The sequence below is a fragment of the Cupriavidus sp. PB-02 genome, from assembly GCF_058252315.1.
The window spans coordinates 2,546,775-2,976,352 of sequence record NZ_CM177695.1 but is presented as its reverse complement, the minus strand read 5'-3'; the positions used below and the strand labels follow the sequence as shown (position 1 = coordinate 2,976,352).

The window sequence follows — 429,578 nt, the reverse complement described above, 5'->3', positions numbered from 1 at the left end:
ATTGGCGTGCTTCGGATTACCCGCCTTTGTACTCGAAGCAGCAAGGCTTGTCACGCAGAAACAGGTACGCAAGGTGCTGGCATTGCTTGCCCTGTTTTTTGCAAGCCGGAGGATCCAATGGCTGGTCGCATGGTGGCGGACGGTGGGCAACCCGGCAGGGTTGTCCACGGTTCGCCAGCCATCCACTACCAGTAAACGATACCGATACGGGTTAACTACTTGTAAACCGTATACGTGAAGTTCAGCGCCTTGATTCGTAAGGGAAAAAACAACCCCCGCGAACCCGAATCTGCGGACGAACGTACTCGATTCTGCGAAGGGGCGAACCTGTATCTGCGGCAGGCCGAACCCATATCTGCGGCAGGCGCGTACTGGTTTCTGCGGGGATAACCTGGGTGTCCCACAGGCTTGTCCACAATGGCGAGGGGTGAAAGCGTACCCGTTTCTGCGTGCGGCGGACCGGTATACGCGGTTTACCTGCCATTCCCTGGTCGATTCCGGTGGATATCTGCGCCGGACCCTGGTTATCCCCGCAGAAACTGGTTCGTCGTCCTGTCTGCCGCCGGCGCCGCTGCCGGCAAAGCGTACCTGTTTCTGCGTGCCGTGCCCCGAAAGCGTACCCGTTTCTGCGCGGGTCCTGAATCAGCGTCTCCCGCCACAACTGCGTACCCGTTTCTGCGCCGTACCCATTTCTGCGAAAACGCCACAACACGGGGTTGGCTGCCCAGCGTACCTGTTTCTGCGTGCCCGCAGGGGCGCTCGTTGCACCGACCCGTACCCGTTTCTGCGTGCGCACTTTGGCGAATAGAGCCGGGAGTTGGCCCGAGTTTCTATGATACACATGATTTATAATAAAAGCTAGTACTTACACTCGACGTATACGTAGCTGCTTGCCCAAATAGCGCCGCGTACCCGTTTCTGCGTGTGCCAGCGGCATAACCGCCACAGCCACCCACGATCGCCGCATGCCGCCACGGTTGGCCGTACCCGTTTCTGCGGCTCGCGGCCCAGCTTCCGGACGTTGCCGGCGTACCTGTTTCTGCGAGGCCGTTCGATATCTGTACTGGCAAGGGGGGCTGCCTCGGTACAGCAGCGACCGTACCCGTTTCTGCGTCGGCCGAAGTGTGGATATGTCGGCACAGGCAAGACGGCGTGGCGCGTCTTTGGTGGTGATGGATTTGCAACGCGCTTGAGGCGCGTACCCGTTTCTGCGGGACTGGAAGGTGGTGGCGGCGGTCGCGCGGCAGCTGGGCGTACCCGTTTCTGCGTGTGGGAGTTCTGCGCAAAAGTGGCAATGGCGGCCCGGGCGTACCTGTTTCTGCGAGCAAGAAGGCCAGGGCATGCCACCGGTGCTGCAACAATGCGTACCCGTTTCTGCGTCAGGCTGAGGGTCTAATGCTGAGGGTCTGGAGAACTCAAGTCCCTTGGCAATTCAGGCGGGCCGCCAGGCGTGGCGTGACAGTCTCGCAACAGTGTATTGGCACGCGCGATGCGGGGCCTGTTGACCGGCTGTAGACCTGCAGTTCTGGAAGGGCCAGCCGAAAGCACGCACGAACAGGTGCCGGTGGGAAGAGTGGCGAGCGCCGCCAGACAGCGCCCACTGCCGTACGAAAACGCGGGGCGCTAAAAACAAAAAACCCCGCCACGGGGGCGGGGTTCTCACGTTGTGCGGCGCGCACGGAGCGCGCCGGCGGTCAACGCTTACAGCGGGGTGATGTTCGCGGCCTGCAGGCCCTTCGGGCCATTCTTGACTTCGAACTGCACGCGCTGGTTTTCCTGCAGCGACTTGAAGCCGTCGGAGCGGATTTCCGAGAAATGGGCGAAGAGGTCGTCACCACCCGCGTCCGGCTTGATGAAGCCGAAGCCCTTGGCGTCGTTGAACCACTTGACGATACCGGTTTGCATGATTTGCTTTCCAGAAAAAGGACATAAAAGATCGCATGACGAACACGTCATCCGACACGGGGAACTCAAGGAAAGGACACCATGGACAACCGAAGTACCAGACGGTGGCTAACGAATGAACTGTTGCCTCGTCACTTGAATCTAGCCGGGTTTATACGGGGGATTGCCGCCAGCGTCAAGCTGGGGGCGGCCCCAAGGGCGCATGCGGGAGCGCAGCCGGCTGGCGCTGGCAGCACCTGCGGCCGCTGTGGGATCATCACGCCTTTTGCATATCGCTTATTCGCCCGCGACAGCGCGCAGCGGGGCTGGCGTGGACCAGAGTACGCTTGCCGCGTAGTGGGCCGATGATGCCATCACCAGCAGGCGCAGCAGCCGTCGCGGACACGATAACGATATCAGGAGACCATTCATGTCGATCCCGGAACCCGCTTCCAAGCCGGGCACGTCTTCCGCCAATCCGCCCCAGCCGCACGCCGCGCCTTCGCTGATCGAGCGCGTGTTTAAGCTGCGCGAGCACCAGACCAATGCCCGCACCGAGATCCTCGCCGGCATCACCACGTTCCTGACGATGGCGTACATCATCTTCGTCAACCCGTCGATCCTGGGCGACGCTGGCATGCCCAAGGACGCGGTGTTCGTCGCCACCTGCGTGGCCGCGGCGATCGGCACGCTGATCATGGGCTTCTACGCCAACTACCCGATCGCGCTGGCGCCAGGCATGGGCCTGAACGCCTACTTCGCCTACACCGTGGTCAAGGGCATGGGCTTTGCGTGGGAGGCCGCGCTCGGCGCGGTCTTTATCTCCGGCTGCCTGTTCCTGCTGGTGACGCTGTTCCGCGTGCGCGAGATGATCGTCAACGGCATCCCGCATTCGATCCGCGTGGCGATCACCGCGGGCATCGGCCTGTTCCTGGCGATCGTCGCGCTGAAGAACGCCGGCATCGTCACCGCCAGCCCGGCCACGCTGGTGACCATCGGCGACCTGCACCAGCCCCCGGCAGTGCTTGCCATCGTCGGCTTCTTCGTGATCGTGGCGCTGGACCACCTGCGCGTGAAGGGCGCGATCCTGATCGGCATCCTGCTCACCACGCTGCTGAGCTTCGTCTTTGCCGGCAACACATTCCACGGCGTATTCTCCGCGCCACCGTCGCTCAGCCCCACGCTGTTCAAGCTCGATATCAGCGCGGCCTTGTCGATCGGCATCATCAACGTGGTGCTGGTGTTCTTCCTGGTGGAGCTGTTCGACGCCACCGGCACGCTGATGGGCGTGGCCAACCGCGCGGGCCTGCTCAAGGCCGGGCGCATGGGCCGGCTGAACAAGGCGCTGATGGCTGACAGCACGGCGATCATGGCGGGCTCGTTCCTCGGCACGTCGTCCACCACCGCGTATATCGAAAGCGCCTCGGGCGTGCAGGCGGGCGGCCGTACCGGCCTGACCGCGGTGACCGTGGCAGTGCTGTTCCTGGCGGCGCTGTTCATCGCACCGCTGGCGGGCACCGTGCCTGCCTATGCCACCGCACCGGCGCTGCTCTATGTGTCGTGTCTGATGCTGCGCGAGCTGCTCGAGATCGACTGGAACGACGTGACCGAAGTCGTGCCCGCGGTGATGACCGCGCTCGGCATGCCGTTCACGTACTCGGTCGCCAATGGTGTCGCGTTCGGCTTTATCAGCTACGCGGCGCTCAAGCTGCTGACCGGGCGCGCGCGCGGCGTGCCCGTGATGGTGTGGATCATCGCGGCGGTCTTTGTCTTCAAGTTCTATTACCTGCCGGGTCACTGAGCCATGGGCACGTACAGATGAGACAAAGGGCGGGACATTGCAGGTAGTGCAGGACAAAGAAGGGACGGCGAAAGTCGTCCCTTTTTCCATTGTCTTGATGGCGTCATCCCGATGCAGTACCTATGGCTGGTGCTGGCCGCGTATTTCAGGGGGCTGTCCGAAACCTCATTCCGTACCCGTTTCTGCGTACCCCCTCATCCCCCGCACGGCAAGCGGTGCGTACCCGTTTCTGCGTGCCGCTTGACTTTCCCAAGCGTGCCGCAGCCGCGCTCACTGATTGCGGCAAGCAGCGCCCGGGAAGCTCCGCACGACCGTCCGAAATTCCTCGGCGAGACGGCCGCGATCACCCGTTCGGGGTGCGAAAGCGTACCCGTTTCTGCGTACCATGTAAGCAGACATTTACCTGTCCTATGGTGCGGTGGCGAGGCGGCGCGGATCGGCTTGCGGGGGTGTGCTGGCGGGCTCATACCAAAGTATGAGATTGGGTGTAAGTCACCCACTCAGGGCTGGACAAACCGCCCCAAATGCACTGAACTATAGGCGTGGCAAAGAGGGGCGCGGCAAGGCGCCCCTTCTTGACTCCGGTGCATGCGGCAGGATGCCGGAGATTACCGAGAGCCTTCGGCGCCGTCCGCCAGTACGGGGACATCGCCGGAACAGACCGTCAGACAAGAAGACGGCAAGCCACCAACCGGGAGCGTGCGGGAAACACGCGCGCCACGCGGACAAATATTCCAAGACTGACAAGTGGTAACCGCAGACGTGTAGTGCCGGGGGATGTTGTTCAACGGGGATAATCATGACCGCAGGAGAGATCCGGCGACCCGCCATCGGGCCCATCAGGGAGTCCGTCAACCGATCCATTCATCATCGCGCCTGGGCTGCTCGGGGGGAAGCTGCAGGCGAAGCACCCCTCAGCAAGGCGGCCCATGACGGCGCTACCGCCGACGTGGCGGCCCTGCTTGCCGAAGACAGCGAACTCAGCGATACCGCGCGCGCGGCCGTGCAGAACCTGCTGCGCCGCCATCGCCTGCTCGAGGGCGAGATGGCGCGCCAGCGCGTGCTGCTGCAGGAATGGATCCTGAGCCAGCTGACCTACAAGACGCTCTATTACCAGTATTCCGGCCAGTCGCCCCAGGCGCCGAGCCTGGAGCTGATGCGCGAGAAGGAGGCGGTGCGACGGCGCATCCGCGAGCAACTCCAGGGGGGCGCGGATTACCTTGCCGCGCCTGACGAGCAGTCCCGCAGTCTGTCCAGCTCGTGATACCGACGTCGCGCGCGGGCGCCGGCCCGCAGCCAGTTCAGCCCCACCGCCCGCCACGGCCCCAGGCCGCGGCAGTGCCCACGGGTGCCGGAACCAAGAACAAGCCTAACGTCCGGGAGATCGTGATGGACCGACTGTGCAAGGCGTCACGCACTGCACAGATCGTGGTCGTGTCGCGTCATGAAGATTTTGGTTTTGACCCGTCCAGCTTCGGCGCGGGATGGGAAGTCCGCCGCGTGCAGCAGATCCGCGACCTCGAACGCGTCGTGCGCGCCAGTCCGCCGATGGCCGGCGTGATCGACCTGCAGTCCGACTACAGCGATGCCGAACTCGTGCAGCTCGAGCAGGCGCTGCAGTACCTGCATGTCGCGTGGGTCGCCATCACCACCGATGCCATGCTCGCCGAGGAGCGCGTGCGCCGGCTGATCCGCGACTATTGCATCGACTACGTGCGCGTGCCGTTTTCGGTGGAGGAGCTGCTCTACACGCTCAAGCACGCGCACGGCATGGCTTCGCTGCACGGCGCGCGCGTGCAGGAGCCCGCCTCGCGCGGCACGATGATCGGCGAATGCGCGATCATGCGGGCGATGTTCCGCTCGCTGGCCAAGGTAGCGCACAACGAGGCGCCGGTCTTCATCTCCGGCGAGTCCGGCACGGGCAAGGAACTGGCCGCGCAGGCGATCCACGATGCGTCGAGCCGGCGCAAGGGACCGTTCATTGCCATCAACTGCGGCGCGATTCCCTCGCACCTGGTGCAGTCCGAGCTGTTCGGCTACGAGAAGGGCGCGTTTACCGGCGCGAACCAGCGCAAGATCGGCTGGATCGAGCAGGCGCAGGGCGGCACGCTGTTCCTGGACGAGATCGGCGACCTGCCGCTGGAAAGCCAGGTGGCGCTGCTGCGCTTCCTGCAGCAAGGCACCATCACGCGCCTGGGTGGGCACCAGTCGATCCCGCTGAACCTGCGCATTATCTCCGCCACGCACGTGGATTTGGTGGTGGCGCAAACCGACGGGCGCTTCCGCTCCGACCTGTTCCACCGGCTGTGCGTGCTGACGCTGAGCATCCCGCCGCTGCGCGAGCGCGGCGAGGACATCCTGCAGCTGGCCAACGCAGTGCTGACCGAGCACGGGCACGAGGCGCACCGGCGCATCCGCGGCTTCTCGGCGTGCGCGACGCAGGCAATGATGCAGTACGCCTGGCCGGGCAACGTGCGCGAGCTGATCAACCGTGTGCGGCGCGCCATCGTGATGACCGACAACCGCAAGATCACCGCCGAGGACCTGCAGCTGCATGGCGGCACGGAACTGCCGCGCAAGACCCTCGACGCGATTCGCGAAGAGGCCGAGCGCGAGGCGATCCGTACCGTGATGGCCAGCCACGGCTTTCACGTGGTGCCAGCCGCGCGCGAGCTCAACGTGTCGCGCGTGACGCTGTACCGGCTCATGCACAAGCACAATATCCGCGTGGAGAGCCAGGCCCCGGCAGGGGAATAGAGGTAACAGCGGCGGTAAAACGCGGCGCGCCAGCTTCAGGCGCCAGAGGAAAGGGGAACGGACGACGTCCGCTCGCCAGTTCCACCTTTCCCCGTGCCCGCTGGCACGTCAGCGCACAGCCTGTCAGCGCACAGTCTTGTGGGGTCGCCCGGCCCCGGCGCCGCCGTCCGCATCCGCGGCAGCGAGGTTCATGCTGATCTTGCCGCGCGGATGGCGCGGCGGTTCGTTTTCGTCATGCTGGCGCCACGGCACCGCGTCGCGCCGGTCCAGGATGTCGCGTGCCTGGCGGCCGTCCTGCGGCGCCGGCGCGGTTGTCGGGGCATCGGGGCGCATGAGCAACTCGCCCCATGCCCAGCCCCAGCCGCGCACATAGATATCGTTGCTGACCGCCGCATGGCTGTTGGCACTGGCTTCGTCGGGTCGATCGAACCAGGCGTAGCTCGCCGCCATGGCGCTGCCGGAGCAGACGGCCAGCGCGGCGGCAAAGATTCCGGCTTTCATGGACTGCGCCTCCCTGTGGAAAAAAAGTGCCCGCCGGGGGACGGAGCACAAATCCGTGCAGGTACGCTGGCTCGCGAGCCTGCAATGGTCCTGTTTGCGGCGCCGGGGCACTGAGGCCCTGAGGCAGTGACGCACCGCCGCACGCCCGCGCCCTGCGGCGCCCGAACATGCGGTTGCGCGGGTGCCCTCAGGCGCGCCGCTTGCCCGCATGGCGCCGGCAGGCGGCGCGTGCGAACCCCGCGCCCTTCTCCGTGCCGATGCCCTTGCCGACGCCGATCGCCGCGCACGGCACGGCGGGCGTGGCCGGCGGCGCGTGGATGCGCGGATAGGGCAGCAGCGGCGGCGAAAGCAGGTCCGTCACCGATGGTGGCGGGCCCGCTAGCCGGTATGAGCGCCGGCGCGCCGTCATGCGTGATGGCGGATGACGCATGGCTGGGTAGTCTCCTGCGTGCAAAGTCTGGTTGATGGTCACTGACGCGTACAGCGTCCCTTGCGGATACTGAGCGACAAGTGTGCCAATGGCCGCAAAGCCTTGTGCCACGCGGCTTTGCGGGAGGTGGCCGAATTGCTGCGGGGGACGCTCGCCTGCTGGCGGACCAATCGGTTTCGCCGCTGTAACGCGTGCGGAAAGCGCCCCCGCGCGCGGTGGCCACAACCGTGCAGCGCATGCTGCTCGTGGCACGCGCCGGGTGCGGGATAGCGCGCCCCGGCATCCGCGCCGGGGCGACATTGCACCCCGTTGCACGTTTGAAACTGGGTTACATCAGCCTTGCACTTGCGTAACGGCGTGGACAACGGGCGCGGGCAAAAGCCCCGGCTACAGCGTCGGCAACGGCAAGGCTTTACTCCAACTCACGGGCTTCAGTGGGCCCGGATCGGCGCGTGCGGGCCAGCCCGCGAGCCACGCAGAAACGGGTACGCCCGCGCTGACGCGTTCAGCGGGCCGGACCCGATGCCGGGGGCAAGCTGGACGAGTTCGGGTTGGCGGGCGCGGCGGGTGTGCCCGCGGCAGGGCGGTCGGACGCCGTCCCGGAAATGGGTTTGGGGCCCGGCTGGCTGCGTTCGCAGCCGGCGCAGCCCAGCACGCCGATGATCAGGAGTGCGGCCACCGGGCGGGCGGAGAGAATCGGGGTCACGTGTGCCTCCATGCGCCGGCGCGCGGGCAACGGATGCGCCGGCAGGTGTGCCTGATCTTACTGTAGCAGGTCGCCCCCGGCGCGCCCGCTTGGGCAAAGCCCGCAATGCGCAGTATCATGAACGCAGACGCCCCCGACACGCGGCGGCAGACGCCCCCGGCATGCGGCGCGGGCAAACACACAGGCCGTGACCGACAAGACCGAGCACCCGTCCTCTCCTTCCGCCGGCAGCGGGACCCCGCAGCCCCGGCCCAACCGCCCGTCCTGGCTGCCGGACCGCCATACCGGCACGCGCACGCTGCGCGTGTTCACCGCGGCCGTCAGTTCATGGTTCGACCATCGCGCTGCCAGCAAGGGCGCGGCGCTCTCGTTCTACATGCTGTTCTCGCTGGCGCCCATCCTGGTGCTGGTGATTTCCATCGCTGGCCTGTTCTTCGGCGCAGAAGCGGCGCGCGGCGAGATCTTCGCGCAGATCCAGGGCCTGGTGGGCGAGCAGGGCGCCGCGGCGATCCAGGAGATCCTGGCGGCCACGCACCGCGCCGGTGGCAGCGGCGTGGCCGCACTGATCGCGATGGGCATCCTGATCGTCGGCGCCACCAGCGCCTTTGTGGAGCTCAAGAGCAGCCTGGACGACATCTGGCACGTGCCGGTGCCCAAGACGGCCGGCTGGCGCCAACTGCTGCGCGCACGGGTGCTGTCGTTCAGCGTGGTGCTGGTGCTGGCCTTCATGCTGCTGGTGTCGCTGATCGTCAATGCGGCGCTGGCCGTGGTCGAGCGCATCTGGGGCCAGCTGTGGACCCAGTCGTGGTTTGCGCCGGTCGCGGACGTGATCTCGACCGCCTTTTCCTTTGTCGTGGTGACGACGCTGTTCGCGGTGATTTTCAAGATGCTGCCCAACGCACGCATCGCCTGGCGCGACGTCACCATGGGCGCGGTCATCACCGCGTTGCTGTTTGCAATGGGCAAGCGGCTGATCGGCCTCTACCTGGGCAACAGCGCCGTGGCCTCTTCATACGGGGCCGCGGGCTCGGTGGTGGCGCTGATGCTGTGGGTGTATTACTCGGCGCAGATCTTCTTCTTTGGCGCCGAGCTGACGCGCCAGTACGCGTTGCAGTTCGGCAGCCTGCGCGGCAAGCCGGCGGAAAAGCTGGCGGAGTGATCGGATAGGTACGACGCCGGATCGGATGGATTCGCCGGCCGATTCAGCCCGCGCCCGCGCGCGAACCGGTAAAATAGCGCCCCATTCATTCCCTCGCGTGCCCGCAGGGCCCGGCCCACCGCCGCCCCGCGGCGCTGCCGGACCTGGTTCCGGCCACCCGCCGGGCCACATCCAATATTTCCCAGTCAAACTCCGCTGCCGTGAGCTCGCTCGTTTCTGAAATTGCGCGTCGTCGCACCTTTGCCATCATCTCCCACCCCGACGCGGGCAAGACGACCCTGACCGAAAAGCTGCTGTGGTTCGGCGGCGCCATCCAGGTCGCGGGCGAAGTGCGCGCGCGCAAGGCCGACCGCCACGCCACCTCCGACTGGATGGAACTGGAAAAGCAGCGCGGCATCTCGGTGACCTCGTCGGTGATGCAGTTCCCGTACCGTCGCGAGACCAAGGACGGCAACGCGCAGGAGAACATCGTCAACCTGCTCGACACCCCGGGCCACGAGGATTTCTCCGAAGACACCTACCGCACGCTGACCGCGGTCGACTCCGCGGTGATGGTGATCGACTCGGTCAACGGCGTGGAAGCGCAGACCATCAAGCTGCTCAACGTCTGCCGCCTGCGCGACACGCCTATCCTCACCTTTATCAACAAGCTCGACCGCGAGGGCCGCTCGCCGATCGAGCTGCTCGACGAAATCGAGGACGTGCTGCAGATCCAGTGCGCGCCGATGACCTGGCCGATCGGCATGGGCAAGGCCTTCCGCGGCGTGTACCACCTGATCGACGACAAGGTGCAGCTGTTCGACCCGCACGGCGACAAGGGCACGGCCGCGATCCTGGACGGCCTGGACAATCCCGAGCTCGACCGCATGCTGGGCAGCCAGGCAGAAGAGCTGCGCATCGAAATCGAGCTGGTGCGCGGCGCCTCGCACACGTTCGACAAGGAAGCGTTCCTCAACGGCAAGCAGACGCCGGTCTACTTCGGCTCGGCGATCAACAACTTCGGCGTGCAGTCGCTGCTCGACGCGCTGTGTGAGCTGTCGCCGCCGCCGCTGGCGCGCCAGACCGAATCGCGCGTGGTCGAGCCGCAGGAGCCCAAGTTCACCGGCTTCGTGTTCAAGATCCAGGCCAATATGGACCCGCGCCACCGCGACCGCATCGCCTTCGTGCGGGTATGCTCGGGCCGCTTCGAGCGCGGCATGAAGCTGCTGCACGTGTCGGCCGGCAAGACCGTGGCGATCAACAATGCCATCACCTTCATGGCGCAGGACCGCAACACCACCGAGGAAGCGTACGCCGGCGACATCATCGGCGTGCCCAACCACGGCACCATCCGCCTGGGCGATGTCTTCACCGAGGGCGAGCCGCTCAAGTTCACCGGCATCCCCTCGTTCGCGCCCGAGTTCTTCCGCCGCGCGCGCCTGAACAACCCGCTCAAGGTCAAGCAATTGCAGAAGGGTTTGCAGCAACTGGCGGAAGAGGGCGCCACCCAGATGTTCCGCCCGCTCGCCTCGAACGACCTGGTGCTGGGCGCGGTCGGCATCCTGCAGTTCGATGTGGTGGCGCACCGGCTGGAGCATGAGTACGGCGTCGATGCCATCTTCGAATCGCATGAATGCGCCACCGCGCGCTGGCTCAGGGGCGACTCGGCGGAGATCGAAAAGCTGATCGCCAAGGCCGGACACAACGTTGCGCTGGATGGCGCGGGCGACCACGTCTACCTGGCGCCCAGCATGGTCAACCTGCGGCTGACGCAGGAACGTTTCCCGAACCTGCAGTTTTTGGAGACGCGCGAGATCGTGTGATCGCGCATCGCGCCTGAAATTTAAAACGGCTCGCAATTGCGAGCCGTTTTTGCCTGGTAGAGGCGTAATGCCGACATCTGCGGTCGATATTTGCCCAATCAAGGTGTGCGATTGTCGGCATCTGTATGCAGCAATTCAGCAGGCGCTTTAGAATCTTGCCTTTGTGCACCGCACGCTCGCACCAGACGGCCCAGACGGCCCGGCTGGCGTCCCGGCGGATCGTGACGCACAGCAATCTCCCCGCACCTCCCTCCTGCATCCATGTCTTCCCCTGCCACCGTCCCGGCCGCCGAGCCGGACAGCGTCTTCGGCGACGCCGTTTTTCGCCGCTACTGGTTCGCGCGCCTGTGCACCACCATCGGCTACCAGATCTTTACCGTGGCGGTGGGTTGGCAGATGTACGACCTGACGCGCGACCCGCTGATGCTCGGCATGGTTGGCCTGGTGCAGTTCCTGCCCTCGGTGGTGCTGATCCTGATGTCGGGCCACGTGGCCGACCGCTTCGACCGGCGCCGCATCGTGCGTACCTGCCAGTCGATCGAGGCGCTGCTGGCCGGGGGCATGGCGGTGGCGAGCCTGACCGGCTGGATCGACAGCCACCATATCTTTCTCTTTGTCGCGCTGATCGGCGCCACGCGCGCGTTCGAGAACCCGACGCTGCAGGCGCTGCTACCCAGCGTGGTGACGCCGCGCCAGTTGCCGCGCGCGGTGGCGCTGGCGAGTTCGGCCGGACAGACCGCCATCATCATCGGCCCGGCCATTGGCGGCTTTGCCTATGTGGCGGGGCCGGACGTGGTCTACGCGCTGAGCGCGACGCTGTTCACCATCGCCGCCGTGCTGGTCAGCGGTATCCGGCTGCGCCAGGCCGCGCAGCGCCTGACCGCACCGGTCAGCGTGCGCACGGTCTTTGCCGGTTTTACCTATATCCGCGGCCGGCCGGTGCTGCTCGGCGCGATCTCGCTGGACCTGTTCGCGGTGTTGCTGGGCGGCGCCGCGGCGCTGCTGCCGATCTATGCGCGTGACATCCTGCACACCGGTCCGTGGGGCCTGGGTCTGCTGCGCTCCTCACCCGCAATCGGCGCGCTGGCAATGGCGCTGTGGCTAGCGCGAAACCCGCTGAACCGGCGTGCCGGACGCATCATGTTCGGCGCGGTGGCGCTGTTTGGCGTGGCCACCGTGGTGTTCGGTGTGTCGACCTGGCTGCCGTTGTCGATGGCGGCGCTGGTGGTGCTGGGTGCCTCCGACATGATCAGCGTGGTGGTGCGCTCCACGCTGGTCCAGCTCGATACCCCGGACGACATGCGCGGGCGCGTCGGTGCCGTCAATTCGGTGTTCATCGGCGCATCAAACCAGCTGGGCGAGTTCGAGTCCGGCGTTACCGCGGCGCTGCTGGGACCGGTGGGCGCGGTGATCCTGGGCGGCGTCGGCACGCTGCTGGTGGTGGCGGTGTGGATGCGGCTGTTCCCGGCGCTGGCCTCGCGCGACAAGCTGCACGACCATCCGACCTGAGCGGCTCCATGACCTTGCCTGAGCCGCTGCCACTTGGCGCGGCGAGCGGCAAGCGTACCCGTTTCTGCGTGCAAGCCCCAGGCGCCGCCGGGCCGGTAGCCCGGGGCCGTCCGCCAACTTTCGTCGCTGAAAGTTGGCGCCGGCGCCGGCTGGCTACGCGGCCAGCGCGCTATGCCCACGCACTCCCGCCATATAGCCCGTGCAGCGCGCTCCCACGCCATCACGGGCGACTGGGCGCACCGTACCCAGTGCTTCCTCCCAATACTTCGGCGCTATTCCCCGGACCGCCGCCATCCCTTATTCCATAAGGGATGGCGGGTCCTGCAAGCGGGCCAGCCTCGCAGGCACCGGAAACCAATGTCCGCTCTGCTTGTCACCTGCTCTGTGGTGTGCACCCCGGCTTTGTCGGTGATCGTCTGACATCGTGTATTCAACGTGCATCAATTTGTCAAATTAGACGCCGATCCTTGAGCGGCAGGAGAGCGAACCGACTCCAGTCGCGGCACGCAGAAACGGGTACGCCGCGAAACCCGCGGCAGCGCCACCAGATCCCGACAACAACCTGGACAACAAACGGAGCCGCGCCCATGGACCTCAACTTTATCGACGCCGACAAGCTGGAGGCCGGCTGGACCTACCTGGTCCACTTCGCCATCAACCAGGGCATGAACTGCCTGGCGGCCATCTTGATCCTGATCGCCGGTTGGTGGCTGTCAGGCCGCGTGGCCGGGGCTATGCGGCGCGCCCTCAGCGGCACCCACGTGGATGCAACCATGCGCCCGCTGCTGGCCAATGCGCTGCAGTGGATGGTGCGCGTGCTCACCATCGTGCTGGTGCTGTCGCAGTTGCGTGCAGACCGCCAGCATCATCGCCATGCTGGGCGCCGCGGGCCTTGCCATCGGGCTGGCGCTGTAGGGCACGCTGCAGAACATTGCCGCGGGCATCATGCTGGTGCTGCTGCGGCCGTTTCGCGTGGGGCAGTACATCGATGCGCAGGGCGTGGCCGGCACCGTGCGCGAGACCGGCCTCTTCATGAGCGAGCTGACCACCTTCGACGGCGTCTGCCTGCGCGTGCCCAACGGCAAGCTGTGGGGCAGCGCGATCACCAACTACAGCGAGAACGCCACGCGCCGCGCCGATATCGAGGCCACGGTGACCTTCGACAGCGACCTGCAGCGCGCGGCCTGGAAGCCTTGCGCGAGATGCTGGTGCGTGAGCCGCGCCTGCTGGAGGAGCCCGTGCCGGAGACGATGGTGATCAACTACACGCAGCAGGGCATTACGCTGAACGTGCGCTACTGGACCTCGAACGACGATTACTGGAACGTGCGCTTCGCCTTCTACGAGCGCATCAAGCAAGTGCTGGAAGGCGCCGGCTGCAAGCTCGCCGTGCCGATCCAGGAACTGCACGTGCCGGGTGCGTCGGCCGTGCCCGGCGCGGTGAAGGTGAGCGAGGGGGCGCCCGCCCCCTCCGCGCCACGGCCGGCCGGCGGCCAGCGGCAGCCGGCGCACAACCTGGGTTGAACGCAGGCGCTCAGGCCGCGTGCGTGGCGCGGCCGCGCGCGCCAGCGTGGCCATGCCGGGCTTGGTCGCCCTCGTGGCCTTCACCCCCTTCATCCGAAAAAAGCGTGCAGGCCCCGCTCTCCGCGGTGCTGACATTGCAGCGGAAGGTCGCAAACAGGTCGCGCCCCACACCGTGCCGGTTGGCGCTGAGATCGGGACGAGCCGCTTCGCGTGCCTGCCACTCGTCGGCGGGCACCAACACCTCGAGCACGCCCGCGGGCGCGTCCACGCGCACCAGGTCGCCGGTGCGCACGCGTCCGATGGCGCCGCCGCGCAACGCTTCGGGGCAGACGTGGATCGCCGCCGGCACCTTGCCCGACGCGCCCGACATGCGCCCGTCGGTCACCAGCGCCACGTGAAAGCCGCGGTCCTGCAGCACGGTCAGCGTCGGGGTGAGCTTGTGCAGCTCCGGCATGCCGCACGAGGCCGGGCCCTGCCACGGCAGCACCGCAACGAAATCGCGCTCCAGCTCGCCGCGCTTGAACGCGTGCAGCACGTCGTCCTGGTGCTCGAATACGATCGCCGGCGCCTGCACCACCTGGTGTTCGGCCTTGACCGCCGAGGTCTTGATCACCGCGCGGCCCAGCTTGCCGTCCAGCACCTTGATGCCGCCGTCCGGCGCAAAGGGCCGGTCGGCCGTGCTCACGATGCTGTCGTCGAGCGGCGCCGCCGGGCCGTCGATCCACGTGAGCGTGCCGTCGCGCAGCACCGGCTCGCGCGTGTAGTCCTGCAGCCCGCGGCCGACGATGGTGGTCACGTCGTCGTGCACCAGGCCCAGCGCCAGCAGCCCGCGGATCACCACCGGCAGCCCGCCGGCCGCCTGGAACTGGTTCACGTCGGCCTTGCCGTTCGGGTACACGCGCGCCAGCAATGGCACCACGGCGGACAGCTCGTCGAAGTCATCCCAGCTCAGCACGATGCCGGCCACGCGCGCCATCGCGATCAGGTGCAGCGTGTGGTTGGTCGAGCCACCGGTAGCCAGCAGCCCGACAATGCCGTTGACGAAGGCGCGCTCATCCAGCACGTCAGCCACCGGCGTGTAGCGCTCGCCGCCATGCACCAGCTTCAGCGCCTGGCGCGCGGCCTCGCGCGTGAGCGCCTCGCGCAGCGGCGTGTTGGGATTGACGAAGGCCGTGCCCGGCAGGTGCAGCCCCATCATTTCCATCAGCATCTGGTTGGAATTGGCGGTGCCGTAGAAGGTGCAGGTGCCCGGGCCGTGGTAGGAGCGGGTCTCGGCCTCGAGCAGTTCCTGGCGGCCGATCTTGCCTTCCGCGTAGAGCTGGCGGATGCGCGCCTTCTCGTCGTTGCTGATGCCGGTGGTCATCGGCCCGCCCGGCACGAACACCGCCGGCAGGTGGCCGAACGACAGCGCGCCCATCACCAGCCCGGGCACGATCTTGTCGCAGACGCCCAGGTACAGCGCGGCGTCGAACATCTGGTGCGACAACGCCACCGCCGCCGCCAGCGCGATCACATCGCGCGAGAACAGCGACAGGTCCATGCCGTCCTGCCCCTGCGTGACGCCGTCGCACATCGCCGGCGTGCCGCCCGCGAATTGCGCGGTGCCGCCGGCTTCGAGCGCGGCTTCCTTGATCCATTGCGGGTAGGCCGCCAGCGGCTGGTGCGCCGAGAGCATGTCGTTATAGGCCGAGACGATCGCGAGGTTGGGCCGCTCGTCGGCCTTCAGGCGGATCTTGGCGGTGTCCGGCATCGCGGCCACCGCATGGGCAAGGTTGGTACAAGAGAGTTGCGCGCGTTCGACCTTCTGCCCAGCCATGGCGCGGGTGCGGTCGAGATACGCCTGGCGCGAGGCGGCGCTGCGGGAGACGATGCGGGCGGTGACCCGCTCGAGCACTGGATGACGTGGCATGGGGTTCTCCTGCGGGGGAGCCTTCAGCCTAGCGCACTTTGCCGCGCACTGCACGGAGTACGCAGAAATGGGTACGCTGCCTCGCCAAGCCGGGGCGACTCACGTAAACTGGCCGCAACTCGGCCTTCGGTCTCAATGGCTGCAACAATGAATCAAGGAGCTCAGCGTGAGCATGCCTGACTTCGACATGGTGCTGTTCGGCGGCACCGGCGACCTGGCGCGGCGCAAGCTGCTGCCTTCCCTGTTCGATGCGCACCACGCGGGCCTGCTGCATCCGGCCGCGCGCATCCTCGCCACCGGCAGCCAGCCGCAGTCGACCGCGGACTACCTCGCTTCGCTGGAGCAGACCGTGCGGCCCGCACTGGCGCATGCGCCGCCTGAGTCATGGGACAAGTTCTGCGCGCGCATCGTCTACGTGCAGGCCGACGCACGCGTGCCCGAGCACTTCGACGCGCTGGCGGAGCAGGTGCTGTCGCGCAAGCCCGAAGTGGTGGTGTGCTATCTCGCCACCGCGCCGCACCTGTTCGTGCCGATCTGCGAGCAGCTGGCGCGCACCGGCCTCAATACCCTGAGCGCGCCCAATGTGCGGATCGTGCTGGAAAAGCCGCTGGGCCACGACCTCGAATCGAACGAGGCGATCAACTCGGCGGTGGCCAGGTTCTTCGCCGAAGAGCAGATCTACCGCATCGACCACTACCTCGGCAAGGAATCGGTGCAGAACCTGATGGCGATCCGCTTCGGCAATGCGCTGTTCGAGCCGCTATGGCGGCGCGAGTGGGTGCAGGACGTGCAGATCACCATTGCCGAAGAACTCGGCGTGGAAACGCGCGGCGACTTCTATGACCGCACCGGCGCGCTGCGCGACATGGTGCAGAACCACCTGCTGCAGCTCTTGTGCATGGTGGCGATGGAGCCGCCTGCGAGCCTCTCCGAAGATGCCATCCGCGACGAGAAGATCAAGATCCTGAAGGCGCTCCGCCCGATCACGCCGCAAGACGTGGCCGAGAAGACCGTGCGTGGCCAGTACCGCGCCGGCGCCATCGGCGGCAAGCCGGTGCCGGGCTACGTGGAAGAAGAGGGCATCGCGCCCGACAGCCGCACCGAGACCTTTGTCGCGATCAAGGCCGAGATCGCCAACTGGCGCTGGGAAGGCGTGCCGTTCTACCTGCGCACCGGCAAGCGCATGCAGGCGCGCGTGGCCGAGATCGTGATCCATTTCCGCGACGTGCCGCACGCGATCTTTCCGCGGCCACTGACGCTGTCGCCGCAGAACCGGCTGGTGATCCAGCTGCAGCCCGAGGAAAGCATTCGCCTGTACTGCCTGGTCAAGCAGCCCGGGGACACGCTGGAGCTGACGCCGACCTCGCTCGACCTGGACTTTGCCAACTCGTTCAAGGTGCGGCGCGCCGGCGCCTACGAACGCTTGCTGCTGGACGTGATCCGCGGTCGGCTGGGTTTGTTCGTGCGCCGCGACGAGCAGGTGCAGGCATGGCGCTGGGTCGAGCCCATCATCGACACCTGGGAAGCGAGCACCGTCCCGCCCAAGCCTTATACGTCCGGCACCTGGGGCCCGGCGGCGTCGTCGGCACTGATGTCGCGCGACGGCGCGCTGTGGCACGAGGAGGCGTGAGCGATGCCACGCCGCAGCGCCCGCCTGAATTGCAAAGGAAACCATCATGCGCCTGTTTGAACATCCCACGCCAATGGACCAGGCCGAGGCGCTGGCCATCTCGATCAGCAATGCGCTGGAACTTGCCATCCGCGTGAACGGCTGGGCGGTGCTGGCGGTCTCGGGGGGGCGCTCGCCGGTGGCGATGTTCGAGCGCCTGCGCTACCGGCCGGTACGTTGGGAAGCTGTGACGGTGACGCTAGTCGACGAGCGCGTGGTGCCGCCGGACCATCCCGACAGCAACGCCGCGCTGGTGCGCGCGCACCTGCTGCGCGAAGCTGCCGGCAGCGCCGCCTTCCTGCCGCTGATCGCCGACGCGCAGGACGCCGCCGAGCCTGAACAGGCGGTGGCGCGTGCCAACCGCGCCTTCCGCCAGCCCAACGTGGTGGTGCTGGGCATGGGCGAGGACGGCCACACTGCCTCGCTGTTCCCGGATGCGCCCGAACTGGAGAGCGCGTTGAGCGATCCCACGCCGGGCTATGTGATCACCCATCCGGCGGCCGCGCCGCACGCGCGCATCACGCTGAACCTGGCCGCGCTGCTGGCGGCCGAGCGCGCGTTCCTGGCGGTCAGCGGCGCCACCAAGGCCGAGGTGCTCGAACGCGCGCTGCAGGGTCCGACGCCCGAGTTGCCGGTCAGCCTGGTGGTGTCGCGGCACCGGCACGGGTTTGATGTGTTCAAGGCCTGATCCCAACGACTGATCCGAGGTGACGCCAATGGCCGCGACTGCTTCCACACCGTCTTCCGCCGCCTTCCCGCGCCTGCTGGGCGACATCGGCGGCACCAACGTGCGCTTCGCGCTGGAAACAGCACCGATGCAGATCGGCCCCGTCACCGCGCTGAAGGTGGTCGACTTCCCGTCGCTCGAAGCGGCGCTGCGCCAGTACCTGGACGGCCTCGCCGCCTCCGGCCAGGCGGTGCCGCGCCACGCGGCGATCGGCTTGGCCAACCCGGTGACCGGGGACCAGGTGCGGCTGACCAACCACAACTGGTCGTTCTCGATCGACGGCATGCGGCGCGCGCTCGGGCTGCACACGCTGGTGGCGATCAACGACTTCACCGCGCTGGCGCTCGCTTTGCCGCACTTGCCCGCCGACGGGCTGGAACAGGTGCGCCCCGGCACGGCGGTACGCGCCGCACCGCTGGCCTTGCTGGGGCCCGGCACCGGGCTGGGCGTGTCGGGCCTGGTGCCCGCGCCGGGCGGGCAGGCCGTGCCGCTGGCGGGCGAGGGCGGGCATATCGAACTGATGCCGGACACCGACGACGAATGGGTGGCCTGGCGCGCCGCCCATCGCAACATCGGGCGCGTGTCGGCGGAGCGGCTTTTGTCGGGCAGCGGACTGTCGCAAATCCATGCCGCACTGGCCGCAGAAACGGGTACGCTTTTGCTCGCCCCGCTGCAGCCGGACCAGGTCACCGCCGGCGCTTTCGAGCGCAATGACCCGCTGTGCCAGCGCACCATGGCCGTGTTCTTCGGGCTGCTCGGCTCGGTCGCGGCCGACATTGCGCTGGTGCTGGGCGCACGTGGTGGCGTCTACCTCGGCGGCGGCATCCTGCCGCGCTTCGTGCCGGCGCTGCAGGCCTCGTCGTTTGCCGAGCGCTTTGTCGCCAAGGGGCGCATGCGCGGGTGGCTGGAAGCCGTGCCGGTCCACGTCATTACCGCACGCCATCCGGCGCTGGCTGGCCTTTCGCGCGCGCTTGACGAGCGGCTCAGCGCCGGGAACAGCTAGCCATGCGCGTATTGCTGGTGGAAGACGACGCCATGATCGGCGACAGCGTCAGAGTGGCGCTGCGCCAGGAAGGCTTTACCGTCGACTGGGTACGCGACGGCGACGCGGGACTGGCCGCGGCGACCACCGCGCAGGACGGCGAAGCGTGCTATGACCTGGTGCTGCTCGACCTCGGCCTGCCGCGGCGCTCCGGCCTCGACGTCCTGCGTACGCTGCGCGCGCGCGGCGTGCCCACGCCGGTGCTGATCCTGACCGCGCGCGATGCCGTGGCTGACCGCGTGGCGGGCCTGAACGCAGGCGCCGACGACTACCTGGTCAAGCCCTTCGACCTGCAGGAACTGGCCGCGCGCATGCACGCACTGGCGCGCCGCGCGGCCGGCCGGGCCGAGCCGCTGATCGTCTATGGCGATGTCGTGCTCAACCCCGCCACGCGCGAAGCCACCCACCGCGGTGAACCGGTGCGGCTGTCGGCGCGCGAGTTCGCGCTGCTGTCCGCGCTGATGGCGCGGCCAGGCAAGGTGTGGTCGGTGCCGCAGTTGCAGGAGCGCCTGTACGGCTGGGACGATGAAGTCGGCAGCAATACCGTCGAGGTCTATATCCATGCGCTGCGCAAGAAGTTCGGTGCCGCGCTGATCCGCAATATCCGCGGCGTGGGCTATGTGGTGCCGCGCCTTGACGGCGATACAGCGGCGGACAAGCCGGCGGGCGAAGGGGACAGCCGCTGATGCGCTCCATCCAGCGAACCCTGCTGTGGTGGCTGGCCGCCGGGCTGCTCGCGGGCATCGCCATCGCCACCGCGCTGATCTACGGGCAGGCACGGCAGGAAGCCAACGCGCTGTTCGACTACCAGATGAAGCAGATGGCCGCGGCGCTGCCCAGCCAGTTCGCCAACCCCGTCGCGCCGCCGTTCCTCGGCGCACCCGGCGACCTGGCGCATGCCGACGAGGACGTCGTCATCCATATCTGGGACGGGTCGGGCCGCAGCCTGTACCTGTCGCATTCGCACGCGGCCCTGCCGCCGCGGGCCGAGCTTGGTTTTACCAACGTCACTAACGAGCAGGGCGAATGGCGCCTCTACAGCGTGCAGCTCGGGCCCGCGGTGGTGCAGATCGCGCAGCCGATGAGCGCGCGCCGCACGCTGGCCGCGCGCATGGCACTGCGCACCGTGGCGCCGCTCTTCCTGCTGCTGCCACTGCTGGGCTGGCTGGTGTGGATGGCGGTGGGGCGCGGCTTGCGCCCGCTGCGCGAAATCGCCGCCGAAGTGCGCTCGCGCGACGCCACCACGCTGGCGCCGCTGACGGTGCGCCAGATGCCGGACGAGATCGCTCCGCTGAGCGCCGCGCTGAACCAGCTGCTCGAACGCCTGTCGCACGCCATCGACACGCAGCGCGCCTTTGTCGCCGACGCCGCGCACGCGCTGCGCACGCCGCTGGCCGCGCTACAACTGCAGGCGCAACTGGTCGAGCGCGCCGACAACGGCCCGGCGCGCGACGAGGCCATCGGCAAGCTGCGCCAGGGGCTCGAACGGCTGACCCACCTGGTGACGCAGTTGCTGACGCTGGCGCGGCAGGAACCCGGCGCGGCCACGACGCCGCGAGAACCGGTGGACCTGCGCGAGCTTGCCGCCGGCGTGGTCGGGGAGATGACGCAGGCTGCGCTGGATCGCAATATCGACCTTGGGATTGATGGTGGCGAGGATCTATCGCCGGCGATCGTGCGTGGCGATGCGGATGCGTTGCGGATCCTGCTGACCAACTTGCTCGATAACGCGTTGGCTTATATCCCTTCCGGCAGCCGTATCGATGTGCGGGTGGGGCGTAGTGCCGACGGGCGCTCAGTTGAAATGGTGGTCAGCGATAACGGGCCGGGTATTCCTGCCGGGGAACGGGGGCGTGTGTTTGATCGTTTCTATCGGCTGGCAGATGCGCCGACGGGCGGCAGCGGGCTGGGGCTGGCTATCGTGGCTGAGATCGTGCAATCGCACGGGGCGCGGCTGGCGCTGGAGGATGCGGGGCCGGGGTTGAGGGTCAGGGTTTTGTTTGAAGGGGGGTGAGGGCTGGTTCGTTGTTGGTGCGTCTGGTGCTACGGTTTGCACTGGAAGCTGCCCTACGTCCTGCCCTGGGGTTGGCATCTGGTCGGTGCTCGGCGGGCTTCGCTGCTGGTGACATGTTGTCGTTGTTTGAACCGCTGGGTTCCGCCCTCCTGGGCCCGGATAGCCAAGGTAGAAACCAGTTACCTATGTGCTTGAACTGTTTTGTCACCTACGTCGGTGAACCGTATCGGCCTACGCGGGCGGGAATCTGATGCGCCGCGCGCAGCGCAGCCGAAGGCGTTGACGCGATGCCCGTGTTAGAGCCGGGCTTGCCGGAGGCAACAGCGGTCGGCGGCTTCAGTAAATGCCCCGCCCTCATAGCGTGCGAGGCGCGAAATACGGCCTTCCTCCTGCCGGTGCCAGTCACGCAGAATTGGGTACGCTTTGCTCTCGCCAGCATGTTTCTGGCTGCGCGTGCGACGGGGTTCGTAGTGCGATTACACCGACGCCATAGCCGATGGGGCCGGTTCCTGAAGGCCGCTTAACGCGCTTCCGGGGATCGCGGCAAGGTACGCAGAAACGGGTACGCTTTCGCTCCGCAACCGCCGTGTGGAGCCGCCCCCGCACCACCATTGCGTATCATGCGTGTTCCCTTCCTCACTCCCGAAAGGCTGGCATGCGCGCAATCGGCAACTTCCTCTGGTTCATCCTTGGCGGCGTGGTGATGGGCCTGGCCTGGTGGCTGGCCGGGCTGCTCTGCTTTATCTCGATCATCGGCATTCCCTGGGGCAAGGCCTGCTTCGTGATCGGCACCTTCACCTTCTTCCCGTTCGGCAAGCAGGCCATCAGCCGGCGCGAGCTGACCGGCCGGGACGATCTCGGCACCGGCGCGATGGGGCTGGTGGGCAATGTGCTGTGGTTCGTGTTTGCCGGCGTGTGGCTGGCGATCGGCCACGTGATGTCGGCGATCGCCAACTTCGTCACCATCATCGGCATCCCGTTCGCGATTCAGCATCTGAAGCTGGCCGGCATCGCGCTGGCGCCGATCGGCCAGACCGTGGTCAGCAACGAGGTGGCCGAAGCCGCGCGCCGCGATGGCGCGCGCACCCAGGTGGACAACCTGCGCCGCTAGGCGGCGCCGTCAACGGTATCTTCCTCTTCCTGCCGGCCGGCGTGCGCCACCAGCCGGTCGAGCAGGCTGCCCAGCAGTGCCTGTTCCGCTTCGCTCAGACAGCCGAAGATCTCTTCATTGCGTTTGGCGATCATCGCGATCGCCTGCCGGTACAGCGGCTTGCCCTGCGCGGTCAGCGACAGCACCACGCCGCGGCCGTCGGCTTCGCTGGTCTCCTTGCTGACCAGCCCGCGCTCCACCAGCGCCTGCGCCGAGCGGCTGGCCTGCCCCTTGGTCAGGTTGGCGCGGTGCGCCAGCTCGTTGACCGACAGCGGCGCAAACGCGCCGATCGCCGCCAGGCAGCGGCCTTCGCTCAGCAACAGGCCGCATTGCGCCAGATAGGCGGCGGCGCTGTCCTTGTCGCTGAGCTTGTTGACCTGGTGCAGGCGGTAGGTCAGGAATTGGTCGAGGCGTGGCAGTGGCTTCATGGCGTTGTCGTGTCAGGCGTCGGAATTGTAGAGCCCTACGCCTTGCTGCGCGCCTCCGCCTCGTCGATCAGCGCGAGCACCGGCGCCAACGCCTCCTGCCGGCTCATCAGGCCCAGGCACACCATCGCCAGCAGCAGCGGGGTGCGCGCTTCGCCGGTGCGGCCCATGGCTTCGCACAGGCGGGTGTAGGCGAGGTCGAGGTCTTCAGCTTGCATGGCGGGCTCCGGTTTGCATCAGGGGGGCGAGGGCGGCGCGCACGGCGTCCCATGCGGGTTCGCGCCAGCGCGCCAGCACATAGCCGTCGGGCCGGATCGCGTAGAGCGTGCCGGGTTGCGCGCCGTAGCGGGCGCAGGCCTGGCCGGCGATGTCGGCCAGCACGGCATCCCCGGGCTCGCCGATGCTTGAGACGATCACACGCGCCTGCAGCGTATCGGAATGCGCCTGCACCAGCGCGGCCAGCGGTTCGGGCAGCGTCGGCCCCTCGCCGAAATACAGCAGCGTGAACGCCTGGCCGAAGCATTGCGTCAGGTGGGCGATGCTGTCTGCGCCCGCGACACGCGCCTCCGGCGCGGGCATGCCGGGCGCCGCACCGGGACAGTCGTCGCCGAAGCCGGACGGCCCGTTCAGCGGCGAACCGTCATAGGCGATCGGCGCCGACTGCCGGGGGTTGATCAGCGAACGCACCGCGCTCTCTTGCTGCGCCAGCCGCAGCGTGGCCTCGCGCATCAGCCGGAAGGCAAAGTCGGGCGGGGCCATGAACTCTGTGCTCTTGGCGCCGTAGGCAATGTTCTGCCGCGTGGCATGCACGCGTTCGGTCGAATAGGAGTCGAGCAGGCTGTCAGGCGCCTGGCCACGCAGCACCCATGCCAGCTTCCAGGCCAGGTTGCCGGCATCGTCCAGCCCCGAATTGAGCCCGCGCACGCCGAAGATCGGCACCAGGTGCGCGGCGTCGCCGGCGAACAGTACGCGGCCGTGGCGGTAGTCCTGCAGCGTGAGGCACTTGGCGTTGTAGATCGAGATCCACAGCGGGCGCCAGGGCTCGGTCTCGCCGATCATGTCGAGGTGGCTCTGCACGCGGGGCAGCACGTTCTCGGGTTTGACTGCTTCGTCCGGGTCTTCGTCGTCGCGGATCTGGTAGTCGATGCGCCAGACGTCGTCGGGTTGGCGGTGCATCAGGATGGTCGAGCCGGGGTTGGAGGGCGGATCGAACCAGGCCAGCCGCTCCACCTCGCGCCTGGTCTTCTGCACGATATCGACGATGACGTAGCGGCCTTCGTACTGGGTGCCTTCCATGCGCAGGCCGAGTTGCTCGCGCACGGTGCTGCGGCCGCCGTCGCAGGCCACCAGCCATTGCGCGTCGACCTCTACCACGCCGTCGCCGGTGTGGATCTGCGCGACCACGCCATCGCCGTGCTGGCGCACCACCTGCACGCGCGCGCCGAAGCGCACGTCGGCCGGCGCGGTCCCGCGCAAGGCGGCGTCATGGGCGAAGGCCTCGAGGTAGTACTGCTGGATATTGACCATCGGCGCGAAGCGCTCGCCCGGCTCGCTCGGCATGCGGAAGTGCAGTACCTCGGTATCGCGGTAGTAGCTGCGCCCGCCTACCCAGGGCAGGCCGGTATCGACGGTGCGCCGGTCCGCGCCGACCCAGCCGAGGATTTCCAGGGAACGGCGCGACATGCAGATGGCGCGGCTGCCGGCACAGTAGCCCTCGTCGGCTTCCACCACCAGCGATGCGATGCCCTGACGAGCCAGCAGCGCGGCGAGCGTCAGGCCGACCGGGCCGCCTCCGGCAATCAGCACCGGTACGCGCCCGGGCCAGGGGTGGGATGGCGTTGGGGGCGGTGCCGGTGGCACGGACGCGTGGGGGGCGTTGGAGTCTGGCATGGCGGGATCCGGTGGGTCGCTGCAATGTGGTTGTGTGCGCAACTATATCGGCCAAATAGTTGCGCACGAAACTAGTGTTTACCCCCGCCCCGGGGGCCGATGCGGCCGTGCGGGCGGCGCAATGCGATACAAGTCGCACATCGGCAAGAGGTGGGCTTCGCCTATGCTTCGCAAGGAGCACAACACGCCTTTCGCCATGCCCACGCTTCCGACCGAAGCCGCGCCCCGCGCTGCCTGGCTGCCCCGTCCTGGCAGCTGGCAGTACCACGCGCTGCTTGGCGCGGCCGGCATGCTGGTGCTGGGGCCGCTGGGCGGCGTGGCGGCGGCGTACATGAATTTCTCGCTCGGTTTCTTCGTGGGCGGACAGGTGCTGGCCGGCATCCTCGGCTCGGTGGTGACGGCGGGCTACGGCGCGCCCGGGCGCCACGGCGCCAACTACATCCAGACCGCGGCGGCGTCGGTGGCGGGCATGGGCGGCATGGCGGTGGTGCTGCAGGCGATGGCGTGGCTGGGCATGGCGCAGCCGCCGCTGTGGCAGCTGGTGCTGTACATGCTGTGCATCGGCATGTACGGCGTGGGCGTGGGCATGCTGTACACGCCGCTGCTGGTGGACCGGATGCAGCTGACCTTTCCATCGGGCCTGGCGGTGGCCAATATCCTGCGTGCGCTGACCGATCCGGTGCTGCTGCGGCGCTCGGTGGCGCGGCTGGCGGGCGGCATGGCGCTGGGGCTGCTCAGCGGGCTTGGCGGCGGACGCGTGCCGTGGCTGGCGGCGCTCGACCTGTCGGCGGCGACCTTCGGCGCCGGCATGATCGTGGGGGCGCGCATCGGCATTGCCGCGCTGGTGGGCGGGCTGGTGGGCTGGGCCATGACGCCCTGGTTCATCGCCGCCGGCTGGCTGGCGCCGGGCGAGCCTTACCGCAAGGCTACCTTTCTGGTGGCGCTCGGCATGATCATGGGCGCGGCCCTGCTGGATGTATCGCTGCTGCTGGCGCAGGCGAGCCGGCAATGGCGGCTGGCGCGGGTGGGACGTGCCGGGCAGCGCCCGGCAGCGCGGCGCGGGCCGGACATGGGCTGGGTGGCGGCATGGGCGCTGCTGTGGGGTGGGGCGACGGTGGCGGCGGGCGTCGCCTGGTTCGGGCAGCCACTGGGCTTCCAGTTGATGGCGGTGCTGCTGGTGCTGGTATTCGCGCTGGTCAACGGGATCTCGGTCGGCATGGTCGACCAGAACCCGATCTCGTCCGCCTTCGTGCTGACCGTGATCCTGATGGCCGCCGCCGGGCTCCGCGCGCCGCACGTCGGCCTGATCGCGGCGACGGTACTGCTGGTGGCTACCGCCGAGGCCAGCGACATGCAGCAGGACCGCTCCACCGGCTGGCGGCTCGGCAGCGACCGCATGGTGCAGTTCGGCTACCAGGTGGCGGGCATTGTCGTGGGCGCGCTGGTAGCGGTGGCGATGGCGCGGCTGTTCATGCACGCGTACCCGGTGCTGGCGCTGGACCAGACCAGCCTGCCGGCCGACCAGCAGCCGGCGCGCTGGACCTCGGCGATGACCTACAAGATCGTGGGCGTGCTGCACGGGCTGGCGCAATCCCGTACCGACCAGCATATTGCGGTGGCGATCGGGCTGGCCATCGGGCTTGTCACCGCGGTATTGCGCAAGGCTATCCTGGGCCGCCCGGCATGGCAGCGCTTTGCACAGTCCGGCCGCCGGGGGCGGGCGGCGGATTTCCTGCTCGATGCGGTGATCCTGCCGTCGCCTTATGCGTCTTCGTTCGGCGGTTTCGTCAACCTGGCGGCAGCCGGCTGGATGGCCGCGGGCGGCGTGGTGGCAAGCGTGGCCGCTGCGATGGCAAGACCGGCAAGACGCGGCCACGGGTTGCCGCCGGATATGAGCACCACGTCGCTAGTCGGCGGTGGTTTGATCGCTGGCGATGCGCTGGCGGCACTAGCGATCGGCATTGCAGGCCTGCTATCGGTCACATGGGATTGAATTGGCGGGATTGTCAAATTGTATTGACGCTTCTGTCTAATCTTGCGTGGATTGTCAAATCACTGGGCAGGCGTACCATTGGCGGCCAGACTGACGTACTGGCTTGACCCGGAGAATCACCATGGCCCTTGACCAAGAATCCTTTGCACTGCTGCGCGCCTCGGTGCAGCGCTTCATCGATGAACGCCTGAAGCCCGCCGAGGACACGCTCGAAGAAACCGACGACGTGCCCGCCGAGATCGTCGCGGACATGAAGGAGATGGGACTGTTCGGCATCTCCATCCCCGAGAACTACGGCGGAATCGGCCTGTCGATGGCACAGGAATGCGATGTGGTCTACGACCTGGGCCATACCGCCTTTGCCTTCCGCTCGGTGTTCGGCACCAATGTCGGCATCGGCTCGCAGGGCATCCTGATGGATGGCACCGAAGAGCAGAAGCAGAACTACCTGCCGCGCATCGCCAGCGGCGACCTGATCATCTCGTTCGCGCTGACCGAGCCCAATGCCGGCTCGGATGCGGCCTCGCTGCAGACCAAGGCCGAGCTGGACGGCGACCACTACGTCATCAACGGCACCAAGCGCTTTATCACCAACGCGCCGCGCGCCGGCGCCTTCACGCTGATGGCGCGCACCGGCGGCGCGGGCGCGTCGGGCATCTCGGCCTTTATCGTGCCGGCCGACACCCCGGGCATTTCGCTGGGCAAGCCGGACAAGAAGATGGGCCAGCGCGGCACCAAGACCTGCGACGTGGTGCTCGAGAATGTGCGCGTGCCGGCGGCCAACATCATTGGCGGCGTGCCGGGCGTGGGCTTCAAGACCGCGATGAAGGTGCTCGACCGCGGCCGCCTGCACATCTCCGCGCTGGCCTGCGGCATGGCCCATCGCCTGATCACCGACGCCGTGGCGTATGCCAAGGAGCGCAAGCAGTTCGGCAAGCCCATCGGCGACTTCCAGCTGATCCAGGCGATGCTGGCCGACAGCCAGGCCGAGCTCTATGCCGGCCTGTCGATGGTGCGCGACTGCGCCCAGCGCTATGACGCCAAGCCCGCCGGCAAGAGCGACCCGGAAGTGAGCATGCTGGCCTCGTGCACCAAGATGTTCTGTACGGAGATGGTCGGCCGCGTGGCCGACCGCGCGGTGCAGATCCACGGCGGCGCCGGCTATATCGCCGAGTACAAGGCCGAACGCTTCTACCGCGACGTGCGCCTGCTGCGCCTGTACGAAGGCACCACGCAGATCCAGCAAGTGATCATCGCCAAGCAACTGCTGCGCGACTGAGAATGCAACGGCCCGGTGCCGCAGGAGTCGACATGAACGATTTGCAGATCCGCGAGCCGGCCGGCCCGCTGCTGGCAGGGCATGACGGCGGCGCGCCGCACCGGCTGCGCGCCGTGGTGGCGACCTATCGCCCGACGCTGCAGGCGTACACGCTGGCGGTGTCGCCCGCCGAGCTGATGACGCTCAGCGCCATGCCGGCGGAGCTGGCGGCGGCACGTGATCCGCGCGCGCATGCGCACCTGGCGCGCCTGCGTGGCGAAGTGCAGGCCAGCGGCATCGCGCTGCCCGGCGCCATCGTGGTCGCGGTCAGCGGCGGGCGCCTGCAGTGCGAGTGCGACCACCTGTACACGCTCGAACTGCATCCGCGCCACGGTGACCGGTTGATCGTGATGGAAGGCTACGAGCGCCTGCTGGCACTCGCGCATGGCGAGCGGCGCCAATGCAAGACGCTGGTGTCGGCGGTGCTGTGGCGCAGCGCGCTGGAGTACGCCGAGGCCACGCCGCCGGCGGATGTGAGCAGCGAGACGCTTGAGCCCGCGGTGGCGCAGTCCTGTGCGGCGCGCTGGGCCAATGCCGCGCGGGTGTGGCACTGATCGTGCCGTCAGGGGCAATGCGCGCTGTGCTGGTGCTCAGCGCGAGCTAAAAAATTACAGTTATGACGAAGCGAAGCCGCCTGCATGGCGGCTTTTCTTTTTGCGGAAGGCGGACGTGTCCGAATGCCGCCTATTGCGGCGGCCACACGCCATCGACATCGCGCAGCAGGTGGCCCGCGAGGATATAGTCTCCGAGCCGCGTAGCCTTGGCTTCGAGGTCGAGCAGTTCATGGTCCGCCAGCGTGCCGAGATCGAACTGGCAATACAGGTTGCGTTGACGGAACGTGGTCTTGGGTTTGGCCAGCCCTTCGATCAGGGCTTCGCGGGAACGGACGGCAATGCTTTCTTGCCCGCGATACTGCACCTTGATACCGCGCTTTTCTCCGAGCCTGCCGAGTTCGACGGCGTCCTGCCATCCGGTCTCGTAGTCCAGCTCAAGCGCCAGCACGTCTTCCGAGGACAGAAGCCTGAGCGCTTCTGCCTTGCTGCCAGCTCGCACGATTGACATCCACACCTCTTATATCGACTTATACTGTACGAATATACAGTCAACCCGGGGTCGCGGCAAGGGCCTTGCGCCGCAGCGGCGCCAGCAATCGCACATTGTTTCGCGCCGCACCCGGTCGGCCTTGCGCTTATCGCGCGCTTATCGCGCTTATCGCGCGCTTATCGCGCTTACTGCGCTTACCACGCTCGCGACACCCGCCAGTGCAGCCGAATATTGTTTCGAACGTATGTCACGGGCGCGCAGCCGGTGTGGCGCCGGTGGCTTCGTTGCCCTGGTTTGCCCCTGCTGCATTGCCCGCGTTCCCGCCCGCGGCGTTGCTGGCGGCGCCGGCCTGCGCCGCCGCGCCGCTGAAGTCGCCCGCATACACGCGTGACAGCCCGCCGGGCTGCATATAGCGGCGGATGGCGGCGTTGACTGCTTCCCGGGTGGCGTTGCGCAACCGTTCTTCGAGTTCGGCGGTGAAGGCCATGGTGCGGCCCAGGTAGAGCTGGTTGGCCAGCGTGCCGGCCAGCGCCGCATCGCTGCTGCGGCTGACCATGCCTTGCTGCAGCAGGCCGCTGACGGCTTCGGCCAGTTCCTGCCCCGTGATGCCGTCGCGTACGAAGTGCTCCAGTTCTTCCGTCACTGCGCGCTGCACGCGCGGCAGGTTTTGCGGCGCGTACTGCGCTTGCAAGCCGAAGCGCCCCGCGCGGTCGAGCGCGCCCACCTGCACCCAGCTGCTCGCGCCATAGCTCAGCCCTTCCTGCTGGCGCAGCCGGTCGGCCAGCCGGCCGCGCAGGCTGGCGCCGCCGAGCACGCGGTTGGCGATCATCATCAGCACATAGTCCGGCGAGTCGTTGGTCAGGTCGATCGGCGTGGAAGCGAGATACACGGCGTTGGCCTTGCCAGGCGAGGACAGGGTGAACTCGGCCGGCGTGATCGGCACGAAGGGGCGGTCCACCCGCGCATAGGGCTGCGGTGCTGTCCAGTCGCCGAACAGCTGCGCGGCCTGCGTCGCGGCGGCCTGTGCATCGAAGTCGCCCACCAGGCTCAGCTGTGCGTTGCCGGCCCCGTAGAAGCGCGCGTGGAAGTCGCGCACCTGCGCCAGCGTGGCGGCCTGCAGGTCGGCGATGCTCTCGGCAAAGGTGCGGGTGTGGCGCGGGTCGCCTGAGGGATAGGGGTCGCCGTGGCGGCCCAGCGCGTTGGACGCCATCACGCCCGGCTGGCGCTGGGTGCTCTCGATCTCGGCGACGCTGGTCTTGCGCAGCGTCTCGAACTCCGCTTCGGGGAAGGTCGGTGCGCGCAGGATATCGCGCAGCAGCGCCAGCACTTCGGGCAGTTGCGCGCGGCGCGTCTCGAAGCTGACCGTCACGCGTTCGGAGCCGCCGAAGATGCCGACGCGCGCGCGCAGTGCCTCGATACGGTCTGAAATCTGCTGGCGGTCCATGCCGGCCGCGCCACGCCGGAGCATCGATGCCGTCAGCGCACCGACCGTAGTCAGCCCTTGCAGGCTCTGCACGTCGCCCATGCGCAGCACCAGCACGCCGTGCACCACGTCGCCGCGCGCGGGCTTGGGCAGCAGTGCGAGCTGCATGCCATTTGCGAGCGTCTGGCGCGTGGTGAGGGCCTCGATATTGGCGGGGCTGGGGTCGAACGGCGCTACCGCGGCCGGTGCCGGCCTGCCCTGGTAGTTGCTGACCATCGCCGCGACGTCCGGCGCCGCCGGCACCTGCGTGCGCTTCGGCTGCTCGGCGGGCACGAACAGGCCAACGGTGCGGTTCGAGGCCTGCAGGTAGTTCAGCGCCACGCGCTGCACGTCGGCCAGCGTGGTGGTCTCGATGCGGTCGCGCGCGACGAAGAACAGGCGCCAGTCGCCCTTGGCGATGGCCTCGGACAGCGCCACGCCGAGTGCGCCGGGATCGTTCATGTAGTGCTCGTACGCGTTGCGCATGCGCACGCGCGCGCGTTCCAGCTCGGCCTCGGTCACGGGCGCCTCGGCAAAGCCCTCGACCTGCGTGATCAGCCCGGCGCGCGCTGCCGCGAGCGGCTGGTCTTTGGACGTCTCGGCCATGAGCAGCAGTGCGCCCGGGTCCTTCATCGCATAGAGCGCGGTGCCGACCGACACGGCCTGGCCGCGCTCCACCAGCGCCTTGTACAGCCGCCCGCCCGGCGTGTCGCCGAGGATGATGGTCAGCAGCGAGAGCGCCGTGCTGTCCGGATGCGCACCCGGGCTGACGTGGTATTGCGCGGCGACCAGGCTGTTGTCGCCGGGCCGCATCACCACCAGCTCGCGCGCGCCTTCCTGCGCGGGCTCGACCGTATGCTCGGGCGGCAGCACGCGCGTCGGGCGCGGGATCGGCCCGAAGTAGCGCTCGATGCGAGTCAGCGTGGCGGCGGGATCGAACTTGCCGGCCACCACCAGCACCGCATTGTCGGGCTGGTAGTAGCGGCGGTAGAAGGCGCGCAGGCTGTCGATGCTGACGTGCTCGACATCGCTGCGCGCGCCGATCGGGGCCTTGCCGTAGTTGTGCCAGCGGTAGGCGGCGGCCATGGTCTGCTGCGTCAGCATGCGCCCCGGGCTGTTCTCGCCCATTTCCATCTCGTTGCGCACCACGGTCATCTCGCTGTCCAGGTCGGCGCGCGAGATCACGCTGTTGACCATGCGGTCGGCCTCCGTGCGTAGTGCCCAGTCGAGGTTGTCGTCGTTGGCGCTGAAGGTGCCGAAGTAGTTGGTACGGTCCTGCGCGGTGGTGCCGTTCACGCTCATGCCGCGGCGCGCGAACTCGGTCGGGATGGTCTTGCCTGGCAGCGACGGCGTGCCCTTGAACAACAGGTGCTCGAGCAGGTGGGCCATGCCGGTCTCGCCATAGTTCTCGTGGCGGCTGCCGACCAGGTAGGTGATGTTGACCGTGGTGGTGGCCTTGGCCGCGTCCGGCGCCAGCAGGATGCGCAGCCCGTTGGGCAGGCGGTATTCGGTGATGCCTTCGACCGATGCGACCTGCTGTGCTCGCGCCGCCGCGGTGGCGGCCGGCGTCTGCACAGGCTGCGCCAGCGCGGGCACGCTGGCCAGCGCGGCGATCACGGACAAGTGCAGGGCAAAACGGCGCATGGCGTCTCCGGTAGAGCCGTAGGCCGGGGCCGCAAGGGAAGTCGGCGGGCCGGCGCGGGCATTGGCGTGAAGTGCAATTCTAGCCGCTGCCCATGCCTCCAACTGTGCCGCAGCCCACGCCCGCATGCCAGAGGGAAATGTCCGAATCCAGCGGGTACGCGCGCGCCTGAAGCGGTAGCATGCCATCATGAACCTCGATCCCGATACCTGCTACAAGGCCGTGGCGTCGCATGACCGCCGCTTCGACGGGCGTTTCTTCGTGGGCGTGTCGTCAACTGGCGTGTACTGCCGGCCGGTGTGCGCCGTACGTACCCCCAAGCGCGAGAACTGCAGCTTCTATGAAAGCGCCGCGGCGGCCGAGAAGCACGGCTTCCGCCCCTGCCTGCGCTGCCGTCCGGAGCTGGCGCCCGGGCACGGGCTGGCGGATATCTCGGGCCGGCTGGCGCAGGCCGCGGCCACGCTGATCGACGAAGGCTTCATGGCCGAAGGCAGCGTGGCCGCGCTGGCCGCGCGCATCGGCGTCACCGAGCGTCACCTGCGGCGCCTGTTCGATGCGCAGTTCGGCGTGTCGGTGCTGGAGTACGCGCAGACACAGCGCCTGCTGCTGGCCAAGCGGCTGCTGGCCGATACCGCGCTGCCGGTGACGGAGGTGGCGCTGGCGGCGGGCTTCGGCAGCGTGCGCCGTTTCAACGATGTGCTGAAGACGCGCTATGGGCTGACCCCGGTGGCACTGCGCCGCCGCGCCGCCGAAGGCGTCGCCGACCGGCTGGTGTTCGAGCTGGGCTACCGGCCGCCACTGGCGTGGGACGCATGGCTGGGCTTCCTGGCCACGCGTGCGGTCGATGGCATCGAACAGGTCCGTGACGGGGCCTACGCGCGCACGCTGCAGGTGGAGGCCGGCGGCAGCACGCATGTCGGCTGGGTGCGCATCGAGCATGTGACGCGCCGGCTGGTGCTGCGCGTGACGCTGTCGGCGTCGCTGGCGCGCGTGATTCCGCAGGCGCTGGGCAAGGTGCGCCGGCTGTGCGACCTGGGCTGCCGCCCCGATGTGGTCGACCGCCACCTGGGCGAGCTGGCGCAGGCGGTGCCGGGCATGCGGCTGCCGGGCAGCGTCGACGGTTTCGAGATCGCGGTGCGCGCGGTGGTGGGGCAGGTGATCTCGGTGGTCCACGCGCGGCGCATCCTGGGCGCGCTCGCCGCGCGCGCCGGGCAGGCGCTGCCGGACACCGCACCGGCGGGACTGCGCTTTGCATTTCCCACGGCCGCGGCCCTTGCCGCGCTATCGCCGCAGACGCTGCGCGACGCCGGCGTGCCGGCCGGCAAGGCGCGCACGCTGCAGGCGCTGGCGCAGCGCGTGGCAGACGGCACGCTGGCGCTCGATGCCCACGCGCCGCCGGAGCAGACCGTGGCCGCGCTGCGCGCCATCGACGGCATCGGCGACTGGACCGCGCAGTATGTCGCGATGCGCGCGCTGGGCTGGCCGGATGCGTTCCCGGGCACCGACTACGCGCTGCGCAAGGTGCTGGGCGTCAGCACCGTGCGCGCGATGCACGAACGCACCGCGCAATGGGCGCCATGGCGCGCGTACGCGGCCATTCACCTGTGGCATCGCTATGAGGCGCTGAAGGACAACGCGGCCGCGCAGCCGGAAGACGCCGCAGCGACCGAACCGGAGACCATCCCATGACCAGCTATCGCCATATCGACAGCCCCCTGGGCACCATATTGCTTCGCGCCGAAGGCACATACCTGACCGGTGTCTACTTTGCAGGGCAGAAATACCATCCCAAGGGCATCGCCGACAGCCGCGAGGTGCCGCCCACCGAAGCCGCGGTGCTCGACCGCGCGGCGCTTGAACTGGCGGAGTACTTCGCCGGCCGCCGCGACAGCTTTACCGTGCCGGTACGCTTCGCCGGCAGCGCCTTCCAACAACGCGTATGGCAAGCGCTGCAGGCGATCCCGTGCGGCGCGACTGCGTCGTATGGCGAACTCGCGCGCATGCTGGGGCTGCCGCCGACGCATGCGCGCGCCGTCGGCGGCGCGGTGGGGCGCAATCCGCTGTCGGTGATCGTGCCCTGCCACCGCGTGCTGGGCAGCGCCGGCGCGCTGACCGGCTATGCCGGCGGCGTTGAGCGCAAGCGCGCCTTGCTGCAACGCGAAGGCCTCGGCGCCGCGCAGCAGCTGCCGGTGGTGCGCGCGGCGGCGGCGCTCGTGCCGGCTGACTTCGCGCTGGTCCCGGACTGAGCGCGCAGCCATCCGTCGAGCGCTCGCCATGCCGCGTCTGTTCATCGCCGTGGAAGTCCCGCCCGCACGGGCGGCACGGCTGCTGTCGACCCTGCCGGCGGCCAGCGGCATCCGGCCGGTCCCGGCGGCGCAGGTCCACCTGACCTTGCACTTCCTGGGCGAGTCCGAAACGCTTGCCGGGCCTGTCGAAGCCGCACTCGACCGGATTCGCGCGCCCGAGTTCTCCCTGCAGGCACTCGGTACCGGGCGTTTTCGCAGCGGCCAGGGTGCGGTGCTCTGGGCCGGCCTCGCGCCCGGGCCAGGCCTGGACGCACTGCGCGCGCTCCACGCATCGGTCGGGCAAGCGCTGGCCGATGGCACGGGCATCGTGCCGGAGCGCAGGCGCTTCCATCCGCACCTGACGCTGGCCCGCTGCCGGCCATCGGTGCCGGAAAGCGTGCTGCGCGGCTGGCTCGATACGCAGCGCGTGCTGGCGAGCGAGCCGTGGGCCGTGCAGCGCGTGGTGCTGTTCGAAAGCCGGCTCAGCCCGCAGGGCCCCCAGCACCTGGTGCAAGGAGCGTGGCCGCTGATGCCGGCAGCCCCTACGCCAGGTTGCTGAACCCCAGCGCCACCCCCAGCCCGCAGAGCGCCGAGCCGATGGTGCGGTCCAGCAGCCGCTGGCGCTGCAGCATCGCCGCGCGCAGCGCCGGCGCGGTGAACACGCACGCCACCAGGCTGAACCAGGCCAGGTGGGCCACCGACATGAAGGCGCCATAGCCGAACTGCACCGGCACTGGCGTGTGCGCATCGACCACCTGCGTGTAGGTGCTGACCACGAACAGCGTGGTTTTCGGGTTCAGCGCATTGGTCAGGAAGCCCATGCGCAGCGCGGCCAGTGGCTGCAGCGCTCGCGCGCCCTGCAGGTCCACCGCCAGCGCCTGCCGCTTGCGCAGCGTCTGGATGCCGATCCACACCAGGTACGCCGCGCCCAGCGCCTTCACCGCCGTCAGCACGCTGTGCGCGTGCGCCATCAGCACCGCCACCCCGAACATCGTATAGAGCACATGCACTTGTACGCCGAGTGCGATGCCCAGGGCGCTCAGCAGGCCCGCGCGCCGGCCGTACAGGTAGCTGTTGCGGGTGACCATGGCGAAGTCCGGGCCGGGACTGACGACGGCGAGCACGGTCACGGCGGCGACCGCCAGCAATTCAGCGATTGGGATCATTTTCTGTCAGGTTTAGTTGCAGTTATCTACAGATCGGCACATCGGCCGATCCAAGCGTACCCAATTCTGCGTAACGATCCACGCCACCACAACCGATATATACTCGCGCAAATTCGTGAGAAAAACTGACCGATGCACTGGCTGGGCTGGATCCGATTCTTCGAGGCCGCGGCGCGCCACGAGAGCTTTGTCCGCGCCGCGCAGGAGTTGCACCTGACCCATGGCGCGGTCAGCCGGCAGATCCGGCAACTGGAAGAGACACTGGGCGTGGCGCTGTTCGAGCGGCGCAACCGCGGCGTCTTCCTGACCGAGGCCGGGCGCACGCTGTTTGCCGCCGCCACGCAGTCCATGGAGGTGCTGGCCGGCGCCGCCGCGCGCATCCGCACGCAGCCGCCGGGGCGCGCGCTGGTGTTGTCGTGCGAGCCGACCGTCGCCATGCGCTGGCTGATCCCGCGGCTGCCGCGCTTTGCCGCGCGCCACCCGGATATCCCGCTGCACCTGATGGCCGCCGGCGGGCCGATCGACTTCGCGCGCAGCGGCGCGGACCTGGCGTTGCGGCGCGATGACTTTGCTTTCGATACGCGCTGGCATGCGCGCGAGGTGGCGCAGGAACGGGTGGGGCCCGTGTGCCGGCCGGGATCCGGTTCCCCGGTCGTGCCGGTGCGGCTGCATACGCGCACGCGGCCCGACGCGTGGCAGCGCTGGCGGGGCGCCAGCGGGGATGCCGCGGCCTCGCTGCAGCTGGATGGCGACGCCTGGTACGAGCACTTCTACCTGAGCCTGCAGGCCGCCGCTGCAGGACTGGGCTGGGCCATGGCCTCGCAGCTGATGGCGGCCGACGAGGTTGCCGATGGCCGGCTGGCGGCGCCGTTCGGCTTCGTTGCCGACGGATCGGCGTACCATTTATTATCGCCAGCGCCGTTCGAGCTCGACACGCGCCGGCTGGTGCTGCTGGCCTGGCTGCGCGAAGAGGCGCAGGCAACGCTTGGTGCCCCTTCACCAGCGCCGCCGCACGCCTGAAAGCGGCGCCTGCGCTACCCCCCGTAAGTCTGTGCTCAAGTTCTGCCACAGATTTGCCGAAGGTGTCGCCATGAGCCTTGCCGGACGCAGGGGCGCGCACTTAACATGCGGCGCGCGGACGGCAGGCCGACCTTGCTGCCGCGCTCCCGCCCCGGCGGCTTCCCGCCATTCCAGACGTTGCTTGAACCATGACCCTGCACGATGCCTCCGGGCCCTCCGATGCCAATGCCGGATCCGGCGCTGAACCCGGTGCCGAATCCGATCTTGAGGCCGTTGCGCCGCCCGATGAGCGTTACCGGCTGACGCACAACTCGCAGATCGGCACCGTGCTGCGCGACCTGTCGTGGCAGAAGTGCATGCTGAGCGTGCGCACGCGCACCGGGCACCAGTTCGTCACGTCGATCCTGCAGGTCGATCCGGTCGATCGCACCTTTGTCTTCGACTGGTGCAATGCGGATGCCGAACGGCAGTCGCTGATGACCTCGGAAGAGAACGCTTTCTCGGGGTTGCTGCGCGGCGTGCCGGTCAACTTCGTGGTGGGCCAGCCGGCTGCCACGCGCTTTGAGCAGGGGCCGGCCTTTGTCGTCAGCTTCCCGGAGAAGCTCTACCACTTCCAGCGCCGGCGGCATTTCCGTGCGCGCACGCTGGTGACCAAGGGCTACCGCTGCGAGATCCGCAAGGCGGACAACACCGCGCTGTGCCTGGACATTGCCGATCTGTCGCTGTCAGGTGTGGGACTGCGTTCGAAGACGGTCACGGACGAGCAGTTGCCGGTGGGCACCACCGTCGGCACGTGCCGGCTGGACTTCCGCGAACTGGGCAAGCTCGAGCTGGACCTGCAGGTGGTCGGCCACTGGCTGGTGGGCCACGACGACAACGCCATCCACCATTTCGGCTGCGCCTTCGTCAATCCGGACGGGCGCATGGAGAACTTCCTGCAGCGGCTGGTGTTCTCGCTGGAACTCGCGCACCGCGGCTGAGCCGGCGGGAGCGGCCCGCTCGCGCGGGCCGACGCGCGCGACGCAGCTCGCTATCGCAAGAAAGGTAGGAAAGGGATCAGGAGCCGACCATCCGGCCGATCGCCGCGGCGGCTTCGCGCATCGGCGGCAGCAGCCGCGTAATCATCTCCGCCTCCGACACGCGTGCGGCGCGCACGCTCACGCTCAGCCCTGCCAGCACGATGCCCGAGGCCGAGCGCACCGGCACGGCCATCGCACGTAGGCCCGGCTCCAGCTCTTCGTCGACGATCACGTAGTCCACCTCGCGCGCGCGCTCGAAGCACGCTTCCAGCTCCTGGCGCGAGACCTTGGTCTGCAGCGTGCGCGGGCGCAGTTCGGCATGCTCGAAGAAGCCGTCCAGCACCGTGGCGGGCTGGTGCGCCAGCAGCAGCCGGCCGTTTGAGGTGCAGTAGGCGGGCAGGCGGCTGCCCATGCCGAGTGAGTAGTTGAGGACCCGCTGCACTTCGGAGCGCACCAGGTACAGGATGTCGGTGCCGTCCAGGATCGCCAGCGCGCAGGTTTCATGGATGCGCGCGCTCAGGTTGTCCAGGATCGGCTGCGCCAGCGAGACCAGCGAGGTCGACGAGAAATATGCATGCCCGAGGTGCAGCACGCGCGGGCGCAGCGCGAACTGGCCGTCCTGCTGGCTGACGTAGCCCAGCTGCTCCAGCGTATAGAGGCAACGCCGCACCGAGGCGCGCGAGAGCTGCGTGCGCTGCGCCACCTGCGAGATCGTCAGCGGGCGCTTGCGCTCCGAGAAGGCTTCCAGCACGGTCAGCCCCCGCGCCAGCGACAGCATGAAGTTGGGATCGCCGGCAAAGCTGCTCAGCAGGTCGGCCTGGGGGCGGGCAACGCGGACGGTGTCGGCCTGGGCATGGCCAAGACCGATGGGGCGGAGGACTTCCATAGGCGGGGTGGCGTCTCGGGTCGTTGTTCGATAATCGCGCAATCTTAAACCGGCTTGGCGGCGGGGGCCAGCCCCGGATGCGTTCCCGACTGGGTTTGTGCGCCGCCCGCTGCCCGCGTCGCCCCGCTGCGGTGTCTCAGCCGCGCTGGCGCTCGGCGATCTCGTAGAGCGCCATGCCCCCCAACATCGCCCCGACAAAGCCCCACGCCTTGGCATAGCCCGCCCCGAGCGCCACCAGCGCCGGGCCCGGGCAAAACCCGGCCAGCCCCCAGCCCACGCCGAAAGCGGCACTGCCCAGCACCAGCCGCAGCGTCACCGCCGAGGCGGTCGGCCAGTGCATCGGCAGGCCCAGCCAGGAGCGAGCGCGCCGGCGCGCGAGCGCAAACGCCACCACGCCGACCAGCACCGCGCCGGCCATCACAAAGGCCAGCGACGGGTCCCAGGCGCCCGCCAGGTCCAGGAAGCCCAGCACCTTGGCCGGGTTGGCCATGCCGGACACGATCAGGCCGATGCCGAACACCAGGCCGGCCAGCAGTGCAAACAGCGTCGGAAGGAGCGCGCCCATGTCAGCTACCCAGCAGGTGGCGCTGCACCAGCACCGTCAGGAAGCCGGCCGCCATGAAGGTCAGCGTGGCCACCAGTGAGCGCACTGAACCCCGCGACAAGCCGCACACGCCGTGCCCGCTGGTGCAGCCGCCCGCGTAGCGGGTGCCAATGCCGACCAGCAGGCCCGCCGCCAGCACCTGGCCCCAGCTTGCATCGATATGCGCCTGCGGCATCGCGCCAAGCGCGTTGGCCAGCCACGGTGCCAGCAGCAGCCCCGCCACGAAGGCGACGCGCCAGCGGGTGTCGCCGTGCGGCAGCATCAGCAGCCCACCGACGATGCCGCTGATGCCGGCAATGCGGCCCAGGCCCAGGATCATCAGCGCCGCGGCCAGTCCGATGACCAGCCCGCCGGCCAGCGACAGCCAGGGCGTGAAATGGGTGAAATCGATTTGCATGGGGGATGTCAGCCGGAACGGCCGCCAGCGCGGCCCGAGGCGGGGATTATAGGCGTCGTAGGGTCGCGCGCAGGGCCCGTCTTCCAAGGGCAGCCATGCGCCGCATGCGGGGCGAACGCCCATAAAAAAAGTCACCGCTGGGAAGCGGCGACCGGGGAAGGGTCGTCATTCAAGAGGGGGTCTTGGTGACAGGAAAAGTATAGACATTTGGATTAAGACATTACATACAACTTTGGTGGGGGTTGCCTGGCGCACAGACAGCCGGCCACCGCTTCAGTACGGCTTGCCCAGGTACAGGTAAAAACTGTACGTGCGCGCGGCGGCGCGGCCGTAGGCGAGGTAGAGCGGTCCGAGCGGGCTGTCCAGTGCCAGGAAGACCGAGCCGGACTTGAGCAGCCCGGTCGGGCTGCCCGGCACCAGCGGAGCGCCCATGCGGCCGGCTTCCAGTGAAAAGCCGGCATAGACCCCTTGCAGCAGGGTCTGCTGTGCCAGCTTGTTGTAGTACATCAGCCGCGCGAACTGCAGGTTGCCGCCCAGCAGTTGCCCGGTGGCGTACCCAGACTGCTGCAGGAAGCCGCCCCACTGGAACAAGTCATATCGCGGCAGCGGATTGCCGCCAATATTGCTGCCGACCTTGAAGCCGAGCGAAACCGTATGGTTGCCCCATGAGTGCGCATAGACGCCGTCGGCTTGCGCCTTGACGTAAGTGTCGTCGGCGCCCAGCCCCGGCTGCGAGGCATACACCCGGGCCGAGGCCGCATAGCCGAAACGCGGGAAGTCCACGCTGTCGAGCTGGTCGAAGAACAGCCGCCCGGTGATGGCGCCGCGCCGGATATCGCCCGGCCCGGGAGATAGCACCGCCGGCCCGGTGCTCAGCGTGGCGTCCAGGGTGCCGGTCTGCACGCCAACGCGCAGCTCGCCATACTTGGTGAACTGGCTGCCCACGTCCAGCGCCACGTCGAAGCGCCGCAGGTCGTAGGTGGCGATGCGCGTGCTGCCCTGGAAGATATTGACCGGGCGCCGCTCCAGCTCGATGCGCGGCGCGATAAAGAAGTACTGGCGCGTGTTCAGCGGCTGGTAGAACTCGCTGGTCAGCGACGACGTCTGGCCCGCCTGCAGGTCGGTGCGCCATTCCGCGCCCAGCGAGTTCAGCCAGGTGCGGCGGTAGCTGCCCACCAGGTTAAAGAACGCATCGCCGCGGAAGTCCGAGCTGAGCCCGAGCCCGAAGCGCAGGTAGTCGGGCCCGTACGATTTCTCCACCGCATTGACCACCAGCACGCGCTTGCCGGGCTCTTCCAGGATGCCGTAGTTGACGTGCTCGAAGTCGCCGGTGCCGAACAGGCGGCGCATGTCCTGGTCGAGCGTGGCCTGGTCGACCGGCTCGCCAGGTTTGGTCTCCATCACCGCGGTGGCGTACTCCGGGTTGACCCGATGCAGCGGCGCCATGCGGATCTCGTCCACCGGGCGGGTGTCGGGTGGCAGCACCGCCTGCTGCACCGCGCGCAGCTGCGCGTACTGCGCCGGCGGCAGAGCCAGTGGGGCCAGCCGGTCGGCCACCTTGCGCGCGGCGGCCTCGCCGATGGGCACGGGCGCGAGCAGGTGGTCGAAATCCGTCGCGGAGAATTCGCCCAGCGCGGGCTCGATCAGCACGTCGGTGGGGCGCAGCGAGGCCAGCGACGCGCGCACGTTCTGCTCGGTCAGGATATTGAGCATCTGGCCGGTCACGCCGATGATCGAGTTCAGTTCCTCGCGCTTCATCAGCGGCGTGCCCAGGTTCACGGCGATCACGATATCGGCGCCCATGCTGCGCGCCACGCCGACCGGGAGGTTGTCGGTGAGCCCGCCGTCGACCAGCAGCCGGCCCTCGTACTCGGCCGGCGCCACCGCGCCTGGCACCGACATGCTGGCGCGCATCACGTTGGCCAGTTCGCCCTGGCTGAACACCACCGGCGTGCCCGCCACGAGGTCGGTGGCCACTGCCCGGTACGGAATCGGCAGCTTGTCGAAGTCGCGATAGCCTGGCGCGCGCGCGAGCTGGCGCAGCACGGTTTCCAGCTGCACGCCGGAGACCGCACCCTTGGGCAGCAGCAGGCCCTTGGCCTGCACGCCGATCTCCGGCGTAACCAGGTTGGTGAAGTCATCCTGCTTGCGGCGCACGGTCAGGTCCTGGCGCGGCGGGCGTTCCTTGAAGATCTTGTCGGTGCTCAGGCCGCCGACCAGCCGCTCCATCTCGGCGGGCGACATGCCGGTGGCATAGGCGCCGCCCACCAGCGAACCCATGCTGGTGCCGGCGATGCAGTCGACCGGGATGCGCAGTTCTTCGAGGACCTTCAGGACGCCGATATGGGCGGCGCCGCGTGCGCCGCCGCCAGAGAGCACCAGGCAGATGCGCGGACGCGTGCGCCCGGCGGCCAGTGGCGTGGCGAATGCAGTGGACGGGTCGGCAGCGCCGCTGCCCGACGCTTTGGCGGGAGATGGGACGTCCGCGGCCACGGCTGCGCCGGCCGCCAGCGTGAAGGCCGCGGGCAGCAGCAGGGTGCGCAACCATTGGGAGGTGGCTGCCTTCATGGTTTTGTCATGTCCGCTGTCGGCGCAATGGTGTGTACGCCAGTTTCCCTGCCTGTCCGGGGCCGGGTCGGGGCTTGGGCTATCTTCGGGCAAAACGCCCCATTCGGGGCCGTGTTCGGCACACCGTGCAAAAACAATTCATCACCCCGCACGGAAGCGTGCAGATCGCCGCGCCCACGCCAGCCGTGCGCCGCGCATGGCCTGCGCAACGACTAAGATGGACGCAGGCAAGGTTACTGGGGGGTGTGTGTACGGTTATTTCTTTTGCCAGACCGCCGCGGGCCAGCTCACGCTGATCCCACGCGAGAAGGACTGGATGCTGATGCTGGGCAATGGCGTGATGGGGAGGTTCCCGGATGCCCAGGCAGCAGTGGATGCCCTGCACGGCGGCGCACTGCGCGTGCAGGGCCGGCGCATCGATGCCGGCGCGCTGGGCGTGCCGGCACGCGCGCACGACTGGCTCTACCACGTACTGAGCCGCTGACGCGGCGCACCGGCGGGCACGCTGACCCGCCAGAGGGGGAATCGCCATGACTGCCCTTGTCGAGTGGACCCGCGAGCATACCTGCCGGCTCTTTCCGATGTCGGCCGAATACAGCCCCGGTGGCGGCAGCCAGGTGTACATCAGCTGGCAGGCCGAGCCGGAAGGCTCGCCCGGGCGTTGCCGCATGAGCGCTGCGCTGCAGTTCGACCAGAGCGTGATCGATGCCGTCTACCTGGCCGACGCCACCGAACTCGACCGCATCGGCGCCAGGCTGGCGCGGCTGGTGTCGCGCTGGCTTGCCGATGACGACATCGCCTGCCTGGCCGGCACGGCGCTGGTGATCCCGGTGGGCGAGGTGCTGCTCAGCCACTGAGCGGCGCGGCGCGCACGTGCGGCGCACGGCTGGGGTGCGCAGGCGGGGTGTGGCCGACGGGAATATACTGGTGGCTGATCCGCCATTTGCCTGTTTTCGCGAGCCGTACGTGTCCCAAGTGCCCCCCGACGACCCCCGCCCGGCGCCGCCAGAGCGCCCGGGCGATGACGAATGCTGCGGCTCCGGCTGCGATCCCTGCATCTTCGACTACTACTACCAGGAGCTGGACCGCTACCGCGAGGAACTGCGCGCCTGGGAGGCGCGCCATGCCGAGGACCCGGCCAGTTGAACGCGCCGCTGAATTCACCCCGGGCCGCTGAAGCCGCCGAGTCCGCGCTGCTCGACTTCGTGCAGCGCCATCCACGCCTGTTCGTGCTGACCGGCGCCGGCATCAGCACCGACTCCGGCATCCCCGGCTACCGCGATGCGCGCGGCCAGTGGCAGCGCTCGCCGCCGATCACGCTGCAGGTTTTCCTCGGCTCGCACGCCGGACGCCAGCGCTACTGGGCGCGCAGCATGCTGGGCTGGCCGGTGGCGTGGCAAGCGCAGCCCAATGACGCGCACCATGCGTTGTCGCGGCTCGGCGAGCAAGGGCGGCTGACCGCACTGGTCACGCAGAATGTAGACGGCCTGCACCAGCGCGCCGGCAGCCAAGGCGTGATCGAGCTGCACGGCAGCCTGGCCAGCGCCATCTGCCTGGACTGCGGCACACGCCATGACCGCGCCGGCCTGCAGGACTGGCTGCTTGCGCAGAACGCCGCGCTGCGCGACGTGATCGCCGAGCCTGCCGCCGATGGCGACGTGCATTTCGAATCGCCGCTGTTCGCGCAGTTTCGCGTGCCCGAGTGCGGGCGCTGCGGCGGCGTGCTCAAGCCAGACGTGGTCTTCTTCGGCGAGTCCGTGCCGCGAGCACGCGTCGATGCCGCGCGTGCGGCGCTGGAGGCCGCGGACGCGATGCTGGTGGTGGGCTCGTCGCTGATGGTCTATTCCGGCTACCGCTTCTGTGTGTGGGCTGGCCAGATGGGCAAGCCCGTGGCGGCACTCAATCTCGGCACCACGCGCGCGGATGCGATGCTCGCGCTGAAGGTCGAGGCGGGTTGTGCGCCGGCGCTGCAGGCGCTGGTGAAGCAACTGGAGCAAGGCGCGCCGGCCTGAGTGCTGGCCGCAGCGCTCACAGATTTCGAAAGACGCCGTTGACGCGGCCGCCGCACAGGCATAGCATCGCCAGACCTTCTGTTCGAAGTCTTTTCCCGAATCCCGCCATGACCGCAGACCGCCAACGCCCCGTCAACGCCGCGCCCCCGTGCGACGCGTTGCCGTGCGCGCGTCGCCAGCCTGCGTTCGCTTCTGTCGCACCGCCGCCGCCGTTCTCCGGCGGCGCGCACCCGCCCCCGCCGCCGCTGCGCGGCTGACGGGCACGCACCGCAGCCCCCCTCGTCTCCGGTAATTCCGCAACCGTGTGCCTGCGCGCACGGCAGCCGCACGCCTGTGCGCGCCTGTCGTCGCCCGTGCGCACGCCTGCGCCGGAGCCTGCCATGCTGACGACAGATGACCTCCATGACGATCGAAAAAGACTGCGCGGCGCAATTGGGCGCAGCGACCGACACACGTAACCAGGCCTCCGTCTGGGCCACGCCGCTGTTCGTGCTGCTGTGGAGCAGCGGCGCCATTGCCGCCCGGCTGGCGCTCGACCACGCCACGCCGTTCGGCCTGCTGACGCTGCGCTTTGCGCTGGTGCTTGCCGTGCTGTGCGCCATCGACCTGGCGCGGCATCGGATGCTGCCGCCGCGCGGAGAACGGCTGCACGCGGCGCTGACCGGGTTGCTGCTGATCGGCGGCTATTCCGTTTTCTACTTCCTCGCCCTCGACCACGGCATGACGCCCGGCGTTCTGGCCACCGTGCTCGGCGCGCAGCCGATGCTGACGCTGCTGCTGACCGAGCGGCGCTTCTCCGCGCTACGCCTGGCCGGACTGGCGCTGGCGCTTGCAGGGCTGGCACTGGTGGTGGCCGAGAGCCTGCTGCTGGCGCGGCTGTCGCTGGCGGGCGTGCTGTGCGCGCTGGCCTCGCTCGCCAGCATGACCGTGGGCGCGATCCTGCAGAAGCGCATCACGCGCGCGCCCGCCGAGGTGCTGCCGCTGCAGTACGGCGCGAGCCTCGCGGCATGCCTGCTGTGCCTGCCGTTCCAGCCCTTTGCATTCGAACCATCGCTGGCGTTCGCGCTGCCGCTGTTGTGGCTGACGCTTGGGATCTCGATCGGCGCGACGCTGCTGTTCTATCGGCTGATCCGCGCGGGCAACCTGGTCAACGTGACCAGCCTGTTTTACCTGGTGCCCGCTGGCACGGCGTTGCTGGATTACCTGCTGCTGGGCAACCGGATGGCGCCGCTGGCGATTGCGGGAATGTTCGCGGTGCTGGCGGGACTCGCGCTGGTGTTCCGCGGTGGGCGGGGTTGAGGCCGGGGTGAGCATGCGAGGACGGACGCTGGCCGCACGCCGGTGTAGCCTACCGATGCTTCACCTCCACCCGCACCTCGTCCTTGCCCACCGTGATCGCGCCCGGCTCCACCTCCTGGCCGCCGAAGCGCAATTCCTCGGGCTTGAAGGTGTACACCGGATAGTCCTTCAGCAACTGCTGCGCAACCACCGCACCGATCGCATTGAGCTGCTCGCGATACTGGGCCATGCCGGCCACTTCCACCTGCTGCACGGTCGGGTTGTCGAGCAGCACCGCGCGTTTGGCCGCGTCATAGCGCACGCCGCTGTTCAGCGAGAGCTTGCCGTTCACCGGCGGCGAAGGCAGCAAGGCGTTGGTCAGGCGCGCGTCGAGCTGGGTGGTCACGCGGTTGTTGGCCTCATCGAGCACCAGGCGCGGATGGCTCAGCTGCACGCTGACCACTTCGGCATAACGCAGCGTGGCCGGGAAGCGCTGCTCGATGGCGGTCTGCAGTTCCAGGCGGCTCAGCGTGTATTCGCCGGTCCAGACGTTATAGCCGGCCAGTGCGGAGGTGGCGGTGGCGATGGCGGCCGCGGCGAGGAACAGGGGAGGGTGCAGGCGCATGTGGCGGATGGTGCGCGCCTGGCAGGCGCGTCAAGGGATGGAGTCAGCCAGTCAGACCGCGCGCATAGGATGGCGTTCCGTCACATGGCCAATGGGCCCGTGCCGGAGCGGGCCGCGGCGATCAGTAGTGCGGCGGGATTTCCTGCTGGGGATCGGCCTCGGCGGCCGTGGTGGCGGCGCTGCGCACCTGCTGGTACAGCGCGCGAAACTGCTCCTGCAGCAGGTCCATCTGCTGCTGCTGGCGGGCCACGGTGGCGTTCAGGGTTTCAAGCAGGTCTTCCTGGAAGGCGAGCTTGATTTCGAGTTCGGTGATGCGGTCGTCCATGGCGTGGTCTCTTGGGTTTCTCCGGCAGGCGGCGCATTGTAAGCCCGGGGCGCGTCCCCACCGGGAAACCCACGTAAATCCCGCTTACTTTGGCGCGGTCAGCAGCATCCACATGATGCCGAAACGGTCTGTGACCATGCCGAACTGCTCGGCAAAGAAGGTCTTGTCCAGCGGCATCACCACCTGGCCGCCTTCCTTCAGGCCGTTGAAGGCCTTCTCGACCGCGGCCTTGTCAGGGTAGTTGATCGCCAGGCCGAAGCCCTGGAAGTTCGGCTGGTTCGAGCAGCGGCCGTCGGAGGCCATGATCACGCTGTCGCCGACCTGGAACTCCATGTGCATGACCTTGTCTTCCGTTCCCGGCGGAGGCTGGCAGCCGGGGTCGGCCTTTTGGGGCTCGGGGTTCTCCTTGAACGACATACGCATGTTGACCTTGGCGCCAAGGGTCTTCTTGTAGAACTCGACAGCTTCGTCGCAACGACCTTCGAAGAAGAGATAGGGCTGGACTTGCATGACAACTCCTGTAAGTGGGCCGCCCCGGAAGACAGCCATGAAGAAGGCAGCGTGGATATCGGCAAGGCGCGTGCGCCGCCAGGCGACGGCGACTGGCGCACGCTTTTGTGTACGCCGTCCACAATACCTTAGCAAAGAAAGTGGGCGGTGTCCACATCAACCGAAAGCCTGGTTTTGCTGCGCCCGTGCGCGGCGCGCTGCACTAGAATGGCCGCGAACCTGCTTCCGCCTGACCCCTTTAGACATCCGGGACCGCCTTGCGTTACGAACTGACCGACCTGCGCCTGTTCCAGGCGATTGCCGACGCACAAAGTCTCTCCGGCGGCGCATTGGCCACGCATATCACCGCGTCAGCCGCCAGCTACCGGCTGAAGAACCTCGAGCATGCGATGGGCACGCCACTGTTCGTGCGCAGTGCGCGCGGCATGGAGATGACGCCGGCCGGCGAGACGCTGCTGGTCCACGTGCGCGAACTGCTGCTTGGCGTCGAGCGCATGCATGGCGAAGTCGGACGCTTCTCGGCGGGGCTGAAGGGCAATATCCGGCTGCTGGCCAACAGCAGCTCGCTCAACGGCTTCATCATTCCGAGCGTGAGCCGCTTCCTGCTGGCCAACCCGGATGTGAACATCGACCTGGAGGAACGCGCCAGCCAGTCGATCCTGACGGCGGTGGCGGCGCACGAGGCCGACGTCGGCATCCTGGCCGGCGATTACCAGAGCACTGGCGACACCGCCAACGTGCGCTCGGTGCGCTATGCGCGCGACGAGCTGATCCTGGCGGTGGCCGCCGACCACCCGCTCGCGCGCGAGCCGGAGGTGCGCTTCGGCGCGGCGCTGGCGTTTGATTTCGTATGCATGAGCCGCACCAGCAGCAACTTCCTGTTCCTGCGCGACATGGCGCAGCGCGCGGGCAAAAGTCCCAACGTGCGGTTGCACGCGCACAGCTTCGATGCGGTGCTGTCGCTGGCGGAAGCCGGGGTCGGGGTGGCGCTGGTGCCGCGCAGCGTGGCGGCCCAGGCGCTGCGCGAGGCGCGCGTGGTCGGCGTGCGGCTGGCCGAGCCTTGGGCGTTGCGCGAACTGAACCTGATCGTGCGCGCCGATGGCAAGCTGCCGGCGTTTGCCGAGGCGTTCGCGCAGTTCCTGCTGAACGATCCGCGTGTGGTCGCCACGCGCGAAGGCGGCGCCGTAGCCAGCACGGCGCCGTAACAACGCATCAGCGCTTGCGATTCAGGAAGGTCGCCATGTGCTGCTGCGGCTCGCCGGTGTCGAAGGCGCTGCCGAACTCGGCCACGCTGTTGTTGATCGACACATCCAGCGGTGCATCTTCCCACTCGCGCAGCAGGCGCTTGTGCTGGCGCAATGCGACGGGGCCGAAGCCAGCCAGCAGCGCGGACACGCGCTCGACTTCCAGGTCCAGCTCTGCCAGCGGCACCACCCGGCTGACCAGGCCCCACTGCAACGCTTCGGCGGCGTCGGCAATCTCGCCGGTCAGCAGCATCCACGCCGTGCGCGCATTGCCGATCAGGCGCGGCATCAGCGCGGCGTGGATCACCGAGGGGATGCCGACCTTCACTTCCGGCATGCCAAGCTGCGCGTTGTCGGCGGCGATGCGGATATCGCACGCCAGCGCCAGCTCCAGCCCGCCGCCTAGGCACCAGCCCGGCATGCGCGCGATCACCGGCACCGGCAAGTGGCGCACCGCGTCGCACAAGCGGCGCAGGCCGCTGATAAAGGCTTCCGCGCTCTCGCGGTCCAGCGCCGCCATCTCCTTGATATCGGCGCCGCCGACAAAGCCCTTCTCGCCCGCGCCGCGCAGCACCAGCACGCGCACGGCGTCATTGGCGGCCAGTGTTTCGATGGCGCGCGTCAGCGAGGCGATCACCGGCGTGCTCAGGATGTTCAGGGAACCCGCCTCGCGGATGGTGACGGTGGCAACGCCGCGCGCGTCGATCTCGACGCCGGCGTGCGCTTCGTTTTGCTGTTCGCTCATATTGGTCCTTGCTTACTGGAGCTTGGTGAAATGGATGTCCTCGACCACCTTCTTCCAGTGCGCGTTCTGGCCCCGCACCAGGTCCGAGAAGGCCTGGCGCGAGGTTGGCGCCGGGATTGCGCCCTGCTTCTCGATGGCGGCGATCACCTCCGGCTCGGCCAGCACCTTGCGCACGGCTTCGTTGAGCTTGTCGAGGACCGGTGCGGGCGTGCCCGCCGGGGCGCCAAGGCCGAACCATGAGGGGTTGTTCATCGCCGGCAACCCGGCTTCGGCATAGGTCGGCACATTGGGCAGCACCTTCAGGCGCTGCTTCGCGGCAACCGCCAGCGGCTTCAAGCGCCCACCCTGGATCAGGGCGGCTGACGAGGGGATATTGTCGAACACCACCTGGATCTGACCCGCCACCGCATCGTTGAGCGCCGGGCCCAGGCCCTTGTACGGCACGTGCAGCATGCGCGTGCCGGTGCCGTTCATGAACAGTTCGCCGTTCATATGGCTCAGCCCACCGTTGCCGGACGAGCCGAACGAGTACTTGCCCGGGTTTGCCTTCAGCAGCTTGATGAACGCCTGCAGGTCCGTGGCCGGGAACGACGGGTTGACCACCAGCACGTTGGGCACGTCGGCCAGGTTGCTGATCGGCGCGAAGTCTTTGACCGGGTCGTAAGCGGTCTTCAGGTAGACGTTGGGATTGACCGCGTGCGAGCTCTCCACCTCCATCACCAGCGTGTAGCCGTCGGCCGGTTGCTTGGACGCATAGGCGCTGCCAACCGCGCCGCCGGCGCCGGGGCGGTTCTCCACCACCACCGGCTGCCCGAGCATCGGACCCAGGTGCGTGCCGACGATGCGCGCGATGATGTCGGTCGTGCCGCCGGCGGCGTAGGGAACGATCAGCTTGATCGGCCGGTCGGGGTAGGCGGCATGCGCGGTACCCGCTATGCCGAGCAGGGCAATGGCGATCAGGGTTGGCTTCATCAGGTGTCTCCGTGTCAGGGTTATCGGTCTTGTGGTGTTGGTCAGCTCGCCGGACTGTGCTCGCCGAGCAGCGGCGGCGGTGGCAGCGGTGGCAGCGGGCCGTCGTGCCCCGCCAGCATCGGGTTGCGCACCATCGGCACGCGTCCCATTACGGGGTGCTCGGCCACCTGCATCAGGCCGCGGTGCTGCACCTGCGGATGGGCGAAGACCTCATCCATGGTGTGGATCGGCCCCCAGGGCACGCCGTTGGCATCGAAGGCCTCGGTCCATGCGGCACGGGTGCGCGTGGCGAAGACCTCGGTCAGCAGCGCGCGCAGCGCCGGCAGGTGTTCGATGCGCGCAGAGTTGGTGGCATAGCGCGGGTCCTGCGCCAGTTCAGCCAGGCCAGCCACCGTGCAGAAGCGCGCGAACTGGCCGTCATTGCCGATCGCCAGGATCAGGTGGCCGTCTGCGCAGCGGAACACTTCATAAGGTGCGCAGTTGGGATGGGCGTTGCCGCTGCGCTGCGGGTTCTGGCCGGATACCAGATAGTTGGCGGCCTGGTTGGCGTTCATCGCCACCGCCACATCGAGCAGCGCGATATCGAGGTGCGTGCCCATGCCGGTCGCCTGCCGCTGGTACAGCGCGGCCAGTACGGCCGAGGTCGCATACATGCCGGTGCTCAGGTCCACCACCGCCACGCCGGTGCGCAGCGGCCCGGCGCCAGGCGTGCCGTCGGGCTGGCCGGTATAGCTCATCAACCCGCCCATGCCCTGGAACACGTAGTCATAGCCAGGCTTGTCCGCCATCGGCCCGCTCTGGCCGAAGCCGGTGATCGACAGATAGACCAGGCGCGGATTGATCGCCTTGAGCGTGTCGTAGTCCAGCCCGTAGCGGCGCAGCGTGCCGACCTTGTAGTTCTCAACCAGCACGTCGGCCTCGCGCGCCAGCTCGCGTACCTGCGCCGCACCCTCGGGCGTGCCGTAGTCGATCGCGACGGAGCGCTTGCCGCGGTTGCAGCAGATGAAGTAGCCGGACAGGCGGGCATCGTCCTCGGTGCCGGGCGACTCCAGGTAGGGCGGACCCCAGCCACGGGTATCGTCGCCCCGCTGCGGGTGCTCGACCTTGGTCACCTCGGCGCCCAGGTCGGCCAGGTTCTGGGTACACCAGGGACCGGCCAGGATGCGCGACAGGTCCAGGACACGGACCCCTGCCAGGGCGCGATGCAGCATGATGACTCCGCTTTCGAACGACAATGCGGCGGAGTATAGGGAGGGGCTTCCAGGCGAACCAGTCGAGAGTTTTTAAAGGCGCGTTCGCGGGATTTCAACGCTCAGGGACGCTGCAGTACGGGTGGCTGCGCCGCCCTGGCCTGCCCCGCCGTTTGGCGCGTGGGCGTTGCCGTGTCACAATTCGCGTTTGGCACTGACTCGGCACGTGACTCGGCCGGCCGCGTCGCCGTGCTTCCCGCCGCCCTGGCGCGCGCAGTGGAAGCCCGCCCAAGAGCCGACAAATTCACTTAGATTTTCTGGCGATGACTACCATCCTTCAGCACATTCCTTCCGGCCAGCGCGTCGGAATCGCCTTCTCCGGCGGCCTTGACACCAGCGCGGCACTCCTCTGGATGCGCCAGAAGGGCGCCGTCCCCTACGCCTACACCGCCAACCTGGGCCAGCCGGACGAGCCCGACTACGACGACATCCCGCGCCGCGCCAAGGCCTACGGCGCCGAGGAAGCCCGCCTGGTCGACTGCCGCACGCAACTGGTGGCCGAAGGCATCGCTGCCATGCAGTGCGGCGCGTTCCACATCTCCACCGCCGGCATCACTTACTTCAATACCACCCCGATCGGCCGCGCCGTCACCGGCACCATGCTGGTCGCCGCGATGAAGGAAGATGGGGTAAATATCTGGGGCGATGGCAGCACGTTCAAGGGCAATGACATCGAGCGCTTCTACCGCTACGGCCTCCTGACCAACCCCGGCCTGCAGATCTACAAGCCGTGGCTGGACCAGCAGTTCATCGACGAACTGGGCGGCCGCGCCGAGATGTCCGAGTTCATGCGCCAGAACGGCTTCGACTACAAGATGTCGGCAGAAAAGGCGTACTCGACCGACTCCAACATGCTGGGCGCCACCCACGAGGCCAAGGACCTGGAGCACCTGGATTCAGGCATCCGCATCGTGCAGCCGATCATGGGCGTGCAGTTCTGGCGCGATGACGTGGAAGTGAAGCGCGAAGAAGTGACCGTGCGCTTCGAGGAAGGCCAGCCGGTTGCACTGAACGGCCAGACCTTCGCCAACAGCGTCGACCTGTTCATGGAAGCCAACCGCATCGGCGGCCGCCATGGCCTGGGCATGAGCGACCAGATCGAAAACCGCATCATCGAAGCCAAGAGCCGCGGCATCTACGAAGCCCCGGGCCTGGCGCTGCTGTTCATCGCCTACGAGCGCCTGATCACCGGCATCCACAACGAAGACACCATCGAGCAGTACCGCGACAACGGCCGCCGCCTGGGCCGCCTGCTGTACCAGGGCCGCTGGTTCGACCCGCAAGCCATCATGCTGCGCGAAACCGCCCAGCGCTGGGTGGCCGGCGCCATCACCGGCGAAGTCACCATCGAACTGCGCCGCGGCAATGACTACTCGATCCTGAACACCACCTCGCCCAACCTGACCTACAAGCCGGAACGGCTGACCATGGAGAAGGGCGAGTCGATGTTCACGCCGCTGGACCGGATCGGTCAGCTGACGATGCGTACGCTGGATATCGTCGATACGCGCGAGAAGCTGCAGACATATGCCAAGTCGGGGCTGCTGTCGACGAAGGTGAGTGCTTCGTTGCCGAAGCTGGAAGACTGAGCGGGGCGCTGAATGGCGCAACGCTGGCAGTAAGAGGACCGGCACCTTTGGGTGCCGGTTTTTTTGCAGTCTGCTCTGTGCCCCGGACTGTGGATGGACGGCCTCGCTTGTTGCTGTGTAGAGTTACGGAACACTGAGCAAGGCTTGTATTCATGTCGCCCGGTCTAACCATCCCTGCCACCATCCTCGCCGTCGCCAGCTCCGCGACGCATGACTTCGCCAAGCAACTGCGCGACGAAATCCAGCTGCTGCCGGGCCTCGGCGTAGAAGGCGACGCCCACGCCGGCCAGACCGTCAAGCACCGCTCGCGTGTACACGTCGACCCGACCCAGCCCAACCTGCGCCAAGTCCACCTGATCGGCACCGAGCTTCACGCCGAACTGGCACGTGCCGGCTTCGATGTCGGGCCTGCCGATCTCGGCGAGAACATCACCACGCAAGGCATCGACCTGCACGCGCTGCCAGTTGGCACGCAGCTAAAGCTGGGCGCAAGCGCCATCATCGAACTGACCGGCCTGCGCAATCCCTGCGCACAGATCGAAGCCTTCCAGCCGGGTTTGCTCGCACAGGTACTAGGGCGGGCTGACGACGGCACACTGATTCGCAAGGCCGGCGTCATGGGCATTGTCATCGCGGGTGGCGTGGTGCGTGCTGGCGATGTGATCGCCGTCAGGCTGCCGCCGCCTCCTCATCGCGTCCTGGAGCGCGTCTGACGAGGGCCACCGCAAGGCTATCCCCACCGGCGTACACTGTTGCATCCCGACCTCCGGAGACCCGCGCCCATGTCCGCCCTGCGCACCCTCTACCCCGAAATCGAGCCCTATCAGACCGGCATGCTGGACGTCGGTGACGGGCACGTCATCCACTACGAGCGCGTCGGCACGCCCGGCGCCAAGCCGGCGGTGTTCCTGCACGGCGGGCCAGGTGGCGGGATTTCGGCGGACCATCGGCGGCTGTTCGATCCGGCGCGCTATGACGTGCTGCTGTTCGACCAGCGCGGCTGCGGAAGCTCGACGCCGCATGCGGGGCTGGAGGCCAACACCACCTGGCACCTGGTGGACGATATCGAGCGCCTGCGCGCGCTGGTGGACGTGGAGCGCTGGCTGGTGTTCGGCGGCTCGTGGGGCTCGACGCTGGCGCTGGCGTATGCGCAGAAGCATCCGGAGCGTGTCAGCGAGCTGGTGCTGCGCGGCATCTACACGGTATCGCAGGCAGAGCTGGACTGGTACTACCAGTACGGCGTGTCGGAGATGTTCCCCGAGAAGTGGGAGCGCTTCCAGGCGCCGGTGCCCGAAGCCGAGCGCGGCAACATGATGGCCGCCTACCGCAAGCTGCTCACCGGCGACGACAAGGACAAGCAGGTGGAAGCGGCGCGCGCTTGGAGCGTGTGGGAAGGGGAGACGATCACCCTGCTGCCGGATGCCGACAACAGCGCCAAGCATGCCGACGGCCATTTTGCGCTGGCCTTTGCGCGGCTGGAGAATCATTACTTCACTCACCGCTGCTGGCTGGAAGACGGGCAACTGCTGCGCGATGCGCACAAGCTGACCGGCATCCCCGGTGTCATCGTACACGGCCGCTACGATATGCCTTGCCCGGTGCGCTATGCCTATGCGCTGCATCAGGCGTGGCCGAAGGCCGATTTCCATCTGATCGAAGGCGCCGGCCATGCGTGGACGGAGCCGGGCATTCTCGACCAGCTGATCGCCGCGACCGACCGCTTCGCGGCAGCGGGATGACCGACTGGCCGCGTACAACCACAAAACCAGGAGACAACGCATGCAACTGTTTGCCCACCCGTTCTCTTCCTACTGCCAGAAAGTCCTGATCGCGCTGTACGAGAACGCGATCCCGTTCGAGTTCCGCATGCTGTCGCCCGACCATGAGCAGAACATGGTTGAGCACGCCGAACTGTGGCCGCTCAAGCGCATGCCGGTGCTGGTCGATGACGACCGCATCGTGCTCGAATCCAGCATCATCATCGAATACCTGGAGATTCATCACCCCGGCCCGGTGCGTTGGCTGCCTCAATCGGCCGACGCGGCGCTCGAGGTCCGCCTGCTCGACCGTTTCTTCGATCAGTACGTGATGACGCCGATGCAGCGCATCGTGTTCGATTTCATCCGCCCTGAGGAGCATCGCGATGCCTTTGGCGTGGCCGAGGCGCGCAAACAGCTCGAGACAGCCTACGCATGGCTGGAACAAACGCTGGCCGGCCGTGAATGGGCCGCTGGCAGTGACTTCACGCTGGCCGACTGCGCGGCGGCGCCCTCGCTGTTCTATGCCGACTGGGTGCATCCGATCCCCGCGGATTGCGCCAACTTGCGCGCCTACCGCAGCCGGCTGCTGGCGCGGCCGTCGTTTGCGCGCGCAGTGGAAGACGCACGTCCGTACCGCGGGTTCTTCCCGCCCGGCGCACCGGACCGGGACTGAGCGCAGGCCCCCGGAGATTCGCCGATGGACCGCCTTGCCGCGATGGAAACCTATGTCAGCGCGGTCGAGGCCGGCTCGTTCTCGGGCGCGTGCGCGCGGTGCTGACCGACTGGACGCTGCCGCCGGTCGACCTGTGGGCAGTGTTTCCGTCAGGCCGGTTGGCCACCTCGAAGGCGCGCGCGTTCGTGGCCTTCGTCGAGGAAATCCTTGCCAATGCGGGCCATGCCGGGGCCGCGCAGCCATGACACGGCCCCACATGCCGCTCAGGCGGTCGCCGCAGCCCGCTGCAGCAACGGCAGCATCTCCGACGGATCGGGCCGTTGGGTGTAGTCGTCTACCTGGGGGCGGAGATCGCGCGCTTGCCGGTCACGCCGGCGTGAGCAGGCGCGCTGGGGCGCTCAACGCACGCGTCCCCGCGCTACTAGAACCGTGAGCGGCCGCGCCAGCAGCGTGCTGGCCAGCGCCATCAGCAGCAAACCGGAAAACGCCGTCGTGCTGATGATGCGTGCGTCCAGCAGCACGGTCAGCACCACCACCTCGACCAGCCCCTTGGTCTGCAGCAGTGCGCCCAGCGCCAGCGCATCGGACCAGCCCATGCCCGAGCGCCGCGCAGGAACCGCCACGCCGGCCATCTTGCCGGCAATGGCGATGGCCAGCGACACCGCCGCGATCAGCAACGCCATGGGATTGTGCAGCGAGATCTCCGTACGCAGCCCGGCGGCGAGGAAGAAGAAGGGCAACAACACCACCACCGTCACCGGTTCGAGCTGCTGGCGCACGCGCTGGGCTTCGCGCGTGGGCCACACCAGCCCGGCCACGAAGCCGCCCATCACGTGGTGCAGCCCGGCCAGCTCGCCCAGGAATGCCGACGCCAGCACCAGGAACAGTGCCAGCGCCAGCAGCAGCTCGGTCTCGGGCGGCCGGCGGCGCAGCAGCCAGGCCAGCGCGGGGCGCACCGCCAGGAACATGAATGCCAGGTAGGCCCCGGCACGGGCGGTCACGGTGGCGACGCCGTCATTGCCGCCGTGCTGCAGCAGCACCACCGTCAGGAACAGCCACACCCAGGCATCGTTGACCGCCGCGCAGCGCAGCGCCAGCTGGCCCAGCGGCGTGCCGGTCAGGCGCATCTCGCGCAGCACCGCGCCCAGCACCGGCAGCGCCGTGACGGCAGTGCAGATGCCCATGGCGCAGGCGAACCAGTAAGGATCGGTGCGTTCGCCGCCCACCGGCCAGCCGGCTCCCATCATCCACCACCCGGCTGCGGCGCCGAGCGCGAACGGCACGGCGATGCTGCCCAGCGAGATCTGCACGGTCGCGCGCCATTGCGCGGGCACGCTGTCCTCGCGCAGGTGCAGGCCGGTCAGGAAGCAGAACAGCGTCACCGCCAGCCACTGCAGCCCGGACAGCATCGGCAGGTGGTCGGGCCCGAACAGCGCGGTCCAGCCCTGCGGCGCGAGCTGCCCGAATACCGACGGGCCCAGCAGGATGCCGGCCAGCACCTGCACGCAGACTAGTGGGAACACCGACTGCAGGCCGGCGCCGCGCCACAGCAGGTAGGGCAGTGCGACCACCAGCATCGCCTGCAGGAAGAAGATACTGACTGCGTTCATTGCGCGGTCCTCCTGGTACTTACCATTTCGCCTCTCGCACTTCCTGCAGCAGGCGGCGCAGCTCGGGTTCGAGTGCGCGGTCCTGCACGATCAGCGGGATCTCCGCCTGCAGCCGCTCGGCCAGCGGCTGCAGCGGTTGCGGCAGCGTATAGCCAGTGCGCAGGCGCAGCGCGATGCCCTGGCGCACCGCGACCAGCATCGCGGCCGCCACCTGCTCTGTGAGTTCCAGCACGCGCAGGCAATCGCGACTGGCGATGGTGCCCATGCTGACCTTGTCCTGGTTATGGCATTCGGTCGAGCGCGAGAACGCGGTCGCCGGCATGGTGTGCTTGAGTGCCTCGGCAGTCCATGCCGAGGCACCGATCTGCACCGCTTTCAGGCCGTGGTTCAGCGGCGCGTCGGCACCGGTGGCGCCAGACAGGTTGGCCGGCAGCCCGTTGTTGTAGCGCGGATCGACCAGCGTGGCGAGCTGGCGGTCCATCAGGTCGGCGACGCTGGCGACCGCGGTCTTGAGCGCGTCCATGGCGAAGGCGATATGCCCGCCGTAGAAGTGGCCGCCGTGCAGCAGGCGCTCTTCGTCGGGTTCGACCAGCGGGTTGTCGTTGGCGCTGTTCAGTTCGGTCTCGATCCAGCGCCGCGACCAGTCGAGCGCGTCTTCCAGCACGCCGATCACGTGCGGCGCGCAGCGCAGCGAGTAGCGGTCCTGCAGCCGGTTGGCGTGCCGCGGCGCGCGCGAGTCGCCCAGCAGGTGGCGGATGCGCTGCGCGGCGCGCTTCTGGCCGGGGTGCGGCTTGGCGTCGAACAGCGTGGCGTCGTAGTGGTAGGGGTTGCCGTCCACCGCCGCCACCGCGGCGGCCGTCAGCGTGGCGGCCAGCTTCGCCAGGTTGGCGGCGCGCTGCCACGCGAGGCAGGCCAGGCCGATCATCACCGCGGTGCCGTTCATGATCGCCAGCGCTTCCTTGGGGCGCAGCCGCAGCGGCTCGCGGCCGATCGCGGCCAATGCTTCGGCGGCGGGCTGGCGCCGGCCCTGGTACACCACCTCGCGCTCGCCGCACAGCGCCGCCGCGACATACGACAGCGGCGTCAGGTCGCCGCTGGCGCCGACCGATCCCTCGGCGGGAATGCACGGAAGCACGTCATGGGCGAGAAACGCGGCGAGCTGCTCCAGCAGCGCGGGGCTGACCGCCGAATAGCCCTGGCATAGCGAGGCCAGCCGGGCGGCGAGCACGGCGCGGGTCTCGTTGGCGTCCAGCAGCCGGCCCAGCCCGCAGCCGTGGAAGGTGTACAGGTGCACCGGCAGCTCGTAGGCGCGTGCCACCGGGACCGTGGTCTCGCACGAATCGCCGTAGCCGGTGGTGACGCCGTAGACGCGGCCGTCCTCCTGCAGCAGCCGGTCCAGGAAAGCCATGCCGCGCGTGATGCGGGCGCGGAAGGCCGGCGCATCGGACAGCATGGCACCAGCGCGGCGGTGCGCCAGTGCGGCCACCGCTTCGATGGTCAGGGGCGTGCCGTCAAAGACCACCGACGTGGCGGTGTTGGCGGCATCGAACGCAAAGTGTTCAGACATCGGTTCAGGCATTCATCATTGCAGCGGCGCGGTGCCGGAGGGCACGAGCCGCCAGTAGCGGGGAACGGGCATTCCCGGCGCGGTCATGGCACGCAGGTCGTCAGAACAGAGTGCGAGCACGTGGTTGTCGTGCAGCCACGTACAGGCATTGGCGTCCTGCGCGCCCGACGCCGCCTCGATCCCGAGCCCATGGCCCAGCATGGTGGCAAACAAGCCACCGCCGTGGCGCTTGAGTCCCGCCTCCTTCAGCGTCCACGCATGCGCAAACCGGTGCACGGTATCCGCCGGAGCGGCGGTGTGGTCGGCGAGCGCGGCACGCTCGACGTCCGTGGTGATCGCGTCATACAGCGCATCCAGTCCCTTGCGCGACCGGCACGGTTCGAGATCGAGTCCGAGCGCAGCGACGCTCACTGCGCAGGCAACCAGGTCGCCGCTGTGGGAAATCGACAGCTTCGCGGGCACGCCACCGGATACCACCGGCGCGGCATCGGCGCCGCCCGTCAGCATCCAGTCCCGCCACGCGCCGCCGAACGCTTCGGCCAGCAGCGCACGCGCCAGCCAGCGGCCGGCGACGAACTGGCCGCGCCGCCGCGCCGCCTGCATCGCGGCCAGGCGCGCCAGTTCGCCTTCAGACATCCATGACTGCGCGTCGGGCGCCTGCGCGGCAAGTTCCGTCACGCCCCCAAGGCGCAGCCAGGTGGTCATTACTGCGCGATCCTGGCGTAGGTGCCCTTGAGCGCAACGCCCACCACCACGGCGCCGGCGTGGCATTCGTAGTCGGTCGGGCTGGCGACTTCGTTCTTCTTGTAGTAGCTGACGATGTCGATCACCGCATTGGCGCCCTGCGACTTGGCCGTGTCCTGCAGCGCGATCAGCGCCGACAGCGCGGCCCAGCGGCAGCCGTCTTCATCGCTCTTGCCCACGCCGTTGGTCTTGCGGTTGGAGACGCCCGAATCCATGCGCTGCAGCACCTTGGGGGTCTTCTGGCCGGAGAGGTAGAAGCGGAAGGAATCGTCGAGCTTTTCCTTGGCCTCGGGCATGTCGAGCACTTCCTGCAGCGGCATCATGTACTTGGTGTCGCGTGCGTGCGCGGGAGCCGACAGCAAGGCGCTGGCGCACAGGGTGATGGCAACGACAGAGAGAGCGGATTTCAAAGATCTTCCTTTTTGTTGGTTGGCAATCTATTAGAAAGGACTTCAGTCTTCCCAACGGCGGAACACCAGCGAGGTGTTGATCCCGCCAAAAGCGAAGTTGTTGCTCATCACGTAGTCCACGTCCAGCTGGCGCGGCGTTTCCATGATGTAGTCGAGGGGCGCGCAGCGCGGGTCGGGCGTGCTCAGGTTCAGCGTGGGCGCGAACCAGCCGTCGCGCATCATTTCGATGGTCATCCAGGCTTCCAGCGCGCCGCAGGCGCCCAGCGTATGGCCCATGTAGCTCTTGAGCGAGCTGACCGGCATCGAAGGACCGAACACCGCATGCGTGGCGTGCGATTCGGCGATGTCGCCGTGGTCGGTGGCGGTGCCATGCGCGTTGACGTAGCCGATGCGGCCGGGCTCGAGGCCCGCGTCTTCCAGCGCCAGGCGCATCGCCACGGCCATGGTTTCGGCCTTGGGCTGGGTCACGTGCGCGCCATCGCTGTTGGTGCCGAAGCCGACGATCTCCGCCAGGATGCGCGCGCCGCGCGCCTGCGCGTGCTCCAGTTCCTCCAGCACCAGCGTGCCCGCGCCTTCTCCAAGCACCAGGCCATCGCGCGCGCTGTCGAACGGGCGCGGGGTGGCCTGCGGGGTGTCGTTGCAGGTGCTGGTGGCAAAGAGCGTATCGAACACCGCCGCCTCGGTGGCGTCGAGTTCTTCGGCGCCGCCCGCGAGCATCGCCACCTGGCGGCCGGAGCGGATCGCCTCGTAGGCGTAGCCGATGCCCTGGCTGCCTGAGGTGCAGGCGCTCGACGTGGTCACGATGCGGCCGGTGATGCCGAAGAACACGCCGATATTGACGGCCGTGGTGTGCGGCATCATGCGGATATAGGTGGTTGCGCTGATGTCCTCGGTAGTGCGCTCGCTCCGCATGCGGCCGAAGTCGGCGACCGCCTCGGGGGTGCCGGTGGACGACCCATAGGCGATGCCGAGCTTGCCGCTGGCCAGCAGCGGGTCGCCCACGAGGCCGGCGTCCTGCAACGCGGCTTCGCTGGCCAGCACCGACATCAGCGCCACCTTGCCCATCGAGCGCGTCAGCTTGCGCGTGTAATGCGCCGGCAGCACCAGCGGCGGCACGGGTGCGCCCAGCATCGTGTTCAGGCCCTTGATGCCTTCCCAGTCCGGCATGCGCACGACCGCGCTGCGGCCGGATTTCAGGGTGCTGCGCACCGCGGCCCAGTCATTGCCCAGCGCACAGACTGCGCCGGTTCCGGTGACAACGACGCGCTTCATCCGAACATGCCCCCGTTGACCGAGATCACCTGGCGCGTGATATAGCCCGCGTCGGGCGACATCAGGAAGGCCACCGTGGCGGCCACCTCATCCGGCGTGCCCAGGCGGCGCGCCGGGATCATGCGCAGCGCTTCGTCGCGCACGTGCTGCTCGACCATGTCGGTGTCGATCAGCCCGGGCGCGACGCAGTTGACGGTGATCGCGCGCTTGGCGAGCTCGATCGCCAGCGCCTTGGTGGCGCCGATGATGCCGGCCTTGGCCGCGCTGTAGTTGGTCTGGCCGCGGTTGCCCACCAGCCCCGACACTGACGACAGCGTGACGATGCGGCCCGGCTGGCGCCGCTGCACCATTGGCATCACCACCGGGTTGAGCACGTTGTAGAAGGCATCGAGATTGGTGTGGATCACCTCGTCCCACTCGGCGCCGCTCATCGCCGGGAAGGCCGCGTCGCGCGCCAGGCCTGCGTTGCAAACCACGCCGTAGTAGCAGTCATGCGCGGCGATGTCGGCCAGCAGCACGGCGGCGGCTTCCTCGCGCCGGGCCACGTCGAAGGACAGCACACGGGACTTGCGGCCGCAGGCGCGTACCGCGTCGGCGACGGATTCGGCCTCTTCGCGGCGCGCGCGGCAATGCACCACCACGTCATAGCCGTCGCGGGCCAGCCGCAGGGCGATGGCGCGTCCGATGCCGCGGGACGAGCCCGTGACCAGCACGGTCGGATTGGTCATAACTCTTGTCCTTGCAGAAAGGCCTGCGCATCCGCAGGCTGGAAGACGGAGACATTGGCGCGGGCGACCTCGCGGCCATCGAGCGCCAGCCGGCAGGCGAACTGGCCCAGGCCGTTGTCGCCGGTCAACTCCGCCTGCACGCTGATCGTGAGTTCGCTGCCGACGGGAAAGGCCGGCACGTCGCATTCATAGCGGCGCGAACCCAGCAGGAAGCCGATGCCCGGCGGGCGTCCCGCGCGCCGGTCGCGCACGCCGGCCCACGCGGCGATGGCCTGCGCCATGTATTCGATGCCGACCCAGCCGGGCATGCCGGCGGGATCGACGAAGAGTTGCCCGGGCCGCACCGTCGCACGTGCGGTGCAGCCGTTGTCGTCGGCCTGCACCAGCGCGTCGAGCAGCAGCATGGCGCCGCCGTGGGGCACCACTTGGGCGATGGGCGGCAGGGTTTGCAGATCTTGCATGGTTTATCCCTCCCCCAGCACCAGCACGCAGTTGCTGCCGCCAAAAGCGAACGAATGGCTCATCACGTAGCGCGGTGCGCGCCCGAGCGTGCTGCCCGGGCCGGCGACGTGCAGCACTGGCAGCGCGGCATCGGCCGCGCCGTCCCACCAGTGCGGCGGCAGCTTGCCATGCGGATTGCCGTTCAGCGTCAGCCACATCAATGCGGCTTCGATTGCGCCGGCCGCACCGAGCGTGTGGCCGGTCAGCGACTTGGTGGAGCTCACGGGCACCTCGCGGCCGAGCACGTCGGCGACAGCATGTGCTTCCATCACGTCGTTGGCCGGCGTGGCGGTGCCATGCAGGTTCACATAGTCGATCGCCTCTGCGCCGATGCCCGCCCGCGCCAGCGCCTGCTGCATCGCCAGGCGCGCGCCCTTGCCCTGCGGGTCCGGTGCGGAGACATGGAACGCATCCGATGACTCGCCCCAGCCGGGCAGGCGCACCGGGCCCGGCTCGCGCGACATCAGGAACAGCGCCGCGCCTTCGCCAAGGTTGATGCCGTTGCGGTTGGCCGACAGCGGATTGCAGCGCGCCGCGCTGACCGATTCGAGCGCGGAAAAGCCGGCTACGGTAAAGGCACACAGCGTATCGACGCCGCCGGCAAGCACCACGTCAGCCAGCCCATGGCGCAGCAGCCGTGCGCCGGCGGCAAGTGCCTTGGCGCTCGATGAGCATGCGGTCGAAATGGTGTAGGCCGGCCCCTTCGTTCCCAGCACTCCTGCGAGGAAGCTCGCCGGCGAGCCCAGCTCCTGCTGGCCGTAGTGGTAGCTCTGCGGGAAGGCATTGCCGAGCACCAGCGCCTGCACCGCCAACTCGCCTTCGCGGATGCCGGAGGTGCTGGTGCCCATCACCACCGCCACGCGCGCGGGACCGACACGGGCGATCGCGTCATCCACCGCCGGGCGCACCTGCGCCAGTGCGTCGAGCAGCATGGCGTTGTTGCGGCTGCGATGGCGCGGGTCGGTGTGCGCCGGCGCAGCATCGTCCGCAAGATCGTTCACCGTGCCGAGCAGCAGCTGGCGGCCCGGGCTGTAGCGGTCGGTGACTTCACCGGCCATGGGGGCGTCTGCCTGCCACATGGCTTCGCGCACGGCATCCTGCCCGCGGCCGAGCGCACAGCGGATGCCGACGGTGTTCAGGAACGCCGTCATGCCGCACCGCCTTGCGCCGGAAGGTTGCGGATCGTCAGCCGGTAGCCGTCGCGGTACTGCACGAACAGCGTGGTGGCCGCATCCGGAAAACGGATCTCGGCAACGGTTTCGGTGCCCTGGCGCAACTGGCGCAGTGCGGGTGTTGCGTCGAAGCTCCATCCCGCGGGCAATGCGGCGCGGATCGCGTCAGCCGGCCACAGCGACAACTGCAGGTCGCTCAGGATGCGCTCCGGCTGCAGTTCCGCGGGCGCCCATGGCGAGCGCGAGACCTGCAGGTTCGTCCCGTCCCAGCTCAGCCGCGCCAGCACCTGCCCGCCGGCCACGGCTGCGAGCCGCGTGTGCGCGGCATCGGCTTCCAGCAGCGCCATCAGCTCGCGGCGCTCGGTGCGGCCCTGCAACTGGAACTCGACGATGATGTGCTGCTGCAGCTTCAGTTCGCGCTGCAGCGATGCCGGCGGCAGGCGCAGCAAGGCCGTGGCACCGGGCTGCGGCGCGGCGTGCTCGGGGGCGGCACCCGGGGCGGCACAGCCCGCTGCCAGGGCAGCGGCCAACACCAGCGCGGACAAGGTAAGGCGGCGCATCAGACCTTGCAGAACTCTTCCAACACCGCCAGCCGGCGGCGCGGCTCGGCGACGAAGGGATTGTTGCGGTCCCATGCGTAGCCGGCCAGGATCGCGGAGATCATGCCGCGGATTTCCGGGGTGGCGTTGGGGTGGAAGATCAGCTTCTGGAAACGGCCTTCGTACCAGGCTTCGACAAAGACGCGGAAGCAGTCCACGCCGGCCTTGAGCGGTTGCGCGAACTCCTTCTCCCAGTCCACGGTCTCGCCGGAAAGCTGGCGCACCAGGCATTGCGCGGCGAGGCTGGCCGACTTGAAGGCGATGGTGACGCCGGAGGAGAACACCGGGTCGAGGAACTCGCCGGCATTGCCGAGCAGCGCATAGCCGTTGCCCCACAGCGATTTCACATTGGCCGAGTAGCCTGCGATCTGGCGCGCCGGGGTGTCCCATTGCGCATTGGCGAGCAGCCCGGCCAGGCCCGGCTCCTCGTTCACCAGCGCTTGCAGGCGCTCGGTCTCGGTGCCGGTGTAGCGGTCCAGGAAGGCCTTCTCGGCAACCACGCCCTGCGAGCAGCGGCCGTCGGAGAACGGGATGGTCCAGTACCAGACGTCCTGGTGTTCTGGATGCACGCTGATCAGGATCTTGTTGCGATCGAACTCGCCCGGCGCGATGTGGTCTTCCACGTGCGTGAAGATCGCGCTGCGCACCGGGAAGCCCGACGGCGATTCCAGGTTCAGCAGGCGCGGCAGGATGCGGCCGAAGCCGGAGGCATCGAGCAAGAACTTCGCGCGCACCGTGTACTGGCTGCCGTCCGGCGCGCGCACGGTGACCTCGGGCTGCGCGCCACTCACGTCGACGTTCTCGACCAGGTGCGAGAAGCGCACCTCCGCGCCCTGGCGTGCGGCGTCGCGGATCAGCACGTCGTCAAAGCGCGCGCGCTGCACTTGGTAGGTGGTGCCCCAGCCGGGCGAGAACTTCTCGCGGAAGTCGAACGCGGTCTGCTGCGTGCCGCGCGAGAAGGCGGCGCCGTTCTTGTACTGGAAGCCCGCTTCCACCACCGCGCGCAGCATGCCGGCCTCTTCGATATAGGCCATGCTCTGCGGCAGCAGGCTTTCGCCGATCGAAAAGCGTGGGAACGTCTCCTTCTCGATCACCAGCACCGGGATTCCGTGCTTGCGCAGCAAGCCGGCCGCGACCGAGCCCGCAGGGCCTGCGCCGATGATGACGACATCCGTGGTTTCCGTTTTCATCAGACTTGCTCCGAGAAACCCCGCCCTTCAGGGCCTTCAGGGCGGGGAGTGAAAGGAGCGCCGCCGACAGGCGGCATTCCCAAGTTAGAATGGCCGGCATGCTTCTCGTCTATCGCTACCGGGTGAAGTCGCTGAACGGCCTGCTCAATCAGCAGAGCCGCGTAGTGAACTACGTCTGGAACTTCTGCAATGATACGCAGAAGCACGCGCTCAAATGGGGCAAAAAATGGCCTACGGGCTTCGATCTGAACGTGCTGACGACCGGCAGCAGCAAGGAGCTCGGCATCCATTCGGGTACCGTCAATGCGGTTTGCGAGCAGTACGCCAAGTCGCGTAGCCAGCATCGCCGGCCCTATTTGCGCTATCGCGGCCGCAGATCCCTCGGCTGGGTGCCGCTCAAGGGCCGGGATCTCAAGCGCTCGGGCGACGCATTCCGCTTTGCCGGCAGCACATTTCGCGTGTTCAACTCGAGGCCCCTTCCCGAGGGCAAGATCAAGGACGGCACGAATTTCTCGCGCGACGCCCGGGGCAATTGGTTCCTGAACATCGTGATTGAAGTTGCCGACACTCAGGCCCGCTGCCCGGAACGCGGCGTCGGCATCGATCTGGGCTTGAAGGACCTTGCCACACTCTCCACCGGCGAGAAGATCGGGAATCCGCGCCACCTTGGCCAACTTGAGCAAGCCCTTGCCAAAGCGCAGCGTGCGCGCAAGAAACGACAGGCCACCAACGTCCACGCGCGCATCACCAATGCGCGGCGTGACTTCCTGCACAAGCTCTCGCATCGCATCGTGCGGGACTTCGACTACATCGCGGTGGGTAATGTGAATGCCGCCAGCCTCGCCAGAACCAGCATGGCGAAGTCCGTCCTCGATGCAGGCTGGTCGTCCTTCCGCACAATGCTCGCGTACAAGGCGATTGCGCATGGCGCGTGGTACGAGGAAGTCGACGAACGTTTCACCACCCAGGTCTGCTCTTCGTGTGACACGATGCCGCCGGAGAGGCCGAAAGGTATCGCAGACCTTGGAATAAGGCAGTGGGTATGCAGTCGATGCGGTGCTGTACATGATCGCGATGTGAACGCTGCGCTAAATATCCTTGCCCGATCGGGACATCGATCGCCTGCAGAGGGAATCTCCTCCCTTTAGAGCCTAGGGAGGAGAGGATGTCAAAAGCTTCAATCTCAATACTCAGGGACTGCGAGATGACGGGAACAGGCTCGTGGCTCAGTGCCCGCCATGCGAATTTCCTTGCTGCGCCAGCGGCCGGAACCAGGGCGACAGCACCCAGACCGCGCCGACGCCGGCCAGCATGGTGACGCCGAAGGCATGCAGCGCCGGCGTGGACGACAGCGCCAGCAGGCCGAAGGCGAGCAGCGTACTTGCGGCGCCCAGCACGATCGCCGTCCACGATACGCCATCGCCGGGGTGCTCCAGCAGGAAGATGCCGTAGTCGACGCCGACGCCAAGCAGCAGCGCCAGCGCCAGCACCGGGAACAGCTGCAACGGCACGTGCAGCCAGCCCAGCAGCGCCACGCTGAACAGCGCCGCCAGCAGGGTCGGCACCAGCGCGCGCCAGGCGGCGCGGCCGTAACGCCACGCCAGCAGCACCGAGACCGCGGCGGCGCCGGCCAGCAGCAGCCAGGTCATCAGCACGCGGTAATGGTGCAGCAAGCCGGACAGGTCCGCCACCCGGTCGACCCATTCGACGCCCGCTACGCCGGCCACGGCGGCCTGCACCTTGGGCATGGTCTTCGGGTCGTCCAGGCCGCGCAGCAGCATCACGCTGGCGTAATTGCCGTCCTTGCCTTCGCGGCCCACCCACAGGTGGCGCAGGGCTTCCGATACCGGATGGGCCAGCCACACCGGCAAGGTCAGCACTTCGTCCGGTCCGGCCATTTCGGTGCTGGCAGCGTGGCTGGCGGCCGTGCCGGTCACGTGCGCGACGCGCTCGCGCACCTGCGCCTCCAGCATCGATGCGAGCGCCGCGTCTGCACGCTGGCGTGCCGCCGAGGGGACCCAGTCGGACAGCGCGACAAAGCCGTCGATGCCGCCGTCCGCCATGATGCCAGCCAGCGCCGTCTTGGCGGCTTCCTCTCGCTGCAGCACCTGGTCGGCAGAGTCGCCGCGCACCAGCAGGAACTGGGCCGGGCTGGGGCTGCCGAGCAGGCGGCCGGCGGTGCGCTGGGCTTCGATCAGCGCTGGGGGCGAGCTTTGCAGCTGGCGCACGTCGTCCACCACCTTCACCTGCAGCAGGCCCGGCACGATAAAGGCGGCGAGCACGGCTGCCAGCAGCAACGTGCGGCGATCGGCGCGTGCGCGCGGCCACCGCGCCAGGCTGTCTGCCAGCCACGCGGACAGCCGCGTCGGCCGCAGGCTGCCGCGGTCGAGCAGCGGGAACCACAGCACCACGGTCAGGAATGCAGCGACCAGGCCTACCGCCGAGAACAGCGCCATCTGCCGCAGCCCCGGGAACGGCGCGATGCCCAGCGCCAGGTAGGCGACCACGCTGGTGGAGAGCGCCAGCGTCATGCCCGGCAGCAGCCGGCGCATTACGCCCGCCGGCGTGCGCCGGCCATCGGCCTGCCGCGTCACGAAGTAGTGGATGCCGTAGTCCTCGGCGACGCCAACCAGGCTGGCGCCGAACACCAGCGTGATCAGGTGGACGCGCTCGAACACGGCGCCGGTCACGGAGATCGCCGCGGCGGTGCCGATCAACAGCGACAGCGCCACCAGCACGATCGGGCGCAGCGAGCGGAAGGCCAGCCACACCAGCAGCAACACCGCCGCCAGCGAGCCCAGCCCGATCACGTTCATCTCGAAGCTGGCCTGCGCCGCCGCCGTCTCGGCGTGCAGCGGGATGCCGGCCATCACCACGCGCACCGCATCTTGTCCCTGGCGCGCGCTGGTATTGGCCGTGGCCAGCAGGTCGCCGTAGTCGGTATCGCCGCTGACCGAGAACGCGGGCTTGCTGATGCGATAGGTGAGCAGCACCCAGTGCATGCCTTCGGCCGAGAACGCCGCCAGCCCGTCGCGCTCGCGCACGCGGGTCAGGTCCGCGCGCGACAGCCACCAGCCCTGCCACAGCCCCAGCGGATCGGCCGACCAGCCCGACAGGCTGGTGCCGGCCGAGAACTGGTACAGCCGCGCCAGCGCCTGCTGCGCCAGCGTGTCGGCATCGGCGCGGCCGAGCATGGCGCGCTGGGCGTCGGTCAGCAGGTGGTCGCGCCAGGGGCGGTAGAAGGACAGCGCAGCGTCGAAGTCGAAGGCGGCGATCTTGTCGACCGGGCGCAGCAGCTGGGAATGCGCGCCGGTGGCCTGGCCGAAGCGCTGCGCGGCCGTCTTTGCCTGCTGCCAGTCGGGCGCGCCGACCAGCACGATGATCTCGCGCGAGACGCCGTCGGCCAGCTGGCGCAGCACGCGGTCGGCGGTGGCGGTGCGCTCGCTGCCGGGCAGCAGCGCCATCACGTCGGTATCGATGCGCGCGCTGCGCCAGAAGCTGGCCTGGTGCAAGGCCAGCGCCAGCACGGCCAGCAGCCAGGCGAACGCCAGCACGCGGGCCAGCGGCGCCATGCCCGCCAGCCCGGCGCGGGCACGGACCGGAACGCGGTTGGCGGAATCACTCAAAGCGCTGCGCCTCCGCGGCGGAAAGCCTTGGCGCCGCCACCGGCTCGATCAGGCGGATCTGGGTGGCATCACCGCCCGCCTCTTCCAGCCGGATGCTGCGCACGAAGCGGTCGCCGCTCAGCTCGATGCGGGCAAAGGCGCGCCGGATGCCGCTGTCGGTGGGCGTCAGCGTCAGCGCCCAGCTGTCCTTGCCAGCCAGCTTCGCATCCAGCGCAAAGCGCGTCGACAACTTCGACAGGTCGCCACGCAGCACCGCGATCATCGATTCGCCGACCACGCGCATCGCCGGCTGCTCGTCGGCGGCAAGACGCTGCTGCACCTGGCCGTCGGCGCCGCGCACCACCAGTTGCGTGGGCGTTACCAGCAGGCTCGACACGATCGGTTCGCGCGTGGTCCAGGCCAGCCCGCGTTCGCGGGCCAGCACGAAGTCGCCGCGCGAGACCAGCGGATTGGTAAAGCCCGCAAGCTGCCGCTTCTGCTCGAAGCGGCCGCGGATCACCGGCGCATCGGCCAGCCGTGCGGCGATGGCGCCGAGCGTATCGGCAGCCTGCGCCGGCAACGCCGGCACGCAGGCAAGCGCCGCGAGGGCGGCCAGCAAGGTGCGGCGCTTCATGGCTTCACCCCCAGCCGTTCCCACAGCACCGGCGGACACTCGTAGCACATCTCGCCGGTGCGCATGTCCACTGCTACCTGCACCGAATAGCCCTTGGTCAGGCGCTCGCCGGTGGTGGCATCGCGCAGCACGTAGTCGATCTTGAGCCGGTTTTCCCACTCGACGATGGTGGCACGCACGATCACGGTTTGTCCGTAGACCAGCGGGCGCACGTAGCGCAGGCGCAGGTCGACCACCGGCCACGCATAGCCGGAATCGCGCATCGCGGGATAGTCGTACTGGAACCGCGCCAGCAGCGCGCAGCGCGCCTGCTCCAGGTAGCGCACATAGTTGCCGTGCCACACCACGTCCATCGGGTCGAGGTCGTGGAAGGCGGGGCTGAGGGTGATCTCGTGGCTGAGGTCTGGGGTCATGGCGCTGTGAGGGTCGGTCGCGGGCTCAGCGCGCGCGCCCGGGCGTGTTGTCCGGGTCGGCCCAGAAATCGTAGAAGTTGAACCAGTCGTACGGCGACAGCACCAGCAACTGCGCGAGCCATTCGGCATAGGCGGTGGCATAGCCGGTCAGCGCCTCGGCGCGGCCGGCGCGCGGCAGGCGCACTTGGCGCGCCAGCTCGGTAAAGCGCAGCAGGTGGCCATCGCCGTGGCGGATGCAGCCCATCGCGAACAGCGGGCAGTCCATCAGCGCGGCCAGCACATAGGGGCCGACGGGGAAGCGCGCCGGCGCGCCCAGGAACGGCACGCTGACGGCGCGCCCGCCGTGGGCCGGTGCGCGGTCGCCGGCAATGGCGACGAACTCACCGGCGCGCACCTTGTCGGCCAGTTCCTGCGCGGTGGCCGGCGAGATCTCGTCGACTTGGTACAGCTGCAGCGTCGAGCCGGGATCGAGCCGGGCCAGGATGCGGTTGAAGCGCTGCGCATGCGCGGTATGCACCAGCACGGTCAGGCGCAGGCCAGCGCGATGGCGGGCCAGCACGCGGCACAGCTCCAGGCAGCCCATATGCGCGGTGACGATGATGCCGCCCTGGCCGCTCTCGATCTGGCGCAGCATCACCTCGGCGCCTTCGCGCGTGACGTTGCCGAAGGCATAGCGGCCGCCGATCGCCAGCAGCTTGTCGAGCAGCGTGTCGGCGAACGCGTACAGGTGGCGCAGCGTATGGCGCGCGCCAGGCAGCGGGCCTTGCGCGCCGGTAGCGCGATGCGCGCGGCGCAGGTAATCGAGCGAGGCGCGGCGCGCCGCGCCATGCGCGAGCCAATAGTAGGTCACGACCGGGTACAGCACCGCGCGAAACGCCAGCCGCCCGAACAGGCGGTGGATCGTGTACAGGCACCACACGCCCCACACGCAGGTGGCCTCACCGATGCGGCTCCAGTGGCGCGCGGCGGGTGTGCTTGTGGGCGGGGCCGCGCCGGGTGCGGTCGTGCTCATGCCAGCTTGCGTCCCATCAGTACGGGCAGGCGCCACAGCATGCCGAAGAACAGGCGCGTATGCATCCACGAAATGCGCAGGTTGTCGCGCCAGACGCGGAAGTGCGAGACGCCGTCGCTGGGGTAGGTCACCGGCGTCGGGATATTGATGATGCGCACGCCGCGCCAGACCAGCCGTACCAGGATCTCGATATCGAATTCCATGCGCGGCCCGATGCGCGCGGCGCGCGTCAGCGGCACCACGTCGGCGAGCGGATAGACGCGCAGCCCGCACATCGAATCGCGCACCGCGAACGACAGCGTGTGGACCCAGACCCACACGTGCGTCAGGTAACGCCCGATCAGCCGCGCGCGCGGCACCGAGGCGTCGTAGACGGGGTTGCCGCACACCATTGCCGCCGGATGGCGTTGCGCCATGTCGAGGAAGGTGGGGATGCAGCCGGCATCGTGCTGGCCGTCCGCATCGATCTGCAGCGCGTGGGTGTAGCCCGCGCGCCAGGCGGCCTCGAAGCCGGTCATCACGGCCCCGCCCTTGCCCTGGTTCTGTTCGAGCCTGACCAGCGTGACGCGGCCGTCCGGGCGCGCGGCGAGCTCGTGCAGCACTGCGGCGCATTCGGCATTGCTGCCGTCGTCGACCAGCAAGCAGGACACCGGATGCGCCAGGATCGCATCGACCATGGCGCCGATGGCGCGCTCGTGGTTGTAGACCGGCACCAGTACCACCGGATGGAAGTCGGCGTCAGTCATGCTCGCTCCTGAAGATGATGCGGCCGCTGGCGTGCGGGCCTGCCGCGGAGGTCAGCCGGAACGCCAGCGCGGCCTTGGCCGGCAGCCATTCCAGGTCCAGCCGCACCTGGCTGCCGGGGCGGATCATGCCCTGGAACTTGAGCACGTCCAGCCGCAGGAAGCGCTCGCGCGGCGGCACCGGCAGGCGCTGCGGCGCCAGCGTCATGACCCAGTCGATCTGCGCCACGCCGGGCACGATCGGCGTGCCGGGGAAATGCCCGTCGAAAATCGCCAGGTGTTCGCCGACGTCCAGCGTGGCGGCGGCGGCATGTTCGCTGCTTTCGATCCAGACCGCGCGCGGCAGTGTCTGGCGGAACAGTTCGCGCAGCATCGCCTCGGTGGTCTTGCCCTGAGCATTGCAAGGCAGCGCTTCGGTGGCCAGGTGCCAGCGCCGCGGCAGCGCGAGCGGATCGACGGTGTCGGCCAGTGCCGCCTTCAACGCGGCGATCAGCGCGGGCCGGCCGCGAATCTGGCCAAAGCCGGCCAGCATGGCGGCGCCGGCTTCCGCCAGCACCACCGCAGCCGCCACGCGCGTGCCGACATCCAGATCCACCAGCACCACGCGCGCATCCAGCACCAGCGGCGAGGCCGCCAGCGCCTGCTCGATGCGGGTCAACGACACGCGCTTCTCTTCGATCTTGGCGACGCGGTCGGCGCGCCCGGCCAGCACGAAGCCCTGTTCGCCGTCGGCCAGCGCACGGTCCGCGCAGACATGCCAGTCGTCAGTGGGCAGGTGCGCCGAGCGCACCGCCAGGAAGCCGTCCTGCAGGCGCCAGGCCACGCCGGGCAGCGCCGTCCAGCGGTCCTGCTGGCGTGCGCGCTGGCGCCAGGCGATGCCGCCGGTTTCGGAGCTGCCGAAGACTTCGATGGGCGATTGCCCGAGATGGCGCAGCGCGTCGTCCGCCGCCGTGGGCGGCAATGGCCCACCGGAGGAGAACACCGCACACACCGCCGCGCGGGCAGCGGACCAGTCCAGCGATTCCGGCATGCGGCGCAGGTGCGCCGGGCTGCTGACCAGCACCACCGGCGCACTGTCGCAGGCGGCGACCACTTCCTCATGGAAGGCGAGGCGCGCGTGCGGCAACGCGCGGCCGGCTGCCAGCGGCCACAGCACACAGAACAGCAGGCCGTAGATATGCTGGTGCGAAACCGTGGTCAGCAGCCGAACGTCCGGCGGCAGTTGCGCGCCAAAGGCGGCTTGCAGCGCGCCGGTTTCCGCATCGAGCTGCGCCAGCCGCTTGTGGATGGCCTCGGGCGCGCCGGTGGAGCCGGACGTGAACAGCGTGACGCCAGTATCGTCGGGCGACAGCGGCGGCCAATCGCCGGCATCGCCGTCGAGGTCCTGCCGCGGCTGCAAGCCATCCGGCAGTTCGCCGGCCCAGCCGTCAGTGTGCACGCGTAGCGCCTGCAGCGTGTCCGGGCGCATGTCGCCGGGCAGCACCACGTGCTTGCCCGCATGCCATGCGCCGAAGAGGGCGGCGGCGAATTCCTGCGTCGATTCGATATGGATTGCCCAGCGCGCGCACGGCGCTACGGCAAAGGCCGCGCGCCATGCGGCCGCGCGGGCCAGCAGGCGGGCGGCGTCGGCATCGGCGCCGGATTGCGCTGCGACGCGGCGAGCCAGCGCCGCCATCGCGCCGCGGATACCCGTCCACTCAGTCATGACGGCTCCTTGCCATGACCTGCCGGCGCACCAGCCACTCGCCCGCGAACATCGCCCCGATCAGCACGTAGGCGATGGCGCCGTTATAGAGCGCCCACACGCGGTCGCTGGCAAACCAGGCGGTGGCCAGCGCAATCGAGCCGTTGCCGCAGAAGAACAGGCACCACGCAGCGGTGACCCTGCGCGTGTAGGCCACGCCGGCCTGCGGCAGTTCCGGGTCGCGCAGCCGGGCCAGGCGCTCCACCACGGTGGGCGGACGCCACAGGCTCCAGCCGAACACCGCCAGCAGCACCGCGTTGACCAGTGCCGGGTAGAGCTTGAGCGGCATCGCCTCGCCTGAGGCGAGCACCGCCAGCGCGATCGCGCCCGCGACCAGCGCCAGCGGGCGCCAGCCGGCGTGCCGCACTGCGGCCAGGCGCAGCAGCATCAGCGCTACCAGCAGCAATGCCACCATGCGCGGCGGCCAGTACTGCAGCCCGACATAGACCGCCACCGGGTAGCACAGCGTCAGCGCACCCAGGCTCCAGTTGCGCCACGCCATCAGGCCGTCGCAGCGGAATCGGAGTCGATCAGCAGCGCCAGCGCCTGCACCACGTCCTGAATGGTGCGCACGGATTTGAATTGCTCGGGCTTGAGCGGCTTGTCCAGCATCGGCTTGAGCTTGACCAGCAGGTCGACTGCGTCGATGCTGTCGATGTCCAGGTCTTCGTAGAGCCGGGCTTCCGGCCGGATGCGGTCGGCGTCGATTTCAAAGGAGTCCTGCAGGACTGCCGAAATGCGCGCAAAGATTTCGTCGTGGGTCATGGCCTTGCCTACCAGCTTGAAAGTATCGGATACCAGGGGCGTACTCAGGCCGAAGCCTGTTCGGCGCGATGCGCGGTGACGAATGCCGCCAGCGTGGCAACGCTGGCAAAGCGGGCGCGTACCACTTCCTTGTCGCCGCTCATGGAGACGCCGAAGCGCTTCTGCAGCGCCAGGCCGAGTTCGAGCGCATCGATCGAATCCAGGCCCAGCCCTTCGACGAACAGCGGCGCATCGGTGTCGATGTCTGCGGGCGCCACTTCCTCCAGCGACAGCGACGAAACGATCAGTTCTTTGATTTCTTGCTCAAGCGCCTGCACGGCGTATCTCCCTGGAAAAGTAAGCGGTCAGTGCCAGCGTGACCTCGCGTACGGCCATGGCGTCGTCGGCGCCGGCTTTCGCCAGCTGCCGGGTGTCAATGTCTTCGCGCACGTCGATGACGTAGCGCGGCCTGCGTACCGGTACGCGGTACCACTTCTCGCCCTTGCGCAGCGTGGGCGGCTCGCAGCGGATCACCACCGGTGTCAGGGCAAAGCCGCCGCGCACCGCGATATTGGCGGCGCCGCGCTGCAGCCGCAGGCTGCCGTCGGCCGGGGTGCGCGTGCCCTCCGGAAAAATCACGAGGTTGTTGCCTGCGCGCAGCGAGGCGATGCAGTCCTGCACCATCTGCGCGCCCGAATCGTTCTGCACATAGCCGGTGGCCAGCACCGGCCCGCGCGTGAACGGGTTGCGCGCCAGGCCCGCCTTGACCACGCAGTCGGCACGGCGCGTCAGCGCGATCAGGAACACCACGTCGATCAGCGAAGGGTGGTTGGCCACGATCAGCAGCCCTTGGCGTTGCAGCCGCTGCGCGTTGCACACCTCGTAGCGGATCACGCCCACCGCGCACATCAGCCACAGGAACAGCCGGAACGCGTGGTGGATCACGTTCTTGCAGATGCGCTGGCGCCGCGCCGCGCTCCATGGCGCCAGCGCGAGCGCCGGGAACACCAGCACGCGCAGCACCAGCCCGCCCAGCCCGAAGCCGGAAAAGCACAGCCCGGTGGCGCATACGCGCCAGGCGCGCTCCATTCTCTCAACCATCGCGCTCAACCATGGCGCTGCCACCGCCAGCCGGCATGCTCGCCCCGATGGCACAGTTGGGCGTCGCCGGCCAGCATGAAGCGCAGCACGTCCAGCCCGTGCGGCAGTCGCGGCGCGGCCGCTGCCGCGGCGGGTGCATCCGCGAGCGCCAGCGTGTAGCAGGGTTCGCCCGCGCGCGGCGCGCCGAGGCGCCAGCACCAGCCATACAGGCAGGCGGGCTCATCCGCGAACGCGGCGTAGGGCGCGGCCACGGGTTCGTCGTAATGGACCAGCATCACTTCGGGTGCGCCGTCCGCGAGCAGGCTGCAGGCTTCGAGCAGCGCCGTCTCCACGGTATCGCGCCCGGCGGACACGGCCAGCAGGTTGCCGGTATCGGCCAGGTCGATCGAGCGCAGCGCGCCGATGGCGTTGTGCACCGACAGGCCGAACGCGGTCGGCGACAGTGCATCGCCGGCCGCCAGTTCGCTGAGCATCGTCACCAGCCGCCCGGTATCGCCGTGGCGCGAGGCAAACACCGCGGGCACCGCGGCCGCGCTATCGCCCGGCGCGCAGCCATAGGCCGCGGCCAGCGCCACGCGCCCCAGCACGGGCAGGCGCCGGCGCAGCATCGCCGCCATCTCCGGCAGGGCCGGGGGCTGCGACGGCTGCGCTGGCAGGTGCGGGGCCGCGCTCCATGCGCGCCAGTCGTCGGCGGAGTGCAGGCCGCCCGCCCAGGCCGACCAGGCCCGGATGGCGAAGGTCACTGCCACGCCTTGCTCCGTTGCGCCGATGCTGCCGCTCATGCCCGCCCGCCTTCCGCGCAGGCCGGACACCCGCGGGCCAACGGCGCGCCGCACTGGCTGCCGGAAGCGAAAGGGAGGGCATGGCGATTCATGATGCTGGCGGGAAAAATGGACGGTGAAGGGGCGGGATTTTGGCGGGCGTCATTTTACTCAAACCGACCCCGGCCGAATGTCAGAAATATTGCTGCTGTGGCGAAAATGCTTATCGGACGGCGGAGATTTATCTCAAGGCCTGCAACCCGCACGGCCTTGCCAGCATTGGCTTTACCCCACTATCGAGGGGCGTCCCAAATGGCGTATTCGGAATATTCCGAGCAAATTGGCTACATTGTCTGATTGACACCGGCGCGAAGCGCCCATGGCGGCTGGCAATTGACCTGAGAGCCACATATGCCTGCCATTTCTGTCGATTCTTTCGCTGAATGGCCGGTAATAAAAGCCCAAATACCGTTGATTTTGCCACGTTGTTCCGCGCCGGCGCCGGCGCCGGCGCCGGCAGGTTTGGCCAAGTCCCGGCAAAATGTCGGATCGTGGTCACAGCCGACCCCGCCACGGTTTTTCATCGCTTTGTCATAGTCCGGCGCGCCTTGCCGCGCCCACCGAAGGAACCGCCATGCCAGATACCACCATGCCTTACCGCCGCCTCGGCGCCAGCAACCTGCGCGTTTCGCCGCTGTGCCTGGGCACCATGATGTTTGCCGACCAGACCGACGAGGCCGAGGCCGCCCGCATCGTCGCCAGCGCGCGCGATCACGGCGTGAACTTCATCGATACCGCCGACGTGTACAGCAAGGGCGGGTCGGAGCAGATGGTCGGGCGGCTGCTGACCGCCGACCGCCACGACTGGGTGCTGGCGACCAAGCTGGGCAACGCGATGCAGTCCGCGCCCAACCACTCGCACTATTCGCGGGTGTGGATCACGCGCGCGGTCGAGGACAGCCTGCACCGGCTGGCGACCGACTATATCGACGTCCTCTACCTGCACCGCGACTACCCCGGCGAGAACCTGGAAGAGGCGGTGCGCGCGATGGGCGACCTGGTGCGCAGCGGCAAGATCCGCTACTGGGCGGTGTCGAACTTCCGCGGCTGGCGCATCGCCGAAATCGCACGGCTGTGCGGCGAGCTGGGCGTGCCGCGGCCGGTGGCTTGCCAGCCGTACTACAACCTGCTGAACCGGATGCCGGAGGTGGAGATCCTGCCCGCGTGCGAATACTACGGGCTGGGTGTGGTGCCCTACAGCCCGGTGGCGCGCGGCGTGCTCACCGGCAAGTACGCGCCCGGCCAGACTCCGGGACAGGGCACGCGCGCGGGGCGCTCCGACCGCCGCATGATGGAGACCGAGTTCCGCGACGAATCGCTGGTGATCGCGCAGCAACTCAAGACCCATGCCGAGGGCCGCGGGCTCACGCCGGGGCAGTTCGCCACCGCATGGGTGCTGGCCAATCCGATCATTTCGTCGGTGATCGCGGGACCGCGCACGCTGGCGCAGTTCGAGGATTATTTCGGTGCGCTGAACGTTGCCATCACGCCCGAGGAAGAGGCGATGGTCGACGCGCTGGTGTCGCCGGGGCATGCCTCGACCCACGGCTATAACGATCCGGGCTACCCGTTCGGCGGGCGCCCGGTGGCACGCGCGCGGATCGCCAAATAATAGTCCCCGATCGCGCCCGATGGCAGCGCTGCATGGGACCTGGGATGTGGCGCAAGCGCTGCCTAGATTGAGGCATGTTCGCAATGGCGCGATGACCTTGCGCACGGTTGCTGCATGCTGGCTTTACTCCTACTAATATCAATACAGGCGGCGCGCGCGGTGCGTGCGCCGCGAGAAAATTGCGCTTCGAGCCGGTGCGAAGACACCCCCTTCGCGCAGCACCGGCCCAACAGGGAAGCCCAAACGTGTCGCGTCGTGGCTGGATCTTCGCTGGCTTGGCGGTCGCCCTAACGGGCGGCGCCTACGTTGTGTATAGCTTTGTCGCAAGCGAAGTGCGCAATTCGCACTGGCAGGCGCGGCTGATCGGCAGCCTTGGCCAGCGGCTGACGTTCGAGATCCAGCCGGGCGCCAGCGACAGCATCCGTTTCCCGCATTCCGGACCCTATGACGCGCGCATGGGCTACGGCATGCTGCCCAGCTTTGCAAGGCGGCTGGAGCAGCGCGGCTACGTGCCGGCCGAACAGGCGCGTATGTCGCCGGACATGGTGCGGCTGATGGACCAGGGCCTGTTCGCGCCCTACCGCGAGAAAAACCAGGCGGGCCTGCTGCTGCGCGACTGCAACGGACTGACGCTGGCGTTCGAGCGCTATCCGCAGCGGCAGTATGCGGATTTCAACGCGATCCCGCCGCTGCTGGTGAGTTCGCTGCTGTACGTCGAGAACCAGGGCCTGCTCAACCCGGAATACCCCAATATGAACCCGGCGCTGGACTTTCGCCGGCTGTCGCGCGCAGTGCTCGACCAGATGATCCGGCTGGCCGACAAGTCGCACGACGCCCCCGGCGGCAGCACGCTGGCCACGCAGATCGAGAAATACCGGCACTCGCCCGAAGGCCGTACCGCGTCGATTCCGGAGAAATTCCGCCAGATGGCGTCGGCGTCATTGCGCGCCTACCTGGATGGGCCCGACACGCAGCGCGCGCGCGAGCGCATCGTGGTCGACTACCTGAACACCGTGCCGCTGTCGGCGCGCGAAGGCTTCGGCGAGATCAACGGCATCGGCGACGCGCTGTGGGTCTGGTACGGCGAGGACTTCAGCGAGATCAACCGCCTCCTGAAGGAGCTCGACCAGCGCGCGCCCGAGCCGCGCCAGGCGCAGGCCTTCAAGCGCGCGCTGTCGCTGATCATCTCGCAGCGCCGCCCGTCCTACCACCTGCGCCGCGACGATACCAACCTGGATGCGCTCACCGGCAGCTACCTGCGCCTGCTGGCGGCCAACAACGTCATTACCGCCGAGCTGCGCGACGCCGCACTGGCGCAGCCGCTGGAGAAGGCGGCGCCGCCGCAGCGCCCGGCGCAGGAGCCCTTCGTCACGCGCAAGGCCGTCAACCGCGTGCGCGCCGACATCACCCGGCTGACGGGGGTGGAAAGCCGCTACGACATGGACCGGCTCGACCTGACCGTGGACAGCACCATCAACCGCGAGGCGCAGCGCATCATCACCGAGACGCTGCAGCGCGTGAACAGCAAGGCCGATGCGCGCGCCATGGGCCTGTACGGCCACAACCTGCTGCGCGACAACGACGACCCGTCGAAGCTGACGGCGAGCTTCACGCTGTTCGAGCGCGTGGGCAACGCCAGCGTGGTGCGGGTGCAGGCCGACAATATCGACCAGCCCTTCGACGTCAACAGCGGCGCACGCCTGAACCTGGGATCGACCGCCAAGCTGCGCACGCTGGTGACTTACCTGGAGATCATCAGCGAGCTGCACTCGCGCTATGCCGGCATGAGCGGCGACGAGCTGGCCGCGGTGCACCTGGCGCGCCAGGACGCGCTCAGCCGCTGGGCGGTGGACTACCTGTCCAAGACCCGCAGGCCCGCCGAGCGCGAGCTGATGGCGATGCTCGAAGCCGCCATGGAGCGCAAGTACTCCGGCAGCGCCGGCGAAGGCTTCTTCACCGGCGGCGGCCTGCAGAGCTTCACCAACTTCGAGCGCGAGTCGGGCGAGCGCAACATGACCGTGCGCATCGGGTTCCAGCATTCGGTCAACCTGGTCTTTATCCGCATGATGCGCGACATCGTGCGCTATGAGATGTTCCATGCCAAGCCGGACATGGGCGACCTGTTCGAGGACCGCAACGCACCCGGCCGGCGCGAGTACCTGGAGCGCTTTGCCGACCAGGAAGGCAGCGCCTACATGACCAACTTCTACCAGCGCTACCGTGGCAAGGATTCGGCGCAGCGCCTGGACACGCTGCTGGGCCGGGTACGCATGACCATTCCGCACCTGAACGCGGTGCGCACGTCGGTGACGCTGCTGAGCGCACGGCCATACCTGGATGAGGCCAGCTACATCCACATCATGCGCGCGCGCCTGGGCGACAAGCAGCTGGCCAAGGAAGACCTGCCGGCGCTGTACCGCAAGTACGGCAAGGACAAGTTCAACCTCAACGACCGCGGCTACCTGTCACGCGTGCATCCGCTGGAGCTGTGGATGGTGGAGTACCTGGACCAGCATCCCGACGCTACGCTGGCAGAGGTGCTGCGCGCCAGCACCGCCGAGCGCCAGGAAGTTTACAAGTGGCTGTTCAAGACGCGCAGCAAGGCCGGGCAGGACAACCGCATCCGCACGCTGCTGGAGCAGGACGCCTTCACCCGCATCGCGCGGCGCTGGCAGCGCCTGGGCTATCCGTTCGATTCGCTGACGCCGTCGTACGCCAGCGCCATCGGCGCCGCCGGCGACCGCCCGGCCGCGCTGGCGGAGCTGGCCGGCATCCTGCTGGCGGGTGGCGTGGTCACGCAGAACGCCGCGGTACGCAGCTTGGCCTTCGCCGACGGCACGCCGTACGCCACGCGCTACGTGCTGCAGCCGGGGCAGGGCAAGCGCGTGTTGCCGGCCGAAGTGGCCGCGCTGGCGCGTCGCTCGATGCTGGATGTGGTGGAACGCGGCACTGCCAAGTCAATCCGCGGCGCGTTCACGGTGCCGGGGCGGGATGGCACGACGCTGATGGTGGCGGGCAAGACCGGCACCGGCGACCAGCGCTTCCAGGTGTACGGTCCGGGCGGGCGGCTGATCTCGTCGCGTTCGGTGAACCGCTCGGCGACGTTCGTGTTCACGCTGGGCGAGCGCTTCTTCGGCACCGTGGTGGTCAACGTGAGGGAGCCCTACGCAGTGCGCTACAGCTTTACCAGTGCGCTGGCGGTCAGGGTGCTGCGTGCGATCGCGCCGCAGGTTTCGGCGATGGCGCCGGGCGGCGACCGCGCACTGCTGCGTTGCCGCGACGCGGCCCCGGGGCTGCTCGCCCCGCGCGGGCCGACCATGGCCGCGCCGACCGAAGCCGTGCCCGGCGCCGCGCTGGCGCAAGGGCTCGAGGCCCGCCCGCAGATGGCCGAACCTGCGCCGGCGCCCCCCACACCTTCCAAGCGCGAGGTGCCGAGCCTGGCCGATGCCAACGACGCCGTGGTGCGCAAGGCCAGTCAGCCCTTGCGGCGCACCATGCCGTAGATCACCAGCAGCACGATCGCACCGATCACCGACGCAATCCAGCCGGCGGGTTCGCCCGGCTGGTACCAGCCCAGGGCGCGGCCGACGTAGCCGGCGATCACCGAGCCCAGGACCCCCAGGACGATGGTCATGATCCAGCCCATCTTGTCGTCGCCGGGTTTGACCGCGCGCGCGATCAGTCCGACGATGAGGCCAACGAACACGGTGCCAATGAATGCCATCATGGTGCGCTCCCGGTGGTGGTCTGGATCGATGCCGGCCGCACATGATGCGGCCGGTTGCGCTTCATGATACACGCCGCGGCGCGGCGTGTATGACGGGCATGTAACAAAGTCCACCGGGCCGCCGGCGGCGCTCAGGCCCCCGCCAGCCGGAACTGTCCGACCGCGCGGTGCAGGGCATCGGCCTGGTCTTCCAGCGATGCCGCCGCGGCCGCGGCCTCTTCCACCAGTGCGGCGTTCTGCTGCGCCATCTGGTCCATCTGCGACACCGCCTGGTTGACCTGCTCGATGCCGCCGGTCTGCTCCTCGGTGGCGGCGCGCATTTCGCCCATCAGGTCGGTCACGCGCTTGACCGCCTCGACGATCTCGTCCATCGCCTTGCCCGCGCTCTCCACCAGCACCGCGCCATCTTCCACGCGCTGCGCCGAGTTGCCGATCAGCGCCTTGATCTCCTTGGCGGCGGTGGCGCTGCGCTGCGCGAGCGTGCGCACCTCGCCGGCCACCACGGCAAAGCCGCGCCCTTGCTCGCCGGCGCGGGCGGCTTCCACCGCGGCGTTCAGCGCCAGGATATTGGTCTGGAAGGCAATGCCTTCGATCACGGCGATGATGTCGACCACCTTGCCCGAGGCGTCCTTGATCTCGCCCATGGTATCGACCACCTGGCTGACGATGGTGCCTCCGCGCACGGCGATGTCGGAGGCGCCTTCTGCAAGCCGACTGGCCTGGCGCGCGTTCTCGGCGCTCTGGCGCACGGTGCTGGTCAGCTGCTCCATGCTGGCGGCGGTTTCCTGCAGCGAGGCGGCCTGCTCCTCGCTGCGGCGCGACAGGTCGGCGTTGCCCGCGGCAATCTGCTTGGCCGCGCCCGCGATCGAATCAGCCGAGCCGCGGATGCTGCCGATCGCACCGGTCAGGCGCGACTGCATGCGCTGCATCGCAAAGAGGATGCTGTGCTGGTCGCCGGGGCGCACCTCCACCTGGCCGGCGAGGTCGCCCTCGGCAATGCGCCCGGCGATATGCGCGGTGGTGGCCGGCTCGCCGCCGAGCTGCTTCTGCAGGCTGGCGGAGACGCGCACCATCACCAGCGTCATCAGTGCGCCGACCCCGAGCAGCAGGCCGAGGGCCTTCAACAGCTCGGTGCGAAACGCCGCGTCGATGTCATCCAGGTACAGTCCGGCGATAAAGTTCCAGTCCCACGGGCGGAAGTTGGCAACGTAGCTCAGCTTGGGCTGCGGCGCCTCGGCGCCCGGCTTGGGCCACAGGTAATGGACGAAGCCCTTGCCCGCGCCCTTGCCGATCTCGGCGATATCTCGGAACAGGTAGACGCCGTTGGGATCTTTCATGTCCGACATGTTCTTGCCGTTCATCTCGGTCTTGAACGGGTGCATCACCACCACGGTGTCGGAGCGCATCAGCGTGAAATAACCGTCGGCGCCGAAGCGCATCGCGCGCACGCGCTCGATGGCCTGCTGCCTGGCCTCGTCCTGCGACAGCTTGCCGGCCTTGGCCAGCGCCTCGTACTCGGCCACCACGGAGTAGGCGGTGTCGGTCACGTGGGCCAGGTCCAGGCGCCGTTCTTCCATGCGCAGCTCGCGTATATGCCAGGCGTTCCACAGCGTGATGCCGAGCAGGCATATCCAGCTCAGCACCAGCGGCAACAGCAGTTTCTTTTTCAGGCTCAGGTTGTCCAACATTGCGTTCACTCCTCCTTCTTCCGCGCACTGCGCATGGCTTATCGGTGATGCTCACGGCGACACTCATCGCGCTGTCACTCATTGGTGACAACTGTCGGCGACACTGGCTGGTATAGGGCCAGCGGCATATGGGTGTGCGTCTGCGGCATAACGGCGGGGGCGCAAACTAACTTAATTGGGGTAATACCGCCCATGAAGCCATTGTGGTTGATTGGCTTTAATACAACTGCCATCGGAGTGCCGTATGCATCGCTTCATGTGCGGCGCGAGTGATGTGCGCTTCGCGCCTGTACCGCGATCGGTCAGAATCGCGCGTTGTTCCCATTGACTGAACCATGCTTCCAAAAGGCGATATGGCTACCCTGCCCAGCCCCTCCGATAACACCCGCCAACAGGACGGACCGCTTGCCGTGTTCCTAGTCTTCCTGCGGCTGGGGTTGACCTCGTTCGGCGGGCCGGTGGCGCACCTGGCGTATTTCCGCGAGGAACTGGTGCGCCGGCGGCGCTGGATCAGCGAAGCCGCCTATGCCGACGTGATCGCGCTGTGCCAGTGCCTGCCGGGGCCGGCCAGCAGCCAGACCGGTATCGCGCTGGGGCTGGCGCGTGCCGGTTATGCGGGCGCGCTTGCCGCGTGGATCGGTTTCACGCTGCCGTCGGCGCTCGTCATGATCCTGTTCGCGCTGGGCGTGTCTCACTACGGCATGACCGCGGCGCCCGGCGTGCTGCACGGGTTGAAGCTGGTGGCGGTGGCGGTGGTGGCGCAGGCGGTGTGGGGCATGGCGCGCAGCCTGTGTACCGGGCCCGTGCGCATCGCCATCATGATCGTGGCCGCCGGCATCGTGCTGGCGCTGCCTGGCCCATGGACCCAGGTGGCGGTGATGGCCGCGGCGGCGGCCGCAGGGATCGCGTTGCTGCGGCCGGCACTGGCGGGCGCGCATGAACCGCTGGGGATGGCGGTCACGCATCGGGCGGGCGCACTCGTGCTGGTGCTGTTTGCCGTGCTGCTGGCCGGGCTCCCGTTGCTGGCGCAGGTCGTCGCCGACCCTGCCATGCGCATGTTCGATGCGTTCTACCGTGCCGGTGCGCTGGTCTTCGGCGGCGGGCACGTGGTGCTGCCGCTGCTCGATACCGCGGCGGTGGCACCGGGCTGGGTCGGCAAGGAAACCTTCCTGGCCGGCTATGGCGCGGCGCAGGCCATGCCGGGGCCGCTGTTCACCTTTGCCGCCTTCCTGGGCGCGTCCATGCAGATGCCGCCGACCGGCTTTGCCGGCGGGTTGCTGTGCACGCTGGCGATCTTCCTGCCCGGCGCGCTGCTGGTGATAGGGACGCTGCCGTTCTGGGAAAGCCTGCGCCGCAACCGGCGCGCGCAGGCGGCGCTGGCCGGCGTCAATGCCGGTGTGGTCGGGCTGCTGCTGGCGGCGCTGTGGGATCCGGTGTGGACCAGCGCCGTGCAGGTGCCGCTCGATATCGTGCTGGTCGCGCTGGCGCTGCTCGCGCTGATGGTGTGGAAGCTGCCGCCGTGGCTGGTGGTGGTAGCGAGCGGCGTGGTGGGGTGGGCGGCCGGGGCGTGGTTGTGACGTTCGGCTGCCGCGCTTAACGAGGCGGCGGCGGCGGTGCGTGCGGCAAGGCATGTAACGCGCTGTAATGTTGAGCGGTCACCATTCGTTTGCGCATTCAAATGAGAACGATTATCCTTCTCTCTTGCGTCAATCATTGTGACAACAATGACACAGCCCTTGCTGCCACAGGTGCGCAAGGCGGCGCCCGAGCTTCCAGGACATAAAGGCAACAACTGGCCGCAGGCCGCGCCAGCACCGTGCCCGCCGACCAACCGCAATGACCCAATCCCAGCCGGCTTCCGGCCAGCAGCGCCGCGCCTTCTGGCTCAAGCATCTCCACCAGTGGCACTGGATCAGTTCCGCGATCTGCCTGATCGGGATGCTGCTGTTCGCCATCACCGGCTTCACGCTCAACCATGCGGCGCAGATTGAGGCAAAGCTTGCGGTCGAGAACCGGCACGCCACCATGCCCACGCGCGTGCTCGACAAGGTGCGCGCCGAAGCGCCCGCCAGCGACGCCCAGGCGCGCGAGCGCAAGGCGCCGGTACCCGCGGCGTTGGCCGACTGGCTGGCGCAGGCGCTGGACGTCGACACCCGCGGGCGCGAGGCCGAATGGTCGGCGGACGAGATCTACGTGGCCTTGCCGCGCCCTGGCGGCGATGCCTGGGTCAGCGTCGAGCTCGACAGCGGCGAGGCCCAGTACGAAAAAACCACGCGCGGCGCGATCTCCTACCTGAACGATCTGCACAAGGGCCGCAATACCGGCGCCGCGTGGAGTCTGTTCCTGGATGTGTTCGCGCTGGCGTGCGTGATCTTCAGCGTGACCGGCCTGTTCCTGCTCAAGCTGCATGCGGGCGGACGCGTGGCGACGTGGCCGCTGGTGGGGCTGGGGCTGGTGGCGCCATTGCTGCTCGCCATCCTGTTCATCCACTGATCGACCCATTCTTCTTCCTGCATCTCACTGACGAGGTTCCTTCGATATGCGCCGACTGCTCACCGTCACCCTGACCGGCATGGCCGCGGTTCCCTTGGCGGGACCCGCGATGGCCGCCGACCTGAACGTCAAGGTGGAAATCCCGCGCCTGAACGTGGCCGAATACCACCGCCCCTATGTGTCGATGTGGGTCGAGCGCGCCGACCAGAGCCCCGTACAGACGCTGGCGGTCTGGTACGACGGCAAGCTCAAGGACGGCGAGGGCACCAAGTGGCTCAAGGACATGCGCCAGTGGTGGCGCAAGGCCGGCCGCGACCTGCATATGCCGGCCGACGGCATCTCTGGCGCCACGCGCGCGCCGGGCGAGCACGCGGCCAGCTTCAGCGACGGCAAGACGCCGCTGGGCAAGCTGCCGGCGGGTAACTACCAGCTAGTGGTGGAGGCCGCGCGTGAAGTGGGCGGGCGCGAGCTGCTGCGCGTGCCGTTCACCTGGCCGCCGCAATCCGCGCAGACCGCCCGCGCCAAGGGCGAACACGAACTCGGCGGCGTGACCGTCGAACTGAAGCCGTAAATCTCCCGGAGCCCCGACGATGAAACCTTCCGCGATCCTGTCCGCCGTTCCTTCCCGCCTGGCCACCCGCGTGGCCGTGCTCGCCCTCGCCGCGCTGGCGCCGCTGGCCGCGCATGCGCACCGCCAGTGGCTGCTGCCGTCGGCCACCGTGCTGTCCGGTAGCGATCCGTGGGTGACCGTGGACGCCGCCGTCTCCAACGACCTGTTCTATTTCGAGCACGTGCCGATGCGGCTCGACAACCTGCAGGTGACCGCCCCCGACGGCAGCGCCGTCAAGGCCGAGAGCGCGGCCACCGGCAAGTACCGCAGCACCTTCGACCTGCACCTGACCCAGCCGGGCACCTACCGCGTGGCGGTGGTCAACAACGGCCTCTTCGCCAGCTACAAGGTCGACGGCCAGACCAAGCGCTGGCGCGGCACGGCCGAGAACTTCGCCAAGGAAGTGCCGGCCAACGCGCAGGAGCTGCAGGTCACGCAGGCCGAAGGCCGCATCGAGTCCTTCGTCACCGCCGGCAAGCCCAGCGACAAGGGCCTGCGCATCGCCGGCCGCGGCCTGGAGCTGGCGCCGATCACGCACCCGAACGACCTGGTCGCGGGCGAAACCGCCAGCTTCCGCCTGCTGCTCGACGGCAAGCCCGCCGCCAACCTGAAGGTCTCGGTGGTGCCGGGCGGCATCCGCTATCGCGACCAGCTGCAGGAGTTCAGCGCCACCACCGACGCCGACGGCAAGTTCAGCGTCAAGTGGCCGGCGCCTGGCATGTACTGGATGGAAGCCGAGGTGCGCGACGACAAGGCGACCTTCAAGCAAGCCAAGTCGCGCCGCGCCGTCTATGCGGTGACGATGGAAGTGCTGCCGCAATAAGAGGCTGACGGTTTGAACCGCGTCCTCGTTCCCGTCGCGCTGTCCGCGCCGCCGATGCCGCCCGCGGCGCAGGTGCGGCTGCACCGCTGGTGCGGTGAGAGCATGGGCACGACCTGGTCGGTGGCGGCGTTGTTGCTACGGGCGGCTGATGCCGATCGCATCGCCGCAGGGATCCGGGCCGTGCTCGATGGCGTGGTCGCGCAGATGAGCAACTGGGAAGCGGATTCGGACCTGAGCCGCTTCAATCGCGCCGCGCCGGGCAGCTGGCACACGTTGCCGGACGACTGCTTCGCGGTGCTGCAATGCGCGCTGCAGGTGGCGCGCGACAGCGGCGGTGCCTATGACCCGAGCGCCGGCCCGCTGGTCGACCTGTGGGGCTTCGGCCCGGCGCCGAAGCGTAGCGCGCCGCCATCGCCTGACGCGGTGCAGGCGGCACGCGGCCGCTGCGGCTGGGTGCGCATCGAAGTCGATGGGGCAGGCAAGCGCGCGCTGCAGCCCGGCGGCGCCTCGCTGGACTTCTGCGCCATCGCCAAGGGCTTTGCCGTCGACGCGGTGGCGAGCTACCTGCGCGAGCAAGGCCTGGACCACCACCTGACCGAGATCGGCGGTGAACTGCGCGGCCATGGCGTCAAGCCCGACGGCATGCCGTGGTGGGTCGCGCTGGAAACGCCGCCGGGGCTCGGCACCGGCGCAGCGGGGCAGACGCTGGTCGCGCTGCACGGCTTGTCGGTCGCCACCTCCGGCGATTATCGCCGCTACTTCGACAGCGACGGCCGGCGCTACGCCCATACCATCGATCCGCGCACCGGCTATCCGGCCAGCCACGCGCTCGCTTCGGTCACGGTGCTGCATGCGCAGTGCATGCTGGCAGATGCGCTCTCTACCGCGCTGACCGTGCTCGGCCCCGAGGCCGGCATGGTGCACGCGCACCGCCACGGTATCGCCGCGCGCTTCCTGGTGCGCACGCCGGACGGTTTCGAAGAACACCTTTCCCCGGCGTTCGCCGCGATGCTGGCATGAGCCGGCCTTCCGCTTTCGCCGGCGCGAGCTGGCTCGCCGTGGCCGGCGGCGTGGCACTGGCGCTGCTGGGCCCGTCGCGCGCCGTCACGGCAGCCGGTGTGGTTGCGGCCTATGCGGGCTTCTGCGGCGCGGTGATCGCGCACCATCGCCAGCGGCGCGCGAGCGTGGCGGCGTTGGCAAGCCCCGCGGACGACGCCACGCTGGTCGCCTATGCCAGCCAGACCGGGTTTGCCGAGCAACTGGCGCTGCAGACCGCCACCGCGCTGCAGGGCGCGGGCATGCCGGTGCAGCTGCTGTCGCTGGCCGAGGTCGATGCAAGACGCCTGGCCGCATGCCGGCAGGCGCTGTTCGTGGTCAGCACCACGGGCGAGGGCGACGCGCCTGACAGCGCTTCCGGCTTTGCGCGCCGCTTGCTGGCCGGCGCGGATGGCCTGCGCGAACTGCGCTACGGCATCCTGGCGCTGGGCGACAGCAGCTACGCACGCTTCTGCGCCTTCGGCCACGCGCTCGACGGCTGGCTGCAACGCCATCGCGCGCAGCCGCTGTTCGACCTGATCGAAGTCGACAACGGCGATGCCGGCGCGCTGCGCCACTGGCAGAACCACCTGTCGGCGCTGAGCGGCGGCGCCGAGATCGCCGACTGGGAACGCCCGCGCTACGGCAGCTGGCGGCTGGCGCAACGCCGTCACCTGAACCCGGGCAGCCAGGGCGCGCCGGCCTTCCATATCGCGCTGGCACCGCAAGCAGGCGCCGCATTGGACTGGCAGGCCGGTGACCTCGCCGAGGTCGGCCCCTGCCACGCACCGGCCGAGGTCGAGCGGCTGCTGGCGCGGCTCGCGCTGGATGGCGGCACACCGGTGCGCTGCGATGGCCACGCCATGACGCTGGCCCAAGCGCTCGCCACGCGCATGCCGTTGCCCGAGCCGCACTTTGCCGCGATGCAGGGCCTGCCGCCGCAGCAACTGGTGGACGTGCTGTCGCCCCTGCCGCACCGCGAGTATTCGATCGCATCGCTGCCGCAGGACGGCACGCTCGAGCTGCTGGTGAGGCAGACCCGCCATGGCGATGGCCGCCTGGGGCTGGCCTCCGGCTGGCTGACGGCCCATGCGCAAGCGGGGGCGCGCATCGCATTGCGCATCCGCACCAACCGCAGCTTCCATCCGCCGGCCGACGACCGGCCGCTGATCCTGGTCGGCAACGGCACGGGCCTGGCCGGGCTGCGCGCGCATCTCAAGGCTCGCGCCGCGGCGGGACAGCGGCGCAACTGGCTGTTGTTCGGCGAGCGTTCGGCGCAGCACGATGGTTTCTTTGCCGATGAGCTGGCCGCGTGGCAGGCCGATGGCACGCTGCAGCGCGCGGACCTGGTGTGGTCGCGCGACGGCGGCGCGCTGCGCCACGTCCAGGACGCGCTGCGCGCGCATGCCGGCGCGGTGCGCCAGTGGGTCGACGACGGCGCGGCGATCTATGTCTGCGGCAGCCTGCAGGGCATGGCCGGCGGCGTCAACGACGCGCTGGCGGAGATCCTCGGTGAGGACACACTGCGCCAGCTGGCCGACCACGGCCGCTACCGGCGCGACGTCTACTAAACCTCGTAGCTGCAAGCAACTGCCGTGCGGAGATCGGCCGCGCGGCTCGCGCCCGGGCCGGGCATGCACTATCTTCGGTGTGGTCTGCAAAGCATCTGCAGCCAACAACAATACCGAGGAGACCTGATTGATGTTAAGCACCCCCCGCCGCATCGCGGCCGCGCTGGCCCTGCTCGTCACCACATCGGCCGCCATGGCCCAGGCACCCCGCGCCGAACGCCTGGCTGTACCCGGCCTGGAAAAACCCGCCAGTGTGCTGGTCGACCGCTGGGGCGTGCCGCATATCTATGCCGGTACGCTCTACGACGCCTTCTACGTGCAGGGCTTCATGGCCGCGCGCGACCGCCTGTGGCAGATCGACCTGTGGCGCAAGCGCGGCCTCGGCGAAATGGCCAGGGACTTCGGCCCGGCCTATGCCGACGGCGACCGCATGGCGCGCGCGGTGCTGTTCCGCGGCGACATGTACCGCGAATGGCTCGCCTACGGCTCCGACGCCAAGCGCGTGGCCGAGGCCTTCGTGGCGGGTGTGAATGCCTACGTGGCGCTGACCGAGCAGAAACCCGAACTGCTGCCGCCTGAATTCCGCAAGCTCAACTACAAGCCCGCGCGCTGGCGCGCCGACGATATCGTGCGCATCCGCCACCACGGCCTGACGCTGAACTTCACCGGCGAAGTCGAGCGCGCGCAGCTCTACTGCCGGGCCAGGAACGAGGCCGCGCGCGCCGACTGGCTGCGCCGCGAACTCGATCCGCCGGTCGAGCCCAAGCTGAACCCTGGCCTCGATCCCTGCACGGTGCCCGCGGCCGAACTGCGCCGCGCCTATGAACTGGCCACCGCCGCCGCGCGCTTCCCGAAAGAGGCGTGGACCACCGAACAGGCCGGCACCATCCCGCTCGACCAGCTCTACGCGCTGGTCGATCCCAACAGCGATACCGGCCGCAGCCTCGGCTCCAACAACTGGGTCATCGGCGGCAAGCGCACCGCCACCGGCCGCCCGATCCTGGCCAACGACCCGCACCGCTCGCACGGCGCGCCCAGCCTGCGCTATATCAGCCACCTGAACGCGCCGGGGATGTCGGTGATCGGCGCGGGCGAGCCCTTTCTGCCAGGCATCTCGATCGGGCACAACGGCACCATCGCCTTCGGCCTGACGCGCTTCTACATGGACCAGGAAGATCTCTACGGCTACGAGCTGAATCCGGCCAACCCGCGTGAATACAAGTACAAGGGCCGCTGGGAGCCGATGGAGACCGTCACCGAAGAGATCGCGGTCAAGGGCGAGTCCGCGCCGCGCAAGGTCGCGATCGACTTCACGCGCCACGGCCCGGTACTCCACGCCGATGCCGCGCGGGCGTGGGCGCTGCGCGCCGCGTGGCTCGACTACGGCATGGCGCCGTACTTCGGCTCGATGGACTATATGCGCGCGCGCAACTGGGACCAGTTCCGCGGCGCCATGAACCGCTGGGGCGCGCCGGGCGAGAACCAGGTCTATGCCGACACCGGCGGCAATATCGGCTGGGTCCCGGGCGGGCTGACCGTGAACCGGCCCAACTGGGACGGCCTGACGCCGGTGCCGGGCGACGGGCGCTACGAATGGGCCGGCTACCGCAATATGGACGAGCTGCCATGGGCCTATAACCCCACGCCAGGCTATATCGTCACCGCCAACGAGAACAACATCCCGCCCGAGCACCCGGCCGCCAAGCTGGGCGTGGGCTACGAATGGAGCGACAGCTCGCGCGCGCGCCGGCTCAAGGCGGTGGTGGGCGCCAGTCCGCGCAGCTCGGTGCAGGACTCGATGGCATGGCAGAACGACACCGTGTCGATACCGGCGCAGCGGGTGGTGGCGCTGGTGAAGGACCTGCGCAGCGACGATGCGCAACTGGCGCGCGGCCTCAACCTGCTGCGCGGCTGGGACGGCAACGAGCGCGCCGACAGCGCCGCGGCCGCGCTGTTCGAGGTCTGGTTCAGCAAGCACCTGCGGCCGGCGGTGGTGCACGCGTCGCTGTCGCCGGAGTCCGCCAGGCTGGTTGGCGCGGGCGATGCCGCGCGCGTGCTCGCGGTGCTGGAGCAGCCGGGGCCGTGGATGCCGGTGGAGCGGCGCAATGCGGTGATGCTCGAATCGCTGAAGGCGGCGATGGCCGAGGTCGAGGGCAAGCTTGGTCCCGATCCGCGCGCGTGGCAATGGGGCAAGCTGCACACGGCGGTGTTCTCGCATCCGATGGACCCGATCCTGACGGATGCCGAGCGCCAGCAGTACAACGTGAATGCCGGACCGATCGGCGGCTCGGCGTTCACGCCGATGAATACCAGCTATCGCAATTCCGACTTCCGGCTGACCGCGGGGGCGTCGTTCCGCATGGTGCTGGATGTGGGCGACTGGGATGCGTCGCGCGTGGTCAATACGCCGGGGCAGTCGGGGAATCCGGCCAGCCCACACTATCGCGACCTGGCGCCGTTGTGGGCCAAGGGGGAGTATTTCCCGCTGGTTTATACGCGCAAGGCGGTGGAGAAGGCGAGTCGGGAGAGGCTGGAGTTGGTGCCGCAGTGAGTCTTCGTATGCCGGCGTATCGCAGGCTCATGCGATTCAGGGAGGGCCATTACGCCAGGCAAACGCACCCCTCTCCCGCGCGTGGGAGAGGGGTGGGGGAGCAAACCGGCGCCGGGCGACGCGCGCCATCTTCACTTCAACATCTTCATCAACGCCTCCGCCGCCACCTCGCCGCGCGCAAGCCGCGCGTCAGGCGCGGTTGACCACCGGCACCAGCGCGCCTTGCACCGCACGCGCGGCATCGGACGCGAGGAACAGGATCACGTCGGCCAGCGCATCCAGGCCGACCCAGCGCGCGTGCTCGGCATCCGGCATGGCCTGGCGGTTCTCCGGCGTATCGAGGATGCTGGGCAGCACCGCGTTGACGCGGATGCCGCGGTCGCGCAACTCGGCCGACATCGATTCGGTCACGCGCGCCAGCGCGTCCTTGGAGGCGCAGTAGGCGCCCATCTGGGCAAGGCCGCGCGCGGCGGAGTTGGCGCCGACGTTGACGATGCTGCCGCCACCGGCTTCGAGCATATGCGGCACCACCACGCGCGCCAGGTTCAGCACGGTGCGCACGTTCATGTCGAACAGGTGGTCCCAGGCCGCGGCGTCGGTCTCATGCACGGCCGGACCCATGGCGAAGCCGCCGGCCAGGTTGCAGACCACGTCGATGCGCCCGCATGCCTGGATCGCCTGCTGCACGGCTTGTCCGAGCTGCGCGGCATCGAGCAGGTCCGTCTGCAACGCCACGTGGCCGTTGCCGGCCTCGGGCAGCGGGGCCGCATGCCGATCCAGCAGCACCACCCGCGCGCCCGCCTGGGCGAAAGCCTGCGCCACCGCGCGGCCGAGGTTGCCGCGCGCGCCGGTGATCAATACGTTCTTGCCGTTGAAGTTCATTTTGGGGGCTCCTGCGCCATGGCGGCGCGCATGATCGGATCAGAAAAGACGCAAGCCAGTCTACAAAACGCCGACCAACATATGCTTGCGAAATTGCCCCGGGCTAACCCTCGAAACGCACAGGAAGTTGCGCGCTTACGGCTTGTGCTGCCGTGGTGGCTTGCGTCGCGGTGCTTCCGGCTCAACGCCCGCGATCACCGGTGCCGCCGCCGTCCGTTCGAGAAACGCCACCAGCAGCCGCGCCGCAGGCGAGAGCAGCTCAAGGTCGCGGAAGCAGATCGCAAAGCGCCGCCGCGCCCAGTCATTGCGCAGCGGGATCACGCGCAAGCCAAAGGTGGCGGCGATTGGCGCGGCGATCTCGGCCGGGATGATGGTGATGCCGAGTTCCGCGCGCACGCAGCGCAGCGCCGCGTCGAAGGTCGATACCACCGCGCGGTAGGCGATGCGCCGGCCCAGGATCGCGGCATAGCGCGTCAGCATGGTCTGCACCGCCGTCTGGGCGGGCATGCCGATATGGTCGTAGCCGAGCGTGTCTTCGAACAGGCAATCGTACGCCCCGGCCAGCGGATGCCCGGCGTGCACCACCGCCGCCAGGTGGTCGGCGCGGTAGGGCCGGGTCTCGAAGCCCTCCAGGTCCGCCGCATCCCAGCAGATGCCAAGCGGCGCCGAGCCCTCGCGCAAGGCGCGCACCACGTCGCTGCTCAGGCTCTCCTCCACGGTGACGCGCACGTCGCGGTGTTCCGGCTGCTGCAGGAACGCGGCGATGTCGTCGGGCAGCGATTCCGCCATCGACGACACCGTGGCCAGCAGCCGCACCTGCCCGCGGATGCCGGAGCCGTAGTCCGCCATGTCCCGGGCCACGCGATCCGCCGCGGCCAGCATCGCGCGCGCATGCGCCAGCACCATCTCGCCGGCGGGCGTGGGGATCACGCCGCGGCGGCGGCGTTCCAGCAGCGTGGCGCCGACGGTCTCTTCCAGCTGCGCCAGGCGCTTGCTGATGGCGGAAGCGACAATATGTTCCTGCTCGCCCGCGCGCGCCATATTACGGGTTTCGCAGACGGCGACGAACAGGCGCAGCGTGGTGAGGTCGAGATCTCGCATTGGGGGCGTCGGTGTTTCCGGAATGGAATGGTAGCCGCGATATGGGTGCTTTATCGGCTCATTCGGGAATTCCCGCAGGTATGGCAGTGGCGCTTTAGAGACTTTCCGATTCGGAACGTTATCGTGCATAAATCACCGCTTCAGCTTGTCGCCAGAAACTCATAGAGTTCTTCCGTCGCCTCCTCCGCGGGGCCTTTCCCGAAGCCCCAAACCATGACCGCCCCTATCCCCCGCCATGCCGTAATCCGCGAAGTCGGCTTGCGCGACGGCCTGCAAAGCATCCGCACCATCCTGCCCACCGCAAGCAAGCAGGCGTGGATCCGCGGCGCCCACGCCGCTGGCCTGCGCGAGCTGGAAGTGGGCTCGTTCGTGCCCGCTCGCCTGCTGCCGCAACTGGCCGATACCGCCGAGCTGGTGGCCTTCGCCCGCACGCTGCCCGGCCTGTTCGTCTCGGTGCTGGTGCCCAACCTGCGCGGTGCGCAGGATGCGCTCTCCAGCGGCGCCGACCTGATGATCGTACCGCTGTCGGCCAGCCATGCGCACAGCCTGGCCAACCTGCGCAAGACGCCCGACGAGGTGGTGGCCGAAGTGGCGCGCATCCGCGCGGCGCGCGATGCCAGCGGCGCCAGGACGCTGATCGAAGGCGGCGTCGGCACCGCCTTCGGCTGCACGCTGCAAGGTCACGTCGATCCCGACGAGGTGCTGCGCCTGATGCAGGCGCTGCTCGACGCCGGCGCCGACCGCGTCAGCCTGGCCGATACCGTCGGCTATGCCGATCCGCGCATGGTGCGCGAGCTGTTCGCGCGCGCCGTCGAGATCGCCGGCGAGCGCTTCTGGTGTGGCCATTTCCACGACACCCGCGGACTCGGGCTGGCCAATGTCCACGCCGCGCTGGACGCGGGCGTGACGCGCTTCGATGCCTGCCTGGCCGGCATCGGCGGCTGCCCGCATGCGCCCGGCGCCAGCGGCAACGTTGCGACCGAAGACCTTGCCTACATGCTCGGCAGCATGGGCATCGACACTGGTGTCGACATCGCCCGCCTGCTGGCGCTGCGTGAAGACGTCGCCGCTTGGCTCAAGGATGAAACCCTGCACGGCACGCTGTGGCGCGCCGGCCTGCCCAAGACTTTCCCGGCCCAGCATGCTGGCGCCGCTTTCTGAGACGCAAGATGACCCAAGACAGCAACAGCAACTCCCTGCCGCTCGCCGGCATCCGCGTGGTCGAATTCACGCATATGGTGATGGGCCCCACCTGCGGCATGATCCTGGCCGACCTGGGTGCCGAGGTGATCAAGGTCGAACCGCCCGGCGGCGACAAGACCCGCAACCTGCCGGGCCTGGGCATCGGCTTCTTCCGCGCCTTCAACCGCAACAAGAAGAGCGTGGTGCTCGATATCACGACCGAGGAGGGGCGCGCCGCCGCCGCGGAGCTGGCCGGCCAGAGCGACGTGCTGCTGGAGAACTTCCGTCCCGGCCTGATGCAGAAACTGGGGCTGGACTACGCCACGCTGTCGCGCGACTACCCGCACCTGATCTACGTCTCGCACAAGGGCTTCCTGCCCGGCCCGTACGAGAACCGGCTGGCGCTGGACGAAGTCGTGCAGATGATGGGCGGCCTGTCCTACATGACCGGCCCCAGCGGGCGGCCGCTGCGTGCCGGCACCTCGGTCAACGACATCATGGGCGGCATGTTCGGCGCCATCGGCGTGCTGGCCGCGCTGCGCGAACGCGACCGCACCGGCCGCGGCCAGGAGATCCAGAGCGCGCTGTTCGAGAACTGCGTGTTCCTGGCCTCGCAGCATATGCAGCAGTTCGCGATGACCGGCGAGGCGCCGCCGCCGATGCCGTCGCGCGTCTCGGCGTGGAGCGTGTATGACGTGTTCACGCTGGCCGGGGACGAGCAGCTCTTTATCGGCGCGGTCAGCGACAAGCAGTTCGTCACGCTGTGCCAGGTGCTCGAACACCCGCAGCTTCTCGGCAAGCCCGAGTACGCCACCAATACCTCACGCGTGGCCGTGCGCCCGCAACTGCTCGCAGAGCTGGGCGCGATCCTGCGCCACCATCGCTCCGACGAACTGGCGCCGAAGCTCGAAGCCGCCGGCATCCCCTACGCGCCGATCGTGCGCCCGGACCAGCTACTCGACGATCCGCACCTGCTCGCCAGCGGCGGACTGGTGCCGATGCAGGCCGACGATGGTTCGACCACGCCCACGGTGCTGCTGCCGCTGCTGATGGGCGGGCGCCGCCCCGGCGTGCGCCGACCGCTGCCCAGGGCCGGCGAGCACAACGAAGAGATCCTGTCGCAGCTCGGCAAGGGCCGCGTTGGCTGAATGGCACGACGGGCATGCCGCGCCACAGCGGCAGCCCGCAAAACGACATCACGATAACGATACGGAGACAACCTCATGCAACGCCGTACCCTTCTCAAGTCTGGAGTGGCGCTGGCCGCCGTGTTCGCCACTGCGCTGGCCGTGCCTGGCTTCGAAGCCCTGGCCCAGGGCGGCACCGGCAAGCCAGTGCGCCTGATCCTGCCGATCAGCGCCGGCTCCGGCGTCGACACCATCGCCCGTGCGGCCGGCCCGGCACTGGGCAAGGCCTTCGGCCAGCCGGTGGTGATCGAGAACCTGCCCGGCGCCGGCGGCATCACCGGCGCCGCGGCGGTGGTCAAGGCGCAGCCGGATGGCAGCACGCTCGGGCTGGTTTCGAACAACCACGTGATCAATCCCAGCGTGTTCCGCTCGATGCCGTTCGATGCGATCCGCGACATCACGCCGATCAGTGTGATCGGCGCCACGCCGCTGGTGCTGGTGGTCAATCCGAAAGTGCCGGCAAAGAACGTGAAGGAACTGGTGGCGCTGCTCAAGGCCAAGCCTGACGGCTACAACTATGGCTCGTCGGGCAACGGCACCATCATCCACCTGGCCGGCGAGATGTTCCTCGACGAGGCGGGCGTGAGTGCGCGCCACGTGCCGTACAAGGGCACCGGGCCGATGCTGAACGACCTGATCGCAGGCCAGGTGGAGATGGGCGTGGTTGCGCTCAATGCCGTGGCTCCGCATCTGAAGGCGGGCACGTTGCGCGCCATCGGCCTGTGCGGTGACAAGCGCACCGCGGCCGCGCCCGAGATCCCGACCATCGCCGAGCAAGGGCTGCCCCGATACAACGTCGCGGGCTGGTTCGCCGTGGTCGGCCCGGCCGGCATGCCGCCCGCGGAAGTGAAGCGCGTGCACGATGCCTTTGCCAAGGCCTTCACCTCGCCCGAAGTGCTCGAGGCGATGAAGAAGCAAGGCACCGTGATCGAACCCGGCACGCCCGAAGCCGCGGCCAGCTTCTTCCGCAGCGAGGCCACGCGCTACGCCGCATTGGTGAAGAAGGCCAACGTCAAGGTCGAATAGCGCACCGCACGCATCCATCCACACTATCCACAACATGACTCTCTACAAGCTTGGCGAGCTCGCGCCCGCCATCGCCGGCAGCGCCTTTGTCGCTGCCGAAGCCACCATCATCGGCCGCGCCGAACTGGCCGATAACGTCTCGGTCTGGCCCGGTGCCGTGATCCGCGCCGACAACGAGCCCGTGACCATCGGCGCCGGCAGCAACGTGCAGGAAGGCGCGGTGCTGCATACCGATCCCGGTTGCCCGCTGACGCTCGGCGCCGGCGTGACCGTGGGGCACCAGGCCATGCTGCACGGCTGCACCGTCGGTGACGGCGCGCTGATCGGCATCCAGGCGGTGATCCTGAACAACGCGATGATTGGCGCCGAGTCCCTGGTGGCCGCCGGCGCACTGGTGACCGAGGGCAAGCAGTTCCCGCCGCGCTCGCTGATCCTGGGCTCGCCCGCCAAGGCCGTGCGCGAACTGACCGATGACGAAGTGAAGAGCCTGCGCGCAAATGCCGAGGACTATGTCCGCCGTGCCGCGCAGTACCGGGTGGCGCTCGAGAAGATCGGCTGATGGGCATCCGGCATATCTTTTGAGGCAGCGGGGCGCTGCCGTGCAGCCAATGCGCGCGGCGCCTAGAATCGTCCTGCATTCACCCGTCGCGGCATCCACCGGATCGCCGCCACGCCACACAGGAGAACGACGATGCCAGACAAGCCAGTCAGGATCCCCGGCCCCGACCATCCCATCACTGTCACGCCGACCTCCGGCCGGATCGTGGTCAAGGTCGGCGGTATTACCGTGGCCGACAGCGATGCCGCGCTGACGCTGCGCGAGGCCGACTACACGCCGGTGCAGTACATCCCGCGCGAGCATGTCGACATGGCGCAGCTGGAACGCACCACACACGCGACCTACTGCCCGTACAAAGGCGACTGCAGCTATTTCTCGATCCCCGCCGGCGGCGAGCGCTCGCGCAATGCGGTGTGGAGCTACGAGACTCCTTACGACGCGGTGGCCGCGATCGCATCGCACCTGGCCTTCTATCCGGACCGGGTCGACAGCATCGAAATCCTCCAACGCTAGCACGCAGGGTGCCGCCACGCAGGGCGGCATATCCATCCGCGAAACCTGTCGTTCCCTCATCCGCAGTGCACTGCTATCGTCTTTACGGCCGCATCCTCGCAGCGGACTCCGGCGTCATGCGCAAGCCCGTATTGGCACCGTTGAAGCACACGTGGCATGCACGCCGTTGCCATGCTTGCATTTCCGCGAGGCATGGCCTTTCATGAAGTCTTCCCGCAGCGGCCCGCCACCCCCCGGCGGATACCGTTCACGCCGCGAGCCGCCACGCCTTGTCCTGCATCGCAGCGCCAACCGCCCGGGAGGCACCATCATGCTCGGACTCACGCAGCTTGGCCTCGTCCATACCCTGATCAGCATCGCGGCACTGACGTGCGGCCTGGTGTCGTTGTGGCGCACGGGAGTGATTCGCGTGAGCAGCGCGCTGGGCTTCAGCTACGTGATCGGCACCACGGCGAGTTGCCTGACTGCCTTCGGCATCTTCCAGCATGGCGGTGTCGGCATGCCGCATGTGCTCGGTGTCATCACGCTGTTTGTGCTGGACGTGGCGGCGTATGCGGCGCGCGGCTCGTTCGGGCGCCCGGGCCGCTATATCGAAGTGGTGGCGCTGTCGCTGACGGTGTTCTTCCACTTCATCCCCGCGCTGACCGAGACCGGCAGGCGGCTGCCGGTGGGCAACCCGGTGTTCGCCAATGCCGACGCACCCGAACTCAAGGCGATCGTCGCCGTGCTGTTCGTGGTGTTCCTGGTGGGTGCCGTGTTGCAGGTCCGCTTCCTGCAACGTGAGCCGGAGGCTGGCATGAGGACTTTCCCCGGGCGCATCGCCTGAAAAATCTCTTACGGTGCGAGCGCCGCATCGATCATCGCCACGCCCAGCCCGACCAGCAGCGCCACGGCCGAGGCGATAAACCATCGCACCGTCTTGCGGTATTCCTCGACGGCGTCGTCCTCGATGCGCAGCGCGCGGAACAGCGCGACGATCTGCAGCGACACAGCGGCCAGCAGCGAGACCGCGGCGAACAGCGCGCGCAGGTTCCAGTGGCCAGGGGTCTCGAAGCCCCAGAAGCGCCAGAACGCCAGCGAGAAGCCCAACAGCACGGTGATGGCGGTGATGATGCCCTGGCGATAGCCGTTGGGCACCACCTGCGGAGCCGGCGTGGCGGGTGGGGTGGCGGGTTCTGCTGCATCCATGGCGCGTCTCCGGGTCGGCGGTGGCGTTGGATGCAGTCTAGTGCGGATCAGCCTTTGCTGAAGATGCTGTAGAAATCCGGCGCGCCGCTGTCGGGCATGCTCAGGTCGAGCGAGGCTTCGATGTGTTCCAGGTGCTCGGCCATCAGCGCGCTGGCGCGCGCGGCGTCGCGCTGTTCGATCGCGTCGATCAGCTGGCGGTGCTCGTGCTCGGCACAGGCGGGGGCGCCGGGGCGGTCATACAGTGTGATGATCAGGCAGGTCAGCGAGACCATCTCGCGGATCAGCTTTTCCAGGATCGCATTGCCGGCCATCTCGGCCAGCAGGATATGGAATTCGCCGGACAGGCGGATCATCGCGGCGCGGTCGCCACGGCCGCGCGCGTTGTCCTCTTCCATTGCATGGCGGCGCAGGCTGCGCACCTTGGCCGGCGTGGCGCGTTGTGCAAGCTCGGCGGCCAGCGCGGGCTCGACCACGCGGCGTGCCTGGAACACCTCGCGCGCTTCGTCCACCGTGGGGCTGGAAACGAAGGCGCCGCGGTTGGGCACCAGCGTGACCAGCTTCTCATGCGCCAGGCGCGCGAACACCTGCCGGATGCGGGCGCGGCTGGCGCCGGTGACTTCGCACAGGCGTTCTTCCACCAGCTTGGTGCCGGCCAGCAGGCGGTGCTCCATGATGGCGGTCAGCAGGCCGAGGTAGATGGCCTCGGTGGCGGAGGCTTCGCTGGCCTCTGTGCCCGCGGCTTCATCCGGTGCGGCATTGTTGGCCTTGGTTGCGGCCCTGGCCGGGGCTTTCGTTGCGGGCCGGCGCGGCGCCCTGGCTGCCGCGTCGGGCGCCGCCTTCTTCGATGTGGTTGCCATATCAGGGTACGGACATTCAGCCTGTCGCCGGAACTGGCGACGAAATCCGGCTATATCGTACACAAATATGGCGACGCGCACGGCGCTATCAGGCCGCGGCGGCTTCCTCGCGTAGCTTGCCGACGGTATCCGCGCGGCTCGCCGGCTGCCACGGATGCGCCTGCGCCCAGTGCCGCGCGATCTCGACACGGCGGCAGATCCACACCTTGTCATGGCCCTGCACATAGTCGAGGAAGCGCTGCAGCGCGCGAAAGCGGCCCGGCCGGCCGAGCAGGCGGCAGTGCATGCCGATCGACAGCATCTTCGGGCTGTCCAGGCCACCGGGATCGCCCTCCTCATATAGGACGTCGAACGCATCCTTCAGGTATTGGAAGTACTGCTCGCCGGTGTTGAAGCCCTGCGGCGTGGCAAAGCGCATGTCGTTGGAGTCCAGCGTGTACGGCACCACCAGGTGCGGCTTCTTCTCGCCGCTGGTGACTTCCACCTCGGTCCAGAAGGGCAGGTCGTCGCCGTAGTAGTCGGAGTCGTACAGCAAGCCGCCGTGCTCGACCACCAGCCGGCGCGTATTCGGGCTGTCGCGGCCGGTGTACCACCCCAGCGGCATCTCGCCGGTCAGCTCCTTGATGATCTGCATGCCGATGCGCATATGCTCGCGCTCGGTGGCTTCGTCGATGCCCTGGTAGTGGATCCAGCGCCAGCCGTGGCAGGCAATCTCATGGCCCAGTTCGACAAAGGCGCGCGTCAGTTCAGGATGGCGCTGCAGCGCCATCGACACGCCGAAGATGGTGAGCGGCAGGCCGCGCTTCTCGAACTCGCGCAGGATGCGCCAGACGCCGGCGCGCGAGCCGTATTCGTAGATCCCCTCCATGCTCATGTGGCGGTCGGGGTAGGCCGCGGCGCCGACGATCTCGGAGAGGAACTGTTCGGAGGCAGCGTCGCCGTGCAGCACGCAGTTCTCGCCGCCTTCTTCATAGTTGAGGACAAACTGCACGGCGATGCGGGCGCCGCCGGGCCAGCGGGCGTGTGGCGGCTGCGCGCCGTAACCGATCAGGTCGCGTGGGTAGCGTGGCTGGAGCATATTGCTTTGGCAGGAAGAGGGGGTCGAAAGAAGGTCAGTTGAGCGCATAAGGCGCCAGCATGCCGGCGTACGCCTTGGGCAGCGGCCGCGCCCAGTCGCCGCGCTTGCTGGTGGCCAGGCGCACCGAGACCAGCGCCTCGGCCATCTTGACCGCGCACACCACGCCATCGATCACCGGCGCGCCGATGGCGTCGGCGATCTCGTCGCACAGGTCGGTCATGCCGGCGCAGCCGAGCACGATGCATTCGCTACGGTCTTCGGCGAGCGCGCGGCGGCAGGCCTCGGTGATGATGCGGCGCGCGTCCGAGCCCGGGCGCTCCAGCTCCAGCACCGGCAGGTCGCAGGCGCGCACGTTGTTGCAGAAGCGCTCCATGCCATAGCGCTCGGCCAGGTGCCAGGCGATATTGCAGGTGCGCGCCAGCGTGGTCACCACGCTGAAGCTGCTGCCGACCATGCTGGCCATATGCATCGCGGCCTCGGCAATGCCGATCACGGGCCCGCGCGCCACCTCGCGCGCCGCATACAGCCCAGGGTCGCCGAAGCAGGCGATGACGTAGCCGTCCACGCCTTCCTGCTCGCCGGCCAGGATCTCGTCGAGGATGCCGGGCACGGACAGCGCCTCGTCATAGTGGCTCTCGATCGAGGCCGGTCCCATGCGCGGGTTGACCGCGCTGATGCGCGTGCCCGGCGCCGCCACGGCAACGGCGCACTGGCCGATCTTCTCGGTCATGGTCTGGGTGGTGTTGGGATTGATGATCTTCAGCTTCATGGACGCGGCTCTGCGAAGGTGCGGTCGAATGGATGGGGCGGTCGGGATCAGGCCTGGCTGGCGGCGCGGTTGCCGAAGTGGGCAGCCATCATGCGCGGCGCCAGCTGGCGGTACAGCACCAGCGCGATACCCATGCCGATAAACCAGCTGTAGTTGGCCGCAGGCTGCCACGCGGGCACTACCACGCACAGGATCGGGATGATTGCGGCCGGGATCATGGTGGCCACCGCTGCCGGATTGAAGCCGTTGCGGTACCAGTAGCGGCCGCGCGGGCTCAGCGTGTACAGGTCGTCGACCTCCACGTGCTGGCGGCGCACCAGGTAGTAGTCGGCGATCAGGATGCCGAACAGCGGCCCGATAAAGGCGCCCAGCACATCGAGCGTGTAGTGGATCACGGCCGGGTTGTTGTACAGGTTCCAGGGCGTGATGAAGATCGATGCCACCGCGGCGATCATGCCGCCGGTGCGCCAGCTGATGTGCTTGGGCGATACGTTGGAGAAGTCGAACGCCGGCGAGACGAAGTTGGCGACGATATTGATGCCGATGGTCGCGGTCATGAAGGTGAACGCGCCCAGCAGCATGGCGAAGGTGCTGTCGATATGGCTGACGGTTTCCACCGGGTCGGTGATCAGCTTGCCGAACACCGGCAGCGTGGCCGAGGTGGTGATCACAGTCAGCAGCGAGAAGCCCAGGAAGTTGACCGGCAGCCCCCAGAAGTTGCCGCGCTTGACCGACTTGAAGTCCTTGGCATAGCGCGAGAAATCGCCGAAGTTCAGCATCGGGCCAGAGAAGTACGACACCACCAGCGCGATCGCGCTCAGCATCACCGGTACCGCTTCCCAGCCGGTGTACTTGATGAAGCTCAGCGTGAAGTTGACGTTCTCCCAGCCGGCCTTGCTGACCAGCCAGATCGCCAGCGCGATCATCACCACGTACACCGCCGGGCCGGCCAAGTCGATGAACTTGCGGATGGTTTCCATGCCGGTCCAGAACACCAGCGCCTGCAGCACCCACAGCACCATGAACGCGGCCCAGCCGAGCGTGGACAGGCCGGCAAAGCCATGCAGCTTGACGTCGGAATAGGGCGCAAGTGCCGGGAAGAAGTGCAGCGCCAGCACCAGGAAGGCGCTCGACGCGAGATAGGTCTGGATGCCGTACCAGGCCACCGCGATCAGGCCGCGGATCACGGCGGGGATGTTGGCGCCGAGCACGCCGAACGACGCGCGGCAGATCACCGGATAGGGCGTGCCGGTCACCTGGCTGGGCTTGGCGACCAGGTTGCAGAAGAACTGGACGATCAGGATGCCGACGAGCAGCGATACCAGCACTTGCCAGCTCGTCAGGCCGAGCGCGAACAGGCTGCCGGCGGTGATGTAGCCGCCAACGCTGTGCACATCGGACATCCAGAAGGCGAAGATGTTGTAGGTGCCCCAGGTTTGTTTGCGCAGGGGGGCCAGGTCTTCGTTGGTGAGGCGGTCGTCGTAACTCGGCTTGATCAGGGCGTTGCCGTGGGGGGCGTGCCCGGCTTGCACGTCTGGCGCGTCGGTTGGCGTGGCGCTCGTTTGCATCATCTGAGTCTCCTGGCAGATGGTTGTCTTGACGATAGGCGAACGTGCGGCCGTGTGGCTCTTTTGTGCGCCTTGAGTGGGTTGTTGTACTGTCTACTAAATTGTCTACAAAAATTCGTGTATGTGTAGACGATGTTGTAGATCATGGATTCTTGATTGTCAACATTCGATTTCCCTGAAGAGGGGGGAGGCGTTGGCGGCTGGTGCCTGCGGCATGCGTCGGTCGATGCTCGACGGCTCTCGCTGCTGGTGACATGTCGCCGTTGAACCAAGCGGTTCAAGCAACGACAACATGTCACCAGCAGCGAGAGCTATCGAGCCACCAAACAAAAAACCCCACTCCGAAGAGCAGGGTTCTGCAAGGCACACCATCCAGCTACAACAACAACTCAATAAGCAATCCTCGCCGTCAAGCTAACACTGCGAGGATCCCCCGGCTGCAGGTAGTTCTCATACTGGAAGCCCCAGTAGTGCTTGTTAGTCAGGTTGTTCAACGCCGCACGCAGCGTCACGTCCTTGCCTGCAACGCGTGTGTTGTAGGTCGCACCGACGTTAAACACCGTATAGCCAGCCGTCTCCAGCGTATTAGTCGCATTCAGCTTGGTGCCCCCCGTGTACTTGCCATCAACGCCAAGACGCAACCCCGGCACGAACGGCACGCGATAGCTCACGCGGCCGGCGAACACGAAGTCCGGCGCGCCAGCAACGCGGTTGCCACTGTTGGGGTTGCCCTTGTCGTAGTAGGTGTCCAGGTACATCGCGCTGGCGCCGAATTCCCACTGCGAACCCAGGCGATACACACCCGCCAGTTCCACCCCTTGGTAGATCGAGGTGCCGTCCTGCTGACGCGTCGGCACGCCGCCGCTGATGCTGTCATACTCCGCGCCGCGCTCGATCCGGAAAGCGGCCGCCGTGGCGCTCCACTTCTGTTGGTCGGCCTTGACGCCAACTTCATACTGCTTGCTGCGAATTGGGCTCAGCAGCTGGCGCGCGTTGGTATAACCGTCCGGCACGATCGAGCCCGGCTCCAGCGCTTCCACGTAGCTGGCATAGACCGTGGCCGTCGGCACCGGCTTGAACATCAGCGCGAGTGTGGGCGTCACCACGGCGCTCTTGCTGTAGCTCGACGTCACCGGCACATACCCGTTCTGCTCGAAGTTGGTCACGCGCAGGCCCGCCAGCACCGACCAGCGCTCGGTCAGCTGCACGGTATCGCTGGCAAACACCGACTTCTGCGTGATGTCGCTGTTGCGCACCTTGTTGAACGCCGTCGAGCTGAAGTACGTGTTGGTATTGGGCAAGAAGATATTGCCGGTGCCGATCACAGCGCCGAAGCCGTTGTTGTCATAGCGGTCGATCTGCTTCTGCCACGACAGGCCCGCCACCAGCTGGTGGCCGAACGGGCCGGTGCGGAACTTGCCTTCCAGCATCGCCTGCCACTGGCCCACCTGCTGGTTCTGCGCGGTGTCGAAGCGCATGTCGCTGTAGTCCCCAGCCTGGTTCAGCAGGTTGTAGGTACTCTCGTTGCGGCTGCGGTTGACCTTGGTGAAGCTGTAGTTGGTGCTGACCGCCCAGTCCGGATTGACCTGGTAGCGCAGGCCCGTGGTGTAGAGCTGTAGGTTGGTGTTCAAGTGCTGGTCGGCGCCGGCGAAATTGCGGATGCGGCCCGACACCGCGGCCGGCAGCGCCGTGTCGCCGTAGCTCCAGAAGCTGAACGACGGCATCTGCCCGGTGGCGCGGCGGTCCTGGTAGATCGAGTCGAAGGTCCAGGTCAGGTCCTTGGTCAGGCGTGCGTCCAGGCCCAGCGACACCGTGTCGCGCTTGATATTGCGCGCGTTGTAGGGTGTGCCTTCCTCGTGCGTCGCGTTCAGGCGGTAGCCGAACATGTTATTCGGGCCGGCGCGGCCGCCCAGGTCGACGTGCTCGCTCCACACGTTGGCGGCGCGGTAGCCGAGCTCGAACGAGGCGGTGAAGGTGTCGGTCGGCTTCTTGGTGACGTAGTTGACGATGCCGCCCGGCGTGGCAAAGCCGTACATGAAGCCCGGCAGGCCCTTGAGCAGTTCCACCTGCTCCAGATGCTCGTACGGCAGCGTGATGCCGTAGGCCACGAACGGCAGGCCGTTGATCTTGAAGCCGTTCTGCCAGTCGATCTGCAGGCCGCGCACGGTCAGGTAGCTGGACCAGCTGTTGTAGCCGTTGCTGTTGTCGGTGACCGAGGCGTCCATCGCGAACACGTCGCCCAGCTTGCTGACCTGGCGGTCGGCGAGGTCTTCGCCGGTGACGATGGTGGTGGAGTAGGGCGTGTCCAGCTGCGTGCGCGAGCCGAGCGCGCCGGCGCTGGCTTTTTTCTCAAGCTGCAGGCCGGAATCGTCCACCGCGGTGGCGGTGACGGTCACCGCGGGCAGCGACTGCGCGTCGGCCGGGGAGGTGGTTTGCTGCGCCAGGGCGGCCGCTGCGGGGAAACCAGTCAGGACGGCCAGTTGCGCCAGCACGGCGAAATGGCGGGGTTTGGGTGCGCGAAAATGCGCGGCGCGGATGACTGGGCGGCTCATGAGGCAGGGTGAGGCGAGTGGACCAAAAGGCGAATGTAGATACAAATACGAATAATTCGCATTTACGAAAAGTCCGAATGATGCCTAGGCCGGGGTGGGGCGTCAAGCTGCGGGGTGGGGTGTTGTGGTGAAAGCAACGGATGGCTCGCGTAGCCCGCTCGCGCTACGCTGTTCGCCTGACTCGCCTAAGGATTGCTGGAGCCTGCCCTGTCTGCTTCGACTTTCGTTCGTGCCCGGATCGACGCGCAAATCAAGGAAGAGGCTTCCGCCGTGCTGGCAGCGCTGGGCCTGACGGTGTCAAGCGAACAACCCTACAACGGCTTCTGAATTCCCTCATACACCTTATCCAACTCCGCGATCCGCTCGTTATACCGCTGCTTCAGGCATTCGACATTGCGCCCGCACTGCCGCCGCTGCTTCAGCCACGCCCGCTGCTTGTCCTGCATGTCGCCCCGCACCCCCATTGCAAACAGCCCGCTAAGCAGCTTGTATTTGGTGCTCAGCTCCACGTCCTTGTCATTGAGTGCGCGGTCGGCGCAGATGGCGATTTCATCCGGCAGGCGCGCCTTGCCGCAGTCGAAGCTGGCGGCATTGGCAAGTGGTGCGGTGAGAGCGCCCAGCAGGGCAAGGGAAACAAGCCGGTGGTGAAGGTGCATCGTGCTGTCCTCGGGCGAAATCGGGCGAAATCGGGCGTCGATTAAAGGGCGCGCAGCGCGTATGCATCGCGCGCCCCAACAAGGATAGCTCGCACCCCGCCGCTACAGCCCCAGCTGCTTCGCTGCCAGGTCCTTCATGATCTCCTCCGCGCCGCCGCCGATCATCATCACCTTGACCTCGCGATACAGCCGCTCGACCCGGCTGCCACGCATATAGCCCATGCCCCCAAGCAGTTGCACGGCGCGATCCGCGCAGAACTGGAAGGTGCGCGTGGCCTGGTTCTTGGCCATGGCGATCTGCGCCACCGGCGCGGCACCGTCGTCCAGGCGCGCGGCCAGGTCGTCGAGCAGCGCGCGCGTGGCTTCGATGCGGGCGGCCATGTCGACCAGCTGGTGGCGCACCACCTGGTGGTCGGCCAGCCGCTTGCCGAAGGTGCGGCGTTCGCGCGCCCAGGCCAGCGCGTCGTGGAAGCAGACCTGCGCATAGCCGCATGCGGCTGCGGCCAGCGCCAGCCGTTCGTGGTTGAAGTTGCGGGTGATGGCGGCGAAGCCCTTGCCTTCCTCGCCGATGAGGTTCTCCACCGGCACGCGGCAGTCCTCGAAGAACAGCTGCGCGGTGTCCGACGCCCACCAGCCCATCTTCTTCAGCGGCGTGCGCGTGAGGCCCGGTGTATCGCCCTCGACCAGCAGCAGCGACACGCCGCCAGAGCCCGGTCTGCCGGTACGCACGGCCACCGTGATGTAGTCCGCGCGCATGCCCGAGGTGATGTAGAGCTTGGTGCCGTTGACCACGTAGTGGTTGCCCTCGCGGCGCGCGCTGGTCGTCAGTTGCGCCACGTCGGAGCCGGCACCGGGCTCGGTGATCGCCAGCGCGGAGATCTTCTCGCCCGACAGGATCTGCGGCAGCACGCGGGCCTTGAGCGCATCGCTGCCCACCGCCGCGATCGGCGGCGCGCCGATGGTGTGCGAGAACAGCCCCGAAGCGATGCCGCCCGAGCCGCCCCAGGCGCGCTCCTCGAACAGGATCATGCGGTAGAAGGCATCGCAGGGCGCCCCGCCATATTCCTCCGGAAAGCCCGGCTGCAGCAGCCCGGCTTCGGCCGCCTTGCGGTAGAGCTCGCGCGGGAAACTGCCGGCTTCGTCCCAGGCTTCGGCATGCGGGGCGACTTCCTTCTCGAAGAAGCGCCGCACGCTGGCGCGGAACGATTCATGGTCAGCGCTGTAATAGCGCGGGTTGGGCGGCTGCAGGATCATGGTGTCGATCCTTCGGCGGACGGTGTCAGGCACTGCGGCAGCGTGTAGAGCGGAAAGCCGTTGAACGGCTGCGAGCGCCGGTGCTCGGGCAACGCCCACGTGTGCTTGGCATTGGGCACGCCGCCATCGATGCGCAGGGTCGAGCCGGTGATGAACGACGCCGCCGGCGACAGCAGGAACACCACCGCCGCCGATACCTCGGCCTCGGTGCCCAGCCGCTGCAGCGGCACCTTGCGCGCGAGCTGGCGGATCTTGGCCTGGAACTCGGGCGGATAGGTGTCGAAGCCGCTCGAGGCGATCCAGCCCGGCGCGACCGCGTTGACGCGCACGCCGGCCGCGGCCCATTCGCAGGCGGCGGTCTCGGTGAAGGACAGCATGCCCGCGCGCGCCGCGCCGGAGTGGCCCATCCCCGGCATCCCATTCCACATGTCGGCGATGATGTTGACGATGGCGCCGCCGTTGGCTTCCATCCATTGCGTGAAGCACTCGCGCGCTACCAGGAAGCCGCCGGTCAGATTGTTGCGCACCACCGCTTCCCAGCCCTTCAGGCTGATATCGCGCAGCGGCGACGGGAACTGGCCGCCGGCGTTGTTGAACAGGCCGTCGAGGCGGCCATGCGCGGCCAACATCGCGGCCACCGTGTCGCGCACCTGCGCTTCGTCGCGGATATCGCAGGCGTGCAGCGTGATGCGGCTGGCGGCTTCGGGCTCGGCGGCGACGATCTCGGCCTTTACCTGTTCGAGCTTGTCGAGCTTGCGCCCGGCCAGCGCCAGGCCCGCGCCCAGGCTGGCGAGCTCGTGCGCGGTGCAACGGCCGATGCCGCTGCCGCCGCCGGTGATGAGGATGGTGCGGCCCGCGAACAGCCCGCGATGGAAGATCGATCGGTATGGCATGCGGTGCTCCGGGATCATGGATTGGCGCTCAGGCCGAGCCGCTTCACCAGCTTGCCCTGGCTGTCATAGCGCTGGCGCGCGAAGGCGGCGTAGTCGGTGCTGCTCAGGTAGGCGGTTTCCTGGTCGAACCGCTCCAGCATCTGCTGCATGGCCGGATCGTTCAGCGCCTTGCGGAAGGCGTCGTGCAGCACCTGCACCGCCTGCGGGTCCAGGTTGCGCGGCCCGGCGATGCCGAAGGGCGAGGTCGACACCATGTCCAGCCCCACGTCGCGCAGCGTGGGCACCGCGGGCCAGCGGCGCGAGCGCGCGGCGGTCCACAGCACCAGCCAGCGCGCCTTGCCGCTGTCGACGTAGGGCCCGATGCCGCCCGCGGTCACGCCCAGGTCGATATGCTGGCCCATCATCGCGGTGATGATCTCGGACTCGCCCTTGTACGGCACGTGGTTGAGGCGGATGCCGAGCTTCTGGCTGACCTCTTCCATGGTCACGTGCATGGTGCTGTTGGTGCCGGTGGTGCCGTAGCTGATCGCGCCGGGGCGCTTGCGCGCGTCTTCCACCATCTCCTGCCAGGACTTCCACGGCGCCTGCTCGCGCACCGCCACGCCCAGCGTGTAGCCGGTCAGGTGGATCACGTAGGTGAAATCCTGCATCGGGTCGAACTGGGTCTTCTGCAGGTGGGGCAGGCGGAACACCGGCTCCGGCATGATCGTCAGCGTGTAGCCGTCGGGTTTGGCGCGCGCCACCACGTTGGCGCCCAGCACGCCGGCCGCCCCCGGGCGGTTCTCCACCACCACGCGCTGGCCCAGCGTCTTGCTGGTGCCTTCGGCCAGCGTGCGCACCAGGGTGTCGGTGGCGCCGCCCGCGGCGAAAGGCACGATCAGCGTGACCGGCTGCGCCGGGAAGCCGCTGGCGTGCGCCTGGCGCGGTGCCAGTGCGCCCAGCGGCCCCAGCGCGCCGAGCCCCAGCAGGGCGAGCGTGCCGCGGCGGCGGCGGTCGTCGATGGCTTCGGCGGCCGTCCTGGCTATGCCCGTCTTCATTGCGCACCTCCTTCGGGATGGGATGGGGCCATCAGAACCAGCGCGTCGAGGGCCACGGCGCCCTGGCCGGCCTCGCGCACCAGCAGGGGATTCACTTCCATTTCCGCCAGGCCGTCGCCCAGCGCCATGGCGGCATCGGACAACCCGGCAATGGCGGCCACTGCGGCATCGATGTCGGCAGGCGGCTTGCCGCGGAAGCCGGTCATCAGCCGGTAGCCGCGCAGGCTGGCCAGCATCTCGCGCGCCATGTCGCGGTCCACCGGCAGCAGGCGGTGCGCCACGTCGTGGAAGATCTCGGTGAAGATGCCGCCCAGGCCTACCGTCATGGCCAGCCCGAAGACCGGGTCGCGCGTCACACCGACGATCAGCTCGCACACGCCGCCGGCCATCTTCTGCACCAGCACGCCGCGCTGGCGCGCCTGTGGCAGGGCGCGGGTGGCGGCGGCTACTACCTCGGCGGCCGCGGCCTGCACCTGCGCCGCATCGGCCAGGCCCAGCCGAACGCCGCCTATCTCGGTCTTGTGGGCGATGTCCGGGCTCAGCACCTTGACCGCCACGGGGTAACCGATGGCATCGGCGGCCGCCGCGGCTTCCTGCGGCGTGGCCGCAGCGGCTTCGGCGCCAACCGGTACGCCGAAACCTGACAGCCATTGCTTGGCCTGGTGTTCGTCCAGCGTCTCGGCGGGCAGGTAGCCGGCCGCGCCGGTGGTGGCCTGTTGGCGCAGCGCCATCCAATGCGCGGTTGGTGTTGCCGTGCCCAACCAGCCGACATAGGTACCCAGCGCCTTGGCCGCGCGCGCGCAGTCGGGGAACAGCGCGACGCCGGCGGCGGCCAGCTTCGCGCGGCTTGCGGGCTCGCCGGTGGTGGCGACCACGATCAGGCGGTTGGTCTGGCCGGCCACGGCGACCAGCTCGTCGGCCATGCGGTCGAGCAGGTAGGCAGTGGCGTAGAGGAAGATCGCGTCGATGCCGTCGGCGGCGGCCAGCTCGTTTAGCACCGCATGGGCCAGGCCCTCGCGGTTGAACAGTTGCCCGGTCATGTCGACCGGGTTGGCGGTGGCGCCGATCTCCGGCACCGCCGCCTGCAGGCGCTGTTGCACCCCTTCATCCAGGCGCGGCACTTCCAGCCCGGCGGCGCTAAGCAGGTCGGCGGAGAGCGCGCCCATCGCGCCGGAGACCGATGCCACTACCACGCGGCGCCCGGCGCTGCGCTGGCGGAAGCCCGCCAGATGGGCGAGGTCGGTCAGGTGCGTCGGATCGCTCGCCTGCATCGCGCCCAGCTGCGCAAACGCGGCGCGATAGATCGCCTGGTTGCCCGCCAGCACCGCGGTATGCGACTGCGTGGCGGACGAACCCGCCTCGCTCTCGCCCGCCTTGAGCACGATCAGCGGCTTGTCCGCGGCGCGCAGCCGGGCGGCGGCATTGATAAAGCGCGGCCCGTTGCGCAGCCCTTCCACGTAGCCGACCACGGCGCCGGTGTGCGCGTCGTCGGCCAGGTAGTCAAGGTAGTCGGCGTAGTCCAGGCAGGCTTCGTTCCCGGTATTGATGAACTGGTGGAAGCCCACGTCCATCTGGCGCCCGGTGGCGTAGACGATGGCGCAGACATTGCCGCTCTGCGTCAGCAGGCTGACGTGGCCGGGGCCGTCCTGCGGCGGGAAGGCGCGGAAGGTGGTGGCAAAGGCGGTGATGGCGCGCGTGGTCAGGTTGGCCAGGCCCATGCAGTTGGGGCCGGCGATGGCCATGCCGGTCTCGCGTGCAAAGGCGGTCAGCTCGGCCTGCCGCGCGGCGCCGGCCTCGCCCGCCTCGGCAAAGCCGGAGGCGTACAGGATCGCGGCGCGGATGCCGCGTGCGTGGCAGCGCCGCAGTTGCGGCAGCACCTCGTCGGCGCCCAGCGCCAGCACCGCCGCGTCGGGGGTGTGCGGCAGCGCTTCGATGTCGGGATAGCAGGCCAGCCCGGCGATTTCGGCATAGCGCGGGTTGACCGGGTAGACCGTGCCGCGATAGCCGAGGCGCTGCAGGTGGTCCAGCGCCACGCCGCCGATGCGGCTGGTGTCGCGCGAGGCGCCCACGATGGCGATCGAAGCGGGCTCGAGCAACAGGGACAGGGCGGTGCGGCTGGCGGTGCCGGCCGCGGCGGAAGGGGAAAGGCTCATTCGTTGTCTCCATCCTTCCCGTACCGGAAGGTGAGCCGATTCAAGCCGATTGCACCGGGCCGCGGCAAGCGCATGGGCGTGGACTGTGCACATTGTGAACAGCCGCCCATGATGACTGGCCTATGTCTCAGGTGCAGCCGGTGATGTGCGCCCGGCGCCGCTCCGTAGGGTGCGGCAGCGTGCGGTGTAGGACAAACACCCGGTGCGGAAAGGAATGGCACTGCTGCCGCGGCCACGGACCGCGGTATATGTTTGGAGGGTGCGGGCGCTGCACGCCGGCCGGCGTGTGCAGCCGCCCATCCCCGGCGCAGGGAGACCTTGACGGATGTTCCAGACGCTCTGCCATTCCCCGTTCGATGCCAGGCGGCCAGGCACCGCGGGCTGGCTCACGCGCCTGCGTCGGTTCGCTGCCCTCGCGCTGGTCTTCACGCTGGGGGCCGCCGCGATGGGTGGCTGCACCAGCCTGCCGGCCTCGGCACAGCGCACCCCCTCGACCGCGCCCGCCAACACGGCCAACACGTCGCTGGGCAAGGTGCTCACGCGGCGCCTGGCGCAGCATCCCGGCGAGTCGCTGTTCTATCCTCTCGCCTCCGGGCCCGACGCGCTGGCCGCGCGGCTGGCGATGGCGCGCGCCGCCGAGCGCAGCCTGGACCTGCAGACCTATATCTTCGAGCCCACCGGCACCGGCGCCGCGGTGCTGGGCGACATCATCGATGCAGCCGACCGCGGCGTGCGCGTGCGGCTGCTGCTGGACGACCTGAAAACCGGCGGACTGGACGAGGTCCTGTCGGCGGTCGATTCCCACCCCAATATCGAAGTGCGCCTGTTCAATCCGTTCGCCAACCGCAGCATGCGCTGGCTGGAAATGCTGGTGGGCTTCAAGCGGCTGGACCGGCGCATGCACAACAAGTCGATGACGGTGGACAACCAGATGTCGCTGGTGGGCGGGCGCAATGTCGGCGACGCCTACTTTTCCGCCCGCCCCGACATGGACTTCAGCGACCTGGACGTGCTGATCGCCGGGCCCGCGGTGCCGCAGGTGTCGGCCGTGTTCGACGAATACTGGAATGATGAGTCCTCGTACCCGGTCGTGGCGCTGATCCCCGCCGGCAAGGAGGCACCGGTCGAGATGCGCAACCTGCGCAAGCGGCTGGAGGCGCGCGGCGACCTCGCGAAAACCAGCCCCTATGTGCAGGAGTTGCTGGATTCCGGCCTGGCCAAGGGCATCGAGAGCGGCCACATGCCCGGCTACACCGGCAAGGCCACCGTGGTCTCCGACAAGGCCGCCAAGATCACGCACCAGACCGACGACGAGCCGGGCCATGCCACCGCCCGGCTCGAGAAAATGATCGGCAGCGCGCAGAAGGAGGTCCTGCTGATCTCACCGTACTTCGTGCCCGACGACGACGGCGAGGCATGGCTGATCGCGCTGGCCGGGAGCGGCATCCGCGTGCGCATCCTGACCAACTCGTTCGCCGCCACCGACGTGAGCGCGGTCCACGCTGGGTATGCGCCGCACCGCCAGGCGCTGGTGGCCGCCGGGGTAGAACTGTATGAGCTCAAGCCGAGCGCCTACGCGGAGCTTGCGGCTCGCGGCAAGTCCGCGCGCGGTTCGCGCTCGCGCTCGTGGCTGTCTTCCAGCCGCGCCAGCCTGCATGCCAAGAATTACATCGTTGACCGGCGCCTGGTGTTTATCGGCTCGCTCAACATGGACCCGCGCTCGGCCAAGCTCAATACCGAGATGGGCATCGTGCTGGACAGCCCCGCGCTGGCCGAACGCATGATCAAGTCCACCGAGGACGGGCTGCTCGACATGGCCTACCGCGTCGGGCTGCAGACCGATGGCGACGGCGGCAATCCGCGCCTGACCTGGACCACGCGCGAGAAAGGCCAGCTCACTGTCTATGACAGTGAACCCGACATGGGTCCGCTGCAGCATCTGGGCATCGGCGTGCTGCGTGTGCTCCCGATCAAGGAAGAGCTATAGACCCCCTGCGGCGCTGCCCGGCGCCTTTCCTGAACCGGGGTTTGGGGGTATGGTTTTCCGCTTCGTTGCGTGTGCAAAGGAGCTCCATGAAAGCCGCTGTCCTGCATCAACCCAAGACCCCGCTCGCGATCGAAGACGTTGCCATCGGCAAGCCTGGCCCGCGTGAAGTGCTGGTGCGCACCGCCGCCGTGGGCGTGTGCCATTCGGACCTGCACTTCCTCGATGGCGCCTACCCGTACCCGATGCCGGCTATCCTCGGCCACGAGGCCGCGGGTGTGGTCGAGCAGGTTGGCTCGGAAGTGCGAACGGTCAGGCCCGGCGATCACGTCATCACCTGCCTGTCGGCCTACTGCGGCCATTGCGAGCATTGCCTGACCGGCCACCTGTCGCTGTGCACCGAGCCCGATACGCGCCGCCGCGAGGGCGAGGCGCCGCGCCTGATGGCGCGCCAGGGCGGGCCGATGAACCAGTTCCTGAACCTGTCGGCGTTCGCCGAGCAGATGCTGATCCACGAACACGCGCTGGTGGCGATCCGCCGCGACATGCCGCTGGACCGCGCCGCGCTGATCGGCTGCGCGGTGACCACCGGCATGGGCGCGGTGATCCATACCGCCAAAGTCCAGCCGGGCGAAACCGTGGCCGTGATCGGCTGCGGCGGCATCGGGCTGGCCACGGTCAACAGCGCCGCGATTGCCGGCGCCGGGCGCATCATTGCCATCGATCGCGTGCCGGCCAAGCTGGAGCTGGCGCGCAAGTTCGGCGCTACCGATGTGATCGACGCAGGCAATGCCGACGTGCCCGACGCGGTGCGCACGCTGACCGGCGGCGGCGTGCACCACGCCTTCGAGGCCATCGGCCTGAAGCAGACTACCGAGCAGGCCTTCGCCATGCTGCGGCGCGGCGGCACGGCCACGGTGATCGGCATGATCGCGCCGGGCGTCAAGATCGAACTGAAGGGCAGTGATTTCCTTGCCGAGAAGCGCATCCAGGGCTCGCTGATGGGCTCCAACCGCTTCCCGGTGGACATGCCGCGCATGGTGGACTTCTACATGGCCGGCAAGCTGCACCTGGACGAGCTGATCGCGCAGCGCCTGCCGCTGGAACGCATCAACGACGCCTTCGACGAACTGCGCCGCGGCGAGCTGGCGCGCTCGGTCATCATGTTCGGGTAAGCCGGGCGCGGCTCAGGCGGCCGGACGCCAGCTGCCGTGGAAGCCGAACGGCACGCGGTGCGACAGGTGGACCAGCGCGACCGGGCCGGTCTCGATGGCACTGGCGTCGTAGACGGCGAGGTCGCTGCGATGCTCGGCGCCGCGGTACACCGTGGCCAGCAGCCAGCCGTCGCCTTCCGCGCTGTCCGGCGCGCGCAGCACGAACACGGGTTCGGACACGGCATCGCCCGCTGGCAACTGGTGCGTGCGGCGCGTGTTGGTGCGCAGGTCCAGGTGCACCAGCGTGTCATAGGTGCCGCGCTCCGTGGCTCCGTGCTGGCGCGATGCGAAATAACCGTGGCGGTAGGACCGTGTTGAAAAGCGTTCGTCGATGCGCGGGAATTCGCCGGGCATGTCGTCGATCCATGCGCGCGTGAAGCTGTCGGTGTTGCCGGCCAGGTCGAAGCTCCAGCGGCACAGGCGCGCGCGGTTGTCGGCGCCCTCCGCGGCGGCGTTGAACAGCGGCGCGCTCTCGTACTGCATCACGTCTGCAACGATGTGCTCGCCTTCTTCCCACGCATTCATCACGTGGAACACATAGCAGGGCTCGCCGCGGAACCAGCGCAGCTGCGCCGGGCTGCCGCCGCGCGGCATGATGCCGATATGCGTGCCCAGGTGCGGCTCCCACGCATAGGCGGGCTCGCCGCGCACGGCGCGTTCCATGCTGCCGGTCAGCGGCATGACCGGGAACAGCACATGGCGCTGCGTAACCATGAAGTCGTGGATCATGCTGGCGAAAGGCGCCTCGAAGTGTTCCAGCCGCGTTAGACGCCCGTCGCCGTCGACCACGCCGTAGCGCATGGTTTTCGTGAACGGCCCGGTGGCGGCATAGGCAAAGAACACCATCTCGCCGGTGACCGGGTCGATCTTGGGGTGCGCGGTCATGGCGCCGGGCAGCTTGCCGCCATAGCTGCAGTTGCCGCGCGTGGCCAGCGTGTGCGGGTCCATCTCGACCGGCAGGTCGGCTTCTTCCAGCGCCAGCAATTTGCCCGCATGCCAGACGATATGGGTGTTGGCGACGCCGTCTTCCTGCCCCTGCACCGACGGATCGGTGGTGCCCGGGTTGCCCCAGCTGCCGAACAGCGCGTGCCCGGCGGCGCGTTCGCGCCCGAACTTGTTGGTGCGCACCCAGCGGTTGTTGTAGCGCACGCGCCCGTCTTCGAGATGGAAGGCATGGACCATGCCGTCGCCGATAAACCAGTGGTACTGGTCGTCCCGCGGGGCATGCTGCGGGTTCGGGCCGTTGCGGTAGAGCGTGCCGTGCAGCGCGCGCGGCAGCTCGCCGCTGACGGGCAGGTCGTGTGCGTCGCACTCCATCAGGATCGGCGCGAAATTGCCGGCCAGGCAGGCGAGGGGCGGGAAGGGCTGGGTCATGGGGCGGGTCTCCGGCAACACATGTCGAAGATTAGTCGCCAGGCGCCGGGCCGGTGTAGGTCTTCAGGAGGGAATGCCTGGAAACCAGCCTGTAGCGTGCCGCCGGCCGCCTGCGCCATTGTTCGCCCTGTGGGACAATCGCGGCGCAAGCGCCCCCTTCCTGACGCCCACGCCGGAGCGGGACCGGCGGCGCTGCAACGACGAGGCGCCGCATGAAGACAATCGAATGGAAGGACTGGGAAATTTTCTGCCGCGTGGTAGAGGGCGGTGGCTTCACCCAGGGCGCCGAACTGGCTGAGGTTCCCAAGTCGTCCGCCAGCGCCGCGGTGGCGCGGCTGGAAAGCCAGCTCGGCATCCGCCTGTTCGAACGCACCACGCGCCGCGTGCGCGTGACCGAGCGCGGCCAGCGCCTGTACGAGCGCGTCGCGCCGCTGTTTGCCGAACTGCACGAGATCAGCGCCGAGGCCGCCTCGGTCAGCGCGGAAGTCAGCGGCCTGTTGCGCATCTCCACCCCGTATGAAGTCGGCTCGCAGCACCTGTCGGAAAGCCTGACGCGCCTGCTGCGCGCCCATCCTGCCCTGCGCGTGCAGGTCGACGTGAGCTGGGATCAGCCCGACCTGATCCGCCACGGCTATGACCTGGCGTTCGTGATGACCAATACCGGCCTGCACGACACCTCGTTCGCCAGCAAGCGCGTGGTGCTGATCGACCGCGGCTTCTTTGCCGCACCGGCGCTGATCCGTGCGCGCGGCCTGCCGCGCACGCCGCAGGACCTGCAAGGCTGGCCGACGCTGGGCCATCCCGAGGACAAGTATTGGGAATTCCTGCGCGACGGCGTGGAGATCGCGCGCGTGGATGTCGAACCCCGCATCTGCACGCACAACGCCGAATTGCGGATGAAGGCGGCCATCGACGGCCTGGGCGTGGTGCGGCTGTCGCCGCGCCTCGTGCAGGACCAGGTCGGGGAGGGGCAGCTGGTGCGGGTGCTGCCGGCCTATACCTCGTCGCCGCTCAAGGTCTATGTGCTGATGCCGGCGCGCAAGCTGATGCCGGCCAGCGTGCGGGTGTTCCTGGACGTGCTGGAACAGACCCTGGGGGTGCCCGACGCGCGCCGGCCGGCGCCGCGCAAGCGGGAGACGACGGCGCCGTAATGCCTGAGGTCCGGCCTATGCGGCTTCGACACCCGCGAGCAGCACCAGGTCAGCAATGGCCTTGCCTCCGGCCGAGATATGGGTACGCATGGCCTCCGCCGCAGCATCCGGATTGCCGGCGACCACCGCCTCGACCACATAGCCGTGCTCCCGATATGAACTCGGCACGCGCGCATCGTTGATCAGCCCCTTCTGCTGCCAGTAGATCGCCAGCCGCCGGCGCAGCTGGACGATCTGCTCGGACAGGAACGGGTTTGCCGCGGCCTGGTACAGCACGTCGTGGAACTTGCGGTTCGCCTCGATGTAGCCCGCCGTATCGCCTGCCGCCACATGCAGTCCGGCGGCCTCGTGTGCCTGCGCGAGTACCTTCTTGCCCGCCGGCGAAATCCTTTGCGTCGCCAGCCGGGCCACCACCCCTTCCATTTCCGCGAGGGTCTCGAACATGGCCACCAGCTCAGCGGCGCTGGGCTTGTGCACGAACATGCCAGCGCGCGGCACGATCGTGATGAGCCCCTGCGCGGCCAGCATCAGCAGCGCTTCCCGAACCGGGGTCCGCGAGCTGTCGAACTTGTCGGCCAGCGCTTTCTCGTCAATCTGCGCGCCCGGGCGCAAGGCGCCGGTCTGGATGGCGGAAACGACGCTTTCTCTAATCTGGTCTTGTAGCGATTGCACGGGTATACACCTGTTTGTCCCATATCAGAAATATCTGTAGGCTTCATGAATATATCAGATGGCCTATGGAGATATTACGGGATGGATGATAACGCACCACTGCTGACTTTTGACGGTCCGGTCGCAACGATCTGCCTGCGTCGCCCGGAAGTCGCCAATCGCCTCAGTCCCGGCGACCTCGGGCGGCTGCGCGAGCACATCGACGCAGTCAATGCGATGGAACGGGTGCTGGTGCTCCGCTTTGTCAGCTCGGGCAAATATTTCTGCAGCGGCTATGACATCGGCGCCCTCGCCGGCAAGTCGGACGAAGGCGCCCTGAACTTCGGCGAGGTCATGGACGCCATCGAGGCGGCCCGCCCCGTCACCATCGCGGCCATCAACGGCGGCGTGTATGGCGGCGCTACGGATCTCTGCCTGGCGTGCGACTTCCGTATCGGCGTACCCGGCTGCGACATGTTCATGCCGGCGGCGCGGCTGGGCCTGCACTTCTATCGCGGCGGCATGGAACGCTATGTGTCCCGGCTGGGATTGAACGCCGCCAAGCGCCTGTTCCTTACGGCAGACAAGATCGATGCGCGGGAGATGCTGCGCATCGGCTTCCTCACCGAAATCGTTGACCCCCCGATGCTGCAGGCTCGCGTGGACGAACTGTCCAGCCAGCTTGCCGGCATGGCGCCGATCGCCCTGCTGGGAATGAAGACACACCTGAACGCCATTTCCCGTGGCGCGCTCGATGCCGACGCGCTGCAGCGGGACATGCATCGCTCGGAAACCTCCGCGGACCTCCGCGAAGGCGCGACTGCGTGGAAAGAAAAACGCAAGCCGGTATTCAACGGAAAGTAGCACCACAGCTACGGAGGAGACGACCCCATGACGACGACCGCAATCCACCTGGCGGCGCTGGCCGCATTGGCACTGGCCGTGTCGGCCCACGCCGCGCCGGTTGACTACCCGACCAAGCCCATCCGCCTGGTGATTGGCTTCCCCGCCGGTGGCGGCGCCGACAACACGGCGCGCCTGTATGGCGACGCGCTCAGCCGCGAGCTGGGCCAGCCCGTGATTGTGGACAACAAGCCCGGCGCCGGCACCACCATTGCCGCGGAGTTCGCCGCCAAGGCGCCGCCGGACGGCTATACCCTCTACATCGCCACGGCCAGCCTGATGGGCGGCGACAAGGTGCTCTACAAGAACATCAGGTACCAGCCTTCGGACTTCATCCCGATTACCCGGCTGGTGGCGGCGCCGATGATCCTCGCGGTCAACAAGGACACCGGCATCAGGAATGTGGCCGAGCTGGTGGCGCGGGCCAAGGCGCAACCGGGGGCGCTTAACTACTCCTCTTCCGGCAACGGCGTGATTACCCACCTGGCCGGCGTCCAGTTCACCAGGCTGGCCGGCGTGCAGATGACGCACGTGCCCTTCAAGGGCGGGGCGCCGTCGGCGCAGGCGGTCGCTGCCGGCGACGTGCAGCTGACCTTTGGCACCGCACCGTCGGTCAAGCCGATGATCGACACGGGCAAGGTCGTCGCCATCGCCGTGACCTCCGGCCAGCGCTCGCCGGCCAACCCGCAGTTGCCGACCATCGCCGAAGGCGGGGTCAAGGGCTATGACCTGTCAGCCTGGTATGGACTGTTTGCCCCGGCAAAGACTCCCCCGGAGATCATCGACAAGCTGTTCGCCGCGACCAGGAAAGTCATGGCGGATCCCGAACTGAAAAAGCGGTTCCTGGCGCAAGGCGATGAGGTCTCGGTATCGGGCTCGGTGGCGGAGTTCCGCGAGTACGCGGCGCGCGAAGGCAGGCTCGGTGTCGACCTGGCGGTCTCGAGCGGCGCAAAGATCGACTAAACCACGGAGAGCGTAATGACAACAGCAAGTGGCCAACTCCCCCTCGCGGGACTGACCGTGGTGGACCTGACACGGGTGCTCGCCGGCCCGTACTGCACGATGATGCTTGCCGATCTGGGCGCGCGGGTGATCAAGATCGAGAACCCGGCCGGCGGCGACGATTCGCGGCAGGTCGGCCCGTTCGTCGACGGCGAGTCGGCCTACTTCGCGTCGATCAACCGGAACAAGGAATCGATCGCGCTCGACCTCAAGAACCCCGACGACCGCAAGGTGCTTGACCGCATGCTCGCCACGGCGGACGTGCTGGTGGAGAACTTCCGCGCCGGCGTCATGGAGAAGCTGGGGTACACCTGGGAAGCCCTGCACGCCCGCTACCCGCGGCTGGTCTATGCCTCGATATCCGGCTTCGGGCAGACCGGCCCGTATCGCGCCCGCCCGGCCTACGACATGGTGGTGCAGGCCATGGGCGGGCTGATGAGCGTGACCGGCGAGGCGGGCGGCAATCCGGCGCGGGTGGGCGTTTCCATTGGCGATATCGGGGCCGGCCTGTATGCGACCATCGGCATCCAGTCGGCGCTGCTCGAGCGGGTGCAAACCGGCCTCGGCGAACGGGTCGACATTTCCATGCTCGATTGCCAGGTCGCACTGCTGGAAAACCCGATTGCCCGCTATTCCGCGACCGGGGGCGTGCCCAAGCCACTCGGCACCCGGCACCCGTCGATTACCCCGTTCGACATGTTCGCCACCAGCGATGGCTTTATCGTCATCGCGGTCGGCAACGACGCCTTGTTCGCGAAGCTCTGCGACGCGCTCGGCCGTGGCGAATGGGCGCAGGAAGAACGCTTCGCTACCGTGCCGGCGCGCAACGAGCACCATGTCGCGCTCAAAGCCTGCCTGGAACAGCGGCTCGCCGACGCGTCCACGGCCGAATGGGAGGCGGTCCTTGAAGCCGCGGGCGTGCCGCATGGCCCGATGAACAGCGTGCCGCAGCTGGTCAGCAATCCGCATGTCCAGTCGCGCGGGATGATCCTCGATATCGGCATTGGCGACGGCAAGGCGCTGCAGGTGGCCGGCAACCCGGTCAAGATCGGGACGGTCGAGGCGCTTTCAGGGGTACGGAACCCGCCTGCGCTGGACCAGGACCGGGAGCGGCTGCTGGCGGAGTTCTGCGGCTGACGGGCGGACGGACCCGCGCGCCTCAGTACGGCTGGTCCGCCGGCCGGATCTCGAAGCGCAGCGTCTCCGCGATATCCAGCATCTCCTCATCGTCCTCGCTGCGCGTGATCCACCCGCCGTAAGTGTCGCCGTCGGTGTCCCATTGCCACAGCGTATAGCCGGCCACGCGCAGCTGGTTGTGCGCCGCCTCCATCAGCTCCGGCACGCTGGTGCCCTCCAGGAAGGCCTCGTCCTCGGGATCGTCCGTGCCCCAGTCGAGTTCCAGGTCCATCCGCTCGCACAGCTGGTTCAGGCAGCCGATAAAGGACTGGCAGTCCTTCCAGTCGACAAAGAAGCCGGACTGCCAGTCGATGACCTCGCGGATCACCCAGAGCAGTTCCTGGCCGTCGGTGTCATCGTCCTCGGCGTCGAGCAATGCATCCTCGAACATCGCCAGCTGCGCCGAGGTCTGCGCGCTGTCGCCAAGATTGATAAGGGCGAAGAAACGCGCGATGGCGTCCTGCGTGTCGTCGTCCAGTGATGTGGCCATGATCGTCTCCTGAGGCTGCGCGGTCTGCTATGCCGCGATGCGCATGATCTCGCGTTGGCCGGCCGGTGTCACGCGCAGCGCACGCGAGGTGCGCGTGGTCTCCACCCAGCCGCGCTCCAGCAGGCTGCCCAGCAGCGCCGCGCCCAGCGCGCCGCCCAGGTGCGGCTTGCGTTCGCTCCAGTCCGGGCAGGTGCAGGCGAACTGCCGCCGCTTGCGCCGCGCCGCGTCCACGTCGATGCCCAGCCCGGCCAACGCCTGCGCGCCGTCGCCGCCCAGCTCCACGCGCTGCGCGGCCAGCACCAGCCAGCCGGAACGGGTCATCCGCTCGAACAGGCCCACCGCCAGCTCGCCCGCCAGGTGGTCATAGCAGGTGCGCGCCTGGCGCAGCGCCGCCGGTGCCGTGCGCGATACCGACACGTCGCGCAGCCTTGGCGGCTTGCTGGCCAGCGAGGCCGACGCCAGCGCCTCGATCGCTACGCCGATCTCGGGCGCGGCCAGCCGGTAGTAGCGGTTGCGCCCGCGCGTCTCCACCACCAGCAGGCCGCCCTCGCTCAACCGCGCCAGGTGGCCGCTGGTCGATGACGCCGACAGGCCGGCGATCAGTGCCAGTTCGCCCGCCGGGCGCGCACTGCCATCCATCAGCGCCCACAGCATGGCCGCGCGGCCGGGATCGGCGAGCAGGCCCGCCAGCTGGCTGATGCCGGGTGCGTAATCCATGGTTTGGCTCCGGGTGAAATGTGTAATGCGGAGTATAGAGCCGGGATGGGGTTGTTGACCTCGGGGAATAAAGTCCTTCCAAGGGAATAAAGTGCTTGCAGCGGGAATAACAGTTTTACCGAATCAACACCCATCGGCCGAGGCTCGGCTTGCGACATATCGGTGGCCCGGGAATGTACGAGAGTTGCAGCTTGCGAGCATGTGCGCGCCAAAATCTGCTGGCGCTGTCATTAAAGATTCACGATGCATGTGCACCACAGCGGAGTCGACAGAACTATACTTTCATTTCCATTATGCTAGAGATGTGGAATCGTGTGTTTGTCGCATTGCGTCATTGCGTTGGAGGGTAACCAAACATGAGGAAGCAAGCCTTCAGGCTCGTGGTGGGCGCTATCATCCTCGCGGCTGCCGCTGGCGCGGCTCGCGCAACCGAAGTAACGGGTGCGGGCTCAACCTTTGTCTACCCTATCCTTTCTAAATGGTCATCGGACTACGAGCAGGTGTTCGGCCACAAAATCAACTATCAGTCCGTCGGGTCTAGCGCAGGTATTGCACACATCAAAGCCGCCACAGTCGACTTTGGTGCCAGCGACATGCCGCTATCGGCCAACGGGTTGGCTTCCTTGGGGATAGGGCAGTTTCCTTTCGTCATTGGAGGCGTAGTACCCGTGGTCAACATCGACAGCGTGGTTCCTGGCAAGATTCGCTTCACCGGACCACTGCTAGCCGACATATACCTCGGAAAAATCACGATGTGGAACGACCCGGCGCTCGCGAAAGTGAACCCCGGCTTAGCGCTCCCAGCGGCAAAGATTACGGTGGTGCATCGCTCGGACGGCTCCGGTACGACATTCAACTGGGTGAACTATCTGACGAAGGTCAGCCCCGAATGGAAAAGTCGGGTCGGGGAAGGTACCGCGGTGGACTGGCCTACTGGCGTTGGCGGCAAGGGCAATGAAGGTGTTGCTGCCTATGTGAACCGGCAGAAGAATTCTATTGGCTACGTCGAGTTTGCCTATGCGCGGCAGCAGAAGATGGCATATGGTGTGGTGCAGAATCGGGCTGGCAATTTCATTGAACCCAGTGCCAAGGCGTTCCAGGCGGCTGCGGTCACCGCTGACTGGTCAAAATCGAAAGATTTCGAACTGGTGATGACGGATGCCAGTGAGCTAAAGTCGAAACTGGTGTACGGGCGGGGAATTTGAGGCGCGGAGTAGAGGGCGGTGGAGCTTTCCGCTGAGAATCTGATTGTCGAGATCGGAAACCAGCACAAGAAAGGTCCACCATGAGCAAGGATAAAGGGAAAGAAGCAGTCGGTCTATCGGAAATCGGGCTTGGGCTCGAGGAGCTGATCAGGCGCGGGGCTCGGCGGGTCATCCAGGAGGCGATTGAAGTGGAGCTGGCAGAGCTGCTTGAGCAGTTCAGTAATGTCAAGACGTTGAGCGGGCAGCGCGCCGTGGTTCGCAATGGCTACCTCCCGGAGCGCGAGGTGCTGACGGGGGCCGGCCCGATTGCCGTGAAGGTGCCCAAGGTGCGCGATCGGTCCGGGTCTGGCGTGAAGTTCAACTCGGCGATCGTGCCGCCGTATGTGAGGAAGTCGCCGCGGGTGAGTGCAGCGCTGCCCTGGCTGTATCTGAAGGGAGTATCGACAGGCGACATGAGCGAGGCGTTGTCGGTGCTGCTTGGTGAGGATGCCAAAGGGCTATCGGCCAACGTGGTGAGCCGATTGAAGGCGCAGTGGGCAGACGAGCATGCGAGCTGGAATCAGCGTGATCTGTCGGCGGCGCGCCATGTGTATTGGTGGGTGGACGGCATCCACACGGGTCTGCGTAGCGAGGGATCGGACGGGCAATGCCTGCTGGTCATCATCGGCGTTACGCCAGACGGCAGGAAGGAGCGCGTGGCGATCGGTGACGGCTATCGGGAATCGAAGGCATCGTGGGTGGAAGTACTGTTGGACCTGAAATCCCGCGGCCTGCAGGCTGGCCCGCTGGCGGCGGTCGGCGATGGCGCCATGGGATTCTGGGCTGCCCTGGAGGAGGTGTTCCCGGCCACGCGCGCCCAGCGTTGCTGGTTCCACAAGATGGGCAATGTCCTGAACGCCTTGCCCAAGTCCCAGCACGGCCGCGCCAAGGCAGATCTGCAGGCGATTTGGATGGCGGCCACCAGGGCAGATGCCTATGCTGCCTTCGATCGCTTTGCGACGATCTACGGCGCCAAGTACCCCAAGGCCACCGGCGTGCTCACCAAGGACCGAGACAGCCTGCTGACCTTCTACGACTTCCCGGCCGAGCACTGGCAGCACATCCGCACGACCAACGCGATTGAGTCGACCTTCGCGACCGTGCGTCACCGCACGACGCGCACGCGCAATTGCGTGTCACGAGCGACTTTCCTTGGCCTGGCCTTCAAGCTGATCGAGGAAGCCGAGAAAACATGGCGCCGCATCAAAGGTGCCGAACACATCGAACTGCTCTTGAAGGGCGTCCCCTTCAAGGACGGTGCCCCGGCGCAAGACAATCCGCCGGTTCAGCAGAAACTCGCCGCCTGACGACCGGCCACGATCAACCTTCATACACCAGATTTGACTTTATCTCGATGCCAGTGGCCCGGAGGCTTACCCGATTACCGCAACGGTCTTCATCCTCATGCGCAAGCAGCCGAAGAGTGCAGCCAAGTCCAAGGTTGCGCTGGAGTTCTTCAAATGGACCTTTGAGAACGGGCAAAAACAAGCCGAGGCGTTGGACTATGTTCCATTGCCTGCGGCTCTGGTCGCTCAAATTGAGTCTTACTGGTTGACTAGTTTCAAGTTCTAACGCGGATGATTTCCAAGACTCTGCGCGCGCACCAAGGAGTCAGCGCCGGGTATCGGCCTGCGCGGTCATTGTTTCTGCGCCTCCTGCTCAAGGGCCTCCTGTGTGAGGTGTCGGACGTCAGTGCCCTTGACGATATAGATGGTGAACTCGGCGATGTTTGTGGCGTGGTCACCGATGCGCTCGATAGCCTTGGCGATGAAGAGGTAGTCCAGCGATACTGATATCAGCTTCGGGTCTTCCATCATGTAGCGCATGAGCTTGCGGACGAAGCCTCGAAACTCCTCATCCAGGGCCGGGTCCTTCCGACCTATCATTGCTGCCTCACTCGCATCAAGCCTTGCAAAGGCATCCAGGGCCTTGTGCAGCATTTCAACAGCCAGTGCGGCCGAGACGCGGACCTCTGAAAAGTCGATGGTGGAATGCGAGACTTGGCCAATGATGCGCTTCGCGCGCTTTGCAATTTTGTAGGCTTCGTCCCCGACACGCTCCAAGTTCGTGATGGTCTTGGATATCGCCATGAGTAATCGCAAGTCGCGCGCAGTGGGCTGGCGGCGGGCAATGATATAGCTGCAATGGGCATCTATCTCAATCTCCTGCCGATTGACACGTTGTTCCGCTGCGATGACGTCATCAGCAATGGCTATGTCGAAGGTCTCCAACGCGCGGATAGCCGATTGAACCTGTGCCTCGACCAGTCCACCCATCAGCAAAACTTCCGTGGAAATATCGGTGAGGTCGGTTTCAAACTGGCTGGACAAATGCTTCTCGGTCATACTGCTTCCCCAAGTCAGCCGAAACGGCCGGTGATGTAGTCCTCCGTTGCTTGTTTACCTGGCTTCAGGAAGATTTGATTGGTCTCGCCATACTCGACAAGTTCGCCCAGATACATATACGCTGTGTAGTCGGAAACACGGGCGGCTTGCTGCATGTTGTGGGTCACGATGAGAATCGTGACGCGCGACCGCAGTTGACTGATAAGTTCCTCGATGCTGCCCGTTGCAATCGGGTCCAAGGAGGAAGTTGGCTCATCAAACAATAGAATCTCGGGGTCGGTCGCCAGGCACCGCGCGATGCACAGACGCTGCTGCTGTCCCCCGGAAAGCGCGGTACCCTGTGACTGCAACCGGTCCTTCACTTCGTCCCATATGGCCGCTGCACGTAGCGCCTCCTCAACACCCTCATCAAGCCTCGAGCGGCTCTTTTCACCCCGCAGCCGCAACCCGTAAGCGACGTTCTCGTAGACGGACTTGGGGAAGGGGTTCGGCTTCTGAAACACCATGCCAATGCGCATCCGTACTTCAATGGGGTCGACTCTGGGGTCGAGGATGTTGGTGTTGTCCGGATATAGCCGGATGCTGCCCTCATACCGGTTGCCGGGATACAGGTCGTGCATGCGGTTGAATGAGCGTAGAAGTGTCGATTTGCCACACCCAGACGGTCCAATCAAAGCGGTCACACGCTTCTCCTGGATAGGAAGATTGACTCCCTTCAAAGCATGGAACGCGCCATAGTAGAAGCCGAAGTCGATGGCAGCCGCCTTGACTGTTGACGGTTCCAGGGCGTGAGGTATAAGCCCTGGCGAAAAGTTATTGCGTGCAGGAGCGGCGGGTTCCCGCTGGCCTTCCGCGGGCATGGTGTTGCTTACCATTTGATGGCCTTCCTCAGACGATAGCGAATCCAGATGGCGAGTGCATTCATCGAAAGTGTCATCAGAACCAGGATGAAGCCGGCGGCCGCGGCGTTCCGTTGAAAGGCCTCTTCGGGCCGGGATGTCCAATTGAACATCTGAATCGGCATGACGGTGAATCCCGACCAGAGCCACTCGAAATTGAGCCAAGGGAAATCTGGCGAAACGGGGGACTGCGGCAGGAATGCGATGAAGGTCAGCGCCCCGATGGTGATGATGGGCGCAGTCTCACCGATGGCCCGCGACATGCCAATGATGACACCGGTCATGATACCGGGCATGGAATACGGCACGATGTGGTCACGGGTGACCTGCCAGCGAGTGGCTCCCAGTGCATACGCGCCCTCACGGATATGCTGCGGGATGGCTCGAATCGACTCGCGCGTAGCGACAATGACGATGGGGAGGATAAGAAGAGCGAGCGTCAAGCCGGCAGACAGGATGCTCTGACCGAACCCAAAGCCATAGACGAAGATGCCCAGGGCAAGCAGCCCGTAGACAATGGACGGAACACCAGCGAGGTTGGTGACATTGATTTCGATGATGTCGGTAACCAGGTTCCTGGGCGCATACTCCTCCAAATATGTGCCGGCAGCGACGCCCAGCGGAACGGCAGTGACTGCGGTGACAAGCATCACCAGCAGGGAGCCAACCCAGGCGGAAAGGATGCCAGCCTGTGGGGCTCGTCTCGAAGGAAAATTCGTGAAGAACTCGGGAGTTAGGCGCTCCCAGCCCGTATAGGCCATCTGGAGGAAGAGCGCGACGAATGCCAGCACGCCCACAAGCAGCGCGAGAAACCCTGCGATGGCGAAGAAGAGGTCCCATCGCTTGTTGGTCCTGATGATGCGGCGAATGGCGTCGAGCGGCGGCAGTGGCATGGCGTGCCCCTCAATAGGCTTCGCGATAGCGACGGCGGAGGACGTGGCCGAGGATGTTGAAGAGCAACGTCATCAGCATCAGCGTCAGACCGGCGGCGAAAATGGACTGATAGCCGATGGAACCGTGAGGCAGGTCACCTAATGCTACCTGAACAATGTAGGCGGAGATGGTTGCAGCAGGCTGCAGCGGATTCATCGTGAAATTGGGCTGCATGCCGGCGGCCACCGCAACAATCATGGTTTCACCGACCGCACGAGAGATACCCAGGATGTAGGCCGAGAGAACGCCGGACAAGGCTGCCGGTACGACGACCCGCATAGCGGTCTGGAACCGTGTGGCGCCCATCGCGTACGAACCTTCTCGCAAACTCATCGGTACGGCGCGCATGGCATCCTCGGCAAGGGAACTGACGTAGGGGATGATGGCGATGCCCATTACGAGCCCGGCAGATAGCATATTGAAGCCGGGTAGGGAAGGTATCCACGCTTGTAGCAGCGGAGTAACCACGGTGAGTGCAAAGTAACCGTAGACGATAGTCGGAATGCCGCCGAGTAATTCCAGGAACGGCTTAATGACTTCCCGAACTGAGGGATTCGCGAACTCGGAGAGGTAGATGGCGATGGTGGTGCCCAGAGGAATTGCTACGGCCAGGGCTACCAGAGAAGTGGTCAATGTGCCGAGCAGCAACGGAAGGATGCCGTAGCGTGGCTCGGCGAAAAGCGGTGCCCACAGCGTATCGGTGAAGAAGTCCCCGACCGGGATATTGGCGAAAAAGTGGGCTGATTCGCTAACCAGTACCCACACGATTCCCAGCGTGGTAATAACCGAAACCGAGGCAGCAAGGAACAGAATGAATTCAATCAGGCGCTCAGTGGTATTCCGGAAGGCTTTCTTGGCGAGTCGCTCACTGACCACATGCGAGGTCACGTCATCCGCTGAAGTGGTAAAGGTTGAGGAGTCCGGCATAGGAGCCTTCACGCGAGCGTTATGACTGGGCGCGGACTGATGCGCGCGCCCAACGACCGTTACAGCTTTGCTTCGCGGGCTAGTACAGACTCGATAGTTGCACCGACGTCCGCTTCGCCGCCGAAGACCGTGCCGAGCTTCTTCCTGGCCAGGTGTTCAGCGGCTGTCGTGTAGGCCTTTGCCGGCAGAGGCACGTACTTCACCTCTGCAGCCAACCGCTCACCGTTCTGCAAATAGTAGGTCACGAACTCCTTGACCTCAGGCTTGTCGAGAGACTTCTCGTTGACGTAGATGAAGATTGGTCGCGAGAGGGGATTGTAGGAGCCATCAATGACGCTCTTCTCGCCCGGAAGAACAGGCTTGCCAGCCTTGTTCACAATCGGCACAGCCTTGAGTTTGCTCTTGTTTTCTTCGTAATAGGCGTAGCCAAAGTAGCCGATGCTATTCACATCGCGCGAGACGCCCTGGACCAGAACATTATCGTCTTCCGAGGCGGTGTAGTCACCGCGCGAAGCCTTGGCTTTGCCAACAACGGCTTCAGTGAAGTAATCGAAAGTACCGGAATCGGAACCTGCGCCGAACAGCTTCAAGGGCGCGTCGGGGAAGGATGCGTCAACTTGCTTCCAGGTAGTGACCTTGCCCTGCGCCGCTGGCTCCCACATCTTCTTGAGCTGCTCGACGGACAGTTGCTTGACGAATGTGTTCTTCGGATTGACCACCACCGTCAGCGCATCGAAGGCAATGGGCAACTCGTAGTACTTGATACCAGCCTTGGCGCAGGCCTCCATCTCCTGTTTGAGGATGGGGCGGGAGGCATCTGTAATATCAGTTTCGCCCCGGCAGAACTTCTTGAAGCCACCCCCGGTTCCTGAAATTCCGACGGTGACCTTGATGGCATTTTTCTTCGCCTTCTGAAAGTCTTCTGCAACGGCTTCCGTGATGGGATAAACGGTGCTCGAGCCATCGATTTTCACGATAGCCTGGCCATGCGCAGCATGCGAACCTACAGTTAGCGCTACTGCCGCGAGGACGGAGTGAGAGGAGAGGCGCATCACGGACTCCCTGAGCAAATGAGTGGACAAGGCCAGATTAGGAAGTACATTTCCATAAATCTAGGCGTATAGAAGCATGGGCTCGACATATGGCGACGAGATGACCGTCCAGACGCCGGAATGACATGCTGCGCTCCAGCGTTGCGCTATCGGACTCAAGGGCCCTACATTTCAACAAATGATGAAGAGCGAAACTGCAGTTGCGGCTCTAGCTGCACTTGCCCAGACCTCCCGACTTTCCATATTCCGTCTCTTGGTCCAAGCGGGTCTTGACGGTGTGAATGCCGGCCGCATTGGCCAAGAGCTAGGCGTGCCGCCGGCGACACTATCCTTCCATTTGAAGGAACTTGTGCACGCTGGCTTGATTGCGAGTACGCAGGAAGGGAAGTTTGTTATCTACCGCGCCCAGTTCGACCGTATGAACGAGTTGATTGGGTTCCTCATGGAGCACTGCTGCGACGGGCATCCCGAAGACTGCGGCATTGCTGGCGTCCAATGCACGCCAAAGAGTGCCAAGCGGACGAAGCCAGCTGTCGAGGCTGCCTGATAGGCGTTCCCCTTGCCTTCCCGGGCCGTGGCTCCGCGTGCGAGCAGTTTGATGCTGAGGATAAGGCGTCTATGCCAGTGCCTGGGCTGAGGGCAAAGCTCTGGGGATATGTGGAGAATGGACCGCACCACGTCGTCTTGTTCTGTGCGGCGCTTTCGCTCGCCCTGATTGCGATCCTGTGCTGGCGCGCGGCTGGCATCCTCAATGAGCGCCACCTGGCACAGGTACGGCACGAACTGGACCGCACCAAGGTCGCCGTCACGGCATTCATGGAGCAGGAGCTGCGCCGGGTGCAGACGCTGCGCCAGGTAGCCGAGGAGTCGCTGCAATCCCGGCAGGGCAGCGATGCGACCGCGCCGGATTCCCAGTTGCAGGCCGCCTATGCCGGCCGCAACCAGCCGACCTGGCAGCTGCCGCTATCCGCGGGCGGGCCCGTCGCTGTCGGCTTTGGACCCACTGAGCTTGCCAGGCTTCCCGCGTATCTGCGCAATGACGAGACCCTGCTCGCGGATCTGGCCGCGGCGCGTACGGTGGGACGCTTGCTGCAGATCACGGCCGGCAATCTCGAGTTTGAAGCAGCCGGTCGCTTCGTGTCCCGCAACGGCTTCTATATCGGGGTGCCGCAAGACACCATCGCGCCCCATCGCGGGCTGGAGCGTTTTGCCGGCATGCCCCTCTATCGCGACACCATGCCAGACCGCAACCCGCAGCGGCACGTGGTGCGCACGCCTGTCTACGTTGGGCTGGCCAGGCCGGAGCTGCGCTTCGCAGTCAGCGCACCGGTCTACCTCGGGAACGACTTTCGCGGCGCCGTCGTGCTGGAAATCAGCCAGCGCATGCTCAGGCGTGCGCTGGGCGAGACCGTGCCGGGGCCGGGCAAGCGGATACTGGCGGCGCGCAACGGCGAGGTCATCGCCATCAGCGAGCCAGGCATGGCGCCCGGCCAGCAATGGCCGCGAGATTTTGGGGGGACGTGGCGCAATGAATCTGCCGCTGACTTGTGGGCGCGCGGGGAGGGCACGCTGCGGCGCGCGGGTCAGCATCTGCTGTTTCGCCGGGTCGGTAGCACCGACCTGTTGCTGGTGGAGGAGATTTCCGACGCGCAGCTCGCCGCCGCCTTGTTCCGGGATCTGCGCTGGCCGCTGGTAGGCGTGGTGGTGAGCATTGGCCTCTTGCTGTGGGCGTCGCTGGCGGTGATCTCGCGGCTGTTCGCTCGCCTTATCGAGCGTGGCGAAGCGTTGCGCGCGCTGGCCGAACACGACGCGCTGACAGGGTTGGCCAATCGGCGCGCGTTCGAGCACCGCTTCCGGCTCGAACGCGATCGCCGGCATCGCAACCCTGAGCCGCTGTCGCTGGTGCTGGTGGACGTCGACCATTTCAAGCGTATCAACGACACCTGGGGCCACGCCAACGGCGATCGCGCGCTGGTCGCGCTGGCCGACGCCTGCAGGGACGGCTTGCGTACCGTCGATTTGCCGGCGCGCTTCGGCGGGGAGGAATTTGCCCTCCTGCTCCCCGCTACCAGCCTTGCAGAGGCCAGCCGCGTGGCCGAGCGCCTTCGCGCAACGGTAGCCGCGCTGGCGGTGCCCGCCATCGGCGACGAGGCTTGGCCCGACGACGATGCCCACCGGATCATCTCGTTCACCGCTTCATTCGGGGTGGCGGAGATGGGTGCGGACCGCGTCGACGAACTCGAGCAACTCGTCGGCGTGGCCGACCGGCGGCTGTATCAGGCCAAGGCGATGGGCCGCAACCGGATCGTGGCAACCGATGTGGCAACCGATGACGCAGCGGTTGCCAGCGCACCATCCCCTACAGCGCGATCTTCACGGTCTTGAACACCGTTCCCCAGCGCTCGACTTCCTGCTTCAGGTATTGCCTGAACTCTTCGCGCGAGCCGCCGACCACGATCGCGCCCTGCGACTCCAGCTTCTCGCGCAGGTCCGGCGACGCCAGCGCCTTGTTCACTTCCGCATTGAGGCGGTCGAGGATCGGCTTGGGTGTCCCGGCAGGTGCCAGCAGCCCGTTCCAGGAGTCGGCTTCGAAGCCGGGCAGCCCCGATTCGTCCATGGTGGGAAGCTGCGGCATCTGCGGCAGCCGCTTTTTCGACGCCACCGCCAGCGCGCGCGGGTTGCCGGACTTCAGCGCCGGCAGTGCCGACATCGACGTCATGAAGACCATGTCCACGGTCCCGGCCATCAGGTCGGTCAGGGCCCCGGACGCACCCTTGTAAGGGATATGGAGCATGTCGATGCCGGCCTTCTGCTTGAGCAGTTCGCCGGCCAGGTGCTGCGAGCCGCCCGCGCCGCTGGAGCCGAACGTCAGGCTGCCCGGGCGCTGCTTTGCGAGGGCGATCAGCGACTTCAAGTCGCGTACCGGCAGTTTGGTCGACACCGCCAGCACGGCCGGCGCGTTCATGACATTGGCGACAGGCTCGAAGCTCTTCTGCACGTCGAACTTCAGCCCCTTGTACAAATACTTGGTCATGGTGATGGGCGCCGCTGCCAGCAGCAGCGTATAGCCGTCCGGCGCCGCCGACGCGACATACTCCGAGGCAATGTTCGAGCCGGCGCCGACCTTGTTCTCCACGACCACGGGCTGGCCCATTGACGCCTGCAGCTTGCTGGCCAGCAACCGGGCCGTAAGGTCGGTCGGGCCACCAGCCTGGTAGCCGACGATGATGCGGATCGGCTCGGATGGGTAAGCGGCGGCAGCCACTGCTCCGGTCGGGGCGAGGGCGGTGCCGAGCGCCAGCAGGATGCCGGCCACCGTGCCTCTGGACGCGCGAGGTTGTTGCATGTTGTTGTCTCCATGTGTGATCGGGGATGCGGGCGCCTTCGGCGGGAAACCGGGCGCTTCTACCGCTCGCGTCGTGCCGCTTGGCAGCACCGGTGCGGACGGTCCGTTCCAGCGCAATAGTGGGCGATTCCTCCGCGGGGGAGAAATTCCGATTCCGCTGTGTGGGATGACAAAAACTCAACCCTGCAAGGAAGGCCGTGCGCGCACGTCGCGGTCTTCCAAAAAGTCATGGCTGGCCCCGCAATTGGAAGTTCTCATCCGGCTCCGGGTCGGCGACGATCAGGGTCCAGCCACGCTGCGCCCGTGCGCGCGAAGATGAACACGACACCATGACGATCATCGAGACCTTTGCGGCTTACGCCGCCGATCCCGGCGCAGGCGCCGACACCCCTGAAGTGATCCATCACGCCAAGCGTGCCGTGGTCGACTGGTACGCCGCGCTGATCCCGGGCGCGGTCGAGGCGCCGGCGACGCTGCTTGAGCACGCGCTCGCCGACGATCTCGACCGGGGCGGCGCGCGGCTGGCACTGGGACGCAGCGCTACCGCCAGGACGGCCGCGCTGATCAACGGCACCGCCGCGCACACGGTCGAGGTGGACGATATCTACAAGCACGCCATCTATCATCCCGGCGCACCGACCATTGCCGCCGCACTCGCCGCGGGGCAGCAACGCCAGGTCAGCGGCATGGCCTTCCTGCGCGCAGTGGTCACCGGCTACGAGGTGTCGACCCGCATCGGCGCCGCCATGGGCCGCACCCACTACCGCTACTGGCACAACACCGGCACCGTCGGGACCTTTGGCGCGGCGGCAGCGGCCGCCGCCATCCTGAAGCTGGACGCGATCCGGACTGCGCATGCGCTGGCAACCTGCGCGACCTTTGCCGCGGGCCTGCAGCAGGCGTTCCGCATGGACTCCATGTCCAAGCCACTGCATGCCGGCCGCGCCGCCGAAGGCGGGCTGCTGGCGGCACTGGCGGCCGAGGCCGGTGTCACCGGCTCGCTGGACGTGATCGATGGCGAAGCCGGCCTTGGGCGAGCCATGAGCGATGGGCCGGACTGGCCGGCCGCTGCCGCGACGCTGGGCCGCGAGTACAACATCACGCAGATGACCTTCAAGAACCACGCCTGCTGCGGCCACACCTTTGCCGCCATCGACGGCGCGCAGGCGCTGCAGCGCGAGCACCGGTTCACCGTGGATGAGATCGAGAGCGCAAGCGTGGCCACCTACGGGCCGGCGCTGGAGGTGGCCGGCAACCGCAATCCGCGCACGGCCGCCGAAGCCCGCTTCAGCCTGTCCTATGCCGTGGCAAGCGCGCTGATCCATGGCAGCGTGCGGCTCGCGGCCTTTACGCCGGAACGTCTTGCCGATCCCGCCATCCGCGCCTTGATGGGCCGCATCGAGCTGCAGGTCGACCCCCGGCTCGATGCGGCATTCCCCGGCCAGCGCGCGGCGCGCGTCACGGTGCGCACCCGCGATGGCAGGGCGTTCGAGTACCTGCAGCCGAACCGCAAGGGCGATCCGGAAGAGCCGCTCAGCGACGCGGACCTCAACGACAAGTTCCTCGAACTCGCCGGACCGGTGCTGGGCACGCCGGCGGCAACGGACTTGCTGCAACGCCTGTGGCAGCTCGAATCTGCGGCGTCGCTGCCGTGATGGCGGGCGGTGGGTAGTCCCGCCGGGCCCCGCGTTGCCTGGCCGATATAATGAGTACCCACTTTCAGGCATGCAAACGGATGGCGCGGCGTATCCCTCCCATGAACCCGTTGCGGGTTTTCGAAGTCGTTGCCCGCACCCAGAACCTCACGCTGGCTGCGCAGGAGCTGCATGTCTCGCAATCGGCCGTCAGCCGGCAGATTGCGGTCATTGAAGGCTATCTCGGCGTGGAGCTGTTCCGCCGCGAACGGCATGGCGTCACGCTGACACGGGCGGGCCAGGCTTACGCCGAGGAGGTCGTGCCTGCCTTCGACGCGATCGCCAATGCCACCGCGCGCCTGCTGCGCAGCACGTCGCAGGGCGCCTTGCGGGTCCGCACCTACACCACCTTCGCCGCCAAGTGGCTGATCCCGCGGCTGCCCGATTTCCAGGCCCAGTATCCCAGCATCGAGGTCCGCATCGACAATGCCATCCCGGATGTGGATTTCGACCGCGACCCCGCCGATGTCGCGATCCAGTACGGTGACGGACGCTGGCCGCGGGTCAGCGCCGAACTGCTGTTCCATGACGAGATCGAGCCCGTCTGCACGCCGGCTTACCTGCGCGCGCACCGTGCGCCGCGGGGCAAGCTGGAGCCGCTGCTGCGCCACCGCCTGCTGGTGTCCCACTACCGGCGCACCGACTGGGACGACTGGCTCGCCTTCGCAGGCCTGAGCGGCATCGCGCAGGGCACCGAGCGCATGAGCTTCGGCAGTTCGGTTCTGACGTGGCAGGCAGCGCTGGACGGACTCGGCATTGCCATCGGGCAGACGGCGATGCTGAAGGCCGAGTTCGACCACGGCCGGCTGGTGCGCCCGTTCGCGCTGCCCCTGACGCGCGACAAGGGCCATTACCTGGTGCGCCCCGCAGTGCAGCGCGATCGCGCAAGGTAGCGATGTTCCGCGACTGGTTGCTGGAGACTGTGGCGCGCGAGAAGGCTGACGCCACTGAGCCATAAGTCCCAGATCGGCCCCCACGGCCGCACGGCGCCGCTGGCATGAGTTTTTGTTCTGGCTCGCCGCCAAACGCGAAGTTCACAACGTTCTCGATTTCACCGATCCTGACCCTGTCGACGATCCGAATCCAAGAGAACAGACCATGAACTTTGAACTCAGCGAAGAACATCAGGCATTTGCCGAATCGGTGCGCCGGTTCGCGCAGGACCGGCTCGCCGCCGGAGCGCTGGAGCGCGCCCATTCCGCCCAGTACCCCTGGGACGTGGCGCGCATGCTGGCCGACCAAGGCCTGCTCGGCATCGCCTTTGCAGAAGAAGACGGCGGGCAGGGCGGCACGCTGATGCATGCGGTGATTGCGATCCAGGAGATCGCACTGGTCTGCCCGAAGAGCGCGGACATCGTGCAGGCGGGCAACTTCGGCCCCATCCGCACCTTCGTCGAATACGCCAGCGCCGAACAGAAGGCACGCTTCCTGCCGGACCTGCTGGCCGGCAGGAAGCTGATTGCGCTGGGCATGACGGAGCCGGATGCGGGCTCGGCCGTGACCGAGCTGAAGACTTCCGCGCGCCGCGACGGCGACCACTACGTGATCAACGGCAGCAAGATCTTCTCGACCCATAGCCCGGAGGCCGAGCTGTTCCTGGTCTATGTGCGCTTCGGCCCGGGCGTGGGCGGCATCGGCTCGGTGCTGGTGGAGCGCGGCACCCCGGGCTTCCAGGTCGGCGAACCGTCGAAGTTCATGAGCGGCGAGGAATGGTGCCAGCTTTACTTCGAGGACTGCCGCATCCCCGCCGCCAACCTGCTGCTCGGCGAGGGCGGCTTCAAGCGCCAGATTTCAGGCTTCAACGTCGAGCGGCTGGGCAATTCGTCGCGCTCGCTGGCGCTCGGCCGCCATTGTTTCAACGTGGCGCGCGAGCACGCGCGCATCCGCAAGCAGTTCGGGCGCGAACTGTGCGAATTCCAGGGCGTGCAGTGGAAATTCGCGGAGATGGCGCTCAAGCTCGAATCGGCGCAGTTGCTGCTGTATCGTGCCGCGATGGAAGGCGAGCATGGCCTGCCCTCGGCCCACAGCACCGCCATGGCCAAGCTGGCCTGCAACCAGGCTGGCTGGGATGTTGCCAACGAGGCGCTGCAGATCATGGGCGGCATGGGCTACAGCCAGGAATCGATCGTGGAATACTGCCTGCGCCGGATCCGTGGCTGGATGATCGCGGGGGGCTCCATCGAGATCCTGAAGAACCGCATCGCGGAAGGCGTCTTCGAGCGCACGTTCCCGCAGCGCGCGCCGAAGGCAGGCTGACCCGGTGCTGTCGCCCCAGGCGACTAGCGGATATACAAAGACAAGACAGGCAGGCATTAAAGGCAGGTAATCCAGGATGAACACCACAACCACCGTTCCCTTCCATGCGGATCCCGCGCTGGCCCAGGCGCTGCTCGCCCCTCGCAGCGTGGCGCTGTTCGGCGCCTCGGACGACGCGGGCAAGACCGCCGGCCGGCCACTGAAGTTCCTGCGTGCGGCAGGGTACGAGGGCAACATCTACCCGATCAACCCGAACCGCAGCACCGTGCAGGGCGAAACGGCCTATGCGAGTTTGGGCGCATTGCCCGAAGTCCCCGAGCATGTGTTTATCCTGACGCCGACCGACACGGTGCCGGATGCGGTGCGCGAATGCGCCCGGCTCGGCGTGAAGGTGGTCACCATTCTGGCGAGCGGCTTCTCGGAATCCGGCGCCGAAGGCGTGGCGCGCGAAGCCGCACTGCGCGCGCTGTGCGAGCACGGCGAGACCCGCGTGCTCGGCCCGAGCAGCCTTGGTGTCGTCAATCCGCGCGCGGGCCTGGTGCTGACCGCCAACGCGGCCTTCGCGGAGCCGGAACTGCCGCAGGGGCGGGTGTTCGTGGCCTCGCACAGCGGCAGCATGCTCGGTGCACTGGTGTCGCGCGGCAAGACCCGCGGCGTCGGCTTTGCCGGGCTGGTGTCGGTGGGCAGCGAATCGGACCTGTGCGTTGGCGAGATCTGCATGGCCACGCTGGACGATCCCGCCATCGACGGCTACCTGCTGTTCCTGGAGAGCCTGCGCCATGGCGACAAGCTGCGCGCCTTCGCGCTGGAGGCGGCAAGGCGCGGCAAGCCCGTGATCGCCTACAAGCTCGGGCGTTCGGCCGCCGCGGCCGAGATGGCAGCCACCCACACCGGCGCGCTGGCCGGTGAGGATGACATCGCGGATGCCTTCCTCAAGGATCTCGGCATCGCCCGCGTCGGCGTGCTCGAAGCGCTGCTCGAGGCCTTCCCGCTGGCCAGGCGTATCCCGCTGCACGGCGCAGGCGCGCCGCTGCGCCGCGTCGGCGTGGTGACCACCACGGGCGGCGGCGCGGCGATGGTGGTGGACCAGCTCGGCATCCGCGACGTGGTGGTCGAGCCGGCCTCCCCGGCCACGCTGGAGAAGTTCGCGGCGGCAGGCATCGCCGTGTCGGCGGGCCGCGTGCTCGACCTGACCCTGGCCGGCACCAACTACAACGTGATGAAGGGCGCGCTCGACATCATGTTCGATGCGCCGGAATTCGATATCGTGCTGGCGGTGGTCGGCTCGTCCGCACGCTTCCAGCCCCAGCTTGCGGTGAAGCCGATCATCGACAGCGCTGCCAGGCCCAAGCCGTTGGCAGCGATGCTGGTACCCGACGCGCCGGAAGCACTCGGCGCGCTGACCGCGGCAGAGGTGCCTTGCTTCCGCTCGCCGGAGGCCTGCGCGGACGCCATCGCCGCGCTGCTTGCGCGCAGGACGCCCGGCGCGCAGCCCACGGTGCAAGGCGCGGGCGCTGCGACCGCCGCGTCGCTGAGCGAAGCGCAGGCGTACGCGATCCTCGACGAACTGGGCGTGCCGCATGCCCCTGCCGCGACCATGCCTCTCGCAGGTCCCGCAGGCAAGCTGCCCTTTGCCTTCCCGGTGGTGGCGAAGGTGTGCTCGGCGCAGATCCCGCACAAGACCGAGGTCGGCGGCGTGGTACTGGGCATCCAGGACCAGGCCGGGCTCGACGCCGCGCTGGCCACGCTGCGGCGGAACCTGGCCGAGCGCGCGCCCGACACGCCGTGCGACGAAGTGCTGGTGCAGCCCATGACCCGCGGGCTGGCCGAGGTCCTGGTGGGCTATCGCGTCGACCCCGAAGCTGGTCCCGTGATCATGCTCGCCGCCGGCGGCATCTGGGCCGAAGTCGCGCGTGACCGCAGCATCCGGCTCGCCCCCGTCAGCGTCGAGGTCGCGCGCGAGATGATCGCCGAGGTCAAGGCCCTGCAGACCGTATCGGGCCTGCGCGGCAGGCAGCGCGGCGACCTCGATGCGCTCGCGCGTGCCGTCAGCGCGCTGTCGCAGCTCGCATGCAAGCCGCAGCTGCGCATTGCCGAGGCGGAGGTGAATCCCATGATGGTCCTGCCCGAAGGACAGGGCGTGCTCGCCGTCGATGCGCTGGTGCTGAGATCATGACCGCGCGCGCAGCCGACCTCCATGCGGCAGGCGATGCGGGTTTGCTGGCCCGGCTGGAGCGCGTGGCCATTCGCCACGACGTGGCGCACCTGGGGCGCACCGTGGTCTGGCGCCGGTTTGGCGAAGGCACGCCGCTGGTGCTGCTCCACGGCGGCCACGGCAACTGGATGCACTGGGTGCGCAATATCGAGGCGCTGGGCACGCGTCATGCGCTGTGGATTCCGGACATGCCGGGCTTCGGCGACTCCGATACGCTGGCCGGCGACGACCATGCCCCGGACCGGCTCGACCGCCTGGCACAGGCGCTGATGGCCACGCTCGACCAGCTCGTGGGCGAAGGCAGCGAGCTGGGCATCGCCGGCTTCTCCTTTGGTGCCCTGGTTGCCGCTCAGATGGCGGCCACGCGGCCGCGGGTCACGCGGCTTGCGCTGCTGGGCCCGGCCGGCCATGGCGGCCCGCGGCGCCAGGGCCAGCCCATGCAGGACTGGCGCATCGACGACGAGGAGGAAATGCGCCGCAGGCTGCGCCACAACCTGCTGGCCTTGTTGCTGCACGACGAGGGGCTCGCAGACGGGCTCGCCATGGCCGTCCATGAGCAGGCATGCAAGGCGACCCGCTTTCGCAGCCGCACGATCTCGCGCCAGGCAAGCCTCGGCGAGGCGCTCGCGGCATACGGGGGTCCGACCTTGCTGATGTGGGGCGAGCACGACGTCACCGCGGTGCCGCTCGACGTGGCGCAACAGCTGGCGTGCGGCGCGGGCCACCGGGACTGGTGCGTGATTCCGGCGGCCGGACACTGGGTCCAGTTCGAGCGCTGGCAGGAAGTCAATCCGATGCTGCTGCGCTGGTTCTCTGAAGCGGGGCAGCACTGATGCGCGCGAACTGAGGGAATGGGATTCAGGCCTGGCCCGGCGAAAACACCATGCACACCGGGCTGCCGGTCTGCGCGCTGAACCCTGTGGGCGACAGCCGGCCCGACGACGGATGGATGTGGAAGGCGACGATGGTGTCGCTGTCTTCATTGAGCGCGTAGAGCAAGCGCCCGTTGGGATGGGTCGCGAAGAAGCGCGGCGTGCGCCCCTGCGACAGGTCCGTGCCGGCAAAGCGCAGCAGGTCCGTTCCCGGGTCGACGGCAAACACCGCGATGCTGTCGTGGCCGCGGTTGGACGCATAGACGAAGCGGCCGCTGCGATCCACCTCGATCTCGGCCGCGCGGCTGTTGCCGGTGAAGGTTTCGGGCAAGGTTGGCAGGATCTGCACGGGCGTGAGTTGCGCGGTCGCGCGATTGTACGCATACGTCGTGACCGTCGAGTCCAGCTCATTGACGACGTAGGCATGGCGGCCGTTGGGATGGAAGACGACGTGGCGTGGCCCGGCCGACTCCCGTGACTCGACAAAGGCAGGCGACGCCGGTGTCAGCTTGCCGTTGTCGAAGCGGAACGAGAACGTGCGGTCGAGCCCCTTGTCCGGGACGATGACAAAGTTGCCGGACGGGTCGAACGGGTTGAAATGCGGCTTGGCCTGCTTTTGCTCGGTACGGTGCGGCCCGATGGGGCCGTCCAGCCTGACCAGCTGCGTCATCTCGCCCAGTGCGCCGTCATCGGTCAGCGGCAGCACGGCCAGGCTGGCGCCGATGTGGTTCGAGACCACGATGTACTTGCCCGTCGGGTCCAGCGCCAGGTGCACCGGGTTCTTGCCGTGGGTGCTCTGCCGGTTGATGAACTCGATGCGTCCGGTGGCGCGGTCGACCGCAAAGGCGCTGATGTCGCTCATGTCGCCATGCACGCTGTAGAGGCGGTCGCCCCGCCGGTTCAGCGCCAGGAAGGACGGATTGACCAGGTCCTTGACCACCTGGGCCGGTTCCAGGGCACCGGTGTCCGCATCCACGCGAAACACGCTGATCCCTTCTCCGCGGGCGTTGCGATCACGGGTGGTCCGTGAGCCGAGATAGGCGTACATGAACTTTCCTTTCGATGGATGGGTGTTGGTCCTGACGCTGTGCTCAGCATGCGCGGGAATGGCGATCGCGCCAATCCCCGCGAGGGCGACGGCGGAGGCTGCGCCTTGCAAGAGCCGGCGTCGGCTCTGTACGGGGTGAGGGCAGCCTGCGCCAGGGTATCGATGCTGCACTTCCGTCTCGAGCGTTGAGGGTGTTGACATAGGGCTTCGGGTTTTCACTTGATTGCATTTTTGATCAAACACATGCAAAAATACAGTCATGGAAAACACTAATCACTTCCCGGCAGGGTCGATGAATGTCGACAGCGCCACTTATCGCATCGTTGACCTTCCCGCCCTCATCGGCGCAAGGCTGTGGCGCTTGCCTGTCGTGCTCCGACTGCTGCTGGAGAACGTGATCCGCAATGCCGAGGGCAGGGAGCGCGACGAGGCCGTCGCCGGCATCCTGGCCTGGCTCGAGCGCGGCACCAGCGAGGTGGAGATTGCCTACCAGCCCGGGCGCGTGCTGATGCACGACACCACCAGCACCCCCGCCCTGGTCGACGTCGCCGCGATGCGCGATGCCGTCGCCGAAGCCGGCCGCGACCCGAACCTGCTCAATCCGGTGCTGCCGGTCGATTCGTCGGTGGACCACTCGCTGGCGGTCGAGTACTACGCCCGCGCCGACGCGGTGCCGCTGAACCTGGAAACCGAGACGCGCCGCAACGCCGAGCGCTACGGCTTCCTGCGCTGGGCCTCCAAGGCCCTGCACGGCGTGCGCATTCATCCGCCGGGCACCGGGATCATGCACACCATCAACCTCGAACAACTGGCGACGGTTGTCAAGACCGAGACCCGCGGCGGCGAGCCGTGGGCGGTGCCGGACACCATGATCGGCACCGACAGCCATACGCCCATGATCAACGGCATCGGCGTACTGGGCTGGGGCGTCGGCGGGCTGGAGGCGCAGACGGTGATGTTCGGCATGCCCGTGATGCAGCGCATCCCCGACGTCATCGGCGTGCGCCTGACCGGTGCGCTGCAGGCCGGCGTGCTGGCGACCGACCTGGCACTGACCGTCACCAAGCGCCTGCGCGACCTCGGAGTCTCGGGCGAGTTCGTCGAGTTCTTCGGTCCCGGCGTCTCGACGCTGTCTGCCGGTGACCGCTCGGTGGTGGCCAACATGGCGCCCGAGTACGGCGCCACCACCGGCTTCTTCCCGGTGGACGAGCACACCCTGGCGTACCTGCGCAGCACCGGCCGCGACGAGGCCGCGATCGCGCTGGTCGAGGCCTATACCCGCCGCGTCGGCCTCTGGTTCGACGGCGAGGCGCAGCCGCGCTACACCACCGTGCTCGACCTGGATCTCGGCACCATCGGCATGCATGTGGCCGGCCCGCGCCGGCCGCAGGACCTGCTCGGCTATGCCGATACGGCACGCGCGCTGCAGCCCTTTGACTTCACCCCGTCGCGCGCCCGCCCGGACATGCCGAAGCACCCGGTCGCGATCGCGGCGATCACGAGCTGCACCAATACCACCGACCCCGCGCTGCTGGTCGCCGCCGCGCTGGTCGCACGCAAGGCGCGCGCGCTTGGCCTGCGCGTGCCGTCGTGGATCAAGACTTCGATGGCGCCGGGATCGCCCGCCGCCGCGCGCTACCTGGAACGCGCCGGGCTGATGGAAGACCTGGCGGCGGTCGGCTTCGACATCGTCGGCTACGGCTGCACGACCTGCATCGGCAACTCCGGCCCGCTGACCGAGCCGATCCACGACGCCATCGCCGACGGCAGCGCGCTGCCGGTCGCGATCCTGTCGGGCAACCGCAACTTCCCGGGACGGGTCCATCCCGACCTGAGCCTGGGCTTCATCATGTCGCCGCCGCTGGTGGTCGCGTTTGCGCTGGCGGGCAACGCCGAGGCCGACCTGAGCCGGGACGCGATCCAGACCGGCGCGGACGGTACGCCGGTGTTCCTGAAGGACCTGTGGCCGACGCGCGAGGAGATCGCCGCACTAGTGGCGCGCGGCGCCGAGCCTGCCGACTACCGCGACGCGTTCCGCGTTGCCACCGCGAACCCGCTGTGGCATGCGTTGCCTTCGCCCGACACGCCGCGTTATCCGTGGAACCCGGCGTCGACCGCGTTGCGCCGCCCGCCGTTTGCCTCGATCGACCAGGGCAGCCAGCTCGGTTCGTACGAGGCTTACCCGCTGCTGGTGCTCGGCGACGACATCACCACCGACCATATCTCGCCGGCCAGCGCCATTCCCAAGGACAGCTTTATCGCTGATTTCCTGGTATCGCGCGGCGAGGATCGCGACGACCTGAACGTGTTTGCCTCGCGCCGTGGCAACTGGGAAGTGATGATGCGCGCGGCGTTCTACAACAAGACGCTGGTCAACCTGCTGCATTCCGAGGTGCCGGTGGGCCACACGCTGCACATTCCCGGCGGGCAGGTGCAGCCGATCTTCGAGGTGGCCGAACGCTACCGCGCCGATGGCGATGCGGTCGTGCTGGTTGCCGGCGAACGCTATGGCACCGGCTCATCGCGCGACTGGGCCGCCAAGGGGCAGCGCCTGCTGGGGATCCGGGCGGTCATTGCGCTGAGCTTCGAGCGGATCCATCGCTCCAACCTGATCGGCATGGGCATCCTGCCGGTCCGGCTGCCCAGGAACGCGGGGCCTGACACGTTGCATATCAAGCCTGGCGACAAGATCCACGTGGATGCCCCCGCGCATGCGATCGCGCCGCGCTGCCGGATCCCGGTGCGAATCGTGCGCGCCAGCGGCGCCGTCGACGAGATCGAGGCAACGGCCGCGGTCGAGACACAACTGGAAGTCGAGCTGCTGCGCCGCGGCGGCGTCATCCCGTTGATCCTGCACAAGACGCTCGCGCAGCCGGCGGGTTGAGCGGCAGCAACGCCACGACGTCATGCACTACGACAAGTCCATTGCCACACTGAACCCTGACCTGTATTCCCATGCGCCCTGATCCTGAACTCCTCGCCGCCTTTGCACCGACCGGCGTGCTGCGCGCCTCCATCAACCTCGGCAATCCCATCCTGGCCAATCGCGGCGAGGACGGGCAGCCGTTCGGTGTGTCCGTCGACCTCGCCAACGCGCTGGCGCAAAGACTCGGACTGGAACTGAAACTGGTCGTGGTCGATGCCGCCGGCAAGTCCGTCGAGGTCGTATCCGGCGAAGAGGCTGACGTCGGCTTCTTTGCGGTCGATCCCAAGCGCGCCGCGACGATCCGCTTCACGGCGCCCTATGTGCTGATCGAAGGCTATTACCTCGTGCGCGACGACTCGCCGATCCGCAGCAACGCAGAGGTCGATGTGGCAGGCAACCGCGTCGCGGTTGGCAAGGGCAGCGCCTACGACCTGTTCCTGTCGCGCGAGCTGAAGGCGGCGCAGATCGTGGCCGCGCCGACATCGCCGGCGGTGGTACAGACCTTCCTCGAACAAGGCCTGGAAGTGGCCGCCGGCGTCAGGCAACAGCTTGAAGCCGATGCAGCGAAGCACCCTGGACTGCGTTTGCTGGACGAGCGCTTCATGGTCATCCGGCAGGCGATGGGTATCGCGCAGAGCCGGGGCAGCCGCGCCGCGCAATACCTGCATGCGTTTGTCGAGGAGATGAAGGCAAGCGGCTTTGTCGCGCAAGCGCTGGCACGCCATCGGATCGCCGGTGCGTCGGTCGCGCCTGCAGAAAACCTTGCCTGAGCAGTCTTTGCTGTCCCGCGGGTAGCGAGCGGCAGCAGCACGAACCGGCTCTTCGCAACAAAGTGACGAGCCGTTGATCTGCGTTTCCAATTTGATAACGATCGCCAGCCTCTGAGGTCGCATCCGCTTTGCGGAAGCGAGGTGCCGTCTGGCGCGCTTCTCCTGTAAATCAACGCCTTATCAGGCCGCTCCGCTTTGCCATTGCCTCCGGATCATTCTCCGATCGCGAACGATACTTTCGCCATTCCTCACTTTTCATCGCAGTTCCCACTGCATAGCATCGAAGAAAACAAGTTCCATGTTGCTGCGGCCGGCCCGGCCCCCGCACTTCGGAGACAACACCAGGCACAGGGCAACCACCTACGCCCTGCTTTCCACCGCCTCAGGCGGACCTGCATTCCTGCACCGGCAGCCGCGCTGCCGGCACAGACCACCGAACAGCTTGAAAAAAGGAGACTCCATGCTTGCCATCATCAACCGGCTTGCGTCCGCCACGGCGCTGACATTGCTTACCGCTGCAGTGCCCCTGCACCTTGCCCACGCACAGGCACCACTGGAACTGAAGATCACCGCCCCGGCCGCGCCCGGCGGCGGCTGGGACGGCGCCTCGCGCTCGCTGCAGCAGGCCATGGTCGCGAGCGGCGCGGCGAAGAGCGTGCAGGTCAACAACATCCCTGGCGCCGGCGGCACGGTGGGCCTGGCGCAGTTCGTCAATAACGCCAAGGGCGACGGCAACCAGCTGATGACGATGGGCATCACCATGCTCGGTGCGGTAGTCACCAACAAGGCGCCGGTCAGCCTCGACAAGATCACGCCGATCGCCCGCCTCACCGCCGATCCGCTGGTGGTAGTGGTACCTGCCAACTCGCCGCTGAAGACGATCCAGGATCTGTCGGCAGCCATCAAGGCGGATACCGGCAAGGTGGTCTGGGCAGGCGGCTCGGCAGGCGGCGCGGACCATATGCTGGCGGCACTGGTGGTCAAGTCGGCGGGCGGCAACACGGCCCGGCTGAACTACGTGCCTTTCTCGGGTGGCGGTGAGGCGCTGGCGGAAATGCTGGGCGGGCGCGTCACGGCGGGCGTGTCGGGCTACAACGAGTTCGAGAGCCAGATCAAGGCCGGCAAGCTGCGCGCGCTGGCGGTCTCGTCGGCGCAACGGCTGCCCGGCATTGCCGTGCCGACGCTGAAGGAGCAAGGGCTCGATGTCGAGCTGCTGAACTGGCGCGGCATCGTGGCCGCGCCCAACGTGTCGCCGCAACAGGCCGCCGCACTGGCCGCTGCCGTCGAGAAGGCCGTGAGGTCGCCGGAATGGCAGAAGATCCTGAAGGCCCGCGGCTGGGACGATGCCTACCTGCCCGCGGACAAGTTCTCGGCCTACCTGAAGACCGAACAGGCGCGCGTGCGCGACATCCTCGCTTCGATCGGACTGGCGAAATGAAAGCGATGTCCACTGATGCAGACCGCGGTCGAGGCGCCGTGACCCCTGCCACCCCCGCCACGCCCGCCACGATCAAGCGCTTCGAGCCGGCCAAGGCCATCGTCGGCGCCGGGCTGTTGCTGCTGGCGCTGGTCGTGTTCATCGATGCGAGCCAGCTCCCGCCGCCGCCGGCCGCCGGCGTCGGCCCCTCGGCCGGCATGCGCTTCGTGGCCGTACTGCTCGCCGTGCTCGGCGTGGGGCACCTGGTGGTCGCTGTGCGTCGCGGCACGGCCGAGGCCACGGCGCCGCGCGGGCCGATGAACTGGAAGGCGGTCGGCTGCGTGCTGGCCGGCTTGCTGGCGCTGATCGCCGCACTGCAGCTGCAGCTCGGCTTCGTGCTGGGCGCCACGGTGCTGTTCATCGCCACCGCGCGCGGCTTTGGCGAACGGCGCATGCTCAGGTCGGCCGCGATCGGCCTGGTCCTGAACCTGCTGGTGTATGCGTTCTTCGCCAAGGCATTGTCGCTGGGGTTGCCCGGCGGCCCGCTGGAACGCCTGGTCTTCGGTTGAGCGGGAGTCGTCATGGATGTCTTTACTTTTCTTGCACAGGGCCTCGCCGTCGCGGCGCAGCCCGGCAATCTGCTGTTCGCCGGCATCGGCGTGCTGCTCGGGACGATGGTCGGGATCCTGCCCGGCATCAGCCCCTCGCTGACGGTGGCGCTGCTGCTGCCGGTCACGTTCAAGCTCGATCCGACCGGGTCGCTGATCATGTTCGCCGGGATCTACTTTGGCGGCATGTACGGCAGCTCGACCACGGCGATCCTGATCAATACCCCGGGTGAAGCGGCCTCGATCGCCACCGCGATCGAAGGGCACCGCATGGCGCGCGCCGGCCGCGCAGGCCAGGCGCTTGCCACGGCCGCCATCGGCTCCTTCGTGGCCGGCACGCTGGCGACCGTGGGGCTGGCGCTGCTGGCGCCGGTGCTGGTCGACGTGGCCGTGCAGTTCGGCCCATGGGACTACTTTGCCCTGATGGTGCTGGCCTTCGTCACGGTATCGGCGACCTTCGGCGATTCCACCCTGCGCGGCCTTACCAGCCTGGCCGTCGGCATCGGCATGGGCCTGATCGGCATTGACAAGCTGACCGGGCAGGCCCGCCTGACCTTCGGCGTACCCGAGATGCTCGACGGCATCCAGGTCACGACGCTGGCCGTTGGCCTGTTCGCGATGGGCGAGACCTTCTTCTCGGCCGCGCGCTTCACCGGTGTGCAGGACAAGATCGAAGCCGTGAAGGGCGGGCTGCGCATGACCGCGACCGACTGGAAGCGTTCGTGGAAGGCCTGGCTGCGCGGCACCGCGCTCGGCTTCCCGATCGGGGCACTGCCCGCTGGCGGCGCGGAAGTGCCGACGTTGCTGTCCTACACCATCGAGCGCAAGCTGACCGACCACAAGGATGAGTTCGGTCGCGGCGCCATCGAAGGCGTCGCCGGACCGGAGGCCGCCAACAACGCCGCCGCCACCGGCACGCTGGTGCCGCTGCTGACGCTCGGCCTGCCGACCTCGGCGACCGCTGCGATGATGCTGGCCGGCTTCCAGCAATACGGGCTCGTGCCCGGCCCGCTGCTGTTCGCCGACAAGCCCGACCTGGTGTGGGGCCTGGTGGCCAGCCTGTTTATCGGCAACGTGATGCTGCTGGTGCTGAACCTGCCGCTGATCGGCATCTGGGTGCGGCTGCTCAAGCTGCCGCAGCCGTGGCTGTATGCCGGCATCCTGGTGTTCGCGGCAATGGGCACGCTGGCGGCGAATCCCTCGATCGTCGAACTCGCCATGCTGGTCGTGTTCGGCCTCATCGGCTTTGCCATGCGCTGCCTCGATTACCCCGTGGCGCCGATGATCGTCGGGCTGATCCTGGGGCCCATGGCCGAAAGCCAGTTCCGCCGGGCGATGCAGATGAGCCTGGGCGATCCGTGGGTGTTCCTTTCCCATCCCGGCTCGGCTGCCTTGCTGGCCATCGCCGCCGCCGCGCTGATCGCGCCGTTCGTCTTCAAGGGCCTGCGCAAGATGCACGGCTCGGACGACTGACCGAGGGGCGGCCACGCCGCCCTGACCAAGCATCAGCGACAAACACAATCAGGAGGTGGACACCATGAACCTGCCATTCTTCAACCGGCGATTGCCGAAGCGCCTCCTCGCGGTATTGCTGTTCGGCCTGGTATCCGGCGCCGCGCTGGCCCAGGGCAGCTATCCGACGCGCCCGGTCACCATCGTCGTCCCCTTTTCCGCCGGTGGCGGCGTCGACGCCATCGCGCGCGTGCTTGCCGAGAAGCTGCGCACCGTGCTCGGACAGCCGGTGGTGGTGGAAAACAAAGGTGGCGGCAGCGGCATGATCGGTGCCCAGGCCGTGGTCAAGGCGCCCGCCGACGGCTACACCCTGCTGATGGGCTCCGCCGGCGAAACCGCCATCAACCCGTCCGTCTACAAGAGCCGCATGCAGTACGCGCCGCAGACGGACCTGCTTGCCATCAGCCTGATCGTCAAGGTGCCTAACGTCGTCGTCGTCAATCCGTCGCTGCCGTACAAGACCATCGACGAGTTGATCGCGTACGCCAGGGCGAATCCCGGCAAGGTACGCTACGGCACCAGCGGCGTGGGCAATCCGCAGCACCTCTCCGGCGAGCTGATGGCCAGGCAGGCGGGCGTGCAGCTCACCCACGTTCCCTATCGCGGCGCCTCCAACCAGTTGCTGGATGTGATCGGCGGCAATATCGAGATGACCTTCGTCAGCCTCGCCGGGGCGCGCCAGTTCATCAAGGACGGCAAGGTGCGCGCGGTGGGCATTACGTCGCAGGGCAAGAGCCCGCTGGCGCCGGAAATTCCCGCGATCTCCGATTCGGCGAGCCTGAAGGGCTATACGCTGGAAAACTGGTTTGGCCTGTTCGCGCCCAAGGGCACGCCCGCGCCGGTGGTGGCGCGCCTGAACGCCGCGGTGGCCGAATCGCTCAAGGATCCCAAGCTCGACGCCCGGCTGCGCGAACTGGGCGGCAACCCGAGCCCGTCGTCGCCGGAGCAATTCAAGGCCTTCATTCAGCAAGAGTCGGCGAAGTTCGCGCGTATCGTCGCCGACGCCAGGATTACGCCCGACAGCTGAGCCACGCGGGAGATAGAATCTGCGCGTTGTCCGCCCACGGAGGCAGCCACTGCGATGCGATACGACCTGACCAGTCTGGAAGTCTTTGTTACCGTCGCGGATGAGCAGAACCTGACGCGCGCCGCGGCGCGCCGCAACCTTGCTGTTTCCGCCGTCAGCAAGCGCATCGCCGAGCTGGAAGAAGAGGTCGGCTGTGCCCTGCTGGTGCGGTATCCGCGCGGCGTCGGGCTGACGCCCGCAGGCCAGGCCCTGCTGCACTACGCCAGGCAACTGCTGCACACGCTTCACCAGATGGAGAACGAGCTCAGCGAGTATGCCGACGGCATCAAGGGCCATGTGCGGCTGCACGCCATCAATTCGGCGCTGGTCGAGTTCCTGACGCCGGACCTGCACTCCTTCATGAAGCAGTACCCGCTGATCCGCCTGGATATCGAGGAGCATCCTGGCGGAGCGATCGTGCGCGCCATCGCCGAAGGGGCAGTGGAGGTCGGCGTGTTCTCGGCCCACACGCCGGCGCCCGGCCTGCAGGTGTTTCCATACCGTGTTGACGAGCTTGTTGTCGCTGTCCCGGAGGGACACGAGTTCGCGGGCAAGCGTCGTGTGTCCTTCTTCGAACTTGCCCAGCATGAGCTTGTCGTGCCGCACACCCAAAGCTCCGTACATGCTGTCCTCGAGCGCCAGGCCAAGGAGGACGGTGTGCAGTTGAAGCAGCGAATCCGGGTCAGCAGTTTCGACTCGATGTGCCAGCTGGTGGCTGGCGGCTTTGGTCTGGCGGTCATGCCTCGCGGCGTGCTGCGGCCGTTGGCGCGCACCCTGAAGTTGAAAGCGGTGGCAATCGATGCGGAATGGGCAACCCGGCCGCTGGTGATCGGTGTTCGCGACTACGAAGCGGTCTCGCATGCGGCCCGGGCATTCGTGGATCATCTTCGGCAGCAAGCTGGTTAAGCCTGTACAACTGACTGGCGAGGTTTCTGCTGCGCCACATGGGACTGCCCTGGCGCTGTGCCTCCGCCGGCATGGCATGACTCGATTTCCGCAGTCGGGCCCGACCCGGTGCAACGTCTTGCGACGAAGGAAAATGCGGCGTCTAATTGACTGAGCGAAAGTCGGAGGCTCCATGGCGCGCTGCACAATCTGCGGAATTGACAATGCCGAGGGCGCCAATTTTTGCGAGCAGTGCGGCGCCAGGCTGGCACGCCTCTGCGCTCGCTGCGGCCAGGCACTGAATCCGGCCGCGCGTTTCTGCAATGCCTGCGGCACGCCCGTCGGCGACTTGCCGCAAGCGTCTGCCGCGGCTCCCGTCCAATACACCCCGCCCCATCTGGCCGAGCGTATCCGTGCCGAGCAAGCCGCGCTGGAGGCCCGCGGCATGACCAGCGGCGAACGCAAGACCATCACCGTCCTGTTTGCCGATATGGCGGGTTCGACCGCCCTGATCCACGACCGCGACCCGGAAGCGGCCCTGCGCCTGATCACCCCCGTCGTCGAACTGATGATGGAGGCCGTGCACTACTACGAAGGCTATGTGGCCAAGTCCCTGGGCGACGGCATCCTGGCGCTGTTCGGCGCGCCCATTGCGCACGAGGACCATCCCCAGCGCGCGCTGTATGCCGCGCTGCGCATGCAGGAGGCGATGCGCCGGCACAGCGACCGGATCCGGCTGGAGCAAGGCATCTCGCTGCAGATCCGCGTGGGCATCCACACGGGCGAGGTGGTGGTGCGCTCGATCCGCAAGGACGACCTGCGGACCGACTATGAGCCGGTGGGGCCCACCATTCACATCGCCTCGCGGATGGAGACGATGGCCGCGCTGTCCTCGATCCTGGTGAGCGACTCGACCCATAAGCTCGCGGAGGGGTATTTCGACTTCAAGGCCCTGGGCGCGGCCCAGGTCAAAGGCGTGCCCAAGCCGCTGGAGGTCTACGAGGTGCTTGGCCTGGGCGCGCTGCGCACGCGCCTGCAAGTGGCGGCGCATCGCGGACTGGCGCGCTTCGTGGGCCGCGAGGCCGAACTGGCGGCGCTGCACGGGGCGCTGGAACTGTCCACGGCCGGCAACGGGCAGATCGTCGCCGTGGTGGGCGAGGCCGGTGTCGGCAAGTCGCGGCTGTTCCATGAGTTCAAGGCGCGTTCGCAGCGCGGTTGCCTGGTGCTGGAGACCTTCTCGGTGTCGCACGGCAAGGCCTTTGCCTATTTGCCGCTGATCGAACTGATGAGGAACTATTTCCAGATCACCGCGCAGGACGATGACCGGCGCTGCCGCGAAAAGCTCACGGGCAAGGTGCTGACGCTGGAGCGCAGCCTGGAAGGCCAGATGCCCTATCTGCTCTACCTGCTGGGCCTGGGCGAGCCTGGCTCGGCGGTGGCTGACATGGGCGCCAATCTCCGGCGCGAGTGCGCCTTCGAGGCCATCACTCGCCTGCTGGTGCGCGAGAGCCAGAACCAGCCCGTCCAGCTGGTGTTCGAGGACCTGCAATGGCTCGACAGCGAGACCGAGGCATTCCTCGCCTACATCATCGAGCGCGCGGCGGATGCGCGCATTCTCTTGCTGGTGAACTACCGGCACGAGTACCGCTGCGCCTGGGGTGGCAAGGGCAATTACACCGAATTGCGGCTCGCTCCGCTAGGGCCGGACGAGGCGCAAAGCTTGCTCAGCGCCTTGCTCGGCGATGACCCCGGCCTCGGGCCGCTCAGGCAGCTGATCCTGGAGAAGACCGAGGGCAATCCCTTCTTCATGGAGGAGGTGGTCCAGACCCTTGCCGAGGAGAATGCGCTGCTCGGCGAACCTGGCCATTACCGCATCGAGAAGACCCCTGCCGCGCTGCATATTCCAACCACCGTACAGGGCGTGCTCGCGGCGCGCATGGATCGGCTCCCCCTCGCGGAGAAGGAACTGCTGCAGACCCTGGCCGTGATCGGCAAGGAGTTCCCGCTGAGCCTGATCCGCAAGGTCACCGGGCTGGAGCAAGACCCGCTGTACGCACTGCTGGCCAGCCTGCAGGCCGGAGAGTTCATCTACGGGCGGCCTGGCTTTCCGGAGGTCGAGTACGCGTTCAAGCATGCGCTCACCCAGGAAGTCGCAGGCAACTCGCTGCTGTCGGAACAGCGCGGCACGCTGCATGAACGCACGGGGCGGGCCATCGAATCGCTCTTCCGTCATCAGCTGAAAGACCACTGCAGCGAACTGGCCCACCATTACAGCCTCAGCGGCAATACTCCGAAGGCGGTTGAATACCTGCTCTGCGCCGGGCGGCAGGCGCTTGAGCGTTCGGCACACCTCGATACCATCCGTCATCTGGGTACGGCGCTGGAACTGGTGGCACGCTTGCCCCAGACGCCAGAACGCACGCGTCAGGAAATTGCATTGCGCGTCGCGCTTGGGCCGGCGCTGATCGCCGCGAGGAGCTTTTCCTCGAACGAGGTGGAGGCCAACTACAAGCGGGCGCTGAGCTTGTGCGAGATGGAAGGCGAGACCTCGCAGCTGTTCCAGGTGAAGTTTGGCTTGCGCACGTTCTATTCCATTCGTGCGCAGCATCAAACGGCGCATGAACTCGGAGAGGCGATGCTCAGCCTGGCTGAGAACGCACAGGATCCGGTGTTGATGGGGCACGCCGAGGTCGCGCTGGGAATCACCTCTTACCTTCAGGGCGAATTCCGCGCCGCCCGGACTCACCTGGAGCAGGGGCTTGCCCACTATCAGCCCGAACAGCAGCACCTCCACGTCGGTCTTTACGGGCAGGACGCGGGGGTCCGTGGCCTCAGCTTCCTGGCACAGGTGCTGTGGCACCTGGGGTATCCGGCCCAGGCCCGCGACAAGAGCCAGGAGGCGCTGGCGTTGGCCCGTCAGCTCCCTCACCCGTTCAACCTGGCGCTCGCCCTGGTCCATTCTGCCGAAGCGCATCAGTACCGGCATGAGGTGCAACTGGTGCAAGAATGCGCCGATGCCGCCATCGCGCTCTCGACTGAACAAGGGTTCCCGTTCTGGCTGGCGTGGGCAACCGTCATCAGCGGCTGGGCGCTGGCAGAGCAGGGGCGCGAGGAGGCGGGAATCGCTCGGATGCGCGAGGGCCTGGCCGCATACCAGGCCCTGGGCGCCGAATTGGCACGGCCGCATTTTCTCGGCCTGCTGGCCACGGCGTATGCGTCCGCGGGACAGGCGCGGGCGGGACTGGATGTGCTTGCCGACGCCCTGGCCGCTGTCGCCAACACAGGCGAGCGCTACTATGAAGCGGAGCTGCATCGGCTCAAAGGCGAGCTCCTGCTGCAATGCGCGACCGCGGGCACGGAACAGGAAGCGGCGCAAGCATGCTTTCACCAGGCCATCGAGATCGCCCGCCGGCAAGGCGCGAAGTCCCTCGAGCTGCGCGCGGCGCTGAGCCTGGCCAGGCTATGGCAACAGCAGGGCAAGACGGAAGCGGCACGGCAGATACTGACGGGCCTTCAAGAGGCCTTCACGGAAGGTTTCGACTCGGCAGACTGGCAGCAGGCCAAGGCATTGCTGGATGCCTTGGCTCAGGAGGCTGGCGGCATGCCTTGAGCCGCCGATACCTGCGGGCGCGCTTCTGCCGGTCAGAGCGGGTAGAACGGGGCTTCGCCCTTGACGGTCATCCACTGCCATTGGGTGAATTCTTCCCAATTGGCGGGCCCGCCGATGCTGCTGCCGTTGCCGGAAGCGCCAACCCCGCCGAACGGGTTCACGACCTCGTCGTTGACGGTCTGGTCGTTGATGTGCAGCAGGCCCGTGCGCAGTTGCTCGCCGAGCCTGATGGCACGGCCGACGTCGCGCGAGATGATGGCGGCTGAAAGGCCGTACTCGGTGTCGTTGGCCATGCGGATCGCATCGTCGTCGCTGTCGAAGGGGACCACGACCGCCACCGGCCCGAAGATCTCCTCGCGGAACGCGGGATTGTCAGGTTGTACGCCGCTCAGCACGGTGGGCTGGAAGAACAAGCCTTCATAGCTGCCACCGGCTTCCAGCGTGGCGCCGGCCTGTTGCGCCGCCTGGACGATCCGGTAGGCATGATCCCGTTGTTGTGCGTTGATCAGCGGCCCCAGTGCCGCATCGGAACGTGCGGGGTCGCCGGCCACCAGCGTCTTTGCCTTCGTCACCAGCCGGTCCAGGAAGCGGGCGTAGATGGGGCGCTGCACCAGGATCCGTCCGGTCGCCATGCAGATCTGGCCCTGGTGCAGGTAGGCACCCCAGGCGGCATTGGCCACTGCGATGTCGAGGTCCGCGTCGTCCAGCACGATCAGCGAGTTCTTGCCGCCCAGTTCGAGCGAGACCTTCTTGAGGTTGCGCGCGGCGGCCTCGCCGACCTTGCGCCCGGCACCGGTCGAGCCGGTGAACTGGATCATGGCGACATGCGGTGAAGTGGTCAGCGCCGCGCCGGCATCCGCGCCGCCGGGCAGCACATGGAGCACGCCCCTGGGCAGGCCGGCCAGTTCGAACAGGCGCGCGATCACCAGGCCGCCGCAGACGGCGGTGCGCGGGTCCGGCTTGAGCACCACGGCATTGCCCACGGCCAGGGCCGGAGCCACCGCTCGCATGGCGAGATACAAGGGGAAATTGAACGGCGAGATGACGCCGACCACGCCAAGCGGCCTGCGGCGCGCAAGGCTGAGCCGGCCGGGCGTGGAAGGGAGCACCTCGCCCTGGCTGCGCGAAGGCAGGCCGCTGCATTCGTGCAGCAACTTGATCGTCACGGACGCTTCGAATGCCGCCTTGTTCCGTGTCGATCCGCTTTCCCTCACCAGCCAGTCGACCAGTTCTTCGAAATGGGCTTCGGCCAGGTTGGCTGCCGTACGCAACACCTTGGCACGGGCTTCATACGGCGTGGCGTACCAGGCGGGCTGGGCGCGGCTGGCGTCTGCCGCCGAGCGGCAGACCAGCTCCGCGTCCGCCAGCGCGAGCGGCCCCAGCGGGGCGCCGGTCGCGGGCTCGATAACCTCGGCGGGAGGCAGCGTCCCCGCTTGCCACTCGCCGGTATAGAGCCTGGCATGCCAGAGGTCTTTGCCAAGCAGGAGGGAGGTGTCAGTCATCGCAGTTCCTTGATCGTTCCGGGTGGATCCCGGCAGCAACGATCATCGATCAAACTGCGTCCGCAAAATTGACTGGGTTGTGCGAATCGTTTGTCTGGGTTGTGCAGGCCGCCGCGACTAGCGGCTGGTGCACGGAATCCGGTTGTCCGCGCGGGCCAGGCGGCGCTGCGCCGACGGCGTCATGCCATAACGCTGCTGGAACAGGCGGCTGAAGTGCGCGGCCGTCGAGAAGCCACAGCGCCACGCGAGTTCGCCGATACTCAGGTGCGCGAACTGCGGGGAGGCCAGCATCTGATGGGCACGTTCAAGACGTTGCGACCAGAGGTATCGCATCAGCGAGGTGTTGTCGGCTTTGAAGACCCGGTTGAGGTAGTTCACGGACAATTTCATCCCGTTTGCGATGTCGTTCGCACTCAGTCCCGCGTCGCCCAGGTGCTGCTCAAGAAATTGGTCGACGCGCAGGCGGATGGCGTCGGCCGCCCGGGTCCTGGCACAACGGTGATCTTCTCCGATGACGATATCCATCAGGCCCAGCAGATGGTTCGCAAGGCTGGCCCGGGTCCGTTCCCGGACCGCATGACCGTGCGTGCCCGCCATCCGGATCATGCCTTGTATCACCTGGGTATCCGGCAAAAGGGGATCCGGCGCGAGCCAGCCGTCGAGCTGGCAGCGAATGCCGCGCTGCCGCAAGGTGCTGCGCGGGCATGAGACCACGATCAGGTGGGTCTGGTCGTCGATCGTCTCCGTGAACGGGTTGGCGGGATCCACCACGGCGATGCTTCCCGTTTCGAAGCGCTGGCGGAACCCCCTGCGCTCCAGCGTCATGCCGCCGCTTTCCACCAGCTTGACGTAAAGCGCCGGGGCATTTGCGGGTGTGGATCGCACAGGCGTGAGCACCTGGGGGCTCATCCGCACATCCGCCACATCCATGTCATCCATGCTCTGGATGCCGACTGCCGAGACAAAGGGATTTCCGGCGGGAAGGTCACATTCCAGCCCGAAACGGTCCCTCAACAAGGCGCTCCAGCGGGAAAACGGCATGGCCGTGGCCATGCCGCCTTGCGGGGGCGTTGCTCGTGAAGTGTCCATCCGGGTAGTCTCCTGTCCCTCAACTTTGTGCGCTTTGCGACAGGTGCTGGCTGGTACTTGGCTGGCCTGCCCACCTGTCTTGCCTATGCTGAGGGCAAGCGCTTCGGAGGTAAAGCGGGAATTTCCCGATCAGGAATGGATTGCCGGGTGCGTTTGCCGCCCAGCGGAGTGCTTTCGCCGCGACGTGTTGGTCGCGGCAATGGCTGCTGCCGCGCTGGTAGTGGGGTGATCCGGACGGTCTATCTACAGTTCGTGCCGCGGCGCACCCAGCACCTGTTCGAGACACCGGATGATCTCCGTGTCCTCGAACGGCTTGCTGATAAAGCAGGCCGCTCCTGCCGCGCGGGCGCGCTGCTCATAGCGTTCCTTCTCAAATGCCGTCATGAAGATGACCGGCATCTGCAAGCCCCGCGCGCGCAGCGCCTCGCACAGCACAAAGCCGTTCATGCCAGGCATCTGCACGTCCGTGATCACGCATGCAATGCCGCCGATCGAGGGGGATTGCAGCAGTTCCTGTCCGCCCGCGTAGAGTTCCACCGCCAGGTCGAAGGAGCGCACCAGCCGGCCCATGGCGTGTCGCACGGCAGCGTCGTCGTCGACGATGGCAATCACGAGGGTGGCAGTCACGCGAATTCCTTGAGTATCCGTGCGCGATGGCGGAGGTCACGCAAGCATCAAAAATTGTGCCGCATGCCTAGCGCCAAGGTCTGTGGGTCGGCACCGGCGCGAATGCCCAGGTCGTTGATGGCGAAGTCATAGACCGCGTTGCGCTGGTTGTTGATCCGGCTGTAGTAGGCGTACAGCGCCGTGCGCCGGGACAGCGGGTAGTCGTAGCCGACCGTGAACTGCGTGGCACCCGTCTGCGCGCCGCTGCGGAAGAAGCCGATGGTGTCGGTCGACGAGCCCGTGCCGTTGGCCGCATAGGCCAGCCCGATGCGTACGCTGCCGGTTCCCGCCTGCTGCACCAGCGAGACGTAGTACGCGTTGCGCTGCAGGTCGCCGCTATCGGTGCGGTAGTGCAGGTGCTCATACACCGCGGCGATGCGCGTGCCGGCAAGCACCTGCCACGCCATGCCGGCCTTGAGCGCATCGTCGTTGCGGCCGGCGGCCTGGTAGTGCTGGTGGCGCTCCCAGGCCAGCGTTGCGTTGAGCGGCCCGCGCTCATAGACCGCGGCGACCGAGTACAGCGCTGGATTGCGCGGGACGGAGGCCTTCTCCTCGGGCAACCCCCAGCCCAGCCACAGGCTCACGCCGCGCCATTGGGGCGTGCGGTATTGCAGGATGTTCTTCTGCCGCCGGTCGAACGAGCTGGTGTTCTCGACGTTGTCCGTGCTCGACGCCGAGCCATTGCCGATCAGCGCCATGTAGCCGGCCGTGGTGGGGTAGTACGGGTCGTACCCCATCGTCGCTTCGGTGTAAGGCGTGTGCCAGTGCCCCATGAACAGCAGGCCGTAGCTGCCCTGCAGCCCGATGCGCGAGTTGCGGCTGGCGATCTGGCCCTCGCCGGTATCGAGCGACAGGTTGCTTTCGATCTGCCAGACGGCCTTCAGTGATCCGCCCAGCTCCTCTTCGCCGCGCAGGCCGAATACCGAGCGATTGTTGGTCTGGCGCACGACGCTGCCGAGGTCGGTGCCGTCGGTGGCGGTGCTGGCGCGGCTGTATTCGATGGCGGTGTTCAGGCGGCCATAGACCGTCACGCTGCTCGCCGCGAGTGCCGGCGCGCACAGCAGCGCCAGGCCGGCGCCGAGCAGCGCGAGCGAAGCCGCGTCAGTGCGCGGCATCGTCCGCGGCGGGCCTCTTGCTGGCAGCGCTCAGCGTGGGGCCGGGCGTACCGGTGATCTTCGGCATGCACTCGGCATGGAACCACGCGGCGGTGACCGGTTCGCCCGCCAGCATGCGCTTGATCGGCGGCACCACCTGTTCGCCGATCAGCATGCCGAGCAGGCCGATCAGCGCCACCACCGGCGGCGCCGGCGAGCGGACCTGCATCACGGCGTAGATGATGCCGACCAGGATGCCGGCGGCCAGGGAAACGAGGTAGAGCTTCATCGGAAGGGCTCCTGGAAAATGTCAGTGGCGGGACGGCGCCGCGGGCAGGCCGACGCCGAGCAGGTGGCGCACGCGCGGTGGTGTAGCGCCGGTATGGAAGCGCGTGACCTCGCGCTGCAGGTCAGCATCGGCATGGGGGACGCGCCGGTGCTGGCGCAGGTGTTCGGCCCACGATTCGACCAGGAACCACTCGGTCAGCAGCTCCGGATCGGCCGGGTCTTCCATCACGCCCCAGTTGAAGGCGCCGTCGCGCAGGCGTTCTTCCGAGAGCTGGTGCACCGCGCGCAGGAAGGCGTCGCGATCGTCCGCGCGCACGCAGTACTCGATCAGGATCATTACCGGGCCACGATCGTGGGCGATCTCGTCGGCGCCTTGCGGCTCGGGCCAGTGCTGCGCGGGCCCCAGGTCTTCTTCGCCGCGCGGCAGCCGCAGGCGATGCAGCAGCAGCGCCGCAACCACCAGGCCGCCCGCGGCCACCAGCAGGCCGCCGGAAATGCCCAGCGCCTGGGCAACGAAGCCCCACACCAGGCTGCCTGCCGCCATGGCGCCGTTGAACACCATCTGGTAGACCGCGAGCGCGCGCCCGCGCACCCAGTTGGGCAGGATCGCCTGCGCCACGCCGCCGAGCGTGGTCAGCGCGGTGATCCAGGCCGCGCCGAGGAACAGCAGCAGCGGTAGCGCGACCCACACCGGCGGCGCGATGCAAAGCACCGCCATCACCACCGCGGTGACGATGGCCGACAGCAGCACCAGCCCGTCGGCATCGAGCTTGCGCTGCAGGCGCGGCATCACCAGCGCGCCGAGGATCGCGCCGAGGCCGACCGCGCCCAGCAGCACGCCATACAGGCTGGCGCCGCCGTGCAGCAGCTGCTTTGCCACCAGCGGCAACAGCGCCCAGATGCTGCTGCCGAAGGCAAAGTGCACGGCGGCGCGCGCCAGCACGATATGCAGCTTGCTGTGCGCGCGGGTAAAGCGCATCCCGGCGCGGAACGCGCCGAAGAAGTGTTCGCGCAGCGGGTCGGCCTCACGCGCCGGGCGCTTCCACCACAGCAGCGCGGCGATCACGAAGACATAGCTGACGAGGTCCACGCCATACGTGGTGGCCGCGCCAAACGCCGCCAGCAGCAGGCCGCCGGCGGCGGGACCGATCGCACGGGCGATGTTGACGCCGAGCGCATTGAGCGCGACGGCGCGCTTGAGTTCCTGTTGCGACACCAGCTCCGGCACGATCGATTGCCAGGTCGGGCCCATCATCGCCGCGCCGATGCCGCCGAGAAAGGCCATGCCGATCAGGATCTCGATGGTCAGCGCCTGGCGCCAGGCCAGCACCATCAGCGTGCCGCTGACCATGGCCAGCCCGACCTGCACCGCGATCAGGAAGCGGCGGCGGTCCAGGATGTCGGACAGCACGCCGGCGGGAATTGCGAGCAGGAAGACCGGCAGTGTCGCGGCGGCCTGGATCGTGGCGACCGCGGCCGGTGAAGTGGAAAGGTCGGTGGCCAGCCAGGCGCTGGCCACGTCGCGCATGAAGCTGCCGATATTGCCGAGGATCGTCGCGGCCCACAGCACCGCGAAGGTGGCCTGCGCCAGCGGCGCGAAGGTGCCGCCGCCGGCGGGCGCGGGCGAAGGGCGGATTGCTTGCTCTGCCATGCCGGTCACCTGTCCTTTTCGGTGAGTCCCTTGCGCTCGGTGCGTTCGCGCAGGTCATGCCACGCCACCAGCAGGAAGCCGCCGACCAGGCCAAGATGCTCGAAGAAGGCATTGGCCATCATGAAGCGGGCATCGGGCGGCGCCTGCCAGAAGCGGTTGGCGACGAAGGTGGCCGCCAGCGTGAAGGCTGCCAGCGCCAGCGCGCCGAGCCAGCGGCGCCAGCCGAGCAGGATCATGGCGCAGGCGCCCAGCTCCAGCACGATGGTCGCAATCGCCATCGGCACCGCCGGCGACAGGCCGAAGTGCTGCATCTCGGCGATCGCGCCGGGGAAGTCGGCCAGCTTGACCAGCCCGCCCTGCAGGTAGGCCGCACAGAGCAGCAGCAACGCGAGCCAGCGCAACCAGCCGGGCAGCGGATGGGTGGCGCCACCAGCGGAGGCCGGCGTCAGCGAGGTAGTCGGTTCAGTCATGGCCGGGTCTCCGCATCAGGTTGAGGCTCAGAATGCCCAGCAGGAACAGCCGAGCGCGCCCCAGAACGAACTCTCGTCCGAGGTCGGCACGCCGGAGGTCCAGGCTTTGGCATGCGCGTGGCCGTGTACGCCACACGAGCTGGCGCAGCCGCAAGCAGTGTTCAGCGCCAGCTTGCGCGCCTGCGGCCGTGGCTGGTAGCCGCCGACGTGCCGCACCGGCGACCAGTCCGGCATCGCCGGCGGAATCTCGGGCGAGAGCTTGCCGAAGTCGCCATCGCCATAGACCACCTTGCCGCCGAGAATGGTCATCACCGAGGTGATGTCCTGGATCTCGTCGCCCGGCACGCTGAAGTAGTCGGCCGACAGCACCGCCAGGTCGGCGAGCTGGCCCACCTTGATCTGGCCCTTCTTGCCGACTTCCGACGAGAACCAGGTATTGGCCTCGGTCCACAGCCGCAGCGCGGTCTCGCGATCGAGCAGGTTGGCCTGCGGGTACATCGACATGCCGCCCACGGTCTTGCCGGTGGTCAGCCAGTACAGCGATACCCACGGGTTGTACGAGGCCACGCGCGTGGCGTCCGTGCCGGCGCCGACCTTGACGCCCTTCTCCAGCATCTTCTTCACCGGCGGGGTGGCTTCTGCGGCGCGCGCGCCATAGCGTTCGACGAAATACTCGCCCTGGTAGGCCATGCGGTGCTGCACGGCGATGCCGCCGCCGAGCGCGGCGATACGGTCGATATTGCGGTCGGAGATGGTCTCGGCGTGGTCGAAGAACCAGTTCAGGCCATCGAACGGGATGTCCTTGGCGACCTTCTCGTAGACGTCGAGCGAGCGCGTGATGGTCTGGTCGTAAGTCGCATGCAGGCGCCACGGCCAGCGCTTCTCGGCGAGCAGGCGGATCACGGGCTCGAGGTCGGCCTCCATCGACGGCGCCATGTCGGGGCGCTCGACGCGGAAATCCTCGAAATCCGCCGCGGTGTAGACCAGCATCTCGCCGGCGCCGTTGTGGCGGTAGAGGTCGTCGCCCTGGCCGGGCTTTACCTTCGACGTCCAGGTCTTGAAGTCGCTGAGTTCTTCCTTGGGCTTTTGCGTGAACAGGTTGTAGGCCAGCCGCACCGTGAGCTGCCCCTCCTTGTGCAGCTCCTCGATGATGCTGTAGTCCTCGGGATAGTTCTGGTAGCCGCCCCCTGCGTCGATCACGCCGGTAACGCCCAGCCGGTTGACCTCGCGCATGAAATGGCGCGTGGAGTTCTTCTGGTATTCGGGCGGCAGCTTCGGTCCCTTGGCCAGCGTGGCATAGAGGATGGTGGCGTTGGGCTTGGCCAGCAGCAGGCCGGTCGGGTTGCCGCGCGCATCGCGCAGGATCTCGCCGCCGGGCGGGTTGGGCGTGTCCTTGGTGTAGCCCACCGCGCGCAGCGCGGCGCCGTTGAGGATCGCGCGGTCGTACAGGTGGAGGATGAACACGGGCGTATCGGGCGCCACGGCGTTCAGTTCTTCCACGGTAGGCAGGCGCTTCTCGGCGAACTGATGCTCGGTGAAGCCCCCCACCACGCGCACCCACTGCGGCGCAGGGGTACGCGCGACCTGGTCCTTCAGCATGCGCATCGCATCAGCCAGCGAGCGCACCCCGTCCCAGCGCAGCTCCATGTTGTAGTTCAGGCCGCCGCGGATGATATGCATATGGCTGTCGATCAGCCCGGGAATGGCCCGCCGGCCCTTCAGGTCGACGACCTTCGTCTGCGCCCCGGCCAGCTTCATGATGTCCTGGCGCGTGTCCACGCCGACGAAGCGTCCGTCGTGGATGGCAACGGCATCCGCCTGCGGGTTGGACTTGTCGAGCGTGGCGAACTTGCCGTTGACGAGGATGAGGTCTGGTGGGGTGCTTGCCTGCATGGCGAAGATCTCCGAAGAAGCCGCCGCGCCGAGCGCGGCAGCGGAGGCGATGAATTGCCGGCGGGTGACTGACATAAGGCTTATGCGTTCAGGAAGGCCAGCAGGTCGTCATTGACCTGTTCTGCGTTGATGACGCACATGCCGTGCGAGGCGCCCGGATAGACCTTGAGCGTGGCTTTCTTCACGATCGTGGCCGACAGACGCGCCGAGTTGTCAATCGGCACGATCTGGTCGTCATCGCCATGCAGGATCAGCGCGGGCACGTCGATCTTCTGCAGGTCCTCGGTGTAGTCCACCTCCGAGAACTCCCGGATGCAGGCGTACTGGCCAACGATGCCGCCGGCCATGCCCTGCGCCCAGAACGCGTCGATGGTGCCCTGCGAGACCTTGGCGTCCGGACGGTTGAAGCCGAAGAACGGCACCGCCAGATCCTTGTAGAACTGCGAGCGGTTCTCGGCCACGCCTTTGCGGATGCCGTCGAACACATCGATCGGCAGGCCGTTGGGATAGGCCGTGGTCTTCAGCATCAGGGGCGGCACGGCGCCGATCAGCACGGCCTTGGCCACACGGCTGGTGCCATGGCGGCCGATGTAGTGCGCGACTTCGCCGCCGCCGGTGGAGTGGCCGACCAGCGTCGCGTCCTTCAGGTCGAGTGCGTCGAGCAGCGCCGCCAGGTCGTCAGCGTAGGTGTCCATGTCGTTGCCCTGCGCGGGCTGGTCCGAGCGGCCGTGGCCGCGCCGGTCATGGGCGATCACGCGGAAGCCCTGCTGCGCGAGGAACAGCATCTGCGCATCCCAGGCATCGGCATTGAGCGGCCAGCCGTGCGAGAACACGACCGGGCGGCCCGAGCCCCAGTCCTTGTAGAAGATGCGGGTGCCGTCTTTGGTGGTGACGAAGCTCATGGGAGATCCTTTCCAGGGAGAGTGGGACGACGCTGTCGAACGCTCGCTTATGTCGAACGCTCGCTTAGCAAGCTCAGCGAGATCAGCGGGCCGGCACCGGCGCGACCGACTCGTGCGGCGTCGCCGTGCGCTGCGGGGCCTTGTGGACCATGGTGTAGGCATAGTCGACACCCATGCCGTAGGCGCCCGAATGCTCCTTGACCAGCTTCATCACGGCGTCATAGGTGTCGCGGTGGGCCCAGTCGCGCTGCCATTCGAGCAGCACCTGCTGCCAGGTCACGGGCACGGCGCCGGCCTGCACCATGCGCTGCATCGCGTAGTCGTGCGCTTCCTTGCTGGTGCCGCCGGAGGCATCGGCCACCATGTAGATCTCGTAGTTGCCTTCAAGCATCGCGCACAGCGCGAAGGTGGTGTTGCAGACCTCGGTCCACAGGCCGGCGACGATGACCTTGTTGCGGCCGTTGGCCTTGAGCGCGTCGCGGACTTTCTGGTCGTCCCACGAGTTCATCGAGGTGCGCTCCAGCGTCTTCTGGTCCGGGAACACGTCGAGCAGTTCCGGATAGGTGAAGCCCGAGAATGACTCGCTCTCGACGGTGGTGATGGTCGTCGGGATATTGAAGATCTTTGCCGCCTTGGCCAGGCCGACGACATTGTTCTTCATCGCCTGGCGGTCCATCGATTGCACGCCGAACGCCATCTGCGGCTGGTGGTCGATGATGATCAGCTGGCTGTTGTGCGGGGTGAGGACTTCGAGCTTCGGATTGGACATGATGTCGTTCCTTGGGACAGGGTTGAGCGCAGGCGCGCATGAGAGGGATCGCCGGATCCGGGGGATGACCGCAGCGCAGTCCAGTGGAAGACTAGTTGGCATCGGCGCCTGCGGCCAGTCGTATGTTCGTATTAGTCGGTGCCGCCCCGGATGCGCCGGCATGGTGCGTGGGCGGCCGCAGCTTCGCGGGGGATGCGGTGGCTGGCGCGCATCCGACTAATACATTGGTATGAGTGGCCAGTGCGTCACTGCCGTGCTCAACGCGCGGTCGTTGCGGTGACGTACTTGCTGGTTATAATCGGCGTCACCGTTCCGAGCGACTGGAGATCTGACCGTGACATCCCAAAGCCTGGAGCCTGCCGACGCCAGTGCGAGCGATGACGCGATGGTGCTGGTGGTGGACGACGACGCCGCGCTGCGCCGCGCGCTGGGCAGCCTGTTTCGCTCCGTCGGCCTGAACGTGACCTTGTTCGCCTCGGCCGCTGAACTGCTGGCGTTCCCCGTGCCCGACACGCCCTGCTGCCTGGTGCTCGATGTCAGGCTGCGCGGCCCGAGCGGGCTCGACCTGCAGTCCCGCCTTGGCCAGATGGGCATCCCCATCCCGATCATCTTCATGACTGGCTACGGCGATATCGCCATGACCGTCGCGGCTATGAAGGCGGGCGCCGAAGACTTCATGCCCAAGCCGTTCCGCGACCAGGACCTGCTCGATGCGGTGGCGGCCGCGCTGGAGAAAGACCGTGTGCGTCGCGAGGGCCTGCGCCAGGTCGAAGCGCTGCGCGCCCGCCACCAGGCACTGACGCCACGTGAAACCGAGGTCATGGGCCTGGCGGTGGCGGGCCTGCTGAACAAGCAGATCGCCGCCGAGATCGGCATCAGCGAGGTGACGGTGAAGATCCACCGCGGCCAGGCCATGCGCAAGATGAAGGCGCGCACCTTCGCGGAACTGGTGCTGATGGCGCAGCAGCTCGGCATCTGCAAGGTCGGCGGCTGAGCATGCCCGGTCCCTGCGCGGACGGCAGCCCCCGCCTGGCATCGTGAACTGGGACGACGCACGCATCTTCCTCGCGCTGCAGCGCGAAGGGGCGCTGCGGCGTGCCGCGCGCGTGGCCGGCGTCGACCAGGCTACGGTCGGGCGGCGTATCGCGGCGCTCGAACATGCATTGGGCGCCACGCTGTTCCTGCGCACTTCCGAAGGCTACGTGCTGACGCCCGCCGGCGAGAGCGTGCTGCGCTCGGCGGAGAAGATGGAGCAGTTCGCCAACGACCTGGTGCGCCAGGCCCACGGCACCGACAAGCGGCTCGAGGGCGAGGTCAAGGTCACGACCACGGATACGCTGGCGATGGCATTCGTGATCCCCGCGATCGCCCGGCTGCATGCGGAGCATCCGGATGTGCACATCCAGCTCAATACCTCCACGCAGATGGTCAACCTCGCCCGGCGTGAGGCCGATATCGCCATCCGCAATATCAAGCCCGAGAACCCCGACCTGGTTGCCCGGCTGCTGGCGCGCTGGCCGATCGGCCTGTACGCGTCCGAGGACTACCTGCGCAGGCAGGGCGAGCCCGTCGATGGCGAAGGCTTTGCCGGCCACGACCTGGTGATCTACCAGCCCCACCTGGCCGCCAGCCGGGTGCCGACCCTCGTCGGCGAACCCATCCACGCCGGGCGCATCGTGTCGGGCGTCAGTTCCAGCCTGGTGCTGCGCACGCTGGTCAAGGCCGGCGTGGCGATGGGAGAGATCCCGGTGCCGCTGGCCGAGCAGGACGGGCTGGTCAGGGTGTGGCCGCGGCGCGAGCGCGGCGGCGGCTACGAGGTGTGGCTTGTCACGCACCAGGACCTGCGCCATACCGCCCGGGTGCGCGCCATGATCGACGCCGTGGTGGAGGAATTCAGCCGCCACGAAGGCCCCGCGGATTGATGCAATTTTGCATCGCAGCCATGGCAATGTGCTGCGTTCATCCTGCGTGGGGCATACCTACACTGACCTGTATCGCGATCTCCGGATCGGCTCCCGGTAAAGGTCTGTCATGTCCCCGCAGGTTCCCGCAGACGCCACGCGCGTCTGGCAATACATCCTGGCCGGCTTTGCCGCCAGCCTCGCCAGCATCGGGCTGGCCCGCTTCGCTTACGCGCCGCTGGTACCGGCGCTGATCGAGGCGCACTGGTTCTCCTCGTCCAATGTGGTCTTCCTCGGAGCGGTCAACCTGGCCGGCTACCTGGTCGGCGCGCTGATCGGCCATCCGCTGGCGCGGCGAATGTCCGGCACGCATGCGCTGCGCGCGATGATGGCGCTGGTGACGATGGCCTTCGTGGCGTGCGCGTTCCCGCTGTCGGTCGCGTGGTTCTTCTTCTGGCGGCTGCTGTCGGGCGTGTCGGGCGGGGCCATCATGGTGTTGGTCGCCGCCACCGTGCTGCCCCATGTGCCGCGCGAGCGTCGCGGCATCGCCGGCGGCGCCATCTTCCTCGGCATCGGGGTCGGCATTGCGGGCTCCGGGACGATCGTGCCCGTGCTGCTCGATGACGGCTTGCGCGCCACGTGGATCGGGCTCGCCGCCATCTCTGCTGCCCTGACGATCGCTACATGGTTCGCCTGGCCGGCGCAAGCGGTGGAAGCGGATGCGCCGGCGGAGGTGCAGGCGCGCCCTGCACGGACCGAGCCCGGCATCGCGCTGCTGTTCGGCCAGTACGGCCTGATGGCGGTCGCGCTGGTGCCGGCCATGGTGTTCCTGGTCGACTTCATCGCGCGCGGGCTCGGTGCCGGCGCGCAGGTCGGCGCGCGCTTCTGGGTGATCTATGGCGTCGGCGCGATGATGGGGCCGCCGCTGTACGGCTGGCTGGCGGATCGCCTGGGCGCACGCCCGGCGCTGCGGCTGGTGCTGCTGGTGCAGGCGGTGGCCGTGGCCACGCTGTACGCGGCCGGCAGCCATGCCTGGCTGGCGCTGGCAACGTTGTTCGTCGGCATGTTCCCGCCCGGCATCGTGCCGCTGGCGCTGGCGCGCATCCACGAGCTGATCCCGCACGATGCCCGTGCCCAGAACCAGGCCTGGAGCCGCGCCACCATCAGCTTTGCCGCGTTCCAGGCGCTGGCAGGCTACGGGTACTCGGCGATCTTCAGCGCCACCGGCGGCAACCACCGGCTGCTGTTCGTGATCGCCGCCACTGCGCTGGGCGTGGCGGTGCTGTCCGAGCTCAACGGGCTGCAACCGTTCATCGCGCGGCTGCTCTACAAGCGGGCATAAGGCGTCCGCGGGAGCGGGGCATCCTGCCGGGGGGGCGGCGGTTAGAATGGCACGGCATAGCGAAGCGGGTTTCATTCTGGAATCTGCATGAGCTTGCCTCCGGGCCCTCCGACCAATCCTTGCACCCATGACGTCTGGCAACCGCCCGAAGCGGGCATCCGAGCTGAACTTCGACCACGCCTGGCTGATGCGGGTGGCGCAGACCGTGCTCCATGTGTCGGGCGGCATCAGCTATCTCGAACTGTCCGACCCGCGCACCGACCCGCACACGCAGGCCCGCTGGTTCGCCCGCAGCGCGCCGCTGCCAGCGTGCGAGCCGTTGCAGGACGAAGCGCGCTGGGCCGGGCGCCTGCAGGCGGAATGGGCGGCCGTGCCGGTGGCGACACTGCGCACGGCGGACCGCATGGTGGTGGTGTACGGGGCCGGGGCGTCGTCGACGCTCGCCGCCGCATTGACCGCTGGCCCCATGCCCCTCGCGCGCTTTCTCGAACTTGCCATCGGCAGCGCGCGTGCCGTGGCGGCCGCGCATGCGCACGGCCTGCTGCATGGTGATATCCGGCCACACAACCTGCTGGTCGACGGCAGCGCCGGCGTGCGCCTGACAGGCTTTGACCATGCCACGGCGCTCGACGTGATGCCGCCCGTGGTCCCGCATCCCGGTCCGGCTGCACTGGCGTATCTCTCGCCTGAAGTCGCCCGCCACGACCAGGTGCGCACCAGCGCCAGGTCGGACCTCTATTCGCTCGGCGTCACCTTCTACCAGATGCTGACCGGCGCGCTGCCGTTCATGGCCGACTCGCCCACGGCCTGGCAGCACGCCCATCTCGCCATCGAGCCGGTGCCGCCGCAGGCGCGCCAGCCAGACATTGCGCCCGTGCTGGGTTCGATCGTGCTCAGGCTGATGGCCAAGGACCCGGCGGACCGCTACGCCGGCGCCACCTCGCTGCTGGCCGACCTGCTGCGTTGCCAGGCGGACTGGCGCGAACACGGCGAGATCACGCCGTTCGCGCTCGATGCCGCCGGAGCGACCTCCACGCTGAACGTGTCAGGCGAACTCTTCGGCCGCGAGCGTGAAACCGCTATGCTCGCCGATGCACTGGCGCGCGTCAGCCACAGCGGCAAGTCGGAACTTGTGCTGATTGCCGGCGCCGCCGGCACCGGCAAGTCCGCGCTGGCGGCCTGGCTGTCGTGCCAGGCGGGACAGCAGGGCGTGTGCTTCGCCAACGGCAAGAGCGACCAGCTGCAGCTCGATATTCCCTACGCGCCGGTCGCGCAGATGATCCGGGCGCTGACGCTGTCCCTGCTGGGCGCGCCGGAAGCCGCGCTGGCGCCGCTGCGGGAGCGCTGGCTCGGCGCGCTGGCGGGGCAGGGCAGGGCCATCGCCGAACTGGTGCCCGAGGCCGGGCACATACTGGGCCGCACCGCGCCGCTGTCCGACGTGCCGGCGCAGCAGGCGCAGGACCGCGCGGAGACCGCCATCCTGGCCACGTTCTCCGCCTTCGCCGACAAGGGCGCGCCGCTGGTGCTGTTCGCCGACGACCTGCAATGGGCGGACGCGTCGACCATCGCCCTGCTCGAAGCCTTCACCGCGCAACGGCCGGCCAACCTGCTGCTGATCGCCGCCTATCGCGATCACGGCCATGACGTCGAGCAGCGCTTCTCCTGGCTGCTGCATGCCAATCGCTCCGGCGCGCTGCCGGTCACGCGCATCGCCGTCAGGCCGCTGGCCGGGCAGGACCTGACAGAACTGGTGGCGGCCGCGCTCAACGAGCCGCCAGCGCGCGTGGAGGCGCTGGCGCGCGCCGTGCATGCCAAGACCGCGGGCAACCCGTTCTTCTCGTACCAGCTGTTGCGCGCACTGGTCGACGATGGCGTGCTGACTTACCGCAACGACCGCGGCGACGACAGCGGCGGCTGGGAATGGAGCGAGGCCGACGCGGCGCAGAACCGGTATACCGACAGCGTGGTCGACCTGATGACGCGGCGCTTCGCCAGGCTGCCCGGCGTGGGCACGGCGCTGCTGCAGCAACTGGCGTGCGTGGGCATGCGTTGCGAGGAAGGCCTGCTGGCGTGCGTGGCGCAGCTCAGCCCGCTGCAGGTCAGCGAGCGGCTGCGCCCGTTCATGGACGCGGGACTGGTGGTGCGCGTGCCGGACGGCTATGCCTTCCAGCATGACCGAGTGCTGGAATCCGCGTATGCCATGACCGATCCACGGGACCGCCCGGCCGCGCATGCCCGCATCGCCGGCATCATGATCGAGCACTGGCAGGACCAGCTCGCCGGGTATGCCTTCGAGATCTGCAACCAGATCGAGCGCGCGGCCGGCCATGCCTTGTCGGAAGCGGAGCGCGTCGCCTTCGTGCCGGTGCTGCTGCTGGCCGGCAAGCGCGCCAAGCGCAGCGCCGCGATCGCGCAGGCCACGCGCTACACGGACACGGCCTTCGCGCTGATGCAGCCGTCGTGGTGGTCGACGCACTACGCGCTTGCCTACGCCGCCAGCCTGCTGCACTGCGAATGCCTGCTGGCACAGGCCAAGCTGGAGCATGCATCGCGCCAGATCGATGCGCTGCTCACGCGCGACCTGCCGGCGCCGGACAAGGCCGCCGTGCATCGCCTGAAGGCCAGCCTGCAGACCGTGCGCTCGGACTACGAGGGCGCGATCAACGCCGCGCTGTCCGGCCTGGCGCTGCTCGAAATCCACCTGGAGCGCGGCCCCACGCCGGCGCGCATGCGCGAGGCCTATGACGCGGTCAGGACGGCGCTGGGCACACGGACCATCGACAGCCTGGGCATGTTGGCGGCGACCAACGACAGTCGCATCCAGACTGCCATGGGCCTGCTGTCCACGCTGATCTCCTCGCTGTTCGTGCGTGACGGTATCAGCTTCCTGCACGTGGCCAAGATGGTCGAGCTGACGCTGGAGCACGGCGCCACGCCTGAATCGCCGTATGGCCTGTCCTGGTTCGGCGTTTTCATCGCCAGCCTGTACGAGGAATACGAGGACGGGCTCGCCTGGGGACAGGCGGCGATGGACCTGATCGACCGCCATGGCTACGAGGCCGAGCGCATCGCCACGCTGGTGGCGGTCGACCAGGTCAGCGCCTGGACCCGGCCGCTGTCCTACGCGCTGGGCCATGCGCAGCGCGCGGTCACGCTGGGGCGGGCCTCGGGCGATATCGGCATGGCCTGCTATGCCTGCAACCATATCGCCTCCGACCTGCTCGCCATGGGCGAGCACCTGCGGCTGGTGGAGGAAGAGATCGGCCGTGGCCTGGCGCTGACGCGGCTGGTCCAGTACCGGGATATCGAACTGATCCTGTATTCGCAGCATCATTTCCTGCATCGGCTGCGCGTTGGCGACGAGGCTGCGCTACATGGCGAGGCCAGCCGCCAGATGACCGCGGCACAGCGGGTCGCGCGCAGCATCTCGCTGCCGACCAGGTTCTGGATCTGGCTCTACGACGGCATGGCGTCTGTGTTCCGGCAGGAATGGGACAACGCAGTGCGCAGCCTGACGCAAGCCAAGGCGCTGATCTGGTCGGCGCCGGCCCATTTCAACGTGTCGGATTGCCGGCTGTACCTTGCCATCGGGCTGGCGCGCTCGGCCGCGGCTTCATCCGATCGCGGCCAGGTCATGGGTGCCCTGGCCGCGCATCGTGATTGCTTCGCGCGTTGGGCAGCGCTGAACCCGCTGACCTTCCACGGCAAGCTGTTGCTGGTCGACGCGGAGCTGGCGCGCCTGCGCGGCGATGCGCTGCAGGCGCTGGCTTGCTATGAGCAGTCGGCCACCGCCGCCGCCGCCGCGGGATTCGTCCACGAACAGGCGCTGGCGCACGAGCTTGCCGGCATGCTGTGCGAAGCCAGCGGCCTGCCGACGGCGGCGGCGCAGCATCTGCGCGCGGCCCGCGCCGGCTATCGCCGCTGGGGCGCGGATCACAAGGCCATGCTGCTGACCACGGGCTATCCGCAACTGGACGAGGCAGGGCCTGGCGAGGCCGCCGCCGGTGCCGCCGACAGCAAGCACACCGCGGCGCGCTGGGAACTGGGCATGAAGGCTGCCAGGGCGATGTCCACGGAGATCGTCATGGACCGGCTGATCGAAACCCTGATGACCCATGTCGTGATCCATGCCGGCGCGCAGTACGGCTTGTTGCTGCTGATGCGCGGCGAGCAGCCGATGATCGAAGCCTCCGGCCGCGTGGTCGATGGCAACGTGGCGGTTGCGCTCGGCGCGGCGGTGCCGACCGAGCAGGCCTTGCCGCTGGCGGTGCTTAACAGCGTGCTGCGAACCCGGCAGACGCTGGCGCTGGACGACGCCATGGTCGAGGCGCCGTCGATCCGGACCAAGGGCGCCATCCCCAACGGCTTGCGCTCGGTGCTGTGCCTGCCGCTGCTGCGGGGCGGCAGCCTGATCGGCGTGTTCTACCTGGAAAACAACCTGGCCCCGGGGGTCTTCGATGCAGCCCGGATCGCGGAACTGGAAGTGCTGGCACCGCAGGTCGCGATCTCGCTGGAGACGGCACGCCTGTACGAACAACTGATCGACGAGAACAACCGCCGCGTCGCCGCCGAGATGAACCTGCACACGGCGCGCTCGGAACTGGCCCGCACCTCGCACCTGACCGTGATGGGCAGCCTGGCGGCGTCGATCGCCCACGAAGTGAACCAGCCGCTGACGGCTATCGTAGCCACCGTGGACGCCAGCCTGCGCTGGCTGAACCGGCCCAGGCCAGAGATCGCCGAGGCGCTGGACGGGTTCACCGATATCAAGCAGAACGCCATGCGCGCCGCCGAGATCATCCGCGCGCTGCGCGCGCTGGCCAAGCAGGCCCCCGCGGTGCTCACGCCGCTGCAGCCCGACGATGTGCTGCGCGAAGTGCTGAGCATGGTGCGCGTGGATACCGACGAGCACAACGTCAAGGTCGTCACGCGCCTGGCGGCGGGACTGGCGACGGTCGAAGCCGATCGCGTCCAGCTGCAGCAGGTGGTGCTGAACCTGGTCACCAATGCGCTGGATGCGATGGCGCAAACGCCGGTCGAGCAGCGCGAGCTGGTCGTGACCTCGTACCGGGAGCAGGACACCGTCGTCGTCAGCGTGCAGGACCGGGGCGCGGGCATTCCGGACGAGGTGCTGGGCCAGGTGTTCGAGCCGTTCTTCACGACCAAGGAGGACGGCATGGGCATGGGGCTCGCCATCTGCCGTTCCATCATCGAGGCGCATGGCGGCACGCTGCAGGTCCGCGCCCGCCGCGGCGGCGGCAGCGAGTTCATGTTCCGCCTGCCGGTGTGCGAGGGAGTGCCGCCGCTGGCGGGCGCCTCCTGAGCACATCGCGACGCGGGCGATGGGGTGCCGGCGCTGGCGAACCGGCAAATGCGGACTTCCGCTTACGCCGCGGCTTGCGCCGGCAAGCGTCCCGCCGGTCTTTCCAGGCCCAGGTGCGCGCGCAGCGTGGTGCCCTCGTATTCCGTACGGAAGATGCCGCGCCGCTGCAGGATCGGCACCACGCCGTCGACAAAGTGCTGCAGGCCATCCGGCAGCACATCGGGCATCAGGTTGAAGCCGTCGGCGGCGCCGTGGCGGAACCAGTGTTCGATGTCGTCGGCGATCTGCTCGGGCGTGCCGACGATCACGCGATGCCCGCCGCCGCCGGCGAGTTCGCGGATCAGCGCGCGCACCGTCAGGCGCTGGCGCTGCGCCAGCGCCACGGTGGCGCGGAAGAACGTGTGGTTGCCGTTGGCGGGCAGGGGCAGGTTATCCGGCAGCGGCGCGTCCAGGCTGAGACGCTCCACCGGGATGCCAAGCGTTCCCGCTACGCGCGTGAGGCTGTAGTCCCACGGAATCAGGTCGACCAGCTCGTCGCGGCGTTGCCGTGCCTGCGCCTCGGTGGCGCCGATGATCGTGGTCAGGCCCGGCAGCACCTTCACCGCGTTCGGCCCACGCCCGAGCGCTTCGGCGCGCGCATTGATCTCCCGCTTGTAGGCGAGCGACTCGTCGAACGACTGCGAGGCGGAGAACACCGCTTCGGCATGCAGCGCCGCCAGCTCGCGGCCATCGGCGGATCCGCCGGCCTGGAACACGACAGGATGGCCTTGTGGCGAACGTGGCAGGTTCAGCGGCCCCTGCACGTCGAAGAACGTGCCGTGGTGGGCAATCGGCTGCAGCTTGCCGGTATCGACAAAGCGCCCGCTGTCCTTGTCGCCAATAAAGGCGTCGTCTTCCCAGCTGTCCCACAGCGCCTTGACGATGCGGGTGAACTCGTCGGCGCGCGCATAGCGATGCCCGTGCTCGGGCGGCGCGGCCCGGCCGAAGTTGCGCGCCGAGCCGGCATCGGCCGTGGTCACCACGTTCCAGCCGGCACGGCCGCCGCTGACATGGTCTAGCGTGGCAAAGCGGCGGGCGATGTTGTAGGGCTCGTTGTAGCTGGTCGATGCCGTGGCTACCAGGCCGATATGCGTGGTGGCCGCCGCGACGCTGGCAAGCAGCAGGGTCGGTTCCAGCGCCGTGATCGGCCGGAAGTTGATCTGGTCGGCGATCGAGGCATTGTCGGCCAGGAAGATCGCGTCGAACTTGCCCGCTTCGGCGATGCGCGCCACGCGCACGTAGTGGCCGACGTCGAAGAACGCGCGCGGATCGCTGGCGGGCAGCCGCCACGCCGACGGCACGAAGCCGGCATGGAGGGCGTTGATATTGAGGTGCAGCTGTCGTTGCGAGGGGCTTGCTGTCATCGGGGTCTCCGGGCCGCTTCCTCAGAACACGCGGCCTTCGGTGAGGTGCGTGGTGTCGCCGTTGAGGTGGTACGCGCCCACCACCCGCGCCTTGTGCAGCAGCGGGTTGTGGCTGAAGATCGTGCGCAGGTTGCGCCAGTGACGGTCGAAGTTGTGCCGCCGTGCAGTCGCCGAAGCGCCGCCGGCTTCGAACAAGCGCTCCGCCACGTGCAGCGCCAGCTTGCTGACCACGAGCTGGGTCTGGGCCGTTGCCAGGGCGCCTTCCAGCACCAGCGCTCCGGCGTCGTCCGTCTGCGCCAGCAGCGCATCGGCCGAACGGTCCAGCACGCGCGCGTTCTCGCGCACCAGCGCGTCGATGGCATGGCTGTGCGCGGCCAGGTCGCCGATCACCTGCTGGATGAAATGGTCCTCGCGCGCGGTCGGCGCCGGGCTGTGCAGCACCGGGCGGCCATGGTCGAGCACATAGTGCCGGGCATCGGCCCAGGCATTGCGCACGATACCCGCAGCCACCGCGACGAGGTGCAGCTGGCGCAGCGCGCCGCAATGGCGTCCGGCCAGCGTGCTGTTGGCGCGCGGCGCCACTTCATCGGCGAACACCTGCACGTCATCGAACAACAGGCTGCCGCTGGCCGTCATCCGTTGCCCCATGCCGTCCCAGTCGTCGACCACGCTGAAGCCGGGGCGGTTGGTCGGGATGATGATGAAGACGTCGGCGCCGTCGGCGTCGCGCACGTTGATGCGTGCGTAGTCGGCAAAGGCGGTGCCGGTGGCGTAGTACTTCTTGCCGCTCAGGCGATAGTGGTCGCCGTCTCGGCGCAGCGCGGTGGTGATTTCTCCCGGGCGCGAAGTGCCGCGCTCGGTGGAGGCGCCGCCGAAGGTCGCGCCCTCGACGATGCGCTGTACCTGCAGGTCGTTGAACGCCGAGCGCGGCGCCAGGCGCAGCAATTCGGTCTGGTCGAAGTGGATGCGCAGCGCGTGCGCGACATTCGATTCGTCGGCCGCGATGGTGGCGATGACCTCGAACAGGTCGACCAGCGATCCGCCCAGCCCGCCCCATTCCACTGGCAGCCTAAGCAGCCCGAGTCCGGACTTGCGGAACAGCGCGAAGCCCTCATAGGGCAGCACGCGCCGCGCCTCGCGCGCGGCGGCGTCGACGCCGATGTCCTGCGCCAGCGCCGGCACCTGTTCCAGCGCGGCGCGCAGCGCATGCCGGGCATCGAAGTCCAACGGTGCGTTCATGAGTGAGTCCCTCCCTGACGGATGCGTAGGGGCTCAGGATAGGGAACGGGGGCCGGCGGGGGAACGAAGGAAAGGCCATATCGATATGCGCAGAGACTTGCGCGGCGATACGATGCAGAGCCAGACCGAAACGGCGACTGAGGCCTCGGAGCGTGGCAGGGCGCGGTTCGTGGCGCGTTGTCGAGAGACCAGGCTGTCAGCCTGGTACGCATGCCATGGTGCCGGATGCGTGGGTCCGGATCTGGAATGAATCAGCGCCTGCTTCAAATCAAAAAGAGGATCCACAAGCCTATGCCCGTGGATCCTCTGAAGCCGGGAATGACGTGGAAAGTGTCGCTTAGCGGATGGTCGGCATTCAGGCGGAGACAACCTCTGCTAATGAAGTGCAACGCCAGGTCAGTAGCATGAGCGGTGGGCTAGACCGAGCACGGCTGACTCAGCGAAATACGCGTCTTGCAGACCGGCTGCACATCAGAACTTGTGCCGAACGCCAATCGCGGCACCCAGCATGGTGCTCTCGCCCCTGCCCAGGGAATAGCTGTTGCCAAGAGCGAGGCTGCTGGCATAGCCATTCGCCGCCGAGTCGAGCGTCAGGCCAGCGTTCTTGGAAAACGCCGTGGTCAGGTAGACGTCAGTGCGCTTCGAGAAGCCGTAGGTGGCAATGAATGCAACCTGCCAGGGATTGGCAACGGACGTACTGCCGAACAGGTTCCTGACGTTGTCGTAGTTGTACTCGACCGTGAGTTCCAGCGCGGGTATGACCTTGTAGCTGGCGCCGATCCAGTAGAAGTCATCCCGTTTTATCAGGACATCTCTCTGATCCTTGTTCATGTTCCAGCGGTAGCCGGCCATGATCTTGGCGGTGGTGCCGAACGTGTAGCTGGCCGCCACGGCAGCACTCTTGAAGGTGCCGGTGCCGGTGCCAATGGTCGGATTCAGCTGATCGTAGCCAGCGGCCACGCCGAACGCCCCGCCGTTGTAGCTCAGCCCTGCGCCGTAGGCGGAGTCCCGACGGAACTGCCCGGGTACCTCGCCACTTCCACCCAATGCAACGCCCCCGGGTGTTGTTTGCGGCAAGGCCAGTCCGGTGCCGAAGGACCAGTGCGCCGAGGCGCTCAGCGGACCAAAGACACCCTTGTACTTCGCGGTGTTGTCTTCGCGGAAGTTCGGGCCGAGCAGCACTGCCGACGGCTCATACAGCGTTCCGTAGGCAGCCGGAACGAAGTTTGCCATTACATCGAACAGCGACGTGTACTGGCGACCAAAGGTGATCTGCCCGTAGCGATCGCTCTGCAGGCCAACATACGCATTACGGCCGAAGATGCGGCCACCTTGCTGCAGCGTGCCGGTATCCAGGTTAAAGCCCGATTCCAGCACGAAGATCGCCTTGGTGCCGCTGCCCAGGTCCTCCACGCCGCGCAGACCCCAGCGGGAACCTGCCAGGCCGCCGGAGTCCATGCGGTAAACCCTGTTGCCCGGCCCCGGATTGAATCCATTGGCGGCGGTCGGTACCACGCCGACATGATTGACATACTCGATGGCCATGTCAGCCACCCCATAGAGGGTGACGCTCGATTGTGCCGAGGCCACGCCGGCGAAAGTGCCCAGTGCGGCCAGGGTGATGAGCGAGCCTGTCCATCGAGCCCGTCCGTCTGACTTCAGCGCTTCCCCTTGCCTGACCCAACGCTTGTTCTTGTCCTTCCTCATCTGCAACCTTGCCTCCCTTGTCTGTGTTCTTGGTTGATTCGCAATGACCTGGCTGCCGGCTTACTGCCCGCAGGCCGGGCCTTGCCTTGCCGTTGCCGCCATGGAACGGTCCCACGGGCTTCACCTGACAGCTGAAGCCCTTGCTGCTGCTTACAACTCCTGAATCAGTTCCTCCGCCATCGGCCACGTGCCATATCCATCGGCTGGCGAAAGATGGCCGACGTGGCCGGCGTCGACGAAGCGGCTGTCCCAGTCCTGCGCAAGCTCGCGGATGCGCTCGAACTTGCCGATCGGGTCATTGCGGCTGGCGACGACGATGCTGGGAAACGGCAGGCGCTCGCGCGGCACCGGTGTCCAGCCATTCCTCGCCAGCGTCTGCGGGTCGGAGTAGCCGGCGGGCAAGGGCGTCTCGTAATCAGGAGGTGCGGCCAGCAGCGCCCCCTTGATTTCGCGGCTGGCTTGTTGCGCCCAGTGCACGGTGATCAGAACGCCGACGCTGTGGGCCACCAGGATGACCGGGCCTTCGATGCCGCTCACGACGCGATCCAGGTTGGCCACCCGCGCACTGCGCAGCCTTTGGTCCTGGTCGATCTGGGGCACGATGTGTACGGCTCTGCCTTGCTTCTGCAAATGCTCGGCCAGCAGCGTTTGCCAGTGATCGGGCATGTGATCGCGCAGGCCCGGGACGATCACAACCGTCGGCAGCTTGTTGGAGGTCATGGAGTTCGAGTTCATAGTTAGGCGTGGACGTTCCCGCGCGACGGCGGGATGCGTGGCGTGGCCAGCGTCTCGTGGTAATGCGGTCGCGCCTATGCAGTGCCGGGCGCGTACCATCCTCAGAAGGGGCGATCGCCCTTGATCGTGGCGCGTTCCATCCTGCGCGGCGCCGGCCAGTAGTCGCTCACGGCGTAGTGCTGTGTCGCCACGTTGTCCCAGATCGCTACGCTGTTCGGCTTCCAGCGGAAGCGCACCTGGTACTCCGGAATCGCAGCCTGGCTGATCAGGTAGTTCAGCAGCAGGCTTGCGCCCGGGGTCTTGTCCTGGCCGACGCGCACGTTCTCCGGCGTGTGGTAGTTGATGAAGTGCGTCGAGAACGGTCCCACGTACAGGATCTTTTCTCCTGTCTCCGGGTGCGTCCTGACCACCGGGTGGTCCACCAGGGGGTTCTTCCGCACCAGTTCCTCACGCTCCTCCGTGGTCATGATCGCGCCGAACGAATGCTCGATCCCATGCTTGGCACGCAGACCCGCAATCTTCTGCTTGATCTCTTCCGGCAGGTTCTTGTAGGCCTCGACCATGTTCACCCAGATGGTGTCGCCACCCACGTCCGGGCACGAAATGCAGCGCAGCACCGCGCCCTTGGGCGGGCTCGCGCGCCACGACGCATCGGTGTGGTAGGTATTCTCGAAATGATCCCGCTTGTCGCTCTTGTAGATCTCGATCAGGCCCGGGTACCCCGGTACCGTATTGTTGACAGGGTGGTCTTCCAGCTCACCGAAGCGCCTGGCGAATGCAACATGGTCGGCGCGCGTGATGTCCTGGTCGCGGAAGAACAGCACCCGGTGTTTCAACAGCAGTGCCTTGATCTCCGCAAACAGCGTATCGTCCCGCGCCACGTCGGCGAGATTCACGCCCGACAGTTCGGCTCCAATCGAGCATGTGAGGGGATTGACTTGCATAACGACTCTTCCTTTGGCGTGTGAGATTGACAGGCCCACCGGCCGGTAGCAGATAGCCTGGCTTCGATTGTCGGCACTCGCGTCACCGCGCGCTTGACCCATCGCGCCACAATTTGGCGAGTCGCGCCAGGACCACGGAAAGTGGCAACGCTGCCGCTGAGCGAGCCCGGAACTTAATCGGCAACGAGCACGATCTTGCCCATGTGCTGGCTGCTCGCGATGTACGCGTAGGCGTCGGCGATCGCATCCATCGGGAAGGTGCGGTCGATCGGGAGGCGAAGCTTGCCTTCGCGGAAGAATGGAAGCAGATCGCGTGCGCACGCCTGGATGCAATCGAGGCGTTCCTGCCAGGCGCTGATGTCGGGCCGAGGGTATCGATGCGGACCCGGTCGTCAGGCGGTCCACGGTACTGGCATGGCTAGCCTGCTCACATAAGCAGTTCGCCGCGCCAGCGCGTCGGTGACTTGCCGAATTGCGCGCTGAACCAGCGAGAGAAGGTGCTTACCTCGGAGAACCCGACCAGCATCGCGACCTGGGACACGGGATATCTGTGGTCCCCAAGGTAGCGGTTGGCCAGGCCGCGTCGGACCTCATTCACCACGGAGGAGAACTCTTCGCCTTCCTGCTCAAGCCGTCGTTGCAGCGTGCGGGCGCTCATCCCGAGCTTCTCGCCCACCTGGTCGATGCCGCTTCGGCCGCGCGGCAACAGCATGTGGACCGCGCGACGGACGTTGGACGCCATGGAAGCCTGTCTGCCGCGCGAATTCTGGTCAAGGAACTCCTTGGCGTAGCGGGACAGGTTCACGTCGCCCAGCGGATTGGGTCGATCAAGGTCCTGCTGGTCCAATATGATGCCGTTAAAGTCGCATCCAAAGTCGACTCTTGTGCCGAACAGCCGATGGTGGATATGAAGGCTTGCGGGCGCGGCATGCGAGAAATGCACGCTGCGCGGCTTCCACCGTCCCCCCAGCATCGATTTCATCAGGCACAGCAGCGCGCCGACCGAAAGCTCGACACGCTGCCTTCCCGGCTCGGACCTCTCCGTAATCAACTGCTGATGGACGATGGCGATATCGTCGGCTTCCTCGACGTGGAGGGAAAGGGACTCGCTCAGCAGGTGACGATAGGTCTCCACCTGCCCCAGTGCATGGCGCAGCGTCGGCTGGTGCTGCAGCAGCAGGCTGATGGGGCCGAAGTCAGACAGCCGCCACGCTTCCGCCATCAGCAGGCCCACCGAAGCGCAGCTGGAGGCCTGCTCGGTGGAATCCAGCACCTCGGCCAGCCACGCTTCCGGGACATGCAGGTCCGGCGAACATATACAGGACTGGTCGGCCCCGACGTGGTGGATCATGCGCTCCGGGTCGACACCCAGCGTGCGGGCAATCTCGGAGAACTTGACCAGGAGGGCGCTGCGAATCAGGATGCTCATGGGATCTCAGGCGAATCGTCGCCGGTCGGTGACGCGGCGTTGCTGACAGTGAAGGTATTTTCAGCCCCAGGCTGTGTCAAGATTCCTATATAGAAGTTGGAGTAAACACCTATCGCGAGGTGCGGCCGGAGGCGCCCGCTCGCCGGCTCCCGTGCACTGCACACATGCGCCACCGTCCGGCCGCTCTCCCGGCAAGCCGACAACGTCAGTTGTCGCTGATCCGCGCTCAGAACGTCTTGCGCAGGAAGCCCTGGTTGCCCCCGTTGCGATTGGGGGCGAAGCCGTTCGCCTGCAGGGATTCCTCCACCGTGTCATAGAACACGCCGATCTTCGAGATCTCGCGCGCCTGTTTCGCGGTGGCGATCTCGCGGCCGAACTCGCGCGAGATCCGCACCAGCTGCTCGATCTGCTTCACCGTGCTCATCTTCTCGGTGCGGGACTGGTTCCACAGGCAGTCCTCAGTGCCGCAGCGCACGTGCAGGCCCGCGGCAATGCCCATCATGTTGACCGGCAGTACGTTGCGCACGTTGCTTTCCACCGTGACCACGGCGCCATCGGGCACAGCTCGAATGAAGTTTGCGAGGCTGTAGACACTGGGCGTATCCATGCCGCCGGCGATGGCCACCCAGTTCATGACCAGCGGGCCCTTGTAGAAGCCGCGGCGCATCAGACGCTCCACCGACTCAAAGCTGTTGAGGTTGTAGCACTGGAATGCACTCTGGATGCCCTTGGCAGTCAGGCGGCGGACATGCTCCTCCACCCAACCCGGCTGCGCGGGCACCGTCATTTCCTTGTAGGCGTCGAAGATCGCGGGGTTTGCGCGCGAGGTGCCCCTGAAATCCGCATCTTCGGCCTGATCGGTGACGTTCATCTGCGAGGTGTTGACGGTCACCGTGACCTGGTCCGGCGTGGGTTCGAGATCGGCCAGCATGTGGCGGGTATCGTCAGACAGCCACTTGGCGGCCTGGCCTTCGTTCTCGGGGGCGAAGGAGATCGAACCGCCGACCTGGATGATCATCTCGGGCACCGCCTTGCGCACGCCGGCAACCAGTTCATTGAACTTGGACAGGCGCTTGCTGCCCCGGCCATCGAGTTCGCGCACATGCAGGTGCAGCACCGTGGCACCGGCGTTGTAGCAGTCCACCGCCTTCTGGATCTGGTCCTCCATCGTGACCGGGATGTCCTCGGGAAAGTCGCCAGGCAACCAGCCGGGCGCATAGGGTGCGGCCGTGATGATCAGGGGTTGCTGGTTTTCGGGGAAGAGGTGGCCGTCGAGAAAATTCATGTTTGTTCTCCAGGGGGATAGGTTGCGGTCGGTTCAGCAGGAGGCATCCGGCTTCGATCCGTTCCCCCGAGTATCCCGGGCACCCGCAATTCCCCGCTTGCTTATCGGGGACATTCATTTGCTTATTTGGGACAGAGAAGAAAACGAGAAGTGGCGACGTCCGCAAGCGGCGCTCTAGACATGCCTGCTATCCCGGGTGCTGCAGGATTTCGCTTGCCGCCGGCAGGCCGGGCCCTTGGCGCGATTTGCAAAGACTCTGTCGTGCAATGCAAAGCGCCTGGCGGAGCGACCCCACAGAATCTGTGTTCAGTCGCCACCCAGTTGGCACCACGAAAGGAATTTCGATGAAACGCGCCCCCTCGATTGCGCGCCAGGCCCTGGCGCTCACGATTGCCCTTGTTCCACTGCTGTCGGCCGCGCCCGCGGCGAATGCCGCCGAGTGGCCGACCAAGCCCGTGCGGATCATCGTTGGCGCCCCGCCGGGTGGAACGGCAGATATCCTGGCGCGCCTGTTTGCGCATGAGCTGCAACGCCCGCTCGGACAGCCTGTGATCGTGGAGAACAAGGCCGGCGCAGCGGGAACGATCGGCGTTCATGGCCTGCTGTCGGCGCCGCGGGACGGCTACACCTTCCTGTTGATTCAAAAGGGCATTGCCGCGGAAGTGCCCCACACCATGCAGGTGTCCTACGACCCGTTCAAGGAAATCGTTCCGATTGCACAGCTTACCCGGCAGGGCCTCGTACTTGTCGGCAATCCCGGCCTGCCCGCGAAAAGCCTCGGCGAACTGATCACCTATGTCAAGGCGAACCCGGGCAAGGTCGACTATGCGAATTTCGGTCCCGGCATGCGTAGCCAGACCATCGCTGTGCAATTCAATCGCCTTGCCGGACTGACGGCGGGGAACGTGAGCTACAAGGGGTCGCCGCCTGCGTTACAGGACGTCATGGGCGGGCACGTTCCGCTCATGTTCGACGGCCCGGCAACTTCGCTTCCGTTCATCAAGTCGGGGAAGCTACGGGCCTTTGCCATTGCCTACCCCAAGCGGGTCCCCGCGCTCCCTGATGTGCCGACCTTCGCCGAACTGGGATTCCCCGACCTCAAGGAAGTCAGCTGGATGGGGCTCTGGTCAGCGCAAGGCGTACCGCCAGCTGTGGTGTCGAAGATGCGCGACGCCGCGCTCAAGGCGACGCAATCGCCGGAAGTCCGGAAAAAGGTCGAGGAACTGGGCATGGAGGTCGGTTCGGCGGCTACCAGCGAAGAGCTTTCCGCGGACGTGCGTGAATCCCACGAACGCCAGGGCAAGCTATTGCGCTCGATCAACTTCAAGGCTGAATGAAGCGGAGACACCAGTCATGGCAGCACCCCAAAGCAAGGTCATCGTGACCTGCGCCGTGACCGGCGGAATTCACACGCCGACCATGTCGCCTTACCTCCCGATTACGGGGGATGAGATCGCCCGGGAGGCGATCGCGGCCGCCGAAGCCGGCGCCTCGATCGTCCATCTGCATGCGCGCAAGCCCGAGAACGGCCAGCCGTCGCAGGACCCGGCGCTGTTCCGGGCCTTTCTTCCGACCATTGCCGAGCGTTCGGATGTGGTGATCAATCTCACCACCGGCGGCGCGCCAAACATGCTGGTGGAAGAGCGGCTGCAGCCCGCGTTGCAGCTCAAGCCGGAAGTGGCTTCGCTGAATATGGGTTCGATGAACTTCGGCCTGTATCCGATGCTTGGCCGGCACAAGGAATTCAAGTACGACTGGGAGCGGCCTTACCTGGAAGGTTCGGAAGACCGGGTGTTCCGCAATACCTTCAAGGAGATCCGCTACATCCTTGAATCCTGCGCAGACCATGGCACCCGGTTCGAAATCGAGTGCTATGACACCAGCCACCTCTACACGGCGGCGCATTTCATCGACCGCGGCATCCTCAAGCCACCGTTTTTCATTCAGTCGGTCTTTGGCCTGCTGGGCGGAATCGGCTCTCACCCCGACGACGTCATGCATATGCGCAGGACGGCGGAGCGGCTGTTCGGCAAGGACTACTACTGGTCCGTGCTGGGCGCCGGCCGCAGCCAGTTTCCGCTTGCCACCATGGCAGCGTCGATGGGCGGAAATGTCCGGGTGGGGCTCGAGGATTCCCTCTGGGATGGGCCGGGCCGGCTCGCAACGAGCAACGGCGGGCAAGTGCAGCGCATTGTTTCGATCCTGAGATCGCTGAACCTGGAAGTGGCGACGCCCGATGAAACGCGCGACATGCTGCAACTGAAAGGAAAGCATGCGGTCGCGTTCTGACCCGCTGTGCGCAACCGCGCACCGTTCCTCGCATTCGCGGCCGGTCGTCATGGGGCTCCGAGGCAGTCGCGAAAGCTATGCAATACGTCGGCAAACTTATCCGTAGCGCCAGCCTGAACGGCTACATCGAGCTGGTGGAGTCGCTCGGGCGCGATCCCCATGCCTTCCTGCGAGGCGTGGGACTTTCAGCGCGCTTGCTGGAAAACCCCGAAACGCCCATCCCCAGCCACGCCGTGCGCGAACTGCTCGAAGTCACCGCGCGCGCTACCGGCGTGGAGGACCTTGCCCTGCGGCTGGCGGCGCGGCGCAGCTTCTCCAACCTGGGGCCCATCAGCCTGGTGCTGAAGGAAGAACCTACCCCACGGCAGGCGCTCGATACCTTGTGCCGCTACCTGAAACTGCTTAGCGCCACCCTGATGACTCGCATCGAGGACGCCGGGCCGGCCGTGATCATCCGCGATGAGCTTCTGCCCAGTCCCGGCGTGGCCATGCGGCAGGCAACGGAACTGGCGGTCGGCGTGAAGTTCCGCATCCTGCGCGAGCTGATCGGTCCCCAGTGGCGGCCGCTTCAGATTTGCTTCACGCACCGCCCGCCCGTCGACGCGTCGGCGCACCGCGCCTTCTTCGGACGCAGCCCGACGTTCAACCAGCCATTCAACGGCCTGGTCTGCGCGGCGGCGGACCTGCAAATTGCGCGCACGCCCGACAATCCCGGCGCCGCGCGCTTCGCGAGGGACTACCTGGAGGCGGCGCTGCGGCACCGCGAAGAAGGCGTGCGCGAATCATGCCGGGAACTGATCCTGGCCTTGCTACCGGGTGGGCGCTGCACGACCCAGCAGGTGGCGCATCTCCTGCGCGTCGATCGCCGCACGCTGCACCGTTACCTCAGCGCCGAAGGGCTGACATTCTCAGCCCTCCTCAACCAGGTGCGCTCGGAGCTGGCGATGCGCCACCTGCAAGAGAGCGACCTACCGATCGGGGAGGTCGCGGGGCTGCTGGGCTTTTCGGCGCAGAGCAGTTTCTGCCATTGGTTCCACGCCGCGTTTGGTTGCAGTGTCACGGACTGGCGCAAGCGGGGAGCCGGGGACTCATCCTTGACGGATCCCAGGCTGAATCAATCCGATCCATTAGTTCTGTTTTGAGACAAAAGAGGAATACATGATGACTCGCCCCGTCGTTCTGGTTACCGGAGCTACCTCCGGGATTGGCCGCGCAACCGCGCTCGCATTCGGTCGCGAGGGCGCTCAGCTGGTTTGCTCCGGCCGCAATGTCTCTGCCGGCGCCGCGCTTGTTGCCGAACTCCGCGACATGGGCGCCGAGGCCGAGTTTGTCGCGGCCGACGTCAGCAACGAGGAGCAAGTCCGCGAACTCGTCGACCGCACCGTTTCGCGCTTTGGACGGCTCGATGTTGCAGTGAACAGTGCAGGAACGGAAGGAACGGGCGGGTCGATTGTCGACCAGACTGTCGAATCCTATTCGGCGACCTTCGACGCCAATGTCCTGGGGACGTTCCTCAGCATGAAGCACGAGTTGCGCGTGATGCTGGCGCAGGAGCAGGGCGTTGTCGTGAACCTTTCCTCCACGATGGGAAGCCGCGGCAATGCGCAGAATCCGATGTATGTCGCGAGCAAGCACGCGATCGAGGGCCTGACCAAGGCTGCTGCCCTGGAGGCAAGCAGGTCCAACGTACGCGTGAATGCCGTGGCGCCTGGCCCCATCGACACAGGCATGCTGGAGCGCATTGCGGGAGGCGCCGAGCGGATCGCGGCAGTTGCCGCGACCATCCCGGCCGGTCGCATCGGCACCGCGGAAGAGGTCGCCGATGCCATTGTCTTCCTGGCGTCAGATCGGTCCAGGTATATCTCGGGTCAGATTCTTGGCGTCAACGGCGGCAAGACCGCCATGTAGTCCCCCACCTGCGCGCTATCCAACGGTCAGGGCCGGCCCCAGGGAACTGGCCCCCCGTTCACGAGCTGCCTACGTGTTACGCAATCGGCGCCTGAGAGGGTCTATGGCGACATGATGTGGCTGTGGCGTGGTTTTGTATGTAATATACAGAATATCACAAAGCCACCGACACCAGCCATGCTCGATCCCTCGCTGTTTGGTCGCCTGTCCTTTACCCCTGCCGAACCGCGCCACGCGCCGCTGCCGCCCGGGCGCCACCACCTGGGCGTGGCCGGCGCGCGCGATGCCGTGCTGTTCGTCCCGGATAGCCTCGACCCCGCCACGCCGGTGCCGCTGCTGGTGATGTTCCATGGCGCCGGCGGCTTCCCGGAAAAGGTCCTGCCCCACCTGGAGTCGCATGCGCAGCGCCACGGCTTCCTGGTGCTGGCACCGCATTCAATGTTTCCGACCTGGGACATCGTGATCGGCGGCAACGGCCCCGACCTGGAGCGGCTGCACCAGGCGCTGACGGCGGTGACCTCGCGCTACCGGATCGATCCGCAACGGCTGGGCTTTGCCGGCTTCTCCGACGGCGCGAGCTACGCGCTCTCGCTTGGCATCACCAACGGCGATATCGCCAGCCATGTGATGGCGTTCTCCGGCGGCTTCATGTCGGTGTTCATGCAGGAGGGCGCGCCCCGGGTGTTCGTGGCGCACGGCCTGGACGACGAGCAGCTGCCAATCGCGACCAGCGGCCGTGCCAATGCGGCCAGGCTGAAGGCCGCCGGCTACGACGTGCGCTACGTCGAGTTCGATGGCCTGCACGTCATCCATCCGCCGGTCGTCGACCAGGCGATCGAATTCTTCCTGCAGTGACACGCCGGACCCCGGCGTGCGCGGGCAAGCCAATCAACCGGAGTGTGGTCCATGGACTTTGAAATTCCGCAGGCGCTGGTCGATCCCCTGCTGGCGCTGATCGAAACCGGATCGCCGCTGGCGAAGCAGCTGCAGGAGCATGGCGTGTGCCACGGCGACATGCTGGTGTCGAGCAAACTGTTCGATGCGCACGCGCTCAATTCGCTGTACACACTGAGCAAGTCGCAGAACCAGCGCGCGCTGATGTTCCAGATGCTGGCGCTGGACAATATCCACAACGCTCCGCAGGCGCGCACGATCCCGGGGCTCGACCAGCTGATCCCGGGCCTGGTGGCCTACCTGGCGCGCGATGCCATCGATGGCTGGCTCTACCAGCGCAACCGCGACGGCGTGCTGCTGCCCTGGCTGGTGCGCCGCATGCGCTATGTCGCGCCCGACCAGGGCATGCCCTACGTGGTGGTCGACATGCTGGCCAATACCATGCAGTCCGCCAACTCGGAACTGACCGACCACCACAAGCGCCGCGCCGGCATGACCACCTCGATGGTGATCACGCGCGACGATATCGCCAACCGCACCATCCCGGAGCTGCTGGCGGAGTTCGGCTTCTACAAGGAATGCGCGGAGTTCCGGCAGGAATACGAGCAGCACGCGCGGCGCTTCGTGCGTTACCAGCGCCGTTTCGGCGCGCAGTTCGTCGCCGCGCGCTCGGCGTTGACGGTCGATGCCAAGGGCAGCGTCGAGCTGACGCGCATCGCCGAGGTTGCGCCGGCCCGGTGCGTGAACGACGAAGAACGGCTGGAGCGCCGCTTCGAAATGAGCTGCGACCCGGAGTTCTGGCGCGATGCCGGCGTGGACGAGGGCTTCGAGCAGGTGCCGCTGCACTGCTATGTGCACCTGTTCCACCTGGAATGGCACCGCAATATCTGGGTCCATGTGCAGCACCTGTCCGAATACCGCTATCAGCCCGAACTGCGCGACAAGCTGGTGCTGCCGGCCCATCACCGCGACCTGATCGATATCCTGACCTCGCATATGGACGTGCTGGTGCCGGACTTCGTGCCGGGCAAGTCCGGCGGCACCACCATCCTGTGCCAGGGCGCGCCGGGGCTGGGCAAGACGCTCACTGCCGAGGTCTATGCCGAGGTCGTCGGCAAGCCGCTGTATCGCGTGCATTCGGGGCAGCTCGGCACCACGGCGGCGTCGGTCGGCGCCACGCTGACCGGGATCCTGCGCCGCGCCATGCGCTGGAACGCGATCCTGCTGCTCGATGAAGCGGACGTCTATATCCGCTGCCGCGACAACGACCTCGAACACAACGCCATCGTCGCGGAATTCCTGCGCACGCTGGAATATTTCGATGGCCTGCTGTTCATGACCACCAACCGCATCGGCGATGTCGACGATGCCATCCTGTCGCGCTGCATCGCCACCATCCACTACGAGACGCCCGGCAAGGACGATGCACGGCGGCTGTGGCGGCTGCAGGCCGCGCAGTTCGGCGCGGAACTGGGCGATGGCTTGATCGAAGTGCTGATACGCGCCTATCCGAAGGCGAGCGGGCGCGATATCAAGGAATTGCTGAAGCTGGCGACGCGCTATGGCAAGGCGAAGGGGATTCCGTTGTCGGAAGATGTGTTCCGCTTGTGCGGGCAGTTCCGGGGGATCGGCTAGGCGGCGCGGTCTGTCATGCGCCCGCGAACAGCGACTTGCGGATGATCGCGTGCACCCCCCAGTTGCCATTGACCACCTGCGTGATGCCAAAGTCGACCGCAACCGAGATCAGCGTGATCGCCTCATCCTCGCTCAGGCCCTTGACCGACATCAGGAAGCGCCGTGCCTTGCGAAACGCATCGCGCATGGCCTCGTCCAGGGTCGACTTCAGGTAGATGTGGCTCTGTGCCTTCTGCCCCAGCTCGGCCAGGTGGTTTGGCGAGCTGAAGCCGTGGAGCACCCATTCATCCGGCGTCTCGACCAGCGGGTAGGTCAGGTCTGCAAACGGCGCGCCGGGAGCGATCTGCGTGGCCTTGTGCAGAATCAGCTGGAATTCGCCGGTCAGCGAGCATTCGATGGCGGTGCCGCACAGTTCGGAATCCCCCTGGGAAGCATGCGGATCGCCGACTGAGAGCAGGGCGCCAGGCACGGCCACCCGCAGGAAGACACTGGCGCCGCGCGTGACCCGCCAGTTGTCGAGGTTGCCGGCGAAGCTCGACGGCGGGATGGAATCGATCAGCCCGTCCTGAGCCGGGGCCACCGCAATCACCCCGAAATGCGGGCGAATCGGGATGTCGATGCCGCGCAGCACGTCGTGTCGCTTGACGATGGTGGCGTGGTCGACGGGCACGCCGGGGTAGTCGATGGTGGGATGCAGCACGCCGAACGGGTCGCGCTGCGGGGTCCAGCGGAAGTTGTAGACCGCGCGTGCCCGGCCGTCGGCGCGCTCGCAATCGATCTCGAAGACCGTGACGACCTCGCGCTCGCGCGGTTCGGTCAGCATGTCCCGATAGTGGAAGCCCCACCACGTCGCCGCATTGGCGCCGAACGCCTTGCCCGCGAAACGCGGATCGGCGCACGGTCGCGGGCGCACGTCGAGGATCCGGACTTCCAGCACATCGCCGGGCATGGCGCCGCGCACGGCCACCGGGCCGGTGCAGATATGCACGCCGAAGCCTTCGCCCGCGCCGCGGCCATAGACCGAGGCATCGATCGGGCCCGCGCCGCGCCGATTGACATTCTTCTGCTGCGCGGTCCAGTGGAACACGCTCTCCGCGCCGGCGTCGCCTGCGACCATGCGCTCCCAGTCGTCAGCGGCATGCTGCGTCAGCGTTTCGAGCGTGAGCCTGTCGCCCGATTCGACCTCGAGTACCGGTGCCAGGTCGTGGCTGAGATAGCCCCAGTGGACGGTCTTGTCGGTGGCGCGAAGCCAGTGGTGCCGCTCGCCCAGGCGCCCGTCATGCGCTCCTGCGCGGGCCGGCTGCACGGGCGTCCTGGTCCTGGACGCGCCATCGTCCGGTGCTGCCGCAGGGAGCCGCGCGTTGACGGGCAGGCCCCGCGAGACCTTCTGCGTCAGCAGCCTGGCCGGGGCGAGCGTCATTTGCTCGCGATATGCGCTCGGCGACAGGCCGAACTGGTCGCGGAAGGCGTGGCTGAAGTAAGAAGGGTCGTTGAAGCCCCAGCGATAGCAGATATCGGAGACCGTCAGACGGTCGTAAAGCGGATTGGCCAGGTCGGCCCGGCACCGTTCGAGTCGGCTGGTGCGCAGGTACGCCGAAAAGCTGCTGCCCGACTTCTCGAACAGTTTCTGCAGATAGCGCGCCGAGACATGCTCGTCCGCCGCAATGGCGGCCAGGCTCAGGCCCGACTCGGCCAGGCGGGCATCGATGCGCCCGCAGACCCTGGCGAAGATCGCCGCCCGTGACGACGTCATGCCGGGAAGCGGCCGGGGCTGGACGTTTGCCAGCGCGGCGGTCAGGAATTCCGGGATGGTGCTGTCGAAGGGCTGCAGCGCCCGTGGCTCCGCCGCGACGATGGTCTCGAAGCTCTCTGCGATCGATTGCAGCACGCGCGCGAACAGTGTCGCGGTGTCGCCGCCCAACCGCATCGCCGCGCGCGGCAAGGGGGCGGCGATGCGCGCCGTCAGCGCCGTACCGAGATGGACAGCCAGCAGGCGGAACGGCGTGGCAAGCGCCAGCTCCGGGCCGGCGCCCTCGGGTACGCACAGGATGTCACCGGCTTGCAGGCGCTCGCGGACCGGCGTCGCGCCCAGCATGGCTTCGCCCTCGGCCAGCATCAGCAGCATCAGGCCGCGGCCTTCGCCGGCAGTCACGGCCAGCGTCTGCGGCACCGACGCGATATAGGCCAGCTCGATGCCGGCGGCTGTCGCCCTGGACTGGATCGCACCGTGCAGGGTGTGGTCCGCGCACAGGCTCTCACAGCGCAAGCGCACCGCCCTGAGCTGGTCACGCCACGCGGCGCCGCGCCGGTTGCGCGGATAGGCTTCGGTGGAAAATGGCGACAGGTGCAAGTTCAGCCTCCCTGGCATCGGCCTGCAACGGTAATGGGGTAGACGCGCCGCCTACCCCGTTTCTGCCTTGCCGTGCGAAGGCTGGCACCGTGGCTAGCCAAACAGCAGCTGTCCTCGCATGGCCGCCACCAGAACAAAGCCGGCAAACGTGCCAAAGATGGCGAAGATGCCGCCAAGCACGTTTGGTGCAGGGATCGGGGCGCGTACCGCAGTGTAAACAACCCCCGTCACCAGGCCAACGGCCGCGGCCTGCAATTCCGTACTGCCCAATGCGATCTCGACCATTGCATTCCCCATGCTCATGAATCCGCAGTGACGGCGTCGCGTACCGGCGGGCGACCGAAGGTGATGCTGCGGCGCCAGGCGTGGACGATCAGGTAGCCGATATAGGTAAAGAGGATGGCGAAGATACCGCCCATGACGTTCGGTGCCGGGATCGGCAGGCCCAGCCAGGCGTACAGCGTGCCCGTGACCAGCCCGACGACCAGCGCAACGATCTCGTTGCGACCTATGTAGACGTATTGCATGAACTCTCCGTTCGATCGGCCGCCCGGGCGGGCAATGGCTGGCCGCGGCGCCCGGCGGCATGGTTTCGGAATGCGGGCCTGGGCGGCGCTCAACCCTTCTGCCGGGGCGGGAAGATTGCCCGGGGCATCGTGCAATGGATGCCTTGGGTGCCGTCGACAACCTGGGTGACGCCGAAATCGGCGGACACGCTCATCAGCGAATAGGCGTCGTCGCGCGACAGCCCTTGCTGCTCGGTCAGCAACTGGATCATGTCGCGCGCGGCGTTCTTGCCGGCTTCGTCGAGATCCTCGTGAAAACCATGGACGACCCAGCAGTCAGGCGTTTCCAGCAGCGGGGACGGAAAGTGGAAGTCCTTGCGCAGCACCACCTGGAACAGCACGTTCAGCGAGGCCTCGATGGCGGTGCCGCTGATTTCGCCATCGCCCTGCGAGATATGCGGATCGCCGATCGAGAACAAGGCGCCGTCGACTTCGATCGGGTAGTACATGGTGGCGCCGGCGCCGATGCGCCAGTTGTCGATATTGCCGCCGTGCCGGCCGGGTTGCACGGTGGAGACTCGCCCCCGGGCGTCCGGTGCCACGCCGGCCGTGCCGAGATGGGGCCGAACCGGTACGCGCACCCCGGCCAGCGCGGGCTGCCGGCAGCATTCGCGCTGGTCGACAATCTTCCCGGGGGTGGTCAGCTTGCCCGGATAGTCGTAGGCATAGAGGGCGTGGGCGGTGTTGGATGCGTTGTCCAGCTCGTAGATGGTGACGCGTTCCTTCTCGAACTCCGGGTACAGCTGGCCCCAATGCGCGGCGACGTTGGCGCCGAAGCGGAAGCGCGGAATCATCTGCAGGTAGCGGACCTCAAGCACGTCGCCGGGCTTCGCGTCTTCCACAAAGATCGGACCGGTCATGATATGCACGCCGGGATTGCGGTCCTCATGGGGGATCTGCTCGTAGATGGCGCGCACGGCATGGTCCATCATCAGGTCGGGTGCGTCGCCGGCGTGGTGGGTGACCGCTTCCGCGCGGATGATATCGCCGCTCCTGACGGTCAGGGCGGGCGCCCTGGTGGCTTCGAAATAGCCCCAATGCACGGTATCGGGGCGGGCAGGCAGGTCATGCAGCATGTTGTCTCCTTCTTGTTGTGGTGCGGGATTCCGCCAGGGCGCGGGCCCGGCCGGACAGGCGCGGCGAACGGCGATGGGAGCAACGGGAATGCGTGAAGGTCATGAACCGCCCTGCCTGGAATCCCGCTTGCGCCGCACACCGGGCATGGGCCAAGGGGCGGTGAGCTAATGGTAGGAAGGCGGGCTGGCGGGGCCCTAGGGCGATACGCCCCGACAGCTTGTGCTGCAGCGAACTAACGTAAACCCGGCGTCATGCGCCAGGCCGTGCGGCCCTGGATGCTGCGGCTTGCCCGCCTGCAGCTGCGATCCGCCAGCCGTTCAGACAAGAAAAAAGGCCAGCGCAAAGGCGCTGGCCGTTTCGTCTTGAGCTTGCGGACTGCTGTCGATGCGATCAGGCACGTGCGCCCTCGCCGTACGGGTCGAACGCGCCAACCCGGCTGCCTTCGGTGTAGGGATCGAAGCTGCGCGCCGGCGATGCCGATACACCGCTGCGCTCCAGGCCGGCCAGCGTGCGGGCGCCGTCCACATACGGGTCGGGCTTGCCGGCACGGGCGCCGTCGGTGAAGGCGTCGTGCGAGCGGAATTCATAACCATACTTGTCACCCGGCACCGTGATGGCGGCCAGCGTGCGGGCGCCGTCCAGGTACGGGTCGGCCTTGCCGGCGCGGGCGCCGTCGGTGAAGACGTCTTGCGTGCGGAAGTTGTAGCCGTACTTGTCGCCGGGCAGCTGTTCGGCGGCGGTGGCGGCTTGCGCGGTGCCCAGGGCGGCCAGCGACAGGATCAGCGCGGAAACGAGGCGGGTGGTCTTGGTCATGAAATTTCTCCAGGTCTTGTTCGTTGAATTTGTCAGAACGTGTTGTGTTGCGTGTGTGCCGTTCATGTAACGAACTATAGGCGGGGTAGCGGCCTGGAAAGTGGGCTTGTGCTGGATAAGTTATTCAGAAAAATTGAATAACGACTGGGTGTCCGCGCGTCGTAATGTGAACGCGTTTAGATGCGACCACCGGCCCTCGTGGATGCTCCCCTTGCCCGCTCGCGGGAGAGGGGTGCAGACCGCCAGGTATCGCGGCGATGACGCAAATGTAATGACCCCGTCGCGATAGTGGCCGGCACCACTCGGTTAAACTTGCGGCTCGCTGTCTCCGCCACGTCGGATGCCAGCGCAAGCCGCCCGACCATGCAACGCCTCCTCCTCATCCTCCTTGCGCTCATCCTGCCGCTCCAGTTCGCCTGGGCGGGAGCGGCGGCGTATTGCCGGCATGAGGTGGCGGCATCGGCCAAGGCCCATCTGGGGCACCACGAGCACCAGCACAAAGCCGACAGTGGTGCGCACAGCAAAGCCAGCGACAAGCCCGGCGGCACGGTCAGCGACAAGGCCGCCGACGCCGATAAGCTCGGCCTGGCCGATCCCGATTGTGGCATCTGCCATATCGCCTCGCTGCCGTTCGCGCGCGCCGATGCGCCTGAGGTGCAGGCCATGCGCCGCGTCGAACTGGCGCCGCCGGCTTCGCAGCCAGGCTTCTCGTCCCACAGCGCGCGGGCGCCCGACCGTCCGCAGTGGCTGCGTCTCGCCTAGCCGGCGAGACGACGCGCTTCCCCGCTCTCCCTGATGCCCTGACGTCAGGCGTCTCGCCGAATTCCCCGATTTCTTTCCTGGTGCAATTCGATGCGAAGACTTTTGCTGCCGCTTGGGCTGGCGGCCGCCCTATCCAGCCCGTTCTCCGGCGTCGCCCAGACGCCGCCTCCCGCCATGGCGCCCGTGGATGGCAAGCCATTGGCATCCCCCGCCGCGCAGGAGCCGTCCGGCACGCTGACGCTTGACGCCGCGCTGGCGCTGGCCGAAGCCGGCAGCTTCGCGCTCTCGGCCGCCGGCAAGGAACTCGACGCCACCGAAGGCGACGTCACGCAGGCGCGCGTGCTGCCCAATCCGGAGCTGGCGGTGTTGATGGAAGACACGCGCCGCGCTACGCGCAACACCACCGGCCAGTTCAACCTGCCGATCGAGCTGGGGGGCAAGCGCGCCGCGCGCATCGGCGTGGCCGAGCGCGGGCGCGAACTGGCGCAGGCCGAGCTGGGCAGCGTGCGTGCCGAGCTGCGCGCGGCGGTGATCGCGCGCTTCTTCGGCGTGCTGGTGGCGCAGGAGCGCGTGACGCTGGCCGAGGGCTCGGTCGGCATCGCCAGCAAGGCCGCCGCGGCCGCAGGGCGGCGCGTCGCCGCGGGCAAGGTCGCGCCGCTGGAAGAAACGCGCGCCCGGGTCGAGCAGGCCAATGCCGAGCTGGAGCTGGCCGAAGCTACCGGCGCGCTGCAATCGGCGCGGCAGTCGCTGGCCGCGCTGTGGGGCAATACCGCGCCCGGCTTTGCGCAGGCGCGCGGCGATCTCGATGCGCTGCCGTCGCGACCCGCGCCCGCCGCGCTGCAGGCTGCGCTGGAAGACGCGCCGCTGCTGGCGGCGAGCCGGCTGTCGGCCGAGCGCAGCCGCGCCGAAGTGGCGGTGGCGCGCAGCCGCCAGTACCCGGATGTCACCGTGAGCCTCGGCGCCAAGCGCGACAACGAGGCCAACCGCAATATGGCCGTGCTGGGCGTAGCCATCCCGCTGCCGCTCTTTGACCGCAACCAGGGCAACCTGTACGCGGCGCTGCGCCGCGCCGACAAGGCGCAGGACGCGCATGCCGCCAATCGCATCCGGCTGGCGAACGAACTGCAGCAGGCCTCGACCCAGCTCTCGGTAGCACGCGCCGCGGCGCAGACGCTGCAGTCCTCGGTGCTGCCCGCGGCCGAGCAGGCCTATGCCGCCGCCACGCGCGGCTTCGAGGCGGGCAAGTTCAATTTCCTCGACGTGCTGGACGCCCAGCGCACGCTGTTCCAGGCACGCATCCGCTACCTGGACGTGCTGGCCCGCACCTATGACGCCGCGGCCAGCATCGACCGCATCCTCGGACACTGATACGGAAGGCTTCAAGCATGGCAATGAGCAAGCAACAACGGGCCGCCGTGGTGGCCATCCTGGTCGTCGGGCTGCTGGGCGGCGCGGCGATCCTCTTTACCGGCAAGGGCGGCGGCGCCGGGGAGGAGGCCGGACATGGACACGCCGAACATGGCGACGAGCACGCGCACGGCAAGGACGGGGACAAAGCGGCCGACCACGGCGGCGCCAGCGCGCCTGCCGTGCCGCCGCAAGCCGAGAGCAAGCCGCACCTGGTCACGCTGACGCCCGCGCAGATCGAGCAGGCCGGCATCGGCCTCGCCACCGCCGGTCCCGCGCCCTTGCGCAGCAGCGTCGATTTTCCGGGCGAGATCCGCTTCAACGACGACCGCACCGCGCACGTGGTGCCGCGCGTGGCGGGCGTGGCGCAGGCGGTGCCCGCCAACCTGGGCGAGCAGGTCGCCAGGGGTCAGGTGCTGGCAGTGATCGCCAGCACGGCGCTCGCCGAGCAGCGCAGCGAACTGCTGGCGGCGCAGCGGCGCGAGGCGCTGGCGCGCGCCACCTACGCGCGGGAGAAGACCTTGTGGCAGGAGAAGATCTCCGCCGAACAGGACTACCAGCAGGCGCGCACGGCGCTGGAAGAAGCCCGGATCGCGGTGCAGAACGCGCGCCAGAAGCTGACCGCGATCGGCGCCACCGAGGCCCCCGCCGGCAAGGGCGGCAGCCTGAACCAGTTCGCGCTGCGCGCCCCGTTCGACGGCATCGTGGTGGAAAAGCACCTGTCGCTGGGCGAGGCGGTCAAGGAAGACGCCAGCGTTTTCACCATCTCCGACCTGAGTTCGGTATGGGCCGAGTTCGTGGTGTCAGCGCGCGACCTGGACCAGGTGCGCGTGGGCGAGTCGGTCACGGTGCACTCGAGCGCCTCCGACACGCAGGCCGAAGGCAAGGTGTCCTACGTCGGCGCGCTGCTGGGCGAGCAGACGCGCACCGCCAAGGCGCGCGTGACGCTGGCCAACCCTGGCATGGCGTGGCGCCCGGGGTTGTTCGTCACCGTCAGCGTGCTGGGTGTGCCGGTGCAGGCGCCGGTGACGGTGGCCGCGGATGCGGTGCAACAGGTCGACGGCCAGAGTGTGGTCTTCGTCGCGGTGCCGGGCGGGTTTGCGGTACAGCCGGTCAAGACGGGCCGCACCGGCGGCAAGCTGGTGGAGATTACCGAAGGCCTGCAGCCAGGCGCGCGCTATGCCGCGGCCAACAGCTTCATCCTCAAGTCCGAGCTGGGCAAGTCCAGCGCCGGGCACGAGCACTGAGCGGGAGGCAGCCATGTTCGAACGCCTGATCCGCTTTGCCATCGAGCAGCGCTGGCTGGTGCTGCTGGCCGTGCTGGCCATGGCCGCGCTCGGCCTGTACAGCTATACCCGGCTGCCGATCGACGCGGTGCCGGACATCACCAACGTCCAGGTGCAGATCAACACCGCCGCGCCGGGCTACTCGCCGCTGGAGACCGAGCAGCGCATCACCTATCCGGTCGAGACCGTGATGGCGGGCCTGCCGGGGCTGGAGCAGACGCGCTCGCTGTCGCGCTACGGGCTGTCACAGGTGACGGTGATCTTCCGCGACGGCACCGATATCCACTTTGCGCGCCAGCTCGTCAACCAGCGCATCCAGGAAGCGCGTGACAAGCTGCCCGCCGGCATCACGCCCGCGATGGGGCCGATCTCGACCGGCCTGGGCGAGATCTACCTGTGGACAGTCGAGGCCGACCCCGGCGCGCGCAAGCCTGATGGCACGCCCTACACGCTCGCGGACCTGCGCGAGATCCAGGACTGGGTGATCCGTCCGCAATTGCGCAACGTGCCGGGCGTGACCGAGGTCAATGCGATCGGCGGGCATGCGCGCGCCTACGTGGTCGCACCCAGCCTGGAGCGCATGGCGTCGTATGGCCTGTCGCTGGCCGACGTGGTGGCCGCGCTGGAGAAGAACAACGACAACGTCGGGGCCGGCTATATCGAGCGGCGCGGCGAGCAATACCTGGTGCGCGTGCCGGGCCAGGTGCGCTCGCTCGACGATATCCGCGAGGTGATCGTCGGCACCGCGCAGGGCCAGCCGATCCGCGTGCGCGACGTCGCCACCGTGCAGACCGGCGGCGAGCTGCGCACCGGTGCCGCCACCGAGAACGGCCGCGAGGTGGTACTGGGCACGGTGTTCATGCTGATCGGCGAGAACAGCCGCACGGTGTCGCAGGCGGTGGACCGCAAGATGGCGGAGATCAACCGCACCTTGCCCGCTGGCGTGGAAGCGATCACGGTCTACGACCGCACCACGCTGGTCGACAAGGCCATCGCCACGGTCAAGCAGAACCTGCTCGAAGGCGCGGTGCTGGTGATTGCCATCCTGTTCCTGTTCCTCGGCAACCTGCGCGCGGCGCTGATCACCGCGCTGGTGATCCCGCTGTCGATGCTGTTCACCTTCACGGGCATGGTGCACTACCGCGTCAGCGCCAACCTGATGAGCCTGGGCGCGCTGGACTTCGGCATCATCGTCGACGGCGCGGTGGTGATCGTCGAGAACTGCGTGCGCCGGCTGGCGCATGCGCAGGAACGACACGGCCGTGTGCTGACGCGCTCCGAACGCCTGCACGAAGTCTTTGCCGCCGCGCGCGAGGCGCGCCGGCCGCTGCTGTACGGGCAGCTGATCATCATCGTGGTGTACCTGCCGATCTTCGCGCTGACCGGGGTCGAGGGAAAGATGTTCCACCCGATGGCCATCACCGTGGTGCTGGCGCTGCTGGGGGCGATGGTGCTGTCGGTGACTTTCGTGCCGGCGGCGGTGGCGCTGGCCATCGGCAACCGCGTGGCCGAGCGCGAGAACCGGCTGATGGCGTGGGCGCGCCGGCGCTATGCGGTGCTGCTGGAGCGCTCGCTGGCGGCCACGCCGGTGGTGCTGACCTTTGCCGGCGTCGCGGTGGCGCTGTGCCTGGCGATCGCCACGCGGCTGGGCAGCGAGTTCGTGCCCAGCCTGAACGAGGGCGACCTTGCCGTCCAGGCGCTGCGCATCCCCGGTACCAGCCTGACGCAGTCGGTGGCGATGCAGCAGCAGGTGGAGACCACGCTGAGGGTGAAGTTCCCGGAGATCGAGCGCATCTTCGCGCGCACCGGCACCGCGGAGATCGCCTCGGACCCGATGCCGCCGAACATCTCCGATGGCTACATCATGCTCAAGCCGAGGTCGCAATGGCCCGAGCCACGGCGCACCCGCGACGAACTGATCGCGGCGATCCGCGAGGAGGTCGGCAAGCTGCCGGGCAACAACTATGAATTCTCGCAGCCGATCCAGCTGCGCTTCAACGAGCTGATCTCGGGCGTGCGCTCGGACGTGGCGGTCAAGGTGTTCGGCGACGACAACGCCGTGCTGGAGCAGACCGCCAACCGCATCGCCGCTGTGTTGCAAGGCATCCCGGGCGCTGCCGAAGTCAAGGTCGAGCAGACCACCGGCCTGCCGATGCTGACCGTCAATATCGACCGCAACAAGGCGGCGCGCTATGGCCTGAACATGAGCGATATCCAGGATGCGGTGGCGATCGGGATCGGCGGCAAGACGTCGGGCACGTTCTTCAGCGGCGACCGGCGCTTCGATATCGTGGTACGCCTGCCCGATGCGGTGCGCGAGGACGTGGAAGCGCTGCGGCGCCTGCCGGTGGCGCTGCCGAAGGACAGTGCCGCGCGCACCAGCTATATCCCCCTCAGCGAGGTGGCCACGGTGGAGCTCGCCCCCGGCCCCAACCAGGTCTCGCGCGAGAACGGCAAGCGCCGCATCGTCGTCAGCGCCAATGTGCGTGGGCGCGATATCGGCAGCTTCGTGCCCGAGGCCGAGGCGGCCATCCGCGAGCGCGTGCAGGTCCCGGCGGGCTACTGGACCAGCTGGGGCGGCACGTTCGAGCAGCTGCAGTCCGCCACCGAGCGCCTGCGCGTGGTGGTGCCGCTGGCGCTGGGGCTGGTGTTCGTGCTGCTGTTCGCCATGTTCGGAAATGTGAAGGACGGGCTGCTGGTTTTCACCGGCATCCCGTTCGCGCTGACCGGCGGCATCCTGGCGCTGTGGCTGCGCGGCATCCCGCTGTCGATCTCGGCGGCGGTGGGCTTTATCGCGCTGTGCGGCGTGGCAGTGCTCAACGGGCTGGTGATGCTGTCGTTTATCCGCTCGCTGCGCGAGGGCGGGCAGGGGCTCGATGACGCCATCCGCCAGGGCGCGCTGACGCGGCTGCGGCCGGTGCTGATGACGGCGCTGGTGGCTTCGCTCGGCTTCGTGCCGATGGCGCTGGCGACCGGCACGGGGGCCGAAGTGCAGCGGCCGCTGGCCACGGTGGTGATCGGCGGCATTCTGTCGTCGACGGCGCTGACATTGCTGGTGCTGCCGGTGTTGTATCGGCTGGCGCACAGGAACGACGAGGCGGCGGCGGAGGCGGCGCAGGGGGAGGGGGAGTTCGTGCAGGTGGAGACGTAAGCGGCGCGTGAAGACGCATCAAAGACACGTGGTTCCCGCGTACCCGGGAACCCGGCGACTCTTGGCGGCGCAATCGATCTTTCACGACACCGTGAAGCGTTTGCGCCGCGCACGCGGCAAACTGGCAGCACATTCAGCCCCCAATGTGCCGCCATGCTGACAGCCACCCTGCCCGATACCGGGATCGACCCGCTCAGCGCCGTCATCCATCCCGACCCCTATCCGTATTACCGGGAGTTGGCCGCCCGCCGGCCATTCTTCCGCGACGAGCGCCTCGGCCTGTGGGTCGCCGCCGGCCCGCGTGAAGTGGCGGCAGTGCTGGCCCATCCCGACTGCCGCGTACGCCCGCCCGCGCAGCCGGTGCCGCCCGCGCTGGCCGGCACCGCTGCCGGCGACCTGTTCGGCCGGCTGATCCGGATGAACGATGGCGCTGCCCATGCGCCGCTGAAGCAGATCCTGATGCCGATGCTGGCAGGCATCGACCCGGCCGCCGCGGCCCTGCGTGCGGCGGCGATGGCAACGGTGATCGATGCCGGCGCTGCCACCGGCACGCCCGGAGAGCGCGTCAACCGCTGGCTCTTCACCTTGCCTGTGGTGACCGTGGCCGACCTGCTCGGTTTGCCCGTTGCCGAAGGCGACGGGGCGACGGCGGTTGCGCAGCGCGTAGCGGCCTTCGCCGCCGCGCAGTCGCCACTGGCCGATGCGCACACCGTGCGCGCCGGTGCGGAGGCCGCGCAATGGCTGGGCGCATGGCTGGCCGATACCACGCCCGGCGACGGTCCGCTGCCGGCGCTGCATCAGGCCGCGCACGCCGCCGGCATCGATGCGCAGGCTGTCGCCGCCAACACCATCGGCCTGCTGGTACAGGCCTGCGAAGCCACCGCCGCGCTGGCCGGCAACACGCTGCTGCGGCTGGGCCGCGGCGCGTCGGACCTCGCGCTGCAAGCCGTGGTCGCCCGGGTCGCGCAAGACGATCCGCCGGTGCAGAATACGCGCCGCTTCCTCGCCGCCGATGCGCAGCTATGCGGCCATGCCGTCAAGGCGGGCGATGCCGTGCTGGTCCTGCTGGCGGCGGCATCGTGCAGCGGCCTCGCCGGCGGTGCACGCCCATGGACCTTCGGCCACGGCCGCCACGCCTGCCCCGGCGAGCGGCTGGCGCAGGCGCTGGCCGCCGCCACGGTCGCGGCGCTGCTGGAGCGCGGCGCCGATCCCGCAGCGCTGGCGCAGGCTTTCCGCTATCGTCCGTCGCTGAACGCGCGCATGCCGCACTTCCTCTGAGCCCAACAACGCAATCACCGGAGACCCTCATGATCGCCATCATCTTCGAAGTCGAGCCCGCACCGGGCCGCAAGGACACCTACCTGGACATCGCCGCGCACCTGCGCCCCGAACTCGAGGCCATCGACGGCTTTATCTCGGTGGAGCGCTTCCAGAGCCTGACCAACCCCGGCAAGATGCTGTCGCTGTCATTCTTCCGCGACGAGGCCGCCGTGATCGCCTGGCGCAATACGCTGGCGCACCGCCAGGCGCAGGCCGCCGGGCGCGGCGGCGTGTTCGCCGGCTACCGGCTGCGCGTGGCGCAGGTGCTGCGCGACTACGGCATGAACGAGCGCGACGAGGCGCCCGCCGACAGCCGCGCCGTGCACGATCACAAGGCAGGCTGAAGGGGGCAGCGATGACGATCGAAACAATCGGCACGCAAGCCGCCTTTATTGGCCTGACCTTCCTGCTCGCCGGTTTCGTCAAAGGCGTGGTGGGTCTGGGCCTGCCTACGGTCGCGGTGGGCATGCTGGGGCTGGTGATGCCGCCCGCGCAGGCCGCCGCGCTGCTGGTGGCGCCGTCGATGGTGACCAACGTGGTGCAGCTGGTCAGCGGCCCGCGCTTCGGCCTGCTGGTGCTGCGGCTGTGGCCGATGCTGGTGGCGATCTGTGCCGGTACGTGGCTGTGCGCGGCGCTGGTGCCGGCGGGCATGATGACCCATGCGACCCCGGCGCTCGGCGTGGCACTGGTGCTGTATGCGGTGGTGGGGCTCGCCGCTGTGAAGCTGGTGGTGCCGGCGCACGCGGAACGCTGGATGGGCCCGCTGGTCGGGCTGGTCACCGGCGCGATCACGGCGGTGACGGGCGTGTTCGTGATCCCGGCCGTGCCTTACCTCCAGGGCCTCGGACTTGAAAGGGAAAGCCTGGTGCAGGCGCTGGGTCTGTCGTTCACCGTGTCGACCATCGCGCTGGCGGTGAGCCTGGCGCTGGGCGGTTCGCTGCTGCATATGCCGGTGCTGGGCGCCTCGGTGCTGGCGCTGGCGCCCGCGCTGGGCGGCATGTTCATTGGCCAGTGGCTGCGCCACCGGATCAGTGCTGAGCGTTTCCGCAAGCTGTTTTTCTGTGGCCTGCTGGTGTTGGGTGGAGAGCTGGCGATGCGCGGGTTGTCGTGAGCGCGGCAGTCCCCGCATGGCATCAGACTGCGGGCAAACTTGCACGCTGCTGGCTTGCTCCCTCTCCCGCGAGCGGGAGAGGGAGCACCCAAGGCGGTAACCCATCGGGTCAGTATCAGGCGGCCACTTACTGCCCCGCCTGCACCACGCGCCCGTTCAGCGGCTGTACCGGCCGCGCATTCATCCGGTACAGCTGGCGGAATGCCGCCAGCTGCGCCGGCGAGATTTCCACCGGCGTCTTCAGCACCTGCCAGCGCACATCCTCGCTGCACGGCGGCGTGGTCAGCGAGCCGGTGAAGGCCCAGTAGGACTGCTGCGCCGGCAGCAGCGCGGCCACATCCAGCTGCGCGGCCAGCTCGCGCGACTCGCCGGCCTTGCCCGGCAGGCTGGCAAAGACCGGCTTGAGCGCGGCGTTCTCGCGGCCGGACTTGAACAGCACCGCCACCACCGCGAGCTTGCCTTCGGCGTTCTGGTGCACCAGGTGCGCCACCAGCGGATAGGTCTTGCCGTTGATCTTCTCTTCGCTGGGCGTGTGGAAGTGGAACTGCAGCAGCTTGTAGGGCACGCCGTCGAGTTCGATCTGCCCCGCGGCGGGCAGGTTGACCTGGACGGTATGGCCGTTGTTGACCACGGTGGCCGGCGCCGCGGCATAGGCAAAGCCGATCGGCTTCAGGTCCGCGCGCTTGGCCTTGCCGGTGCGGATATCGATCGGGGACTGGTGCTTGCCCAGCGCGCAGGTCTTGTAGCCCGCGTCGAGTTCGGCCCAGTGCGGTGCGCCGGTGGGCCCGGTGTAGCTCCAGTGTGGTTCGTTGCCTGCCCACGCGGCAGGGGCGAGCAGGGCTGCACAGATGGTGAAAGTCGGCAGCTTGATGGTCATGTCGATGCGTCCTCGTGTAGGTGACCCCATGTTTTCCGATGCCCCGGTCGGTCTGGTCTTCGTGCCAGGTCGTCGCCCCGGGCCCGAAATCATGCAGCAAAACCGCTGCCCGGCGAACATTGCATTGCTGAATTCCGGTCTGCATTGCGCTTATCTCTGGTATGGCCGGGATGCGCGCGGCAGCAACCCGCAGCCGGGGCTGACACCGGCGGCTGCCGATACGCTCGACGTGGCTTCGCTGAGGCGGCCGGCTACAGCGTGGTCAGGTGGACGGTCAATGACAGCGCATCGCGCAGCAAGACGCCGGACGACAGCGAGTTTGTCCAGATCCGCCTGCCGAAGGCGCTCAACCTCGCGCGCTGAGGCTTGCGGCCCTGGCGTCGGGCAAAGACCTTCGCCGTCGTTCCCGCTCGCGCGGGAACGACGGGTAGCAGGGTTGGGAGGTTGGCAGGGGTTGAGGGGACTTAATGGGGCCGCATTCCGGCCTGGTAGCCCGGGTTTTCTTCCAGCTGCGCACGCACCGCGGCGATATGGTCGCCGGCGGCATCGACGGCGTGTTCCAGATCGTCCTGGCTGCAGCCCAGCTCGCGGCACCAGTACTGCACTTCAAGCGGATCCATCAGGTTGACGCGGCCCGGATCCAAAGGCCTGAACTGGCTTGTTGCATCGATCATGCTTGCCTCCTGTCCGTGCCTCGGGGCGACACGGCCATTGCATTGTAGGCAGTCATCCGGCGCGCGTTGCATGCAACCTGGAGACTTTTCCGCATTCCCCCCTCAAACGCCTCGTCTGCCTCGCACCCTTCGCGACTCGGCATATGATGCACGGGTTACCCATGCCGACAGGACGCCGCATGCCCCGCTCTTCCGGCGCGAGACTCTGGTCCACGCTGAACAAGACCGCTACCCGCAACGCCCGCCGCATGCAGCGCGCGGTCAACAAGAATTTCACCAAGCCGATGACCGAGGCCATCGTGCGCAACGCGGTGAAGCAATCCGCTGTGGTCACGGCCGCCACCCAGCGCGCGCTGACCGGCGTGGTCTCACCCGTGCAGGCCCCGGAGAGCCGCGGCAGCGGACGCTGGGAGGAGGGCGCTTGGGGCGGGCCGCTGACGCCGCGGCGCTATCGCATCTTCGTGCCGGCCGGCGCCACCGCCTCGCATCGCGCCCCCATGCTGGTGCTGCTGCATGGCTGCGGCCAGGACGCCGCGAGCTTTGCCGCGGTCACGCGTGCCGCCGCAGTGGCGCGCGAATCCGGCTGGGTGGTGTTGCTGCCGGAACAAAGCTCGCAGGCCAACGCGCAGCGTTGCTGGAACTGGTTCCGCCCTTCGGTGCAGGGCGCTGCCGAGGCGGGGCAGCTGATGGGACTGATCGATAACGCCTGCCGCAGGCATCCGGTCGCGCCCGACCGCATCAGCGTGCTGGGCCTGTCCGCGGGCGGTGCGATGGCGCTGATGCTCGGGCTGCGCTACCCGGAGCGCATTGCCGCGGTGGGTTCGCATTCCGGCGCGGTGCCCTGGAGCGCAGCCAATGCCGCGCAGGCGACGCGCGCGATGCGCGGACAGCGCGGGCCCGATGCGCAGGCCATGCAGGCCATGCGCGTGGGGCTGGCCGGGCGCCGCCCGCCGCCGCTGTTGCTGCTGCACGGCGATGCCGATGGCGTGGTCGACTTCAGCAACGCCACCGCGACCGCAGCGATGTGGATGAACCTGCAGCCGGAAGGGGCGCACCCGCTAACCGGCGTGCCAGCGCGGCGCATCCAGCGCGGGATGCGGCGGGCGGTGGATGTGTTCGACTGGACGGCGAGCAAGTGGCCTTACGTGCGCCTGGTGCGGATCGAGGGGATGGGGCATGCCTGGAGCGGCGGGGCTGGCGGGCATGCGTTTTCCGATCCGGCGGGGCCGGATGGGTTGAAGATGGCGCTGCGGTTTTTTCTGGCGGCTGGGGGGTGAGGGGCTCGGATTCATGGCCGGCCTCGGCCAGGTGCCGGACGACTTCGATCAGATGGGGTACGAAATCTGGCGCACGCCAGGCTGACCGATTCCACGAGCCGCTTCGCGCTAACCCAGCGTCACCGGCTCAATCACCACATCACTCTCCGCACAGGCCACGCACGGCAGGATCAAGCCTTCCTCCTTCTCATCCAGGCTTAGCCCCGGCCATTCGATCCGGTAGCGGATCGTCCCCGCGTGCAGCCGGCTGGCACAGGCGCGACAGGTCCCATTGCGGCAGGAGTTGGGCAAGGCCACGCCTTCAAGTAGCGCGGCTTCGAGCAAGCTCAGCGCCGCAGGCGCGGTGAAGCTCACGTCGCCCGGTAGCACCCGTGCGGTAAATTCCGCGCCCTCGTCCGAATCCACCGTCTCTCCCTCAGCCATGCGCACCATCCTCCGCTTGCGGAAACTGGGCACGGCCATGCGTCGCGTCGCGCAGCGCGTCGCGAGCCGCGTCGACCTGGGTGGCAGGTAGCCGAATGACCAGGGTGGCCATTACGCCATAGGCGGTGTCGGCCAGCGTGCAGCCATGCTGCGCTTCCTGCTCGATCCAGCGCCGCACGCGCGGCTCGTCGGCATAGTCCACCGCCACCACCAGCGTGCCATAAGCGATGCGCTCGACACGTTCGGCCGACTTCAGCGCCGCCGCGATGGCATCGGTGTAAGCGCGCACCAACCCGCCAGCCCCCAGCTTGACGCCGCCGTAGTAGCGCACCACCGCAGCCAGCACGCCGTCGAGGTCATGGTGGCGCAGCACCTCCAGGATCGGCCGTCCCGCCGTGCCGGAGGGCTCGCCGTCATCGGACATGCCCGACGCGCCGCCAGCAAGCAGCGCCCAGCACACGTGCGTGGCGGTCGGATGCTCGGTGCGCAGCGCCTGGAGCGCGGCCATCGCGGCCTCCCGGTCGGCCACCGGCAGCGCCAGCGCCAGGAAGCGGCTCTTGCGGATTTCGATCTCGGCCTGGACGGGGTTGGCTAGCGTGTAGGTTGGCAAGCGGAGGGAATGGAAGGCAGGAGAAACGGCGGCGGCCGGCACTCGGTTTCCGCGCCTGTGGGGCCGCGGAAGGCAAACGGGGAGTGTACCGCAGCGGCCGCCATGTCATCGCAGGGCGCCCGGCGATTTTGTGTTGCATCGTCAACCTGGTGTCATATACGCGCCATACGATCCGCAGCGGACGAGCGCAATGCCGCCCGCCGCCCGCCTGTGCCAACAGGTGCCCGGCCGCCTTCGCGGCTGGCCGGAGCGATCACGCAGTCAAAAACCAAATCCATCCTTTTCCCCGGATCAAGAAAATGCATGAACAACCTGATGTTGGCCGCCGCAAGGCGCTGAAACTCCTGGCCGGCGCGCCGATGCTGCCGCTTGGCTTCGCTTCGGCCGGGCTGCTGGCAGGCTGCGGCGGTGGCAACGACGCCGTTGCCGCACCCGCTCCCGCCCCGGCGTCTGCCGCCACCTTCACCACGGCAGAGTTCGTCCCGATGAGCGCGCCCACGCTGGCCGACGCGGCAGCCATGGCGACCACCACCGTGGGTTCGAGCCTGAAGGTGTCGTTCAGCGACGGCAGCAGCCAGACCTACAAGCTCGCCTACCAGCCGTTCTTCGTCACCGGCGACACGCTCTCCGACGGCAAGGGCGGCACCATCGTCGCCGGCGGCTACTACGACATCAACAACAAGCCGATCATGGATACCTCCGTGGCCGGCAAGGAACGCCAGTTCTTCTCCGACGCGCCGGACGGCAGCTCGCTGCTGACCGTGGCCAACCCGACCGTGGCCGGGGTCAAGGGCAACACCGTGTTCGCCGTGGTGCAGTTCGAGTACACCACGCGCAACCAGAACAACGTCAGCATGTACGGCCTGCTGCCGTCGCCGATCGCCATCGTGACGCTGGACCAGGACCCCGCCACCGGCAAGCTGACCCCGGTGAAGTACCACAACGTCGATACCGCGGACGTCAACGGCCTGTGGATCACCTGCGGCGCCAGCCTGTCGCCGTGGAACACCCATCTGTCGAGCGAGGAGTACGAGACCGACCTGATGGACGTCAACGCCGTCAAGCAGCTGCAGGGCTACAGCCAGAACCTGTACGGCGACCCGGCCCGCGCCAACGCCTACAACTACGGCCACCTGCCGGAAGTCACGGTCAACCCGGACGGCACCGGCACCATCAAGAAGCACTACTGCCTGGGCCGCATCTCGCACGAGCTGGTGCAGGTGATGCCCGACGAGCGCACCGTGCTGATGGGCGACGACGCCACCAACGGCGGCCTGTTCCTGTTTATCGCCGACAAGGCGCGCGACCTGTCCAGTGGCTCGCTGTACGTGGCCAAGTGGCACCAGACCTCGGGCGTGGGCCCGGGCAGCGCCACGCTGTCATGGATCAAGCTCGGCAGCGCCACCAGCGCCGAGATCCGCGCGCTGGTCGACGGCGGTATCAGGCTGGCCGACATCATGGACGTCAAGACCGCCGATCCGTCCGATACCAGCTACACGCGCATCCTGTACAACGGCAAGCCCAACTGGGTGAAGCTCGTGCCGGGCATGGAAAAGGCCGCGGCCTGCCTGGAAACCCACCGCTACGCCGCGCTGGTCGGCGGCAGCCTGGGTTTTACCAAGATGGAAGGCACCACGGTCAACATCAAGGACAAGAAGGCCTACTCGGCGATGTCGCGCATCGAGGCGAGCATGCTCATGGGCAATGCCGCCAACGCCGGCGATATCCAGGTCGAAGGCCCGTACTCGGGCGCCGTCTATGAGCTGAACCTGAAGGGCGGCCAGGCCGACAAGAACGGCGCTGCGATGAACAGCGAATGGGTGCCGGTCGACATGGCCGCCGTGCCCGCGCTGGTCTCCGAGGACCTCGGCGGCGGCAAGATGAAGCAGCAGGATGCGCTCGGCAACTTCGCCAATCCGGACAAGGTCGCCACCCCGGACAACCTGAAGTTCTCGGAAAAACTGCGCACGCTGTTTGTCGGTGAGGACAGCAACACCCACGTCAACAACTTCCTGTGGGCCTACAACGTCGATACCAGGACGCTCAGCCGCGTGCTGTCGTGCCCGGCCGGCGCCGAGTCCACCGGCCTGCATGCGGTCGATGAGATCAACGGCTGGACCTACATCATGAGCAACTTCCAGCACGTCGGGGACTGGGAGTCGCCGCTGCATGACATCGTCAAGCCCATGCTGGATCCGCTGGTGCGGGCCAACTACAAGGACCGGTTCGGCTCGGCGGTGGGGTACCTGACAGGGGATCCGACCGGGGTAAAGCTGGCGAAGGCCTGAAAGCGCAACGAAGTTCGGATGTGAAAGCGGCGGGCATTTGCCTGCCGCTTTTTATTCGGAGGCGGTCAGCCCGCTTCCGTCGCATCCACCCGCATGCCCAGTGCGGCCAGCTTGCGGTACTGTCGCCGTCTTGCGGCGACGACGCGGCTACCCCGTGGCCGAGCAGAACTGGCCCAGCCGCCGGATCGCCGAAGCGCCCGGAGGCGCGGTGGTGGGGAGGTCTTCGTCGCCGAAGTACGAACGCGTGATCTACCGCATCCCGGCACACCGTTGACGCGGTGCGGCAAGACTCCGCCATCGCTCTGCGCTTGGCCGCCTTTGCGCCCCGACTCTGCTACGCTAGTCATTCCCCCGCATTGCTCTCGTTCCCATGACTGACCAGACCCGAGATCCCGACGCACGCCGCATGGCGCCCGCCACCGAGCGCAACCGCGAGCCGATCCTGGCAGTGCTGCGCAATGTGCTGCCCGCCAGCGGCACGGTATTGGAAGTCGCCAGCGGCACCGGCCAGCATGCCGTGTACTTTGCCGCCGCACTCCCCGGCCTGACCTGGCAACCGAGCGATCCCGATGCTGCCGCGCGCGAGTCGATCGCCGCGTGGACCGCGCATGCGGGCGTGGCCAACGTACGTCCGCCGCTGGCGCTCGACGTGTGCCGGCAGCCGTGGGGCATCGACGCTGCCGCCGCGGTGGTCTGTATCAACATGATCCATATTTCGCCATGGGCCGCGGCCGAGGCGCTCTTTGCCGGCGCCGGCAAGCTGCTGGGCCCGGGCGGGGTGCTGTACCTTTACGGTCCCTACCGCCGCGGCGGTGCGCATACCGCGCCCAGCAACGCGGCCTTCGACGCGCAGCTGCGCGCCACGGATCCGGACTGGGGCGTGCGCGACATGGAGGATGTGATCGCACTGGGCGCGGCGCAAGGCATGCGCTGCGACGAGCCGGTGCCGATGCCGGCCAACAACTTCAGCCTGGTGTTCTACGTCAAATAGAATCAGATAGGTACCGTTTTTTTGCAGTGGCGGTTCGGGTCCCGCGTGACGTGGGAACTTACCGAGCCGGGCTGCAACTCGCACCAGCGCAAGCATATTCGCGGATCATGCCTCCCATGCAGTTCACGCGATACATGTCGCCGGCTTCACTGCTTGCGACCAGCAGCGCGGCACCGACCGGCATGCACATGTCCCGATTGGCCAGAGCCTCCACACTGTGTGAGTGCGGGCCGGGGCGGGGCGTAGGGAGTACGGGTTTCGGCAGGGCTGATGCAGGAGCTGCAGCGGCTCGCGTTTCCACGCCGCAGCCGCGCTGCACACTTAATGCCTGCAGGTCGTGCATGCGCGCCGTGGCGCTCTCTGTGGCCGCGCTCTGTTCCATCACATTGCCGATCCCAAAGTCGCCCAGGAAGGCGAGGACCGACCGGCCGTCGAACTGGCTTTCCCTGTCCACATGCTGTATGAAGCCGTTGACTTTGGCTTGCTCCAGCGCGATCTCGCGGCAGCTCAGAGTTTGTCGTTCGAAATCTGTCACCGTCCCCTGACGCCCATAATGCTTCGTCGCGCAGCCTTGCGCAGCAATCAGACAAATGCCGATCGCCAAAATTGATCTTTTCATGGCTCCCTCCCCCGTCGTTGTTCCGGAAAGGGTAGGCCCGTGAACTCTTGCCTTCATATCCGCCAGAAGAATGAGTCCTATGAACCCTTGCCCTGGACACGGGCCTCGAACTTACTTCTACAGACTAAGTAATAGTCGTGGCGCAGGTCATACACCAGATGGTTGATGTGATAGGGCAAGCCGGATGACCACCAACCGTGCAAGATACGGCCAGCAAAAGTGATGAATCTACGATACCGCCGCCCGGCCGGTAACGGAGGAAGACCGCGCAAGCAGCGCAGCGCTAGCGCTCTCAGCCTGGTGTTCCGCAAGTAAGCCGCGGCGCGCTTCAGCCGCGCACCAGCATCACGATAGCCGTCGCGATCAGGCACACGGCGAACGCGGCGCGCAGGCGCCGCTCCGGCATCCGGTGCGCCAGCGCCACGCCCCACGAGATCGTCAGCATGCCGCCCAGCGACAGCGGAATGCCGCTGGCCCAGTCGACGTGGCCCGCGTGCGCATAGGTGGCCAGCGCGACCACCGCCCCCGGCGTTACCAGTGCCAGCGCCAGCCCTTGCGCCGCCGCCTGGCGCAGCCCGAACAAGCCCACCAGCGCCGGCGCGGCCACCACGCCGCCGCCCACGCTGAAGAACCCCGAGAACGCGCCGCCGACCACGCCCACCAGCGGGATCCAGCGCGGCGACACGCGCGCCTGCTGCGCCGTGATGGCACGACCCGGCAGCAGGCGCCACAGGAAGTACAGCGCCAGCCCGATCATGAACACGGCAAAGACGCGCCGCAGCAGCTGCGCATCCATCGCGGTGGCGGCACGCGCCGACAGCCAGGTCGCCAGCACCGCCGACAATCCCAGCACCACCGCGGTACGCAAGGCGATGTCCGCGCGCTTGCGGTATTGCCAGAAGCCGATCACCACATTGGGCGCGATCATCACCAGCGCGGTCCCCTGCGCCAGCTGCTGGTCCATGCCGTAGAGCAGCCCCAGCGCGGGAATCGCGATCAGCCCGCCGCCGATGCCGAACAGCCCGCCCACGGCGCCCAGCAGACCACCAAGTCCGAAGATCAGCAGGGAAGACAGCAGGAAATGTGCAGACATTGCGGGAACGGCGGTGATGCGAGGGGAAGAGGGAAGAAGCGAATGCGGGGCGAACGAGGACGCGCGGGCGGGCTCAATCATACGCGAGCAGGCCACGCGGCGTATTGCACTAGAATCGTCCGATCATTCGAGCCACGCAGCGGCACAGCCGTGCCGCCGCACCTCTCACGGAGAAGACATGAAGGTAGAGAACATCCTGCAGACCATCGGCAATACCCCGCATATCCGCATCAACCGCCTGTTCGGCAACAGCCATGAGGTCTGGATCAAGTCCGAGCGCAGCAATCCCGGCGCTTCGATCAAGGACCGCATCGCGCTGTCGATGGTGGAGGACGCGGAGCGCCGCGGCGTGCTCAAGCCGGGCGGGACCATCATCGAGCCGACCTCGGGCAACACCGGCATCGGCCTGGCCATGGTCGCGGCCGTGAAGGGCTACAAGCTGGTGCTGGTGATGCCCGACAGCATGTCGGTCGAGCGCCGCCGCCTGATGCTGGCCTACGGCGCCACCTTCGACCTGACGCCGCGCGAGAAGGGCATGAAGGGCGCGATCGCGCGCGCCGAGGAACTGGTCGCCGCCACGCCGGGCGCATGGATGCCGCAGCAGTTCGAGAACCCGGCCAACGTCGACGTGCACGCGCGCACCACTGCGCAGGAAATCCTGAACGACTTCCCCGAGGGGCTGGATGTGCTGATCACCGGGGTCGGCACCGGCGGCCACCTGACCGGCTGCGCCAAGGTGCTGAAGGACAAGTGGCCGCAGCTCATGGTCTATGGCGTCGAGCCGGTGGCCTCGCCGGTGATCTCCGGCGGCGCGCCGGCGCCGCACCCGATCCAGGGCATCGGCGCGGGCTTTATCCCGAAGAACCTCGATACCTCGCTGCTCGACGGCGTGATCCAGGTCGATGCCGAACCCGCGCGCGAGATGGCACGCCGCTGCGCCCGCGAAGAAGGCATCCTGGTCGGCATCTCCTCCGGCGCCACGCTGGCCGCGATCGCGCAGAAGCTGCCCGAACTGCCGGCCAATGCGCGCGTGCTGGGCTTCAACTACGACAGCGGCGAGCGCTACCTGACGGTGGAAGGGTTCCTGCCGGCGTAAGCGCCCGAGCGCCTCGACCTCGATTCAGCGCGACAGCAATCCGTGCCGCTTGTGCCAGTCGACCAGCGATTCATCGGGCCATGTCGCGCAATGCACGTGCCCCTTGCCCTTGGGCACATCGACCCACGGCGCCGCAGAATCCAGCCCCGCCTCCACCACCTCCGGCGGGCGCGGCAGCGGCGTGTCGATGGCAGACGCATGCGGATACACGAGGTCCGGCCAGCGCGGGTCCCACAGCCACAGCGCGCTGCCGCACTTCACGCAGAAATGCCGCTGCGCCGGCGAACGCCGCGCGCGCTTGCCCGGCTCGCGCATCACCGCCTGGTAGATGCCCAGATGCTTGCGGCCGCGCACGCGCAGGGTGGCAGCGTCGCCGCCGAGATTGATCGCATAGCCGCCGCCCCCGGCCGTCTTGCGGCAGATCGAGCAATAGCAATGCATGTACGGGTAGGGGGAATCGGCTTCGAGCGAGAATTGGATGGCGCCGCAATGGCAGGAGCCGTCGAGATGCATGGTGTGGGCCTTTGCGCGGTGGCGGTCTGGACAGTCCCTTGACTGTAGAAAACCGTGCGCAAAGTGCAAAGCTGGCGACGACCGCTACAACGCCTTGCGGAATGTCAGGTTGATGCGCAGCCGCCCCAGCAGCGGATGGTCGCCGTCGGCCAGCGGCGCCACGCCGTGAAACGCCAGCCGCGACGGCCCGCCCCATACCACCACGTCGCCATGTGCCAGCCGCACGCGCTGCGGACGATCGGCGCGGCGCATGCCGCCGAACAGGAAGATGGCGGGCAGCCCCAGCGACACCGAGACGATGGGCGCGTTGAAATCGCGCTCGTCGCGGTCCTGGTGCAGCGACAGGCGAGTACCGGGTTCGTAGCGGTTGATCAGGCAGGCGTGTGGTTCGAAGCCGGCAAAGCCGGCCTGCGCCGCCGCAGTAGTGGCCAGCTGGCGGAAGCTTGCCGGCATCTCCGGCCACGGCTGTCCGCTGAGCGGGTCGATCGGGTCATAGCGATAGCCGCGGGCGTCCGAGACCCAGCCGGCGTGGCCGCAGTTGGTCATGGCCACAGACATTTTCAGGCCGCCGGGCGTGATCATGTGGCGCCAGGGGGCGGCGGTGGCGATGGCCTGCACGTCTGCGAGCAGCGATTCGGCGTTGGGACGGGCAATGCCGCGCAGGACGACGGCGCCATCGGCGAGGGGCTCGGAGGTCAGTGTGGCGGGGGCGGCGTCGTCGAGGTTGTCGAAGAGGTCGAAAGTCATGGGGCAGGGGCCGGAGGCGCTGGCAGCGGCAATCCCTTGCATTGTCCTCCTTGCCTGCCCAAGTATGCAGGCATGTCAGCTGACGGTTATTTCCAGTCGCTTGCCCAGCACGCGAAAGGCGGCTTCGACGGTATCTAGCCTGGTTGTATGCCGAAGGTGCGGATAGCAGCGTCCAAATGCATGTGTCGCCACAAAAACCCGGCGCTGCGAACGGGGTTATCAGGGTTTATACTTATGATACTGAATTGCCGAATTTCGCCGGCCGCCGGCCGGCGGCCAGCTGCCCGGTCCCCCGCATCATGAAACGCCTCCTCGCCTACAGCCTCGTCACCTGGCTTGCCGCCGCCGTCCTGATCCTCGGTGGCGATTCGCCGGCCATGATTGCGCTGAGCGGCGTGGTCGCGCTGGGCGGGTTTGACCTGCTGCGCCCCTGATCGACCGGAAACGCCATAAGAAAAGGCCGCCTGCAAGGCGGCCTTGTTGCATCTCCCGTGCGGCAAAACCATGCGCCGTCCCGGGGGCGCCATCAGGCGAACGTATCAATCTCCCCACGCCCTGGCGTCCGCGCCGGCCGCACGGTCGCGGTAGCCGGAGCCGCCGCGGGCTCGGCAGCGGCCAACACCCCGGCACCAAATCCCGCCTGCCCCCGCCCATTCCCCGGCGACTGCTGTTGCTGCCCATTCCTCGCCTGGCTGGCGAAGCCGTCAGACCCCACTGAAGTCTGGCCGAGCTGGATCCCGTTTTCCGACAGCGCGGTGCGCAGATGCGGCAGGGCCGCTTCCACCGCGGCACGCACCGCCTGGTGCGGCGAGACGAACTGCGCCTGCGCCTGGTCGTTGACCACGTTAAGCACCACCTTCAGCGGCCCGAGGTCGGGCGGGTTCAGTTGCAGCTCGGCGCTTTGCTGGCCTTGCGTGCTCAGCCGGATCATCTGCTGGCCGAGGGCCTGGGGCCACTGGCTGTCGTACAGCGGCGGTGCGACCACGGGGCGGCTGGCAGCTGCGACCGCGGCGGCGGAAGCTGACGGGGTCTGCTGGCCGGCCAGCGTGGCCGCCAGCGCGGGCGTGCTGTCGGCGCTGGCCGTCGCGGTCGTGGTCTCGCCGGTGCGGGCGGCGGCCTGCGCGGCGGCAAACGGTGCCGCGGCGGGTTTTGCGTCCTGAGTGGCCGCAAGCGGATCGGCGCGCTGCTGGCCGATACCGCTGTCCGGGCGCTGGCCTGCAGACTGCCCGCCAGTGTCCCGCTGCGCGTCCAGGGCGGCGCCAGGCACGGCCTGCGGCGCGGCGGCCGGCGTCTTGCCGTCGGTTCCTGCCGCGGCGTTGCCCTGCATGGCCGCGCGCTGCGAGGCGATGGTGGCCAGTGTGTCGGCGACGGAGGGCTGGGCGGGCCTGGCTTCGGCGGTGACCCCCTGCAGCGTGTCCGGCAGCTTCGTGACGGCAGGCTGCATGGCGTCGGATTGCGTGTCCGGGGCGGCAGCGGCGGTCGGCTGCGTGGCGCCAGCCAGTGCGGCCTGCAGCGCGGCGCTGCTGCCCGCGTCGCCAACACCGCCGACGGCGCCTGCAGTCGACGGAGCCGGCGTGGCCGGCAGCAGCATAGCCAGTGCGGCGGCAGCGGCTGCGTCGGTGGGCGCGGCGGCGGTGGTGTCGTCTTCGTCCTTGTCCTCGCTGCCGTGCGTGTGAGGTTTGGTGGTCGAGGCCGCCTGCTGCGGCTTGCCGGCGTCGGCAGGCGCCGGCTGGGCGGCGGCCGGCTTGCTGTCGCTGGCGGCGGCCTTGTCCTGCGCAGCGGTGTCCTTTGCGGCCGGCGCCGGAGTTTGCGGCTTGCTGGTTTCGCGTGCGCGCGTCAGCGCGTCGCCGAATCCGCCGGCGGCGGTATCTGCCGCGGCGCGTCGGTTCGCATCGGCGGCATTGGCGGCGCTGCTGACAATCTGGCTGATATCGATCATGTGGTCTGTAAAACGGTCCGGGCTTAGCTGAGCCGGCTGGCCGTGGTGCGGGCCAGGCGGGCGGCGTATTCGTCGGTGGCGCGCTGCTCGCGGCGCGCGGCGACCTGTTCTTCCTTGGCCTCGGCGCGCGCGATCAGCGTGTCGAAGGAGTTCAGGCGGCGCTTCTGGTGCTGCCAGTGGTTGCGCCCGGCCAGCAGGTCGGCCTCGGCCTTGGCCAGCGCAGCGGTCTGCTGGCGGATGGCGTGGTCGAGCGAATCGAGAAAGCGCGAGAAATCCTGCCAGCGGCTGGAGGTCATGCCCTCGGCCGCCACGACCTGCATGCGCGCGCGGTATTCCTGCCGGTATTGCGTGAGCTGGTTGAGCTGTTGCTCGGCTTGCGTGCGCAGGCCCTGCAGCCGGCCCAGTTCCCGCGCTGCGGCGTCGGTGTCGTTCTGGGCGAGGTCCGCCAGGGTATTAAGCGGTGAATGCTTGACCATGTTCACTCCTGTCGAAGAGGCTGTGCAGGTGGGCAATGGCGTCGTCGTAGCCGGCGCGTTCGTGGATGTCCTGCTGCAGGAAGGCTTCCATGCGCGGGTGCAGGCGGATCGCCAGGTCCAGCTCCGGGTCGTTGCCCGGCACGTAGGCGCCCACGCTGATCAGGTCGCGGTTGCGCTGGTAGCGCGACATCAGCTGCTTGAAGCGGCGCACCGAGCCGAACTGCTGGTTCGGGATCAGCGCGGTCATGGCGCGGCTGATCGATGCTTCCACGTCGATGGCCGGGTAGTGGCCGGCCTCTGCCAGGCTGCGCGACAGCACGATATGGCCGTCCAGGATGGCGCGCGCGGAATCGGCGATCGGGTCCTGCTGGTCATCGCCTTCGGTCAGCACCGTGTAGAACGCGGTGATCGAGCCGCCGCCTTCGGGGCCGTTGCCGGTGCGCTCGACCAGCGTCGGCAGCTTGGCAAAGACCGAAGGCGGATAGCCCTTGGTCGCCGGCGGCTCGCCAATGGCCAGCGCGATCTCGCGCTGTGCCATGGCGTAGCGCGTGAGCGAATCCATGATCAGCAGCACATGCTGGCCCTGGTCGCGGAAATACTCGGCCAGGCGCGTGGCGTAGGCCGCGCCCTGCATGCGCAGCAGCGGCGAGGTATCCGCCGGCGCGGCCACCACCACCGAACGCGCGCGGCCCTCGGGGCCGAGGATGTTCTCGATGAATTCCTTCACTTCTCGGCCGCGCTCGCCAATCAGGCCGACCACGATCACGTCGGCGCTGGTGTAGCGCGCCATCATGCCGAGCAGCACGCTCTTGCCCACGCCGGAGCCCGCAAACAGCCCCATGCGCTGGCCGCGTCCCACGGTCAGCATGCCGTTGATGGCCCGCACGCCGGTATCGAGCACGGTCTCGATCGGGGCCCGCATCAGCGGGTTGATCTGTTCGCCGGCCAGCGGCACTTCCATCGCGGCGGTGAGCGGGCCGAGGCCGTCTAGCGGACGGCCGGCCGCATCGAGCACGCGGCCGAGCAGGCCCGCACCGACCGGCAAGCGCTTGGAGCCCGGCTCGCGCGGCATGGCCGCACCAGCCGGTTGCGGCGACGGCTCGAGCGGATAGACACGCGCGCCAGGCAGCAAACCGACCACATCGGATTGCGGCATCAGGTACAGACGATCCGCACCAAAACCAACGACTTCCGCTTCCGCGGTACGCGGGGCGTTGCTGTCGGTAGTGAATTGCCCTGCAGGCAATTCGATCAGGCAGTCGCTGCCCACCGGCATGCGCAGGCCCACGGCTTCGAGCACCAGGCCCGCGGCGCGGGTCAGGCGACCGCAGCTGCGCTTGCTGTCGAGTCCGGCGATGCCGGCGGATGCCGTGTTCAGCGCGCCGATCCAGCGTTGCGTATGCGGGATTGCGGCGCTATCCGGCGCGGTCGTATCGTGCGCGGCGGTGTCAGGCATGCGGCGGCTCCCACCGGTCGTCGCGGCCCAGCGCCTTGACCACGCGCGTCCAGCGCGTGGGCAGCGTGGCATCGCGCTCGCCGCTGGCGGCGCTGGCGGTGCAGCCGCCGCGCGCCACCGTCGGATCGGCGCGCACGGTCCATCCGGCAGCTTGCAGTTCGCCGTGCAGGTGGGTTTCCACAAGCGCCACGTCGTCGGGATGGAGCAGCAGGCTGGGCGAGCCGCACAGCGCGGGCTCGCTGGCCAGCAGCTCGCGCACTGCCGGCAGCAGCACGTCAGGGTTCTCCGCCACGGCGCTGCGCACCAGCTGGCGCGCCACGTCCAGCGCCAGCGACACCAGCGCTCGCGAAACCTGATCGTCCACGCCATTGAGCGCGCCGCGGAAGTTCGCGGCCAGCGCCTGCAGCTGCGCGGCCTCGTTACGGGCGGCTTCCAGCCCGCGGGCATAGCCCTCGCGATGGCCGTCGCCATAGCCCTGCGTCTGGCCCTGGGTGTAGCCCTGGGCATAGCCTTCCTTGCGCGCGCCTTCGCGCATCGCATCGAGGGCCTCGAAGTCGACCGGCGGCGGCGCGGGCTCGGCCGGTACCAGCGGCATCATCTCGGGTGGCTCGCTCTCGCGCGGATCGAGCGAGCCCATCTGCCAGCGCTGCCAGCCGGCCGCGCCACCGCGCGCACGGCGCGGGGGCTCGAACGGCGCAAAGCCGCCGGGATCGGCGGCAGCGGCTCCGCCGGCTCCGCCGGCAAGGGATTCGCCGCGCAGCGCGTGGCGTGCGGCCGAGCCGCGCTCAGACATAGGCATCGTCGCCTCCGCCGATCTGGACTTCGCCCGCATCCGCCAGGCGTCTTACCACCTGCAGGATGGCCTTCTGCTCGGCCTCGACCTGCGACACGCGCACCGGACCCAGCGCTTCCAGGTCCTCGCGCAGCATCTCGCCGGCACGGGTCGACATATTGCGGATGAACTTGTCGCGCAGCTCCTGCGGCGCGCCCTTGAGCGCGACGATGAGCGATTCGGTGGCGATTTCCTTGAGCACGCGCTGGATGCCGCGGTCGTCGACCTCCAGCAGGTTCTCGAACAGGAACATCTCGTCGATGATCTTCTGCGCCAGGTCGCCGTCGTGCAGGCGCACGCCGTCGATCACGGCTTCTTCGTGCGCGGTGCTCATCAGGTTGATGATCTCCGCGGCCGTACGTACGCCGCCCATGCGGCTGCGCTTCAGGCTCTGGCCCGCCAGCAGCTTGGTCAGCACGTCGGTCAGTTCCTGCAGCGCGCCCGGCTGCACGCCGCCGAAGGTGGCGATACGCAGGATCACGTCGTTGCGCAGGCGGTCGGTGAACAGCGCCAGCACCTCGGACGACTTCTGGCGGTCCAGGTGGATCAGGATGGTGGCGATGATCTGCGGGTGTTCGTCGCGGATCAGCTCGGCGATCGCAGTCGAATCCATCCAGTTCAGCGAGTCGATGCCGCCGCCCGGATCGCGCGATTCCAGGATGTCCTCGATCACCGACTGCGCGCGTTCCTCGCCCAGCGCCTTGTTCAGCACGCTGCGGATAAAGGCGCTGGAATCGACGTTCAGCGCCAGGTACTGCTCGGTCTCGGAGCGGAACTCGCCCAGCACCCCGGCCATTTCCTCGCGGGTGACCGAGCTGAGCGTGGCCATGGCCGAGCCCAGTTCCTGCACCTCGCGTTGCGACAGGTGCTTGAATACCTCGGCCGCGGCGTCCTCGCCGATCGCCATCATCAGGATGGCGCTCTTCTGCAGGCCCGATTCGGAGATGGCTTTAGCGGTTGTCATTGGAAATCCAGTTCTTGATCACGCTGGCGACCAGTCGCGGGTCACGCTGGGCGGCGTCGCGCACCAGCGCGAGGTCGCTTTCGTACTTGGCGGCGAGTCGCAGGACTTCCGGATTGGCCGGCTCTTCCGGCGGCAGCAGCACCGCCTCCATTTCGTCCCTGGCTTCCGGTGCCGGCAGCGGCGGCGTGGTGTAGCGGCGCAGGATCGGGCGCGCCACCTTGAACCATACGAACAGCGCCAGCAGCGTCAGCAGCAGGTAGCCTGCGCCGGTCTTGGCAAGATCGATCATTTCAGGCTGTTTCCACAGCGGCACCTCGGGCGTAACGGCCTCGCGGTCTGCGGTGAACGGGCTGTTGACTACGTTGATGGAGTCGCCGCGGTCAGCGGAGAACCCCATCGCTTCCTTGGTCAGGTTCTGGATCTGCGCCAGCAATGCCGGCGGCAGCGGCTGCGCGACGAGCTTGCCCTTGGCGTCGGCCATCTGGCGGTAGTTCACCACTACCGCCACCGACAGGCGGCGCACGCCACCCGGTGCCTGCTGCACGTGGCGCACGCTGCGGTCCAGCTCGTAGTTGACGGTGGAGTCGCGGCGGTTGCTGCTCGGGCCGCTCGATGCGGTCGCGGCCGCGCCTTGCGCGGCCTGGCCTTGCCCTTGCTGGCCCGGCTGCCCGGCCACCGGCGCTCCCGCCTGTCCAGGCGCCTGGCCCGCCCGCGGCGTCTGCGGCGTGGTCACCGGCGCGACGGCGGCAGCGGGCGGCTGGTTCGACAGCGCGCCGGGCACGCCGCCCGGGGGGGTCGCGCCCTGCTGGGTCGACTCGCTGGTCTGCTGGCTACGGATCGCCGTGCGAGTGGGATCCTGGTTGGGCTTGTAGCTCTCGTCGGTGTGCTCGACGATGGAGAAATCGACGTCGGCGGTGACCTGTGCACGCACATTGTCCTTGCCGACGATCGGCGTCAGGATCGCTTCGATGCGCTTCAGGTAGTTCTGTTCCAGCGCATTGACATACTTGAGCTGGGTGGCGTCGAGCATGCGCTCGTTGCCGGTATTCGACAGCAGGTTGCCGTGCTGGTCGACGATCGAGATCGACTTGGGCGTCAGTTCCGGCACGCTCGACGACACCAGGTGGCTGATCGCCGCGACCTGGCCTTCATCGATGGCGCGGCCCGGGTGCAGCTGCAGCACGATCGACGCGGTCGGCTTCTGGCGCTCGCGCACGAACAGCGTCGGCTTGGGAATGGCCAGGTGCACGCGGGCCGACTGCACCGCGGCGATGGATTCGATCGAGCGTGCCAGCTCGCCTTCGAGCCCGCGCTGGTAGTTGACCTGCTCGGCAAACTGGCTGATGCCGAACTTCTGGTTGTCCATCAGTTCCATGCCAGTCGTGCCGCTCTTGGGCAGGCCCTGCGACGCCAGGCGCAGGCGGATTTCGTGGACCTTCTCGGCCGGCACCATCACCGCACCGCCGCCTTCGGCGAACTTGTACGGCACGTTCATCTGCTGCAGCGACAGCAGCACCGCGCCGCCATCGCGCTCGGACAGGTTGCTGTACAGCACCTTGTAGTCTGGGCTGCGCGACCACAGTACGCCCACGGCGATGGCCGCGGCCAGCGCGGCGCCGGCCAGCATCAGCGGCAGCTTCGGGTTGGCCTTCAGGCGCTCCAGCACCTCGGCCGAGCGCCCGGGCAGCGCCACTGCCGCGGTCATGCGCGTGCTCCTGTGCCGCGATGGTCGCCACGGCGGGGGCGAAGATGACCGCCATGGTCGTCGGCACGGCTCACATTACGCTGCAGATAAAACACGCGTACTCCCGAATGGATGGTTGTCTGGCGATGTCCCGGAACCCGGCGCAAGGCGACAGCCCGCGCTTCTCCGGCACGGTGGCAATGATCGGCCAGACTTGAGGCCGACAATCGGGCGAACAGACCGGGTTTTCTGTCCGAATTCGGTCCATGGCGCGAAAGGGGCGGCGGGTACTCTGCTCGGGCTGAAACTCGGCGCGGACCGCCTGCCTTTCCTGCAGGCATGTGATCAAAGGGCCGCGCCATTGACTGAACCGAGCCAGTCCGGGCCCGGCGCCCCGCGCCGGCGGCCGGCACATGACGACGCCAATGACCACTATCACTTCCATCGAGGCCATGCTGCAGCAACTGCGCGGCCTGCCCCAGGTTGCCTCGGACAACAACGCCAGCCAGTCGGCTGCGCCTGTCGCCGGCGGCGGGTTTGCCGGAGAGCTGCAGCGCTCGCTGGGCCGCATCAACGCCGCCCAGGAACGCGCTTACGGCCAGGCCGAGGCGTTCGAGCTGGGCAAGCCCGGCGTGGCGCTGAATGATGTGATGATCGACCTGCAGAAGGCGAATATCTCGTTTCAGACGGGGGTGCAGGTGAGGAATCGGTTGGTGGCGGCGTATCAGGAAATGATGAATATGGGGGTGTAAGCCGGCCCGGGAACCATGCCAGCGACCCCTGCACCGCGCGAGCGGGCAGGGGTCGTTTGCTTCGCGGCGGTTCCCAGGCGGGCGTCAGAGGCGGAAGTACTCCGCGATCGCCGGTTCCGCGGCGGGCTTGCAGACCAGCTCGCCGCCCTGTCCACCAAACACCAGGCAGTTGCCCGGCGTATCCCGGTTGATCACGCCGACGCCCTGGGCAAGCACCGATCCCGCGCCCACATGGCTGCGCCCGATGATGGCGGAGTTGGGATACATCACCACGCCTTTGCCGATCACCGGCGCCACGCCGTGGTTCTTGCCGACGGTGGAGTTCTGGTAGAGCACCAGGTAGTTGCCGTAGGTGGCCTTGGCCAGCACTATGCCGACCGAATGGCCGATAAAGAACACTTCCGGCATCTCGATCTCATAAAACAGGTCGATGCCGTTGAGCGCCTTGTTCAGCAGGAACAGCCGCGTGCAGGCCTGTGCGTCGCGCTCGTTGCGCCAGATCGTGTTGGCCAGGTAATAGAGGTACTGGCAGTGCTGGCTGGAATGCAGGTAGTTGAAGGTGCCTGGCTTCCACATCTTCACTGCGTCGATGCAGCGGCCGGTGCGTTCCAGCGCCTCGTCCAGGTTGCGCGTGATGACCGGCAGCAGGGCGCCGGCCTGTCCGTCCGGCACCAGCGAGCCGATCTGGTTGCAGGTATAGGCCGCCAGGCTGGCGCGGGTCTGCCCGATCAGTTCCATCGTTGAATCTCCTCAAGCCGTGCGTCCACCACGTCGCGTACGTCGCGCGGGACGACGTTGAGCGCATGCAGCCGTTTTACGCTGCACTGCGCCGCGGATTGCGGTGCGGACGCGCGCGCCAGCTCGACCGACCAACCGTGCCGCGCAAACACGGCGGCCAGCTCGGCGTTGGACACGTTGGCGCCGCTGGCCACGTTGAAGATGCCGGTGGCGGGTGTCTCGCACAGTGCGACCAGCGCCGCCACCACGTCATTGAGATGGATGTAGTCGCGCACGAACCCGGCATCAGTCTCCAGGCGGAACACCCGTTCGCGCGCGGCGCGCTGCAGCCACTCGGACAGGAAGCCGGGCGCGTCGTCGTCCCAGTCGAACACGCACGACAGTCGCGCCACGGCGGCACGGCCCGGCGCCTGCGTCAGGCACAGGTTTTCGCCGAGCGCCTTGGACAGGTCATAGAGCGCACGGGGGTTGATCGGGTCGAGCGTCAGCGGCTCGGCCTCGTCGCCGGCCGCTAGCGCGCCGCTGTCATAGAGCCGCGTCGACGACAGGTAGACCAGGTGCGCGAAGTGGCCGGCACGCAGCACGTCTGCCAGCAGGCCGACATGCGCCTGCACCGTGTCGAACGGGCGCGCCGCGTAGTCAGCGGTCAGCCCGGCGCAGTAGTAGACCTTGCCCAGGTCGCGTGCCAGCAGCTCGGGATCGCCCCGCTGTGGGACATAGACGTTGCGCCCGGCACGGCGCAGTGTGTCGACCAGGCGCCGGCCGACAAAGCCGGCGCCGCCGATGACAGTGCAATGCATGACGTGCGGCGCTCAGTGGATCGGGTGGTGCAGCGCCGGGTCGCGGTGCCACAGCAGCTTCGGGCTGACGCCGGGGCACAGCGCGAAATCCGCCGAGCGCAGGATGGCGGGGTCCTTGACCGCCACCATGTTGAAACCATGCGGCGGGCCATCGAGGTAGATGTTGTCGACCGGCACCAGCTCGATCGGCCGGCCCTGCATGTCGACATTCGAATTGAAGTCGCGCACCGCATACACGTGGTAACCGTAGCGCGCCAGTTCGCGCACGATTTCGGCATTCTGCAGCCCCTGGCTCCAGTCGACGTAGTGGCGATGCACCTCGAATACCAGGTTGGGCGCCTCGCCGGCCGGGCGCGCCAGCTGCCTCGTGGCGCCGCGGAACACGTTGAGCTCGGCGCCTTCGATATCCAGCATGATCAGGCTGAGCTTGTCGATGCCTTGCTGCGCGCAGTAGTCGTCGACGGTGATGGTGGCGAAGCTGGACGAGTTTTCGTCAACTTCTGCCCCCGCCTCGGCGCGTTCGGCATGCGCGAACGAGTCGTGGCCCACCAGCCGCAGCTGCGAGGTGCTGTCGGACCACAGCCCCAGGCGCCAGCTCCGGATATTGCCGACCGCGTTCAGCTCGGCATTGCGTCGCAGCATGCTCAGCTGGTCGGGATTCGGCTCGAACGCATGGCAGGTGCCGCCGGCCTGCGCCAGCCGGCGCGCCATCAGCACCACCTGGTCGCCGAAGTAGGCGCCGCCCACTACCGCGTGGCCGCCCTGCGCGGACAGTGCCAGCAGCAGCTTGGTGGTCTGCGGCTCCCACACGTGGTCCGGCTGTTCCGGCGTGCTCATCAGGAAGTCGCGGGCGATCTTGGTGCGGTACAGGAACTCGAACACGGTGCCGTCGGCCAGCGTCTTGCGCAGGCGCGTGGCCTCGGTGTGCAGCGCGTCCACGATCGGGCCGGTGATGTCATCGCGCACGCTGCCGGCATAGCCGCCGAAGTCCTGCTCGATGGCCTTGCACAGCGCGATGACCTTGTCGCGGGCGGTGGCGTTGCTGGCGACTGCCTGCAGCGCGGCGGACAACTTCTGGAATGCTTCGGTGCTCATGGTGTCTCGGCGGATAGGTTCGGTAGAAGGTGGAATCAACGCTGCGCCTGCTCGTCCAACTCGGCCAGCGTCGGCAGCGCGAGATCCTTGGGCGAGATCAGCCGGTGCTCGCAGTCCGGCCAGGCAAGGCCGATATCGGGGTCGTTCCAGCGCAGGCCGCGGCTGCTGTGCGGATCGAAGGGCACCGTCATCTGGTAATACACCTCCGACAGCGCGGTCAGCGTCTGGAAGCCGTGGGCCACGCCTTTGGGGATATAGACGGCGCGCTGCGACTGCGCCGACAGCTCGAAAGCCTGCCATTGCAGGTAGCTCGGCGAATCGCGGCGCAGGTCGACGATCACGTCATGGATGGCGCCGGTGGTCACGCGCACCAGCTTGTCCTCGGCGGCGGCGCCGGCCTGGAAATGCATGCCGCGCAGGATCCCCGCGCGCGTGTTGCGCGAGACGCTCTGCTGCACGAAGCACGCGTCCAAGCCGTGCCGGGCGAATGCGTCGGTGCAGACGGTGCGGGCAAAGAAGCCGCGCTCGTCGTGCAGCGGCTCGGGGTCGACCAGCCAGGCGCCGTCGATGCGGGTCGGCGTGAAGATCATGGATGGACCACCGTCTGCGGAATGGCGGTGACGAACCGGCCGCCCCAGCTACGGATCCCGGCCATCTGCTGCATGATCTCGTCGCGGATATTCCAAGGCAGGATCAGCAGGTAGTCGGGCCGGCGCTCGTCAATGGCCTCGGGCGCCAGCACCGGGATGCGCGTGCCCGGCAGCAGCTTGCCCTGCTTGGCCGGGTTGCGGTCCACCACGAAATCGACCAGGTCGGCCCCCGCGCCGCAGTAGTTCAGCAGGGTGTTGCCCTTGGCGGCTGCACCATACGCGGCAACGCGCTTGCCGGCGCGCCTGGCATCGATCAGGAAACCCAGCAGGTCGCGCTTGGCCTGGCGCACGCGTTCGGCAAAGGCTGCATAGCGGGCTGTCGAAGCCAGCCCGGTAGCCTTCTCTTCGTCGAGACAGGCCTGCACCGCGGCCGTGACTGCGTGGCTCGCGCCGATCTGGCAGGCGTACAGGCGCAGGCTGCCGCCGTGCGTGCTCAGGTGTTCGATGTCGAAAGCGCGCAGGCCGGCGTGTGCCAGCACCGGCATCAGCGCGGTCAGCGACAGGTAGGAATAGTGCTCGTGATACAGCGTATCGAACTGGTTCTCGTCCAGCAGCCGCAGCAGGTGCGGGAATTCCAGCGTGACCACCCCTTCGGGCTTGAGCACCACCGGCATGCCGGCGACGAAGTCGTTGATGTCCGGCACATGCGCCAGCACATTGTTGCCCAGCAGCAGGTCAACCTGCCAGCCGTCGGCGGCGAGTGCGCGCGCGCTGTCGGCGCCGAAGAACACTTCGCGCGTCTGCACGCCCTTGTCGCGCGCCGCTGCTGCGGTATTCGCCGTTGGCTCGATTCCCAGGCACGGCACGCCGGCCTGCACGAAGTACTGCAGCAGGTAGCCGTCGTTACTGGCGATCTCCATCACGCGGCTGTGCGGGCCCAGCGCAAAGCGCTCGCGCATCGCGCTGACATAGCGCCGCGCATGCGCCAGCCAGGACGTCGAATACGACGAGAAGTAGACGTAGTCGTCATGGAAGTGCGCCGCCGCCGGCGTGGCGTCGCGCAGCTGCACCAGCCAGCACTGGCCGCAGACCATGGCGTGCAGCGGATAGAAGGTCTCGCCCTGAGCGGCATGCTCGGGGCGGATAAAGGCATTGGAGATCGGCGACAGGCCGAGATCCACCACAGTCTGTTCGAGCGGCGCGCCGCAGGCGCGGCAGGCCGGTTGGATCGCGAGGTCGGGGTTCATGCGGCGTCAGGTTGCGGTGCGGGTCAGGCGCAGAACGCCTCGATCTGTTGTTCGGTGATGGCGCGGGCCTGGCCGGGCTCGCGCAGCACGCGGCGATACCAGTCGGCGGTTTCGGCCAGCGCCTGTTCCAGGCGCCAGCGCGGGCGCCACGCCAGCATCTGGCGCGCGCGGGCGCAGTCCAGCAGCAGCAGGCCCGCTTCGTGCGGGCCATTGACTTGCGGCTGGGGCATCCAATGCAGTTCCGGCCAGTGCTGCTGCAGGCCGGACAGCACCGTGCCCACCGAGACATTGTCCGCACTGTCTGGCCCGAAATTGAAGGCGGTGGCAAAGTCCTGCTCGCCCGCCACCAGCCGCGATGACAGCAACAGGTAGCCGTAGAGCGCCTCCAGCACGTGTTGCCAGGGGCGCGTGGCGTCCGGATGCCGGATCTGCAGGGTGGCGCCGGCGACCGCGGCGCGTGCGGCGTCGGGGATCAGCCGGTCGGCGGACCAGTCGCCGCCGCCGATCACGTTGCCGGCGCGCGCGGTGGCCAGAAGCACGCCGCGCCCGGCAAGGAAGGACTGGCGGTAGCTGGCCGCCACCAACTCGGCCGCGGCCTTGCTGGCGCTGTAGGGATCATGACCGCCGAGCGCATCGGTCTCGCGGTAGCCCCACGGCCATTCCTTGTTCTCGTAGCACTTGTCGGTGGTGACGACCACCGCCGCGCGCACGGTATCGCAATCGCGCACGGCGTCGAGCACGTTGGCGGTGCCGACCACGTTGGTGGACCAGGTCGCAAGCGGATCCCGATAGCTGGCCCGCACCAGCGGCTGCGCCGCCAGGTGCAGCACCAGTTCGGGCCGGGCCGCGCGCATCGCGGCGCGCAGCGACACGGTGTCGCGGATATCGCCGACGGTGTGCGCGACCATGGTGTCGCCCACGCCGGCCAGCGCGAACAGGCTGGGGTTGGTCGCTGGCGCCAGCGCGTAACCGCTGACCTTTGCCCCCAGGCGCGCCAGCAGCAACGCGAGCCATGCGCCCTTGAAGCCGGTGTGGCCGGTCACGAAGACGCTCAGACCGCGATAGCAGCCAAAACTCCCCGGGAGCCCGGAACGCGGGTCGATCACCATGTCTTCCACGGCGCGGCGCCGGATTGCCACAGGTCTTCCAGCAGGTTCTTCTCGCGCAGCGTATCCATCGGCTGCCAGAAGCCGCGGTGCTCGAACGCCACCATCTGCCCGCTGGCCGCGAGCTTGCGCATCGGGGCTTCTTCCCAGCTGGTGTGGTCGTCCTCGACCAGGTCGATCACGTCGGGATGCAGCACGAAGAAGCCGCCGTTGATCCAGGCGCCGTCGCCGCGCGGCTTCTCGGTGAAGCCCACCACCTTGTCGTTGTCGCGCTCGAGCGCGCCGTAGCGGCCGGGCGGCTGTACCGCGGCTACGGTGGCACGCTTGCCGTGCGCGCGGTGGAACGCGATCTCGGCGGAGATGTCGATGTCCGAGACGCCGTCGCCATAGGTGAAGCAGAACGGCTCGCCGGGAGTCAGGTAGGAGCGCACGCGGCGCAGGCGCCCGCCGGTCAGGGAGTCCTCGCCGGTGTCGACCAGCGTCACGCGCCACGGCTCTGCCTTGCGCTGGTGCACGGTCATGCCGTTCTCGCGCATGTCGAAGGTGACGTCCGACATGTGCAGGAAGTAGTTGGCGAAGTACTCCTTGATGACGTAGCCCTTGTAGCCCAGGCAGACCACGAACTCGTTGACGCCATGCGCCGAGTACATCTTCATGATGTGCCAGAGGATCGGCTTGCCGCCGATCTCGATCATGGGCTTGGGGCGCAGGTGCGACTCTTCCGAGATGCGGGTGCCGAGGCCGCCGGCGAGGATGACTGCCTTCATACTGGTACCTCGGCGGCTTCCGGTGCCGCCGCGGCCTGCGTTTTCACTTCGATCCCCAGGATCTCGAACACCGATGGCACCGGCGACGCTTCCAGCGTTTCCAGCATCAGGCCGAACTGCTCGTGCAGCAGTTGCGCCAGCGAGGACTTGTCCAGTTTGCCCTCATCGAGCCAGTGTGCCAGCAGGCGATAGAGGGGCAGCGCATAGGGGCGCATGCCGATACCCTCGACCAGCAGCTCGATGGCATAGGCCTTGTCGCCGCTTTCATATTCGGTGATGGCCAGCGCGTAGGCGACCATCCAGTGCCGGTACCAGCTCGAGGTCAGGTTTTCCAGCAGGTTGCGCAGCGGCGTGTATTCACGCTGATGCAGGTGGGCCGCCACCGACAGCACGATATCGTTGTAGCCGTGCCAGGTGCCGCCGAAATACACGCCCTGCGCCGGCGACAATTCGCGCGGCGGCACCGGCTTGGCCGGGGCGACCAGTTCGCCCAGGCGTTCTTCCAGCCACGCCGCGAAGCCGGCGGCATCGCACATCGCGCTCTGTTCGGCGCGCTGGCGCAGCGACAGGCGCAGTGCATTGAGCTGCTCGACGTCGTCGGCCAGTGCGCAGGCCACTTCGACATAGCGTTGCGGGGTGTCGCAGATCAGTTCGTCCAGGCCGGTGGCGTGCAGGAATGGCGCCGACACGCGCTGGTGGAACATGCCGCCCGCCAGCGAGACGACGGGCACGCCCATCCACAGCGAGTCGCAGGTGGTAGTGCCGCCGGTGACCGGCGTGGTGTCCAGGGCGATGTCGATGCGGTGATAGGTCAGGTACTGGTTTGCGCTGGAGCGCGCTACCAGTTCTACCCGTGAGGTGTCGATGCCGTGGGCGCGCAGGCGTTGCTCCATGCGTTCGCGCAGGCTGGGCTGGTCCAGGCCGCTGGCCTCGATCAGCAGGCGGCTGCCGGGGCAGTTGGCCAGCACCGCGCTCCAGAGGTCCAGCGTGGGTTTCGTCAGCTTTGCCATGCCGTTGCAGGAGCCAAAGGTGATGTAGCCGTTGGCCAGTGCCGGCGTCTCATTGACGCGGTAGCGCGGCTCGTAGATGGCCAGCGGGTTGCTGACCAGCGGATGGTAGGCGCAGAACACCGGCGCGCGCAGCAGCGTTTCGGTGTAGTTGTCGTCGCAGCCGTCGGGGTCGCCGATGCTGTCGGTGACGCGATACCCGATCTGCTTCATGCCGGTGGTGCCTGGATAGCCAAGCCAGGTCAGCTGCACCGGCGCCAGTTCGTGGACCATATAGGTCAGCGGCGAAGCGCCGGCGTAGCCGCCGAGGTCGATCAGCGCGTCGAGCCCGGCGCTGCGCACCTGCGCCACGACCTCGGCTTCGCCCAGGCGCGAGACGTCGAGGAACTCGTCGGCATACTGGCGGATCTTCTCGGTGACGCGGTCCTGCGAAGGATTCAGCGACACCAGCACCAGTTCGAAGCGGCTGCGGTCCAGGTTGGCAATCAGCGGGATCAGGAAGTAGGCGCAGGCATGCAGGCGCAGGTCATTGGAGAAGATGCCCAGGCGCACCCGGCCCGGGCGCGCCTGCCAGGGAGCACCCGCGGCGGGCGACTGGCTGGCCAGTGCTTCGGCCCAGGCCTGCGTTTCCGCCTTGATCCGGGCGGCGTCGATGCGATGGTCGTACAGACATGCGAACAGCAGGTTGGTGCGGTTGTGGCGATGAGCCGGTGCGATCGCGCAGGCCTTGCGGAAGTAGGGGATGGCCTCCACCGATTCGCCCGTCTCACGCATCGCGGAAGCGTAGTTGCCCAGCGCGGCGGGATCCTCGGGCGTCAGTTGCAGCGCGCGGGCGCCGGCCTGGCGCGAGCCTTCGTAGTCGGCCAGCCGGTACAGCACCGACGCGTACTCCTGCCACACGCCGTCGCCCTTGGGATCGATATCCAGGCTCATTTTCAACACCTTGGCGGCGCGCTTGTACTGGGCGCGCTGGACTTCGATCAGGCCCAGCAGGGCCAGCACGCGGGCATGCCGCGGGTATAGCTGCGCGGCCAGCTCCGCCGCGGGCTGGGCTTCTTCGATGCGGCCCAGGTTCAGCAGCGACGCCGCCTTGATGAAATGCAGGTCGCCGGAGCGTATGCCCGTGCTCTCCGCCTGCGCAAGGGTGCGCATCGCCCCCGCAAAATCGCCGGCCTGGAATTCTGCGCGCGCCTTGTCGAGCAGGCGTTGCGGCGGGGCGGCGGCGGGGATATGGCGAGGCATTGCGGCGGTCTCCGGTGACGAGGTATGGGCCATTGCCGCGCATGACGGGGCAAGGCTAGGGGAATGTAACAAACGGTTCCTCGCATCACCGGCGGAAAAACAGGCCCAAATCGCGCCTATTTCTCGGGGCTGGAAGGAGGGTGCGGCGGGCGGCGGGCAGCATCCGCCGCGTGCGGCCGCGCGACTTATGGCGCCGGCGCGTCGGCCGTGACGCTTTCCAGTTCGTACAGCCACGCCAGCAGCTCGGCCACCGCCACATAGAGCTGCGGCGGGACATTGCTGTCCAGGTCGACCTGCATCAGCAGGTTGACCAGCGTGGGTGAATCATGGATATAGACGCCCGCCTCTCTGGCGCGGGCGATGATGGCCTCGGCGGTCACGCCATAGCCCTTGGCGACGACGCGCGGCGCCTTGTCGCTGTGCCGGTAGGTAAGCGCGATGGCCGCGCCGCGGTCCTGGCTGGATTCACTCATGGGTTGGCTCCGGCGTCGTCCTGCGTCTGCACGTTCAGGCGCTGCAACGGGATGCCTTGCGCTTCCAGCCGGCTGCGCAGCAGCGGACGTGCGGCGATAAAGCGCGCGGCAATATCGGTTTCGGCGGTGGCCACGCGCGCTTCGAGGCCGGACGGGCCGAGCGTCAGCAGCAGCTCGACCGTGCCCAGGTTGGGCAGTTGCAGCCGCAGGCGGCTCGACCACGGCCGGCTGGCATCGTCCGGCGCGGCGCCGCCGGCGTCGGAGTCGGCGCGGCGAACCTCCCATGCCATCGGCACGCCGGGCCAGGCCTCGCCGGCAAAGCGGAACTGCTGCGTGGCCAGCAGTTCCAGCTGCTGGCGCACCACGCCCTCGGTGGCGGGATGGATGGCGGGGCCGGCAGGCGCGGACTGCCTGGCGGCATCGGCGGCAGCGGCATCGCCCGGATCGGCGGCGCGCGACGCATGCGCCGCGAGCGCGTCGGGCACCGGGGCACGCGCGGCATCGGCGGTGGCCTGGTAGGCCCGCGTTGCCATCGATGCCACGGACGGGCGCGGCGGCGCGGCGTCGGCCGCGGCCTCGCGACTGTATGGCGCGGTGGAGCCGGCGCCCTGGCGCACGCCCTGTTCGGCGGGCGCATGGCTGTGCGCCACGCGCGGATCGCGCGGCGACGCCAGCGCTTCGGCCAGCACCTGCGAGGCAGGGATCAGGGGCGGTGCCGAAGGCCTGGGCGGTTCGGCGCCGGGCGCGGTGCCGTTGTAGGTCAGCAGCGCGGAGGGCGGCGCGTTGCCGGCCGGCGCTTGTGGCTGGGCCACCGCAGCCGATGCGGCTGGCCGTGGCACGCTTGCCTGCGGCTCCTGCCGGATGCCGGGCAATGCGCGCGCGCCGGCGACCCACTCCGCCAGGTGCGATTCATAGAAGAGCCCGCTCTGGCCCACCGCATTGGCCAGCGCCGCGGCCGCCGCTTGCGCGGAGGCCGGCGTGGGCGCGCTGCCCAGCAATGGCGCCGCAGGGCGGACCGGCTGGGCCTCGATGCCGTCCATCACCGCCAGGATGGCGCGCGCGGCCGCGCTCAGCGATTCCCGCGTCGAGGTGCCCGGCAGCAGCCCGGCCTGGCCCGGTACGCCGTTCGGCCCGGCGGCCTGCTGGCTGTGGCGGATCGCCTGGCCGGTGGAGTTCTGGACATTCGACTCCGTGGCCTCGGGCACGGGCTGGAGCGCGGCGAGTTTGTCGATCACCAGCGCCGTGCGCAGCTGTTGCGGGTCCGGGGCCTGACCGGGTGCCAGGCCTGGAGGCAGATGGATGCCGGTCATACGGGTCGGAGGAAATGCAGGCGGGGTGGAAGACGCGCGCGACGGACCCGGTGGCCCGCCGCGGTCGGCCTGACGTTGTCGTCAGGCGATCGTCAGGCTGTAGCGCCGTAAGCGGCGGACAATTCGAACTGGCGGCGCGAGCTGGTCAGCATGTCGCCAAGCTTCTTCAGCTGCGGTACGGCCAGGTCGCGGATGCGGGCATCGTAGGTCAGGATGCGGTCCAGCAGCTGGTACCGGCGCATGCGCTCCGAGTCGGAGAACGGCGCGTCGTGGTCCAGCTGGCGCAGGCGGTCCACCCGCGCCAGGTAGCAGCGCTGGAGTTCCGTGACCTGGTCCCAGTCGGCGGCCTGGGCAGCCTCCAGCATGCGTGCAGACAGCGCGAGGATTTCCTCGTAGCAGGTGACGATCGGGGAAAACTCAGGGAGGGAAGCCATTTCAGTTGTCCTGTAAGGCGGGCTGCCGGTCGGAGCCCTGGGCCGTGTCATCGATCTGCGCCCAGGCCGAGGCCAGGCTTTCGAGCAGGGCATCGACCTCGGCCAGCAGGGCCGCGTCGCTGCGCAGGTTGGCCAGCATCAGCCGGCGCACCATGTATTCATAGAGGGATTCGAGATTGGCAGAGATCTCGCCGCCGGCCTCGTGGTCCAGCACCGCGCGCAGCCCGTTGTCGATGATGTCGATCGCCTTCGAGATGGCGTTGCCGCGCGCCGGCACGTCGCCGCCCTCCAGGTGGAACTTCGCCCGCGCGATGGCAGCGCGGGCGCCGTCGTACAGCATGGCGATCAGCTTGTGCGGGCTGGCGCTCATGGCACCGGTCTGGACGCCCACCTGGGCGTAGGCGTTTGCGGCTTGGCGGGCGAACATGGCTGGCTTCCTCTGGCTTGCGGTGTTTGCGCTGGGCGCTTACTTCGTCGTGGTGTTGTTCAGCGCGGAGAACTGCTGCGTCAGGTAGCTGCTGGTGCGGTTCATCTGCGCGACCAGCAAGTCCAGCTGTGTGAACTGGGCCTTGTAGCGTTCCACGGTGGCGTTGACGCGATCCTCCACGCGGTTATAGTTGTCCTCCAGGCCCTTCAGCGTCTTGGTGATGCCGTCCTGGGCCGCCTTGAGCGCGCCGTCGGTCTTGCTCAGGCCATCGATATAGTCGCTCGCCTGCTTGCCCAGGCCGCCGGCATTCGCGGTGCTGGAGAACATGTTCGTGACGCCGCCCAGGTTGGTATTCAGCGCCTTGGTCAGCTTGGTGTCGTCCAGCTTCATGGTGCCGTCCTTTTCGAACGTGACACCGATGTCGATCAGGGTGACCTTGCCGCCATTGCCGTCGTCCATGGCGCCGCCCAGCATCGAGCGCAGGCGCGACTGGATCGCACGCAGCGTGGTGTCGCCGGTCAGCGCCGCGGAGGTGCCTGCGTCGGTATCGAAGGCGGTCAGCGACTTGGCCGTGCTCTGGATATTGTTGTACGCGGTGACAAAGCCCTGGATGGCGGCCTTGATCGCCTCGTTGTCGCGCGTGACCACCAGCGACGTGGTGCCGGTCTTGGCCAGGTTCATGGTCACGCCCTGGGCCGCGTCCACTACCGTGTTGCTCTGGCTGACCACGTCGATGCCGTTGATCTTCAGCGTCGCGTTGGCCGGCGGCACCTTCTGCTCCATCTTGTTGACGCCGGCCGCTGCGGCCGGGTCGAAGGCGATCACGTTGTTCAGTGCCGCATCGGTCGACGACACGCGCATGGTGGCCTGCGTGCCGGTCTTGTCGGAGGTCAGCACCAGGCGGTAGGGGCTGGCGCTGCCGTCGTTGACGATGCTGGCGGTCACGCCGATGCCGGCCTTGTTGATGGCGTCGCGCATGCCTTCGAGCGAGGACCCGGCCGGGATCGTGACCTTCTTGGTGCTGGTTGCCGCGCCGCCGGTGGCAAGGGCCTCGCCGAAATCGAACACGATCTCGCCGCCGCCGATCGCGGCCTTCTGGTCGGCAACGTTGCCGCTGACCAGTGACTGCGCAGTGGCGAGCGTGTTGACGGTGATACTGTAGTTACCGGGCACCGCGTTGGCGGCAGTCGTCACGGACATCACGTCGGCCGAGCCCACGGCGGCCTTGACCGCGCCGAAGGTGGCGGCGTCGGACAGCTTCTTGGCCGCAGCCTGGTAGGCGGACAGCACGCTCTGCACCTGGCTGTAGGCCGACAGCTTGGTCTGGTAGCTCTTGGCCTGGTTGGTGATCGCGGTGAGCGGCGCCTGCTCAGCCGTCTGCAGGTTCTGCAGCAGCGTGTTCAGGTCCAGGTTGGAACCGATGCCGAGGGAGGAGATCGTTGCCATGCTTGTCGTGCCTCTTCTTCTTCAACTGTTGTTCGGGTGCGCTGCGCCGGCTTGCGGCCCAGGGTGGCTCAGGCCGCCTGGCTGACGAACAGCCCCTGCAGCTTGTCGATGGCGCGGGCGACGCGCAGCACCTCTTCGGTGGGCATCTGCCGGATCAGTTCGCCGGTTTCCCTGTCGATCACCTTGGTGATGACGCGGTGCGTAGTGTCGTCGATCTCGAAGCGCAGGGCGATCGACGTAGTCTTGAGCGCATCGACCAGTTCGCCGATGGCGGCGCCCGCCTCCACGGTGTCGGCGGCGTCCGCGGCTAGCGTAGCCGGAGCGGCGGCGTCATCCCGGCGAACGGCCTGGCCGGCGCTACGCACCGGGGCCACGGAAGCGACCGCGCCCGCCAGCACATCGGATGGCAGGCGCATTGCGCTCGGGTTCACTGTCGGGGAAGGCGCCATGGTCTGCTCCGTCCGGGTTGGCGTGGTTCACATTCGGTTTGAAACGCTTTGCAGGCAGCGGTCTGCCTGCGAAACGCTCCGCGGGCAAAAAGGCCGGGCCTTGCGGCCCAGCCTTTCATGCCCGTTGCCGTTGCGATTAACGCAGCAGCGACAGCACGCTCTGCGTGGTCTGGTTGGCTTGCGCCAGCACCGAGGTACCAGCCTGTTGCAGGATCTGCGCGCGGGTCATGTTCGACACTTCCGTTGCGTAGTCAGCGTCCTGGATGCGCGAACGCGAAGCCGACAGGTTGGTCACGGTGGTGCCCAGGTTGGCGATCACGGAGTCAAAGCGGTTCTGCACGGCACCCAGCGAGCTGCGCAGGTCGTCCACCTTTTGCAGGGCGGCGTCGATCGAGGCCAGCGGGTTGCTGGTCGCACCGCGCTGCAGGGACGACACGTCGAGCTTCGAGGTGTCGATGCTGTAATTGGCGGTCGTGCCCGATGCCCCGGTCGACGTCGGGTTGGCAGCGTCGATGCCGATGTAGAAAACCTGCTCCGTGCCGGTGGCAATGTCGAAGCCGCTGGCCTTGAGAGCCGTGGATTCAGCAGCGCTACCGGCGCTGATTCGGACTTCCGCGAACCAGTTGTCATTGCCATCAACGATGGCCCTGTTCGTAAAGTTCACGCTGCCGCCGGCGATACCCAGCTTGGTGGCCAGGGTGCCGCCTGTAGCTTCGGAAACGGATGAAGTGGTCAGCGCGGTGCTCGAACCGAACACCTTCTGGAAGTCGCCGGCAGCCGCGTGCGCAGCCGTGGTCGCTACGGCGGCGCCGTTGAAGGTGTTGGCACCCTTGGCCTTCGGGCCATTGACGTTAAAGCTGGTCAGGTTCAGCGTCGAGGAGCTGATTTCTTCCAGGTCGATGGTGATCGTTTCCGAATCGTTGGCGCCAACCTGGACGGTCAGCGGCTTGGCGGCGGACGACAGCACCTTAACGCCGTTGAAGTCGGTCTGGGCCGAGGTACGGTCGATTTCCGACAGGCGTTGCTTGATTTCGTCCTGGATCGACTTCAGGTCCGAAGCCGAGTTCGAACCGTTGGCAGCCTGCACGCTCAGTTCACGGATACGTTGCAGGTTGTTGTTGACTTCGGTCAGCGCGCCTTCGGTCGTCTGAGCCAGCGAGATACCGTCGTTGGCGTTGCGCTGGGCTTGCGTCAGGCCGCGGATGTTGGCGGTGAAGCGGTTCGCAATGGCCTGGCCGGCGGCGTCGTCCTTGGCGCTGTTGATGCGCAGGCCCGACGACAGGCGCTGGATTGCCGTGTTCAGCGACGATTGCGAAGCATTCAGGTTGTTCTGAGTCATCAGAGACAACGAGTTGGTGTTAATGACTTGCGCCATGGTACGACTCCTATATGCAAAGTTTTGGGCATTCCGGCTAGTGCCGTAACGTTGGCTGCCTGCTTTGCAGGGCGTAGAGTGCCTCCGTTGCTTGGGTTATCGACCGAGCTCGGCAAAGGTTTAGAGTGATCTCTGCGATAGTTCGATGGGTGTCGACGGGCGAACGAAGGCATCCCGCCCCTTGGCGTGGGACGGCTGGAAGGGCGTGGCATGCGCGCCGGCGGCGCCAGCTTCAGCGTCGCTTGCGGGTGCGCGGTATATAGATAGGCACGAAGTCCGGCCGGGTCACCGGCGCGGGCAGTTCGGGCACGTCGGCCATGCCCGGGGTGCCGGGAGCGGCGGCCGGGGTGATCAGCGCAATGGCTTGCTTGTAGACCAGGGTGGGTTGGTTGTCGTCCAGTTGCCGGCCGAGCAGCAGCATGTAGTCGTCCGTGGCCAGGACGATGCCCTGCAGCCGCGTGCCGTTGGACAGGTGCACGACCACCGGGGCGCGGCTGTTGGAATGTGCCGCGAGTTGCTGGAACTGCGTTTGTTTGCGGCGGGTTCGCTTGGGCCCGCTTTCCTTCTTCTTCACGACGACTCCGGAAGAGCCCACAAGGGTTCTGGCGGCTGATAACGGTCCGTTGGCCGGCGGCATGGGGAGCGGCACGGCCAGGGCGGCAGGAGAAACATCCGCTCTCGGTACCGGCGGTGGGGCTGGCCGTCGGGGCCACGGTGTCGACGGGCCCGGCGCTCGGACCCCGGGGCGTCACGCAGGTGCCGGCGGTTGGCGCTGCCAGAAGAGAAGGGGAATACTTCAAGGTTGAGAGTAACAAAGTTTTACAAACCTTGACGGGCAGAGCGTCGTTCTGCAACTAGAGGCCCTGCTCTACAAAAAACCTTGCTATCTCGTACGTGGTATTGTAACAGACTTGCCATCGCACAATCCTTGCGGTGGGCGAGGGGGCGACCGCTGTCGTGCCAAGGGCTCGCGGGAAATTCGCCAACTCCTGCTAAAAGTATCCCGGTGTGGCGAAGGGGTGCAAAATACTAAAAGTGCGCAAGCAGACGCTTAGTGTCATAAGGGAATCCCCTGAAAGAAACGGGATTTACACCTCATGTAAGCGCGTTTATATTCATCACCAGAGCCGGTTGGCTCAAGCAGTCCTGGAAAGCCTACGAGCACCCCGCGCGTGGGCTTCTTTTTTTGACCCACGTCGTTTGGGCCGCGCTCTGTGGCGCTACGGTCGGAATTAACCGACCGGTCGGAATGCCCGCCGAGATTAAAAGCCGCCGCGGCTTTGCGCAATCCTCCGAATAGCGGGGGTTTTTGCCATCAATTCTCATTTCCCTTCAAGAAGTGTTCGCTGAACGCCGATAGACCGCCAGCGCTGCCGCCTGGCTGGCAGGACCGCGCTCATACGAACAAAACATATCCAGTTCAGAAGGGAGCGTTGTGATGGCATGGTTCCGAAACCTAGGCATAGGGGTTCGCCTGTCCCTGGCCTTTTTCCTGGTGGTGGTGCTGCTGGTGGGCATCGCCGTAGCGGGCGTGGCTGCCCTGGGCGGCATGAACGACGCGATGCGCATGACCGTCGAGGGCCGCCTGCTGAAGGTGCTGGACCTGAACCGGGTCAAGGAACACGCGCAAGAGGTCGGCATCATGGTGCGCGACGCCACGCTGACCGAGGACCCGGCGATGGCTGCGCAGAATGCCGAGCGCATCCAGGCGCTGCGCAAGTCGATGCAGGAAACGCTGGCCGAGATGGGCAAGGTGACGGCGGCTTCCGGCCGGCCGGACCTGCAGAAGCTCTTTGCCGACCTGGACGCGGCGCGCCAGGCCTACGACGGCCAGCTCGACATGGTGTTGCGCCAGCTCGGCGCCGGCGAGTTCGCCGGCGCGCGCGCCGCGCTGGTGGTGACGCTGCCGGCCGCGCAGGGGCCATATTTCGAACAGCTCGACCGCATCGCGGCGATGGGCCGTGCCAGCGCGGTCGAGGCGGTGAAGGAATCCGGCGCCAGCTACGCCTGGACCCGCAACCTGCTGTTGGGCATGGCGGCGGCCGCGGCGGCGCTGGCCGTGGTGCTGGGCATCGCCATCACCCGTTCGGTCACGCGGCCCGTACGGCAGGCACTGAAGGCGGCCGAGGCGCTCGCCACCGGCAACCTGCGCTACCGCGTCGCGGTGCACAGCCGCGACGAGACCGGGCGCATGCTGGCCGCGCTGGAGCGTGCATTCGGCCACCTGTCGGGGCTGGTGCAGGGGATCCAGCGCGCCTCAGGCTCGATCGAGGGCGCCACGCGCGAGATCTCGCGCGGCAATGCCGACCTGTCGCAGCGTACCGGGCAGCAGGCCGCGTCGCTGCAGCAGACCGCGGCGTCGATGGAGCAGCTGACCTCGACCGTGCGCCAGAATGCCGACAATGCGCGCCAGGCCAGCCAGCTGGCGGTCAACGCGTCGGAGGTCGCCTCCGAAGGCGGCCGCGCCGTGCGCGAGGTGGTGCAGACCATGGACAGCATCTCGAAGTCTTCGTCGCAGGTGGCGGAAATCACCGGCGTGATCGAGAGCATCGCCTTCCAGACCAATATCCTGGCGCTCAACGCGGCGGTGGAAGCCGCGCGCGCGGGGGAGCAGGGGCGCGGCTTTGCCGTGGTGGCGACCGAGGTGCGCAGCCTGGCGCAGCGTTCTTCGGCGGCGGCCAAGGAGATCGCCGAGCTGATTGGCGGCTCGGTGCGCCAGGTGCGGGAAGGCGCGCGCCAGGCCGAGGAGGCCGGCCGCACCATGGACGACATCGTCGGCGCCGTCGGGCGCGTGACGCATATCATTGGCGAGATCTCGGCGGCCAGCACCGAGCAGACCGCCGGCATCGAACAGGTCAGCCTGGCGGTGACGCAGATGGAAGGCGTGACCCAGCAGAACGCCGCGCTGGTGGAGCAGGCCGCCGCGGCCGCGCACAGCCTGCTGCACCAGGCCGACGGGCTGGTGGCCGAGGTCGGGCGTTTCGAGGTGGAGGCCGAGGCGCCGCAGGCGCCGCACGAGACGGCTGCCGCGATGGCTGCAGCCGTTCCCGCGGCTGCCCCGCGTGCCCCGCTGCGTCCCACCCCGCGCGCGAACCCGCGCACCGCTCCGCCCAGGGCCGCGGTCCCGGCGATGCCGGCCGAGCCGGCACCGGTTGCCCCGCGCGCCGCGCGGCCCGCGCCGGTACGGGCGCAGCCCGCCGCCCGGGCACCAACCGCCGCCGCGCCCGCACGCCGGCCTGCTCCGGCCGCTCCTCAATCCAGACCGCCCGCACCGCAACCCAGGCCGTCCGCTGGGCGCCCGCCGGCCGTCCCCGCCGCGAGCCGTCCGCCGGTCGAACGCAAGCCGCAAAAATCCGTGCTGCCGGCGCGGGCGCCGACCACACCGACCCGCCAGCGCCCGCCCGTCACCCACCGCCGCCAGGAGCCGGTGCTGCAAGCGGCGCCGCGCCGGCGCGCGGCACTGCCCGCCATGGCCGACGCGGGCGACTGGGAAACCTTCTGACCGGGTAGCGGCATCGGCGCCGGCACCCCAGCCAGCAACGGCTGCACGAAGCGCCTACAATAGGCGCTCTCCTTGACTCCGCAACAAGAGCAGGCCCGGCCACCGCGCAGCGCCCCCGTACCCCCAGGTACCGTTGCACCCGGCCGCGATCCCGCCGTTCGCAGGTGCCCATGACCGCCGTCTCCCCCCAGCCGCCGCAGCCTGCGGCCGCCAGCACTTCCGCTCCCGCTACCGCCTCGCCTGCGCCGGTCCCGGTCATGCAGGTGATCTTCGGCCTGATGCTGGCGATCCTGCTGGGCGCGCTGGAGCAGTCCATCGTCGCGGTGGTGCTGCCCGATATCGCGCTGCAGCTCAACGGTTTTGACAACATGGCGTGGGTGATCTCCGCCTACCTGGTGGCGTCCACGGTGACCACGCCGATCTACGGCAAGCTCTCCGACGTGCTGGGCCGGCGCTCGGTACTGTCCTTTGCCATCGTGCTGTTCCTGCTGGCCTCGGTTGCGTGCGCGCTGGCGCAGACCATGCCGCAGCTGATCCTCGCGCGCATCCTGCAGGGCCTGGGCGGCGGCGGCCTGCTGTCCGTATCGCAGGCGACCATTGCCGACGTGGTGCCGCTGCGCGAGCGCGGGCGCTACCAGGGCTATGTCAGCGGCGTGTGGGCCGTGGCCAGCATGGCGGGGCCGGTGATCGGCGGCTATCTCGCGCACTTCCTGTCATGGCGCTGGATCTTCTGGATCAACCTGCCGCTGGCGTTCCTCGCGCTCGTGACCGTGCGCCGCGCGCTGCGCCACCTGCCCGCGGGCGGGCGCCGGCACCGCATCGACTATATTGGCGCGCTGTTGTTTGGCGCGGGCCTGAGCGGCGTGCTGGTGTTCCTGACGCGGCTCGGGCAGGGGCAGTCGCCGTGGCGGCCAGACACGCTGGCGATGCTGGTCGCCGGGCTCGCCGCGCTGGTGCTCTTCATCTGGCAGGAGCGCCGCGCGGCCGACCCGGTAATCCCGCTGGCCATGCTGCGCGTGCCGACCGTGGCGATCTGCTGCATCACGCTGTTCCTGTGCTTCTTCCAGCTGATCGCGATGTCGGTGCTGCTGCCGCTGCGCTTCCAGGTGGTGGGCGGTGCGCAGGCCGATGCCGCGGCGCTGCGGCTGGTGCCGCTGACGCTGGCGATCCCGTTCGGCGCGTTCGCGTCCGGGCGGCTGATGTCGTGGAGCGGGCGCTACAAGCCGCTGCAGATGGCGGGCTCGCTGGTGGCACCGCTGGCGATCGTGGCGCTCGCCTTCGTTGACCCGCGCTCGGCGTGGCTGAGCGCGCTGGTGATGGTGGCGCTGGGCTTCGCGATCGGCCTGCAGCTGCCCAGCGGCCTGGTGGCGACGCAGAACGCGGTGCCGCTGCAGCATGTGGGCGTGGCCACCGCGCTGACGGCGTTCTCGCGCATGCTGGGCGGCGCGGTCGGCGTGGCGGTGCTGACCACGGTGCTGATCGCACTGCTGCGTCACGGCGGCATGGCGGTCACGGACCTGGGCGGCGGCGAAGACGTGCTGATGCAGATGTTCCACCGCGTGATGGCGGGCGGCCAGGCCGATGGCGATGCCGCCGCGGTGCGGCAGGCCGCCGAGCATGCCTTCCGGCTGCTGTTCCTGATGAGTGCGGGGGTATCGCTGCTGGCGCCCTTCCTGGTGGCGCGGCTGCCGGAGACGGTGCTGCGGGGCAGCCCTGGCAGCACCGCCAGCGCGGCGGCTGCCGCGGAATAGCGTAGCGGCAGTCGCGCGCTCAGCCGGCAGGGGCCCCTTCGCCGCGGGCCACGCGCCGCCGCGCGCGTGCCGCCAGGCCGGCCCCTAGCACCCAGCGCAGCGCGGGCGCCAGCACGCGCATGCCGGCCAGCGCGGCGGGGCGCCGTATCGACGGCCCGTCCAGGTCGAGTTCGTGCCGCGCCCACGGCGGCAGCAGGGCGATGCCCGCATCGGCCATGATGCGCACCGCCGGCTGCAGCAGCGGGTTGGCGACCGGCATCTTGCGCACCAGCCGCACCACCTCGCGGGTGCGCTCGCTGGCCTGCAGCTGCGGCCGCATCGCTTCCAGGTAGGCCTGCACGGCGGCGCACGAGCGCGGCACATCGGTGGCGCCCAGCATCTGCGCGATGCGCGCGACCTCGTCGTAGTAGCGGTCCTGCTCGGCCTCGCCGAGCGGTCCGACATAGCGCAGGTAGCCCGCCATAAAGCTCGACACCTCGGCCACGTGCACCCATGTCAGCAGCGCCGGGTCGGAGGCCGCATAGTGCCGCCCGTCCGGCGCCACGCCCACCACGCCGGCATGGATGCGCCGCACGCGCTGGATCAACGCCATGGCATCGGCACGGCTGCCGTAGGTGGTGCCGGCGATGAATTGCGCAGTGCGCCCCAGGCGCCCCTGCATGTCGGTGCGAAAGCTCGAGTGGTCCCACACGCCGGCCAGCGCCAGCGGATGCAGCGTCTGCAGCAGCAGCGCGCTGACGCCGCCGGCGAGCATCGAAGGGAAGTCCGCATGCACGCGCCAGCAGACCGCGTCCGGGCCGAACAGGCCGGGGTCGCCGGGCGGGTTGTCATAGTCGAGGCTCAGGCCGGAGTTGCTGCGCGTGAGCGCGCGCACGTGCGCGCCGGCACGCCCGCGCAGCTTTGCGGAGAGATGGTCTAGCGGGCCGCGCGGGCGCTGCGGAGGGCGACCGGTGGCGGGGTCGGTAAAGCTGGACAAGAGCGGTGGCGCTGCAAGGAGGATGTCACGGCCAGCATACACGGGATGCGGCCGGCGTGCGCAGGCCGTGCCGCAGAGGCGGCTGCACAAAAAGGGCCGGAGTTCCCTCGCGGGAGTTCCGGCCTGTCAATTTCCGGCGTATGCCCCTGCGGCAACACCGCATGTTGCTGCCGCACATACCCGGATAGCTGCCTGTTGTCGTCAGCTACTGGGGCTGGTTGACCGGCTTACGGCTGGCGTTGTCCGCCCTGACCGCTTTGCTGGCCACCCTGCTGGCCGCTTTGCTGACCGCTGCGTTGATCGCCTTGCTGGCCCGGTTGCGAGCTGCCGCGATCCTGCTGTTGCTGTTGATCCTGCTTGCGATCCTGGTTACCCATCTGACCGCCGCCTTGTTGTTTATCTGGCTGCTGTTGGCCGCCGCGTTGGCCCGTCTGCGACTGTTCCTGTTGCTTCTGGCCCGACTGCGATTGACCCGGCTGTTGCTGCTGTCCCATTGCTAGTCTCCTTGGCGCGGCGAACTGCCGCATAGCTGTCTCGCAATCACCATGCCAAGCACGACAGCGCCGCCGCGCCGCGCGTTCCGAACCATGGCAGGCCGCATGGATCGGATAAGGCACTGCGGCAGGTAGCCCGCTTTTACAACAGGTGGCCCGATTTACACACGCGGAGCGTCGTAAAGCATGCGTGGCGGCCTAAGGTCACGCGGGTACGGAGCTTGCACAAAAATGCCTTACCAGTGGTTCGTGCGGCGTGCGAGTCATGCGTTGCGGCGAACGCACTGGGAACCCGTACAGGAGAAAGCCATGCGAATTCCCCGAACCTCCGCGCGCACCTTGCGGATGGCATGCGTGTCCGCAGCGCTGGCGGCGGCTGCCGGCAGCGCGCTGGCACTCGACAAGAGCGGCCTGATCTTCGTTGCGGCGGACAATGCGCCCGCGGCGCCCGTCAACTCCGCGCCGGGCATGCCCGGACGCGCCGATCCCGATCGCAGCGCCGCTCCGGACGAGGGCGCCGACAAGGCCAAGCAGGCGGTCGAGGACGGTGCCATCACTACCAAGATCAAGACCAAGCTGCTGGCGACCAAGGACCTGAAGTCCACCGGCATCCATGTGAAGACGACCAACGGCAAGGTCGATGTGACCGGCACGGTGCCCAGCAAGCAGCAGCACGACATGGCGCTGGACGCGATCCGCGGTGTGGAGGGTGTGTCGTCGGTGAATGACAACTTGAAGGTGTCGGTGCGGTGAGGGGGCAGGGGGCGCGTCAAAGCGCGCGTCGAGCTGGATAAAACCGAAGGCCCCGCTTGGTGTGGTTCTTAGCTAGACCACCCCTCACCCCGGTCCCTCTCCCCATGAGGACCATGAGGGGAGAGGGAGAACACCTTGCTTAGGCACGCTCGGGCGGCTTTGGCGCACTCAAAACCGATCTCCTCTTCCGCGTCGGAGTTCGGAGTTCGTTGGCACTACGCCGCCTGCTTCCTCCGCGCGGTGCCGGTACTCTTGCGCGCCGCCGGCGCGCGTTTCGCCGGCGCATGCTTGGTGGCCGTGCCGGCACGCTTTGCCGGCGCCGCAGCCCGTTTGGCCGTCGTCTGTTTCTTCGCCGCCGCATGGCGCGCGGGCGCCTTGCGGCGCGTGCGGCCTTCGCTCCCGGTCTCCTCTTCGGCGTCCTCGGCTTCGGCCTTTGCCCGTTCCTTGCCGCGCGCCGGCTCTTCCTCCGCCTTGCCGCGGTGATCCAGGCTCTTGCGCAGCAGTGCCACCATGTCGATGACCTTGGCTCCCTGGCGCGGCGTCTCTTCCTCTTCGGCAGGCTGCGTCAGCTGGTGGGTGTTGCCGGATTCGATCTTTTCCTCGATGCGCGCCATCAGGTCGTCGCGGTAGGTGTCGCGGTACTGCTCGGGTTCCCAGTCCTGGCTCATGTCCTCGACCAGCTTGGTCGCCATCTCGACCTCGCGCGCGTGCGCGCCGGTGGCCTTGCCCTTTGCCGCCTTGGGCAAGTGTAGTTCGGATATCGGCAGCACTTCGTCGGCGAAGCGCATGGTGTTGAGCACCAGCGCATCGTCATGCACCAGCAGCGCGGCCAGGTGCTGCCGCGCGCGCAACACCACCAGCGCCAGCGCGGCGCGGCCGGTGCGGCGCATGGTCGCGAGCAGCAGTGCGTAGCCGCGCTCGCCGCGCTTGTCGGGCTCAAGGTAGTACGGCGTGTCGAAGTAATAGGGCGGAATGCTTTCCGCGTCGACAAAGCTGACGATATCCACCGTCTGCGTGGCCTCGACATTGGCCTGGCGGAAATCCTCGTCGTTGAGCAGCACGTACTCGTCCTTGGCGTACTGGTAGCCCTTGACGATATGTTCCTTGTCGACCGGCTTGCCGGTGCTCTTGTTGATGCGCTGGTATCCCACCGGCGCCATGTCGCGCACGTCCAGCAGGTCCAGGTCGAGCGTCTGGTTGCGCGACGCGGGCCGCAGCACGACAGGAATGTTGACGAGGCCAAAGGTGATGGCGCCTTTCCAGATGATGCGGGACACTTGACGGCTCCTTTGCGCTAAGCGCGCGGGGGCGCGCTGGCACTGCTTGCACGTTGCGGCGGCGGAGGCGGCGTATCCCCGGGCGGCGGGTCGGCCACGGGTTCGGGTTCGGGGATGCCCGGGGGGTGCTCCGGCGGCGGGCTTTCAGGCTTGCGCGTCGGGATGTCGGGTTCAGGCGTGGTATGCACGGAGGCTCCTTGTTGCGGGTTGGTTCGGTTGCGGCCGCTACGCGCGTTCGCTGCCAAGTGCATCCAGCAGTCGCGTGAGCGCCTCCAGGTCGGCCGGCTTGACCAGGTGCTGGTCGAAGCCCGCTTCCAGCGCGCGGCGGCGGTCTTCGGGCTGCCCGAAGCCGGTCAGCGCGACCAGCGTGGCACCGCGCATCTCGGGCAGCGCGCGCAGGCGGCGCGCGGTCTCGAAGCCGTCCATGGCGGGCATGCCCAGATCGAGCAGCACCACCTCCGGCCGTACAGCGGGCGCGCGCGCCAGTGCGCTGGGGCCATCGGGGGCGGTCACCACGGTATGGCCGAGGGTCTGCAGCGTCATGGTCATGGCCTCGAGCGCATCGACGTTGTCGTCGACCACCATGATCCGGCGCGGCACGCCGCTGCGCGGCGCGGCCTTGCCGGTGCCGGGATGCCACTTCTGCCAGGGCTCCACCGGCAGCGTCACCGTGAAGGTGCTGCCCTGTCCGGCGCCGGGGCTGTGGGCGCGAATCACGCCGCCATGCAGGCGCACCAGCTTCTGCACCAGCGTCAGCCCGATGCCGGGCCCTTCATGGGGGAAGGCGCCGTGCGCAGGCTCGGGGGGCGCGCCGTCTTCAGGCGGCGCCAGCGGATCGAACAGCTGCCGCTGCAGCGCCTCGGACAGGCCGGTGCCGTTGTCGCGCACGTTGACGATCACGTGGCCCGCGTCGTCGAGCGTGGCATCCACTGTGATCTGTCCGCCCGCGGGCGTGTAGGCCGCGGCGTTGTGCAGCAGGTTGCTGAAGATCTGCGTAAGCCGCACCAGGTCGCCGCGCACCGGCAGTGGCTGCTCGGGCAGCGACAGGCGCAGCGTATGGCGGTAGGCGTCCAGCACCGGACGCACCGCTTCCACCGCCGTATTGAGCGCGGTGCGCAGCTCCACCAGGTCCTGGCGCAGCGTGATGCGGCCCTGGTTGAAGCGCGAGATATCGAGCAGTTCGTCCACCAGCCGCGTCAGGTGGTGCAGCTGGCGGCCGATGACGTCGCGCGCGCGGAACATGTCCTCGCGCGATGGCGACAGCTGCTGCAGCAGGTCCGCGGCGCTGCGTAGCGGTGCCAGCGGGTTGCGCAGTTCATGCGCGAGCATCGCCAGGAAGCGGTCCTTGCGCCGTTCCTCGTCGCGCAGCGCGCGCTCGGCGCGGTTGTGCAGCGTCACGTCCTGGCAGGTGCCGGCGATGCGCAGCGGCGGGCTGTCTTCGGCGCCTGCGGTTTCAGCGTCCTTGCTGGCGCCGCGCACGGGGAAAGCGCGCGCGCGGATTTCGCGCAGTTCGCCGCCCGGGCGTGTCAGCTGGAACTCGATATCCATGCGCCCATCGCGCAGCATGCGTTCGAACGCGGCTTCCACGCGCGCACGGTCGGCGGGCACCAGGCGGTCGAGGCAGCGGCGCGGATCTTCCATCAGCTGCTCGGCGGAATGGCCCCACAGCGCCGCGAACGAGCGGCTGACAAAGAGCAGGCGCTTTTGCACCGGGTCCAGGATCCAGACCACGTCCGCCATCGATTCGGCCAGCTGGCGGAACATGTCTTCATTCTCGTGCAGCGCCTGCGAGGTGCGGTGGTAGGCATCCTCGGCGCCGCGCAACCGCAGCAAGGCCTGGATGCTCGACTGCACTTCCTCGGGCTCGGCGGGTTCGACCAGGTAGCCGTCGGCGCCGCAGTTCAGCGCCTCGACCCGCTGGCGCGACTGCGCCAACCCGGACGAGGTCAGCAGCACCAGCGTGCGTGCGGTGTGCGGGTCCTCCTTGAGCAGCCGGCACACGTCCAGCCCGCTGATATCGGGCAGGCGTGCGGACAGTAACACCAGCGCCGGCGCATGCTGGCGGACCAGTGATAGCGCGGAATGGCCGGTGGCGGCTTCGATCACGGAGAACTCGCCGCCGCGGTGCAGGATGCGGCTCTTGACGTAGCGCGGCCCCTCGCGGTCGTCGACGTTGAGGATAAGGGGCGCGGGGTTGGGGGTGTGCGGAGTCATGGCGTCACGCAACCGTGCGCCGGCGCGCCGGTCGAGAAGCCAGCGGGGGCGCCGGCATGGCCGCGCCGCACCAGGTCGATGTGTAAAACTGCGCCGGCCGGCTCTGGCCGTTTGCAATTGTTGCCCCACTGGTGCGCCTGCTGGTTGTCGTAATTACATGCGTACAGAAGTGATCCATCATCGTTCCCCCTTGGCGTCGGCATGGTCGCGGTCTTCACTGAGGCCGTCATGCGTGGCAGTGGCAAGAGGCGTGCCGGGCAGGCGGCGCGTTGGCCGCTTTGCCGTCATCATTGCCACGAAGCTGGCCGGTGCCTGCCTCGCTCACTTGCGCGCGGCTTCGCCACTGTGGGCTTCCGCGCTGGGCGAGGTGCCGCCATGCGGGCCAGCCGTGCCCGGCGCCTCGGCGGCCTTCTGCGGGACTTTGCCGGGTTCGGTCGTGGCCCCCGCGCTGCTGCCCTTGCCGAAACGCGCAGCCAGCTGGTCCTGGACGCGCCCCAGCGCATCGGCCTGGAGCTTGGCAGCTTCTGCCTCCTTGGCCTTCTTGGCCTCGGCTGCCTGCTGCTGCTCCGGCGTGGGGGCGGGCAGGCGTGCATGCAGCGGGCCGGCCGCGAACGACAGCATCGCGCAGGACACCAGCAGCCGGTGCAGCGCGCGGCAGCCACGCGGCGCGGCGGTATCAGGTGCGCCGGCGGCGCGTATCTTCCGGGGAATAGCAAGTCGGCGCATCGCGGTGTCCTCCTGTGTTTGCTGAGTCGTCGGGCACTGCAGGCAGTGCCGCGACGTGCCCGTCGCGGGCGTGCTCATGGGGCGTGATCACGGAGGGAACGTGGCAAGAAATGTGCCGCTCGATGTTGGCGCCGCCAGTTGCGCCGGGCGCCGCGGCCCGCGCCAGTGTCGCTAGCGCACGTGGCCGAGCCTTGCCGCGGCCCGCGTGATGGCCTGCCGCGTGCCAGCGTAGTCCGCCCAGGGGTCGTCCGCTTCCAGCGCTTCCAGCCTTGGCTCGACGTTGGCGACGGTCCATTGCGCCGAGCCTTCCAGCGCGTCGAGTTCTTCCCACGACACCGGAATCGACACGCCCAGCCCTGGCCGCGCGCGTGCGGAAAACGCCGCTGCCGTGGTGGCGCCGACACCATTGCGCAGGTAATCGATGAAAATCTTGCCCACGCGGTTGCGCGCGCCGCTCTTGGCAACGAAGCGCTGCGGGATGGTCGCGGCGACGTGGCGCACCACGTCATGGGCAAAGCCCTTGACCTCGTCCCAGCCCGCGCGCGGCGTGACCGGCACCACCACATGCAGGCCCTTGCCGCCGCTGGTCTTCAGGAAGCTGGCCAGGCCCAGCTCGTCGAGCAGCGCCTTCATCAGCGCGGCGGCCTCCTGCATATGCGACCATGCCACGCCTTCGCCCGGGTCCAGGTCGAAGATGATGCGGTTGGGCCGGTCGATGCTGCGCTTGCTGGCGTTCCAGGTATGGAACTCCACCACGTTGAGCTGCGCGGCCGCGACCAGCGCCTGTTCCGAGACGATTTCCAGCAGCGCTGGATGCCCCGGCCACAGCCCGGGATCGAGCACGTTGATGCCGTCCACGCGCAGCGTGTCGCCATGCCGCTGGAAGAACTGCTCGCCGCCCACGCCCGAGGGCGCGCGCACCATCGCGATCGGGCGCCCGCGCAGGTGCGGCAGCATCAGTGCAGCGGCGCGCTCGTAGTAGCGCACCAGGTCGCCTTTGGTCAGGCCCGAGGCGGTGTCGATCACGCGCCCGGCATTGCTGATGGCAACCTTGCCGCCGGCGGCGGTGGGGCGCTTTGCCGCCGCGCCTGATTTCGCTTTTGCTCCGGTTCCTGTCTTCGTGCTGTCGGCCCTGGCAGTCTCCTTTACGGTCTTTGCCGCGGCCTTGCCCTTCGCGGCAGCCTCGGCCGGGCGTTCCACCGACACCGCGCTCGCGGGTTTGTCGCTGCGCAGCCCATGGAAGACGGCATGGCGCACGCGGCCTTCGCGCGTCCAGCTGCCGAACGACACCTCGGCCACCAGGTTCGGCCGCACCCAGTGGCCCTTGACGCCGGCGGGTACCGTGTCGAACGGCGGGTCATCGGCGCGCAGCGCGTCCAGCTGCTTGCGCAACACGCCGAGCATGCGCGTGTCGAAGCCGGTGCCGACGTTGCCGGCGTAGCGCAGCCGCCCGCCGCTGTCATGTACGCCGAGCAGCAACGAGCCGATGCCTTCGCGGCTGCCCTTGGGGTCGGTGAAGCCCGCCACCACGAATTCCTGGCGCAGCGTGCATTTGAGCTTGATCCACGTGTTGCTGCGCGCGCTCACATATCTGGAATCCGCGCGCTTGCCGATCACGCCTTCCAGCTTCATGCGGCAGGCGGCATCGAGCATCTCTTCGGGGCTCGCTTCAAAGTCCTCGCTGAACCGCAGCCGCGCCGAGGTGTTGTGCTCGAAGATCCGCCGCAGCAGCGCGCGCCGCGCCACCAGCGGCACCTTGCGCAGGTCATGGCCGGCAAAGTACGGCAGGTCGAACGCGAAGTACTGGATCGCCTCCACCCGCGATGTGTCGAAGGCGTTCTGCAGCGCCTGGAAGTCGGTCTCGCCATGCTTGCCGATCACCACGATTTCGCCGTCGAGCCAGCCGTCGGGCAGTCCCAGCGCGCCGACGTCGCGCGCCAGCGCGCGCAACCTGGCGGTCCAGTCATGGCCCTGGCGCGTGAACAGGCGCACGTCCTTGCCGTCGATGCGCGCCAGCAGCCGGTAGCCGTCGAACTTGATCTCGTAGCGCCAGGCCTGGGAAGCGGACGGGGGGTTTTCCACCAGCGTGGCCAGCTGCGGCGCCAGCGCCAGGGGCAGTGCCGCGCGCGCGGCCCCGTGCGGGGGCTTCAGGGCCTTCACTGAGGTGCCTGCCGGTGCGGCCTCCGCGTCGTCAGGGTTCTGCGCGCGCTTTGCCTTTCCCGTGGTGGGGGAGCGCTTTGCCGGGGCCTTGCGTTCGGTGCCACCCAGCACGCTGTCAGGCATGGCCTCGACCACATCGAACTCCGACGCCGGCACCGCGGCTTCGTCGCGTTCCTTGATCAGCAGCCAGGCGTCCTGTTCGCCCTGCGCCTTCTGCCGGCTGCCGTGCATGCGCACCAGCGTCCAGTGCCCATGCAGCTTCTCGCCGCGCAGCTCGAACTTCAGCTTGCCGGCGCGATACCCGGCTTCGGCGTCGCCCACCGGCACCCAGCTGCCGCGGTCCCAGACGATCACCGTGCCGGCGCCATAGTGGCCGGCGGGGATCACGCCCTCGAAGCCGGCGTACTCCATCGGATGGTCTTCGACATGGACGGCCATGCGCTTGTCGGCGGGGTCCAGGCTGGGGCCCTTGGGCACCGCCCAGCTCTTCAGCGTGCCGCCCAGTTCCAGGCGGAAGTCATAGTGCAGTCGCCGCGCGGCATGCTTCTGGATCACGAAAGACAGCTCGCCGGCGCGCTTGCGTGGCGCGGGCCGGGCGCGCGCCGCGGCGGCGCCGGGCTCGGGCGTGGCGCCGAAGTCGCGCATGCGACGGTATTTGTCGAGCGCGGCGGGCGCCGTGCCGGCGGTGCGCTTGCGCGCGGGGGCCGCTGCCTTGGTAGCGGACTTGGTAGCGGACTTGGTCGGGGTCCTGGTTGGGGACTTCGCTGCCGCCTTGCGCGCAGCCGCACGCGGCGCCTTGGCGGCGGCAGTACCCGCGCGCTTGCCGGTGCGCTTTGCCGGGGTGCGGCCTTCACCTGGATCCTGCCGCGTCGTCTTGGCCATGGCTGTCGCCGGTTGCAGGGGAATGCATCCAGCTTAGGCAGCACATGGCCTTGCCGAAATCGGCGCCCGTCCTACAGGCGCCGTGGGCTGGGGACGCGGTATGTGGTTCTTACCGGGCGTTGTAATTCTGCGGCACCCGTCTCGCGACGTTATCCGCGCCCGTACCGGTGCGCCTTGGCGCACCGGACGGGAATACTCCTTGCGACTAGCTAGAGGCATGCCCGGCGCCGTGCCGGGGCCATCCGAGGAGGAAGCGGCAGATGAAACCAACCCTGAAAAAGATCGGCTCACAGGTCATTGTGCTGACCGGCGCCAGCAGCGGCGTGGGCCTGGTCACCGCGCGCAAGGCAGCGCAGCAGGGCGCGCGCCTGGTGCTGGTGGCGCGCAGCGAGGATTCGCTGCACCAGCTGGCGGAAGAACTGCGCGAGCATGGCGCCGAAGTCATTACCGTGGCGGCCGACGTGGGCAAGCATGAAGATGTCGCGCGGGTGGCGCAGACGGCCATCGAGCGTTTCGGCGGCTTCGATACCTGGGTCAACAACGCCGGCGTGACCATCTTCGGGCGCCACTGCGATGTGCCGCTGGAAGACCAGCGCCGGCTGTTCGACACCAACTACTGGGGCACCGTGCACGGCTCGCTGGCCGCGGCGGCGCACCTGCGCGAGTGCGGCGGCGCCATCATCAACATGGGCAGCGAGGCATCGGATGGCCCGTTGCCGCTGCAAAGCGCCTACGCGGCCTCGCAGCATGCGATCAAGGGCTTTACCGATTCGCTGCGAGTGGAGCTGGAACAGGAGCAGGCGCCCGTCAGCGTGACGCTGATCAAGCCGGCCGGGCTGGAAACGCCGCTCGCGCGGCATGCCAAGAATTTCCTCGATGTCGAGCCGCGTCTGCCGCCGCCGCTGTATGACCCGGCGCTGGCCGCCGACGCGATCCTGTTCGCGGCCGAGAACCCGCGCCGCGACCTGTTCGTCGGCGCCGCCGCCAAGGCCTTCTCGGCGGCGGCCTACCACGCGCCGCATACCTTCGACCGCTTTATGCGCCGCTTTATCGGCCGGGCCCAGCAGACCCGCCACCCGGCCGGGCCGCTCGAGGACAATGCGCTCTACGGGAGCGGCAGCGGGCTGCAGGAGCGCGGCGGCACGCAAGGTGCGCTGCACTCGTGCCCGTACACCACCACGGCGCGGTACCCGATGCTGACGACCGCGCTGGTGGTCGGCGCCTCGGCCGCGCTGGCCGCAATGGTCCAGTTGCGGCGTTCGCGCTAGGTGCCATGCTGCCCCGCGTGCGGAGCCGTTCCACGCGGGGCTTTCGCCCCTTTGATGCCTGTGCTCCCCCGAAAGGGTGCGGCGAGGCCTGGTGAAGCCAGAACGGGTGGCGCATGGGCCGCGAGCGCCTATCATTGACACGGATGCCCGCCAAATGGCGGGCATTTGGCCCTGCGCCGCGCGGTTCCGGCCGGGACTTGCCGATTTCCATCTCCACCTATGCAGAAGGTGCGCTCATGGCCGAGCCGCAAACGGCAAAAGGTGTCCGCGCGTCACCCGTTGGCGAACCAGGGGGCGCCATGGCGGGCCATCCCACGCAGCAGCAGGCCATCCAATACGGGCGCCTGCTCGATGCCGTGCAAGACTGCGCCGTGTTCGAGACCGATGCGGACGGCCGCATCGCGCTATGGCCCGAGGTCGCGCGCAAGGTGTTCGGCTACAGCGCCGACGAGATCCTCGGCCGCCACTTTTCCTGCCTGCACCGCCCCGATGACATTGCCGCCGGCCTGCCGCAGCAATTGCAGTGCATGGCCGCGCAAACCGGCAGTGCACGCGACCAGGGCTGGCGCGTGCGCCGCGACGGCAGCCTGTTGCAGGCGGACTGCATGATGCTGGCGATCGGCGCGGAGATGCCGGGCATGCCGTCGCCGAACGGGGATGCAGCCACGGCCGCGCCCAGCGGTTTCGTGGTGTCCTGCCGCGACATCACCGTGCAGCAGGCTGCCACCGAACACGCCGCGCTGGCCGAGTCGCGCCTGCGCCTGCTGGCCGATAGCCTGCCCGGCACCGCGATCTGCGAACTGGACCTCGACGGCACCATCCGCAGCTGGAATGTCGGTGCGCAGGCACTCTCCGGCTATGCCGAAGCCGACGCCGTGGGCCAGCCGCTGGCGCTGCTCTACACCCGCCAGGACGCTGCCGCGGGGCGCCACCGGGTGGCACTGGATGCCGCCCGCGCCTGCGGGCAGTGGGCGGGCGACGAGCGCGTGGCGCGCAAGGACGGCACCATCGTGCGCTGCCAGGCGCGCATCGTGCTGGTGCGCGACGCCGGCGGCTGTCCCAACGGCCTGCTGTGGACCGCGCGCGACCTCAGCGACGCGCTGCGGCTGGAGGTGCTCGAGACCGGCAACCGCCGGCTGCAGTCGTTCCTGGCCATCCTCGCGCATGAACTGCGCAACCCGCTCGCGCCGGTGCGCAACGCGGTGGAGGTGATTGCGCTGACGCCCACCGCCGATACCCGCATCCGTCACTGCGCCGAGATCATCGACCGGCAGCTGCACCAGCTCGAGCGGCTGGTCAACGACCTGCTCGACGTCGGCCGCGTGACCGCGGGCAAGATGAAGATGGAGTTGACGCCGACCTCGTACAACGATGTCGTGACCGCCAGCCTCGACGCGATCCGGCCCATGCTGGACGCCGCCGGCCAGCAACTGGTCGTGGAACTGCCGGCTACCTCGCCCTATGTGCGCGCCGACGCGGCGCGGCTGGGGCAGGTGCTGCTCAACCTGCTCAGCAACGCCACCAAGTACACGCCGTGCGGCGGCACCGTCAGCGTGCGCGTGAGCGTGGAGCCGGCGCGCGTGGTCACGGCCGTGTCCGACACCGGGCGGGGCCTGCCGCTCGCGGCGATGGACCGCATCTTCAACCTGTTCTCGCAGGAGGCCGAGGCCGGCAGCCGCAGCGGGCTGGGCATCGGGCTGGCATTGGCCAAGGCGGTAGTGGAAGCGCATGGCGGCGCGATCCAGGCCGACAGCGCCGGCGCCGGCAAGGGCAGCACCTTTACCGTGATCCTGCCCCGCGTCACCGGCCGCGCGCGCGAGGCGGACGCGCGGCCGCCGGGAACGGTGCCGCGCAGGCGCGTGCTGGTGGTGGACGACAACGCGGATTCGGCCGACAGCATGGCTGAGTTGCTGTCCCTGCTCGGCCACGAGGCGCGCGCGGCCCACGGCGGCCAGCAGGCGCTGGCCGTGGCTGGCGAATTCCGCCCCGACTGCGTGCTGCTCGACCTGGAGATGCCCGACATGTCGGGCTATGAGGTCCTGCAGGCGATGCGCCAGGCGGGCGCGGACCGCGGCGTGCAGTTCCTGGCGCTGACCGGGCGCGGCACCGCCGAGGAGCAGCGACGCAGCCAGCTGGCGGGCTTTCATGCGCACCTGACCAAGCCACTGGCGCTCGATGCCTTGTCGCACGCGCTGGCGCAGCCAGCGGGCAAGGGCCAGCCGCCGGACCAGTCCTAGAGCGAGCGGTAAGCGTCCAGCCGGTTGTATAGCGTCTTCAGGCTGATGCCGAGCGCGCGCGCGGCCTGGCGCTTGTCGCCGTCAAAGCGCGCCAGCGTGGCCATGATGATCTCGCGCTGGGTGTCGGCCAGCGTGGTGCCCACGCGCACGTTGACCACTCCGTCGACGGTGGTCGGGCGCGGTGGCTGCGTGGCCAGGTTGGGGTTGCCGATTTCCACCACCTTGTCGGCCAGGATAAAGGCGCGGTAGACCGCGTTCTTCAGCTCGCGCACATTGCCAGGCCAGTCGTAGCGCACCAGCCGGTCCAGCGACGCGGCCGAGAACGCCTTGTCGGTGTGCTCCATGGCGTTGTACTCAGCCAGGAAATGGCGCGCCAGCGGCACGATATCGTCCAGGCGCTCGCGCAGCGGCGGAATATGCAAGGGGAACACGGCCAGCCGGTACAGCAGGTCCTCGCGCAGGTGGCCTGAGCGCACGGCCTCGACCGGATCGCGGTTGGTGGCCGCCAGGATGCGCACATCGGTGACGATCATCGTGTCGCCGCCGACGCGGTGGAAGGTGCGCCCCTCCAGCACCCGCAGCAGCTTGATTTGCATCTCCAGGGGCATCTCGGTGACTTCATCGAGAAACAGCGTGCCGCCCTGGGCCTGCTCGAAGTAGCCGGCCTTCTGCTCGATCGCACCGGTGAAGCCGCCTTTTTCATGTCCGAAAAGTTCGGATTCGATGATCGTGGGCTGGATCGCGCCGCAATTGACGGCGATAAAGGGACCCTTGCGGCGCGCGCTACGCTCGTGCACGGCCCGCGCCACCACTTCCTTGCCAGAGCCGCTTTCCCCTACGGCGAGCATGGTGACGTCGGTGGGCGCAACGCGCTCGATCTGCGCCAGCAAGCGCCGCATCGCGGGCGCGGTGCTCTCCCACAGCAGCGTCACCTGCGACGGCACCGCCCGGCGCGGCGCGGGCTCTCCCCCGGACGCGCTGCCCGGGTGGCTGGAATGGGAGGCGGCGTTGCTGCGCCGCGGTGTGCTGGCAGTCACTGTCACGGTCACTGGCGCCTCGGAGGCCTCGCAGCGGGGCGAGTCAAGTCATGGGAAGGTGGGAACTTCCTATGCTAGCCTTTGCCACGGGGGCTTGCCAGACGTGCGTGAACAGGCGCGGAAAGTTCCGACAGCCGTGTCAGACGGACACCGGCAACGACCGTGCCTGCCCGCGCTTAGACTTGCAATACGCAGTGCAGAACCCCCGGTGCAGTGCCAGTGTCGTCGCCTGTACCTGCCGCCGAGCCACGCCTCGCATGGAGCGTGCCGGCGGATCGTTCCCGTTGCCCCCGGCCGGAGCCAGCCCAAAGGCTACCGCCGCAATGCACGGAGAGCCAGGCGCGCGCAGGGTTGCGCTCAGGACTCTATTAGGTCTCACTGACGGATCGTATGCCCCACATCCTGATTGTCGATGACGATGAAAACGCCTGCGCCGCGCTGGCCGAGATCGTGGCCATGGAAGGCTTCAGTTCCGCCACCGCAGGCACCTTGCGTGAAGCCCGGCTGCAGATCGGCTGGCGCATGCCCGACGCGATCGTCGCGGACCTGCGCCTGCCCGACGGCAACGGCATGGAACTGTTCGACGAGGTCGGCGCGTCCGGCGTCGAGGTGATCCTCACCACCGGCTACGCCAGCGTGGAAAGCGCCGTGGAGGCGCTGCGCGCCGGCGCCACCGACTACCTCGTCAAGCCCATCAACGTGGCGCGGTTGCAGACCGTGCTCAAGCGCCTTGCCACCACCGGCGAGCTGCGCGCCGAGATCCATTCGCTGCGCGGCGAACTGCGCCGCTATGGCCGCTTCGGCCGGCTGATGGGCAGCTCCGAAGTGATGCAGGTAGTCTATGACCAACTCGCGCGCGTGGCGCCCACCGAGGCCACCGTGCTGCTGATCGGCGAAAGCGGTACCGGCAAGGAGCTGGCCGCGCAGACCGTGCACGAGCTTTCGTCGCGCCGGCGCCAGCCGTTCCTGGCGGTCAACTGCGGCGCGATCTCGCCCACGCTGATCGAAAGCGAGATGTTCGGCCACGAGCGTGGCAGCTTTACCGGCGCGGACCGCCAGCACAAGGGCTATTTCGAGCGCGCCGACGGCGGCACGCTGTTCCTCGATGAAATCACCGAGATGCCGGCCGAGTTGCAGGTCAAGCTGCTGCGCGTGCTGGAAACCGGCACCTTCATGCGCGTGGGCACAAACCGTGAATGCCACTCCGACGTGCGCGTGCTGGCCGCCACCAACCGCAACCCGGAAGAAGCGGTGGCGGACGGCAAGCTGCGCGCCGACCTGTTCCACCGCCTGAACGTGTTCCCAGTTGAGCTGCCGCCGCTGCGCGCGCGCGGCGACGACGTGCTCCAGATCGCCAACCTGATGCTGGACCAGCTCAATGCCGAACAGGGCACGCAACGCCGCTTCGCGCCGAATGTGCTGGAGAGCCTGCGCCTGCACGCCTGGCCGGGCAATGTGCGCGAACTGCGCAACTTCGTGCAGCGGGCCTTCATCATGGCCGACGACGACCTGATCACCGAAGTGCAGGTGCCGCTGCAGGTGGCGGCCACGCAGGCGCCGGGCGCGGCGGTGGTGTCGGTGCCGGTGGGCATGTCGCTGGCCGACGCTGACCGGCAGCTGATCTTCGCCACGCTGGAGCAGTGCGCCGGCGTGAAGAAGCACGCGGCCGAGATCCTGGGCATCAGCCTGAAGACTTTGTACAACCGGCTGGAAGATTATGCCGCCCGTGGCGAATTGCCGGAGTGGTTGCGCGCCTCGCGCAACGACAACGGTTCGTCCGCCACCGGGTGACGGCGTGCGTGCCGGCAAGCGGTTGCGGCGGTTCGCGTCCCGTGGTGGCCTACGGTGCCCCCGTGCCGCACGCTTCTTGCTTCAGCCAAAGTAGCCAACCAGGCCGACACGATGATGCTTGAGCAACCGCCGCAATCCGGCACGCCGGACGTCTCTGACCGTCCTCCCCTGCATGGCGCTGGCCATGCAGGAGCGCGCAGCGATGCCACCGCCTCGCTGGACGGGCTGGCCGTGCAAAGCGTGCAGGAAGTGAGCGCGCTGATCGAGCAGTCGGCGCACGACTTGCGTTCTTCCCTCAATGCCATCCAGAGCTGGGCCTACGTGCTGGACCGCGCCTTCGATACTGCACCCGCGCCGGCGCAGCGCGCGCTGGACGGCATTCGCGCCGGCATGCAGCAACAGCTCGCGCTGATCGAGGAAATGGAAGAAGGGGTGCGGCTGCTCGCCGACGAGGCGGTGCCGCGCTGGCAGCAGGTCGACCTGCTCGAAGCCGTGGCCCAGGCCATTGCCGATCGCCGCGCGGCGGCGGAGGCGCGCGGGGTGCTGCTGTCGCCGGTGACCACCGACGGCGCCGGTGATTCCGCCTACGTCATCGACGCCGACGCGGCGCGCCTGGCGCCGCTGCTGCGGCACCTGCTGGTGCACTGCATCTGGCGCGCCCCGGCCGGCGGCACGATCGCCGTACAAATTGCCGGCGAGCCCGACCACGTCAGGCTGCGCATCACCGAAAGCCCGCCGCTGGACCAGCAGCGCAGCGCCAGCCGGCTGGCCGCACTGACCGACTTCTTTGGCCGCCGGCCCCCGGCGGCGGATGGCGCCCCACCGGCGCGGCAAAGTACCGCACTGCTGCTGACCCGCCGCATGGTGGAACTGCATGGCGCCGTGCTGAGCGCGGAAAGCGATGGCTGCGACAGCGACAAGATCAGCGTCTGCATCGCGGTCCGGTTCCCGCGGCATGTGCGCGGAGGGTGAGCGGTCGCGCGCGGCGCGATGACGGCCTCAATGTGCGTTCATAACGCTTCCATGGCGATGTAGTTTTTACAGGCGTGCGGTGCGCGCTACGCGTACCGCTTGCCAGAGCGCGGCGCGCCCGCCGCAGCCTGACCGCAGCCCCACGGCAACATGGCGGCCCCCACGGCAGGCCCTGCCTCCGCTCCCGCCCGCATGTGCCATCCGCCTGGCATCTGGCCCGCGCCTTGCATGGGTAAGTTACTCAACCAAGGAGGGACCAACCATGCCCAAAGCCAGCCGCCCATCCGAGAAGGCCGCGCAGGTTGCCCGCAAGTCGTCCGGCGCGAAGTCCGACATGAAGTCCGACAAGGCGCAGGCCGCCCGCAGCTCGCGCGCTTCGGCTGCTTCCGCAGGCAAGGCCGGCAAGAGCGGCGCGGCGATGAAGGCCGCAAAGCCTGCCGCAAAGCCCGCAGCCAAGGCCGTGGCAAAGCCGGCCGCGAAGCCTGCGGCGAAGTCAGCCGCTAAGGCAGCCGCCAAGCCTTCCGCCAAGCCTGCCGCCAAGGCAAGTGCCAGGCCGTCAGCGAAGCCTGCCGCCAAGCCGGCCGCGAAGACCGGCAAGTCCGCCATGGCCAGTCCTGGCGCACGCGCCGGCCGTGCCGAAACCGGCAAGGTCGCCAAGGCCGGTGACAAGCCGCGCAAGGAAGGCAAGACCTACCAAGCTGCCGTCGACGATTCCCTGGAGATGACTTTCCCCGCCAGCGACCCGATCTCGCCAAGCGCGGCCATGCATGCCGAGAAGAAGACGCAGACCGCGCGCGACGATGTCGACTGGAAGCTCAAGCGCGGCAGCGAACAGCAGCCCGCAGGTGCCAAGCCAGCCGGTCAGCGCAAGGGCTCGACCGGCCGCCGCTGAGAGCGAGCACGTCAGCCACCTTTAGTCCATGCGCGGCAGCGCGGCGCCACCGGCGCTGCGCTGCGGCCCGAACCCATCGGATGAACGAAAAGGAGCCAGCATGTCCGCCATCATTGCAGGTCGCTTCGACAGCTTTTCCGCCGCAGAAACCATAGCCAGCCGGTTGAAGGCGCACGGGTTTGCGGACAAGGACCTCAACCTGTTCTACGTCAACCCGCCGGGACAACACGCGGCCTATCCGCTGGGCGGCGACCACGCCGCCGATGCAGGCGCGCGCAAGTCGGGCATCGGTGCCATCGCCGGCGTGCTGATCGGCGCCGCGGTGGGCGCGGCACTGGGCGCAGCGCTGATTTCCGCGGTGTCGGCCGCGCCGCCGCTGTCGATCCTGGTGATGGTGTTTGCCGTTGGCCTCGGTGCCTACCTGGGGTCGCTGGCCGGCGCGCTGGCGCTCGCGCGCAACGTGCGGCGCGACCCGCTGACCGGGCAGCCGGCGGTGCGCAACGCCGGCGTGGTGCTGGCCGCGCATGTGGCCCGCGGGAACCCGGCCGCGGTGGCGGACCTGCTGCGCCAGGGCGGCGCCAAGGACGTGGAGCGCGCCGATGGCCGCTGGGTCGACGGCCGCTGGGCAGACTTCGATCCGACCGTGCCGCCGGTGCCGGCGGAAAACCCGAGAACGCGCGAATACAGCTAGCGCAGTGCGGGCGCGGGCGATGCCAGCGCCGGCGTCCTTCCATCCCAAGGCATAAACGGAGGTGTCCATGAATCCAGTCCAACCTGAATCCCCGGGCGAACAGCCGCGCGGCGCATCGATCGTCGGCGGCATCGACCGCAATTCCCCGGGTCCCGGCCCGTTCGTGATGGCCGCCGATACGCTCGAGGGCAACAAGGTGGTTGACCCCGCGGGCGACGATATCGGCACCATCGACCACATCATGATCGACGTGCTGGGCGGACGCGTGGCCTACGCAGTGATGGCCATGGGCGGCTTCCTCGGCATCGGCGAGAAGCTGTTCGCCCTGCCGTGGTCGGCGCTGACGCTGGACACGCGGCGCAAGTGTTTCGTGCTCGGCGTCGAGAAGGACCGGCTCAAGGCCGCGCCGGGGTTCGACAAGGACCACTGGCCGAGCATGGCCGACTCGCAGTGGGCCACCAGCATCCACCAGTACTACGGGATTTCGCCGTATTGGGAAGCGGATCGCTACGATCCATGGGAAGACCGCAAGTAGCTTATGCGGTCATCCGGGGGGAGGCCCGGCGCCGGCATGGATCCGGCGCCGGGCCTTTTCTTTTTTTTCACACCTTATGGTGGACCTGCCCCGACGGTTTGCGCGCGGGATCCGCGTTCATGCCGCTGTGCTGCGGCTGCCCCTTTGGCTCGGGCGCGGGCTGGCGGCGCAGCGACAGTTCGTTATGTACCCCGAGCACGCCCGCGCTGACCGCTGCGGCCTTCTCGATGCGCTGCGCGACCCCGACGTCGTCCACGCAGCCGCGCACGGTCACGCGGCGATCCACCACGTCGAGCGTGACGCCTTCAGGAAAGCGGCCAGCGAAGGCCGCGGCAATCTCGGCGCGTATGGCCACGCGCAGGGCTTCGTCATCGGCGGCTGAGGAGGCGTTGCGGTTCATCATTGCTCCTTTGCTGGAATCGAACATCTGAAGGCGTACCCCGCCTTCGCTGCGTAGCCTGTGACCGGCGCAAGAAGCATTCCCGCCAACGCGCCGTCGCGCATGCGAGCGTTTCCACTCCGCACACCGGTGGCGTCGGCAAGATTTATCACCCGATGTAGAAAGGAAAGTCGCGCCGCAGCCCGGACAACGCCAACGGCGGTACAAGTGCAGCGCGCGTTGTAGGACTGCGCCCGCTGCACTTTGGCACCGCGCTCCATACAATGAAATCAGCATGCCGCCGCGTGGCGGTTCAATGTCGGGAGCGCAACGATGAGCAAGACCAGTCCAATCCTGCCGGGCATTGGCCATCAGCCCAATTCCGGCAAACATGCCCGCATGCTGCATGTGTTCGACCGCTTCGCCGGTGCCGCCACGCGCCAGGCGGGCTCGCCCACCGCGTTCGTGCTGGCCGTTGGCGTGGTGGTGGCCTGGGGCATTACCGGGCCGATTTTCGGCTATTCCGAGACCTGGCAGCTCGTTATCAATACCGGCACCACCATCGTCACCTTCCTGATGGTGTTCCTGATCCAGCAGAGCCAGAACAAGGACGCGGTCGCGGTTCACCTGAAGCTCAACGAACTGCTGGCCTCGCATCGCGAAGCCAGCAACATGCTGGTGTCGATCGAAGACCTGGACGAAGAGGAACTGCGCCAGCTGGTCAATTTCTATCGCCACCTGGCCGAGCTGGCCGACAAGGAGGACGGTATCAAGTGCAGCCATTCGCTGGACGAGGCGCGCGAGAACCACGCGGCCAAGCTGCAGGCGCGCGCGTCGCGCCGCGGGCCTGCACAGGATGAGCCAGTGCGGGCGGATACCGGTTCTACCGCCGCGGTCAGCCCCTAGCCGGGCCGCGCCGGGCCCCGCCATGCCGTCGCCTCCCCCCGTGCCGTCGCGCACAACCCAGCAAGGAGCCAGCCGTGTCCGATCCCAACCAGGCAACGAAGCGCAAACGCGCGGGCAGGGCCGCCACGGCCTCGCCGCCGGGCCGCAGCGTCATGGTCTACGGCTGCGAGCCGCTGGGCGATGCCGACAGCCACCATGGCACGACCCTTGCCAATATAGCCCGCAAGGTGGCCGATATCGCGGGCTATGCCTTCGCCGGTGCCTACGCCGCGCCGGGCGCGGGGCAAACCGCGCCCTACCTGGTGCCCGCGCAGACGCTGGTGGGCGCCGACCTGGCCGCCAGCCTCGGCGTGCAGGGCGAGAGCGACCTCTTTGGCGGCGTGGTGCCGTACGCGTTCGTGGCCACCAAGGCGATCACGCACGGCCTGGTGGAACCGGGCGCGGCGGCACCGCAGGGCTGGTGCGAGGGCTTCGTGCAGCGCGTGGTGGGCGCGACCCTGCCGGGCTTTACCGCGTTCACCGTGGCCGACGCGCGCGTGGCCGGCAAGCGCCTGCTGGCGCTGGGACCGGTGCGGCTCAAGGAGCCCTGCGGCATCGGTGGGCTGGGCCAGCGCGTGGTCGACAGCGAGCGCGCGCTGGACGAGGCGCTGGACGCGATGCAGGCCGATATCGTCGAAACCCTCGGCCTGGTGCTGGAGCGCGACCTGGACGCGCCCCAGACCTACAGCGTTGGGCAGGTGGAGCTGGCCGGCCTGCGTGCCGCCTACTGCGGCACGCAGAGGCTGACGGCCAACAACCGCGGCCAGCAGGTGTACGGCGGCTCGACGCTGACGGTGGTGCGCGGCGGCTTTGACGCGCTGCTGGAGCAACCATTCGATGCGCGCACGCAGGCCGCGGTACGCGCGGCGATGGTGTACCACGACGCCGCGCTGGCCTGCTATGGCGGCATGGTGCTGTCGCGCTGCAACTATGACGTGGCCTTCGGGCCCGCGGCCGGAAGTGCCGACCGCGAGTGCGTGCTGGGCGGCGTGCTGGAGCAGTCCTGGCGCGTGGGCGGCGCGACCGGCGCCGAACTGGCTGCGCTGGCGGCGCTGCGCGAGGATCCGAGGCGCACGCGCGTGGTGGCCTCGACCCGCGAGGTGTACGGCAACGGCGTGCAGGTGCCCGACGATGCCGAGATCTATTTCCAGGGAGAGGACCGCCATGTCGGTCCTCTGACCAAATACGCACGACTGGAGCGTGAATCCGATGGCAACGCATGAAGAACTCCTGCAGATACAGACCGAGGGCGGCACCATTGCCGGCACCCTGATCAGTCCTGAAACCAAGCTGCCCGGGGTGCTGTTCGTCCATGGCTGGGGCGGCAGCCAGCAGCAGTACCTGGCGCGCGCGCGCAAGGTGGCGGGGCTGGGCTGTGTCTGCCTGACGTTCGACCTGACCGGCCATGCCGGTACGCGCGCGGAGTACGAAACCGTCACCCGCATGCGCAACCTCGCCGATGTGGTGGCGGCCTACGATTTGCTGGTGCGCCAGACCGAAGTGGACCGCAACGCGATCGCGGTGGTGGGCAGCAGCTACGGCGGCTACCTCGCCGCACTGCTGACCACCTTGCGCCCGGTGCGCTGGATGAGCTTCCGCGCGCCGGCGCTGTACATGGATTCCGGCTGGGAACTGCCCAAGCGCCAGCTGCATCGCGAACAGGACCTGGTCAGCTATCGGCGCAGCGTGGTGCCCCCGGAAAGCAACCGCGCGCTGCGCGCCTGCTGCGCCTTCGCCGGCGACGTGCTGGTGATCGAATCCGAGAGCGACCAGGTGGTGCCGCACGCCGCGGTGATGAGCTATGTCGACGCCTGCCTGCATGCCAATTCGATGACCTACCGCATGATCAAGGGCGCCGACCACGGCCTGACCGACGAGGAAAGCCAGCGCGCCTACACCAGCCTGCTGGTCAACTGGCTGCGCGAGATGATCACCGTCGCGCGCGCCGGCCCGGTCAGCGCGGAGCGCGCGGTGCCACCCAGGCCGCGGCCCGCGCCCCCGGAGCACGAGGAGGAGCTGGGCATGGCGGGCGCCATGTCGGGCACCGGCACGTCGCCATCAGGCGCGAGCGCCCCGCCGGCCCGCGCGGAATAGCGTGCCCGCGCCAGCCTTGCGACGGCCATGGATAGCGCGCTGGCGACCACAGAGGCCGCCGTCACGCTCGAGGCCGTGCTGCGCGACGCGGGCCTGCGCTATGTCGACGACAGCGGACCGGGCATCACGCGCCGCCGCCACGGCAGCGGCTTCCGCTATATCGGTCCCGACGGCGAGCGCGTGCGCGATGCCGGCACGCTGGCGCGCATCGCCGCGATGGCGATCCCGCCGGCCTATGAATCGGTGTGGATCTGCGCGGACCCGCGCGGGCACCTGCAGGCCACCGGGCGCGATGCGCGCGGGCGCAAGCAGTACGTCTACCACGCCGAATGGGCGGTGCTGCGCGATACCGACAAATACGGCCGGCTGCTGGCCTTTGGCACCGCGCTGCCGCGGCTGCGGGCGCGCGCCACGCGCGACCTCGGCCGCAACGGCATGCCGCGCGAGAAGGTGGTCGCCGCGGTGGTGGTGCTGCTGGACGCCACGCTGGTGCGTGTGGGCTCGCCGCGCTACGCTCGGCAGAACCGCACCTACGGCCTGACCACGCTGCGCCGCCGCCATGTGACCGTGCGCGGCAGCCGGCTGCGCTTCCAGTTCAACGGCAAGAGCGGCATCACGCATGACGTCTCGGTCAACGACCCGCGCCTCGCGCGCATCGTGCGCAACTGTGCCGACCTGCCGGGGCAGCGCCTGTTCAAGTACCGCGACAGCGACGGCGAGATCCGCGAGATCGGCTCGGCCGACGTCAACGCCTACCTGCAGGAAGTCACCGGCGGCGACTTTACGGCGAAGGATTTCCGTACCTGGGCCGGCAGCGTGCATGCGCTCGCGATCCTGCGCAAGCTGCCCGAAGCGGACAGCGAGAGCGCGCGCAAGAAGGCCGTCGCGGATGCGATCCGCCAGGTGGCGCACCAGCTGCGCAACACCATGGCGGTGTGCCGCAAGTGCTATGTGCATCCGGAGGTGATCGACGCCTACCTTGCCGGCGCGCTGCAGGCACGCGGCAAGGCGCCGTCGGCGACGCGGCTGCGCGCGGACGAGGCGCGGCTGCTGCAACTGCTGGCGAAGACAACCTCCGGGGCCGGCAAGTGAGCGCGCGCGGCGAGCGGGTTCAGCAGGGCAGCGGGCCGATATAGCCGGGCAGTTCGCGCGCACCCGCCGTATGCGCCAGTTGGAACGCGCGCGCGAGGGCAATGGCGAAGTGGTGCTGCGTGTCGAACGGCCCCGGCACGTTGCGCCGGAAGTAGTCCGCCCAGCGGAAATCCGGGTAGGCCGTTTTTACCTTGCGGTAGCCGCCGGCCAGTTGCACGAATGCCTCCAGGCTGCGGTAGGGATCGTCGCGCATGTCGTGGATCGCGTCCGGCAGCTCCGTCAGAGGGCGGCGCCGGCCGTGCTCGTCATACGGGTGGACCATGTGGTTGGCCACCATGTGGCGCCAGAATGCGCGCGCATCCATGTCGCTGAGGTCAGTGCGCACGAGGCCGGGCACATGGGTCAGGCCCAGGTCGTGCCAGGCGCGCACCCAGTGGTGGTGATCGACCACGTACAGCGCCTGCTCCGGGCCGATCACCAGATGTACCCGGTGCCGGTCCAGGAACGCGGCGCGATGCTCCGGCGGCACGCGCCGGGTGGTGTGGACCTTCTGCGCGACGTGGTAGGCGCCGACCGTGATCTGGGTGGGATGCAGGATGTCCAGCGGCACCATCAACTTGCTGTCGGGCCTGAGTTTGCGTGGAGAGCGAGGCATAGGGGCAGGGGCGGGGCGCGGCAGGGCCGCGCCCGTCGTCATGGTTGGCGGTCAGCTCTTGTTCAGCGTGCGGTCCGGTGAGGTGCCGGCGGGACTGGTGCCCGAGGCGGTGCCGCTCGTGCTGCCACCGGTGCCGCCGGTGCCCGATGTGCCCAGGCTGCCGCTGCGGCCGCCCAAGGTCTCATCGCCGCCGACTTCGGATCCCGCTGCCCACGCGCTGCCCGACTGGCGCTGCACGCGCAGGCGGTTATCCACTTCGGTGACGCCAAACACCGCATCGGCGATCTCCTCGATCACGTACTTCTCGCGGCGCTCGCGCACCGTGCCGTCCAGCGTTACCACGCCGTTGGCGACCTCCACCGTGACCTCGCCGACATCGATATACGGGTTCATTGCCAGGCGTTCGCAGACGTCTTCGCGCACGCGCTCGTCCGGGCGGTGGTAGCCCTTGGGGCCTACCGCGCGGCGCCCGGCGTGGCGGCTGCCCTGTCCGGCCTGCTCGGCATAGGGCGTGCGACGGTGGTAGCCGGGATCGTCCGGATATACGCGCTGGCCGCCGCTGTACGACTGGCCGCCGCGGCCGGCGTCGCCAAAGTAGCCGCCGCCATAGCTGGGCTGGCCGGCGCGCTCCTCGCGATCGCGCTCCATGCCTTCACGCCAGTGCATCGCGCGGCCGCCGCGTTCGCCCCATTCGCTGCGTTCGCGCCGCTCGTCCTCACCGCGCCAGCCGCGGCCTTCGCCGGCGCCCTGGCGGGCGCGTCCGTAGCCTTCATCGCGCGGGCCCAGTTCGCTGCTGCGGCCGCGCGGACCGAAGCGGTCCTCGTCGCGGTAGCCATAGCCGGATTCGCGCTCCTGGCTGCGATAGCCGCTGTCCTGCGGGTTCGGGCGATAGCCGCCATAGCCGCTGCTGTACGGATGCCCGGTGCCGCCGGTATCCGCGGCGCCGTAGCCCTGTTCGCCCCAACTGCCGCGGCGCTGGCCCGCCGGCGTGTCCTGCTGGTACCACGCGCCGCCGCGTTGCGGCGCCTGGCTGCCGCGCCCAGCGCTGCCCTGGCCGTTGTCTTCGCCGCGCCAGTCCTCGCCCCATTCCTGGCCCCAGTCTTCCGAGCCGCTGCCCAGGCGCTCGTCGCGCCGGCGTTCCGGCTGGCCGCCTTCGCGGCGCTGCGCTTCGTGGCTGCCGCGGCTGCGGCAGCCGCGGTCATTACGGAAGTTGAACATATGTGCCTCCTGGCTGTGGCGGCCCGTGCGGGCCGCCGCCTTGCAGGTGCGGCGGTGCGGCAAGCGGGCCTGAACGTTCATGCCTGAAAAGGCCGCAAAAACCGTGCCCCGCTGCGGCGCTGCCCGTGGGCCGCACGCAGCGGCGGCGCGCTGTAAGGATTGCCGGGCGATGTAACGGTTACGGGCGCCGCCGCAGGCACGCTGCGGCGGCGCTGGCGCGTGCGCGCCGCCGGGCAGAACGGCCGCGGCTTGCCGTTCGCGGCATGGAACTTGCGCAGCACGTGCAAAGGCTCTTGCGCGTCTCCCCGGCTGGTCCGATGCGCGCAACAAGCGGCCCCCGCAGTCAGGAGAGAACCATGTCCACACCCTCCACACCCTCCACACGCAAGAGCGTTCCACCCCAGCACCAGGACCGCCAGCCAGGGCTGGAAGCCCCCATGCGCCCGCAGCCGGACAGCGGCGCGGATGACTATGTCGGCAGCGGCCGGCTGAAGGGCCGCGTGGCGCTGGTCACCGGCGGCGACAGCGGCATCGGCCGCGCCATCGCGGTGGCGTTCGCGCGCGAAGGCGCCGACGTCGCCATCGCCTACCTCAACGAACATGCCGACGCGCGCGCGACCGTCGAACTGGTCGAGGCCGCCGGCCGCAAGTGCCTGGCGATCGCCGGGGACCTGGCCGACCATGCGCATGCCGAGGCCGTAGCCCGGCAGACGCTGCAGCAGTACGGCAAGCTCGACATCCTGGTCAACAACGCCGCCGAGCAACACCCGAAGGAATCGCTGGAAGACATCGATGCCGAGCAGGTCGAGGCGACCTTCCGCACCAACGTGTTCGCGATGTTCCATCTGACCCGCGCGCTGCTGCCGCATATGAAGCCCGGCTCGTCGATCCTGAACACGACTTCGGTGACCGCGTATCGTGGCAGCAAGCATTTGCTGGACTACTCTGCTACCAAGGGCGCGATCGTGTCGTTCACGCGTTCGCTGGCGCTGCAGGTGGTGGAGCGCGGCATCCGCGTCAACGGCGTGGCGCCCGGCCCGATCTGGACGCCGCTGATCCCGTCGACCTTCACCCCCGAGGAAGTCGCCGAGTTCGGCAAGAAGACGCCGATGGGCCGCCCGGGGCAGCCGTTCGAAGTGGCGGGGGGTTATGTCTTCCTGGCGTCGGACGCTGCCAGCTACATCACCGGGCAGATTCTGCACATCAACGGCGGGGAAGTCGTCAACGGTTGATCCCGGCCGCGCGCCGCGGCGCCGCGCATGTAGTTCGGGGCCGCGTTTTGCAAATATTGCACGGGCGGCGTGCGCCATGCTCCGCAACATGCCGCAAGCGTTGCCAGGGTTGCTGCATCACGCGCGGGCGTGGCTCTTGCAATGCGAATTGAGCAGTCACGGCCATTGCCGATATCAATCAGGGAGCCATCATGTCACCGATCGTAGCCGGACGTTTTGAATCGCTCGCCAGTGCGGAAGACGCGGCGCGCACGTTGTTCACACGCGGGTTCTCCGTGTGGGACGTATCGATCATGTCGATGCGACAGGGCGCCGCCGGCGCCGCGCCGCCGGGTGGCGTGATGCTGGCCGCGTGCGTCACCAACGGCCTGGATTCGGTCGTGGTCGACGTGCTGCGCGAAGCCGGCGCCAGCGACGTGGAGCGTGCCCAGGGCAGTTGGGAATGCGGCCAGTGGACCGATTTCGACCCTGCCACGCACGGTGAGCCGGTGCAGGACGGCGAGGGCGAGTTCTGGCCACGCCCGATCGCCCGGGAAGCGGTTGCCGAGCAAAGCACCGGCAACGAGGACCCCGGCAGCGAGCTGGAGCACTACGTCGAACGCAAGCGTGTCGAGCACGACTGAGCGCCGCGCGGGCGCGGCAGACGACGGCGAGGCCAGACGCAGCGGCACGGAGCGCGCCGCCGCGCCACGCCGGCTGCGCGGCAAGGCCATGGCTGAACTGGCGCGCCTGCGCCCGACGCAGCTGACGCTGGGCTACGTCCACGTCAACCACAAGATCGAAGTGACCCGGCGCCACGCCGATCCCGAGGACCTGGACGCGCTGCGGCGCTTCCTGCGCCGCCATCGCCTGAAGACCATCGCCGGGCCGGGCGGCGACCTCTATATCGTCGATCACCACCACTGGGCGCGCGCCTGGGTGGAGCTGGGCTATGAGTGGGCGCCGGTGCAGATCCTGCACGATCTCAGTCACATGAGCGCGTCGGCGTTCTGGAAGCGCATGCGCCGGCTCGGTCATGTCCACCCCTATGACGAGCACGGCAAGCTGCTGGGCCCGAAAGCCCTGCCGCCAACCGTGATGGGCATGCGTGACGACCCCTATCGCAGCCTCGCCGCGTTTACACGCGAGGCAGGGGCCTACCGCAAGCCGGGCAATGCCTATGGGGACTTCTGCTGGGCCGGCTTCCTGCGCGAGCGGGTGGAACAGGACATGCACAGCATTGCCGGCTTCGGCCTGGCGCTGGCCGAGTCGATCCGGCTGGCGCGCAGCGCCAAGGCCCGGCGCTTGCCGGGCTACTGCGGTGCGGCTGCGGGCAAACGCCGCAATGGCGCAGCCGCCGCCAAGGGGAAGGATGCGGGCAACGGAAAGGCGGGGCGCGCGGACAGCCCGAAGGGATAAGCGAAAAATAACCTGCGCGGAGCGGCACACCACCAATGCAAAGGGGCAGGCGCGATGGCCTGCCCCTGTCTCGCTGGCCCAGGCAACGGGCCCGCGCGGATCAGCTTTCCGACTTGTGCTTCGGCATGCCCTTGGTCTTGGTCGATGCCATCTTGTCGAGTTCCTTCTCGCTCATCGACTTGACCATCGAGCGTGAAGGCCCTTTGAGCGATCCGGCCTTCTTTTCGCCGCGCTTTGCGGAGAGCGCCGCTCCCGCGGCCTGCTGTTGCGCCTTGGATTTTGCTGGCATGTCAGTCTCCTTGCGAAGGGTGGAAAAGAACCGGTGGAGAGGAACCAGGCGATGCACCGGCACACGCCCGCGCTTCGTTATAGGCCGCTCAGGCGGAGCCTGCAAGCAGGCGCCGCTGCGCTGCCGCCGTGCGCGCGGGTGTGTGCCGGCGTGCATCGCCCGCTGGCTAGCCAGGACGCTATATCCTGCCGAGCACCACGAGCAGCACCACGATCAGGACGATCAGGCCCAGGCCGCCGCTTGGCCAGTAGCCCCAGCCGGAACTGTACGGCCATGCCGGCAGCGCGCCGACCAGCAGCAGGATAAGAATGATCAGAAGGATGGTGCCGATACCCATGGCGTGCTCCTTGTTCGTGGATCGGGGAAGCCGCGGCTTCCGTTCCGAAGTGACCCGCAGGGGTTTGCACAAAAGGCCACTACTCAGAATCCAGCGTAGAACAAGGCACGCGTACGTCCCTCCGGACAAGGGCTGAAATCGGTGTAGGAATCGGACGACGCCGGGAGCGCACGGCTGGCGCGTGGCGCGCCGCACAACGGCTGTGGCGCTCGCTGGTACCGCCCATGGTGGCGCAACGGCAGCGCAGTGCGCAAAGCGCCTCAGCCGGCTTCGGTGAGCCTGTGCTCGACCGCATAGACCGCCACCTGCACGCGGCTGGCCAGGTTCAGCTTCTTCAGGATGTTTTGCACGTGGATCTTCACCGTGCTTTCTGCCACGCCGAGATCGCGCGCGATCTCCTTGTTGCTTTCGCCCCGCGCCAGGCCCTGCACGATCTCGCGCTCGCGCGCGGTCAGGCGCGGGGCTTCGTCCTGGCGCGGCACGGCCAGCGGTGCCGGCGCGCGGAACTGCGCCACCAGCTTGGCGGTCATGCTGTCGGAGATCACCGGTTCGCCGGCGGCGGCGCGGCGGATGCCTGCGATCAGCGCTTCAGTCTCGATGTTCTTGATCAGGTAGCCGCGTGCGCCGCTGCGCAGCGCCGCGGCCAGTTCCTCGGCTTCCTCGGACACGGTCAGCACGATCACCGCGGTTTGCGGCAGGTCTTCCACCAGCAGCTGCAGCGCCTCCAGTCCCGACAGGCCCGGCATGTTCAGGTCCAGCAGGATCACGTCGGGGCGGTGCTGCTTGGCGCGCTTGATGCCTTCCACGCCGTCGGCGGCTTCGTCGACGATCTCGAAATCGGTCTGCCGCTGCAGCAGCGCGCGGATGCCGGAGCGGAACAGCGTGTGGTCGTCGATCAGCAGGATGCGGATGGTCATGGCTGGATTCCGGTGGTCTGGGTAGTCTTGGTGTCGGGGCGGGCGGCGGCTTGCGCCGTGGCGGGCAGGACGAGTTCGATGCGCACGCCGCGCCCCGGGCCGGCCTGCACGTGCAGCTGCGCGCCCAGGCGCGCGGCGCGCTCGCGCATGATGTTCAGGCCGATATGCGCATCGGCGCGCGTGGCCAGCTCGTCGGGATCGAAGCCTTCGCCGTCGTCCTGCACCACCAGGCGGAACTCACGCCCGTGGCGCAGCGCTACCGTCACGTGCGCGGCCATGGCGTGCTTGCGCACATTCGAGAGCGCCTCCTGCAGGATGAACAGCACCTGCAGCTGCTGCTCGGGCGAGAGCGGGCGGCCCGCGCCATCGTCGTCGATGCTGAGCGCGGCCTCCGTGCGGCACTGGCGGCGGAACCTCCCCACGGTTTCCTCCACCGCCGGGCGCAGTTCGCCGGTGCCCAGGCGCGAGCGGAAGTTGTTCAGCAGCTCGCGCACGTCCTGGTAACTCTCTTCCACGCCGTGGCGCAGCATCGGCACGATCTCGCGGGTCTCGGCCAGGTCGTCGCGCGTGACTGCGGCGTCGAGCAGCTGCACCTGCAGGTTCAGGTAGTTCAGGCCCTGCGCGATGCTGTCGTGCAGGCCTTGCGCGACCAGGTTGCGCTCTTCCACCACCGCGAGCTGGCGCGCGGTGGCCGACAGCCGCAGGTGCTCCAGCGCGGTGCCAAGATGCTGGCCGAGCGTTTCCAGCAGCTGGCGGTCCGACGGCGGCAGCGTGCGCGGCGCGCGGAAATGAAGCGCGAACACGCCAGTGGCGCCGCGCTGGCTTTCGATGCGGAACGCGGCCAGCGCCTGGAAGCCGCTGCGCGCGCAGGGCGTTGCGTCCCCGGCGGCGATGCCGCCGCGCGGCGCCGTGCGCAGGTCGGCGATGGCCACCACCGCCGCGCGCGTGGCGTCGCCGCAATGGCAGGCGTCGGCAGTGGCGCAGGCATCGGCATCGGCCAGCGACGCCGGTAGCCCGGTGGCCGCCAGCAGGTGCATCCTGCCGTGGCGGCTGTCGAGCACGCGCACGCTGCCGCCCTCGGCGTCAAACTGGCGCATCACACGTTCCAGGAAGCCGCGCGCCATGGCTTCGGCGTCGCTGGCCTGGTTCAGGAAGGCGGCCATGTCGTACAGGGCTTCCAGGTCGCGGTTCTGGCGCTCCAGCTCCGCGGTCTTTTGCGCCACGCGCGCCTCCAGGTCCTGGTACAGGCCCTGCAGCTCGCCCGCCATGCGGTTGAAGCCCTCGTTGAGCGTGCCGAACTCGTCCCGGCTTTCCACCGGCAGGCGCAGCGAGAACTCGCGCGCGGCCATGCGCTGCAGGCCGTCCTGCAGGCGCAGCACCGGCAGGATGATCCACAGGTAGAGCAGGTAGATCACCGCCACCGTGCCCACGCACGCCATCGCGGCCAGCGCTGCCTGCGACAGCCGCAGCAGGTCGGTCTTGCGCGCGCTGTCGTGTTCGATCATGCCGACCAGGCGGTCAGCCTGCGCGACAAAGCCGGGCAGCGCGGCGATGTACTGGTCCGGCGCGGCAGCGTGGCCCCCATCCGGCAGCGCCAGCGGCCGCAGCAGCTGCTGCCAGTCCTGCGTGACGCGCGCCATCTGCGCGTGGATGGCGGGCTCGTCGGGCAAGAACAGCGGCCGCGCCGGGTTTCCCTTCTTCAACTGGGCCAGCGTGGTGTCCAGCGCATGCACCTGCATCGCGAGCGCGTCGGACCGCCGCTCCTGCGCCAGCGACAGCTCGATCGCCACGCGGTTGGCGCGCATGCGCAGGCTGCCGGCGTCGTTGATGGCGGCGCCGGCGCCTTCTAGCTTCCAGGACAGCCACAGCGTGCCGGAGATCATGCCCAGCACGACCAGCAGCACCGCCAGCGACAGAGAGATGATGCGCGTGGACAGGCGGTGGCGCAGCGCCGGCAGGCCGGAAGCGGCAGGGGGGTCGGTTTGGGGCATGGTTCGGTATCGGGGGCTACCTGGAGGCTACGGCGCTCGGGCGCGCGCATTTCGTCAGCCATTGTCGGCGGCTGGCCAGGGCGGCTTCCTGCGCCAGATCAACTAAACCCGGGTTTTGGTGCTCGGATGTGCGGGCAGCGACGCATCGGGCCAGGAGCCTGGCGGGGCGATCGCAGCCAGGACAGTGGAGCTGACACCACACCAGATATGTCATGGGGTGATATTTCGTCGCGCCTCCCCGCATGGCACGCGCTTTCACCGGCGGACTTATCCGGGATCAAATCCCGCGGGCAAGGCGCGCTCTAGCATCCGGTCAATACCGATCCGGGAGACCGCAAACCATGTCCACGGGAACCGACTTGCTGGTGCGCCAGCACCGCGACTGCGATGACGCGCTGGCACGGCTCGAAGCCGCCGCGCGCGAAGGAAACTGGGCCAGGGCCGCCGGCGCGTTCGCGCTGCTGGAAGCCGCGCTGGAGGGCAATTTCAACGCCGAGGAAGCGCGCCTGTTCCCAGCCTTCGAGCAGGCCACCGGCATGGCCGGCGGGCCCACCGCCGTGATGCGCCGCGAGCACGACGCGGTGCGCGCGCTGCTGGACAACGCGCGTGAATGGCTGGCCCTGCATGACGGCAATGCGCTGGCGGCCGACCTCGACACGCTGGTGGTGCTGCTGCAGCAGCACAACGTCAAGGAAGAGAACGTGCTGTTTCCGATGTGCCGCGCGCTGCTGCCCGACCTGGACGCCGTGCTCGCCGGCCTCGCGTAGGGCTGGCCGATGCATCGTCAATGCACGACACGCGCCGCATGAAAGCCGCCAACCTGGACTACGAACGCGCGCCGCGCCCGGCGGTGGTGTTCGGCTGCCTGATGCCGGCGCCGTGGCTGGGCGCGGCGGCCGGCGTGCTGCTCGCGGCGGGGCCGGCCGACGGCCTGCCGGACCGGTTCGCGCCGCTGGCGCTGGTGGCCGTGCACATGCTGGCGCTGGGCATGCTGCTGCCGGTGATGGTGGGCGCGCTGTTCCAGATGATGCCGGTGGTGGCCGGCGTGTCCGTGCCGGGCACGGGCGCGCTGGCGCCGTTCGTGGCGGCTGCGGGCGCGGGCATGGCCGCGGCGCTGGCAGTTGGCCTGCTGGGCGGCGAGCCCATGGCCTTGCGCGCGGCGGCGATTGCCGCCGCGGTGCCGCTGCTGGCCGGCGTGCTGTTGCTGGCCGCGGGGCGGCGCGTGGTCGCGGTCGATGCCACCACCCGTACGCTTGCCGGCATCGGCGCGCCGCTGGCGCTCGCGGTGCTGTGCGGCATGGCGCTGGCCGGCACGCTCGGCGGCTGGTGGCGCGTGCCGGTGGCACAGGTGCTGGACCTGCATATGGCCTGGGCGCTGGGTGGCTGGCTGGCGGCGCTGGTGACGGGCGTGGCCACCACCGTCGTGCCGATGTTCTGGCAGACGCGGCGCCTGCCCGCCGCGCTGGAGCGCTGGCTGCCGCTGGGACACTGGCTGCCGCTGGCGGCGTTCAGTGCCGCGGCGCTGTTATGGACAGAAGTGCCTGCGTTGGCGCACGGCGTGCTGCTGCTGTGGCTGGCCTTTGTCGCCGCGCTGGCCGCCTGCGGGCTGGCCGGCACGCTGCGCGCGCGGCGGCGCCATGATCCGCTCTGGCTGCTGTGGCCGGTGGCCTGCGCGAGCATGCTGGGTGCGGCCCTGCTGGCGGGAGTCGCCGTCGCCATGCCCGGCGTGGACCTGCCGCTGGCATGGTGGGCCGGCACCATGGCGCTGGTCGGCGCGGGCGTGCTCCCGGTCACGGCCATGCTCGGCAAGATCGTGCCGTTCCTGGCCTGGCTGCACCTGCGCCGGCTGCTGCCGCCGCGCGCGCGCGTGCCGGCCATGCAGGCCATCATTGCGCCGGCGCGGCAACAGCGCCAGGCCTGGCTGTTGCTGGCGGCTTACCTGTTGCTGCTGGCGGTGCCGCTGGCGCCGGCGTGGCTGGCGCGTGCCGGCGGCGTGTTGCTGGCGGCCGCCAATGCGTGGCTGGGCTGGCAGCTGCTGGGCGCGTTGCGCTGCATGCGCCAGATGCGCAAGCGCGGCGGCCTGCCGCCGCGCCATGTGGGCGTGGGTGCCGAAGGAGGTCATCACCATGATTGAAGCCGTAAGCCTGGACGCGTTGCCGCTGTTCCGCGGCGTCGATGAAGCGGTACTGGCGCAGCTGCGCGCCGCCGCCACACTGCGCTGCCTGCGCAAGGGCGAATACCTATTCCGCTGCGGCGAGCCGTGCGAAGGCCTGTTTATCGTGATGGAGGGGCTGGTCAAGCTGGCCCTGCTGTCGCCCTCCGGCGAAGAGCCGACCGGCGAGCGCGCCATCGAAGTCTTCGGTCCCGGCTCGGTGTTCGGCGAAGACCTGTTGTTTCTCGGGGTGCCACGCCGCATGGCCTGCCAGGCGCAGGCGCGCACCGTGGTGCTGCATATCGGCAAGGCGGCGCTGTGGCACGCGCTGATGCAGGAGCCGCTGCTTGCCGCACAGCTGCTGCGCAACCTGTCCGGGCGGCTGCACGGACTGATGCGCGATATCGAAGCCGTCAGCCTGCAGAGCGCGCTGCAGCGCGTGGCGGGTTTCCTGCGCGAGCAGGCCTTTGCCACGCGCCGCACCTGGCTGGCGTGCACGCAACGCGTGATCGCCTCCAAGCTCGGCATCACGCCGGAAACGCTGTCGCGCGTGATGCATCGCTTCTGCGCGGAGCGGCTGGTCCGCATCGAGCGCGGCAAGATCTACCTGCTCGATCCGGAGGGGCTGGCGCGGCAGGCGGGTGGGCCGGAACTGGCCGCGGCCTGAGCGCAAAAAAAGACGAGGAAGAACAGATGAAGCGTGCCGCGCCGCAAGGCGGGGCACGCGGGATTGCGCGCCGGGTTGCGCGCCGGGTTGCGCGCGTCAAGCCTGCGCGGCCGGCGCCAGCGCTGCGGGCTTTTCCCCGGTCAGCAGGTAGTGCATCAGCTCGGCCACCGGCCGGATCGCCTCCCCGAACGGTAGCGCACCGCGGCCGCGGAAGAACAACCCCCGCTCCACATCGCCGCGCACCGCCTGCGCCAGCTTGAGGTCGATGCAGAACTGGCCGATGCGGGCGATGCCGTCGCGCAGCCCGCAGGTCTGCAGGCAGTCGAAGCCCTCCAGGCATTCGCGCACCTTGGCGCGGCGCTGCAGCCGTGCCTCGCTCGACAGGTAGCGCGCCAGCCACGGCGTCAGCACCGCGCGCGCAGGCAGGCCGGCCACGCTGGTGAACTCGCGCAGCGTCTCCGGCCGCGCAGTGGCCAGCACCTGCTTGAAGGCCGGATGCGCATCGCATTCCTCGGTGACGGCAAAGGCGGTGCCAAGCTGGACCGCGGCTGCGCCCTCGTTCAGCCAGTGGCGCACCTTGGCGTGGCTGTCGATGCCGCCGGCCAGGATCAGCGGAATGCTGTCCCACGCCAGCCCGAGCGTTTGGAACAACTCGCGGCACTCGGCCAGCACGCGCGAGAAGGAGAAGCGCGGCTCGGACAGGTCCTGGATGGTGGCCGCACCGAGGTGGCCGCCGGCATGCGCCGGGTGTTCGATCACGATGGCATCGGGCAGGCGGCCCTTTTTCATCCAGCGGCGCAGCACCAGGCCGATGCCGCGCGACTCTGACAGGATCGGGATCAGCGCCACCTTGGGGTGGCCGGCGGTCAGCTCGGGCAGGTCCAGCGGCAGGCCGGCGCCCATGACGATGGCATCGGCGCCGCTTTCGCACGACTGGCGCACCAGTGCGGCATGCGAGCCCACCGCCTTCATCACGTTGACCGCGATCAGGCCACGGCCTTCGGACAGCCTGCGCGCGGCGCGGATCTCGCGGTCGAGGGCCTCCAGGTTGGCGGCCTCGATGCTGGCCTTGTCGCGGGTGCAGCGCGGGCCGCTGGTGCGTTCGACCAGGTCGGGATGGTGGTGGCGCAGGTCGATGCTGGCAATGGTGCCAACGCCGTTCTCGCGCGCGACCGTGCCGGCCAGCCGGTGCGCGGAGATGCCGATGCCCATGCCGCCCTGCACGATGGGCAACAGGCGGCGGCCGGCCAGCTTGAGCCAGTGTTCATTCATTAACGCTCTCCGGAAAGGTGGTGCGCGCGGGGCCGGCATGCGGCCTGGCGCGATGGGGGTGATTGCGGAAGCGTGGCACAGCGCCAGGGGTCCGCGTTTGCCGCAGGTCAAGCGCACGGGCGTGCCCTGCCATCGGCCTACGCCGACCGGCATAGGTCCGCGTGCGCCGTGTGCGCGTTGGTGCCGCGCGTTGGTGCCGGTTTGCGCGCGATCAAGCCCCTGTCGCGAACGCTTGGCTAGCATCGGCCGCTGTCCTGCCTCCTGCGCCATCGTCGGCGCCATCACCCATGACACCTGCTTCCCCAGCCTTGCCCGACGGCGCAACCGCGCCGCGCCGGCCCCAGCTGGTCGCGCCCGCCGGTTCGCTCGCTGCGCTGCGCATGGCGCTGCAGCACGGCGCCGACGCGGTCTACCTGGGCCTGCGCGACGCCACCAACGCACGCAATTTCGGCGGCCTGAACTTCACCGAGGCCGACATCCGCACCGGCGTTGCCGAAGCCCATGCGCGCGGCGCCGAAGTGCTGTTCGCCATCAACACCTTTGCGCAGATGGGCGCAGTGCCGCAGTGGCACCGCGCCGTGGACGCGGCCGCGGACCTTGGCGCCGACGCGGTCATCATGGCCGACGCCGGCCTGATGGGTTATGCCTGCGAGCGCCATCCCGGGCTGCGCCTGCACCTGTCGGTGCAGGGCTCGGCCACGCACGCCGATGCCATCGAGCTGATGCGCGAGCGCTTCAATATCCGCCGCGTGGTGCTGCCGCGGGTGCTGTCGCTGGCGCAGATCGGCAAGCTGGCGCGCCAGACCAGCGTGGAGCTGGAGGTGTTCGGCTTTGGCAGCCTGTGCGTGATGGCGGAGGGGCGCTGCCTGCTGTCGTCCTACGCCACCGGGGATTCGCCCAACAACAAGGGTGTCTGCTCACCCGCGCACGCGGTGCGCTGGACTGAGCAGGACGGCACCATGCACGCGCGGCTGTCGGGCATCCTGATCGACAGCTACGCGCCAGGCGAGCCCGCCGGCTATCCGACGCTGTGCAAGGGGCGCTTCGACGTCGAGAGCGAGCGCGGCTACGTGCTGGAAGAGCCGACCAGCCTCAACGCGCTGTCGCTGCTGCCGTCGCTGATCGACATGGGCATTGCCGCGATCAAGATCGAAGGCCGCCAGCGCAGCCCGCGCTATGTGGGCGACGTGGTCGGCGTGCTGCGCGCGGCCATCGACGCCGCCTGTGCCGACCCGGCACGCTTTGCGCCGCGCCAGGAATGGCAGAGCACGCTCGGCCGCCATGCCGAGGGCGACCAGGTGACGCAGGGCGCCTACGACCGGCCGTGGCGGTGATGCCGATGGAACCGATTTGCGTTGATATGGCCATGCCGGCCACGATGGAGTTTCCCATGCCCGACACCGACACCGACACCGACACCGACACCGCGTTGCCGGACTTCGGCATCGCGCTGGGCCCGCTGCTGTACTACTGGCCGCGCGAGCAAGTGCTGCAGTTCTACGCCGCCGTCGCCGATGCGCCGGTGCAGCGCGTCTACCTCGGCGAAACGGTCTGCACCCGCCGCCATGAACTGCGCCATGCCGACTGGCTGGCGCTCGCGCAGATGCTGCGCGACGCCGGCAAGGAGGTGGTGCTGTCCACCCCGGTGCTGGTGGAGTCCGACACCGATATCGCCTGGATGCGCCGCGCCTGCGCGCAGCACGACTACCTGGTCGAGGCCAACGACCTGGGCGCGGTGCGCAGCATGGGTGGGCGGCCCTTTGTCGGCGGCCCGCACCTGAACGCCTATCACGCCGATACGCTGGCGTGGCTGGCAAGCCTGGGCGCGGTGGGCTGCGTCGCGCCGGTGGAGATGGACGGCCGTACGCTTGGCGCGCTGGCCGCGGCCCGGCCCGAGGGCATGCGTGTCGAAGCCCTGGTCTGGGGCCGCATGCCGCTGGCCTTCTCGGCGCGGTGCTTCACCGCGCGCCACCATCGGCTGCGCAAGGACAGCTGCGAGTTCCGCTGCATGGACTACCCCGACGGCCTGGTGGCCGCCACCGGCGAAGGGCAGGCATTCTTCACGCTCAACGGCGTGCAGACGCAGAGCGCCACCTGCCTGGACCTGTGCGGCGAGGCGCTGGCCATGGCCGCGATGGGCGTGCAGATGCTGCGCGTCAGCCCGCATTCGACCGGCACGCTGGAGGTGGTGCGGCAGCTTGCCGCGATCCGTGCCGGCGTGCAGGCGCCTGCCCCCAGTGGCATCGTCCCGGCCGGCGCGCAGCCCTGCAATGGCTACTGGCATGGCAGCGCCGGCATCGCCTGGGAGGCGCGGGCATGAACGCATTGCACAAGGTGATGGCCGGCGTGCATCGGCGCATGCCCGCGCGGGCGCGCGCGCTGCCGCTGGTGGCGGCGCTGGAATTGGCGCGCCGTGCCGGCTGGCTGGAGCCGCCCGCGGCGCTGGACGGGCATGCCTTCCTGCTGACGGTGCAGGACCTTGGCCTGGAGGTGCCGTTCCGTTGCGAAGGCGGGCGCTTCCATACGGCCGCGGCCGAAGGACCGGCGCCCGCGCTGACGCTGCGCGCCTGCGCGGTGGACTACCTGCGGCTGCTGGGCGGCGAGGCGGATACCGATACGCTGTTTTTCCAGCGCAAGCTGGTGATCAGCGGCGATACGGCGCTGGGGCTGGAGGTCAAGTACTGGCTCGATGCCGCGCCGCGGCCGGCGTGGGTCAGCCGGGCGGCGGCGCGCCTGGTGGCATTGCAGGGGGCGCTGGCGGCAGGCGGCGCGTAGCGGCGCGCTACGCGTCCCCGTCCAGCAGGAAGCGGTTGCGGCCCGCGCGCTTGGCGCGATACATCGCGCTGTCGGCACGGTGCAGCAGCGGCTCCAGGCGCGGCGCTTCGGGCACCGTGCACACCGCGCCGACGCTGATGGTCACCACGGGCTGGACCGGCGTGCCGTTGTGCGCGATGCCGAGGTCGCGCACGGCCTCCACCATGCGGCGCGCGACGGCCCGGGTTTCCTCGCCCGAGGCGTCGGGCAGCAGCGCCGCGAATTCCTCGCCGCCGAGCCGGGCGCAGAACTGCGGGCGCGCCAGCGTCCGGGTCAGGGCCGTGGCGATCTGGCGCAGGCAGTCGTCGCCGGCCACATGGCCGTGCAGATCGTTGTACTGCTTGAACAGGTCCACGTCGAGAATCAGCAAGCCCAGCGCCTGGTTGCGATCGAACGCGCGCGTCACCGCCGCGAGCGACTCGCGCTGGAAGTAGCGCCGGTTGGGGATGCCGGTGAGCGCGTCGATATCGAGGTCGGCCTGCACCTGCGACAACTGTTCCTCGGTCTGCCCGAGCCGCGCGGTCAGGGCCAGTTCGCGCGACTGGAACCGGCTGATATCGCGCATGAACACCAGGCTGCCGATCTGCCTGCCGTCCAGCCTGGCGACGCTTTCCACCGTCAGTTCGAAGGGCGCGCCCGGCGGCACGAAGGGCTGGGCGGCGCTGTTATCCGCGGCGGCAAGCGAGCGCTCCAGCGCGCCTTGCCAGCCGGCCGGCACGGCGCTGCCGCGGTGCAGCGCGGGCCACAACTGCGCGGCGGCCGGGTTGAATTCGACCACCGCGCCCCGGCTGTCGACGATCACGCAGCCTTCGCGCAGCGCACCGAACACGCGCAGCCGCGCATAGTGGCCAATATCGTCGAGGTGGGTGCGCAGCGCGCAGAACCACACCAGCACCGCCATCAGCGAAAACGTCGCCGGCGTCAGGTCGCCGCCGAGCGGGCCGGTCCAGCGCTTCAGGTAAGCGACATGCGTAAGCAGCGGCAACGCCAGGCCGGCGGCCAGGATGGCGCGGCCCCGGCGCGACAGCGCGTCGTTGGGCACTTCCGCCGTGACCAGGAAATACAGGCTCAGCCCGAGCAGCGCATACGACCACGCCGCCACCACCACATAGCCCGGGCCATGCTCGAACACGGCGCCGGGCGCGACCCCGGGCGGCATCAGCGTGATGCGCTGCCAGATCAGGTGGTGGCGTTCGTTGGTGAACACCAGCACCACCGTCACCACCGCGGCCAGCACCGGCAGCCACAGCCTGGACCACGGCACCACGTAGCGCGGGCGGCTCAGGTGCACCATCGCCACCAGCCAGCCGATCGGCACGGCCACGATGCCCAGGTACTGCGCCTTGGACCACAGGATCCGGCCGGGCAGGTCGGTCGAGCTGATTTCCAGCAGGCGGCCGCCGCTCCAGATCACCACGCCGCCGGCCAGCACCAGGAAGGCCTGGATGGTGGGATCGTCGCGCCGCGTCCAGGTGGCAACGACCATGCCAATGCTGCAGATGACAGCAATGGTGAGCAGGAGAACCAGGGGGTAGGAAGGCATGGAGACGGGCGCGTCCTGGAGCGATGGGCCTATGCGCTGGCGCCGCGGGGCATCCCGGTGGGGACGTTGGGGCCCGCATGGTGGCGTGCCGTGCCGGTTCGGCGCCTGGCTCGGGCGCTGGCATATTGGGTTCGCGTTCTCATCGGCATGAATGATACCGGGCTGCGCGGGCCGGTTGTCGTCCAGCCGTAGCCGGTTGGACGGGATGAGCGTCAGCGGCGGGTGGTCGGGACGGGGGAACAGCGATGGGCGCCGCTGCCCCGACCGCCGGTAGAGGGGGTGTGGCCATCCTCGACCGGATCGGAGAAGCGGTCGCTGAAGGCCAGGTCGAGCTTCAGTGCCGGATACGGCACTGACAAGGCCTGGGCTCGCGTCAGGGGCGCTGCGGCCTTGCGGGAAGATTGTCGTGACGGCGTGACTGGCCCGGGCCGGCTTACTCCCCGGAGGGCTGCGGTCGCGGCGTCTCGCGGATCGACCAGGACGGCACATCGGTCACGCCATCCCGACCGACCGTCCAGTCAGCAAATTGTCCCCGCATCAGCAGGTGGCCCCAGCCATCGATCCATTTCTGCTGCGCCCGCGCCATCAGTTCCATCATGGCCGAGACGTAGCGCAGCGGTCCGCCGAGCAGAGGCAGCTCGCTGGCGATCTCGCGCGCGTACAACTCCTCCGGGTCCTGCAAGATGATCACGCCCAGGGCATCGAGCCGCAGCTCGTCGAACATGGAACGGGCGAACTCGAGGTTCAGCTCGGCCATCCGGCGCAGGTTGTCAGCCAGGTCGGACTGCATGGACTCATACTGGTGCATGCCGGCAAAATAGGTCGGGAAGGGCCAGAAGGGCTGGGGCCAGAAGACTTGGGTTGCGGTCATCATCACGGAACTCTCCGGTGGGTCCGCAATGCCGGCAGGGGGCAGGGCGGAGTCGTCCGATGGCGGTGGCCATGGCGGCGGCACACCTGCGCGCCGCCCACACGGACGGCATGCTGACTAGCTTAAGCGGTAAGCCGACCCGTCGCCATGACGGATGGGTGCCAGCGGCATTCAGGTGACGCGCCGGACGGAAATCCGCGCGACGACATGCTGGTGACACACAAATGGCGCAGGCACGCATGATCCGTGCCTTCACTTGCACCGCAACCGCTTCGCCAGCTTATGCAGATTGCTGGCATCCACTCCCAATTGCCGCGCCGCCTGCGCCCAGTTCCCATGATGGAACTGCAGCGCCTGCTCGATACAGGCTCGCTGGGTTTGCTCCACCGCGTCGCGCAGCGTCGTGCCCGCCTCCAATGCCGGTGCAGCAAAGGCGCGCGTCATGCCCGCACCGGGCTGGTGCGCCGACGCAGGCGATTCCAGCCCGTCGAGGTCCAGCAACTCCGCCTCCAGCGTCACGATGTCATTGCGGTCCGCGCCGCGGCTGACGGCGCGCAGCGCGGCGCGGCTGATCACGTGTTCCAGCTCGCGCACGTTGCCGGGCCAGCGGTAGCGCCGCAGCGCATCCTGCGCGGCGGCTGAGAGCCGCAGGCTGCGCAGGCCGAGCCGCGCGCGGTTCAGCTCCAGGAAGCGCCCGGCCAGCAGCAGCACGTCGTTGCCGCGCTCGCGCAGCGGCGGGATGGGGATCGGGTAGACCGACAGGCGGTGATAGAGGTCGGCACGGAAGGAGCCGTCGCGCACGTGTTCGCGCAGGTTGCGGTTGGTGGCTGCGATCACGCGCACGTTGACGCGGCGCGGGCGGTCGGAGCCCAGGCGCTGGATTTCGCCATTCTGCAGCGTGCGCAGCAGCTTGGCCTGGATTGCCAGCGGCAGTTCGCCCACTTCATCGAGGAACAGGGTGCCGCCGTCGGCGGCCTCGAAGCGGCCGGGGCGTTCGCCGGTGGCGCCGGAGAAGGCGCCACGGGCGTGGCCGAAGAGCTCGCTTTCGGCCAGGGACTCGGGCAGTGCCGCGCAGTTGACATGCACCAGCGGCTGCGCGCGCCGGCGCGACTGCCGGTGCAGGCGGTGTGCGAACAGTTCCTTGCCGACGCCGGTCTCGCCCAGCAGCAGCACCGGCAGCTCGGTATCGGCCACCACTTCCAGCTCATGCAGCAGGTTGGCGATGGCTTCGCTCTGGCCGACGATCTCGCCGGCGATTTCGCCATTGCCGGCGACGCCCTCATCGGTGGCCTGGGTGCCGCGCGCGAGTTGCAGCGCGCGGATCTCGGCCTCAAGACGCGTGGTGCGGATCGCTGCTTCGACGATCACCGTCAGCCGCTGCAGCTCGGCCTGCGCGGCGGTATCGAAGGTGCCGACCGTCAGCGCATCCAGCGTCAGCGCGCCCCACGGCTGGCCGTCCACTTCCAGGCTGGTGCCCATGCAGTCGTGCACCGGTAGCGGCTCGCCCACGTGTTCGTCGATCAGGCCGTCATACGGGTCGGGCAGCATGCTGTCGTGGTGGAAGCAGGTCACGCCGCGCCGCGCCAGGATCGCCGCCAGGCGCGGATGCAGGCCCACGGCAAAGCGCCGGCCCAGCGCATCGCGCACCAGGCCGTCGACGGCAACGGGGCGCAGATGGTCTTCCTCGAGCCGCAGCAGCGCCACCGCGCCGCAACGGAAATGTGTACGCAGGACGCTGACCAGGCGTTGCAGGCGAACCGCTTGCGGCAGGTCGGTGACGAGGTCGGCCAGCAGGTCGGGATACATCGCGCTCGGTAGCATGGTGAAAAATACCCGTCGGGTCATAAGTACCGCGCGAAGTATAGGGTATTTATGACCTTCCGTGTTTCAAGTCATTGATCCGAATGGTTTTTTTTCAGGCACGCTCCTCGCGTAAGTCATGCAGGCGTAACTTTCCCCACCGGAGAAACATCATGACTTTGCAGGACCAATCCCTCGGCCAGCTCGCCCGTCGCATTCCGGGTGCCACGCGGATCTTCCATGACTACGCGCTGGACTTCTGCTGCGGAGGCAAGCAGACGCTGCGCGATGCGGCGCAGGAAAAGGGTCTCAACGCCGCCGCCATCGAAGCCCAGCTGCGCGTGCTGCAGGACGAAGGCGAGCCCGCGGCCCACGACTGGAGTGCCGCGGCGCCCGCCGCGCTGATCGGGCATATCCTCACGCGCTTCCACGCGCGCCACCGCGAGCAACTGCCCGAGCTGATCCGCCTGGCGCGACGCGTCGAGCAGGTCCATGGCGACCGGCCCGATTGTCCGCTCGGCCTGGCGGATCACCTGACCGGGATGCTCGGCGAGCTGGAAACCCATATGCAGAAGGAAGAGCAGGTGCTGTTCCCGATGCTGTCGCGCGGCATGCATGCCGCCGCGGGCCGCCCCATCGCCGTGATGCGGCTGGAGCATGACGACCACGGCCAGGCGCTGCAGCGGCTGGCGGCACTGACCAACGACATCACGCTGCCGCGCGCGGCCTGCAATACGTGGCGCGCGCTCTACCTCGGGCTGCGCACGCTGCGCGAAGACCTGATGGAACACATCCACCTGGAAAACAACGTGCTGTTCGAGATTGCCGTAGCGCCCGCCGCGGCCACCGAGGCCCCGGCCTGCTCCTGCTCGACGCACGCCTGAGCCGGCCCGCACGCAACCACAACCAACGACTTAGCATCATGGGCTCTTACCGCAGACTCTGGTTCCTGTTGATCGCCGTGCTGGCGGTCACGTTCTCCCTGCTCGGCTACTACGGTGTCGAGGTGTACCGGCAGGCCCCGCCAATTCCGGCCAAGGTTGTCGTGGCCGACGGGCGCACGCTCTTTACCGGCGACGATATCCTCGACGGCCAGACCGCATGGCAGTCCGTGGGCGGCATGCAGCTCGGCTCGATCTGGGGCCATGGCGCCTACCAGGCGCCGGACTGGACCGCCGACTGGCTGCACCGCGAGCTGACCGCGTGGCTGGACCTGGCCGCGCAGGACGCCTACGGCCGTCCTTTCGCCAAGCTCACTCCGCCCGAACAAGGCGCGCTGCGCGAACAGCTGCGCACCGAATACCGCGGCAATGCCACCGATCCGGACACCAACGTGCTGACCGTGTCCAAGCGCCGCGCGCAGGCCATCGCCAACACCGCGGCTTACTACGACAAGCTCTTCTCCGACGCGCCGGCGCTGCACACCACGCGCGAGCACTATGCGATGAAGGAGAACACGCTGCCCAGCGCCGAACGGCGCGAGCAACTGACGCAGTTCTTCTTCTGGACGGCGTGGGCGGCATCGACTGCGCGCCCGGGGCATGAGGCCACCTACACCAACAACTGGCCGCACGAGCCGCTGATCGGCAACCAGCCCACCAGCGAGAACGTGGTGTGGTCGGTGATCAGCGTGGTGGTGCTGCTGGCTGGTGTCGGCTTCCTCGTGTGGGCGTGGGCCTTCCTGCGTGGCAAGGAAGAAGCGCCGCCGCAGGCGCCGGCGCGCGATCCGCTGCTGTCCGTGGCACTGACGCCGTCGCAGCGCGCACTCGGCAAGTACCTGTTCCTGGTGGTCGCGCTGTTCGTGTTTCAGGTGTTGCTGGGCGGCTTTACCGCGCACTACACCGTCGAAGGCCAGAAGTTCTACGGCATCGATGTATCGCAGTGGTTCCCGTACGCACTGGTGCGCACCTGGCATATCCAGAGCGCGCTGTTCTGGATCGCCACCGGCTTCCTGGCCGCGGGCCTGTTCCTCGCGCCGCTGATCAACGGCGGCAAGGACCCGAAGTACCAGCGCCTGGGCGTGGACGTCCTGTTCTGGGCACTGGTGGTCGTGGTGGTGGGCTCATTCACCGGCAACTACCTGGCGATCGCGCAGAAGCTGCCCGCGCACCTGAACTTCTGGCTGGGCCACCAGGGCTATGAGTATGTCGACCTGGGCCGCCTGTGGCAGATCGGCAAGTTCGCCGGCATCCTGATCTGGCTGGTGCTGATGATGCGCGGCATCCTGCCGGCGCTGCGTGCGCGCGGCACCGACCGCAACCTGCTGGCGCTGCTGACCTCGTCGGTGGTGGCGATCGGCCTGTTCTACGGCGCGGGCCTGGCCTACGGCGAGCGCACCAGCCTGACGGTGATGGAGTACTGGCGCTGGTGGGTGGTGCACCTGTGGGTAGAGGGCTTCTTCGAGGTCTTTGCCACTACGGCGCTGGCCTTCATCTTCTCCACGCTGGGGCTGGTGTCGCGTCCGATGGCGACCGCGGCCAGCCTGGCATCGGCCTCGCTGTTCATGCTGGGCGGCATCCCCGGTACGTTCCACCACCTCTACTTTGCCGGCACCACCACGCCGGTGATGGCAGTGGGCGCCGCCTTCAGCGCGCTGGAAGTGGTGCCACTGATCGTGCTCGGCCATGAGGCCTGGGAGAACTGGAGCCTGAAGCAGCGCGCGCCGTGGATGGCAGACCTGAAGTGGCCGCTGATGTGCTTTGTCGCGGTCGCGTTCTGGAACATGCTGGGCGCCGGGGTGTTCGGCTTCATGATCAACCCGCCGATCGCGCTGTACTACATCCAGGGCCAGAACACCACGCCGGTCCACGCGCACGCCGCGCTGTTCGGGGTGTATGGCTTCCTGGCACTGGGCTTCACGCTGCTGGTGCTGCGCTATGTGCGGCCGGCCTACCGGCTGAGCCCCGCTCTGATGAAGACCGCCTTCTGGGGTTTGAATGCAGGCCTGGTACTGATGATCGGCACCAGCCTGCTGCCGGTCGGCATCATCCAGTTCCTGGCCAGCGTCGAGCATGGCACCTGGTATGCGCGCAGTGAGGAATTCATGCAGCAGCCGATCCTGCAGACGCTGCGCTGGGTGCGTACGTTTGGCGACGTGGTGTTTATCGTCGGTGCGGTGTCGTTTGCCTGGCAGGTGGTGCTGGGGCTGGTGAACCGCACGCCGATGGCGGCGGATGCGGTGCCGGCGCGGATGAAGACGGCGGTGCGCTGAACGACGGAAAAGAAGTGGCAGTACTGACCCGCCCGGTGTTCCGGGCGGGTTTTGTTCTTTGCAGAGCAGGTCCGCTCAGCCCTGCGCGGGCTGCTGCGCCTCGGCCAGGATTTCGCGGATGGCCTGTTCGAAGGCTTCCACCGGCTGCCCGCCGGTGACCAGGTAGCGGTTGTTGAAGATGATGGACGGAACCGACTGGATACCCATGCCTTGGTACTCACGCTCCTCGGCACGAACCTCGTTGGCATAGTCATCGCCTTCCAGCAACTTGCGCGCCTGCGCAGCATCGAGGCCAACCGACTCGGCGGCTTCGACCAGCACCTCGCGATTGCTGGGATCCTTGCCATCCGTATGGTAGGCGCCCAGCAGCGCCAGCTTGAGCGGCAGCTGCTTGCCTTCGATGCCTGCCCAATGCAGCAGCCGATGCGCATCGAAGGTGTTGTAGACACGCGTGCGCTCGCCGAAGGTAAAGCCCACGCCGGCGCCGCGCTCGCGGATCATGGCCTGGGACTCGGCAATCTGCGCCGGCGTGCGACCGTATTTCTTGCCGAGGTAGTCGACAATGGCCTCGCCTTCGGGCCGCATGTCCGGATTCAGTTCAAAGGGGTGCAGGACGATCTCGGCGTCCACGGCATCGCCCAGGCGCTGGAGCGCCTGCCGCAGCGAAGACAGGCCGACGGCGCACCAGGGGCAGGCGATATCGGAGACGAAGTCGATTCTCAGGGGGTGGGTCATGGGCTTTTTCCCGGGAGGGCCGCGGGGTCGCGGCCCTCGGCACGTTGTGACAGTGCCGACAGGGTAGCGTGACTTGCGAATCCGTGCAGGAAGGCAAGCCAGGCATCCCCGGTCCCGTCAGTCCCAGCGGCGGCCCGGGCCGTCATGGCCGTGGTGGCGGGCCCATTCGCGCTCGCGCCATTCGCGGCGGTATTCGCGGTGATAGGCGCGATGATAGTCGCGGCCGTCGTAGCGGTCATAGCGCACCGGGACTGGCGCCACCACCACCGGGCGCGGCGCATAGGCTACCGGCGCCGGTGCGTACACCGGTGCGGGCGCATAGACCGGGGCCGCCCGATAGACCGGGGCGGGGCGATAGACCGGCGCTGGCTCGGCCACCACCACGCCCGGCACGCCGATACCGATGTCGATATTCACACCGGCATAGGCGCCGGCGCTGGCCGCAAGCATTGCACCACCGACTACTGCCATGGCGACGATTCGTTTCATGGTTGCCTCCCAGGGGGCGTTGGACATGGGCTCACTGTAGAGGGCGGGCTCGTAATATAGGCCGCGCGAAGTGTTGCAAATGTGACGGGGTGTAAGCTGCGCTGCGCCGTGGTGGTGGTGGCGCCGCCGGTCGTCGGGGCCATGCCCTGTATCATTCAGTCCCGCACCAAAGCCCCACCTGCAGCTCTCGCCTCATGCGCCGTACCGTATTTCTCGCCCTTGCCCTGACCGGCCTCACCGTCGCCCCCGCCCGGGCCGAGCCGGACCTCCAGGCCGGCAAGGCCCTGTTCGCCGCGCGCTGCGCCTCGTGCCACCACGTCGGCCGCAACGCGCGTGCCGGGTTTGGCCCGCACCTGAACGGCATCTTCGGCCGCCAAGCGGGCGGCACCAGCGATTTCCAGTACTCAGACGCCATGCGTGCATCGAAAGTGGTCTGGTCGCGCGACACGCTGGACGCCTTTGTCCGCTCGCCGGGCAAGGTCGTGCCCGGCACCAGGATGCGCTTCTGGGGCATCGGCAACGACAAGCAGATCGAAGACCTGCTGGCCTACCTGCAGACTTTCAAATAAGCGCCACTGCGGTTGTCATTGCGCCGCGCCCGGGAAATGCGGCCCCGGGCCTTCGCCCGCCAGCGTGTCCTGCGGATTGCGCAGCGGGCACGCCTTGAGCGACAGGCAACCGCAGCCGATGCAGCCGTCGAGCTGGTCGCGCAGCTGCGTCAGTGTGCGGATGCGTTCATCGAGATCGTCGCGCCAGCTGGCGGACAGCCGGCGCCAGTCGGCGACGGTGGGCGCGCGTCCATCGGGCAGCTTCTGCATGGCCGAGGCGATCACCGCCAGGGGCAGTCCCATGCGCTGGGCCACGCGGATCACGGCCAGGCGGCGCAGCACGGCGCGCGGATAGCGGCGCTGGTTGCCGCCGCTGCGGGTGCTGGCGATCAGGCCGCGCGATTCATAGAAATGCAGGGCGGACACCGCGAGGCCGGTGCGCGCGGCGACTTCGCCGACGGAGAGCAGTGCTTCGGCGGGCGCCGGGCGGCGCCGGCGCGGTGTGTCGGGCTTGTTCGCGGATGCCATGGCAAGGGAGCAGCAGTCGGGCCAAAGAATGCCCATGCTACCACCATGGCTCTGCTTGACCTCAAGCTAAGTTGAGGTTTGATACTTGCGGCTCCATTGTTCGCCATTCCTCGATACAGAGTTGAAGACCATGTCGCCGCATGCCCGCCCCAATGACTCGCTAAGCTTCCTCAATCCTGCCGATCTGTATGACCCGCGTCCCAATGGCTACTCGCACGTGGCCGTGGTGCAGGGACCTGCCCGCATCGTGTATGTGGCCGGGCAGGGCGGCGAGGATGCCGCCGGCGGCCTCGCGCCGGATTTCCCGCGCCAGGTTGCGCGCGCCATGCAGAACCTGCGCATCGCGCTGCAGGCCGCGGGTGCCGACGTGGGCGATGTGGCCAAGCTCACGGTGCTGGTGGTCGACCACTCGCACGACCGGCTGCGCACCTTCGGTGCCGCACTGCGCGAGATGTGGGCCGACAAGCCGGTGCCGGCCTGCACGCTGATCCCGGTGCCGCGGCTGGCGCTGGACAATATGCTGTTCGAGATCGAGGCGACGGCCGTCCTGCCGGGGTGAGCAGGGGCGGGCCCCTGGGTTGGGGCCCGCCTGCCGGCCTTGACGCTTACTTGCCTTGCCCGCGCGGCGCCGCGCTGAAGGTCTTGTTGACGATCTTCCAGGCGCCGTCGATCTGCAGCAGCGTCATGTAGTCGGTGAAGACGACTTCCGGATAGTCCAGCACGACCTTGGCGACGCCGGCATTGCCCACCACGTCGAACTGCGTGATGAAGCGCCTGCGCTGCGCTTCGTCCGGCGCGGGGTGGCCGGGGCAGCGCGCCGAGACGAATTCCTCGACAGACAGCGAGTGCAGTGCGCCGTCTCGGAACGAGACGATGCGGGCGTCGGGGGAAAAGGCCTTGTACATGTACTCCGCCTTGCCGGTGATATGGCCTTGCAGGTAATCCTCGATCGGCGCGAGTGCTGCTACATGGCGGGAAGTCAGGCCGGTTTCACTGAACGTCATGGGTCTCCTCCAAAACTGGAAGCGGCAGTGCGCAGGCCTGCCGCGGCGTTGAAAGTCTTGATTGTATTCCAATTTTGTATGCAAAAACACGACAGATACGCGGTGGCTCAGACCGACGCAGCGATCAGCTCGCGCAACCACTGGTGCGCCGGGTCGCGATGCACGCGCTCGTGCCACAGCATCGACATCTCATAGCCAGGCACCTCGACCGGCGGTTCCACCACCTGCAGCGCCGTCGCACCGCGCACCAGCCGGGCCGGCAGCATCGCCACCAGGTCGGTGCTGGCCACCGCCGACGTGACGAATAGAAAGTGCGGCACGGACAACACCACGCGCCGCTGCATGCCGACGCTGGCCAGCGCCTCGTCCGTGACCCCGTAAAAGCCGCCGCCGTCCGGCGAAACGATCACATGGTCCAGCGCGCAGAACTGCGCCAGCGTAGGCCGGCGCTTGAGCCGTGGATGGCCGGCGCGGCCCACCAACACGTAGCGCTCGGAAAAGAGCGCGCGCCGGTGCATCCCCGGCGGTGCGCCATCGCTGGTGTGGAAGGCGAGATCGAGCTCGGCCTGCTCTGCCTGCCTGGCAATGCGCGAGGGGACCATTTCCACCACGGCCAGCCGCGCGCCCGGCGCCGCGGCGCGCAGCGCCTGCAGCGCTGGCAGCACGATGGTCGATTCCCCATAGTCGGTCGCGGCGACGCGCCAGGTCTGCGTGGCGGCGGCGGGATCGAACGGCGTGTCCGGCGACACGGTTTGCTCGAGCGCGGCCAGCGCCTCGCGCAACGGTTCGCGCAGGGCCTCGGCCCGGGCCGTGGGGCGCATGCCACGCGGGCCGGGCAGCAGCAACGGGTCGCCGAAATAGTCGCGCAGCCGGGCAAGGTGGACGCTGACCGAGGGTTGCGAGTAATTCAGCCGCTGCGCGGCGCGGGTCACATTCTGCTCGGACAGCAGCACGTCCAGCGTGACCAGCAGGTTCAGGTCCAGGCGCCTGAGATTAGTCATGACAATACCTGCGATATCGGATATTCATTTCCAATATACCGGAGCGCGCCCTATGCTGGCCTCACTTTCGCAATCCCTGGAAGCAGCCATCATGAACGTACTTCTCGTCTACGCCCATCCGGAACCCACCTCGCTGAACGGCGCCATTCGCGACTTCGCCGTGCAGCGCCTGCGCGATGCCGGCCATACCGTGCAGGTCTCCGACCTCTACGCGATGCAATGGAAAGCCCAGCTCGACGCGGCCGACAGCAAGGCGCGGCCCGGTTCCGCGCCGTTCCATCCGTCACTGGACTCGAAACACGCCTTCGAGAACGGCCTGCAGAGCGACGATATCGCGCGCGAGCAGGACAAGCTGCGCTGGGCAGATGCGGTGATCCTGCAGTTCCCGCTGTGGTGGTTCTCGATGCCGGCGATCCTGAAGGGCTGGGTCGAGCGCGTCTATGCCTATGGCTTTGCCTACGGTGTGGGCGAGCACTCCGACGAACACTGGGGCGACCGCTATGGCGAAGGCATGCTCGCCGGCAAGCGCGCCATGCTGATTGTCACCACCGGTGGCTGGGAATCGCACTACAGCCCGCGCGGCATCAACGGCCCGATCGACGACATCCTGTTCCCGATCCATCACGGGATCCTGTACTACCCGGGATTCGACGTGCTGCCGCCGTACGTGGTGTACCGGACCAGCCGGGTGGATGACGCGCGCTTTGCCACGATCCGCCACGAGCTAAGCCAGCGGCTGGACACACTCGGGACGACGGCGCCGATTCCGTTCAGGCCGCAGAATGCGGGGGACTATCACATTCCGCACCTGACCTTGCGCGAGGAGATCGCGCCCGGCCAGGCGGGCTTCGCCGCGCATGTGGCGTAGGGTCGGGGGAGTGCGGCCAGCCGCCCGCCATTGCGCTCCCCCGCTGGCTCACTCGCCGCGGATATCCGCCCGCGCCGCCACCGCCCGCATCTCCGGCAGTTCCTTCTCGACCCGCGCCTTGACCGCCGCGCCATTGCCCCACGCCGGCGTCAGCCCGAGTTCGGCCATGCGGGCCCTGGTCGCCGGTGCGTTGGCGACCTCGGCCAGCGCTTTCTCCAGCTTCTGCTGCACCGGCGCCGGCAGGCCGGCGGGTGCCAGCAGCGCGAACCACGTGCCCATCTGGAAGCCCGGATAGCCGCTCTCGGCCACCGTCGGCACCTGCGGCAGCGCGGGCAGGCGCTGCGGCGACAGCACCGCCACCGGCCGGATCTTGCCCCCCTTGATCAGCGGCAGGGTGGCCACGATGGTGTCGACCGCCACCTGCACCTGGCCGCCGGCCAGTGCCGTCAGGCTGGGCGCGCTGCCGTTGAAGGGCACGTGGACCATGCGGATGCCGGTGGCCGACTTGAGCATCTCACCGCCGAAATGCACCGACGAGCCGGTGCCGAAGGAGCCGTAGGAGAACTTGTCAGGACTGGCCTTGGCCTGCGTCACCAGGTCCTTGAGCGAGCGGATGGGCGTGTCCGGGTTGGCCACCAGCACCAGGCTCATGTCGGCGACCAGCCCCAGCGGCGTAAAGCTCTTGATGGGGTCATAGCCGAGGTTGGGGCGGATCGCCGGGTTCAGCGTCAGCGTGGTGCTGGCCCCGAGCAGCAGCGTATAGCCGTCGGGCGCGGCCTTGGCCACCTGGGTCGCGCCGATCACCGTGCTGGCGCCTGGCTTGTTCTCGACCACCACGGACTGGCCCAGCTTTTCGCCGAGGCCGACCGCCAGCAGGCGGCCCAGCACATCGGTGGCGCCGCCGGCGGCGAACGGCACCACCAGCCGCAGCGGACGGTCGGGCCAGGTCTGTGCCGCGGCCGGGGCCGCGGCCAGCGCCATCAGGCTGGCGCATGCGAGTAAGAGCTTCGGGGGCATTGCGGTCATCGGAAATCACTCCTGCCGGCAGTTGGGGGAATTCGAAGCAAGCGATGGCCACGACGGGCGGCCGCCATGGATGGCCGCCCGGTGGCGCGGGCGTTCAGGCCAGCCAGGGGCTGCGCATGCGCGAGAAGCCGCCGGCCTGGTCATAGGCATGGCCAAGCTGCAGCACCGCGGCGTCGGCCTGCGCCGGGCCGATGATCTGCAGGCCAGCGGGCAGGCCCTGCGGGCCAAAGCCTGCCGGCGCGGCCAGCGCCGGCAGCCCGGCCATCGTGGCCGGCACCACTGCCTGCATCCAGCGGTGATAGGTGTCCATGTCGCGGCCGTCGACCGCATGCGGCCAGTCCCAGTTCGCATCGAACGGGAATACCTGGGCGACCGGCAGCACCAGGTAGTCGAAGCGCTCGAACAAGGCGCGCAGCGCCTGGTACCACGCGCTGCGCTCGCACATCGCTTCATAGACGCGGTTGCCGGACAGGGCCAGCCCGCGCTCGATCTCCCACACCGCCTCGGGCTTGAGCAGCATGCGCGTGGCCGGGTCGCGGTAGAGCGCGGCATTGGCGCCCGCCACCGAGAAGCTGCGCAGGTCGATCCACGCCCGCCACAAGCGCTCCAGGTCAAACGCGGGCAGTGCGGCATCGACGCTGCAGCCGAGCGTGCGCAGGTGCATGAGCGCCTGCTCGCAGGTGTCGAGCAGTCCGGGTTCGGTCGGCAGGTGGCCGCCAAGGTCGCCGAGCCAGCCGATGCGCACGCCGGTCCAGTCGCGCTCGGGCGGCAGCGCGAACGTGCCCGGCGGCTCGGTGCGGCGCGTCAGCGGCAGCCGCGCATCGAAGCCGGCCTGCACCGACAGCAGCAGCGCCAGGTCCGGCACGTTGCGCGCCATCGGGCCGGCCACGCTGAACTGCTGGAAGAAGACCTCGTCTGCACGGCCCGTGCGGCACGCAGCCGAACGAGGTGCGCAGGCCGTATACATGGTTGAATGCCGCCGGCGTGCGCAGCGAGCCCATCATGTCGGAGCCGTCGGCGACCGGCAGCATGCGCAGCGCCACGGCCACGCCCGCGCCGCCGCTGCTGCCGCCGGCAGAGCGCGCCGGGTCGAAGGCATTGCGCGTGGTGCCGTAGACCGGGTTGTAGGTATGGCCGCCGAGGCCGAACTCAGGCGAATTGGTGCGCCCGACAAAGAGCGCGCCCCCGGCGCGCATGCGCTCGAACACCACCGCGTCGGCCTGGCTGACCTGGCCGGCAAAGATCGGCGAGCCCTTGGTGGTGACCATGCCCGCGGCCGGGCTGATGTCCTTGGGCGCCTGCGGAAAGCCGTGCAGCGGGCCGCGGCTGGCGCCGCGCGCAAGTTCGGCGTCGAGCCCGGCGGCCTGCGTGCGCAGCGTGTCGCGCTCCATCGGGGCGACGATGGCGTTGACGCGCGGGTTGTGGCGGTCGATCTGGCCGAGGAAGGCATCGAGCACTTCCACGCACGAGAGCTCGCGCGCATGGATGGCGCGCGACAGCGCGACGGCGTCGAGTTCGACGATGGGATCGGTGGGGAGTGGTTCGGGCGACATGGCTGGCGGCGTCTCCTGTGGTTTGTGAGAAAGCATACGGGTGCCGCGGGGTTTCCCACAATCGATGAATTTTTCAAATATCCTTGCGTAAAACGCAAACCGCCACGCCCACCGAGCCGGAGGCCGCCCCATGCTGTCGCATCGTCTGCAAGACACCTCGCTGCGCTATTTCCTGGAAGTGGTGCGCAGCGGCTCGCTGACCGAGGCGGCGCAGCGGCTGAACGTCACGGTCTCGGCGGTCAGCCGCCAGGTGGGTGCACTCGAGGCGCTGCTGGGCGTGCCGTTGTTCGACCGCCGCCCGCGTGGCATGGTCGCCAGCGCCGCGGGCGAGCTGCTGGCCGCCTATGCGCTGCGCGGCGCACTCGAGGCCGATCGCGTGGTGTCGGAGATCGCGGCGCTGCAGGGCCTGCGCCGGGGCCGGGTGCGCGTGGCCAGTTCGGCCGGGTTTGCCATCGAGTTCCTGCCGCGCATCATTGCCGAGTTCCGCGAGCGCTATCCGGGGCTGCACTTCCACGTGCGCGTGGCGCCGCCGGCCGAGGTCACCGGCATCGTGCTGCACGGCGACGCCGATATCGGCATCACCTACAGCCGTGCCGCGGAACAGGGCATCCGCGTGGAGCACCGGCAGCCGGCGCCGGTGATCGCGATCATGCGCCCGGACCATCCGCTGGCGCGTTTTCGCAGCGTCACGCTGGCGCAGATGCAGCCGTATCCGCTGGCGCTGCCGGAGGGCGACAACACCGTGCGCCAGCTGTTCGACATCGCCTGCGGCGAGCGCGGCGTGGTGTTCGAGCCGGTGCTGGTGACCAACCATTTCGAGACGCTGACCAACTTCGTGCTGCATGGCGGCGGCCTGTCGATCTCCGGTGCGGTGACCGTGGGCGACCGGCTGCGCCGCGGCGAGCTGCACGCCGCGGCGATCCGCGAACGCGGCATGAAGAGCCGCGCGATCGAACTGCAGACGCTGGCCGGACGCACGCTGCCCGAGGGCGTGCGCGCGTTCCTGGGGTTTATCCGGGACAGGCTGGCGGCGGAGGGGAGCGTGGCGGGCGCCTAGCACCGCGCCTGGCCCTAAACCGCCCGCTTGCGCCGCGTGGCAGCAGGCCGGTCCAGCACCACCCACGCCGGCGCATGGTCGCTCGGATGCTCCTCGGCGCGCACCCAGCGGTCCACGCCGGCATCGCGCAGGCGCGGTGCCAGGTCGGCGCTCAGCAGCAGGTGGTCGATACGCAGGCCGGAGTCGGTCTGCCAGTGCTGGCGGAAGTAGTCCCAGAAGGTGTAGATGCGCTCGTCGGGGTAACGCGCGCGCAGCGCGTCGGTCCAGCCCTGTGCCAGCAGGCGCGCGTAAGCGTCGCGGCTTTCCGGCTGCAGCAGCGCGTCCTTGCGCCACGAGCGCGGGTTGTAGATGTCTTCGTCGGTGGGTACCACGTTGTAGTCGCCCGCCAGCACCACCGGATGGCCGCTGTCGAGCAGGGTCTGCGCGTGTTCGATCAGGCGCTCGAACCATGCCAGCTTGTAGTCGAACCTGGGTCCCAGTTGCGGGTTGCCGTTGGGCAGGTAGAGGCAGCCGATCACCATGCCCTGCACCGCGGCTTCCAGGTAGCGGCTGTGGCTGTCGTCCGGGTCGCCGGGCAGGCCGCGGCGCACTTCCACCGGCTCGCTGTCGCGCGCCAGGATCGCGACCCCGTTCCATGACTTCTGGCCATGCCAGGTCACGCCATAGCCCGCTTCCCGGATCTCGCGGGCGGGGAAGCTCTCGTCGGCGGTCTTCAGTTCCTGCAGGCAGGCGATATCCGGCGCCTCGTGCTCCAGCCAGCGGAGCAGCGCCGGCAGCCGGCTGCGGATGCCGTTGATATTGAAGGTGGCGATCTTGAGCGTGGGCATGCCGCGTTGCAGGGTTCCAGGAACGAGGCCGGCCGGCGGGTGCCGGCCGGTTTGCTGCGTCAGCGCGTCAGCGCATCAGGCGCGCCATGTACTGCCCGACACGTCGGTGCTGCCCGGGGTGCCGGTGGCGGCGGTGCTGCCGGCGATGCCAGTGCCCTCGCGGCGCACGCGGATGTCGTTGCTGACCTCCGTGACGCCGTAGGTGCCGTCGGCCAGGTCTTCGATGTAGTACTTCTGGCTGCGGCTAGGCACTGTGCCCGCCAGCGTCACCACGCCGCTGCTGACCTCGACGCTCACGTCGCTGACGTCCACGCCGCGCGCATAGCTGAGGCGCTCGCAGATCTGGTCGCGGATGCGGTCGTCGCTGCGCTGATAGCCGCGCGGGCCCGCGTGGCGCTCGCGTTCATGGTAGGGCGCATGGTAGCCCCCATAGCCGCGTTCGCGTTCCCGCTCGTCGTCGGAGCTGCCGAACAAGTCGCCGACGGCCTCGCCGATGCGGCGGCCGAGGTTGTAAAGCACGCCATGGTCCTCGCGGTCATCATCCCCGTCGTCATCGCGCTCGCCGACTTCCCAGCCACGGCGGCGTGCGCTTTCGCGGCTGTAGCGGCGGCCGTAGCGCTGCTCCTCGTCCCAGTCGTTGCCGGGTTCGGTCCAGTAACGGGTGTCGCTGCGCAGTTCGCTGAAGGACGGATCGTGCTCGCCGCTGCGCGCCGCTTCGTGGGGGGCGCGCGCGCGCTCGGCGCTTTCGCGCCACTGGCGTTCGGCGGAATCGTCGTCGCGCTGCCAGGCTTGCGGATCGCGCCATTCGCCAGCGCGTTCCCAGCCGTAGCCGCCGTTCAGGCCGTAGCGCAGGTTGCTGCCGCTGCTGCCGTAGCGGCCTTCTTCGCGGCGGCCGTAGCGGTCGTCATCGCGGCTGCCGAAGCGCTCGTCGCGGCTGCCATAGCGGCCGTAGCGGTCGTCATCGCGGCTGCCGAAGCGCTCGTCGCGGCTGCCATAGCGGCCAGAGCGGTCGTCTTCTCGGCTGCCGTAGCGTTCGTCACGGCTGCCAGAGCGGCTTTCATAGTCCCGGGCGCCGGGCCGTTCGGGATACCGGCGCGCGCTGTACTGCTCGCTGTAGTCGCCGGCCGGGCGGGCCGGGCCGCCATAGCTGGTTTGCCCCGGTGACAGCTGCTGGCGCCGCCGCTGCGCCTGCCAGTGATCGCGCTCGGATTCCGGCTGCCAGTCGTCGTCGTCCCATGCATGGCGGCGCTGGCGTTCGTCGCGTTGGCGTTCGTCGTAGTAGTAGCTCATGCTGATTTCCTGAGTATGTGAGTTTGGCGCCATGAGCGGATGCCGACGCGAAAAAAGCGTGCGGCCCCGCGGGCGGGTATTCAGGAAACGGCAAGATTCGTACCGTGCGGCCGGGCCGCCTGGCAGGGCGCTGCGGCGGCTGGATGCGTGCAACCATTGCAGAGCGTGTAAGGGTTGCAAGCTTGTTGCTTCAAGAAAAATGGCGCGGCATCCACAATAAGGGAGCCGCGCCACTTGTCTTGCTGCCAGCGTGCTGCAGCACAGCATGGTCCTTCCCACGCTTCGGAACCGTCGCGACGGTCAAGGCAGGCGCGCCTGCGGCAGCATCCGCACGGCCAGCGCTGCCAGCGCCGCAGCGCTGGCCAGTGCGGCCACGCCGGTCCAGCCGTAGTGCGCCAGGGTCACGCTGCCGAGGGCGGCGCCCGCGGCCATGCCGGTGAACATGCCGACGAACAGCACCGCGTTCAGGCGGCTGCGGGCGCCGGGGTCGATGCCGTAGACGATGGTCTGGTGCGCCACCAGCGTGACCTGCACGCCCAGGTCGAAGCCAATCGCGCTGGCGCCGATCAGCCACAGCTGGCCCTGGGGGGGCAGCAGCGGCGACAGCAGCATGGCGGCGAAGGAAAGCGCCGTCAGCACGGCCCCGAGCCGGGTCACCAGCTCAGGCCCGCGGCGGTCGGCAATGCGGCCGGCGATGGGAGCACCGAGCGCGCCGGCCGCGCCGGCCAGGCCGAACGCTCCCGCGGCTTCACTGCCGAGATGGAAGGGCGCGCCATGCAGCATCACCGCCAGCGTGGACCAGAACGCGCTGAAGCCCACCGACAGCAGGGCCTGCGCCAGCGCGGCGCGGCGCAGCGCCGGATGCGCACGCCATAGCGTGGCCAGCGACCCGAGCAGCGCCCGGTACGGCAGCACCGCGGTCGGCGTGAAACGCGGCAGGTGGCGCCGTGCCACCAGCGCGATCGCGGCGATGCTCGCCGCTGCCGCCAGGAACATCGCGCGCCAGCCGAAATGCTCGCCGACAAAGCCGCTGACCACGCGCGACAGCAGGATGCCCAGCAGCAGGCCGGTCATCACCGTGCCCACCACCTTGCCGCGTTCGGCGTCGGGCGCCAGCGTCGCGGCCGCGGGCACGATGTCCTGGGCCAGCGTGGCAGACAGGCCGATCGCCAGGCTGGCGGCCAGCAGCATGCCGATGCCGGGCGCGAAGCCCGCCAGCAGCAAGGCGGCTACCAGCACCACGGATTTGGCCAGGATGATGCGCCTGCGGTCGAAGCGGTCGCCGAGCGGGGCCAGCAGCAGGATGCCCAGCGCATAGCCGAGCTGCGTCAGGGTCGGGATGGCGCCGACCACCGTATCGGACGTGCGCAGGTCCGGCGTCATGATGCCGAGCATGGGCTGGCTGTAGTACAGCGAGGCGACCGACGCGCCGGCGCCGGCGGCGAGCAGCAGCACCAGCCTGCCGGGCAGGGCCGGTCTGGCAACGGGCGCGGACGCGGAGGTAGCGTCGAGGGCGGACATATTGTGTTTCCTTGGATCTGGTGTCTGGAATGGGGGGAAGTGTTGTCCAGCCGGCCGCGTTCTGGTAGACGTGTGCCGTGAACAATGGCTATACGAGGCACGTATGAAGCGCCAGGCGGTCCCCACGCCATCGACGCGGCGGCAGGCGCCGCGCAAGCAGGCTCCCGGCCCCGGCGCTACCACGGCCGACCGCATCGAACTGATGCAGACCTTCGTGCGCATCGTCGAGTCAGGCAGCCTGTCGATGGCTGCGGCGCAGATGCACACCACGCAGCCGACCATCAGCCGCCGCCTGCAGACGCTGGAGCGGATGCTGGGCGTGCGGCTGTTGCAGCGCTCCACGCATGCGATGAACCTGACCGAGGACGGCGAGCGCTGCTACGAGCGGGCCAAGGAACTGGTCGCCGACTGGGCGACGCTGGAGGCCGACCTGCGCGGGGTCGGCTACGAGCCCGAGGGCACGCTGCGCGTGCTGGTGCCCCATGCCTTCGGCCAGGAATTTCTGGTCGGCCCGCTGGCCGGCTACCTGCAGCAATATCGCAAGGTCTCGGTGGAATGGCTGCTGCACGACCGCACCCCGGATTTCATTGCCGAAGCCATCGATTGCGCTATCCATGTGGGCGAGGTGCATGAGCCGGGCGTGGTCGCGGTGCGGCTGGCCGAGATACCGCGCCTGGTCATCGCAGCGCCGTCGCTGTTCGAGGGCAGGCCGCTGCCACGCCGGCCCGAGGACCTGGAAGACCTGCCCTGGCTCGCGCTGCGCACCTTCTATCGGAACGAGATCGAGCTGTCGCACCAGGCCAGCGGCGAGCGCCGCCGGATCGGCTTCCGGCCGCGCGTCAGCACCGACAGCCTGTACGCGCTGCGCGCCTCCACCCGGCTGGGGCTGGGCGTCGGCGTGGGCTCGGCCTGGATTTTCGCCGACGACCTCGCCCGTGGCGAACTGCTGCACCTGTTGCCGGACTGGCAGGCGGATCCGTTGCCGATGTACCTGGTCTATCCCTACGCGCGCTTCTACCCGGCCAAGCTCAGGTTCTTTATCGACGCGGTGCGCCAGGCGATTCCGGGACTGGGCGTGGTGGAGTTGCCCGACGCCAGGCGCGGCCTGGGCGGCCGGATCAAGCGCGCGTCAACTGCACCGAAGCGTCGCTGATACGCCGCGCAGGCGAGCGGAGATCCGGTAATGACGTATCCTGTGGCGGTCGCCAGCTTGCCGGTGAACCCCTGGGGCCAGACATCATGGTGCTTGCGTGATCCGCCGCCGCGTCTTTCCAGGCATGCGTAGAAGGGGCCGAATGCTCGCATTGGTTGCCGTCGTTCTCGTGCTCGCCCTAGGCGGCATCGTGGCGTACAACCTGATCGGCGGCGAAAAACGCATCGAGCGCCGCCTCGACCGGCTCTACGGCCTGGCCGACCCCCAGTTCGCCCGCGAGCTGGGCGTCCTGCTCGGGCCGCCGGTCGTCGACGGCAACCGCTACCGCGTGCTCAGGAACGGCGACGAGATCTTCCCCGCGATGCTGGGCGCGATCCGCGGCGCGAAGAAGACCATCAATTTCGAGTCCTACATCTACTGGTCGGGCGATATCGGCAACGAGTTCGCGCAGGCCCTTGCCGAGCGCGCGCAGGCAGGCGTCAAGGTGAAGGTCCTGCTGGACGCGGTCGGCAGTTCCAAGATCGACGAGTCCGCGCTGGGCCTCATGACCCGTGCCGGCGTGGACGTGCGCCGTTATCACCCGGTGCGCTGGTACACCGTCGGCAAGCTCAACAACCGCACGCACCGCAAGGTGCTGGTGGTCGACGGCACGATCGGCTTTACCGGCGGCGTCGGCGTCGCGCCGGAATGGACCGGCAACGCCCAGGATCCTGACCACTGGCGCGATACGCATTTCCAGGTGGAAGGCCCCGTGGTGGGCCAGATGCAGTCCGTGTTCCTGGACAACTGGATCAAGGTCAGCGGCGCGGTGCCGCATGGCCCGGACTACTTCCCTGAACTGCCGCCGGTCGGCAACGGCCGCGCCCAGATGTTCAGCAGCTCCCCCACGGGCGGCAGCGAGAGCATGGCGCTGATGTACCACCTCGCCATCACGGCGGCGGCCCAGGCCATCGACCTGTCCGCGGCCTACTTCGTGCCGGATGAACTGACAGAAAAAGCCTTGCTGGCGGCTTTGGCAAGAGGCGTCAGGGTGCGGGTGATCGTGCCGGGCGAGCATATCGATTCAGAAACCGTACGCTCGGCTTCGCGCGGCCGCTGGGGCGCGCTGCTCAAGGCGGGCGCGCTGATTGCCGAGTACGCGCCGACGATGTATCACTGCAAGGTCCTGATCGTCGATGGCCTGCTGGTGTCGGTCGGGTCGACCAATTTCGACAACCGGTCCTTCCGCCTCAACGACGAAGCCACGCTCAATATCCTGGATGCCGCCTTTGCCGCCGAACAGACCCGGATCTTCGAGGGGGACCTGACGCTGTCGCGCCCGGTGACGTACACACAGTGGGTCAACCGCCCCTGGACCGAAAAGCTGCGCGACCGGATGGCTTCGCTGATCGGCTCGCAACTCTGACGTCATATGCCGGGTGGCCCTCCGATCCGGTGCCGCTTCCTCCGCAAGGTCGCCCCTTGACGCCGGCATCCGCCGACGCCCCCTTCCTTCCCGATGGGTTCGACGCCACACGGTGACCGGCTTGCCGGATAAACCGCCGGCTTTGTGCGCTGCAGATTCCCTCACAAGCATCCCATCGGGCACATCCTGACTTTTGCCTTGACCTGACACCGCCCGTTTCCTATAAATCGACCATCCACATGGATGGTGCATGGATGGCGCATGGATGGGGATTGGAGGGTTATGCGCGTGCTTGCATCGTTGAGCCCAACGCTGAATGAAGACATGACCCCTCAGAAAACCGAAGCCTCACCCCTGACGAAACCGAAGACCGGTGATACGGAAAAAATCACCATCAACCTCGGCCCGGTAGACCTGGGGCAGATCGACCTGCTGGTCGAAGAAGGCTTTTACTCGAACCGCTCTGATCTGATCCGGACAGCCATCCGGAACCAACTGGTCGCGCATGCGGTGGTTATCCAGGAAACGGTGAGCCGTCGCGCCCTGGTCCTCGGGCTGCAGCACTTCACCAAGAAGGACCTGGAGGCGGCGCGCGCGGCCAATGAACGACTCGATATCCATGTCCTCGGCCTGGCGAGCATTGCGTCGGATGTCAGTCCGGAGCTTGCCCTGGCGACCATCGAGTCCGTCGTGGTACTTGGCGCCTTTCACGCCCCGGCTGCAGTCAAGGCTGCGCTGGCCGGGCGAATACGGTAGTTCGCGGCAATGTCGCCGCCCCTGGTTCGCCAGGTTGCCTGGAAACAATGATGAGAATGAATGACGCGTTCCTCGCTTCGATGTACGAGGCCATGCAGCTGCTGCAGACGGCAGGCCCGATGGAGGCCACCGAGGTCATCCAGCGGGCACTGCGCCAGCACGCTTCCGCGGTTGTGCAGCCCGGTCCGGCGGCGCCAATGCCGGCACAAGTGGTCGAACGCCTGTTGACCCATGACGGGGCTGCGGTTCGAACCCGCGGCCCCGATGGCGTGGGCCTGGAGCGCACGGCGGCCCGCGCGCCTTCTGCTGCCCCGGCTTCCCAGCCCGCACAAACCGCTGCCCGCGCCGAACCCGGGCACTTCACCCAGCGCACCTACGCCAACCAGGCCGGCACCCGCGCGTACAAGCTCTACATCCCGGCCGGCCGGCATGCCGAGCCGATGCCGCTGGTCGTGATGCTGCACGGATGTACGCAGGACGCCGACGACTTCGCCGCCGGCACCCGCATGAATGAACTTGCCGAGCGGCTCGGCTTCGCCGTGCTGTACCCGATCCAGCCGACCGACGCCAACCCAACGAAGTGCTGGAACTGGTTCCGGCCCGGCGACCAGCAAGCCGACCGCGGCGAGCCCTCGTTGATTGCCGGCATGACCCGCGAGGTCATCGCCGCCCACGGCATCGACGCCCGGCGCGTCTATGTAGCCGGCCTGTCCGCCGGCGGCGCGATGGCGGCCGTGCTGATCCAGCGCTATCCCGGCCTGTTCGCGGCGGCTGGCATTCACTCGGGCTTGCCCGCGGGCAGCGCGCACGACCTGCCGTCCGCGCTGGGCGCCATGCGGGGAGGCAAGGGCATCGGCGTGTCGAAGGGCAACAGCGCGCAGCCGCTACCGCCCACCAGGCCGATGATCGTGTTCCATGGCGATGCCGACAAGACCGTACACCCGTCCAACGGCAGCGGGCTGGTGGCGCCATTCGAGCAAGGCGCGGCGCGCAAGGGCCAGCAGCGCGGGACCTCGCGCGCGGGTCACGACTACACGCTGAGCAAGATCACGACGCCCGCCGGCATCGACGCCGAGTACTGGGTGATCCACGGCGCCGGACACGCGTGGTCGGGCGGCAGCGGTCGCGGCAGCTACACCGATCCGAAGGGGCCCGACGCCAGCGCGGAGATGCTGCGGTTTTTCCTGGCGCATCCGCGCGCAGACTGAGGCGTGCACGGAGCGGAGGAAAACGCTGGATTTCCGCCCACAAGCCGTGCATTTCGCCCCACCCAGGGGCATTTTCTGCACCCTCTTTGAGCGTCATCAAAGTCTTTGCCAAACGGCCTTCAGCCCCCGAAAACACGGCCGATAGGACGGTAACCACCCCGTTCCATCGAGCCCCATGACCCCCTTCCTACGCCCCGCCGAGCGCCTGATGGCGCGCCTCAATATCAACCAGAAGCTCACGCTGATCGCGGTGCTCTTCCTGGTGCCGCTGTGCGGCGCGATGTATGTCGTGCTGAGCGCTTCCGCGCATGCGATCCGAGCCACCGACAGCGAGATGCGCGGGCTTGCCATCGTCGAGCACGCGCTCGATTTCATGCGCGAGACCCAGGTGCGTCGCGGCGCCGCCAATGCCGTGCTGGCGGGCAATGCGGGTTTCCGCCCGACCTTCGACGGCGCGGATAACAACGCCGCCGCCAATCTCGCCCAGCTGATCCGCACGGCCGCGGAGAATCCCGCCTTCGGCCTCGATGACGGCGCGCGCAAGCTGGAGCAGGACTGGCAGCAGATTCGCGGCCTGGGCCTGAACACCACAGCCGGGCCGCTGTTCGCGCGGCACAGCGCGCTGGTCAGGCAGACGCAACTGTATATCGGTGATGTGGCCGACCGCTCCGAACTGGCGCTGGACGGCGAAGCCGCCTCGTACTATCTGATCAGCCTGCTGGCGGGCCCCATGCCCCGGCTGGCCGAGCAGAGCGCGCTGGCGCGCGGTCGCGGCGCCGGCATCATTGCGCGCGGCGGTTATGCGGATGCGGCGCAACAGGCCGATCTTGGCGCACTGGCCGAGCAGATCCACGAAGGGCTGGAAGCGGTGCGGCGCGATCTTGCACGCGTGCGCTACAACGCGCCCGCCCACCAGGCTCAGGTGGACGCGGCCCTGGCAAAACTGGCGGCAATGGACAACTTCTATCGCACGCTCAAGGTGCGCATGCTGGGCGCGGGCGGCATCGACATCGAGGCCAAGGCGTATTTCGATGAGGCGAGCGCGGCGATCGACGGCGTGCTGGCGGCCAACAAGGCGTTCTCCGCCATTGCTGGCGCGATGCTTGCGCAGCGCATCGCCGCGCAGAAACGGCAGTTCGCACTGCTGGCGGGGGTTGCGCTGGTCACGGTGTCGATCGCGTTCTACCTGTTTATCGGCTTCAGCCGCGGCATGCGCAGTGACGTGCGCGAGGTGGCCGGGATGGTCGAGCGCATCAATGCCGGCGACCTCGGCCTGCGCATGGCGGTGCACGGGCGCGACGAGTTCAGCGACGTCAAGCGGCACCTGCTGTCGCTGGTGGACAGCTGGCGCGCGCTGATCGGCGATACCAAGGCCGGCGCCCACAACGTGCTGGCGGCGGCGGGCGATATCGCGCAGGGCAATATCGACCTGTCGCAGCGCACTGAGGAGCAAGCCTCGTCGCTGGAGCAGACTGCGGCCAGCATGGAGCAGCTCACCGCCACCGTGCAGCAGAACGCCGGCAGCGCCGGGCAGGCCAGCGAACTGGCGCGCGAAGCCTCGGGCATTGCGCTGGCCGGTGGCGAGGCGGTGGGCCGCATGCAGCAGACCATGCAGCAGATCGAGGCCGATTCGCGCCGCATCGTCGACATCATCGCGGTGATCGACAGCATTGCCTTCCAGACCAATATCCTGGCGCTCAATGCGGCGGTGGAAGCCGCGCGCGCCGGCGAGGCCGGACGCGGCTTTGCCGTGGTGGCGACCGAGGTGCGCGGGCTGGCGCAGCGCGCGGGCAGCTCGGCCAAGGAGATCCGCGCGCTGATCTCGCAGTCGGCAGAGCGCGTGGCAGCCGGCAACACGCTGGCACTGGATGCGGCGGCGACCATGGAGAACACCGTCAGCGCGATCGCGCGCGTCACCGCGATGATGGACGAGATCAGCCACGCCTCGCGCGAGCAGAGCACCGGCATCGCCCAGGTCAACCAGGCGATTGCGCAGATGGACCAGGTCACGCAGCAGAATGCCGCGCTGGTGGAAGAGGCCGCCGCCGCCGCGCAGTCGCTGCAGGAGCAGGCGCTGCATATGCAGCGGGCGATGGCGGTGTTCCGGACGGAGGCGGAAGCCTAGCCACCTCGCAGTGCTCAGCGCCGGAAGATCCAGATCACGACGGACACCAGCACCGACACCAGGATGCAGGTCGTGATCGGAAAGTAGAAGCTGAACCCGTCCCGGACGATATGGATATCGCCGGGCAGCCGCCCGAGCGGCAGCTTCGACAGCCAGGGCCAGGCAGCGGCGGCTGCGATCAGCAGGCAGCCAAGGATGAGAAGCAGGCGTTGCATGATTGGATGGGATTCGGTTCGGCCGTGCCTTGTGGTAGCCCCATGTCCTGATACGTTGGACAGGCACGTCGCCGCGGGATTGCATCGGCTCGGCGCAGCGGGGCCAGGGACTATAGGTCGCGGGTTTCGGAATGTAAATTGAGAGTTGGCGCTCTTTACATGAAATTTCCTTATCTGATCGGATTGTCGCAGGGGTAGTCTGTGAATAAGTTTCGCGACTAGCCTCTTTCTTGATAGAAACCACCGTTCCATGAAGCCAAAATGGCCAACCCCGGGCCGCAAAGGGCAAGAATCCTGGTGAATTCCGCATGCCCACGGCCGCTGGACTGCCCCATTTCCTGCCGGGTTTACGCCAATTTTGAGTCGCAATGCCCGTTGCCTAAGATTCGTTCAATTAGGGAACATTAGTTCGCTATTAGAACATGATCGCATGTCCTGCCTGGAGGGCGGTTAGTGCGATTTCCAGGCAAACGGAGACAGCAGTGACACATCCCACCCAAACCAAAGGCGGCGTCGCAGACGTCCAGGCCTTGATCGACGGCCAGCGATTCACTGGTTACCAGTGGCTCATTCTTGGCCTGTGCTTCCTGATCGTTGCCGTTGACGGATTCGATACCGCGGCGATGGGCTATATCGCGCCGGCGCTGGTGCAGGACTGGGGGATCGAGAAATCAGCCCTCGGGCCCGTCATGAGCGCGGCCCTGTTCGGCCTTGCTTTCGGTGCGATCTTCGCCGGTCCGCTGGCCGATCGTGTCGGCCGCAAGAAGGTGCTGGTGCTGTCGGTCTTCTTCTTTGGCGCCTGCAGCCTCGCCACCGCGTTTGCGCCCACGCTGGGCTGGCTCACGGTCTGGCGCTTCCTGACCGGCCTGGGCCTGGGCGCCGCCATGCCCAATGCCGTGACGCTGACCTCGGAGTTCGCGCCGCAACGCAGCCGTGCCGTGCTCGTGAACACCATGTTCTGCGGTTTTCCGCTCGGTTCCGCGGCTGGCGGCTTTGTCGCCGCCGCGGTGATTCCGCACTTCGGCTGGCACAGTGTGCTGCTGCTTGGCGGCATCGTGCCACTTGCGCTCGCGCTGTTCCTGGTGGTGCTGCTGCCGGAGTCCGTGCGCTACATGGTCCTGCGCAAGTATCCGGCGGACCAGATCCGCAAGGTGCTGCGGCGCGTGACCGGCGCGGACCTGCCCGAGGCCAAAAGCTTCATCATCAGCGAGCAGGCCCCGGCGACCCGATCCGCCATCGGCACCGTGCTGGCTCCCGGCTATCGCCTGGGCTCGGCGATGCTGTGGTCCACTTACTTCATGGGCCTCGTCATCTTCTACCTGCTGACGAGCTGGATGCCGACACTGATGAAGGACGCCGGCTTCTCGATCCAGCACGCGTCATTCCTGACGGCGCTGTTCCCGCTCGGCGGCGGCATCGGCACCATCGCGGCCGGCTGGTTCATGGACCGCTTCAATCCGAACAAGGTCATCGCCATCACGTACGCCGCAACCGGCGTGCTGATCTACGCAGTGGGCCACGGCACCGGCAGCCAGGTGCTGCTGGGCGTGCTGATCTTCATCGCCGGTACGGCCATGAACGGCGCCCAGTCGTCGATGCCTTCCCTGGCCGCGGCCTTTTACCCGACGCAGGGCCGCGCCACCGGCGTCGCCTGGATGCTTGGCATCGGCCGCTTCGGCGGCATCACCGGTGCGCTGCTAGGTGCTGAACTGCTGCGCCTGCACCTGGGCTTCGACACGATCTTTACGCTGCTCACCGTGCCGGCATTCCTTGCAGCCGGCGCACTGCTGGTGAAGCATTTCAGCAGCCGCCCCGCGGCGGTTGCCGGCGACCCGGTCAAGGGCGGCGCGAGCATCGCAAGTCACTGAGCGGAAGCAGGCTGGGCCGCGGCGCGAATGCAGTTCGCCAGCGCCTCGGCCATCGGCGTGAGCGTGCGGTCGCCGTGCCGCAGCAGGCCGATCGGCTCCTCGGTGCCCTGCGTATCGATCGGCAGGAGTACCAGATCCCCCTCGGATACCGCGCGCCTGGTTGCAGAGAGCGGCGCTGCCCACACGCTGTCGCTCTGCCGGGCCAGCAGCCGTCCGAGATAGGCGTCCGCGGTTTCCACGCAGCCGCCCGGCAGGGGCAGGCCGTGCCGGGCGAGCAGGCTTTCCGTGTTGTGGCGTGGAATCGAGCCCGCGGCCGGGATGACCAGCGGCCACGCCAGCGCGTCGACCAGCGTTGGCCGCGATACGGCGGCGAGGGGATGCCCGGGGCGAACCGCCAGCGCCAGCGAGTCCGGGCCCAGGGACTCGAACCACAGGCTCTCCATGGCCACCGGGTCATCCATCCGGCCAATGACGAGGTCGAGCACATCCGCCTTGAGCTGGTCGATGAGGTTGCGGTTCATGCCGGTCTGCACGGCAAGGCCGACCTCGGGATGCGCGGCGCGGAAACGCAGCAGGGCGTCAGTCAGCACCGCCGGCACGACGCTCGGCAGTGCACCCAGCCTGATGCGCTCCTGCGGCAGCGCATCCGCGCCGGCCATGCTGTCCGCCGCCGCATCGATATCCGCGAGGATGCGCAGGGCGTGGCGCAGGAAGCGCGTGCCGGCGGTGGTCAGTTCGGTGCCGGCCCGCTGCCGGACCAGCAGGCGGGTGCCGGCCAGTTCCTCGAGCTCGCTCAGTGTCTTGGAGACGGCCGGCTGCGTCAGCCCCAGGCGTTCGGCGGCGCGGCCCAGGTGCTGGGTCTGGGATACTGCCACGAAGCAATAGAGATGCCGGAGCCGCACGCGATTGCGGAAGATTTCGAGTACGGGCGGTGGCATAGGCGCGGGATGGGGTTTCATGCCAAAAAGTTATCGTATTTCGCAAGAATCTTAATTTACATGACTTTATGTGTTGTTTAAAGTCAAACCATTCCAATGACAAGGAGACTGCGCGATGACCCGTCTTGCCCAGTACCGCCGTCCCTACTGGGACACCCAGCCCGAATACCGCTTCGATACCTATGCCTCCACGCAGAAGCGCTCGCCGGGCCAGCCGCTGATTGCGCTGCCGCAGTCGCTGTCTGAAGTGACCGGGCCCAACTTCGGCGCCGAGTTCGTCCGCGAAGGGGATAACGACCTCACCGTCGGCAACGGCGGCGAGCCCATCGGCGAGCGCATCCTCGTCACCGGCCGGGTGCTGGACGAGAATGGCAGGCCGGTGCCGAATGCGCTGATCGAAGTCTGGCAGGCCAACGCGGCCGGCCGCTACGTGCACAAGCGCGACCTGCATGATGCGCCGCTCGACCCCCATTTCTCGGGCGAGGGCCGCACCGTCACCGATGCCAGCGGGCGCTACCAGTTCAAGACCATCAAGCCTGGCGCCTATCCCTGGCGCAACCACCACAATGCCTGGCGGCCGCAGCATATCCACTTCTCGCTGTTCGGCAACGCCTATGCCACGCGGCTGGTGACGCAGATGTATTTCCCCGGCGATCCGCTGTTGCCGTTCGATCCGATCTTCAACTGCGTGCCGGACGAAAAGGCGCGCGACCGGCTCGTCGCCAGCCTCGACTGGGAGACGACCCAGCCCGAATACGCGCTCGGCTACCGTTTCGATATCGTGCTGCGTGGCCGCGATGCCACGCCGATGGAGTAAGACCATGCTTTACGCCACCGCATCCCAGACTGTCGGCCCTTATCTCCATATCGGCCTGAGCGGCCTGAACTGCGCCGACCTGACCGCCAGCGCGCCGGAACTGGCCGGCCAGCGCATCGTGATCGAAGGCCGCGTGACCGACGGCAACGGCGAGCCCGTGCCGGACGGCATGGTCGAGATCTGGCAGGCCAACCCCGCCGGCCGCTACCGCCACCCTGACGATGCGCGCGAGCTGCCGCTGGTGCCCGGCTTTACCGGCTTCGGCCGCGTGCCGACCGAGGCCGACGGCTCGTTCCGCTTCGTCACCGTCAAGCCGGGCACCGTGCCCGGTCCGGACGGCCGGCCACAGGCGCCGCACATCATGGTGTCGGTGTTCATGCGCGGACTGGTCAAGCATGTCGCCACGCGGGTGTATTTCCCGGAGGAGGCCGCGGCCAATGCGGCCGACCCGGTCCTGGCGCTGGTGCCGGCCGAGCGGCGTAGCACGCTGGTTGCCAGCGATGCCGGCAACGGCACGCTGCGCTGGAATATCGTGCTGCAAGGGCCGGACGAGACCGTGTTCTTCGATATCTGAGGGCCGCGCACCCGGCCACGCCGGCAGCCGGGGCATCTGCCCTGGCTGCGGCGACAGACGCATAATCAGGTGGCCGTCAAACGTCACGGCCACGCACGCTACCCATCGCCCGCCCCCATGCCAACAGTCACGCGTCTCACCGACCCCATGTTCGGCAGCCCGGCTGTGCTGGACATCTTCTCCGATGCCGGCACGGTGCAACGCATGCTCGCCGTGGAGGCCGCGCTCGCGCGTGCGGAAGCGGCATGCGGCGTGATTCCGGCCGCTGCCGCGGCGGTCATCTCCGACGTCTGCGGCGACGTCGGCGTCATTGACCTCGATGCGCTCGCACAGTCAGCGGTCGCCGCCGGCAATCTCGCCATTCCCTTCGTCAAACAGCTCACCGCCGCGGTCGCCGCGCGCGATGCCGAAGCCGCGCGCTTCGTGCACTGGGGCGCCACCAGCCAGGACATCATTGATACCGCGCTGGTGCTCCAGCTCGGCGCTGCGCTGCGCGCGCTCGACACCGACTTGGTCCGCCTGGGCGCAGCCTGCGCCGCGCTGGCCACCGCGCATCGCGCCACGCCGATGGTCGCGCGCACCTGGCTCCAGCACGCACTGCCGGCCACTTTCGGCCTCAAGGCCGCCGGCTGGCTCGACGCGCTGCGCCGCGATCTCGGCCGCCTTGATGCCACGCGCGCGCAGGCCCGCGCGCTCCAGTTCGGTGGCGCCGCGGGCACGCTTGCCAGCCTCGGCGATGCCGCCGCCGGCGTGACCGCTGCGCTGGCCCGCGAGCTGGATCTCGCCGCACCCGTCCTGCCGTGGCACGCGCATCGCGACCGCATGGTCGAGGTTGCCACCACGCTTGGCATGCTGACCGGCACGCTCGGCAAGGTGGCACGCGATATCTCGCTGATGATGCAGACCGAGGTGGCGGAAGTCGCCGAGCCCGCCGGTCCCGGGCGCGGCGGCTCCAGCACGATGCCGCACAAGCGCAATCCGGTCGGCTGCGCGGCGGTGCTGACGGCATCGGTACGTGTGCCGCCGCTGGTGGCAACGATGCTGTCCGGCATGGTGCAGGAACACGAGCGCGCGCTCGGCGGCTGGCAGGCGGAGTGGGACACGCTGCCGCAGATCGTCTCGCTGGCTGCGGGCGCGCTGCGCCAGATGGGCGAGGTGGTGGCAGGGCTGCAGGTCGATGCGGCGCGCATGCGTGCCAACCTCGATCTCACGCACGGCCTGATCCTCGGCGAGGCCGCGATGCTGGAACTCGGTGGCAGGATCGGCCGGCTGCAGGCGCACCATCTGGTGGAGAACGCCTCGCAGCGCGCCGTGGCCGACGGGACCAGCCTGCGCGAAGCCCTCGCGCGCACGCTGCAGGAGAATCCCGCCCATGCCTGCCTGCTCGATGACGCCACGCTTGACCGCCTTGCTGATCCCGCCAACTACGCGGGCCAGTCATCGGCCTTTGCGGATGCCGCCGTGCAGGCATGGCAATCCGCGCTGGCCGCGCGCACATCGGACTGACTGTGCACTGACTGCCCCCAGACCCGAACCACCACGACGCGCCGGCCACGCGGCCGCCCGCGATCCCAAGGAGACTGCATTGCCCTATCTCGACCACGCCGGCGCCCGCCTCTTCTACACCGTCGACGGCCCCGAGTCCGCCCCGGCCATCCTCTTCTCCAACTCGCTCGGCACCAACCACACCATGTGGGACCCGCAGGCGGCCGCGCTGGCCGGGCGCTTTCGCGTCGTGCGCTATGACACGCGCGGACACGGCCGCTCGACCGCGCCAGGCGATGCCTTCTCCGTCGAGCAACTCGGGCACGATGTGATCGCTATCCTGGACGCATTGGGGATCGGGCAGGCGGTGTTCTGCGGCCTGTCGATGGGCGGTCTCACGGGGATGTGGCTGGGCATCCATGCGCCCGAGCGCTTCTCCCGCATCGTGCTGGCCAATACCGCCGCGAAGATCGGCAATGCGGATGGATGGAATACGCGCATCGACACCGTGCTGCGCGACGGCATGGCCGTGATGGTCGCGCCTTCCGTCGAGCGCTGGTTTACGCCGGGGTTTGCCGCCACGGCGGACCGCGCGCTGGATGGCCTGCGCAGCGTGCTCGCGGGGCTCGATCCGCGCGGCTATGCGGCCAGTTGCGCGGCCGTGCGAGACGCCGACTTCCGCCAGGGGGTGTCGTCGATCACGGTGCCCGTGCTGGTTATCGCGGGCAGCCAGGATCCGTCGACGAGTGCACAGGAGGGCCGCTCGCTGGCCGATGCGATTCCCGGCGCGCGCTTCGTCGAACTGCCTGCCGCGCATATCTCCAGCTTCGAGCAGCCCGGCCGCTTCACCGCCGCGCTGATCGATTTCGTGCACGGCCGCCTGCCCGTGACCGACGACCACGCGCGCTACGACGCCGGCCTCTCGGTGCGGCGCGACGTGCTCGGCAGTGCGCATGTCGATCGCTCGCTCGCGCGGCTGACGCCGCTCAACGAGGAGTTCCAGAACCTGATCACACGCTACGCCTGGGGCGAGATCTGGACGCGCGAGGGCTTGCCGCGGCATACGCGCAGCCTGCTGACCATCGCCATGATGGTGGCGCTGAACCGCTCGGAAGAACTGGCGCTGCACCTGCGCGCCGCCGCCAACAATGGCGTGACGCGTGACGAGATCAAGGAGGTGCTGCTGCAAACCGCGATCTATTGCGGCGTGCCCGCGGCGAACTCCGCCTTCCATCTGGCCGCGGAAGTGTTCGCGGCGATGGATGCCAGCCCGGGCAGCTGACACCGGCGTGGCCACTTACTGAGCCGCCCGGCGAAGCAAAAAAAAAAGCGCGGCATCGCCGCGCCTTCGATCTTCCCGCGTCAGTTCTCATGTTGCCCGCTTTGCCGCAAATACGCGTTCCACGATCGGCTCGAAGACATGCAGCGGCAGCGTGTCGTAATCGGGATCGAATGATCTTTGGTCCCATCTCTCGCAGAACCGTTCGGCGGACTGGAAATACTGGTGGCCGCGAAAGGCTTCGCGCGCGTTCTGGTCCCGGCCGATATGGTGCCAGTAGTAGAACCCCTGGAAGACCCCGTGGTGCCTGATCACCCAGCAGATCTCTTCCGAGACGAACGGCCTGAGAATCTCGGCGGCGACGGCGGAATGATTGTCCGGGGCCAGGACGTCGCCAATGTCGTGCAGCAGGGCGGCCACGATCCATTCTTCGGACGCGCCGTCCCGGTAGGCGCGGGTCGCGGTCTGCAGCACATGTTCGAGACGATTCACCTGGTAACCGCCGTCATCGCTCGCCTGTAGTTTCAGCATATCGATGAGCCGACGCGGCAACCCGTCGCTATAGATTTCGTCGCGGGCAGCAAGCATCTGGAACTCTTCCGCCGAACCGGCCTTCATCTCAATAAACTTCACTTTTTCCATGTTGTACGCCGTCACAATGATGAAAGGATGGCTCCGCTTTGGTCCCGTGCTGCACAAAAACGTCACATAAGCGGATGCCTTGGGTCACGAGGGAGCCAGCGCAGGGGATCAATCCAGCTTGATCCCCACGTCGTCGACGACCTTCTTCCACTTGACGGTCTCGCTCTTGATCAGCGCGCCGAGTTGTTCCGGTGATCCGCCTGCGGGAGTGAGTCCCATCTCGGTCATCTTGGCGACGGTTTCCTTCTCATGGAGAATCCCGTCGATGGCCTGGTTGAGCTTCGTGACGATCTCCTTGGGCGTACCGGCCGGCGCCACGAACGCGGACCAGAAGATCAGCTCGAATCCTGGCACTCCCGACTCAGACACCGTAGGCAGATCGGGATAGTCGGGAACGCGCTTCGCGGTGGTTACCGCCAGGGCCTTCAGCTTGCCCGCCTTGACCAGGGGCATCGCCTCGGGTATCAGCCCGAGCATGACCTGAACCTGGCCAGCCATCAGGTCCTGCAGCGCCGGCGCACCACCCTTGTACGGGACGTGCATCGGGCTCACGTTGGTCGCCTTCTTGTACAACTCCATGCCAAGGTGGTTCGGCGTTCCGTTTCCTCCCGATGCATAGGCGATGCCGGGCCGGGCCTTCAGGTAGTCGAGCAACTGCGCCATGGATTGCACCGGCACGTTCGGATTCACGACGACGACACTGGGGATCGTTGCCGCCAGGGCAATCGGGGCGAAATCCTTTTGCGGGGCGTACGACAGCTTGCTGAACAGGCTTGGGTTGACCGTTAGCCCCGTCATGGTGGAGAGGAAGAGGGTGTAGCCGTCGGCCGGGGACTTGGCCACGAAGCTCGCGGCGATGGTCTCGCTCGCTCCCGGCCTGTTTTCGACCACGACAGGCTGGCCCAGCTTCGCGGAGAGCTTTTGACCGACGAGGCGTGCGACCGCATCGGTCGACCCGCCTGCCGGATACGGCACAACCAGGCGAATCGGCTTGGTGGGATATTCGGCCGGCTGCGCCAGCGACTGCGTCGAGGTCAGCGTGAGGCACGCGGCGAAGAAGGTAACAGCAAACTTCATGACAATCATCCTCTAGGTGGGGATAAAGCGTACCTGGCGTAAGAAGGAACAAGCGCAATCCAGCCGCCAGGTTCGTCGGGTGCTCTACCTGTGGTGCCGTGCGGCCCAAGGTCGCCATACGGGCATCATCGGCGATCGATATCGCCGGCGACAAACAAGAAATTGATGGCGCCAGGACAAGCCTTGCTGGTTCCGTGGAAACCCCAAGTCGGAACTGGTGCATCGCACAGCCGCCTCGTCACACTGGTGGTGCATGGCGGCCACCGGACCGCGCCTCGCTTCCATGCTTCTGCCCAGGCCTAGGGTTTATCCCGGATCAGTGTGGCTTGCCCTAGCGCATCAATTTCTTGTTTGTCACCCGCCACATCGATCGCCGAAGATGCATTGCATCGCGACGTCGAAGCAATCGGTGCAACGCACCCGTCGCGGCAAACCACTTGAGGCAAGGGCATCGAGACAATGGGTACGAACACGCAAAACATCAGGGCGGGCGTCGATATCGGCGGCACCTTCACCGACGTCGCCCTGGAGTGCGACGGAAAGATCTACACGGCGAAGATCCTGACCGACTATGAAATGCCTGAGCGCGCGATCGTCGCGGGACTGAAGGCCGCCGCGCGCGAGGCCGCCATCGCGGTGGCGCAGATCGGCACGATCATCCACGGCACGACGCTCGCCACCAACGCGCTGATCGAGCGGCGCGGCGCGCACACGGCCTTTATTACCTCCGAGGGCTTTCGCGACGTTATCGAGATGCGTACCGAAGGGCGGTTCGAGCAGTACGACCTGGGCATCGAACTGCCGGCCCCGCTGATTCCGCGCAATGACCGCTTCACCGTAGCCGGACGGCTGGACGCGCGGGGGCGGGAACTGGTGCCATTGGCCCAGGCTGGTGTCGATCAGGTGATACGGAAACTGCGCGCCGGTGAGTACGAAAGCGTTGCCATCGGGCTGATGCACAGCTATCGCAACGACGCGCACGAGCGCGCGGTACGCGATCTCATCGCGCAGGCCCTGCCGGACATCGCCATCTCCATTTCCAGCGAGGTCTCGCCGCAGATCCGGGAGTTCGAGCGATTCAACACCGTCTGCGCGAATGCCTACGTCAAGCCCCTGATTTCCTCTTACCTGAACCGGCTTACCGATGCACTGGCCCGGGAAGGCATGCGGTGCCCCTTGTATCTGATCCACTCGGGCGGCGGGCTGATGTCGTTGCGCAGCGCCGCCGAGTTTCCCGTCCGGCTGCTGGAATCCGGCCCGGCGGGCGGAGCGATCTTCGCCAGCCATATCGCCACCCGTCATGCCTTGCCGAACGTAGTGTCGTTCGACATGGGCGGCACCACGGCGAAGATCTGCCTGATCGAGGACCAGGTGCCCAAGACGGGACGTGTCTTTGAAGTGGCGCGCACCTACCGTTTCAAGAAGGGCAGCGGGATGCCGATCTCGATCCCCGTGATCGAGATGATCGAAATCGGCGCGGGCGGGGGCTCCATTGCCCACGTCGACGACCTGAAACAGGTCCGCGTGGGCCCGGCGAGCGCAGGTTCGGAGCCGGGACCGGCTTGTTATGGCCGCGGAGGCGAACGCCCCACGGTCACCGATGCCGACCTGGTGCTGGGCAAGCTCGATCCCGGCCGCTTTGCCGGCGGCAGCATCCAGCTTGACCGTGCCGCATCGGAGCTCGCGCTGGCCAACGACATCGCCGGACCGCTCGACAGCGAACCGCTACAGGCTGCCCATGCCGTTGCGGAAGTGGTCGACGAAAACATGGCCAACGCCGCGCGCATGCATGCAGTCGAGAATGGCCGCGACCTGGAGCAATACACCATGATCGCCTATGGGGGCGCCGCCCCGCTTCACGCCGTGCGCCTGTGCGAGAAGCTGGGCATTCGCAGGCTGCTGGTGCCCGCCGGAGCGGGAGTCGGGTCGGCAATCGGTTTTCTTCGCGCGCCGTTCTCCTACGAGTCGCTGCGCAGCGCCGTGATGCGCCTGGGCGAATTCGATGCCGGCACCGTTACCGGGCTCCTGGGGCAGATGGAGGCGGAGGTGTCGTCTTTCCTGCGCGATGCCGGCTACCAGGGCGACACCATCCGGGAGCTGCGCGCTTTCATGCGTTACGCGGGGCAGGGCTGGGAGATCCCCATCCCCGTGGATATCGAACGCTTTGACGCGGCCAGCGCGGCAACGCTGCGCGACCGCTTCGTCTGCTCCTATATCGAGCTGTTCGGGCATGCCGTCGACGGCCTCGACGTCGAGGTCGTCAGCTGGTCGCTGTCGCTGCGGACCGGGCGGAACGCGCCGCAACGCGTGCCTGACGGCAGCGGACAGGCGCCCTTGGGCGCGGCCGCCACGCCGCCCATGGCATGGCGGGATGTCTTCGATGCGAAGACCGGGCAGCAACACCGCTGTGCCATCTATGAGCGCGGGCAGCTCGTGCAAAGTGTCGGCATCGACGGGCCGCTGATCGTCGTCGAACGCGAGACTTCTACCTATGTCAGCCCAGACTACCGGGTCACGCGGCTGCAGGATGACAGCCTGCTGATCGAGCGCCGCAACTGAGGAGTGGAACCATGAGCAACCAAATCGCCGTACACCACCAGATCATGTGGAACCGCCTGATCTCGGTGGTGGAGGAACAGGCCATCACCCTGATGCGCACCGCATTCTGCACCAGCGTGCGCGAGGCAGGCGACCTGTCCGCCGGGGTCTTCGACGGTCAGGGCCGCATGGTCGCGCAGGCCGTCACCGGCACGCCCGGCCATGTCAACTCCATGGCAGAGTCGGTGGCACACTTCGCGCGCTTGTTCGAGCCGGCACGACTGGAGCCCGGCGACGTGCTGGTGACGAACGACCCCTGGATGGGAACGGGGCATTTGCATGACATTACCGTGGTCACGCCGGTGTTCCGCCCGCACGGCGGAGGGCACCGCCTGATCGGCTACTTCGCATCGACCGCGCATGTCGTGGACATCGGTGGCAGGGGCTTCGGGCCGGACGCGGGGGATGTCTTCGAGGAGGGGATCTGCATTCCGCCGATGAAGCTCTACAAGCGCGGGGAGCTCAATCAGGATCTCATTGCGATCCTGCGATCCAACGTGCGCGAGCAAGACCAGGTCATCGGCGACTTCCAGTCGCTCGCGGCCTGCAATGAGACCGGCCGGCGTCGCCTGGACGCGATGCTGGACGAATTCTCGCTCCCGGATCTCGAAGCCCTGGCTGGCTTCATCTTCGCTCACAGCGAGCGGGCCACCCGGGCACGCATCGCGGCGCTGCAGGGCGGGCAACACCGCTATGCGATGACGGTTGACGGCTACGAGCGCCCGATCGACCTGAAGGTGGCGGTCGAGGCCCGGTCCGGCACGCTCCATGCGGATTTCGCCGGCACCTCGGGCACCAGCCGCTTTGGCATCAACGTGCCGCTGACCTACACCAAGGCCTACGCCTGCTATGCGCTCAAGTGCGCGATCGCACCGGACATTCCCAATAACTGGGGCTCCTTGCTGCCATTCGACATTTCAGCCCCGGATGGCTGCATCCTGAACGCGCCGCGGCCCTGTCCGGTGTCGGTACGGCACGTGCTGGGTCACCTGATTCCGGACGTCATCCTGGGCGCGCTGCAGCCGCTGTGCCCGCGGACCGTTCCCGCCGAAGGCGCCAGTGCGCTGTGGAACCTGCAGATGCGCTTCGAGGGCATCGCCCCCGAGACCAGCGGGCGCCAGCATGAAGTCCTGATGTTCAACACCGGCGGCACGGGAGCGCGTCCGGCCAGCGACGGGCTCAGCGCGACGGCATTCCCGAGCGGGGTGCATGCCATGTCGGTGGAGGTGACCGAGAGCGTCGGCCCGATCGTGATCTGGCGCAAGGAGCTGCGGCCGGACTCGTCGGGGTCGGGAAAGTGGCGGGGCGGCCTGGGGCAGCACATCGAGATCAGTGCGTGCGAGGGTTACCAGTTCAGCCTCAACGCCATGTTCGATCGCGTGGCGTTCCCCGCGAGGGGCCATAACGGCGGCGGCGACGGTGCCGTCGGCCGAGTAGCGCTTGACGATGGCACGATCCTGAAGACCAAGGGCAAGCAAGCGATCCCGTCGGGCCGCAGGCTGGTGCTTGACCTGCCTGGTGGCGGCGGCAACGGGCAGGCCAGCGAGCGTGCCCAGGACCTGGTCAGGCGTGACGTCGCGTTCGGCTACCTGAGCCGTCAGCAGGCCGAGCATGACTACCCGCACGCCTTTGCATCGGCGGCAGGCAAAACCGACTGAGCGGCCGGCTCAGACCTCGGCTTCCACCTGGGGCCGGCGCCGTATCACGCGGCTGCCGGCCCCAGGTCATTGCGCTGCCGGCATCTCGATTCGTAGCCGACCACTTCGGGCTGGCAGACGTACTCGAGCAGCCATTCGATAAAGTGCTTGAGCAACGGCGCGTGCGCGCGCTCCTGCTTGAAGCAGAGAAAGAAGCGCGGGCTCTTCTCCAGGGGCAGCCGTCGCAACAGATCCACGCCGAGCGGCGCCACCAGCTGCCCGGCTTCAATATGCTTCAACGCGTCCAGGTAGGAAATAAAGCCGATTCCCAGCCCGGCCAGGGTCGCCTCGAGCATGGCATCGTGGGTATGCAGTTGCAGGACAGGCTGGCTGGCCTTCGGCTGAAGCCCCAGCATCTCCAGCGTGTCTTGCCACAGCGAGTTCCTGGCAAGCGGCAGGACCAGGCTGTGGTGCAGCAGGTCCTCCGGCGAGCTGATAGGCTGGCGCGCCAGTAGCGACGGGGCGGCGACCAGCACTTTCAGATCCTCGATCAGCGGGATCTCGGTCAGTGCGCTGCTGCCGCCGTAGCCCCAATGGATGGCGGCGTCGATGCCCTGATGATCGAGGTCCACCATCTCCACGCCGACGGACATGCGGAATTCCAGCTCGGGCAGGTCGGCCGTGAAGTTTCCCAGATTGCGCACCAGGTAGTGGGTAGCGAAATAGGGGCTCACATGCAGGTACAGGCTTTTCCTGGCCGTTTCGCCGGTCACGGAACTGACGCCCTCGGCGAACTGGTCCAGCCCCTGCTTGACGGGGCCGTAGAGACGCCTGGCGGCTTCGGTGGGCGTCAGGCTGCGGATACTGCGCTCGAACAGGCTCAGCCCCAGTGAGGACTCCAGGATCTTCAGTTGCTGGCTGATCGCCTGCGGCGTCAGGCAAAGTTCGGCGGCGGCCTGGCGGATGGAGCCACGGCGATAGATGGCCTCGAAAATGCGAAGCGTGTTCAGGGGCGGCAGTCTGTATTGCATAGGTCTTTGAATCGGGAGGAGTCGGGGGCTCCTCGGTCGGTCGATGGTCGACCTCGGCTGGGAGTCAATGCCTTGCTATGCAGGAAGTGCGCCAGTCGTCGCGGCATGTCCCGGGGAGGATGGCACAGCCGTGCAAGCTTGCCTGGCGTGATCGTCGGGCGTCGATGCCGCGACCGTTATAGCACGGGGCATGGGACCCGTAAATCTAGGCTTGCCCTCGCCCGACGTTTTTCTTGTTTGTCAGCCCGTGCCGTGGCGGACAAGAATATCAGGGCAGCCACTTACGCATTTCCGCCCGCGCCGGCTTCCCGGCAATTCGATACCTGACAAGAGACGACACCCGCCATCATGATCTCGACGACCGATCCGCATATCAATCGCGTACCCCGCAACATGTCCAGGGAGGAATGGGATACGCGGGTCCAGCTTGCAGCCGCATACCGCCTTGCGGCGAAGTTCGGGATGACGGACCTGATCTACACGCACATTTCCGCTCGCGTGCCCGGCACCGGGGATCAGTTCCTTATCAACCCCCACGGATGGTTCTTCGATGAGATCACCGCCTCGTCCCTGGTGAAGATCGACGTGAACGGCCGGCCGATCGGCGACGAGCGATTCGAGGTCAACGCGGCCGGCTTCACCATCCACAGCGCGCTGCACATGGCGCGTCATGATGTCGAGTGCGTGGTGCATCTGCATACGACCGCGGGCATGGCCGTGGCGGCGATGAAATGCGGCTTGCTTCCCGTCAACCAGATCAGCATGCAGTTCTACGGCCGCGTGGCCTACCACGACTACGAAGGCATCTCGCTGGAGCTGGACGAGCGCGAACGCATCGTGCAGTCCATCGGCAGCAAGGACTACCTGATCCTGCGCAACCACGGCCTGCTCACCACGGGCCGCTCCGTCGCCGAGGCCTTTACCCGGATGTTCTACCTGAACCGCGCGTGCGAGATCCAGGTAACGACCTTGTCCGCGGGGCAGGAATTGATCATCCCTTCGCCTGAAGTCTGCGAGCACGCCGCCAGGCAGCACGACGACTACGCTTACCTTGACACCGTCCACCTCGATCGCGAGTGGACGGCGCTGCTGCGCTTGCTCGAGCGGGATGGCGCAGCCTACCGCTGTTGAGTCTGGCGAGCCGAAACGCTGGCGCATCACCCGCAAACAAAAAAAGCGCGGGATCGCCGCGCTTGATAGTCTCCATCTGCGTCGCCGCCCGATCTTGCCGTCGGGCTGACAGCGGGCCAGTCGTGCTGGCACTGGCCCGCCACCCCTCACCTCACATTAACCATCACCGCGCGTTCCGCTTCCGCCTGGCGACGCAGGCTTTCCGTGGTCTCGCCGCCACCGTCGGGCGCCCAGCCCGGAGGCATGATCAGGTAACCCACCGCCTTGGTCACGCTGCCGGCATTGGCCATGTCGCGGAACAGGCTGGCCCAGTGCTCGAACTGGTTGACGATCGGGTTGTGCGTGGTGGTCGGCTTGACCAGGCCGTAGCGGCAGGGTTCGTCCTCGCGTTCTTCTACGTAGGTGCCGAACAGGCGGTCGAAGATGATCAGCACGCCGCCGTAGTTGGCATCCAGGTAATCGACATTCGAGGCATGGTGCACGCGGTGCGCCGACGGGGTGTTGAAGACGTATTCGAGCCAGCCCAGCTTCGGGATCCAGGTGGTGTGCAGCCAGAACTGGTACAGCAGGTTCAGGCTCAGCGCGGCCAGCACGACTTCAGGACGAACACCGAGCCAGACCAGCGGCGCGAAGAACATCGCGGTGCCGGTGATCTTTCCGGTCCAGCCCAGCCGATAGGCGGTGCCCAGCGTCAGTTCGTTCGGCGAGTGGTGCACCGCGTGTGTCGCCCAGAAGAAGCGGATGCGGTGCGAGGCGCGGTGGTACCAGTAGTAGCAGAACTCTTGTCCGAGGAAGAGCAGCAGCACCGCCAGCGCGCTGTTGATCTCGACCGTGAAGATGCGGTGTTCCCAGGCGAACGAGAAGATCGGCGTGGCCAGCGACAGCGGCAGCAGCGCGAACAGCTTGCGCCCGACGAGGTCCGCCAGCGACATCCCGAGTTCATGCCAGGGGTAGGCCTTGCCTTGCTGGCGCGCCTTGCGTGCCAGCACGAAGGCTTCGACCAGTGAGACCGCCACGACGAACGCCGTGACGTAGAGGGTGAGTTTTCCGAGGTTGTGCATGATGGGTCCAGTGCAGTGAGGTGGGACGCTTTGCTTTGCGGAGGGGGCCGTCGCCGCGTCGGTGAGGCAAATGTAGTGGGTGGGCCCGGGCTGCGCCATGCAGGAAATATTTCGCCGTATGTCATGGCCGGCGGCGTGGCGGCAGGCCATGAAAAGCCGCGATGCGCAGCGCTATCCGGCGCTTGCATGCGGGGCGCGCCGGCGTAACACCGCGACATTTTTTCGACCGCGAAAAACACAGGCCCCTTTCCTATAGTTCGTCCCGTCGCCGCGCCACGGTGCGCGGCATGAACCGAACCTGAAGGACCTGCGATGACAATCCTGCCCACCCAACCCTCCCGCTTCCACCGTGTGCCGCGCCTGCTCGGTATCGCGTCCGGCGCGCTGGTGATTCTTGCCAGTACCCCGGCCTTCGCCGCCTGGTCCGGCCACGGCACGGCCTACACCTCACGTGGCGTCTACAACGGCGCACACGTTGGTGCCTGCGGTGGCGGCAGCTGCTCGCATGCCGGCGGCGTCGTCGGTCCCTATGGCGGCCTGGCCACCAACACCGGCACCGTGACCCGCGCCGCGCCGGGCCAGTTCAGCAACGCCGGCACCGCGACCGGCCCGAACGGCCGCTCGGTGCAGCACGACGGCAGCACCAGTTGCGCCGGCGACACCTGCTCGCACAGCGGCGACCTGACCGGGCCCAACGGCCAGACCGCCACCACCTCGGGCAGCGTGACGCGTGAAGGCGTCGGCCAGTACTCGTCGTCGGGCACCGTCACTGGCGCAAATGGCAATACCGCCGGCCATGCGGCCTCGACGAGCTGCGCCGGGTCGACCTGCAACCGCTACGGCACCGTGACCGGTGCGCAGGGCGGCACCGTCACCCATTCGGGCAGTGCTACCCAGGTCGCGCCGGGCGTCGTCACCACCGGCAGCGGTGCCACCGTGGTCCACGGCACCACGGTGACCACCGGCGCCAGCATGACGGCGGTCGGTGCGACGGTGGCCGTCAGCACGCCGCCAGTGGTAGTGACGCCGCCGCCCCCGCCGGCAACGGTGTATGTGCCGCCGCCCGTGCCGGCCACGGTCTACGTGCCGCCGCCCGCCAAAGTGGTGGTCGCCGCGCCGCCGGCCAGCGTTGTCGTGCCGCCGCCGCCGTCGAGGGTCGTGGTGGCCACCGCGCCGCTGCCGACCGTGGTGGTCCGGTCCGCGCCGCTGCCGCGTGCCGTCTATGTCGCGCCGCGCGCCGTCTACGTCGCCCGTCCGGTCAGGGCGGCGGTGCTGGTGCCTGGCCATTGGGCCGGCGCCGTCTGGGTGCCCGCCCACCTGGCCTGAGGGCCATCAGGTTTCCATCCACCCGCCGGCATGGCCGGCTACCCCACGGAGTCCATCATGAAGAAGATGATTGCAGTGCTTATGTTGTGTATTGTTTCAGCAGGCGCGTCCGCGCAAAGTGCCGAGATGCCGGCAGCCGGCGGCCCGCGCGTGGAGCGTGCGCTGCAGCAATTGCAGGCGCGCTTTGCCAGTGCCAATACCACGCGCGACGGCAAGCTGACCCGCGCACAGGCCGCAGCAGGCATGCCGATGGTTGCCAGCCACTTCGACCAGATCGACACGCAGCGCGCCGGCTACGTGACGCTGCCGCAGATCGAAGCGTTCATGAGGCAGAAGATGATGTCGCGCTGAAGGTTGGCACCGGAGGCCGGCATCGCCGGAGACCCACCATGGAACAGGTGAACAGGATTGTCGTGCTCGACGATGAAGCCGAGCTGCGCAACATGCTGCAACGGTTCCTGTCGGGGCACGGCTTCCGCGTGCGCGCGGTGGCCGACGGCAAGCAGCTCGACAAGTACCTGCAGCGCGAGCCCCACGACCTGCTGGTGCTGGACCTGATGATGGAGCCGGAAGACGGCCTCACCATCTGCCGGCGCCTGCGCGCCGAGGGCCATACGCTGCCGATCCTGATGCTGACCGCCAAGGGCGACCCGGTCGACCGCGTCGCGGGCCTGGAGACCGGCGCCGACGACTACCTGGCCAAGCCCTTCGTGCCGGACGAGCTGGTGGCGCGCATCCGCGCGCTGCTGCGCCGGCAGAAGATCGCGGCCGGCGATCCGACCGTCACGACGCAGACGCTGCGCTTCGGCGACTTCACCTTCGATGTCGGCAAGCAGACCCTGATGCGCGCCGGCGAGCTGGTCGAGGTGCATTCCGCGCAGATGCTGTTGCTGCACGCGCTGGGGTCGTCGCCGAACCGGGCCGTCAGCCGCGAGAACCTGCTCGCCCGCGCACGCGGGCGCGACCACGATGCGCTCGACCGCAGCATCGACGTGCAGATCCTGCGGCTGCGCCAGATCGTGGAAGCGGATCCGTCCAAGCCGCGCTTTATCAAGACCGTGTGGGGCGTCGGCTACATGCTGGTGGCCGGCGTCGAATCGTGATGCGCCTGCTGCCGCGCTCGCTGCTGGCGCGCAATATCGCGCTGCTGGTGGCGCTGGTGGCCATTACGCAGGCGTGCTCGCTGAGCGTGCTGCTGCATTTCGTGCAGCGCCCGCGCATCGAGCGCGCTGCCATCATCTTCGCCGACTATGTGAAGACGCTCGACGGCGTGCTGGCCACGTTGCCGCCCGGGGCCGGCGGCGCGGCTGCCGCGCGGCTGGGCGCGCAGCTGCAGGACCCCGCCCACGCCGCGCCGGCGCCCGCGCCGGACCTGGCGCACCTGATGCGCACCTGGCAGCGCGACGTCTTCCTCGAAGCCTTGCGCCGCCAGCTGCCACCCGACATGCCGGTGCGCTGGCAGAGCGGCGACGGCGAGCGCCTGTGGATCCGCTTGCATGTGGCCGGCTCGCCGCGCTGGATCGCACTGCCGATGACCGAGGATGCACGCGCCGGCGGCATCGTCACGGCGCTGGCGTTATCCCTGGCGCTGGCGCTGCTGGCGGCACTGACCGGCTACCTGCTCCAGCGGCACCTGAACCGCCCGCTGCAGGACCTCGCGCACGCGGCGCGCCAGATCTGCGCGGGCGAAACGCCGCCGCCGCTGCCCACCGACGGCCCCACCGAGATCGCGCAGGTCGGCAGCGCCTTCAACCAGATGACGCAGGCGTTGCGTCAGGCCGAGCAGACGCGGGCACTGATGCTGGCCGGGGTCTCGCACGATATCCGCACGCCACTGACCAAGCTGCGGCTGGCGATGGCGATGGCGATCCCGCGCGGCGCCGACGACGCCTTCGTGGCGTCGGCAGAAGGCTATCTGGACCATATCGAGACCATCTTGCAGCAGTTCATGGACTACGCCGGTAGTGGCGAGAAGGAATTGCCGCAGCCGGGCGACCTCAATGCGCTGGTCGGGCAACTCGCATCGGACTTCGCCGGCCTCGGCCACGCGTTCGAGCTGTCGCTGGGCGAGCTGCCGCCGGTGTCGTTCCGGCCGGTCAGCCTGATGCGGCTGCTGATGAACCTGATGCAGAACGCTGTCGTGTACGGCAAGTCGGGGTTCAGCGTGCGCACCTGGCGCGACGCAGCATGCGCTTACGTGGCCGTGGGCGATCGCGGCACCGGCATTGCTGCGCAGGAGCTGGAGCAGCTCAAGGCGCCGTTCAGCCGGGGCGCCAACGCGCGCGGCCACGCCGGCGGCACCGGCCTGGGACTGGCCATCGTGGAGCGCATTGCGCGCCTGCATGGCGGTTCGCTGCAGTTTCGCGCACGCGATGGTGGCGGCCTCGAGGCCGTGGTGGCGCTGCCGTTGCAAGCCCCCTCCGCCTAGCGCGAGGGCGCGCGCGCATGGCATCGCGCCGTGACATCGCGCGAAATAATTCCCACATGGCGCATCCCCGGGGTTTTTCCGATACTTCGGTCACCGCGATGCAGCGCCCGGAAAAACCGAAGCGCACAGCGCGATGACAGGCTCTCCGATGGTTTGCGACTTGTAGTCGAACGATTGTCGGTGACAGCTTTCCCCCATCACCGACGGCACCGACGTGCCAAAGAAGGATCCACAAATGCGCAACCCCATCCAGACCATCGCCACCCAGACCAAACGCCTGACCATCGCCGCGCTTGCCGCCACCGCCATGCTGAGCGCGGGCTGCGCCAGCGCCGGCGTTACCGGCATCAGCCAGACGGGCCTGCTGCAGCCGGTGCACGCGGACGTCATCGTGGTCCGCGCGTTCGACGCCGATGCCGGCCAGGTGCAGCTGGATGGCGGCCTCGCGCAGAAGGTCAGCATGATGGCGACGGGCGGCTCGTCCGCCGGCGCGCAGTCGCGGGCCGCGGCGGAAGCACGCGAGCAGGTCGCCGACGAGATCGTGAGCCAACTGAAGGCCAAGGGATTGAATGCGGTGCGCTCGGACGCACCGGTGCCGGCCGGCGCCAATGCGCTGATCGTCGCGGGCGACTTTCGCAAGATCGATGAAGGCAGCGGCCGCCGCCGGCTGCTGATTGGGCTGTGTGCTGGCAAGAGCGAAGTCGGCGCCGACGTGCGGATCTCGTACAAGCCGGCCAACGGCGTCGCGGTGCCGCTGCAGAGCTTCGTCGCCGATGCCGACAGTGGCAACATCCCGGGCGTGGCGGAAACCGCCGGCATCGGTGCGGCCGCCGGCCACCTGGCGATGGCCGCTGCAGGCGGCGCGGGCGTGCACGGCGTCTCGGAAGTGAAGCATGACTCCGTCTATGCCGATGCCACGCGCCTGGGCGACACGATCGCGAGCCAGGTCGCGGCCGCGAGCACGGAAGAGGGCTGGCTGACCGCCAGGGCCGCCATCTGATTGCGCCGGGACGGCAGGCAGTCCGATTTTGGATCGATGCCTGTCGCATATCGGTTTGGCCGTGGCCGGGGCGCTCCCTAGACTCGAGGCGTTCATTCAAGGAGAACGCCCATGGCAACCGCGCCATCCCTCATGCCCCGCGTCCCAGCCTGCCTGCTGGCGGCGCTCTGTGTTGTCCACGCCGGCAGTGCCGGCGCTCAGGACTGGCCGGTAAAGCCGGTCACGCTGGTGGTCCCGTTCCCGGCCGGCGGCGGCACCGACCTGCTGGTGCGCATCGTCCAGCCCAAACTGCAGGCCGAGCTGGGCCAGCCAGTCGTGATCGACAACCGCAGCGGCGCCGGCGGCACCATCGGCTCCACCTTCGTCGCGCGTGCCGCGCCCGACGGCTATGTGGTGGGCGTGGCCACCACCAGTACGCATGCGGTCAGCGCCAGTGTTTATCCCCGCCTGCCGTACAAGCCCGCTACCGACTTTGCCTATGCCGGCTTCCTCGGCACCTCGCCCTACGTGCTGGCGGTCAACCGCGCGCTGCAGGCGCCGGACATGAAGACGCTGCTCGACAAGCTGCGCCAGGACAAGACCCCGCACAGCTTCGGCTCGGTGGGTGTGGGCACGGTATCGCACCTGATCGGCGCGCAGTTCCAGGCGCTGTCCAAAGTGCCGCTGACGCATGTGCCGTACCGCGGCGCGGCGCCGGCCTATACCGACCTGATCGGCGGCCAGGTGCAGCTGATGTTCGACAACCCCGTCGGCCTGGCGCCGTATATCCGCGCCAACAAGCTCACTGCCGTCGCCACCACCGCGGCCACGCCGCTGATGCCCGGCGTGCCGACCTTTGCCAGCCAGGGCGTGCAGGGCTTCTCGCAACAGCTCTGGTATGGGCTGGTGTTTCCGCGCGGCACGCCGGCGGCGGTGGTGGCGCACATGAACCAGGCGCTCAACAGGGTGCTGGCCGACAAGGACACCGTGCGCGAGCTGGCGGACAAGGGCGTGACCGCACGCGCCGGCACGCCTGCGGAGATGCTGGCCACGGTTCAGCACGACATTCCGTACTGGGGCGCGATCGCCCGTTCGGTGGGAGCGACGATTGAATAAGCCCACGCCACCCATCGTTCCCGCGCGCGGCGCCGAGACACTGATCGATGTGTTCGTGCGCGCCCCGGGCGGCGGCAACCCGGTGCCGCTGGTCGCGGACGCGAGCGGCATGCGCGACAGTGAGATGCAGCAGGTCGCCGCCCGCCACGGCCACGAATCCGCCTTTATCCTGCCGCCCACGCGCGCCGATGCCGACCTGCGCTTGCGCTTCTTCGTGCCGCGGCACGAGATGGAGATGTGCGGCCACGCCACCGTGGGCGCGCTGTGGGCGCTGCGGCAGTGGGGCCGCTGGCGCACGCCGGCCGCGCGCATCGAGACCCTGAGCGGCGTGGTCCACGCGCGCTGGGACGAGGCTGCGCAGCGGGTGTGGATCTCGCAGCCGCGCGTTCAGACACAGCCGCTGGACGAAGCGCAGCGCCGCGCCGTGGCTGCCGTGCTGGGGCTGCCCGCGCATGCCGCCGCGTACCCGATGACCAATGCGGCCACCAGCCGCGTCAAGACGTTGGTGGCGCTGCCGGATGTGGCCACGCTGGCCGCGCTGCAACCGAGGTTCGCAGAGGTGGAGGCGCTGTGCGAAGCGATCGGATCCACCGGCCTCTATCCCTACGCCCCGGGCGCGCCGGAGGATCCACCCGCGGCGCCGGCCACGCGTGCCGTGCATGCGCGGCAGTTCCCCCGTGCATCCGGCTACCCGGAGGACGCGGCGACCGGCATTGCCGCAGCCGCGCTGTGGGGCCACCTGGCCGCCGCGCCCGGCGGCGATGCGCTGGTGCTGGCGGTGCGCCAGGGCGAGAGCATGGGCCGGCCGTCGGAGATCCTGGTGGCGCCGCGCCTCGGCCCGGATCGCACGGTCGAGGGCTGCTGGCTCAGCGGCGCGGTCCGGTGGAGCACGCCATGAATGCGCCGACACCGGAAGCGCGGCTCGTGGCCGCGGGCTTCGTGCTACCGCCCGCGCCGCTGCCGCGCGGCAGCTACGCGCCGGCCTGCGTGGTCGATGGCCGCGTCAGCCTCAGCGGGCAGACGCCCCGGCGCGATGGCATTGCCATGGCCGGCTGCTGCGTCACGGAGAACGATATCGCGGCCGCCAGCCGCGCGGCCGAAGTGGCGATGCTGAATGCGCTCGCCGCGCTGCGGGCCGCAGCCGGCGGGCAACTGGCCGGCGTGCGGCAGGTCACGCGGCTGCGCGGCTTTATCCGCGCGCATGAGGACTTCACGCGGCTCTCGCTGGTGCTCGATGCCGCTTCGTCGGTGCTGGCGCGGGCGTTCCCTGCCCAAGCGTTCCCGGCGCGCACCGCCGTGGGCGTGGCGAGCCTGCCTGACGGGGCGTGGATCGAGATCGAACTGGAGGCCTGCCTGGCCGCGCAGACGCAGGGCTGAGCCGATGCCCGCCCGCTCAGCGCGCGGGCGGCACCTCGCGCAGCAGTCGCGCCAGGTGGCCGCTGCTGGCAAAGCCCAGGCGCTCGCTGACGCGCGCCACCGGCTGGCCTTCGGCGAGCAGGGTGCGGGCATGCGTGGCTAGCACGCGCCGCCGTACCGCCACCGGGCTGGCGCCGAATTCCAGCTGGCAGGCGCGCTGCAGCTGCCGCGCCGACACGCCCAGGCTGCAGGCGACGGCATCGATCGACGGCAGCGGCTGCTCGCGCTCCAGCGCCGCCGTGAAACAGCGCACCAGTCGGAGCGCCAGCGAGGCCGGCTCTTCGGGCAGCGGCAGCACCGGGCTGGCCATGACCTGGCCGACGATCGCGCGCACCAGCAGTTCGGCGCTAGCCGGTGCCAGCGCGGGTGCCAGCAGCGCCTCGAGCATCGCCAGCGCCGCGCCGTCGAGCCGCAGCGCGCCGTAGTGCCGGTGCCCGCGCAACCGGTCGGGCGGCAGGTAGAGTTCGCCGTGATGCTGGCGGCCGGTTTCGGCCGCGGTGAAATGCCGCGTAGATGCCGGCAGCAGCACGGCGCCGCCGCGCACCAGCATGGCTGCTACCGGGCCTGCCTGCTGCACCCGCTCGCTCCGCTCGATTTCCCAAACGCTGCGCAGGCGGCCAGTGCGCGGCCACAGCAGCATGCTGCAGTCGTGCGTATGCCATTCGCGCCGGAAGCTGGCCTGCCGGCTTTCATGCAGCGCAAAGCCGCGCTCGGCGGTCAGGTGCAGCTTGGGAGAGTGATGTGTGGAGGCAGCCACTTTCGGCGTCCAATGCGGGTGGGGCGTGGCAACGATGGTGCCCGATGGTGCCATATCCCGCGCGCTACCGGGAGTCCCGTGCACGCGGGCCTAGCGCGATGCGGCAAGAGCCGGCACGCCTTCGGCCACCACGGCGCCCACCAGCACCACCGACGGGCTCGCCAGCCCCGCCGCGAGCGCATCCGCCAGCGTGCGCAGCGTGCCGGTCCAGGCGCGCTCGCACTCGCCACCAGCATGCATCACCACCGCGGCCGGCATGTCTGCCCGCATGCCTGCCGACAGCAAGCCGTCGCGGATTGCCGCAAGCCGGCTCATGCCCATGTAGATGACCAGCGTGGTGCCGCCGCGCACCAGCGCCTGCCAGTCGGGCGAGCCGTGCTCGCTGGTATGGCCGGTGACGAAGGTCACGCCGTGGCAGTGCGCGCGGTGCGTGAGCGCAATCCCCAGCGCCTGCGCCGCGGCCATGCCGCTGCTGATGCCGTTGACCACTTCCACCGGCACCCCGTGGGCGTGCAGGAAGGCGGCCTCCTCGCCACCGCGGCCGAACAGCAGCGGATCGCCGCCTTTGACGCGCGCCACGGTGCGGCCGGCCAGCGCGTGCGCCAGCGTCAGTTGCTGGATGCGCGTCTGGCTGACCGAGCAGCGCCCGCCGCGCTTGCCGACCCACTCGACATGGGTGCCGGGGCTGGCGTAGCACGACATCTGCGGCGACACCAGGTCGTCAACCAGCCACACGTCGGCGGCGGCCAGCGCGCGCATCGCGCGTACCGTGACCAGGTCCGGGCTGCCGGGGCCGACGCCGACGAGCCAGACCTTGCCGGGCTTCAGGGGAGGGTTCACTTGGGACTCCTGCCACACCGCTTCAGTGGCTGGTGCCGGCCGAGCGCGTGGTCTTGTTGAACACGTTGTACTTGCCGATGGGCTTGTCCATCGGGATGCGCTTCACTTCCTGCAGCGTGGCGGCGTCATAGACCACGATGGCGCCGTCGCGCTCCATCAGGCTGACCAGCGCATAGCGCCCGTCGCGCGTGAATTCCACATGCGCCGCGGTGCGTCCCGGCGCGGGCGTGACGCTGCCCACCACCTGCAGGGTCTGCTTGTCGATCACCTGCAGCGTGTCGCGCCGGGGGCTCATCATCGCGTCGGCCCAGGCGTACGGGGTGTTCTCGTGGCTGCGCAGGAAGAAGCCCGGGCCGTTGGCCGGCACCGTGGCGATGGTCTGCCAGCTCTGCATGTCGATCACCGTAATGCGCCCCTGTCCAAGGTCGGGCGACGCCATCACTTCACGGCCATTGCGCTGCCACGTGATGCCACTGCCCAGGTGCGGCATGCCGCCGAGCGCCAGCGCCGCCACCTTGCGGCCCGCGTCGAGGTCGATCACCTGGCCGCCGCCGCTGCGCGAAGCGCCCAGGATATGCCGGTAGGGCTGGTCGAAGAAGAAGTCGTCAAGCACATTGTCCAGCGCGATCACGCGCGGTGTGAGCGTCGGCAGCGGCGTGCCGGCGGCATCGGGATACGGGATCTCCCAGACCTCGGGGATGTCCTTCAACGCCGCGATAAAGCCGTGGCGCGGCGCCGCGTCATAGACGGCCGATACGCGCGACAGCTCGCCTTGCCGCCCCTTGACGTCGATCACCCGCGCCAGCGACAGGTCCCCGGCGTCAAGCAGTACCAGCGTGCGCGGCAGCGTGTTGCCGGCCAGCACCCAGCGCCCGTCGTCGCTGACGGCAACGTTGCGCGTGTTCAGGCCGACGCGGATTTCCGCCACATAGGCCAGGTTCCACAGGTCGTATTTGCTGACCCAGCCGTCGCGGCTGGCCATGTAGACGTAGCGGCCGTCGCGGCTGAACTTGGGGCCGCCGTGCAGCGCAAAGCGGGTGGCAAAGCGATGGATCGGTGCAAGCCGGTCGCCGTCGAGCACCGTCATATGGTGGGTGCCGGCCTCGACCACCACGAACAGGTTCTGCGGATCGGCGCTGAATACGGGCCGGGCCGGAAGGCTGCCCGGCGCGTGGTGGACGATGTGGCTGGCGCGGATGGCTGCCTCGTTCCACTGCGGGGCCGCCGCGGGCGCCGTGCGCAGCCAGCGCGCCAGCGCCTGCAAATCCGGCTCGGCCGGCGTGCCGCTGAAGCCGGCCATTTGCGTGGCGGCGCGGCCATCGCGCAGCACGCTGTCGAGTTCGCTGGCGCGCAGCCGTTCCAGGCTTTCCGGCAGCAGCGCCGGACCCATGCCGCCGAGGCGGTCGGCGCCGTGGCAGGCGGCGCAGTGCTGGCGGTACACCAGGGCCGGTTCGGCCGCATGGGCAGCCTGCATGGCGCAGGCCATTGCCAGCGCGCCCAGCCATCGAAACAAGGTCGTCATGCGGCGACCTCCGTGGCGGGGCCGTGCGCGATCTCCGCATCACTCAGGTAGCAGCCTGGGTCTTCTGCCCAGGGATTGCCGGTCAGCGCAAACGCACGCACGCGCGTATTGCCGTTGCAGATCGCGCGATGCGCGCAGGTGGCGCAGCGCCCTTGCAGCGGACGAGGCGTGCTGGCCAGGCCCGCCATCAGTGGATCGGCGCGGCTGGCCCAGATCTCGCCGAACGGGCGCTCGCGCACATTGCCCAGCGTTACGTGCCACCACATGGTATCGGGGTGGACATTGCCGAGGTTGTCGATATTGGCCACGCCTACACCGGTGGCATTGCCGCCCCAGTGTTGCAGCCGTCGGCGCATATCGGCCACGCGCTGCGGGAAACGCCGCGCGATCCAGTACAGCAGGTAGACCCCGTCCGCATCGTTGTTGCCGGTGACGAAGTCGCCGGCATGGCCTTGCTGTGCGCGCTGCCAGACGTGCTCGAACAACCAGTCGAGCGCGGCGCGGGTACGGGCGTGGTGCGCGTCTTCGGCGCGGTGGCTGCGCGCGCGGCCGGCGTAGTTGAAGTGCGACAGGTAGAACTTGTCGATGTCTTCGCGCTCGTTCAGCGCCACCAGTTCCGGCAACTGCGCAGCGTTGGCTTCGGTCAGCGTCATGCGCACGCCCACGCGCAGCCCGGCCGCACGTGCAGCGCGCAGTCCGGCGAGGGCCTGCCCGAAAGCACCATCGCTGCGCCGGAAGCGGTCGTGCGTGGCAGGCAGCCCGTCCAGGCTGACGCCGACATAGTCGAAGCCGGCCGCGGCCAGCCGCGCGGCATGGCCGGCATCGAGCAGCGTGCCGTTGGAGGACAAGGACAGGTGGAAGCCGAGTTCGCGTGCGCGTGCGGCAATCTCGTACAGGTCCGGGCGCAGCAGCGGCTCGCCGCCGGACAGGATCAGCGCCGGCACGCGCGCGGCGTGCAGCTGCGCCAGCACGCGCAGTGCCTCGGCGGTATCCAGCTCGCCCTTGAAGTCGGTGTCGGCCGAGGTGGCGTAGCAGTGCCGGCAGTTCAGGTTGCAACGGCGGATCAGGTTCCAGATCACCACCGGGCCGGCGGGCTTGCGCGCCGGCGGTACCGGCCCGGCATCGCGCAGGGCTTCCATGAAGCGGGACAGGCGGAACATCAGCGGGTTTCCTGGTTGGCTGGTGCGGCCGGCGGCAGGCGCAGGCCGGTTTTCTTCAGGATGCGGGTCGACCACAGCACGTCGTGCGCCCGGCAGGCATCGCCCAGCAGCGCAGCGATGCGGGTGATCTGCGGCGCCGCGTCTTCATGCGTGCGCGCGTGGACCATCGCGAACAAGTTGTAGGGCCAGTGCGGCAGGTGGCGCGGGCGGCGGTAGCAGTGGCTGACGAAGGGCAGCGCGCCGATGCGCTCGCCCAGCGCATCGACGCGGGCATCGTCCACGTCCCACACGGTCATGCCGTTGGCGCGCCAGCCCAGCCGGTAGTGGTCGGGCACCGCGCCGATGCGGCGCAGCACGCCGCGCGCCTGCATCGCCGCCAGCCTGGCGATGACTTCTGCCTCGCTCAGGGCAAGGCCGGCCGCGACCTCGGCATAGGGCGCGGGCACCAGTGGCAGGCCGGCCTGGGTGGCGCGAATGAGGGCAAGGTCGATGGCATCGGGCGGGCCCGCGGGGTCGGTAGGAGCGTCAGGGTCGGGCATCAGGCGGGCAGGTAGAGGTTGACGAAGAACTCGCGTTCCTTGGCGAACGGCAGGACCTGGACGCCGGCCCTCGCGGCGATGCGCGCGAGCGTGGGCGCCACGTCCTGTGCGCGCGCCACGGCCAGCACGAACCACAGGTTCAGATGATGGGTGCGGGCGTAGTGATGCGCGACTTCCGCATGGGCATTGATGGCCGCGATCACCGCTTCGAGCCGATCGGCTGGTGCGTGGCAGGCGCACAGCACGAAGCGGCCGCCCGCGCGCTCGATCTGGTACAGCGGACCGAAGCGGGTCAGGACGCCCCGCTGGAGCAGCGCGTGCAGCCGCGCCAGCAGCTCGGCCTCGGCAATGCCGAGCGCGGCGGCGGCTTCGGCATACGGGCGCGGCACCAGCGGCAGGCCGCGCTGCAGCGCGTTGACGATGCGGCGGTCCAGCGCGTCGAGCGGATCGCAGTGGACAGTCATGCCGCCACCTGCGTGGCATAGCGCATGCCGCGCTGCCGGTAGCAGCGCGTGCCTACCAGCACCGCGCCCGGGGTCTGGTCCAGGCCCGCGGTCGCGCGGATATGTTCCAGCGCGGGCTTCAGGTCGTGCGCGTCGCGCGCATGGATCATCGCGAACAGGTTGTAGGGCCAGTCAGGCAGCCGGCGCACGCGGCGGTAGCACAGCGTCACGCGCGGCAGCCGGGCCAGCCGCAGGCCGACGGCGTCGACGCGGGCGTCCGGCACATCCCACACGCACATGGCGTTGTGGCGATAGCCGAAGCGGCCGTGGTGCAGCACCACGCCCAGGCGCCGGATCACGCCTTGCGCGGACCACTGCGCCAGGCGCTCCAGGATGCGCGGCAGCGGCATGCGCGTGCGCAGCGCCAGTTCATGGAACGGGCGGGGCGTCAGCGGCAGGCCGGCTTCCAGTGCGGCCACGAGGCGCCAGTCGTTGTCGTCCAGCGTCACCGGCGGCGTTGGCGGTGTGGTACCGCGCGTGCGCCGGTGTGTCGGCGCGTTACCGCGGGCAGGGCGGTGCGTGAGCGTAAAGCCGAGGTCGATGTGGTACTCGCGCGCCATCGGCAGATCCAGCGGCGCCTGTCCGGCATCGCTGGCAATGCTCGCCAGCGCGCCATCGAGCAGGCGCCGGTCGCGCGCGCCGGCGACGAACCACAGGTTGTACGGGTGTCCGCCGCGCGCGTAGTTGTGGCTGACCGCGGCGCAGGCGTTGACGCGCGCCGCCACGCGGTCCAGTTGTGCCGGCGGCACCGACAGCGCGGCCAGCGTGCTGACGCCGATCACATTGGGCGCGAACACCGCGCCCACGCGGCTGATGCGCCCCGCGCCGAAGTCGCGCGCCAGCAGCGTCAGCAGCGTGTGCTCGCACAGGCCCAGCCGTTCGGCCAGCGCCTGGTAGGGGCGGGGCTGCAGCGGGAAGTCGCGCTGCAGGCAGTCATAGAGGTTTCGCTCGTCGTACATGATGGCGTCTCACATGCCAAACCGTTGCGCCCGCGCGGTGAAGAAGATGCCGCTGGGGTTGCCCGCCGGCAGCGTGGCGATGCGCGCGAGGCTGGCGGTGTCGTAGACCTCGACGCGGTTGTCGTCGCGGCAGGACAGCCACAGCGCCTCGCCCTTGGGCGTGAATTCCATATGCAGCACGCCGCGGCAGGGGCGCAGCGTGCGCACCACCTCGCGCGTGGCGGTGTCGATCACCTGTACGGTGTCGTTGTGGGGGAAGGCAAAGTTGACCCAGACCTGGCGCCCGTCGGGGCGCGCCATGACGAACACCGGCTGGCCGGCCAGCGCCACGCGCGCCGTCTGCTGCCAGCCGCGTGCGGGATCGGCCACCAGCACTTCGTGCCGCCCGATCGCCGGCAGCCACGCCAGGCCCTGCGCCATGGCCCAGCCGCGCAGGTGCGGCATCTTGTAGACCGGCATCGGCGTGCTGCCGCGGCCATAGCCGGACAGGATGCGTCGCGCCTGCGGCGGCGTCTGCCACAGGTCGACCAGGGCCAGGCCGTCTTCGCCGAACAGACCCGCCAGGTACCAGCGGCCATCGGGCGTGACCAGCCCGTCGTACGGCTCGCGGCCAGCGGGCAGGCGCGTCACCTGCGGATGGCGCGGGTCGGCCGCGTCGATGATCCAGATCTCGCCGGACTCGAACAGGCTCGCGGCAAAGCGCCGGCCGGGCAGGTCGGCCAGGCCCACCACCTTGGCGCGGCGCCCATCGTTGCCGATGGCCGGAAGGTCCGCCAGCGGCTCAAGTGTCTGTGCGTCGAACAAGCGGATGCCGCCCGGCGCGTAGTTCTGCGCGGCCACCACGCGACCGTCCTGCGAGATCGCGCCACCGATGCTGTTGCCGGCCTGCAGCATGCGGTGGGTAATGCGCGCGCTGAGCAGGTCCACGCGCGTGAGCCCGCCATCGCGGCCGAACACATAGGCGTAGCGCGCATCGCGCGAGAACACCACGCTGGCGTGCGACAGGTCGCCCAAACCGTCCACCGTGGCCAGCCGCGTCATGCCGGTGGTTTCGACGATCTGCAGCCGGCCGGCAGCGCGCTCCACCACCACGCCGAGATCGCCGGTGCCGCGCACGGTGGTGGCGCAGGCGGCCAGCAGCGTCGCAGCGAGCATTGCGCCGAGGGCCGCCGCAATGCCCCGGATCAGTTTGCCGGTGGCGCCACGGCCGGCGGGTTGCCGGCCTGGAGTCGATCGATCAGCCATTGGGCTTCATCCTGCGTCATGAAGGGTTGCCAGGGCGGCATCGCGGTGCCGGGCCGGCCGTAAAGCACGGTGGCGACGAGGCTCTCCCGCGGCTTGCCGGCCAGCGCCTCGCGCGTCAGCGGCGGACCCAGCCCGCCGCGTAGCGTCATGCCGTGGCAGGCACCGCAGTCATCGCGCAGCCAGTGCGCGAGCTGCGCCTTCCGCGTGGGCGCAGGCTGGGCGAACGCAGCGGGCGCGGCGCCCAGCATGGCCGCGGCCAGCGCCGCCAGCACGACATGCCGGCTCAGAGCGAAAGGATCCATTTGGCCAGCGTATTGGCCTCAGCGTCGCTGACCGCGTTGGCCGGCATCGGCACCGGGCCCCACTGGCCGTTGCTGCCCTTCATGATGGACTGGACCATATGCGCCTGGCCGTCCTTCCTGGCGGCGTACTTGCCCTTGATGTCCTTGAAGGCGGGTCCGATCATCTTCTTGTCGATACCGTGGCATGACAGGCAGGCCTTGCTGGACGCGAGCTGCTGGGTGGCGTGGGCAACACCGGGGATGGCAACGCCGAGCAACAGGGCGCAGCCGACGGCCGCCAGCAGGGAAGGCAAGGTTTGTTGTGTTCGCATGGTTTTCTCCGTTGTGGGAATGGCGTTTGGGCCTCGCACCGCAGAGGCGGTGCGAGGCCGCTGGCTTAATAGACGTCGTGCTGCGTGTTGTAGGCGTTGAACTTGCCGGTCGGCGTGACCAGGCGCTTGTCCTTGATCACGGTCTTGAGCGTGCGGGTCTTGTCATCGACCACCACCAGCGCGGATTCGCCGTCCTTGGTCCCCCAGATGGAGAACCAGACTTCGTCGCCGGCCTTGTTGTACTCGGCCTGCACCACGCGCTTGGCGCCCGCGCCCTTCAGCTCGGCCCAGTCGGCGATGGGCAGCACCTTGAAGCCGCCTTCCAGGTTGCGCGTATCAAACACCGCCACCGACTGGTTGAGCTTGGCGTCCGGGTTCAGCGGCGTATCCACCCACAGGTTGGACGACTTCGGGTGCGTCTTGATGAAGAGCGAACCGCCGCCCTGGCCCTTGAGGGTCTGCACCACCTGCCACGCCTGCGCCGGATGGCCGGCGGGGTCGGTGCCGATCAGGCTGATGGCTTCGTCGCCGAGGTGGCTGGTGGCCCAGACCGGGCCGAACTTCGGATGCGTGAAGTTGGCGCCGCGCCCCGGGTGCGGGGTTTTGCCTACTTCGATCAGCGCGGCCAGCTTGTCTTCCTTGGTATCGACCACTGCGATCTTGTCCGACGCATTGGCCGCGACCAGGAAGTAGCGGCCGGTGGAATCGAAGCCGCCGTCATGCAGGAACTTGGCCGAATCGATGGTGGTGGTCTTCAGGTTGGACAGGTCGGAGTAGTTGACCATCAGGATCTTGCCGGTCTCCTTGGCATTGATCACGAATTCCGGATGGAAATGGCTGGCCACGATCGAGGCCACGCGCGGCTCGGGATGGTACTCGTTGTCGACCGTCATGCCGCGGGTGGAGACGACCTTGAGCGGCTTGAGGGTGTCGCCTTCCATGATCACGTATTGCGGCGGCCAGTACGAGCCTGCTACCGCGTACTTGTCTTCATAGCCCTTGTACTTGGAGGTCTCGACCGAACGCGCTTCCATGCCGATCTTCACTTCGGCAACGATGTCAGGCTTGGGCAGCCACAGGTCGATCAGGTCCAGCCGCGCGTCGCGGCCGATCACATACAGGTAGCGCCCGGATGCGGACATGCGCGAGATATGCACGGCATAGCCGGTCTTGACGATATTGATGATCTGCTTGCTGTCGCCATCGATCAGCGCCACCTCGCCGGCATCGCGCAGCGTGACCGAGAAGAGGTTGTCCAGGTTGTACTGGTTCATCTTCTTCGTCGGGCGCTGGGCCACCGGCATGATGTCCTTGCGGCTTTTCTCGATATCGGCCAGCGAGAACTCGGGTGGTGTCGGGGGATCGAGCTGGATGTAGCGGGCCATCAAGTCGACCTCCTTATCGGAGAGGTCGCCGGAGGTGCCCCAGTTCGGCATGCCGGCGGGGCTGCCGTACTTGATGAAAATCTTCAGGTATTCAGTGCCGCGTGCGCGGGTGATGTCAGGCGTCAGCGGCTTCCCGGTGGCGCCTTTGCGCAGCACGCCGTGGCAGCCGGCGCAGCGCTCGAAGTAGATCTGCCTGGCGTGGTCGAATTCGGTGGCGGTGAGGGTGGGGATTGCTGCTTTCTGTTCGGCCTTGGGTGCGGCCGTTGACGCGGTGGTGGCTGCCTGTGGTAGTCCCAGACAGAGTGAGAGCGGTATTGCCGCGATTGCGGGGTACAGCCGGCTTTTTGCTTTCATGATGCTGTGGGTCAGCGGGTTGAGGAAAGCTAGGTCGCGGTGCTTGGGGTGTGTGTTGGGCACCTGGCGTCTGGGGTCATCATGGTGAAACACTGGCGGTGTGGGATTGACTGGGGTCAAACGGGGAGGCGGGTTGGAGGCCTGTGTTTGAGAGTGTTGATCGTGGGCAGGGGTGGTTATGGGGTGTGCCTGTGGCGTGCATCTGGTCTGATGCTCGACGGCTCTCGCGGCTGGTGACATGTTGTCGCTGTTTGAACCGCTCTGTTCCGCCCTCCTGGGCGGGTCACTTTTTGTCCGAGCGGCGTGTGTCAAGGTAGTTGTCGGTGTGCCAAGAAGGAAAGCGACAACATGTCACCAGCAACGCGGGGATGGCGGGGGTGTCAGGATTTTTGTGTGCAAGGCTAAAGGCCTGCCTGCCGGGCAGGCTGCCCGGCAGGCAGGCCTTTGATCCTATCTCAGCGATGGGGTTGTGTGAAGCGATCCTCGTAGAGGATCGCGAACTGGTTCATGGCTGCTTTCCAGTCGTGCGTGGCGCTGCCCCACTTGCAGGTGATGTTGCGCAAGGCTAGCCACAGCAGCTTGGTGGCCGCTTCATCGCTCGGGAAGTGTCCGCGGGTCTTGATGATCTTGCGCAGTTGCGCGTTGATGCTCTCGATGGCATTCGTGGTGTAGATGATCTTGCGGATGGCTGGCGGGAACGCAAAGAATGGAATCACGCGGTCCCACGCGCGGTGCCAGGAGGCTGCAATCGGCGGGTAGCGCTTGCCCCAGTCGCTTTGCTCGAAGGCCAATAGCGCCGCCTGTGCGGCCTCTACCGTGGCTGCTGTGTAGACAGGCTTGAGCGCGGCCGCCACCGCACGGCGGTCCTTCCAGCTCGCGTAGTCCAAGCTGCCGCGGATCAGATGCACGATGCATGTCTGCAGTGTTGTGCTCGGGAACACCGCGTTCAGGGCCTGCTCCATGCCCTTCAAGCGGTCGGTCACCGCGATCAGGATGTCTTGGGTGCCTCGCGTTTTCAGGTCGTTGAACACCTTCATCCAGAACTTCGCCCCTTCGGTGGTCTCGATCCAGAGGCCCAGGATGTCACGCGTGCCATCGGGCAGCACGCCCAGCGCCAGATAGACCGCCTTGCTGCGCACGACGCCATCCTCGCGCATCTTGACCCGCAGCGCGTCGAAGAACACCACTGGGTACATGACCTCTAACGGGCGGGCCTGCCAGGCGGTGACTTCCTCCATGACCGCATCCGTTACCGAGCTGATGAACGCAGGCGACACCTCGGTGCCGTACTGCTCGACCAGAAACGCCTGGATCTCGCGCACCGTCATGCCGCGGGCATACATGGCGATGATCTTGTCGTCAAAGCCAGTGAAACGCCGGTCGTGCTTGGGAATCAGGATGGGCGCGAAGCTGCCGTCGCGGTCGCGCGGGATCGCCAGGCGCAGCGGTCCCGTGTCGGTAAGCACCGTCTGGCGCTGGAGCCGTTGCGCTGGTTGGTGGCATTCTCGGGGCGCTCAGCACCCTCCGGGTAGCCCAGGTGATGGCCCAGCTCCGCGCCCATCGCCCGCTCGATCAGGGCCTTCTTGAACGCCATGGCGGCATCCTGCACCGCCTCAGCAGTCATCGGACCTTTGACGAGCTGATCAATTAGCTCCTTGGGGATGCTCGGAAGGTCCCGGGGTGTGGCTTTTGGTTTGCGTGGCATACATGCTCCTTCTCGACATGTTATGCCCTACACACAAAATCCCGTACAGGCCCGGGATGGCGGAACCGAGCGGTTCAACAGCGACAACATGTCACCAGCAACGCGGGGAGGGCGAAACCGAGCTGTTCAACAGCGACAACATGTCACCAGCAACGCGGGGAGCGCGGAACCGAACGGTTCAACAGCGACAACATGTCACCAGCAACGCGGGCGGTCGAGCGTCGGCCCCTTGATCCTTCATCGCGAGAATGAACGCCCCCACCTGCGCCACATCATCCAGCCGTAGGCATGGCAACATCGTATCCATCCGCGCATCAGTAGCCAACGCAACAATGGAAGGATCACCAGGATAGTAGGGCGCACGACCATGCGCCGGCCGATAGACCTCGATCCGCGGAATTGCCTCGCGCCGAAAGCCCTCTACCAGTGTGATATCAGCACCCCGCAGTCGCGCCACCTGCTCGGCCAGCGTCGGCTCAGCTTCATCCACCAGTTCGCGCACGATGGCATAGCGATACGGCGAAGCCACCATCACCTCCGCCGCGCCGGCGGCGCGAAAGCGTGCGCTGTCCTTGCCGGGCGGCTCCAGTTCCAGCGGGTGATGGCTGTGCTTGACCACGTTGACGGTCAGGCCGCGGGCACGAAACCAGGGCAGCAATGCAGTAATCAACGTGGTCTTGCCGCTGCCGGACGTGCCGGTGATGCCAAGGATAAAAGGACTCATGATGTCAGGATTCTGATTGGGCCGGCAGCGGGCATACCAGCGGCAGGAACGCGTCGGCGCGCTGTGAGTAGGCAAGCAGCGCACCGGCCTGCAAGTCGAAGTACCAGCCGTGCAGCGTCAGGTCGCCCGCACTGAGCGCGCGCCGCACGAACGGAAAGGTCTGCAGGTTGCGCAGCGATACCAGGATCGCCGCCTGCTCGCAGGCGCGCTGGCGCTGCGCCGGGCTGGCGTGCGCGAGCGTCTGTTCAACCTGCCGGCGCGCCGGCGCGGCGATGCGCACCCAGGCGCCGAGGTAGTCGGCTTCTTCATCTTCGTCGGGCGGATGATCGCCCGCGTCGCACGGCTGCGCCAGCAAGGCGCGGATGCCGCCGCAGCCGCCGTGGCCCATCACGATGATGCGTGCCACGCGCAATTGCTGTACGGCGAACTGGATCGCGGCGGAGACGCCGTGCAGGCTGCCTTCATGGCGGCCGGTGCAGGGCGGCACCAGGTTGCCGATATTGCGCACGGTGAAGAGCTCGCCCGGGTCGCAGCCGAGCAGCAGGGCCGGGTCGACCCGCGAATCGCAGCAGCCGATCAGCAGCGTCGGCGGCTGCTGGCCGGAGCGCAGGCTGTCGAACAGCCGCGGTTCGTCGTCGAAGTAGCGTTGCTGGAACCGCTCGAAGCCTTTGAGCAGATGTTCGATCTGATGCATGGCGGTTTCCGGTGGCGTTGGTAAGAGAACGGTGGCTACTGCACCAGCGGGCTGTCGGCACCTTCCAGTTCGATGCCTTCGATCCGCGCGCGGCCGATCAGCAAGCTCGCGTACTGCTTCCAGGCGCGGTCGCGCGCGGCGGCTGCGAGGGCGCGGGCGATATCGCCGCGCACCGCGTCGAAGGGCAGGCGCGTGCCGGGGCAGCGCTCGAGGATGCGCACGATATGCAGGCCGAACCGGGTTTCGACCAGTTGCGGCAGCACGCCGTCCTGCTGCGCCGCGAACAGCGCGCGCTCGAACTCCGGTGCAGTCTCGCCGCGGAATACGCGGCCCAGGCGGCCGCCGTTGGCGCCGCTGGGGCAGTTGGACAGCGCCCGGGCATGCTCGGCAAAGGTCGAGGGATCGCCGCGCACGAGCGCCAGGGTCTGCGCGGCGATCTCGCGCAGCGCGTCCAGCGGTACGCGCGGCGTGACCTGGAACAGGATATGGTCGGCTTCGACCCATTCGCCGTCGCGAAAGCGCTCGGGGCGGCTGTCGTAGTGGCGGCGGCAGCTGGCTTCGTCGGGCTCGGGGATGCCGGCCTCGCGTTCCAGCAGCGCCTGTGCCAGGGTGTCGTCGTCCAATCCTTCGGCGGCGAGGCCGATGCGGTCGGCTTCGGTGCGCACCAGTTGGCGCAGGATGGCCGAGATGGTGGCCAGCCGCGCCGGGTTGACCGCATCGTGATGGTGGTCCAGCTCGCATTCGATATCGGCGTCGCGCAGTTCCACGCCGTTGACGGTGACAGGCATGCTGTTCTCCTTGTCGGGTTGCGGCGCTCAGCGGCTACGCACGAGTTGCCAGGCACGGCCGAGGTAGCCGACCGAGGCGAAGCCGCTCCACACGTGCACCAGCCGCGTGAACGGGAAGATCGCGAACAGCGTGATGCCCATGAACAGGTGCGCCTTGAACAGCAGGGGCGCATCGGCGATATGGCTGGCCGCGTCGCCGCGCAGCGTGACGATGTGCTGCGCCCAGGTCATCAGCTGCACCATCATGTGGCCATCCATATGGCCGGCGGATTCGAAGATGGTGGACAGGCCCAGCAGCAGCGTCACCAGCAGCCACAGCAGCAGCACCTTGTCGCCGGTGCGGGTGACGGCCGATACGCGCGCATTGCTCAGGCGGCGGTGCAGCAGGATCAGCAGGCCGGCCAGGCACATGGTGCCCATCACGCCGCCGGCGGCCATTGCCACGCCCTGCTTGAATCCGTGCGAGACACCCAGCGCATCCCACACCGCCACCGGCGTCAGCAGGCCGACCAGGTGGCCGAAGAACAGGCCGAGGATGCCGAAGTGGAACAGGATGTTGCCCGTGCGCAGGTTGCCGCGATACAGCACCTGCGAGCTGTCGGTCTTCCACGTGTATTGCTCGCGCTCGAAGCGGGCCAGGCTGCCGAACAGGAAGATGGCGGCAGCGATGTACGGGTAGATGCCGTAGAGGAATTGGTGGAGCGTTGCCATGGTGTTAGCTCAGTAAGTTGCCTTTGCTGGCGCGGGGTGGATGGGGCTGTGGGCTTGCTTCGGCGTTTATGTCAGCCAACTGTGTTCCCTCTCCCCTCAGGGGAGAGGGGCGCAAACAGTCGGTTCGTGTAAGCATTTCAGCAAGCCGCTGGCACCGGCACCGGTGCCGTGCCTCGCGGATAGAAGCGCACCGCCTGCGGCCCGCCCTGCGGCGCCAGCAGCGGTTCCACGCCGTCGGCCCCCGGCCCGAAGGTCTCCAGGGCCTCGTCCATGTCGCGCACCGGCGGCTCCTGCTGCGGTTGCGGCTGCACGTCGGTCAGCGTGCGCAGCACCGCGAACACGCCGGCGTACGGGCTTTCATTGCGCGCCAGGCGGTCGCCGATCGCGGCCAGCACGTGGATCGCGTCGCCCAGCAAGTGCTCGGCGCGCGCTTCCTTGTCGTCGGCCACCAGCGCGCCGAGGAACTCCAGGAACAGCGGCACGTAGTCGGGCAGTTCCGACGCGGCAGGTTCAAAGCCGTCGCGCCGGTACTCTTCGATCAGGTCGACCATGGCCTGGCCACGGTCGCGGCTTTCGCCGTGCACGTGCTCGAACAGGTGCAGCGAGTGCGCCGGGTTGCGGTCGAAGGTGGCGACGTAGTTTTCCTGCAGCGCGATCAGCGACTCGCTGCGCAGCAGGCCGGTCACGGGGGCCAGCAGCTCGCGCGCCTGCGGCCATTCGGCCAGCGCGGCGTCGATCTCGGGCAGGGCGTCCAGCAGTTCCTGCTCGGGATAGCCGAGCAGGGCGCTGAGGATGGGATAGAGGGGCATGTTCTACTCCGGGCGATTCGTGGATGCGGGCACGCGCTCAGCTCATCACGGCTTTTTTGCGCGACTTGGGCATGTCGACAAAGTGGACGCTGCCTTGCGGCTTCTTGCCGAACAGCGAGCCGTCCGAGGTGCCGCCCGAGCAGCCGTTGCCGAAGGTGAAGCCGCAGCTGGCCTTGTCGTTGAAGCTGTCCTCGACCATCTCCTTGTGCGAGGACGGGATCACGAAGCGATCCTCGTAGTTGGCGATGGCCATGGTCTGGTACATGTCCTCGACCTGCGCGGGCGTCAGGCCCACCTGCTCCAGCACGGCCAGGTCCTGCACGCCGTCGACCACCTGCGAGCGCTTGTAGGCGCGCATGGCCAGCATGCGGTCCAGCGCGGACAGCACCGGCATCACCTCCCCGGCGGTCAGCAGGTTGGCCAGGTACTTGACCGGGATGCGCAGGCTCTTCACGTCAGGGATCACGCCGTTCATGCCCATGTGGCCGGCCTCGGCCGCGGACTGGATCGGCGACAGCGGCGGGACGTACCAGACCATCGGCAGGGTGCGGTACTCCGGGTGCAGCGGGAAGGCGATCTTCCACTCGCATGCCATCTTGTAAACCGGCGACTTGCGCGCGGCGTCCAGCCAAGTTTGCGGGATGCCCTGGCGCAGCGCCTCGGCCTGCACCGCCGGGTCGTGCGGATCGAGGAAGACGTCGAGCTGCGACTGGTACAGGTCGCGCTCATCGGCCACCGATGCCGCCTGCTCGATGCGGTCGGCGTCGTACAGCATCACGCCGAGGTAGCGGATGCGGCCGACGCAGGTCTCGGAGCAGACCGTGGGCTGGCCGGCCTCGATGCGCGGATAGCAGAACAGGCATTTCTCGGCCTTGCCGCTCTGCCAGTTGAAGTAGATCTTCTTGTAGGGGCAGCCCGAGATGCACATGCGCCAGCCGCGGCACTTGTCCTGGTCGACCAGCACGATGCCGTCGTCTTCGCGCTTGTAGATTGAGCCCGACGGGCACGAGGCCACGCAGGCCGGGTTCAGGCAGTGCTCGCACAGGCGCGGCAGGTACATCATGAAGGTGTTCTCGAAGGTCGAGTACATCTCCTTCTGCACGTCGTCGAAGAGCTTGTCGCGGCCGCGCGAGCTGAACTCGCCGCCGAGATCGTCTTCCCAGTTCGGGCCCCACTCGATCTTCTCCATCTTGCGGCCGGTCAGGACGGACACCGGGCGCGCGGTGGGCGGGGTCTGCACCAGCGGCGCCTTCTGCAGGTGCTCGTAGTCGTAGGTGAAGGGCTCGTAGTACTCGTCGATCTGCGGCAGGTTGGGGTTGGCGAACAGGTTCGCCAGAATCTTCAGCTTGCCGCCCTGGCGCGGCTCCAGCGTGCCGTCGGCGTTGCGCTTCCAGCCGCCCTGCCACTTGTCCTGGTTCTCCCATTCCTTGGGGTAGCCGATGCCGGGCTTGGTCTCGACGTTGTTGAACCAGGCGTACTCGACGCCGTCGCGGCTGGTCCAGACGTTCTTGCAGGTCACAGAGCAGGTATGGCAGCCGATGCACTTGTCGAGGTTCAGCACCATGGCTACCTGGGCGCGGATCTTCATTGCGTTGCTCCTTCCTTGTTCGATTCCACCAGCGGGCCTTCCAGCCAGTCGACCTTCTTCATCTTGCGCAGGATCACGAACTCGTCGCGGTTGCTGCCCACGGTGCCGTAGTAGTTGAAGCCGTAGGCCAACTGCGCGTAGCCGCCGATCATGTGGGTGGGCTTGGTCACGGCGCGCGTGACCGAGTTATGGATGCCGCCGCGCATGCCGCTCATCTCGGCGCCGGGCACGTTCACGATCTTTTCCTGGGCGTGGTACATCAGGCACATGCCTTTGGGCACGCGCTGCGACACCACTACGCGCGCCGTCAGCGTGCCGTTGACGTTGAACACCTCGACCCAGTCGTTGTCGCGGATGCCGTTGGCCTTGGCCTCGACCTCCGAGATCCACACGTGCGGGCCGCCGCGCGACAGCGTCAGCATGCGCAGGTTGTCCGAGTAGGTGGAGTGGATGCCCCACTTCTGGTGTGGCGTGATCCAGTTCAGCACCAGCTCCGGGTTGCCGTTGGGCTTCTTGCCCAGCATCGGCGCCACGGTCTTGGTGTCGATGGCCGGCTTGTACACGCACGCGCCTTCGCCAAAGTCCAGCATCCAGCGGTGGTCCTGCCAGAACTGCTGGCGGCCGGTCAGGGTGCGCCAGGGGATCAGCTCATGCACGTTGGTGTAGCCGGCGTTGTAGCTGACCTCTTCCGATTCCAGGCCCGACCAGGTCGGCGCGGAGATGATCTTGCGCGGCTGCGCCTGCACGTCGCGGAAGCGGATCTTGTCGTGCTCGCGGCCCTCGGCCAGGTGGGTGTGGTCGCGGCCGGTGATCTTCGACAGCGCTTCCCATGCCTTGACGGCGACATGGCCGTTGGTCTCGGGCGCGAAGGTCAGGATCATCTCGGCGGCGTCGATCGCGCTTTCCAGCCGCGGGCGGCCCTGGCTGACGCCGGGCTCCTTCACGGTATGGCTGAGCTGGCCGATCTCCTTGACTTCATGCTGCGTGTTCCAGTTGATGCCCTTGCCGCCGTTGCCGAGCTTGTCCAGCAGCGGCCCGATCGAGGTGAACTTCTTGTAGATGTCCGCGTAGTTGCGCTCCACCACGGTCATCGACGGCGCGGTCTTGCCGGGGATCAGGTCGCACTCGCCGGCCTTCCAGTCCTTCGGCTCGAACGGCTGGCCGAGCTCGCCCGGGGTGTCGTGCAGCAGCGGCGTGCAAACCAGGTCCTTGCGCGTGCCGAGGTAGGGCCCGGCGATCTCGCTGAATTTCTTGGCGATGGCCTTGTAGATCTCCCAGTCGGTCTTGCTTTCCCACAGAGGCTGCACCGCTTCGGACAGGGGGTGGATAAAGGGGTGCATGTCGGACGTATTGAGGTCGTCCTTCTCGTACCAGGTGGCGGTGGGCAGCACGATGTCGCCGTACAGGCAGGTGGTGCTCATGCGGAAATCCAGCACGGTCAGCAGGTCCAGCTTGCCTTCGGCGGCCGGGCGCACGTTGACTTCGCTCGGCTTGATCGCATCATCCTCGTCGCCGAACACGGCGTTCTGCGTGCCCAGCAGGTACTTCAGGAAGTACTCATGCCCCTTGCCCGAGCTGCCCAGGATGTTGGAGCGCCACACGAACATATTGCGCGGGAAGTTGGCCGGGTTGTCGGGATCGTCGCAGGCGAACTGCAGCTTGCCGGACTTCAGTTGCTCGACCGTGTAGGCGACCGGGTCCTGCCCGGCGCGCTCGGCCGCATCGACCACGTCGAGCGGGTTGGTGCCGAGCTGCGGCGCCGACGGCAGCCAGCCCATGCGTTCCGAGCGCGCGTTCAGGTCCAGCAGCGAAAGGCCGTCGTAGCGCTTGCGGTCGGCGGTCGGCGACAGGATCTCGTCGACGCCCAGCTTCTCGTGGCGCCACTGGCTGGTATGGTTGTAGAAGAACGAAGTGCCGTTCATCTGGCGCGGTGGGCGCGACCAGTCCAGGCCGAAGGCCAGCGGGGCCCAGCCGAACTGCGGGCGCAGCTTCTCCTGGCCGACGTAGTGGGCCCAGCCGCCGCCGCTCTTGCCGATGCAGCCGCACATCATCAGCAGGTTGATGATGCCGCGGTAGATCATGTCGTTGTGGTACCAGTGGTTGAGCGCGGCACCGACGATGACCATGCTCTTGCCCTGCGTGCGGTCGGCGTTGTCAGCGAATTCGCGCGCTACCTGCGTCACCAGCCGGGCCGGGACGGAGGTGTGCTTTTCCTGCCAGGCGGGGGTGTAGGGCACGTCATCGTCGTACGAAGCGGCAACGTTCGGGCCGCCGAGTCCCTGATCCACGCCGTAGTTGGCCATCTGCAGGTCGTACACGGTGGCCACCAGCGCGGTGCTGCCGTCAGCCAGCGTCAGCCGGCGGGCCGGCACGCGGCGGCGCAGGAGTTCGTCGTGTTCGCCGCCGAAATAGGGGAAGCCCACTTCTACCACCTCGTCTTCCTTGCCGAGCAGCGACAGGCGCGGCTCGACCGCGCGGCCGCTGCCGCCGTCCTTCATCTCCAGGTTCCAGCGACCGACCTTCTCGCCGCCGTTGTGTGCGCCTTCGCCCCAACGGAAGCCGATCGAGCCATTGGGCGCGACGATCTCGCCGGTGGCGTCGTCGACCAGCAGGGTCTTCCACTCGGGATGGTTGGCTTCGCCGAGGTTATCGGCCAGGTGCGAGGCGCGCAGGAAGTGGTCGGGCACCAGCGTGCCCTGGTTGTCACGCAGCAGCACCAGCATTGGCATGTCGGTGTACTGCTTCACGTAGTCGCGGAAGTAGGCGGACCTGCCGCTGGCGTGGAATTCCTTCAGCACCACGTGGCCCATGGCCATCGCCAGCGCGGCGTCGGTGCCTTGCTTCGGCGCCAGCCAGATGTCGCCGAACTTGACCATCTCGCCGAAGTCGGACGACACCGCCACGGTCTTGGTGCCCTTGTAGCGGACCTCGGTGTAGAAGTGCGCGTCGGGCGTGCGGGTCTGCGGCACGTTCGAGCCCCACACCATCAGGTAGGTGGAGTTGTACCAGTCGGCCGATTCCGGCACGTCGGTCTGTTCGCCCCAGACCTGCGGGCTGGCCGGCGGCAGGTCGCAGTACCAGTCGTAGAAGGACAGGCAGGCGCCGCCCAGCAGGCTCAGGTAGCGCGCGCCCGCGGCATACGACACCATCGACATGGCCGGGATCGGCGAGAAGCCGATCACGCGGTCCGGGCCGAACTTCTTCACGGTAAAGGCATTGGCCGCGGCGATGATCTCGGTGGCCGTGTTCCAGTCGGCGCGCACAAAGCCGCCCTGGCCGCGCACGCTCTTGTAGCGCGCGGCCTTCTTCGGATCCTGGCTGATCGATTCCCAGGCGGCGATCGCGTCCATGGTCTTGCGGGCCTCGCGCCACATCTCCATCAGCCGGCCGCGGATCATCGGGTACTTGACGCGTTGCGCGGAGTAGACGTACCAGCTGTACGAGGCGCCGCGCGGGCAGCCGCGCGGCTCATGGTTGGGCAGGTCCGGACGCGTGCGCGGATAGTCGGTCTGCTGGGTTTCCCACGTGATCAGGCCGTTCTTCACGTAGACCTTCCAGGAGCAGGAGCCGGTGCAGTTCACGCCGTGGGTCGAGCGCACGATCTTGTCGTGCTGCCAGCGGCTGCGATAGCCGTCTTCCCACTTGCGGTCTTCGTTCACCACCGCGCCGTGGCCGTCCGCATAGGTGGACTTGACGCGCGACATGAACTTCAGTCGATCCAGGAAATGACTCATTGCTTTGTTCTCCGCGAGTGCTTTTCTGCGGGCGCTCCGGCTGTTGCGGGAGCGCTTGCAGGGACACCCTCAGCTTATGGGGGAGGAGGGCGGCAGCCAATTCGCTGGTGGAACAGCCGCCGCATGGCGATCGGGCTAGGTGCCGCGCGCGGGACTAGTTCGACAGAACTAGTCCGGCCGGCAAGACGGTCAGCAGGGCATGGGGGCGTTGCGGCGCGCGTAGTGCCACCACGTCACCAGCATGCAGCTGACATAGAAGGCGATAAAGCAGTACAGCGCGGCATCCGGTGCGCCGGTCAGCTCCAGCGAGGTGCCGAAGCTCTTGGGGATGAAGAAGCCGCCGTACGCGCCGATCGCGCCGGAGAAGCCCAGCACCGCCGCGGATTCCTTGCCGGCCTCCTGCAGCGCCTGCCGCTGCGCGGCATCGCCCTTGCCTGCGGCAGCGCGCTGGCGCTCCGTCAGGAAGATCACCGGGATCATGCGGAAGGTCGAGCCATTGCCGATGCCGGTCAGCGCGAACAACGCGATAAAGGCGGCCAGGAAAAAGGTGAAGTTGCCGCCGGCGCCGTCATGCGGCAGCGCCGCCAGCACCGCGAACACTGCCGCGATCATGCCGACGAAGGTCCACAGCGTGACGCGCGCACCGCCGAGCTTGTCGGAGATCCAGCCACCTACCGGCCGCGTCAGCGCACCCACCAGCGGCCCCAGGAAGGCATAGGCGGTCGGGTTCACGCCCGGGAACTGCGACTTGGTCAGTAGCGCCAGCCCCGCCGAGAAGCCGATGAACGAGCCAAAGGTGCCCACGTACAGCCAGCACATCAGCCAGTTGTGCTTGCGCTTGAAGATCACGGCCTGCTCGGCAAACGATGCCTTCGCATCCGCGATGTCATGCATGCCGAACCACGCCGCCAGCGCCGAGACGATGATGAACGGCACCCAGATAAAGCCGGCGTTCTGCAGCCACAGGTCTTGCGTGGCGCCGTTGGCCTGGTACTGCTGGGGCTCGCCGCCGAGCGCGCCGAACACCGCCACGGACACCACCAGCGGCGTGACGAACTGCACCACCGACACGCCCAGGTTGCCAATGCCAGCATTCAGGCCCGTGGCCAGCCCCTTCTTCGCCTTGGGGAAGAAGAAGCTGATATTGGCCATCGACGAACTGAAGTTGGCCCCGCCCAGCCCGCACAGCAGCGCCAGCACCAGCAGCGTCGGATAGCCGCTGGACGGGTCGCGCAGCGCGAAGCCCATGCCCAGCGCCGGGATCAGCAGCAGCGCGGTGGAGATCGCGGTGAAGCGGCGCCCGCCGAAGACCGGCACCAGGAAGGAATAGAAGATGCGCAGCGTGGCGCCGGACAGCGCCGGCAGCGCGGTCAGCCAGAACAGCTGGTTCTTGGTGAACTGGAAGCCGGCGCGGTCGAGGTTGACCGCCACCACGCTCCACAGCATCCAGACCACGAAGGCCAGCATCAGCGCCGGGATCGAGATCCACAGGTTGCGGTAGGCGATGCGTTCGCCCTGGCTTTGCCAGAAGGCCTTGTTCTCTGGCTCCCAGCGGGTGAGTACGGAAGATGACATGACAGTGTGCCTTGGTTGTTTGCGTGACAGGGGCCGTCAGGCGGCCTGGGTGAGGCCGACGGCCTGTTCTTTGCGCCGGCGCTCGCCGCGCTGGCTGTAGTGCATCCACACCAGGCTCACGCATACGGTGCCGTACATCAGCATGAAGCAGCTGCTGCGCACGCCGGTCAGGTCGGCCAGCATGCCGAACAGGATCGGCAGCACGAAGCCGCCCAGCCCGCCGGCCAGGCCGACCACGCCCGAGACCGCGCCGATGTTGTGCGTGAAGTCGTTGGAGATGAACTTGAAGACCGAGGCCTTGCCGATGGCGAAGGCGATGCCGACCACGAACAGCAGGAAGGTGAAGACGGTGGGCGTCAGCGCGATGCGGAAGGCCTGCGGGCCGCTGATGGTCTGGATGATGAAATCCGTCTGCGGATAGCTCAGCAGGAAGAAGCCGACCCAGCTCACCCACATCACCCACCAGGTGGTGCGGTGTGCGCCGTAGCGGTCGGAGATCCAGCCGCCGATGGCGCGCAGCACGCCGCCGGGCAGCGAGAAGCACGCGGCCAGGAAGGCGGCGGTCTTGATGTCGAAGCCGTATTCGCCGATGTAGTACTTGGTCATCCACAACGACAGGCCGACATAGCCGCCGAAGACCACCGAGTAGTACTGCGAGTAGCGCCATACGCGCGGGTCGCGCATCACGGCGAGCTGCTCGCGCCAGCCGACGCTGGACTTCACCAGGTGGGCCGGATTGCTGCGCGAGAACACCCAGAACAGCACGGCGGTGATGAGCATCGCCACCGAGTACACGCGCGGCACCGCGGCCCAGGTGCCGGCGGCCAGGATCATCGCCGGCGCGACGAACTTGGTCAGCGCCGCGCCCGAGTTGCCGGCGCCGAAGATGCCCATCGCCAGGCCCTGGCGCGAGCGCGGGAACCAGCGCGCCACATAGGGCGTGCCGACCGAGAACGAACCGCCGGCCAGCCCGACGAACAGGCCCAGCACCAGCAGCTGCCACAGGCTGTGCGCGTACGAGATCAGCCAGATCGGGATCACCGTGGCCAGCATCAGCACGAAGAAGACGATACGGCCGCCGTAGCGGTCGGTCCAGATGCCAAGCGGCACGCGGATCAGCGAGCCGCTCAGCACGGGGGTTGCCGCCAGCAGCCCGAATTCGGTGTCGTTGAGGCCGAGTTCCTGCTTGAGCGGAATACCGAGGACGGCGAACAGCATCCAGACGGCAAAGCAGATGGTGAAGGCGAAAGTGCTCGACGCCAGCGTGATTGCGGCACCGGGCGGTACGGGCTCCGGCGCGCGTGGTTGGGTGGCCATGGCCATGCTCCTGTGTCAACTTTGGCGGGGGTGATGCCAGAGTAGGGGCGGTCACCTGCGCTGCCTATTCGCCGGCAGCACAGCGCAGGCGAGGGAGCGATCTGCCTTTGGAGGTAGTTCTACCGACGGAGGCCATCGGCGCGGCGGCGGTGCTATCGTGCTTGCAGCACCGACGCATCCGTTCGTGTGCATGCGGCAATGCTGCGCTGGATCAAGAATCCGGCGCGCACCGCACCGGCGCTGCCGGTCTACCTGACTTCTTTCTTCCGCCATGGAAACCATCCCGATCCTTCCCGCCCGGCGCCCGTCGCCATCCGGCAAGACGCCCGCCGGGCCGCCGCCGCGCGGCTTTGCCCTGTTTGCGCTGGGGTTCCGGCCGTTCTACCTGGGCGGGGCGGTGTTCGCCGCGCTGGCGATCGCGGCATGGTCGGCGATGCTGGCGGGTGTAAATGCGGTCGGTCCGGCAGCCGCGATCCCGGCGATGTTCTGGCATGCGCACGAGATGGTGTTTGGCTTCGCCGCTGCCATCGTGGTCGGCTTCCTGTTCACCGCGGGGCGCGCATGGACAGGGCAGCCCACACCGACCGGCGCCGCGCTGGCGGTGCTGTTCCTGCTGTGGCTGGCGGGGCGCGTGGGCATGTGGGTGGCGCCGGGCATCGCGGCCTTCGTGATCGAGGGCGCGTTCCTGCCGCTGGCGGCGCTGGCCTTCACGCGCACGCTGGCAAAGGCCGGCAACCGCCGCAACTATCCGCTTGCGCTGGCGCTGTGGCTGCTTGCCGTCGCTGACATCGCCAGCCTGTGGCTGCAGGCGCGCGGCCAGGATGGCGCGGCGATGCAGGCGTGCCGCGCCGGCGTCGCGCTGGTAACGCTGTTCGTGGTGGTGATCGGCGGCCGCGTGATCCCGATGTTCACGACCAATGCGATCCCGGGATTCCGCCTGCGGCAATACCGGCAGGTGGACCGCATGGTGGTGCCGGCGGCGGTGCTGGGGTTGGCCTCTGGGCTGCTGCCCCTGCCGGGCTGGCTGGCGGCGGCGCTGTCGTTGCTGGCGGCCGCGGTGCTGGCCGTGCGCGTGGCAGGCTGGCGCGGCTACGCGGTGGGCAACCGGCCGCTGCTGTGGGTGCTGCACCTGGCCTATGCGTGGCTGCCGGTGGCGCTGGCATTGCAGGCACTGGGCGCGCTCGGACTGGTGATGGCCGGGCTGGCGACGCATGCCTTCACCGTCGGCGTGCTCGGCGTGGCGATCATCGCCATGATCACGCGCACCGCGTTGGGCCACACCGGACGCATGCTGGCAGCGGGCCGCGCGGAAACCGCGGCGTACTGGCTGGTGGCTGCCGCCGCGGTGCTGCGGGTGTTCGGGCCGATGCTATGGCCGGCCGGGTATTTGCACTGGGTCTGGGGTGCGGGCGCGTGCTGGGTGGCGGGGTTTGCGCTCTACGCGCTGACCTATGCGGCGCGGCTCATGCGCCCGCGGGTGGACGGCAAGCCGGGCTGAGGTGCGGGGTCAGGGGCAGGCTTGCGCCACGGGCACGGCGGCGCGGCTGCCGTTTTCCAACCTCACGCTGAGCCATGCCACCGCGAGCGCAGCCAGCGGTGCCAGCGCGGCCACCCACGGCAATGCTGTCAGCCCCGGGCCGTGATCAACCACCACGCCGCCCAGCCATGCGCCAATGCCATTGCCGAGGTTGAAGGCGGCGATGTTGAAGCTTGACGCCAGGTTCTCGCCGGCACCCCGGGCGTGGCGCAGCACTCGCAGTTGCAGCGGCGAGACGGTGGCAAAGGCGGCAATGCCGAGGATGCCGACGAACGCCACCACCATCACCTGGCTGTGGATCGCCAGGGTCATCGCCGCCAGCACCAGCGTCAGCGTGGCCAGCGTCGCCAGCACCGCGCGGGTCGGCGTGCGATCGGCAAAGCGGCCGCCAAGGATATTGCCGATGATCATGCCGGCACCGAACAGCAGCAGGATCGGTGACACTGCCGCTTCGCCAAAGCCGGACACCCGCGTCAGCAGCGGCTGCACGTAGGTGATCACCGCAAAGATCCCCATCGACTGCAGCACCGTCATCAGCAGGCCCAGCAGCACCTGCGGGCGGCCGATGGTGGCCAACTCGTCGCGCAGCGCCACCGGTGCGCTGTGGTCGCGGCTCTTCTTCACCAGCAGCGCGATCACCGCCAGCGACAGCAGCCCGATCAGTGTCATCGCCCAGAAGGTCGCGCGCCAGCCCAGGTGCAGGCCCAGCCAGGCGCCGGCGGGCATGCCCAGCAGCGTCGCGAGCGTCAGGCCGGAGAACATCACCGAGATCGCGGAGGCGCGGCGGTCTTCCGGCACCAGCCCGGTCGCCACCACGGCGCCGACGCCGAAGAAGGTGCCGTGCGTGAGCGAGGTCAGCACGCGCGCGATCATCAGCGTGGTGTAGTCCGGCGCCAGCGCGCAGGCCGCATTGCCGATGGTGTAGATCACCATCAGCGCCAGCAGCACGGCCTTGCGCGGCATGCGCCGCGTCAGCAGCGTCAGCACCGGCGCGCCGGCGAATACGCCCAGCGCATAGCCGGACACCAGCATGCCGGCCGCGGCGATGGTCACCTGCAGGTCGGCGGCGACCTGCAGCAGCAGGCCCATGATGACGAACTCGGCGCAGCCGATGCCGAACGAGCCGGCGGTCAGGGCATAGAGCGCGACGGGCAACCGGCCGCGGGCGGGCGGGGCGCCGGCGGGGGTGGTGCCTGATGAGGCGGGGGCGGAAACTGGGGAGGCCATTTTTCTGAAGGAACGGTCGGCGAGGAAAGGAAGGCCGCAGTCTGCGCCTTTCCGTCTTCAGCAAAAACCGGCATGATCCATAATCAGTTTCAATGGAATTTTGATAATCATGGACCGGATCGGCGATATCGGCCTGTTCCTGCGCGTGCTCGACCTGGGCTCGATCAGCGCCGCGGCGCGCAGCCTGGACTTGTCGGTGGCGGTGGCCAGCCAGCGGCTGCAGCGGCTGGAGCGCGACCTGGGCGTGCGCCTGCTGCATCGCACTACGCGCCGGCTGCATGCCACGCCCGAGGGCGCGGTGCTGGCCGAGCAGGGCCGCGCGCTGGTGGATGACCTGGAGGCGCTGAGCACGTCGCTGCGGCAAGCGGGCACCGGCGTGTCGGGAACGCTGCGGATTACCACGTCGTCATCATTCGGGCGGCTCTACGTATCGCCGCTGTTGCCGGAATTCCTGCGGCAGCATCCCGGGCTGACGATGAGTGTCAACCTGACCGACAACGTGCTGGACCTGGTCAGCGCGGGCTTTGACCTCGCCATCCGCATCGGCGCGCTCGACGACTCCACGCTGGTGGCGCGGCGCCTGGCCAACAACCAGCGCTTGCTGTGCGCCTCGCCCGATTACCTGCGGCGGCGCGGCATCCCGCAGACGCCGCAGGACCTGGCGCGGCATGACTGCCTGGTGCTGGTCGGCAGCCAGGGGCGGCAGGATATCTGGCGCTTGGGCGATGGCACTGGCGGCGAGATGGCCGTGCGGGTGCGCGGGCGCATCGAAGCCAATACCGGCGAGTTGCTGTCCGATGCGGCGCTGGCCGGCTTTGGCATCGCGCTGCATTCCACCTGGCATGTCTGCGCCGACCTGCGCGCCGGCCGGCTGGTACAGGTGCTGGCGGACTACCCGGTGGCCGACACCGGCATCTACGCGGTGATGCCGCAGCGCCGGCTGGTGCCGCCGCGCGTGCGCGCCTTTGTCGATTTCCTGGCCGGGCGCTTCGGCGACAACCCGCCGTGGGAGTAGGCGGCCGGCGCGTAAGGCGCCGGCCCCGCTCTCCGCGCTAGCCGGGCGGGTGCGCCGCCGCGCGCCGGTAGTCGCCCGGCGTCATGCCGGTCCAGCGGCGGAAGGCGCGGAAAAACGAGTTGGCATCGTCAAAGCCTAGCCGGAACGCGATCTCTCCCAGCGACATCGCGCCCTCGGTCAGGAAGCGGCCGGCCAGGTCGCGGCGCGCTTCCTCGCACAGCGCCCGGAAGCCCGTGCCCGCGGCCATCAGCCGGCGCTGCAGCGTGCGTTCGCTGACGTCGAGGTGGCGTGCCACCGCGGCCAGGCTCAGCGCGCGTTCGCCCGCGAGCTGTTGCAGGGCGGCGCGGACATCGTCCAGCGACGCCGCCGACGGCCGCGGCTCGCCCGTGGCCGACTGTGTCGACGGGCTGGGGCGGGCGCGTGCCATCAGCCGCAGCGCCAGGTCGCGGCGGCCGAACACGATCGCGTCCTCCGGCTCGCCGAAGCGCACCGGGCAATCGAACGCCTCGGTATAGCGCAGGTGCCAGTCCGGCTGGCCGATGCGCAGCGACACGCGCAGCGGATGCAGCGGCTTGCGCGTGAACTGGCGCCCGAAGGCCAGCAGCGAACACAGTTCCATGTCGATGCGCGGGCGGGTGTCGGGCGCTTCGGGCTCGCTCGGGCAGATGCAGACCCAGGCCTCGTCGCCCTGGCGGCGCAGTTCGATGCGGTCGCCCGACATCAGCCGCTGGTAGCGCGCGATGCGCCGCAGCGCGGTGCCCAGCGACGGGCCGGCCATGGCGGGCAAGCCGGCCAGGCCGAGCAGGTCGGGCTGCATCCGGCTGCCCAGCCACAGGCCGATGGCCGGGTCGCCGGTGGCCTGGTAGACGGCGCACAGCAGATGGCTGGCCTGTTGGGGGCCGGCCGCCGGCGCGGCGGACGGGAAGTCGGTATCGGATTCCGGGGCGGGCGCGAGTGCCGAAACGTCGTAACCGCCTTCACGCAGCGCGTGCAGCAGGTCACGAGGCAACGGCCCGGTTTGGTTGGGCTCTTGTATTGTCATTGTCATTGTCTGGCTGGTCGGCGCAACAAGCGCCATTGCAGCCCCCGGTAACAAAAAGATTACGCGGTGCCATGCGCGCCTTCAAGGGCACAAGGCGTGTCGGAGTGTGGCCTAGCCGGCTAAGCAAAGGGGCGAATGCGTGCGAGGCCGCGCAGAGCCGGGCCGGGAGTGGGATGCAACCCGTTGCCTAAAATTTGTGCGGTCCGGTGCGTTGGCGCACAGACTGGGCTTTCCGGGCTGGTGTGGGGGAGGATATCCACAGATTCTGTGGATATCACGTCGGGGTTTTCAACATGGGTTTGTGCGGCTGCCGCGACGCGGCGTAAACCGTTATGCTTGGCGGGCTCTGGTGCATGCCGGTCGCGCCCGACGTCGCCCGTGCCTTCGATGGGTTGGCGTCGTGCCGCCATCGTGCGCCATCTGTGCGGCTTCTGCCGCCATACTGCGGCCAACCTGGTTGGCCTAACCGCGACTCCACCTGCCTGCCGCCATGCGCCATGACCGGTCGTCCGCAGTCCCGCCCCGCCTTGTCTTGTTGCCGCTGCTCGCCGCCGCCGTGGCACTGCCCGGCTGCGTGGCCCAGTACCGCGTGCCGTCCGGCGCCCCCACCGCGAGCGTGCGCCTGCTGACCAGCACCGACGACAACACCTCGTTCACCGTGGTCGATCCGGCCAAATGCCCGGTGCCGGCCCGGCCGCTGGTCCTGGCGGGGATGGGCAAGCAGTTGTCGGCGATGGGACGGGATCGTGGCCTGGACATGCCAGGGCGCTCGCCTGAGCCGCCCGCGCGCACGCGTGAGCGGCTGGTCGAGGCCGGGCGACGCATCTACCTGGCGGCGACGTCGGCCGCGGCGCCCCCGTTGCCGGAGATGCGCTGTGCCGCGGGCGTGTCGTTCGTGCCGCAGGCCGGCAGCCAATATGAGATCCGCTATCAGCGGGACGAGACGGCGAGCCAGTGCTCGGCGCAGGTATTGCGCATGCAGCCGCTCGCGGACGGGGGCGCGCGCCTCACCAGCGAGCCAACCCAGCAGGGCTTCAGGGCGCTGCGCAAGGAGTATGTCTGCCAGGCGCTGTGACAGCGCGCTGGCGATCGGCGCTGGCGATCGGGATCCGGCGATTAATACGGGCGTTTCAGCGCGCCCGTCCTCTTAATCGCCAGCCTTGGTTTATTGCTCGATCAGGAAGCGTTCCGGGCGCTTGCCCAGCCAGGCCGGGGCACGGCCGCGACCCGACCAGGTCTTGCCGGTCTTGGGATCCATATACTTGGGAGGCAGTCCCGAGGCCGCCTTCCTGCTGGCCGTGCCGGCCGGGCGGCCACGCTTGCGCCGGGGCAGGATGTCTTCAGCGGTCAGGCCATATTCGGTCATCAGCTCGCGGATTTTGTCGATCACGCCGGCCACTTCCGATGCGCGCACTTCATTCAGCTTGGCTTCCAGCGCTTCCTTCTCAGCCAGGAGTTGCTTGTATGTCGCCATTTATATCCCCTTTCTGCAAATAGGCCGCTGCATGGTACTAGAAATTGCGTTGGCGGTTGACATAAAAAATTTTACAAAAAATAACGGAGAATGCACGGACAGATTGATTGCCGGCCCGAATCGATCGTTTCACACCACACAATGCGGTCCGCATTGCCTGGTTCAATGCCCGGGTTTGCCCTCGTTTTAACGGCAATCAAAATCGCGCATCCGGGGGGTTTAGCGCCTAGACTGTTTGTCTGCGCGCCGCGCAGCGTCCGACACGACTACCGGAGCCCCCGATGAACCAGCAGATCTTTGTCAATTTGCCCGTCCGCGACCTGCAAAAGTCGATCGCCTTCTTTACCCGGCTCGGCTTTTCCTTCAATCCGCAATTCACCGACGAGACCGCCACCTGCATGATCGTGGGCGAGAACATTTTCGTCATGCTTCTGACCGAAGCGAAGTTCCGCAGCTTCTCGCCCAACGACATCTGCGATGCGCGCAAATTCACCGAGGTACTGGTTTGCCTGTCGATGGAAACCCGTGCGCGCGTCGATCAAATGGTGAGCGATGCGGTGGCGGCGGGCGGCAATACTTACAAGCCGCCGATGGATTTGGGATTCATGTACGGCCACGGCTTCCAGGACCTGGATGGGCACGTCTGGGAACTGGTGTACATGGATATGGCCGCGATGCAGAACGCGAGCGCGGAATCCCAGTGAGTCCGGCGCAGTGAGGCGGGATTTGGCGAAGCGTTATTTCGCCAGCGGCTGAATAAACCGACAGGCAAAAAAAAAGCCCGGGAAAGCAGGAAGCCCGGGCTTGAAATCCACCAGGATCACGGTGGAGGAGACAACTCGTTGTCAGCGTCCCGGGCACGGTGCCCGGGACGCGGCAGGCATCGGTCAGATCGCCCAGCCACCGGCATAGAACGCGGCCAGCACGATGGCGATGGCAACCGTGCCGAGATTGAGCTTGCGCCATTCGCCGGCGACCACGCGGCCCACCACCAGGGTGCAGAAACCCAGCATGATGCCGGTGACGATATTGCAGGTGAGCACGATAAATACGGCGCAAACCAGGCCCGCGAGCGCATCGACCAGGTCGTCCATATGCAGGCGGCTGACGCTGGACAGCATCAGCAGGCCCACGTACATCAGCGCCGGCGCGGTGGCGTACGACGGCACCAGCGCGGCCAGCGGCGAGAAGAACATCACCGCCACGAACAGCAGGCCCACCACCACCGCGGTCAGGCCGGTCTTGGCGCCGGCGGCCACGCCCACGGTCGATTCGATATAGGCCGCGGCCGGGGCGCCGCCGAACATTGCCGAGAAGATCGAGCTGACCGAGTCCGCGGTCAGTGCGCGCCCGCCGTTGTGGATATGGCCGGCGGCATTGAGCTGTCCGGCTTGTCCGGCGACGGCACGGATGGTGCCGGTAGCGTCAAACACTGCGGTCATCACCAGCGCCAGCACGCTCGGCAGCACCGCCGCCGACAGCGCGCCGCGCACGTCCATGGCGCCGATCAGCGACTGATGGCCCGGCGCGCTCAGTGACGGCAGCGCGAACACGCCGGTGAACTTTACCGCCGGATCGAAGGCCAGGCCCAGCGCCGAGATCGCGATGATCACCAGCAGGATGCCGCCCGGCACCTTGCGGCGCTCCAGGCCAAAGATCGCGGCCAGGCCCAGCACCGACATCACCACCGGGAACGAGGTGATCTTGCCCAGCGACACCGGCAGGCCGGCGTGGGCGTTCTTGACCACCAGGCCGACCTCGTTCGAGGCGATCAGCAGCAGGAACAGGCCGATGCCGATACCGGTGCCGTGCGCCACGCCGGCCGGCAGGTTGCGCAGAATCCAGGAGCGCACGCCGGTGACCGAGATCGCGGTGAAGACCACGCCCATCAGGAACACGGCGCCCAGCGCGACGGCCGGCGACAGGCCCTGCCCCAGCACCAGCCCGAAGGCCATGAACGCGGTCAGCGAAATCGCGCAGCCGATCGCAATCGGCAACTTGGCCCACAGTCCCATCAGCAGCGAACCGAACGCGGTGGTCAGGCATACGGCGACGAATACCGCGCTGGTGTCAAAGCCCGCCTTGCCCAGCATGCCGGGCACGACGAACACCGCGTAGACCATCGCCATGAAGGTGGTGACGCCGGCCACCACTTCGCGCCGCTGGGTGCTGCCGCGCGCGGTGATCTGGAAATAGGCATCGAGCCGGTTCCTGACTTCCGGGACTTGGGGGACCTGGGGGCGTGTGGCATCGGCTTCCGTCACCGACGACGGATAGGGCTGTTCGATCATGGTGATCTGTCTCCTTGCGGGCGCTGCAACGTCCGTCGTACGGATCGTCGTCAGGCTTTGTCTCACTTGGTTCTGGGTATCGGGCCGGAACCTGGCCGACCCTCTTTTATCGGTGTGCCGGCTTGTCGGTGCCTTCTGTGCGGGCGTGATCTGGGCAAGGCTGAAGGCTAGGTGACCGCGCGGATTCCGTCATAACGGCCGGAAAATGCGCGGCATGTGCCGGGGGGAATATCGAATGTGAGCAATCAGCCTCTTGAGACGGGAGATCTTTCCCAAGTGCGCTTTGGACGGCCTGGCGTTATCACGCGACTGATATAGGGCCTATAGGGGCAGACCCGGATGATTCGGGCGTAACTTCTCTATACTAGGGATAACCCTGAATCGCCTCATTCGGCCGGCCATGCGATGGCTTGGTGTGCAGCATGAGGCCCCTGTCTATCCCCTCCGTCCGGAAAGGAAACCACAATGCAAGTGCTCGCCGACACGCTCTATCGCCAGCCCGTCCAGTCCAAGTCCCGGCCGGCGGCCGCCCGCGACATCGCTTGCTACGCCCGCATGGGTTCCGGCCGCTCGCTGGCGGCGCGCGTGCGCGACTGGTTCGCCCGCGGCTGGACGCTGTACCTGGGCAATGCCCGCGACGCCGCGCCCATCACGCATCTCTGAACTGAACACTGTCCTTTTTCCCGTCAGTACATGCCGGTGCGGTCCATGAACGCCTGCAGCGTCCAGCCCTGCCCGAGCAGCAGCATCCGCGTGTGCAGCCCATCCCGGACCCCGGCGCTGACCGTCTCGCCAAGCCACGTCAGCGTCTTGTGGCGCAAGTCCACATAGCCGGCGGCATAGTCGCTGCCCAGCGCCTGCCATAGCGCATTGGCGCCAGCCGACTGCCGCGCGCCGCTCAGCAGGCACAGCCCGCCATCCAGCGCCCAGCGGTACAGCGCCGTGGCCAGGCCGCGGCGCTGGTAAGCGGGTGCAAACTTCGTATGCGGCGCGCGCACCCAGGGATCGGCCCGGCGGCCGACCTCGATCAGCCGGTTGAAGACGGTATAGCCCGCCAGCCGGCGCTGCATTACGTCTTCCACATACACGTAATACTCGCCGTCCGCCTCGCGGTAGCGCAGGCGCAGGCCTGGCGCGCCCGCCGGCAAGGACGGCATCGCGTGCAGCCGGTCGCCGGGCCGGCCGATGCGGTCGTGCAGGGCGCCGAGCTCGCGCTCGATGTCACCTGGGGCGAGGTCTACGTCGATGCGCAGTTCGAGCGCGCGCGCGAGCGGTGAGAAGGCCTGCACCGGTAGGCGCAGGGCATGGCGGTTCAACATGGCTGCACTCCACCCGGCTCAGGGATTGAGGATCAGGTAGAGGGCGGCAAGCGCCACCATGGCGCAAACGGTATGGCGGTAGAGCGGTGGCATGACTGGCTTTCTCCTGGCTGCATGTTCGGGCGGATACCGGATGGCATCCGCGACATGGGCCGTGCGGGAAAGCTCAGGGTTGGAGGGTGGTGCCCCGAGCTGCCCGCACGGCCAGGAAAAGCACGGCGCGGCGGACCTGGCCGATGGCGGCCTGGTCGATGGCAACGCCCGGACGCTGCGCGGTGCCCGCGCGCACGCCTGCCGCCGGCAGGGCCGGGCGGTTCAGTGCGGCGAAGCGGACGGGGCGGAACATGGTCGTCGGGGCGGCGATGTCGGAAGGAACATTGCTTATGCCATACATGAGCGGCAATGTCTACCCAACCTGCGGATATCCTCTTTTAACTCCGTACTACTTCGCGGCCGGTTCGCGGGAGCTTGCAGCCGCCCACGCAGATCGGCTCAAGCGTCAATTGTGAACACTGTCTACATGTACTAGACTCGGAAACATCGTTCGACGGCCTTATTGCAGGAGCCAAGATGACGACTTCCACTGCCCCCGACACCGGCCCCGTGATGTTGCTGGTCGCCACGACCAAGGGCGCCTGGTTCCTGACCAGCGACGCCACGCGGCGCGACTGGCAGATCCAGGGCCCGACGTTCCTCGGCCACACCATCCACCACATCGTGCAGGACCCGCGCGAACCGTTGCGCATGCTGATGGCCGCGCGCACCGGCCACCTTGGCCCGACCGTGTTCCGCTCCCCCGACGGTGGCCGCAACTGGACCGAAGCCACGCGCCCGCCCGGCTTCGACAAAGTGCCGGAAGGTGAAACCGGCCGCGTCGTCGACCACGTGTTCTGGCTCACACCCGGCCACGCCAGCGAGCCCGGCACCTGGTACGCCGGCACCTCGCCGCAAGGCCTGTTCCACAGCACGGACCACGGCGCGACCTGGGAACCGGTGACCGGCTTCAACGATCATCCGAAATGGCGCGAATGGACCGGCGGCGAGCAGGACGGCACGCCCGACGGCCCCAAGATGCATTCCGTGCTGGTCGATCCGCGCGATGCGCGGCATCTCTATATCGGCATGTCCAGCGGCGGCGTGTTCGAGAGCACCGACGGCGGCGCCGACTGGCAGCCGCTGAACCGCGGCAGCCTCGCCACCTTCCTGCCCGATCCCAACCCGGAATACGGCCAGGATCCGCACTGCGTGCTGCAACACCCCGCCGCGCCCGACATCCTGTACCAGCAGAACCACTGCGGCATCTACCGCATGAACCGGCGTGAAGGCGTGTGGAAGCGCATCGGTGAAGCCATGCCGGCCGAGGTCGGCGACATCGGCTTTCCCATCGTCGCCCACCCGCGCGATGCGCGCACCGTCTGGGTCTTCCCGATGGATGGCAGCGACGTCTGGCCCCGCGTCAGCCCCGGCGGCCGCCCGGCGGCCTACGTCACGCGCGACGGCGGCGAAAGCTGGCAGCGCCAGGACCGCGGCCTGCCGCCCGAACAGGGTTGGTTCACCGTCAAGCGCCAGGCCATGGCCACCGACGGCCATGCGCCGGTAGGCGTGTACTTCGGCACCACTGGCGGCGAGATCTGGGCCAGCGGCGATGAGGGCGATTCATGGCAATGCCTCGCCAGCCATCTGCCGCAGGTGTACGCCGTCACCGTGGCGCGGCCCGCGTAACGAAGCAACAGTCGATCCGGAGAACATCCATGCAGGTCCGCATCGCGACGCCGCTCTTCTCCTACACCGGGCAGCGGGAGTACGTCGAAGCCCATGGTGCCAGCATCGGCGAACTGCTCGAGGATCTCGACCGGCAGTTTCCGGGCATGCGCTTTCGCATCGTCGACGAGCAGGGCAAGCTGCGGCCGTATATCCGCGTGTTCGTGAACCGTACGCAGCTGATGCGGCTGGATGCGGCGCTGAAGGAGACGGACGAGGTGCATATCCTGCAGGCGCTGGCGGGAGGGTAGATGCCCGCCTACAGCGCCTGCAGATACGGCCAGGGGTAGATGCCGCGGTCATGTCCGTCGCTGAACACGATCTGGATGCCGTAGCCCATTTCCTCCAGGGCAGTGATGCGCACCGCCTGCGCTGCCCCTTCTTCAGAAGGCAGGCTGCGGCAGGCGGCGCATCGGCATGCCGCGCGCAAGCGGGCATGGTCCAGTGACTGGCACTGTCCGTCCGGCCACCAGATGCGCAGCCTGCCTTCGGCGGGCGCAAGCTCCAGGCGCGTGGGTACAACCATGCCGCCGCTCATGCCTCACCCTGCGGTTGGCCGATCTGTGCCAGCGCAATCCATACCGCCTTGCGTACCTCCGGATCCGCGTCGTTCGCCGCGGCGGCCAGCGCCGGCAGCGCCGCAGCGTCCTGCAGGCTTCCCAGCGACAGGGCAGCTTCCTTGCGCAGGTTGCTGATCGAATGAACAAGCTGCGCCGTCAGCGGCACCAGCGCCGCGCGGTCACGCAGCTTGCCGAGGGCTCTCGCAGCCTGCAGCCGGACCTGCCAGTAGGGATCTTCCAGTGCATCGATCAGCGGACGCACGGCTTCGGGGAATTTCAGCTTTCCCAGCGTCTGCGCGGCTTCTTCCCGCACCTGCCAGGCGCCGTCGCGCAAGGCGGAGAGCAGGGCGTCGCGCGCTGACGGGTCCGCTGCCAGGCCGAGCGCGCCCGCGGCGGCCCGCCTGACTTCGGTGTCGGCATCGCTGGCGGCGACCTGGGCCAGCGCGGGCAGGGCTTCGCTGCGTTTGAGCCAGCCCAGCACAGTCACCGCTTCGCGCCGCACTGAGGCCGCCGCGTCGGACAGTGCGGCCATCGCCGCATCGAATCCCGCTGCGTAGCGCAGCTCGCGCAGGCCGCGCCAGGCGGCCGCGCGGACAAAGGGATCGTCGTGCGACACCCATGGCAGCAAGGCGGCGCCGGAGGCGGGATCCTTCAGTTCCGACAGGCCCTGGGCCGCAGCCTCGGCTACGTCGCGGCAGGGGTCGGCCAGCGCCGCCGCCAGCGCCGGCACGACCGCTTCCAGCTCCCAGCTGGCCAGCGTGCGCGCGGCCTCGGCGCGCACGGTCTCGGCCGGATCGGTTTGCAGGCGTTGCAGCAGCAGGGGCACACCGGCTTCATCTTCGAGGTCGGCCAACTGGAGCACCGCCACCCGGCGAATCGCCGGGTCGGGGTCGGCCAGGCGTGGCGCCAGTGCGCCAATGGCGGGATGAAGGTCAAACAGGGAATCGTCGGGCAAGGCGAAAACGTGCGGCATAAGTCGGGGCAATAGGGCAGTCAGGCGGCAGTCGCCAGCGCGCTTTGGATGGGAGCGGGCACGCCCTGGAGCGGGCCGCCCCGGTAGTGCTCGTGCAGCAGCTCGCGGCAGTGGCGCTTGAGACGGATAAAGCCGTCATCGGTCAGCAGGTCGCCATCGCGAGGCCGGTCGAACGGAACGAGGATGTCTTCAAGGATGCGGCCGGGCCGGTGCGACATCACCAGCACGCGGTCGGCCAGGAACAGCGCCTCGTCGATGTCATGGGTGACGAAGACCACGGTGGTGCGCATCTGCGCCCAGACGTCGAGCAGCAGCGCCTGCATATAGGCGCGGGTCTGTGCATCCAGTGCGCCGAACGGCTCGTCCATCAGCAGCACCCGCGGCCGGTTGATCAGCACGCGCGCAATCTCCACGCGCTGTTGCATGCCGCCCGAGAGCTGGGCGGGGTAGCGCTGCGCGAAGCTGCCCAGGCCGACGAGGTCGAGCAGGGCCTGCGCCTCGCGCCTGCGCTCCGCGGCGGGCACGCCCTGCATCTTGAGGCCGAAGCCGACGTTGTCGAGCACGCGCTTCCAGGGAAACAGCGAGTGTTGCTGGAACACGAGCCCACGCTCCGGGGCAGGGCCGCGCACCGGCACGCCGTCGAGCAGGATCTCGCCGGCCGCGGCCGGCAGGTGGCCGGCGATGGTGCCCAGCAGCGTGGACTTGCCGCAGCCGGAGGGCCCGAGGATGCAGACGAACTGCCCCGCCGGGATATCGATGGAAAGCTGGTGCACGGCGGTAAAACCTGCATCGCCGTTGCCCAGCGCCACGTCAAGGCCGCGCACCTGCAGGCGGCCCGCGCGGATGTTCTGGCTGGTCCCGGTCATGCGCGCACCTCCTGCAGGCGGGTCCACGGCATCAGCCAGGCGCCGACGCGCTTGATCAGCGCGCTGCTGCCCATGCCGAAGGCACCGATCAGCAGCATGCCGACGACGATATCCGCATAGTTCTGCAGGTTGTACGCCTCCCAGGTGTAGTAGCCGATGCCGTACTGCCCGGCAATCATCTCGGCGGTGACCAGGCAGAACCAGGACGTGCCCATGCCGATTGCCAGTCCGGTGACGATGCTGGGGAGCGCGGCGGGCAGCAGCACCTCGGGGAAGACGGTCCAGCGCCCCGCGCCCAGGCTGCGTGCGGTGGCAACCAGGCGGGGATCGGTACGCTCCACGCCGTGGATGGTGTTGAGCAGGATGGGGAAGAGCGCGCCGATAAAGGTGATGAAGATCATGCTCAGTTCCGAAGAGGGGAACATCAGGATCGCCAGCGGAATCCACGCCACGCCCGGGATCGGCCGCAGCACCTCCAGCGGCGGCAGCAGCAGGTCCTCCAGCCAGCGCGAGCGGCCGATCGCCATGCCGAGCACGATACCCGTCAGCGCCGCCGCGCCGAAGCCGGCGAACACGCGGTACAAGCTGTTGCCCAGGTGCAGCACCAGCTTGGGCGACTGCAGCAGCTGCCAGGCCGCGGGCACCACGTCGCTGGGCGCCGGCACGTTGGCGAAGGTGACGATGCCAAGGTGGGCCCGGTGCGACGAAGCCAGTTGCCACAGCGCGATGCAGCTCGCCAAGGCGGCGACGCGCACCAGCCAGCGGGCCAGCCGCACCCGGGCCAAGCCCGCCGGGGCGGGCGCAGCCGGGGGCGCCGCCGCTTCAAGAGAGATCGAGGTCATCGCTGCGCTCCGCTTCAGTGGCTGGCCACGGCGACAGCGCTGCCGCTGACCGCGGCAAAGTCACGCACGTTGCCGCCATGGCTGCTGGCCCAGCTATCGGCCGAGCCCTTGAGCAGGAAGGCGCTCACCTGTCCCTTGCCGTCCTGCACGTACCACGCCTTGTCGGCCAGCAGCTTCAGGCCGGTGTTGCGGTCATGCACATACAGCACACGCGCCTTCTTGCCATCCTTGCCGGCCTGCCTGAGCGCCGCGAACGCCGCCGCCGGCGAGGCATAGGCGCGCACCTTCGGCTCGCCCTGCAGCCACAGCTGTGCGGCCAGTTTCGGATCGGCGATCGGTTTGCCTGTGGCGGCGTCCTTGGCCGCCAGCGGCTGTTTGTCGTAAGACTTCAGGCGCGCGGCGTAATCCAGCCCTTCCAGCCGGAAGGCTTCGCGGATATAGCGGTCGTCGATCACGCTATCGGCGCTGAGGTCGGCATCGGTGCGCTTGAGCAGCTTCAGCGTCTCGATCGAGGTCTGCAGCGCCTGGCGATACTCCGGCTTCCAGGTGTAGTCGCGGTTCTGCAGGCCGAGCGGGCCGTGGAACAGGTAGTCCACCTCGGCGTCGATGCCGGTCACCTTCGCGATCAGCTCGCTGTATTTCTCGGGCTCCGCTGCCATCAGGCGGTCGGCCTCGATCGCGGCACGCAGGTAGGCCACCACGATCTCCGGGTACTTCTGCGCGTATTCCGCGTTCACCAGCGCGCCGTGGAAGGTGGGTGCCTCGGCCTGGGCGCCGTCATAGATCTTGCGGGCAAAGCCGCGGAAGGCGAACAGCTCCGGGAACGGCACAAAGTTGGCATGCCCGTCCACCTTGCGCGCCTGCAGCGCCGAGCCGCCGACTTCAGGCGATTGCGAGACCAGTGTCACGTCCTTGTCCGGGTCCCAGCCCTGCCGCTTGATCGCGCGCAGCAGCATGCCGTGCGCGGTGGAGCCGAAGGGCACCGAAATGGTCTTGCCCTTGAGTTCCGCCAGCGACTGGACAGGAGAGTCCGCCGGCACCACGATGCCATTGCCGGTGCCGATCGCATTGCCGGACAGCGGGGCGATAAACAGGCTCTTCTTGCCGGCCTTCTGGAAGGCCGCGGCATTCAGCGAGCCGGGGAAATCCGCCATCGCGCCGAGGTCCAGCTTGTCCGCCACCATCTCGTTGGTCAGCGGCGGGCCGGAGGTGAAGTTCTTCCATTGCACGTCGTAGCTGACGTCCTTGTACTTGCCGGTGCGCGGCAGGTACTTGTCGAGCAGCTTGAGCTCGCGAATCAGCAGGCCGCCGGTGGCGCAGTTGATGGTGGTGTCCTGCGTGCCGATGGCGACGCGGATGGCTTCCGCGCTGGCCGGCCCGGCCAAGCTGGCGGCAGCCAGCGCAAGGAGCAGGCGGATGGTGCTGGTGGATGCTTTCATGGGTTTCCTCTGATCTGTTCTGTTGTCTTTGGCGGACGCATGCACGCGCGGGCTAAGGGGGGCTTGTCGGGCAGGGAAAGCAGGGCGCATCGGGCTTGCGCGGAATTCCGGAGAATCAGGAAAACGAAGCGCGTCAGCGCAGCAGGTACGGGATCTCGACCCGGACCGCGCCGGTGGGGCAATCCTTCTCGCAGGGCATGCAATACCAGCATTCGTCGAACTGCATGTAAGCCTTGCCCTTGGTCAGGTCGATGGCCAGCAGGTCCATCGGGCAGACATCGACGCAGACGGTGCAGCCCTTGTCGGCAATGCACTTGTCTTCATCGATGGTGACCGGCGCGCTGCTGCGCTGGGCGATCTCATGCGGTGTGTAGGCCATGGCAGTGTTTCCTTCAGGCGGCGGCCAGGGTGGTGGCTTTGGCAGTGGCGGTGGCTGACGTTGCGGATTCACCGCGGCTGACGCGCAGCCGCTGGTAGGCGGTGGCGTCGTCGCCATCCACCGGGACGATGTACGGTTCGATCGCGCGCTTGTGGCTGACCATGCGCCCGGATGCGTCCTTGCTCAGGTGGGCATGGCAGAACCATTCCGCATCATTGCGCTGCGGAGAGTCCACGCGGTGGTGATAGAGACCCCATCGGCTCTCGGTGCGGAACAACGAGGCACGTGCCGCCATTTCCGCGCAGTCGCGGATCGCCATCACCTCCACCGCGCGCATCAATTCGTGCGGATTGGCGGCGCGGATCTGGTCGATATCCTCAGCGATGGCGTCGAAACGCTGCAGGCCAATTTCCATCTTGCGCGTGACCTTGGGCGGCTGCAGGTAGTCGTTGACCATGCGGCGCAGCTTGTATTCCACCTGGGCCGGGGGCAGGCCGTGCTCGCGCGCGAGCGGCGCTAGCACGCGGGCACGCTCCGCCTCCACCTGGGCCGCATCGGCTTCGGGCAGGCTGCGGCCAACGACATACTCGGCCGCGTTCTGCCCGGCAAACCAGCCATAGGTGAAGGCACCCAGCATGTAGTTGTGCGGCACCGCGGCCATGTCGCCGGCGGCATACAGGCCCGGCACGGTGGTCTCGGCGCGTTCGTTCACATGCACGCCGGAGGCGCTGTGGCCGCTGCAGAAGCCGATCTCCGAGATATGCATCTCCACCATCTGCTTGCGGTAGTCGGTGCCGCGGCCGGCGTGGAACTGTCCGCGGCTGGGCCGTTCGTTGGTGTGGAGAATGGTCTCGATGGTCTGGATAGTCTCTTCCGCGAGATGGTCGAGCTTCAGGAAGACGGGGCCGTTGCCGCCCTGGAGCTCCTGATAGAACTCCCACATCATCTGGCCGCTCCAGTAATCGCATTCGATAAAGCGCTCGCCCTTGCCGTTGGCGGTATAGCCTCCCAGCGGTCCGGTTACATAGGCGCACGCCGGCCCGTTGTAATCCTTGATCAGCGGATTGATCTGGAAGCATTCGAGATTCGCCAGCGCCGCACCGGCGTGATACGCCATGGCATAGCCGTCGCCGGCATTGGTCGGGTTCTCGTAGGTGCCCATCAGGTAGCCGGAGGCGGGCAGGCCAAGGCGGCCGGCGGCACCGCAGCACAGGATCACGGCGCGCGCGCGGATCACGTGGAAGTCCGCGGTGCGGCAGTCGAATCCCATCACGCCGCAGGCGCCGGCGTTGGCATCGGTCAGCACGCGGGTGGCGACGATGCGGTTGGTGATCTCCACCCGGGCGCGCTTGAGATGGCGGTAGAGCACCTTCTTGACGTTGTGCCCTTCCGGCATCGGCAGGACATAAGAGCCCATGTGATGGACCTTCTTCACCGCGTAGTCGCCGGTCTCGTCCTTCTCGAACCTGACGCCCCAGCGGTCGAGCTGCTCGATGGTGGTGAAGCTGTGGCGCGCGTAGGCGTAGACGGTCGACTGGTCGACGATGCCGTCGTTGGCCACGGTGATCTCGCGGGTGTACTGCTCGGGCGTGGCATGGCCGGGGATCACGGCATTGTTCAGGCCGTCCATGCCCATCGAGATGGCGCCGCTGCGCTTGACGTGCGCCTTGTCGAGCAGCAGCACGCGCAGCGCGGGGTTGCGCTCCTTGGCCTTGATCGCGGCCATCGGACCGGCGGTGCCGCCGCCGACGACAACGATGTCGTATTCGTGAGTCAGGGTGTTCATGCGGAGGACTTCCCCTTGCTGGCAGGGTTGCGAGGCCGGGCCGGGCCTGCGGCCTTGGTGGAGGTTGTGGCTGGCGCCACGGTCGCGGGTGCAGCCTTGTGCCGGTCGACGCGCAGCCGGTACTGGAACGCGTCGCCGCGGAAGTAGAGAAACTCGTAATCGATCGGCGTGCCCTGCGCATCGTGGGTCAGGCGTTCGATGCGCAGCACCGGCGCGCCTTCCTGGATGCGCAGGGCCTGGGTCAGGTCTTCGTCGGCGAGGATCGCATCGACGCTGAGGTCGGCATGGCCGAGCTTTACGCCGCAGTCGTTCTCCAGGATCAGGAAGATGTCGCGCGTGGCCAGGTCGGCCGTGACCAGCCGCTTGCCGACGGCCTCGGGCACCCAGGTCAGCTCCAGCGACACCGGTTCGCGGTTGAGCAGGCGCACCCGCCTGATCTCCACCACCGGATCGCCCTCGCGCAGCCGCAATTGCGCGGCAACGTGGCGGCTGGCCGGCACGCATTTGCAGCTGCGCACCTGGTTGAGGATCTCGTAGCCCATGCTCGACATCGCCTCGGCAAAGCCTTGCAGGGAGGTGATGTTCTGGAAGGCGCGGGGTTTGGAGACGAACGTGCCCTTGCCGTGGATCTTGAAGATCAGGCCCTCTTTCTGCAGGTCGCCCAGTGCCTGCCGCACGGTGATGCGGCTGGCGGAGAAGCGCTCGCCCAGCTCGCTTTCCGATGGCATCTGGTGATGCGGCGGATAGGTGCCGTCGAGGATGCGGGCACGCAGGGCGTCCTTGATCTGGGTGTAGAGCGGCAGCGGGATCGGTGTCGCTTCGGACAGTTCCGCTGTTTCGGGTGTGGGTTCCGCGTTGGTCCGGGTCGTCATCGGATCGACATCTTGTTATGACAAGTTGGAAACAACTATATGGACGACCCTGTCGCGACGGAACGAAGCAATCCGGATATCCAACGACGAAATCCGAGCTTGCGGCACGCCCCCGCGGCGTGCCGCCTTGTGATGGCGTGCCCCGGACCGCTGCGCCGCGCAGCCCGTCGCGCTGCGTCCCTCAACTCTCCATTCCCCAGGCCGATATCCAGTCATGACCCCTGCCGCCCGCCATCCGCCGCGGCCGCAGGCACAGGACAACGACGGCGGGAAACACCATCCAACGCAGGCACGGGAGCGACGCATGAGCAGTTCCATGAGGGACATCGACGAACGGACGAACCTCACCAACAACAACCAGTTCGAGCTGCTGCTGTTCCGGCTCGGCGACGCGGAGCAGTCCGGCCAGTCGGAGCTGTTCGGCATCAACGTGTTCAAGGTGCGCGAGATCCTGGTGATGCCGCCGGTGACCACGGTGGTCGGCGCCGATCCGTCGATCCTGGGCATGTCCGACATCCGCGGCCAGGTGATTCCGGTGATCGACCTGCCCAGGCTGGTTGGCTGCAAGCCGCGCAGCGGGCTGGGCATCCTGCTGGTGACGGAGTACGCGCGCTCGACGCAGGGCTTTGCGGTGGAGGCGGTGGAGGAAATCGTGCGCCTGGAGTGGAACCAGGTGCATTCGGCCGAGGCGAGCGTGCGCACCGGCCATGTGACCAGCATCGCCAAGCTCGATGCGGGCACGGACAACGCGCGGCTGGTGCAGGTGCTGGACGTGGAGCAGATCCTGCGCGACGTGCTGCCGAAGCGCCAGCCGGACGTCGACCCGGGCGCGGTCGGACCGCAACTGAACCTGCGGCCGGGGGCCAAGGTGATTGCCGCCGACGATTCGGCCCTGGCGCGTGGGCTGATCGAGCAGGGGCTGAAGGCCCTGGGCGCCCCGGTGGTGATGACCAAGTCGGGCAAGGAGGCCTGGGACCTGCTCGACAAGATCGCTGCCGAGGCCGCCAGCCATGGCAAGTCCGTGCACGACGAGGTGGCGCTGGTGCTGACCGACCTGGAAATGCCGGAGATGGACGGCTTTACACTGACGCGCAAGATCAAGGCGGACAGCCGGCTGAAGCAGTTGCCGGTGGTGATTCACTCGTCACTGTCGGGCGAGGCCAGCGAGGAGCATGTGCGCAAGGTGGGCGCGGACGCCTATGTGGCGAAGTTTGTTGCGAAGGAACTGGCGGATACCATCCGCGATGTGCTGACGCGTTGAGCACTCGGTGACGGTTTCCCGACGGTCATTGCGGCCTTGACTTGGAATCGTCACAAAATCATCGAACGGCGGCCATCGTGCCGCCATTTTTATTGCTGCCCTCGCTGCCGGCCCGGCAGGCAGCAATAGGCACAAAATGCAAGCGGCCGCAAGCATTCCCGTACGTAAACAGGTTGCCTATAAAACGGGCACTCCAGTGCGTTCCAGCGCCGGCGCGCCCTTTGCGGTTGTCAAGAGGGGGGATATCCACTGAACCTGTGGATAGATGCTGTGGACAAGTCAGGGCGTCCCGGCCGGTACTGCTCCGGGACGCCTGCCTGCGGTCTTGCGTGACCTCCACGCTCTTGCTGCGCTCCCTGTCGCTCGCTCTCCCTTTCCTGGCTCCCCGATTACTTGGGCTGTTCCACCGTGCGCAGGTAAGGCTTCAGGGTCTTGAAGCCTTGCGGGTATTTTTTCTTGGCATCTTCGTCCGAAACCGATGTCGGAATGATGACGTCCTCGCCCGGCTTCCAGTTCACCGGCGTGGCCACGGTGTGCTTGGCGTTGAGCTGCAGCGAATCCAGCAGCCGCAGCACTTCATCGAAATTGCGCCCGGCGCTCATCGGGTACACCAGCATGGCCTTGACCTTCTTGTCCGGACCGATGAGGAACACCGAGCGGACGGTCGCGTTGTCGACCGCCGTGCGCGGGCCGCTGCCGCTGGCCTCGGGGTGGATCATGTCGTAGAGCTTGGCCACGGTCAGGTCGGCATCGCCGATCATCGGGTAGTTGACGGCATGGCCCTGCGTTTCCTCGATGTCCTTGGCCCAGCGCTGGTGGTCGCTGACCGGGTCGACGCTCAGGCCGATGATCTTGGTATTGCGCTTGTCGAACTCGGGCTTGAGCCCGGCCATATAGCCCAGTTCGGTGGTGCATACCGGCGTGAAGTCCTTGGGATGCGAGAACAGGATGGCCCAGCCGTCGCCGATCCACTCATGGAAATTGATCTTTCCCTCGGTGGTGTCGGCGGTGAAGTCGGGGGCTTGTTCGCCCAGTCTAATCGCCATGGTTGCGCTCCTTGCAAGTTGGCATTGGGGTGGAAAAGCGCGTCGCCGGCCGGCGACGCTCGCTGTTGCCTTGGCGCCTAGCGGAATACCAGTACCGGTATCGCGCTGTGTGTCAGGACCTTTTGCGTTTCGCTGCCGATCAGCAGTGCCTGCAACCCGCGCCGGCCGTGCGAGGACATCACGATCAGGTCGCAGCCGCGCTGCTCCGCGCACTGGATGATGGCCTGCCAGGGATGGTCGTCGGTGGCGGTGACGGTTTCACAGGGCACGCCGGCCTGCCCCGCGGCGCGGCTGAGCGCGGCGAGAAAGGTGTCCGCGTGGCGCGCGGCTTCGGCGGCGAAGGTGTCCTTGGTGTCCTGCAGGCTGGTCAGCCGGTAGGTCAGGATGTGGTACTCGGGAATCACATGCAGGCCGGTCACGCGGGCCTCGATGCGGCTGGCAAACGTCATGGCGCGGGCCGCCATGGCTTCGGCGCGCGGCGAACCGTCGGTGGGGACAAGGAGGTGCTTGAACATGGTGGGCCTCCGATTGCGAAATAATTTACCGCCTCCGCCTGGCCCGTCCCCCGGACTGCCGGGCGAGCCCATCCAGTATAGGAATTGGGCGCTGATAGCGACAGGGTGACGCGGGCGTGCCGGCGCGCTTTTTGCACGCCTTCATGCCAGGTCCTTGCGCCCCGCGGCGCAAGCCGCAAGTGCCGGGCCGGCATGTTATGGGAATTAACATACTGTTATCATCCGATGCACCCGCACTCCTTCACGCCCACCCCACGACTGAAAGGGATCTACGCATGATCGCGCTGCGCGAAGCATGGCTGGCCGGGCTGTTCCGGCGCGGCAACTGGCTGCCTAACCTCGTCTCGGGCGTGATCGTCGGGGTGGTGGCGCTGCCGCTGGCGATGGCGTTCGCGATCGCTTCCGGGGCCAAGCCGGAGCAGGGCCTGTACACGGCCATCGTCGCCGGGCTGGCGGTGTCGCTGTTCGGCGGCAGCCGGCTGCAGATTGCGGGCCCCACAGGCGCCTTCATCGTGGTGCTGTCCGCGATCACCGCGCGCTACGGCATCGACGGCCTGCAGATCGCCACGCTGATGGCCGGGCTGATCCTGCTGGCGATGGGCCTGACGCGGCTGGGCAGTGTGATCCGGTTTATCCCGGCGCCGGTGATCGTCGGCTTTACCGCGGGCATCGGCGTCATCATCTTCGTCGGGCAGTGGCGGGATTTCTTCGGCCTGCCTGCGGTGGCTGGCGAGCATTTCCACGAAAAATTCTGGCACCTGCTGCAGGCCCTGCCGCAGTGGCATCCGGCCACCACCGCGCTGGCGCTCGGCAGCCTGCTGCTGGTGGTGGGCGCGCCGCGGGTGCGCTGGCTGCACCGCATCCCCGGTCCGCTGGTGGCGCTGGTGGTGGCGACCGCGGTGCAGGCGCTGTTCGGCTTCGACGGCGTGGCCACCATCGGCAGTGCCTTTGGCGGGCTGCCGCGCGGGCTGCCGGCGCCAACCCTGCCGGAGGTCACGCTGGCGCGCGTGATCGAGCTGGCCGGGCCCGCGTTCACCATCGCCATGCTGGGCGCGATCGAATCGCTGCTGTCGGCGGTGGTGGCCGACGGCATGGCCGGCACGCGGCACGATTCCAACCAGGAGCTGGTGGGCCAGGGCATCGCCAATATCCTGGCGCCGCTCTTTGGCGGGTTTGCTGCCACCGGCGCGATCGCGCGCACGGCCACCAATGTCCGCAACGGCGGCAACAGCCCGCTGGCTGGCGTGGTCCATGCGCTGACACTGGTGATGGTGCTGCTGTTCCTGGCGCCACTGGCGGCGAGCGTGCCGCTGCCCACGCTCGCGGCGATCCTGTTCGTGGTGGCGTACAACATGAGCGAGGTGCGCCACTTCGCGCGCATGGTGCGCCGGGCGCCGCGTGCCGACGTGGCCATCCTGCTGATCACCTTCACGCTGACCGTGCTGACCGACCTGGTGGTGGCGGTCAATATCGGCGTGATCCTGGCCATGCTGCAGTTCCTGCGCCGCATGTCGGCCTCGGTGGAAGTGGCGCACCAGGATGCGCTGGAGATCGAGCGCGAACTGGGCACGGCCGGTGGCGACCAGGGCGGCCTGCCCATGCGGATGTCGCCGGGCGTGATGGTCTACTCGATCGAGGGCCCGTTCTTCTTTGGCGCGGTGGAGACCTGCGAGCGCGCGCTGGTGCAGACGCATACCGATCCACGCGTGCTGCTGATCAGGTTGGGGCGCGTGCCCTTCATGGACATGACCGGCTTGCAGACGCTGGAAGCGGTGATCGGCACGCTGCGCAAGCGTGGCGTGGCGGTGGTGCTGGCCGAAGCCAACGGGCGCGTCCGGCAGAAACTGGCGCGCGCGGGGGTGATGGCGGTGCTGGGCGAGGAGAACTACGCGGATTCGCTGGCGGACGCGGCAAGGCGCTGCAGCGTGCTGGCGGGAGATGCGGGAATCTAGTGGGCGAGGCCTTGCGCTGGCTTACTTCTTCGGCCGGGTATTGCCCGCCGGTCGTGCCTTGGTGGCGTATTCCACGCCATGCTGCGCCAGGTAGTCGCGGATCAGCTGGCGCACCACCTGCGAGGGCGTCAGGTCCTGCGAGGCGCACAGGGTTTCGAAGGCCTTCTTCTTGTCCGGATCGATCAGGATGGTGAGGCGGGCGGTTTTGGATTCCATGAGGGGTGTCAGGCGGTCCCGGCTGGGTGACGGCGGCGGCAATTGGAATCGCATTATATACAGCGTATTTGCAGCGCCAACCAGCTCCGAAGCCCGACAGTTTTCTCTGTTCGCCAGGGGTGGCAGCGTTTTCCAGACGCTCCCGTACTGTGAGTCCCTGCGAAGTCCTGCTACGTCGCCAGCTCCAGGTCCGCAATCACCGCCGCCAGGAACCGCGCCGCCTCGCCACCGGTCACCACCCGATGGTCAAAGGTCAGGCTGAGCGGCATCACCCGATGCACGGCCGGCACGCCTTTCGCCGCCACCACTTCTTCCCGCACGCGGCCCGCCCCCAGGATCGCCACCGTAGGCGGCACCACGATCGGTGCGGCATAGCGGCCCGCGATCATGCCGAAGTTGGACAGCGTGATGGTGTTGCCGCGCATCTCCTCCGGTGCGATGGTGCGCGCGCGGATATCGGTGCGCATGCGATCCAGGCCCTTGCGCAGGTCGCCCGGGTCGCGGTTGCCCACGTCGCGCAGCACCGGCACGAACAGGCCTTCGGGCAGGTCGGCGGCGATGCCGACGTCGATCTTCTTCAGCACATGGCGGCGCCCGGTCTGGCCTTCGTACCAGGCATTGAGTCCGGGCTCCGCGCGGCAGCCGGCAACCAGCGCGCGCACCAGCCGGATGGTGACATCGGCGCCGGCTTGCCAGGCATGGATATCGGCATCGTCCATCACCGTGGCCGCGGCCACTTCGTTCTGCGCGCGCGCCATGTTCTGCGCCATCGCGCGGCGCACGCCCCGCAGTACTTCCGGCGCGCCGAGTTCTGCCAGTGTGGCCGCCACGCGCTCCACGTCGTCGGCGGTGATCACGCCTTCGGGACCGGAGGCGGTCGCCATCGCCAGGTCCACGCCGAGGCGCCGTGCCAGCACGCGCACCGCCGGCGCGGCCTTGACGCGCGCCGCCATGCCGGCCACGGGCGCCGGCGCACCCGGCGGCCCGGCTTCATTGACCACGCGCGTGCCGACCTGTACCGAGCCCACCACCGTGCCCGCATCGGCATCCTCGCCCGCGCCCTCGAAGGCCACCAACGGCGCGCCCAGGTGCACGATATCGCCCGGCTCCGCAAACAGCTTGCCGATGGTGCCCGCATAGGGCGACGGGATCTCGACGATGGCCTTGGCCGTCTCCACCGACAGGAGCGGCTGGTCCGCGGCCACGGTATCTCCTGCCTTGACATGCCAGGTCACGATCTCGGCCTCTTGCAGGCCTTCGCCCAGGTCGGGCAGCTTGAAGACTCTCATCGTCACTCCTTGCCCACCCTTGCCAATCATTCAGCTCATGCCGCCATGGCCTTGCGCGCCGCGTCGACGATGCGCGCGACGCTGGGCAGGTAGGTATATTCCAGCCGCGCCAGCGGCACCACGGTATCGAAGCCCGTCACGCGCTGCACCGGCGCGGCCAGCGAATAGAGCCCCGCGTCGGCCAGCCCCGCAGCGATCTCGGCGCCAAAGCCGGCGGTGCGGGGCGCCTCGTGCACGATCACGCAGCGCCCGGTGCGCGCCACCGAATCCAGGATGGTCTGCAGGTCCAGCGGCTTGAGCGTGGCCACGTCGATCACCGTGGCGGTCACGCCTTCGGCGGCCAGTTCGTCGGCCGCGGCGAGCGTTTCCTGCATCATCGCGCCCCAACTCACCAGCGTGATGTCGTTGCCTTCGCGCAGCGTGAAGCAGGTGTCCAGCGGCAGCGCCGCGCCGTCGTCGGCCACCTCCTGGCGGAACAGCCGGTACAGCCGCGTGGGCTCCAGGAAGATGACGGGGTCGGGATCGGCGATGGCGGCCAGCAGCAGGCCGTAAGCACGCGCCGGGGACGACGGCACGACCACGCGCAGGCCCGGCATATGCGCGAACATCGCCTCCGGGCTCTCCGAATGATGCTCGGGCGCATGGATGCCGGCGCCGAACGGCGAGCGCACCACCATCGGACAGGACAAGCGCCCGCGGGTACGGTGCCGCATGCGCCCGGCATGGTTGATGATGTGGTCGACCGTCGGATAGATAAAGCCGGTGAACTGGATCTCGGCCACGGGCTTCAGCCCCATCGCCGCCATGCCGATGGCCGCGCCGACGATGCCGCCTTCGGCCAGCGGCGTGTCCATGACCCGCGCCGCGCCGAAGCGCGCCTGCAGGCCCACGGTGGCGCGGAACACGCCGCCGTTGACGCCGATGTCCTCGCCCAGCAGCAGCACGTCGGGATCGTTGGCCAGCGCGTGGGCCAGCGCCAGGTTGACCGCTTCGACCAGATTGACTTCCGCCATGGTTCGCTCGCTATGTCGCGTGAGGATCGTTCGGGCCGTACGCTGCAGTGCCTCGCTATCCGTGCGGCGCCGCGAAGCGCCGTGCCGTCTCCAGCTGCGCCTGCAGTTCGGCCGGCATGGTCGCGTACAGGCAGTCGAACATCGCCGCGGGGTCCGGCGGCGGCAGCGCCAGGTAGGCTTCCACCGCCTGCGCGACCTTCTGCGAGCACGCCTTGACCAGTGCCTCTTCGCGTGCGGCGTCCCACGCTTGCAGCGCCAGCAGGTGGGTGCGCAGCCGCAGCAACGGTTCTTCCTCCCAGTGCGCCTTGACGGTGGCCTCGTCGCGGTAGCGCGAGGCGTCGTCGGCCGTGGTGTGGTCGCCCAGGCGATAGGTGATGGCCTCGATCAGTGCGGGCCCGCCGCCTGCGCGGGCGCGTTCGATCGCCTCGCCGACACGGTGGCGCACCGCGACGATGTCGTTGCCGTCGATCTGCTCGCCCGGGATGCCCGCCGCGATGGCCTTCTGCGCCAGCGTCTGCGCCGCGGTCTGCTTGCTGCGCGGCATCGAGATCGCCCACTGGTTGTTGTTCACCACGATCACCAGCGGCGCGTGCCACGCGCCGGCCATGTTCATGCCTTCATAGAAGTCGCCCTTGGAGGTGCCGCCGTCGCCCAGCAGGCAGACCGCCACGCGCGGCTCGCCGCGCAGCTGGAACGCATACGCGGCGCCGGCCGCGTGGCATACCTGGGTGCCGATCGGCACGCAGTTGGCAAAGTCATGCGGCGCTGCGGCAAAGCCGCTGCCGCGCTCGTCGCCGCCCCAGTAGAGCAGGCTCTCGGTCATCGTGACGCCCCGCACAAACTGTGCGGCGTGGTCGCGGTACGACGGCACCAGCACGTCCTCCGGTCGCATCGCATGCGCCACGCCCACGCCGATGGCTTCCTGGCCCAGCGCCGAGGCAAAGGTGCCGATCTTGCCGGTGCGCTGCAGCGCGATCGCCTTCAGGTCGAACTGGCGCGTCAGCACCATCGCCTGGTACAGCGTCACCAGCGCGTCAGGATCGCGGGCAAGGGGTGGGGGAGGGGAAGTGGGGGAAGACGTGTCGCCTGGCGGGGCGAGATAACGGGTGTAGCCGATCTCGAAGCTCGCAACCGTGGACATGGCAGGTCTCTCGATGCGCGTGTCGTGTTGTGGTCCCGGGCGTGCCTTGTGGGCGTGCCCGGGTGTGTAGTCGAGTGTAGGGCATTTGCCGCGGGATGGCGGGGGCGATTGTCGTGCTGCGCACAAGCGCCTGCTGGCGCCGGCCGGGCGACCTGCCGCGCGCGGTACCGTTGCACTACGCTGGATCCCATCGCCACCCCGATGCGAGGCCGACATGCCCGAGCAACTCACCCGGCATCCGGAAGTCACGATCCAGGTCTTGCGCAGCGCCGGCGCCCGCTGTGGCGAGGGCGCGCCGCAGCAGATCCTGAAGAGCTGCCCGCGCGAGCGCTTCTGCCAGCTGCCCGGCGGCGAGATCTGCGTCTACGGGCTGGACGGCGCCGCGGCGATGACGCAGATCACGCCCGCGGACTGGCAGGCGCTGGGCCCGCTGGCAGGCGCGCGGCAGGCCGATGCGCCGTCGATGGCAGTGGTGGTGGCGGCGCTGGCCGGACTGCTGGCCGGGGTGCTGCTGGCGGCATTGCTGGCGCGCTGGCGCCACGGCCGGTGGCGTCAATAGCCACACTTGCCGGGGAGCCCACGGTGTCATGCCGGCGCTGGCACGGTGTTTGCGGCTCCACTCCGGCCATGACACCGCTGCCGTCCGCCCCCGCCAGCATTCGCCTGCTAGAGAACGGCGAAGAGTACTTTCCGCGCGTGTTCGACGCGATTTCGCGCGCGCGTGAAAGCGTGCTATTGGAAACTTTTATCCTCTTCGACGACGAGGTAGGAAAGAAATTGCAAGCGGCACTGCTGGACGCCGCACGCCGCGGCGTGCGCGTGGCCCTCACAGTGGACGGCTTCGGCTCGCACGACCTGCCGCCCGGCTTCGTCGCCGAACTGGTCAGGGCGGGCGTGCACTTCTGCACTTTCTCGCCGCGGCGGCGGTTGTTCGGCGTGCGCACGCATATCTTCCGGCGCATGCACCGCAAGCTGGTCGCCATCGACGGCGAGGTGGCCTTCGTCGGCGGCATCAACTTCTCGGCCCAGCACCTGTATGACTTCGGTCCGCGGGCCAAGCAGGACTATGCGGTGGAGATCCGCGGCCCCGCGGCCCGGCAGGTGCAGGACTTCCTGCTGCGCGCAATGCCCGAGGCCTGCCCCGGCCCGCCGCCGCCGCGCGTACACGGCCGCGCCGCCCCGGCTGCGCCCACCACGGTGCGCCTGGTGACGCGCGACAACCACCGCCATCGCAACGATATCGAGTTCGCCTACCTCGATGCGATCCGCGCCGCGCGGCGCGAGGTGGTGATCGCCAATGCCTACTTCCTGCCGGGCTACCGGCTGCTGCATGCCCTGTGCGAAGCCGCGCAGCGCGGCGTGCAGGTGCGCCTGCTGCTGCAGGGCAAGCCCGACATGCCATGGGTGGCGCGCGCGGGTGGCCTGCTGTACAGCCACCTGCAGGACGCCGGCGTGCAGATCCTGGAATACGTCGAGCGTCCCTTCCACGGCAAGGTGGCCGTGGTCGACGACGCCTGGGCCACCGTGGGCTCGAGCAATCTCGACCCGCTCAGCCTGTCGCTGAACCTGGAGGCCAACCTGGTGATCCGCGAGCCCGGGTTTGCGCGCCTGCTGCGCGCACGGCTGCAGGCCCTGATCGCCGAGCGCTGCCGCGAAGTGCCGGCGCGCAAGCACGACCGCACCCTGCTCGACGCCGCCGGATCCACGCTGATGTTCCACTTCCTGCGCCGCTTCCCGGCATGGGCGGGCTGGCTGCCCGCGCATACGCCGCGGCTGGTGGCACCGCGCGAGGGCGATCCGCGCCGCCGTGGCCGCGTGATCGTGCTGGAAGGGGAGGCTGAATAGTGGTCGCGCAAGCCATCTCCGCAATCCGGCAGCATGCGCGCTGGCCGATGTGGCGGCGTGCCATCGGCATCGTGTTCATTGCCGCGGTGGTGGCGCTGATCGCACGCAAGCTTGGGACCATCGACTGGGATGCGGTGATCACCGCGCTGCGCGGCTTCGATCGCCGTACGCTGCTGCCGGCCGTCGGCTGCGTCGCGCTCACCGGGCTGCTGTACAGCCAGTTCGACGTGCTCGGCGTGCGCTATGCCGGACACCCGCTGCCGGTGCGCCGCACGATGGCGATCGCCTATGTCAGCTACACGCTCAGCCTCAACCTCGGGGCGACGCTCGGCGGCGCGGGCGTGCGCTATCGCCTGTATTCGCGCGCGGGACTCAGCGCGCCGCAGGTCTGGAGCGTGTTCGCGGTGGCGGTGACCAGCAACTGGCTCGGCTATGCGCTGCTGGCGGGGACCATATTGGCCGGGCAGTTGGTGGTGCTGCCGCCGGAGTGGGGCATTCCGCCGGTGGCGACGCGCCTGCTGGGTGCGCTGATGCTGGCCGCGCCCGCGGGCTACATGGCCGCCTGTGCGGTATGGCACGGCCGGCATCGCACTGTGCGCGACCATGACATCTATGTGCCGTCGGTCGGCTTTGCCGCGCTGCAGATTCTGGTGTCGGCCGGCAACTGGATGGCCGTGGCCGGAATCATGCATGCGCTGCTGCATACGCATGCGGACTACTTCACGGTGCTCGGGGTGCTGCTGGCCTCCGGCCTCGCGGGCGTCGTGGTCCGCGTGCCGGGCGGCCTTGGCGTGATCGAGACGGTGTTCTTTGCGATGCTGGGGGACCAGGTGCCGCATGCGCTGTTGGTGGCGGCGCTGATTGCGTACCGGGCGTTGTATTACCTGATTCCGCTGGTGGTGGGTTCGGTGGGATATTTCTTGCTGGAGGCGCGGGGGAAGCGGGAGGGTGGCCGACAGGAAACAGACTGAGCGAAGCCAACGGTATTAACCCGCCGCCCTCAGCCCTTGAGCCTCCTGCCCTCTCCCCCGGCCCCCTCTCCGGCACGCGGGAGAGGGGAGCAAGCAGGCCGTGCCGTCAGGCCCCGACCGCCACCGGCTGGCGCCAGCGCAGGTTTTCCGGCCGGCGCAGGCCAAGATGTTCGCGCAGCGTGGTGCCCGTATAGCGCTCGCGGAACAGGCCGCGGCGTTGCAGCTCCGGCACCACCAGCTCGATAAAGTCATCGAGTCCGCCCGGCAGCCATGGCGGCATCACGTTGAAGCCGTCGGCCGCTTCGTTTTCGAACCACGCCTGCAACTGGTCGGCGATGGATTGCGGCGTCCCGTGGATCGACCAGTGGCCGCGTGCGGTGGCCACGCGCAGGCACAGCTGGCGGATGGTCAGCCCCTCGCGCCGCGCCAGTCCGGTGACCAGCTGGAAGCGGCTCTTGGCACCGTTGGGTTCCACCAGGTTTTCAGGCAGCGGGCCGTCCAGCGGATAGGCGCTCAGGTCGATCCCGCCCAGATGCTGCGACAGCAGCGCCAGTCCCACGCTCGGATGGATCAGGCTTTGCAGCGCTTCGAACTTCTCCTGCGCCTCGGCCTCGCTGCGTCCCACTACCGGGAACACGCCCGGCAGGATCTTGAGCTGGTCCGGCGAGCGCCCGTAGCGCGCCAGCCTGCCTTTCAGGCCGCGGTAGAAGGCCTGCGCCTCGGCCAGCGACTGCTGCGCGGTGAAGATGACTTCGGCGGTGCGCGCGGCCAGTTCCTGCCCGGCCTCGGAAGAACCCGCCTGCACGATCACGGGATGGCCCTGCGGCGGACGTGCGACGTTGAGGGGTCCGCGCACCTGGAAATGCGCGCCGCGATGGTCGAGCGCGTGCAGCTTGTCCGCATCGAAATGCAGGCCGCTGTCCTTGTCGTAGAGAAAGGCGTCGTCCTCCCAGGTGTCCCACAGCCCGGTGACCACGTCGACGAATTCTTCGGCGCGCGCATAGCGGTCGGCATGCGCGGGATGGCGCTCCAGGCTGAAATTGTGCGCCTCGGCGTCTGACCGACGTCACCACGTTCCAGCCCGCGCGGCCGCCGCTGAGGTGGTCGAGCGAGGCGAACTTGCGCGCCACGTGATAGGGCTCGTTGTAGGTGGTGGAGGCGGTCGCCACCAGGCCGATGCGATGCGTCACCGCCGCCAGCGCCGACAGCAGCGTCAGCGGCTCGAAGGTTGCGGCGCGCGCGGTGCGCGGCAGCGTGGCTTCGTCCATGCCGCGGATGGCCACGCCGTCGGCGAGGAACAGCGCGTCGAAGCCCGCGGCCTCGGCGCGCTGCGCGAGCGCCACGTAGTGCGCCAGGTTACGGCCGGCGTCGGCCTGCGCGCCGGGATGGCGCCAGCCGGCGACGTGATGCCCGGTGACCTGGACAAAGGCGCCGAGATGCAGCTGGCGCGGCGGCTTGTGCTGTGACATGGATGCCCTCCGTGGCTGGCCGGGTCAGGCGGCGCGCTGCTGCGCGGCGTCGGCGGACTGGTTGGCCGGCGCGCTGCCCTCGCGGCGCACGCCCGCCTTGACCGCCACGCTGCGGCGGCCGTCCACGCTGACCGGCACGTCACCGGCAACCGTCGCACGGCGCACCACGCGGTGCGCATCGCCGTAGTCGTTGATGGCGTAGTGCTGGGTGGCGCGGTTGTCCCAGATGGCAACGTCGCCGGTGCGCCAGCGCCAGCGCACGGTGTTCTCGAGCCGGTGCACGTGGCCTTGCAGCACCGACACCAGGTGCGCGGAATCCGTCGCGGAGTAGCCCAGCAGCTTCTTGACGAAATGTCCCAGCACCAGCGTGCGTTCGCCGGTTTCGGGATGCACGCGCACCACCGGGTGCTCGGTCTCGTAGAGCGCCGAGGTGAACAGTTCACGGTAGCGCCTGAGGCTGGCGCTGTTGGCATTGACGTGGCTGGCGGCGTAGTCGTAGTCGTTGGTATGCAGCGCCCACAGCTTGTCCGCGAGCTCGCGCAGCGGCTCAGGCAGGTCCTGGTAGGCTGCGGCGGTGTTGGCCCACACCGTGTCGCCGCCGGCGGCGGGGATGGTCACCGCGCGCAGCACCGACACGGCCGGATAGGCCAGGTCGAAGGTCACGTCCGTATGCCAGGAGTTGGCGCGCCCGCCGTGCTCGGAATCGAGTTCGAGAAGCTGCGTGCCGTCGCGCGACGGCACGGTCGGGTGCGGCACGGTGTCGCCGAACTGGCCGGCAAAGCGCTGCTGCGCCGCATCGTCCAGGTGCACCTGGTCGCGGAAGAACAGCACCTTGTGCCTGAGCAGCGCGGCGCGAATCGCCGCGAAGGTAGCGGGATGCAGGTCGCCGTGCAGTGCGACGCCGCGCACTTCGGCGCCGATGCGGCCGGCGACCGGGTGGATGTCGAGCTGGACCGGTTGGTCTTGCGGGGTATTGGCTTGTGTCATCACGAGGCTCCGGGGAGGAAAGAGGATTGGGTCAGGCGGGTGCGAGTTCGGGCTGCTCCGTCGGCACCTGCCCGGCGAACTCGCGCAGCACGGCATCGCGCACGCCGGCGAAGGGCGGCCCCGCGCGCTCGCGCGGATGCGGCAGGTCGACCGGCACGATGCGGCGGATGCGGCCGGGGCGCGGCTCCATCACCACCACGCGGCCGCCGAGGAAGACGGCTTCCTCCACGTCGTGCGTGACCAGGATCATGGTGATGCCTTCGGCCTGCCAGATGCGGTGCAGCTCCTGCTGCAGGTAGGCGCGGGTCATTGCATCGAGCGCGCCGAAGGGTTCGTCGAGCAGCAGGATTTCCGGGCGCGTCACCAGCGCGCGCGCAATCGCCACGCGCTGCGACATGCCACCGGAGAGCTGGTGCGGATACGCCTGCTCGAAGCCGCGCAGGCCGACCAGCGCGATATGCTCGGCGACGCTGCGTTCCTTCTCGGCGGTGCTGCCCGGCAGGTTGAGCAGCGCCAGCCGGATGTTCTGTTCCACCGTCAGCCACGGGAACAGCCGGTGCTCCTGGAACACGATGCCGCGCTGCAGGCTGGTGCCGGCCACGCGCTTGCCGTCGAGCAGGATCTCGCCGCGGTAGTCTTCCTCCAGCCCCACCACCAGCCGCAGCAAGGTCGACTTGCCGCAACCGCTGGCGCCGACGATGCTGACGAACTCGCCGGGAGCGATGGTCAGGGTGATGTCCTCGAGCACGGGCAGGGCCCGGCCCTTGACTTCGTATTGCTTGTGCAGGTGCGCGATGCTGAGCGTGCCGGCATGTGGCATGGGGTTCTCCGTCAGTCAGGTTAGATCAGCCGGCCGCTACCGAGCGTCCGCGCCACGCCAGCAACCGTCGTTCGATACGGCTGGCGATCCAGTTCAGCGTGAAGCCGACCAGGCCGACCACGATCACGCCGAAGATCACCAGGTCCATCCAGAAGTTCTCGCGCCCGTCGACCATGGTGTTGCCGATGCCCTTGCCCGAGACCAGCAGGTACTCCGCGCCCAGCGTCGCCAGCCATGCATAGATCAGCCCCAGGTGGATGCCGGCGAAGATCGACGGCGCCGCCGATGGCAGCACCACGCGCCACAGCACCTGCACACGGGTAAAGCGCAGCACGCGCGCCACTTCCAGCAGGTCGGCGGGCACGGCGCGGATGCCTTCGAAGGTATTGAGCACCACCGGGAAGAACGCCGCCAGCGACAGGAACACCACCTTGGCGGCATCGCCCAGCCCGAACCAGACCGAGATCAGCGGAATCCACGCGAACAGCGAGATCTGCTTGACGGTGTGGAAGCTCGGGCCCGCCAGCCGCTCGAACAGCCGCGACAGCCCCAGCGCCGCGCCGAACACCAGCCCCACGGTGGCGCCGATGGCAAAGCCAGCCAGGTCGCGCCACAGGCTGGCGGACAGCGACACGAACAGCGCGCCGCTCTGCACCTGGCGCACGGCGGCGTCCCAGACGCTGGAGACCGGCACCAGCAGCGGCGAGGTGGTCCAGTTGAAGCGCACGGCGGCCCACCACAACGCGAGCAGCGCGAGCGGCAGGACCCAGCCGCGCAAGGCGCGGGGCACAGAGAGTCGGCGCACGGAGTTTGCGGAAATCGTCATCGCTGCCTCGCCTCAGAAGCCCGGCTTGCGCCAGCGCAGCACCGCGCCCTCGGCCAGCGCGAGCGCCTTGTCGAGCGTAAAGCCGACCACGCCCACCACCACCACCGCGGCGATCACCATATCGAGCTGGAACAGCTGGCGGCCGTAGACGATCATGTAGCCCAGCCCCTCGGACGAGGCCAGCAACTCCACCACCACCAGCGCCAGCCACGCATGCGTGAGCCCGTAGCGCACGCCGTTCCACACCGGCGCGGCCGCCGCGGGCAGCACCACGCGCGACAGCGTCTGCCAGCGCGTGAGCCGCAGAACGCGCGCCACTTCCAGGTAGCGCACGGGAACGCTGCCGATGCCCTTGTACGTGTTCAGCGCAACAGGAACGAAGGCGGCCTTGGCGATCAGGATCACCTTGAGCGCTTCATCGATGCCGACCAGCAGCATCAGCAGCGGCAGCCAGCCCAGCACCGGCACCTGGCTGAAGGCCTTGAAGGTCGGATAAACGTAGTCGCGCAGGGCCGGCGACAGTCCCATCGCCGCGCCCAGCGCCAGCCCACCGGCCAGGCCCACGGCAAATCCGCCGGCCACGCGCAGCGCGCTGATCGCCAGGTTGGCCTGCAGCTCGCCGCTTTGCCACAAGTCGGCCAGCGTGCGGGCCACGTCTTCGGGCGCGGGCAGTACCTGCGGCGGGATCCATGCATTGCGGGCCGCGACGTACCAGATCAGCAGCAGCGTCAGCGGTACCGGCCAGGCCAGCAGCCAGCGCGTGGCGTGTTGCCAGCCTGGTGTCCTGCGGGGAGAAGCCGCGCGCGGGGCAGCGGCGGCGGGAAGTGAGAGCGAATCGGCGGCGGACATGGTGTCAGGCTCCGAGGATCTTGCCGTTGGGCTGGTAGATGGGCCAATAGCTTTGCAGGCTTAGCTCGGTGAGCGCGGCCTTCAGGAAGCGCTGGTCGATCCACTGGTCGACGTCGAAGCGCGCGCGGCTCAGCCGGAAGCGATAGGCCTGCTCGGTGGCATCCTTGTAGCGGCTGACCAGGAAGGGATCGAAGTTCGGATTCAGGCGCACGCGCAGCGGCTCGCCGTCGAAGTCTTCCTTCCAGTGGTCGTAGGGCGTACCGGCGCGCGCCCAGGTGCGCAGCACGTCTTCGCGATGGCTTTCGTCGGAGGCCCAGCGCGCGGTCTCGACCGCGGCCTTGACCAGGTGCTGTGTCGCTTCCGGATAGCGCGTGGCGAAGTCATCGGTCACCAGCACATGGCTTTGCCGCGTGTAGATCGGCGACTGGTTCTTGCTCGAATACAAGATGCGCACCGCGCCCTTGTCGCGCAGGCGCAGGATGTCCATGGCGCCGATGGCTGCGTCGATATCGCGTGTGGACAATGCGGCGAGGTAGCCGGCCGTATCGAGGTTCAGAAGGCGCAGGTCCTTGTCGGTCAGCCCGTTGGCTTCGAGCAGGCGCAGCGCGGGCAGATGCATGTTGGTGCCTTTGAACAGCGACACGCGCTTGCCGCGCAGGTCGGCAACCGTCTTCAGCGGCGAGTCGGGTGGCACGCCCACGTAGATATTGGCGCGCACGCCGGTGGCCAGCACCAGCCGCGTCTTCAGGCCTGCGGCACGTGCCACGATGGAAGGCAGGTCGCCCTGCAATGCGAAGTCGAGCTGGCGATTGGCCAGCGCCTCGTTGACGGCCGGGCCCGCGCCCTTGAAGAAGAACCACTCGACGCGCGTACCGCTGGGCTTGAACGATTCCTCCAGCCAGCCGCGCGCATGGGCGATCGCCAGCGAACTGCCGGCGAAGCTCGGCGGCGTGCCGGTGGCTGGCTGCGCCACGCCGATGTGGATCACGTCAGGGCGGGCGGAGGCGCTGGCGCTGAATGCGGGCAGCGGCGACAGCGACGCGGCCAGGCCGAGCCCGGACCAGGCCACACAGCGCAGCATGTCGCGGCGGTTCAGCGTGTGCGGGGCATGGGCAGCGGGGCGACGCTGGGGCTTCATCGTGCAGGCCTTGTCGGAGTGGAGAACGGCTCCACGATAAGCGGCGCCGCAGCCGTACCTGAACGAATGATTGCGGCATTGGTTATCGGCTTTGCGCATATGGCCTCACTGCGCGTGCGTGGCGTCCTGCAGCGCACCACAGTGCCGGCAAGGGCAAGCCATGGGCGCACTCGCACCAATGTCCAGACATGGATATGCGATAAGCGGATAAGGGCCAGCGATTTGATTCGTTGACGGTGCGCTGGCCGGCTCCCTACAGTGCAAGCTTGTACGCGGCATCCCGGGACAGTTGTCACGGGAGCCGCACCGGCCTCCCCCGTATGCCATCGCTTGCCATGACGACCGCAACTGCCCACGCCAGTGTTTCGCGCCACCAGAGCGCACCGCCTTCCACGACCTTCGCCGAGGCTTTCGAAATCCGCCCGCTCGATGCCCCGCTGGGCGCCGAGGTGATCGGGCTCGACCTGTCGCAACCGCTGTCCGATGCGGACTTCGCCCGCATCCATCGCGCGCACCTGGACTATCACGTGGTGGTGTTCCGCGACCAGCAGATCACGCCCGCGCAGCAGATCGCATTCAGCCGCCGCTTCGGGCCGCTGCAGATCCACGTGCTGCACCAGTTCCAGCTGCCGGGCCACCCGGAAGTGCTGGTGGTGTCCAACGTGGTCGAGAACGGCAAGCCGATCGGGCTGGGCGATGCCGGCCACTTCTGGCATTCGGACCTGTCGTACAAGGAAAAGCCGAGCCTCGGCTCACTGCTGCATGCGCGCGAACTGCCCGCCGAAGGCGGCGATACGCTGTTCGCCAACATGCACCTCGCATGGGACACGCTGCCGCCTGCGCTGCAGAAGGCGGTGGACGGCCTGCAGGCCGAGCACACCTACCTGGCGCGCTATGCCGAGCTGCAGCAGCGCAGCCCGTGGCGGCCGAACCTGACGCCCGACCAGATCGCACAGGTCAAGCCGGTGCTGCAACCGGTGGTCCGCACCCATCCGGAAACAGGCCGCAAGGCGATCTTCGTCAGCGAGCACTTCACCACGCGCATCGTCGGCCTGCCCGAGGATGAAAGCCGCGACCTGCTCGACCAGCTGTTCGCGCACAGCACCAGGCCTGAGCATATCTATCGCCACCAGTGGCAGCCGCACGACCTGGTGTTCTGGGACAACCGCTCGCTGCTGCACCTGGCCGCAGGCTGTCCGCCCGAGCTGCGGCGCGTGATGTACCGCACCACCATCGAAGGCGACGTGCCGCGCTGAAGCGGAAACGCTTGCGCAAGTCATGCAAGTCATACACAAGGCGCCCGCATCGGCGAGCGCCGGTCCAACGTATTCCCCGGAGTTTCGACCATGTTCTCTCGTTTTTCCCGCAAGATCGGCCTGCTCGTACTGAGCGCAGGGCTGGCTGTTTCCGGCGCGGCACATGCCGAAGGCAAGCTGCGCATCGCCGAGCAGTTCGGCGTGGTCTACCTGCTGCTCAATGTGGCACGCGATCAGCAACTGATCGAAAAGCACGGCAAGCAGCAGGGCGTCGACATCAAGGTCGAATGGACGCAGCTGTCCGGCGGTGCCGCGGTCAATGATGCGCTGCTGTCGGGGGCCATCGATATCGCCGGCGCCGGCGTCGGCCCGCTGCTGACGCTGTGGGACCGTACCCACGGCAAGCAGAACGTGCGTGGCGTGGCATCGCTGGGCAACTTCCCGTACTACCTGGTCAGCAACAACCCCAAGGTCAAGTCGATTGCCGACTTCACCGAGAAGGACCGCATTGCGCTGCCGGCAGTGGGCGTGTCGGTGCAGTCGCGCGTGCTGCAGCTCGCCGCCGCCAAGCAATGGGGCGACAAGGAATACAACCGGCTCGACAAGTGGACCGTCGCGATACCCCATCCCGATGCGGCGGCCGCGATCATCGCCGGCGGCACCGAGATCACCGGCCACTTCGGCAACCCGCCGTTCCAGGAGCAGGAACTGGCCGGCAACCCGAACGCGCGCATCGTGCTGAATTCGTATGACGTGCTCGGCGGCCCCAGCTCGTCCACCGTGCTGTACGCGACCGAGAAGTTCCGCAACGACAACCCCAAGACCTATCGTGCCTTCGTCGATGCGCTGGCCGAAGCCGCTGTCTTCGCCACCGCCAATCCGGAAGCTGCGGCGGACATCTACCTGCGCCAGAGCAAGGCCAGGACCGACCGCGCGCTGCTGCTGCGCGTGCTGAAGAACCCGCAGGTGCAGTTCCGCGTGGCGCCGCAGAACACCTTTGCGCTGGCCGCCTTCATGCACCGCGTGGGCGCGATCCGCAACCAGCCCAAGTCCTGGCAGGACTACTTCTTCCATGACCCCGTCACCGCGCAGGGGAGCTGATCATGGCGACGCACAACCTGCGCGTGGTGTCCGACCGCGTTGCCCCGTTGCTGCAGGTCGATGGGGTGTCACTGGAGTACCGCACGCCCGAGCGCATCGTGCGCGCCACCCATCGCGTCAGCTTCGACGTGCATGCGGGCGACCGCTTCGTGCTGCTGGGGCCGTCCGGCTGCGGCAAGTCCACGCTGCTGAAGGCCGTGGCCGGCTTCGTGCCGCCCTGCGAAGGCGAGATCCGGCTGGAAGGCCGGCGCGTGCAGCAGCCCGGCCCGGACCGCATCGTGGTGTTCCAGGAGTTTGACCAGCTGCCGCCGTGGAAGACCGTGGTGCAGAACGTGATGTTCCCGCTGCGCCAGGCGCGCGGGCTGTCGCGGGCCGAGGCGCGCGAGCGTGCCATGGACAGCCTGGAGAAAGTGGGGCTGGCCGACTTTGCCGATGCCTACCCGCACACGCTGTCGGGCGGCATGAAGCAGCGCGTGGCGATTGCGCGTGCGCTGGCGATGCGCCCCAAGGTGCTGCTGATGGACGAGCCCTTCGCCGCGCTCGACGCACTGACGCGCCGGCGCATGCAGGAAGAGCTGCTGGCGTTGTGGGACGACGCGGGCTTTACGCTGCTGTTCGTCACGCATTCGATCAAAGAGGCGCTGGTGGTGGGCAGCCGCATCCTGCTGTTGTCGCCGCATCCGGGCCGCGTGCGCGCCGAGCTCAACAGCCAGCAGTTCACCCTGGCCAGCCAGGGCGGCACCGAGTTCCAGGCCGCCGCGCAACGCATCCACACCTTGCTGTTCGGCGCCCCCGCCGCCGACGCGCAGCCACAGCGCGCGCGCAGCGCTGTGGGTCGCTGAATTTGGCCGCTGAACCTGAAGGAACCGCATCATGACGCAACCGACCGTGGCGTTCGCCGACGTGCTTCGCCCCGAATACGAACGCGAGCCCGAACCCTTTACCGAAGCGCCGCTGGCACGCGCGCTGCCGTGGCACCAACAGCTGTGGCAGCATGGCTGGCTGCGCAAGGCGGTGATCCTGCTGGCGCTCGCGCTGGTGTGGGAAGTGGTGGCGCGCGTGCAGGACAACGACCTGCTGCTGCCCTCGTGCCTGGCCACGCTGCGCGCCTTCGCCGACGCGGTTGCCAGTGGCGAGCTGCCTGGCAAGGCGGCGCTGTCGATCTCCGTGCTGCTGCGCGGCTATGCGCTGGGCATCGTGCTGGCGTTCGCGCTGACTTCGCTGGCGGTGTCCACCCGCTTCGGCCGCGATGTGCTGGACACGCTCACCGCCATGTTCAACCCGCTGCCCGCGATCGCGCTGCTGCCGCTGGCGCTGCTGTGGTTCGGGCTTGGCACCAAGAGCCTGGTGTTCGTGCTGGTCCATTCGGTGCTGTGGCCGCTGGCGCTGAACATGTACGCGGGCTTCCGGGGGGTGCCGCCGACGCTGCGCATGGCCGGGCGCAACTACGGCCTGCGCGGGCTGCGCTATGTCGCGTTGGTGCTGGTGCCGGCGGCGTTGCCGGCGATCCTGTCCGGGCTGAAGATCGGCTGGGCCTTTGCCTGGCGCACACTGATCGCGGCCGAGCTGGTGTTCGGCGCGTCGTCGGGGCAGGGCGGGCTGGGCTGGTTTATCTTCCAGAACCGCAACGAGCTCTACACCGACCGCGTTTTCGCCGGGCTGGCCGCGGTGATCCTGATCGGGCTGCTGGTGGAGGGGCTGGTGTTCACCACGCTCGAACGGCTGACGGTGCGCCGCTGGGGCATGCAGCAGTAGGCTTGCCGCCTGCGGTCATGCGGAGTAGGCTACCGCACCGGTACGCAACCGGAGCCCCCATGACCGCCATCCACGAAGCCGCCGCGCAGGGATTCGCCAGCCAGGCCGATACCTACGCGCGCGGACGCCCCGACTATCCCGCTGAAATCGATATCTGGCTGCGCGACACGCTCGGCCTGCGCGCCGGCCGCACCGTGCTCGACCTGGGCGCGGGCACCGGCAAGTTCACGCGCCGGCTGGCCGGGACCGGCGCCACCGTGATCGCGGTGGAACCGGTCGCGCAGATGCGCGCACAACTCGCCAGCGCGCTGCCTGCAGTGCAGGCGCTGGAAGGCAGTGCCGAATCGATCCCGCTGCCCGACGCCAGCGTCGATGCCGTGGCCTGCGCGCAGGCCTTCCACTGGTTTGCCAATGCCAGCGCGATGGCCGAGATCCGCCGCGTGCTGCGCCCCGGCGGCCGGCTCGGGCTGGTGTGGAACGTGCGCGATGAACGCGTGGACTGGATCGCGCGGCTGACGGCGATCATGACGCCGTATGAGGGCGACGCGCCGCGCTTCTACAAGGGCGACTGGAAGCGCGTCTTTCCTGCCGCGGGCTTCGGGCCGCTGGCGTTGGCGAGCCTGCCCTATGCGCATGTCGGCCCGCCGCAGCAGGTAATCGTGGACCGGGTGATGTCGGTCAGCTTCATCGCCGCGCTGCCGGCAGCAGAACAGGCTCGGGTGCGGGTACGGCTGCAGGCGCTCATCGACGGCCATGCGGCACTGGCCGGCCGCGCGGAGGTTGCCTTTCCCTACCGGACTGAAGCGTACAGCTGCGAACGGCTGGCCTGAGCCGCTACATGGTCGACTGGCGCACCCAGAACCCCAGGCCGTCGCGCCCGCTGTCGTTGACCGCCGGCGGCGCCGCGGTGTCGTGCTGGCGGGCACATGTCGCCGGTTCCAGCTGGTCCCAGATGGCGAGCATGGCGATCACCTTGGGCAGCGCGTTCACGCCGATGGGCGTAGGCAGCCAGGCCGGACTGCCCACGCGGAACAGCAGCGTGCCGAGCGCGGTCTCGAGGCCACGGATCTGGTAAAGGAGTCTTTGTGACTGGATGCCCAGCGCGCGCGCGGCGCGGGTGGTGTCACGGTGCTGCATCAGTGCGATGAATGCGCGCAACGACAGGAAGCTGACGCGCCTGTTGTTGAGATGGAAAGCCATGCCTTTGCCCTTGCCGGGGCGGGCGGCTGCACCATGCGCATGCGCGCTGGCCACGCTGGACCGTCACCCGGCGGATCGAAGTGAAGCGATCGTAGCGGTGGCACCAGGTGGCTTGTAGCGATCTGTTTCTGAGTTGGTCTGGTGAATTGTCCGCAATCAGGCGCGCCCGTTGCCGGGCGCCGATGCGGTCAGTGCATCGGCAACTGTCCGATGGCCGTCAGCGCCTGCACCACCTCGGGTGACAGACGGCGCTCGCTGCAGGGCACGCCCGCGGTCTCGAGCGTGGTCCACAGGTCGGCGTCGCCCGTGACGATACGTTGCCGCAGGTGGGCAAGGTACGCATACTCGGCGGAAGTCAGCGGGCGCGGAGCGCTGCGCAAGTCATCCAGGATGGCGCCAAGCGAGAGAAGGGGAACGGTCATACCAGGTTGGGATAGCACGGCTTTAAAACATTGCGACGATAGGCAACGCATGATTCTATCCACGCCGTGCAGTGGCTGCTTAACCAAAAGCGGGGTACTTCCCCTCTAATTCCGCGCCAGATCGGCCAACCAGGGGCAGAGTGGCGAATACGCGCACGCAATGTGGCGCATCGGTTCCAGCGTGGGAAGGCGAAGGCGCTTGCTGCCGCTCCGCAGCCCGCCAAGGTGTTGCAGAAAAACGCCAACGTGCAATCAACGCGTAGATCACTTCGACTGTGCGGCGCCCTGCGATGAAGGGGCGCAGGCCGATATGATTTATAGAGCACATGCTCTGACGCCGACATGGGGAGCGGCGTGTTGCCGGACAGTACTGCTTTCGCAGGGCACGACGGCAAGTCTTGCGGCGTATACCCGACCCGGCTTGTCGGGGGTGCCACCGGGCAGTACGCGCGGGCTATCATGCGCGATGTCGCGCGCAACCCGCGCTTTACGACAGCCCCTGTGACCCGATGCCCGCCGATCGATATTGACGGCAGGGCGGACGGCCTCCTTGAGGAATCCCCGTGCACCTGGACCAGCAGACCATTGCGGTCGTCATGATGGTGTTTTTTTGCAGCACGCTGATCATTGCGGCGGGGCTGGTGTTCGCGCTGCGCGCGAGCGAGGCGGGGCGGCTGTGGGCCTTCGGGCATGTGCTGGTGTCCGCCGCGGGGCTGGCGCTGGCGCTCAGCGCGGCCGGCGCCGCCGGTGGCTCGGGCCATCTGGGCACGTTCGGCGCGGCGGCGTTCGTCGCCGGCTGGCTGGTGATCTACCGCGGCGTGCGGGTGTACTACGGCGTGCCGGCACACCCCGGCGCGCTGGCGGGCGCGGGCGTGATCGTGCTGGGGCTGATGGTGAGCACCACCGGCCTGCCCGACGGGCCGCAGATCACGCTGCGCGTCGTCTACGGCGTGCTGGCGCTGGTGTCGCTGGCGACCTTCGCCACGCTGGCGCGTGCCGGACGCGGGCGCCGCAGCATTGGCGCGCCGCTGGTGCTGGTGGCGAGCCTGGTGCAGCTGGCCACGCAGCTGGCCGGCTTCAGCCATGCCATGAGCCTCCCTGCGCTGGGCGCCGCCCCCGTGACGCTGTTCTTCGCCAACCCGGCCGGCTCGGGCTGGGTGCTGGCGCCGCTGATCGCCACGCTGCTGGGCCTGTTCGGCTTTACCGTGATGGCGATGGAGCAGATCGTCGCGCACAACGAAAGCGGCGCGCGCGTCGATGCGCTGACCGGGTTGCTCAATCGCGGCGCGCTGGAGATGTCGGCACTCGGGCTGGTGGCGCGCTGGCAGCGCGACGGTGCGCCGCTGGCCTGCCTGGTGATCGACATCGACTATTTCAAGCAGGTCAACGACACCTTCGGCCACCATGCCGGCGATGCGGTGCTGCGCGAGGTGGCGCATGCGCTCGACAACTCGCGTCGCGCCTCGGACGTGGCCGGGCGCTACGGCGGCGAGGAGTTCTGCATCCTGTGCCCGCATACCGACGAGCAACAGGCCTCGGCGCTGGCCAACCGGATCCTGCGCAAGGTGCGCGCGATCGAGCTGCCGGCCGGGCAGGGCCATGCCAGCGTCAGCATCGGCGTGGCGCAGCTGCGTGGCGGCCCAGGCAACAAGGAAGGGCTGTGGCGCACGCTGTTCGCCGACGCGGACCGTGCGCTCTACCACGCCAAGGAGCACGGGCGCGACCGCTATGTGCTGGCGTCGTCGATGGCGGCGCCGGCGACCACGCGCGCGCTGGCCACGTCCCTGCTCGAGCCGACGCCCGATCTGGCCGGCTGAACCGCGCTCAGCGCAGGGCACGTTGCGCTGCTGCGCGCCGTCTGAGAATGGTGCGCAGGCAACACCGATTGCCCCGCGCCTCGCAACCGGCCCCGCGACTGCCCTACAATGACGCCCCCGCCCACGCCGGCTTTGCGCCGCGCGGGCCACTTTCTGCGGTGTAGGAAAACGGAATTCGATGATGTCAAACGCATGCGGCCTGGACTTCGGCACGTCCAACTCAACGGTGGGCTGGAGCCGCCCCGACCGGCCGGCGGCGCTGCTGCCGCTGGAAGACGGCAAGGCGACGCTGCCCTCGGTGATCTTCTTCCACGCCGAAGACCCGCTGGTCAGCTACGGCCGCGCCGCGCTGGGCGATTACCTGGCTGGCTATGAAGGGCGGCTGATGCGCTCGCTCAAGAGCCTGCTCGGCACCTCGATGATGGACGACAGCACCGAGGTGATGGGCCAGGCGATGCCGTTCCGCAAGCTGCTGGCACATTTCATCGGCGAACTGAAGACCCGTGCCGAGCAGGCCGCCGGCACCGAGTTCTCGCGCGCGGTGCTGGGCCGGCCGGTGTTCTTTATCGACGAGGATCCCGCCGCCGACCAGCTTGCGGAAGATACGCTGGCCGGGATCGCGCGCGACGCGGGCTTTCGCGAGATCGCCTTCCAGTACGAGCCGATCGCCGCGGCGTTTGACTACGAGGCCGGGATCTCGCGCGAGGAGCTGGTGCTGGTGGTCGATATCGGCGGCGGCACCTCGGACTTCTCACTGGTGCGGCTGTCGCCCGAGCGCGCCCGCCGCAGCGACCGGCGCGAAGACATCCTGGCCAACGGCGGCGTCCATATCGGCGGCACCGACTTCGACCGCGCGCTCAGCCTGGCGCGGGCGATGCCGCTGCTGGGGCTGGGCAGCCAGCTGCGCAACGGCAAGGCGATGCCGTCGAGCCAGTATTTCGACCTGGCCAGCTGGCACACCATCAACCTAGTCTATACGCGCAAGGCGTGGTCGCTGGTGATGGACAACTACCGCGACGCGGCCGACACCATCAAGCTCGACCGCCTGGTCCGGCTGATCCGCGAGCGCGCCGGGCACTGGCTGGCGATCCAGGTGGAAGCGGCCAAGATCGCGCTGTCGGATGCCGGCAGCACCGAGGTCGACCTGCATCGGCTGGAGCAGGGGCTGACGCTGTCGATCACGCGCGAGGAGTTCGACGAGTCGATCGACAAGCTGGTGGCGAAGACGGAGAAAACGGTGCAGCAGATGCTGGCGGATGCTGGCGTGGATGGGGCGGCGGTCGACACCATCTTCTTTACTGGCGGGTCCAGCAGCGTGCCGTTGCTGCGGCAGCGGCTGGCGGCGTTGTTGCCGGAGGCGCGCTGCGTTGAAGGGGACCGGTTCGGGAGTATTGGTAGCGGGCTGGCGCTGGACGCGGTGCGGAAGTTTGGTTGAGGGCAGGCCGTGGCATACCGCAGCGCCTGACTCCGCCGACACGCCGGCCCGCTCCCCAACCCTCTCCCTGAGGGTCCCTGAGGGAGAGGGAGGACACAAGCAGCAAGGTTCTCAGCTTGCGCCGGGGAACGCTCACTGCGCCAGCACTTCCCGCAACCCGAATTCATCGCCCAGCGCCAGCCTGGCCGCCCGCAGCGCTCCACGCGCCACCGCTGCATCGCCCGCCAGCCTGAACAGCGCCGGCAGTTCCCACGGCGCCCGCAACAACCCGCCCAGCACCGCCCCCACATCGGTCTTGCCACCTTCGCCCATGCCGGCAGCGGCCGCCGCGGGCACCGCCCGCTCGGCCGGATCGATCACCACGCGGCAAGCCGAGAACGGCAGCCGGCATGCCGCCGCCATGCGCGCGGCGATATGCGATTCCATATCGACGCACAGCGCCCCGCACGCCTGCCGCAGCAACTGCTTGCCGGCAACCGTCAGCACCGGCTGGTCAGCCCCCGCGATCGTGCCGACCCTGGCATGCGCCATCGCCGCATGCATCGCCCGTGTCCATGACAAATCGGCGTCGTAGCGCTCGCCATCCGCGCAGACCCGGTCGGCAATCACGATATCCCCCGGCGCCAGCGCCGGATCGAGCCCGCCGGCAACGCCGAAACTGATGATGCCCACGCACTCGCGGCTGGCTAGCGCCGACACGCCCTGTTCCAGCGCAATGCCGCGCAGCCCGTGCACCACCCGGCAATGCGGCCCGGCAGCGATGCGCGCCTCGAATTCCATGCCGGCAACGACCAGCACGAACGGCCCTTTCACAGGCCCCACGACACGTGCCCAGCGCCGCCACGCTGCAGGTTGCGATAGCGCGCCAGCGCCCACAACGGAAAGTAGCGCGCATAACCGTGGTAGCGCAGGTAGAACACCCGCGGAAAGCCCACCGCGGTAAAGCGGGGCTCATGCCACAGCCCGCCGGACTGCTGCGTGCGCAGTAGGTAGTCGATGCCGCGCGCCACCGCGGGGTGCCGGGCGGCGCCGGCCGCCATCAGCGCCAGCAGCGCCCATGCGGTCTGCGAGGCCACGCTGGGCGCGGGCTCGTAGCCGCGGTAGTCGAGCCGGTAGCTGCTGCCGTCCTCGCCCCAGCCGCCGTCCGCGTTCTGGATCTGCACGAGCCACGCCACCGCGCGGCGCATCTCCGGCGCCTCCGGCGGCAGGCCGGCGGCATTCAGCGCGCACAGCGCGCTCCAGGTGCCATAGATATAGTTCGTGCCCCAGCGGCCGAACCAGCTGCCGTCGGGCATCTGTTCGCGCCGCAGGTAGCGCAGCGCGCGTGCGGCGGGCTCGCTCTTGTCGGGGGTGGCGCCGGTCTGGCACAGCATCGACAGGCAGCGCGCCGACACATCGGCGGTGGGCGGGTCCAGCAGCGCGCCGTGGTCGGCGAAGGGGATGTTGTTCAGGTAGAGGTGGGTGTTCTCCGGCTCGAACGCGCCCCAGCCGCCATTGCCGCTCTGCATGCCGACGATCCACTCGCTGGCACGCGCCACCGCTTCGTCGTAGCGGCCCGGCGCGCCGTGCGCGCGCATGTAGCGGTCCATCGCGGCCGCGACCACGGCGGTGTCGTCCACGTCCGGGTAATAGTCGTTGGCGTACTGGAAGGCCCAGCCGCCGGGGCGTACCAGCGGGCGGCGCACCGCCCAGTCTCCGCGCACGTCCAGCACCTGCAGCGGCTTGAGCCAGTCCAGGCCGCGCCCGACCGCCGCGGCCGCGCGTGCCTCGCCGGTTTCGAGCAGCGCATGCGCGGCCAGTGCGGTGTCCCACACCGGCGACAGGCAAGGCTGGCAGTAGGCTTCGTCGCCGTGCTCGACCAGCAGACGCTCGACCGAACGCCGCGCCACCGCGCGCGCGGGATCGTCGGGCGGCACGCCCAGCACGTCGAACATCATCACGCTGTTGGCCATCGCCGGGAAGATCGCGCCCAGGCCGTCCTCGCCGTTGAGCCGCTCGCGCACGAAGGCCTGCGCGGCGTCGATGGCGCGCCGGCGCAGCAGGCGCGGAAAGAGCGGCTCGGCCACGCGCATCAGCGCATCCAGACCGCGGAATGCCGCGTACCAGCCGGCGTGCTGGTGCGCGGCGCGGCGCGGCAGCCGCACGTTGTGGCACGGGCCCACGAACAGTTCGTTGATGCCGACCGCGCGCGGGTTGCGCGCCAGCGGGCGCAGGCTGTTGAGCACCAGCAGCGGCACGATCACCGTGCGCGCCCAGTACGAGACCTTGGACAGGTGGAACGGGAACCACTGCGGCAGCAGCATGATTTCCACCGGCATCATCGGCACCGCCGACCATGGCATCGCGCCGTACAGCGCCAGCAGCGTACGCGTGAAGACATTGCAGGCCTCGGCCCCGCCCAGCGCATGGATGGCCTGGCGCGCGCGCTGCATATGCGCGGCCTGCGGATCATCGCCGGCCATCTTCAGCGCGAAATACGCCTTCACGCTGGCGCTCACGTCAGAGCGGCCTTCGTGGAACAGCGGCCAGCCGCCGTCGGCGTTCTGGATGCGGTGCAGGTAGCGCGCGATGCGGGCCTCGAGCGCCAGGTCCGGGGTCTCGCCGAGGTAGTGCACCATCAGCACGTATTCGGCGGGGATGGTGGCGTCGGCCTCGAGTTCGTAGACCCAGTGACCGTCGGGACGCTGATGGTGCAGCAGCGCGTCGATGGCGCGGCCGATGCCCTGGTCGAGCGCCGGCGCGGCGTGGCGCGGCGCGGGCATCGCCGGATCGGCAGCTGGCTCCGCACGCGGCGCGGCCGTGGCGAAGGCGGTCTCGTTTAATGCAGACTCCGACATGCAAACTCCTTGTGCCGGCGCACGGCGACGCCGTGCACGGCATGCATCGGGTGGCCGCGCTCAGCCAATGGCGTGGCGCAGCACGATCCAGAGCAGTTGCGCGCGCGGCAGGCGCACGCGCTGGCGCGGTGCGCGCCAGCCCTGCGTGCGCAGGCGCGCCAGGATGCGGTGGTAGACCTCGGCCATGATCCGCGGCGAGCGCACCTGCCGGGCAGGGCAGCGCGCCATGACCGCGTAGGCCTGGTCGTAGTGCGCCTGCGCTTCCTGCGCTAGCAAGGCGCAGGCCTGCCCGAGCGCGGGATGCGCCGCCACCGCCTGCGGCCCGTCTGCCGCGAGCCCGGCGGGGACGCCGGCGGCGGCCAGTGCCTGCGCCGGCAGGTACAGCCGGCCAATGGCGGCGTCCTCGTCGATATCGCGCAGGATATTGGTCAGCTGCAGCGCGCGCCCCAGGTGGTGTGCCAGCGCGATGCCGCAGGTTTCTTCCAGCCCGAACACGCGCACCGCAAGCCGGCCCACGGCACTGGCGACACGGTCGCAATACAGGTCCAGGGTGGCGGCATCCGGGGCGCGGATGTCTTGCTCGACGTCCATGGTCATGCCGTCGATCACGGCGAGGAAGTCCTGCTGCTGCAGGTTGAAGGCGCGGATCTGCGCGCACAGCGGCTGCAGGGCTGGCGGCGGGGTGCCGGCGTAGCAGGCGGCGATGTCGCCCCGCCAGGCCTCGAGCGCGGCCAGGCGTTGGGCATGCGGCGCGTCGCCGTCGGCGATATCGTCGACGGCGCGGCAGAACGCATAGATCTCGAACATGGCCTGGCGCTGCACTGCCGGCAGGATGCGCAGCGCTGCATGGAAGGAGCTGCCCGCCGAGGCCGCGGGTCCGGCATGGGGGCCGTGCATGGCTGCTGCGGCGGCAGGGGCGTCTGGCGTTGCGATTTGAGTACCGGCCACGTAACTCCTCGACACGCTGCAAACCGTCCCGCTGATGGCTGTATTGCCAACTGTATTGCCAGCTGTACTGAACGCGCTACGGCGAACCGTATGGCGCCATGGGGGCGGCCAGTGGCGGGAGGGTGGTTGTGGGTCGGCCGATTATAGCAACATCGTCCGAAACCTCGCCGGTAACATTTCGGCCGTCAGGGCTCCTTCTGGGGCGTGTTCCCAGGCGATTTCTGAGGCGCAGGCCGGGGTGCATCCGGCGTTCCGGCCGGCAGCGCGACATAGCGCGCGTACGGCACGCCCCGCGCCGGTGTGGCGGTGGTCTGGTCGATCACGCGTTCCACGTCGGCCACCTCGCCCAGCGCGGCGAGGAAGGGCGCGACGGCAAATCCCGGCCGGACGCAGCCCTGCACCACCAGCCAACGCCCGCTGACGGTGATCCACAGCGAGCTGTCGCGCCAGCCCGGCAGCGTGGCCGACAGCGTCTCGAGGCGCCGCCGCAGGCTGTCGGCGATCTCGCGGTCGTACTGGAAGGCGTTGGACAGGCGGCAGCGCCCCTCGGTCCAGCAATGGTTGCCCTGTTCGATGCGGTGGTGCGCATCGTGCCGCCATTGCGCCTCGGTGATGCGCGGGCCCGCCGGCTCGGGACATGCCGGGATGCGCGCGGACACCTGCAGGAAGGGGTCGTTGCCGCGGTTGAGCAGGGCTCCGGCCCCGGCGTCCGCGGCGGGCGCAGGCATGGCAGCCAGCGCCAGGGCGCCGGCGACCAGCGGCGCCAGTGGCGGCAGGCGGTGGGCAGGCATCGCAAGACTCCTCGGTGGCGGGGTCAAGGAAGCGCGGGGCCATGCAATGGGACATGCGCTCCGGGACAAAAGTCAAAGGCAAAGACAAATGAAAAGGCCCCGCGCCGAAGCTGCGGGGCCTTGCCTGCTCCGGCCAGTCCTTGGGGACCGGCCCGGTACTCAAACCGGTATCAGAGGGCCTGGATCTTGGTGGCTTGCTCGCCCTTCTGGCCCATGGCCTTGACGTAGCGCACCTTCTGGCCTTCCTTCAACGACTTGAAGCCCGAGCCTTCGATTGCGGAGAAGTGCGCGAACAGGTCATTGCCGCCTGCGTCCGGCGTGATGAAGCCGAAGCCCTTGGCGTCGTTGAACCACTTAACGGTACCGGTTTCCATATCTATCTCAACCTTGAATTTCAAAATGAGCGAAAACGCTCGTTATACACCGTGTGCAACGCATGTAGCGTGTCTTAATTGGTTACGCGCTACTGCATCCATATGACCTCGATATGTCGCTGTCGTGACAACCGAAAACGGCATGGCCGAAACGTCACGGAACGACACACTGCACAGTGGGAATCATTCTGCCGAATTTTCCCGATGTGTCAATCAGGCGAAGCGCCTAATCATGATGAGAGGTTCCGATAGGAGATATTAGCGTTTTCTACTTCGCATTCGGTTCAGTGAATTCCCTGATTCTTTTATGCGCTTAACTTGGGCAGATGCACCGCCAGCGGGCGCCATGCCGTGACCTCGTGCATAATGGCTGCCGTCCGGTGCAGGGTGGGGCCATCTTTTTTACAAATTCTTACGACGGCGGTAACTTACCGCAATCGGGGGAAGCCCGTGGCTCCGGATATATCATTATGAAAATAAAGCCAAAACCGGTCGGTGTTGTCATCCTATGCATGAACATACGTGAGCGCGCCGACTGTATGCGAGGCCATACATAAAAGACAGGAACGGGAAAACATGTTGGCGTTTCAAACCTAGCTGTTCGGAATTGTCGTTGCGGACAGTGTCGCGACACGTCGCGCACGGGACCTGGTCGGTTCTCCGTTGATTCGTTTGTGCCCGCGGGGCTTGGTGGTCGCCAGTGCCCGCGTAACGCGTTGCCGCGAGGGCGCTGCGCGTCCATGAACATGCCCCCTATGTGCATGGGGGCAAGGCAGCCGTGGGTCGGGCGTTAACGCGTAGGCAGGGACAATGTCTCAATTTCGGAACAATTGTTGACAGTGCGACTCGGGCGTCTGTCATAGCATCCGCAGGTCAAATAACATCGGAAGTTTCCGAGCTCGACCGACAAAGTCGGGCAAGGCGGCGGCGACCGTCCAAAAATGTCGTGCCGGGCGCACATGAGGCGCGGCGCGCAGATAAAGAGGAAGCTAGCTGTGGAGCAGTCGGAGGAAGCAGGGAGCCGGGGCGCGCGAAGGCGGTCCCGATTGCACGGGGTGATGGCGGTGGCGATGCGACGGTTGGTGCAAGGCACGGCGGTGCTGCTGTCGCTGGTATCGGTCAATGCGGCGATGGCGGCGACGGCGGCCGCACCGGCGCCGGGGGCGCCGATGCCGTCAATCGCCTTCCACTATGGGGCGAAGCCGCCGGTCGATGCGCTGCAGGCCTTCGATATCGCCGTGGTCGAACCCGACAGCGGCTTCGATCCGCGCCAGGCCGCCACGCCCGCCACCGCCTGGTTCGCCTATGTCAGCGTGGGCGAGGTCCTGGAAAGCCGCCGCTACTACAAGGACATCCCGCAGGCCTGGCTCACCGGGCGCAACGACGCCTGGAGCGCGCGCGTGGTCGACCAGGCCGCAGAAGGCTGGCCTGCTTTCTACGTCGACAAGGTGATCGCGCCGCTGTGGCAGCGCGGCTTCCGCGGCTTCTTCCTCGATACGCTCGACTCCTACCAGCTGGTGGCAAAGACCGATGCCGAGCGCGCGCGCCAGGAAGCGGGCATGGTGCGCGTGATCCAGGCCATCAAGGCGCGCTATCCCGAGGCGCGCCTGGTCTTCAACCGTGGCTTCGAGATCCTGCCGCAGGTCCATGGGCTGGCCTATGCCGTGGCCTTCGAATCGCTGTTTCGCGGCTGGGACCAGGGCAAGGGCCGCTATGTCGAGGTGCCGCAGGCGGACCGCGACTGGCTGCTGGCGCAGGCCCGCACCATCCGCGAGCAATACCGGCTGCCGGTGATCTCCATCGACTATTGCGCGCCGGCGGACCGCCGCTGCGCGCGCGAGACCGCGCAGCGCATCCGCGCGCTGGGGATCACGCCGTACGTGGCCGATCCGGCCTTGCAGACCGTGGGCGTGGGCAGCGTGGAAGTGCTGCCGCGCCGCGTGCTGGTGCTGCAGGATCAGCGTCCCGGGGAGTCGATCGACAATTCCGAAGGCGTGCGCTTCGTGTCAATGCCGCTCAACTACCTGGGCTACCGTGTGGAGTTCGCCGGCGTCGGCGAACCGCTGCCGGACCTGGGCGTCGACCGCTACGCCGGCGTGGTGATCTGGCTGGAAGGACCGGTCGACGACGCGGCCGCCGGGCGCCTGCGTCAGTGGCTCGGCAAGCAGGTGGAGCAAGGCATCCCGGTGGCCTTCCTGAACGACTTCGGGCTGCGCATGACCGGGACGATGGCGCACAGCCTGGGGCTGAGCCTGGCCAGGGGCCGCGTCGAGGGGCCGGTGCAGGTGGTGTCGAAAGACCCGATGATGGGCTTCGAGGCGCCGGTATTGCCCGACCGCTCGCGCGCGGTGCCGGTGCAGGTAGGCGCCGGGTCGCGCTCGCTGCTGCGGCTGCGCTCGGGCACGCTCACCTATGACGCTGCTGCAATCACGCCCTGGGGCGGTTACGCGATCAGGCCGTACGCGGTCTTGACCGGCATCCAGAACACCGACCCGGACCGCTGGATCGTGCAGCCGCTGGCCTTCCTGCGCGAGGCGCTGCGGCTGCCGGCGATGCCGGTGCCCGACGTCACTACCGAGAACGGCCGCCGCCTGCTGACCATCCATATCGACGGCGACGGCTTTGCCTCGCGCGCGGAGATGCCGGGCGGCGGCTTCTCGGGCGAGGTGCTGTTCCGCGAGGTCTTCGACCGCTACCGGCTGCCGATGACCATGTCGGTGATTCAGGCCGAGCTCAGCGCCGACGGCATGTACCCGAAGCTCAGCGCCGAGCTCGAGCCGATCGCGCGCAAGATCTTCGCGCAGCCGTACGTGGAGGTGGCCAGCCATACCTTCTCGCACCCGTTCACCTGGGCGCTGACCGTGCCCGAGGGCCGACAAAGGGCGCAGGCCGCCGGCAAGGATCACGGCCACGAGCACGGCGCGGGCAAGCAGGCCAAGGCAGAAGAGGCCTACCACCTGCCGGTGCCCGGCTACACGATGGACCTGAACCGCGAAATCGGCGGTTCGATCGACTACATCAACCGCAAGCTCGCGCCCGCCGGCAAGCCGGTCACGCTGCTGCTGTGGTCGGGCGACTGCCAGCCGCCGGCGCAGGCGCTCAAGCTCGCGGCGCAGGCGCGCGTGCTCAACATGAATGGCGGCGACACCATGATCACGCGCAGCAACCCGAGCTGGACCGCGATCTCGCCGCTGGGCATCAACAAGCCGGACGGCACTTTCCAGGTGTTCGCGCCGAACCAGAACGAGAACGTCTATACCAACCTGTGGCACGGCCCGTACTACGGCTTTGAGCGCGTGATCGAGACCTTCGAGCTGACCGACAAGCCGTACCGCTTCAAGCCGGTCAATATCTACTACCACAGCTATTCGGGCACCAAGGTGGCGTCGCTGAAGGCGCTGCGCAAGGTCTACGACTACGTGCTGGCGCAGCCGCTGCTGCCGCTGCATTCGACCGACTACGTGCGCAAGGTGCTGGACTGGCAGGACATGGCGGTGGCGCGCGAGCTGGGCGATGGCACGCAGCCCGGCGCCTGGATCGTGCGCGGCGACGGCAACCTGCGCAACCTGCGCTGGACCGGCGCCGGCGTGCCGGAACTGGCCTCGGCGCGCGGGGTCACCGGTACCTCGGCGGCGCCGGGCGGAGGCGTCTACCTGCACCTGGACGGCGGCGACGTTCGCTTTGTCACGCGCGACGCGCCGGCCGTGGCGAGCGCTCCGCAGCTGGCCGAAGCCAACGGCATCGTGCGCAACTGGCAGCGCGATGGCAGCGTCACGCGCTTTGCCTTCGGCGGCTACTACAAGCCTTTCTTCCGGCTCGCCGGCGCGGCCAACTGCCGCGTGAGCGTTGACGGCAAGACCGTCCAGGGTGTGCGCGAGCGCGATACCTTGCGCGTCGATACCGCGCCCCTTACCGACCTGAACCATGCCAGCCAAGCCGTCGAAGTCCGCTGCGCCGGCTGAGCGCGAGCGGCTGCTGCCGCCGGCGCTGGTACTGACCTTTACCGCGATGGTGGGAGTCGGCCTGGCACTGATGTTCCCGCGCGAGACGCTGCGCGAGCGCTTGCTGGGGCAGGGCCGCACCATGGACGGCCTGACCGTGGCGTACCTGGAAGCGTGGTCCAAGGCCGCGCCGGACGATCCGGGGTTCATGGCGGTGCTCGCCGAGCAATACGCGCGCAGCGGCCGGCTGGACGAGGCCGAGGCCATGCTGGCGCGCATGCAGGCGCTGCAGCGCGCCGACTTGTCCGCCACGATCCTGCGCACGCGCATCGACATCGCGCAGCAGCGTACCTGGGCGGCGCAGCCCGATACGCCTGAGCGCGCGCAGTTCCTGGCACAGGCGCAGGCCTTGCTCAAGGAAGCCACGGCGCGACGCTGGACCATTGCAGAGCTGCAGAGGCTGGCCATGCAGGCACGCGAGCTCGGCGCGACCGATGCACTGGCGGGCTTCTACCGCGAACTGGCGCGCGCCGACCGCGGCCATGCCGATTTCTGGAATCGCCAACTGGCCGAGATTGCGGTCTCCGGCGGCAACTACCGCGACGCCGCGCGCGCGCTGTTCGCGGCCCAGGCCCGCGCCGGCACGCTGGCCGAGCAGCGCGCGCTGTTCCTGAAGGCCGTGCAGACGCTGCAGTCCGGCAACCTGCTGGACGAGGCACTGGCCGAAGCCGAACGCCATGCCGGGCCGCTGCTCGACGATCCCGAGGTGCTGCGCTACCTGACCAGGCTGGCGCTGGCGGCCAACCGGCCGGAGCAGGCCGCCCGCTACGTGGAGCGGTTGCTGAAGCTGTCTTCGTTGCGGCACCGCCCGGCTGCGCAGGCGGCGCGCATGCTCGCCGCGGCGCAGCCGTGGGCCGCGCAAGGGGTGGTCTTCCTCGACGGCCCGCGCGGGCTGGCGCTGCGCGATGCGCTGCAGGCCGCCGGCGTGCTGCAAACGCGCAAGGCGGCCGCCAGTGCCGCTGACAAGGCCGAGGGCGCCGCCGCCGAGAAGCCCTTCAACGCCGAGGACCATGACCTCGCCTATCGCGTCTTCCTCGCCGCCGGCAAGCTTGACCAGGCCCAGCGCGTGGCCGAGACCGCAGTGCGCAGGCTGCCCGGCGACCTGCTGTGGCGCGAGCGCCTGGCGCAGGTGGCCGAATGGAACCGCCAGCCCGCAGTAGCATTGCAAAACTGGCTGGCGTACGCGCAGGCCAGCAACGACGAGCGCGCCTGGGACCATGTGCTGCGCCTGGCGCCGGGGCTGTCGGATGACGCCGCCTACCTGGTCGCGCTGCGCCACCGGGCGCGCGCCGGCGACCTGCGCACCGTGGACGCGGTGGTCGCCGCCTACGAGCGTCTGGGCGAGCCGGAACAGGCCATGGCCTTCCTGGACGGCCTCAGCCGCGGCCCCAATGCGCGCGAGATCATGGAGCGCAACGCGGCACTGGCCGAGCGCGCCGGCAAGGACGGGCGTGCCTTCACGCTCTACACCGAGCTGCAGGAGCGCTTCGGCCCGCGCCCCGCGTATGCGCTCAAGCTCGCCAACTCCAACTATGTGCATGGCCGCCTGAGGCAGGCGCTTGACGCCATGCTGGTTGCGCGCGCCGCCGCCGGCACGGCCCAGGGTGACGCGCTCTACTGGCGCACCTTCACCGAGCTGGCCAGGCTGAACCAGCGCGACGACCTGCTCGACGAGGGCTATCGCAAGCTGACGGCATCGATCTCCGGCCCGCAGGAGGACCCGTGCCGGCGCCAGCCCGAAGGCAGCCTGCGCAACGACTGCGCGGACGCGCAAACCACCGTGCAGGAACGCGACCTGGCCAACCTGCTGGCGTACTACGACCGCAGCCCGATCGATGCCGGCCGCATCGCCGAAGCCTACTGGCGCAAGCACGGCAGCCAGGAGGCGCTGGAGCTGACGGTCTACTACTACACCCAGGCGCGCGCCTGGGCGCGCGTCGAGCGCTTCCTGGCCAGTCTGACCCCGGCGCAGTTGCGGGCGTCCGAGCAATCGGGCCGCTTCCTGACCTACCGCGCCGAATACCTGCGCGCCATCGGCCAGCGCGAGCGCTCGATGGCAGACCTGCGTCGTGCCGCCAACCTGCCTGAAGCCAGCAGCCAGGCACTGGGCGGGCTGCTGTGGGCACAGGTCGACATGGGCACCGACAACGAAGTGCGCGCACTGATGCGCCGCCTGAAAGGCGAGGCAGAAGACAGCCCCGACCTGTGGGGCGCGTTCGCCGCCGGCCATATGCGCTTCCAGGACGGCCGCTCGGCGCTGCACTACCTGCGCAAGCTCAATGACGGCAAGCAGGCCGATCCGCTCTGGCTTGGCTTGACCGCCGACGCGTATGAGGCCATCGGACAAACCGACACCGCCTGGCGCACCCGCCGCCAGGCATGGGTGGCACTGCATCACGGCTGGGCCGAAGGCGGCCGCATGCATGCGCGGCTGCGCGCCGATGACGAAGACGATGCCGTGGCCGAGGGCGACGAGCCGGGCCTGCCGTCGCGCGCCGAACTGCGCCGCCAGACCGTGGCGCTGGGGCAGGTGTTCGCCTCGGGCGATGTGTCGCGCGCCCTGGTGATCCAGATGCTGCGCGACGACCGTGCCGCCACGGCGCAGGCGCGCAACGCGCCGCGGCCCGCCGGTGCGAAGTCGAAGCTGGGCGATATCGCCGGGCTGCCGCCGCTGGACGTGGCGCCGCCCGCAGCCGTGGTGCAGCGCGAGGCCGCGCGCGAAAAGGCATTATCCGCCGCCGGCCGCGACGTGGCGCTGGCCTGGGCCCTGTCGTCCGAGGCCAACCCGCTCGCGCGCGCCTGGCTCGCCAGGCACTACGCGCGCACGCTGACGCGCCCGGCCTATGCCGAGATCGCGCTGGCGCTGGACAGCAACGACATGGACGCGCTGGACCGCGTGCTGGAACGCCAGGCCGGCCGCGTGCCGGTAACCAACCAGATCGAGGCCAACCTGCGCCTGGACCGCCTCGGCGCCGCGCAGACGCTGGCGTTCGAGGCCCAGGAGGTGGCGCGCACCGACGACGCGCTGCAGGAGACCCTGCAGGACGCGCTGCTCAACAACGCCCAGGCGATCGAGCCGCGCGTCAGCTTCACGCACCAGAAGCCGCTGGAATACACCGAAGGCAGCCTGGCCGGCGGCGTGCGCCTGTGGGATGGCTATGACCTGAACCTGCGCGGCAGTTGGCGCGACCAGCGCAGCACGGACCCCACGCAGCTGGTGAACGTGCCGTCGTCCGACCGGCGCGCCGACCTGTCGCTGGGCTATCAAGACAACGGCAAGCGCTGGCGTGCCACGGCGGGCTACCGCGAAGGCCTGGACACCATGGCCACCGCGCGTTTCTTCGGCGAGTGGAACCGGCAGGGGCGCCTGCAGTTCAGCACGCTGGCGGGGTTGAACCAGCCCGCCGACGAATCCGCCGCGCTGCGCGTGGGCGGAGCCAAGGACGTGGCGGCGCTGGGCGCGACTTACCGCATCGGGCTGCGCGAGTTCGTCGGCGGCCGCATCGAGTACAGCAGCTTCCGCGGGCAGGACCGCAGCGCGCTGGGGCACGGCATCGTCTATGACGTCGAGGCCGGCTACAAGATCCGCACCGCCTATCCTGACTACACCGTGCGCGTGGTTGGCACGCATGCCAGCTACAGCGCCAACGGCGGCAGCCTGACGCCGCGCATGGCTTCGCTGGTGCCGGCCGGGGACGCGGCCACGCCGGGGTTCTACATGCCGCAGGGCTTTACCCAGGCGGGCGTGCTGTTCGGCTTCGGCACCGGGCTGCTGGACGAATACACGCGCAAGTGGCGCCCGTTCGGCGAAGTCGGGCTGCTGCGCGACACGCGCGCGCGCCAGAACTTCCGCATGCAGCTCGGCGTGGCCGGGTCGGTGTTCGGCAACGACCACCTGTCGCTGTTCGTCTCGCACGAGACCGCGGCGCGCAACGGCGGCGTGCCGCTGACGGAGCTGGGAATGCGCTACCGCTGGCTGTACTGAGCCGGCGCGGGCGTGCGGCGATCGGCTGACAACAGGATATGGATCGAGGGAAAAAGGGGAAAACGATGAGCAAAGAGACCAGGGAATCGACGGGCAAGGCAATGAGGCGGCTGGCCGCATGGTGCGGCGCGCTGGGCGCGGCGCTGTGGCTGGCGGGCTGCGCGGTGACGGACGTGGGCCGAGCGCCGCAGCTTGCACGTGGCGAGACCATCGCCGTGCTGCCGATCGTCAACTACACCGAGACGCCGCAGGCGGGCCTGCGTGCCGAGGCGATTGCGGAGAGCCTGCTCAAGACCGGCGGCGTGGCCAGCCTCAAGCGCTACCCGGCCAGCCTCAACCCGGAAACGCTGTTCGAGCCCGCCGAGCGCGAGGCCGTGGGCAAGGCGCTGGAATGGGCGCGTGCCGAGAAGGCGCGCTATGCGCTGACCGGGGCGGTGCAGGAGTGGCGCTACAAGGTCGGCGTCGACGGCGAGCCGGCGGTGGGCATCTCGCTGCAGCTGCTGGACGTGGCCAGCGGCGAGGTGGTCTGGTCGGCCACCGGCAGCGACAGCGGCTGGAGCCGCGCCTCGCTGTCGGGCACCGCGCAGAAGCTGTTGCGCCGCCTGCTGGCGCCGCTGATGCAGGGTTGAGGTGTTAGCGCGAAGCATGACAATGCCGCAGGCATGCGGCAAACCGGTTGAAGCAAGGGGATAAGCGTGGCCAATCCGGCTGACAACACACATCGCGCGCGGCAAGGGCAGGGCATCGGCCTGGGCGGACGCTATGCGCGCCTGCTGGCGCCCGCGGTGAATGGGCGCGCGGCCGTGGTCGAACTGGTGGTGGCGATGCTGCTGGCGATGGGGCTGGCCTGGCTGGTGCTGCCGCAGAACCCGCTGCTGCTGGGCCTGGGCTTTCCTTGGGCCTGGCTGCTGCCGGTGATCCTGGCGCTGCGCTATGGCACGCTGATCGGCGTGGGCAGCGTGCTGATGCTGCTGGGCGGGTGGTTCTTCTTCGAGGAGGCCGGCGCGGTCAGCGGCCCGTTCCCGCGCATGTTCTTCCTGGGCGGGCTGCTGCTGGTGCTGGTGGCCGGGCAGTTCGGCGATATCTGGGGCACGCGCCTGGCGCGCGCCCGCGCGGTCAACCGCTACCTGGACGAGCGCCTGGCGGCGCTGACCAAGAACCACTACCTGCTACGCATCTCGCACGCGCGGCTGGAGAACGACCTGCTGGCGCGGCCGACCACGCTGCGCGACACGCTGTCGCAGCTGCGCGGCGTGGCGCAGGACGAGGCAGTGCGCACCGGCCAGCCGCTGGCGGGCGCGCAGCCGATGCTGCAGGTGGTGGCGCAGGCGTGCCAGCTCGAGGCCGCCGCGCTCTACGCGAGCGACGGCGACAAGATCGACGCCGCCCCCGCGGCGAGCGTCGGCCCGCTCTTCGCGCTCGACACCACCGACCCGCTGGTGCGCCACTGCCTGGACACGCGCCAGCTCGCGCACCTGCGCGCCGAAGGCCTGCAGCATGATGCGCAGACCCGCTACGTGGCGGTGGCGCCGGTGCTGGCCGGCTCCGACCACCTGATCGGCGTGCTGGTGGTCGAGCGCATGCCGTTCCTGTCGCTGACCTATGAAAACCTGCAGATGCTGATGGTGCTGCTGGGCTACTACGCCGATGGCGTCGAGCATGCCGGCGCCACCCGTTCGATCCAGGCGGCAGCGCCGGGCTGCCCGTACTCGTTCGCGCTCGATTACGCGCGTCTGTCGCGGCTGCGGCGCGAGACCGGCATCGACAGCTCGGTGGTGGCGCTGGTGTTCGACCTGGACCCCGAGCGCGACGCGCTGTTCGACCAGGTGGTGCGCAGCCGGCGCGCGCTGGATGTGGCGTGGCCGGTGGTCAACAGCCATCACCGGGCCATGCTGACGCTGATGCCGCTGTCGGATGCGCAGGCGGTTTCCGCGTATCTGGTGCGTATCGAAGACATGCTGCGCGCGCAGTTCGGCACCGATTTCACCAGCGCGGGCATCGGCGTCTATACGCTGGCCGTGCCCGGCACCGGCTCGGAAGACGCGCTGCTCAAGCTGCTGCACCGCGCCCAGGTGGATGGCGCTGTGGCGCAGACGAAGGTGCAAGCCGGGGAAGCCCGCCATGTTTAAGCTCGGCGCCGGCGGCCTGGCCGCGCAGCTCGCCGCGCTGGCCTTGCTGGCCCGCGCCGGCAACAGTACCGCGCTGCTGCTGGCCTTTGTCGGCATGCAGGCGGTGGCGGCCGCGCTGACCGCTCTGGTGCTGTGGCGCCTGCTGCCGCGGCGCATGCGCGTGCCGTTCGCGTGGAGCTACGGCTTTCTCGCGCTGTTCTGCTTTTTCGTGCCGCTGGGCGGCGTGCTGGTGTGGTTTGGCAGCTATCTGTTCTCGAAACTGTTCCCACGACGCACGGACGCCAGCGGCATCGGCACCGTGGGCCTGCCCGAGTTCGTCACGCACCTGATGGCGCGCGTCACGCACGGCGGCGGCGCACGCCTGCGTGCGCAGCTGGGCAACGCGCGTGCGCCGTTGCCTGAGCGCCTGACCGCGCTGGTGGCGATGCAGTCGATGCCGGCGCGCACCGCCAGCCCGGTGCTGCGCGAGCTGCTGGCCGACAGCGCCGACGATATCCGCCTGCTCGCCTACGGCATGCTGGACGGCGCCGAGAAGCAGCTGACCCAGCAGATCCTGGCCGAGCTGCCGCGGCTGGAAAGCGCCGCCAGTGCCGTCGAGCGCGCCGAGATCAACAAGCGCCTGGCCGATCTCTACTGGGAGCTGATCTACCAGAACCTGGTGCAGGGCGACGTCTACCGCTACACCGCCAGCCAGGTCGAGCGCTATGCCGGCGCGGCGCTGGAGCATGACGACCGCAACGCCTCGCTGTGGTACATGCGCGGCCGGCTGGCGCTGGTGCGCAACGCCCCGCGCGAAGCGCGCGAATGGCTGCAGCGCGCCGAATCCCTCGGCTTTGCGCGCGAACGCGTGCTGCCGCTGCTGGCCGAAGCCGCTTACCTGGAACGCGACTACGCCGCGGTGCGCCAGCTGATGGCATCGTTCGACAGTCCCTCGCCGCTCCCGCTGGTGCGGCCCCTGCTGCGTTACTGGCAGTCCGGAGCACAAGCCGGAGCGCAATCATGAGCGAGATCCTGCTGAAAGGGACGTCGGCCGACGTCATGCTGCTGCTCGAAGGCACCTTCCCCTATGTGAGCGGCGGCGTATCGAGCTGGGTCAACCAGATGATTCGCGCGTTCCCCGACGTGCGCTTCGGCATCGTCTTCATTGGCAGCCGGCGCCAGGACTATGGCGACATGGCCTACCGGCTGCCGCCCAACGTGGTCCACCTGGAAACCCATTTCCTGTACGATTTCCCGCCGCCGCCGATGGTCCACGGCAGTTCCGGCGATCCCGCCGCGTTCGACGCCTCGGACCGGCTGCACGACCTGCTGCGCCAGCCCGGCCACGAAGCCGAAGCCGGCGCCATGATCCGCGCGCTGATGCCGGCGCTGCGCGAGGGCGGGGCGCTGGGCGAAGACGCCTTCCTGTACAGCCGCCGCGCCTGGCAGACCATCACCGACCAGTACCGGAGCTTCTGCACCGACCCGTCGTTCACGGACTATTTCTGGACCGTGCGCATCATGCACAAGCCGCTGTGGCAGCTGATGCGCATTGCCGACGGCCTGATCCCGGCGCAGGTCTACCACACCGTTTCCACCGGCTACGCGGGCTTTCTCGGCGCGCTGCTGCGCCACCGCAACCAGCGCCCGCTGCTGGTGTCGGAGCACGGCATCTACACCAAGGAACGCAAGATCGACCTGTTCCAGAGCCAGTGGATCCGCGACAACCGCAATGTGTTCGAGCGCGACATCTCCCAGATCAGCTACTTCCGCGAGCTGTGGGTGCGCTTTTTCGAGACGCTGGGGCGGGTCTGCTATGACGCCGGCGATGACATCGTCGCGCTGTATGAAGGCAACCGGCGCCGCCAGGTGCTCGATGGCGCCCCCGAGGCGCGCACGCGCAGCATCCCCAACGGCATCGACCTGCCGCGCCTCGCGCCGCTGCGCGACCAGCGCAAGCCGGGCGTGCCGCCGGTGCTGTGCCTGATCGGCCGGGTGGTGCCGATCAAGGACGTCAAGACCTTCATCCGCGCGATGCTCACGGTGGTGCGCGAGTACCCGGAGGCCGAAGGCTGGATCGCCGGCCCGGAGGACGAGGATCCGGAATATGCGCGCGAATGCCGCAGCCTGGCGCAGAGCCTGGGGCTGGGTGACAAGGTCAGGTTCCTCGGCTTCCAGCGCATCGACGCGCTGCTGCCGCAGGTGGGCGTGCTGGTGCTGAGCTCGATCAGCGAGGCGCTGCCGCTGGTGGTGCTCGAAGGCTTTGCCGCCGGCGTGCCGTGCGTGACCACCGACGTGGGCTCATGCCGCGAGCTGCTGTTCGGCCTGCCCGGCGAGGATGCCGCGCTGGGCGCCGCCGGCGGCGTGGTGCGCATTGCCGACCCCGCGGCGCTGGCCGGCGAGGCCCTGGCGCTGCTGAAAGACCCGGCGCGCTGGCAGGCGGCGCAGGCGGCGGGCGTTGCCCGGGTGGAGCGCTACTACACCCAGCAGCGCATGGTGGGCAGCTACCGCGACCTGTACCAACGGCTGATGGCGCAACCCGACGGCGCCGGGCATGACCGGCGCGGCGGCGGCAATCCCGCGCGCTGCCCGGTCCACGGAGGAGCCTGAGCATGGCGGGCATTGGATTCGAGCTGCGCAAGATGCTGCGCCGGGACAACCTCTCCGGCATGCTGGGCGCCTATGCGTACGCGGGCATCATCAGCTCCGGGCCGTGGATCCTGTCGATCGTCGGCATCCTGCTGATTGGCATGCTGAGCCTGCCCTTCGTGGTGCCGGGCACGCTGATCACGCAGTTCCAGGTGTCGGTGACCTACCTGATCGCGGGCAGCCTGATCCTGACCGGGCCGATGCAGCTGTCGTTCACGCGCTTTACTTCCGACCGGCTGTTCGAGAAGCGCGACCACCTGGTGCTGAGCAACTACCACGCGGTGGCGCTGCTGGTGACCGTGCTGTCGGGCGGCACCGGCCTGGCCTGCGCAGTGTTCAGCTTCGGCGAGCAGTCGGTGCTGTACCGGCTGCTGATGGTGGCCGGCTTCGTGGTGCTGAGCAATATCTGGATCGCCGCGATCTTCCTGTCCGGCATGAAGCAGTACAAGGCCATCGTCTGGACCTTCCTGCTCGGCTACGCGATTTCGGTGGGCGCCGCGCTGGCGCTGCGCGGCCACGGGCTGGAAGGGCTGCTGGGCGGCTTCGTCGCCGGCCAGCTGTGCCTGCTGACCGGCATGGTGACGCTGATCTACCGCAACTACACCAGCCGCCAGTTCATGACGTTCGAGGTGTTCGAGCGTCGCTACGCCTACCCCAGCCTGGTGGCGATCGGCCTGCTGTACAACCTCGGCATCTGGATCGACAAGTTCATGTTCTGGTACGCGCCGTCCACCGGGCAACAGGTGATCGGTCCGCTGCACGCGTCGATCATCTACGACATCCCGGTGTTCCTGGCCTACCTGGCGATCATCCCGGGCATGGCGGTGTTCCTGGTGCGCATTGAGACCGATTTTGTCGAGTACTACGACGCGTTCTACAACGCGGTGCGCGGCGGCAGCTCGCTCGAGCATATCGAGGACATGCGCAACACCATGGTCCAGACCATCCGGCTGGGGCTGTACGAGATCGTCAAGGTGCAGGCCATCGCCGCGCTGCTGCTGTTCGTGGTGGGCGCGTGGGTGCTGCGGCTGCTGGGTATTTCCGAGCTGTACATGCCGCTGCTCTACGTGGACGTAATCGGCGCCAGCCTGCAGGTGGTGTTGCTGGGCGTGCTCAACATCTATTTCTACCTGGACCGGCGCCGCGAGGTGCTGCTGCTGACCGCCACCTTCGTGGTGCTGAACCTTGCGCTGACGGCGCTGACGCTGCGGCTGGGGCCGGCCTGGTATGGCTACGGGTTTGCGGTGTCGCTGCTGGTCGTGGTGGCGCTGGCGCTGTACCTGCTGGACCGCAAGCTGGACCGTCTGGAGTACGAAACCTACATGCTGCAGTAGGGCGCCCGGGCCCGGCGCGATCGCCGCAGGGAATGGGAGATCGCGGGACGTTCGCGGGAGGATCGGCGCAGTTCGCACCGATACCCCCTCATCGGGAGTCTCGACGGGTGGGGCCGCGATTAGGTAACATTGCGGCAGCCGGCGGGCTTCGGCCTGGCCCGCCGGATCAGATCGACGGCCGCGCCGCCCTTGCGGGGGTGAATTCAGGGAATGGACTTGCCGGCCGAGCCGTCGACATGCCGTGGCAGAGACCGCAGTTGCAGTCGGAAGCTGGCAGAAGGATGTAGAGGTATGCGTATTGCCTCCGTGGAGGATGATCCGGATCAGGCCGAACTGATCCGGCAGATATTGGGCGAGGCCGGCTTCGAGTGCGAGTCCTTCGCCAACGGCGCGGACCTGCTGCGCGCGCTGCGCGAGCGCGCCTACGACCTGCTGATGGTCGACTGGCAACTGCCCGGGACCAGCGGCTACGAACTGGTCAGCTGGGTGCGGCAGAAGTCCGGCAACATGCCGCCGATCCTGTTCGTCACCAGCCGCACCGACGAGGCCGACATCGTCGCGGGCCTCACCGTCGGCGCCGACGACTACATGCTCAAGCCTATCCGCGCCGGCGAACTGATCGCCCGCGTGCGCTCGCTGCTGCGCCGCGCCTATCCCGAGGCCGCGCAGGAAGTCGAGCTGATCCGGCGCGGCAACTACACCGTCGATCCGCGCACGCGCACCATCGCCATCGGCGGCCAGGCGGCCCTGCTGTCGCCGCGCGAGTACGAGCTGGCGCTGTTCCTGTTCCGCAATACCGGCCGCCTGCTGGCGCGCGAGGTGGTGGAGCAGGCCGTCTGGGGCCGCGCCATGGGCGCGGGCTCGCGCACGCTCGACACGCATATCTCGCGGCTGCGCCTGAAGCTGGCGCTGCGCGCCGAGAATGGCGTGCGGCTGACATCCGTGTATTCGCACGGCTACCGGTTTGAAGAAATCTCCGCGGCCGACGCGGAGGCAAACGAGGCCGGGGCGGATGCGTAGGTGGATGAAGGCGGCCGCGCTGGCCTGGCTGTTCGGCGCGGGGATTTCGGTCCAGCAGGTCCAGGCCGGACCGGCGGGCGCGGAAGGCGCCGATTTCCTCTACCTGGTCGAGCCGGGCGATACGCTGATCGCGCTGGCCGAGCGCTATATGGCCTCTGCCGACGGCTGGCGCACACTGCAGCGCCTGAACGGCGTGGCCGACCCATACCGGCTGGTGCCGGGCTCGCGGCTGCGCATCCCGCTGAGCCAGATTCCGGAACAGGCGGCCTCGGCACGCGTGGTCTATGTGCAGGGCGAGGTCCGGGCCAACGGCCGGCCGGTGCAGGTGGGCATGACGCTGGACGAGGCGGCGCGCATTGAGACGCCCGCGGGCGGCTCGGTCACGCTCGAGCTGCCGGACCGCACCCGCGTCACGCTGCCGCCGGCCACTGCGGTGGCGGTGCGGCGCCTGCGCACATTCGCGCGCAGCGGGCTGACCGATACCGTGATCCGCATCGAGAAGGGTGCCGCCGATACGCGCGTGGCGCCCGAAGGCGGCGGTGTCGGCCGCTTCGAGCTGCATACGCCGATGATGGTGACCGGCGTGCGCGGCACCCGCTACCGCGTCTCGGCCGACGCCGAAGGCAGCCGCAGCGAGGTGCTGGAAGGCCGTGTCGGCGTCAGCGCGGCGCGCGGCGCCCACGCGGCGGCGGACCGCGCCATGACGGCAGCCGCTTCGGTCGGCGCAGGCTACGGCATCGGCGTGTCGGCCAATGGCCGGCTGTCGCATCCGGTGGTGCTGCTGCCGGCGCCGGCCTTGCAACCGCCGGCCGATACCGTGCTCGGCCCAGGCTTCGACGCAACCTGGCAACCGGTGGCGGGCGCCGCGGCCTACCGCGTGGCGGTGGCGCGTGATGCCGCGCTGAGCGAGCTGGTCTGGACCGGCATCACCACCGCTACCACCGCCCGCGTCGACGGCCTGCCCGAAGGCACCCTCTACCTCAGCGTCAGCGCCGTGGATGCGCATCAGCTGACCGGTCACGGCGCGCAGGCGCCGGTGTCCGTGCGCCTGAATCCGCCGGCCCCGTTCACGCTGCAGCCCGCCGCCGATGCGGTGCGGTATGCCGAGGCCGTGGCCTTCGAATGGGCCGAGGTGCCTGGCGTGGCGCGCTACGAGCTGGCGCTTGCCGCCGATGCCGGCTTCACGCAGCAGGCCGCGCTGTACCAGGCCGCACAATCCGCCGCCGTGCGGCCACTGGCGCCGGGCCGCTGGTGGTGGCGCGTGCGCAGCGTGGACGGTGCTGGCCGCCCGGGTCCGTGGTCGGCGCCCGTCGCCTTCACCGTCGAGCCGGCGCCGCCGGTGCCGACCCTGCAGGACAATGGCAGCACCCTGCATATCGGCTGGCGCGGGGATAGCAGCGCCGGCTACCGCGTGCAGCTGTCAGCGGACGCAGGCTTCGCCACGCTGCTGGCGGACGAGCACGCCGCCGCCAACGCTATCGACCTGCCACGCCCGGCGGCGGGCGTCTACTACGTGCGGATCGCGCGCGCGGCACCGGGCACGGCCCCGGACCCCGCGGCATTCTCCGCGCCGCAGCGCATCGAGATCTTCGCCTACCTGCGCGATGGCCAGGGCGGCGCGATCGGTGGCATGGGCCCGGGCGACCGGGCCGACGGCGGTGGCCGCATCTGGCTCCGCTGACGCCGCGGGCACGGGTGCGCCCGCGCCCGGCCGCGCCTTCGCGCGCCGCACGCTGATCGAATGGTGCCTGCTGGCCGCCGCCGTGCTGGCACTGGTGGCGCTGGCCGCGCGCGAGGGCTGGACCGAGCGCGCCGACCTGGCCGCCTACGACATCGCCATCGGCGCACAGCACCATCCCGCCCGCGACGATATCGTCATCGTCGCCATCGACGACGCCAGCATCACCGCCATCGGCCGCTGGCCGTGGCGCCGTGCAGTGCTGGCGCACTTGGTCGAGCGCATTGCCGCCGGCGCCCCGCGCGTGATCGGCGTGGACGTGATCCTGTCCGAGCGCGACACCCGCTACCCGCAGGACGACGCGGTGCTGGCGCGCAGCCTGGCGCAGGCCGGCAACGTGGTGCTGCCGGTGGTGGCCGAGCATGCCGGCGCCGGCATGCTGGTGCGCTACCCGCTGGCCGGCCTGGGCGCGGCGGTGGGCCATATCAACATGGTGGTCGATACCGACGGCGTGGCGCGCCAGGTCTACCTGCGCGAAGGGCCGCACCCGGTGCAGGCCGCCGGCGTGCCGCACCTGGCGGCGGTGATGGCGGAGTCCGGGCGCACGCCGCGTCCGCTCGACAGCTACCGCCAGGAGCGCGCGCAGACCACCGAAGGCAACGGCTGGGAACGCCGCGGCCGCTTGCGCATCCCCTATGCGGGGCCGCCCGGCACCTTTGCGCGCGTGTCGGCGCGCGACGTGCTGGAAGGCCGCGCCGATCCGGCACGCTTTGCCGGCAAGGCCGTGCTGATCGGCGCCATGGCCACCGGCATGGGCGACGTGCTGCCCACGCCGGTGTCGCGCGACGGGCGCGGCATGAGCGGCGTCGAGATCCTGGCCAACACGCTGCAGGCGCTGACCGATGGCAACGCCATCGTGGCCGTGCCGCGCGGCTGGCAGCTCGCCGGCACCTTGCTGGCGGTGCTGCTGGCGGCGCTGACTGCATTGCGGCTGCCCCCGCGCGGCGCGCTGGTGGCCACCGGGCTGCTGCTGGCGGGCCTGCTGGGCGGCTCGCTGGTGCTGCTGGCGCTGGCGCGGCTGTGGTTCGCGCCGGCGGCGGCGGTGCTGGGCTGCCTGCTGTTCTACCCGCTGTGGAGCTGGCGCCGGCAGGAAGCCGCGCTGCGCTTCCTGTCCGACGAACTGGCGCGGCTGGAGCGCGAACCCGGCCTGATGCCGGCGCCGCGCCACACCGGCGCCACACTCGACAGCCGCATGCGCGCGGTCTACGGCATGAGCGCGCGGCTGCGCGGCGTGCGCCGCTTCCTCTCCGACGGCCTGGAAAGCCTGCCCGATGCCACCGCGATCTGCGACCTGGACGGCGGCGTGATGCTGGCCAACCGCCGCTGTGTGGCGCTGGCGCCCACGGTGCTGGGCGGCGAACCCGCGCCCGCCGCAGGCGATGCCGGCCCGCCGCGCCCCGCCATCCGCGCTGTGATCGAGGCGCTGTTCCCCGCACCGGCGCCGGCGCTGGCGTACTGGCAGGCGCTGCACGAGCGCCACGCGCGCGCCAGCACGGCCCCCGCGCAGGTCCCTGAAGGCGGCATCGAAGTCGCCGGCCGCGGTGACCGCCGTTACCTGCTCCATGGCGCGCCGCTGCACGGCGATTCGGGCGCCGTGGCCGGCCTGATCGTCAGCGTCACCGACATCACGGCGATCCGGGTCGCCGAGCGCCAGCGCGATCAGATGCTGCGCTTCCTGTCGCACGACATGCGCTCGCCGCAGGCGTCGATCCTGGCGCTGATCGAGTTGCACGAGCGGCGCAACCGTAACGATGGCGCTGCCACGGCCGCTGACGGCACCGTGCTGTCCCGCATTGCCGCGCACGCGCGCCGCACCATGACGCTGGCCGACGATTTCATCAGCGTGGCGCGCGCAGAGTCGAAGTCGCTGGCGTTCATGGAGGTGGAGCTGGGTAGCGTGGTGCTCGATGCCACCGACCAGCTGTGGGCGCTGGCCAACGCGCGCGACGTGTCGTTGCAGATCGATCTGCCGGACGAGCCAGCGGTGGTGCAGGGCGAGCCGGCGCTGCTGGTGCGCGCTATCGCCAACCTGGTCAGCAACGCCATCAAGTTCAGCCCGCGAGGTCGGCCCGTGACGGTATCGCTGGCGCGTGAGCCGGGGCATTTCGCTATCGCCGTGCAGGACCATGGCCCCGGCATCGCGCTGGCCGACCAGGCGCGGTTGTTCGAGCCCTTTGCGCGGCTGCACGAAGGTCAGCAGGGGGCGCCCGATGGCGCTGGCCTGGGGCTGGTGCTGGTGCGCGCTGTGGCCGAGCGGCATGGGGGCAAGGTTGAGGTGCACAGCGTGGTGGATGCGGGGGCCGTGTTCCGGATCGTGCTGCCGGCGGGCTGACCGCTGTTACGTCCGTCGACACAATTGTTGCCATTCGCCCGTGGCGGATTTGCGTAGGAACGAATGGCCGCTGGAGCCGCATCCGGTGGTCTTCACGCCCACGCCAGTTCCCCCAATGGAAGTACCTGGCGTGGGTGGTTTTTTGGCTCCTTGCTGGAGTGGGCGCTTTGCCTGCGGGTTTCATCTGGTTTGATGCTCGACGGCTCGCGCTGCTGGTGACATGTTGTCGTTGCTTGAACCGCTCTGTTCCGCCCTCCTGGGGGGGTTACTTTTTGTCCGAGCGACAAAAAGTAACCAAAAAGCGCGTCGCCTGCGGCTGGCCTTTATCAAGGAGGCGGCGTGGGTGGTGCGGGCGGTGGTGATTTCCGTTTTGGCGTGGTCGCGGTTCGAGCCTGCTACGCCAGGTGAGTCAGTGACGGTGCCTACGTACACCGACTTTTGAACGATCCCCATGCAGGGTGTAGGCCGTCTGCTAAGCACCGTATCGCATCAACGCCTTCGGCTGCGCTGCGCGCGGCGTCCGGGTCCTGATGGTTGCGATGCGTCTGTCTGTGGCAACCTCATGGGGTGACAAACGAGTTCAATCACATGGGTAACACGCTGAGGCTTGCGTAGTCACATTAGAAACCTGTTACCTTTGAGCTTGAACTGTTTTGTCACCTACATCGGTGAACCGTACCGATTCATGCGGGCGGGAATCTGATGGGACCTATCCGGAATTTTGTGTGCGAGGCATATCATGAGAGGTAACGACCATGGATATGCCGATGAAGAAGAAACGTACGGTGGCATCTCAGGCAGCGGCCCGCGGCCCGCTGCCGGCTTTGCCTGACGGCTTACTTGACGAGTTGGTTAAAGGGCCGATGACGCCCGGCGAGGTCCAGGATCTGATGCTGGCGTTCAACAAGGCCATCATCGAACGGGCGATGAGCGCCGAAATGAGCATGCATTTGGGCTATAAGCCAGGCGAGCCCAAGCCGGCCGAGCAGTCCAATGAGCGTAACGGTGTCAGCGGCAAGACCGTTGATCACCGACCGCGGCCCGGTGCGGGTCGAATTGCCACGCGACCGCGATGGCAGCTTCGATCCGATTCTGATCCCGAAGCATGAGCGGCGCTTTACCGGCTTCGATGAGCGCATTATTGCCATGTACGCGCGCGGCATGAGCGTGCGCGAGATTCAGGCGTTTCTGGCTGAGAGCTACGGAACCGAAGTCTCCCCGGACTTCATCAGCTCGGTCACCGACGAAGTCATGGCCGAGGCGAGAGCCGTCGAGCATCGACCAGATGCCAGCCGTAGCAAGCGTGCCGCCGCGCCTCTAATCCGAAGTTCACCAGCCGCCTGGGCGAGTTTCCCCTTTTGCGACAGGCACTTGTCGTGATTCCCGGGTTCCAGTTTCTGTCTACACGCGGATTTGCTGAAGCAATTCCAGAGCCTGCTTCTGTTTCGCGTTTGCCGTGGTGACGAGTTCGAACGTCGGCACTTCAGCGCCAGCGCTGGGTGTGCGGCAGGTGTTACGCACGATCGTGGCGAGTTCGGCCATCAAGCTCGAGAAGCTGTGCACGGGCGTGCCGTCGTCAAGTGTGTGGCGCGCCGCCTTGGCCAGCGCTGCCGCAGAGCGCACGGCAGGCGCCACCGGATCACGCGTGGCCTTGGCGGCCTGATCCGGGTCGGCGAACATCAGTTCGCGCCAAGCCTCACGCATGTGCCATTCGACGTAGTAGGCCAGCATGCACAGCAGGATATGCGCACGCACCCGATCGGCCGTGCGGTGATGGATTGGCCGCACCTTCAGGTCCACCGTTTTTAGCGAACGGAACGCGCGCTCCACGTTGGCCAGCGCCTTGTAGTTGCGCACGCACTCGGCCGAGTCCATCTGCGCCGCACTCACCGAAGTGCGGATGATGTAGAGGCCGTCGAGCGCCGCCTCGCGGGCGATGCCCTCGCTGTTGCGGCTGAACGTGAAGGCCGCGTCGTCGATACTCAGCGCAAAGTGCTTGGCCACCTTGTACTTGTCGATCACCTTGCCCACGCGCAGGCCGATCTGATCGCGCCCGGCAAGCTTGCCCGCCTGCACGCGGGCAACGATCGGCTGCAGGCACGCCTCGGTGGCCGCCAGCAACTCTTCTCGCTTGTGGGCACGTAGCCTGGCCAGTTCCGGATTGCGGCACGCCACCAGCCGCTCGCCCGGATAGTCCGGTGAACTCAGCTCCAGCAGATTGCGCTCGTCGAACAGGCCAAGCTGCAGTTGCCCTTGCTCGAGCAGCGGGCGGATCGAGGCGCTCTTGAGCGCGGTGATCCAGCCCAGGTCACCGCCTTCACGCATCTGGTCGATGGCCTTGCTGGAGATCATGCCGCGATCGCCCACCATGACCAATCGGGAGAGACCAAATTCCTCTTGCAGGCGCCGCACCTCGGGCATGAAGGTCTGGCTGTCGGCCACGTTGCCCTCATGCACCGACACCGCCACTGGGCAGCCGCGCGCATCGGTGAGCAAGCCGTAGTTGACCTGTAGCAGCCCCTTCTTGCCATCGCGGCTGTAGCCAAGCTTGGCCAGCGGGCAGGTGTTGCCCTCGAAGTAGCTGGAGCTCAGGTCATACAGCACCAGGCCACCGGCGCTCAAGTGGCGCGCGGCGAGCTTCTTCTGGATTGTGCCCTGGCGCGCGAGCAGCCAGTCCATTGTCGCGTACAGGTCGTTCTCGTTGGCCTCGGTCACGCCGAAGTCCTCCGCCAGGGTGCTGGTGTGCCACCAGCGCGTGGTGGCCAGCTTCGTGTGCGGCGCCGCGATGCGCGCGGCCACCATCGCCAGCACCAGGTCGCGCTCGCGCGAAGGCTTGGAGGCGATCAGCGAGGCAAAGCCCAGACGCTGCATGGCCGTGGCCACCGCCTGCACGTGGCCGTGAGCGCGCGAGCGTGTCACCTCGAACGCCTCGCCCAGCGGCACGAAGGTCTCGCCCTTGAGTGAGCGGCGGATGATCTCGATCAGTGCCTCGGGCAAGTGGGACAGGTTGCCCAGCGTCTCGTTCTTGACCACGCCGTCCTCGCGGTAACTGCGCCGCAACAGGTGGGTGCGATAGATCTGGTCCTTGTACTTGCGGGTCGTCGTAACGACGTGAGCGGTTCCGTTTCGTGCTGGCATAGCCAGAAGAATAGGAGAAAACCCGCCAATGTCAAGAACTTTTAGTGACTACAAAATGAGGGCATCGAACGCCCCCCGATGAGCCGATTCCTCAATCAGGAAAAGGGCTTCGCGACGCCGCAGCGGCGGCGTCACCATGGAACTTCGGGCTAATGCCCCCGTGGCACTGTCAGCCTATCCCATCCCCCTGCACCCGAAACATCAGCACAAACCGCGTCCTCCCCTCCACCGACTCCACCGCCACACTGCCACCATGCGCGGCCATGATCGCCTGCGTAATCGCCAGCCCCAACCCCGCCCCCTCCGAATCCGGCCGCGCCCGCGCTTTGTCCGCACGGAAGAAGCGATCAAACAGCGACGGCAGCAGCTCAGGCCGAATGGTCTCGCCTTCATTCTCGACAACCACCATCACCGCATCGGCGCGCGGCGCGATCTCCACCACGATCCCCTTGCCCGCAGGCGTATGCCGCAGTGCATTGGAAAGCAGATTGCTGAGCGCGCGCCGCAGCATCAGCCGGTCGCCGCTGATGCTGCCGCTGCCGCGCTGCTGCAGTCGCACGCCCTTATCCTCCGCCAGCGCATCGTAGAACTCGAGCAACGCGGCGACTTCCTCCGCGACCTCGATGCGCTCCGCGTTTGGCAACGTAATGCCGTGCTCCATCTTGGCCAGATAGAGCATGTCCGACACCATGCGCGCCAGCCGTTGCAGTTCCTCGGCATTCGAGGTCAGCACATCGCGGTACCTGGCCGCATCGCGCGGCTGCGACAGCACCACGTGGGTCTGCGTCATCAGGTTGGTCAGCGGCGTACGCAGCTCATGCGCCAGGTCCGACGAGAACGCCGAAAGCCGGTTGAAATCGCTTTGCAGTCGTTCGAGCATGGCATTGAGCGTCGCGGCCAGGTCCGCCATTTCCACCGGCACGGCCTCGACCGGCATGCGCTCATCGAGCTTGTACGCGGTGACCGTGCGCGCGCGCGAGGCCATGGTGCGCAGCGGCGCCAGCCCGCGCCGGGCCGCCCACCAGCCGAGCAGGCCGCTGGCCAGCGCGGCCAGCGCCGTGTAGAAGGCCAGCGATTGCCGGAACGCCTGCATGAAATGGGCGTGCAGCGCGGTGTCCATGCCGACCACGATCCGCAGCGGTCCCGGCTGCGCGCCCGGCATCGGGGCCACCGCGCGCATGCCGCGGTAAGTCTGTCCCTGCTGCCCCCAGACGAAGGTATCGCGGTCCGCCGGCAGCTTCGCGGCGATGGCCTGCGCGATGCCGAAGTCGAACGCCTGCGTGGCATACACGCTGTTGCCGTCGGCGGTGCGCACCTCGGCGACGAAACCCGGATGGTGCTCCAGCGTCTGCGCCAGGCGCTGCGGCACGGCGCTCGCCGGGCCTTCGGCCGCGATCATCTGGATCAGCCGGACGTTGTCGCCCAGCACGGCGTAGTCCTCGTCGGCAAAATGCCGGTCCATCGCCAGCCAGATCAGCGCACCCAGCCCCAGCAGCACCGCCGCCGACGACAGCGAGAATAGGATGGTCAGCCGCGCCGTCAGCGACAGGCGGGCTTTCATTCGCCATCCTCCGCCGGCTCCGGTTCCTCCAGCACATACCCCATGCCACGCACGGTCTGGATCAACTTGGGCTCGAAGTCGTCGTCGATCTTGGCGCGCAGGCGCCGGATCGCGACGTCGATCACATTGCTGTCGCTGTCGAAATTCATATCCCACACCTGCGAGGCAATCAGCGAGCGCGGCAGCACTTCGCCGCGGCGGCGCGCCAGCAGTTCGAGCAGCGCGAACTCCTTGTTGGTCAGCGTGATGCGCCGGCCCGCGCGCGTGGCGCGGCGGCGGGCGAGATCCAGCACCAGGTCGGCGACCTGGATGCGGTCCACCGCCACCTGCGCCGTGCCCCGGCGCAGCAGCGTGCGCACGCGCGCCAGCAGCTCGGAGAACGCGAACGGCTTGACCAGGTAGTCGTCTGCGCCCAACTCCAGGCCCTTGACGCGGTCGGCCACGCTGTCGCGCGCGGTCAGGAACAGCACCGGCACGGCGTTCTGCGCCGCGCGCAACGCCTGCACGATGCGCCAGCCGTCGACGTCTGGCAGCATCACGTCGAGGATCACCAGGTCATAAGGCTCGGTCATCGCCAGATGCTGGCCGTCCAGCCCGTTTGCCACCAGGTCGACGACAAAGCCGGCCTCGGTCAGGCCCTGGCGCAGGTATTCGCCGGTCTTGGACTCGTCCTCCACCACAAGCAGTTTCATCAGCTCCCTTCCTTCCGATCCGATCCGACCCGGCCCGCCGCGCTGGCGGGGTCCGGCAACTCTACGCCAGCGGCGCGAGCGTGAACATGACGCCAAGATTACCGGATTGTCATGTCCAGGTCAGGCGCGGGTAGGGTGGCCCCGGCTACGCTTGGAGTGCCTCAGACAACGGACGCGATTCATGCAACGCCACCCAGCCACCGGCATTCTCCTGCCCGATCTTCCCCGCCGCCGCTTCGTACAGGGGCTGGTAGCCGGTGGCGTGGTTGCCGGCCTGGCCGGCCTTGGCGGCGGCGCCTGGGCGCAACCGGCGGGGCGGCCGGCGCACG

The 429,578-nt window shown here is 68.1% G+C and carries 386 protein-coding genes and 6 pseudogenes (1 of these 392 only partly in view); 179 read left to right on the top strand and 213 right to left on the bottom strand.

The features are described 5' to 3' along the window. Nucleotides 1-1,701: 1,701 nt before the first annotated feature. On the bottom strand, nt 1,702-1,905 hold the full coding sequence (locus tag AC10V3_RS34285; protein WP_022539866.1) for a cold-shock protein: 204 nt from the start codon (nt 1,903-1,905) through the stop codon (nt 1,702-1,704). Between the two features lie 409 nt (nt 1,906-2,314). Between AC10V3_RS34285 and AC10V3_RS34280 the strand changes: the two genes are divergently transcribed. The 3 genes from AC10V3_RS34280 to AC10V3_RS34270 all read left to right on the top strand — a co-directional run bounded on the left by AC10V3_RS34280 (nt 2,315) and on the right by AC10V3_RS34270 (nt 6,442). Further along, complete coding sequence (locus tag AC10V3_RS34280; RefSeq protein ID WP_022539865.1) at nt 2,315-3,685, top strand: NCS2 family permease; 1,371 nt, start codon at nt 2,315-2,317, stop codon at nt 3,683-3,685. Nucleotides 3,686-4,484: 799 nt separating this feature from the next. After that, a complete protein-coding gene (locus AC10V3_RS34275; RefSeq protein WP_022539864.1) occupies nt 4,485-4,949 on the top strand; it encodes a hypothetical protein in 465 nt (154 codons plus the stop codon). A 125-nt stretch (nt 4,950-5,074) separates the two neighbouring features. Then, nucleotides 5,075-6,442, top strand: a complete 1,368-nt coding sequence (locus AC10V3_RS34270; RefSeq protein ID WP_041681880.1) for a sigma 54-interacting transcriptional regulator — start codon at nt 5,075-5,077, stop codon at nt 6,440-6,442. 123 nt (nt 6,443-6,565) lie between these two features. On the opposite strand, the gene AC10V3_RS34265 is transcribed toward AC10V3_RS34270, so the two are convergent. From AC10V3_RS34265 to AC10V3_RS34255, 3 genes are all read right to left on the bottom strand, one after another. After that, the gene (locus AC10V3_RS34265) at nt 6,566-6,943 is read right to left on the bottom strand and encodes a hypothetical protein (protein WP_022539862.1); all 378 of its coding nucleotides are present in this window, start codon (nt 6,941-6,943) and stop codon (nt 6,566-6,568) included. A gap of 187 nt (nt 6,944-7,130) precedes the next feature. Beyond that, nucleotides 7,131-7,373 carry a hypothetical protein gene (locus AC10V3_RS34260; protein ID WP_454753524.1) on the bottom strand — a complete coding sequence of 81 codons (243 nt, stop codon included), beginning with the start codon at nt 7,371-7,373 and terminating at the stop codon, nt 7,131-7,133. 505 nt (nt 7,374-7,878) lie between these two features. After that, nucleotides 7,879-8,079, bottom strand: coding sequence for a hypothetical protein (locus tag AC10V3_RS34255; protein ID WP_349605171.1), 201 nt, complete (start codon nt 8,077-8,079; stop codon nt 7,879-7,881). A 268-nt stretch (nt 8,080-8,347) separates the two neighbouring features. Here AC10V3_RS34255 and AC10V3_RS34250 point away from each other — a divergent pair, with 268 nt between their 5' ends. The 4 genes and pseudogenes from AC10V3_RS34250 to AC10V3_RS34235 all read left to right on the top strand — a co-directional run bounded on the left by AC10V3_RS34250 (nt 8,348) and on the right by AC10V3_RS34235 (nt 14,072). Then, on the top strand, nt 8,348-9,238 hold the full coding sequence (locus tag AC10V3_RS34250; RefSeq protein WP_051370046.1) for a YihY/virulence factor BrkB family protein: 891 nt from the start codon (nt 8,348-8,350) through the stop codon (nt 9,236-9,238). A 200-nt stretch (nt 9,239-9,438) separates the two neighbouring features. Beyond that, complete coding sequence (locus AC10V3_RS34245; RefSeq protein WP_022539858.1) at nt 9,439-11,040, top strand: peptide chain release factor 3; 1,602 nt, start codon at nt 9,439-9,441, stop codon at nt 11,038-11,040. Between the two features lie 261 nt (nt 11,041-11,301). Then, entirely contained in the window at nt 11,302-12,549 is a 1,248-nt protein-coding gene (locus AC10V3_RS34240) for an MFS transporter (protein WP_022539857.1), read from the top strand. 587 nt (nt 12,550-13,136) lie between these two features. Next, nucleotides 13,137-14,072: pseudogene (locus tag AC10V3_RS34235) on the top strand (mechanosensitive ion channel family protein). Between the two features lie 10 nt (nt 14,073-14,082). Here the strand turns inward: AC10V3_RS34235 and edd are convergent. Further along, nucleotides 14,083-15,981, bottom strand: coding sequence for a phosphogluconate dehydratase (edd, locus tag AC10V3_RS34230; RefSeq protein WP_022539855.1), 1,899 nt, complete (start codon nt 15,979-15,981; stop codon nt 14,083-14,085). 172 nt (nt 15,982-16,153) lie between these two features. On the opposite strand from edd, the gene zwf reads away from it, so the two are divergent. The 6 genes from zwf (at nt 16,154) to AC10V3_RS34200 (ending at nt 22,544) form a co-directional block, all read left to right on the top strand. Next, nucleotides 16,154-17,611 carry a glucose-6-phosphate dehydrogenase gene (gene zwf / locus AC10V3_RS34225; protein ID WP_041681878.1) on the top strand — a complete coding sequence of 486 codons (1,458 nt, stop codon included), beginning with the start codon at nt 16,154-16,156 and terminating at the stop codon, nt 17,609-17,611. Between the two features lie 46 nt (nt 17,612-17,657). Then, nucleotides 17,658-18,338 carry a 6-phosphogluconolactonase gene (gene pgl / locus AC10V3_RS34220; protein ID WP_022539853.1) on the top strand — a complete coding sequence of 227 codons (681 nt, stop codon included), beginning with the start codon at nt 17,658-17,660 and terminating at the stop codon, nt 18,336-18,338. Nucleotides 18,339-18,366: 28 nt separating this feature from the next. Continuing rightward, the gene (gene glk, locus AC10V3_RS34215) at nt 18,367-19,380 is read left to right on the top strand and encodes a glucokinase (RefSeq protein WP_490923976.1); all 1,014 of its coding nucleotides are present in this window, start codon (nt 18,367-18,369) and stop codon (nt 19,378-19,380) included. A 2-nt stretch (nt 19,381-19,382) separates the two neighbouring features. Then, complete coding sequence (locus tag AC10V3_RS34210) at nt 19,383-20,105, top strand: response regulator transcription factor (RefSeq protein ID WP_490923975.1); 723 nt, start codon at nt 19,383-19,385, stop codon at nt 20,103-20,105. Further along, on the top strand, nt 20,105-21,433 hold the full coding sequence (locus tag AC10V3_RS34205; protein ID WP_022539850.1) for a sensor histidine kinase: 1,329 nt from the start codon (nt 20,105-20,107) through the stop codon (nt 21,431-21,433). Before AC10V3_RS34210 ends, AC10V3_RS34205 begins: the two co-directional genes overlap by 1 nt. A 655-nt stretch (nt 21,434-22,088) precedes the next feature. Then, nucleotides 22,089-22,544 carry a YccF domain-containing protein gene (locus AC10V3_RS34200; protein WP_041681877.1) on the top strand — a complete coding sequence of 152 codons (456 nt, stop codon included), beginning with the start codon at nt 22,089-22,091 and terminating at the stop codon, nt 22,542-22,544. Here AC10V3_RS34200 and AC10V3_RS34195 read toward each other — a convergent pair. The 3 genes from AC10V3_RS34195 to AC10V3_RS34185 are packed head-to-tail and all read right to left on the bottom strand — an operon-like array spanning nt 22,541 to nt 24,898. Beyond that, nucleotides 22,541-23,011, bottom strand: a complete 471-nt coding sequence (locus AC10V3_RS34195) for a MarR family winged helix-turn-helix transcriptional regulator (protein ID WP_022539848.1) — start codon at nt 23,009-23,011, stop codon at nt 22,541-22,543. The genes AC10V3_RS34200 and AC10V3_RS34195 overlap by 4 nt on opposite strands. A gap of 35 nt (nt 23,012-23,046) precedes the next feature. Beyond that, nucleotides 23,047-23,226 (bottom strand): hypothetical protein, encoded by a 180-nt coding sequence (locus AC10V3_RS34190; RefSeq protein WP_022539847.1) that lies wholly within the window; start codon nt 23,224-23,226, stop codon nt 23,047-23,049. After that, entirely contained in the window at nt 23,216-24,898 is a 1,683-nt protein-coding gene (locus tag AC10V3_RS34185) for an FAD-dependent oxidoreductase (protein WP_022539846.1), read from the bottom strand. The genes AC10V3_RS34190 and AC10V3_RS34185 overlap by 11 nt, the downstream gene beginning before the upstream one ends. Before the next feature lie 196 nt (nt 24,899-25,094). Here AC10V3_RS34185 and AC10V3_RS34180 point away from each other — a divergent pair, with 196 nt between their 5' ends. From AC10V3_RS34180 to AC10V3_RS34170, 3 genes are all read left to right on the top strand, one after another. Beyond that, the gene (locus AC10V3_RS34180; RefSeq protein ID WP_041682261.1) at nt 25,095-26,891 is read left to right on the top strand and encodes an OPT/YSL family transporter; all 1,797 of its coding nucleotides are present in this window, start codon (nt 25,095-25,097) and stop codon (nt 26,889-26,891) included. Between the two features lie 121 nt (nt 26,892-27,012). Next, complete coding sequence (locus AC10V3_RS34175) at nt 27,013-28,170, top strand: acyl-CoA dehydrogenase family protein (RefSeq protein ID WP_022539844.1); 1,158 nt, start codon at nt 27,013-27,015, stop codon at nt 28,168-28,170. Between the two features lie 32 nt (nt 28,171-28,202). Next, a complete protein-coding gene (locus tag AC10V3_RS34170; protein ID WP_490923974.1) occupies nt 28,203-28,763 on the top strand; it encodes a hypothetical protein in 561 nt (186 codons plus the stop codon). A gap of 130 nt (nt 28,764-28,893) precedes the next feature. On the opposite strand, the gene AC10V3_RS34165 is transcribed toward AC10V3_RS34170, so the two are convergent. Beyond that, complete coding sequence (locus tag AC10V3_RS34165) at nt 28,894-29,271, bottom strand: hypothetical protein (RefSeq protein ID WP_041681876.1); 378 nt, start codon at nt 29,269-29,271, stop codon at nt 28,894-28,896. A 229-nt stretch (nt 29,272-29,500) separates the two neighbouring features. Beyond that, complete coding sequence (locus AC10V3_RS34160; RefSeq protein ID WP_022539841.1) at nt 29,501-32,359, bottom strand: M16 family metallopeptidase; 2,859 nt, start codon at nt 32,357-32,359, stop codon at nt 29,501-29,503. A 187-nt stretch (nt 32,360-32,546) separates the two neighbouring features. Between AC10V3_RS34160 and AC10V3_RS34155 the strand changes: the two genes are divergently transcribed. The 3 genes from AC10V3_RS34155 to thpR are packed head-to-tail and all read left to right on the top strand — an operon-like array spanning nt 32,547 to nt 35,201. Then, nucleotides 32,547-34,046, top strand: a complete 1,500-nt coding sequence (locus AC10V3_RS34155) for an AlkA N-terminal domain-containing protein (RefSeq protein ID WP_022539840.1) — start codon at nt 32,547-32,549, stop codon at nt 34,044-34,046. Continuing rightward, complete coding sequence (locus tag AC10V3_RS34150) at nt 34,043-34,603, top strand: methylated-DNA--[protein]-cysteine S-methyltransferase (RefSeq protein ID WP_454753522.1); 561 nt, start codon at nt 34,043-34,045, stop codon at nt 34,601-34,603. Before AC10V3_RS34155 ends, AC10V3_RS34150 begins: the two co-directional genes overlap by 4 nt. Before the next feature lie 28 nt (nt 34,604-34,631). Then, nucleotides 34,632-35,201, top strand: coding sequence for an RNA 2',3'-cyclic phosphodiesterase (gene thpR / locus AC10V3_RS34145; protein WP_490923973.1), 570 nt, complete (start codon nt 34,632-34,634; stop codon nt 35,199-35,201). Here thpR and AC10V3_RS34140 read toward each other — a convergent pair. Then, nucleotides 35,185-35,808: a LysE family transporter gene (locus AC10V3_RS34140; protein ID WP_022539837.1), complete on the bottom strand. Its 624-nt coding sequence runs from the start codon at nt 35,806-35,808 to the stop codon at nt 35,185-35,187. The two genes, thpR and AC10V3_RS34140, sit on opposite strands and share 17 nt — an antisense overlap. Nucleotides 35,809-35,940: 132 nt before the next feature. Between AC10V3_RS34140 and AC10V3_RS34135 the strand changes: the two genes are divergently transcribed. Together AC10V3_RS34135 and AC10V3_RS34130 are read left to right on the top strand one after the other, a co-directional pair. Further along, nucleotides 35,941-36,828: a LysR family transcriptional regulator gene (locus AC10V3_RS34135; RefSeq protein WP_022539836.1), complete on the top strand. Its 888-nt coding sequence runs from the start codon at nt 35,941-35,943 to the stop codon at nt 36,826-36,828. Between the two features lie 188 nt (nt 36,829-37,016). After that, nucleotides 37,017-37,808, top strand: a complete 792-nt coding sequence (locus tag AC10V3_RS34130) for a flagellar brake protein (protein ID WP_022539835.1) — start codon at nt 37,017-37,019, stop codon at nt 37,806-37,808. A gap of 76 nt (nt 37,809-37,884) precedes the next feature. Here AC10V3_RS34130 and AC10V3_RS34125 read toward each other — a convergent pair whose 3' ends face one another. From AC10V3_RS34125 to AC10V3_RS34110, 4 genes are all read right to left on the bottom strand, one after another. Beyond that, on the bottom strand, nt 37,885-38,733 hold the full coding sequence (locus AC10V3_RS34125; RefSeq protein ID WP_022539834.1) for an IclR family transcriptional regulator domain-containing protein: 849 nt from the start codon (nt 38,731-38,733) through the stop codon (nt 37,885-37,887). Nucleotides 38,734-38,869: 136 nt separating this feature from the next. Continuing rightward, nucleotides 38,870-39,298, bottom strand: a complete 429-nt coding sequence (locus AC10V3_RS34120) for a DUF6691 family protein (RefSeq protein WP_022539833.1) — start codon at nt 39,296-39,298, stop codon at nt 38,870-38,872. 1 nt (nt 39,299) lies between these two features. Further along, entirely contained in the window at nt 39,300-39,734 is a 435-nt protein-coding gene (locus tag AC10V3_RS34115; protein WP_041681875.1) for a YeeE/YedE family protein, read from the bottom strand. Nucleotides 39,735-40,007: 273 nt separating this feature from the next. Beyond that, entirely contained in the window at nt 40,008-42,302 is a 2,295-nt protein-coding gene (locus tag AC10V3_RS34110) for a patatin-like phospholipase family protein (protein WP_022539831.1), read from the bottom strand. A 217-nt stretch (nt 42,303-42,519) separates the two neighbouring features. On the opposite strand from AC10V3_RS34110, the gene AC10V3_RS34105 reads away from it, so the two are divergent. From AC10V3_RS34105 to AC10V3_RS34085, 5 genes are all read left to right on the top strand, one after another. Further along, nucleotides 42,520-42,786 carry a hypothetical protein gene (locus AC10V3_RS34105; RefSeq protein ID WP_349605168.1) on the top strand — a complete coding sequence of 89 codons (267 nt, stop codon included), beginning with the start codon at nt 42,520-42,522 and terminating at the stop codon, nt 42,784-42,786. Between the two features lie 46 nt (nt 42,787-42,832). Further along, on the top strand, nt 42,833-43,159 hold the full coding sequence (locus AC10V3_RS34100; RefSeq protein ID WP_022539829.1) for a hypothetical protein: 327 nt from the start codon (nt 42,833-42,835) through the stop codon (nt 43,157-43,159). A gap of 109 nt (nt 43,160-43,268) precedes the next feature. Beyond that, nucleotides 43,269-43,448, top strand: coding sequence for an oxidoreductase-like domain-containing protein (locus tag AC10V3_RS34095; RefSeq protein WP_051370045.1), 180 nt, complete (start codon nt 43,269-43,271; stop codon nt 43,446-43,448). Continuing rightward, nucleotides 43,445-44,314, top strand: coding sequence for an NAD-dependent protein deacetylase (locus AC10V3_RS34090; RefSeq protein ID WP_454753518.1), 870 nt, complete (start codon nt 43,445-43,447; stop codon nt 44,312-44,314). The genes AC10V3_RS34095 and AC10V3_RS34090 overlap by 4 nt, the downstream gene beginning before the upstream one ends. A 402-nt stretch (nt 44,315-44,716) precedes the next feature. Continuing rightward, complete coding sequence (locus tag AC10V3_RS34085; RefSeq protein WP_041681874.1) at nt 44,717-45,613, top strand: DMT family transporter; 897 nt, start codon at nt 44,717-44,719, stop codon at nt 45,611-45,613. Between the two features lie 49 nt (nt 45,614-45,662). Here the strand turns inward: AC10V3_RS34085 and AC10V3_RS34080 are convergent, their stop codons facing one another. The 3 genes from AC10V3_RS34080 to AC10V3_RS34070 form a co-directional block, all read right to left on the bottom strand. Then, nucleotides 45,663-46,217, bottom strand: coding sequence for a DUF1439 domain-containing protein (locus tag AC10V3_RS34080; RefSeq protein WP_022539825.1), 555 nt, complete (start codon nt 46,215-46,217; stop codon nt 45,663-45,665). A 121-nt stretch (nt 46,218-46,338) separates the two neighbouring features. After that, nucleotides 46,339-46,542: a SlyX family protein gene (locus AC10V3_RS34075; RefSeq protein WP_022539824.1), complete on the bottom strand. Its 204-nt coding sequence runs from the start codon at nt 46,540-46,542 to the stop codon at nt 46,339-46,341. 84 nt (nt 46,543-46,626) lie between these two features. Next, nucleotides 46,627-47,052, bottom strand: coding sequence for a VOC family protein (locus AC10V3_RS34070; RefSeq protein ID WP_022539823.1), 426 nt, complete (start codon nt 47,050-47,052; stop codon nt 46,627-46,629). Between the two features lie 257 nt (nt 47,053-47,309). Between AC10V3_RS34070 and AC10V3_RS34065 the strand changes: the two genes are divergently transcribed. Then, nucleotides 47,310-48,257, top strand: a complete 948-nt coding sequence (locus tag AC10V3_RS34065) for a LysR family transcriptional regulator (RefSeq protein ID WP_022539822.1) — start codon at nt 47,310-47,312, stop codon at nt 48,255-48,257. Nucleotides 48,258-48,264: 7 nt separating this feature from the next. Here AC10V3_RS34065 and AC10V3_RS34060 read toward each other — a convergent pair whose 3' ends face one another. The 3 genes from AC10V3_RS34060 to AC10V3_RS34050 are packed head-to-tail and all read right to left on the bottom strand — an operon-like array spanning nt 48,265 to nt 51,224. Next, nucleotides 48,265-49,041 carry an enoyl-CoA hydratase gene (locus AC10V3_RS34060; protein ID WP_022539821.1) on the bottom strand — a complete coding sequence of 259 codons (777 nt, stop codon included), beginning with the start codon at nt 49,039-49,041 and terminating at the stop codon, nt 48,265-48,267. A 12-nt stretch (nt 49,042-49,053) separates the two neighbouring features. Next, nucleotides 49,054-50,013 carry a Bug family tripartite tricarboxylate transporter substrate binding protein gene (locus AC10V3_RS34055; protein WP_490923972.1) on the bottom strand — a complete coding sequence of 320 codons (960 nt, stop codon included), beginning with the start codon at nt 50,011-50,013 and terminating at the stop codon, nt 49,054-49,056. 41 nt (nt 50,014-50,054) lie between these two features. Next, nucleotides 50,055-51,224, bottom strand: coding sequence for a CaiB/BaiF CoA transferase family protein (locus tag AC10V3_RS34050; protein ID WP_022539819.1), 1,170 nt, complete (start codon nt 51,222-51,224; stop codon nt 50,055-50,057). Nucleotides 51,225-51,526: 302 nt separating this feature from the next. On the opposite strand from AC10V3_RS34050, the gene argG reads away from it, so the two are divergent. The 5 genes and pseudogenes from argG to AC10V3_RS34025 all read left to right on the top strand — a co-directional run. Next, the gene (argG, locus tag AC10V3_RS34045; protein WP_013954052.1) at nt 51,527-52,852 is read left to right on the top strand and encodes an argininosuccinate synthase; all 1,326 of its coding nucleotides are present in this window, start codon (nt 51,527-51,529) and stop codon (nt 52,850-52,852) included. Between the two features lie 152 nt (nt 52,853-53,004). Then, nucleotides 53,005-53,565 (top strand): MOSC domain-containing protein, encoded by a 561-nt coding sequence (locus tag AC10V3_RS34040; RefSeq protein ID WP_022539818.1) that lies wholly within the window; start codon nt 53,005-53,007, stop codon nt 53,563-53,565. Between the two features lie 69 nt (nt 53,566-53,634). Continuing rightward, nucleotides 53,635-54,591, top strand: a complete 957-nt coding sequence (pip, locus tag AC10V3_RS34035; RefSeq protein WP_022539817.1) for a prolyl aminopeptidase — start codon at nt 53,635-53,637, stop codon at nt 54,589-54,591. A gap of 40 nt (nt 54,592-54,631) precedes the next feature. Beyond that, nucleotides 54,632-55,285 carry a glutathione S-transferase family protein gene (locus tag AC10V3_RS34030; protein WP_022539816.1) on the top strand — a complete coding sequence of 218 codons (654 nt, stop codon included), beginning with the start codon at nt 54,632-54,634 and terminating at the stop codon, nt 55,283-55,285. A 74-nt stretch (nt 55,286-55,359) separates the two neighbouring features. Continuing rightward, nucleotides 55,360-55,530 (top strand): annotated as a pseudogene (locus AC10V3_RS34025) (LysR family transcriptional regulator); the annotation flags it as partial. A gap of 153 nt (nt 55,531-55,683) precedes the next feature. Here AC10V3_RS34025 and AC10V3_RS34020 read toward each other — a convergent pair. The 10 genes from AC10V3_RS34020 to AC10V3_RS33975 are packed head-to-tail and all read right to left on the bottom strand — an operon-like array spanning nt 55,684 to nt 65,078. Further along, on the bottom strand, nt 55,684-56,895 hold the full coding sequence (locus AC10V3_RS34020) for a cation:proton antiporter (RefSeq protein ID WP_022539814.1): 1,212 nt from the start codon (nt 56,893-56,895) through the stop codon (nt 55,684-55,686). 19 nt (nt 56,896-56,914) lie between these two features. Beyond that, on the bottom strand, nt 56,915-58,474 hold the full coding sequence (locus AC10V3_RS34015; protein WP_490923971.1) for an HAL/PAL/TAL family ammonia-lyase: 1,560 nt from the start codon (nt 58,472-58,474) through the stop codon (nt 56,915-56,917). A 3-nt stretch (nt 58,475-58,477) separates the two neighbouring features. Next, the gene (locus tag AC10V3_RS34010; RefSeq protein WP_022539812.1) at nt 58,478-59,167 is read right to left on the bottom strand and encodes a 4'-phosphopantetheinyl transferase family protein; all 690 of its coding nucleotides are present in this window, start codon (nt 59,165-59,167) and stop codon (nt 58,478-58,480) included. Next, the gene (locus AC10V3_RS34005) at nt 59,167-59,616 is read right to left on the bottom strand and encodes a hypothetical protein (RefSeq protein WP_022539811.1); all 450 of its coding nucleotides are present in this window, start codon (nt 59,614-59,616) and stop codon (nt 59,167-59,169) included. The genes AC10V3_RS34010 and AC10V3_RS34005 overlap by 1 nt, the downstream gene beginning before the upstream one ends. A gap of 42 nt (nt 59,617-59,658) precedes the next feature. After that, nucleotides 59,659-60,888, bottom strand: coding sequence for a beta-ketoacyl-ACP synthase (locus AC10V3_RS34000; RefSeq protein ID WP_490923970.1), 1,230 nt, complete (start codon nt 60,886-60,888; stop codon nt 59,659-59,661). Then, nucleotides 60,885-61,616 (bottom strand): 3-oxoacyl-ACP reductase FabG, encoded by a 732-nt coding sequence (gene fabG, locus AC10V3_RS33995; RefSeq protein ID WP_022539809.1) that lies wholly within the window; start codon nt 61,614-61,616, stop codon nt 60,885-60,887. Before fabG ends, AC10V3_RS34000 begins: the two co-directional genes overlap by 4 nt. After that, nucleotides 61,613-62,077 (bottom strand): hotdog family protein, encoded by a 465-nt coding sequence (locus AC10V3_RS33990; protein WP_022539808.1) that lies wholly within the window; start codon nt 62,075-62,077, stop codon nt 61,613-61,615. Before AC10V3_RS33990 ends, fabG begins: the two co-directional genes overlap by 4 nt. A 3-nt stretch (nt 62,078-62,080) precedes the next feature. Further along, entirely contained in the window at nt 62,081-63,268 is a 1,188-nt protein-coding gene (locus tag AC10V3_RS33985; protein WP_454753506.1) for a beta-ketoacyl-ACP synthase, read from the bottom strand. Continuing rightward, complete coding sequence (locus AC10V3_RS33980) at nt 63,265-63,849, bottom strand: DUF3261 domain-containing protein (protein ID WP_022539806.1); 585 nt, start codon at nt 63,847-63,849, stop codon at nt 63,265-63,267. Before AC10V3_RS33980 ends, AC10V3_RS33985 begins: the two co-directional genes overlap by 4 nt. Next, a complete protein-coding gene (locus AC10V3_RS33975) occupies nt 63,849-65,078 on the bottom strand; it encodes an NAD(P)/FAD-dependent oxidoreductase (RefSeq protein ID WP_022539805.1) in 1,230 nt (409 codons plus the stop codon). Before AC10V3_RS33975 ends, AC10V3_RS33980 begins: the two co-directional genes overlap by 1 nt. Before the next feature lie 98 nt (nt 65,079-65,176). Between AC10V3_RS33975 and AC10V3_RS33970 the strand changes: the two genes are divergently transcribed. Continuing rightward, nucleotides 65,177-66,226, top strand: coding sequence for an RNA-guided endonuclease InsQ/TnpB family protein (locus tag AC10V3_RS33970; protein ID WP_041681325.1), 1,050 nt, complete (start codon nt 65,177-65,179; stop codon nt 66,224-66,226). Between the two features lie 78 nt (nt 66,227-66,304). Here AC10V3_RS33970 and AC10V3_RS33965 read toward each other — a convergent pair whose 3' ends face one another. The 12 genes from AC10V3_RS33965 to AC10V3_RS33910 form a co-directional block, all read right to left on the bottom strand. Continuing rightward, on the bottom strand, nt 66,305-68,704 hold the full coding sequence (locus AC10V3_RS33965; RefSeq protein WP_454753504.1) for an MMPL family transporter: 2,400 nt from the start codon (nt 68,702-68,704) through the stop codon (nt 66,305-66,307). Continuing rightward, complete coding sequence (locus AC10V3_RS33960; RefSeq protein WP_454753503.1) at nt 68,697-69,317, bottom strand: outer membrane lipoprotein carrier protein LolA; 621 nt, start codon at nt 69,315-69,317, stop codon at nt 68,697-68,699. Before AC10V3_RS33960 ends, AC10V3_RS33965 begins: the two co-directional genes overlap by 8 nt. Beyond that, complete coding sequence (locus tag AC10V3_RS33955; RefSeq protein ID WP_022539802.1) at nt 69,314-69,730, bottom strand: acyl-CoA thioesterase; 417 nt, start codon at nt 69,728-69,730, stop codon at nt 69,314-69,316. The genes AC10V3_RS33960 and AC10V3_RS33955 overlap by 4 nt, the downstream gene beginning before the upstream one ends. Nucleotides 69,731-69,755: 25 nt before the next feature. Further along, entirely contained in the window at nt 69,756-70,742 is a 987-nt protein-coding gene (locus AC10V3_RS33950) for a lysophospholipid acyltransferase family protein (RefSeq protein ID WP_454753502.1), read from the bottom strand. Then, nucleotides 70,739-71,488: a glycosyltransferase family 2 protein gene (locus tag AC10V3_RS33945; RefSeq protein ID WP_454753501.1), complete on the bottom strand. Its 750-nt coding sequence runs from the start codon at nt 71,486-71,488 to the stop codon at nt 70,739-70,741. The genes AC10V3_RS33950 and AC10V3_RS33945 overlap by 4 nt, the downstream gene beginning before the upstream one ends. Next, nucleotides 71,481-73,190: an ApeI family dehydratase gene (locus tag AC10V3_RS33940; protein WP_454753500.1), complete on the bottom strand. Its 1,710-nt coding sequence runs from the start codon at nt 73,188-73,190 to the stop codon at nt 71,481-71,483. The genes AC10V3_RS33945 and AC10V3_RS33940 overlap by 8 nt, the downstream gene beginning before the upstream one ends. Beyond that, a complete protein-coding gene (locus AC10V3_RS33935) occupies nt 73,183-73,731 on the bottom strand; it encodes a COG4648 family protein (RefSeq protein WP_022539798.1) in 549 nt (182 codons plus the stop codon). The genes AC10V3_RS33940 and AC10V3_RS33935 overlap by 8 nt, the downstream gene beginning before the upstream one ends. Then, on the bottom strand, nt 73,731-73,994 hold the full coding sequence (locus AC10V3_RS33930; protein ID WP_022539797.1) for an acyl carrier protein: 264 nt from the start codon (nt 73,992-73,994) through the stop codon (nt 73,731-73,733). Before AC10V3_RS33930 ends, AC10V3_RS33935 begins: the two co-directional genes overlap by 1 nt. A gap of 44 nt (nt 73,995-74,038) precedes the next feature. Continuing rightward, the gene (locus AC10V3_RS33925; protein WP_454753499.1) at nt 74,039-74,311 is read right to left on the bottom strand and encodes a phosphopantetheine-binding protein; all 273 of its coding nucleotides are present in this window, start codon (nt 74,309-74,311) and stop codon (nt 74,039-74,041) included. Further along, nucleotides 74,298-75,074, bottom strand: a complete 777-nt coding sequence (locus tag AC10V3_RS33920) for a lysophospholipid acyltransferase family protein (RefSeq protein WP_490923969.1) — start codon at nt 75,072-75,074, stop codon at nt 74,298-74,300. The genes AC10V3_RS33925 and AC10V3_RS33920 overlap by 14 nt, the downstream gene beginning before the upstream one ends. A gap of 5 nt (nt 75,075-75,079) precedes the next feature. After that, nucleotides 75,080-75,856, bottom strand: coding sequence for a beta-ketoacyl synthase chain length factor (locus AC10V3_RS33915; protein WP_490923968.1), 777 nt, complete (start codon nt 75,854-75,856; stop codon nt 75,080-75,082). Nucleotides 75,857-76,179: 323 nt separating this feature from the next. Beyond that, nucleotides 76,180-76,419, bottom strand: coding sequence for a hypothetical protein (locus AC10V3_RS33910; protein ID WP_490923967.1), 240 nt, complete (start codon nt 76,417-76,419; stop codon nt 76,180-76,182). A gap of 50 nt (nt 76,420-76,469) precedes the next feature. Between AC10V3_RS33910 and AC10V3_RS33905 the strand changes: the two genes are divergently transcribed. Continuing rightward, complete coding sequence (locus AC10V3_RS33905) at nt 76,470-77,507, top strand: aldo/keto reductase (protein ID WP_022539793.1); 1,038 nt, start codon at nt 76,470-76,472, stop codon at nt 77,505-77,507. A 245-nt stretch (nt 77,508-77,752) separates the two neighbouring features. After that, nucleotides 77,753-81,010 (top strand): transglycosylase domain-containing protein, encoded by a 3,258-nt coding sequence (locus AC10V3_RS33900; RefSeq protein WP_490923966.1) that lies wholly within the window; start codon nt 77,753-77,755, stop codon nt 81,008-81,010. On the opposite strand, the gene AC10V3_RS33895 is transcribed toward AC10V3_RS33900, so the two are convergent. After that, complete coding sequence (locus AC10V3_RS33895) at nt 80,983-81,234, bottom strand: GlsB/YeaQ/YmgE family stress response membrane protein (RefSeq protein WP_022539791.1); 252 nt, start codon at nt 81,232-81,234, stop codon at nt 80,983-80,985. The two genes, AC10V3_RS33900 and AC10V3_RS33895, sit on opposite strands and share 28 nt — an antisense overlap. A gap of 131 nt (nt 81,235-81,365) precedes the next feature. After that, nucleotides 81,366-82,922 carry a methyl-accepting chemotaxis protein gene (locus AC10V3_RS33890; protein WP_022539790.1) on the bottom strand — a complete coding sequence of 519 codons (1,557 nt, stop codon included), beginning with the start codon at nt 82,920-82,922 and terminating at the stop codon, nt 81,366-81,368. A gap of 353 nt (nt 82,923-83,275) precedes the next feature. On the opposite strand from AC10V3_RS33890, the gene chrA reads away from it, so the two are divergent. The 7 genes from chrA to AC10V3_RS33855 all read left to right on the top strand — a co-directional run bounded on the left by chrA (nt 83,276) and on the right by AC10V3_RS33855 (nt 92,005). Beyond that, nucleotides 83,276-84,499, top strand: a complete 1,224-nt coding sequence (chrA, locus tag AC10V3_RS33885; protein ID WP_041681872.1) for a chromate efflux transporter — start codon at nt 83,276-83,278, stop codon at nt 84,497-84,499. 259 nt (nt 84,500-84,758) lie between these two features. Next, nucleotides 84,759-85,415, top strand: a complete 657-nt coding sequence (locus AC10V3_RS33880; RefSeq protein WP_022539788.1) for a PepSY-associated TM helix domain-containing protein — start codon at nt 84,759-84,761, stop codon at nt 85,413-85,415. 46 nt (nt 85,416-85,461) lie between these two features. Continuing rightward, nucleotides 85,462-85,986: a DUF2271 domain-containing protein gene (locus AC10V3_RS33875; RefSeq protein ID WP_022539787.1), complete on the top strand. Its 525-nt coding sequence runs from the start codon at nt 85,462-85,464 to the stop codon at nt 85,984-85,986. Nucleotides 85,987-86,005: 19 nt separating this feature from the next. Next, nucleotides 86,006-86,848: a DUF4198 domain-containing protein gene (locus AC10V3_RS33870; RefSeq protein ID WP_022539786.1), complete on the top strand. Its 843-nt coding sequence runs from the start codon at nt 86,006-86,008 to the stop codon at nt 86,846-86,848. Between the two features lie 12 nt (nt 86,849-86,860). Further along, nucleotides 86,861-87,868, top strand: a complete 1,008-nt coding sequence (locus AC10V3_RS33865; protein WP_022539785.1) for an FAD:protein FMN transferase — start codon at nt 86,861-86,863, stop codon at nt 87,866-87,868. Beyond that, nucleotides 87,865-89,454 (top strand): sulfite reductase subunit alpha, encoded by a 1,590-nt coding sequence (locus AC10V3_RS33860; RefSeq protein WP_022539784.1) that lies wholly within the window; start codon nt 87,865-87,867, stop codon nt 89,452-89,454. Before AC10V3_RS33865 ends, AC10V3_RS33860 begins: the two co-directional genes overlap by 4 nt. A 130-nt stretch (nt 89,455-89,584) precedes the next feature. Further along, nucleotides 89,585-92,005, top strand: coding sequence for a penicillin acylase family protein (locus tag AC10V3_RS33855; RefSeq protein ID WP_022539783.1), 2,421 nt, complete (start codon nt 89,585-89,587; stop codon nt 92,003-92,005). 189 nt (nt 92,006-92,194) lie between these two features. Here AC10V3_RS33855 and AC10V3_RS33850 read toward each other — a convergent pair whose 3' ends face one another. Together AC10V3_RS33850 and AC10V3_RS33845 are read right to left on the bottom strand one after the other, a co-directional pair. Beyond that, nucleotides 92,195-92,887 carry an SDR family NAD(P)-dependent oxidoreductase gene (locus AC10V3_RS33850; protein ID WP_022539781.1) on the bottom strand — a complete coding sequence of 231 codons (693 nt, stop codon included), beginning with the start codon at nt 92,885-92,887 and terminating at the stop codon, nt 92,195-92,197. Between the two features lie 135 nt (nt 92,888-93,022). Beyond that, nucleotides 93,023-93,988: a LysR family transcriptional regulator gene (locus AC10V3_RS33845; RefSeq protein ID WP_022539780.1), complete on the bottom strand. Its 966-nt coding sequence runs from the start codon at nt 93,986-93,988 to the stop codon at nt 93,023-93,025. A 213-nt stretch (nt 93,989-94,201) separates the two neighbouring features. Here AC10V3_RS33845 and AC10V3_RS33840 point away from each other — a divergent pair, with 213 nt between their 5' ends. The 6 genes from AC10V3_RS33840 to AC10V3_RS33815 all read left to right on the top strand — a co-directional run bounded on the left by AC10V3_RS33840 (nt 94,202) and on the right by AC10V3_RS33815 (nt 99,281). Continuing rightward, a complete protein-coding gene (locus tag AC10V3_RS33840; protein WP_022539779.1) occupies nt 94,202-95,149 on the top strand; it encodes a hydroxymethylglutaryl-CoA lyase in 948 nt (315 codons plus the stop codon). Nucleotides 95,150-95,157: 8 nt separating this feature from the next. After that, nucleotides 95,158-96,318, top strand: coding sequence for a CaiB/BaiF CoA transferase family protein (locus tag AC10V3_RS33835; RefSeq protein WP_022539778.1), 1,161 nt, complete (start codon nt 95,158-95,160; stop codon nt 96,316-96,318). A 75-nt stretch (nt 96,319-96,393) separates the two neighbouring features. Beyond that, nucleotides 96,394-97,383 carry a Bug family tripartite tricarboxylate transporter substrate binding protein gene (locus tag AC10V3_RS33830; RefSeq protein WP_022539777.1) on the top strand — a complete coding sequence of 330 codons (990 nt, stop codon included), beginning with the start codon at nt 96,394-96,396 and terminating at the stop codon, nt 97,381-97,383. Nucleotides 97,384-97,417: 34 nt separating this feature from the next. Beyond that, nucleotides 97,418-97,942, top strand: a complete 525-nt coding sequence (locus AC10V3_RS33825; RefSeq protein ID WP_022539776.1) for a gamma carbonic anhydrase family protein — start codon at nt 97,418-97,420, stop codon at nt 97,940-97,942. A gap of 132 nt (nt 97,943-98,074) precedes the next feature. Beyond that, nucleotides 98,075-98,455 carry a DUF427 domain-containing protein gene (locus tag AC10V3_RS33820; RefSeq protein ID WP_022539775.1) on the top strand — a complete coding sequence of 127 codons (381 nt, stop codon included), beginning with the start codon at nt 98,075-98,077 and terminating at the stop codon, nt 98,453-98,455. A 310-nt stretch (nt 98,456-98,765) separates the two neighbouring features. Further along, complete coding sequence (locus AC10V3_RS33815) at nt 98,766-99,281, top strand: hypothetical protein (RefSeq protein WP_022539774.1); 516 nt, start codon at nt 98,766-98,768, stop codon at nt 99,279-99,281. An 8-nt stretch (nt 99,282-99,289) separates the two neighbouring features. On the opposite strand, the gene AC10V3_RS33810 is transcribed toward AC10V3_RS33815, so the two are convergent. The 6 genes from AC10V3_RS33810 to AC10V3_RS33785 all read right to left on the bottom strand — a co-directional run bounded on the left by AC10V3_RS33810 (nt 99,290) and on the right by AC10V3_RS33785 (nt 106,467). Then, nucleotides 99,290-99,643: a hypothetical protein gene (locus AC10V3_RS33810; protein WP_022539773.1), complete on the bottom strand. Its 354-nt coding sequence runs from the start codon at nt 99,641-99,643 to the stop codon at nt 99,290-99,292. A 47-nt stretch (nt 99,644-99,690) separates the two neighbouring features. Beyond that, entirely contained in the window at nt 99,691-100,500 is an 810-nt protein-coding gene (locus tag AC10V3_RS33805; protein WP_041681871.1) for a GntR family transcriptional regulator, read from the bottom strand. Between the two features lie 88 nt (nt 100,501-100,588). After that, nucleotides 100,589-101,578, bottom strand: a complete 990-nt coding sequence (puuE, locus tag AC10V3_RS33800) for an allantoinase PuuE (protein ID WP_022539771.1) — start codon at nt 101,576-101,578, stop codon at nt 100,589-100,591. 34 nt (nt 101,579-101,612) lie between these two features. Next, on the bottom strand, nt 101,613-102,347 hold the full coding sequence (locus AC10V3_RS33795; protein ID WP_490923965.1) for an aspartate/glutamate racemase family protein: 735 nt from the start codon (nt 102,345-102,347) through the stop codon (nt 101,613-101,615). 47 nt (nt 102,348-102,394) lie between these two features. Next, entirely contained in the window at nt 102,395-103,918 is a 1,524-nt protein-coding gene (locus tag AC10V3_RS33790; RefSeq protein WP_022539769.1) for an NCS1 family nucleobase:cation symporter-1, read from the bottom strand. Nucleotides 103,919-104,304: 386 nt separating this feature from the next. Further along, entirely contained in the window at nt 104,305-106,467 is a 2,163-nt protein-coding gene (locus AC10V3_RS33785) for a TonB-dependent siderophore receptor (protein ID WP_022539768.1), read from the bottom strand. A 192-nt stretch (nt 106,468-106,659) separates the two neighbouring features. Here AC10V3_RS33785 and AC10V3_RS33780 point away from each other — a divergent pair, with 192 nt between their 5' ends. Then, nucleotides 106,660-106,794, top strand: a complete 135-nt coding sequence (locus AC10V3_RS33780; RefSeq protein WP_490923964.1) for a type II toxin-antitoxin system RelB/DinJ family antitoxin — start codon at nt 106,660-106,662, stop codon at nt 106,792-106,794. Here the strand turns inward: AC10V3_RS33780 and AC10V3_RS33775 are convergent. The 5 genes from AC10V3_RS33775 to AC10V3_RS33755 all read right to left on the bottom strand — a co-directional run bounded on the left by AC10V3_RS33775 (nt 106,779) and on the right by AC10V3_RS33755 (nt 112,460). Beyond that, nucleotides 106,779-107,123 (bottom strand): lysozyme inhibitor LprI family protein, encoded by a 345-nt coding sequence (locus tag AC10V3_RS33775; RefSeq protein ID WP_022539767.1) that lies wholly within the window; start codon nt 107,121-107,123, stop codon nt 106,779-106,781. The genes AC10V3_RS33780 and AC10V3_RS33775 overlap by 16 nt on opposite strands. A 102-nt stretch (nt 107,124-107,225) precedes the next feature. After that, nucleotides 107,226-108,377, bottom strand: coding sequence for an acyl-CoA dehydrogenase family protein (locus tag AC10V3_RS33770; RefSeq protein WP_349607265.1), 1,152 nt, complete (start codon nt 108,375-108,377; stop codon nt 107,226-107,228). Beyond that, nucleotides 108,374-109,270: an SDR family oxidoreductase gene (locus tag AC10V3_RS33765; protein ID WP_041682253.1), complete on the bottom strand. Its 897-nt coding sequence runs from the start codon at nt 109,268-109,270 to the stop codon at nt 108,374-108,376. Before AC10V3_RS33765 ends, AC10V3_RS33770 begins: the two co-directional genes overlap by 4 nt. Nucleotides 109,271-109,284: 14 nt before the next feature. Continuing rightward, a complete protein-coding gene (locus tag AC10V3_RS33760; protein WP_490923963.1) occupies nt 109,285-110,307 on the bottom strand; it encodes a tripartite tricarboxylate transporter substrate binding protein in 1,023 nt (340 codons plus the stop codon). Beyond that, nucleotides 110,304-112,460 (bottom strand): acetate--CoA ligase family protein, encoded by a 2,157-nt coding sequence (locus tag AC10V3_RS33755; protein ID WP_022539763.1) that lies wholly within the window; start codon nt 112,458-112,460, stop codon nt 110,304-110,306. Before AC10V3_RS33755 ends, AC10V3_RS33760 begins: the two co-directional genes overlap by 4 nt. Nucleotides 112,461-112,785: 325 nt before the next feature. On the opposite strand from AC10V3_RS33755, the gene AC10V3_RS33750 reads away from it, so the two are divergent. Together AC10V3_RS33750 and AC10V3_RS33745 are read left to right on the top strand one after the other, a co-directional pair. Next, nucleotides 112,786-114,447 (top strand): phospholipase D family protein, encoded by a 1,662-nt coding sequence (locus AC10V3_RS33750; RefSeq protein WP_490923962.1) that lies wholly within the window; start codon nt 112,786-112,788, stop codon nt 114,445-114,447. 86 nt (nt 114,448-114,533) lie between these two features. Beyond that, nucleotides 114,534-115,619, top strand: coding sequence for a Zn-dependent alcohol dehydrogenase (locus AC10V3_RS33745; protein WP_454753481.1), 1,086 nt, complete (start codon nt 114,534-114,536; stop codon nt 115,617-115,619). Nucleotides 115,620-115,631: 12 nt separating this feature from the next. Here AC10V3_RS33745 and AC10V3_RS33740 read toward each other — a convergent pair whose 3' ends face one another. Then, complete coding sequence (locus tag AC10V3_RS33740) at nt 115,632-117,032, bottom strand: carotenoid oxygenase family protein (RefSeq protein ID WP_490923961.1); 1,401 nt, start codon at nt 117,030-117,032, stop codon at nt 115,632-115,634. Between the two features lie 212 nt (nt 117,033-117,244). On the opposite strand from AC10V3_RS33740, the gene AC10V3_RS33735 reads away from it, so the two are divergent. Next, nucleotides 117,245-118,183 (top strand): LysR family transcriptional regulator, encoded by a 939-nt coding sequence (locus tag AC10V3_RS33735; RefSeq protein WP_454753480.1) that lies wholly within the window; start codon nt 117,245-117,247, stop codon nt 118,181-118,183. Nucleotides 118,184-118,198: 15 nt separating this feature from the next. Here the strand turns inward: AC10V3_RS33735 and AC10V3_RS33730 are convergent, their stop codons facing one another. After that, complete coding sequence (locus AC10V3_RS33730; RefSeq protein WP_022539758.1) at nt 118,199-118,855, bottom strand: GntR family transcriptional regulator; 657 nt, start codon at nt 118,853-118,855, stop codon at nt 118,199-118,201. Between the two features lie 81 nt (nt 118,856-118,936). On the opposite strand from AC10V3_RS33730, the gene AC10V3_RS33725 reads away from it, so the two are divergent. From AC10V3_RS33725 to AC10V3_RS33715, 3 genes are read left to right on the top strand one after another with little or no spacing between them, the layout of a single operon-like run. Then, nucleotides 118,937-119,698 (top strand): enoyl-CoA hydratase/isomerase family protein, encoded by a 762-nt coding sequence (locus AC10V3_RS33725; RefSeq protein ID WP_022539757.1) that lies wholly within the window; start codon nt 118,937-118,939, stop codon nt 119,696-119,698. A 27-nt stretch (nt 119,699-119,725) separates the two neighbouring features. Next, a complete protein-coding gene (locus AC10V3_RS33720) occupies nt 119,726-120,700 on the top strand; it encodes a tripartite tricarboxylate transporter substrate binding protein (RefSeq protein WP_022539756.1) in 975 nt (324 codons plus the stop codon). Between the two features lie 15 nt (nt 120,701-120,715). Further along, entirely contained in the window at nt 120,716-121,876 is a 1,161-nt protein-coding gene (locus AC10V3_RS33715; protein ID WP_022539755.1) for a CaiB/BaiF CoA transferase family protein, read from the top strand. Between the two features lie 22 nt (nt 121,877-121,898). Here AC10V3_RS33715 and AC10V3_RS33710 read toward each other — a convergent pair whose 3' ends face one another. After that, complete coding sequence (locus AC10V3_RS33710; protein WP_022539754.1) at nt 121,899-122,405, bottom strand: DUF6630 family protein; 507 nt, start codon at nt 122,403-122,405, stop codon at nt 121,899-121,901. A 27-nt stretch (nt 122,406-122,432) separates the two neighbouring features. Then, a complete protein-coding gene (locus AC10V3_RS33705; protein ID WP_022539753.1) occupies nt 122,433-123,122 on the bottom strand; it encodes an ArsR/SmtB family transcription factor in 690 nt (229 codons plus the stop codon). A gap of 356 nt (nt 123,123-123,478) precedes the next feature. Here AC10V3_RS33705 and pstS point away from each other — a divergent pair, with 356 nt between their 5' ends. From pstS to AC10V3_RS33690, 3 genes are all read left to right on the top strand, one after another. After that, nucleotides 123,479-124,327, top strand: a complete 849-nt coding sequence (gene pstS, locus AC10V3_RS33700) for a phosphate ABC transporter substrate-binding protein PstS (RefSeq protein WP_490923960.1) — start codon at nt 123,479-123,481, stop codon at nt 124,325-124,327. A gap of 80 nt (nt 124,328-124,407) precedes the next feature. Continuing rightward, a complete protein-coding gene (locus AC10V3_RS33695) occupies nt 124,408-125,673 on the top strand; it encodes an IS256 family transposase (RefSeq protein WP_022540107.1) in 1,266 nt (421 codons plus the stop codon). A gap of 97 nt (nt 125,674-125,770) precedes the next feature. Continuing rightward, entirely contained in the window at nt 125,771-125,938 is a 168-nt protein-coding gene (locus tag AC10V3_RS33690) for a hypothetical protein (protein WP_490923959.1), read from the top strand. A 65-nt stretch (nt 125,939-126,003) separates the two neighbouring features. Here AC10V3_RS33690 and phoU read toward each other — a convergent pair whose 3' ends face one another. Genes phoU through AC10V3_RS33665 form a run of 5 tightly spaced genes read right to left on the bottom strand, consistent with a single transcriptional unit; the run spans nt 126,004 to nt 130,444 of the window. Further along, complete coding sequence (phoU, locus tag AC10V3_RS33685; protein ID WP_022539751.1) at nt 126,004-126,711, bottom strand: phosphate signaling complex protein PhoU; 708 nt, start codon at nt 126,709-126,711, stop codon at nt 126,004-126,006. 14 nt (nt 126,712-126,725) lie between these two features. Next, nucleotides 126,726-127,586 (bottom strand): phosphate ABC transporter ATP-binding protein PstB, encoded by an 861-nt coding sequence (gene pstB / locus AC10V3_RS33680; protein ID WP_022539750.1) that lies wholly within the window; start codon nt 127,584-127,586, stop codon nt 126,726-126,728. Continuing rightward, a complete protein-coding gene (pstA, locus tag AC10V3_RS33675) occupies nt 127,580-128,503 on the bottom strand; it encodes a phosphate ABC transporter permease PstA (RefSeq protein WP_490923958.1) in 924 nt (307 codons plus the stop codon). The genes pstB and pstA overlap by 7 nt, the downstream gene beginning before the upstream one ends. Nucleotides 128,504-128,513: 10 nt before the next feature. After that, entirely contained in the window at nt 128,514-129,470 is a 957-nt protein-coding gene (gene pstC / locus AC10V3_RS33670) for a phosphate ABC transporter permease subunit PstC (RefSeq protein WP_490923957.1), read from the bottom strand. Nucleotides 129,471-129,529: 59 nt separating this feature from the next. Continuing rightward, on the bottom strand, nt 129,530-130,444 hold the full coding sequence (locus AC10V3_RS33665; protein ID WP_490923956.1) for a PstS family phosphate ABC transporter substrate-binding protein: 915 nt from the start codon (nt 130,442-130,444) through the stop codon (nt 129,530-129,532). A gap of 259 nt (nt 130,445-130,703) precedes the next feature. Here AC10V3_RS33665 and AC10V3_RS33660 point away from each other — a divergent pair, with 259 nt between their 5' ends. Then, entirely contained in the window at nt 130,704-131,069 is a 366-nt protein-coding gene (locus AC10V3_RS33660) for an ArsR/SmtB family transcription factor (protein ID WP_490924328.1), read from the top strand. Then, a complete protein-coding gene (locus AC10V3_RS33655; RefSeq protein ID WP_490923955.1) occupies nt 131,018-132,907 on the top strand; it encodes a diguanylate cyclase in 1,890 nt (629 codons plus the stop codon). Before AC10V3_RS33660 ends, AC10V3_RS33655 begins: the two co-directional genes overlap by 52 nt. Here AC10V3_RS33655 and AC10V3_RS33650 read toward each other — a convergent pair. Then, nucleotides 132,882-133,868, bottom strand: coding sequence for a tripartite tricarboxylate transporter substrate binding protein (locus AC10V3_RS33650; protein WP_490923954.1), 987 nt, complete (start codon nt 133,866-133,868; stop codon nt 132,882-132,884). The two genes, AC10V3_RS33655 and AC10V3_RS33650, sit on opposite strands and share 26 nt — an antisense overlap. Nucleotides 133,869-134,197: 329 nt before the next feature. On the opposite strand from AC10V3_RS33650, the gene AC10V3_RS33645 reads away from it, so the two are divergent. From AC10V3_RS33645 to AC10V3_RS33625, 5 genes are all read left to right on the top strand, one after another. Continuing rightward, nucleotides 134,198-135,523, top strand: a complete 1,326-nt coding sequence (locus AC10V3_RS33645; RefSeq protein WP_490923953.1) for an MmgE/PrpD family protein — start codon at nt 134,198-134,200, stop codon at nt 135,521-135,523. Between the two features lie 101 nt (nt 135,524-135,624). Beyond that, nucleotides 135,625-136,455, top strand: coding sequence for a LysR substrate-binding domain-containing protein (locus AC10V3_RS33640; protein ID WP_490923952.1), 831 nt, complete (start codon nt 135,625-135,627; stop codon nt 136,453-136,455). Between the two features lie 205 nt (nt 136,456-136,660). Then, nucleotides 136,661-137,818, top strand: a complete 1,158-nt coding sequence (locus AC10V3_RS33635) for an acyl-CoA dehydrogenase family protein (protein ID WP_454753467.1) — start codon at nt 136,661-136,663, stop codon at nt 137,816-137,818. Nucleotides 137,819-137,894: 76 nt separating this feature from the next. Next, nucleotides 137,895-139,994, top strand: coding sequence for an acetate--CoA ligase family protein (locus AC10V3_RS33630; protein WP_490923951.1), 2,100 nt, complete (start codon nt 137,895-137,897; stop codon nt 139,992-139,994). Then, nucleotides 139,991-140,866, top strand: coding sequence for an alpha/beta fold hydrolase (locus AC10V3_RS33625; RefSeq protein ID WP_454753465.1), 876 nt, complete (start codon nt 139,991-139,993; stop codon nt 140,864-140,866). The genes AC10V3_RS33630 and AC10V3_RS33625 overlap by 4 nt, the downstream gene beginning before the upstream one ends. Nucleotides 140,867-140,891: 25 nt before the next feature. Here AC10V3_RS33625 and AC10V3_RS33620 read toward each other — a convergent pair whose 3' ends face one another. Next, nucleotides 140,892-141,953, bottom strand: coding sequence for a lactonase family protein (locus AC10V3_RS33620; protein ID WP_454753464.1), 1,062 nt, complete (start codon nt 141,951-141,953; stop codon nt 140,892-140,894). A gap of 259 nt (nt 141,954-142,212) precedes the next feature. Between AC10V3_RS33620 and acnA the strand changes: the two genes are divergently transcribed. From acnA to AC10V3_RS33580, 8 genes are all read left to right on the top strand, one after another. Further along, complete coding sequence (gene acnA / locus AC10V3_RS33615; protein WP_454753463.1) at nt 142,213-144,837, top strand: aconitate hydratase AcnA; 2,625 nt, start codon at nt 142,213-142,215, stop codon at nt 144,835-144,837. A 71-nt stretch (nt 144,838-144,908) separates the two neighbouring features. Further along, the gene (locus AC10V3_RS33610) at nt 144,909-145,649 is read left to right on the top strand and encodes an ABC transporter substrate-binding protein (protein ID WP_454753462.1); all 741 of its coding nucleotides are present in this window, start codon (nt 144,909-144,911) and stop codon (nt 145,647-145,649) included. Nucleotides 145,650-146,109: 460 nt separating this feature from the next. Beyond that, the gene (locus AC10V3_RS33605; protein ID WP_454753461.1) at nt 146,110-147,087 is read left to right on the top strand and encodes a tripartite tricarboxylate transporter substrate binding protein; all 978 of its coding nucleotides are present in this window, start codon (nt 146,110-146,112) and stop codon (nt 147,085-147,087) included. Between the two features lie 38 nt (nt 147,088-147,125). Continuing rightward, complete coding sequence (locus tag AC10V3_RS33600; protein WP_349607267.1) at nt 147,126-147,635, top strand: tripartite tricarboxylate transporter TctB family protein; 510 nt, start codon at nt 147,126-147,128, stop codon at nt 147,633-147,635. A gap of 12 nt (nt 147,636-147,647) precedes the next feature. Beyond that, complete coding sequence (locus AC10V3_RS33595; RefSeq protein ID WP_454753460.1) at nt 147,648-149,147, top strand: tripartite tricarboxylate transporter permease; 1,500 nt, start codon at nt 147,648-147,650, stop codon at nt 149,145-149,147. A gap of 64 nt (nt 149,148-149,211) precedes the next feature. Further along, nucleotides 149,212-150,213 (top strand): Bug family tripartite tricarboxylate transporter substrate binding protein, encoded by a 1,002-nt coding sequence (locus AC10V3_RS33590; protein ID WP_454753459.1) that lies wholly within the window; start codon nt 149,212-149,214, stop codon nt 150,211-150,213. 54 nt (nt 150,214-150,267) lie between these two features. Beyond that, on the top strand, nt 150,268-151,158 hold the full coding sequence (locus AC10V3_RS33585) for a LysR family transcriptional regulator (protein WP_454753458.1): 891 nt from the start codon (nt 150,268-150,270) through the stop codon (nt 151,156-151,158). A 172-nt stretch (nt 151,159-151,330) separates the two neighbouring features. Further along, nucleotides 151,331-154,747 carry an adenylate/guanylate cyclase domain-containing protein gene (locus AC10V3_RS33580; protein WP_490923950.1) on the top strand — a complete coding sequence of 1,139 codons (3,417 nt, stop codon included), beginning with the start codon at nt 151,331-151,333 and terminating at the stop codon, nt 154,745-154,747. A gap of 32 nt (nt 154,748-154,779) precedes the next feature. Here the strand turns inward: AC10V3_RS33580 and AC10V3_RS33575 are convergent, their stop codons facing one another. From AC10V3_RS33575 to AC10V3_RS33530, 10 genes are all read right to left on the bottom strand, one after another. After that, nucleotides 154,780-156,249, bottom strand: coding sequence for a benzaldehyde dehydrogenase (locus tag AC10V3_RS33575; protein ID WP_022539730.1), 1,470 nt, complete (start codon nt 156,247-156,249; stop codon nt 154,780-154,782). A gap of 117 nt (nt 156,250-156,366) precedes the next feature. Continuing rightward, nucleotides 156,367-157,338, bottom strand: a complete 972-nt coding sequence (locus AC10V3_RS33570; RefSeq protein WP_022539729.1) for a helix-turn-helix domain-containing protein — start codon at nt 157,336-157,338, stop codon at nt 156,367-156,369. 243 nt (nt 157,339-157,581) lie between these two features. After that, nucleotides 157,582-157,965: a response regulator transcription factor gene (locus tag AC10V3_RS33565; protein WP_022539728.1), complete on the bottom strand. Its 384-nt coding sequence runs from the start codon at nt 157,963-157,965 to the stop codon at nt 157,582-157,584. A 47-nt stretch (nt 157,966-158,012) separates the two neighbouring features. Next, a complete protein-coding gene (locus AC10V3_RS33560; protein ID WP_022539727.1) occupies nt 158,013-159,119 on the bottom strand; it encodes a porin in 1,107 nt (368 codons plus the stop codon). Then, nucleotides 159,106-159,387, bottom strand: a complete 282-nt coding sequence (locus AC10V3_RS33555; protein WP_022539726.1) for a XapX domain-containing protein — start codon at nt 159,385-159,387, stop codon at nt 159,106-159,108. Before AC10V3_RS33555 ends, AC10V3_RS33560 begins: the two co-directional genes overlap by 14 nt. A gap of 21 nt (nt 159,388-159,408) precedes the next feature. Beyond that, entirely contained in the window at nt 159,409-161,037 is a 1,629-nt protein-coding gene (locus AC10V3_RS33550) for an MFS transporter (RefSeq protein ID WP_022539725.1), read from the bottom strand. 5 nt (nt 161,038-161,042) lie between these two features. Beyond that, nucleotides 161,043-161,507: a DoxX family protein gene (locus AC10V3_RS33545; RefSeq protein WP_022539724.1), complete on the bottom strand. Its 465-nt coding sequence runs from the start codon at nt 161,505-161,507 to the stop codon at nt 161,043-161,045. 27 nt (nt 161,508-161,534) lie between these two features. Further along, a complete protein-coding gene (locus tag AC10V3_RS33540) occupies nt 161,535-163,475 on the bottom strand; it encodes an amidohydrolase (protein WP_490923949.1) in 1,941 nt (646 codons plus the stop codon). Between the two features lie 5 nt (nt 163,476-163,480). Next, nucleotides 163,481-164,302, bottom strand: a complete 822-nt coding sequence (locus AC10V3_RS33535) for an alpha/beta fold hydrolase (protein WP_490923948.1) — start codon at nt 164,300-164,302, stop codon at nt 163,481-163,483. Between the two features lie 82 nt (nt 164,303-164,384). Continuing rightward, complete coding sequence (locus tag AC10V3_RS33530; protein ID WP_022539721.1) at nt 164,385-165,071, bottom strand: hydrolase; 687 nt, start codon at nt 165,069-165,071, stop codon at nt 164,385-164,387. A 334-nt stretch (nt 165,072-165,405) separates the two neighbouring features. Between AC10V3_RS33530 and AC10V3_RS33525 the strand changes: the two genes are divergently transcribed. The 4 genes from AC10V3_RS33525 (at nt 165,406) to AC10V3_RS33510 (ending at nt 173,637) form a co-directional block, all read left to right on the top strand. Further along, nucleotides 165,406-166,065: a response regulator transcription factor gene (locus AC10V3_RS33525; protein ID WP_454753451.1), complete on the top strand. Its 660-nt coding sequence runs from the start codon at nt 165,406-165,408 to the stop codon at nt 166,063-166,065. A 43-nt stretch (nt 166,066-166,108) separates the two neighbouring features. After that, a complete protein-coding gene (locus AC10V3_RS33520; RefSeq protein ID WP_490923947.1) occupies nt 166,109-166,993 on the top strand; it encodes a LysR family transcriptional regulator in 885 nt (294 codons plus the stop codon). Between the two features lie 109 nt (nt 166,994-167,102). After that, the gene (locus AC10V3_RS33515) at nt 167,103-168,314 is read left to right on the top strand and encodes a YbfB/YjiJ family MFS transporter (RefSeq protein WP_490923946.1); all 1,212 of its coding nucleotides are present in this window, start codon (nt 167,103-167,105) and stop codon (nt 168,312-168,314) included. 127 nt (nt 168,315-168,441) lie between these two features. Further along, the gene (locus AC10V3_RS33510) at nt 168,442-173,637 is read left to right on the top strand and encodes a trifunctional serine/threonine-protein kinase/ATP-binding protein/sensor histidine kinase (protein ID WP_490923945.1); all 5,196 of its coding nucleotides are present in this window, start codon (nt 168,442-168,444) and stop codon (nt 173,635-173,637) included. 62 nt (nt 173,638-173,699) lie between these two features. On the opposite strand, the gene AC10V3_RS33505 is transcribed toward AC10V3_RS33510, so the two are convergent. The 8 genes from AC10V3_RS33505 to AC10V3_RS33470 all read right to left on the bottom strand — a co-directional run bounded on the left by AC10V3_RS33505 (nt 173,700) and on the right by AC10V3_RS33470 (nt 182,379). Then, nucleotides 173,700-175,040 carry an LLM class flavin-dependent oxidoreductase gene (locus tag AC10V3_RS33505; protein WP_022539718.1) on the bottom strand — a complete coding sequence of 447 codons (1,341 nt, stop codon included), beginning with the start codon at nt 175,038-175,040 and terminating at the stop codon, nt 173,700-173,702. A gap of 21 nt (nt 175,041-175,061) precedes the next feature. Next, entirely contained in the window at nt 175,062-176,279 is a 1,218-nt protein-coding gene (locus AC10V3_RS33500; RefSeq protein ID WP_022539717.1) for an acyl-CoA dehydrogenase family protein, read from the bottom strand. Nucleotides 176,280-176,750: 471 nt separating this feature from the next. After that, entirely contained in the window at nt 176,751-177,986 is a 1,236-nt protein-coding gene (locus AC10V3_RS33495; RefSeq protein WP_022539716.1) for a porin, read from the bottom strand. Nucleotides 177,987-178,136: 150 nt separating this feature from the next. Next, complete coding sequence (locus AC10V3_RS33490; RefSeq protein WP_041681866.1) at nt 178,137-178,706, bottom strand: RBBP9/YdeN family alpha/beta hydrolase; 570 nt, start codon at nt 178,704-178,706, stop codon at nt 178,137-178,139. Nucleotides 178,707-178,822: 116 nt separating this feature from the next. Beyond that, nucleotides 178,823-179,665, bottom strand: a complete 843-nt coding sequence (locus AC10V3_RS33485; RefSeq protein WP_041681865.1) for a TauD/TfdA dioxygenase family protein — start codon at nt 179,663-179,665, stop codon at nt 178,823-178,825. A 173-nt stretch (nt 179,666-179,838) separates the two neighbouring features. Then, nucleotides 179,839-179,934 (bottom strand): zinc-binding dehydrogenase, encoded by a 96-nt coding sequence (locus AC10V3_RS33480; protein WP_490924327.1) that lies wholly within the window; start codon nt 179,932-179,934, stop codon nt 179,839-179,841. A 158-nt stretch (nt 179,935-180,092) separates the two neighbouring features. Continuing rightward, nucleotides 180,093-181,094 carry an AraC family transcriptional regulator gene (locus AC10V3_RS33475; RefSeq protein WP_022539713.1) on the bottom strand — a complete coding sequence of 334 codons (1,002 nt, stop codon included), beginning with the start codon at nt 181,092-181,094 and terminating at the stop codon, nt 180,093-180,095. A 226-nt stretch (nt 181,095-181,320) separates the two neighbouring features. Continuing rightward, nucleotides 181,321-182,379 carry a beta-keto acid cleavage family enzyme gene (locus tag AC10V3_RS33470; protein WP_022539712.1) on the bottom strand — a complete coding sequence of 353 codons (1,059 nt, stop codon included), beginning with the start codon at nt 182,377-182,379 and terminating at the stop codon, nt 181,321-181,323. Between the two features lie 344 nt (nt 182,380-182,723). Here AC10V3_RS33470 and AC10V3_RS33465 point away from each other — a divergent pair, with 344 nt between their 5' ends. The 6 genes from AC10V3_RS33465 (at nt 182,724) to AC10V3_RS33440 (ending at nt 189,105) form a co-directional block, all read left to right on the top strand. Next, on the top strand, nt 182,724-183,716 hold the full coding sequence (locus tag AC10V3_RS33465) for a tripartite tricarboxylate transporter substrate binding protein (protein ID WP_022539711.1): 993 nt from the start codon (nt 182,724-182,726) through the stop codon (nt 183,714-183,716). A gap of 16 nt (nt 183,717-183,732) precedes the next feature. Further along, nucleotides 183,733-184,668 (top strand): 3,5-dioxohexanoate:acetyl-CoA acetone transferase, encoded by a 936-nt coding sequence (gene kce / locus AC10V3_RS33460; RefSeq protein ID WP_022539710.1) that lies wholly within the window; start codon nt 183,733-183,735, stop codon nt 184,666-184,668. Between the two features lie 77 nt (nt 184,669-184,745). Further along, nucleotides 184,746-185,810: an AraC family transcriptional regulator gene (locus AC10V3_RS33455; protein WP_022539709.1), complete on the top strand. Its 1,065-nt coding sequence runs from the start codon at nt 184,746-184,748 to the stop codon at nt 185,808-185,810. A gap of 19 nt (nt 185,811-185,829) precedes the next feature. After that, nucleotides 185,830-186,576: an SDR family NAD(P)-dependent oxidoreductase gene (locus AC10V3_RS33450; protein WP_041681864.1), complete on the top strand. Its 747-nt coding sequence runs from the start codon at nt 185,830-185,832 to the stop codon at nt 186,574-186,576. A gap of 177 nt (nt 186,577-186,753) precedes the next feature. Continuing rightward, the gene (locus AC10V3_RS33445) at nt 186,754-187,431 is read left to right on the top strand and encodes an alpha/beta hydrolase (protein ID WP_041681863.1); all 678 of its coding nucleotides are present in this window, start codon (nt 186,754-186,756) and stop codon (nt 187,429-187,431) included. 51 nt (nt 187,432-187,482) lie between these two features. Next, the gene (locus AC10V3_RS33440; protein ID WP_022539706.1) at nt 187,483-189,105 is read left to right on the top strand and encodes an AAA family ATPase; all 1,623 of its coding nucleotides are present in this window, start codon (nt 187,483-187,485) and stop codon (nt 189,103-189,105) included. A gap of 13 nt (nt 189,106-189,118) precedes the next feature. On the opposite strand, the gene AC10V3_RS33435 is transcribed toward AC10V3_RS33440, so the two are convergent. The 5 genes from AC10V3_RS33435 to AC10V3_RS33415 all read right to left on the bottom strand — a co-directional run bounded on the left by AC10V3_RS33435 (nt 189,119) and on the right by AC10V3_RS33415 (nt 193,911). After that, nucleotides 189,119-191,455, bottom strand: coding sequence for an acetamidase/formamidase family protein (locus tag AC10V3_RS33435; protein ID WP_349607269.1), 2,337 nt, complete (start codon nt 191,453-191,455; stop codon nt 189,119-189,121). Nucleotides 191,456-191,548: 93 nt separating this feature from the next. After that, a complete protein-coding gene (locus tag AC10V3_RS33430; RefSeq protein WP_041681862.1) occupies nt 191,549-191,740 on the bottom strand; it encodes a DUF1427 family protein in 192 nt (63 codons plus the stop codon). A gap of 14 nt (nt 191,741-191,754) precedes the next feature. Further along, a complete protein-coding gene (locus AC10V3_RS33425) occupies nt 191,755-191,982 on the bottom strand; it encodes a XapX domain-containing protein (RefSeq protein ID WP_022539703.1) in 228 nt (75 codons plus the stop codon). An 89-nt stretch (nt 191,983-192,071) separates the two neighbouring features. Beyond that, nucleotides 192,072-193,097: an acetamidase/formamidase family protein gene (locus AC10V3_RS33420; RefSeq protein WP_022539702.1), complete on the bottom strand. Its 1,026-nt coding sequence runs from the start codon at nt 193,095-193,097 to the stop codon at nt 192,072-192,074. A 391-nt stretch (nt 193,098-193,488) separates the two neighbouring features. After that, entirely contained in the window at nt 193,489-193,911 is a 423-nt protein-coding gene (locus tag AC10V3_RS33415; protein WP_022539701.1) for a hypothetical protein, read from the bottom strand. Between the two features lie 363 nt (nt 193,912-194,274). Between AC10V3_RS33415 and czcI the strand changes: the two genes are divergently transcribed. The 7 genes from czcI to AC10V3_RS33380 all read left to right on the top strand — a co-directional run bounded on the left by czcI (nt 194,275) and on the right by AC10V3_RS33380 (nt 202,948). Continuing rightward, nucleotides 194,275-194,673, top strand: a complete 399-nt coding sequence (czcI, locus tag AC10V3_RS33410; protein ID WP_022539700.1) for a cation efflux protein, CzcI family — start codon at nt 194,275-194,277, stop codon at nt 194,671-194,673. Between the two features lie 90 nt (nt 194,674-194,763). After that, nucleotides 194,764-196,041, top strand: a complete 1,278-nt coding sequence (locus AC10V3_RS33405) for a TolC family protein (protein ID WP_022539699.1) — start codon at nt 194,764-194,766, stop codon at nt 196,039-196,041. Nucleotides 196,042-196,058: 17 nt separating this feature from the next. Further along, nucleotides 196,059-197,327: an efflux RND transporter periplasmic adaptor subunit gene (locus tag AC10V3_RS33400; protein WP_022539698.1), complete on the top strand. Its 1,269-nt coding sequence runs from the start codon at nt 196,059-196,061 to the stop codon at nt 197,325-197,327. 13 nt (nt 197,328-197,340) lie between these two features. Then, complete coding sequence (locus tag AC10V3_RS33395; RefSeq protein ID WP_022539697.1) at nt 197,341-200,517, top strand: CusA/CzcA family heavy metal efflux RND transporter; 3,177 nt, start codon at nt 197,341-197,343, stop codon at nt 200,515-200,517. Nucleotides 200,518-200,670: 153 nt separating this feature from the next. After that, nucleotides 200,671-201,795 (top strand): cytochrome P450 family protein, encoded by a 1,125-nt coding sequence (locus AC10V3_RS33390; RefSeq protein ID WP_022539696.1) that lies wholly within the window; start codon nt 200,671-200,673, stop codon nt 201,793-201,795. A gap of 29 nt (nt 201,796-201,824) precedes the next feature. Next, nucleotides 201,825-202,181 (top strand): antibiotic biosynthesis monooxygenase family protein, encoded by a 357-nt coding sequence (locus AC10V3_RS33385; RefSeq protein ID WP_022539695.1) that lies wholly within the window; start codon nt 201,825-201,827, stop codon nt 202,179-202,181. Nucleotides 202,182-202,192: 11 nt separating this feature from the next. Next, the gene (locus AC10V3_RS33380) at nt 202,193-202,948 is read left to right on the top strand and encodes a sulfite exporter TauE/SafE family protein (protein WP_022539694.1); all 756 of its coding nucleotides are present in this window, start codon (nt 202,193-202,195) and stop codon (nt 202,946-202,948) included. Nucleotides 202,949-203,075: 127 nt separating this feature from the next. Here AC10V3_RS33380 and AC10V3_RS33375 read toward each other — a convergent pair whose 3' ends face one another. Both AC10V3_RS33375 and AC10V3_RS33370 read right to left on the bottom strand, forming a co-directional pair. Beyond that, complete coding sequence (locus AC10V3_RS33375; RefSeq protein WP_041681861.1) at nt 203,076-203,825, bottom strand: carbonic anhydrase; 750 nt, start codon at nt 203,823-203,825, stop codon at nt 203,076-203,078. A 464-nt stretch (nt 203,826-204,289) separates the two neighbouring features. After that, nucleotides 204,290-204,499, bottom strand: coding sequence for a DUF3606 domain-containing protein (locus AC10V3_RS33370; RefSeq protein WP_022539691.1), 210 nt, complete (start codon nt 204,497-204,499; stop codon nt 204,290-204,292). A gap of 179 nt (nt 204,500-204,678) precedes the next feature. Between AC10V3_RS33370 and AC10V3_RS33365 the strand changes: the two genes are divergently transcribed. Then, nucleotides 204,679-205,776, top strand: a complete 1,098-nt coding sequence (locus tag AC10V3_RS33365) for an extracellular catalytic domain type 1 short-chain-length polyhydroxyalkanoate depolymerase (RefSeq protein ID WP_022539690.1) — start codon at nt 204,679-204,681, stop codon at nt 205,774-205,776. 108 nt (nt 205,777-205,884) lie between these two features. Here the strand turns inward: AC10V3_RS33365 and AC10V3_RS33360 are convergent, their stop codons facing one another. Beyond that, nucleotides 205,885-206,199 (bottom strand): 2Fe-2S iron-sulfur cluster-binding protein, encoded by a 315-nt coding sequence (locus AC10V3_RS33360; RefSeq protein ID WP_022539689.1) that lies wholly within the window; start codon nt 206,197-206,199, stop codon nt 205,885-205,887. Beyond that, entirely contained in the window at nt 206,192-206,809 is a 618-nt protein-coding gene (locus tag AC10V3_RS33355; protein ID WP_041682244.1) for an IMPACT family protein, read from the bottom strand. The genes AC10V3_RS33360 and AC10V3_RS33355 overlap by 8 nt, the downstream gene beginning before the upstream one ends. A gap of 299 nt (nt 206,810-207,108) precedes the next feature. Here AC10V3_RS33355 and AC10V3_RS33350 point away from each other — a divergent pair, with 299 nt between their 5' ends. Both AC10V3_RS33350 and AC10V3_RS33345 read left to right on the top strand, forming a co-directional pair. Further along, entirely contained in the window at nt 207,109-209,097 is a 1,989-nt protein-coding gene (locus tag AC10V3_RS33350; RefSeq protein ID WP_022539687.1) for a PhoX family protein, read from the top strand. A gap of 370 nt (nt 209,098-209,467) precedes the next feature. Next, a complete protein-coding gene (locus AC10V3_RS33345) occupies nt 209,468-210,088 on the top strand; it encodes a DUF938 domain-containing protein (protein ID WP_022539686.1) in 621 nt (206 codons plus the stop codon). A 58-nt stretch (nt 210,089-210,146) separates the two neighbouring features. Here the strand turns inward: AC10V3_RS33345 and AC10V3_RS33340 are convergent, their stop codons facing one another. Together AC10V3_RS33340 and AC10V3_RS33335 are read right to left on the bottom strand one after the other, a co-directional pair. Beyond that, nucleotides 210,147-210,707 (bottom strand): hypothetical protein, encoded by a 561-nt coding sequence (locus tag AC10V3_RS33340; RefSeq protein WP_022539685.1) that lies wholly within the window; start codon nt 210,705-210,707, stop codon nt 210,147-210,149. A 328-nt stretch (nt 210,708-211,035) separates the two neighbouring features. Then, nucleotides 211,036-211,800 carry a sulfite exporter TauE/SafE family protein gene (locus AC10V3_RS33335; RefSeq protein ID WP_022539684.1) on the bottom strand — a complete coding sequence of 255 codons (765 nt, stop codon included), beginning with the start codon at nt 211,798-211,800 and terminating at the stop codon, nt 211,036-211,038. Nucleotides 211,801-211,978: 178 nt separating this feature from the next. Here AC10V3_RS33335 and cysK point away from each other — a divergent pair, with 178 nt between their 5' ends. Continuing rightward, entirely contained in the window at nt 211,979-212,896 is a 918-nt protein-coding gene (gene cysK / locus AC10V3_RS33330; protein ID WP_490923944.1) for a cysteine synthase A, read from the top strand. A gap of 24 nt (nt 212,897-212,920) precedes the next feature. On the opposite strand, the gene AC10V3_RS33325 is transcribed toward cysK, so the two are convergent. Both AC10V3_RS33325 and alkB read right to left on the bottom strand, forming a co-directional pair. Next, nucleotides 212,921-213,409, bottom strand: coding sequence for a GFA family protein (locus tag AC10V3_RS33325; RefSeq protein WP_022539682.1), 489 nt, complete (start codon nt 213,407-213,409; stop codon nt 212,921-212,923). A gap of 84 nt (nt 213,410-213,493) precedes the next feature. Further along, on the bottom strand, nt 213,494-214,156 hold the full coding sequence (alkB, locus tag AC10V3_RS33320) for a DNA oxidative demethylase AlkB (RefSeq protein WP_490923943.1): 663 nt from the start codon (nt 214,154-214,156) through the stop codon (nt 213,494-213,496). Between the two features lie 299 nt (nt 214,157-214,455). Here alkB and AC10V3_RS33315 point away from each other — a divergent pair, with 299 nt between their 5' ends. Next, a complete protein-coding gene (locus AC10V3_RS33315) occupies nt 214,456-214,590 on the top strand; it encodes a hypothetical protein (RefSeq protein ID WP_022539680.1) in 135 nt (44 codons plus the stop codon). Nucleotides 214,591-214,682: 92 nt separating this feature from the next. On the opposite strand, the gene AC10V3_RS33310 is transcribed toward AC10V3_RS33315, so the two are convergent. The 6 genes from AC10V3_RS33310 to fliF are packed head-to-tail and all read right to left on the bottom strand — an operon-like array spanning nt 214,683 to nt 221,528. Next, a complete protein-coding gene (locus tag AC10V3_RS33310) occupies nt 214,683-216,095 on the bottom strand; it encodes a flagellar hook-length control protein FliK (RefSeq protein ID WP_490923942.1) in 1,413 nt (470 codons plus the stop codon). A 23-nt stretch (nt 216,096-216,118) separates the two neighbouring features. Continuing rightward, a complete protein-coding gene (fliJ, locus tag AC10V3_RS33305; protein ID WP_022539678.1) occupies nt 216,119-216,571 on the bottom strand; it encodes a flagellar export protein FliJ in 453 nt (150 codons plus the stop codon). Further along, nucleotides 216,549-218,027 carry a flagellar protein export ATPase FliI gene (gene fliI, locus AC10V3_RS33300; RefSeq protein ID WP_454753429.1) on the bottom strand — a complete coding sequence of 493 codons (1,479 nt, stop codon included), beginning with the start codon at nt 218,025-218,027 and terminating at the stop codon, nt 216,549-216,551. The genes fliJ and fliI overlap by 23 nt, the downstream gene beginning before the upstream one ends. Continuing rightward, a complete protein-coding gene (fliH, locus tag AC10V3_RS33295) occupies nt 218,020-218,826 on the bottom strand; it encodes a flagellar assembly protein FliH (RefSeq protein WP_041681860.1) in 807 nt (268 codons plus the stop codon). Before fliH ends, fliI begins: the two co-directional genes overlap by 8 nt. After that, nucleotides 218,813-219,823 carry a flagellar motor switch protein FliG gene (gene fliG, locus AC10V3_RS33290; RefSeq protein WP_022539675.1) on the bottom strand — a complete coding sequence of 337 codons (1,011 nt, stop codon included), beginning with the start codon at nt 219,821-219,823 and terminating at the stop codon, nt 218,813-218,815. The genes fliH and fliG overlap by 14 nt, the downstream gene beginning before the upstream one ends. Next, complete coding sequence (fliF, locus tag AC10V3_RS33285) at nt 219,810-221,528, bottom strand: flagellar basal-body MS-ring/collar protein FliF (RefSeq protein ID WP_022539674.1); 1,719 nt, start codon at nt 221,526-221,528, stop codon at nt 219,810-219,812. Before fliF ends, fliG begins: the two co-directional genes overlap by 14 nt. 44 nt (nt 221,529-221,572) lie before the next feature. Here fliF and AC10V3_RS33280 point away from each other — a divergent pair, with 44 nt between their 5' ends. Further along, entirely contained in the window at nt 221,573-221,725 is a 153-nt protein-coding gene (locus tag AC10V3_RS33280) for a hypothetical protein (protein ID WP_349607271.1), read from the top strand. Nucleotides 221,726-221,932: 207 nt separating this feature from the next. Further along, a complete protein-coding gene (gene fliE, locus AC10V3_RS33275) occupies nt 221,933-222,259 on the top strand; it encodes a flagellar hook-basal body complex protein FliE (protein ID WP_022539672.1) in 327 nt (108 codons plus the stop codon). An 84-nt stretch (nt 222,260-222,343) separates the two neighbouring features. Here fliE and AC10V3_RS33270 read toward each other — a convergent pair whose 3' ends face one another. The 16 genes from AC10V3_RS33270 to AC10V3_RS33195 form a co-directional block, all read right to left on the bottom strand. After that, complete coding sequence (locus tag AC10V3_RS33270) at nt 222,344-222,997, bottom strand: LbetaH domain-containing protein (protein ID WP_022539671.1); 654 nt, start codon at nt 222,995-222,997, stop codon at nt 222,344-222,346. Then, nucleotides 222,988-223,797 (bottom strand): NAD-dependent epimerase/dehydratase family protein, encoded by an 810-nt coding sequence (locus AC10V3_RS33265; protein WP_022539670.1) that lies wholly within the window; start codon nt 223,795-223,797, stop codon nt 222,988-222,990. The genes AC10V3_RS33270 and AC10V3_RS33265 overlap by 10 nt, the downstream gene beginning before the upstream one ends. Before the next feature lie 12 nt (nt 223,798-223,809). Then, the gene (locus AC10V3_RS33260) at nt 223,810-224,892 is read right to left on the bottom strand and encodes an FkbM family methyltransferase (protein WP_022539669.1); all 1,083 of its coding nucleotides are present in this window, start codon (nt 224,890-224,892) and stop codon (nt 223,810-223,812) included. A 35-nt stretch (nt 224,893-224,927) separates the two neighbouring features. Beyond that, a complete protein-coding gene (gene rfbC / locus AC10V3_RS33255; RefSeq protein WP_022539668.1) occupies nt 224,928-225,482 on the bottom strand; it encodes a dTDP-4-dehydrorhamnose 3,5-epimerase in 555 nt (184 codons plus the stop codon). Next, entirely contained in the window at nt 225,479-226,729 is a 1,251-nt protein-coding gene (locus tag AC10V3_RS33250) for a class I SAM-dependent methyltransferase (protein WP_022539667.1), read from the bottom strand. Before AC10V3_RS33250 ends, rfbC begins: the two co-directional genes overlap by 4 nt. A 23-nt stretch (nt 226,730-226,752) precedes the next feature. Further along, entirely contained in the window at nt 226,753-227,838 is a 1,086-nt protein-coding gene (gene rfbG / locus AC10V3_RS33245; protein ID WP_051370038.1) for a CDP-glucose 4,6-dehydratase, read from the bottom strand. Then, the gene (gene rfbF, locus AC10V3_RS33240; protein WP_022539665.1) at nt 227,832-228,602 is read right to left on the bottom strand and encodes a glucose-1-phosphate cytidylyltransferase; all 771 of its coding nucleotides are present in this window, start codon (nt 228,600-228,602) and stop codon (nt 227,832-227,834) included. The genes rfbG and rfbF overlap by 7 nt, the downstream gene beginning before the upstream one ends. Continuing rightward, a complete protein-coding gene (locus tag AC10V3_RS33235; RefSeq protein ID WP_022539664.1) occupies nt 228,599-230,851 on the bottom strand; it encodes an O-linked N-acetylglucosamine transferase, SPINDLY family protein in 2,253 nt (750 codons plus the stop codon). Before AC10V3_RS33235 ends, rfbF begins: the two co-directional genes overlap by 4 nt. 185 nt (nt 230,852-231,036) lie before the next feature. After that, nucleotides 231,037-231,324 (bottom strand): EscU/YscU/HrcU family type III secretion system export apparatus switch protein, encoded by a 288-nt coding sequence (locus AC10V3_RS33230; RefSeq protein ID WP_022539663.1) that lies wholly within the window; start codon nt 231,322-231,324, stop codon nt 231,037-231,039. Next, nucleotides 231,321-232,634, bottom strand: a complete 1,314-nt coding sequence (gene fliK / locus AC10V3_RS33225) for a flagellar hook-length control protein FliK (RefSeq protein WP_490923941.1) — start codon at nt 232,632-232,634, stop codon at nt 231,321-231,323. The genes AC10V3_RS33230 and fliK overlap by 4 nt, the downstream gene beginning before the upstream one ends. Before the next feature lie 92 nt (nt 232,635-232,726). After that, complete coding sequence (locus AC10V3_RS33220; protein ID WP_022539661.1) at nt 232,727-233,068, bottom strand: flagellar protein FliT; 342 nt, start codon at nt 233,066-233,068, stop codon at nt 232,727-232,729. Nucleotide 233,069: 1 nt separating this feature from the next. Further along, a complete protein-coding gene (gene fliS / locus AC10V3_RS33215) occupies nt 233,070-233,495 on the bottom strand; it encodes a flagellar export chaperone FliS (RefSeq protein ID WP_022539660.1) in 426 nt (141 codons plus the stop codon). A 39-nt stretch (nt 233,496-233,534) separates the two neighbouring features. Beyond that, complete coding sequence (fliD, locus tag AC10V3_RS33210; RefSeq protein WP_022539659.1) at nt 233,535-234,941, bottom strand: flagellar filament capping protein FliD; 1,407 nt, start codon at nt 234,939-234,941, stop codon at nt 233,535-233,537. A gap of 68 nt (nt 234,942-235,009) precedes the next feature. Continuing rightward, nucleotides 235,010-235,390: a flagellar protein FlaG gene (locus AC10V3_RS33205; protein WP_022539658.1), complete on the bottom strand. Its 381-nt coding sequence runs from the start codon at nt 235,388-235,390 to the stop codon at nt 235,010-235,012. Nucleotides 235,391-235,526: 136 nt separating this feature from the next. Further along, complete coding sequence (locus tag AC10V3_RS33200; RefSeq protein WP_022539657.1) at nt 235,527-236,765, bottom strand: flagellin FliC; 1,239 nt, start codon at nt 236,763-236,765, stop codon at nt 235,527-235,529. A 232-nt stretch (nt 236,766-236,997) separates the two neighbouring features. Beyond that, the gene (locus tag AC10V3_RS33195) at nt 236,998-237,339 is read right to left on the bottom strand and encodes an RNA chaperone Hfq (RefSeq protein ID WP_022539656.1); all 342 of its coding nucleotides are present in this window, start codon (nt 237,337-237,339) and stop codon (nt 236,998-237,000) included. Nucleotides 237,340-238,203: 864 nt separating this feature from the next. Here AC10V3_RS33195 and AC10V3_RS33190 point away from each other — a divergent pair. Both AC10V3_RS33190 and AC10V3_RS33185 read left to right on the top strand, forming a co-directional pair. Further along, on the top strand, nt 238,204-240,267 hold the full coding sequence (locus tag AC10V3_RS33190; RefSeq protein ID WP_022539655.1) for a methyl-accepting chemotaxis protein: 2,064 nt from the start codon (nt 238,204-238,206) through the stop codon (nt 240,265-240,267). Between the two features lie 170 nt (nt 240,268-240,437). After that, nucleotides 240,438-242,018, top strand: coding sequence for an MDR family MFS transporter (locus AC10V3_RS33185; RefSeq protein ID WP_022539654.1), 1,581 nt, complete (start codon nt 240,438-240,440; stop codon nt 242,016-242,018). A 19-nt stretch (nt 242,019-242,037) separates the two neighbouring features. Here the strand turns inward: AC10V3_RS33185 and AC10V3_RS33180 are convergent, their stop codons facing one another. Next, nucleotides 242,038-242,994 (bottom strand): oxygenase MpaB family protein, encoded by a 957-nt coding sequence (locus AC10V3_RS33180; protein WP_041681859.1) that lies wholly within the window; start codon nt 242,992-242,994, stop codon nt 242,038-242,040. 239 nt (nt 242,995-243,233) lie between these two features. On the opposite strand from AC10V3_RS33180, the gene AC10V3_RS33175 reads away from it, so the two are divergent. Together AC10V3_RS33175 and AC10V3_RS33170 are read left to right on the top strand one after the other, a co-directional pair. Next, on the top strand, nt 243,234-243,494 hold the full coding sequence (locus AC10V3_RS33175; RefSeq protein WP_349607272.1) for a hypothetical protein: 261 nt from the start codon (nt 243,234-243,236) through the stop codon (nt 243,492-243,494). A 303-nt stretch (nt 243,495-243,797) separates the two neighbouring features. After that, nucleotides 243,798-244,241: a BON domain-containing protein gene (locus tag AC10V3_RS33170; RefSeq protein ID WP_041681858.1), complete on the top strand. Its 444-nt coding sequence runs from the start codon at nt 243,798-243,800 to the stop codon at nt 244,239-244,241. 215 nt (nt 244,242-244,456) lie between these two features. On the opposite strand, the gene ku is transcribed toward AC10V3_RS33170, so the two are convergent. The 4 genes from ku to ligD form a co-directional block, all read right to left on the bottom strand. Next, nucleotides 244,457-245,518 carry a non-homologous end joining protein Ku gene (gene ku / locus AC10V3_RS33165; protein ID WP_022539650.1) on the bottom strand — a complete coding sequence of 354 codons (1,062 nt, stop codon included), beginning with the start codon at nt 245,516-245,518 and terminating at the stop codon, nt 244,457-244,459. 225 nt (nt 245,519-245,743) lie between these two features. Next, complete coding sequence (locus AC10V3_RS33160; protein WP_022539649.1) at nt 245,744-247,732, bottom strand: hybrid sensor histidine kinase/response regulator; 1,989 nt, start codon at nt 247,730-247,732, stop codon at nt 245,744-245,746. Between the two features lie 321 nt (nt 247,733-248,053). Further along, nucleotides 248,054-248,458 carry a hypothetical protein gene (locus AC10V3_RS33155; protein ID WP_022539648.1) on the bottom strand — a complete coding sequence of 135 codons (405 nt, stop codon included), beginning with the start codon at nt 248,456-248,458 and terminating at the stop codon, nt 248,054-248,056. A gap of 171 nt (nt 248,459-248,629) precedes the next feature. Further along, nucleotides 248,630-251,500 carry a DNA ligase D gene (ligD, locus tag AC10V3_RS33150; protein ID WP_022539647.1) on the bottom strand — a complete coding sequence of 957 codons (2,871 nt, stop codon included), beginning with the start codon at nt 251,498-251,500 and terminating at the stop codon, nt 248,630-248,632. A gap of 260 nt (nt 251,501-251,760) precedes the next feature. On the opposite strand from ligD, the gene AC10V3_RS33145 reads away from it, so the two are divergent. Together AC10V3_RS33145 and AC10V3_RS33140 are read left to right on the top strand one after the other, a co-directional pair. Beyond that, the gene (locus AC10V3_RS33145) at nt 251,761-252,768 is read left to right on the top strand and encodes an SDR family oxidoreductase (protein WP_022539646.1); all 1,008 of its coding nucleotides are present in this window, start codon (nt 251,761-251,763) and stop codon (nt 252,766-252,768) included. Between the two features lie 299 nt (nt 252,769-253,067). Then, nucleotides 253,068-255,005, top strand: a complete 1,938-nt coding sequence (locus tag AC10V3_RS33140) for a PAS domain-containing hybrid sensor histidine kinase/response regulator (protein WP_490923940.1) — start codon at nt 253,068-253,070, stop codon at nt 255,003-255,005. Here the strand turns inward: AC10V3_RS33140 and AC10V3_RS33135 are convergent. Beyond that, nucleotides 255,002-256,048 (bottom strand): sigma-54 interaction domain-containing protein, encoded by a 1,047-nt coding sequence (locus tag AC10V3_RS33135; RefSeq protein WP_041682238.1) that lies wholly within the window; start codon nt 256,046-256,048, stop codon nt 255,002-255,004. The genes AC10V3_RS33140 and AC10V3_RS33135 overlap by 4 nt on opposite strands. A gap of 384 nt (nt 256,049-256,432) precedes the next feature. On the opposite strand from AC10V3_RS33135, the gene AC10V3_RS33130 reads away from it, so the two are divergent. The 5 genes from AC10V3_RS33130 to AC10V3_RS33110 all read left to right on the top strand — a co-directional run bounded on the left by AC10V3_RS33130 (nt 256,433) and on the right by AC10V3_RS33110 (nt 260,923). Further along, entirely contained in the window at nt 256,433-257,833 is a 1,401-nt protein-coding gene (locus AC10V3_RS33130) for a sigma-54-dependent transcriptional regulator (protein ID WP_022539643.1), read from the top strand. 114 nt (nt 257,834-257,947) lie between these two features. After that, nucleotides 257,948-258,805, top strand: coding sequence for a sensor histidine kinase (locus tag AC10V3_RS33125; RefSeq protein WP_349607282.1), 858 nt, complete (start codon nt 257,948-257,950; stop codon nt 258,803-258,805). Nucleotides 258,806-259,067: 262 nt separating this feature from the next. Then, nucleotides 259,068-259,697, top strand: coding sequence for a hypothetical protein (locus tag AC10V3_RS33120; RefSeq protein WP_022539641.1), 630 nt, complete (start codon nt 259,068-259,070; stop codon nt 259,695-259,697). Between the two features lie 100 nt (nt 259,698-259,797). Further along, a complete protein-coding gene (locus AC10V3_RS33115; RefSeq protein WP_022539639.1) occupies nt 259,798-260,388 on the top strand; it encodes a hypothetical protein in 591 nt (196 codons plus the stop codon). A 67-nt stretch (nt 260,389-260,455) separates the two neighbouring features. Beyond that, a complete protein-coding gene (locus AC10V3_RS33110) occupies nt 260,456-260,923 on the top strand; it encodes a PRC-barrel domain-containing protein (protein ID WP_022539638.1) in 468 nt (155 codons plus the stop codon). 67 nt (nt 260,924-260,990) lie between these two features. Here AC10V3_RS33110 and AC10V3_RS33105 read toward each other — a convergent pair whose 3' ends face one another. Then, entirely contained in the window at nt 260,991-261,326 is a 336-nt protein-coding gene (locus tag AC10V3_RS33105) for a BON domain-containing protein (RefSeq protein WP_022539637.1), read from the bottom strand. Nucleotides 261,327-261,635: 309 nt separating this feature from the next. On the opposite strand from AC10V3_RS33105, the gene AC10V3_RS33100 reads away from it, so the two are divergent. The 4 genes from AC10V3_RS33100 (at nt 261,636) to AC10V3_RS33085 (ending at nt 265,433) form a co-directional block, all read left to right on the top strand. Next, nucleotides 261,636-262,208, top strand: a complete 573-nt coding sequence (locus AC10V3_RS33100) for a low affinity iron permease family protein (protein WP_022539636.1) — start codon at nt 261,636-261,638, stop codon at nt 262,206-262,208. 74 nt (nt 262,209-262,282) lie between these two features. Beyond that, nucleotides 262,283-263,470: a DUF3182 family protein gene (locus AC10V3_RS33095; protein ID WP_022539635.1), complete on the top strand. Its 1,188-nt coding sequence runs from the start codon at nt 262,283-262,285 to the stop codon at nt 263,468-263,470. Then, entirely contained in the window at nt 263,457-264,341 is an 885-nt protein-coding gene (locus tag AC10V3_RS33090; protein ID WP_022539634.1) for an alpha/beta hydrolase family protein, read from the top strand. Before AC10V3_RS33095 ends, AC10V3_RS33090 begins: the two co-directional genes overlap by 14 nt. Nucleotides 264,342-264,368: 27 nt before the next feature. Continuing rightward, nucleotides 264,369-265,433, top strand: a complete 1,065-nt coding sequence (locus AC10V3_RS33085; RefSeq protein WP_022539633.1) for a DNA topoisomerase IB — start codon at nt 264,369-264,371, stop codon at nt 265,431-265,433. Nucleotides 265,434-265,452: 19 nt separating this feature from the next. On the opposite strand, the gene AC10V3_RS33080 is transcribed toward AC10V3_RS33085, so the two are convergent. Then, nucleotides 265,453-266,088, bottom strand: a complete 636-nt coding sequence (locus AC10V3_RS33080) for a ParB-like protein (protein WP_041681857.1) — start codon at nt 266,086-266,088, stop codon at nt 265,453-265,455. Nucleotides 266,089-266,139: 51 nt separating this feature from the next. Beyond that, nucleotides 266,140-267,306, bottom strand: coding sequence for a BON domain-containing protein (locus AC10V3_RS33075; protein WP_490923939.1), 1,167 nt, complete (start codon nt 267,304-267,306; stop codon nt 266,140-266,142). A gap of 356 nt (nt 267,307-267,662) precedes the next feature. On the opposite strand from AC10V3_RS33075, the gene AC10V3_RS33070 reads away from it, so the two are divergent. From AC10V3_RS33070 to AC10V3_RS33060, 3 genes are all read left to right on the top strand, one after another. Further along, nucleotides 267,663-268,538, top strand: coding sequence for an SDR family oxidoreductase (locus AC10V3_RS33070; protein WP_022539629.1), 876 nt, complete (start codon nt 267,663-267,665; stop codon nt 268,536-268,538). Nucleotides 268,539-268,729: 191 nt separating this feature from the next. Beyond that, on the top strand, nt 268,730-269,161 hold the full coding sequence (locus tag AC10V3_RS33065; RefSeq protein ID WP_022539628.1) for a hypothetical protein: 432 nt from the start codon (nt 268,730-268,732) through the stop codon (nt 269,159-269,161). Beyond that, the gene (locus AC10V3_RS33060) at nt 269,145-269,936 is read left to right on the top strand and encodes a ParB/Srx family N-terminal domain-containing protein (RefSeq protein WP_022539627.1); all 792 of its coding nucleotides are present in this window, start codon (nt 269,145-269,147) and stop codon (nt 269,934-269,936) included. The genes AC10V3_RS33065 and AC10V3_RS33060 overlap by 17 nt, the downstream gene beginning before the upstream one ends. A gap of 100 nt (nt 269,937-270,036) precedes the next feature. Here AC10V3_RS33060 and AC10V3_RS33055 read toward each other — a convergent pair whose 3' ends face one another. From AC10V3_RS33055 to AC10V3_RS33040, 4 genes are all read right to left on the bottom strand, one after another. Beyond that, nucleotides 270,037-270,225: a DUF3008 family protein gene (locus AC10V3_RS33055; RefSeq protein WP_022539626.1), complete on the bottom strand. Its 189-nt coding sequence runs from the start codon at nt 270,223-270,225 to the stop codon at nt 270,037-270,039. Between the two features lie 178 nt (nt 270,226-270,403). After that, a complete protein-coding gene (locus tag AC10V3_RS33050) occupies nt 270,404-270,562 on the bottom strand; it encodes a DUF3309 family protein (RefSeq protein ID WP_022539625.1) in 159 nt (52 codons plus the stop codon). A 260-nt stretch (nt 270,563-270,822) separates the two neighbouring features. Then, entirely contained in the window at nt 270,823-271,479 is a 657-nt protein-coding gene (locus AC10V3_RS33045; RefSeq protein ID WP_022539624.1) for a response regulator, read from the bottom strand. Next, nucleotides 271,476-273,470: a type IV pili methyl-accepting chemotaxis transducer N-terminal domain-containing protein gene (locus AC10V3_RS33040; protein ID WP_022539623.1), complete on the bottom strand. Its 1,995-nt coding sequence runs from the start codon at nt 273,468-273,470 to the stop codon at nt 271,476-271,478. Before AC10V3_RS33040 ends, AC10V3_RS33045 begins: the two co-directional genes overlap by 4 nt. A 341-nt stretch (nt 273,471-273,811) precedes the next feature. On the opposite strand from AC10V3_RS33040, the gene AC10V3_RS33035 reads away from it, so the two are divergent. From AC10V3_RS33035 to AC10V3_RS33025, 3 genes are read left to right on the top strand one after another with little or no spacing between them, the layout of a single operon-like run. Further along, nucleotides 273,812-274,237: a hemerythrin domain-containing protein gene (locus tag AC10V3_RS33035; RefSeq protein ID WP_022539622.1), complete on the top strand. Its 426-nt coding sequence runs from the start codon at nt 273,812-273,814 to the stop codon at nt 274,235-274,237. A gap of 38 nt (nt 274,238-274,275) precedes the next feature. Beyond that, on the top strand, nt 274,276-275,604 hold the full coding sequence (locus AC10V3_RS33030; protein ID WP_041682231.1) for a hypothetical protein: 1,329 nt from the start codon (nt 274,276-274,278) through the stop codon (nt 275,602-275,604). Beyond that, a complete protein-coding gene (locus AC10V3_RS33025; protein ID WP_022539620.1) occupies nt 275,597-276,289 on the top strand; it encodes a Crp/Fnr family transcriptional regulator in 693 nt (230 codons plus the stop codon). Before AC10V3_RS33030 ends, AC10V3_RS33025 begins: the two co-directional genes overlap by 8 nt. A 96-nt stretch (nt 276,290-276,385) precedes the next feature. Here the strand turns inward: AC10V3_RS33025 and AC10V3_RS33020 are convergent, their stop codons facing one another. Then, on the bottom strand, nt 276,386-277,561 hold the full coding sequence (locus tag AC10V3_RS33020; RefSeq protein WP_454753413.1) for an NAD(P)H-dependent flavin oxidoreductase: 1,176 nt from the start codon (nt 277,559-277,561) through the stop codon (nt 276,386-276,388). Between the two features lie 287 nt (nt 277,562-277,848). On the opposite strand from AC10V3_RS33020, the gene ubiU reads away from it, so the two are divergent. The 3 genes from ubiU to ubiT are packed head-to-tail and all read left to right on the top strand — an operon-like array spanning nt 277,849 to nt 280,336. Next, nucleotides 277,849-278,895 (top strand): ubiquinone anaerobic biosynthesis protein UbiU, encoded by a 1,047-nt coding sequence (gene ubiU / locus AC10V3_RS33015; protein ID WP_349607274.1) that lies wholly within the window; start codon nt 277,849-277,851, stop codon nt 278,893-278,895. A 56-nt stretch (nt 278,896-278,951) separates the two neighbouring features. Further along, nucleotides 278,952-279,881 (top strand): U32 family peptidase, encoded by a 930-nt coding sequence (locus AC10V3_RS33010; RefSeq protein WP_051370036.1) that lies wholly within the window; start codon nt 278,952-278,954, stop codon nt 279,879-279,881. Then, a complete protein-coding gene (gene ubiT, locus AC10V3_RS33005; RefSeq protein WP_022539616.1) occupies nt 279,878-280,336 on the top strand; it encodes a ubiquinone anaerobic biosynthesis accessory factor UbiT in 459 nt (152 codons plus the stop codon). The genes AC10V3_RS33010 and ubiT overlap by 4 nt, the downstream gene beginning before the upstream one ends. Before the next feature lie 7 nt (nt 280,337-280,343). Here ubiT and AC10V3_RS33000 read toward each other — a convergent pair whose 3' ends face one another. The 4 genes from AC10V3_RS33000 to norR all read right to left on the bottom strand — a co-directional run bounded on the left by AC10V3_RS33000 (nt 280,344) and on the right by norR (nt 284,610). Further along, nucleotides 280,344-281,918: a histidine kinase N-terminal 7TM domain-containing protein gene (locus AC10V3_RS33000; protein ID WP_022539615.1), complete on the bottom strand. Its 1,575-nt coding sequence runs from the start codon at nt 281,916-281,918 to the stop codon at nt 280,344-280,346. Between the two features lie 212 nt (nt 281,919-282,130). Then, nucleotides 282,131-282,277 (bottom strand): hypothetical protein, encoded by a 147-nt coding sequence (locus tag AC10V3_RS32995; protein ID WP_349607276.1) that lies wholly within the window; start codon nt 282,275-282,277, stop codon nt 282,131-282,133. A gap of 74 nt (nt 282,278-282,351) precedes the next feature. Then, nucleotides 282,352-282,792, bottom strand: a complete 441-nt coding sequence (locus tag AC10V3_RS32990; protein ID WP_022539614.1) for a phasin family protein — start codon at nt 282,790-282,792, stop codon at nt 282,352-282,354. Nucleotides 282,793-283,041: 249 nt separating this feature from the next. After that, nucleotides 283,042-284,610, bottom strand: coding sequence for a nitric oxide reductase transcriptional regulator NorR (gene norR / locus AC10V3_RS32985; protein ID WP_022539613.1), 1,569 nt, complete (start codon nt 284,608-284,610; stop codon nt 283,042-283,044). Nucleotides 284,611-284,762: 152 nt separating this feature from the next. Between norR and ytfE the strand changes: the two genes are divergently transcribed. Then, nucleotides 284,763-285,473 (top strand): iron-sulfur cluster repair protein YtfE, encoded by a 711-nt coding sequence (gene ytfE / locus AC10V3_RS32980; RefSeq protein ID WP_022539612.1) that lies wholly within the window; start codon nt 284,763-284,765, stop codon nt 285,471-285,473. A gap of 38 nt (nt 285,474-285,511) precedes the next feature. Then, nucleotides 285,512-287,800: a nitric-oxide reductase large subunit gene (locus tag AC10V3_RS32975; RefSeq protein WP_022539611.1), complete on the top strand. Its 2,289-nt coding sequence runs from the start codon at nt 285,512-285,514 to the stop codon at nt 287,798-287,800. Between the two features lie 75 nt (nt 287,801-287,875). On the opposite strand, the gene AC10V3_RS32970 is transcribed toward AC10V3_RS32975, so the two are convergent. Together AC10V3_RS32970 and AC10V3_RS32965 are read right to left on the bottom strand one after the other, a co-directional pair. Further along, the gene (locus tag AC10V3_RS32970) at nt 287,876-288,535 is read right to left on the bottom strand and encodes a DsbA family oxidoreductase (RefSeq protein WP_022539610.1); all 660 of its coding nucleotides are present in this window, start codon (nt 288,533-288,535) and stop codon (nt 287,876-287,878) included. Between the two features lie 117 nt (nt 288,536-288,652). Further along, a complete protein-coding gene (locus AC10V3_RS32965; protein WP_454753406.1) occupies nt 288,653-289,024 on the bottom strand; it encodes a hypothetical protein in 372 nt (123 codons plus the stop codon). Between the two features lie 194 nt (nt 289,025-289,218). Here AC10V3_RS32965 and AC10V3_RS32960 point away from each other — a divergent pair, with 194 nt between their 5' ends. Further along, the gene (locus AC10V3_RS32960; RefSeq protein ID WP_022539608.1) at nt 289,219-289,593 is read left to right on the top strand and encodes a c-type cytochrome; all 375 of its coding nucleotides are present in this window, start codon (nt 289,219-289,221) and stop codon (nt 289,591-289,593) included. Nucleotides 289,594-289,608: 15 nt separating this feature from the next. On the opposite strand, the gene soxR is transcribed toward AC10V3_RS32960, so the two are convergent. Continuing rightward, nucleotides 289,609-290,100, bottom strand: coding sequence for a redox-sensitive transcriptional activator SoxR (gene soxR / locus AC10V3_RS32955; RefSeq protein WP_041681854.1), 492 nt, complete (start codon nt 290,098-290,100; stop codon nt 289,609-289,611). 130 nt (nt 290,101-290,230) lie between these two features. Between soxR and AC10V3_RS32950 the strand changes: the two genes are divergently transcribed. Next, complete coding sequence (locus AC10V3_RS32950) at nt 290,231-290,659, top strand: RidA family protein (RefSeq protein ID WP_022539606.1); 429 nt, start codon at nt 290,231-290,233, stop codon at nt 290,657-290,659. 46 nt (nt 290,660-290,705) lie between these two features. On the opposite strand, the gene AC10V3_RS32945 is transcribed toward AC10V3_RS32950, so the two are convergent. Next, complete coding sequence (locus AC10V3_RS32945) at nt 290,706-291,104, bottom strand: nuclear transport factor 2 family protein (RefSeq protein ID WP_022539605.1); 399 nt, start codon at nt 291,102-291,104, stop codon at nt 290,706-290,708. Nucleotides 291,105-291,211: 107 nt separating this feature from the next. Further along, a complete protein-coding gene (locus AC10V3_RS32940) occupies nt 291,212-292,105 on the bottom strand; it encodes a LysR family transcriptional regulator (protein ID WP_022539604.1) in 894 nt (297 codons plus the stop codon). A gap of 91 nt (nt 292,106-292,196) precedes the next feature. Here AC10V3_RS32940 and AC10V3_RS32935 point away from each other — a divergent pair, with 91 nt between their 5' ends. Continuing rightward, nucleotides 292,197-292,973, top strand: coding sequence for an NAD(P)H-dependent oxidoreductase (locus tag AC10V3_RS32935; RefSeq protein WP_041682228.1), 777 nt, complete (start codon nt 292,197-292,199; stop codon nt 292,971-292,973). Between the two features lie 48 nt (nt 292,974-293,021). Here the strand turns inward: AC10V3_RS32935 and AC10V3_RS32930 are convergent, their stop codons facing one another. Together AC10V3_RS32930 and AC10V3_RS32925 are read right to left on the bottom strand one after the other, a co-directional pair. Then, a complete protein-coding gene (locus AC10V3_RS32930; protein WP_022539602.1) occupies nt 293,022-293,999 on the bottom strand; it encodes a Bug family tripartite tricarboxylate transporter substrate binding protein in 978 nt (325 codons plus the stop codon). A gap of 94 nt (nt 294,000-294,093) precedes the next feature. Next, a pseudogene (locus tag AC10V3_RS32925) lies at nt 294,094-295,552 on the bottom strand (amidase). Between the two features lie 130 nt (nt 295,553-295,682). On the opposite strand from AC10V3_RS32925, the gene AC10V3_RS32920 reads away from it, so the two are divergent. Next, complete coding sequence (locus AC10V3_RS32920; RefSeq protein WP_022539600.1) at nt 295,683-296,609, top strand: LysR family transcriptional regulator; 927 nt, start codon at nt 295,683-295,685, stop codon at nt 296,607-296,609. Between the two features lie 14 nt (nt 296,610-296,623). Here AC10V3_RS32920 and xth read toward each other — a convergent pair whose 3' ends face one another. From xth to AC10V3_RS32905, 3 genes are all read right to left on the bottom strand, one after another. Continuing rightward, nucleotides 296,624-297,436: an exodeoxyribonuclease III gene (gene xth, locus AC10V3_RS32915; RefSeq protein ID WP_490923938.1), complete on the bottom strand. Its 813-nt coding sequence runs from the start codon at nt 297,434-297,436 to the stop codon at nt 296,624-296,626. 75 nt (nt 297,437-297,511) lie between these two features. Further along, nucleotides 297,512-298,726: a BON domain-containing protein gene (locus AC10V3_RS32910; protein WP_022539598.1), complete on the bottom strand. Its 1,215-nt coding sequence runs from the start codon at nt 298,724-298,726 to the stop codon at nt 297,512-297,514. Nucleotides 298,727-299,026: 300 nt separating this feature from the next. After that, complete coding sequence (locus AC10V3_RS32905; RefSeq protein WP_022539597.1) at nt 299,027-300,247, bottom strand: MFS transporter; 1,221 nt, start codon at nt 300,245-300,247, stop codon at nt 299,027-299,029. A gap of 103 nt (nt 300,248-300,350) precedes the next feature. Here AC10V3_RS32905 and AC10V3_RS32900 point away from each other — a divergent pair, with 103 nt between their 5' ends. The 5 genes from AC10V3_RS32900 (at nt 300,351) to AC10V3_RS32880 (ending at nt 306,894) form a co-directional block, all read left to right on the top strand. Continuing rightward, nucleotides 300,351-301,400 (top strand): LysR family transcriptional regulator, encoded by a 1,050-nt coding sequence (locus AC10V3_RS32900; protein WP_022539596.1) that lies wholly within the window; start codon nt 300,351-300,353, stop codon nt 301,398-301,400. Between the two features lie 124 nt (nt 301,401-301,524). Further along, on the top strand, nt 301,525-302,805 hold the full coding sequence (locus AC10V3_RS32895; protein WP_051369987.1) for a phospholipase D-like domain-containing protein: 1,281 nt from the start codon (nt 301,525-301,527) through the stop codon (nt 302,803-302,805). Nucleotides 302,806-303,129: 324 nt separating this feature from the next. Further along, nucleotides 303,130-303,561: a CopG family transcriptional regulator gene (locus tag AC10V3_RS32890; protein WP_041682227.1), complete on the top strand. Its 432-nt coding sequence runs from the start codon at nt 303,130-303,132 to the stop codon at nt 303,559-303,561. Between the two features lie 50 nt (nt 303,562-303,611). Beyond that, on the top strand, nt 303,612-304,769 hold the full coding sequence (locus AC10V3_RS32885) for an extracellular catalytic domain type 1 short-chain-length polyhydroxyalkanoate depolymerase (protein WP_454753402.1): 1,158 nt from the start codon (nt 303,612-303,614) through the stop codon (nt 304,767-304,769). A gap of 175 nt (nt 304,770-304,944) precedes the next feature. Beyond that, complete coding sequence (locus AC10V3_RS32880; protein WP_022539592.1) at nt 304,945-306,894, top strand: methyl-accepting chemotaxis protein; 1,950 nt, start codon at nt 304,945-304,947, stop codon at nt 306,892-306,894. Between the two features lie 14 nt (nt 306,895-306,908). Here the strand turns inward: AC10V3_RS32880 and AC10V3_RS32875 are convergent, their stop codons facing one another. Beyond that, nucleotides 306,909-307,109, bottom strand: coding sequence for a DUF2905 domain-containing protein (locus AC10V3_RS32875; RefSeq protein ID WP_010810842.1), 201 nt, complete (start codon nt 307,107-307,109; stop codon nt 306,909-306,911). Nucleotides 307,110-307,591: 482 nt separating this feature from the next. Between AC10V3_RS32875 and AC10V3_RS32870 the strand changes: the two genes are divergently transcribed. Next, nucleotides 307,592-308,977 carry an MFS transporter gene (locus AC10V3_RS32870; RefSeq protein WP_022539591.1) on the top strand — a complete coding sequence of 462 codons (1,386 nt, stop codon included), beginning with the start codon at nt 307,592-307,594 and terminating at the stop codon, nt 308,975-308,977. Here AC10V3_RS32870 and AC10V3_RS32865 read toward each other — a convergent pair. Beyond that, the gene (locus AC10V3_RS32865; protein WP_349607278.1) at nt 308,971-309,936 is read right to left on the bottom strand and encodes a LysR substrate-binding domain-containing protein; all 966 of its coding nucleotides are present in this window, start codon (nt 309,934-309,936) and stop codon (nt 308,971-308,973) included. The genes AC10V3_RS32870 and AC10V3_RS32865 overlap by 7 nt on opposite strands. A gap of 94 nt (nt 309,937-310,030) precedes the next feature. Here AC10V3_RS32865 and pcaH point away from each other — a divergent pair, with 94 nt between their 5' ends. The 4 genes from pcaH to pcaDC all read left to right on the top strand — a co-directional run bounded on the left by pcaH (nt 310,031) and on the right by pcaDC (nt 314,073). Continuing rightward, nucleotides 310,031-310,732 (top strand): protocatechuate 3,4-dioxygenase subunit beta, encoded by a 702-nt coding sequence (pcaH, locus tag AC10V3_RS32860; protein ID WP_022539589.1) that lies wholly within the window; start codon nt 310,031-310,033, stop codon nt 310,730-310,732. A 4-nt stretch (nt 310,733-310,736) separates the two neighbouring features. Beyond that, nucleotides 310,737-311,306, top strand: a complete 570-nt coding sequence (gene pcaG, locus AC10V3_RS32855; protein ID WP_022539588.1) for a protocatechuate 3,4-dioxygenase subunit alpha — start codon at nt 310,737-310,739, stop codon at nt 311,304-311,306. 147 nt (nt 311,307-311,453) lie between these two features. Further along, nucleotides 311,454-312,812 carry a 3-carboxy-cis,cis-muconate cycloisomerase gene (locus AC10V3_RS32850; RefSeq protein ID WP_490924326.1) on the top strand — a complete coding sequence of 453 codons (1,359 nt, stop codon included), beginning with the start codon at nt 311,454-311,456 and terminating at the stop codon, nt 312,810-312,812. Between the two features lie 79 nt (nt 312,813-312,891). Beyond that, a complete protein-coding gene (gene pcaDC / locus AC10V3_RS32845; RefSeq protein WP_022539586.1) occupies nt 312,892-314,073 on the top strand; it encodes a bifunctional 3-oxoadipate enol-lactonase/4-carboxymuconolactone decarboxylase PcaDC in 1,182 nt (393 codons plus the stop codon). 87 nt (nt 314,074-314,160) lie between these two features. Here pcaDC and AC10V3_RS32840 read toward each other — a convergent pair whose 3' ends face one another. Then, the gene (locus tag AC10V3_RS32840; RefSeq protein WP_041681851.1) at nt 314,161-314,712 is read right to left on the bottom strand and encodes an HD domain-containing protein; all 552 of its coding nucleotides are present in this window, start codon (nt 314,710-314,712) and stop codon (nt 314,161-314,163) included. Between the two features lie 108 nt (nt 314,713-314,820). Next, a complete protein-coding gene (locus AC10V3_RS32835) occupies nt 314,821-315,789 on the bottom strand; it encodes a Bug family tripartite tricarboxylate transporter substrate binding protein (RefSeq protein ID WP_022539584.1) in 969 nt (322 codons plus the stop codon). Between the two features lie 459 nt (nt 315,790-316,248). On the opposite strand from AC10V3_RS32835, the gene AC10V3_RS32830 reads away from it, so the two are divergent. Together AC10V3_RS32830 and AC10V3_RS32825 are read left to right on the top strand one after the other, a co-directional pair. Beyond that, nucleotides 316,249-318,348 (top strand): hydantoinase/oxoprolinase family protein, encoded by a 2,100-nt coding sequence (locus AC10V3_RS32830; RefSeq protein WP_490923937.1) that lies wholly within the window; start codon nt 316,249-316,251, stop codon nt 318,346-318,348. An 11-nt stretch (nt 318,349-318,359) separates the two neighbouring features. After that, nucleotides 318,360-320,045, top strand: coding sequence for a hydantoinase B/oxoprolinase family protein (locus AC10V3_RS32825; protein WP_349607279.1), 1,686 nt, complete (start codon nt 318,360-318,362; stop codon nt 320,043-320,045). Nucleotides 320,046-320,089: 44 nt separating this feature from the next. Here the strand turns inward: AC10V3_RS32825 and AC10V3_RS32820 are convergent, their stop codons facing one another. Next, a complete protein-coding gene (locus AC10V3_RS32820; protein WP_022539581.1) occupies nt 320,090-321,055 on the bottom strand; it encodes a LysR substrate-binding domain-containing protein in 966 nt (321 codons plus the stop codon). A gap of 348 nt (nt 321,056-321,403) precedes the next feature. Between AC10V3_RS32820 and AC10V3_RS32815 the strand changes: the two genes are divergently transcribed. After that, nucleotides 321,404-322,186 carry a class II aldolase/adducin family protein gene (locus AC10V3_RS32815; RefSeq protein ID WP_022539580.1) on the top strand — a complete coding sequence of 261 codons (783 nt, stop codon included), beginning with the start codon at nt 321,404-321,406 and terminating at the stop codon, nt 322,184-322,186. 146 nt (nt 322,187-322,332) lie between these two features. Here AC10V3_RS32815 and AC10V3_RS32810 read toward each other — a convergent pair whose 3' ends face one another. After that, on the bottom strand, nt 322,333-323,247 hold the full coding sequence (locus AC10V3_RS32810) for a sterol desaturase family protein (RefSeq protein ID WP_022539579.1): 915 nt from the start codon (nt 323,245-323,247) through the stop codon (nt 322,333-322,335). Nucleotides 323,248-323,559: 312 nt separating this feature from the next. Here AC10V3_RS32810 and AC10V3_RS32805 point away from each other — a divergent pair, with 312 nt between their 5' ends. The 8 genes from AC10V3_RS32805 (at nt 323,560) to AC10V3_RS32770 (ending at nt 330,473) form a co-directional block, all read left to right on the top strand. Then, a complete protein-coding gene (locus tag AC10V3_RS32805; protein WP_022539578.1) occupies nt 323,560-324,573 on the top strand; it encodes a hypothetical protein in 1,014 nt (337 codons plus the stop codon). A gap of 57 nt (nt 324,574-324,630) precedes the next feature. After that, complete coding sequence (locus tag AC10V3_RS32800; RefSeq protein WP_041682223.1) at nt 324,631-324,924, top strand: EF-hand domain-containing protein; 294 nt, start codon at nt 324,631-324,633, stop codon at nt 324,922-324,924. Between the two features lie 38 nt (nt 324,925-324,962). Then, entirely contained in the window at nt 324,963-325,676 is a 714-nt protein-coding gene (locus tag AC10V3_RS32795; RefSeq protein ID WP_022539576.1) for a response regulator, read from the top strand. Continuing rightward, nucleotides 325,676-327,001, top strand: a complete 1,326-nt coding sequence (locus AC10V3_RS32790) for an ATP-binding protein (protein WP_022539575.1) — start codon at nt 325,676-325,678, stop codon at nt 326,999-327,001. Before AC10V3_RS32795 ends, AC10V3_RS32790 begins: the two co-directional genes overlap by 1 nt. 235 nt (nt 327,002-327,236) lie before the next feature. Continuing rightward, complete coding sequence (locus AC10V3_RS32785) at nt 327,237-328,001, top strand: DUF4410 domain-containing protein (RefSeq protein WP_490923936.1); 765 nt, start codon at nt 327,237-327,239, stop codon at nt 327,999-328,001. A gap of 111 nt (nt 328,002-328,112) precedes the next feature. Beyond that, nucleotides 328,113-329,096, top strand: a complete 984-nt coding sequence (locus AC10V3_RS32780) for a Bug family tripartite tricarboxylate transporter substrate binding protein (protein ID WP_490923935.1) — start codon at nt 328,113-328,115, stop codon at nt 329,094-329,096. Continuing rightward, nucleotides 329,089-329,994 carry a PhzF family phenazine biosynthesis protein gene (locus tag AC10V3_RS32775; protein WP_022539572.1) on the top strand — a complete coding sequence of 302 codons (906 nt, stop codon included), beginning with the start codon at nt 329,089-329,091 and terminating at the stop codon, nt 329,992-329,994. The genes AC10V3_RS32780 and AC10V3_RS32775 overlap by 8 nt, the downstream gene beginning before the upstream one ends. Continuing rightward, nucleotides 329,991-330,473, top strand: coding sequence for a RidA family protein (locus AC10V3_RS32770; protein WP_022539571.1), 483 nt, complete (start codon nt 329,991-329,993; stop codon nt 330,471-330,473). The genes AC10V3_RS32775 and AC10V3_RS32770 overlap by 4 nt, the downstream gene beginning before the upstream one ends. 16 nt (nt 330,474-330,489) lie before the next feature. Here AC10V3_RS32770 and AC10V3_RS32765 read toward each other — a convergent pair whose 3' ends face one another. The 21 genes and pseudogenes from AC10V3_RS32765 to AC10V3_RS32665 all read right to left on the bottom strand — a co-directional run bounded on the left by AC10V3_RS32765 (nt 330,490) and on the right by AC10V3_RS32665 (nt 354,034). After that, nucleotides 330,490-331,269 (bottom strand): helix-turn-helix transcriptional regulator, encoded by a 780-nt coding sequence (locus AC10V3_RS32765; RefSeq protein WP_041682220.1) that lies wholly within the window; start codon nt 331,267-331,269, stop codon nt 330,490-330,492. 90 nt (nt 331,270-331,359) lie between these two features. Further along, on the bottom strand, nt 331,360-332,109 hold the full coding sequence (gene cobA / locus AC10V3_RS32760) for a uroporphyrinogen-III C-methyltransferase (protein WP_022539569.1): 750 nt from the start codon (nt 332,107-332,109) through the stop codon (nt 331,360-331,362). A 22-nt stretch (nt 332,110-332,131) separates the two neighbouring features. Continuing rightward, nucleotides 332,132-333,631 (bottom strand): nitrite reductase, encoded by a 1,500-nt coding sequence (locus AC10V3_RS32755; RefSeq protein ID WP_022539568.1) that lies wholly within the window; start codon nt 333,629-333,631, stop codon nt 332,132-332,134. Further along, complete coding sequence (gene nirJ, locus AC10V3_RS32750) at nt 333,628-334,791, bottom strand: heme d1 biosynthesis radical SAM protein NirJ (RefSeq protein WP_022539567.1); 1,164 nt, start codon at nt 334,789-334,791, stop codon at nt 333,628-333,630. Before nirJ ends, AC10V3_RS32755 begins: the two co-directional genes overlap by 4 nt. Continuing rightward, entirely contained in the window at nt 334,791-335,330 is a 540-nt protein-coding gene (gene ahbB / locus AC10V3_RS32745) for a siroheme decarboxylase subunit beta (RefSeq protein WP_022539566.1), read from the bottom strand. Before ahbB (AC10V3_RS32745) ends, nirJ begins: the two co-directional genes overlap by 1 nt. Continuing rightward, entirely contained in the window at nt 335,330-335,794 is a 465-nt protein-coding gene (locus tag AC10V3_RS32740; RefSeq protein ID WP_022539565.1) for an Lrp/AsnC family transcriptional regulator, read from the bottom strand. Before AC10V3_RS32740 ends, ahbB (AC10V3_RS32745) begins: the two co-directional genes overlap by 1 nt. Then, complete coding sequence (ahbB, locus tag AC10V3_RS32735) at nt 335,791-336,792, bottom strand: siroheme decarboxylase subunit beta (RefSeq protein ID WP_022539564.1); 1,002 nt, start codon at nt 336,790-336,792, stop codon at nt 335,791-335,793. Before ahbB (AC10V3_RS32735) ends, AC10V3_RS32740 begins: the two co-directional genes overlap by 4 nt. Nucleotides 336,793-336,801: 9 nt before the next feature. Then, a complete protein-coding gene (locus tag AC10V3_RS32730) occupies nt 336,802-338,037 on the bottom strand; it encodes a cytochrome D1 domain-containing protein (protein WP_022539563.1) in 1,236 nt (411 codons plus the stop codon). Next, the gene (locus AC10V3_RS32725) at nt 337,977-338,339 is read right to left on the bottom strand and encodes a c-type cytochrome (protein WP_022539562.1); all 363 of its coding nucleotides are present in this window, start codon (nt 338,337-338,339) and stop codon (nt 337,977-337,979) included. The genes AC10V3_RS32730 and AC10V3_RS32725 overlap by 61 nt, the downstream gene beginning before the upstream one ends. Next, on the bottom strand, nt 338,321-338,650 hold the full coding sequence (locus AC10V3_RS32720) for a c-type cytochrome (protein WP_022539561.1): 330 nt from the start codon (nt 338,648-338,650) through the stop codon (nt 338,321-338,323). The genes AC10V3_RS32725 and AC10V3_RS32720 overlap by 19 nt, the downstream gene beginning before the upstream one ends. A 65-nt stretch (nt 338,651-338,715) precedes the next feature. Then, the gene (locus AC10V3_RS32715) at nt 338,716-340,389 is read right to left on the bottom strand and encodes a cytochrome D1 domain-containing protein (protein ID WP_041682217.1); all 1,674 of its coding nucleotides are present in this window, start codon (nt 340,387-340,389) and stop codon (nt 338,716-338,718) included. Between the two features lie 455 nt (nt 340,390-340,844). Next, nucleotides 340,845-342,094: pseudogene (locus AC10V3_RS32710) on the bottom strand (IS256 family transposase). Between the two features lie 178 nt (nt 342,095-342,272). Continuing rightward, the gene (gene mobB / locus AC10V3_RS32705) at nt 342,273-342,818 is read right to left on the bottom strand and encodes a molybdopterin-guanine dinucleotide biosynthesis protein B (RefSeq protein WP_022539559.1); all 546 of its coding nucleotides are present in this window, start codon (nt 342,816-342,818) and stop codon (nt 342,273-342,275) included. A 4-nt stretch (nt 342,819-342,822) separates the two neighbouring features. Further along, nucleotides 342,823-343,512 (bottom strand): carbonic anhydrase, encoded by a 690-nt coding sequence (locus AC10V3_RS32700; protein WP_022539558.1) that lies wholly within the window; start codon nt 343,510-343,512, stop codon nt 342,823-342,825. Nucleotides 343,513-343,547: 35 nt separating this feature from the next. Next, on the bottom strand, nt 343,548-344,300 hold the full coding sequence (locus AC10V3_RS32695) for a peptidylprolyl isomerase (RefSeq protein ID WP_022539557.1): 753 nt from the start codon (nt 344,298-344,300) through the stop codon (nt 343,548-343,550). Between the two features lie 27 nt (nt 344,301-344,327). Next, nucleotides 344,328-345,011: a respiratory nitrate reductase subunit gamma gene (gene narI, locus AC10V3_RS32690; RefSeq protein WP_022539556.1), complete on the bottom strand. Its 684-nt coding sequence runs from the start codon at nt 345,009-345,011 to the stop codon at nt 344,328-344,330. A gap of 137 nt (nt 345,012-345,148) precedes the next feature. After that, nucleotides 345,149-345,820 (bottom strand): nitrate reductase molybdenum cofactor assembly chaperone, encoded by a 672-nt coding sequence (narJ, locus tag AC10V3_RS32685; protein ID WP_022539555.1) that lies wholly within the window; start codon nt 345,818-345,820, stop codon nt 345,149-345,151. Between the two features lie 37 nt (nt 345,821-345,857). Beyond that, nucleotides 345,858-347,408, bottom strand: a complete 1,551-nt coding sequence (gene narH / locus AC10V3_RS32680; protein WP_022539554.1) for a nitrate reductase subunit beta — start codon at nt 347,406-347,408, stop codon at nt 345,858-345,860. Continuing rightward, on the bottom strand, nt 347,405-351,142 hold the full coding sequence (locus AC10V3_RS32675) for a nitrate reductase subunit alpha (RefSeq protein ID WP_022539553.1): 3,738 nt from the start codon (nt 351,140-351,142) through the stop codon (nt 347,405-347,407). The genes narH and AC10V3_RS32675 overlap by 4 nt, the downstream gene beginning before the upstream one ends. Before the next feature lie 189 nt (nt 351,143-351,331). Next, nucleotides 351,332-352,717 carry a NarK family nitrate/nitrite MFS transporter gene (locus AC10V3_RS32670; protein WP_454753398.1) on the bottom strand — a complete coding sequence of 462 codons (1,386 nt, stop codon included), beginning with the start codon at nt 352,715-352,717 and terminating at the stop codon, nt 351,332-351,334. A gap of 36 nt (nt 352,718-352,753) precedes the next feature. Further along, entirely contained in the window at nt 352,754-354,034 is a 1,281-nt protein-coding gene (locus AC10V3_RS32665; protein ID WP_022539551.1) for an MFS transporter, read from the bottom strand. Between the two features lie 271 nt (nt 354,035-354,305). On the opposite strand from AC10V3_RS32665, the gene AC10V3_RS32660 reads away from it, so the two are divergent. After that, nucleotides 354,306-355,532, top strand: coding sequence for an NnrS family protein (locus AC10V3_RS32660; RefSeq protein ID WP_022539550.1), 1,227 nt, complete (start codon nt 354,306-354,308; stop codon nt 355,530-355,532). A 9-nt stretch (nt 355,533-355,541) separates the two neighbouring features. On the opposite strand, the gene AC10V3_RS32655 is transcribed toward AC10V3_RS32660, so the two are convergent. Continuing rightward, nucleotides 355,542-356,798 carry an MFS transporter gene (locus AC10V3_RS32655; protein ID WP_022539549.1) on the bottom strand — a complete coding sequence of 419 codons (1,257 nt, stop codon included), beginning with the start codon at nt 356,796-356,798 and terminating at the stop codon, nt 355,542-355,544. Nucleotides 356,799-356,907: 109 nt separating this feature from the next. Between AC10V3_RS32655 and AC10V3_RS32650 the strand changes: the two genes are divergently transcribed. Then, complete coding sequence (locus tag AC10V3_RS32650) at nt 356,908-357,813, top strand: LysR family transcriptional regulator (RefSeq protein ID WP_454753397.1); 906 nt, start codon at nt 356,908-356,910, stop codon at nt 357,811-357,813. Between the two features lie 37 nt (nt 357,814-357,850). Here AC10V3_RS32650 and AC10V3_RS32645 read toward each other — a convergent pair whose 3' ends face one another. Then, nucleotides 357,851-358,855: an AraC family transcriptional regulator gene (locus tag AC10V3_RS32645; RefSeq protein ID WP_349609800.1), complete on the bottom strand. Its 1,005-nt coding sequence runs from the start codon at nt 358,853-358,855 to the stop codon at nt 357,851-357,853. A gap of 532 nt (nt 358,856-359,387) precedes the next feature. Between AC10V3_RS32645 and AC10V3_RS32640 the strand changes: the two genes are divergently transcribed. Beyond that, a complete protein-coding gene (locus tag AC10V3_RS32640; protein WP_349609798.1) occupies nt 359,388-359,930 on the top strand; it encodes a hypothetical protein in 543 nt (180 codons plus the stop codon). Nucleotides 359,931-360,020: 90 nt separating this feature from the next. On the opposite strand, the gene AC10V3_RS32635 is transcribed toward AC10V3_RS32640, so the two are convergent. Next, nucleotides 360,021-360,329 (bottom strand): H-NS histone family protein, encoded by a 309-nt coding sequence (locus AC10V3_RS32635; protein ID WP_022539545.1) that lies wholly within the window; start codon nt 360,327-360,329, stop codon nt 360,021-360,023. Nucleotides 360,330-360,610: 281 nt separating this feature from the next. Between AC10V3_RS32635 and AC10V3_RS32630 the strand changes: the two genes are divergently transcribed. Beyond that, a complete protein-coding gene (locus AC10V3_RS32630; RefSeq protein WP_022539544.1) occupies nt 360,611-361,033 on the top strand; it encodes a VOC family protein in 423 nt (140 codons plus the stop codon). 183 nt (nt 361,034-361,216) lie between these two features. On the opposite strand, the gene AC10V3_RS32625 is transcribed toward AC10V3_RS32630, so the two are convergent. After that, nucleotides 361,217-362,620 (bottom strand): NCS2 family permease, encoded by a 1,404-nt coding sequence (locus AC10V3_RS32625; RefSeq protein ID WP_022539543.1) that lies wholly within the window; start codon nt 362,618-362,620, stop codon nt 361,217-361,219. A gap of 465 nt (nt 362,621-363,085) precedes the next feature. Here AC10V3_RS32625 and AC10V3_RS32620 point away from each other — a divergent pair, with 465 nt between their 5' ends. Continuing rightward, nucleotides 363,086-363,283, top strand: coding sequence for a hypothetical protein (locus AC10V3_RS32620; protein ID WP_022539542.1), 198 nt, complete (start codon nt 363,086-363,088; stop codon nt 363,281-363,283). Between the two features lie 23 nt (nt 363,284-363,306). Here AC10V3_RS32620 and AC10V3_RS32615 read toward each other — a convergent pair whose 3' ends face one another. Continuing rightward, a complete protein-coding gene (locus tag AC10V3_RS32615) occupies nt 363,307-363,939 on the bottom strand; it encodes a hypothetical protein (RefSeq protein ID WP_022539541.1) in 633 nt (210 codons plus the stop codon). Between the two features lie 166 nt (nt 363,940-364,105). Next, the gene (locus tag AC10V3_RS32610) at nt 364,106-364,333 is read right to left on the bottom strand and encodes a hypothetical protein (protein WP_022539540.1); all 228 of its coding nucleotides are present in this window, start codon (nt 364,331-364,333) and stop codon (nt 364,106-364,108) included. Nucleotides 364,334-364,509: 176 nt separating this feature from the next. Here AC10V3_RS32610 and AC10V3_RS32605 point away from each other — a divergent pair, with 176 nt between their 5' ends. Next, a complete protein-coding gene (locus tag AC10V3_RS32605; RefSeq protein ID WP_022539539.1) occupies nt 364,510-365,661 on the top strand; it encodes a beta propeller repeat protein in 1,152 nt (383 codons plus the stop codon). 29 nt (nt 365,662-365,690) lie between these two features. Further along, nucleotides 365,691-365,951 (top strand): MoaD/ThiS family protein, encoded by a 261-nt coding sequence (locus AC10V3_RS32600; RefSeq protein ID WP_022539538.1) that lies wholly within the window; start codon nt 365,691-365,693, stop codon nt 365,949-365,951. Between the two features lie 8 nt (nt 365,952-365,959). On the opposite strand, the gene AC10V3_RS32595 is transcribed toward AC10V3_RS32600, so the two are convergent. The 8 genes from AC10V3_RS32595 to AC10V3_RS32560 form a co-directional block, all read right to left on the bottom strand. Then, on the bottom strand, nt 365,960-366,226 hold the full coding sequence (locus AC10V3_RS32595) for a gamma-butyrobetaine hydroxylase-like domain-containing protein (RefSeq protein WP_041682215.1): 267 nt from the start codon (nt 366,224-366,226) through the stop codon (nt 365,960-365,962). Nucleotides 366,227-366,234: 8 nt separating this feature from the next. After that, entirely contained in the window at nt 366,235-367,233 is a 999-nt protein-coding gene (locus tag AC10V3_RS32590; RefSeq protein ID WP_022539536.1) for a HEAT repeat domain-containing protein, read from the bottom strand. 20 nt (nt 367,234-367,253) lie between these two features. Continuing rightward, nucleotides 367,254-368,099 carry an ABC transporter ATP-binding protein gene (locus AC10V3_RS32585; protein ID WP_022539535.1) on the bottom strand — a complete coding sequence of 282 codons (846 nt, stop codon included), beginning with the start codon at nt 368,097-368,099 and terminating at the stop codon, nt 367,254-367,256. After that, nucleotides 368,096-368,941: an ABC transporter permease gene (locus AC10V3_RS32580; protein WP_349609793.1), complete on the bottom strand. Its 846-nt coding sequence runs from the start codon at nt 368,939-368,941 to the stop codon at nt 368,096-368,098. Before AC10V3_RS32580 ends, AC10V3_RS32585 begins: the two co-directional genes overlap by 4 nt. 14 nt (nt 368,942-368,955) lie before the next feature. Next, nucleotides 368,956-370,380, bottom strand: coding sequence for an ABC transporter substrate-binding protein (locus AC10V3_RS32575; RefSeq protein WP_022539532.1), 1,425 nt, complete (start codon nt 370,378-370,380; stop codon nt 368,956-368,958). Nucleotides 370,381-370,513: 133 nt separating this feature from the next. Then, entirely contained in the window at nt 370,514-370,759 is a 246-nt protein-coding gene (locus AC10V3_RS32570; RefSeq protein ID WP_022539531.1) for a 4Fe-4S dicluster domain-containing protein, read from the bottom strand. 13 nt (nt 370,760-370,772) lie between these two features. Next, entirely contained in the window at nt 370,773-372,545 is a 1,773-nt protein-coding gene (locus tag AC10V3_RS32565; RefSeq protein ID WP_490923934.1) for a fumarate reductase/succinate dehydrogenase flavoprotein subunit, read from the bottom strand. Continuing rightward, nucleotides 372,542-373,417, bottom strand: a complete 876-nt coding sequence (locus AC10V3_RS32560; protein WP_022539529.1) for a GntR family transcriptional regulator — start codon at nt 373,415-373,417, stop codon at nt 372,542-372,544. The genes AC10V3_RS32565 and AC10V3_RS32560 overlap by 4 nt, the downstream gene beginning before the upstream one ends. A 304-nt stretch (nt 373,418-373,721) precedes the next feature. Between AC10V3_RS32560 and AC10V3_RS32555 the strand changes: the two genes are divergently transcribed. Further along, on the top strand, nt 373,722-374,678 hold the full coding sequence (locus tag AC10V3_RS32555; protein ID WP_022539528.1) for a chemotaxis protein: 957 nt from the start codon (nt 373,722-373,724) through the stop codon (nt 374,676-374,678). A gap of 389 nt (nt 374,679-375,067) precedes the next feature. Here the strand turns inward: AC10V3_RS32555 and AC10V3_RS32550 are convergent, their stop codons facing one another. Beyond that, complete coding sequence (locus AC10V3_RS32550) at nt 375,068-375,724, bottom strand: peroxiredoxin (protein WP_022539527.1); 657 nt, start codon at nt 375,722-375,724, stop codon at nt 375,068-375,070. A 77-nt stretch (nt 375,725-375,801) separates the two neighbouring features. Then, complete coding sequence (locus AC10V3_RS32545; RefSeq protein WP_022539526.1) at nt 375,802-376,239, bottom strand: universal stress protein; 438 nt, start codon at nt 376,237-376,239, stop codon at nt 375,802-375,804. 275 nt (nt 376,240-376,514) lie between these two features. Here AC10V3_RS32545 and AC10V3_RS32540 point away from each other — a divergent pair, with 275 nt between their 5' ends. Next, complete coding sequence (locus AC10V3_RS32540) at nt 376,515-378,191, top strand: SulP family inorganic anion transporter (protein WP_022539525.1); 1,677 nt, start codon at nt 376,515-376,517, stop codon at nt 378,189-378,191. 21 nt (nt 378,192-378,212) lie between these two features. On the opposite strand, the gene AC10V3_RS32535 is transcribed toward AC10V3_RS32540, so the two are convergent. The 4 genes from AC10V3_RS32535 to pdhA all read right to left on the bottom strand — a co-directional run bounded on the left by AC10V3_RS32535 (nt 378,213) and on the right by pdhA (nt 381,850). After that, nucleotides 378,213-378,407 carry a ribbon-helix-helix protein, CopG family gene (locus AC10V3_RS32535; protein WP_022539524.1) on the bottom strand — a complete coding sequence of 65 codons (195 nt, stop codon included), beginning with the start codon at nt 378,405-378,407 and terminating at the stop codon, nt 378,213-378,215. A gap of 170 nt (nt 378,408-378,577) precedes the next feature. Further along, nucleotides 378,578-379,696 (bottom strand): dihydrolipoamide acetyltransferase family protein, encoded by a 1,119-nt coding sequence (locus AC10V3_RS32530; RefSeq protein ID WP_490923933.1) that lies wholly within the window; start codon nt 379,694-379,696, stop codon nt 378,578-378,580. Between the two features lie 35 nt (nt 379,697-379,731). Next, nucleotides 379,732-380,709, bottom strand: a complete 978-nt coding sequence (locus tag AC10V3_RS32525; protein WP_022539522.1) for an alpha-ketoacid dehydrogenase subunit beta — start codon at nt 380,707-380,709, stop codon at nt 379,732-379,734. Between the two features lie 55 nt (nt 380,710-380,764). Beyond that, nucleotides 380,765-381,850 carry a pyruvate dehydrogenase (acetyl-transferring) E1 component subunit alpha gene (gene pdhA, locus AC10V3_RS32520; protein ID WP_022539521.1) on the bottom strand — a complete coding sequence of 362 codons (1,086 nt, stop codon included), beginning with the start codon at nt 381,848-381,850 and terminating at the stop codon, nt 380,765-380,767. 214 nt (nt 381,851-382,064) lie between these two features. On the opposite strand from pdhA, the gene AC10V3_RS32515 reads away from it, so the two are divergent. From AC10V3_RS32515 to AC10V3_RS32505, 3 genes are all read left to right on the top strand, one after another. Further along, nucleotides 382,065-382,409, top strand: coding sequence for a hypothetical protein (locus AC10V3_RS32515; RefSeq protein WP_022539520.1), 345 nt, complete (start codon nt 382,065-382,067; stop codon nt 382,407-382,409). 68 nt (nt 382,410-382,477) lie between these two features. Beyond that, a complete protein-coding gene (gene clsB, locus AC10V3_RS32510) occupies nt 382,478-383,695 on the top strand; it encodes a cardiolipin synthase ClsB (protein ID WP_041681847.1) in 1,218 nt (405 codons plus the stop codon). Next, entirely contained in the window at nt 383,695-384,666 is a 972-nt protein-coding gene (locus tag AC10V3_RS32505) for a lysylphosphatidylglycerol synthase domain-containing protein (RefSeq protein WP_022539518.1), read from the top strand. Before clsB ends, AC10V3_RS32505 begins: the two co-directional genes overlap by 1 nt. A 106-nt stretch (nt 384,667-384,772) precedes the next feature. On the opposite strand, the pseudogene AC10V3_RS32500 reads toward AC10V3_RS32505, so the two are convergent. The 6 genes and pseudogenes from AC10V3_RS32500 to AC10V3_RS32475 form a co-directional block, all read right to left on the bottom strand. Beyond that, nucleotides 384,773-386,135, bottom strand: a pseudogene (locus AC10V3_RS32500) (LLM class flavin-dependent oxidoreductase). 24 nt (nt 386,136-386,159) lie between these two features. Then, on the bottom strand, nt 386,160-387,122 hold the full coding sequence (locus AC10V3_RS32495; protein WP_022539515.1) for a TauD/TfdA dioxygenase family protein: 963 nt from the start codon (nt 387,120-387,122) through the stop codon (nt 386,160-386,162). Between the two features lie 31 nt (nt 387,123-387,153). Then, nucleotides 387,154-387,942, bottom strand: coding sequence for an ABC transporter ATP-binding protein (locus tag AC10V3_RS32490; protein ID WP_022539514.1), 789 nt, complete (start codon nt 387,940-387,942; stop codon nt 387,154-387,156). A gap of 25 nt (nt 387,943-387,967) precedes the next feature. Beyond that, entirely contained in the window at nt 387,968-388,768 is an 801-nt protein-coding gene (locus AC10V3_RS32485; protein ID WP_022539513.1) for an ABC transporter permease, read from the bottom strand. 12 nt (nt 388,769-388,780) lie between these two features. Then, nucleotides 388,781-389,617, bottom strand: coding sequence for an ABC transporter permease (locus AC10V3_RS32480; protein ID WP_022539512.1), 837 nt, complete (start codon nt 389,615-389,617; stop codon nt 388,781-388,783). 4 nt (nt 389,618-389,621) lie between these two features. Then, nucleotides 389,622-390,755, bottom strand: a complete 1,134-nt coding sequence (locus tag AC10V3_RS32475) for an ABC transporter substrate-binding protein (RefSeq protein ID WP_022539511.1) — start codon at nt 390,753-390,755, stop codon at nt 389,622-389,624. 335 nt (nt 390,756-391,090) lie between these two features. On the opposite strand from AC10V3_RS32475, the gene AC10V3_RS32470 reads away from it, so the two are divergent. The 5 genes from AC10V3_RS32470 to AC10V3_RS32450 all read left to right on the top strand — a co-directional run bounded on the left by AC10V3_RS32470 (nt 391,091) and on the right by AC10V3_RS32450 (nt 395,697). Then, on the top strand, nt 391,091-392,011 hold the full coding sequence (locus AC10V3_RS32470) for a TauD/TfdA dioxygenase family protein (RefSeq protein ID WP_022539510.1): 921 nt from the start codon (nt 391,091-391,093) through the stop codon (nt 392,009-392,011). 90 nt (nt 392,012-392,101) lie between these two features. Further along, nucleotides 392,102-393,112, top strand: coding sequence for an ABC transporter substrate-binding protein (locus AC10V3_RS32465; RefSeq protein WP_022539509.1), 1,011 nt, complete (start codon nt 392,102-392,104; stop codon nt 393,110-393,112). Nucleotides 393,113-393,114: 2 nt separating this feature from the next. Next, nucleotides 393,115-393,954: an ABC transporter ATP-binding protein gene (locus AC10V3_RS32460; RefSeq protein WP_022539508.1), complete on the top strand. Its 840-nt coding sequence runs from the start codon at nt 393,115-393,117 to the stop codon at nt 393,952-393,954. 31 nt (nt 393,955-393,985) lie between these two features. Further along, nucleotides 393,986-394,867, top strand: coding sequence for an ABC transporter permease (locus AC10V3_RS32455; protein WP_022539507.1), 882 nt, complete (start codon nt 393,986-393,988; stop codon nt 394,865-394,867). A 59-nt stretch (nt 394,868-394,926) separates the two neighbouring features. Beyond that, nucleotides 394,927-395,697, top strand: coding sequence for a class I SAM-dependent methyltransferase (locus AC10V3_RS32450; RefSeq protein WP_349609785.1), 771 nt, complete (start codon nt 394,927-394,929; stop codon nt 395,695-395,697). A 4-nt stretch (nt 395,698-395,701) separates the two neighbouring features. Here the strand turns inward: AC10V3_RS32450 and AC10V3_RS32445 are convergent, their stop codons facing one another. Beyond that, the gene (locus AC10V3_RS32445) at nt 395,702-396,067 is read right to left on the bottom strand and encodes a helix-turn-helix domain-containing protein (protein ID WP_041681846.1); all 366 of its coding nucleotides are present in this window, start codon (nt 396,065-396,067) and stop codon (nt 395,702-395,704) included. A 188-nt stretch (nt 396,068-396,255) separates the two neighbouring features. Then, the gene (locus tag AC10V3_RS32440; protein ID WP_022539504.1) at nt 396,256-396,489 is read right to left on the bottom strand and encodes a hypothetical protein; all 234 of its coding nucleotides are present in this window, start codon (nt 396,487-396,489) and stop codon (nt 396,256-396,258) included. A 563-nt stretch (nt 396,490-397,052) separates the two neighbouring features. On the opposite strand from AC10V3_RS32440, the gene AC10V3_RS32435 reads away from it, so the two are divergent. Further along, complete coding sequence (locus AC10V3_RS32435) at nt 397,053-398,306, top strand: GGDEF domain-containing protein (RefSeq protein ID WP_022539503.1); 1,254 nt, start codon at nt 397,053-397,055, stop codon at nt 398,304-398,306. A 178-nt stretch (nt 398,307-398,484) separates the two neighbouring features. Further along, nucleotides 398,485-399,741 carry an Hsp70 family protein gene (locus tag AC10V3_RS32430; protein ID WP_022539502.1) on the top strand — a complete coding sequence of 419 codons (1,257 nt, stop codon included), beginning with the start codon at nt 398,485-398,487 and terminating at the stop codon, nt 399,739-399,741. Between the two features lie 132 nt (nt 399,742-399,873). Here AC10V3_RS32430 and AC10V3_RS32425 read toward each other — a convergent pair whose 3' ends face one another. From AC10V3_RS32425 to AC10V3_RS32405, 5 genes are all read right to left on the bottom strand, one after another. Further along, complete coding sequence (locus AC10V3_RS32425) at nt 399,874-400,554, bottom strand: phosphorylase (RefSeq protein WP_022539501.1); 681 nt, start codon at nt 400,552-400,554, stop codon at nt 399,874-399,876. Then, nucleotides 400,551-402,578, bottom strand: a complete 2,028-nt coding sequence (shc, locus tag AC10V3_RS32420; RefSeq protein ID WP_022539500.1) for a squalene--hopene cyclase — start codon at nt 402,576-402,578, stop codon at nt 400,551-400,553. Before shc ends, AC10V3_RS32425 begins: the two co-directional genes overlap by 4 nt. A 60-nt stretch (nt 402,579-402,638) precedes the next feature. Continuing rightward, on the bottom strand, nt 402,639-403,526 hold the full coding sequence (hpnD, locus tag AC10V3_RS32415; RefSeq protein ID WP_041681845.1) for a presqualene diphosphate synthase HpnD: 888 nt from the start codon (nt 403,524-403,526) through the stop codon (nt 402,639-402,641). A gap of 185 nt (nt 403,527-403,711) precedes the next feature. After that, nucleotides 403,712-404,317, bottom strand: coding sequence for a hypothetical protein (locus tag AC10V3_RS32410; protein ID WP_022539498.1), 606 nt, complete (start codon nt 404,315-404,317; stop codon nt 403,712-403,714). 170 nt (nt 404,318-404,487) lie between these two features. Next, nucleotides 404,488-404,691, bottom strand: a complete 204-nt coding sequence (locus AC10V3_RS32405; RefSeq protein ID WP_022539497.1) for a cold-shock protein — start codon at nt 404,689-404,691, stop codon at nt 404,488-404,490. Nucleotides 404,692-405,761: 1,070 nt separating this feature from the next. Between AC10V3_RS32405 and AC10V3_RS32400 the strand changes: the two genes are divergently transcribed. The 11 genes and pseudogenes from AC10V3_RS32400 to AC10V3_RS32350 all read left to right on the top strand — a co-directional run. After that, nucleotides 405,762-408,653, top strand: a complete 2,892-nt coding sequence (locus tag AC10V3_RS32400) for a bifunctional glycoside hydrolase/polysaccharide deacetylase family protein (protein WP_490923932.1) — start codon at nt 405,762-405,764, stop codon at nt 408,651-408,653. Next, nucleotides 408,616-412,677, top strand: a complete 4,062-nt coding sequence (locus AC10V3_RS32395) for a tetratricopeptide repeat protein (protein ID WP_022539495.1) — start codon at nt 408,616-408,618, stop codon at nt 412,675-412,677. Before AC10V3_RS32400 ends, AC10V3_RS32395 begins: the two co-directional genes overlap by 38 nt. Before the next feature lie 65 nt (nt 412,678-412,742). After that, nucleotides 412,743-413,306, top strand: a complete 564-nt coding sequence (locus tag AC10V3_RS32390; protein WP_022539494.1) for a hypothetical protein — start codon at nt 412,743-412,745, stop codon at nt 413,304-413,306. 60 nt (nt 413,307-413,366) lie between these two features. After that, nucleotides 413,367-414,806 carry a PelD GGDEF domain-containing protein gene (locus tag AC10V3_RS32385; protein WP_041681843.1) on the top strand — a complete coding sequence of 480 codons (1,440 nt, stop codon included), beginning with the start codon at nt 413,367-413,369 and terminating at the stop codon, nt 414,804-414,806. After that, nucleotides 414,799-415,809 carry a tetratricopeptide repeat protein gene (locus AC10V3_RS32380; protein ID WP_022539492.1) on the top strand — a complete coding sequence of 337 codons (1,011 nt, stop codon included), beginning with the start codon at nt 414,799-414,801 and terminating at the stop codon, nt 415,807-415,809. The genes AC10V3_RS32385 and AC10V3_RS32380 overlap by 8 nt, the downstream gene beginning before the upstream one ends. After that, entirely contained in the window at nt 415,806-417,395 is a 1,590-nt protein-coding gene (pelF, locus tag AC10V3_RS32375) for a GT4 family glycosyltransferase PelF (protein WP_022539491.1), read from the top strand. The genes AC10V3_RS32380 and pelF overlap by 4 nt, the downstream gene beginning before the upstream one ends. Nucleotides 417,396-417,397: 2 nt before the next feature. Continuing rightward, on the top strand, nt 417,398-418,768 hold the full coding sequence (pelG, locus tag AC10V3_RS32370) for an exopolysaccharide Pel transporter PelG (RefSeq protein WP_022539490.1): 1,371 nt from the start codon (nt 417,398-417,400) through the stop codon (nt 418,766-418,768). Nucleotides 418,769-419,059: 291 nt separating this feature from the next. Beyond that, nucleotides 419,060-419,788, top strand: a complete 729-nt coding sequence (locus tag AC10V3_RS32365; RefSeq protein WP_022539489.1) for a response regulator transcription factor — start codon at nt 419,060-419,062, stop codon at nt 419,786-419,788. After that, nucleotides 419,781-421,469, top strand: a complete 1,689-nt coding sequence (locus AC10V3_RS32360) for a FecR family protein (protein ID WP_041681842.1) — start codon at nt 419,781-419,783, stop codon at nt 421,467-421,469. Before AC10V3_RS32365 ends, AC10V3_RS32360 begins: the two co-directional genes overlap by 8 nt. Then, complete coding sequence (locus AC10V3_RS32355) at nt 421,393-423,858, top strand: CHASE2 domain-containing protein (RefSeq protein WP_051369985.1); 2,466 nt, start codon at nt 421,393-421,395, stop codon at nt 423,856-423,858. The genes AC10V3_RS32360 and AC10V3_RS32355 overlap by 77 nt, the downstream gene beginning before the upstream one ends. A gap of 761 nt (nt 423,859-424,619) precedes the next feature. After that, nucleotides 424,620-425,142: pseudogene (locus AC10V3_RS32350) on the top strand (transposase); the annotation flags it as partial. A gap of 117 nt (nt 425,143-425,259) precedes the next feature. On the opposite strand, the gene AC10V3_RS32345 reads toward AC10V3_RS32350, so the two are convergent. The 3 genes from AC10V3_RS32345 to AC10V3_RS32335 all read right to left on the bottom strand — a co-directional run bounded on the left by AC10V3_RS32345 (nt 425,260) and on the right by AC10V3_RS32335 (nt 429,249). After that, a complete protein-coding gene (locus tag AC10V3_RS32345) occupies nt 425,260-426,996 on the bottom strand; it encodes an IS1634 family transposase (protein WP_022539485.1) in 1,737 nt (578 codons plus the stop codon). Nucleotides 426,997-427,165: 169 nt separating this feature from the next. After that, nucleotides 427,166-428,557: a heavy metal sensor histidine kinase gene (locus AC10V3_RS32340; protein WP_022539484.1), complete on the bottom strand. Its 1,392-nt coding sequence runs from the start codon at nt 428,555-428,557 to the stop codon at nt 427,166-427,168. Then, nucleotides 428,554-429,249 (bottom strand): heavy metal response regulator transcription factor, encoded by a 696-nt coding sequence (locus AC10V3_RS32335; RefSeq protein WP_022539483.1) that lies wholly within the window; start codon nt 429,247-429,249, stop codon nt 428,554-428,556. The genes AC10V3_RS32340 and AC10V3_RS32335 overlap by 4 nt, the downstream gene beginning before the upstream one ends. Nucleotides 429,250-429,430: 181 nt before the next feature. On the opposite strand from AC10V3_RS32335, the gene AC10V3_RS32330 reads away from it, so the two are divergent. Next, nucleotides 429,431-429,578 carry the 5' end (the start) of a copper resistance system multicopper oxidase gene (locus AC10V3_RS32330; protein WP_022539482.1) on the top strand. Its footprint extends 1,739 nt past the window's final position, so only the first 148 of its 1,887 coding nucleotides appear in the window; it begins with the start codon at nt 429,431-429,433; the stop codon falls past the right edge of the window.

Bases quoted from the DNA above. Each gene is read 5' to 3' on its own strand.
- AC10V3_RS33445 (WP_041681863.1), top strand. From the start codon at position 186,754: ATGCTCGATCCCTCGCTGTTTGGTCGCCTGTCCTTTACCCCTGCCGAA.
- AC10V3_RS33205 (WP_022539658.1), bottom strand. From the start codon at position 235,390: ATGGCGCCTTCCCCGACAGTGAACCCGAGCGCAATGCGCCTGCCATCC.
- fliD (WP_022539659.1), bottom strand. From the start codon at position 234,941: ATGGCAACGATCTCCTCCCTCGGCATCGGTTCCAACCTGGACCTGAAC.
- AC10V3_RS33515 (WP_490923946.1), top strand. From the start codon at position 167,103: ATGTCCCCGCAGGTTCCCGCAGACGCCACGCGCGTCTGGCAATACATC.
- AC10V3_RS33620 (WP_454753464.1), bottom strand. From the start codon at position 141,953: ATGTACGCCTATCTCGGCTCACGGACCACCCGTGATCGCAACGCCCGC.
- AC10V3_RS32780 (WP_490923935.1), top strand. From the start codon at position 328,113: ATGGCAACCGCGCCATCCCTCATGCCCCGCGTCCCAGCCTGCCTGCTG.
- AC10V3_RS34205 (WP_022539850.1), top strand. From the start codon at position 20,105: ATGCGCTCCATCCAGCGAACCCTGCTGTGGTGGCTGGCCGCCGGGCTG.
- AC10V3_RS33270 (WP_022539671.1), bottom strand. From the start codon at position 222,997: ATGGAACTGATCGGGCAGACCCGCGCCAGCCTGGCGGCCTATACCTGC.
- AC10V3_RS33335 (WP_022539684.1), bottom strand. From the start codon at position 211,800: ATGTCTGCACATTTCCTGCTGTCTTCCCTGCTGATCTTCGGACTTGGT.
- AC10V3_RS33790 (WP_022539769.1), bottom strand. From the start codon at position 103,918: ATGATGCAAACGAGCGCCACGCCAACCGACGCGCCAGACGTGCAAGCC.
- AC10V3_RS32345 (WP_022539485.1), bottom strand. From the start codon at position 426,996: ATGCCAGCACGAAACGGAACCGCTCACGTCGTTACGACGACCCGCAAG.
- soxR (WP_041681854.1), bottom strand. From the start codon at position 290,100: ATGGCATCCGCGAACAAGCCCGACACACCGCGCCGGCGCCGCCCGGCG.
- AC10V3_RS33490 (WP_041681866.1), bottom strand. From the start codon at position 178,706: ATGACCTCCAACAAGCTGCCGACGGTTGTGATCGTCCCGGGCCTGCGC.
- AC10V3_RS32490 (WP_022539514.1), bottom strand. From the start codon at position 387,942: ATGCCACATGCCGGCACGCTCAGCATCGCGCACCTGCACAAGCAATAC.
- AC10V3_RS34180 (WP_041682261.1), top strand. From the start codon at position 25,095: ATGCCCACGCTTCCGACCGAAGCCGCGCCCCGCGCTGCCTGGCTGCCC.
- edd (WP_022539855.1), bottom strand. From the start codon at position 15,981: ATGCCACGTCATCCAGTGCTCGAGCGGGTCACCGCCCGCATCGTCTCC.
- AC10V3_RS33655 (WP_490923955.1), top strand. From the start codon at position 131,018: ATGCACGCCAAAGAGTGCCAAGCGGACGAAGCCAGCTGTCGAGGCTGC.
- AC10V3_RS32335 (WP_022539483.1), bottom strand. From the start codon at position 429,249: ATGAAACTGCTTGTGGTGGAGGACGAGTCCAAGACCGGCGAATACCTG.
- AC10V3_RS32340 (WP_022539484.1), bottom strand. From the start codon at position 428,557: ATGAAAGCCCGCCTGTCGCTGACGGCGCGGCTGACCATCCTATTCTCG.
- phoU (WP_022539751.1), bottom strand. From the start codon at position 126,711: ATGACCGAGAAGCATTTGTCCAGCCAGTTTGAAACCGACCTCACCGAT.
- AC10V3_RS33035 (WP_022539622.1), top strand. From the start codon at position 273,812: ATGTCCACGGGAACCGACTTGCTGGTGCGCCAGCACCGCGACTGCGAT.
- AC10V3_RS32920 (WP_022539600.1), top strand. From the start codon at position 295,683: ATGCTGTCGCATCGTCTGCAAGACACCTCGCTGCGCTATTTCCTGGAA.
- AC10V3_RS33505 (WP_022539718.1), bottom strand. From the start codon at position 175,040: ATGACAGCAAGCCCCTCGCAACGACAGCTGCACCTCAATATCAACGCC.
- ubiT (WP_022539616.1), top strand. From the start codon at position 279,878: ATGAACGCATTGCACAAGGTGATGGCCGGCGTGCATCGGCGCATGCCC.
- AC10V3_RS33970 (WP_041681325.1), top strand. From the start codon at position 65,177: ATGCTTCTCGTCTATCGCTACCGGGTGAAGTCGCTGAACGGCCTGCTC.
- AC10V3_RS33160 (WP_022539649.1), bottom strand. From the start codon at position 247,732: ATGACTCCGCACACCCCCAACCCCGCGCCCCTTATCCTCAACGTCGAC.
- AC10V3_RS33075 (WP_490923939.1), bottom strand. From the start codon at position 267,306: ATGTTCAACTTCCGTAATGACCGCGGCTGCCGCAGCCGCGGCAGCCAC.
- AC10V3_RS34275 (WP_022539864.1), top strand. From the start codon at position 4,485: ATGACCGCAGGAGAGATCCGGCGACCCGCCATCGGGCCCATCAGGGAG.
- AC10V3_RS33795 (WP_490923965.1), bottom strand. From the start codon at position 102,347: ATGAAGCTGAAGATCATCAATCCCAACACCACCCAGACCATGACCGAG.
- AC10V3_RS34175 (WP_022539844.1), top strand. From the start codon at position 27,013: ATGGCCCTTGACCAAGAATCCTTTGCACTGCTGCGCGCCTCGGTGCAG.
- AC10V3_RS32950 (WP_022539606.1), top strand. From the start codon at position 290,231: ATGTCGCCGCATGCCCGCCCCAATGACTCGCTAAGCTTCCTCAATCCT.
- AC10V3_RS33750 (WP_490923962.1), top strand. From the start codon at position 112,786: ATGTTCCAGACGCTCTGCCATTCCCCGTTCGATGCCAGGCGGCCAGGC.
- AC10V3_RS33130 (WP_022539643.1), top strand. From the start codon at position 256,433: ATGCCCCACATCCTGATTGTCGATGACGATGAAAACGCCTGCGCCGCG.
- AC10V3_RS33030 (WP_041682231.1), top strand. From the start codon at position 274,276: ATGAAAGCCGCCAACCTGGACTACGAACGCGCGCCGCGCCCGGCGGTG.
- rfbF (WP_022539665.1), bottom strand. From the start codon at position 228,602: ATGAAGGCAGTCATCCTCGCCGGCGGCCTCGGCACCCGCATCTCGGAA.
- AC10V3_RS32865 (WP_349607278.1), bottom strand. From the start codon at position 309,936: ATGAAACCCCATCCCGCGCCTATGCCACCGCCCGTACTCGAAATCTTC.
- AC10V3_RS33070 (WP_022539629.1), top strand. From the start codon at position 267,663: ATGTCCACACCCTCCACACCCTCCACACGCAAGAGCGTTCCACCCCAG.
- AC10V3_RS32970 (WP_022539610.1), bottom strand. From the start codon at position 288,535: ATGACCCACCCCCTGAGAATCGACTTCGTCTCCGATATCGCCTGCCCC.
- chrA (WP_041681872.1), top strand. From the start codon at position 83,276: ATGGCTACCCTGCCCAGCCCCTCCGATAACACCCGCCAACAGGACGGA.
- alkB (WP_490923943.1), bottom strand. From the start codon at position 214,156: ATGACTTTCGACCTCTTCGACAACCTCGACGACGCCGCCCCCGCCACA.
- pstS (WP_490923960.1), top strand. From the start codon at position 123,479: ATGAGGAAGCAAGCCTTCAGGCTCGTGGTGGGCGCTATCATCCTCGCG.
- AC10V3_RS32530 (WP_490923933.1), bottom strand. From the start codon at position 379,696: ATGAGAGTCTTCAAGCTGCCCGACCTGGGCGAAGGCCTGCAAGAGGCC.
- pcaH (WP_022539589.1), top strand. From the start codon at position 310,031: ATGACCCGTCTTGCCCAGTACCGCCGTCCCTACTGGGACACCCAGCCC.
- AC10V3_RS33990 (WP_022539808.1), bottom strand. From the start codon at position 62,077: ATGCAAGATCTGCAAACCCTGCCGCCCATCGCCCAAGTGGTGCCCCAC.
- AC10V3_RS32560 (WP_022539529.1), bottom strand. From the start codon at position 373,417: ATGACGACCCGGACCAACGCGGAACCCACACCCGAAACAGCGGAACTG.
- AC10V3_RS32805 (WP_022539578.1), top strand. From the start codon at position 323,560: ATGACAATCCTGCCCACCCAACCCTCCCGCTTCCACCGTGTGCCGCGC.
- AC10V3_RS33190 (WP_022539655.1), top strand. From the start codon at position 238,204: ATGGCATGGTTCCGAAACCTAGGCATAGGGGTTCGCCTGTCCCTGGCC.
- AC10V3_RS33775 (WP_022539767.1), bottom strand. From the start codon at position 107,123: ATGCACCTTCACCACCGGCTTGTTTCCCTTGCCCTGCTGGGCGCTCTC.
- AC10V3_RS33660 (WP_490924328.1), top strand. From the start codon at position 130,704: ATGAAGAGCGAAACTGCAGTTGCGGCTCTAGCTGCACTTGCCCAGACC.
- AC10V3_RS33945 (WP_454753501.1), bottom strand. From the start codon at position 71,488: ATGACTGACGCCGACTTCCATCCGGTGGTACTGGTGCCGGTCTACAAC.
- AC10V3_RS34060 (WP_022539821.1), bottom strand. From the start codon at position 49,041: ATGAGCGAACAGCAAAACGAAGCGCACGCCGGCGTCGAGATCGACGCG.
- AC10V3_RS33440 (WP_022539706.1), top strand. From the start codon at position 187,483: ATGGACTTTGAAATTCCGCAGGCGCTGGTCGATCCCCTGCTGGCGCTG.
- AC10V3_RS33065 (WP_022539628.1), top strand. From the start codon at position 268,730: ATGTCACCGATCGTAGCCGGACGTTTTGAATCGCTCGCCAGTGCGGAA.
- AC10V3_RS34280 (WP_022539865.1), top strand. From the start codon at position 2,315: ATGTCGATCCCGGAACCCGCTTCCAAGCCGGGCACGTCTTCCGCCAAT.
- AC10V3_RS33360 (WP_022539689.1), bottom strand. From the start codon at position 206,199: ATGGCTGAGGGAGAGACGGTGGATTCGGACGAGGGCGCGGAATTTACC.
- mobB (WP_022539559.1), bottom strand. From the start codon at position 342,818: ATGAGTCCTTTTATCCTTGGCATCACCGGCACGTCCGGCAGCGGCAAG.
- AC10V3_RS34265 (WP_022539862.1), bottom strand. From the start codon at position 6,943: ATGAAAGCCGGAATCTTTGCCGCCGCGCTGGCCGTCTGCTCCGGCAGC.
- AC10V3_RS32675 (WP_022539553.1), bottom strand. From the start codon at position 351,142: ATGAGTCATTTCCTGGATCGACTGAAGTTCATGTCGCGCGTCAAGTCC.
- AC10V3_RS33375 (WP_041681861.1), bottom strand. From the start codon at position 203,825: ATGACCATCAAGCTGCCGACTTTCACCATCTGTGCAGCCCTGCTCGCC.
- AC10V3_RS32835 (WP_022539584.1), bottom strand. From the start codon at position 315,789: ATGAAGTTTGCTGTTACCTTCTTCGCCGCGTGCCTCACGCTGACCTCG.
- AC10V3_RS33110 (WP_022539638.1), top strand. From the start codon at position 260,456: ATGAATCCAGTCCAACCTGAATCCCCGGGCGAACAGCCGCGCGGCGCA.
- AC10V3_RS33145 (WP_022539646.1), top strand. From the start codon at position 251,761: ATGAAACCAACCCTGAAAAAGATCGGCTCACAGGTCATTGTGCTGACC.
- shc (WP_022539500.1), bottom strand. From the start codon at position 402,578: ATGTCGGAGTCTGCATTAAACGAGACCGCCTTCGCCACGGCCGCGCCG.
- narJ (WP_022539555.1), bottom strand. From the start codon at position 345,820: ATGCCCCTCTATCCCATCCTCAGCGCCCTGCTCGGCTATCCCGAGCAG.
- AC10V3_RS32570 (WP_022539531.1), bottom strand. From the start codon at position 370,759: ATGGCCTACACACCGCATGAGATCGCCCAGCGCAGCAGCGCGCCGGTC.
- AC10V3_RS32670 (WP_454753398.1), bottom strand. From the start codon at position 352,717: ATGTCATCTTCCGTACTCACCCGCTGGGAGCCAGAGAACAAGGCCTTC.
- pdhA (WP_022539521.1), bottom strand. From the start codon at position 381,850: ATGTCCACGGTTGCGAGCTTCGAGATCGGCTACACCCGTTATCTCGCC.
- AC10V3_RS33705 (WP_022539753.1), bottom strand. From the start codon at position 123,122: ATGGATTACGCACCCGGCATCAGCCAGCTGGCGGGCCTGCTCGCCGAT.
- AC10V3_RS33105 (WP_022539637.1), bottom strand. From the start codon at position 261,326: ATGATGAACCGCAACGCCTCCTCAGCCGCCGATGACGAAGCCCTGCGC.
- AC10V3_RS33260 (WP_022539669.1), bottom strand. From the start codon at position 224,892: ATGAGCACCGAAGCATTCCAGAAGTTGTCCGCCGCGCTGCAGGCAGTC.
- AC10V3_RS33530 (WP_022539721.1), bottom strand. From the start codon at position 165,071: ATGTCCAATCCGAAGCTCGAAGTCCTCACCCCGCACAACAGCCAGCTG.
- AC10V3_RS33390 (WP_022539696.1), top strand. From the start codon at position 200,671: ATGCTGACAGCCACCCTGCCCGATACCGGGATCGACCCGCTCAGCGCC.
- AC10V3_RS33650 (WP_490923954.1), bottom strand. From the start codon at position 133,868: ATGCAACAACCTCGCGCGTCCAGAGGCACGGTGGCCGGCATCCTGCTG.
- AC10V3_RS33310 (WP_490923942.1), bottom strand. From the start codon at position 216,095: ATGATCGATATCAGCCAGATTGTCAGCAGCGCCGCCAATGCCGCCGAT.
- AC10V3_RS34030 (WP_022539816.1), top strand. From the start codon at position 54,632: ATGCAACTGTTTGCCCACCCGTTCTCTTCCTACTGCCAGAAAGTCCTG.
- AC10V3_RS32645 (WP_349609800.1), bottom strand. From the start codon at position 358,855: ATGACAATACAAGAGCCCAACCAAACCGGGCCGTTGCCTCGTGACCTG.
- AC10V3_RS32905 (WP_022539597.1), bottom strand. From the start codon at position 300,247: ATGTCCGCCCTCGACGCTACCTCCGCGTCCGCGCCCGTTGCCAGACCG.
- AC10V3_RS34020 (WP_022539814.1), bottom strand. From the start codon at position 56,895: ATGAACGCAGTCAGTATCTTCTTCCTGCAGGCGATGCTGGTGGTCGCA.
- fliS (WP_022539660.1), bottom strand. From the start codon at position 233,495: ATGTTCGCCCGCCAAGCCGCAAACGCCTACGCCCAGGTGGGCGTCCAG.
- AC10V3_RS33770 (WP_349607265.1), bottom strand. From the start codon at position 108,377: ATGATCCTGCAGCCGCCCAACCCGCGCTATTACAGCGCTGACCATGAA.
- AC10V3_RS34050 (WP_022539819.1), bottom strand. From the start codon at position 51,224: ATGCTGCATCGCGCCCTGGCAGGGGTCCGTGTCCTGGACCTGTCGCGC.
- AC10V3_RS34200 (WP_041681877.1), top strand. From the start codon at position 22,089: ATGCGCGCAATCGGCAACTTCCTCTGGTTCATCCTTGGCGGCGTGGTG.
- AC10V3_RS32580 (WP_349609793.1), bottom strand. From the start codon at position 368,941: ATGACCTCGATCTCTCTTGAAGCGGCGGCGCCCCCGGCTGCGCCCGCC.
- AC10V3_RS32480 (WP_022539512.1), bottom strand. From the start codon at position 389,617: ATGTCCGCCGCCGATTCGCTCTCACTTCCCGCCGCCGCTGCCCCGCGC.
- AC10V3_RS32475 (WP_022539511.1), bottom strand. From the start codon at position 390,755: ATGAAGCCCCAGCGTCGCCCCGCTGCCCATGCCCCGCACACGCTGAAC.
- AC10V3_RS33855 (WP_022539783.1), top strand. From the start codon at position 89,585: ATGTTAAGCACCCCCCGCCGCATCGCGGCCGCGCTGGCCCTGCTCGTC.
- AC10V3_RS33690 (WP_490923959.1), top strand. From the start codon at position 125,771: ATGCGCAAGCAGCCGAAGAGTGCAGCCAAGTCCAAGGTTGCGCTGGAG.
- argG (WP_013954052.1), top strand. From the start codon at position 51,527: ATGACTACCATCCTTCAGCACATTCCTTCCGGCCAGCGCGTCGGAATC.
- AC10V3_RS33470 (WP_022539712.1), bottom strand. From the start codon at position 182,379: ATGAATTTTCTCGACGGCCACCTCTTCCCCGAAAACCAGCAACCCCTG.
- AC10V3_RS32465 (WP_022539509.1), top strand. From the start codon at position 392,102: ATGTTCTCTCGTTTTTCCCGCAAGATCGGCCTGCTCGTACTGAGCGCA.
- AC10V3_RS33725 (WP_022539757.1), top strand. From the start codon at position 118,937: ATGGATGATAACGCACCACTGCTGACTTTTGACGGTCCGGTCGCAACG.
- AC10V3_RS33935 (WP_022539798.1), bottom strand. From the start codon at position 73,731: ATGGCGTGGCGCAACTGGAGCCTGGGTGCGCTGACGCTGTGCTACCCG.
- AC10V3_RS32650 (WP_454753397.1), top strand. From the start codon at position 356,908: ATGGACCGGATCGGCGATATCGGCCTGTTCCTGCGCGTGCTCGACCTG.
- AC10V3_RS32730 (WP_022539563.1), bottom strand. From the start codon at position 338,037: ATGGCTGATCGATCGACTCCAGGCCGGCAACCCGCCGGCCGTGGCGCC.
- ytfE (WP_022539612.1), top strand. From the start codon at position 284,763: ATGACTTTGCAGGACCAATCCCTCGGCCAGCTCGCCCGTCGCATTCCG.
- AC10V3_RS33340 (WP_022539685.1), bottom strand. From the start codon at position 210,707: ATGAAAAGATCAATTTTGGCGATCGGCATTTGTCTGATTGCTGCGCAA.
- AC10V3_RS33265 (WP_022539670.1), bottom strand. From the start codon at position 223,797: ATGCATTGCACTGTCATCGGCGGCGCCGGCTTTGTCGGCCGGCGCCTG.
- AC10V3_RS34105 (WP_349605168.1), top strand. From the start codon at position 42,520: ATGGACGCAGGCAAGGTTACTGGGGGGTGTGTGTACGGTTATTTCTTT.
- AC10V3_RS33975 (WP_022539805.1), bottom strand. From the start codon at position 65,078: ATGAAAACGGAAACCACGGATGTCGTCATCATCGGCGCAGGCCCTGCG.
- AC10V3_RS32460 (WP_022539508.1), top strand. From the start codon at position 393,115: ATGGCGACGCACAACCTGCGCGTGGTGTCCGACCGCGTTGCCCCGTTG.
- AC10V3_RS33570 (WP_022539729.1), bottom strand. From the start codon at position 157,338: ATGGACACTTCACGAGCAACGCCCCCGCAAGGCGGCATGGCCACGGCC.
- thpR (WP_490923973.1), top strand. From the start codon at position 34,632: ATGCCGCGTCTGTTCATCGCCGTGGAAGTCCCGCCCGCACGGGCGGCA.
- AC10V3_RS33610 (WP_454753462.1), top strand. From the start codon at position 144,909: ATGCGCCCTGATCCTGAACTCCTCGCCGCCTTTGCACCGACCGGCGTG.
- AC10V3_RS33920 (WP_490923969.1), bottom strand. From the start codon at position 75,074: ATGGTTGAGAGAATGGAGCGCGCCTGGCGCGTATGCGCCACCGGGCTG.
- AC10V3_RS32625 (WP_022539543.1), bottom strand. From the start codon at position 362,620: ATGATCGAACAGCCCTATCCGTCGTCGGTGACGGAAGCCGATGCCACA.
- AC10V3_RS33400 (WP_022539698.1), top strand. From the start codon at position 196,059: ATGGCAATGAGCAAGCAACAACGGGCCGCCGTGGTGGCCATCCTGGTC.
- AC10V3_RS32820 (WP_022539581.1), bottom strand. From the start codon at position 321,055: ATGCAATACAGACTGCCGCCCCTGAACACGCTTCGCATTTTCGAGGCC.
- AC10V3_RS32660 (WP_022539550.1), top strand. From the start codon at position 354,306: ATGGAAACCATCCCGATCCTTCCCGCCCGGCGCCCGTCGCCATCCGGC.
- AC10V3_RS33585 (WP_454753458.1), top strand. From the start codon at position 150,268: ATGCGATACGACCTGACCAGTCTGGAAGTCTTTGTTACCGTCGCGGAT.
- AC10V3_RS34110 (WP_022539831.1), bottom strand. From the start codon at position 42,302: ATGAAGGCAGCCACCTCCCAATGGTTGCGCACCCTGCTGCTGCCCGCG.
- AC10V3_RS34130 (WP_022539835.1), top strand. From the start codon at position 37,017: ATGACCCTGCACGATGCCTCCGGGCCCTCCGATGCCAATGCCGGATCC.
- AC10V3_RS33025 (WP_022539620.1), top strand. From the start codon at position 275,597: ATGATTGAAGCCGTAAGCCTGGACGCGTTGCCGCTGTTCCGCGGCGTC.
- AC10V3_RS32755 (WP_022539568.1), bottom strand. From the start codon at position 333,631: ATGACGACCTTGTTTCGATGGCTGGGCGCGCTGGCAATGGCCTGCGCC.
- fliH (WP_041681860.1), bottom strand. From the start codon at position 218,826: ATGCCTATGTCTGAGCGCGGCTCGGCCGCACGCCACGCGCTGCGCGGC.
- AC10V3_RS33155 (WP_022539648.1), bottom strand. From the start codon at position 248,458: ATGCGCCGACTTGCTATTCCCCGGAAGATACGCGCCGCCGGCGCACCT.
- AC10V3_RS33050 (WP_022539625.1), bottom strand. From the start codon at position 270,562: ATGGGTATCGGCACCATCCTTCTGATCATTCTTATCCTGCTGCTGGTC.
- AC10V3_RS32850 (WP_490924326.1), top strand. From the start codon at position 311,454: ATGTTCGGCAGCCCGGCTGTGCTGGACATCTTCTCCGATGCCGGCACG.
- AC10V3_RS32720 (WP_022539561.1), bottom strand. From the start codon at position 338,650: ATGCGAACACAACAAACCTTGCCTTCCCTGCTGGCGGCCGTCGGCTGC.
- AC10V3_RS32515 (WP_022539520.1), top strand. From the start codon at position 382,065: ATGCCCGAGCAACTCACCCGGCATCCGGAAGTCACGATCCAGGTCTTG.
- AC10V3_RS32740 (WP_022539565.1), bottom strand. From the start codon at position 335,794: ATGACTGTCCACTGCGATCCGCTCGACGCGCTGGACCGCCGCATCGTC.
- AC10V3_RS33170 (WP_041681858.1), top strand. From the start codon at position 243,798: ATGCGAATTCCCCGAACCTCCGCGCGCACCTTGCGGATGGCATGCGTG.
- AC10V3_RS32695 (WP_022539557.1), bottom strand. From the start codon at position 344,300: ATGCCTGTCACCGTCAACGGCGTGGAACTGCGCGACGCCGATATCGAA.
- AC10V3_RS33605 (WP_454753461.1), top strand. From the start codon at position 146,110: ATGCTTGCCATCATCAACCGGCTTGCGTCCGCCACGGCGCTGACATTG.
- kce (WP_022539710.1), top strand. From the start codon at position 183,733: ATGGCAGCACCCCAAAGCAAGGTCATCGTGACCTGCGCCGTGACCGGC.
- AC10V3_RS33420 (WP_022539702.1), bottom strand. From the start codon at position 193,097: ATGCTGCATGACCTGCCTGCCCGCCCCGATACCGTGCATTGGGGCTAT.
- AC10V3_RS32565 (WP_490923934.1), bottom strand. From the start codon at position 372,545: ATGAACACCCTGACTCACGAATACGACATCGTTGTCGTCGGCGGCGGC.
- AC10V3_RS33085 (WP_022539633.1), top strand. From the start codon at position 264,369: ATGGATAGCGCGCTGGCGACCACAGAGGCCGCCGTCACGCTCGAGGCC.
- AC10V3_RS32715 (WP_041682217.1), bottom strand. From the start codon at position 340,389: ATGAAAGCAAAAAGCCGGCTGTACCCCGCAATCGCGGCAATACCGCTC.
- AC10V3_RS33250 (WP_022539667.1), bottom strand. From the start codon at position 226,729: ATGAACCCCGACCTCGCGATCCAACCGGCCTGCCGCGCCTGCGGCGCG.
- pstB (WP_022539750.1), bottom strand. From the start codon at position 127,586: ATGGTAAGCAACACCATGCCCGCGGAAGGCCAGCGGGAACCCGCCGCT.
- AC10V3_RS33230 (WP_022539663.1), bottom strand. From the start codon at position 231,324: ATGAGTGAATCCAGCCAGGACCGCGGCGCGGCCATCGCGCTTACCTAC.
- AC10V3_RS33695 (WP_022540107.1), top strand. From the start codon at position 124,408: ATGAGCAAGGATAAAGGGAAAGAAGCAGTCGGTCTATCGGAAATCGGG.
- ubiU (WP_349607274.1), top strand. From the start codon at position 277,849: ATGACACCTGCTTCCCCAGCCTTGCCCGACGGCGCAACCGCGCCGCGC.
- AC10V3_RS33405 (WP_022539699.1), top strand. From the start codon at position 194,764: ATGCGAAGACTTTTGCTGCCGCTTGGGCTGGCGGCCGCCCTATCCAGC.
- AC10V3_RS33465 (WP_022539711.1), top strand. From the start codon at position 182,724: ATGAAACGCGCCCCCTCGATTGCGCGCCAGGCCCTGGCGCTCACGATT.
- AC10V3_RS33000 (WP_022539615.1), bottom strand. From the start codon at position 281,918: ATGCCTTCCTACCCCCTGGTTCTCCTGCTCACCATTGCTGTCATCTGC.
- AC10V3_RS33370 (WP_022539691.1), bottom strand. From the start codon at position 204,499: ATGATCGATGCAACAAGCCAGTTCAGGCCTTTGGATCCGGGCCGCGTC.
- AC10V3_RS34115 (WP_041681875.1), bottom strand. From the start codon at position 39,734: ATGCAAATCGATTTCACCCATTTCACGCCCTGGCTGTCGCTGGCCGGC.
- AC10V3_RS33930 (WP_022539797.1), bottom strand. From the start codon at position 73,994: ATGACCCACGACGAAATCTTTGCGCGCATTTCGGCAGTCCTGCAGGAC.
- czcI (WP_022539700.1), top strand. From the start codon at position 194,275: ATGCAACGCCTCCTCCTCATCCTCCTTGCGCTCATCCTGCCGCTCCAG.
- AC10V3_RS33510 (WP_490923945.1), top strand. From the start codon at position 168,442: ATGACGTCTGGCAACCGCCCGAAGCGGGCATCCGAGCTGAACTTCGAC.
- AC10V3_RS32875 (WP_010810842.1), bottom strand. From the start codon at position 307,109: ATGCAACGCCTGCTTCTCATCCTTGGCTGCCTGCTGATCGCAGCCGCC.
- AC10V3_RS33815 (WP_022539774.1), top strand. From the start codon at position 98,766: ATGCTCGGACTCACGCAGCTTGGCCTCGTCCATACCCTGATCAGCATC.
- pelG (WP_022539490.1), top strand. From the start codon at position 417,398: ATGGCGGGCATTGGATTCGAGCTGCGCAAGATGCTGCGCCGGGACAAC.
- AC10V3_RS34125 (WP_022539834.1), bottom strand. From the start codon at position 38,733: ATGGAAGTCCTCCGCCCCATCGGTCTTGGCCATGCCCAGGCCGACACC.
- AC10V3_RS33090 (WP_022539634.1), top strand. From the start codon at position 263,457: ATGGCAACGCATGAAGAACTCCTGCAGATACAGACCGAGGGCGGCACC.
- norR (WP_022539613.1), bottom strand. From the start codon at position 284,610: ATGCTACCGAGCGCGATGTATCCCGACCTGCTGGCCGACCTCGTCACC.
- pcaG (WP_022539588.1), top strand. From the start codon at position 310,737: ATGCTTTACGCCACCGCATCCCAGACTGTCGGCCCTTATCTCCATATC.
- zwf (WP_041681878.1), top strand. From the start codon at position 16,154: ATGCCTGACTTCGACATGGTGCTGTTCGGCGGCACCGGCGACCTGGCG.
- fliG (WP_022539675.1), bottom strand. From the start codon at position 219,823: ATGACAACCGCTAAAGCCATCTCCGAATCGGGCCTGCAGAAGAGCGCC.
- AC10V3_RS33560 (WP_022539727.1), bottom strand. From the start codon at position 159,119: ATGCCGCGCACTGACGCGGCTTCGCTCGCGCTGCTCGGCGCCGGCCTG.
- AC10V3_RS32495 (WP_022539515.1), bottom strand. From the start codon at position 387,122: ATGACACAAGCCAATACCCCGCAAGACCAACCGGTCCAGCTCGACATC.
- AC10V3_RS33915 (WP_490923968.1), bottom strand. From the start codon at position 75,856: ATGAGCGGCAGCATCGGCGCAACGGAGCAAGGCGTGGCAGTGACCTTC.
- AC10V3_RS32445 (WP_041681846.1), bottom strand. From the start codon at position 396,067: ATGGCTTTCCATCTCAACAACAGGCGCGTCAGCTTCCTGTCGTTGCGC.
- AC10V3_RS33365 (WP_022539690.1), top strand. From the start codon at position 204,679: ATGCCCCGCTCTTCCGGCGCGAGACTCTGGTCCACGCTGAACAAGACC.
- AC10V3_RS34260 (WP_454753524.1), bottom strand. From the start codon at position 7,373: ATGCGTCATCCGCCATCACGCATGACGGCGCGCCGGCGCTCATACCGG.
- AC10V3_RS33475 (WP_022539713.1), bottom strand. From the start codon at position 181,094: ATGAGCATCCTGATTCGCAGCGCCCTCCTGGTCAAGTTCTCCGAGATT.
- AC10V3_RS34010 (WP_022539812.1), bottom strand. From the start codon at position 59,167: ATGACCACCTGGCTGCGCCTTGGGGGCGTGACGGAACTTGCCGCGCAG.
- AC10V3_RS32595 (WP_041682215.1), bottom strand. From the start codon at position 366,226: ATGGTTGTACCCACGCGCCTGGAGCTTGCGCCCGCCGAAGGCAGGCTG.
- AC10V3_RS33200 (WP_022539657.1), bottom strand. From the start codon at position 236,765: ATGGCGCAAGTCATTAACACCAACTCGTTGTCTCTGATGACTCAGAAC.
- AC10V3_RS33350 (WP_022539687.1), top strand. From the start codon at position 207,109: ATGCATGAACAACCTGATGTTGGCCGCCGCAAGGCGCTGAAACTCCTG.
- AC10V3_RS34120 (WP_022539833.1), bottom strand. From the start codon at position 39,298: ATGGGCGCGCTCCTTCCGACGCTGTTTGCACTGCTGGCCGGCCTGGTG.
- AC10V3_RS32550 (WP_022539527.1), bottom strand. From the start codon at position 375,724: ATGGCGATTAGACTGGGCGAACAAGCCCCCGACTTCACCGCCGACACC.
- AC10V3_RS32840 (WP_041681851.1), bottom strand. From the start codon at position 314,712: ATGGAAAAAGTGAAGTTTATTGAGATGAAGGCCGGTTCGGCGGAAGAG.
- AC10V3_RS33845 (WP_022539780.1), bottom strand. From the start codon at position 93,988: ATGCGAGATCTCGACCTCACCACGCTGCGCCTGTTCGTCGCCGTCTGC.
- AC10V3_RS34285 (WP_022539866.1), bottom strand. From the start codon at position 1,905: ATGCAAACCGGTATCGTCAAGTGGTTCAACGACGCCAAGGGCTTCGGC.
- ligD (WP_022539647.1), bottom strand. From the start codon at position 251,500: ATGGCCAAGACGACGCGGCAGGATCCAGGTGAAGGCCGCACCCCGGCA.
- AC10V3_RS33045 (WP_022539624.1), bottom strand. From the start codon at position 271,479: ATGACCATCCGCATCCTGCTGATCGACGACCACACGCTGTTCCGCTCC.
- AC10V3_RS33840 (WP_022539779.1), top strand. From the start codon at position 94,202: ATGACCGCCCCTATCCCCCGCCATGCCGTAATCCGCGAAGTCGGCTTG.
- fliI (WP_454753429.1), bottom strand. From the start codon at position 218,027: ATGCCTGACACCGCCGCGCACGATACGACCGCGCCGGATAGCGCCGCA.
- AC10V3_RS33575 (WP_022539730.1), bottom strand. From the start codon at position 156,249: ATGACTGACACCTCCCTCCTGCTTGGCAAAGACCTCTGGCATGCCAGG.
- AC10V3_RS33415 (WP_022539701.1), bottom strand. From the start codon at position 193,911: ATGACCAAGACCACCCGCCTCGTTTCCGCGCTGATCCTGTCGCTGGCC.
- AC10V3_RS33830 (WP_022539777.1), top strand. From the start codon at position 96,394: ATGCAACGCCGTACCCTTCTCAAGTCTGGAGTGGCGCTGGCCGCCGTG.
- AC10V3_RS32405 (WP_022539497.1), bottom strand. From the start codon at position 404,691: ATGGAAACCGGTACCGTTAAGTGGTTCAACGACGCCAAGGGCTTCGGC.
- AC10V3_RS33820 (WP_022539775.1), top strand. From the start codon at position 98,075: ATGCCAGACAAGCCAGTCAGGATCCCCGGCCCCGACCATCCCATCACT.
- AC10V3_RS32485 (WP_022539513.1), bottom strand. From the start codon at position 388,768: ATGACGATTTCCGCAAACTCCGTGCGCCGACTCTCTGTGCCCCGCGCC.
- AC10V3_RS33640 (WP_490923952.1), top strand. From the start codon at position 135,625: ATGAACCCGTTGCGGGTTTTCGAAGTCGTTGCCCGCACCCAGAACCTC.
- AC10V3_RS32940 (WP_022539604.1), bottom strand. From the start codon at position 292,105: ATGACTAATCTCAGGCGCCTGGACCTGAACCTGCTGGTCACGCTGGAC.
- fliE (WP_022539672.1), top strand. From the start codon at position 221,933: ATGACCACTATCACTTCCATCGAGGCCATGCTGCAGCAACTGCGCGGC.
- AC10V3_RS32395 (WP_022539495.1), top strand. From the start codon at position 408,616: ATGCCAGCCAAGCCGTCGAAGTCCGCTGCGCCGGCTGAGCGCGAGCGG.
- AC10V3_RS32620 (WP_022539542.1), top strand. From the start codon at position 363,086: ATGCAAGTGCTCGCCGACACGCTCTATCGCCAGCCCGTCCAGTCCAAG.
- AC10V3_RS34195 (WP_022539848.1), bottom strand. From the start codon at position 23,011: ATGAAGCCACTGCCACGCCTCGACCAATTCCTGACCTACCGCCTGCAC.
- AC10V3_RS34140 (WP_022539837.1), bottom strand. From the start codon at position 35,808: ATGATCCCAATCGCTGAATTGCTGGCGGTCGCCGCCGTGACCGTGCTC.
- narI (WP_022539556.1), bottom strand. From the start codon at position 345,011: ATGGCAACGCTCCACCAATTCCTCTACGGCATCTACCCGTACATCGCT.
- AC10V3_RS33100 (WP_022539636.1), top strand. From the start codon at position 261,636: ATGAGCAAGACCAGTCCAATCCTGCCGGGCATTGGCCATCAGCCCAAT.
- AC10V3_RS33185 (WP_022539654.1), top strand. From the start codon at position 240,438: ATGACCGCCGTCTCCCCCCAGCCGCCGCAGCCTGCGGCCGCCAGCACT.
- AC10V3_RS33890 (WP_022539790.1), bottom strand. From the start codon at position 82,922: ATGTTGGACAACCTGAGCCTGAAAAAGAAACTGCTGTTGCCGCTGGTG.
- AC10V3_RS32525 (WP_022539522.1), bottom strand. From the start codon at position 380,709: ATGGCGGAAGTCAATCTGGTCGAAGCGGTCAACCTGGCGCTGGCCCAC.
- AC10V3_RS32900 (WP_022539596.1), top strand. From the start codon at position 300,351: ATGAAGCGCCAGGCGGTCCCCACGCCATCGACGCGGCGGCAGGCGCCG.
- AC10V3_RS32935 (WP_041682228.1), top strand. From the start codon at position 292,197: ATGAACGTACTTCTCGTCTACGCCCATCCGGAACCCACCTCGCTGAAC.
- fabG (WP_022539809.1), bottom strand. From the start codon at position 61,616: ATGACCAATCCGACCGTGCTGGTCACGGGCTCGTCCCGCGGCATCGGA.
- AC10V3_RS34270 (WP_041681880.1), top strand. From the start codon at position 5,075: ATGGACCGACTGTGCAAGGCGTCACGCACTGCACAGATCGTGGTCGTG.
- AC10V3_RS32605 (WP_022539539.1), top strand. From the start codon at position 364,510: ATGACGACTTCCACTGCCCCCGACACCGGCCCCGTGATGTTGCTGGTC.
- AC10V3_RS33760 (WP_490923963.1), bottom strand. From the start codon at position 110,307: ATGAAGACGGGCATAGCCAGGACGGCCGCCGAAGCCATCGACGACCGC.
- AC10V3_RS32455 (WP_022539507.1), top strand. From the start codon at position 393,986: ATGACGCAACCGACCGTGGCGTTCGCCGACGTGCTTCGCCCCGAATAC.
- AC10V3_RS33740 (WP_490923961.1), bottom strand. From the start codon at position 117,032: ATGACCCAGCCCTTCCCGCCCCTCGCCTGCCTGGCCGGCAATTTCGCG.
- AC10V3_RS32575 (WP_022539532.1), bottom strand. From the start codon at position 370,380: ATGAAAGCATCCACCAGCACCATCCGCCTGCTCCTTGCGCTGGCTGCC.
- AC10V3_RS34055 (WP_490923972.1), bottom strand. From the start codon at position 50,013: ATGAAGCCAACCCTGATCGCCATTGCCCTGCTCGGCATAGCGGGTACC.
- AC10V3_RS32535 (WP_022539524.1), bottom strand. From the start codon at position 378,407: ATGGAATCCAAAACCGCCCGCCTCACCATCCTGATCGATCCGGACAAG.
- fliF (WP_022539674.1), bottom strand. From the start codon at position 221,528: ATGACCGCGGCAGTGGCGCTGCCCGGGCGCTCGGCCGAGGTGCTGGAG.
- AC10V3_RS32810 (WP_022539579.1), bottom strand. From the start codon at position 323,247: ATGCACAACCTCGGAAAACTCACCCTCTACGTCACGGCGTTCGTCGTG.
- AC10V3_RS33540 (WP_490923949.1), bottom strand. From the start codon at position 163,475: ATGTCAGTCACCCGCCGGCAATTCATCGCCTCCGCTGCCGCGCTCGGC.
- AC10V3_RS34000 (WP_490923970.1), bottom strand. From the start codon at position 60,888: ATGAAGCGCGTCGTTGTCACCGGAACCGGCGCAGTCTGTGCGCTGGGC.
- AC10V3_RS33860 (WP_022539784.1), top strand. From the start codon at position 87,865: ATGAGCCGGCCTTCCGCTTTCGCCGGCGCGAGCTGGCTCGCCGTGGCC.
- rfbG (WP_051370038.1), bottom strand. From the start codon at position 227,838: ATGGTGATCGACCCGCGTTCCGGGCTCCCGGGGAGTTTTGGCTGCTAT.
- AC10V3_RS32355 (WP_051369985.1), top strand. From the start codon at position 421,393: ATGGCCAGGGCGGCGCGATCGGTGGCATGGGCCCGGGCGACCGGGCCG.
- AC10V3_RS33455 (WP_022539709.1), top strand. From the start codon at position 184,746: ATGCAATACGTCGGCAAACTTATCCGTAGCGCCAGCCTGAACGGCTAC.
- AC10V3_RS34135 (WP_022539836.1), top strand. From the start codon at position 35,941: ATGCACTGGCTGGGCTGGATCCGATTCTTCGAGGCCGCGGCGCGCCAC.
- pelF (WP_022539491.1), top strand. From the start codon at position 415,806: ATGAGCGAGATCCTGCTGAAAGGGACGTCGGCCGACGTCATGCTGCTG.
- AC10V3_RS32440 (WP_022539504.1), bottom strand. From the start codon at position 396,489: ATGACCGTTCCCCTTCTCTCGCTTGGCGCCATCCTGGATGACTTGCGC.
- AC10V3_RS32945 (WP_022539605.1), bottom strand. From the start codon at position 291,104: ATGACGTTCAGTGAAACCGGCCTGACTTCCCGCCATGTAGCAGCACTC.
- AC10V3_RS33595 (WP_454753460.1), top strand. From the start codon at position 147,648: ATGGATGTCTTTACTTTTCTTGCACAGGGCCTCGCCGTCGCGGCGCAG.
- rfbC (WP_022539668.1), bottom strand. From the start codon at position 225,482: ATGATCTTCACGCCGACCCGCATCGACGGCGCCTGGCTGGTCGACCCC.
- AC10V3_RS34100 (WP_022539829.1), top strand. From the start codon at position 42,833: ATGACTGCCCTTGTCGAGTGGACCCGCGAGCATACCTGCCGGCTCTTT.
- AC10V3_RS32825 (WP_349607279.1), top strand. From the start codon at position 318,360: ATGAGCAACCAAATCGCCGTACACCACCAGATCATGTGGAACCGCCTG.
- AC10V3_RS33220 (WP_022539661.1), bottom strand. From the start codon at position 233,068: ATGGCTTCCCTCCCTGAGTTTTCCCCGATCGTCACCTGCTACGAGGAA.
- AC10V3_RS33980 (WP_022539806.1), bottom strand. From the start codon at position 63,849: ATGCGCCGCCTTACCTTGTCCGCGCTGGTGTTGGCCGCTGCCCTGGCA.
- AC10V3_RS32895 (WP_051369987.1), top strand. From the start codon at position 301,525: ATGCGTAGAAGGGGCCGAATGCTCGCATTGGTTGCCGTCGTTCTCGTG.
- AC10V3_RS33955 (WP_022539802.1), bottom strand. From the start codon at position 69,730: ATGACCCCAGACCTCAGCCACGAGATCACCCTCAGCCCCGCCTTCCAC.
- AC10V3_RS32930 (WP_022539602.1), bottom strand. From the start codon at position 293,999: ATGACCGCAATGCCCCCGAAGCTCTTACTCGCATGCGCCAGCCTGATG.
- AC10V3_RS32360 (WP_041681842.1), top strand. From the start codon at position 419,781: ATGCGTAGGTGGATGAAGGCGGCCGCGCTGGCCTGGCTGTTCGGCGCG.
- AC10V3_RS33755 (WP_022539763.1), bottom strand. From the start codon at position 112,460: ATGAGCCTTTCCCCTTCCGCCGCGGCCGGCACCGCCAGCCGCACCGCC.
- AC10V3_RS32910 (WP_022539598.1), bottom strand. From the start codon at position 298,726: ATGAGCTACTACTACGACGAACGCCAACGCGACGAACGCCAGCGCCGC.
- AC10V3_RS33825 (WP_022539776.1), top strand. From the start codon at position 97,418: ATGACTCTCTACAAGCTTGGCGAGCTCGCGCCCGCCATCGCCGGCAGC.
- AC10V3_RS33720 (WP_022539756.1), top strand. From the start codon at position 119,726: ATGACGACGACCGCAATCCACCTGGCGGCGCTGGCCGCATTGGCACTG.
- AC10V3_RS34080 (WP_022539825.1), bottom strand. From the start codon at position 46,217: ATGCGCCTGCACCCTCCCCTGTTCCTCGCCGCGGCCGCCATCGCCACC.
- AC10V3_RS32990 (WP_022539614.1), bottom strand. From the start codon at position 282,792: ATGATGACCGCAACCCAAGTCTTCTGGCCCCAGCCCTTCTGGCCCTTC.
- AC10V3_RS33880 (WP_022539788.1), top strand. From the start codon at position 84,759: ATGACCCAATCCCAGCCGGCTTCCGGCCAGCAGCGCCGCGCCTTCTGG.
- AC10V3_RS32770 (WP_022539571.1), top strand. From the start codon at position 329,991: ATGAATGCGCCGACACCGGAAGCGCGGCTCGTGGCCGCGGGCTTCGTG.
- AC10V3_RS34210 (WP_490923975.1), top strand. From the start codon at position 19,383: ATGCGCGTATTGCTGGTGGAAGACGACGCCATGATCGGCGACAGCGTC.
- AC10V3_RS32815 (WP_022539580.1), top strand. From the start codon at position 321,404: ATGATCTCGACGACCGATCCGCATATCAATCGCGTACCCCGCAACATG.
- AC10V3_RS33710 (WP_022539754.1), bottom strand. From the start codon at position 122,405: ATGGCCACATCACTGGACGACGACACGCAGGACGCCATCGCGCGTTTC.
- AC10V3_RS34155 (WP_022539840.1), top strand. From the start codon at position 32,547: ATGAACCTCGATCCCGATACCTGCTACAAGGCCGTGGCGTCGCATGAC.
- AC10V3_RS32795 (WP_022539576.1), top strand. From the start codon at position 324,963: ATGGAACAGGTGAACAGGATTGTCGTGCTCGACGATGAAGCCGAGCTG.
- AC10V3_RS32545 (WP_022539526.1), bottom strand. From the start codon at position 376,239: ATGTTCAAGCACCTCCTTGTCCCCACCGACGGTTCGCCGCGCGCCGAA.
- AC10V3_RS33450 (WP_041681864.1), top strand. From the start codon at position 185,830: ATGACTCGCCCCGTCGTTCTGGTTACCGGAGCTACCTCCGGGATTGGC.
- AC10V3_RS33910 (WP_490923967.1), bottom strand. From the start codon at position 76,419: ATGAAAAACCGTGGCGGGGTCGGCTGTGACCACGATCCGACATTTTGC.
- AC10V3_RS32430 (WP_022539502.1), top strand. From the start codon at position 398,485: ATGATGTCAAACGCATGCGGCCTGGACTTCGGCACGTCCAACTCAACG.
- AC10V3_RS33805 (WP_041681871.1), bottom strand. From the start codon at position 100,500: ATGGCAACCACATCGAAGAAGGCGGCGCCCGACGCGGCAGCCAGGGCG.
- AC10V3_RS33590 (WP_454753459.1), top strand. From the start codon at position 149,212: ATGAACCTGCCATTCTTCAACCGGCGATTGCCGAAGCGCCTCCTCGCG.
- AC10V3_RS33315 (WP_022539680.1), top strand. From the start codon at position 214,456: ATGAAACGCCTCCTCGCCTACAGCCTCGTCACCTGGCTTGCCGCCGCC.
- clsB (WP_041681847.1), top strand. From the start codon at position 382,478: ATGACACCGCTGCCGTCCGCCCCCGCCAGCATTCGCCTGCTAGAGAAC.
- AC10V3_RS33785 (WP_022539768.1), bottom strand. From the start codon at position 106,467: ATGAGCCGCCCAGTCATCCGCGCCGCGCATTTTCGCGCACCCAAACCC.
- nirJ (WP_022539567.1), bottom strand. From the start codon at position 334,791: ATGTTCCGCCTGTCCCGCTTCATGGAAGCCCTGCGCGATGCCGGGCCG.
- AC10V3_RS33115 (WP_022539639.1), top strand. From the start codon at position 259,798: ATGTCCGCCATCATTGCAGGTCGCTTCGACAGCTTTTCCGCCGCAGAA.
- AC10V3_RS32540 (WP_022539525.1), top strand. From the start codon at position 376,515: ATGATCGCGCTGCGCGAAGCATGGCTGGCCGGGCTGTTCCGGCGCGGC.
- AC10V3_RS33345 (WP_022539686.1), top strand. From the start codon at position 209,468: ATGACTGACCAGACCCGAGATCCCGACGCACGCCGCATGGCGCCCGCC.
- ahbB (WP_022539566.1), bottom strand. From the start codon at position 335,330: ATGCCCGACCCTGACGCTCCTACCGACCCCGCGGGCCCGCCCGATGCC.
- AC10V3_RS34165 (WP_041681876.1), bottom strand. From the start codon at position 29,271: ATGTCAATCGTGCGAGCTGGCAGCAAGGCAGAAGCGCTCAGGCTTCTG.
- AC10V3_RS32400 (WP_490923932.1), top strand. From the start codon at position 405,762: ATGCGACGGTTGGTGCAAGGCACGGCGGTGCTGCTGTCGCTGGTATCG.
- pstC (WP_490923957.1), bottom strand. From the start codon at position 129,470: ATGCCGGACTCCTCAACCTTTACCACTTCAGCGGATGACGTGACCTCG.
- cysK (WP_490923944.1), top strand. From the start codon at position 211,979: ATGAAGGTAGAGAACATCCTGCAGACCATCGGCAATACCCCGCATATC.
- AC10V3_RS33545 (WP_022539724.1), bottom strand. From the start codon at position 161,507: ATGACTGAACCGACTACCTCGCTGACGCCGGCCTCCGCTGGTGGCGCC.
- AC10V3_RS32380 (WP_022539492.1), top strand. From the start codon at position 414,799: ATGTTTAAGCTCGGCGCCGGCGGCCTGGCCGCGCAGCTCGCCGCGCTG.
- puuE (WP_022539771.1), bottom strand. From the start codon at position 101,578: ATGCTCCAGCCACGCTACCCACGCGACCTGATCGGTTACGGCGCGCAG.
- AC10V3_RS32785 (WP_490923936.1), top strand. From the start codon at position 327,237: ATGCGCAACCCCATCCAGACCATCGCCACCCAGACCAAACGCCTGACC.
- AC10V3_RS32365 (WP_022539489.1), top strand. From the start codon at position 419,060: ATGCGTATTGCCTCCGTGGAGGATGATCCGGATCAGGCCGAACTGATC.
- AC10V3_RS33010 (WP_051370036.1), top strand. From the start codon at position 278,952: ATGCCCGACACCGACACCGACACCGACACCGACACCGCGTTGCCGGAC.
- AC10V3_RS34070 (WP_022539823.1), bottom strand. From the start codon at position 47,052: ATGCAAGTCCAGCCCTATCTCTTCTTCGAAGGTCGTTGCGACGAAGCT.
- AC10V3_RS32880 (WP_022539592.1), top strand. From the start codon at position 304,945: ATGACCCCCTTCCTACGCCCCGCCGAGCGCCTGATGGCGCGCCTCAAT.
- AC10V3_RS32890 (WP_041682227.1), top strand. From the start codon at position 303,130: ATGACCCCTCAGAAAACCGAAGCCTCACCCCTGACGAAACCGAAGACC.
- AC10V3_RS33140 (WP_490923940.1), top strand. From the start codon at position 253,068: ATGGCGGGCCATCCCACGCAGCAGCAGGCCATCCAATACGGGCGCCTG.
- AC10V3_RS33835 (WP_022539778.1), top strand. From the start codon at position 95,158: ATGACCCAAGACAGCAACAGCAACTCCCTGCCGCTCGCCGGCATCCGC.
- AC10V3_RS32830 (WP_490923937.1), top strand. From the start codon at position 316,249: ATGGGTACGAACACGCAAAACATCAGGGCGGGCGTCGATATCGGCGGC.
- AC10V3_RS34150 (WP_454753522.1), top strand. From the start codon at position 34,043: ATGACCAGCTATCGCCATATCGACAGCCCCCTGGGCACCATATTGCTT.
- AC10V3_RS32585 (WP_022539535.1), bottom strand. From the start codon at position 368,099: ATGACCGGGACCAGCCAGAACATCCGCGCGGGCCGCCTGCAGGTGCGC.
- AC10V3_RS33810 (WP_022539773.1), bottom strand. From the start codon at position 99,643: ATGGATGCAGCAGAACCCGCCACCCCACCCGCCACGCCGGCTCCGCAG.
- AC10V3_RS33765 (WP_041682253.1), bottom strand. From the start codon at position 109,270: ATGCCATACCGATCGATCTTCCATCGCGGGCTGTTCGCGGGCCGCACC.
- AC10V3_RS32725 (WP_022539562.1), bottom strand. From the start codon at position 338,339: ATGGATCCTTTCGCTCTGAGCCGGCATGTCGTGCTGGCGGCGCTGGCC.
- AC10V3_RS32700 (WP_022539558.1), bottom strand. From the start codon at position 343,512: ATGCATCAGATCGAACATCTGCTCAAAGGCTTCGAGCGGTTCCAGCAA.
- ahbB (WP_022539564.1), bottom strand. From the start codon at position 336,792: ATGTACGACGAGCGAAACCTCTATGACTGCCTGCAGCGCGACTTCCCG.
- AC10V3_RS33635 (WP_454753467.1), top strand. From the start codon at position 136,661: ATGAACTTTGAACTCAGCGAAGAACATCAGGCATTTGCCGAATCGGTG.
- AC10V3_RS32615 (WP_022539541.1), bottom strand. From the start codon at position 363,939: ATGTTGAACCGCCATGCCCTGCGCCTACCGGTGCAGGCCTTCTCACCG.
- AC10V3_RS34160 (WP_022539841.1), bottom strand. From the start codon at position 32,359: ATGCGCCGTTTTGCCCTGCACTTGTCCGTGATCGCCGCGCTGGCCAGC.
- AC10V3_RS32790 (WP_022539575.1), top strand. From the start codon at position 325,676: ATGCGCCTGCTGCCGCGCTCGCTGCTGGCGCGCAATATCGCGCTGCTG.
- pip (WP_022539817.1), top strand. From the start codon at position 53,635: ATGTCCGCCCTGCGCACCCTCTACCCCGAAATCGAGCCCTATCAGACC.
- AC10V3_RS33895 (WP_022539791.1), bottom strand. From the start codon at position 81,234: ATGATGGCATTCATTGGCACCGTGTTCGTTGGCCTCATCGTCGGACTG.
- AC10V3_RS32665 (WP_022539551.1), bottom strand. From the start codon at position 354,034: ATGGCCACCCAACCACGCGCGCCGGAGCCCGTACCGCCCGGTGCCGCA.
- AC10V3_RS32470 (WP_022539510.1), top strand. From the start codon at position 391,091: ATGACGACCGCAACTGCCCACGCCAGTGTTTCGCGCCACCAGAGCGCA.
- AC10V3_RS33630 (WP_490923951.1), top strand. From the start codon at position 137,895: ATGAACACCACAACCACCGTTCCCTTCCATGCGGATCCCGCGCTGGCC.
- AC10V3_RS33080 (WP_041681857.1), bottom strand. From the start codon at position 266,088: ATGCCTCGCTCTCCACGCAAACTCAGGCCCGACAGCAAGTTGATGGTG.
- AC10V3_RS33495 (WP_022539716.1), bottom strand. From the start codon at position 177,986: ATGAGGAAGGACAAGAACAAGCGTTGGGTCAGGCAAGGGGAAGCGCTG.
- AC10V3_RS33380 (WP_022539694.1), top strand. From the start codon at position 202,193: ATGACGATCGAAACAATCGGCACGCAAGCCGCCTTTATTGGCCTGACC.
- AC10V3_RS33985 (WP_454753506.1), bottom strand. From the start codon at position 63,268: ATGACGGCGTTCCTGAACACCGTCGGCATCCGCTGTGCGCTCGGCCGC.
- AC10V3_RS32450 (WP_349609785.1), top strand. From the start codon at position 394,927: ATGACCGCCATCCACGAAGCCGCCGCGCAGGGATTCGCCAGCCAGGCC.
- AC10V3_RS34040 (WP_022539818.1), top strand. From the start codon at position 53,005: ATGTCGCCCGGTCTAACCATCCCTGCCACCATCCTCGCCGTCGCCAGC.
- AC10V3_RS33555 (WP_022539726.1), bottom strand. From the start codon at position 159,387: ATGAAGCTCTACCTCGTTTCCCTGGCCGCCGGCATCCTGGTCGGCATC.
- glk (WP_490923976.1), top strand. From the start codon at position 18,367: ATGGCCGCGACTGCTTCCACACCGTCTTCCGCCGCCTTCCCGCGCCTG.
- AC10V3_RS33875 (WP_022539787.1), top strand. From the start codon at position 85,462: ATGCGCCGACTGCTCACCGTCACCCTGACCGGCATGGCCGCGGTTCCC.
- AC10V3_RS33580 (WP_490923950.1), top strand. From the start codon at position 151,331: ATGGCGCGCTGCACAATCTGCGGAATTGACAATGCCGAGGGCGCCAAT.
- AC10V3_RS32635 (WP_022539545.1), bottom strand. From the start codon at position 360,329: ATGGCGACATACAAGCAACTCCTGGCTGAGAAGGAAGCGCTGGAAGCC.
- AC10V3_RS33625 (WP_454753465.1), top strand. From the start codon at position 139,991: ATGACCGCGCGCGCAGCCGACCTCCATGCGGCAGGCGATGCGGGTTTG.
- AC10V3_RS33325 (WP_022539682.1), bottom strand. From the start codon at position 213,409: ATGCATCTCGACGGCTCCTGCCATTGCGGCGCCATCCAATTCTCGCTC.
- AC10V3_RS33485 (WP_041681865.1), bottom strand. From the start codon at position 179,665: ATGCAAGTCAATCCCCTCACATGCTCGATTGGAGCCGAACTGTCGGGC.
- AC10V3_RS33870 (WP_022539786.1), top strand. From the start codon at position 86,006: ATGAAACCTTCCGCGATCCTGTCCGCCGTTCCTTCCCGCCTGGCCACC.
- AC10V3_RS33735 (WP_454753480.1), top strand. From the start codon at position 117,245: ATGAAGACAATCGAATGGAAGGACTGGGAAATTTTCTGCCGCGTGGTA.
- AC10V3_RS33055 (WP_022539626.1), bottom strand. From the start codon at position 270,225: ATGCCAGCAAAATCCAAGGCGCAACAGCAGGCCGCGGGAGCGGCGCTC.
- AC10V3_RS33235 (WP_022539664.1), bottom strand. From the start codon at position 230,851: ATGCCTCGCCATATCCCCGCCGCCGCCCCGCCGCAACGCCTGCTCGAC.
- AC10V3_RS33430 (WP_041681862.1), bottom strand. From the start codon at position 191,740: ATGGTCGAGATCGCATTGGGCAGTACGGAATTGCAGGCCGCGGCCGTT.
- AC10V3_RS32965 (WP_454753406.1), bottom strand. From the start codon at position 289,024: ATGAAACGAATCGTCGCCATGGCAGTAGTCGGTGGTGCAATGCTTGCG.
- AC10V3_RS32630 (WP_022539544.1), top strand. From the start codon at position 360,611: ATGAACCAGCAGATCTTTGTCAATTTGCCCGTCCGCGACCTGCAAAAG.
- AC10V3_RS33535 (WP_490923948.1), bottom strand. From the start codon at position 164,302: ATGAGCTTCGTCACCACCAAAGACGGCACCCGCATCTTCTACAAGGAC.
- xth (WP_490923938.1), bottom strand. From the start codon at position 297,436: ATGCCCACGCTCAAGATCGCCACCTTCAATATCAACGGCATCCGCAGC.
- AC10V3_RS33385 (WP_022539695.1), top strand. From the start codon at position 201,825: ATGATCGCCATCATCTTCGAAGTCGAGCCCGCACCGGGCCGCAAGGAC.
- narH (WP_022539554.1), bottom strand. From the start codon at position 347,408: ATGAAGATCCGCGCCCAGGTAGCCATGGTGCTGAACCTCGACAAGTGC.
- AC10V3_RS33280 (WP_349607271.1), top strand. From the start codon at position 221,573: ATGACCGCCATGGTCGTCGGCACGGCTCACATTACGCTGCAGATAAAA.
- AC10V3_RS33425 (WP_022539703.1), bottom strand. From the start codon at position 191,982: ATGCAATACGTCTACATAGGTCGCAACGAGATCGTTGCGCTGGTCGTC.
- AC10V3_RS33020 (WP_454753413.1), bottom strand. From the start codon at position 277,561: ATGAATGAACACTGGCTCAAGCTGGCCGGCCGCCGCCTGTTGCCCATC.
- acnA (WP_454753463.1), top strand. From the start codon at position 142,213: ATGGAAAACACTAATCACTTCCCGGCAGGGTCGATGAATGTCGACAGC.
- AC10V3_RS33950 (WP_454753502.1), bottom strand. From the start codon at position 70,742: ATGAGCACGACCGCACCCGGCGCGGCCCCGCCCACAAGCACACCCGCC.
- AC10V3_RS33040 (WP_022539623.1), bottom strand. From the start codon at position 273,470: ATGCCCCAAACCGACCCCCCTGCCGCTTCCGGCCTGCCGGCGCTGCGC.
- pstA (WP_490923958.1), bottom strand. From the start codon at position 128,503: ATGCCACTGCCGCCGCTCGACGCCATTCGCCGCATCATCAGGACCAAC.
- AC10V3_RS34170 (WP_490923974.1), top strand. From the start codon at position 28,203: ATGAACGATTTGCAGATCCGCGAGCCGGCCGGCCCGCTGCTGGCAGGG.
- AC10V3_RS33550 (WP_022539725.1), bottom strand. From the start codon at position 161,037: ATGGCAGAGCAAGCAATCCGCCCTTCGCCCGCGCCCGCCGGCGGCGGC.
- AC10V3_RS33850 (WP_022539781.1), bottom strand. From the start codon at position 92,887: ATGAACTTCAACGGCAAGAACGTATTGATCACCGGCGCGCGCGGCAAC.
- pgl (WP_022539853.1), top strand. From the start codon at position 17,658: ATGCGCCTGTTTGAACATCCCACGCCAATGGACCAGGCCGAGGCGCTG.
- fliK (WP_490923941.1), bottom strand. From the start codon at position 232,634: ATGACCGGCATCCATCTGCCTCCAGGCCTGGCACCCGGTCAGGCCCCG.
- AC10V3_RS32410 (WP_022539498.1), bottom strand. From the start codon at position 404,317: ATGCCTGCCCACCGCCTGCCGCCACTGGCGCCGCTGGTCGCCGGCGCC.
- AC10V3_RS33905 (WP_022539793.1), top strand. From the start codon at position 76,470: ATGCCAGATACCACCATGCCTTACCGCCGCCTCGGCGCCAGCAACCTG.
- AC10V3_RS32555 (WP_022539528.1), top strand. From the start codon at position 373,722: ATGAGCAGTTCCATGAGGGACATCGACGAACGGACGAACCTCACCAAC.
- AC10V3_RS34190 (WP_022539847.1), bottom strand. From the start codon at position 23,226: ATGCAAGCTGAAGACCTCGACCTCGCCTACACCCGCCTGTGCGAAGCC.
- AC10V3_RS32800 (WP_041682223.1), top strand. From the start codon at position 324,631: ATGAAGAAGATGATTGCAGTGCTTATGTTGTGTATTGTTTCAGCAGGC.
- AC10V3_RS32600 (WP_022539538.1), top strand. From the start codon at position 365,691: ATGCAGGTCCGCATCGCGACGCCGCTCTTCTCCTACACCGGGCAGCGG.
- AC10V3_RS34240 (WP_022539857.1), top strand. From the start codon at position 11,302: ATGTCTTCCCCTGCCACCGTCCCGGCCGCCGAGCCGGACAGCGTCTTC.
- AC10V3_RS32960 (WP_022539608.1), top strand. From the start codon at position 289,219: ATGCGCCGTACCGTATTTCTCGCCCTTGCCCTGACCGGCCTCACCGTC.
- AC10V3_RS34185 (WP_022539846.1), bottom strand. From the start codon at position 24,898: ATGCCAGACTCCAACGCCCCCCACGCGTCCGTGCCACCGGCACCGCCC.
- AC10V3_RS33960 (WP_454753503.1), bottom strand. From the start codon at position 69,317: ATGAAGCGCCGCACCTTGCTGGCCGCCCTCGCGGCGCTTGCCTGCGTG.
- AC10V3_RS34085 (WP_041681874.1), top strand. From the start codon at position 44,717: ATGACGATCGAAAAAGACTGCGCGGCGCAATTGGGCGCAGCGACCGAC.
- AC10V3_RS32975 (WP_022539611.1), top strand. From the start codon at position 285,512: ATGGGCTCTTACCGCAGACTCTGGTTCCTGTTGATCGCCGTGCTGGCG.
- AC10V3_RS34075 (WP_022539824.1), bottom strand. From the start codon at position 46,542: ATGGACGACCGCATCACCGAACTCGAAATCAAGCTCGCCTTCCAGGAA.
- AC10V3_RS32885 (WP_454753402.1), top strand. From the start codon at position 303,612: ATGAGAATGAATGACGCGTTCCTCGCTTCGATGTACGAGGCCATGCAG.
- AC10V3_RS34015 (WP_490923971.1), bottom strand. From the start codon at position 58,474: ATGCCTGAACCGATGTCTGAACACTTTGCGTTCGATGCCGCCAACACC.
- AC10V3_RS33645 (WP_490923953.1), top strand. From the start codon at position 134,198: ATGACGATCATCGAGACCTTTGCGGCTTACGCCGCCGATCCCGGCGCA.
- AC10V3_RS33125 (WP_349607282.1), top strand. From the start codon at position 257,948: ATGCTTGAGCAACCGCCGCAATCCGGCACGCCGGACGTCTCTGACCGT.
- AC10V3_RS32610 (WP_022539540.1), bottom strand. From the start codon at position 364,333: ATGTATGGCATAAGCAATGTTCCTTCCGACATCGCCGCCCCGACGACC.
- AC10V3_RS33715 (WP_022539755.1), top strand. From the start codon at position 120,716: ATGACAACAGCAAGTGGCCAACTCCCCCTCGCGGGACTGACCGTGGTG.
- AC10V3_RS33395 (WP_022539697.1), top strand. From the start codon at position 197,341: ATGTTCGAACGCCTGATCCGCTTTGCCATCGAGCAGCGCTGGCTGGTG.
- AC10V3_RS33940 (WP_454753500.1), bottom strand. From the start codon at position 73,190: ATGACTGAGTGGACGGGTATCCGCGGCGCGATGGCGGCGCTGGCTCGC.
- fliJ (WP_022539678.1), bottom strand. From the start codon at position 216,571: ATGGTCAAGCATTCACCGCTTAATACCCTGGCGGACCTCGCCCAGAAC.
- AC10V3_RS33120 (WP_022539641.1), top strand. From the start codon at position 259,068: ATGCCCAAAGCCAGCCGCCCATCCGAGAAGGCCGCGCAGGTTGCCCGC.
- AC10V3_RS32655 (WP_022539549.1), bottom strand. From the start codon at position 356,798: ATGGCCTCCCCAGTTTCCGCCCCCGCCTCATCAGGCACCACCCCCGCC.
- AC10V3_RS32390 (WP_022539494.1), top strand. From the start codon at position 412,743: ATGAGCAAAGAGACCAGGGAATCGACGGGCAAGGCAATGAGGCGGCTG.
- AC10V3_RS32590 (WP_022539536.1), bottom strand. From the start codon at position 367,233: ATGCCGCACGTTTTCGCCTTGCCCGACGATTCCCTGTTTGACCTTCAT.
- AC10V3_RS33500 (WP_022539717.1), bottom strand. From the start codon at position 176,279: ATGAACGCACCGTTGGACTTCGATGCCCGGCATGCGCTGCGCGCCGCG.
- AC10V3_RS33745 (WP_454753481.1), top strand. From the start codon at position 114,534: ATGAAAGCCGCTGTCCTGCATCAACCCAAGACCCCGCTCGCGATCGAA.